The following is a 457958-nucleotide window of genomic DNA, read 5'->3' as shown; positions in this document are numbered from 1 at the left end:
GTCCGGCTTCGCCTTGAGAAAAATGTCGGTGCGTGCGTTTAGGAAAGCCGGTATGCCGGAAGCCTTCACGGCAGCGGCGGCGGCTTCGATGCGCTCTACCTGGACTGTGATATCGTGCAGGCCGCTGCCGCCGACGATCTGGTCTTCGAAATTGAAACCGATGGCGCCGGCGCGCAACGCCAACGTCACCGTGCGAGCAACGAATTCCGGATCGACTCCGTAGCCGCCTTCGAGGTCCATGGTCACCGGCAGGTCGACCGCCGCGACGATGCGCTTGATGTTGTCGAGCGCCAGTTCCAGCGGGATTTTCTCGCCATCCGCGTAGCCAAAGGCGGCCGCCACCGGCCAGCTTCCGGTGGCGATCGCCTTGGCGCCGGCTTTCTCGACGATCTTGGCCGAGCCCGGATCCCAGGCATTGTAGAGAACGATCGGGTTGCCCTTGACGTGAAGGGAATGGAAAGTCCGCGCACGCTCGGCCTGGTCGGTCATTGGTGTTTTCCCGTCTTGGTATTGTTGAAAATGCAGCCTAGTCGGGACCGCCAGCCCTGGCGATGTGCCATGAGCTCGAGAAGCGGCGGCCACCGGACAGCCTTTCAAACCTGTTGCGCATCCCGCTTTTCGCCGCTATGGATTTCGCCATGAACATGCGTTCGACCAAGACCATTTGGTGGTGGGCCTGCTGACAGCGGCCTGTTCGAACGCGCGTGCGTGAAAAGAGAGGGTGGCCGCAACGGAAAGTCCGGGCGGCCATTTGTTTTTTCCAAGCCAGTCCCGGGTCTGTTGCCCCAACAAGCTGATGGAGACGGCAATGACGATGAAGGTTCTGGAAAACGGCGCTGAAAGCTTCGTGACCGCGGGTGGCATCACCATCACCCGTGAGCGCCACGACCGGCCCTACGCAGGCGCGATCGACACCTATGTCGATGGCTTGAACTCCCGCCGGGGCGCAGTGTTTTCCTCGAATTACGAATATCCCGGCCGCTACACGCGCTGGGACACCGCCATCATCGATCCGCCTTTGGTCATCTCGGCGCGCGGCCGCGCCATGCGCATCGAGGCGCTGAACGGTCGTGGCGAGGCGCTGTTGCCGGTCATCGGCAAGACGCTGGGCGGCCTTGCCGACATCACCATCGCCGAGACAACGAAGACGCTGATCCGCCTCGACGTCGCCAAGCCCGGCCGTGTCTTCACCGAGGAGGAGCGCAGCCGCGTTCCTTCGGTGTTTACCGTGCTGCGTGCCATCACTGCTTTGTTCAAAACCGCTGAAGATGCCAATCTCGGCCTCTATGGCGCCTTCGGTTACGACCTCGCCTTCCAGTTCGACCCGGTCGACTACAGGCTCGAGCGCAAGCCAAGCCAGCGTGACCTCGTCCTGTTCCTGCCCGACGAGATCCTGGTCGTCGACCATTATTCGGCCAAGGCCTGGACCGACCGCTACGACTATTCAGGCGAGGGGTTTTCGACCGAAGGCCTGTCGCGCGACGAAATCGCCGAGCCGTTCAAGACCGCCGACCGCATCCCGCCACGCGGCGACCACGAGCCCGGCGAGTATGCCAATCTGGTGCGCAAGGCGATGGATAGCTTCAAGCGCGGTGATCTGTTCGAGGTCGTGCCCGGGCAGATGTTCTACGAGCGCTGCGAGACACAGCCCTCCGAGATTTCGCGCAAGCTGAAGTCGATCAACCCCTCGCCCTATTCCTTCTTCATCAATCTCGGCGAAGGCGAATATCTGATCGGCGCCTCGCCGGAAATGTTCGTGCGCGTCAACGGCCGCCGTGTCGAGACCTGCCCGATCTCCGGCACCATCAAGCGCGGCGACGATGCGATTTCGGATAGCGAGCAGATCCTGAAGCTGCTCAATTCCAAGAAGGACGAATCCGAGCTCACAATGTGCTCGGACGTCGACCGCAACGACAAATCGCGGGTCTGCGAACCGGGCTCGGTGCGCGTCATCGGCCGGCGCCAGATCGAGATGTATTCGCGCCTGATCCACACCGTGGACCACATCGAGGGCCGGCTGCGTGAAGGCATGGATGCGTTCGATGCCTTCCTGTCGCACGCCTGGGCGGTCACCGTCACCGGTGCGCCGAAACTGTGGGCCATGCGCTTCATCGAGCAGAATGAGAAGAGCCCGCGCGCCTGGTATGGCGGCGCCATCGGCATGGTCAATTTCAACGGCGACATGAACACCGGCCTGACCTTGCGCACCATCCGCATCAAGGATGGCATCGCCGAGGTGCGCGCCGGCGCCACATTGCTGTTCGACAGCATCCCCGAGGAAGAAGAAGCCGAAACCGAATTGAAGGCATCCGCCATGCTCTCCGCCATCCGCGACGCTAAATTGGGCAATGCCGCCAGCACCGAGCGCACAACCGCGCGCGTCGGCGACGGCGTCAACATCCTGCTCGTCGACCACGAGGACTCCTTCGTCCACACGCTGGCCAACTACTTCCGCCAGACCGGCGCCAATGTCTCGACCGTGCGCACGCCGGTGCCTGAGGAAGTGTTCGAGCGGCTGAAGCCGGACCTGGTTGTGCTCTCACCCGGACCGGGCACGCCGAAGGATTTTGACTGCGCCGCGACCATCAGACGAGCGCGCGCCCGCGACCTGCCGATCTTCGGCGTCTGCCTTGGCTTGCAGGCGCTGGCCGAGGCCTATGGCGGGGAGTTGCGCCAGCTGCATATTCCCATGCATGGCAAGCCGTCGCGCATCCGCGTCTCCAAGCCGGGCATCATCTTCTCCGGCCTGCCCAAGGAAGTCACCGTCGGCCGCTACCATTCGATCTTTGCCGATCCGGTGCGGCTGCCCGATGATTTCATTGTCACCGCCGAGACCGAAGACGGCATCATCATGGCCTTCGAGCACCGCAAGGAGCCGATCGCCGCGGTGCAGTTCCACCCGGAATCGATCATGACGCTCGGCCACAATGCCGGCATGCGCATTATCGAGAACATCGTCGCCCACTTGCCGCGTAAAGCCAAGGAAAAGGCAGCCTGACCTCGATGGCCGAAGCCGAGAACACGATGGCGATCGCCGCCAAGGCGGCCGCGAAGCGCAAGGTCGCCAACCTTGCCTTCTGGTCGATCGTGATCGCTTTTGTCGTGTTCGGCCTGAAGCTCGTCGCCTGGTACGTCACCGGCTCGGTCGCACTCTATTCCGATGCGCTGGAATCGATCGTCAACGTCATTGCTTCTGTCGCCGCGTTCTGGGCGATCCAGGTCAGCTACAAGCCGGCCGATCAGGATCACCCCTTCGGCCACCACAAGGCCGAGTATTTTTCGGCGGTGCTGGAAGGCGTGCTGATCGTGCTCGCGGCCTTGCTGATCCTCAACGAGGTCTGGCGCTCCTGGCAGGCGCCGGCGCCGCTGGAAAAGCCCTGGAACGGTCTTGCCGTCAACGGCGTCGCCACGGTCATCAATGCTTTCTGGGCCTGGACGCTGATCCGCGCCGGACGGGCCGAGAAATCGCCGGCGCTGGTCGCCGACGGCAATCACATCATGACCGACGTCGTCACCTCGATCGGCGTCTTCGGCGGCCTGGTCGGAGCAATCCTGACCGGCTGGCAGATCCTCGATCCGGCGCTCGCTGTCCTCGTCGCGCTCAACATCCTGTGGCAGGGTTGGCATGTCATCGGCTCGTCGATGAACGGCCTGATGGACCGCGCCGTCGACACCGCCGAACACATGCGCATCCGCGATGTCATCTCGGCCAACTGCAAGGGCGCGCTGGAGGTGCATGACCTCAAAACCCGCATCGCCGGCCGCGCCACCTTCATCGAGTTCCATCTGGTCGTCGACGCCGACATGACGGTCGGCGCCAGCCACGTCATCTGCGACCGCATCGAGGACGCGCTAAAGGCCGAAATCCCCTCGGTGCGCGTCACCATCCATGTCGAGCCCGACGACGAGGCCAAGCTGCCGAAGGGCACGACGGCGGTGCCGTTTGCTTAGCCTTTGCGCCGGCGTGAGGCCTGTCGAGATTCAGGTCAGGCCGAGCCGAGAATGGTGGCTTCTGAGAACCGGAGCGGAGCGTACTTAAAATACGTGAGCACCGGAAGCGCAGGAAGCCGCCCTTCGCAGGCCGGCATCACCTGAATATCGGCAGGCCTCAAGGGGCGCAGGCCGATTGCGGCATTGGCTCCAGCCGATAGACCTTGTCGTCCGACTTCGTCTTGCCGTCGGCGGCCTTCGAGCAGAGATCGACGATTGCCAGGCTGCTGTTGGGATTGGCCAGCATCATCATGCCGTCGGCGCCGCGCTTGAGGAAGATTTCCTTCTGCGCGATGTCGCAGGAGAAATCGCTCATCTTCGAGCTCGCGGCACAGCGCCATTGGTCGGCCTCGCCCTGGCAGGAATAGGTCTGCGTGACCTTGCCCGACTTCAGCCTGGTGGTGACCGAAACGGCGATGTCGGCGCCATCAGGCCAATTGGCAACGTCACCGCCCGAAGCGTAGGAAGCGAGTTCCACAGGCCCGCGGAACACCCGGATCGACTGCGTCAGCTGGTTGGGATGCGAGCTCATATGCGCCGCATCGTAATCGCGGCCATAGCAGAAGGGCTGGTCGGGCTTCAGCCGCTCGCGCAGCGGCGCCCCAAGCGCCGGATCGATCGGATCGATGCGCGCGAACTCCGCCTTGCAGGTCGCGGCCGGCATCGGGTCGAGGCGGAAATTGTCGTCCTCGCTGCCGAGCGCCTGCCTGTCATATTCCGCCTTGCCGAGTTGTTCCTCCGAGTCCGGGTCGAGGTAGATGTCGGGCGACAGGTCGGACAGCAGCACCCGGCCCTTGTCGTCGACCTTCAGCGACGCCAGCGTGCGATCGCAATCCATGCCGCAACGGATCGGGCCTGATGTCCCATCCTCGGATTCGTGATTGCACCAGCCGCTTGCCCATTGCGGCGCCTTGGCACCGCGCACCGTCGTGGTGACGAAGCCATTGTAGGAGGTGTCGGAATTGGCGGTCGGTTCCTCGTTCGGCCGGCTGACCGGGTCATGGCCGTAATAGAAGAAAATCCGCGCCACCTTCTGCTTCGGATGCGCCTTGAGATGGGCCGCGTCATAGATCCGGCCGAAACAGGCGTCGGCCCCGTTCGGGCTCAGTTCCTTGAGTTTAAGCGCATCATCGGCGACAGCCGTGCCCGCCAGCAGACCAAGCAACACGACGCCAAATCCGGCGCTGGCAATCGTCTTCCATTCCCCTACCCTGAACGTCATGTGACCTCTCCTCGCATCGACAGGACGTAGCGTCAATTTATGCTAGTATTGCGGCCGGAGCCACGCAAATTGCGGTGAAATCCAAGGAGGATGCCATGCGCCGGCGCGACATGTTCCGCGCGGTTCTTGCCGGGACCGGAACGTTTCTTGGCTTGCGGGTTGTGCAGGCAGCGGCCACGGAAACCACACGGCTGAAGGTCGCCTATCACCTCAGCGATCTCGACAAGGTCAATTTCGTGCTCGGCAACATCAAGAACCACTATGAGGGCACCGGCGGCAATGTCGACATCGTGCTGGTCGTGCATGGCCCGGCCCTGGCTGCCTTCAAGTCGAAGGGCATATCGGCCGCGGTCTCCGGCCGCTTCGCCGGCCTGGTGCAGCAGGGGCTCGAGCCGCAGGCCTGCGCCAACACCATGCAAGGCATGGACATTTCGCTCGCCGACCTGCTCGCCGGTTTCCATGCCGCCGACAAGGGCGGGGTCGTCAAGCTCGCCGAACTGCAAAGCCAGGGCTATGCCTATCTCCGGCCATAGTGCACAGTCTTGACTCCGGGGCTGGGAACGGCTGGTCTCGTTGAACCCTCCGGAGGACCAGCAGTGCCCGCCACGACCGCGCTTACCATCCCCGATCTCGCCGGCAAGGCGGTACTGGTCACCGGCGCCTCGACCGGCATAGGTGCTGCGCTCGCGCTGGCCTATGCCGCGCAGAAATCCAGGGTGGCGCTGCACTACAATTCGAGCCGCGATGCCGCCGAGAAGTTGGCCAAAACCATTGCCGACAATGGCGGCGAGGTCTTCCTCGTCCAGGGCGATTTTTCCGTCCCCGCCGATGTCGAACGCGTCGTCGAGAAGAGCGCCGAGAAATTCGGCCGTCTCGACGGGCTGGTCAACAATGCCGGCGGCATGCTCGGCCGCGTGCCCTATGCCGAGCAGACCGAGGCGCATTACGACGCGGTGATGGACCTCAACGCGCGTTCGGTGCTGACGGCTTCACGCAAGGCGATCCCGTGGCTGAAGAAGCAGGGCGGCTTCATCGTCAACACCTCGTCAATCGCCGCGCGCAATGGTGCCGGCGGCGGCGCCGGTCTCTACGGTTCGGCCAAGGCCTTCGTCTCCAACGTGACGCGCGGCATGGCCAAGGAACTGATCGGCTTCGGCATCCGCGTCAACGCCGTGGCGCCCGGCACGATCCTCACACCCTTTCACGAACGCTATTCGACCGACGAGCAGATCAAGGGCATGGTCGCCACCATTCCGCAGGGGCGCGCCGGCACGGCTGAAGACTGCGTCGGCGCCTATCTGTTTCTCTCGTCCGATCTGTTGAGCGGCTACATCACCGGCCAGGTGATCGAGGTGAATGGCGGCCAGTTGATGCCGTGACCGGCTATCTGCATACTGAAAGCCCGCATACTCTTGTCGGAGACTTTGAAGGGGAGACAACAGAATGTACGGACTGATCGGCAAGATGCGGGCATCGCGCGGCCAGCGCGACGCGGTCATGGACGTCCTGCGCGCCAGCACCGGCGCCCTGCCGGGTTGCTTGAGCTATATCATTGCCCGCGACCCCGCGGATGCCGATGCGATCTGGGTCACCGAAGTGTGGACGGACGCCGAAAGCCACAAGGCCTCGCTGCAGCTTCCGGAAGTCCAGGCGGCTATCGCCAAGGCACGCCCCTTCATCGCCGGCTTCGAGTTCCAGGTGGAGACCCATCCTGTCGGCGGCTTTGGCTTGGCTGACGGCAAGACGGGCTGAGGCCTGCGAGCAGCTTTTTCCGCACGGCGGGGTTCGCATCGCCCCGCTTCGCGTCTAAGACCGGAAAATGGATTCCTCGGCCCAGCAGCCACCTCCTGACCAGCCCGCCACCGAGCGCATGGCGCGGATAGGCAGGCCCTGGCAATGGCTGATCCTGCTCACCATCTCCGCCCTGTTCGCCGGCGCGCTCGAATTCGCCGCTCTGCCGGCGGCGCTGCTGATCGGGCCGATGCTGGCGGCCATCGTCGCAGGCACCAATGGCGCCACGGTACGCGTGCCGCGCCTGCTGTTCGGCTCCGCCCAGGCCATTGTCGGCTGCCTCGTCGCCGCGTCGATCTCGGCTGACATCTTTCCCGCCTTCTACCAGGAGTGGCCGCTGTTCCTTGGCGTGGTGATCGCCACGGTCGCGGCCTCCAGCCTGCTTGGCTGGCTGATCAGTCGTTGGCGCATCCTGCCCGGCACCACCGCCGTCTGGGGCTCCTCGCCGGGTGCAGCCACCGCCATGGTGCTGATGGCTGGTGCATTCGGCGCCGATCAGCGGCTCGTCGCCTTCATGCAGTATCTGCGCGTCATCTTCGTCTCGATGACGGCGGCGATCGTCGCCAAGATGTGGGTCGACACGTCGGGCATTGAAATCCCGCCCATCATCTGGTTTCCGCCGATCGATGCCCAAGCCTTCGCGGCCACCATCGGCATCGCAGTCGTAGGTGGAGTGGCGGGAAAGCTGTGCCGGCTGCCCTCGCCCTTTTTCCTTGGCACCTTCATCTTCGGCGCCGTCATCCATCTTGGCCTTGGCGTCGAGATGCAATTGCCGCCATGGCTGCTGGCAATCAGCTACGCCATGGTCGGCTGGTCGATCGGGCTGAACTTCACCAGGCCGATCCTGCGCCATGCAACGCGCGCGCTGCCGCAGATCATCGCCTCGATCGTGGCGCTGATCGCCTTTTGCGGCGGGCTCGCCTTCCTGATCAGCCATCTCCTGGGCATCGATCCGCTGACCGCCTATCTGGCGACCAGCCCCGGCGGCATGGACAGCGTCGCCATCATCGCCGCCGCGGCGCAGAACGTCGACATCTCCTTCGTCATGGCGCTGCAATCGGCGCGCTTCCTGATCGTGCTGCTGGTCGGCCCAAGCGTTGCGCGGCTGGTGGCCAGAAGCATCCGGACTGACCTGCTTCAGCGCCATCGGTGCCTCATTCGTCGCCGCCCCCGTTCTCGCCCGGCGCACCGCGGCGCCAATAGGCGGTGACCAGATGCCTGTCGCGCGGCAGGCCCCACTCCTTGCGCGCGATCTTGCGGATCTGGCGGAAGTCGGTGAATTCGCATCCCGCCCACACGAAGAGACCATCGGCAAGCGCGGCGTGGCTGCGCTCCCTGAGCGCGGCGGGCAGCAGGCCGGCGGCGCCGGCTTGGCGGCCCTGCCGGTAGAGCCAGGCGATGTCGATATTATCCCCTTGCGGCAGCGCGATCCGGTCATCCGGACCATCGACCTCAATCAGCGCCTCGGCGCGGGTCGACGGCGGCAGGCGCTCGAGGATCCTGCCGATAGCGGGCAGCGCGGTGTCATCGCCGACGAGAAGCAGGGTCCGCGCCTCCGGCGCATCGCCGCCGCTGGGTCCGATCATGCCGATCACGTCTCCCGCCCGAGCATTCTGCGCGAAGGCGGCGGCCGGCGTATCCTGGCCGGGATGCAGCACGAAATCGACATCGAGCCAGCCCCTTGCCGCATCGATCGCCCGGATCGTGTAGACCCGCACGGTGAGCGCGTCCTCGCCCGCGGGCCAGACAAGCAGGCCGTCAGTGCCTATCGAGGGCCAGACCGGCCGCCGGCCGCGCGGCGGCAACAGCAACCGCATATGCAGGCCGCCATGGGCGAAGCGGCCGAGATCAATGCCGGCGAAGCGCAGGCGCTGCATGTGCGGCGAGATCCGTGTCGACGACATCACCGTGATCTCACGGAAGAAGACCGGCGTGCCGGCATCGCTGCCGTCGCCTTGCCAGCACAATCCACTGGCCGTGCCGAGATGCTGGGCGACATGGCCGGCAACCGTCATCTTCATGTAGGACAGACAGGTTTCGTCCGTAGCCGCAACGCGGATCAGCATGGCATCGCCTTCGAGCGTGGCGCTCAACGACCCGTAATACAGGCGAAGATCCCAGCGATCGGCAGCGCCGGTTTCGATCTCGAACTCGCCGTGCTCGGCGCGCAGATGCTCGATCGCCGATCTGATCGCCTCATTACTGATGCGGGTTTGCGCGCTCAACTGGTCCATCGCTCAAATCCTTCGATAGCGGTTTCAAACGAAGCCACCGAAAGATCAGGCCTCGTCGCATCTCCGGGCATGCCACAGCGCCGCCGGGGTTTCCACAGCAAACATGACTTAAGTAATCATATTTTTCCCGGGCACCGAACAGGACCCTATCTGCAACCTGTCTTTCATCCGTCGGCTGGGGAATAGCCGCCGTTGAAGCGGCCGAACATGCGTGCGGTCATCACGCCCATGATGAGGGTGCCCAGCCCCAGCGCGACAACATCAGCCGTGGATCGCAGGTCGAAATCTCCGACTCGGATCACCAGGAGATAGCCGATAGCGAGGTTCAGAGATCCCCACAGCACGTTCACGGTCGAGGAGGAATGGCCCTGCCCGCGCGGCTTGGCGAAGGGGCTTTGGAAAGACCGCCCCATCACGCCACTGACGAAATGCGGCACGGCATTCGTCAGCACGCCGCCACCGAAGAAATAGGACAGATAGTCGATCCATTGCATTTTTCAGGCACTCCCTTTTGCCAAGAGATCGAGGATGTCCCGCGTCGTGCCGCTTTCGCTTCACATCTGGAAATCACAAAGCCGTGCCCCCCGCTGGCGACCTATTGTGGTGCTGCAAGGCGTTCGGGAAGGAAATCGACGAAGACGCGCACCTTCGGCGACAGATGGCGATTGGAGGGCCACAGCATCCGGAACTGGCCACGGCCGTCGACATGATCGTCCAGCACGGTGCGCAGCTTGCCGTCGCGCAGCGCCTCGCGGACCAGGAAATCGGGCATGCAGGCGATGCCAAGTCCGGCGAGCGTGGCGCCCTTCAAGGCTTCCATGTTGTTGCAGGTCAGCATCGAGCGGATCTGCGGTTCGGCGCTGCCGGTCATGAATGGCCACTCCAGCAGCCTGCCGCTGTTGAGAAAGCGGAAGTTGATGCCGAAATGCCCGATGAGATCCGCCGGCTCGCCGGGTGTGCCATGGCGGTCGAGATAGGACGGGGCCGCGCACAACAGCATGCGAAACGGTGCAACGGGTCTCGACACCAATCGTGAATCGGGCAGCTGGCCGCTTCGAATGGCGACGTCGATGCCTTCCTCGATGACATCGACGATGCGGTCGTTGAAATCGATGTCGAGCTCGATTTCGGGATAGCGCTCCATGAACTCCGACAGCACCGGCAAAAGCAGATGGTAGGTGACGATCGGAGTCGACACGCGTAGCCGTCCATGCGGCGTTTCCCGGGTCCGCGACAGCATCGCCTCGGCATCGTCGATGTCGTCGAGGATGCGCCGCACCCGCTCGTTGAACAATCTGCCCTCTTCCGTCAGGCCGATGCGCCGCGTGCTGCGCTGCAGGAGCCGCACGCCAAGCTCTTGCTCGAGCCTCGCGACGGTCTTGCCGACGGCGGAAGCGGAAATGCCGAGCGCCCGCCCAGCGGCGATGAAACTGCCGAGTTCGGCGGTGCGGGCGAAGGCCATGAGGCTGCTGAGACGATCCATCGCGTTCTTCCATTCGAGCGTTTTAGTCCGGTATGACTGGAGATACAGTACCATTTTTCCGAAAAGGCGGCGGGCCTATCTTGTCATTGCGACCGGGCGCTGTGATCGCGCGGCATGCCGGCGAATGCTGATTCAGATAGGAAAATCCATGACCTCGAAGACCACAACCGGCTCGGCCGAGAGATGGCTCGTGCTCTTGTCGGTATGCCTTGCCGCCATGACCATGCCCTTGACCTTCACCGGCCCGGCCGTCGCACTCTCCCGCATCGCGGCCGATCTCGGCGGCAGCCCGATCGCGCGGAACTGGGTGACGAACGCCTTCATGCTGACCTTCGGCGCCAGCCTGATGGCGGCTGGCGCGCTGGCCGACAACCACGGCCGCAAGCACATCTTCCTCGCTGGCCTCTGCCTCTATGTCCTGGCGTCGCTCGGCGCCATGCTGGCGCCCGACATCATCTGGTTCGACATGTTCAGGGCCGCGCAAGGGATCGGCAGTGCCTTGGCCTTCGCCGGCGGCGCCTCGGCGCTTGCCCAGGAATTCGAAGGGCCGCCGCGGCTGCGCGCCTTCTCCTTCCTCGGCACCAGTTTCGGCATCGGCCTCGCCTTCGGTCCGATTGCCTCGGGCCTGCTCATCTCCGCATTCGGCTGGCGGTCGATCTTTGTTCTGGTCGCGGCACTGGCGATCGCCTCGGCAGTGCTGGGCCTGAGCACCATCAGGGAATCGCGCGACCCGGACGCGACCGGCCTCGACTGGGCGGGCGCCGGCACCTTCACCATAGCGCTGGCTTCGCTGACCTATGGTGTCCTGCAGGCGCCGCAGAGCGGTTGGGCCGATCCCCTCGTCATCGCCCTGCTTGCAGCAGCGGTCCTGTTCTTCACCGCCTTCGTTATTGTCGAGAGGCGCGTGCGCCGGCCGATGCTTGATCTCACGCTGTTTCGCTTTCCCCGCTTCGTCGGCGTCCAGTTTCTGGCGGCGGCACCCGCCTATGGCTTCGTCGTCCTGCTGGTGCTGTTGCCGATCCGTTTCATCGGCATCGAAGGGATGAGCGAAATCAAGGCTGGGCAATTGATGATCTGCCTGTCAGGGCCGTTGCTGATCCTGCCCTTGCTTGCCGGCCAGCTGGCGCGCTGGGTCGCACCGGCCACCATCTGCGGCGCGGGCCTGCTCATCGCGGCAGCCGGCCTCGTCTGGCTGAGCCTGACACCACCGGTCGCCGTCGCGCTGGTGGCGCCGCTGGTGCTGATCGGCATCGGCATCGCGCTGCCCTGGGGATTGATGGACGGGCTTGCCGTCAGCGTCGTGCCGAGGGAGCGCGCCGGCATGGCGGTCGGCATCTTCAACACCACGCGTGTCGCCTGCGAGGGTGTGGCGGTGGCCATCGTCATGGCGACCCTGTCGGGCTTCACCGCAGCACAACTCGCCACTCAAGGAGCCTCTTCCAGGGATGCGGCTGCCGCGGCCCAGTTGCTGGTTACCGGCAATGTCGGTGAAACGGCGCAGCATCTGCCTACGGCCAACGCCACCGTTCTGGTCCAGGCCTACGAAACGGCGTTCGACAGGCTGCTGATCGTGCTGGCAGCAATCACCGTCGTTACCGCCCTTGTCGTCTTCCTCGGCCTGCGTCGCGGATCGGCGGCGGAACACGAGGCCGTGCCGCTGCCGGCGTGCCAGGAAGGATGAAGGATAATGTCAGGTGATGACAAGGATCGCTATGCGGTCGCCATCCAGCGTGAAGGTCATATCGCCCTCGCCGTTGAAGCCGTCTCCCGCGACGGAGATGCGGACGCGATAAGTGCCTTCCGCCGGCGTGATGCTGACGATGCTGAGATGCGACTGCACGCCGATATTGTCCGACTGGTTCCAGCGCGCGATCTGCTCGCGGCCCTGGAACGATCGTCCCCAGTCGCTCAAAAACGCGTCGTTGGCAAAGGTGCCGAGAAAGGCTTCCGTATCGCCTTCATTGGTGGCTTCGACAAAGCGGCGGATGGGGTCTGGTGTGGTCATCTCGCTCACCCAGATAAACTTAAAAAGCTCTCGATCGCGGCACGCGCCGCGACGGCGGCTTGTCCGATTGCTGCAAGGCTGGCCGCGATGGCGGCCTTCCTGTTGCAATCGAGGGATTCAAGCTGATTGCCGAGCTTTGCCGCGTCGGCCGACAGCCACCATTGATAGCCGGCAATAACCGCCAGCGCCGCCGATCCCAGATTGATACCGATGTAGAAGGAATTGAGCGCGGTTTCCATCGACGGTCAGCCCGAACGAAGTGCAGTTTTAATCTAGCCTGTGCATCAAATCATCATCCAGCCAGCGGCCGAAGAAATAGACCAGCTGCTTGTGCCACCATGGCCAGTCATGGCTGACGTCGCCGCCCCAGTAGTCGACCCAGGCCGGAATGGACTTGTCGCGCAGGATCTGTTCCAGCTTGCGCGTCTCGACCAGCATGCGCTCTTCCCAGGCGCCCTGCCCGCAGCAGAAGATCAGCCTCAGCGCCTTCAGCCGCGCCAGCAGTTTTGGGTCGACAATGCCGGGCAGATAATCGAGCGGCGAGTTGTAGAAGATGTCGCCCTCCAGCGCCTTGCCAAAGAAATCGCGGGCCGAGTAGACACCCGACAGCGAGATGACGCCGCTGGCGAGTTCCGGAAACCGGAAGACGAAATTCGAGGAATGGTAGCCGCCCATCGAGCAGCCTGAAAACAGCGGCTTCAGCTTGCGCCCGCCATTGGCGGCCGATGCGGTGGACACAATTTCCGGTAGTGCCTCCTCGCGCATGTAGCGGAAATAGGCCTCGTGGCGGGCGATGCGATGCGCGGCGTCGTGATGCTTGTCGAAGAAGGACTCCGAATCGATGCCGTCGACCGTGAACAGCTGGATGCGGCCGGTGTCGATGAATTCGGCCAGTGCGCCGACGCCGCCGGAATCCTCGAACTGGTAGAACCGTCCCTGCGAGGTCGGGAACACCACCACCGGCCGGCCGGCATGGCCATAGCGTTTGTATTCCATGTCGCGGCCGAGCTTGTCCGAGAAATGCTTGTGATAGGAGATGTCCATGGTCTCAAGCCTTTTCCGCGTGGATATAGGCGACTGCCTCGCGCAGATCAGCCTGATCCTTCGAGCGCATCTGGTAGGCGTAATTTCCCATGGCGCGGCTGAAAACCTCTTCTATCGGCTGATGGTGGACGATCTTGTCGCGGTGCGCCGCTAGCACGTCCTCGTGGCTGTGCAAATAGTGGAGGTGGCGCTTGCGGCTGGCATAGGCGGTGAAATACTTGCCCTCATAGGGACCGCCGGCGGCGTCCTTGACCACCATGTCGGCCCATGCCGCATAGACATCGATGTCGAAGGTGTAGTTGATCGCGTCGGTCATCCAGGCGCCGGGCGGCCGCATGTTGACCTCCAGCGCGATGATCCGGTCGTCCCTGGTCTCGAACAGTTCGATATGGAAGAAGCGCTCGCGCACGTCGAACGCCTTCAGGATCTTGCGGCCGGCCTCCTCGACCACAGGCCGGATCCGGGGAAAGCAGGTGTAGCTCATATGGCGGTCCTTGTTGACCACCTCCATGACGCTCTGGTCGTAGCGGTGGCTGGCCGCCAGCACCACCTCGCCATCACGGTTGACCAGCCCGTCATAGGTCACCACCAGGCCTTCGATGAACTGCTCCATGACGAAGGTCACGTCCTCGGGCTTGTCTCGGAAGAACTGGTCGAGCTCCTTGGCGTTGGAGATCTTGAAGGTGTTCGAGGCGCCCGAGCCCGAATCCGGCTTCACCACGACGGGATAGCCGACGCGGCGGATGAAGGTCATGGCGCCGGCGCGGTCGGAGCATTTACGCTGCGCGATGGTCTCGACGCCGCTCTTGCGGAAGAAGGCGCGCATGCGGCTCTTGCGCTTCAAATTCTTCACGAAATCGAGCTTGGTACCGTAGATGTTGAAGTCGGTGCGGATGTTGGCTTCCAGCTCCAGCCAGTGCTCATTGAGCGATTCGAAGCGGTCGATGCGGCCCCATTTGTGGATGAAATGGCCAATCGCCCGGAATACCGCATCGTAGTCCTCCATGTCGGCAATGCGGTAATATTCCGAAAGCGCCGCCTTCAGCCTGCCGTCCAGCGCGTCATAGGGCGCGTCACCGATGCCAAGCACAGTGGCGCCGGCTTTCTTCAACCGGTCGCAGAAATCGGCGCCGTTGGCGGGAAAATGCGGCGAGAAGAACACGAAATTCATGGACAATCCCCTCTCGGTGACAAGGCACCGCAGCCCCGCCGGATCTCAAGTCTGGCGCATTTGCGGCGCGTGGGGAAGAGCACCTGCATCAGGGATAATGTTCAACAGATTCAGCACCCGCTTGCCTCTACGGGGGCGCTCCTGTATGAGAACCGGCATGAACGCGCGCGCCATCACCGCTTCCCGTCCAACCGGCTTTGCCGGCGAGACCGTGCGCGCGCTTGCCTCGACCCTGCTTCTTCTCGGCCTTATCGGCGATCGCCGGGTTCGCTGAAGGAGCGCCCGGCGGTCGAACCGCCGCGCAAGCGCATGCTCCTTGGCCAGTCTCAAAATTGGCAGTCACATCAAGCGAACGAAAATCTGGTAAAGGCGCCACTCGCCAGCAATCCGTCCAGGACGGATCCGGGGGCCGCCGGGAGAACAAGACGATGAACGCACGAGAACAAATCCGCCCTGATGCCGCGGTAGCCGGCAAGGATGTGGAACCCGTCCGGGGAATGCCCGATGCAGCCCGCAAATATCAACCCTATCCGACCGTTGGCCTCACCGACCGGACCTGGCCCTCGAAAGTCATCGACAAGGCGCCGATCTGGTGTTCGGTCGACCTGCGCGACGGCAACCAGGCGCTGATCGACCCGATGGGCCATGAGCGCAAGGCACGCATGTTCGGCCTGCTGCTCGACATGGGCTTCAAGGAAATCGAGATCGGTTTCCCTTCGGCCTCGCAGACCGATTTCGACTTCGCCCGCTGGTGTATCGAGGAAGGCAACGTTCCCGCCGACGTGTCGCTGCAGGTGCTGGTGCAGTGCCGGCCCGAGCTGATCACCCGCACCTTCGAGGCGCTGAAGAGCGCCACCAACCCGATCGTGCATTTCTACAATTCGACCAGCGAATTGCAGCGTCGCGTCGTCTTCGAAAAGGATGTCGGCGGCATCAAGCGCATCGCCACCGATGCGGCCAAGATGATCACCGACATGGCGGCCAAGGCCGGCGGCGGCTATCGTTTCGAATATTCGCCGGAAAGCTTTACCGGCACCGAGCTCGAAGTGGCGCTGGAGATCTGCAACGCCGTCACCGAGATCGTCAGGCCGACAGCCGACAACAAGTTGATCATCAACCTGCCGTCGACGGTCGAGATGTCGACGCCCAACATCTATGCCGACCGCATCGAGTGGATGTGCCGCAACCTCGACAACCGCGAGAACCTGATCATCTCGCTGCATCCGCACAATGACCGCGGCACCGGCATCGCCACCACCGAGCTCGGCCTGATGGCCGGCGCCGACCGCGTCGAAGGCACGCTGTTCGGCAATGGCGAGCGCACCGGCAATGTCGACATCGTCACGCTGGCGCTCAACATGTACACGCAAGGCGTCGATCCGGGCATCGACTGCTCCGACATCAACCGGATGAAGGACGTCTACGAATATTCGAACCAGCTCAAGATCCCCGAGCGCCACCCCTATGTCGGCGAGCTCGTCTACACGGCGTTTTCCGGCTCGCACCAGGATGCCATCAACAAGGGCATGAAGGCGCTGAAAAAGGCCAACACCAGCCTGTGGGAAGTGCCCTATCTGCCGATCGACCCGGCCGATGTCGGTCGCAGCTATGAAGCGATCATCCGCATCAACTCGCAGTCGGGCAAGGGCGGCATCGCCTATGTGCTGCAGGCCGATTACGGCCTCAATCTGCCGCGCAATCTGCAGATCGAGTTCAGCCAGGCGATCCAGGCGATCACCGACGCCGAGGGCAAGGAAGTGCCGGCCAAGCGCATCCATGATAGCTTCCTCGAAACCTACATCGACCAGCCGGGCGCGCGCCTGAAATTCCTCGACCACCACACCTATCCCGACACCGTGGTCAAGGGCCGGCGCGTGGTCGAGGCGGTCATCCTCGACAACAGCAAGGAAATGACCATTACCGGCACCGGCACCGGCCCGATCGACGGCTTCGTCGATGCGCTGTCGCGCCATGTCGGCGTCGAGATGTCGGTGCTCGATTATTCCGAGCACTCGATGCAACGCGGCTCGAACGCCTCGGCCATTTCCTATGTCGAAATGGAATATCCCGGCGGCAAGCTGTTCGGCGCCGGCATCAACACCAACATCGTCGCCGCCTCGCTGGAAGCGGTGACTTCGGCCGCCAACCGTATCGTCGGCAGCAAGGCGCGGTAATCTCTGCCGAATGCCGGCGCGAGCAGTCTGACCGCTCTCGCGCCGTCATTCCTCGAGACCGATCAAGGTCTTGGCCGTCAAATTTGCGATGGTCCCAATGGGATCCCCCGGCGCCCATCGTCCCGTAGCCGACGTCGGCCGGGTCATTAACCACCGAAGAATTATCCCGTGTGGTACGCGATCGCATAATGCGTGTATGCTTGTGCGGTGTTGCCGGCGCTATATGATCGCGCCTCAACCTGTGCCGACTTCGAGAGGATCGACACTTGCAGCATGCCACGCCTGCCGCCCCCGCAGTGCGCGAGACACTGGAGCGACTGCTTGCCAGCGAAACGTTCGGAAGATCCGAGCGCGCGCGCAAGCTGATCCGTTATCTTGTGGAACGCGAGCAGGCCGGCGAAGCCGACAGGCTCAAGGGCTTTTCCATCGCCATGGACGTCTTCGGCAAGGACGGCGATTTCGATCCGTCGACCGATGCCGTGGTGCGGGTGCAGGCAGGCAGGCTGCGCGAATTGCTGCAGCAGTATTTTGCCAATGAAGGCGTCGCCGAGCCCGTCCGCATCGCCATTCCACGCGGCGGCTACGTCCCGGCCTATGAGCTCAACGCGATCCGTTTGCCGGAGGCAACGAAGCTCACCGAACAGGCGGCAGCGTCAGCGGCTCCATCCGAGCACCCCGGCGCTGCCGAAGATGCCCCTGCGGCCGCCGCATTGCTGGCGCCGGCGGTACCCGTGCCCTCGGTGGCGCGCCATCTCGGGTTCTTCTGGATGGCGATCGCTGTCGTCATCGCCATGCTCGGCGTCCTGATCCTGCGTCAGGGCAGCGGCGCGTTGCTGGCCGGCGGCGACCTGCCGGCCACGTTCGAGCCCGCCGGGCTGACCGGCAGCATCGCGCCCTCCCCCATGAGTGAGGCCCTGCCGCTCGTCTACATCGCCGTCAAGGCCAGCGGCACCGACGCCAGCCGTGTCGCCGCGTCGCTGCGCGCCGGCCTGAGCGGCTTCGACACGATCGACTTCATCGGTCGCGATACTGTCGACAAGACCGATCCGGTCGCCAGCGCAACGAGCTTCATTTTCGATGTCCTGCCTGGACCGGGGGACGGCGACATCACCATCGAACTGCAGAGCGTGGCGACCGGACGGGTGCTTTTGTCGCGCAACCTGACCGCCGCCGACAGCGCGCCATCGGCCGTCGAGGACCGTATTGCCGGCATCCTGAGTTCCGCGCTGCCCGCGTCCGGTACGATCTACAGCTATATCGAGCAGAGCGGCATTCAGAACGGCCTGACGCAGTGCCTGTTGCTCAACGGCAAATACTATCTCGACCAGAACGCCAGAACCCACGAGGCCGCCTATCGCTGCCTGGAAACCCTCGCCGAGAACGGCGCAAAATCGTCTCTTGTCTATTCCGAACTCGCCTCACTGCACCTCGAGGCTGTGAACGACCACTATGCGTATCCGCCGGATGCAACGATCGAGAAGGCGATGACATTCGCCCATCGCGCCGTGCAGATGGGTCCGACTAGCCCCTATGCGCATCGTTCATACGGCTACATCAATTCGCGTCTTGGCAACGCCGACGAAGCGCTGCGCTGGATGCGCAAGGCCTATGACCTCAACCCCTACGACGTAGCCATGGCGGCCACCTATGGCTACGGGCTGGTTTTCGCCGGCCGCTATGCCGAGGGAACACCACTTCTGGCCCATGCGGTCGATGCCTCGAGCGGCCATCCGACATGGTGGGATTTCGGGCTTTTCGCCGGCGAATTAATGCTTGGCGACGCGAACCAGGCCGCGATCGCCAGTTCCGCCCTGAGAACGACCGCAACGAAGTCGCACTATCTTGCCGCCAGGTTGATCGGCGCCAAGATTTCCGGTCAGGACGGTCTGGCACGCAAGCTGCTCGATGAACTCACCGCCAAATTTCCGAAATTCGCCGCCGATCCGCGCGCGACCTTCGTCGACCGAAAATATCCGGCCGATCTGACCGAGCGCCTGATCGGCGCCTTGCGCGCCGCGGGGCTTGGCAACGCCAGCTAAGTAACATCCACTACTCGGCGCGCCGAGCCATTGTCGATTTCGTACGCACCGGTCATCGAATACCAGTTGGTCGCCGAGTTCTGTCATCAACCGTACAAATCGCGGAAATTTTACTGGCCATGTCGCTGGACGAAGAGCAATTCAGCCGCATTTGGTGCCCGGTCCAGCACTTTTCTCAGTCCCGCAACAAGCCCCCAGCTTCATGATTTCATCGCTTCATGCCGTCGAACAAGGATCTGGTTCGAAGACCATCGTCCTGCTGCATGGTTTCGGCGGTTGCCATGATGTGTGGCACGAGGTGGTCTCTTCCCTGTCGCCTTCCACGCGCACGCTGGCCTATGATCTGCCGGGCCACGGCCTGTCGTTCGGTTTCCCGGACGCCGGTCCAGCCAAGGTGGCGGCCAGGGCGGTTCTCGCCGATCTGTCGGCACGAAAACTGAAGCGCGTTCATCTTGTCGGCCATTCAATGGGCGGCGCCGTGGCGATGTTGATGGCGTTGGCCCAGCCCGACAAAGTGGCCTCGCTGACGCTTCTGGCCCCAGGGGGGCTTGGCCCCGAGATCAATGGCCCGCTGCTGCGCCGCTACGCCAGCGCACGGGGTTCGTTTGAGATTCGGGACTGCCTTATCGCCATGTCCAGCCCTCACAGCCAGCCCCCGGAACGCATCGTCGATGTACTTCGTGAGATGCGTAGGCGGCCCGGCCAGGTGCAAAAACTCACTGAAATCGCGGCCGCCATGACCGCTGATGATCGGCAAGGCGTTATCCCGCGTGACCGTCTCGACGGGCTTAACATGCCTGTCATGGTGGTGTGGGGTGCCGACGATGTGGTGCTGCCCTCCACCCAGGCGGATGACCTGCCGGCGCATTTTCATGTGCATCATGTGCTGGAGGCCGGCCACATGCTTGCCGAGGAAGCACCCGATCTCGTTGCCGACATCGTTCGCCGCAACATGAACCGCCGTGCCAGGCCGCATCGTCCGAATTTGGCAGCGACTGGCTGACTTTTCGCGTGTCCCCGGGCACGTCTATCTCGCCAGTGCATTTTGCCGGCGGCTGTGTTAACCCCGTGTTAACCAAACCCGCGAGGCAGACGCCGATGAAGGACGCAGGCGAAAAGATCGATCCGTCAAGAAAACTGTCCGATGCCATCCGTGATGTGAAGAACGCCTTCGCCGATCGCGACGATGTCGTCGTCGACATGCGCGAGGCGCATCGCATGCGCCTCGATCTGCTGGCCGCGGAACTTGCACCCGTCTTTGCCGATGTTCCCGCCGACATGGACAATTTCGACTTCGTCGTGTCCTCGGGGTTGCAGCCGCGCCTGTGGATCGATGCCGTCAGCCATGTCGCGATGGGGCGCGACCGCCGCACTTACCGCTTCCTCAAGGACACCCGCATCGGTCGCGTGGTGCTTGCCGAATCGACCGAGATGAAGCCGGTTGCCGATTCCGTGACGCGCTACGTCGCCGAACGCATCGTCGAACGGCAGAGGATGATGGAAGGCGGGGTCGAGGCCGCCGGCATGAAACGCGCCGCGGTGGCGGAAGCCGAGCCGCCGCTGCGGTCGGCGACGCGCAGCAAGGGCTGGTCGGCCTTCCTGTCGGGCCTTGGCCCGGTCGCCGCCGGCGCGCTGGTCGGCCTGGCGGTGTCGGTCGCCCTGTTCTGGGACCGCATCGTGGCGATGGGGCTCAGCCTGCGGCCATAGCGGCTGGTGCCTCCGCGCCAATCTCCAATGTCTGCAGATCGGCAGGCGGTATCGAGGGTCCGGTCAGCCCACGCCGTGTCAGGCGGATGCGCCAATTGCCTTTTTCGCCATCGATGTCGAACAGATTGTACTGTGCCGCCGGATGCTTGGTACCCGGTGCCTGGCCAGCGGCGGCGACGCCAACCGCCGGAATTCGGACCGCCCGGGTACCGATGAAGAACAGCGACGGCAGATGCGAATGGCCGTGCAGGACAAGCTCGGCGCCATGGCGGCGAATGATCTTGTGGAAGCGTGAAATGCCGAACAGCCGCTTGTGCTGCGGGACCGCGCCGCGCACCGGCGGATGATGGATCATGATCGCGCGAAACAGGCCTTGCCCGCCGGTGTCGCGAAGGATCTTGCCGAGCCGCTCCGCCTGCCCTTCCATGAAGAACCCATTGGCCATGAAAGGTGCCGTGGCGCGTGCCGTCGAGACGCCGATCAGCGCGACATTGCCGCGCACGCGCAGATAGGGGAACGCGTTGCGGTCGACCGGCGTGTTGACGCCGTCGCCACTCATCCAGGCCGCCCATGACCGGCAGACCTTGTCGAAGGCGCCTGGCACATAGGCGTCGTGGTTGCCCGGAACCACGGAAACATCGTGCGGCGGTCCCAGCGTCTCCAGCCAGTGTTTGGCCATCTCGATCTCGCCGTCGAGCGCCAGATTGACCAGATCGCCGGTGACGGCAAGGTGGTCGGGGTTCTGCGCCTTGATGTCGGCGGTGATGGCGTCGATGACGGCATCATGCATGTGGCGGCGGCGGTTGCGCTGCCAGTTGACGTAGCCGAGCACGCGCTTGGAGGCGAGATCGCGATAGGATACATCGGGGAGCGGCCCCAGATGGACATCGGAAATATGCGCGAGCCTGAACATGTTTCTTTCATAGGCGACACGCACGCGGCTTTCCACCCACGGTTTCGCTAACGATGACGAACGATCCTGAAACCGCTTTCCGCCAGACCGGATGGGCGGGGCTACGGGCCAGGCTGTTCCATCTCTATTTCGTGCTGCGGCGGCCGATGACGCTCGGCGTGCGCGGCCTTGTGCATGATACCGCGACGAATTCCGTCTTCCTCATCCGCCACACCTATGTGCCCGGCTGGCAGCTTCCCGGCGGTGGTGTCGAGGTCGGCGAAACGCTGGCCGAGGCGCTGGCACGGGAACTCGCCGAAGAGGGCAACATAGCGCTGGCAGCACCGCCGTTGCTGAAGTCGATGCATTTCAACCGCCGCTCCAGCCGCCGCGACCATGTCGGCTTCTATCTCATCGAGCACTTCAGCCAGACGGCGTCGAAGCAGCCGGACCACGAGATCGCCGAGGCCGGCTTCTTCCCGCTCGACCGCCTGCCCAGGGATACGACACCGGCGACGCGGCGGCGGATCGCAGAGATTTTTCACGATGAACCCGCGTCGCCCTATTGGTAGGCTTGCCTTAGCTGTTTAAAAAGTTCTGAGCTATATTGATCAAGAAATACACGGGGGGCGGTTCCATGGATGTCGAACAAATAGAATCCGTGAGCGTCTGGCCCTATGTCGGCTTTTATAGTCTTATGATGGTCGGCCTGACCGCCGTGTTTATCGTCATAGCGATGATGTTTTCATCACTACCGGACAGCTTCAGCCATGCAAGCGGCTTCGCCATTACCTTCGGGTCGACCTCTTTCGCCTCCTACAAATTCATCAAGAGGAATCTTCGGCTTTTCAATCGAGACGAATATTGGAAGATAACGCTTTTTTCGTCTCTGGCCTCGTGCCTGCTTTCACTGGTGTTCTTAGGCCTTGCTGTCGCCGGCGGAGCCATGCCGGGAAGCGGTACCATGCCTGCTCTCGCCTGGGTTTTCATCCTGTTGCTTGCCGGGCTTGTGGTTTTCGCCATCAACGCCTGGGGCTATTCCAGCCGCATGGGCAAGAATTTCCTGAAAGCGGAGCTTGCCAGACAGGCGCGCATCAACACCGAGACCTTCCGGTAAAGTCTCGGCGATTTTGCAGTTATCGGCGATTTCAGATTCCGAACCGCGCCCGGTCATGCGGCGCGCCATAGTCGAGTTCCGGCCCGACCGGCACGATCCGTGTCGGATTGATCGTCTCGTGGCTGGCGTAATAATGCGCCTTGATGTGATGCAGGTTCACGGTCTCGGCGACACCAGGCAGCTGGTAGAGGTCGCGCAGATAGTTCGACAGGTTGGGATAGTCGGCGATGCGGCGCAGATTGCATTTGAAATGTCCGACATAAACCGGATCGAAGCGCACCAGCGTGGTGAACAGCCGCCAGTCGGCCTCGGTGATGCGGTTGCCGACGAGATAGCGCTGTTTTGACAGCCGCTCCTCCAGCGTATCCAGCGCCGCGAACAATTCGCCGAACGCCTCTTCATAGGCGCGCTGCGTGGTGGCAAAGCCGGCGCGGTAGACGCCGTTGTTGACCGCAGGATAGACCAGCGCGTTGACGCGGTCGATCTCGCGCCGCAGGTCCTGCGGATAGAAATCGAGGCTCGCATCGCTCCATGCGTCGAACGCCGAATTCAGCATCCGGATGATCTCGGAGGACTCGTTGGAGACGATGGTCTGCTCCTTCTTGTCCCACAGCACCGGCACCGTCACCCGGCCCGAATAGGCGGGATCGGCCTTGACATAGATCTGGTGCAGGAAATCGAGGCCGTAAAGCGTGTCGCCGGTGGCGCCATCCTCGGCCAGGAATGTCCAGCCATTGGCGCCCATGAAATGATGCACGACCGAGACGGAAATGACGCCTTCGAGCTTCTTCAGCGCACGAAAGATCAGCGTCCGGTGCGCCCACGGGCAGGCGAGCGAGACATAAAGGTGATAGCGCCCGGGTTCCGCCTTGAAGCCGCGCGCCCGGCCTTCGGCCGGCGCCCCGTCAACGGTGATCCAGTCGCGCCATTGCGACTGCGTCCTCACGAACCTGCCGCCATTGTCCGCCGTATCGTACCAGCGATCCTGCCACCTGCCTTCCACCAGCAATCCCATGCAAATCTCCTTGCGTCCTTTCATGCAATGTAGGCGCAAGGCTGCCCTGTCGAAGACGTCAGGCGCTGAACAGACCGTCACTCGACGGAGATGGCGGACATATCAGGCCGATTGCAGCGGTCGAAAATTGATGCTAGCGGACACTCCGCATGTTCGACTTTGCTTTGATCCGGTTTGACCGACGACGAAAGGGCGCCCGCGCTTGATGAAGCGCTGACTGGCGAATGCTGCCGTTTGCAGCAAACCTTTCCTCCTTTACCGGAACGCAAAGACCATGAGCCTTGCCGACGTGAAATACCTGCCGGAAACCCCGGCGCACGACATCCAGATTGAAGCCATCAACGACGAAGCCTTCGGGCCCGGCCGTTTCGTGCTGGCCGCCTACAAGATCCGCGAAGCCGGTGGCCACGAGCGCCCGCTGTCCTTTGTCGCGGTCGACGGCGACCTCGTCGTCGCCTCGGTGCGCATGACCCGCATTGCGGCCGGCGCTGGCCGCGCGCTGATGCTCGGGCCGCTTGCGGTGCGGCCGGCCTTCAAGAACCTCGGCATCGGCCGCCGTCTGGTGGCGATCGCACTGGAGGCGGCCGTCAAGGCCAGCGCGCCGGCCGTCATACTGGTCGGCGACGAGCCCTATTACGGGCCGCTCGGCTTCAAGCGCATCCCGCGCGGCCAGATCTCGATGCCGCGTCCTGTCGATCTCGACCGCCTTTTGTCGCACGAGATCACGCCGGGCGCGGTTGCCGGGCTCACCGGCGAGGTCGGTCATGCCAGCCAGGCCAGGATCGCCGAGCACGTCTAGAGCAATGGCTTGACCTTGCCCTTCGATCCGGGCCTGATCCGGGCCTGTTCCCATAGCAAAGGATGACGCCATGAATCCGAACGGCCAGATCGCGATCGTGACCGGCGGCGGCTCCGGTCTTGGCGAGGCGACGGCGCGTGCGCTTGCCGCCAAGGGGGCCCGCGTTGCCATCTTCGATGTCGGCATTGACCGTGCCGCCAAGGTCGCGGCCGAGATCGGCGGCATTGCCGTGCAATGCGACGTCAGCAGCGCCGACAGTGGGGCCGCAGCCGTCGCCGAGACGGCGAGCAAGCTTGGCGAACCGCGCATCCTGGTCAATTGCGCCGGCATCGCCATTGGCGTGAAGACGATCGGCAAGGACGGGCCGCATCCGCTCGACCAGTACCGCAAGGTGATCGAGGTCAACCTGATCGGCACCTTCAACATGATCCGCCTCGTCGCCGATCGCGCGGCGAAGCTCGAGCCGCTGCAGGGCGGCGAGCGCGGCGTCATCGTCAACACCGCTTCGGTCGCCGCCTATGACGGCCAGATCGGCCAGGCCGCCTACTCCGCCTCCAAGGGCGGTGTCGTCGGCATGACACTGCCGGTGGCGCGCGACCTTGCCCGCTCCGGCATCCGCGTCTGCACCATCGCACCCGGCATCTTCAAGACGCCGATGATGGCCGGCATGCCGCAGGATGTGCAGGATTCGCTGGGCGCCGCCGTGCCCTTCCCGCCGCGCCTCGGCGAACCATCCGAATATGCCGCACTTGCCCTGCACATCATCGAAAACCAGATGCTGAACGGCGAGACCATCCGCCTTGACGGAGCCATCCGCATGGCGCCGAAGTAATCAACCTAGCAGGGCAAGACCCTTGGACGATCGAAAGAAAGACGTGATCCGCGAGACCGACGCCGAGGCGATCCGGTTGGCGAAGACACTTCTGCGCAGCGCCCGTTTCGGCGCCCTTGCTGTGCTGGAGCCGCAGACCGGGTCGCCGCTGGCAAGCCGGGTCGGTGTCGCCACCGACATTGACGGTGCGCCGCTGATCCTGGTCTCTATGCTGTCGGCGCACACGCCTGCCATGCTTGCCGATCCACGCTGTTCGCTGCTGCTCGGCGAGCCCGGCAAGGGCGACCCGCTGGCGCATCCGCGCCTGATGCTGACCTGCCAGGCATCGCGGCTCGCGCGTGGCTCGGAGGCGCATGCTCGTGCCGAGCGCCGCTACCTCAACCGCAATCCCAAGGCGAGCCTCTACGCCGGACTCGGCGACTTCTCGATCTTTCGCCTCGAGCCGCAGCGCGCCAGCCTCAATGGCGGCTTCGGCAAGGCCTATCTGCTCGATCGCTCCGATCTCATCACTGGCGGAGCCATCGTCGAAGAGCTTGCGGCGAGCGAACAATCCGCCGTCGAGCATATGAACGCGGACCATCTCGACGCGATCACCGTTTATGCGCATCATTTTGCCGGGGCATCCGGCGACGGCTGGAGCATCGCCGGTTTGGACGCCGATGGCATGGATCTGGTGTCGAGAGACACTGTTTGCCGGGTATTCTTCCCACAACCCCTGGTATCGGCACGGGACTTACGACCCGTCCTGGTCGAGATGGCCAGGAGCGGCAGGGCTGTCGGGCAGGAAAACAACCAAACTTAATTGCATTTGATCAAAAGCAACACTTGAGATTTGAAAGAAATGTTCTACCTTTCAGAAAGGGCGCTGACTCGTCAGGGGCCGTTCGCAAGTGAATTTTTGGATTCAGGCCCCATTGCCCCCATGGTGCCTCGATGAGCAAACAGCATGGGGCATTCATGGTCTCGACAAAGCTAACCGCCAACGCCGAATCGGCTGCCGAATTTTTGATGCTGATGGGCAACGAAAAACGGCTGTTGATCATGAGCTATCTGATCGACGGTGAAATGTCGGTCGGCGCCATCGCCGAAAAGGTGATGCTCAGCCAATCCGCCCTCTCGCAGCATCTGGCCAAGTTGCGGGCGCTCGACCTCGTGGACACCCGCCGCGACCGTCAGATGATCTATTACTCCTGCAAATCCGATGCGGTGCGCGAGCTGCTGGTCGTGCTGGATGGTATTTTCGGCACCGGCAAGGAAGACCTGTCCCAGATGGCGCAGAGATTGCGCCGCGCCGGGACTTGACCGGACGCTCCTGCGGCCGTTTACCTCGCTGACGATTTCCGGAGCGTGGCTTGTGTGTCTTTCTCGACGCACCAACCACGCTCTTGATGTTTGAGCGGAGGATATGGACCCAATTCGCATCGACGACCCGCGGGATCCACGCGTCGCCGCCTATCTCGATATCCGCGAACGCGATCTCGCCGGCCGGCAAGGCCGTTTCGTCGCCGAAGGCAAGGTGGTGCTCGATCTGCTTCTCTCGTCCGGCCGCTTTGGCGCTGAATCAGTGCTGGTGCTGGAAAACCGGCTCAGCGGTCTGAACGACATCCTGCACAAGGCGCCCACGGACCTGCCGGTCTATGTCGTCACAAGTGCGGTGATGGACGCGATCGCCGGCTTCCACATGCATCGCGGCATCCTGGCCATCGGCCGCAAGGAGACGCCGCTAGCGTCCGGACCATTGCTGGATGCCTTGCCCGACCGAGCCCTGGTCGTGGTGCTCGTCGGCATCGCCAACCACGACAATGTGGGCTCGATCTTTCGCAATGCCGCCGCCTTCGGCACCGATGCCGTGCTGATGGACGCCACATGTTGCGATCCGCTCTACCGCAAGGCGATCCGCGTTTCGGTCGGCGCGGCGCTGAAAGTACCGTTCGCCTCCTTCACCGACACTTCCGGCTTTACGGCGATGCTCGCCGAACGGGGGTTTGAACAATTCGCCCTGTCGCCGCGCGGACGAACCGACATTCGCGATGCAAAGCCGGCCGGGCGCCTGGCGCTCTATCTCGGCACCGAGGGTGAAGGCCTGCCCGAAAGCCTGCTTGCGCGCCTGCAAACCGTGCGGATCACCATGTCGAAAGGCTTCGACAGCCTGAACGTCGCCGCTGCGTCAGCTATTGCCCTGCACCACTTCTCGCACCGCTAAATGGCGGCACCACCGCCTCAGTTCGCGGCGGCCTTCTGCAAGGCCCGCACGCGGTCGGCGAGGCTGCGGTCGCCGCCGTCGGATCGGCTGTCCGCCGGTGCCGCCAACGCCTTGGCGATCGGGGAATCAGGTCCCTCGAGCTTGGCCGTCAGGTGGACGACTTCAGCCGCCAACTCGTTCATCTGCTCGCGCAGCGCGGCACTGCCATTCGCCGAACCCGACGATGCCATGGCGCCGAGATCGGCCTTCAGCCGCTTGTTCTCGCGCGCCAACGCCGTCAGCCTCGCCTCCAGCCGCTCGCGATCGCTGTCGAGCTTGGCGATCGCCTGATCCAGATCATCACGCGTCGTGGCCTCGTCATGTCTGCCCGCTTCATCCGGCTTGCCGACCAGCCGCAAGGCCGGCCCGCCGTCCTCGGCCTTCGCCTTTTCGCGCAGCCGCGCCAGCTCCTTCTCGCGGCGGTCGAGCTTGTCCTCCCGATCGGCGAGCGTTGCCAGGAGCCGTTCGACCTTCTTGTCGAGTTCGGCCGCCCTTTTCTTCTCCGCCTTCAGCGCATCGCGCGCGGCCTTGCTTTCGGCCGCGATCTCCTGCTGGCGCCGATCTGCTTCCTTGCGCTGGCCGCGCAGCAGCGAGATGTCGCTGGCAAGCTTCTGCAATTCGGATTCGCGCGCCACGAGCTCGATCTGCCGGCTGGAGGAGGAAAAACTGGCGTCGTCATACATGTGCTCCAGCTTCTCGAGCTCGAGCGCCCGCTTCTCCAGCTTGCGCTCGGTTTCCTTGAGCCGCTCCGAAAGCTGATGCAGTTCCTCTTCGCGCTGCCGCAGCGCCACGTTCTTGGCGCCGAGTTCGGCCAGCGCGTGGTTCTTGTCCGTGCGCTCGACCGCCAGCCCCTTCAACGCCTCACGGCCGCGATTGATCTCGACGAGTTGTTCGGCCGCCTTCTCGCGCAACGCCTTCACGTTCATTTCGAGGCGGCGGGTCGCCATGGCGTACTCGGCCCGGATGCGGTCCTTGTCGGCCTGGATCTCGGACTGCGTCAGCGGAATAGAGGCCTCGATGCGCCTGCGGGTCAGCGCGACGGCACGCCGCCAGACGGCCGGAGCCACCATCAGCGCCAGAAAGCCGGCGCACAGAAAGCCGAGGGCAAAGAACAGGATCGACTGAACCAAAGGACAACCCGCTATCGGCGGCAACCACTTGGATTGAACCGCATCATACTGGCATGGCGGAAATCCGGCGCTGCGGCAAGAGCTTGCCGCGGCGCATTGGGGGTCACAGGCCTACAAATCCCGTCGGAAAGCTGGCATTGCCGTCATGACGGGTGGAACTTTAGAACGGATTCCACGTCGCCCGCTCGGTCAGCTTCAAATAGCCGAGATTGACGCCGAGCCGGGCGCCGACACCGGTGCGGATCGGCACCAGAAGCACATTGTTGTTCTTCAGCACATTGAAGCCGACGCCCGCCACCACATAGGCCGACCCGGCCACGCCGCCATAGCGGTTGTAGAGATTGCCGACATCGTCGAGATTGTAGACCAGCATCATCACCCGGGACCCTTCGCCGCCGAAATCCCAGCCCAGCGACGGGCCTTGCCAGAAAACTTTGTGGTCGCCGGCATTCTTGGTATAGAGCGTGCCCTCGCCATAGGTCAGGCCGCCGATCAGTGCGCCCGACCCCTCCTCACCCAGCAGATAGCCATTGGGCAAGCCGTAGGAGGCGAAGATCTTCTCGACGACGGTGGCGAGCCCACCCGATGTCGCGCCGAAGAACTTGTGACCGGAATCGATAATCTCCTGAGCGGTGTATTCCTGGGCCCTCAGGGCTGAGGTCGAGAAGACGAGAACGCCCATGAGCGTGATCGCCATTGAGAGGACACGGAGGAAACTCCGGTCGTAGAATCGGGAAAACATGCTTCCAATCTCCGTCATGGAGCACTTTCGCCGACGCCTCGCATCCGGTCCGGCTCTTTAGGCGGCCGTTAAGGATGACTGTTAGGGGCAAACTATGCCGTAATCCTTTTTCAACCATTAACTCCCACAGGAAGATGGCGGTTCGAAGGCTGGCTTTTGGGGTCGCGCGGGGCCGGCAGGCTACGCGAACATGCCATTTGCCGTGACGACAATTTTGGGTTTGTTGCTGTACGTACGAGTGCTGTGTATTCAGAAAGCCTCGGGTTGGAGCGTGATTCGTGTTGGGCAGGCGCGACGATCAATCGCTCGGCCACGAATTGTGGAATTTTGCAGGGATTTTCACCGATGGCCGATCTGTTCACCCTCTCCGCGCCCGACCTGGCGGCGCTTCTGTGCAGCCGCGTCTGCCACGACATCATCTCGCCGGTCGGCGCGATCAACAACGGGCTTGAACTGCTCGACGAAGGCGGCGCCGACGAAGACGCCATGCGGCTTATCCGCCAGAGCGCCAAGAACGCCTCGGCCAGGTTGCAGTTCGCCCGCATCGCCTTCGGCGCGGCAGGCTCCGCCGGCATGCTGATCGACACCGGCGACGCCGAAGCGGTGGCAATCGCCTTCCTCAAGAACGAAAAGCCGGAACTGACCTGGAACGGGCGCGCGCGCTGCTGCCTAAGAACAAGGTCAAGCTGCTGCTCAACCTGATCCTGGTCGCCAATGCCGCCATTCCGCGCGGCGGCAAGCTGGTCGTCACCCTCGAGAATCTCGACACCGAGCCGCGCATCTCGCTTTCGGCAAGCGGCCCGATGCTGCGCGTGCCGCCGAAATTCCTCGAACTGCATTCCGGCCACAAGCCCGAAGAGCCGATCGATGCGCATTCGGTGCAGCCCTACTACACGCTGCTTCTGGCCCGCGAGGCCGGCATGACGATATCGATCCATGCGACGGCGGAAGAAATCGTGCTTTCGGCAGCCTGAGCATCCGGCCGACCTGCAAAGGCAAATAAAGTATTTCAACCGCCTAATATTGCCGTGATGGCTCGATCGTAAGCGTTGAGCTTTTTCCGATCGGCCGCATTGAAGCATCCGCAAAGAAAAGTCCTCCAGACGGCATCTTTGCAAAAATTTTACCTAATGGCTTTTCGGGTTCTTTACCAGATCGGTCTAGGGTGACCACCAGATGCCCGCACGACCGGATTGCCCCAGGGCAAAGAGGACCCGGAATGAAACGCTGCATGTTCGTCGACGACTCAAGCGTCATCAGGAAGGTTGCAAAACGCATCCTGGGCGGTTCCGACATGGTGGTCATCGAAGCAGCCAGCGGGCTAGACGCGCTGGAGATGTGCGCCGCCGACATGCCCGACATCATCGTCGTCGACGGCGCCCTGCCGGATGTGCAGGCGGTTGACCTCATCCGCCGCGTGCGCGCCATGGAAAGCCCGATCAGGCCGCAGATCCTGATCTCGCTGGTCGAGCTCGATATCGCCTCGATCATGCGGGCCAAGCGCGCCGGCGCCCAGGGCTATCTCTTGAAGCCGTTCAATCGCCCACAGCTGCTCGAGCGCTTTCGCGCCCTGAAAATCGCTGCCTAACGCAATTCCAGGAAAAGTGTAAAACGGTTTTCCTGGGAAAGGCGCGTAGCGCTTTCCCTTGGGAATTGCGTCAAAACAAAGAGTTAGAGCAGTTCGCCGTTTCTGTGAAACGGTGAGATGCTCTAAAGCCTGCGGCAGCCCACCCATATTGTTGAAGCGCGACGCAAAAAACCCGGCCGGAGCCGGGTTTTTGTCGAAGATGACAATAATTCAGGCGGCGTTGGCCGCTCAGGCGCTGACGCGGATGTCCTCGGGTTCGCGCAGCACATAGCCGCGGCCCCAGACCGTCTCGATGTAATTCTGGCCACCGGACGCGGCGTCGAGCTTCTTGCGCAGCTTGCAGATGAAGACGTCGATGATCTTCAGTTCCGGCTCGTCCATGCCGCCATAGAGGTGGTTGAGGAACATTTCCTTGGTGAGCGTGGTGCCCTTGCGCAGCGAGAGCAGCTCCAGCATCTGGTATTCCTTGCCGGTGAGATGCACGCGCTGGCCGCCGACTTCAACGGTCTTGGCGTCGAGATTGACCACCAGGTCACCGGTGGTGATGACCGACTGGGCGTGACCCTTGGAGCGCCGCACGATGGCATGGATGCGCGCCACCAGCTCGTCCTTGTGGAACGGCTTGGTCATGTAGTCATCAGCGCCGAAGCCCAGGCCGCGTACCTTGTCCTCGATGCCGGCCATGCCGGAGAGGATGAGGATGGGCGTCTTTACCTTGGAGAGGCGAAGCGTTCTCAAGACCTCGTAGCCGGACATGTCGGGCAGGTTGAGATCGAGAAGGATGATGTCGTAATCGTAGAGTTTGCCCAGATCGACCCCCTCTTCGCCGAGGTCCGTCGTATAAACATTGAAACTTTCCGATTTCAGCATCAGTTCGATGCTTTGTGCGGTTGCACTGTCATCTTCTATCAGCAGAACACGCATTTAATTCCCCTTTTCTGCTGCCGGACCATCTTACGATCCGTCCGGATCCGGAGCAGTGGTTGCCTTGTGCAGAGGCTGCCATTGAATGGTTAACAAAACCTAATTTCCCGTCCACGACGGTACCAGATTTTTTAACCCCTTTCTACACCCTCTTGAATCTAATAACGAATCACAGACCCAAATTCCTAATGCAACACATTAATAACCTGGACTAAGCGACTCCAGGGACTCATCGACGCGCTTCCGAATCGGTGACCGGAATTTTTACCCGGCCTTAAGTCCTGACCCGTATGATTAACAATGCCCGTAAACGAATGGTTACCGCCGGCAAAAAACTTTAGGGTTTTGTTTCCCATAGTTCGGGGAAACCCGGTGGACACGGGCAACGCCTGGGCCTTTCCAGGTGGTTTGGACGATATGTGCGGGTGTGCGTTTCCGGGAGTACCGAATCATGAAGTCACGTGAAAACCTCGTTCGGCTGAAACAGTTTCAGGTGAATGAGAAGCGGCGGCAGCTGCTGCAGCTCGACATGATGATCGCCGAGTTCGAACGCATGGCTGTCGAACTGGAGCTTCAGATCACCGCCGAGGAAAAGAAAGCCGGCATCACCGACATCAATCATTTTGCCTATCCGACCTTCGCCAAGGCGGCACGCTTGCGCCGCGACAACCTCAGAAATTCACAAGGCGACCTCGCCCAACAGCGAAGCGCTGCCGAATCATTACTCGGCGAAGCTGAAGCGGAGCTTTCGAAGGCTGAAATGCTGGAATCGCGCGACACCAAGATTCGCGAGGCCGAAACCGGCGGACGCAGCGCCATGATCGGCTGAACCTGCCGAGACCCGCATCATCAGCGTGTCCGCGCGGGCGCGCATCTGGAGCAATTCCAGAAAAGTGCATAGCTGGCCATAGCCTCGAGCTGGCTCCGGCCGAATTGCCGCAGAGATCACCGATCTAAGCGGCCCAATCCCCTTCATTTGCGGCAATCGCCCTGGCGCGGGCATCCTTGATGTCAGGCGCGTGCTGTTCCGCCCATGCCCTGATCTGCGTGAGCAGTCCCGCCAGGTTCTGGCCGAGCTCAGTCAATTCATATTCGACGCGCGGCGGAATGACCGGGAAGATCTCGCGCCGCACGAGGCCGTCGCGCTCCAGCACACGCAATGTCTGCGTCAGCATCTTGGGCGTGATGCCTTCGAGCTTGCGGGCAAGCTCGCCATTGCGAAGGCGGCCTTTGCGCAGCGCGCAGACCACTAGGTAGACCCATTTGCTGGCCAGCATCTCCAGCACGGTGTGCGACGCACATGTCCGCCGGAAGGCGTCATAACCAAAAGGGGATTCGAAATCACTATCCATGGGGTACCTATATATCAAGAAGGTACATACTAGACAAGAGAATATTACTATCCAAATTATAGCGGCACCAACCAAGCAGGAGACATCCCATGCGTGCCGTTATCCAGAACTCCGTCGGCGGACCCGACGTCCTTGTCATTGCCAACCAGCCCGACCCCAAGGCAAAGCCCGGCGAAGTGCTGGTCCGCGTCAAGGCCGCCGGCATCAATCCGGTCGATGGCTCCGTCCGCGCCGGTAATTACAAGCTGCTCGGCGAGCCGCCCTTCATCCTCGGCTGGGATATTTCGGGAACCGTCGAGGCGCTGGGCGCCGGTGTCACCGGCCTCAAGGTCGGCGACGAGGTGTTCGGCATGCCGCGCTTCCCCAAGCAGGCGGCGGCTTACGCCGAGCTCGCCGCGGTGCCGGCCGATGAGATCGCGCTGAAGCCGAAGGCGGCGGACCACATCCAGGCAGGCGCATTGCCGCTGGCCGGCCTGACCGCCTGGCAAGGCCTTGTCCGCCATGGTGGACTGAAATCGGGCCAGCGCGTGCTGGTGCATGCGGCGGCCGGCGGCGTCGGCCATCTGGCGGTGCAGATCGCCAAGGCGCGCGGTGCTTACGTCATCGCCACCGCCAGCCCCAACAAGCTCGATTTCGTCCGCAAGCTCGGCGCCGACGAGGTCATCGACTACACCCAAGGCGATTTTACCAGCCGGATCAGCGACATCGATCTGGTGCTGGAGCCAATGGGCGGGGAGCATGCCGAACGCTCGCTGACGGTCATCAGGAACGGCGGCGTGCTGGTGTCCTTGCTGAACCTCAACGACACCACCAGGGCGCTGGCCAGCGCGCGCGACATCCGGGTCGAGCGCATGTCCGTCGTGCCGGACAGAGAGGGCCTTTTGGAACTTGGCCGGTTGATCGACGCGAACAAGCTCACCGTTCATGTGGCGAAAAGCTTCCCGCTCGAGCAGGCAGGCGCCGCCCACGCCTTTCTCGCCACCAGGCCGATCGGCAAGGTGGCGCTGACAGCCTGAGCGTCAGAAAGACTCGCTCCGAAAAATACAAGGCGCGCGGATCGCCGCGCCCTCGCCGCCCTTGTTTCAGGCGCGCGGGCGCGGACGAAACCTGCCGCGGTGCGATCGTCTCGCCTCGGCCCGGCCACAAGGCGCGATCAATGATGTTGAAGAAGCGGATGGGCTCTCCCAATGTTATATAGGAAGAACCAATTCGAACGGACCTCTTATCGATCCTTAAGCTTTTTCACTCCATGCTCCCAAAGTGGGTGCTGAGGAATACTTGGACATCTAAGTCTTTTGGGGAAAACCCGTGAAGTATTCTGAGAACACGAAGGAAAAACGCAGATGGGTTCGAAGGGACGTCAATTTCCTTGTTCGCCTCATCTTCCCGTCCCACGGCCTGCGGGAGGTACAGAGCGCCAATTTCCGCATGCTGGACCTGTCTGAAGGCGGAGCGGCGCTGTATGTCGGCGGCTTTTCAGGCAGTCCGGATTATTTTTACCTGCAATTTGGTGACGAAAAATCCGAACTCGTGAGCTGCTATCTGGTTCAAAGGACACAGCACACGCTGAGTTGCCGATTCAGCAATCCCCTCCCAACCGAGCAGATCGATGCGATCATCGCCCAAAAAGAGATGGACCTGACCATCGAAAGTCTTTTTTCGGAGACGAGGGAGGATTTGGTCAACGACTTTCTTGGCTCGTTTGTGAGCTAGAGTCCGGTCATGCCGACCAGGAAGCGGCCTTAACCTCGCCCCGTGGGACTCCGAAGGAGGGCGCGCACGGGTCGGCGCGCGAGCTCGCGTGGTGGGCGATCAAGCAGCGTGCCCGCTCGCGAAAAAAGGACGGCTTGCGCCGCCCCTTGACTCACGATCGCCGTTCCGGAAGCAAACTTTGCTAGTGCCGGTATTGCTGGATGCGCGTGGTGCGCAGCCCGGCAAGGCCATATTCGTCGATCGACGCCTGCCAGGACAGGAATTCCTCGGTGGTCAGCTTGTAGCGCTGGCATGCCTCGTCGAGGCTCAAAAGCCCGCCGCGCACCGCCGCAACGACTTCCGCCTTGCGCCGGATAACCCAGCGACGCGTGTTCGTCGGCGGCAGATCGGCAATCGTAAGAGGGCTGCCGTCAGGCCCAATAACATACTTGACTCTAGGTCTAACCAGATCGGTCATCGTACTCTCTACAAAAAACTCAAAGACCCAATCGCCGCCACGTTACCGCCACAGCTTTAAAAATTGCCTAAGCAGACCCTAATGACTAGGTAAGGATCGTGAACGGCGCGTTAGGGTTTTCGCAGGCATTTGAAATATCCGCCTGGAAGCCTTGGTTTGCCTGGGAAAAATCCCGATGACCGCGGATCGACCGCAATCTGTGAATTGCCCTGCAAGCTGGCGTCGCCGGAAAGCTTGACCTATATTCTCGACATTGGCATTCAGATGCCGCGCAGAATGAAAGCATCATGAACAGTCTCGACCTTCCCGGACGTCCCGAAAACACCCGCATTGTCGTCGCCATGTCGGGCGGCGTGGATTCGTCCGTCGTCGCCGGCCTGTTGAAGCGCGAGGGCTATGATGTCGTCGGCGTCACCTTGCAGCTCTACGATCACGGCGCGGCGACGCACCGGGCCGGCTCATGCTGCGCCGGACAGGACATCGACGACGCCCGCCGCGTTTCCGAGACGCTCGGCATCCCGCATTACGTGCTCGACTATGAGGAGCGCTTCCGCAAGGCGGTCATCGACCCCTTCGCCGAGAGCTATGTCGCCGGCGAGACCCCCATCCCTTGCGTCTCCTGCAACCAGACGGTCAAGTTCGCCGATCTCCTGGCCACCGCCAAGGAGCTTGGCGCCGATGCGCTCGCCACCGGCCACTATATCCGCTCCGGCGCCAATGGCGCCCACCGCGCGCTCTACCGGCCGGTCGATGCCGACCGCGACCAAAGCTATTTCCTGTTCGCCACCACGCAGGCGCAGATCGACTATCTGCGTTTTCCCCTGGGCGGCCTGTCGAAGCCGCAGGTTCGCGCCATTGCCGAGGAGATGGGGCTGACGGTGGCCGCCAAGCAGGACAGCCAGGACATCTGCTTCGTGCCGCAAGGCAAATATTCCGACATCATCGCCAAGCTGAAGCCGACCGCCGCCAATCCGGGCGACATTGTCCACATCGACGGCCGCGTGCTCGGCCGCCATGAGGGCATCTTGCGCTACACGATCGGCCAGCGCCGCGGCATCGGTATTGCCTCGGGCGAACCGCTTTATGTTGTCCATCTCGACGCCGAACGGGCCCGCGTCGTGGTTGGCCCGCGCGAGGCGCTGGAGACGCACAAGATCTTTCTGCGCAACATGAACTGGTTGGGTGACGGTGCCCTGGCTGATGTTCCGGCCGGCGGTCTCGAACTGTTCGCCAAGGTCCGCTCGACCCGGCCGCCACGTCCGGCGGTGCTGCGCCATGCGGCAGGCGTGACGTCGGTCGAACTGGCCGACGGCGAGTCCGGCATCGCGCCCGGACAGGCCTGCGTGCTCTATTCCGACGATGGCAACGAGGCCCGCATCTTCGGCGGCGGCTTCATCGAGCGCTCAGAGCGCGGCGCCGAGGCCGAGGCCATGCTGACGAAGCTTGCGGCAAGGCCGGCACAGGTTCCGGCCGAATAAGCGCTAGCCTCTCAGAGACCGTTTCGAAATTCGCTCTGGCGAGTCATATGGTGGTGGTTTCGAGAACCGTAGCGCACCGGACATTCGGTCCGTGAGCAACGGAAGCGCAGAAAACGCCATCAGATGGCCGCCGGAGTAGAATTTCCAAACAGATGGGGTGATTGGGGTCTCGGCCGAGCCAGATGATGGCGGCTGCTCCTGTCGAAATGTGAAAACGTGGTCGATGTGAGTCGCCACAAACATTTGGAAGGAGCAGCCATGAAGTACTTTGCCGGACTGGACGTGTCTTTGGAAGAGACCTCTATTTGCATTGTCGACGAGACTGGCCGGATCGTGAAGGAGGCGAGAGCGTTGAGCGATCCGCAGGCGTTGTGTGAAGCGCTGAAGGGGACCGGCTTGCCGCTTGAGCGGATCGGCCTGGAAGCGTGCTCGCTGACGGCCTGGCTTCACGATGGATTGCACGCCGAAGGCTTGCCGGCGATCTGCATCGAGACGCGGCAGGCCAATGCGGCGATGAAGACCATGCCCAACAAGACCGATCGCAATGACGCCCGCGCGCTGGCGCAGATCATGCGCACCGGCTGGTATCAGCAGGTGCACGTCAAGAGCCGGCAGTGCCGGCTTTGGCGCTCGCTGCTGGTTGCCCGCCGCACGGTGCTGAACGAGATGCGTTCGATCGAGAACGTGGTGCGGGCGATGCTGCGCGAGGCCGGCGTCAAACTGGGCTTGCCGTCGCGCAGCGCTTTTGCCGGCCGCGTGCGGGAACTGGCCGGCGCCGACGCCCAGATGATGGCGATGGTCGAGCCGCTGCTTGCGATCCTCGCCGTCATGCTGGGAGAGTTCGCCCGCCTGACCAAGCAGGTTCTCGATATCGTGCGCAAGGAGGAAGTCTGCCGGCGGCTGATGAGCGCGCCGGGCGTCGGGCCGATCACCGCGCTTGCCTTCCGCGCCACGATCGACCGGCCGGAGCGGTTCGGCTCGTCGCGGGCGGTAGGGGCGCATCTGGGGCTGACGCCGGCGCGCTACCAGTCCGGCGAGACCGACATCCAGGGAAGGGTCAGCCGCTGCGGCGATGAACTCGCCCGCACCGCCCTCTACGAGGCAGCGCATTCGCTGCTCGTGCGATCGAAGAAGTGGTCGAGCCTCAGGGCCTGGGGCATGACCATCGCCGGGCGCCGGGGCATGGCGCGGGCGCGGGTGGCGGTGGCCCGCAAGCTGGCGGTCATCCTGCATCGCATGTGGGCCGAGGCAACCGAATTCCGCTTTGGAAAGGAGCCTGCCGCGGTGGCGGCGTGAACCGAGGCCAATCAAAGGAACACGCAACACGAACAAAGCCTTCGCCCGAAAGGGCGATGCCCGGATCGTTCCGTGGGGACGATGGGCGAGGCGATCTCGTTGAGAGTCCCGAACCTGCCGGCCAAAACTCGGCAAAGTCGTGAAACAGATTGAGACGCCTCGCTCTCCTGACCCCATCATGCGGCGGCCAGAGCGCCGACCGCGAAGAGAAGCGAGTGACCCACGGAACGGTCCAGAAAAAAGTGCAGGAGCATCTTGACCTCAACGACCCCAATCAGAGAGGTCTCTCAAGACTTGGTGTGGGTGACCGTTCCTGCCGTCAGGATGCGCAGCACCCTGATCGCTTCCTCGCCGCTGGTGCGCGGTTCGGCGCGTGTCTCGATGCACTGGATGAAATGCTCCAGCTCGCGCGTCAGCGGCATGCCTTGCGCGACCGCGACATAAGACGGCTCGTTGGTGGTGAACGCCCATTGGCCGCTGTCCTGCCAGACCGCATGGCGGTAGACGGCAAGCTTGCGCTCCCACGGCTCGACATCGTCGAACACCGCCATCGCCTTGGTGCCGACCACGGTCAGCCGCCGTTCGCGATAGGGATTGAGCCGCGAGGTGAAAAGATGGCTGCGCAGGCCGTTGGGAAAGCGCATGTGCAGATGCGCGAAATCGCTGAGATTGTCGAGCAGCGCCGCGCCCTCGCCGCGCACCTCGATCGGCTCGGTGCCGGTGATGGCCAGGATCATCGACAGATCGTGCGGCGCCAGATCCCACAGCGCATCGTTCTCGGTATGGAACTTGCCAAGGCCAAGCCGGTGCGAGTGGATGTAGCGGACTTCGCCGAGTTCGCCCTTGTCGATCAGTCCCTTCAGTGTCTCGAAGGCGGGATGGAAACGCAGGACGTGGCCAACCATGAAGACGCGGCCATTGTCCTTGGCCGCCTGCACCGCGCGCTCAGCATCCGGCACGGTCAGCGCGATCGGCTTTTCAACCAGCACGTCCTTGCCGTTTTCAGCGGCGCGTACGGCAAGATCGGCATGGAACTGCGGCGGCAAGGCCATGACGATGGCGTCGATATCGTCACGGACGAACAGCTGGTCGGGCTCGATTGCCAGGCAATCCTGTTCGCTGGCAAAGCCTTCGGCACGCGCCCGGTTGGCGTCGGAAACCGCGTGCAGCGCGCCGAGCGCCTTGAGGGTGCGGATGTGGTTGCTGCCCCAGTATCCGCAACCGAGGACTGCAATGCGCGGCTTCATCTGTTTCAAACTCTAATAACTCGTGGCCGAGACATAGCGACGTGCCCCTTCGAACTCAACCCCGGCGGTTGCAACCAAATGTCCACGCGGCAAAGCTTTTTCGGCAATGAGAATATGCGGTGATATAGAATGCTTCGAAGCTTGACAGGCTCGCCCTCCCAACCTTATATCCGCGCGACCTTGGCGAACGCCTCGAAATGCCTTTCGATTTAAGGCGGATTTCGGGCTTTTCGCCGCCTTGGCGGGGTAGCTCAGTTGGTTAGAGCACGGGAATCATAATCCTGGGGTCGGGGGTTCAAGTCCCTCTCCCGCTACCACTTCCAACCCACTATCGTACGTTACGGCAGCGTTGAAGCAGCTGCCTAGTCCGGTGGGCTTTTCAGTATACCGTGCATTGGGAAATGCGGCCCCGCCTACAAGGGCGGCAAGCTGGCCCTTGACCTCGATTTCGAAGCCCTCACGTGCCCGCTTGGGGTGCACGGTGACACTATGAACAAGTCCTCGAAGGTTTTGGATCAGCGGGCCACGGTCGTCAGCAGCAGTTGCGTGGTCGGCCAACGCCTTTGAAAGGCCGTCGACGGTTTCGATGTAACGCTGCAAGGTCGCAGGGTGGAGAGCTACGGGTGACGGCGGCGCATCGGGACCGGAGAGCTGTGCCTCTACCTCGGAAAGCTGCGTCTTGAGTGCTGCAATATGCTGCTTGGCATCCTCTTCAGCAATGACGCTCCTGATCACAGGATCGATCGTGCGCTGCCGTTCGCCTTCTATCCGATCGCGCTTGCCTTGCAGCGCTGTGCGCATCGCATTCGCCTGTGCGGACAATTCTCGGCGCTCTTGGTTGTATCTGCGGATGTATGCCTCGATGAGGTCGGGGGCTTTCAGTTGGTCGCGCATGCCATCAAGGACCGCCTTTTCGATCTCGGGCAGATAGATGCGCCGATTGGAGCAGCTCCCGCTTTCTCGAACTGCCGAGCACCGAATACGCGTCTTGCCTGTCTTATCACGATCGTGAACCGACAGACCTGAACCGCAAACGCCGCTGCGGAGCAGACCGGACAACAGGTGAGCTGGCCGACGCTTGACATGAGAGGTTGCGTTCACCCTCACTGCTTTGCGAGCCTGCGTTGAAAGCTCTCTCACAATCGGAGCTTGCCCGTAGGGCCGGTGTTTCTGTTCCGACGGTAAAACGATGTGAGAGCGAAAGTGAGCGCGCCGCCGTCGTTTCCGATGAAACCCAGGACAAAATTCGTGCCGTTCTTGAGGCCGAGGGTGTTGAATTTACGAATGGCAATCATCCGGGCGTGAGGTTGCGGCGACCGTGATCGACTACGAAGGAAATAACGTCTGGTGAGCTGGCGTCGAGTTGGTGCGAGACGCGTGGCGGCCAATCAGACCAGTTGCTAAATGGCCGCAACGGGGCCGGGAGCGGACTGTCCAGTTTTCGGTGGGCTATGGCTAAAGTGGCGTTGGCTACTGACCCAGCTTAAGCCTTGCCACCTTTCGGCCCAGGCCTCTCCCATAGTCAAAACTGATAAGGTAGATTGTTGCATTGGAAAGGGTCGATGCAACACGCATTCGGACAATTTGAACTTGATGAAGCTGCCCGCAAGCTGTCGCTAAGCGGCGTTGGGCAGAAAATCCAGCCGCTTGTCTTTGATTTGCTGGTGTACTTGGTGCGCAACGCCGGCAGGGTCGTACCCAAGGACGAGTTGATGGACGCTCTCTGGCCGGATGTCATCGTGACTGAAGCATCGCTTCAGCGCGTGGTCAGCCTCGCCCGCAAGGCGCTTGCGGCAGGCGGCCTGCAGGACGCGATACACAGCTACGTTCGCCACGGCTATCGCTTCGCCATCGACGATCCGGGACTGGGCTACGTGCGGCCTGCCTCTCTGCAAGGGGACGACACGCTTGCCAAGGCGCGCAAGCTGGCAGCCTTGCGCGATTGGAGCGCGGCTGCAAGACTCTTTGCGAATTTGGCGGACGATGAAGGTCTCTCTCCTGCTGACGTCGATCTCTGGGCGCTGGTCGTCGAATGTGGCGGGCGGCCAACCGAGGCGATCCCCGTGCTGAACCGCGCGGTGGCAGCTCATGTCGAGGCTGGCGACTTCGCCCGCGCCGCCAGATCCGCTATCACACTCGCAAAGATCCAGGCCGAGCGCGGATCAGGTGCCGTAGCCGAGGGATGGCTGGAACGTGCAGCGTCGCTTCTTTCCCAGTCAAAAGACGATAGCACGCAGGCATATCTGCTGTGGATGAGGTCACGCCTGGCATCTTCCGGCGGCCGGCCTGAGGAAGCGCTGAGACTGGCATCAGCCGCTCACGCGATAGCTGAGAATTGCGACGATCCCGGCCTGCGGGCTCTGACTTTGACGTATAAGGGATTTTTCAATCTCGCCCTCGGCAAGATCGCGGAGGGCAGCGAGCAGCAGAATCATGCGGCGGCGATCGCCTTGTCGAGCCAGGTTGACCCGATCACCGGTAGCCTTGTTTATTGCAATATCCTTTGGAGCTGCAGGACATATGCCGATTGGCCTCGTGCCCGCCAGTGGAGCGAAGGCTTTGAAAGTTGGTGCACCGTAAGTTTTGCGCAGACCTCGGGTGCGTGTGACCTTCATCGCGCTGAAGTGGTCGCGGCGCAGCAGGTATTGCCGGAAGCCCTGACTTGCATAAACGAAGCGCTGCCCAAGCTTTCCTTAGAGGAATCCTGGTCGCTCGGCGAAGGCTTCCGTGTCCGCGGCGATATCTTCGCCATGATCGGCGACCTTAAATCAGCGCGCGCCGACTACGATCAGGCTTATGCGCTGGGCTGGGATGCGGAGCCGGGCAATGCTGTGCTTCTATTCGAAACCGGCGATCTGGACGGGGCGCTTGCCGCAATCGACCGGGCTCTGCAGGGGACGTCGTGGTTCCATCTGCAGCGACGCGGAAACCTGTTGGTGAACGCGGCCTGCATTGCAGCACGCGGCGGGCGCTCTGACCAAGCGTCAATCTATCTCAAAGAAATCGATGCGCAGCCAGAACGCTGGCGGCAACCGGCAACGCAGGCATTGATAGCCGAAACCAAGGCAGCACTTTGCGAGCCAGGCGACCCAAACGGAAATCGGCTTCTGCTATTGGCCCGGCAGCTCTGGACCAGTGCAGGCGTCGATTATCACGCGGCAAGGGTTCGGCTGCAGCTCGCCAGTGCCCTGTTGCGTTCGGGCGACATCAGCGGTGCGAAAGTGGAGATTACCGCAGCCGAGAGATCGGCCCGCCATTTGGGATCACGGCGCCTGGAAAAGGAAGCCGCAACGCTTCGCCATGATTTTTCGCGCGAAAGCCAGCCGGTTGGCGATCGTTCCATGCAAGAACTCACCCGCTGATCCAATCCGCCCTCCTTTTTAGGACGAGCCGCCGATCGAGCTTATCGGCGGTGCTGGCGAAAGATCAGCCAGAGATCAGGTCCCGATAAGGATGATCAGTCCTCCCTGAAGGTAATCTTTCCCCAGCCAAGCAGACACGCCTGGCAATAAGCAGCGCCGCGAAGGGTTGGCGCGAAATCGAAAGGGAAAGATCATGAACCTGTTTGTTATCCGCCGCCCCAGCGCTTGGGCATCACTGCAGGAACTCGAAGCCGCCGGCGCCAAATCGGCAAAGGTCGCCAAGGAACAGATGTCGGGTACGGTCAGCTGGATCCGCAGCTATGTCGTGCACGAACCCGATGGCCGCATCGGCACCTTCTGCATCTACGAAGCCAAAGACGGCGAGGCCATCCGCGATCACGCCAAGCGCGTTGGCATGCCCGGTGAGGAATTTTACCCGGTCGCCGACACGGTCATCATTCGCAATGATCCGATAACAGCGGCCGCCTGAGGCCGCCAGTCGCTGCCTCGCCTGATCAAAGCGGGGCAGCGTCATCCAATCAGCAAACAATGAACAGACGGCGCTTGGACGGCATGCCCCATTCCGGTGCCGCGATTCCGCACGAATGGAGAAAACCAATGTTTCACTACCTGAAGCGCGTTTCGATCGGTCTGAGAGCACGCAGGGCCGAGAAGGCTTTGCACGAACTGCCTGACCACATCCTGAAGGACATAGGCATTCGCCGCGGTGCGATCGCACATGCTGTTCGGGAACACTTCAAGGACCGTCTCGTCTGAGTGCCCAGACCAATTGGAAACCAGGGAAATGGAACTTTTGATAAACGTGGCGAACGTCATGTATGTGATCGCCTACTTCACGCTGGACATCTTGCGGCTGAGGATTCTCACCACAGCGGCTGCAATCTGCCTCGCCGTGTATTTTTATGGCCAGCCGGCGCCACTCATGAACGTCGTCGGCTGGAACGTTTTCTTTGTGATTCTGAATCTGGTCCAGATCGGCCGCATTGTGAAGTCTCGCCGTAGATGAAGCCAGGCTTGCCGACACACTGAATGCCGGGTCTCATGCCGCTTCAGCCGGCGCTAAGTGCTAAAGGCCGGCTGCCACGAGATCAAAAAAAGCACCGTGATCATCCCTGCCGATACCGCGCTACTCGATGCCGGAATCGGCTTGAGTCGCGGATGCTGTCAAGTAGGTGTCAGCTTTAAGTAAGGGCAAGATAATACACGGCGACCGACATCAGGCGCGTTGTGGCCCGGCAGCTCTGGGGCCGGAAGCGGAACGTCGGCTTTCGGGATGACGGGGATAGAAAGCCGACCGTAGCATCCTGGTAGCGCCGACCGCTTTGCGCCAGAAGCGGGGCGCTCGCCACGGCGAAAACGACCCCTACAGGCGATCGACGCGACGGGCGCTAAGGGCCATACCTGACTCTATGTTCCCTTCACGATTCTCGGTTTAGCCGGTCGGCGGGATTGCGTCTCGCTCTCAAGGGCCAAGGCCAACCGCTTCTCGTCTTCGATGGCGCGATCGACTGCCTCAATTTCCTCTTGGAGCGCCTTTAATTCGGCTCCGTAGCTGGCGCCATCGCTGTCCCCGATCTGAAAGCCACTGGCCCGCATTGCGTCGCGAGTATGGTGCACGTTGCGGACTCCTTCGCGTCGAGTCGCGACCAGGATTTCCCTGAACTCTCCAAGACGTTCAACGTGATTACGAGTCATTGCGTTCTCCTATTTCGTCGTCATCGTCGCCGACGGCGATTCAAAACGGCTAAACTTACGGCGCAGACGGTTTAAGTGATTACAGGGGTACCCTCGACAAAGCATGAGTGCGGAAGCTCAAATTTGAACGTTTTGCAATAACGTGGAGCGCGGCAGGCGGACATTGGCTTGGGAGGTCGGACCGATCACCGACCAGGTGCTAGACCCTTCGGCCGAGCGCGTCGGCTGCTCGCCGCGCTTGCTGATCCGTCCAGCAAACGATTCTGGATCGCGAGGGTCCGTTTCTGAGCGCACAGCGACGTTGGTCTCAATGCTCGATAAGAGGCGCATTGCCGTCCGGCAGCTTTGGGGCCGAAACCGGTCAGGCCGCTCCCAGTCGAATGGATCGTGAAGCAGACGCTCGGTTCAAATGAGAGATGATGCTTGGAACCTCCGCCCGCTCCTGTGCCGACGCGCGCGGCGCCCGTCCGCGCGAAACGAATTTCGGCACATCGGCTCGCTCGGCGGCATCGCCGCGAGCACCGCTGCGTTGCTCGCTGGCGTCTAGCGCTCGAGCGCCAGGTCCCGAGGCAGGCTCGTCGAGAAAGGCCCCCGCCTTTTTACTAGCTCTCGACGAGCCGTGCGCCGCTTACCCCCGTACGGCAAACGCTGTCGCAGTCTGCCTTGATCGTCAAGCGACTGTTCAGTTCGTGCGTTCGTTAGCTCAATCAGGTTGCGCTAATGTCACATTCGGTGGACGCGTACGCGTGCGCGGCTTGTGCTCCACCTTTTGCTGCTTCCTGAAACGTGACACCACCCAGATGTAAGCCGAAGCTCGCCGCTGCTATTCGGGCAGGCCAGGGTCGTAATGCACAATCGCGTCGAGGATGGTTCGATAGAGGCTGTCGACCTCTTCATCGATCTCGCCGCGCTTGATGCCGTGCACCTTGGCGTCCGCGATCAGCTTCTGCGTGAGTTCGTCAACAGAGATGACATCGGCCTTCGTCGTCTCAGGGACGTTGTTGGCCAGCCACTGGTCCAGGAAGTTGATTCCGCGTGTGCCAGTCGCTTAGGTTCCGGCGTCCCGCTTCGCAGGTAATCCGATCATCCCCCTTCCAATTTTGATCTCAGTGCGAACGGAGGAGGCCAGCGGGTCGCCTTGTTGAGCCTTCGAGAAAGCGAGACCTCCCCCCGCCAGCGCGTTTCCGCTCCGCTGTTCCCCGGCTCGCTGCGGGCCGCATCAATCGGGCAAGTAGCCGCCGATGCATATCTTGAGTGGTGGGGAACGCTTCCGGGCTCTTAGAGCGCAAGACTTAGCGATGGCGGCCCTGGCGTCGTTCAGTCGCAACTGCGCTGTGGTGAGCTGGTTCTCAAGCTCCGGCATTCGAACGACGGTATCCTCAATGAAGCGCATCGCAGGGGCGCAAGCCAGATACTCGCCTCGCAAATGGTCCGCTGCATCGTGCTCAGCACTGGCAAGCATTCCAGGGCTAAATCTGTCCTGCGATTTAGCCGCTTCCTCAATGCCGACGCCCACAACTTTGGTGTATGATTTTGCAGGGAAGCAATATCGGTCGATCGCTTCCGCATAAGCCCATGCTCGGATGAACGGCATCTCGATCCATTGTTCCTTGATGCCCTCGACAGCCCCCTCAAGTGTCCAGTTCTCGCGAGTAATGAATACAGGCGTAGTCGTATTGTGGACGGGCTCTGCAGTGTTTTCGAAAGCCCTCGCCGCGTCAGCGGTGAACCCAATGGTCAATACGTAGACAGCAATCGTCCGTTTCAACCGGATGTCCATGGGGCGCTCTTTATCGACCAATCGGTGCAAAAGAATGGCCGGAGATCGTCATAGGCGCTACCAGCCTCACCAGCGGGCTTCCCACCGGCTGCTGTCCGTCAACCGTTGAAGCCTCTCCCGCGCTCTGGCGCCTCGCTGTGGCAGTAAGCGCTCATTCGAATCGGCCAGTGTCGAGTTCATCGCCGAGAATGGCGGCGGCGCCGGAGTGAGGCCGGCGGAAGTCGATTAATCCGAATCACGCGCCTGGTACGTCTTAAGGCTGAGTCGGAAGCCAGTATTGGAAATGCTAACGTAATAACCCATTGAGGTTGTAGGAGTTATCGCCATGGCAGCCAGAAAAATTAAGGCTTCGGAAAATACGCTCAAGAGCCTTGCGTCAGAAACTCAGGCGCGCCGAGATTTCCTCAAGAAGGCGGGGCGTTTCGCGGCGGTGACGCCGCCTGCCGTAACCCTCCTGCTCGGTACAAGCTTGAACTCCAGGGCGATTGCTAAATCTTGCGGTTCGCACGGCCATGTGCGTCCTGCTCATCCTGCTGGTCCCCCGGGGAAAAAGTAGCCCACGTCTCCACCGACGTGTCGCAGGCCCGTTTGAGTAGAAGCGACAAAGGAAAGCCCGGTTTTGCATACGCGCCGGGCTTTTCTCCTATTTGGGCATCTGCGAGCCTCGCCGGCGCGCGCTCCCCTTGTTCGCTCTCCTACACCGCCCGCCGAAAGGGCCAGCCCCGCGCCTCCTGGCGCGTCCCTGTGGCCAGCCGCATGCATTGCAAAGCCATGCTGCGGGAAAGCCCTTCTTGCTTCTCCACCCATGGCCCGAAATGGCCGTGCGGCAATGCCGCCTTGTTGTGCAGAAGCCAGCGGCCGATCGCCATCTTCTGGTCGAGCGACAGGTGGCCGCGCGGGATCACCCGAGTCTCGGCCGGCGCCGGATCTGCCAGCGGCACGACATCGCTTGGCGACATCAACATCAGATAAGCGCGGTGCGCCTCGGCCTGGAGGTTGTCAGGCAGCTTCAGGAATTGCCGGACGGTCATGCCAAGCCCCAAGGCCAGCACGGCGTTATGCCGCTCCTCTCCACGAAGCCGCCGGAGCCGGTGGCCCTGCCATTGATTGGGCAAGCGATAGACGCCAACGCCATCGATCTCGACCTCGGTGATTGGGGTTCGGGCTAGCATTCGGCTCGCCCCGCGATTGCAGGCCCGGTGAGGAGCGCGAGCAGCGCGCCGGCCATGATGTCGGCCGTGTTGCCCGGAAGCGTCTTGGCGGTCTGCCTGAGGCGGCGAAGGTCTATTTGATCCAAAGCGAGGAAGAGATCCGCGCCAGTTTCGACGAGACTGGAGAGCAGCACCGCGGAAACCGCCTGCAGGGTGGCCGCACGCAACTCACGTCCGTTGTCGCCGGTCGAGTTGGTGAATTTGAGCACCATCGCCAGGTGCGCCTCGCCATGCCGGCGCCCGATCGCACGCACCGTCGGCTTGCAATAGCAGTGCCCCGGCTTGCGGCCGCTCGATCGATTGTCGGCACTGTCGTGAAGCTTGACGCCGCACATGCGGGCAATGGCGTGAATATCGCAGGGGTGAGAGCCCGTCCGTGCCAGCATGCCGCGCCGCCATGAACGTAGCGGATATTGCATAAGTAAAGACTTATATGCAAGCCACTTAGCCGGCACCGATCAGGTAGACCAAGGCGCTGAGAACCGCGGCGACTGACGCTCCAGCTATGAGCATGAGGCGGCGCTGCCGTTTGCGCCGATTGACGGGCTTCTTCGTGTCCGCAGCAGCGTAGGCGCTGTAATTGCGCTTTCCGTCCTCTCCGAACCGATCGCTGTTCGGATAAGCCTTCTTCGGCTTAGGTCGCGGTCGGAGTATTTTCATCGCCCGAACTCAGTGATGGCGTCATCTCGCGGCTATGCAGACGCCCAAGTGGACAACGATGCCACTCTCTGATGCCTCCCGTGCCCATGCCGCGCTCGAACAGGGGGGATCAAGGGGCGTATCCTACTGGTCCCTTAAAGCTGCCGATACCGACGCCGCGATCCCGCAGGTCAGCTTTAGCGCGCGAAATCGTTCATTTTGATGCCTGAGCGTCATGCTGAACGGTGGTGGCGCTTCGATTGCCACAAATCGCCGCGTCGTCCTAAGCAAATCCGAAGCTGTTATTTTGTCGGCCGCCGTCGCGGCCATTGCAGCCGGCAGTTCGTGCTTCGAGAACGGCCGGTTTCGGGGACATCAAGACGCATGTCGAATGGCCGCCATGAGGCGCATTCCGGTCAGGCAGCCTTGGGCCGATTGCAGTCGGTCCGGTTTCGAGATGATTTGAAGCACTAAGCTGCCGTTCCGATAGCGACCGCTTATGGACGAGCCCACCTCGGCACTGACAGAGCGCCCTCGCTGAATCCCGGCCGGGACGATAGGGATGGCTTTGTCTACGCCCTCATAGAGACAGGCCCAGCGAAGGTGGCTGAAGCGATCGCCCGAAAAGGCAATCTCGTCGAAATGCGCATCGAACGATAGCAAGAGGCCGACCTGGAGTAACTTGCCCAGCTATTGCGTAGGTTCGATGGGCGGGCCTGAAGAACAGCTGGCATGTATGAGGTTGGAAGGCGCGCAACCGGAGTAACCTATCCAGGCGTCAATCTGGCCGCCTCAAGAATCTGTGCCCTATGGCAAGAGGCCTCTGGGCGGCAGGAACGACGTCGCGATCGTCTCACTCCTTTTTATGGCCGCCGAAACAGCCCGGGCGGTTGACTGCCCGGCGCGACGCGGGCTCCGGTTGTCTCGTTGGTGACGCACGCGCGTTCATTCCGTCGTAGATCAGGCGCAGGATCATCCGTACGAGCTTCATTGGTTTGTCCCCTCTAGATCGCTATCCGTCATCTCCCCGCGCTCAGATACGCCCTCCATCCGCCGAGATCGGTGATCTCGCGGGCCTCGGCAACAGCATGAGCCTCGCACAGGAACCCTGAAACGCAGGTGCCGTCATCGAGCTCCACTTTTCCAATTCCGAGAGGGCCGGGAATTTTCTGCACGAACCGACCGAAGGCATCGGCGGGCAGCGCCCAAACCTCCACCTCGAGCCCTTGCGCCTTGTATCCAGGCTCGCGGATGAGGCCGGGCTTCGGCGGCGTGGTGTTGGGCAAGACGTAAAGGCGGTAATCGCCGGCCGTGCGGCAGGCCTTCACCAGCCGGCCGCCGGGACCGGTGAGTTCGTGGTTGAGCGGCATGCCACTCAGATGCGCGCCGACCACCGCAATCTCGATCAAGCCTTCACCGGGAACAACAACACGGCTTGCCCCCGGAAGGATGGCATTGCGGTCGATACCCATACCGGAGACGGCAGCACGGTGCAGCGCGTCGGCGAAGGGCGCAAGCGCGTCGTCGGCAAACGCATGAGAAACCAGCATCACGCCGCCCGGCAAACCGCTGTCGCTAAAACCCGCTGGAACAGCGATTGCCGCACAATCCAACAGATTGGCAAAATTGGTGTAGCGGCCGAGCCGTCCGTTGAGGACAACAGGATTGGCAAGCATGTCGGCGACCTTGTAGGTCGTCGGCGCGGTCGGCAGCAGCAGGATGTCGGCCTTTTGCCATTCCGCCTCGGTCTTGCGGCGTAGCTCCTCCAGCCTATAGCGGCCGTTAAAGGCCTCCACCGCCGTCTTGCCCTTGGCACCTTCGATGATGGCGCGCACCGTCGGATCGAAATCGTCGGCATTGGTGGCAAGGAAACCTTCTACAGCGGCAAGGCGCTCGGCGACCCAGGGACCGTCGTAGAGAAGGGCCGCTGCCTCGCGGAAGGGTGCATAGTCGAAAGCCACGATGGTTGCACCTAGGATCTTCGCCCTCTCAATCGCCTGATCGTAGAGCTGCTCGACACCTGCATCGCCGAAGAATTCCCGTTCAAGGCCCGCAAGAACGCCGACACGCAGACCGGACACGGGTAATGAAGCCGGCTTCGCTTCTCGCGAAAAGGCATCGGCTGCATCAAAGCCTTCCGCGACCTTGCGGATGGCGACGCCGTCACCAACCGTTGCCGCGAAGATCGTGACGCAATCGACGCTTCTGCATGCCGGAACGACGCCGGTATTCGGCAGCAGCCCAGGCGTCGGTTTGATGCCGACGAGATTGTTGAAGGCGGCGGGAACACGGCCGGAACCTGCGGTGTCGGTACCCAAAGCGAAGGTAGCGAGACCGGCGGCAACCGTGACCGCCGACCCCGAACTCGATCCGCCGGAGATATACTCGGCATCGAAGACCGAGCGCGGCGCGCCGTGCGGCGAGCGCGTGCCGTTAAGCCCCGTTGCGAACTGGTCGAGATTGGTCTTGCCGATGACGATGGCGCCGGCCGCCTTCAACCGGGCAACGACCGTGGCATCTCGCTGCGGACTATAAGCGTAGGCCGGACAGCCCGCGGTGGTCGGCAGGCCGGCAACGTCGATGTTGTCCTTGACGGCGAAGGGGATACCCCAGAGCGGCAGGCTGTTCGGTTCCGGGACGTTCGCCATCAGCGCACGGGCAGCGGCCCGCAGATCGTCGTCCGGCGTGGGCGCGATGAAGATCGCCGGATCTTTGGAGGCGGCCCGTCGGGCGATCACCGCTTCGATGACATCGAGCGGCGTCATGCCGGCGGCGTATGCGGCTCGAAGGCTTGGGAGATCGAGAATGGTCGGCAGCATGTCAGCATTCCTCCAGGACGACGATGATGTCGCCTGCCTTGACGTTTCGGCCAGGCCCGGCGCGCAGGTCGCGAACGCGGCCGGCGGCGTGGGCGGTGACGTTGATTTCCATTTTCATCGACTCGATGATGGCAAGCGTATCGCCGGCAGCAACCGTTGAGCCCGGCTCGACCAGAAGTTTCCAGATGTTGCCGGGCACCACACTCGCGACACCGAAGCAGCCGGCCGGAATATCGCCATCGAGACTTTCGCCCGCCCCCTCGTGGCTGACGAAGCTGTCGTGCCCGTCGTCCTTCCAGCGCTGGCGCTCGGCATCGAAAGCAGCTTGCTGGACGCCTTTGAAAGCAGTGATGGACTGGGCGTTGGCCTTGAGTTCCCGTTCATAGGCCGCATAGGAGAATTCCGTCTCCTCGATGCGAACCGGATAGCCGCCATGCGGAAAGGCGGCGCGTGCTTCCGTCAGCTCCTGATGGGAGACGGGGAAGAAGCGGATCTGGTCGAAGAAATTCAGCAGCCAGGGTTTGCCCTTGGTGAAAACCGGCGTCTGCCGCCAGGTGTTCCAGACCTGGATCGTCCGGCCGAAAAGCTGATAGCCGCCCGGCCCATCCATGCCGTAGATGCACATATAGGCGCCGCCGATGCCGACGGCGTTTTCCGGCGTCCAGGTTCGAGCCGGGTTGTATTTGGTCGTGACGAGGCGGTGGCGCGGGTCCATCGGCGTGGCGACAGGTGCGCCGAGATAGACATCGCCGAGGCCGAGCACGAGGTAGTTGGCGTCGAAGATGATGTCTTTTACCGCCTGTTCGTCGGTGAGCCCATTGATGCGGCGGATGAACTCGATGTTCGAAGGGCACCAGGGCGCGTTCGGCCGTACCAGTTCCTGGTACTTGCGCATCGCAAGTTCGGCATCCGGATCGTTCCAGGAGAGCGGCAGATGCACGATGCGGCTCGGCACCTTGACTGCCTGCGCCGCCGGCAGCGATGCCTCGATATCCGCCAGCAGCCCGAGCAGGCGCTTTCGTGTGAGTGTGGTTCCGTCATAGTGGATCTGCAACGAGCGGATGCCCGGCGTGAGATCGATGATCCCGGGCAAACGCGCCTCCGTGACCGCCTGCATCAGCAGATATACACGCAGCCGCAGCGCGATATCGAGCATCATCGGGCCGTATTCGACCAGCAGATTGTCGTCGCCCTGCCGGCGATAGACGACGGAAACGGGGCCATCTTCGCGCCGACCGACGATCGGAGATCCCTTGTCGCCCGTGACGCGGTGGATCGCCGGCACCGCAAGCGCATCCCCTGGCCTCGACACCGGATGAAACCGGATGCGATCGCCCGGTTTGAACTGGCCCATCTTCCATTGCTCGTCGCGCGCGATCACTGCCGGACAGACGAAACCGCCAAGGCTTGGACCGTCAGGCCCAAGGATGATCGGCATATCGCCGGTAAAGTCGATCGCGCCGATCGCATAGGCATTGTCGTGCAGGTTGGAGGGATGAAGCCCCGCCTCGCCACCGTCGCTGCGCGCCCATTTGGGGGCCGGCCCGACGAGACGGACGCCGGTACGGGCGCTGTTGAAATGCACCTCATAGGCTGTCGAAAACAGGGTGTTGATGTCACCTTCCGTGAAGAAGTCTGGCGCGCCATGCGGACCATAGAGAACACCGACATCCCAGGCTCGCGTCAGTGCTGCCGGTTCGTCCGGCGCCGCCACCAGCCCCACCGGTGTTTGCCGGGCAAGATGCAGTACATGTCCCGTCTTCAGCGCGCCGGTGGCATTGCCGCCGAATTGCCCGAGGCCGAAGGTGGCGCGGGATCCAAGCACGAGCGGTGCGGCGAACCCGCCCTTAACCGCGAGATAGGCACGCTGGCCGGCACCGTCGATGCCGGCGATCGACAGCACTTGCCCGGCCCGGATCGTCACTGCCTTATCGTGCGGCAGCAGCTCGCCATCGCAACACATCGCCATGCGCGCGCCGGCAAGGGCGACGACCGTATCGGCGAAGAAACGCAGGGTCGGGCCGGAAACCGTCAACTCGAGTGCTGCAAGCGTGTCGGCATTGCCGACAAGCCGGTTGGCATGACGAAACGAGCGCTCGTCCATCGGTCCACTCGGCGGCACGCCGACATGCCAGAGGCCCAGACGACCTGGCAATTCCTGGATACTCGATTGCGCGCCAGGCGCCAGCACCTCGATGACTTGAGGCACGAAGGCGAAATCGCGCAATGCCGTCGTTGCCACCTTGCCGCTGGCCAGTAATTCGGATGCCGCGATATCGCGCAGGTAACCGAGATTGGTCTCGATACCGGCAATCGATGTGTCGGCAAGCGCAGCCTTCAGCTTCTCGATCGCGGTCGGCCGGTCGTCGGCCGCAACGATGATTTTCGCCAGCATCGGATCGTAGAACGGCGTCACCTCCGTTCCGGTCTCGATCCAGCTGTCGATACGGGCGCTTTGCGGGAAGGCAACCTCCGTCAGCAGCCCGGCGCTCGGCCGGAAATCCGCATGCGGCATTTCCGCATAGACGCGAACCTCGATCGCGGCGCCCTTCGGCACAAGGCTCCCGGCACCGGACAAGACATCTTCGCCGGCGGCCTGGCGGATCATCCATTCGACGAGATCGATGCCGAATACGGCTTCGGTGACGGGATGCTCCACCTGCAGGCGGGTATTGACCTCGAGGAAATAGAATTCCTCGCGATCGGGGTCGTAGATGAACTCGACGGTGCCTGCCGATTCATAGGAAACCGACGTACCAAGATCGGTCGCCGCCTTGTGCAGTCTGGCGCGCGTTTCGGACGACAGTCCAGGCGCCGGTGTTTCCTCGACAACCTTCTGGTTTCGCCGCTGCAGCGAGCAGTCGCGTTCACCAAGGGCAATCACCCGGCCTTTGCCATCGCCGAAGATCTGCACCTCGACATGACGGGCATCGGCCACGAAGCGCTCGATATAGACGCGCGCATCGCCGAAGCTCGCGCGCGCCGTGCGCTGCACGCTCTCGAACGAGGCCTGCAGGCTTGATGGATCGGCGCAGAGCTGCATGCCGATGCCGCCGCCGCCGGCGGTGCTTTTCAGCATCACGGGATAGCCGATCGCTTCGGCTTCCGTCAGCGCCTGTTCGGCGCTCCGCAGCAGGCCGGTGCCCGGCAGCAACGGCACGCCGCTCGTGCTTGCAAGCTCGCGCGCTGTGTGTTTCAGCCCAAAGGCCGAGAGATGTTCGGGCCGCGGACCGATGAAGGCGATGCCTTCGGCTGCAAGCCTTTCGGCAAAGCCGATATTCTCCGACAAAAAACCGTAGCCGGGATGGACTGCTTGCGCACCCGTCGCCTTGCAGGCGGCGATGACGGCATCGATATCGAGATAGCTTTCGTTTGCCGGCGCGGGGCCAAGGCGAACGGCTTCGTCGGCAAGAAGCGTCGCCATGGCGAAACGGTCGGCATCGGAATAGACCGCGACCGAGGCGATGCCCATTGTCTTCAAGGTCCGGATGACCCGGACCGCGATTTCGCCTCTGTTGGCGATCAGAACCTTGGCGAACATCGCTCAGGCCCCGACAGCCGGAGCGGCATCCCAGATCAACACGCGGATCGGCGTCGGATCGAAGCCGTTGCAGGGATTGTTGACCTGCGGACAGTTGGAGATCACGCACAGCACATCCATCTCGGCGACCAACTCGACATAATCGCCGGGCGAAGAGATGCCGTCGACGATGGTCATTTCGCCATTCGGCTTGATCGGCACATTCATGAAGAAATTGATGTTCGGGACGATGTCGCGCTTGCTCATGCCGTGCCTGGCCACCTCAAGCAGGAAGTTGTCGCGGCAGGCATGCAAATATTTCGTGCCATGGCCGAAGCGCACGGTATTGCTCTCGCAGGAACAGGCGCCGGCGGAGGTGTCGTGACGGCCGCAGCTGTCGGCCGACATGACAAGCATGACATTGCCTTCGTTCGATATGACTCTGGTGCCAACGCCGACATAGGCCCCGCCCTGTGCCCGCATCGTGTCCTGATTGGAGTAGCGTTCGGCAAAATCATCGGCGCGATAAAACAGCGTGTCGATCGCCTGCTGGCCGTAGGTGTCCTCGATGCGGATCGTCTGGCCTTTGCGCACGATACCCGACCATGGGGCTTCCGCCGGAATGAAGTGATCCTGGACGGCATTGTCGATGCCGCGCGAGGCAGCGGTCTGGATGAAATTGCTCATCATTCATCCTCCCCTCAGGCCAGCATCAAGGCGTTGTTTTCGAAACCGCGCACGGCCTCGGCGGTCGCGGTGCGAGCGAGATCGTCGGCGGCAGGTACCGCTGCGCGGAAGCGGGTGATGGTGATCGGTTTGGGCTGATAGGTCGGATCGGGGTCGAGCGGATGCGGGCAATTGGAAAGGCCGACGATCATGTCCATCTCGGCGCGCAGCTCGGCGTAGTCGCCGCTGTTGGAGAGCTTGCCGCGCCATTGGAATGCGCCGGCGTCGTCTATACGCACCGGCGCGAACAGATTGAGGATGGCCGGTATATCCCGTCGGGTCAGACCAAGCTTGCCGGCTAGCAGGATCAGGTTGTCACGGGTATTGCGCGCGACTGTGCCCGGATATTTGACCGCGTTGGTCGCGGCCGTCGAGCCGCCCATCAGGCAGTCATGAGCACCTGAGCTGTCCTCGATGAGCGAGAACATCACGCGCCCCATGTCGGAAAAGATCACCCGTCCCTTGCCGAGCGCGGTGGTCCACTGCACCTTGACGGTATCGACAAGGTTCAATCGCTCGCTGGTATCGTTGGCGTTCCAGGCGACAAGCGCGACGGTCGATTGACCTTCGCCCTGATCGATGCGGATCGCTTCGCCACGCTTCAGCAGTGTCGACCAGTACCAACCGCCGGGGATCTCTTCCGCATGGATGACGGTGGCGGGATCGATCGGAGGCGCGGGCATGACGCTCGGTGCGGGCAATGCCTTCGGTGCGAATTCAAGCCCTTTCTTCTGATGCTCTTCGTAGCGCTGCCGATTGACGGCGATTTCCTGAGGCGAACGTCTAGTGTGCTTCATGGCCTTCTCCTGACAATGCCAGGTCGTCCCGGCGATGCCCCAGGAAAGCGACCGGGCCGTCCCGGTCGGGGCTGAAGATCGAAGGCACGCCCGCTTCCCGCGGCGGCCAGATCGAAATGTCATTGGTGATCGTCGCGCCGTAGCGTCGCTTTTCCTCGGGGCGATCGCGTCGCCGCTCAAAGGCAACGATGCGGCTGGCAAGCGTGAAGGCCTCGCGCATGTCGTGCGTGACCATGACGACGGTCATTTGCGTTTCATGCCACAGCCGTTTCATCAGCGTGTGGATCTCGGCACGGATGCCGGGATCAAGCGCACCGAACGGTTCATCGAGCAGCAAGACCTTCGGCTTCATGATCAGCGCCTGGGCGAGCGCCAGGCGCTGCTGCATGCCGCCCGAAAGCTGCGCAGGGTATTTCTGTTCGGTGCCCGAAAGACCGACTTCGGTTATGAGGTCCCGGGCCTCTTCAACGGCATTGCGCCGCGCCGCGCCGAAGAGCTTCGCCTTGTGGGGTGAGTTGGAAAATTCCTTTCCAAGCAGGACATTGCCCAGCACCGTCAGATGCGGAAACACGGAATAACGCTGAAAGACGATCCCTCGATCCGGTCCCGGTTCCGTAGGCATGGGTTGGCCGTCGATCAGGATAGTGCCCTTGGTCGGGTGTTCCTGACCGAGCAGCATGCGCAGGAACGTCGACTTGCCGCAGCCCGACGGCCCGACAAGAGCGACAAAGGCACGGGACGTGACTGTCAGCGACACGTCCTCGAGGACGATCTGGTCGTCATACTCCTTCCAGACGTCCTGGATGACGAGTTGGCTCATCCCTGCTTCTCCAACTCCGACCACGGGAAGACGGCAATGCGGATGCGGTCGAGGCCGTAATTGGCGACAACGGCGAGTAAGGTGATCCAGACGACATAGGGAAAGATGACGTCCATCGACAGGTAGCGGCGGACCAGGAAGATGCGGTAGCCAAGTCCGGAATCGGACGATATCGCCTCGGCGGCGATGAGAAACAGCCAGGCGGGACCGATCTGCAGCCTCAGGCACGTGATAAGCCGCGGCAGGATTTGCGGCAGCAGGACGCGGAGCGCGATCTGCCATGACGATCCGCCAAGCGTCTCGGCCTTGATGACCTGCTCGCGCGGCACTTCCAGCACCCGCAGAGCAAGGTCGCGGATCATCGTTGGTGCTATGCCGATGACGATGAGCGCAATCTTGGAGGTCTCACCCAATCCCATGACGATGAAGAGGATCGGAAGCAGCGCCAGGGGTGGAACCATCGAGATGACGGCGACAAAGGGGGAAAGCAAAGCCCGCAAATAGGGCAGCATACCGATGGCCATGCCGATCAGAAGCGCGATGACGGTCGAGAGGCCGAGGCCGGCGAACAGGCGAATGAGGCTCGCCCGCGTATCCGACCAGAGCAGATAGTCACCCGTGCGTTGATCGGCGACGAAGGCCATGCGATCGATTGCATCGGCAAAACCCGCGAGGCCTGGCAGAAGTTTGTCATTGGCGTTTTCCGCCAGGCGAGCGGCCGATCCGAAGGCGTAAGCGACGGCGAGCAGCAGAAAGGGCAGCAGCATCAAGGCAAGCTGCGTGCCCCTGCCCGGTCTCGTGTTGATCCAGCGCATGAACAAAGCTCCGCTGATGAGGGGATGAGGCGGCGCCGTTCATCGCGCCGCCCGGTCAAGCGGTGCTTAGAGCGAGCCTTCGGCCGCGGCCTTCATGAAGGTCCCGGTAAAGCGCAGCTTGACGTTGCCGCTGTCGCCCAGGACCTTGCCGTCCGGCATTTCGATGCCAATGATGTCCGCGGACGGTGCCCCATTGCCCAGCAGCCCCTTGGCGAAGAGGAAGTTGCGAACGAGGTCCATCGTCTTCGGCAGGCTTGGCGAAACGGTGAAGGCGACGGCATCCGCCGGCTTGTCGAAGAGCTTGGTTGCCGCGAGCTGGCCCTCGAATCCCTTGAGATCGGTACCCGATGCGACGCCCATCGCTTCGCGGGCTGCCTTGCCCTCGTCCGTCTGCGCCGTCAGCAGGGCAGCCGTCTCATACCAAATGCCGGCCAGCGCCTTGCCGAAATTGGGATTGTCCGTCAGCACCTTGGTGTTGGCGGCCATCAGGTCGATGATCTCACCTGGAATCTGGGAGCTGTCGAAGACCTTCTTGGCGCTTGGATCTTCGAGAACGGTCGAAACCAGAGGATTCCAGGTGACGACCGCGGTGACATCGGCGGTCTTATAGGCGGCGACCATGTCGGCGTCGGAGGTGTTGACCACCTTCACATCTCGCTCAGTCGAGCCGATGCTTTCGAGCGCGCGGGTCAGCAGATAGTGCGACACCGAATATTCGACGAGGTTGACGTTCTGGCCCTTGATGTCCGCGAGAGTGCTCTTGTTCTTGAGGATGACGGCATCGTTGCCGTTCGAGAAGTCGCCGACGATGACAGCCGTCGTATCGACGCCGCCGGCAGCAGGAATGGAGAGACCGTCCATATTGGTAAGCGTCACTGCATCGAAGGCGCCCGCGGTGTATTGGTTCATCGACTCTACATAGTCGTTGAACTGCGTGACCTCGATCTTGATGCCATATTTGTCCGCCCATTTCTTGACGATGCCATGATCGGCAGCATAACCCCACGGCATCCAGCCGACATAGATCGACCAGGCAACCTTGAAGTCGGTCTTCGGTGCGGCCATGGCCATGGAAGTCACGCCAAACGCCAGCGAAGCGGCCAGGACGGCGGTCGAGAGCATTCTTGAAAACGTCTGCATGGAAATTCCCCTTTTTGCATCTCTCAAAAAGGGATCGGCATGGACCATCGCGCCGCCAATCCCTTGGCTAACGAGGTCTCCCGGGCTTTTGTCCCGCCGTGCACCCGGTGGGATGTCTCCCGCACCGGTGGCAGCTCTCGGACCAGCACGCTCAAAAAGAGCGCCGGAACCCTAGCCACCAACTCTAGTTTTGTTAAAGCAATGTCCGTGCCAACTGCTAACCGTATGTTTCGGATCAGAAAAAATTGGGCGGCAATTCCGAATGCTCAAAAAAGGGTGCGCACTGTGCAAAAGAATTGAGCATTGCGTCGCGCCGCTGCTCTGGAAAATCCGGCTGTGATTCTCTGAATGGCCACCAAAGAGCCGCAAGCTGCTCGAAGACTTCGACCGCATCCCAATGTCTCTCTTGGTCGCCCATCGGGGCGTCTGCCCGTGTCGTCTTGTTGCGGGGCCACGCACCATCGTTCGTCACACGTTGGCCACAGAAAGGACGCCAGGCTCCTCGTGTTCTTGGGCACAGCGCTCGTTGCAAGCGTCAGTCTCGCGCCCAACCGGAAGTTTCACTGGGATGGGGCAGCAGACCGAGGACGCAATCGAGCGTCGTCTTTTCATGGATCACGTCTTGTTCGGGGTAAAGAGGGCCGTCGCCAAGCCAAACATCTTGGCGCAATTCATCATGTCTAAGGACGGCACGGCAACTTCGCGCGATCTCTGTGAGAATGCTAATTCTGAGGCGGCATCGATTGCGTTGCCGTACTGGGACTGGACGAACAAAGCTTCTACAGCGGCAGTATTCGCCCCCGACCTGCTTGGCGGGAATGGTCGAGCTGCCGACAGCCAGGTCATGGACGGACCATTCGCCCATGCCGGCGGAAATTGGAACGTTGTCGTGAAAGACGACAAGACAGACCCCGATTTTCTGGCAATGCAGTTCGGAGCCGATAACAGCGCGCCAAAACCTCCCAGCAAAGCGGCTCAAAACGCCGTTATGGCTCTCGGCGTCTATGATGAAGCGCCATTGGTATGACGCAGCAGGAAGACAGCCGCACAGCGTAGCCGCGCTGATGTTTTGACTGCATCACTGCAATCTGGATCGCCTCTGGTCCTACTGGGAGCAGACGAAGGGCGTCAATGCTCCGTACGCTCCGGACTCTGGTGGCCCCGACGGCCAAAGTGGCGACAAGCCATTGATTTTCGCATTCTCGAATGGAACGCCGCCATGGCTTGGGGCGACGAAACCCCAGGACGTCTACCATTCGAGAGCGCAGCTTCAGGTTGGTTATGAAACCGATCTGGAGGAGACACTTGTACTCGCGGATCTGCGATCCGACAAAGTCATGTTGGCTGACATGCACATGCCAATGCCGGCCAAGGATATGTATCCACTACGGCGCGAGTTCCATGAAGCGTCGCCGTCGGCGATGAAGATGTTCCCACTCAGGAGCGAGTTCAAGAATATCAAATTGCCATAGCCCAACTTCGGGAATGCCTGGCGCGGCGCAGCGAAGATAGGCAGAGACGGGGCCGCTTCCTTCCTGTCCGGTTTCGGGCGGTAGCATTCGGAAAGCGGACACACTCGTTGACTGGCGCGACGGCTAAATGCCGTTTGCCGGACACGCCAAGGATGCTGAGGGCCTCTCGTATATCGATGTGATGAATCCTTTCGCGTTCGTGTCAATGATCTCGGCCGGCGGTGACAACGACAAGCATTGCGTTGCGCTCGGATACCGCTACTTCCCCCGGGAACTTGGCCTGTGTACAACCGTGAAGACATCAAAAATCACCGCCGTCGATTTCTTCGACGATCTTGGAGGTAGGGCCAAGGTGGGGAACTCCCGTCGCCAGTTATGTGGCCGAGCCGATGCGCCCGACGCCCGCCCTCTAGACCGACGACAGCCCCGAGACGAAGATACGGAAGGCCGTTACCCAACCCGCGGATGAGAGTCTGATCAACCGTCGTCTCTGAGTTCCACCCCCAGCCCGGTGCAGCCTCAGCCGATCCGACTGCATGGCAAACCTGCCAAGCAGGCGAGCGTTCTTCCCTTCAACCTTGACAGGGAACATGAGAGACTAGTCGTTCAGCCTTCCGCTGCGGTGGCCCATCGTCATCTTGGAAGCGTACATTGTTGGTGAGCGCTTCCCCGGCATGTTGGCGTCAAGAACGAGCTGTTCGATGAAGCCTTGGTTCATCTCCAACTCCACGCATTCGTCGAGCTTATCGACGAGCCAAACCGCGTAGCCTTCAGGTTCCTTGGCGTCAAATTCCGAATCGTCCGCCGGAATCTTGGGCTCCGGAAACGCCGGGATGATCATTATCTTGGGCTTTGGCAAATCGTAGGTATGTCCCTCATAGGCATAACCGACAATTATCCCGCACGATGTTTTCTGTTCTGGAGATGATCCGAGCATGAAGGTACTGCCTACCGTTGAAAGGACCGCAGTGCCAAAATTCTTCAGATCGATCTTGAAATGATAGGAGACTCTGATTGGTATTTTTGGAAATGGAATATTTCCATTTATTATATCTAGGCGGCCTTTGTTGTTATTATATTTCTTCAACACTTCAAGTGCGTTGACACGTTGCTCGTCGGTGATGGGTTCCCCAGGCGCGGTTTCGACATACATGCCGGTGTCCCCAAAGGGTGCTGGCGCACCGGGCACGCTGAGTCCAATTTCCGCCCCCAAGCCATAGAGCCTGACCTGTGTTGCGTTGTAAGCGCCTGATGGAAACGTTAATGTCGGTCGGTGATAGTCGTCGCTCATTTTCCTCGCTCCTTTTTGCTGCATCCTTCAGTTCACAAGATCTCCCGCCAGCTGAAGTTCTCATCGAATTTTTCCGCGAGCATCGGCGCGACGCGATCGCTGGCGTCCACCACCAACGCCGCGGCCTTTTCGAACGACAGGTTATCCGCATCGAGGCGTGGCCACGCCTGAGCAAGTGCGAGGGCCACTTCGTCCCTTGCTCTGATCAGCATGCTCTTGAACATGAAGGGCCGAGCGCGAAAGGCGCGGGACGTGAAATCCGAGATGCGCTGCATGTCGGACTGGTCGACATCCTTGATATCGATCCCCAGCAGCCGCTCGTCGGCCAACCCCTCGTGCACCAATGCCGCGTGGTAGACGTCGACGATCGTGTCGAACACAGCTCCCGTGAACGGCCGTGACCTGTCATGGATTTCCGCCGTCACCTCCGACATGCGGCGTGCGTTGCTGGCGAGGCGGATCTGCCGATCGCCAGTCAGTTCGGCAATCCGGTTCAATTCATTGAGAACAAGCAGGTTGCCATCGCAGTGCCGCAGCAGCCGGTCCATGCCGCTGTCGAAATTCAGGAAGGACAAGAGCGAAACCAGATCCGAGCTGGCTTCGTGGAATGGTCCGAAATCGCCTTGAGACAGGCCGCCGGCTGGTGTTCCGAACAGCGAAAACAAGATTGCGTGGCCGACCTCATGTGCGATCACATCGAAGTTGAGCGCATAGGGATAGTTGCGTCCGTCGATGCCGCGCTCTCGGCCGAGTTCCAGATAGCCATAGCCCGATTGCGCATTCTCCCAGTCGACGAAGGGGATGATTTCGAGCCGCTCGTACGTCTCGGCGAAATACCAGACAATCGGTTTGCCGAGATAGCTCTCCCAGATATCCAGCACGCGGCCGACCGAGGCGAAAGCGTGCGCAGAAAGGAACGGCCGCGATGTCAGGGAAAGCTGATCGAAATGGCCGTCAAAGCCAGCCTCTGCAGGCGGAAAGATTTCGCCGACAAACGGTGGCAGATAAGGGTAGTCGTAAGGCTCCTTGTCGAGGAGCGGATCGCGAACGTAGATGCGGTGATCTTCCGGGCCGGAGCGGATCAGATCGGGTGGAGTAGAAATCCATACTGTTTCGGGTGTTCCGTAACCCGAAAGGTGTGGGACCTGCGGGTAGACCAGGAACCGCGTACCCAGCACATCTTGCGCAACGACACGATCGACCGCGTCCAATTGCTTGGCCCCCTCTGACGTTACCACGCTATCACGGCGCTTACGTTGCGTAAATCGTGGGCCGCCAAGAGGTCAGGGCCTATAGCGCCAGCCCCGCATCATCCATATCCTTGGAGAAGGCCGAGGTCAGCTGTAATTCCGGCATGGGGTGTGCTTTTTCAAATGCTTGCTCCCGCAAAAGTTCGAGTGCCCGCAGGGCATCTTGCTTTTTTTGCTGGACGAAGGCCGCGCCGAGCTCCCTGCACAAATTCTCGACGTCGTCCTTGCCGTCGTGCGCATCCCGGACCATCCGTGCCAGGGTGCGCTCGCGAAAGTTGACGGCCTGTGCCGCACCCTCGAGCCTCGCCTGCTGTTCGGGTGAAATCACGCCGCGCCGGCAAGCAGCGCGAAGGGTCCGGCGCAGGTCAATCAGCGCATGCGTCAATTGAGCGAAATTCACCTCGGCCGGTCCATGCAATACCGCAACTGCGTCGTCGGGTGCAAAGGCGAAGCGGCGATACCATCGGTAGATAAGCCCGACGCCTTGCATATGGGGGAACAGCTCGGCTGCTCGAAGGGCACCCATGCTGGCCGCGCCGACGACATGAATGCCGCGGCTGAGGGCCCACAGGATTTCCTTGTGCCGAACCGCCGGCTCGGCCTGAAAACCGCCGTCTATGAGAAGGATCGCACTCGGGTCGAAATGCTGCACGGCCGAAACGATCGAGCCTTGCACGGCCGGGGGAAGGCATACCGCATCGACGACCTTCAACGCGTCGGAATGGGACACGGTAGGGCCGGTGAAGACGAGTTTCGGGCGCATAATCCCTACCCCTGCAAGAGCGGCTGCAAGGCAGGGATCACAATCCTGACAACCGACAGGGCGTCGAGCGGTTTCGTTCCCACCCGGATTAGGTGAACCGCATCGAACCCTCTCTCTTCGAGAATTGCCAAGAGGACCGACAGCCCGTCCGACGCCGTGTTGAACTTCTGCCCGGCGAGCGCGCGGAAATCCACGCTGCGCGGGCCATCGCGGAGGAGCCGGCGATGCGCTGCGATCATCTGCCGATCGGGGTATTTCGGATAGGACGCGCGCGTCAGGTCATCGCGCGCGCCCGAGATCGCCGCCAGACGAGCCTGGGCCGCTTCGTAGATGGCGTGCACCGCCGCGCCGGCGGGACTGAAACCGGCAGCCGAGCCATCAGCCGGATGATCCAAAAGGACCGTTTCCGTCGGTTCGTCTTCCAGCAGATGGCACCACACCACCGGTATGCCCAACGGCGACAAAGCTTGCCAAAGGCCGACCAGCACGTTCTTGGCCGCCAAAGTTTCCAGGAGATCGCGGAGCGACGGATCATCGATCGTCTCGGGATCGATGCGTTGACGGTGGAAAAACCCGTGGGTCCGGTATGCCGTGGCGATCGCGTCGCGTTCGATGCATTCAAGCATGCCATGAACGATGGCATCCGGCTCCTCGAAGCCTGCTGCCAAACCGCTCGTCGATGTCGCGAAAATGCCGTCATGGGGCAGCGACGGCAACACATAGGCGGTGTGCACGAGCTCGAACGGGACCAGGTCGCGGCTGCCGGTAAGAAGATTGTCTGCGGCTACCCACGCCGTCTCCCTACCGCGCCATCCGGGCGCGGTGCCCCCCTGGAGATGCCTTTCGAAACGATCTGGCGGGATGCCCAATTGATCGGCGCAGCCGACGACTGGTTCGAAATTCGCCACCTGCTCTGCAAAGAAGCTCTCGGCCGATTCCAGCATGGCCGATATCGCGGCTTGCGCCAGGGTGGCGCCCTTGCCTTGCGCGACTGCGTTGGAGAGCGAGAAAGGTCTTGTCACCTGCACGACCGGGATGCCGAGCTGGTCGAGCCCGGTAATGTCGGCGATCCGCGTGATGCCCAGGCCTTCGCGCATCTTCATCAGCCTCGCCAGCGCCTCGTCGGGCGGCGGACCAAGGCGTTTATATCGCTCCAGCATCGCGGATGCTCTTGCAGGGCCGGCTAGTGCCGAACGGCCGATTCGGGATTGACGATCAGCGCGGCGCCCGGCTCGAGAGCGGATTTCGCACGTTCGACCCGATCGCGATAGCGCGACGACAGTTCAGGCGACAGGCCTGATAATTGAAGGGTCTCGTATGTACTGACGAGGAAAGGCACGGCACTTTGCTCCGCGGCTATGGCGATGCTCTTTTCGAGGGCAGCGATTACGTCCGCCTCCGCATCACCCTGGAGAAGAAGTAGCTCCGCTCTTCGCCTGTAGAGCTCTGCCAGCCAGAAGCGGCTGCCGCCGGCCTCGCCCTGCGCCACAGCCGAGCCCAGCAGCGCGAGCGCCTCATCGACCTCGGCAGTTCGTGTCAAAAGCTCTGCCAGCATGCCGCAATACACCGGTTCGTCCTCAGGCGTCTGGAACTCGCCATGGAGGCCAAGGCCTTGCCGCATTTTTTCCCTGCCGCTCTCGACCTGGCCGGCGTTGCCGTCGCACCACCCTTCGAAGATTTGCGCTGCGGCGGCGAGAGCGGGCATATAATGGCGCTCTGTCAAGTGGCGCAGATCCGCTATCACGCTTCGTAGCCTCGAAAAATCGCGGCGATAGCAATGCAGCATCGCCTCGTTGAGATAGGCATGCGCGATGCTGCCGGCATGTCCGGTTTGCTGCGCCCAGCTCCTAGCTTCCGACATCGAATGGATCGCGCTTGCCGGCTTTCCGACGAACCAAAGCGACAAGGCGCGGTGGGCGAGCCCGCAGACCCTCGCGTCATGCCCGCCGAACAACGCAGCATTGGCTTTGCCCTGGCCGTGCTCATAGAGCGACAGTCCGGCATCGACGGCGGCTATGCAGCGGTCGTGGCGGCCAAGATTGAAGTCGATTGCCCACACGCAATGCCTGGCCTGGAGTTGCACTTCGGCATCCTCGACATCCCTGAGATCGCTGAGCACGACTTCAGCGCGCTCGCCGTCCATGACGGTATCCGTGAACCACCAGCCCCAGTAGATCGGGAACCACTTGGCCCGCTCGGCCACCGGCCGCCGCCGGGCTATCACCACGCCGTCCTCGTATAATTTGCGGGCGGGCGCCGAGTTCGGACCTTCGACAGCGGTCAGGATGGGACCGAGCACGATCATGGCCGATAGCCGCAGCGCGTCTCGCGTGTCGGCTGCCGCAACGCGCTCGCAGAGCGCCAATGCATGCTCGAGTATCTGCCTCGCTTCCGCCATTGCCGAGCGGGACGAGCTTTCCGTGCCTGCGATCACGAACTGAGCGATCGCGTCCTCCAGAAGGCCTGCGCGCTCGGCGTGCTCGGCGACCTCGGCGGTGCCCAGCCACCCGGCCAGGTTTCGGTTGCGGCTCACCGCGGCAAACAGGCGGCGATGCAAGGCCTGCCGTCTCTTGCGCAGCGTTGCGTTGTAGATCGTCTCCTGGATAAGCGCATGGCGCACGCCATAGGCCGGAACGCCGGAAGGCCGCACGCGGATCAGGAACCCGGCCTCGCTCAGTGAATCCAGCGCGTTTGCGATGATTTCGTCGTCGAGTTCCGGCAACAGCGCGCGCAGCAATTCCTGATTGAAACGATTGCCCGCGACGGCCGCGGCGCGCGCGACTTCGTGTGCCGGCCCCAGCATTTCGAGCCTGGCCTCGATCACGCTTTCAAACACCGAGGCATGACTGCGCGTCGCGGTCTGCGCCAGCCGATCCGTTGCCGAGGCCGCGTTCTCGGCCATCCACTGGCAGATTTCTTCGATGAACAGAGGGACGCCTCCGGTCACGCGTTCCACCACGTCGAGCAATTCCGGGGAAGTTGACGGCTTGCCTTGCGGCCACATGGCCGCGATCGCCATCCGCGTTTGCTCGCGGTTGAGCGGCTTTAGCGAGATATGCCTTGGATTCGATGCTGCCAGCCAGCTCCCGGATTCAGGGCGCGTGGTCGCGATGACAAGCGCCCGGAAGTGACGGGCCGACTGTGCAAGCTCAGCCAACAATTGTCTCGACGTCAGGTCGATCCAATGGATGTCCTCGACCACCAGGACGATCGGTCCGCTGGCGCACAGGGCTTCGAGCGAGTGGCGAACCGCCCAATTGGCTTTCGCGCGCATCGCCTCGGCGTCGATTTCCTTGAGCATCGGATCGGCTCCCGCAGCGCCGAGCAGGAACGAGAAGATGTCGATGATTTCGGGATCGCGGACGTCATGATCGCGGAATACTTCCGCCACAGCGGCAGCGCTCAGCTGTCCTTCGTTGCCGGCGAGATCGCCGCGTACGTTCTGTAGCAGCGGATGCAGCGCCGAGCGCAAGCCGCCGGGCGTGCACTGGAAGAGCAGCAGTTTCGCGCGCTGGTGACGCGTGCGCCGGCGCACTTCGTGAAGAATGCGCGACTTGCCGATCCCGGCCTCGCCCTCGATCACCACCACGCCGCCGTTTCCTGCAACGGCGCTGTCCCATGCTTCGGCGATCGTGGCGAGCTCGGCCTCGCGATCGACGAGCGGACTGCTCAGCCGCCCGAAGGCGAAGAAGCGGTCGACCTCGCGCTTGTGACTCAGCGCGCGCCAGACCAGCTCCGGCTCGGCAAACCCCTTGATCGCATGGGTGCCCCTAAAGCTGAACACATGCGACCGTCGCGCCAGGTTGCGCGTCGCGTCCGAGACCACCACCGTATCCGGCTGCGCGATGGCCTGGAGCCGCGTGGCCATCGCGAAGGCAGGGCCGGTGACATTGTCACGACCGGTGTCGGCGTCACCCTTCTGGATCAGGGTCATCGATGTCGCGATTCCGACCCGGACATGCAAATCGGCGCGGCCTTGGTTCGAACCGACGCGCCTGCAGGCGTCGATGATTTCGAGCCCGGCCCGGATCGCCAGCGATGCCGCATCCTTGGCGTCTATTTCGGCAGGAAACAAAGCAACGCCGCCATCGCCGACCTCGACCTGGACGGCACCCGAGCACGACGCGACCGCCTGCCTCGCCGCCCGCTGGAAGGCTGATATCAGTTCCTCGAACTCTTCAATGTCCAGGATGCCAAGAAGGTCGGTCGATCCGACCAGGTCGTAGCAGAGCGCGGTCAGGATCCGGCGCTCATGCCGGGCTTCGGACGCATTGTTGCCGTTGCCGTCCAGAAAACCTGTTGCCACCGACGCCGCCGGCAACGCGACCGGACTCTTCTCCGACATGCTGCGATTTCCTCACCGAGCACAGTGACGGCAATATTAGCAAAGTGCGATGCTGTTCACAAAACACTTGATCGGTGGGCAGGGCAGGAAAGAGCCGATGCTGGGATCATTATGGAGAGAAATGCTCACGGCGCAAACTCCCCGTGGCGTTGACACCAGCTTTGACCGCTTTTGGTGGGCGGTCGGGATGACTTCGATGACCGAGATGAGGCGCATTGCGGCCAAACTCGGCTTAGGCAGGGATCTGGCACCAAAGATTGCGCTTGGTCTCGGCGATGAACCCGCTGAGTTCGGCGCGTCGGGAGGTCATATTTCCACTGGATGGGCGATGGGCTGGTGCTTGGTGAAGCGCGGCAACAGTCCGGTTAACAGCACCAGCACCAGGATGATCGCGAGCTGGATGGTGATGACGGTGCCGAAGGCCTGCGCGATGCTCGTGGGCTCCAGCGCCAACGAGTGATCACCAGGCGCGCCGACATCTTACCGAACCTCACCGAATTGGTTCAGCGCCGCGCGCCCGAGAATACCGCGGAGCGACACCCGCATGCGCAGGCAGCCTTGGTCCACGCGTCATGTGCAGACCCACTGGCGGACCTTGCATTTGCCGCCTGCCGCCTCGCAGGCCTGCACAGCGAGGTCCTCGGCTTCCCGGCGGGTCTCCGGCCGAGCTCACGCCCCCCTCGAGCGACGTGCCGTCGATCTCTAACGCGGCGATTGAACTATGCCGTCATCTGCTTCAGCGCCTTGAGCAGGCGCAGATGCGTGTGGGAATGGTGGTGTCGGACATGCACGGCCGAATAGATCGGATGTGAGATCTTAGGCGCATCGGCAACCAGCTGCGCCACGCCCTCCTGGCGCAATTTCATTGCCACAGTTTCGGTGACGAACGCGGTGCCGCCCCGGCTTCGCAGGAGGTAGGCGACGGCGCCGCCATTTCCCGTCGACACCGGGACGTTTTCCAGTTCCGGCAGCATCTGCCTGTGGGCGCGATTGAAGAAGGCGGAATAGTTGGCGCGGATATAGTCCGCCGGCGTGACCGTGTCGAACGCGACACCGCGCGTCGACACCATGACGAAATTCTCTTCGGCGATCTGCTCGTAATGCATGTCGGGAAGATGCTGCGGCGAGTAGAGCACCGCCAGATCGAGGCTCCCGGTCGTCAGATCCAGGATCATCTGGTTCGAATAGTCGATCTCGACATAGATCGCCAGTTTGGGCAGCGTCGTCCGCACCCACTCCAGCCACCCCTCCAGCACGCGCTCATAGAGTTCGAACTGGATGCCGATGCGGATGAGCTGGTCGAACTTGCCGACCGACTGGATCTCGCGGCGGGCATCGAGCCATCTGAGCTTGACGGCACGCGCATGGTCCTCGAAGCGGATGCCGGCGACGGTCGGCTCGGTGCCGCTCTTGCCGCGGATGAACAGCTGCTTGTCGAGCAGCGTTTCCAGCGAACGGATGCGGCTCGAAACGGTCGACTGGGTGATGCCCAGCCGCTCCGCGGTGCGGTTGAAGTTGCGGGTCTCGATCAGGTCCAGGAACGTGTCGAGCAGTTCGATCTGCATCTTGGCCACCCAAAAAGCTTCGTAATGGCTACAGCTTTTTGACCAGGCCCGACAATGGCTAATCGGAATCTTCGATTAACATCACATGCCGGGTTGCGTTGCCGGATATCGCCTTCGGGCGCAGATTTGCGGCATCTTTCAAACATCCGCCACGGCAGGTCATCCATCCATGTTCATCGTCGACACCGACGTCCACAATTACTGGTCCAGTGCCGAGGTGCTGCTTCCCTATCTCGAACCCTATTGGCGCGACTTCCTGGTTCGCGGCGAAAAGCCAGGGCCGGCGGGAAGCTTTCCGCACGGCCACCGCCCATGGCTGCATCCCGAGGGGTTTTCGCGGCATGACGTCCGGCCGCGGACCGAGGAGGACAACTATCTGATCATGAAGGAGAAACACCTCGATCTCTACGACATCGACGTGGCAATCCTCACCGCCGACGAGCCGCTGGAAGCCTCGACGCTGGCCAACTACCACTACGCCAACGCGCTGGTGAAAGCCTATAACGACTACATGATCGACTGGTGGCTGCCGAAGGACCGGCGCTTCAAGGGATCGATCATCATTTCGCCGACCGATCCGCACGGCGCCGCGGCCGAGATCCGCCGTCTCGGCGCCCACAAGGATATCGTCCAGGTGCTGGCCAGCCACGGCTCGCAACGCCCTTACGGCGATCCGTTCTATCATCCGATCTTCGAGGCCTGCGCCGAAGTCGGGTTGCCCTTCGCCATCCATTTCGGCGGCCAGGGCGGCGTCAACCACAATGCCATCGCCAGCGGCCCGACGACCTATTACTGGGAAACGCATGCGCTGCTCAGCCAGCCGGCTATGACCCATGTCGTGAGCATGATTTCCAACGGCGTGTTCGAGAAATATCCCGACCTCTATTTCGTCGTCATCGAATGTGGCGTGTCGTGGGTGCCATCGCTGATGTGGCGGCTCGATGCCAACTTCAAGGCGCTGCGCAAGGAGACGCCATGGCTGAAAATGCTGCCGTCGGAATATTGCCGCCGCAACATCCGCTTCAGCACCCAGCCGCTCGAACAGCCGCAAAACGTCCGCCATCTCTGGGAAACGCTGGAGCACATGGATGGCCAGAACACGCTGCTTTTCGCCTCCGACTATCCGCACTGGGACTTTGACGCGCCGACCAACATCCGCATCCCGCCGGCCTGGCGCGACAAGGTGATGGGGCTGAATGCGCTGGAGGTCTACAAGCGCATTGAGGCGCCCGCGGCCAGCGCGAGGGTCGCGTGATGACGGCCACGGCAGCAGCCGCACCCGTGCGAGGCCGAACCTTTGCCTGCAAGGTCGACGAGGTCGCGATCGGGCAACCCAGGATCGTCGCTTTCGGCCGCATGAGCATCGGCATATTCCAGCTCGACGACGGCTATGCCGCCTTGCTCAACATTTGCCCGCACCGGGCAGGCCGGCTTTGCGAAGGGCCGGTATGCGGAACCACCAGACCGACCGACCGGGCGGAATTCGTCTATGAGCGCGCCGGCGAAATCGTTCGCTGTGCCTGGCACGGCTGGGAATTCGAGATCAGGTCAGGAAAATGCCTCGTCGATGACAGGCTCAAGGCGCGGACATTTCCGGTCGAGGTCGTCGGCGAAGACCTCTATCTCGAACTGGGCAGGTAGGCGGCGAACGGAAGGTGACGACAGTGGAAACCGTGAAATTCACCCAGATGAAGGATGGCGACCGCGAGGATTATGCTTTCCTGACCGACCATGAGATCGAATATGCCTCCGGCACGGCCGACCGGCTGCTGGCGGCCATGGTCGAACTCGACAAATCCCTGTCCGGCTACAAGGTGACCCGGCTTGGCCATTCGCTGCAGGCCGCGACGCGGGCCTGGAATGCCGGCGCCGACATCGACTGGGTGGTGTCGGCGCTGCTGCACGACATCGGCGACATCTACGCGCCTTACAACCACGATGAATACGCCGCCGCCATCATCCGGCCGTTCGTGCGCGAGCAATGTGCCTGGGTGGTCGAGAAACACGGCGACTTCCAGCTGCTCTATTATGGCGAGCATGTCGGCGCCAATCCGCACAAACGCGAGGCCTTCCGGGACAGCGCCTATTTCGACGATTGCGCTGAATTCTGCGAGAAATGGGACCAGTCCAGCTTCGACCCCGATTATCCAAACAGGCCGCTGGAATTCTTTGCGCCCCTGGTGAAAGAGGTGTTCGCGCGCAAGAGCTATGGTTCGGCAGTCATAAGAACCGGTGTGCGTGTTCCGATGTCAGACGACCATGTCGCGACAGCGCGATTGGCAATGTAGGACACATTGGCGGTTGTCTTGCCCGGCACCGAAGTCCGACCAATGCAGCTAGCTGCGAAGCCGGAAGGCGCTCTAGGCGGCGGTGATCGGGACGCCGGCGGGCAAGTTCCGCCGCTGATCGTTTTGGTCGGCCATGTCTTTGGCGCGTGCGACAAAGCGGCGCCAGCCGCCGAATGAGGAGATGTCGAGGGCACCGTCCAGGCCAGCGGTTTCGACCAGAAAACCCTTGGCCGGGGTGCCGTCTTCGAGTTCGACCGTGCCGATGCCGAGCGGTGCCGGAATAGCGGCGACGAAACGGCCGAAGGCCTCCGGCTCGAGCCGCCAGATCTCGACCTCGATCCGCGTGCCGCCATCGGCAACCCTGATCAAGCCGGGCTTGGGCACGGACTGGCCGGCCAGCGCATAGAGCTTGTAGGCGGCGGCCGTCCTGGTCGCGCGCAGGAACTGTGCACCGAGCTGGCTGAGCTGGCCGTTGAGCGGCATGCCGGAAAGATGCGCGCCGACCACCACCAGGTCGATCAAACCGTCGCGGGGCGCGACGGCGGTCGGGTGCAGGCTGGGCTGCGGCCAGCCGGTTGCGCCGAGGACAAGGCCGCTCGCCGCATGGATATCGCGAGCAAGAACGGCGGTCAGCCAGTCCCTGCCCGCCATCGCCAGCAAGGTCACGCTCATCGGCAGCCCGTCGTCGCGCTTGCCGGTCGGCACGGCGATGCCGCACATGTCGAGCAGATTGACGAAATTGGTGTATGTGCCGAGCCGGCTGTTGGTCGCTATCGGATCGGCAAGCACGGCGCCCAGGGCATAATGCGTCGGCGCGGTCGGCACGCAGAACAGGTCTACCGAAGCGATGACCGGGGCGAGCTTGGCCTTGTAGGCCTGCAGCGCATAAAGGCCTTTGAAAGCGTCGGCCGCCGACAGGCCGCGCCCGCCGCCAATGATCTTGTGCGTCACCGGATGCATTGCGGCTTCGTTGGCGTCCATGAAGTCGCGGATCGCGGCGTAGCGTTCGGCCACCCAGGCGCCTTCATAGAGCAGATTGGCGGTGGCGTAGAAATCGGCGAAGGGGATTTCCACCAACCGGCAGCCGAGCTTTTCCAGCAGGCCGAGAGCCGTCTCGAAGCCGGCCTGCATCGACGTGTCGCCGAAGAATTGCAGGTCCGCCTTCGCCGGCACACCGACGCTCAGCACCGGCGGGCGCGCGGCAAGCGCCGGCACCTTCACAGCGCGCGAATAGGCATCGGCCGGGTCCTTGGCCGCAACCACGCCGAACACCGCATAGGCATCGTCGACGGTGAGCGCGAACACCGAGACGCAGTCGAGCGTGCGGCAGGCCGGCACGACGCCGGCTGCCGACAGCGCGCCGACGGTCGGCTTCAGCCCGACGATGTTGTTGAGGCCGGCGGGAATGCGGCCGGACCCTGCCGTATCGGTGCCGAGCGCGAAGGAGACGATGCCGCGCGCCGTCGCGACTGCAGACCCAGACGAGGAGCCGCCCGGCACCAGGCTGGCATCGACGGCGTTCCTCGGGATCGGGTAAGGCGTGCGCACGCCGACAAGGCCGGTGGCGAACTGGTCGAGATTGGTCTTGCCGACCACCAGCGCGCCGGCGGCTTTCAGCCGCGCCACCACGGTGGCGTCCTTGTCGGGCACATAGGCATATTCGGCGCAGGCGGCGGTGGTCGGCATGCCGGCGACGTCGATGTTGTCCTTGACCGCGAACGGCACGCCCCATAGCGGCTTGCCCACCGGATCGAACGGTCCGAGCTTTTGCGCCTGCGCCAGCATGTCCGCCTTGCCGGCGAGATGAATGAAGATGCCGGGATCGTTAGCCGCCGTGATGCGGGCATGAACGGCATCGATCATGTCGGCGACAGTGACGCCATTGGCATAGGCCGCATGCAGACTGCCGATGTCGAAGCGGATTTCGCTCATGTGGCCTCTCCCAGAATGCTCACCGGCAGGTCCCACTGGATCAGCACGACGCAACCGTCCTTCGTCCACACCGAATGCTCGGTTCCGACCGGGTTCAGGATGACGCTGCCGGTAGGATAGTCGCCATTCTCGTCGCTCTGCGTGCCCTCGAGCACGACGATGGTTTCCAGCCCGACATGGCGATGGCGCGGCACGCCGGCGCCAGGCCGGTAGTCGAGGATCGCCACCGACGGCTCGACCGGTCCGCCCTTGAGCAGCCAGTGCACGGTGATGCCCTCGCGAAAAGACTCGAACGCCAGATCGCGCCAGCCACCACCGACGAGGCCGGCAAAACTCAGATTAGCCATCGGCAAGTCCCTGCAGCACCTGGTCGGTTGTCGCCGTCCAGCCGACGATGGCGCCCTGCGCACGGATCATGGCGATGGCCGCCGCCTTGAATTCGGGAAAATAGCTTTCCGTCGCGTCCTCGGCGAGCAGGCATTCATAGCCGCGATCATTGGCCTCGCGCATCGTCGTCTGCACGCAGACCTCGGTGGTGACGCCGGCGAAAACCAGTTGCTGGGCGCCGAGCCGCTTCAGCTCGTCACCGAAGCTGGTCGCGTAGAAGGCGCCCTTGCCGGGTTTCTCGATGACGATTTCGCCGGGCAGCGGCTTGAGCTCGTCGAGGATCGCCGTACCCGGCTCGCCGACGATCAGCACCCGGCCCATCGGTCCGACATCGCCGATGCGGATCGACGGATTGCCGCGATCACGCTTGGCCGGCGGCAGGTCCGACAGGTCGGCGCGGTGGCACTCCATCGTGTGGATCACCGGCAGGCCGGCGGCACGGAACCCTTCGATCAATTTCTTCACCGTCGGCACGATCGCCGTGACCCGGCTGACATCGTTGCCGAGGCTGGCGCCGAAGCCACCCGGCTCGGCAAAATCGCGCTGCATGTCGATGACGACCAGCGCCATCGTGTCGGGCTTGAACGCAAAGGCGAAAGGCTGCGCATCGATTTCGGCCATCAGTGATGTCCCGCCATATGCTCGCCGATGGTTTGCACGCTCGCCCCGGCGATCGGCGTCTCGTAGACCAGCGCGCCGTCGGACATGACGAAGATGCGGTCCGACAGTTCCAGCAGTTCGTCGAGGTCCTCCGACATCAGCAGCACGGCGGCACCGGCATTGCGCGCCTTCATGATGCGGGCGCGGATTTCGGCGACAGCGGAGAAGTCGAGTCCGAAGCAGGGATTGGAGACGATCAGCAGGTCGACCTCGCCGGTCAGCTCGCGCGCCAGCACCGCTCGCTGCACATTGCCGCCCGACAGCGAGGCTATGGGCGAGGACAGCGAGGCGGTCTTGACCTTGAACTGCTCGACTAGCCGGGCGCTGAAGGCACGGATAGTGCTGGTGCTGATCCAGCTTACCGGCCGGCCATTGCCGTCCATGTCGAAGGTACGGAAGGAGATGTTTTCGGCCACCGTCATTTTCGGCGCGCAGGCATTCTTCAGCGGCTCTTCGGGAATGAGCCGCACATTGAGCGCGCGCGCCTCGGCCCGCGTCGCCGCATAGGTGGCACCGCGCACCAGCACTTCGCCCGCGTCGCGCGGCCGCTGGCCGGCCAGCACTTCCAGAAACTCCTTCTGGCCGTTGCCGGAAATGCCGGCGATGCCGACGATCTCGCCCGAACGCACGCCGAGATCCTCGATGCGGATCGACTTCAGCCCGGTCCTGTCCGGCGCCTTCAGCGATTTGACCTTGAGCACGATCTCGGCATCGGGTTTCGGCGCCGCACGGCTGTCGAGTGCAGCGATCGGCTGATCGCCGATCATCATCGCCGCCATCGCCTTGTGGTCGAGATCGGCGACGCGGCCGGTTCCCGTCAGCTTGCCCTTGCGCAGCACGCTGACATCGTCGGCGAAGGCCGTGACCTCATGGAATTTGTGCGAGATCATCAGCACGGTCAGGTCGCCCGCCTTGGTCATGTCGCGCACCAGCCCCAGCACCTCCTGCGCCTCGCCGGGCGTCAGCACCGAGGTCGGCTCGTCCAGCACCAGGAAGGAGCGGCCGAGATAGAGCTGCTTGATGATTTCGAGCTTCTGCTTCTCGCCGGCGGCGAGTTCCGCCACCTTGACGTCGAGCGGCAGCTTGAACGGCATGCGCTCCATGAACACGGCAAGCTCGCCACGCTCCTTACGCCAGTCGATGATGCCGGGAACCTTTTCGCGCGAGATGACGAGGTTTTCCGCCCCCGTCAGCGACGGCACCAGCGTAAAATGCTGGTAGACCATGCCGAGCCCGAGCGCGGAGGCGTCGCGCGGACTGGCGATGGCGACCTCGCGGCCATCGACGAGGATGTCGCCGGAGGTCGGGTGATAAAAGCCCATCATGCATTTGACCAGCGTCGACTTGCCGGCGCCGTTCTCGCCGAGCAGCGCGTGGAAGGAGCCCGCCGGCACCTTCACCGACACCGCGTCCAGCGCCGTGAAGCCGCCGAAGCGCATGGTCATGCCGATGGTTTCGACGCCGACCGCTTTCCTGTCGCTCATCGCGGCCTCCTCACGGCAGCTGCGCCACGAGCGCCTTCGAATTCGACACCGTGCCGAAGACGCCGCCCTGCATCTTGATCATCTTGATCGCCGCCAGATGGTTGCCGTAATCGGTCGCCCCGCAGCAATCTTCCAGCATCATGCATTCATAGCCGCGGTCATTGGCCTCGCGCATGGTGGTGTGCACGCAGACATCCGTGGTGATGCCGGTCAGCACGATGTTCTCGATGCCGCGCTGGTTGAGGATCAGCTCCAGATCGGTGGCGCAGAATGAGCCTTTGCCCGGCTTGTCGATGATCGGCTCGCCCTCGATCGGATAGAGGTCGGGGATGATGTCCCAGCCCGGCTCGCCGCGCACCAGGATGCGCCCGCACGGACCGGGGTCGCCGATGCCGGCATTGATGCGGCGCGAGCGCCAGCGCTTGTTGGCCGGCAGGTCGGCGAGATCGGGCCGGTGCCCTTCGCGCGTGTGGATGACGGTGTAGCCCTTGGCCCGCATCGCCGACAGCACCGCCTTGATCGGTTCGATCGGCGCGCGCACCAGCGACAAATCGTAACCCATATGGTCGACATAGCCGCCCGGCCCGCAGAAATCGGTCTGCATGTCGATGATGATCAGAGCCGTGTTGTCGGGTCTGAGGTCACCATTGTAGGGCCACGGATAAGGCTCGGCATCGATCGTGTGCTGGGTGAATTCGGCTCTGGCGTTCACGGGCAAAACTCCAGTCATTTGGTGCCAATCATTTGGTGATCGACAATTCGCCCGGCGCGCCCGCAAGCGAGCGTGTCGGCGACGAGGTGGCGATCATGATGATGAGGGTGAGGATGTAGGGAGCGGCGTAAAACAGATAGTAGCCTTGCGTGACGCCGACCGATTGCAGCGCCGGGCCGAGCGCGCCGGCCCCGCCGAACAGAAGCGCCGCGGCAAAGCAGCCGAGCGGATTCCAGCGCGCGAAGATGACCAGCGCCACCGCCATCAGGCCCTGGCCCGACGAGATGCGTTCGGTCCAGCTGCCGGGATAGTAGAGCGACAGATAGGCACCGCCGACGCCGGCCAGCGCGCCGCCGACACCGGTGGCGGCGAGCCGCACCGTATCGGGGTTGAGGCCCATGGCGCGTGCCGCATCCGAACTGTCGCCGACGACGCGCACGATCAGCCCGGCGCGCGTGTTGCGGAAGGCCCACCACAGGATGACCGACAGTACGGCGCCGATCAGGAACAGCACATTGACGTCGAGTGCCGCCTGCACCTGCGGAATATCGGACCAGCCGCCGAACGGGATGGCCGGCAGATTGGGCGCCTTCGGCTTGATGAAGGGCTTGCCGAAGAAGAATGCGAGGCCCGAGCCGAACAGCATCAGCGCGATGCCGATGGCGATGTCGTTGACCTTGGGGAATTTGCAGATCCAGCCGTGGAACAGGCCGAAGCACAGGCCGGCGAAGGCCGCGGCGAGCAGGCCGAGCCAGGGCGAGTTGGTCATCACCGCCACCGCATAGGCGGTCATGGCGCCAAAGACGAGCGTGCCTTCGAGCCCGAGATTGATACGGCCGGAACGCTCGGTGATCGCCTCGCCCAGCGAGACGAAGATGAAGGGCGTCGACACACGGATGGCGCCGCCCAGTATGGCCAGCGGCACGCCCCAGAGGCCGATCTCGGTCGCATCCATCAGGCAGTCCCCCGCACGAGATCGGGCCGCCTCCAAAGATCGGGATTGAAGGCCTTGAAGCGGCCGTAAAAGGTTTCGCTGAACAGGATGACGATGAAGATCATGCCTTGCAGGACCAGCACGGTGGCGTCGGGCAGGTCCATGCGGCGCTGGATCAGCCCGCCAGAGGCGTCGATGCCGCCGAGCAGGATGGCGACCGGGATGATGGCCAGCGGGTTGTGGCGGGCCAGGAAAGCGACGAGGATGCCGGTGTAGCCATAGCCGGCGGCGAGCGAGGCATTGGCGCTGCCTTGCACGGCGGCGACCTCGAGCATGCCGGCAAGCCCGGCAAAGCCGCCGGCCAGCGCCGTGAAGCCGACGATGAGCGGCCCAACGGCCAGCCCCTGCACCTGTGCGGCCCGCACATTGCCGCCGGCGATGCGCGCGGCGAAGCCCCAGCGGGTCTTTTCGATGAGCACCCAGGACAAGATGCAGGCGACGACACCGACCACCAGGCCCCAATGCACGTCCATGCCCGGTATGTTGCCGATGCGGTAGATGTCCGCCAGCGGCTGCGTCGACGGTTTGTTGAGCGAGGCCGGGTCGCGCAGCGGCCCTTCGACCAGCTGGTTCATCAGCGCGATGGCGATGTAGGCCATCAGCAGGCTGGAGATGGTTTCGTTGACGGCCCGGTAGTGGCGCAGCGCGCCGACGGCACCGATCCAGATGCCGCCGGCGGCCAGTGCCCGCCACGCCCATGGCAAGAATGACAATGAAAGAAGGCGCGCCGCTGAGCGCCACGCCGATGGCAGCGGCGGCGACGCCGCCGAGCACAATGGCGCCCTCGCCGCCGATGACGACGAGGCCAAGCCGCGCCGGCAGCGCTACGCAGAGCGCTGCCAGAAGCAGCGGTGCGGCCCGCGACAGCGAGTTCTGGATGGAGAACCAGGAGCCGAAGCCACCCCGCCACATGGTCTCGTAGAGCAGGATCGGCGACTTGCCGACGAGCGCAATGAACAGGCTGAACAGCGCCATGCCGACGATCAGCGCCGCGAGCGGAATGACGAACGCCTCCGCCCGCCGCGCGATCCATTCCAGTGCCGCCGGATAGAACCTGGCGCTGAAGAGTGCCGGCGCACCGGCTCCTGTCACAGTATCCGTCATCGCCCCGTTCTCCCCCGGATCACGCGGTCGAGCCGACGACGCCCTCGACCAGATAGTCCATGCTCTCGAGTTCGATGGCGGTCTCGACGAAGGCCTGGCCTGCGGTAGCGACGACAACGCCCTTGTTGCTCTTCAACGGACCCTTGATGACGGCGAAGCCGCCCTTCATCATTTCGGCCAAAGTGGCGTCGAACTGCTTGCGCGCGGGCTCGCCAACGGCGGGGCCGAGGGGGCTCATCTTGACGAAGCCGTCGGCCGGGCCGCCACGGGTGAAGTTGGGCAGCGGCGTGCCGGCGACGAGATCGTCGACAAACATCTTGTAGACCTTGGCCCAGTTCCATTCGGCGCCGGTCAAGTATTTTTCAGGCGCCAGCGGGCTCTGGTTGGCGTGGTAGCCGCAGACGAAGGCGCCGCGCCCGGCGGCCGTCTCGACCACGACCTTCGGGCTGTCGACATGGCAGGTAATGATGTCGGCGCCCTGGTCGACCAGCGCGTTGGTGGCTTCCGCTTCCTTGACCGCCAGCGACCACTCGCCGGTGAAGATGACCTGGCAAGTGATGGTCGGGTCGACCGAGCGCGCGCCAAGCAGGAAGGAGTTGATGTTGAGCAGCACCTGCGGGATCGGCTTGGCGGCAACGAAGCCGAGCTTCTTGGTCTTCGAGGTGTGGCCGGCGACGACGCCGTTGAGATACTGGCCCATGCCGATATAGCCGAAATAGGAGCCGGCATTCATCGGATGCTTGGCCTTGTCCCACATGCCGCCGCAATGGCGGAACTGCACGTCGGGGAATTTCGCGCACATGGCCAGCATGTGTGGATCGAAATAGCCGAATGAGGTCGGGAAGATCAGCGAGGCGCCGTCGAGGTTGATCATTGATTCCATGGTCTTCTGGACATCGACCGTCTCCGGCACGTTCTCCTCCTCGACGACGGTGATGCCCTCGATGCCCTTCAGCGTCGCCGCCCCTTCGGCATGCGCCTGGTTGTAGCCATAGTCGTCCTTCGGCCCGACATAGATGAAGCCGACGGTGGCAGCGGCGGCAAAGGCCCTGCTGACGGGAAAGGCCGCGGAGGCAAGCCCGAGCGCCGCTCCGGCGGCGGAGGTCTTGAGCAACTGGCGGCGGCTAAGCATGAATCGGTCGATCATCTCTTATGCTCCCCTGTAGGACCCCTTCCGGGTCGGTTAACGCCTTCTCAATAAAGTGCATGCAATCGCCATGCCAATTCAAAAGAAGAAATTACACTAATAAAATCAACGATAGGCGCAATGGGTCATGCACAAGTGAGAGGCAATTGCATACACTTTTTGCTTTTAAAATAGCCAATTTGACAGGAAGATTAAAACATAGGCATAGAGGGTGCGTCCTGAGTCGGGATCGTGCCGTTTGGCCGCAGGATTTCATGGCTTGGGACGCCGAAGCATGGGAGGTGATCGAGATTTGTCGGCAAAGCGCGGGTTGATCCGGTCGGGCACGACCGTCGATCAGATGGTGCGGGCGATCGGCGACCGCATCGTCACCGGCGTGCTGCGTCCGGGTGAAAAACTCGACGAGGTCTCGCTTGCCGCCCGCTTCGAGGTTTCACGCACGCCGGTGCGCGAGGCGCTCGGCCAGCTCAGCGCCATGGGCCTCGTCGAAAGGCGACCCAACAGGGGCGCCATCGTCGCCGTCGTCACCCAGGAGCACCTCACCTCGATGTTCGAGAGCATGGCCGAGCTGGAAGGCATATGCGCGCGCTTCTGCGCCGAGCGCATGACCGGCAGCGAACGCCGCGCGCTCGAGACCGAGCACCAGGCCTCGGCGCGGCTGGTGCGGCTAGGCGCCGAGGAAGACTATGAATATTTCAACACAGAGTTCCACAGCAGGCTCTATCGCGGCGCCCACAGCACGCACATCCAGGAACTGACCGCGACGACGCGCAGTCGCCTCGCCCCCTTCCGCCGCGCCCAGTTCAGGCTTGCCGGTCGGCTGGCCAAATCCTGGCAGGAGCATGACGCCATCGTCACGGCGATCCTGCGCGGCGATGCCGCTGCCGCAGGCAAGGCCGCCAAGGATCACGTGTCAATCGTCAGCGAAGCGAGCGCGGCGTTTATCGTTGGCGACCAATCGAGAGCCGAGCCACAACACACGTAAGGAGCCTTCCCGAGCGATTTCCGCCTCGTTGATCCGCCAGCCGTGCGATGAGCGCCGCTGCTGGAGCGCTGATGAGCCAATCATGATCCAAAGATGTCACAGCGTCTGAAAATGCATCGTTGACCAGTGTATGAACGGCTTTGACCGCTTGCCAGCCATAGGAAGTGAAACACAAATGTGCCGACGGCCTTGGCAGGCTGCGGCACATGATCTGCGGGGGCAGGTGAATGAATATCCATCGCGGTGACCAGGCCGTCGACGATACCGTTGTGACCCAGCGGCAGGCGGTGGCCGTCATCGGCATCGGTTGCCGCTTTCCCGGAGCGATCCACGACGCGCGGTCATACTGGAAGTTTCTTCTGGAAAAGCAGAGCGGTATCGTCGATATCCCGGCGGATCGCTGGAACATCGACGCCTTCTACGACGCCGACCCGGACGCGCCGGGCAAGATGCGCTCTCGCTGGGGCGGCTTCCTGACCAGCGACGTCTTCGGCTTCGATCCCAGCTTCTTCGACATGTCGCCGCGAGAGGTGACATCGATGGATCCGCAGCAACGCCTGGCGCTGCAGATTGCCTTCGAGGCCGTCCAGGATGCCGATTGCACCCTGGCCGACCTGCAACGCGTGCGCACCGGCGTCTTCGTCGGCATCTCGACCAATGATTTCGCGCAGAACCTGCGCCGCGGGCGCGCCGGCGGCGGCGACATCTTCGCCGGCACCGGCTCGGCCTTCTCCATCGCCGCCAACCGGATTTCGCATCGCTTCAATCTGAAGGGGCCAAGCATTGCCCTCGACACGGCCTGCTCATCGGCACTCGTCGCCATCGATCAGGCCGTCCGTCACCTCAGCATGGGCACCTGCGAGATGGCATTGGCCGGCGGGGTCAATTGCATGCTCGACCCCGGGCCATTTGTCGCCTTCTCCGGCGCCAACATGCTGTCGCCGACCGGCGGCATCTACACATTCGACGAAAGGGCCGATGGCTTCGTTCGCGGCGAAGGCTGCGGCCTCGTCCTCCTGAAGCCGCTGGAGCGTGCCATCGCCGATGGCGACCGGATCTACGGGGTGATCCGTCACTCCATGGTCAATCAGGACGGCTACACACCGACGCTCACGGCGCCCAGCGGCGAAGCCCAGCAGGCAATGCTGGAAGCGCTGACGGAAGGCGCCTCCATCGATCCGGCCGATGTCGACTATGTCGAGGCCCACGGAACCGGCACGCCGGTTGGCGATCCGATCGAGGCGACGGCCATTGGTCGCGTTTTCGGCGTGAACGGCCGATCCAAGCCGCTTCCTGTCGGCTCGTTCAAACCCAATCTCGGCCATCTGGAATCGGCCTCGGGCATCGCCGGTTTCATCAAGGCCCTGCTGACGGTGTCGCATCGCATCGTGCTGCCCAACCGCAATTTCGACCGACCGAACCCCAGCATTCCCTTCGATGCGCTCAACATCACCGTCGCGACAAAGCCGACGCCGATCGACCATCATGAGCGCCCCGCCCTGGCGGTGGTCAACTCGTTCGGCTTCGGCGGCACCAACGCTTCCATTGTCGTGGAAGCATGGGGCGGACTGCCCGCGCGTGCCCTGCGGACGGCAAGGCCGGCCGAAACCAGCCATCCCATCGCCATCCCGATTTCGGCAGGAAGCGCGACGGGATTGCAGCTATGGGCGGAGCGCCTGGCGGATGCGCTCGACGACGAAGGTTCATTGGCGGATACACCGATCGATGACCTGGCGACCCATCTGCGCCAGGCGCGCGACAATTTCACTCAACGCGCGGCACTGATCGTCGAACCCGAGCATGCCGCGGTGCGGACGCAATTGCGCAACCTCGCCACGGGCGCTATCGAGCAGAACCCCGCCGGCCCGACCGTCATCACCGGCCGTGCCTCCAGTCGGCGCCTGGCGATCGCCTTCTCCGGCCAGGGCGGCCAATGGTGGGCGATGGCCCGGCGCTTGCTGAAGGAAGACCCCGCGTTTCGCCGCACTGCCGACATGTTCGACGAGGTGCTGCGACCGATGGTCGGATGGTCGACCGTGGAGGAAATGCTACGGGACGAGACAAGGACCCGCATCAACGATGCCGATGTGACCCAGGCATCCATCTTCGCCACGCAGATTTCGCTCTACGACCGCTGGACGAAGAAGGGGGTCCGCCCCGAGCTACTGATCGGGCACAGCTTCGGCGAGGTCGCGGCGACCTACGTGTCGGGTGTCATCGATATCGAGACCGCGGCCCGCATCATCGCCAAGCGCGGTCTCATCCCGCTGAAGAGCGACCGGCGCGGCGCCATGGCCACAATCGGGCTGACGGTCGAGCAGCTCGCGCCCTTCCTGCCCAATGACGACAGCGTCGTCATCGCCGCCTATAACGGCCCGATCGCGCAGACCATTGCCGGCATGGAAGACGCGGTTGTTGGCGTGTTGGCCAAGGTCGCGGAGACCTATCCCGACGCAACGGCACGCCGCATGACCATGGATTTCGGCTGGCACAGCGCGCATCTGGAAGATTGCAAGGAATGGTTCCTCGGCGAGCTCGGCCCGGTTGCCTGGAAGGAAGGCAAGCTTCCGATCATCTCGACGGTGACAGGCATATTCGAAACGAAATTCGACGCCGATTATTGGTGGGCCAATCTGCGCCAGCCGGTCAGTTTCACCAAGGCGCTGGACTTCACTCTGGACTACGGCATCAACGCGTTCCTGGAAATCGGCCCGCACCGCACGTTGACGCCGCTCATCCGCGGCATTGCGCAGGAACGCGGGGCGGACGTCCTTGCCATCAATTCGCTCGATCGCGCCGCCGACGATTTCTGGACGCTGGCACGCGCCGAGGGCCATCTGCATGTCTCCGGGGTCGAGCTCGAGCGGCCGAAATCATCCGCCGGCCCGGTAACGGCGCCGCGGCTGCCGTGGAACAACCAGCGTCTGCTGAACACGTCCGAGGAGACAAGGAACTTCCTGTTCGAAGCGCCCCGGCATCCTTTGCTCGGATGGCGCGACTTCATGGCCGGACCATCGTGGACCAACGAGATCACGCTGCGGGGCTTCAAATTCCTGGCCGACCATCGCGTTGGCGGCGACTGCCTGTTTCCGGCCGTCGGCTACATCGAAATCATGGGCGCGGCGCTGCGCGACCATTTCGGTTGCGCAGCGGTGGAACTGCGCGATTTCAAGCTGCATGAGGCGCTTTCCATCGCCGACGATGACGTCATCCTGTTTTCAACCACGTTTGATCCGGTCGCCGGCAGGCTGCGCGTCTCGACGCTTCACAGGGGTTCGGAAGACGGCTGGAGAACACGTGCCGAAGCCTATGGTTTCGGCCATCAGTACGAGCTTGCGCCCGCCCCCGACGATCTTCTCCAGGATCGGCCAATCCTGACCGACAAGAACGAGTTCTATCGCCTCGTCGAGCGGCATGGACTCGACTATGGCCCGACCTTTCAGTCGCTGGATGGTCTTCACGTCGACGGCGACCGGGTCATCGCCAAGCTGAAGGCTCGGGATGCCGAATTGTCGAAGCGCTATTTCGCGTTTCCCGGATTGCTCGATGCCGTGCTGCAGGCCGGTATCGGCCTCTCTTCCCGTCGCGATGGCCTGTGGATCCCTGGTGAGCCGCTGCCGCCTGCCGAGGAGGACAAGACCCCCTATCAGCTGCGGCTGCCGACAGGGGCGCGCAAGATCTTGCTAGGGTCGGCGATGACGGCTGATGTCGTCGTCGATATCCAGCCGAGCTTCGAACCGGACACGATGCGCTTCAGCGTGTTTTCGGCGGACGGGCAGCCGCTGATCGTCATCGACGATCTGCAGACCAAGGCACTCGGCAGGATCAGGAGCACGAACCAGGCCAGCGGTTCGGGCTCCAGCGTCTTCGAGGAGCATTTCATCAGGCAGGAGCCAAAACCCGCGACCACGCCTCTGCGCTGCCCGCGATGGCTTGTGGTCGGCAATGGACGGCAGCGCCTTGAAGGAGCGCTGGCGGAACTGGCCAGGCTTGGGGCGACGGTCGAAATGGCCGACCCGGCCCCATTCCTCGATCTCGATGCTGACAAAGCCTTGGCGGCGATCCAGGCTTTCATCGGCGCATCGCATGGCAATGCAGGCATCCTGTTCAGTGCGGCCGTCATCGAGCCCCTTGATGAGATGGCGGATGGCACACAGCTGCTGGCCGCCATCACGCCTGTGGTCCATCAGCTGATCACGCTGGCAAAGGTCTTCAACCGGCTGTCGGCCGCGCCCGGCCCGAGGCCGGAACTGGTTGTCGTGACGTCGGCGAGCCGGCTCGTCGCGGGCGACGGGCCGATGCCGCTTTCGGGCCTGTGCGAGAGCGCGTTGATCGGCGTTGCCCGCACCATGGCCAATGAGTGCAAAGGCTTCAGCATCCGCCTTGTCGATGTGGACGAAAGCGCGCTGCTGTTGGGGACGGCGGTTTGCGACGTGCTGCTGGAAGAGACAGCGGAAACCGAATTCGTACTGCGCGGTGCCGAGCATTATGTCCCGCGCCTGGAACAGCTGGCCTTGCAGGAGCTGGCGCCGTCATCACGGACACTGGACGTGAGGCGCGACGCGTCGAATTTCACTGTGACCATGACCCGGCCCGGAACCATCGACAACATCGTGCTGCGCGAGACGGCCGAACCGGAGTTGGGCTCCGACGAGGCACTGGTGGAAATTGCCGCGGTCGGCCTGAATTTCCGCGACATCATGGCGGCGACCAGCATCCTGCCGGACGAGCTCGAGAACGGCGAGGCGTACTGGCGAAATCTCGGCCTGGAGTTTTCCGGCACCGTCCGCAAGGTCGGCGCCGGCGTGACAAATCTCCGGCCTGGCGATCGCATCACGGGCATGGGCAAGGGTTACCTCAGGCGTTTCGCCAGGGTTCGGGCAGACTATGTCATGCGCGTGCCCGACGGGCTCGATCTGATCGACGCCGCGACCTTGCCGACGGCTTTCCTCACCGCCCACTATGCGCTCGACCATGTCGGCAGGCTGGCAAAGGGCGAGACCGCACTGATCCATCTCGCTTCGGGCGGTGTCGGGCTCGCCGCCATTCAGGTCGCGCGGGATCGGGGCGCGAGGGTCTTCGGCACCGCGGGCAGCGACATCAAGCGCGCCTTCCTCAAGGAATTGGGCGTGGATGAAGTCATGAACTCGCGCGCGCTCGATTTCGCTGACGAGGTCCGGGCATCGACCCATGGCCGCGGCGTCGACGTGGTGCTGAACGCGCTGTCGGGCAGCGGCATCGACAAGAGCCTCGAGTGCCTGGCGCCGTTCGGCCGCATGGTCGAAATCGGCAAGCGCGACCTCGCCGACGACAAGCCCATCGGCCTTCGCTCGCTCTATCGCAACAACGCCTATTCGGTCATCGACCTCTCGACGCTTCCTCTCGAGAAGCCTGATCTCTTCAAGCAACTGCTTCTGGAGGTGGAGGCAAAGGTCGCCGCCGGAACCTACAGGCCGCTGCAAGCCACACGCTTCCCGGCGTCGCGGGCGGCGGAAGCCATGCGCATGCTGTCCAGGGCGCAGCATATCGGCAAGGTGGTCGTCACATTCGACGAACCGGCGATCGACGTCGAACTCGACCTGCAGCGCAAATTCGATGTCTCGGCCCAAGGCGCCTATCTGGTCACCGGCGGCCTCAAGGGTTTTGGCGTTGCCATCGCCGACTGGCTCAGCAGATCGGGTGCGGGCACCCTTATCCTCGCCAACCGCAGCGGCGTCCCCGACGCCGAAGCGGCCGAGGCCATCAAGAGTATGGAACAGCGCGGCACGAGGATCGTTCGCGCAGCACTCGACGTCAGCGATGCCGCGGCCGTCGACAGGTTGATCGGCGAACATGCAAGGGCAGAGCATCCGCTGCGCGGCATCGTGCATGGCGCCGCCGTCATCGAGGATGCCTTCGTCTCGCAACTCGATGCAGGCAAGATAGACCGCGTGCTCAGGCCAAAGATTGCCGGCGGCTGGAACCTGCATGTCGCGACCGTCAAGCACGGCCTCAATCTGGATTTCCTGGCAAATTTCTCTTCGATCGCGCAGGTGATCGGTTCGGCAGGCCAGGCCAACTACACCGCGGCCAACTCCGTCCTCAACGCCATCGCCAGCTATCGCAGGGGCCGCAACTTGCCCGGCTCCTCGGCTGCCTGGGGCATGATCGCCGGCAGCGGGTTCGTTGCCCGATCGGAAGCGATGACCAACTATCTCGACAGCGTCGGCATCAAGCCGGTGCAGGATTCGGAGGCGGCCGCGGCCCTCGCCTATCTGTTGCGCGCCAGGTCCGAAAATCTTGGCTTTGCCAACCTCAACTGGGCGGCGATCGCGCGCACAAACCCCGGGGCGGCGACAAATCCGAGGATCTCGCAATTGCTGGGCGAGCGCACGGGCGGCCGTTCACGCATTCAAGCCGAGCTGATCGCGGCGCCACGCGACGCATGGAACGATCTGCTCGCGGACATGATCCGGCGCGAAGTGGCGAAAGTGCTGAAGGTCGAGGCCTCTGCACTGGCCGACGACCGCAAGCTCAGCGAACTCGGGCTGGATTCGCTGTCATCCTTCGAGCTGAAGAACCGCGTCGAGGCCCAGGTCGAGGTCGATATCCCCGTCGCCAAGTTCCTGCAGGCGCCGACCATCGCCGGACTGTCGCGTCTTGTCGCCTCGGCATTCGAGGCCAAGCTAAAGGCCGCCCTGCAGCTCTCGGCCGCGCAGGCGAAATCGGAGGGTGCCGTTGCCCAGGAGGCGTTCCGTCCCCTGGGCCGGCAGGTCCATGCGATCATGCTCGACGTCAGGCCCATGTCTTCGGCCATCGCCAAGGCGGACAACCAGATTTTCGCCGAGGCCAAGGTAGATCCAGGCGTTTCGCTGGAAGCGCTGTCGGCACAGCTGGCTCGCTCGGCCGAGGACAACGATGCGCTTCGCATGCGAGGCTCGATCTCGCCAACCGGCGTGGTCGAGATCGCTTTCGATGCCCCGCCGGCCTTGGAACCGCTGTTGCCGGGTAACCGCCTGGGCGACATTGCGCTGCCTGGTCCATTGTGGCGCGCCGGCGTATCGCCACGCCCGGACGGAGGTCACGATCTGCAGGTGCGGGCACATCGCGCGGCCGCCGACGCCTCGTCGGTCCATTTCCTGTTGTCGCTGTTTCTGCGAAACGACGGCGAGGCGACCGAAACAGGCCACAGCTTCGCCGATCATTCGCGCACCGCACAGGCCGAGCCGGGATCGGCCAGACATGGCCGCGACCTCGCCTACTGGAAGGAAATCCTCCACAACGCGCCCGCCATCGCGCCAATCCCCGGACGCCGCCGGGCGGCAGCACCCGCCGGCATGGGATCGAACAGAGGCAAGGTCGGGATCCTGGAAGCCACACTTGCGAAGGACGCATTCGCCGCGCTGTCGGGCACGCTAAGCGCCGCCCTGCTGGCCGCTTACGCCAAGGCGCTGGCCAACTATTTCTCCGTCGATGCGATCATCCTGGACAGACAGTTCAGCGAGCGCGGAGACGGAGCGCCCGATGGACTGATTGGCCCGCTCGACGGCTCCTATCCGATCGTGCTGCGAACCTCCGATCAAGCCCGCCCAGATCTGCTCAAACAGATCGAACGCGCCGACACCAACGGCCGCGCGCATCGCCTGATGGACACGGCGTCGCTGGAACTGGCGTTTGAGGAGGATTTGCGCCTGCGCCATGTCGCGCTGCGCCAGTTCGGCTTCGCTTGTGTCGAGCAAGACCAGACCGGGCAAGGGGCTTCCCTTGGCCTCGATGCGGTCCCGGTCAGCACGCACGAGATCCAACTCGGCGTGGCGGTTCGCGATGCCGACATCCTGATCCGGCTGAGCGTCGATCTCGAAATTGTTGACGAGACGACGGCACGGCTACTGCTGGCCGCGTGTCTGGATGAGCTTGGCGCGCAGATCGGGATTCCCGGACAGCCTCGGGCAGACACGACGCGCTGGAGCGTCCGCGACTGGTCCGGCGGCCAGTCGCTGGCCATGCCGGCCAGGAGCTCGCCGCTCGACGGCGTGCCCAATGTCGAACGCGAAATCGCGGTGACCAGCACGCAAAGGGCGTTGCTGCAATTCCAGGAGCATCCGGACGCGACCCACTATGCGCGCATCGCTTTCACCATCAGCAAGGAGCTCAAGATCCGGCCGCAGATGGACACCAGCCGCCTCAAGCGTGCGATCGAAAGGATCATGGAGCGCCACGAGGTGATGCGCACCCGCTTCTTCCAGAAGGGGGCCGGGTACGGCGCCTATCTGGAAAGGCGACCCACGGAGTTTTTCTCGGTCGAGGAAGTCGCCGACGAGGCTGAGGCCATGCGGCGCGCGAGAGAGCTGGCGCAGGAAAGCATCGACATCCGGGCGCCGATGTTCCGCATAACAATCCTGCGCTTTGGCGCCGAGAGCGACATCATCGTTGCCAAGGCCCACCATCTCGTCCTCGACGGCTATTCGCTGGGGCTTATCCTGGAAGAATCCGTCAAGGCCTATCTCGATCTGCCGCTGGACCCTGTCGAGATGGGCATCGACCAGTTCATCCGCGATTTCGACCATGTCGGAAGGCCCGGCTCGTTCGAACAACGCGACGCTTTCCTGCGCAAGGTGTTTGCCGAGCCCTTGCCAGAAATTCCGAACCTTGGCCGCAAGGCGAAGGGGCAGCGGCCGAACGTCAATCTCGTCGATTGCAGCCTCGGCGCGGAAGTGTCGCTTTCGATCCCCCGCCATCAGCAGGAGATCTTGCGCAAGCGGGCCAAGGCCGCCGGCACGACGGAAACGGCGATGGTCATCGCCGCCTTCGCTCAGATGATCGCCACACGCGGCGCCGTCGACGACATGATCCTGCAGATCCCCGCCGCCTTGCGCCACGACCGGCGGCTGGAGAACTACGTCAATTTCGTCGCCTCTGACATGCCCGTGCGCGTACGGCCCTTTGAGTTCAAGACGCTGGAGTCGCTGGCCGCGGCACTCGGAGAACAGATCGACGAGGCAACGCAATTCGCCCCATTCATGGATTCGAATTATTTTGGCGAAATCCATGACGACGTCGTCGCCAAGGGATCGTACACCGCGCTCTTCGTCGTCGGCAGCCGCACCGTCGACAAATGGACGCGCGCGACCCAGTCGGCGCCCCTGCAGCGCTCCAACGCTACCGGCGAGCTCGATCTCGGCATGTTCAAGGTGACGCCGCTGCCCGACATGCGCCGGGAAAGACCGTGCATCAGCGAAATGGATTTTCGCAGCTTCCCGACCGGCGATGGCCTTGGCCTGGCCTTGACATTCGACAGGCTGGGCTATGACCATGCCGAGGCCGAGGAAATTCTGCGGGAGATCGCCGAGCGGCTGCTGGCCGGGCAATCGGCCGTCGAGCCCATCGAGCAGGCGGCGGTCTGATGTCGCGTCACTTGAGGAATAGCAGGGGCCGGCACAGCCGGAGCGGGTAAGGGCACGTGGTTCGCTTAATCTCAACCTTGCTTGTCGTCCTGGCGGCGGTAGGCCTCTTTTCGGGATGGTATATCTGGCCTGCGGATGTCGAATCCTATGTCGCCAGGCAGCGCCTGATCGCGCGTGAGATCGCCGGGCCGGGACTGCTCGGCGCGACCAACCAGGTGGTGGTGACGGCGCGCATCCAGGCCTTCCTGGCGGACGTGCGCGTCGACCAGAATGACGAGGTCAAGAGCGGCCAGATCCTTGCCACTCTCAATGCCACCGATCTCGAATTCCAGCTTGCCGCGGCGGTCGCCAACGACCGCGCGGCGGCGGAGACGGTGCATGAGTCCGAACTCGAGCGCGACCGTCTGGCCATCGCCGCCGCCACGGCCATGGCGGATCTCGAACGCAGGAGAACCCTGCTCGAACGCAAGTCGATCTCCCAGTCCGAATTCGACCTTGTCGAAAGCACCCAGAAGCAGGCCGAGGCCGAACTGGCGCGGGCAACCGTCACCATCGAGCGCTCGAAAGCCCAGTCGGCGGCGGCGTCGGCCGAGGTCGAGCAATTGCGCAGCCGCCTCGCCGAGACCTCCATCCGCTCCCCCGTCGACGGCGTGGTGGTTTCGCGCAGCCGCACGGTGGGCGACCTGCTCTCGCCCGGCGTCGAACTGATGCAGATCGTCGATCCGAAGTCGTTGCTGGTTTTTGCCAGGTTCGACGAATCCGCCATGGCATCGCTGCGCCCCGGCCAGGTGGCGAAGGTCGCGTTCTCATCCAATCCGCAGCGCGCCTACACCGCCTCGATCGTGCGCATTGGCCGGCAGGTCGATCAGGAGACACGCGAATTCACGGTCGACCTGAAACTGGACGAAGTGCCCGCGACCTGGGCCGTGGGGCAGCGGGCAAGTGTCGTCATCCAAGCTGAATCGCCCTCCCCCGGCATCGCCATTCCCCAACGCTTCCTGGCGCGGGATCAGGGCCGGGTCGGCCTGTGGATTTCGCACAATGGGCGAGCCTATTGGGCGCCGGTTTCGCTGGGCTACTCCAGCGGCACCGATATCGAGATCACGCGCGGCCTCGATGTCGGCGATGTCGTGCTGGGCCCGATCGGCCGCTTCCAGTACCAGGCGGTCACGATAAGGGCAGCCGGCGAGTGAACCTCGCGATCAGAGATATCAGGCACAACCTGTTGCGGTTCGTCCTTACCGTTTTCGGTGTCGGTCTGCTGATGGCGGCGACGATCGGCATGCTCGGCATGTATCGCGGCATCGTCTATGAAGCCCTTGTCGTCATCGACGGCATCGGCGCCGACCTCTGGGTGGTCGAAGGCGGCAAGTCCGGTCCGTTCGCCGAATCCTCCGCCGTTCCGGCCAACCTCGATCGCCGCGTCGCCGGCGTCGCCGGCGTGGCGGGCACGCGACGGTTCATCCAGTACAACCAGCAATTCCAGTTCGATGGCTTGCCTCTGCGGATGTCGATCACAGGTGTCGACTTTCCCAGCGACAGCGGCAGCTGGATACCGTTGATCGCCGGCCGCTACTTCCAGTCGAACCGCTACGAGGCGATCGCCGACAAGACGCTGGGCCTCGTCGTCGGCGACGAGATCCGGCTTGCGCGCGATACCTACACGATCGTCGGCGTGGCGACGGGCCAGGTCGACATGGGGGGCGACGGCCTGCTCTTCGTCACCATCGCCGACGCCCAGGTGATCAATCAGCTCCTGCCCAGCGAGGCGATCCTGCTCAACCGCGCAGCCAAGGGCAAAACCCGCATGGGTCTCGGCGACGACACCGGAAGTGTTGCCGCCGTCATCGTCGAAACGCTGCCTGGCGCCGACAAGGAAGTCGTCCGCGACACGATCAAGCGCTGGGGCGATGTCGAGGTGCTGACAAGGCAGGACCAGGAGACGCTGCTGCTGGACGGCCGCCTCGGCAAACTCCGGGTCCAGATCCTGGCCTTCACGACGATGACACTGCTCATCTGCTGCGCCGTCATCGCGCTGACCATCTACACGATGACGATCGAGAAGGTCGCACAAATCGCGCTGCTGAAGCTGATCGGGGCGCGCGACCGGGTGATCATCGGCATGATCGCGCAGCAGGCGGGGCTGATCGGCTTTTGCGGCCTGGTCCTGGCCATCGCGATCTCGTTCACGATCTATCCGAGGTTCCCGAGAACCGTCCTGATCACCGAATCCGATCTTGGCGTGCTGTCGGCGGTGTTGATGGCGCTCAGCCTTGCAGCGAGCTGGTTTGCCATCCGCCGGGCGCTCGCGGTCCGCGCCCAGGAGGTGCTGGCCTGATGTCGAAGCGACGCCTGGCCGCCTTGGAGGTGCGCAACGCCAGCAAGGTCTATGACAGCGGCGGCTCGCAGGTCACGGCGCTCGCCGCCGGCTCGCTGACGCTCAGCCCCGGAGCCGTCACCGGCATTGTCGGGCCGAGCGGCTCGGGCAAGACGACGCTGCTGATGATCGCCGGCCTGCTGGAGACGCCGACCACCGGAGAGGTCCTGTTCGACGGCAAGGTGATTTCCCGGCCCGGCGCAAAGCTGAACGAGTTGCGGGCCTTCAGGCGCACCCATCTCGGCTTTGTCTTCCAGAAGGCGAATTTGATCCCCTTCCTCACCGCCGCCGAGAATGTCGCCATCGCCATGCAGGTCAATGATGTCGGCCGCCAAAAGGCGCAGGAACGTGCCGGCCGACTGCTTGCCGCGCTCGGCATGGGACATCGCGGATCCAACTATCCGTCCCAGCTTTCCGGCGGCGAGCAGCAGCGTGTATCGATTGCCAGGGCGCTCGCCAACGACCCCACCGTCATCCTGGCCGATGAACCCACGGCCGCATTGGATGGCCAGCGGGCGGAAATGGTGATGAAGGTCTTCCGCCATCTGGCAGACAGCCGCGAGGTCGCGATCTGCGTCGTCACCCATGATACCAGGTGGATCAGCTATTTCGACTCGACGCTGGAGCTCGAAGATGGGCGCGCACGGTAGAATCCCGCTCTGCTCCTATACGTTTCGCAACCGCCCGATGACCCATGCCGTCAGCACCACGGTTGCCAGCATGGATGCGTAGAAGATGCCGCCGTCGATCCTTTGCCAGGCCGAGCCAAAGCACCAGCCGAGGGCCGCGAAAACGGCAATTTTCGGCAGCGTGCCCAACAGATTGTAGCCAAGGAAAGCGGCGTACGGCATCCGCGCGGCGCCGGCCGCCACCAATATCGGCAGACCCGCCACATGGGTGAGTTTGCCAAACAGAAGCGTCCGTCCGCCCTTTTCCTCGAAATGGCCGATCAGCGTTTCGATCCGGTCATGGGTCAGTCCAAGCCACGCCCTGAGACGGTCCGGCATGAGCTGGTTCAAATGCCTCCCCAGGAGATAGTAGAGGGTGTCGCCCACAAGGTCGCCCAAAATGGCCACCACCAGCACCAGCCTGATGTCGAACAGTCCCTGCTGAGCCAGCCACGCGGCAACGACAGTCACGATCGGGCCTTCGACGACCGCGAGAGGAAAGAGCAGCAGCAAGCCGTGTGCGGCGATGAATGCCGGCAACGCGCTGCCCACCATCAGAGGGAATCTCGGTTTCGAGCGTCGTGCCTGGTGATGATCCCTGCCATTTGAACCCGCGATCGAGAATCGTGCGCCGGATTCGAATAGCGCCTGGCAAGAGGTGGGCCGTCAACAACTCAATGTCGATCGGCACTGTACATCTGTTCGCGAAGTGCGTTTACTCGCCCAATATGACCCCGGATGCCACGATTTGCGCCGTGCGCTCGGTCAGTTTTCCGCATTTCACAAGCGTGGGTTTGACGTAGGTCTTCTTCATCATCACGATCCGCTGGCAATGGCACCGGACTAAACGACCTCGGCACGCCAACGTTCCATGGGACCGGCGGCGGCTGGCTTCGAAGGCAGCCGCCCTTCCTTCACCGTGCGCTCAACGCCACCATGCGGTCGAGCGCCGCGGTCAGGCCGTGCAGCGACACCGGGAATGTCAGCGGCGTCTCTGCGTCTGTCGTGACATTGAGCTTCATCACCTCGCCTCCCCTCAGCTTTCCAAGCACCGACCGGTCAATGGAAAACACCGCGATGCAACCCGTTGGCAGGCAGGTCCTGAAGCGCTGCGGGGACAAGGGCGGCTGATCGTCGATCTGGAGCGCTACGCCGGAATCGAGCAGGATGCCGAAGGGCAGAAGCAAGGTAGCCATCGTCGACCCGTCCGCGCGTCTCTGTATCTCCACGGCAAGCAGCCTTTGGCCGTTCTTCTGGACCTGGTCCTGCGAAAGCGAGCAGACCCTCGCATTCTCCTGGACGGAGCAAGCCACGCTCCAGTCCTGATAGACTTCGCGCAGCGATGACGGCCCGTCTGGAACAGCCGCCACCTGTTGCTGCGCCGCTGCCGGCAACATCAACGAGAATACGATCGCCCCGCAAGCGAAGGCGGCCTTGAGGCTACGCTTCATGTGCAGACCCATTCGCGGACCTTGCATTTCTCTCCCGACGCCTGGCAGGCCTGCAAAGCGAGGTCTTCGGCTTCCCGGCGGGTCTCGGCCGAGTTCACGCCCCAGGGCGTGAAACGGTTCTCGACCTTGTCGGCCACGGCGAGCGCACCGCAGTGCTTGTAGGGAAAGCCGGTCTCGTCGTCATCGTTCCAATGGCGATGGTTGCGGAAGACGGTGACGACGTTGCAGGCCTTTCCGCCGGCATTCTCGCAATATTTCTGCGCGATGTCCTTCGCCTCTTGCCGCTTGTCGGCGCCCCAGAAGAAGCCGTATTTGCTATCGGCCTGCGAATAGGCGATGGCCGCCCAGATGCCTTTTTCCTCCTGCTGCGGCTCCGACGGCGCCACCAGGTCGGCCGAGACGACTTGTCCGCTCCACAACAACGTCAAACCCAAAACTGCCAAAGCCTGCAATCTCATGGTCGGCTCCCCTTTCCAATTCGCGTCCTACTTCGCCGCCGAAGCGACGGAGATCACCACACAGCTTTTGCCCGTCGGCAGGAGAAGGGCCTCACCGGCGTTGCCGCCGAGTTCGTACACCTCGACCTGGCCAAGATGGTCGGTGATCTTGCTGCCCTGCGGAAGGATGGACGGGATGTCGGCGCATGGGCTGGCGAATGGCGCCACCCGCACCATCGCCCCCTCGCAACCCGAGGCGGTGGGCGATGCGAAAACGACGCCGGCGGCCGGCCCGCTATAGCGTTCCGTCGCATAGTCCATGCCGACGAAGGCCTGGACGGCATGCTTGTCGGCGGCCTGGTCGTTCCACAGCGATTTGACGCTGTATTTCGTGCCGGTCGTCAAAATCTGTCCAAGCACCGGATAGACGGTCGAACAGGCTTGCACCCCGGCCTGCTTGACATGCTCAAGGAAAGGCGTGTCCGGAAGCGCCGGGTTGGTCGCCTCAGGCTGCGCGGCCGTCGCGCTGCCGACCAGATTGGCGATCGCGGCATAGTTCCCGGCAGCGAAGCCAAGGCCCGCCACCACCACCCCCAACAGTGAAAATCCGACGACGCGCGGCCAGCGCCGCCGCTTGGGTTCGACCAGCCTTTGCCGATCCGCCTCGACGGTCGGACTGCTGCGTTTTGCGGATATGAACTGGTCCTGCTGGCTCATTATGCTGCCCCGGTTATTTGACTGGCGAAAGGGCTTCCGTCAGCCCCTTGAGTGTTGCTGCGGTCACGGTGATCGTCTTGCCGTCGACGGTCGGGTAGGAGATTGCCGGCGTCGCTTTCTGCGAGATCTGCTGGCGCATGACCGGCCCGACCGGCAACATGCCGACACAGACCATTTCGTTGCAGCCGTTCAGGTGAACGTCGATCGCCTGGCCCAGCCCGTCGAACTTCAGCGACACCAGCCCATCGCTCCTGGCGTTCGGCGCGGTGCGAACGATCATGTAGGGTTTGCCGTCCTGCGTGGCGGCAAGCGACCAGCTGAAGGCCATCTTGCCCGACCCGTCCTCGATCACCTGCGAGACATTGCAGACCTTCTTGCGGGCCTTCAGGTTCTCGTCGCAGATCAGCGTCCAGTTCTCGAACGGACGGATGGTGCGCTGATAGGTTCCCAGTTTCACGTCGGGCGGCAGCACCACATCCGAAGGCTTGATCCTGTAAGGCGCGGAAACCTGCCCTGCAGCCGGGGCGGAAACCTGCCCGGCAGCCGGCGCGAGGCCGCCGCAGAGCGCCAGGCAAGTCAGTGCGACAAGTCCTTTCATTCCTGCCTCAGTTCAAGGTGAAGCTGAGGCCAGCGCCGACGCCGACATTTCCACCCGCCGCCGTGCCCGACACATTGCCACGGATGCGTCCATCCTCGCTCGTGTAGCCCGCGCCAAAGGCAAAGGCGCTCGAGTCCCGCCAGAAGCCGCCACCCGCCGCGACGCTCAACTTTCCGGGCCGGTCGTCGTAGCGCAGCGAGGCCGCGGCCAGCCCGATCGCCGCCGCCTGGCGGGCTTCGTCGCGGATGCCGCCGATGTCCGTATTGAGCTGGCTGAGCTTCTGGTCCGTATAGTTGTTGGCCTGTTGCAAGGTCGTGGCCGCCACCTTGTCGGTATAGGTGTTGGACGTGTTGATGCTCGTGGCCAGTCCCTGGTTCAGCTGGTTGACGTTAACCGCATCGGTGCCGGCAACGCCGGGACCGACATTGGAGATGACGACCGGCGCGTTGACGTCGCCGCCCTGCAGCGTGATGCTGTTCTTCTTGCTGCCGTCCGGATTGGTGTCATACGTCACCGCGTTCTGGGTGAGCGTTCCAAGACCCGATTTCAAATCCTCGACCGCCGTGTTGGTGGCGTAGAGCTGCGAGCCGTTGATCGCATCGGTGCTGTTGGCGTTGATCTGTCCGGCGGCGACATTGGTGATCGTCCGCTCAGCGCCAGCACTGCCGACGCTGACGGTGCCGATCGGAGCGGTTCCGGCGAAGGTATAGGTCTTGCCGTTGATGACGGTGCTGGAGGTGCCGACCGCGGTCTGCGTCACCGAGCCCGAACCCAGCGCCACATCATTGGCATTGTTGGCCTTGGCGCCCTGGCCGAGCGCCACCGCACCTTGGCCCGTGGCTGTGGAGCCATTGCCGGCGGCAAGGCTGTTGGTGCCGCTGGCCACGCTGGCCGGCCCGATCGCGACGCTGTCGGTGCCGCTGGCGGTGGAGTCGGCCAGCGTCGAATTGGCGTGGAAATACTTGATGCCGCCGCCATTGCTGATGTTGGTCAGGGCGTTGTCGACCGCCGTGAGCCCATCATAGACGGTCGTGTAGGTGTTGCCCTGGACGGTGTAGGTCGGTCCGCTGATCGAGCCGTCGGGATTGATCGTAGTGCCGCCGCCGAACAGGTTGGCGATGTTTTGCGACACGCCCTTAAGCTGGGAGACGTTGACGCCATCAGTATCGGCAGAACCAGCCGCGACATTGGTGAGCTTGCGTTCGGCCCCGGCTGCGCCGATCGACACCTCGCCGACCGAGGTCTGCGGAGCAGTGAGGCCAAAGGCCGTATAGCCGGTCTGTGCGCCGACCGAGGTGATGGACTGCGCGCCGAGCGCGACGCTGTTGATGAAGGTGCTTTGGGCGCCGGCGCCGAGCGCCACCGACTGGATGCCGGACGCCAGCGAATTGGTGCCGAGCGCCAGCCCGTCGGCCAGCATGACATGGGCGTTCTGGCCTATGGCCGTGCCGCCGGGCGCGGTCTGGTCGACGATGGCGCCATTGCCGATGCCGACGCCGTTGTCGCCGTTGACGACCGTCGTCGGGCCGACCGCGACCGACTCCGCGCCGACCGCGAGCGAGTCGCCCGCCGCCGAATTGGCATGGAAGTATTTCGTCGAGGTGACCGAGACAGACGCGATGGCGCCCTGCAGCTGCCGCACTGTTACGGCATCCTGGGCTTGCGTGCCGTCGGCGACATTGGTGATCTGCCGGTAGGACGTGGCGGTGCCGACCGACACGGCGCCAAGCAGCGTCTTGTCGGTCGTGTTGTACTGGATGAAGTTGGACGGACCGGCGGCGATCTGTCCGGTGGCCGGTGCCAGGGCGCGGTCGGACACCGAGCCGGAACCGAGCGCCACGCCGCCGTCGATGCTGACATTGCTGTCGCGGCCGAGCGCCAGCCCGCTGACGCCGGTCGCGGTCGCCTGGTAGCCGACAGCGGTGGAGCCGACCCCTTGCGCGAAGGAATCTGTCTGCGCCAATCCGGTCTCGTTGGTGCGGGCGTAGCGGATGCCCACGCCATTGGCGTCGGTATAGGCGGTCGAGGTATCGCCGGCGATGTTACTGATCGTGTTGCCAAGATTGGTCACCGAACCACCGATGGTATTGAGCGTCGTGCCGATGGCGTCGACAGCCTGGTTGGTGGCGAAGAGCTGCGAGCCGTTGATCGCATCGGTGGAGGACCCGCTTATCCGACCCGCGGCGACGTTGGTGATGGTGCGTTCCGCACCGACCGCGCCGACACTGACCGTCGAGCTCGGAGTGGTGCCCTGGAAGGCATAGGTCGTACCGTTGATCACAGTGCTCGGCGTACCTACCGCTACTGCCGTGACACTGCCCGAGCCCAGCGCCACGTCGCCTGCGTTGCTGGCGTTGGCGAGGGCGCCCAGCGCGATTGCATTCTGGGCGCCGGCATTCGCTCCTAGGCCAAGAGCGGTCGCTTGAAAGGCGCTTGCGAGTGCGTTCTGGCCGATCGCGGTGCTGGACGTGGCTGTAGCATTGGCGTTGGCGCCCACGGCGGTGCTGTATTGGCCCGAGGCCTTGGATATAAAACCCATCGCCGTTGCGTCGAGGGCCGATGCGACGGCGCCAGTGCCGAAGGCCGAGGCGTTGACGTCGGAGGCAGTCGCATTGTTACCGGCCGCGATGGCGCTCGTCCCCGATGCGGTCGAGGTGGGTCCGATCGCGACCGAGTCCGTACCCGTCGCAGACGAGTCCGCCAGCGTCGAATTGGCATGGAAATACTTGATGCCGCCGCCGACATTGATGCTGTTGAGCGTGGTGCCGATGGCGTTGACCGCCTGGTTGGTGGCGAAGAGCTGCGAGCCGTTGATCGCGTCGGTCGAGGACCCGCTTATCCGGCCCGCGGCGACGTTGGTGATGGTGCGTTCCGCACCGACCGCGCCGACACTGACCGTCGAGATCGGGGTGGTGCCCTGGAAGGCGTAGGTCGTGCCGTTGATCACCGCATTGGGCGTGCCGATCGCCGCGGCGGTCACCGAGCCCGAGCCAAATGCCACGTCGCCTGCATTGCTGGCGTTGGCGAGGGCGCCCAGCGCGATTGCATTCTGGGCGCCGGCATTCGCTCCTAGGCCAAGAGCGGTCGCTTGAAAGGCGCTTGCGAGTGCGTTCTGGCCGATCGCGGTGCTGGACGTGGCTGTAGCATTGGCGTTGGCGCCCACGGCGGTGCTGTATTGGCCCGAGGCCTTGGATATAAAACCGATCGCCGTTGCGTCGAGGGCCGATGCGACGGCGCCGGTGCCGAAGGCCGAGGCGTTGGCGTCGGAGGCAGTCGCATTGTTACCGGCCGCGATGGCGCTCGTCCCCGATGCGGTCGAGGTGGGTCCGATCGCGACCGAGTCCGTACCCGTCGCAGACGAGTCAGCCAGCGTCGAGTTGGCATGGAAATACTTGATGCCGCCGCCGACATTGATGTTGTTGAGCGTGGTGCCGATGGCGTTGACCGCCTGGTTGGTGGCAAAGAGCTGCGACCCGTTGACCGCATCCGTCGAGGATCCGCTGATCCGGCCCGCGGCGACGTTGGTGATGGTGCGTTCCGCACCGACCGCGCCGACGCTGACCGTCGAGGTCGGATTGGTGCCCTGGAAAGCATAGGTCGTGCCGTTGATCACCGCATTGGGCGTGCCGACCGCCACGGCGGTCACCGAGCCCGAGCCCAGTGCCACGTCACCGGCGTTGCCGGCAGTGGAGTTGGCGCCCAGAGCGAGCGCATTCGCGCCGCTGGCAGTCGCTTGTTTGCCGAGAGCGGTCGCTTGAAGGGCGGATGCGAGTGAGTTCTGGCCGATCGCCGTGCTGGACGTGGCTGTAGCATTGGCGTTGGCGCCCACGGCGGTGCTGAATTGGCCCGAGGCCTTGGATATAAAACCCATCGCCGTTGCGTCGAGGGCCGATGCGACAGAGCTAGTGCCGATGGCCGAGGCGTTGGCGTCGGAGGCGCTCGCATTGTTGCCGGCGGCGATGGCGCTCGTGCCCGTCGCGGTCGCGACGGGTCCGATCGCGACCGAGTCCGTACCCGTCGCCGACGAGTCCGCCAAGGTCGAGTTGGCATGGAAATACTTGATGCCGCCGCCGACATTGATGTTGTTGAGCGTGGTGCCGATGGCGTTGACCGCCTGGTTGGTGGCAAAGAGCTGCGAGCCGTTGACCGCGTCGGTCGATGTCAGGCTGATCCGCCCCGCCGCCAGATTGGTGAGCGTGCGTTCCGCACCGGGTGCGCCGATGCTGACTGTCGAGGTCGGATTGGTGCCCTGGAAAGCATAGGTCGTGCCGTTGATCACCGCATTGGGCGTGCCGACCGCCGCCGAGGTCACCGAGCCCGAGCCGAGCGCTACGTCGCCCGAGCTTGCCGACGCCGTCGCGCCATTGCCGAGCGCGACATTGCCGGCGAGGCCGGCGGCACCCGCGGTCGAGCCGTTGCCCAGGGCCACGGAACCTTGCCCGATCGCCTTGTTGTTGTTGCCGATGGCGACGGCACCGTTGGCCTGGTTGGCGGCGGTGGCTGTTGCCGTGCCGTCGCTGTTGGCGATGTTGTTGGCGCCGCCGGTGAAGGCACCGGTGCCGCTGGCGTAGCTGGGATCACCGATGGAGACAGCGCCGTTGCCGTAAGCAGTGTTGCCGGAACCGATGGATACGGCCTTGCCGCCGGTCGCCACCGCATTGGTGCCCACGGCGACGGCTTCGGCGGAACTGGCCTTGGCATTGTTGCCGACGGCGATGGCGCTCGTCGCTGACGCATTGGCGCCGATGCCGAGTGCGGTACTGCCTATCCCGCCGGCGTTGGCGCTGACGCCGGCAGCGAGAGAATTGTCTCCCGCCGCAGTTGCTCCGGACCCGAATGAGGAGGCGTTCGCGCCGCTGGCGACGGCGACGTTGCCAACCGCTGTGCTGGCGGTGCCACTCGCCTTCGAGGTAGTGCCCATGGCGATGGCATCTTGCGCGCTCGCATTGGCTTGCTTGCCGATCGCCGTGCCGTCTACGCTGCTCGCAGTAGCACCCAGGCCCAGCGCGGTTGCGCTAGCGGCGGTCGCCGCGGCGTTGTTGCCAAGCGCCGTGGCGGACACGCCCGTGGCTTGGGCTCCAGAGCCCGCTGCCACCGAGCCGACTCCACTCGACACAGCCTGGTTGCCCAGCGCCAATGAGAAATCGGCCGAGGCATTGGTGCTGGAGCCGAGCGCTGTCGAGTTCAGCCCTGCGGCATTGGCCGACTTGCCTATGGCGACGGCACTATCCCCGCTGGCGACGGCCGACCAGCCTCCGGCGAATGACAAGCCACCAGTGGCGGACGAGCTGGTACCGACAGCGGTGGAATTCCCTCCCGAAGCAACAGAGAAGGTACCCAAGGCGTTGGCGCCGCCCCCGGTGGCGCTAGCCTGGACGCCGAGCGCGACCGTATTAATATTGCTTGAGATCGTGCCTTGGCCCAGCGCCATCGCGCCGCCTGTCCCCGTGGCTTTGGCGTTCAGGCCGAGAGCCACCGAGTATTGCGCCGACGCAACGGATGCTCGCCCGACCGCGATAGCGTCGGCCTGCGATGCCGTGACATCCGTGCCGATGCCGATGGCGCTCGTGGCGGTGGCACCTGTCCCGGCGACGGTGCGCGAGCCAAGATAGATGGAATTGATCTGGGTCGCGAGCGACTGGAAGCCAATCGCTACGGCATTCTGGCTGCCCGCATTGGCATTGGTGCCCTCGGCTATCGAGTCGGCTCCGTTTTGCACGGCCCCGGACCCAAACGCGATACCGCGCACTCCGTTTGCCGTGCCGCCGCCGCCGAAAACCTGTGCTAGTGCCGGCGTGGAAATGCCGCCCAATGCGATCGAACCCAGCACCGCCGCCAAAATCCTGCCGGTGCCGAGCATGCCGAGCCCATGTCTCTTGCGGCGCATGCCGAGCACACGGTGAGCCATCCTCAGCACCGCCATCAGGCGGCGGCGAACCGAGCGTGAGCCCTGGCCCCCCGCGATCCACTGCCCGACGAAATGCGCCGCGCGACGCTGAACAAACGAGCCGTTCGAAATCTGGCCGCTCGAAATGCGATTGTCGGTCATGGCTTCCTCTCCGCTGGCCGGCACGAAATGTCTGACAATTCCGCTTGCCACCAGAAAGACATGATTCCTGCTTGCGGTATTTCACGAAATTGCTGTGTTACGAGAAAAGAAGCGTGCAGACCGACAGAGGTTAATGGCTCGTTACCTTAGCCGATGCTTAAAAACCAAGTAATCAAGCAATATCGCAAGCGCCGCCTCATCTAACCTTGGAGTTAAGCTTGCCCACCCTTGCCTGCAGCGGCGTCACCCGCCGGTATTTCTTCATGACGGTGGTAAAATGGCTCTGGCTTGAAAAGCCAGCAAGGTGGGCGATATCCGCGATCGCCATGCGGCTGTCGGCAAGCAGTCTTTCGGCAAAGTCCAGCCGCAGGCCGAGGACGTACTGATGCGGCGGCATCCCGAACGTACGGGAGAAAGCCCGCATGAAGTGGTAGGGCGACAGCCCGCAAACCGCGGCCATCTCGGCAAGCGCTATCTTGCGCGTGAAGTTCTGATCCAGGAATTCCCGAACCTTGCGCGCGCTGTGGGCGGAAAGCCCGCCTTTCACGTTCAGCGCCGGCTGTCGCGTGGGACTGGGTCCGGACGCCGATCCCGGAGGGCCATCATCAGACCGCATCTTTCGGTCCCTTGATATTTCGCAGATAGAATTCAACCCGAGACCGCCCTCCCCGTTCCCCCCAAAAACAATTCGTGATTGATCGAGCTGTGGCCGCATTGTCGCTCCGATTCATTCGATCAGTCCGGCCAGATGGCGAATGATGCACAGGCTCCATGCTATTTCGAATGACTCCCGTAATGCCTGGGGCACAGTGGTGACGGACGTATTTTGGAAAACTCCGGAAGCTTTGTAGGAAATTCCGGTCTTGGATTATCGGACGGCAGGTGTTGCCACTTTGCCATCCCGAGCTTTCAGTTTCTGCCTGGCGCATATCCGGTCATGGTCGGTGTTCTGCCTCTGTATTTTTTCATGGTTGCGGCCAGATGACTCTGATCCGAAAACCCTGCGAGGTAGGCGACTCCGGCGATTGCTAGCTCGCCGTCAACGAACAGCTTTTCGGCGAAGTCCAGGCGCAGGTTGATCAGGTAGCGATGCGGCGGCATGCCGAACGTCCTAGCGAACCTTGCTATGAAATGATTCGGCGAAACCCCCGCGACCGATGCCAGTTCGGCAACCATGACTTTTCGCGCGAAATTCTCGTCGAGATATTCGCGCACGCGTCGTGCCCCAACGGCAGAAAGCCCGCGCTTGGGCGACACGGCCGTCCTGCTGCGGCTCGTGTATGTGCGCAGCAGATGCACGCCGAATACGGTGAGCAGCGTGTCCAGATAGAGTTCGTTCGGCGGCAGCGTCCCGGTCAGCTCGGCGGTGATCATCTGGGCTATGTTGAGGGCCCTCAGGTCGACCTTGCCGAACGCCGGCGGCTGAAGCTCTGTATCGGCGCGATCGGACTCATGAGCCGCCAACTCCGACAGCGCTTCGGGAGAAATGGAAACGACGGCGTTCTCCCTGGTCTGCGACCAGGCGAAGGTGCTGTCGACCCCCGCGGGATTGATGATGAGGCATCCGACCGGCGCATCGTATTCCGTGATCCTGTCGCTGCCGAGCGAGGCTCTGAATTTGCGTCCTGGCCTCAGCACAATGCCTGCGGAATGTTCCATGGCCAAGAACGTCTGCGACCCGGGACCGCGGACGGAATGGATGACGCTGCCGCGCGCAGTGGCTCTTCTGGGACCAGCACTTTCTGGAATGATGTCCAGGACATATCGGGCTGTCCGATCGACGCCCCGGGAAACGCCACTCTCCCGAGCCTCGTCCGCATTTTTCATTGCATCGCCTCGGCCGTCTTGCTGCCGCTTGAACCCCCCTTTGCCCAGCCCTAAAACAGCGTAACGCACAGGCCTTGGATAGGGAAGAACTCCCCCGCGCAAAGAAAAATTTTTATTCAGGAAAAGAAAGAAAAAACGACCGATACAGGAAGTCGGCGAGCATTCTGTTTCAGCCCGCCGCCAGTCTCGCCATGCGAGAGTTTTCGTCGACTCCTGGCATGACCGGCCCCGTTCTCGACTGTTTCTCGTACACCACCATAGGGGCTTGGTGCGGCCTTCGCAGGCGAACAGCTTGGTTTGCCCACCGAGATCAGCGACCGCAATGACGCGGTACGCAGGAGGCGCAGTGTACGGCTACAGATCGCCGCGACGTTTCTCATACAAATCCCAGGTGAGTTCCACAAAAGCCAGAAGAACGTCGTCCTGGTTCCAACCGGACGCGACCGCCGCCTGGACGATTTCACGGACCAGAGGCAGCAACTGGCGCTGGCATCCGGCCGACATGTCGCCGTCACCCCCTGGAGGCCCCTCGAAGTTGAATCCCATCATTCGGCGCCTCCCCCGCCTCTGATCAAAGTGTTATATCGCCATTTTCGTTCCTTCTGATATACAGCATATGTGGCACCAAAGTACAGGAAGCGTTGGATCACCAAGGCAGCACCGGACGATGCCGGGCCACGCTGTCTCTATGCTTTCCCTCGGGTCATGTTGGCTTTTCCAAGCGTGATCACAGGGAAATTTCATCCTGCCTGGAATAGGGACCTTCAGCCGAAGCGCTGACCTCCGTCCGACGAGGCGCGTCCGCATTGCCTTCTGCAACCGCTCGCTGGATAGTCCCGGCAATGTTCGAGACTATTGCGACTCACTGGACCCAAATCCTGGCGATCATCTCGGTGGTGATGGCGACCGTCGGCATCGCACACGCCGTCATGACCAAGGAGGATGTGCGGGCCGCCACCGGCTGGGTCGGCGTGATGGTGCTGTCGCCGATCCTTGGCGTGCTGATCTATGCCGTGGCCGGCATCAACCGCATCCGCCGCGCAACGATCACAGCACAGCGCCCGCTTGCCGGCGACGCAGTATCCGCCAAGGATGAGCGTGATATCGCCGCCGAGGAGGCGTTGATCGTCGAGCGTTACGGCCAACGCTTCACCGGCCTGCGGACGCTGGGCGACAGGGTGGCGCGGCGCGCGCTCAACCCGGGCAATGCCATCGATGTGCTGGAGACCGGCGACGAAGCCTATGCCGCCATGTGCGCGGCGATCGATGGCGCCGAGCGCAGCGTCCTGCTCGAGACCTATATTTTCGACAATGATGCCGTCGGCCTGCTTTTCGTCGAATCGCTGGCCGGTGCCGTCGGGCGCGGCGTCACCGTTCGCGTGCTGATCGACGCCGTCGGCGCCCGTTACTCCGTCCCCAGCATCCTCGGCCATCTGCGCCGCGCCAACATCACCGCCGATGTCTTCAACGGCAACATCGTCATGGGCTTGCGCCTGCCCTACGCCAACCTGAGAACCCACCGGAAGATCCTGGTGGTCGACGGCACGGTCGCCTTTACCGGCGGCATGAACATCCGCAAGGGTTTTTCCGCCGAGTTTGCAGGCTCCAACAGTGCCAGGGACACGCATTTCAAGGTCACCGGACCTGTCGTCGCCGACCTGTTCTCGGTTGCCGCCGAAGACTGGCGTTTCTCCACTAATGAAGCGTTGAAGGGCGATACCTGGCGAATTGCCCCGCTGTCGCCGGGAGCCGGCCAGCCGATGCTGGTGCGGGCGGTCGCATCCGGGCCGGATGCCAGCAACGAGACCAACCACAAACTGCTGATCGGCGCCTTCTCGGTCGCGCGCAAGTCGATCCGCCTGATGTCGCCCTATTTCCTGCCGGACCGGGAATTGATCAGCGCCTTGATCACCGCCGCCCGGCGCGGCGTCGAGATCGATGTCGTGGTGCCGGCGGTCAACAATCTCTTCCTTGTCGACCGCGCCATGACCGCGCAATTCGACCAGATCCTCAAGAACTATTGCCGCATATGGCGAACGGAGGGCCCATTCGACCATTCCAAGCTCCTTTCAATCGACGGCGTGTGGGCCTATGTCGGCTCGTCCAACCTCGACGCCCGATCGCTGCGGTTGAATTTCGAGATCGATCTGGAGGTTCTCGACGCAGGCTTTGCCCGCGAGATCGAAGCCCGGATTGGATCGGCAATAGAAACGGCTATCCCTGTCACGCTGGACGCCTTGCGGGCCCGGCACTTCATCATCCGGCTGTTCGACCGTATCCTGTGGCTGGGATCGCCCTATCTCTAGATGGGTTCTCACCCTATCTCTAGAACAGGCGCCTCTTTAACAAAACGACGTGTTTCACGGATAGTTTGACGTCGATCATGGAACATAGACGCAAAGACTCTATTTGAGGTGCATGGTGAGAGCGGCTGAAATGGCGAACATGCGATGCGGATGAACGAACGTAGCCTCCCCGCAACCATGCTTTTGTCCATTCGCGACAGGCGGATGCAGAAGGCAAACGCCGCTGCGCACAAGGCGACCGCTACCACCGGAACGCTGGTCGCGTCTTACAACGTCCACAAATGCATCGGCGTCGACCGCAAGTTCGATCCCGACCGCACCAGCCGCGTCATCCGCGAAATCGATCCCGACGTCATCGCCCTGCAGGAAGCGGACAACCGCTTCGGCGACCGTGACGGACTTCTCGACCTGCCCCGCCTCGAGCGGGAAACCGGCCTTGTGCCGGTGCCGATTTCAGCCACCGGCAAGGGCCATGGCTGGCACGGCAACGTGCTCCTGTTCAAGAAAGGCGTTGTCCGCGACGTGCATCAGATCAGGCTTCCGGGCCTCGAACCGCGCGGCGCGGTGGTGGCGGAGATCGACCTCGATGGAAATCGGACCTTGCGCGTCATCGCCGCCCATCTCGGTCTGCTGCGCCATTCACGCTCGCAACAGGCCCGCGTCGTGCTGGACATCATGAGCAGCGCCGACGAGAAGCCGACGCTCCTGCTTGGCGACCTCAACGAATGGCGGCTCGGCAACCGCTCCGCGCTGAACACGCTGCACGCGACTTTCGGGCCGCAGCCGCCGGCGGTCCCCACCTTCCCCTCAAACCTGCCGCTCCTGGCGCTCGACAGGATCATGACCAACCGACACGGCATGATCACAGCGGTAGAAGCGCACGATACGCCGCTTTCGCGCGTTGCCTCCGACCACCTGCCGTTGACGGCCTTCGTTCGCCTGTAGACCCGGCTTGCCGGAGATGGCTTCGACAGGCTCGGGATTCATTTGGGAACGCTAATTCTTTCTGCGAGTTGATACGCATTGAACCGCAGGAGGACGAAACATGAAGAAGTTATTCTTGGCTTCAATGGTGGCATTGGCCGCCACAGCCGCAGTCATTGCGCCGACGCAGGCCGCAAGCGTGATTATCCAGTCGGACGACGGCAACCGGTATTCACCGGACGACGAATCCGACAACGGCCAGATCGTCGTTCGCCGCCATCACCGGCAGAATTACGACAACCAGTATGGCGACGACCAGAACGTGCAATATGATGACAACAACGATGGCCAGTATCGCCGCCACCACCGGCATCACCGCTGTCATATCGAGATCATCAAGCACTGGCGCCACCATCACAGGGTGATCGAGCAGGTTCGCGTCTGCGGTTAACCCGCTCACTGCCTTTTGAGCAAGACGACGTGATCTGCTTGCGAGCAGGAAGCAATCCACAGCGGTAAGCGATGATGCGGCATAGCCACGGCCCCTTCACGGACGTGGCTATGCCGCATTGCACAATTTCGCCACCTTGCCCACAATGCAGGCATGGTCCGATCCTCCCTAGCCGTCCTGGTGATCGACGAAAATCGCATCCGCGCCTCGATCATCGAGGCCGGCCTGCGCGAGGCCGGTCATCAGCGGGTCACGGTCATCCATGATGTGACCGGCATTGCGCGACGGATCGCCGAAATCGAGCCTGACGTCATCGTCATCGATCTCGAAAATCCCAACCGCGATATGCTCGAAAACATGTTCCAGCTGTCGCGTGCCGTAAAGCGCCCGATCGCCATGTTCGTCGACCGTTCCGACCAGGCTTCGATCGAGGCGGCGGTCGATGCCGGCGTGTCCGCCTATGTCGTCGACGGGCTCAGGCAAGAGCGCGTCAAGCCGATCCTCGACATGGCGGTGAGCCGCTTCAATGCCTTCTCGCGCATGGCGCGTGAGCTGGAAGAGGCGCGTAGCGAGCTCGAGAGCCGCAAGGTCATTGATCGCGCCAAGGGCATTCTTATGAAGTCGCGCGGCCTCTCCGAGGAGGCCGCCTACACGCTGCTGCGCAAGACGGCGATGAACCAGAACCGCAAGATCAGCGATATCGCCCAGAGCCTGGTGACTGCCGCCGGGTTGCTGGGGCCGGCGGAGGACGAATGAGCATGGGCGCCGAGCACCAGATCACCGCCGGCTTCATGCCGCTTTTCGACAGCGCCGTGCTGGTGGCCGCAAGCGAGCTTGGCTTCGCCGCACGCGAAGGCATTGAGCTGACGCTGCACCGCGAGACGTCCTGGGCCAACATCCGCGATCGCATGGCCATCGGCCACTTCGATCTCGCGCATATGCTTGGACCGATGCCGCTCGCCTGCAATCTCGGGCTGACGCCGCTCGCTTCCGAAACCACCGTGCCGTTCTCGCTCGGGCTCGGCGGCAATTGCGTCACCATCTCCAACACCGTCTGGGCCGGGATAGTGGCGCATGGCGCCGAAGCCGATCTCGATCCGGCGCGCGCCGGGGCGGCACTTGGCGCATTCATCCGCGAACGGGCGGAAGCTGGCCGCGATCCGCTTCGCTTTGCCGTCGTGCATCCGCATTCCGGGCACAATTACGAACTGCGCTACTGGCTTGCCGCTTGCGGCATCGATCCCGACCGCGCAATCGAGATCGTCATCGTGCCGCCGCCTTTCATGGCCGACGCGCTGGCCACCGGGCGCATCGACGGTTACTGCGTCGGCGAGCCCTGGAACAGCGCTGCGGTCGCCGCCGGCACCGGCCATATCGTCACCGTCAAGGCGCTGTTGTGGAAGAACAGCCCGGAGAAGGTGATCGGCGTGCGCAAGGCCTGGGCGGACGAGAACCCCGAGGCGTTGGCGGCATTGCTGCGCGCGCTGCATCACTCGGCCCGCTGGTGCCAGGATCCGGCCAACCACGCCGAATTGGCCTCCGTGATGGCGCAACCCGGCTTCCTCGGTCTGCCGCCCGCGGTGCAGATGCCGATCCTGACCGGCCATCTCCAATTGGGCGGCGGGGCGGAGCGGGATATCGACGACTTCTTCCTGCCCTTCGACAAGGCGGCGAATTTTCCGTGGAAGAGCCATGCACTTTGGTTCTACACGCAGATGGTGCGCTGGGGGCATGTCGCGCACACGCCTGAAAACCTCGCTATTGCCCGCGACTGCTACCGGCCCGACCTCTACCGCTCGGCGCTGAAGCCGCTCGGCGTGGCGCTCCCCGGCGCCAATGCGAAGGTCGAGGGCGCGCTCAAGGTCGCGACCGCGGTCGGCGCGACCGGGGCCGGCCTGGTGCTTGGTCCCGACGGTTTCTTCGACGGCCAGATCTTCGATCCCGATGAGATCAACGCCTACATCGCGCGCCAGAAATCGGCCCGCGCGGAAGCCTGATCATTTGCGCGCCACTCTTGTGCATTGCACAAAAATTGTGCGTGTAGCGGCTGTAATGAACAATCTTTGCCCGCTCACCATAGTGCCCGGCACGCCGTCGACGGGCACGAATCGCTGATTTCATTGATGTTTTTCACTTATCGCCAAACTGGCATGGTTCCTGCTTTGAGATAATCAGGCCCTTTGTGGGTCACGGAACAGGCGTCCAATGACGGGCGCCACAGGCAAAGCTGCCGCTCAGGTCAAAACGCGCTCCCGGTCTCTCGGGCGCGAAGACCTGGCCGGCGGCTTTTTTGTTTTGGAATCGCGTTCAACCGGAGACGACGATGAAGAAGACGATGAAGAATTGGATCGGTACGGGAACATCCCCTAGGGATGTGACGCGTCGCGATTTTCTGGTCAGCAGCGCCATGACCGCCGGCCTGTTCGTGGCGGCGCGCAAGCTTTTCCCCTCCGGCGCCTATGCCGCCACCGCCGCGCCGGAAGTCACCGGCGCCAAGCTCGGCTTTATCGCACTGACCGATGCCGCGCCCCTGATGATCGCCAAGGAGAAAGGGCTGTTCGCCAAATTCGGCATGCCCGATGTCGAGGTGCTCAAGCAGGCCTCCTGGGGCGCGACGCGCGACAATCTGATGCTCGGCGGTGCGGCCAACGGCATCGACGGCGCCCATATCCTGACGCCGCTGCCTTACCTTATGCACACCGGCAAGGTGACGCAGAACAACCAGCCGATGCCGATGGCGATCGTGGCGCGGCTCAACTACGACTGCCAGGGCATTTCGGTCGCGCAGGAATATGCCGGCACCGGTGTCGGCCTCGATGCCTCGAAGCTAAAGGACGCCTTCGCCGCCAAGAAGGCGGCCGGCAAGGACATCAAGGCCGCCATGACCTTCCCGGGCGGCACGCACGATTTGTGGCTGCGCTACTGGCTGGCCGCCGGCGGCATCGATCCCGACAAGGATGTCTCGACCATCGTCGTGCCGCCGCCGCAGATGGTGGCCAACATGAAGGTCGGCAACATGGACGTGTTCTGCGTCGGCGAGCCGTGGAACGAGCAGCTCGTCCATCAGGGCGTCGGCTTCACCGCCGCAACCACAGGCGAATTGTGGAAGGGCCATCCCGAAAAGGCACTCGGCCTGCGTGCCGAGTTTATCGAGAAGAACCCGAACGCCACCAAGGCGATCCTGATGGCCGTCATGGAAGCCCAGCAATGGTGCGAGGCCAAGGAGAACAAGGACGAGATGGCCGCCATCATCGGCAAGCGGCAATGGATGAACGTGCCTGTCGCCGACATCATCGGCCGCCTCAAGGGCGACATCAACTACGGCAATGGCCGCGTCGCCAACGGCACCGATCTCTACATGAAGTTCTGGAAAGGCGGCGTCTCCTATCCCTTCAAGAGCCACGACAGTTGGTTCCTCGCCGAAAACATCCGCTGGGGTAAGTTCGCGCCGACCACCGACATCAAGGCGCTGGTCGATCAGGTCAACCGCGAGGATCTGTGGCGCGAGGCGGCCAAGGATCTTGGTGTTGCGGCGGCCGACATTCCGGCGTCTCCATCGCGCGGTGTCGAGACCTTCTTCGACGGCAAGGTCTTCGACCCGGCCAACCCGTCCGCCTATCTCGACAGCCTGAAGATCAAGGCATCGGCTTAGTCCAAGCGCAATGGCGCCCCTTGCGCCGTTGTCGCACGCAAACGGCGCATAGCGCCGTTTGTTCTCCAAAGCGCAAGCGGCATCACCGCCGCTTGTCGCTAGGCCCCCACGGAGTTTTTCCCAGACATGTCGATCCAGACTATCGAGGACACCAAGGTGAAGGCATTCCCCGCCAAGCCGGCCGAGGTGATTGCCTTCACCGCCAAGGCGCGACGCCGCTTCGACCCAATCGTGATCGCCGGCAAACTGGCGAGCACGCTGGTGCCGCCAATCATCGTCATCGCCCTCATGCTCGTCGTCTGGCAGGTCGCCTGCTCCTCGCCCACATCGAGCCTGCCGCCGCCCAGCCAGGTGTGGAACGAGGCCTATGATTTGATCGCGCATCCGTTCTTCAACAATGGCCCGCAAGATATCGGGCTGGCCTGGCGGGTGCTGATCTCGCTGCAGCGCGTCGCCATCGGCTTTGGCCTAGCGGCCATCGTCGGCGTCGCGCTCGGCGCGCTGGTCGGCCAGTCGATATGGGCGATGCGCGGCCTCGATCCGGTGTTCCAGATCCTGCGCACGGTGCCCCCGCTGGCCTGGCTGCCACTGTCGCTGGCGGCATTCCGCGATTCCAGCCCGTCGGCACTGTTCGTCATCTTCATCACTTCGATCTGGCCGATCATCATCAACACCGCCGTTGGTGTGCGCAACATTCCGCAGGACTATCGCAACGTCGCGCGCATCCTGCGGCTCAACCAGCTCGAGTTCTTCGTCAAGATCATGGTGCCGGCCGCAGCGCCCTACATCTTCACCGGTCTGCGGATCGGCATCGGCCTGTCCTGGCTCGCCATCGTCGCCGCCGAAATGCTGACCGGCGGCGTCGGCATCGGCTTCTTCATCTGGGACGCGTGGAACTCGTCGCGGTTGCCCGACATCATCGTCGCGCTCGCCTATATCGGCGTCACCGGCTTCTGCCTCGACCGCCTGGTCGCGGCGGTCGGCGCCTTCGTCACCCGCGGCACAACGGCAAAGTGAGGAAAGCGCCATGACGGCCTATCTGAAACTCGACCATATCGACAAATCCTTCGCTCGGGGCGGCCAGGTCAGCGAGGTGCTGAGGGATATCAGGTTGACCATCGACAAGGGCGAATTCGTCTCCATCATCGGCCATTCCGGCTGCGGCAAGTCGACCTTGCTCAACCTGATCGCCGGGCTGACCAAAGTGTCCGCCGGCGCCGTGCTGCTCGAGGACAAGGAAGTCGACAGCCCCGGCCCGGAACGCGCCGTGGTGTTCCAGAACCACTCGCTGCTGCCATGGCTCACCGTCTATGAAAACATCAACCTTGCGGTGTCGAAAGTCTTCGGCCGTTCGAAGACCAAGGCCGAGCGGCATGACTGGATCATGCGCAATCTTGACCTCGTGCAGATGGCGCATGCCAGGGACAAGCGCCCGGCGGAGATTTCGGGCGGCATGAAGCAGCGCGTCGGCATCGCCCGGGCGCTCGCCATGGAGCCGAAGATCCTGCTGCTCGACGAGCCGTTCGGCGCGCTCGACGCGCTGACCCGCGCCCATCTGCAGGACGCGGTGATGGACATCCATTCCAGGCTCGGCTCGACGACGATCATGATCACGCACGATGTCGACGAGGCGGTGCTGCTCTCTGACCGCATCGTCATGATGACCAACGGCCCGGCGGCGACCATCGGCGAAGTGCTTCCCGTGCCGCTGGCGCGGCCGCGTCGGCGCGTCGAGCTCTCTTCCGACCGCACCTTCCTGCGCTGCCGCGAGGCAGTGCTGAAGTTCCTCTACGAACGCCACCGCTTCGTCGAAGCCGCGGAGTAACGCCATGACCGAAAAACTCGTCATCATCGGCAACGGCATGGCCCCCGGGCGCATGCTGGAGCATCTCCTGGAACATGCGCCGGGCCGCTACGCCGTCACCATCTTCAACGCCGAGCCGCGGGTCAATTACGACCGCATCATGCTGTCGCCGGTGCTGTCGGGCGAAAAGGCCTATGAGGAAATCATCATCCACGGCGACGGCTGGTACATCGCCAACAACATCACCCTCTACAAGGGCCACAAGATCGTCGCCATCGACCGAGAGACGAAGACCGTCACCTCCGACCACGGCGTCACCGAGCCTTACGACAAGCTCGTCATCGCCACCGGCTCGGTGCCGTTCATCATTCCGGTGCCGGGCCACAATCTGCCGGGCGTGCTCACCTATCGCGATCTCGACGATGTCCAGGCCATGATGCTGGCGGCCCAGTCGCGGGCCAAGGCCGTGGTCATCGGCGGCGGCCTGCTCGGGCTGGAGGCGGCTGCGGGTCTCAACGCGCAAGGCATGGACGTCACTGTGCTGCACGTCATGCCGACGCTGATGGAGCGCCAACTCGATCCTGCCGCCGGCTATCTCTTGCAGCGCGCGGTGGAACAGCGCGGCATCAAGGTCATCACCAAGGCCAACACGCAGGCGATCACAGGCAATGGCAAGGTCGAGCAGGTGGAACTTGCCGACGGCACCATCATTCCGGCGACGCTGGTGGTCATGGCCGTCGGCATAAGGCCGAATTCGGCGCTGGCCAAGGAAGCGGGCATCGCCGTCAACAGAGGCATCGTCGTCGACGCCGGCATGCGCAGCAACGATCCCGATATCTATGCGCTCGGCGAATGCGCCGAGGTCAACGGTATGGTCTACGGGCTGGTCGCGCCGCTCTACGAGATGGCGCGCGTTGCCGCCCACCAGCTCGCCGGCAACGAGGCGGCCGCCTTCGTCCATATGGACACCCCGACTAAGCTCAAGGTCACCGGCATCGACCTGTTCTCGCTCGGCGACTTCGCCGAGGGCGAGGACCGCCAGGAGATCGTGCTGCGCGACGCCGCGGCCGGCGTCTACAAGCGCCTGGTGCTCAAGGACGACCGTATCATCGGCACCGTGCTCTATGGCGAGACGGCCGATGGCGCCTGGTTCAATGACCTGAAGAAGAAGCAGACCGACATATCGGAGATGCGCGATACGTTGATCTTCGGCCAGTCCTACCAGGGGGGTGCCCCGCTGGACCCTATGGCGGCCGTTGCAGCCTTGCCGGATGATGCGGAAATCTGCGGCTGCAACGGCGTCTGCAAAGGCAAGATCACAGGTGCGATCACGGCCAAGGGACTGAGCTCGCTTGACGATGTGCGAGCCCACACCAAGGCATCGGCCTCCTGCGGCTCGTGCACGGGGTTGGTCGAGAAGCTGATGGTGCTGACCATAGGTGACAAGTACAACCCGGCCGCTGTGCAACCGATGTGCGGCTGCACCACGCTCGGCCACGACGAGGTGCGCCGGCTGATCATCGCCAAGCGCCTGAAGACCATTCCCGCCGTCATGCAGGAGCTGGAATGGACGACCTCTTGCGGCTGCGCCAAATGCCGACCGGCGCTAAACTACTATCTCGTCTGCGACTGGCCGGACGACTACGCCGACGACTACCAGTCGCGCTTCATCAATGAGCGCGTCCACGCCAACATCCAGAAGGACGGCACCTATTCGGTGGTGCCGCGCATGTGGGGCGGCGTGACCAATGCCGCCGAATTGCGTGCCATCGCAGACGTCGTCGACAAGTTCGAGATCCCGATGGTCAAGGTCACCGGCGGCCAGCGCATCGACATGTTGGGCATCCGCAAGGAGGATTTGCCGGCGGTGTGGGCCGATCTCGGCCAGGCCGGCTTCGTCTCCGGCCATGCCTACGCCAAGGGCCTGCGCACGGTGAAGACCTGTGTCGGCTCCGACTGGTGCCGCTTCGGCACGCAGGATTCGACCGGTCTTGGCATCCGCATCGAGAAATTCATGTGGGGCTCGTGGACCCCGGCCAAGGTCAAGATGGCGGTGTCGGGCTGTCCCCGAAACTGCGCCGAGGCGACCTGCAAGGATGTCGGCGTCATCTGCGTCGACAGTGGCTACGAGATCCACTTCGCCGGTGCCGCCGGTCTCGATATCAAGGGCACCGAAGTGCTCGGCATGGTCAGGACCGAGGACGAGGCCCTGGAGCACATCGTGGCGCTGACGCAGATGTACCGCGAGCAGGGCCGCTATCTCGAGCGCATCTACAAATGGGCCAAGCGCATCGGCATCCCCGAGATCAAGCGCCAGATCATGGACGATGGCGAGAAGCGCAAGGCCTATTACGAGCGCTTCGTCTTCAGCCAGAAATTCGCCCAGGTCGATCCATGGTCGGAACGCGTGTCCGGCAAGGACAAGCACGAATTCCGGCCGATGGCTTCGGTCGGGTTTGCGCAGGCGGCGGAGTAGTCGCGTGTTCCCGAAAAGTGGAAGCCGGTTTTCGGTCAAGAACACGCGCAAAGAAGGATGGAGCACATGAACTGGATCGCCATCGGCGCCCTCTCCGACATCCCCCGCCGTGGCGCGCGCTGCGTCGCCACGCCGGAAGGCAAGGTCGCGGTCTTCCGCACTCAGGACGATCAGGTCTATGCCATCGACGACCATTGCCCGCACAAGGGTGGACCACTCAGCCAGGGCATCGTCCATGGCACGGCGGTGACATGCCCTCTGCACAATTGGGTGATCTCGCTGGAGACAGGTAAGGCGCTCGGCGCCGATGAAGGCATGGTGCGCACCATCCCGGTCAAGATCGAGGGCGAGCGCCTGTTCCTGGCGCTGGAAGCGCTGGCCAGCCGCGCCGCCTGAACATGGAGATCGACGCAGCACGCGAGGTGAGGACCACCTGCCCCTACTGCGGGGTGGGCTGCGGCGTGCTGGCGAAGGTCGCTGCGGATGGACAAGTGTCCGTCCGCGGCGATCCCGATCATCCCGCGAATTTCGGCCGCCTCTGCTCCAAGGGCTCGGCGCTGGCCGAGACCATCGATCTCGACGGCCGACTGCTTTATCCGGAGATCCACGACCGCCGGACAGGCTGGAACGAGGCGCTCGACCTCGTCGCCTCGACGTTCTCGCAAACCATCGCCGAGCACGGCCCGGATGCGGTCGCTTTCTATGTCTCGGGCCAGCTGCTGACCGAGGATTATTACCTCGCAAACAAGCTGATGAAGGGTTTTATCGGCTCGGGCAACATCGACACCAATTCGCGGCTATGCATGGCCTCGTCCGTCGCCGGCCACCGCCGCGCCTTCGGCTCCGACACGGTGCCGGGAACCTACGAGGATCTGGAACTCGCCGATCTCATCGTGCTGGTCGGCTCCAACCTCGCCTGGTGCCACCCCGTGCTCTACCAGCGCATCGCCGCCGCCCGGGAAAAGCGGCCCGAGATGAAGATCGTGCTGATCGACCCGCGCCGCACCATGACCGCTGATATCGCCGACATGCATCTGGCGATCGCGCCGGATGGCGACGTCGCTCTGTTCACCGGCCTGCTCGCATGGCTCGGCCAGCACAATGCGCTCGACCGCGCCTATATCACGGCGCACACGACCGGCTTCGGCCAAGCGCTTTTCGCCGCCTCGGCGCTCGACCTTGCCGGTGTTGCCGCCGCCACGGGCCTGAGCGAGGATGAGCTCAGCCGCTTCTACAGCCTGTTCGCCGCGACGGCGAAGACGGTGACCGTCTACAGCCAGGGCGTCAACCAGTCGTCGTCCGGTACCGACAAGGTCAACGCCATCATCAACTGCCATCTCGCTACCGGCCGCATCGGCAAACCGGGAGCCGGCCCGTTCTCGGTGACCGGCCAACCCAACGCCATGGGCGGCCGCGAGGTGGGCGGCATGGCCAACATGCTCGCCGCCCATATGGAGATCGAAAACCCCGACCATCGCCACCGCGTGCAGCGCTTCTGGAACGCGCCTGACATCGCGCAAAAGCCTGGCCTGAAGGCGGTCGAGATGTTTCAGGCCGTGGCCGACGGGCGCATCAAGGCGCTGTGGATCATGGCCACCAACCCGGTCGATTCGATGCCGGATGCCGACGCCGTCGAGGCCGCGATCAAGGCTTGCCCGTTCGTCGTGGTTTCGGACGTTCTGGCCAGCACGGACACCGTGCGTCACGCCCATGTCCGGCTGCCCGCCGCCGCCTGGGGCGAGAAGGACGGCACCGTCACCAATTCCGAACGTCGCATCTCGCGCCAGCGCGCCTTCCTGCCCTCGCCTGGTCAAGCGCGGCCCGACTGGTGGATTGTCGCAGAGGTGGCGCAGCGGATGGGGTTTGGCGAGGCGTTTGCGCATGAGACGCCGGCGGAGGTTTTTGGCGAGCACGCTGCGCTGTCGGGATTTGAAAATGATGGTGCGAGGGATTTCGATATTGGTGCATATGCCGGTGTCGATGGAGAAGATTACAACGCGTTGGCGCCTTTCCAATGGCCAGCGCCGAGCCTAGCCACCCCCCTCTGGCCTGCCGGCCATCTCCCCCGCAAGGGGAGAGATCAGCAGTCGCGACGGCCTTCGCCAATCTCCAACGATGGAGGATGGGCGGCAAGGCCAAAACTGCCGATCTCCCCCCTTGCGGGGGAGATGTCCGGCAGGACAGAGGGGGGTGTTCAAGCTCGACATCAGCCACAGGGCGACGCTCCCCCCACCACCCGCTTCTTCGCCAACGGCAATTTCTACACTCCGGACCGCAAGGCCCGCTTCATCGCCATCCGTGCCACCACGGAAAACCGCACCACCTCCGACTTCCCGCTCATCCTCAACACCGGCCGCATCCGCGACCACTGGCACACCATGACGCGGACCGGCAGAAGCCCGCGTCTGTCCCAGCACATCGCCGAGCCCTTTGTCGAAATCCATCCGGCGGATGCACAGCAGCACGGCATCGGTGACGCCGACATCGTGCGCATCTCCAGCCCGCGCGGTGACGTGCTGGTCCGTGCCCTGATCACGCCCCGCCAGCGCCGGGGCAGCGTCTTCGCGCCGATGCATTGGACCGATCAGTTCGCCGCCAAGGGGCGACTCGACGCGCTCACCGCGCCGCTGACTGATCCTGTTTCCGGCCAACCGGCGCTAAAACATGTCGCGGCCCGCATCGAGAAATTTGCCGCCAAGGTCTTTGGTTTTGCCGTGACGCGGCAACGTCCGGAAGCGATCAACGCCGACTATTGGGCAGCAGCCCGCTGCAAGGGCGGCTGGCGGGTCGAGCTTGCCTTTGCCGACGACGCCGCCGACTGGACGGCCTTCGCCGGCTCGCTCTTCGGTGCCTCCTCGGCCGAAATGCTCGCCTATCACGACCGCGACGCCGGCCAGCATCGCGTTGCCGCCTTCGACGGCGAGCGCCTTCTCGGCGCCCTGTTCGTCGCGCCCGGTCCGGTGGCGGTCTCGCGTGGCTGGGCGGCGGAACAGCTTGTCGAGATCCACGCCGGCCAGCGCGAACGCTTCCGCATCGTCGCCGGTCGTGCGGGCGCCGAGCGGCCCGATGCCGGCGCGACCGTCTGCTCCTGTTTCAGCGTCGGGGCCAACCAGATCTCGGCGGCGGTAGCTGCGGGCTGCACCACCGTCGAAGCCATCGGCAGCGCGTTGAAAGCCGGCACCAATTGCGGCTCCTGCCGATCCGAAATCCGTGCCCTCATCCAGGCCAACCGCGTTCAAGCGGCCGAGTGAGCAACATCCCCCGTCAGCTCACGAAATAGCGCTGCCATTCGAAGTCGGTGATGTGCGAGGCCTGCCAGGCATCGAACGCCGCCTGTTCGGCCCGCCGGCTCTCGGCATAATTGTCGCGAAACGCCTCCCCGAACGCTTCGGCGCAGAAATCGGATGTCGCGAACGCTATAGGCTGACATGCTGATGCGCGCCGAAGGCGCCTTCCTTGCCGGGCGGCTGGAAGCGCGTCATGATTGTCCCGACATCGCGCATTGGCGGCAGCACATGAGGGGTTGAGATGATCGTTTATGATTTCACCGGCAGGCATGCGGTCGTCGCCGGCGCGGGCGGCGGCATGGGCGAGGCGATCGCACTCGCCCTGCTCGACGCCGGCGCCTCCGTCACCGCCATCGACGTCAAGGCCCGTCCGGCGTCGCTGGCCGCCTATGACGACAGGCTCACCTTCGCGCAGGGCGATCTGACCGACGCCGCCTTCGTCGAGCAGGTCGTCGGCACGGCGGGCCGCGAACGCGGTGGCATCGACTATCTCGCCAATGTCGCCGGCGTGCTCTGGTTCAGTCGCGACAAGTCGGCGCTCGAGATGGACCTCGACGTCTGGGACGAGGTCTTCAGGATCAACCTGAAATCCTTCGTGCACACCGCACGCTCGGTCGTTCCGCATATGCGCGCCGGCGGGCGTGGCGGCGCCATGGTGCATTTCTCCACCATTCAGTGGTATCGCGGCGATCCGAAACCGCAAGATGCCTACCAGGCTTCGAAGGCAGGCGTCTGCGCGCTCTCCAAATCGCTGGCCATGCAGCTTGCCGGCGAGCGCATCCGCTCCAACGCCATCTGCCCCGGCATGGCGTTGACCCCGCTGCAAGCGCGCTGGGACACCGAGGAGAAGCGCTCGGCCGTGGCCGAGTACACACCGCTCGGCCGCATCGGCACGCCACAGGACATGGCCAATGCCGCCCTCTTCCTGCTCTCCGATGCCGCGAGCTACATCACCGGCATCGAGCTTGCCGTCGACGGTGGCCTGTTGATGCGCATGTAGCCAGAGCAATTCCAGGAAAAGTGTGAGACGGTTTTCCCGGGAAAAGCGCATAGCGCTTTCCCTTGGGAATTGCGTCAAAACAAGGATATAGAGCGGCTCGGCGTTTCTGTGAAACGATGAGCCGCTCCAGCTCGCGGCTGGCCAGCAAAGCAGCAATCCAGAGCGATTGAGCGGACGGCAGGGCCGCGCCAAACCTGTCCAACTGTTAATTCGACTTGGGGTCGTTTCGGTCATATTGGTCGATGGGGGTGAGAGATGCCGCCATGGATCAGCAATTGCAAATGCCCCTGCAGACGACTGTCGCGCCACGCCGTTCGCGTGGCTGGATTCCGTGGCTGATCTTCATTGCCATTATCGCCGCCACCGGCGCCTATCTCTATCAGCGTCCGCATGTCGAGGTGAGACAGCCCGGCGGCCGGCGCGGCGCACAGCCGACGACGATCGGCGCCGCCGTCATCGAGAAGGGCACCATAGATGTCACCCTCAATGCGCTCGGCACGGTGACCTCGCTCTCCACCGTCACCGTCAAGTCGCAGGTCACCGGCTCACTCATCCAGGTGAATTTCAAAGAGGGCCAGGACGTCAAGAAGGGCGACTTGCTGGCTGAGATCGACCCCCGCCCCTTCCAGGCGGCACTCGCCCAGGCGCAAGGCCAGCTGGTGCGCGATCAGGCCATGCTGAAGGATGCCGGGCTCGACCTCGTCCGCGACCAGAAGCTGGTGGCCCAGGGGACGGCGACGCCGCAGACCCTCGACGCGCAGGTCGCCCTTGTCGCGCAGGACCAGGGCTCCGTCCAGGTCGACCAGGCAATGATACAGACCGCGACCCTCAATCTCGACTATTGCCGCATCCTCTCTCCAGTCGACGGACGCGCCGGCCTGCGCCAGGTCGATCAGGGCAACCACGTGACCCCTGGCGATGCCAACGGCATCGTCATCATCACTCAAGTCCAGCCGATCAGTGTGCTGTTCACCGTGCCCGAGGATGAACTGCCGGCGATCGCGCAGCGCATGCAGCAGGGCGCCGCGCTGCCCGCATCAGCCTTCGATCGCGCCGGAGCCAAGAAGCTCGCCGACGGCCAGCTCGAGACCTTCGACAGCCAGATCGACCCGAGCACCGGCACCATCAAATTGAGGGCGGGCTTCGCCAATGAGGCACGCGTCCTCTATCCGAACCAGTTCGTCAACGTCACGCTTCTCGTCGACGAGCACAAGGACGTGGCGATCGCCCCGATCGCGGCGATCCAGCGCGGCCTGCCCGGCACCTTCGTCTATCTGGTCAATCCCGACAGCACCGTCGCTGTGCGCAAGGTCACGCTTGGCGTCACCAATGGCGAACGCGTCGAAATTCTCGCCGGCCTGAACCCCGGCGACCGCGTCGTCGTCGACGGCGCCGACAAGCTCCGCGACGGCGCCCATATCAACCTTCAGCAGGATGGCCAGGCCCCGGCCGCAGTTCCGGCACAAGCACCCTCGCCGGCATCAACACCCGCGCCGGCAGGAAGAGCGCCGCCAACTCAAGCCCAACCTGATGCTCAATCCCCACCCGACCAGCCGGTGGCGGGTGCGCCGAACCCGGACAACTCAGGCAAGCGCAAGGGCAAGGGCCACAGGCATCGACATTCGGACTCGGGGCAGGCGGACTCGGGGCAGTCGGAGTCCGGGCAGCAGCAATGAGCCCGTCGCGAGCCTTCATCCTGCGGCCGGTGGCGACATCGCTGTTCATGGTCGCCATCATGCTGTCCGGCCCGCTGGCCTATCGCTATTTGCCCGTCTCGGCCCTGCCCGAGGTCGACTATCCCACCATCCAGGTGCAGACCTTCTATCCCGGCGCCAGCCCCGACGTCATGACGTCCTCGGTCACGGCGCCGCTGGAAGTCCAGCTCGGCCAGATCGCCAACCTCAACCAGATGAACTCGGTGAGTTCGGCCGGTTCCTCCGTCATCACCCTGCAGTTCAGTCTGGCGATCTCGCTCGATGTCGCCGAGCAGGAGGTGCAGGCCGCCATCAACGCCGCCGGCAACCTGCTGCCGGCCGACCTGCCGGCGCCGCCGATCTATGCCAAGGTCAACCCGGCCGACGCGCCGGTGCTGACGCTTGGCCTGACCTCGGCGACGATGCCACTGCGCGACGTCCAGCAGCTTGCCGACACCCGACTGGCGCAGAAGATATCGCAGTTGCCGGGCGTCGGCCTGGTCAGCCTCAGCGGCGGCCAGCGCCCCGCCGTGCGCGTCCAGGCCGATCCCCGCAAGCTCGCCGCCTACGGCCTCAATCTCGACGATCTGCGCACCACTTTGGGCAGCGCCAACGTTAACACGCCGAAAGGCAATTTCGACGGACCGTCGCGCGCCTACACCATCAACGCCAACGACCAGCTGAAGAGCGCCGACGAATACCGTTCGCTGATCGTCGCCTACAAGGACGGCGCCCCGGTGCGCTTGAGCGATGTGGCTGATGTGGTCGACGCCACCGAGAACAACAGGCTGGCGGCCTGGATGAACAGCACACCGGCGATCATCCTCAACATCCAGCGCCAGCCCGGCGCCAACGTCATCGACGTGGTCGATCGCATCAAGGCGCTGCTGCCGCAGCTGCAGGCCTCGCTGCCGAATGCCGTCGACGTGAAAGTGCTGACCGACCGCACAACGACCATCCGCGCCTCGGTGCGCGACGTCGAATACGAGCTGACGCTGTCGATCATCCTGGTCGTGCTGGTCATTTTCGTCTTCCTGCGCAGCGCGCGCGCCACGCTGATCCCAAGCCTGTCGGTTCCCCTGTCGCTGGTCGGCACGCTGGGCGTCATGTATCTGTTCGGCTTCAGCCTCGACAATCTGTCGCTGATGGCGCTGACCATCGCCACCGGCTTCGTCGTCGATGATGCCATCGTCGTCATCGAGAATGTCGCCCGCTATGTCGAGGAGGGCGCGACACCGCTTGAAGCAGCGCTGAAGGGCTCGCAGCAGATCGGCTTCACCATCATCTCGCTGACCGTCTCGCTGATCGCGGTGCTGATCCCACTTCTGTTCATGGGCGATGTCGTCGGCCGACTGTTCCGCGAATTCTCCATCACGCTGGCCACAACCATCCTGATCTCAGCCTTGGTGTCACTGACCTTGGTGCCGATGGCCTGCGCCAAGCTGCTCAAGCCGGTGGCGGCGGTGCGGGAAAATGCCCTGCAGCGCGCCAGCCGTGACTTCTTCGACTGGGTGATCCGTGGCTATGGCCGGGCGCTGACCTGGGTGCTCGACCGCCAGACGCTGATGCTGGTGGTGGCAGCGGCGACCCTGGTGCTGACGGCAGCGCTCTACGTGGTCATCCCGAAGGGGTTTTTCCCCGTCCAGGACACCGGCGTCATCCAGGCCATCACCGAAGCGCCGCAGTCGATCTCCTATGCCGCCATGGCTGAGCGCCAGCAGCAGCTGGCCGCCATCATTCTCAAGGACCCCGATGTCGACAGCCTGTCGTCCTTCATCGGCGTCGACGGCACCAACACCACGATGAATGTCGGCCGCATCCTGATCAACCTCAAGCCGCATGAACAGCGCAGCGCCGACATCGCCGCGGTCATCGCCCGCCTGAAACAGGAAGCCGCTCCGATGGCGGGTGTGACGCTGTACATGCAGCCGGTTCAGGACCTGACCATAGACGGCCAGGTCAGCCGCACCCAGTATCAATTCGTGCTCCAGGACGCCAATGCCGACGAACTGGGAGAATGGACGCCAAAGCTGCTCACAAAACTGAACACGCTGCCGCAGCTCGCCGATCTCGCCAGCGACATGTCGAACAGCGGTCTTGCCGTCTTCGTCGACATCGACCGCGACCAGGCCGCGCGTTTCGGCATCACGCCGGCGACCGTCGACAACGCGCTCTACGACGCTTTCGGCCAGCGCATGGTCTCGACCATCTACACCACATCAAGCCAGTCCCGCGTCATTCTCGAGGCAGCCCCGTCCGAACAGGATTCGCTCAAGGCCCTCTCTTCCGTCTACCTGCCCTCGTCGACAGGCGGCGCGCCGGTGCCGCTGTCGGTGGTGGCAACCACCCATATCGCCACCACGCCGCTGCAGATCACCCATATGGGCCAATTCCCCGCCACCACCGTCTCGTTCAACCTGGCGCCCGGCGCGTCGCTCGGCGAGGCGGTCACCGCGATCCAGCAGGCCCAAACCGACATCGGCATACCGCTCAGCATCATCACCAGTTTCCAGGGCGCGGCGCGTGCCTTCCAGGCTTCGCTCGACAACACGCTGTTCCTGATCCTGGCTGCGGTGGTGACGGTCTACATCGTGCTGGGCGTGCTCTACGAAAGCTTCATCCACCCGATCACCATTTTGTCGACGCTGCCTTCGGCCGGCATCGGCGCGCTGCTGGCGCTGATGATCGCCGGCCAGGACCTGACCATCATTTCGATCATCGGCATCATCCTGTTGATCGGCGTGGTCAAGAAAAACGCCATCATGATGATCGACTTCGCGCTCGACGCGCAGCGCAATGAAGGCAAAGCGCCGCGCGAGGCGATCTACCAGGCCTGCCTGCTGCGCTTCCGCCCGATCCTGATGACGACGCTGGCGGCGATGCTCGGCGCCTTGCCGCTGATGCTCGGCACCGGCGTCGGCTCGGAACTGCGCCATCCCTTGGGCGTCTCCATCGTCGGCGGCTTGCTGCTCAGCCAGTTGCTGACTCTATTCACCACGCCGGTGATCTATCTCTGGTTCGATCGCCTCGCCGCCCGCTTCCGAGGCATCGAACCCAATCTGCCCCGTGCTCCCAATCTTCCCCGCGGACATGGTGCGGACGCCAGGTCATGAACCTGTCGGTTCCCTTCATCCGGCGGCCGGTGGCGACGACGCTGCTGACCTTCGGCCTGCTGGCGGCCGGGCTGGTGGCGTTTCCGCAATTGCCGGTGGCGCCGCTGCCGGCGGTCGACTACCCCGTCATCTCGGTGTCGGCCTCGCTACCGGGCGCCAGCCCGCAGGTGGTGGCAAACACCGTCGCCAGCCCGCTCGAGCGGCATCTCGGCGAAATCGCCGACGTCAACGAAATGACCTCGTCGAGCAGCGTCGGCAGCGCCCGCATCACCTTGCAATTTGGCCTGGACCGCGACATTGACGGCGCTGCGCGTGACGTCCAGGCGGCGATCAATGCCGCCCGCGCCGACCTGCCGTCCAGCCTGCGCTCCAACCCCACCTATCGCAAGGTCAATCCCGCCGACGCCCCGATCCTCATCCTGTCGATGACATCGGACACTCTGTCCAAGGGTCAGCTCTTCGATGAAGCCAGCACCGTGCTGGCGCAGAAACTCTCGCAGGTCGACGGCATCGGCGAGGTGTCGGTCGGCGGCAGCTCGCTGCCGGCGGTGCGCGTCGAGCTCAACCCGCAGGTGCTCTATGATTACGGCATCGGGCTGGAGGATGTGCGCGCCGCACTCGCCTCGGCCAATGCCCACAGCCCCAAGGGCGCCATCGACGTCGGCGACCAGCGCTACCAGATCTACGCCAACGACCAGGCCAACCAGGCCGACGCCTATCGTTCGCTGATCGTCGCCTACCGCAACGGCGCGCCGGTCAGGCTTTCCGATGTCGGCCAGGTCAATGATTCCGTCGAGAACATCCGCAATGCCGGTCTCGCTAATGGCAAGCCGGGCGTGCTGATCATCCTCAACCGCTCGCCCAACGCCAACATCATCGCGACGGTGGACCGGGTGAAGGCGCTGCTGCCGACGCTGCGCACCTCGATCTCGCCGGCCATCGACCTGTCGCTGGCGGTCGACCGCTCGACCACCATCCGCGCTTCGCTGAGCGAGGTCGCGCAGACGCTGATGATCGCTATCGGCCTGGTGATCCTCGTCGTCTTCGCCTTCCTGCGCGACGTGCGCTCGGCGCTGGTGCCGATCGTGGCCGTGCCGGTGTCGCTGGTCGGCACGCTTGGCGTCATGTACCTGCTCGGCTTCAGCATCGACAATCTGTCGCTGATGGCGATGACGGTGGCCACCGGTTTCGTCGTCGACGACGCCATCGTCGTGCTCGAAAACATCGCCCGCCACACCGCTTCCGGCATGGGCCGCATGGAGGCGGCCATCAAGGGCTCCCAGGAGGTCGGCTTCACCGTGCTGTCGATGAGCCTGTCGCTGATCGCCGTCTTCATCCCGATCCTGCTGATGGGCGGCATCGTCGGACGGCTGTTCCGCGAATTCGCCATCACGCTGTCGGCGGCGATCCTGGTCTCGCTCGTCATCTCGCTGACCACCACGCCGATGATGTGTTCGATCCTGCTGCGCCCCGAGGGACAGCGTGAACATGGCCGGCTCTACCGCTTCAGCGAACGTGTCTTCGAGGCTATGCTGGGCTTCTACCGCCGGTCGCTATCCTGGGCACTCGACAATCCGCTGCTGATCATGGCGGTGCTGGCGGCAACGCTCTGCCTCAATGGCTACCTCTATGTCACCATCCCCAAGGGCTTCTTCCCGCAGCAGGACACGGGACGGCTGACGGGCTCGATCCAGGCCGACCAGGCAACCTCGTTCCAGTCGATGTCGCAGAAGCTCACCCAGTTCGCCGGCATCGTCAGCAAGGATCCGGCCGTCGATGCCGCTGTCGCCTTTACCGGCGGCGGCCAGACCAATTCCGGTTCCATGTTCGTGTCGCTGAAACCGCTGGCCGAGCGCAAGATCTCCGTCGATAAGGTCATCGCCAGGCTGCGGCCCAAACTGGCTGTGGTGCCGGGCGCCACGCTCTTCCTGCAGGCGGTGCAGGATATCCGCGTCGGCGGGCGGCAGTCGAACGCGCAGTACCAGTACACCTTGCAAGGCGACAGTTTCGACGAACTGGCGGAGTGGGCGCCGAAACTGGCCGCAGCGCTGCAAACCGAACCCAGGCTCACCGACGTCAACTCTGACCAGCAGAACAAGGGCCTGGAAGCCGACGTCACCATCGATCGCGACACCGCAACGCGCCTCGGCATATCAGCCAGCGAGATCGACAACACGCTTTACGACGCCTTCGGCCAACGCCAGGTGTCCACCATCTATGTCCAGCGCAACCAGTACCACGTGATCATGGAGGTGGCGCCGCAATACTGGCAGAACCCCGATGCGCTGAAAAAAGTCTATGTCAGCACATCGGGCGGATCGGTTGGTGGATCGCAGTCGAGCAATGCGGTGGCCGGCACATTCGCTGTATCAGGCAAGTCCACCAGCGCCCAATCGGTCGCCGCCGACGCCGCGCGCAACCAGGCCAACAATTCCATCACCAGCACCGGCAAGACGGCGGCCTCGACCGGTTCGGCGGTCAGCACCGGAGCCGAGACCATGGTGCCGCTGTCGGCCGTTGCGCATTACGGTCCCGGCAGCACGCCGCTGTCGGTCAACCACCAGGGTCTGTTCGTCGCCACCACCCTGTCGTTCAACCTGGCGCCGGGCGTCGCGCTCAGCGACGGCGTCGCGGCCATCAACGCGGCCGCCGACCGCATCGGCATGCCGGCCACCATCCATGGCAGTTTCCAGGGTACGGCGCGCGTCTTCCAGGACTCGCTCTCCGACCAGCCACTGCTGATCCTTGCCGCGCTGATCGCCGTCTATGTCGTGCTCGGCATTCTCTACGAAAGCTACGCGCACCCGCTGACCATTCTGTCGACCTTGCCGTCGGCCGGCGTCGGCGCCTTGCTGGCGCTGACCCTGTTCAACATCGAGTTCTCGATCATGGCGCTGATCGGCATCATCCTGCTGATCGGCATCGTCAAGAAGAACGCCATCATGATGATCGACTTCGCGCTGGCCGCCGAGCGCAACGAGAACAAGCCGGCGCATGAGGCCATCTACCAGGCATGCCTGCTGCGCTTCCGCCCGATCATGATGACGACCATGGCGGCATTGTTCGGCGCCGTGCCGCTGGCGATCGGCCTTGGCGAAGGCGCCGAACTGCGCCAGCCGCTCGGCATCGCCATCGTCGGTGGCCTGATCCTGAGCCAGGTCCTGACCCTCTACACGACGCCGGTTATCTACATCTATGTCGACCGTTTCGGTCGCTGGTGCCGGCAGTGGCGCTTGGCGATGCCACGCCTGCGGACGCTACGCCCACAACCGGGTGAATGAACGCCGCCGAGCAGCGTCCTATTGCACCGATCCAGCGCTGCAGACAGCCGCGATCTCGCCGATATTCTGGCAGAAGGCAGGGCTGTCGAGACGCGGGTCCTCGACCAGCGCTTGGGTTTCGCCGGCGGCTGGCTGTCCTGGCGCCCGGCGTGTCGCCGGCCAGAAGCAGCTTGCGCTCGATCGCCGACAGCTTGATGCTTTTTTGCCCGACCAGCGGCGCCAGCGTTGCCTCGACCGTCCGCGTATGCGCTCGGGCAGGTTGCGGGTGTCGATCCGCTCGAGATAGCCGTCGATGACGACGAGCCCGAGCCTTGCGCCGTCGTTGAGCTTCTGCGCCGGCAGCACGACCCGAACCAGAGCGTAGCCGGCCCGGCCATATTCGGTCTCCAGCGCGCGCGCCGCGGCAAAGACTTCCGCCGCCGTCACCGTGCGATGGGCGATACCCGCAACGATCTTGCGCGTTGCCTCGGCCATGTCGGGCAGGCCGCCCTCGACACTGACATCCCTGAGCTTGACCTTCAGCTTCTCGGCGCCCGCCGGCGCCTCGAGACCCGATCCTTCCGGGATCGTAACGCCCGCCATGTTGGTCTGCGGCGGCGGCCGGAAACTTGGCGGCGTGATCTGGCTGGCGGTCTCAGCGAACGCACCGGCGGGGAGCCCTAGACATATCGAAGCGGCGAGCATGGCGGACCACCCACCACGCACCCCGGGCCTGCAGGAAACGGGCAGGCCTTTGGCATGTTTGCCAAACGCGATCTTGCTTCTATACTTCACCCAGCCACTCGTAATTCGAGGTACATGCGGGCAAGGCTTCGCCGCCGGGCGATCTCTGATCGCTCGTCTTTGCCGCCGTTTCTCGAATTCATGTCCGAAAGGCATGCCCCCGCCCCTCGGATGACGCGGAAACTATGCCTGGCCCTGCTGAAGGTCAATTCGACCTGCGGCTGTTCGGCTGACTATCATTGGGAGGGGTTTTCGAAGCTATAGCAATTGGTTAGCAAGTTGCGCCGCCAACCTGTCGCACTTTGACCGGTCCAGTTCTGGGCATTTGGTACCTCTGGACACAAGTGTTGAAGGCTGGAAAATGAGCAACGAAACTACGCTGCTGGAGTTGACTCGAAAGAGCAGGAGGATGGCGCTGAATTTGGAAGATATTGCCGGCCATCCGGCGTTGCATCGCTTCGTTCAGGAGCAATCGCTGGCGTTGATCCAGATCTATGAAGAAAGCCCCAGGCTGGCTGCCATTTTTGCCACGCAGCAGCGCTGGCTGATGGCCCATGTCGGCCTTGCCATGCACTTCAGGCGCGACCCGAACGACCGCCGCAAGGAGCTGACGGTATCGCGTTTCATCGAGGTCGTGCACAAGAACGCCGTGGCCAGCCGCAACACGGCGGACGCTTTCATCAAGGAGATGCTGCATTACAACATCGCCGAGTATGTAGCGGGCGGCGACGGCCGCACGCATCCCCTGCAACCGACAGCGGCCACCATTGAGAGATTCACCGGCTGGGTGATCGCCCATCTGCGCACGCTTGACCATATCGATGGCGGCGAGCGGCTGGCCAGATACCTGGACCGGCCCGACATGCTTGCGACGCTGCAGCCGCTGGTGGCTGACGGCCTGCTTGCGTCAAAGCCGGTGCGCGAACCCAACCAGACCTTTTCCCTGTTCATCTGGCTCAACAATGGCGGCATCGTCATGGACTGGCTGATGTCCGGCATCGATCCCGACCACGCCGGCCTGGAGCGGATTCCGACCAGCGTGGTGTCGATCGGCGACTTCGCCAAATGGCTCAAGCTGTCGCGGACCCATCTCGGCCGCAAACTGCGCACCGCCGAGGAACTCGGCAGCATCGGCTGGCTTGGCCAGCGTGGCCATTCGGTGATGTGGGTGTCGCACGGCTTCTACGAGGAATACATGACCGTCCAGGCCGCCAAGCTGGCCGTCGTCGACAGCGCCTTCGAAGCCTGTTTTCCGCCGTTGCAAGGCGGTGGCTGAGCAGTGCCGCGCGAGGGCAAACCGTGAAGCGCGTCTTCCGTCTGAAATTGCGTCAGAACAAGTAGATAAGTTGGTTCTGCATCCCCCGAGGCAATGAATCGCCCCCACGATTTTTGCCCATTGTACACATTCACCCACTATTGACCGCCGATATCTGGACATGGGCGCCGAAGGCTGAAAATGTGTCCTTGCGTCTTCGCGGCAAGGGGGCTTATCGCAGCGGGGGAGAATGGCGCTCACATTGGAAGAAATTGCCGCTCATCCGGGATTGCATCGCTATGTTCGCGTCCAGGCGCAGGCGATGAACCAGACCTACGAGACGAACCCGCGGCTTTCCTCGGTGTTCGCCACGCAGCAACGCTGGCTGATGGCCCATATCGGCCTTGCCCTGTTTTTCAGGCGCGAGCCTGACGACTATCGCAAGGAACTGACAGCGGCGCGTTTCATCGACGTGATCCGGCACCATGCCGTGGCCAGCCGCAACACCGCCGACGCCTTCATCAAGGAAATGCTGCACTACGGTTTCATCGAGTATGCGCCAGCGACACAGGACGGCCGCATCCGCCCCCTACAGCCGTCGGCGGCCTCGCTGGAGCCGGTGACCCTCTGGCTGATGGCGCATCTGCACACGCTGGACAGTCTCGACGGAGCGAACCGCCTGGCCCCGTTCCTGGCCCGGCCGGACGCACTCGCCATGGTGCAGCCACGGATTGCCGATGGCTTGCTCTCGTCCAATCCGGTGCGTGAACCCAGGCAGACCTTTTCCCTGTTCACCTGGCTCAACAATGGTGGCGTCGTCATGGACTGGCTGATAGCGGGCGTCGATCCTGATCATGCCGGCCTCGATCGAATCCCGACGGGTATCGTGTCGATCGGTGATTTCGCCAGATGGCTGAAACTGTCTCGAACCCATCTGGCGCGCAAGCTGCGCGATGCCGAAGACCTCGGCAGCATCGGTTGGCTCGGCCAACGCGGCAATTCGGTGATGTGGATGTCGCCCGATTTCTACCAGGAATACATGACCGCCCAGGCGGTGAAGCTCGCCATCATGGATGCCGCCTTCACCGAAGCCTTTGGTTCGACGACAGGCGGCTGACCGGTCCGGCATCCCCCATGCGGGGGATGCAGGAATCCGCGATGGCCGCTAGCACTCAAGTTGCCGCCATGCGCGGCGTTATGATTGGAGAGGGACCTGCCATGAAAAAGCGTTACGAAAAACCGACGCTGGACAAGCGTCAGAGGCTGTCCAGCGTCACTGCGGCATGTACGCCCTCAACTTGTGTCAATTGATGCTCGCGGGCTTCACCGACACTGACCTTGAGCAGACTCGGCGTTCTCAATCGATGTCGAACGAGACGCCCTGGGCAAGCGGCAGCGCCTTGGAATAATTCACCGTGTTGGTGGCGCGCCGCATATAGGCCTTCCACGCATCGGAGCCGCTTTCGCGGCCGCCGCCGGTTTCTTTTTCGCCGCCGAAAGCACCGCCGATCTCGGCTCCCGACGTGCCGATATTGACGTTGGCGATGCCGCAGTCCGAACCGTCGACGCCGAGGAAGCGCTCGGATTCCTGCAAATCGCGCGTGAAGATCGACGACGACAGGCCCGCACCCACCGCATTGTGTTCGTCGAGCACCGCGTCGAAATCGGAATATTTCATCACATAGAGGATCGGCGCGAAGGTCTCTTCGGTCACCGGCGAGACTTGGCTTTGCATTTCGACCAGCGCCGGATGCACATAATAGGCATCCGGGTGGCCGTTCTCGACCCGCGTACCGCCGGTCACCTTGCCGCCATGGGCGGCCGCTTCCTTCAACGCCTTCTGCATGGCATCGAACGCCGCCTTGTCGATCAGCGGTCCGACCAGCGAGGACGTCTCCAGCGGATTGCCGACCGAAACGCTCTCATACGCCTTCTTCAGGCGCGGAACCAGCGCGTCATAGACGCTCTCATGCACGAACAGGCGGCGCAACGTCGTGCAGCGCTGGCCGGCCGTGCCCATGGCGCCAAAGGCAATGGCGCGCAGCGCCATGTCGAGGTCGGCGGTCGGGCAGACGATGCCGGCATTGTTGCCACCCAATTCCAGCACGGCGCGGGCAAAGCGCTTGGCCGGGCGTGGGCCGACATCCCGGCCCATGCGCGTCGAGCCGGTGGCCGAAACCAGCGGCACCTTGGGATGGTCGACCAGGATTTCGCCGACGGCGCGGTCGCCGATCAGCACCGGCGCCAGGCCCTGCGGCGCATCAGTGCCGAAACGCTTCACCGCGCGCTTGAAGATCGCCTCGCAGGCAAGTGCGGTCAGCGGCGTCTTCTCCGACGGCTTCCACACCACCGCATCACCGCAGACCAGCGCCAGTGCCGCATTCCACGACCACACTGCGACCGGGAAATTGAAGGCCGAAATGACGCCGACGACGCCCAGCGGATGCCAGGTTTCCATCATGCGATGGCCCGGACGCTCGGTGGCGATGGTCAGGCCATACAATTGCCGGGACAGACCGACGGCGAAATCGCAAATGTCGATCATCTCCTGCACTTCGCCGAGGCCCTCGGACGGGATCTTGCCGACCTCGATCGACACCAGCCGGCCAAGCTCGGTCTTGTGCGCACGCAGTTCCTCACCAAGCAGCCGCACCAGTTCGCCGCGCCGGGGACCCGGCACCATCCGCCAGGACTGGAACGCCTTGTGCGCGGCATCGATGGTCTTGGCCGCATCGGCGGGCGAAATCGTCTTCAGCGCGGCAATCTCTTCGCCCGTCACCGGGCTGCGCACGATGAGGTCGCCGCCGACAAGTGCATCCTTGGCCACACCCAGTTTCGCCAGAAGCTCAGCCGTTTCCTTCGCTATGGTCATTTTTGTCCCTTTCAGATCCCATCATATGGCGTCGGGTCAAAGCCTCGCGCCATGTCGCCCGTTTGCCGGAAGGCACTCCAGGCGCAGTCATGGCGTGGCCTTACTCGTTTCAGGGGAAATTCGCCACCCCGGCATGGTCCAAGCCCAAATTACACGATTGAGCCAGAGCCGATTGAGCCAGACGGGCGGAGGCGGCTCAGTTGGCCTTTTTCGCCGGCGTGCGCACGGCACCGTCTTTCATCAAGCGGTCGATATGCATGCGGATATGGGCCGCTTCCGCCGCCGTGTTGGCAAGCGCGATGGCGCGATCGAAGGCGACCCGCGCTTCCTCACCCCTGTCAAGCTGCATCAGCAGCCCGCCCTTGAGGCCGAAGAAGTGGAAATAGCCGGTAAGCCTCGGCTCCAGCGGCTCGATCATGGCAAGCGCCGCCTCTGGGCCGCGTACCTTCGAAACCGCCACCGCGCGGTTGAGCGTGATGACCGGTGACGGCTGCATCTGTTCGAGCAAACCGTAGAGCAGGTCGATCTCCACCCAGTCGGTGTCCTCGGCCTTCTCGGCCCGGGCATGCAGGGCGGCGATCGCCGCCTGCACCTGGTAGGGACCGGGTTTGCGATGGCGCAATGCCTTGTCGACAAGGGCCAGCCCCTCGTCGATCATCTTGCGGCTCCACAGGCCGCGATCCTGGTCCTCGAGCAGAACGATCTCGCCATCTTCGCCGAAGCGGGCCGGCGCGCGCGCATGCTGTAGCAAAAGCAGCGCCGTCAGCCCCATGATTTCGGGCTCGGTCTGGAACAGCCGAAGCAGCAGCCGGGCGAGCCGGATCGCCTCTTCGCACAGCGGCGCACGGGCCGGCGCCTCGCCGCTGTTGGTCGAATAGCCCTCGTTGAAGATCAAGTAGACCATCGCCGCTACCGCCGCGAGCCGTTCAGAGCGTTCGACCGCACCCGGCGTCTCGAACGGCACGCCGGCATCGGCAATGCGCGCCTTGGCGCGGGTGATGCGCTGCTCCATGGCGCTCTCGCCGACCAGAAACGCGCGCGCGATCTGCTTGACGGTGAGACCGGAGACGATGCGCAGCGCGACCGCAATCTGCTGCGTTGCCGGCAGATCGGGATGGCAGCAGATGAACAAGAGCCGCAATATGTCGTCGCGGTAATGCGCGCCGTCCAGCCGCTCGGCAATATCGCTCTCGGCATCTTCCAGATCGGAGATCTGGTCCTCTTCCGGCATCGGCGCCTGCTTGGCGCGCTTGCGCACCGCATCGATGCCGCTGTTGCGACCGACAAAGATCAGCCAGGCCGCCGGATCACGCGGCGGCCCGTTCTGCGGCCAGTTCTTCAGTGCCCTGAGGCACGCATCCTGGAAAGCCTCCTCCGCCGTATCGAGATCGCGGAAATAGCGCAGCAGCGCGCCCATCGCCTGCGGGCGGGCAGAGCTGATCGCGGAGCTGATCCAGGCCAGTTCGGTCATACGGCCACCTTGGTGGGATTGAACACCGACACTGGCCGGATCTCATAGGACCCACCGCTCGGGTTGACCTCGGAGAGCTCACGCGCGAATTCGACGGCCTCGTCGAGATCGGCGCATTCGAGCGTGTAGAAACCGAGGAACTGCTCCTTGGTCTCGGCGAACGGCCCATCGATGACTACCGACTCGCCCTTGACCTTCCGCAGCGTCGTCGCCGCCGTCGTCGGCAAAAGCCGCGCTACCGGGCCGAGCCGGCCGGCCTTGGCGTACTTGTCCTGAACATTGAGGAGATTGGCCATGACTTCATCGTCCTGCGCCTTGCTCCAGGAGCTGACGACGTCTTCGGAGGCATAGCAGAGGATGGCGTAGAGCATGGTTGGTCCTTTTCTGTATCAAAGGACGAAACAGTAGGACCGATCCCGACACGGCGTCGATAAAAAAATCGGACATGACGACCGCCAATTGTTGCGTGTCACCCTTCGTGCGTTCTCAACCATCTCAACACGAGCGCTTCCTCGTCATCGAGACCTTCTATGGACCGCTTGCGCTTGTTGGCCTCCGCCATTTCGGCCAGCAACCGTCCCTGCGACCAGGCCTCGAAAACCTGCGGATGGATATAGCATTTGCGGCAGACGGCGCGCGTGTTGCCCAGCCGCTCGGCCACTCTATCGATGACGCTGTTCATCACCCGCTTTTGCTGGGCTTGGACTTCGGGCAACTCCGTCTGCGCAAACAGCGACGCGGCATGGATGGTGCCGCCCCAGGTGCGGAAATGCTTGGAGCTGAACGCATCGCCGGCAGCGCCCCGGATGTAGCGATTGACGTCGTCGGAACGGACCGGGCGCCTGTTGCCGTCCTCGTCGAGATACTGGAACAGCTTCTGGCCCGGCAGATCCTGCGCGCCCCGCACGATCCCGGCGATGCGGCGGTCGACCAGCTTCAGTCTCCATTCCTTGCCGGACTTGCCCTTGAAGGCAAAACGCAGGCTCGATCCCTTGATGTCGACATGGCGGTCGCGCAATGTCGTCAGGCCGAAGCTCTTGTTGTCGCGCGCATAGGCGGCATTGCCGACGCGGATCATCGTGTTGTCGAGCAGCCAGACGACCGCGGCGACGACGCGCTCGAACGGCAGGCCATGACGGCGCAAATCGCTGTCTATCGTGCGCCGCAGCTTGGCCAGGTTTTCGGCGAAAGCGACGAGGCTTGAATATTTGGCGCCATCGCGTTCTTCGGCCCATTGCGGATGATAGCGGTACTGTTTACGCCCCCGCTGATCCCTTCCGGTCGCCTGGATATGTCCGTTGGCATCAGCCGAGATCCAGACATCCGTCCAGGCCGGCGGAATGACGATCGCCTCGATACGCGCGCTGGCGGCATCCGAGACTGGCTTCCCGTTCGGTCCCTTGTAGGAAAATCCCGTGCCTGTCCTCAGCCGCCGGATGCCGGGCTCGGCATCGCTGACATAGGTCAGTGCGGCGTCCCTGGCCGAGATCTGCGCCATTCGCCGTGGATGGTCTTCCCCTACAATCGGCCGACCAAAATGCGCCTCTGATTTGTCCAGCATGTCCACTCCACCGGATTATCCGAAGATAAGCAACGGATCGTCCGCCGGTTCCGAACAGCCTATGAAATGCTATCTTTTGCCCTCGGCGGCGAGATCGGCCATCCACATCTGGCCATCATCGACATGCGGCGGATGGTATTCATGACCCGGTGCGATTCTCTCGAAGCGAGCATCCGTCTCGTCGGTAAGATAATCGTAGCCGATGTCCTGCATCTCATGTTTGGGGTCGAGATGCTTGTAGAGAGCTTGTCGGCCGTACCGGCGCCTGGGCTCTATCATCTTCAGATGGTATAGGTTGAGACCGGTGTCTTTCTCTCTGAAGCCAACGTCAGCAGGGTACCAAGGTCCATGCAGATCGCTGGACCGATAGTCCAAGGGATCGTAGGCTCGAAAAAGCCGATGCTGTACTTTCCCACCCCACCGGCCGTCGATCCTGTAATCCGTTGGCGAATACATTTCGCGGAGTCTGAACCCCCAAGCAATTCGCCCGCGGCGGCTTGTTAGCTGCCCAATGCGATCGGCGGCCGCCCGTTCCAGCCGTTCATCGGGATCCATGGCCAGAATCCAGTCGGCCCCCGCGTCGCGAGCCGATTCGAGCAACAGTCGCCGCCGCTGCGTCTCGCTGCTGAAAATTCCCTGCCCCTTGCGGTCGTCGAAGGCGATCCAGCCATCAACGATTGGGTCCAGATTGGCGAGGAGGTCAGGCACCAGATGCGCATCATAACGATAGCTGAAAACCGCGATCGTTCTCTGACGCGTCCAGAACAATCTGCCGCGCCGCCAGCGCCTTTGCTTCATATGGCTAGAGATCATCCCGGTGTTTTCCGTTCACTTTTCAAGCGATCGCGAGCGCCGAAATAGATGCCGAGAGATTTTGCAAACAAGGCCAGCGTCAAGATCGGCATTGAATGCATGGCGAAGGTCAACTCTGGTCCGGAAAGCCCGATCCTTGCCAGTTTTCGAATCTGCCTCCGGTCTCTGAAATTATTGCGGGCAAGTCGAAAGGGCTTGGCCCTCGTCGTCCCGACGTAATAGGCGCCACTGCGATGACCGCGGCTATACTGGTCGCGGAGCAAACCACGCAATCGCGTGTCGTTCCGATGGATAGTTCTGACATCTGGTTCCCAGACCGGCTCAAGCTCCGATGGCAGCCGTGCGAGAAATTCGGTGTCCTCGGCAACCCGCATCGATTCGTCGAAGAGGCCGTATTCCTCGAAGAGCCGGCGGTGGAAGGAAACGCCGTAGCGCAGCGCCAATTCTGCGGGCAGGCCGGGAAGACGGCGGGCGAACAGAGCGAGATATGCGGCACAGGCAACCGGACTGCGGGGATGGCTGTTCGATATCGCGCTCGAAACCGTGGCAGCTCCTGCGGAGTGATGACGTATTCGTGCTTCGGCCCAACCCGGGCAAGCAAGGCAATCGTCCGCAAGGAATGCGACAAAGGGCGCGGTGGTGGCGGCGATCCCGACATTGCGCGCAGCCCCAACGAATACCCGATAGGCGATTTCAATCACCGGCACATCGATACCGGCATCATCCAGAAGTGACTTCGCATCCCCTCCGCCAGAGTTGACCACCAAGATCTCGAGGGGAATGCCCTGGTCGAGAAGAGATTTGACTGAACCGACTATACTGGCCGGGGCTCGGCATCCAATTACGACAACCGCCAGGTCCGGCTTGGCTGTCATAGAGCGTCTTGCAGGCAGACTCCCGACCCGGAAAACCTGCGCCGGGACCATATCTTCACCTTGTAGCGGACACACCGCCAAGCGTCCGACTTTCGCTTCGGCGCGGCCGCAGCCACCGCCAGGAAGCGTGCCGCCATCCCAAGGTTGCCTCGCGCATAGTGAACACGGGCAATCTTCAGGGCGACAAGCCCCTCCCTGGTCTTGAGGGCCGACATCGGGATTCCGCAATCGGTGAGCGTGCGCAATTGGCGGCGCCACTCCAGGAAGCGCCGCACCGGGTTGATCGCAAAGCGGTCGTCGGAACGGGACGGCGAAACCTCATAGACCATGACCGGTTGCGGAATCATGCCCAGCGATGCCTTGCACATCAGCCGCGCCCAGAACAGCGTGTCCTCGTCATAGGCAAGGCCCACGGGAAACCGCGTCTCGCCGATCAGTTGCCGGGATGCCAGAACGCTGCCCACGGCGACGGAGCGTATATCGCCTTTCACATAGGCCGAAGCATTTGCCAGGCATGCGGCCTGATAGCCGTTCGGCACCTTGATCTGCCGATCCTCGCCGTTTACCCGTCGCCGGTAGGCGCCCACGATCATGTCGACATGCGGCTGGGCGTCCGCCTGACGGAGCAGCGCGCGCAATCCGCCCTGGAGATGCAAATCGTCTGCGTCGATCAGATACACCCACGGCTGGAGCGCCTGCGCCAACGCTACGTTGCGAGCGCCACCGGCGTCGCGGCAGCCGGCCGGCAGCACACGCAGCGGCAAGGTGAGTTGCGCCGCAGCCTGCCGTGCCACGTCAGCCGTGTTATCGGTCGATGCATCATCGACCAGCAGGACCTCGCCAATGACCTCGGCCTCACCGGCGAGCGACGCCAGCGTGGTGGCGATGGTTTTCGCCGCATTATGGGCAGGAATGACGACGCTGACCGCTTTCAATTACAAGACCCCGCGCCCACGCGCTTTAGCAAAACAATCCCCTCGAAACGAATAGAGATTAGCGGCGCCTTCGATGTTTGAGAAGTCGCTTAAGTCCACGCAGAAATTGCAGCGGCGGAACGCTTGGCGCGTGCTTAGCCCGTTTTCACGCCTTTTCGAGCGCGACCGGAATGACGTCGACAGCCTGCTCGCCGACCTGTCCGCCGGTGGTTTTCAGCACGCCGACGATCGGCGCCACGTCGGAATAATCACGGCCGTAGCCGACTGTGATGTGGTCGTTGCTGGCCCGCATGCCATTGGTCGGATCGAACTCCTGCCAGCCGGCGTCGCGTCCGCACCAGACCTTGACCCAGGCATGCATGGCATCGGCGCCTTCCAGCCGGGGCTTGCCCTTGGGCGGGATGGTGCGCAGAAAGCCGCTGACATAGCCGGCCGGAATGCCGAGCCCGCGCAACCCGGCGATCATGATGTGCGAAAAGTCCTGGCAGACACCGCGCTTCAGCTTGAAGGCATCGCTGGCCCGGGTCCGCACCGTGGTTGCGTCACCGTCATAGGTGAAATCGCGGTGAATAAGGTTGCACAGGTTCATTGCCGTACCGGCGGCCGAGCCGGCGATGCTCTCTCGTGCGTAGGCGGTGATCGCCGCATCGATGCCGGAGTGAGCGCTTCCCGCCAGAAAGTGGTGTGGTGACGCTGACGCCAACGACCGCACCGCGGCCAGCTCCTGCCTGAGCCGCCCTATATCGGGCGACACGTCGAGCCCGGGCTCGGGCCGCGACACCGAAACGCGTGCGCTCATCCTTATGTCGAGTGCGTCATGCGCATCGCGAAAGGCGATCGAGGTGACGTTGTTGCCGAAGAAGTCCGAAAAATCCGACCGTTCATTGGGTGCCGGGGTGAAAGACAGGGATGCCGCGATGACGCGCTGCACGCCTGATATCGTCGATGGCAGCACGCGAATCTGATGGCGGCCGCCACCAGCCGCCGCTGCATAATCGTAATGGAGATGAAGCCTGATGTCGTAGAGCATGCTTACTTTTCTTGCTTGCCGCAGGTTCTTGCTGCAAAACCGCGCGGCACTTTTGCGGAACCTGCCTAACTCTTTGTTTTGACGCAATTCCGGACGGAAAACCGATTCACACTTTTCCTGGAATTGCTCTAGCCGAAATAGGCTTTGGCGAGGCTGTTGTAGAGACCGCCTATTTCATAGGCGAGTTCGTCCAGCGCCTTTGCCGTCATGTCCGATGGCTCCTTGATGGCGATGGCGGTGTTGAGCTGCAGGATCTCCTTCGCCGCCGGCGACATGTGCCCCTCGCCGCCGACCGATGGCAACAGCCCGATCTCGGTCTTCAGCCTTTCCAACTGGAACAGGATGGAGCGCGGATTGAGCGGATCGAGCGCCAGAAGATCGATCACGGTGCGCCGGCCGGTCTGCACCGGATATTGCCGGCGGTGGGTCATGACGCTGTCGCCGATCTCCAGCATCATGTCGAGCGCGCCGTCCGGCGCCTTGGCGCGGGTCAGCCGGGACAGCGTACGGGCGATCTGGATGCCGCGTTCCAGCCGCCGGCCGATCTCGAGGAAGCGCCAGCCGGCGAAGCGGTACATGTTCTCGTGCAGCAGGCCGGAAAACCCTGCGAGCTTGCGCAGGATCACCGTCATCGCCCGTGTCGCGTCGTCGCCCGGCGCCACGGTCGTTGCGAACTGGTGGATGGTCTTCGACAGGTCCTTCAGCGCCAGCCAGCCATCGGGCGAGAAGCGGTCGCGGATCTGGCCGGCGCTGTAGACGGCGCTGTCGAGCGTGCCGATCAGACCGGACGGGATCGCCGTCTCGACGTCGATGCCGAACGGTTCGAGATAGTCCCTGATGTCGGCCAGCAACGGCATATCGGGGTCGGATGTCTCGGCCAGCCGCACATGGTAGGCGCGCAGGATGCGCACCGTGTCTTCCGAGCGCTCTATATAGCGGCCGAGCCAGGTCAGGTTTTCCGCCGCGCGGCTGGGCAGGCTGCCAGGCCTGGTGCGCGTGAAGCTGTCGCCCTCCTGCGGCAGCAGTGTCTCGCGCTCCACCGGCTTGTCGCTGACCACCCAGACGTCCGCCGCCTGACCGCCGCGCTGCATCGCGATCGCCGTCGGGTCGAGCGACAGGCCGACCCGGGCAAACCCGCCCGGCATCACCGTCCAGCCGTCGGGCGTGCGCGCCAGGTAGACGCGCAGGCTCGCCGGCCGCGGCTCCAGCCAGCCGCCGACAAAGACCGGCGTCGTCGACAGCGTCACCGCTTCCTGGCCGACGAAGGCGCCACCATCGCGTTCGATGCGCGCCACCAGCTCGGCCCGCTCCCCGGCCGACAAGGCGGAGCCGAGCGTGGTCTGGCCATCATCCTCGAAGGCAAGCCTTGTCGACAGCGCCGGGCCGACCACCATGCGGTCGATATTGGCCAGCACATGGGCGCGTTCGGTCGCTTGCCCGCACCACCATGTCGCGACGCTCGGCAGCAACAACTCCTCACCCCGCAGGGCGCGTGAAATCTTGGGCAGGAAGGCGAGCAGCGCCCGAGTCTCCATCAGGCCGGAGCCCAACGCATTAACGGTGGAAACCGCCCCTTGCCGGATCGCCTCGACCAGCCCCGGCGTGCCGATCTGCGAATCCGAACGCAGTTCGAGCGGATCGGCGAAGGCGGCATCGAGCCGCCGCCACAGCACGCTGATCGGCATCAGGCCGGAAACGGTGCGCACCATCAGCTTGCCGCCGGAGACGGTCAAATCCTCGCCCTCGAGCAGCATGATGCCGAGATAGCGGGCGATATAGGCGTGTTCGTAATAGGTTTCGTTGAGTGGTCCCGGCGTCAATATGGCGACGCGGCCGTCGCTTTCCCTGGCCATGCCGATCAGTGCGTCGCGAAAACGGCGGAAGAAGCCGGCGAGCCGGTGCACATGCATCTCGCCATAGATATCGGACAGCGCACGCGTGGTGGCGACGCGGTTTTCAAGCGCAAAGCCGGCGCCTGATGGCGCCTGCGTACGGTCGCCCAACACCCACCACTGGCCGTCTGGCCCGCGGCCAAGTTCGAAGGCACAGAAATGCAGGTAATGGCCGCCGGCCGGCGTGGCACCCACGACAGGTCGCAAATATTCAGGGCTGGCGGCGATCAATCCCGCCGGCAGGATGCCTTTTTCGACGAGCCGGTTCGGCCCGTAGATATCGGCGATGGTTTCCTCGAACAGTTCGGCGCGCTGGACGAGCCCGGCGCTGATCGCGGCCCATTCGGCGTCTTCGATGAGCAGGGGCACATGCGCCAGCGGCCATTCGCGCTCATTGGCGCCGGCCTTGTCGTAGACGCGGTAGTAGACGCCGGCATCACGCAGATACTGGTCGGCGCGGGCAAAACGCTGGCCGAGCTTCTCGGCACCAAGATCGTCGAGCGCCTCGATGAAATGCTTCCAGACCGGACGGGGATTGCCCGCAGCGTCGACCATCTCGTCGACGACGCCGTCGATCGGCTGGTAGTGCTCCAGCAGGCTATGGATCTGCGGCTTGCCGCGTATCCTTTTGTGATTCCCCTTTGCCATTGCTGATCAGAGTCTTGCCGGCCGCCTGAGGTCAAGGGTCATCGGGAAATCTTCCGCTGGTTGTTCCTCGCGCAGCACATAGCCTGATGGCGTGTGGCCGCGCGGTTCGAAGCGGGCGAGCCGCCGTGCTTCCGCTTCGTTGCCATTGACCGGGAAAGTGTCGTAGTTGCGGCCGCCGGGATGCGCGACATGGTAGACGCAGCCGCCTATCGCCCGGCCCGACCAGCGGTCATAGATGTCGAACACCAGCGGCGTGTTGACCGGTAGCGCCGGATGCAGGCCCGACGCCGGCTGCCAGGCCTTGAAGCGCACGCCCGCCACCGCCACTTCGCGATTGTCCGTGACCTTCATCGGCACGATGCGGCCGTTGCAGACGATGGCGTGGCGCTCCGGGTTCAGGCCTTCGGTCTTGACCTGCAGCCGTTCGACCGAGGAATCGACGAAGCGCACCGTGCCGCCGATCGTGCCTTGCTCGCCCATGACATGCCACGGCTCCAGCGCCTGCCGGAGTTCCAGCTTGATGCCGGCGTGCTGGACCTCGCCGCAGAAGGGAAAGCGGAATTCGAGCTGGGCGTCGAACCATTCTGGGCGGAACTCGAAGCCGTTAAGCTTGAGGTCGTCGAGCACATCGAGAAAGTCCGCCCAGACATGATGCGGCAGCATGAAGCGGTCGTGCAGCGATGTGCCCCAACGCACGAAACGGCCGTCGAGCGGGTTTCTCCACGCGCGGGCGATAATGGCGCGGACGAGAAGCTGTTGCGCCAGCGACATGCGCGCATTGGGCGGCATCTCGAAACCACGGAACTCGACAAGGCCCAGCCGCCCGGTCGGACCATCCGGCGAGAACAGCTTGTCGATGCAGATTTCCGAGCGGTGCGTGTTGCCGGTGACATCGGTCAGAAGATTGCGGAACAGCCGGTCGACCAGCCACGGCAGCGGCGCGTTGCCTTGATCGGGATGCGGCACCTGCGCCATGGCGATCTCAAGCTCGTAGAGCGAGATCGTGACGCGCCTCGTCGAAGCGCGGCGCCTGGCTGGTCGGGCCGATGAACAGGCCGGAGAACATATAGGATAGCGAGGGATGCCGCTGCCATTGCAGCACCAGGCTCTTCAACAGATCGGGCCGACGCAGGAACGGGCTGTCATTTGGCGTCGCGCCGCCGACCACGACATGGTTGCCGCCGCCGGTGCCGGTGTGGCGGCCATCGATCATGAACTTGTCGGCGCCAAGCCGGGTCAACCGCGCTTCCTCGTAGATCGCCGTCGTCGTCGCCACGCAATCCTGCCAGTTGGAAGCCGGATGGATGTTGACCTCGATGACGCCGGGATCGGGCGCGACACGGATGACGTTGAGGCGCGGGTCATGCGGCGGGCCATAGCCTTCGATGTGGACTGGTAGGCCAATCGCCTTCGCCGCGTTCTCGGCGGCGGCGACCAATTCGAGATAGTCTTCCAGCGCCTCGACCGGCGGCATGAACACGCAGAGCCGGCCGTCACGCGGCTCGACCGAAAGCGCCGTACGCACCGCGCCGCCGATCTCGGTGATCTCTTGTTCGACCCGGTCCTGCTGACCAGTCGCCGCTGTAAAGGACGCCGCCTGCTGGCGGCGTGCCATTTCATCCGCGCCTTCCAACTCGGCTGGCGCGGCGGTGGGGAGGATCGCCTCACGCGGCGGCAGCGCTCCACGCGGCAGCGACGGGTCTACGGGCACGATGTAGGGGAACTGGGCCGGCGGCACATAGGGCAGTGTGCCGAGCGGCAAGCGGTAGCCGACCGGTGAATCGCCCGGCACCAGGAACAGCCGGCCGCGCCGCGTCTTCCATTTTTCAGAACGCCAGCGTGGCCCCGACGCCTGGCTGTTCCAGCGCTGCACCGGCAGCACATAGCCCGACGGCTTGGTCAGCCCGCGTTCGAACACTTTCGCCATGCGGCTGCGTTCTTCCGGGTCTTCGAGCTTGGAATTGGACGGATCGACATTTTCCGGCAGCTTGCCTTCCTTGAGGAGCCATTCGGCCGGATCCTCATAGGCTTCGCTGACCATGGTCTTGTCGATGCCAAGCTCGCCAGCGATCGCTGTCAGCAGGCTTTCGGCCTGCTGTGGGCCGATATCGGCCGAACTCTTTTCCCGCGCAATCAGCGACGGATCGCTCCACACCGGCTGGCCGTCGGCGCGCCAATAGAGCGAGAAGGTCCAGCGCGGCAGGCTTTCACCCGGATACCATTTGCCCTGGCCATAGTGGAGGAAACCGCCCGGCGCAAAACGCTCGCGCAGTTTGCGGATCAGCGCATCGGCCTTTTCGCGTTTGGTCGGGCCGACGGCGGCAGTGTTCCATTCGGCGGACTCGAAATCGTCGATCGAGACGAAGGTCGGCTCGCCGCCCATGGTCAGCCGCACGTCTCCGGCCGCAAGTGCTGCATCGACCTTGTTGCCGAGCGCATCGAGCGCTTGCCAGCTCTCATCGGAGAATGGCTTGGTGATACGCGGATGCTCGGCGATGCGATCGACCCGCATCTCGAAGCCGAATTCGACATTGGCAAAGCTCGCCATGCCGGAAATCGGCGCCGCATTGCGGAAATGCGGTGTCGCGGCGAGCGGCACATGGCTCTCGCCGGTCAGCAGGCCGGAGGTCGGGTCGAAGCCGATCCAGCCGGCGCCAGGGAGATAGACCTCGCACCAGGCATGCAGATCGGTGAAGTCGACCGCGGTGCCAGCCGGTCCGTCGAGCGCGATGAGGTCAGGCTTCAGCTGGATCAGATAGCCGGAGACGAAGCGCGCGGCGATGCCGAGATTGCGCAGGATCTGCACCAGCAGCCAGCTCGAATCCCGGCACGATCCCTTGCCGGCGGCCAGCGTTTCCTCCGGCGAGAACACGCCGGTCTCCATGCGCACGATGTAGGCGATCTCGCGCTGCAGCCTCGCATTGAGGTCGACGAGGAAATTGACCGTGTTGGGAGCACTGCGCTCGACAGTCCTGAGGAAGGCCGCGAGCAGCGGACCCGCCGGCTCAGGCGTGCGGTAGATGGCGAGATCGTCGCGTATCTCTTCCGGGTACTCGAACGGAAACGCCTCGGCCGAGGGCTCGACGAAGAAATCGAACGGATTGTAGACCGTCATGTCGGCGACGAGGTCGACCTCGATCTTCAGCTCGCTCACCGGCTCCGGGAAAACGAAACGGGCAAGGAAGTTGCCATACGGGTCTTGCTGCAAATTGACGAAGTGGTTCGCCGGCTCGACCTTCAAAGAGTGGCTGAGCACCTTGGTACGCGAATGCGGTGCCGGCTGCAGCCTGATGATCTGGGGCCCGAGAACCACCGGCCGGTCATATTTGTAGTGGGTCAGGTGGTAGACGGCTGCCAAAATTGCCATGGGGCCCCGGAGATCGGCGTTTCAGATGAATTCGCCGAACCCTGACACATCTGCCGGCCATTCTCCAAGCACAGATGTTGCGGTGCACCTAATTTAAGCACGCAAGAACCGCGCAACCGCGCCTATAATTGGCTAACAGCCTCCATCACCTCGTCATCCTAGGGCGCAGCAGTCGCGAAGCGACGTCGCGGAGACCCTAGGATCCATGCCGCGACTTTCGAGCACCACAACGGTGAAATCTTGTTATCTCGCGCACCCTTGCGCCATTCTGAACCGCTGCATTCTACGACAGATATTACGGCATGGATCCTAGGGTCTGCGCCGCGTCGCTTCGCTCCTTGCTCCGCCCTAGGATGACGAAGCAAGGAGACGCCTTGCACAATCACGAAGGCTTGCGAATTGCCCCAGCGATGGATCTCCGCTGCCAGTCGCCACCGTCGCGATTGCCAGCCAATGCTTAAAAGAAGGCCTGAATGCCCGTCTGCGCCCGTCCCAGGATCAGTGCGTGCACGTCATGCGTGCCCTCATAGGTGTTGACGGTCTCCAAATTCTGCGCGTGGCGCATGACGTGGTAGCCGATCTGGATTCCGTTGCCGCCATGCATGTCACGCGCCTGGCGGGCGATGTCGAGCGCCTTGCCGCAATTGTTGCGCTTGACGATCGAGATCATCTCCGGCGCCATCTTGCCTTCATCGAGCAGCCGCCCGACGCGCAACGAAGCCTGCAATCCCAGCGCGATCTCGGTCTGCATGTCGGCGAGCTTCTTCTGGTAGAGCTGCGTGCCGGCCAGCGGCTTGCCAAACTGCTTGCGGTCGAGGCCATACTGGCGGGCGCGGTGCCAGCAATCTTCCGCCGCTCCCATCGAGCCCCATGAGATGCCGTAGCGAGCCCGGTTGAGGCAGCCGAACGGGCCGCCGAGCCCCTTGGCGTTGGGCAGCAGCGCGTCTTCGCCGACCTCGACGCCTTCCATCACCACCTCGCCGGTGATCGACGCCCGCAGCGACAGCTTGCCGCCGATCTTCGGCGCCGAAAGGCCCTTCATGCCCTTTTCCAGCACGAAACCGCGGATCTCGTCCTTGCCGTTCTCGCCCTTCAGCTTCGCCCAGACGACGAACACATCGGCGACCGGCGCGTTGGAAATCCACATCTTGGAGCCGGAGAGCTTGTAGCCGTTGGCGGTCTTTTCGGCGCGTGTCTTCATGCCGCCGGGGTCGGAGCCGGCATCCGGCTCGGTCAGGCCGAAACAGCCGATCCACTCGCCGCTGGCGAGCTTGGGCAGATACTTCTTGCGCTGTTCATCCGAGCCATAGGCATAGATCGGATACATCACCAGCGACGACTGCACTGACATCATCGAGCGATAGCCGGAATCGACACGTTCGACTTCTCGTGCGACCAGCCCGTAGGTCACATAGGTGGAGCCGAGCCCGCCGAATTCTTCCGGAATGTTGATGCCGAGCAGGCCGGCATCGCCCATCTCGCGAAAGATCGCGGTGTCGAAGGTTTCGTTGAGATAGGCGTCCTCGATGCGTGGCGCCAGCTTGTCGGCCGCGAAGGCCGCCGCGCCGTCGCGCACCATGCGCTCGTCTTCCGAAAGCTGGTTCTCGATCAGGAACGGGTCTTCCCAGACGAATGCATTCTTGTCGGCGGCCATGGCTTCTCGGTCCTTAAACGGTGAAGCCCGGCTTATCGGCCCGTGGGCTTAAAAAATCAAACGAAATTGCTTCACAGATCAATGAGCGTTAGGAATGGATCATGAGTGTCCAGCGCCGCCTCTTGCCAAACATCAGCGCCCTCGCCGCCTTCGAGGCGGTGGCCCGGCTTGGCAGTTTCACCGCCGCCGCACAGGAGCTGGATCTGACCCAAGGTGCGGTCAGCCGACAGATCAGACTGCTCGAAGATCAGTTCGGCCGCCGGTTGTTCGAGCGCGACAGCCGCAATGTCCGACTGTCGACAGCGGGCGAAGCCTACGCCGAGGCGGTGCGGTCAGCCCTTGGCCAATTGCGCGATGCCGCTCTCGGATTGATGAGCAATCGGCATAGTGGCATCCTGAACCTTGCCATTTTGCCGACCTTTGGCACGCGCTGGCTGATGCCGATGATCCCCGATTTCGTCGAGAATAACCCCGACATCACCATCAACTTCGTCACCCGCGTCGGCCGTTTCGACTTCGCCAGGGAGAGGCTGGATGCCGCCATCCATTACGGCCTGCCGGACTGGCCGGAAGCGGACTCGACGCTTCTGGTGCGCGAAACGGTGGCGCCGGTGGTGTCGCCCGCTTTCCTCGCTGGCCGCGCCATCGCCGCGGCAGCCGACATCGGCCGCCTGCCGCTGCTGCACATGGCAACGCGCCCCGGCGCCTGGACGGAATGGTTCGAGCACCAAGGCCTGAACGCGCCGACCGGACCCGGAATGCAGTTCGAACAGTTCGGCACCGCCGCCCAGGCTTGCATGGCTGGCCTCGGCGTCGCGCTGTTGCCGCTGCTGCTGATCGCGGGCGAACTACAGCGCGGCCAACTCGTTCCCGCGCCCGGCCAGCCCATGCAAAGCCGCAGCGCCTACTACCTCGTCGTCCCGCACGACAAGCGCGGCCATCCGCCGGTCGCCAGTTTTCGCGACTGGCTGCTGGGCCAGCTTGAGAAGGAGCCGGCTGTTCTGGCCTGGTAGCTACTTCCGCTTCAAGGCATCCGCCAATGCCGCGCCGAAGGCGCCTTGCTGGGCCGGCCGCTCCGGCTGGCGCTGCGGCGTTGGCGAGCGCGGCGCCGGCCTGCCGCCGCCATTGTCGCGCGGCCCACCTTTCGATGCGCCGCCCTCGCCGCCATCCTTACGCATGGAAAGGGCAATCCGCTTGCGCTTGATGTCGACATCGACGACGCGCACCTTCACCACGTCGCCGGCCTTCACCACCTCATGCGCGTCCTTGATGAAACGGTCGGCCAGTTGCGAGACGTGCACCAGCCCATCCTGATGGACACCGATATCGACGAAGGCGCCGAAGGCGGCAACATTGGTCACGGTGCCTTCCAAGAGCATGCCGGGCTTCAAATCCTTGATGTCGTCGACGCCGTCGGCAAAGGTCGCCGTCTTGAAGCCGGGGCGCGGATCGCGGCCGGGCTTTTCCAGCTCGGCCAGGATGTCGCGCACCGTCGGCAGGCCAAAACGCTCGTCGACGAAGACGCGCGGGTCGAGCGCTTTCAGCGCGGCACTGTCGCCCATTAGCGAACGAACATCGCGGCCGCAGGCGGCGACGATCTTCTTGGCCACGCCATAGGCTTCCGGATGCACCGACGAGGCGTCAAGCGGCTCGCTGCCATTGGCAATGCGCAGGAAGCCGGCGGATTGTTCGAACGCGCGCGGTCCAAGCCGCGGCACCTTGAGCAGGTCCTTGCGGCTGGCGAAGGGGCCGGTCGCATCACGATGCGCGACGATGGCGTCGGCGAGCGACGCGCCAAGACCTGATACACGCGCCAGCAGCGGCGCCGAGGCGGTGTTGAGATCGACGCCGACCGCATTGACCGCATCCTCGACCACTGCTTCCAGCGAGCGGCCGAGCCGGTACTGGTCGACATCGTGCTGGTACTGGCCGACGCCGATCGACTTGGGTTCGATCTTGACCAGTTCGGCCAGCGGATCCTGCAGCCGCCGCGCGATCGAGACCGCGCCGCGCAGTGATACGTCGAGACCAGGAAATTCCGCCGCCGCCGTCGCCGAAGCCGAATAGACCGAGGCGCCGGCCTCGCTGACAATCACCTTGAGCGGCTTCGGCCCGCCATCGGAAGGCATGTCGGACAGCATGTCCGCCACCAGCTTTTCCGTCTCGCGGCTGCCGGTGCCGTTGCCGATCGAGATCAGCTCGACCTTGTGCAGGCGGATGAGCTTGGCGAGTTCGGCCTGCGTGCCGCGCACATCGTTCTTCGGCGGGAACGGATAGACCGTCGTCGTTGTCAGCACCTTGCCGGTGCCGTCGACCACGGCAACCTTGACGCCGGTGCGGATGCCGGGATCGAGACCCATCGTGGCACGCGAACCGGCGGGCGCGGCGAGCAGCAGATCCTTGAGGTTGCGGGCAAAGACATGGATTGCCTCTTCCTCGGCCCGCTCGCGCAGGTCGCGCATCAGATCGAGCGTCAGGTGCAGCGAAAGCTTGATACGCCAGGTCCAGCCGGCGACGTCCATCAGCCAGCGGTCGCCCGGCAGGCTGGCGCCGATGGCATAGGCATTGGCGATCATCCGCTCGACCGGTTTCACCGGCGAGGTGTCGTCGGCATCGACCTCGATGTCGAGCGACAGTATCTCCTCGTTGCGGCCGCGAAGCATGGCCAGTGCGCGATGGCTCGGCACATTTGCCCAGCGCTCGACATGGTCGAAATAGTCCGAGAATTTCGCGCCGGCCTCCTGCTTGCCGTCGACCACCCTGGCGCGCATGAAGGCGCGTTCCTTCATGTAAGTGCGCAGCTTGCCGACCAGATCGGCATTTTCGGCGAACTGTTCCGACAGGATGTCGCGCGCGCCTTCGAGTGCCGCCTTGGCATCGGCCACCTGCTCGGTGACATAGGCGAGCGCCAACTCGGCAGGCACCAGCGAACGGTTGGCAAGAATGGCTTCCGCCAGCGGCCCCAGCCCACGCTCCCTGGCGATCTCGGCCTTGGTGCGGCGCTTGGGCTTGTAGGGCAGGTAGATGTCTTCGAGTTCCGCCTTGGTAGCGGCAGCGGCGATCTTGCCCTCGAGCTCAGTGGTCAGCTTGCCCTGTTCGCGGATCGAACCAAGGATGGTGTCGCGGCGGGCATCGAGTTCGCGCAGATAGGCCAGCCGCTCGGCAAGGTCGCGCAGCTGCGTGTCGTCGAGCCCGCCGGTCACCTCCTTGCGGTAACGCGCCACGAACGGCACCGTCGCGCCCTCGTCGAGCAGTTCGATCGCCGCGGCCGCCTGTTCGGGCCGCGCCTTGATCTCGGCGGCGATGATGGCTGCGATGCGCTTTATGTCGGATGCCATGTCATTCCCACTCTTCTCGAAAAGAGCGGCGACCATAGGCGCAGACACTCAGTCCGCCAACCGCCGCGTTCCCATCAAGCCGGCGGGTCCACAGGAAAGCGCGCGCTAATGTGGCGGCCAGAATGCGATCAGACGGTCCGGCTCAGCGCTTCGAAAAACGCGACAATCTCGGCATCGAGCGGATCGTCGACCGGCACCGGCTGCGACGACATCTTGGCAATGACGACTTCGGTCGTGGGATCGACATAGAGCCACTGGCCGTGGATGCCGATGCCGCAATAAGCGCCGTTCTCATGTCCGGTCTGGTACCATTTGTTGCGGTAACGGCCTTTTGGGAACAGCGGCAGCATCGCGCCACGCTGCCAGGCGTCCGCGCTGCCGCCGGTGCTGACCGTGTCGCGCACCCAGGCCTCCGGCACGATGCGGCGGCCATTGACTGTCCCGCCTTGCCGCATCATCTCGCCGACGCGCGCCAGGTCGCGCGGTGTCACCGAAATGCCGCCGGCGGTGCGTGCCGTGCCTTCCATGTCGACGCCGATCGAGGCTTCGCTGAACGTGCCAAGCGGCAGCCACAGTCTCTCGCGCATCAGCTCGGTGAAGCGCTGGCCGGATGCCCCTTCGAGCAGCAGGCCGAGCAGGTCGGAATTGGGCGAACGGTAGCGGAAGGTCTGGCCATGCGGCTCGGCCAGCCGCTGCAGGCTCAGGATGAATTCGCGCAGGCTTTCCGTGCCGCCGCCCGGGTTCCACAGCGTGGCGCGGCGGTAGCGGGCAAAAGTGCTTTCCGGGTCGAGATAGGCTTCCTCGAAATCGAGGCTGACGCTCATGTCGAGCACATGCCGGCAACTGGCATCGCCATAGGCCGAGCCGGCGGCTTCGGGAATATACTGCGTCACCGGCGCTTCCGGATCGAACACCCCCTCGCCTTCCAATATGCCGGCGATAATGGCGGTGACCGACTTGCTGATCGAGAAGATGATGTGGCGGGCGCCGAAATCCATATGAGGCGCGAACCAGTCGCCAATGATCTTGCCGCCCTTCATCACCGTCAGCGCGTCGGTGCTGGAGCGCGTGAGGAATTCGGCCACTGTCTCCGGCGTGCTGGCCACCGAAACCTTTTCGCCGAGCAGGCCGCCCATATCCCGTGCGGGTGCCTCGGCACCGGCCGGTGCCGCAGCCACGCGTGCCGTCGGCACCAGTTCGCCAAGGTTCTGGAACGACCATCGGCTGAACGGGTTTTCCCGCCAGTTGGAAAGCAGCACCTCGTTGCGGCGGAAGCCGTAGCGGGTTTCGAACGCGGTCTTGCCGGTCATGGCGTTTCCTCAGGGTCTTTTCGTCTTGAGATTCAGGCGAGCGCGGCGGCGATGGCGTGCACCGCCTTCAGCGTCGCCGTGGAGTAGGCGAGATTGCTGAAATCCGGCCAGGTCGACAGCTTCACCACGACCATTCCTGTGTTCCAGTCGATATGGATCATCTGTCCGAACACGCCCCGGCACATCAGCGCGCGCGAGCTGGAATTCTCGATCCAGAACTGGTTGCGGTAGCTGCCTTCGGGCAGGCTGGGGCCGAAGTCCGCACCATGCTTGCCATTGCGCGTCGCCTCGATCCAGTCGGCCGGCACGATGCCGCCGCCATTGTCGAGGATCAGCTGGCCGAAGCGGCCATAGTCGCGCAGCGTGGCGTTGAAGCCGCCATCGGCCACGGCATAGCCGGCGCTGTCGACGGTGAAGCAGGCGCTTTCGTCAGCGCCGAGCTTTTGCCAGAGCTCTTCGGAAACCAGCTGCGGCAGACGCTTGCCCGTCACCCGTTCCATGATGAAGGCGAGCACGTCGGTCTCGATCGAGCGGTATTCGAACGCCGCCCCGTGCGGGCGGACTGTTTCCGTAAGTCCCAAAATCAGCTCATACATATGCGAGGGCCAGCGAAACTCCGGATCGCTGCTTGGCGGCACCGGCTTCCAGCCCGTCGCAACATCGACCTGGCCGATGTCCGAATAGCGGTCGGTATACTCCTCGGAGAAACGCACGCCGCTCGTCATATCGAGCACATGCTGGACGCTGGCGCCGGCCCAGCCCGTGGCCGCGAGTTCCGGCAAATAGTCGGTCACCGGCCTGGCCGGATCGATCAGCCCGCGTCCGGCCAGTATGCCGAACACCGCGCCGGTGACGGACTTGGCCATCGACTGCGACAGATGCAGCGTGCGCTCATCCATGCCGTTGAAATAGCGCTCATAGGCGACCTTGCCGTTCTTGAGCACCAGGAAGCCGTCCGTATAGGTCTCGTCGAGTAGCCCGGCGAGCGTGGCCGGCTTGCCCTCGCTGTCCTCGACCGCCAGCCCGTCAAGATCGACCTCGGCGCGTTCGAGACGATGGCGATGGCCGTTGCCGCGCCAGACTTCGGCGGTCGGCAGGATTTCCCTGATGTGCTGGAACGCCCAGCGGTTCCATGGCGGCCGGTCCCAGTCGAGCTTCGGCGGCACCATGGCGGGCGGCGAGCCCTGCATGATCGGCGGCCGCGGATCGCTGTTGCGGTAAGATGTCATGGAACCCTCCCACGATGCATGCCGCCCAAAAGTGCGTAGCGGTTTTGGGACGACGACATGCATGAAAACAGGAATTTGCAGCGTCATGTGAGCCCTCCACATGCGACGCGTCGCAAAGAAGGGAGGCCGAAGCCTCCCTTCCGCTGGACTTCAGACCGAACCTATTTGCGCAAATTGGTCCAGATTTTGTTGTAGATCTCCACCACATCGGGCGGACAGGGCGGAACGAATTCCGCCACCGGCGCGCCTGCCGGCGGATTGAGTTCCGGCGAATTGGCGAAATCCGGCTGCAGGAACTTATGGCTGCCGGCAATGCCGTTGTCGTAGCCGGCGAATTCCGAGATCAGCGCCGCATTTTCCGGGGCCATGATGAAATCCTGAAACAGCTTGGCATTGTCGAGGTTCTTGGCGCCCTTCAGCACAGCCACATTGTCCATCCAGCCTTCGATGCCTTCCTTCGGATAGGCATATTTGATGGCCGGGATCTTCTGCCGCGAGCGGTAGGTCGCGCCGTTCCACTGTTCCGTCACGATCACGTCGCCGGAGGTGATCTTGGTGATGGTGTCGTAGCTGAAGGTCTTCCAGGACGGCTTGGCGGCCGTCAGGATGTCGTTGACCTTTTTCAGATTGGCCTTGTCGGCACCGCAGCGCGGCACGCCGGCATAGCGCTCGGCCGCATGCATGACGGTGTTGACGTCGTCGAGGATGTTGATCTGGCCCTTCAGCTCCGCCGGCGGGTCGAAAAGGATGGCCAGCGTGTCGATGTTGCCCTTGAACTTGTCCGTGTTGACGGCGAACGCCGTGGTGCCGAACTGCCAGGGCGCGGTGTAGTGGCGGCCGCTGTCCCAATAGATGTCGAGGAAACGCGGATCGATGTTCTTGCCGTTCGGCATCGCGTTAGGCTCGGTCTTTTCGAGCAGGCCCTCGTCGACCATGATCTTCACCGTGTAGTCGGACGGCACCACGATGTCGTAGCCGGAATTGCCGGCACGCACCTTCGACAGCATGGTTTCGTTGGAATCATAGTCGTCCAGCGTGACCTTGATGTTGTACTGTTTCTCGAACTTTTCGATCAGCTTGGGATTGGTGTAGTCACCCCAATTGTAGATATGCAGCTCGCCATCGGCGAGTGCGGGCACCGCCCACAACAGCACTGCCGTCGAAACGGCAGCCATCAGTTTCCTAGACATTTTTTGTTCTCCTTTGCCTTCCCATTGATTCACTTGGCGCGTCGGCGCGCGATCAGGAACGATACCGAGACGAAGAGGATCGAGACCAGGAGCAGGATGGTGGAGATGGCATTGATCTCCGGCGTCATCGGCCGCCTGATCTGGTTCCAGATGTAGAGAGGCAGGGTCGTCTGGCCGGGGCCGGAGACGAGCTGCGTGATGGTGAAATCGTCGAAGGAGACGATGAAGGCGAGTGCCGCACCCGACATGATCCCGGGAACAAGCAACGGCAGTGTTATGCGCCGGAACGCATGCCACGGCGTGGCGTAGAGATCGGCCGCGGCGGATTCGAGCGTCAGGTCCATGTCCTCGAGACGCGCCCGGATCGGCATGTAGGCGAAGGGAATGCAGAACACCGTATGGGCGAGGATCAGATTGCCGATGCCGAAATTCAGACCGAAGGCCCCGGCGATCAAGGCGAAGAAGGACAAGGTCGCCACTGCCGTGATGATCTCGGGAACCATCAGTGGCAGGTTGATGACCATGAAGGCGGCAGGCAGGCCACGCCACGGCTTCACCCGGGTCATACCGATCGCCGCCAGCGTGGCGCAGATCGTCGAAATGATCGTCGCGCTCACCGAGATGATCAGCGTGTTCTCGGCGGCGTTGTGGAATTCCTCATTGAGCAGTGCAGTGCCGTACCAGGTCAGGCCAACGCCCTCCCAATGGGTGACGAGCGAACCCGTGTTGAACGAAAAGATCATCAGGATCAGGATCGGGACGTAAAGCACGGCAACGCAGATGATGGCGATCGTGCGGAACCCGGGCTGGTCCTTGATATCGACGTTGCGGGGATCAGCCATGCTGGATCTTCCCCGACGTGGTGCGAACATAGAAGTAGAGGGCGACCAGCACCGCGGCCATCAGGATCAGCGCTTGGGCGCAGCCGAGCGGCCAGTTGCGCCCGGAACCGAATTGCTGGGCGATGAGATCGCCGATCATCAGATGGATGCCGCCGCCAAGGATCAGCGGCGTCACATAGGCGCCGAGGGCGGGGATGAAGACGAGCAGACAGCCGGCAATGATGCCGGGCAGCGACAGCGGAATGATCACCCGCCAAAGAACTTGCCGGCGCGTCGCGTAAAGGTCGTTGGCCGCCTCGACCAATCGGAAATCCAGTTTTTCCAGGCTGGCATAGAGCGGCAGGATCATGAACGGCAGGAACGAGTAGAGCAGGCCGAGCTGGATAGCGAAGTTGGTGTAAAGCATGGTGATCGGCTTATCGATCACGCCAAGCCCGATCAGTAGGTTGTTGATGAGACCTTCGTCGCGGATGATGAACATGATGGCCAGCGTGCGCACCAGAAGGTTCGACCAGAACGGGATGGTGATCAGCAGCACCCACCAGTTGCGCTGCGCCGGCGTGCGCGTGGCCATGAAGTAGGCGGTCGGAAAACCCAGCAGCAGGCAGATGACCGTCGTCACCACGGCGAACAGAAACGAGCGCAGATAGATGATCAGGAAATCCGGCGTGAACTGCAGCGTGTCGTCGAAAATATCCTGCTGAAACAGGAAGTTCAGATAGGCGTCCGTCGAAAACTTCCATTGCACGCCGCCATAGGGCGCGGCCTGGAGAAACGAATAGACCAGGATGATCAGCAGCGGCAGCACGCCGAAAATTCCGATGACGATCAGCGCCGGCAGGGAAAGCAGGCGGTTGCGCCTGGCGCTTGCTTTCTCGGCCTTGGCTTCGAACAACGCGGCTTGGGAAAGCGCCATCGTCATCAGTCCTTCAGTATCCGCGCGCCGTCATCCTCGAACACGATGCCCACCTTGGCGCCCGGCTCGAATGTCACCGCGCCGGACCGGCTGTTCTGGTGACGCACGATGAAGTTGTCACCGCCGTCGAGCTTGACGTGGTAGTGCGTGTCGGTGCCGAAATAGACGATATTCTCCAGAGTTCCGGCGACCGTGCCCTTTGACACATCGGCGATCAGATCCGCATGCTCAGGCCGCACCACGACCGTGACTGCACCCGAGGGATCGAAGTTCTCCGGGAACCCTGCCGCCACGGTTGCGCCGGAGGCGAGCTTCACGGTGGCGATGCCGGATTTCTTCGACACCACGGTACCCTTGAGGAAATTGGTCTCGCCGATGAAGTCGGCGACGAAGCGTTCGGCCGGTCGGTCGTAAATGTCGCGCGGCGCGCCTACCTGCAGGATCTTGCCCGCCGACATCACCGCGATGCGGTCCGACATGGTCAGCGCTTCTTCCTGGTCGTGGGTGACGAAGATGAAGGTGATGCCGGTCTCGTGCTGCAGCCGCTTCAGCTCGATCTGCATTTCCTTGCGCAGCTTGTAATCGAGCGCGGAGAGCGGCTCGTCGAGCAGCAGCACTTTCGGCTGCGGTGCGAGCGCCCGCGCCAGCGCCACGCGCTGCTGCTGGCCGCCGGAGATCTGGCTGGTGCGGCGATTGCTCAGCGCTTCCATCTTGACCAGTTTCAGCATCTGGGCGACCCGCGCCGTAATCTCGGCCTTCGGCTTGCCCAGCATTTCCAGGCCGAAGCCGATGTTGTCCGCCACCGTCATGTGCGGGAACAGTGCGTAGGACTGGAAGACGGTGTTGACCGGCCGCTTGAAGGGCGGCAACGGCGCGATGTCCTGTCCGTAGAGCAGGATTTCGCCGGCGCTCGGAAAATCGAAGCCGGCTATCAGCCTCAAGAGCGTCGTCTTTCCGCAGCCGGAGGGTCCGAGCAGTGTGAAAAACTCATTTTCGCGGATGGAGACGGAAACGGTATCCAGTGCGGCGACTTGCGCCTCCCCAGTGCCGAATACCTTGCGCACACCACGGACTTCGATCGCATTCTTACCCGGTATTTCCGGCACGATTACCCCATTGAGAGAAGCCTGCTCTTGGCGGCAGGTGTCGTTCCTGTTTGATTGTCATCACAAGCCGATCGGCTTGGCAACTGCGGAGCTGAATCTTGATTCAGGACGCAAGTCCCGTGCCACCGTCAGGCTTGATAAGTCACCTTGCCCCCGCAGATGGTCGTCACCGGCCGCACGGCATGCAGCGCTTCCGGCGCGGTTGTTTCGATATCGGCCGAGAGCACCACCAGATCGGCCAGGTATCCTGGCTTCAGGCGGCCTTTTCGGTGTTCGGCGAATTCGGCATAGGCGCCTTCGATCGTATAGGCTGCAACAGATTCCAGCAGCGAGAAGCTCTGGTCGGGATCGCCCTCTGCCCACGGTTTGCGCAGCACTGCCGCCTGAATGCCCAGGATCGGATCGACCGGCGACACCGGCCAGTCCGAAGCGAAGACGACGCGCGCACCGGCCTCTTTCAACGTTCGCCAGGCATAGCTCAGCGGCCATTTCTTGCGGCCGATGCGCGACAGTGTCGGCTCCAGCGGAAAGTTGAGCGCGCCGGGCGGATGCGCCGGCTGCATCGACGCGATGACGCCAAGCTCGGAAAAGCGCGGCACGTCGGTCTCCGTCGTGACCTCGATGTGCTCGATCCGATGCCGGCTGTCGCGCCTGCCGTTTTTCTTCTGCGCAGCCTCATAGCCGTCGAGTACCGCGCGCACCGCACCATCGCCAATCGAGTGCACCGCGATCTGCAGGCCACGACGATCGGCTTCCACCGCCACTTCGGCGAAATGCTCCGGCGTAAACAACGGCTCGCCGGACCAGTCCGGACGATCCGCATAAGGCTCGACCATCACAGCCGTCCATGAATCGAGCACGCCGTCATAGAACACCTTGACCATGCCCGACGACAGCCATTCCGATTTGTAGGTCGAAGCCATCGTCGATGCCTTTTCAAGCATGCCGAGGTCCATGAAGTTCTTGAAGTGAAAAGGGATTTTCGTACGGCACAGCAATCGCCCTTCCGCCTCCAGGCGGGCAAGCAACTCGAGCTGGTAGAGGTTGCCGTCCATGTTCTGGATCGACGTGATGCCGTGGCGGGCGCACCATTCCAGGCCGCGATGCATCAGATCTCGATCGGCGGCAAGTTCCTCGGCGGACGGATAGGGTTCCGGCTCACCGCCCGTAAGACCAAGCCGTGTGCGGTTCTGCCCGAAATGCTCCAGGATCGGGCCGAAAGCCTCGCCCTCGCGCAATTCACCCGCCGCGAGGCCATCGGCACCCATCACGATCTCATTGCCCGGTCCCAATTCCCTGCCATGCAGGAGGCCCGCCTCTTCCAGCGCCTTGGTGTTCGCCCACATCGTATGATGGTCGGAGGCCGACATGGCGAACGGGCGATCGGGGATGATTTGGTCGAGATGGTGGCGCGTGACCGGCTCGGGCAGGATCGCATAGTCGACGCCGGCGCCGATCAGAAGCCTGGCGTTGGGCCGCGCCGCGGCAAAGGACTGGATAGCATCGCGCAAGGCATCGAAGCCATGCACGCCAGCCAGATGCAGATTGTCGAGTTCAGCCGCGCCGCCGAACAGATGCATATGAGCTTCGATGAAACCGGGCAGGACCGAACCGCCCTTGGCGTCGATCACCTGTGTGGCCGTTCCCTTGAGCTCTTCGATTGCAGCGCGGCTGCCGATGGCGATGATGGCGCCGTCCTTGACGGCAACTGCCTCGGCGGCGGGATTGTCATCGTCCATGGTCAACACACGACCGTTGATGACGATCAGATCCGCACTACGACCCGCACCCGTGACAGACATCGCGACTCCGCGCTTTTGATGACCGATTGAGACCGACAATCCTCTTGTCCGACAGGCTGCCACGTCACCGCGGCTATCGGACGAAAAGTGATGCCAGTGCGCTGTTTTGAAATTCCCCTTGTGATCTCCGAAAACAGCGTGGATAAAAGAATGCGACTGATTATTCGCGTTTGTCAACATGCGGAATTTCGAATGTATTGTGGATAGCACCCTGCGCCTGTGTTGAGACCGGGCGGGGAACGAGGACATCAAGCCGTGAAGCGCAGTCTCGACCGCAAAACCAGGATAGCGCTCGAACCGCGCAAGCAGCCGCGGCAACAGCGGTCGAGCAAGGTGGTCGACCGGATTCTAGACGCGGCATTGATCTTGACGCGAGAGCAAGGAACCAGGACGCCGACGACGCTCGCCATTGCGCAGCGCGCGGGCCTGTCTGTCGGTTCGATCTATCAATACTTCCCCAACAAGGAAGCCATTCTTCTCGACCTCGCCCGGCGCTGGCTGTCCTCCTTTCCCGAAGTGATCGCCAAGCGCATCAAGGTTCCCCCGCCCACCGACCGGGAAGAGTTCCGGCGCGAAGTGCGCAAGCTCTTCATCGATACCTCCAGGATATATCTCGAGAACGCGACGCTGATGCCGGTGATCGAGGCAATATCCGGCAATGCCGATCTCAGGCCGATCCAGGACGAATATGACGAGCAGATCATCGCGCTCTACGCCGCCTGGCTGCAGCATGTGAACCCGGCGCTCGAAGACAAGATCGCCAGCCGGCTCGGCGTGGTGATGATGGACGTCGGGCACGCCTGCCGGCTTGTCGGGCTGAAACGAGACCGCAAGACGTACGACCTCATCGAGGACGATGTGGAAAGAATGTGGCTGGCTTTGGTGACCCCCTATCTCAACCTTGACTGACTTCGCACTTCGAGAGGAACTTTATGAAGACTGTCTATTCGCCGCTTCATGCTGGCCATGCCGGCCAGATGGAATTGGTCACATCAGCCATCGTGCCGGGTTTTGAAAAGCCTTCGCGCGCCGAATTCATCAAGGCGCGGGTCGAAAGCGAGAAGCTCGGCCCGATCGTCCTGCCGCTCGAGCACGATCTTGCCGCCGCCAAGCGTATCCACAAATCAGACTATATCGACTTCTTGCCGACGGTCTGGCCGCAATGGGTAGCCTCCGGTCACGAGGGCACGGCCATGCCCTTCACCTGGCCGACGCGCGGCCTGCGCGGCGACGTGCCGCCGAAGCGCGTCGATGCGCTGCTCGGCTACTATTCCTTCGATGCCGGCGCCACCTTCGTCGAAGGCACCTGGGCCGCGATCAAATCGTCCTATGACGTGGCACTGACCGCGGCTGGCCTGGTCAAGGGCGGCGAGAGGTCGGCCTTCGCGCTCTGCCGCCCGCCCGGCCATCATGCCGGCGCCGGATTCATGGGCGGCTATTGCTACATCAACAACGCCGCCGTCGCCGCGCAATGGTTCCGCGACCAGGGCGCTGCCCGAGTCTCCATTCTCGATGTCGACTACCACCATGGCAACGGCACGCAGGAGATCTTCTATGACCGCGCCGACGTGCAGGTCCTCAACCTGCATGGTGATCCGATGGTCGAGTATCCGTTCTTCCTCGGCCATGCCGATGAGCGCGGCGCGGGCGCCGGCGAAGGCTTCAACATCAACTATCCCATGCCGTTCGGCACCGGCTGGGACGCCTGGAACGCCTCGCTGGAGGATGCCTGCGCCAAGCTCGCCGCCTACGCGCCCGACATCGTCATCGTCTCGCTCGGCGTCGACACCTTCGAGAAGGACCCGATCAGCCAGTTCAAACTGAAAAGCCCCGACTACCCCAAGATCGGCCGCCGCATCGCCAGGCTCGGCCTGCCGACGCTGTTCGTCATGGAAGGCGGCTATGCCGTCGAGGAGATCGGCATCAACGCCGTCGGCGTGCTGACCGGCTTCGAGGACCGGTAAGCCTGCCTGCAAACCGGGGCTGACACGGAAGAAAAAGGGCGGCTTGGCCGCCCTTTTTGCGAGCTACGCTGCGGTGCCAGCGCTCGGCGCAGCCATCGGCACCGCTGCCTTGCGTGAGCGGCCGAGATAATAGACCGCCGCCGCCGCGATGACGCCGGCGGCCAGTATGCCCGCCGCCAGAACCGGCCGATACCAGAACCAGGCAATCGCGATCGTCGTCGTGCCGACCAGGATCGCCAGGAAGAAGGCGATGATGCCGGTTCCCATCCGCGCCATGCTGCCGAGGAACGGGATGACGTCGAGGATCACGCCGATCGGGCTGAGGAACAGGGCAAAGCCGATCGTCAGCAGCAAAAGGCCACCGGCGCGCAGCAGCCAGGTGATCAGCGTGTTGGCGCTGACCGCGTCGGCGAACATCTTGTCGGCCGCCACCTGGCCGGTATCGACCATCAGCAGCGCATCGCCGGCTTGCGTCTGGTAAGGCTCGAACCGGCTGCCGGCCTGGCGCGCGACGATGCTGACCACGCCGAGCGGCGCGAGCTCATAGCTGATGCGATAGTCGCCCAGCGCAGGTGTTGTGTTGTCGCTGCCGAGATAGATCCTGCCATCGACGATGGTGAGCGGCTTGGTTCCGGTATAGGCGGCCTTTATCGCCGCCGACTGGCTGGCCGACAGCGAGTAGTCCTTGTCGCCCTCGATGCGGTCCAGCACCGGTGTATCCAGATCGAAAGCGACGAGCTTGCCCTGCGGGATCTGGAAGGTCCGGCTGTGGATTGCCATTGGTGGATTTTGATGGCCGTCCGGCTTCTTGAAATCGGATGAATCGATCTGGCTGTCGTCCCACACCTTCGAATAACTGTAGGTGGTCTCGGTTTCCTCGCCGCCGCCAAGCTTCTTGGTGGTCTCGGATTTGGACTCTTCCTTCCACTGGTACATCTCGACGCTGCGCGACAGGCGCAGCCCTTGCGCCGCGATGCCGAAATCCGGATCCGACAGGCCGCTATCGGCCGTCACCGGCCCGCTGACATGCACCAGCTTGCCGTCATTGCCGGCATCGACGCTGTCGGCGTTGATCGAGACAACGGCGCCCGACCCTTCGGCCAGCGAGCGCGCCGTCTGCACCGCGCGGCCCTCGTTCCAGAACAGCCCGATCACCATCAGCACGATCAGCAGCAGGCCGAAAATGACCCCACCGACCGCGCGCTTGATCCGCCCGAACCATGAGACTGAAGTAACTTCCCGAAATGAATCGCTCATCGTTTCCCCCGAAACCAAAGATAAAAGATACAAGATTTAAGCGCGGCCGGCGGCCGCGCATCGAGCCGATCAATCGGCGTGGATTTGCGCGCCGCAGTCCTTGGCGCCGGCGCAAGAGTGCACAGCTCGCGTCGTGCCGCCATCACCGACCCGCCACGGCGAGGCGGACAACGGCGCTTGGCTGTTGGCGCCGAGAAGGTCGAGTGCCCGCATCGCCGTCTGTTCGCCAGCCTCGTCACGCTTGACGATCTCGACATCCTTGAGGCCGATCGCGGCAAGCTGTGGCATGACCACGTCGGGATCACCGGCAACGACGATCAGCGACGGCTCCAGCGACGACAATGCAAGCGCCTGTTTCTGCACCGCGTCGAGCGTCAGCTGGGTGCGCGCTGTCATGCGGCTTTGCTGGTCCTCCAGGGTCGAACCACTGCCGACCGCGCCGATCAGCGAGCCGAACAGACCAGCCGAGGTCTCGGCCGATCCGGCCAGAGCCCGGCGGTAGACGGTCACCGTGCGGTCGACCTCGTCCTGCGCCACCGGCAAGGTGGTCAGGCCGGCGAAGCCTTTCAGGATTTCGGTGATCGCCGGACCGGTATTGGCGCGCTCGACGGTGGTTGCCACGACCAGTCCCGAACCGGCCTTCATCGGGCTCAAGAGATAGCTCGACACGCCATAGGAATAGCCCTTCTCCTCGCGGATCACCGAATTCAGCCGGCTGGAGAAATCATCGCCAAGCAGATTGGCGACGGCGGTCGATTCAGCGCGCTCACCTTCGTCGGTGCCGGGCGCCGGCCGCGCCACGAAAAGCGCCGACTGGCTGGCGCCGGGTTCGGGCACCAGCAGCACCTTCTGACCACCGTTGAAATGCGCCGCCGGCGACGCTTCGACGGCGTAGCCGGCGGCGTCGCTAGTCCATGTGCCGAATGCTTTTTCAAGGCCGGCAGCGACGGTCGCGACCGGCATCGGGCCGACGCTGTAGAAGGTCACCGCCTTCGGCGCGAACTCCGCCTTGAACGCGGCTTTTGCCTCGTCGAGCGAAATCGAGGCCAGCGCCTTTGCCGACCAGTCGGCATCGGCCTTGCCCGGCACCTGCGGAATGAGCGCTGCCTTTGCCGCGCGGCCGGCAACGCCCGGCAGGTCCGCCTCGCGCCCGTTCAGCCAGTCGACCGTCTGCGCCATCAGCACCGTCCATTCGGTCTTGTCGAACCGCGGCTTCAGCACCGCGTCGGCAAGCAGGCCAAGACCTTGATCCAGTTTTTCCGGCGGCACGCCAAGCGTCATCGTCGTGGTCAGTGCGCCGGCCTGATAGCCGATCCCCGCACCGATATCGCTGGTTGCCTTGGCGAAGTCGGCCGAACCGCGATCGCCGGCACCACGCGTCGCCATGCTGGCGGCAAGCTCCAGCAGCCCCTCCTTGCCTTCCGGCACGCTGTTCCAGCCGCCTTCGGCACTGGCCGCGACATAGACCATCGGCGCCTCCGGCATGGTGTAGTGGACGAGCTTGATGCCGTTGGAGAGCGTCGCCGTTTCCATGGCAGGCAACACCGCCGAAGGCGCTTGCCCGGCCGGATGCTTCGGAATGTCGATCGCCACCCGCTCCGGTGCCGTAAAGGGCTGCGGCGTGCCGGAAGATCCGATCAGCGCGTCGGGATAGCCGCCGCGCGGGCCCGGCTTCAACACCAGCACGCTGGCGTCTTCGGGTTTCAAGAGCCGCTTGATCGTCGCTTCGACATCGGCGGCGCTGGCATTCCTGACGCGCGGATCGTCGACCAGCGCGCTCTGCGCATCGCCAAGAATGTCGGCATTGTAGGAGACAGTGCCGGCACGATCCTTCAGCGCCTCGTTGCCCAGCCGCGCGGCCTGCAATATGCCGTTGCGCGCGCGTTCGACATCAGCCGGATCGAGCGGCGTCTTCTGGAAATCGGCGAAGGCGGCTTTCATCGCGCTTTCCAGCGCTTCCGGCGTCACGCCTGCCGCCGCACCTGCCTCGAAAGTGAAGCGCCCGCCGAGCAGGCCGCCCGTCCAGCTCGCGCTGGCATAGGTGGCGATGCCCTGTTCCGAGACCAGCCGGTTGCGCAAAAATCCATAGTCGCCATTGCCGAGCAGTTCGGCGGCAATGCCGAGCGCGCCATTGTCCGGCGACTGCGCCGCCGGGCCGCTGAAGCCGACCACGACGACGGGGCTCGGCACGCGATCCTCGAGCACCAGCTTGAGCCGTGCCTGCGTCGGTTCCGGCACGGCGGGTCGCGCCACGTCGGCGCCGCGCGATACCCTGCCGAACGTGTCGGCAATCAGCGCCTTGGTGTCATCGACCTTGAGGTCGCCGACCAGCACCAGCACGGCATTGTTGGGCAGATAGTAGGTGTTGAAGAAGCCTCTGACATCGTCGAGCGTCGCAGCGTCGAGGTCGGCGACCGAACCGATGACCATGCGGCTATAGGGATGCGGCTTCGGGAACAGCCCCGACCAGAAGGCTTCCCAGCCGGATGCGCCGGCCTTGTCGAGCACGTTCTGGCGCATCTCGTTCTTGACCACCGAGCGCTGCAGGTCGAGCTTGGCTTGCGTCACCGAGCGGCCGAGATTGGCCATGCGGTCGGCTTCCAGCGACAGGATCATCGGCAGCGACGACGACAGCCCGTCGACATAGAACACGGTGCCGTCCTCGGTGGTCCAGGCATTGATCTCGTTGCCCAATGCGGCATGCGCACCGAACACGTTCGGCCAGGCCGGCGTTCCGGAAAACATCAGGTGCTCGAACAGATGCGCGAAGCCCGAGCGGCCCGCCGGTTCATTCATCGACCCGACGCGATAGCGCAGGTTCATCACCACCTTCGGCGCCCGATGATCCGGCACCAGCACCACCTGCAGCCCGTTGTCGAGCGCATAGGTGACGATTGGTTCGGCCTTGGCGGGCGCTGCCGCACCGGCAAAAACCGCGAGCACCACCGTGAACGCCAGGAAAACCTGCTTCATGATTACCCCCCAATGCCGATGGCTGCGAAACAAGCGCCACCAATCTAGCCCAGTCCGATCGAAGGGAAGCCCACCTCCCTGCCGATCGCCGAGAACCTATCGGAATCGATCGGTCCTCGATACGGCAGCTTCGCAACAACCTCTGGCTTTTTCGTGTCAGTGTTTTCAGGCGGCCACGATGCAGCGAAAGTGTGTTGGGCGTTACTCTGAGTCGCACGCGAGTCCACCGTATTCGATTTTGTCAAATCGCGTTTGATGTCGGATTCGTCTGCGGGTAGATTAGACCCGAATCAGCCGGTCCATGGGGGGCGCGGCAACCACCCAAAGTCTCACGTTCCGGAATCTTCCGGCGCCAGACGCGGATGTCTTCGCGTTCCCTGAATGGATTCCGTCTGATTGGCGCGGCCCCGCGCCTCGTGTGCGTCTCGTGAAAGTAACGCGTTTTTAGGGTTCGGCGGCTGGCCTCCAGCATCCGGGCAGCAGAAACGATTCCGGCCAAAAGCAACAAGAATGAGCAGTTCCGCCGCGCCTCTTCAATCCGATACATTGGGCTCGCGCCTGACGTCGCGCGGTGATTTGACCAGCTTCTTCATGGAACTGACCGCCGAGATCGGCGCCGACAGCTACATGCTGGTTGCCATCGTCCACGACCAGGACCGCAACGACGCGCGCATCGTCTCCTCGAACTGGATCTTCGACGCCATCGAACTGATCGGCAAGCGGCTGATCGCCAGCCTTGCCCAGGGGACCCTCACCGTCGCGCCCGGCATCCGTCCAAGGCCGCTGGTGGCAGCCGAGGCGCCCGATGCCGACGGGCTGGTCTCCGGCGAAGAGGCCCGCCTTCTCGACGTGCTCGGCCATGCCGAGATCTATTCGCTCAGGCTGAATGTCGGCCGACAGCGCCTGTTTGCGCTGTTCTCGGCGGCGGCGGCCGGCCAGATCGACCAGCCGGCGCTGATGAAGGCGCAGCTGAAATGCTGCTACGCGCTCTCGCATATTCCGCAATTGATCGCTGCCGCAGCCATGCAGGATCCGCTGTCCGATCGCGAGCGTGAATGCCTGTTCTGGGTCTCGGAAGGCAAGACCACCGATGAGGTGGCGGTCATCCTTGGCGTGTCCTCCAACACCGTCAACAGCTACATCACCCACGCCATACAGAAATTCGCGGCCAGCAACCGCGCGATGGCCATCGCCACGGCGATCAGGAGTGGCATCATTTGAAACAGGCCGACATCAAGGAAGCTGCGGAAGCGCTTTTCAACGAGCAGCGCAGCCCGTTCGGCGCCTTCTCGCTCAGTTCCGAAACCCATCACGCCGTCACCGTTCCCGATGCCGTGCGCCGCTGCCGCTGGATATCAGTCGACATCAACGCCTCGGCCTTCGGCCTGTACTTCGTCAGCCCCTCGCCGGAGCGGGCGCGGCTGGTCCCGTGTTTCGATTCCGACTATCCCGGCATTGCCGTGGCGACGAAGTTCATCTCGGGCGCCAATGGCGAGGAGATCGTGCGCCACACCCACAATTCGACGGAGCCACGCTGGTGGACGGATGACGGCGTCGCCGCGATGGCCGAGACGTTCGGCAATCTCGCCTGGACCGCCCAGATGGCGCCGCTGGCGCCCGGCACCAGCGGCATCGCCTTTCCCGTCCACGCCGATCGCGGCCAGTGCGGCCTTGTCGTCTTCCTGGGATCGGAGATCGCGCTGCCGCAGGATGCGATCTACGAAATCCACGCCCGCTGCTTTTCCCTGTTTGCCGCCGTAGCGCGTATTCGTCCGGGTGATACCGGCAGGATGCGCGCCATCTCCAAGCGTGAACTCGAATGCCTGAAGCTGACCGCCAACGGCAACACCAGCGAGGAGATCGCGCGGCTCCTGAAGCTGTCGGTGCACACCGCCAACCAATATCTGACCCAGTCGACGCAGAAGCTCAACGCCGTCAACCGCAACCAGGCGGTCGCCAAGGCGCTGCGGCTCGGTTTGATCGAGTAGTGAGGTCTGTTGAGATTCAGGTCAGGGCGAGCCGAAAATGGTGGATTCCGAGAACCGGAGCGGAGCGTACTTTTGGGTACGTGAGCACCGGAAGCGCAGGGAGCCGCCATTTGCAGGCCGGCCTCACCTGAATATCGACTGACCTCAGAAGGCCAGCGGCTCGACCCTGCGGATCCGCGCCTGTTCGATCACCGCTTCAAGCAGCGCCGTATTGTGCTCGGGGTCCTCGCCGGGCTTTTCGAACGACACGTAGTTGACCGCGACCGAGTTGCCGGTGTCGCTCAGCGTCAGCTGGAAATAGACGGTCACCCCGGGTGGCCTGAGTTCCAGATCGAGCACAATGCGCGGGCTACCGCTCCAGTCGACATGCGCCTCGCCGCCATGGCCGAGCCTAAGCGTGCCCGGCATGAAGAACAGCTCCACCGCCGAATCGACCAGATCCGACAGGCAGGCGAAATGCTCCAGCCGGATGAAGGCAATGTAGTCGGCGACATCGATCAGCCTCAGTTCGCCGACCACTTGCTCGATGGCGCTGGCGACGATGATCTCGCGGGATTTTGCGTGCGGTTGGCGGTTCATGAAATCTGTCTGCGCTCAGCCTTTTTCGAGTAGACGATCCGCACCAGTTCGGCGACGGCCTGGTAGAATTGCGACGGGATCACATTATCCACCGAAACTTGCTTGTACATGGAGCGGGCGAGCGCCACGTCCTCGAAGATCGGGATGTTGTGCTCCTTCGCGATCTCGCGGATTTTCAACGCCACCAGATCCTGCCCCTTGGCCACCACCAGCGGCGCCGAATCCTCGTCGCGCACATATTTCAGCGCAATCGAGAAGTGCGTCGGGTTGGCGATGATCAGCGTCGCGCGCGGCACCGCCGTCATCATCCGCTTGCGCGCGCGGTCGCGCGCCAAAGAGCGCAGCCGCGACTTGACGATCGGGTCGCCCTCCGACTGCTTGAACTCGTCCTTAACCTCCTGCTTGCTCATGCGCAGGTCCTGCTTCCAGTGGAAGCGCGACCAGACGATGTCGATCGCCGCGATCAGTCCCATGACGAAGACGATCGCCACCAGTATGTCGACCGCGATGCCGCGGATGACGAGGCCGAAAGCGACCGGGTTGGTGATCATTCCGGCCAACAGCTTGCGGTGATCCTCCGACAGCGTGAAGGTGAGCACGGCGATGGCGAAACCTACCTTTGCCAGGGATTTCAGGAATTCGACCCAGCCCTGGGCGCCGAACATCCGGCTCCAGCCCTTGGCGATCGAAATGCGCGAAAGCTGCGGCCTGATCCGCTCGCCGACGAATTGCGGCATGTTCTGCAGCACCGAGGCGCCGATGCCGGCAACGGTCAAAAGCACCAGCAGGCTGATGACGGCGCGGCCCACTTCCAGCATGACGAGCTTGTAGAGCGCGATGACATCGGTCTCGGTGTCCATCGGCCAGGCCTCGGGCTTCTCGAGGAACATCGACAGGAACATGCCGAGGTCGATGACAGCGTCCTTGGCATAGAAGACGGTGAAAACCAGTATGGCGACGAAGGAGGCGAGGATCGCGGTTTCCCTCGAATGGGGCAGCTTGCCCTGTTCGATCGTGTCGCGGACTTTCTTTTCCGTCGCCTCTTCGGTTTTCGAGTCCTTGTCGGTGGCGTCGGACATGCCTTAGGCGGCGTCTTGGGTCGAGGGAAGTTCGAATGCGCCTTCACGCGATAGTCTGATCGTCGTCGTAACGATGGTCTTGCGCGCCGTCGCGATGTCGGCGGCAGGTACTCCATCCGACCCCTGCCCGAGTTCGGCTTCGATCATGCGCCGCGACCGTGCACCGATCGCCGACAGCACGGATTCGGCGAGCGCCGCCGAGGTGCCGCGCAGCGCCAGCGTGACAAGCTCGGTCGACAGTCCGTCGAACAAAAGCACGCGCGCCTTCTGGGTGAGCAGCGGCAGGTCGTCGAAAGCGAAAAGCCGTGCCCGCACACCGTCGAGGTCGGGAGTGCCTGCGGCTTCCAGATCCTGCATGACCTCTTCAAGCAGCGGCTTGTCCAATTCGTTGAGCACGCTTGCAACGCGCGCCTGTCCCGCCGAGGTGTCTTTGGTTGATGTCTCCGCCAGCACGCTGGTCCGCAACCGGTTCTCGACGATCCTGGCAGCGGCATCGGGAACATTGGCCATCGTCACCATGCGCTTGATGATTTCGCCGCGCATCGGCTTGGTCAGCGTCAAAAGCACGCCCGCCGCCGTCTGCGGCGCCAGCTTCGACAGCACCATGGCCGCCGTTTGCGGATGTTCGCCGGCCAGGAAGGCGCCAAGCCGTGCCGGTTCGAGCTTCTCGAGCTCCGGCCAGATGGGCGGCGGTCCTTCCGGCGCGACTTCGAATTTCTTGTCGCCCATGATCGCGCTCATCTCTTCGGGCGAGAGCGACTCGTTGAGGATCGTGTCCATCCTGTCGGCGGAATCGAGCAGGCCGGCGCCTTCGGTGAACTCGGCCTCGAATTCAGCGACGATGCGCTCGAGATCGCTCTGCGGAATGGTCCTCAGCAGACGGGCGCCCTCGATCAGCGCCTTCAGCTCTTCCTGCTTGAAGAATTTCAAGAGGCGGCTGGCGGACGGCTTGCCCATCGCCACCAATATGGCGGCCGCCTTCTGCGCACGCGTCAGGCTCATCAGCGGCGTCATGCTGCCTCTCGCCTCCGCTGCAGCTGGCAAGCCCCACCAGTCATGTCTAGGCGCCCTTCGTACCGGCGATGATCTCGGTCAGTCTGATGCCGAAGCGCGAGGGGTCGCTCTCAAGCACCGTGATCTCGCCGCGCGCGATCTTGCGGCCGTTGACCACGACGTCGACCGGTTCGCCGATGCGGCGGTTGAGCGCCACCGTCGAGCCTTTCTGCAATGCCATCAGTTCGGCAACCGCCATCTCGGTGCTGCCGAGGATGATCTGGACATCGACGGGGATGTTCATGATGACGTTCGAATTGGCGCCCGCGGCGGCCCTGAACGCCGCGTCGGGGCGCTGCTCTTCCTCATGCAGGACCCCGCGCAATTCCTCGATGGCACGGTCGAGCTGCTCGTCCGGTTGGTCGAGCTCTGCTTCCACTTTGGTCTTGGCCATGAATCGTCTCCAAAAGCTCAGGCGCGCCCGGCACCGGCCGGCATGAGCCCATCGATGAAATCCTGCCCAGCATCGAAGGGATGCTTGATCCGGACGGTGTAATTCTGCCCCAGTTTGCCGAACTCGCATACGAACAGCGTCTGGCCGCGCGCGCTGAGGCGTGCCCTAGATTGCGCCGTTTCGTCGAAGTCGATGACCTGGCCCACTTCGAGATTGGCAAGGTCGCCAAGCGTCAGTCGTGTCAGCGGCATGGTGGCTTCGAGCGCCACCGCCGAGCGCATCACCTCTTCCGAAAAGCGCGCGCGCCAACTGGTGCTGTGGTCGTCCTCGCTGACACTGGCGGTGCCGTCGCGGCCGGTAAGGACGACACGCTGCGGCATTGTCACGGTGATGGAGCCGCTGTCGACCGGCGTCGAGATGCCAAGGACTATGCGGATGGCAGCACCATCGCGCAGCACATGCCGTTTCGCTTCCGTGCCCGACATCGCCCGCGGCGCCGGCAGCCGCAGCTCAAGCGAGCGCCGCCCCGATCCGTTCAGCGCCTGCGCGACCTGCTGGAACACCATGGTCGAGACATCGGTCTCGATCGGCGACAGGTCGCGCTCGATCGGCGACACCGGCATATCCGGGTCACCACCAAACAGCGTCGAGACCATGATCGCGATCGCGGCAGCGTCGATGACGACCGTCATCGCATCCGAGGATGCCGGCGAGGCGACGACGGTCATGGCGAAATTGTCGCCGGCGCGTGAGCGCGCGTCGGGGACCCGACTGACCTCGACTGCCTTGAGGTCGACGATCACGGGAACGCCGAGCTCGCCCGAAAGCCCCTTCTGCAGCAGCGGCACGGCGCGTTCGGCCATGGCACGGCCGGCTTCGATGACCTGATCGGCCTCGCCGCTGTCCCCGACCAGGCGTTCAATAATCAGCGAGCGCGCCTGCGCGGGGCTGCCCGGACTGGTCATGACAGTTTTGCCGCCGTTCTGTCGAACATCGCTCAGGCGGCCTTCTTTTCAGCGGCGGCGGTATTCATCGTGCTCTGCTCGACGGCGTCAATCGTCGGCCGCTCATAGGACGAGATGGTCTTGCGGCCGAATTCGATCGCCACCTGCGGCAGCGCGCCGTTCATGTAGGCGAGCAGCGTCTGCTTGACGATGATGTAGAGGCGGTTCTTCTTCTCGCGCACCGTCTTGATCTTGGTGGCGACGGGTCCGACCACGGCATAAGACAGGAAGATGCCGAGGAAGGTGCCGACAAGTGCGGCGCCGATCAGGCCGCCGAGGATTTCCGGCGACTGGTCGAGAGCGCCCATCGCCTTGACCACGCCAAGCACCGCGGCAACGATGCCCAGCGCCGGCAGGCCGTCGCCGACCGCGACCAGCGCGTGATAGGCCTTCATCTTGTCGCTCTTGATGGTCTGGATTTCCTCGTCCATCAGCGCCTCGATCTCGTGCGAGCGGGCATTGCCGATGATGATGATGCGGCAGTAGTCGCAGATGAAATTCATCAGGTCGTGATTCTTGAGCACCGTCGGAAAGGCCTGGAAGATGGCTGATTCTTCGGGATTGTCGATATGCGCCTCGACCTCGCTGCGCGATTTCGAGCGCAGTTCGCGCATCAGGCTGTGCAGCACGCCGAGCGTTTCCAGGTAATCCTGTTCCTTCGGCACCGCCTGCTTGAAGGCTTCAAGAATACCCCTGCCGGTATCCTTGACCGTTTTCATCGGGTTGGCGACCAGGAAGGTGCCGAGGGCAGCGCCACAGATGACCACGGCTTCCCAGGGCTGGACCAGCACGTGCAGATGCCCGCCCATGGCCATGAAGCCGCCAAGGACGCAGCCGAGCGTCACCACAAGTCCAATCAGAATGCCCACGGCAGGTCCTTCCGCATTTCACGTCAGCCACAAGGGATAGTCCCCGTGCCTTGTGTGAGGCTTGAATCCGGGCTGCCATGGAAGCGAATGTTGGCGATTCAGTTTCGCGCAAGGAAGTGAGGTTATTGTCGCGATATTAAGCTTCGGCCGGAGGCATGACGTTGCTCAGTACCTTTACCAGCTACCAATTGATCACCAAAGATATCTCGAAGTCGATCGACCGCATCGAGCAACAGCCGACGGTCGATCGCGATACGCAATATTATCTCGCCAACATCACCAAGGTGAAATCGATCGACGATTTCGTCAACAATGACCGGCTGTTCAAATATGCCATGAAGGCCTACGGGCTGGAGGACATGGACTATGCCAAGGCCTTCATGGTCAAGGCCCTCAAGGAAGGCGTTACCGACCCCGACAGCTTTGCCAACAAGCTGACCGACAAGCGCTATGCCGCGTTCGTCAGCGCCTTCAATTTCGCCGCCAACGGTGCCGACGCGACCATCTACAACAAGGCGCAGCAGCTGGTGGCGAAGAACTACGCCACGCAGGCGCAGATCGCCGGCATCGATCCGAATTCCGACTATGTGAAGGGCGAGACGACCTACTACCTCGCCAACATCACCAAGGTGAAGTCTGTCGACGACCTGATGTCCAACAGCCGGCTCTATACCTATGCCCTGGCCGCATACGGTCTCGACTCGGCGACCGAGGACAAGGACCTGATCAAGCAGGTCCTGCAAAGTAAGGTGAGCGACCCCGAGAGCGTCGCCAACAAGCAGACGAACCCAGCTTATGCGGGACTGGCTGTGGCCTTCAATTTCGAAGCCAATGGCGAGAACGCCACCACCATCAATCCTGCGCAGCAGCCTACCGTCGACATGTACCTGCGCCAGACCCTCGAGGAGGATGCCGGCAAGACCAATGAAGGTGTGCGGCTGGCGCTCTATTTCCAGCGCAAGGCGCCCGACATCACCAGCTGGTACGACGTGCTGGCCGATACGGCGCTTGCCAGCGTCGTGCGCACCGCGCTGGGTCTGCCCGACTCCTTCGCCAGCGCCGACATCGACAAGCAGGCGCAGCTGTTCGAGCAGAAACTCGACCTCACGGATTTCACCGATCCCGCGAAGCTCACCAAGTTCCTGACCCGCTTCACCAGCATGTACGAGATCAACAACTCGACCTCAACCGCGGTGTCGTCCATCAGCGTGCTCTTCGCCAAGCCGGTCACGTCGGGCATCTCCACCGACCTGATGATGGCCATGCAGAAGTTGAAGTTCTGATCATGCAGGATAGTCTCTACGTCGCCCTTTCCGCGCAGATGGCGCTCGAGCGCCGGCTCGACACGATCGCCGACAATGTCGCCAACGCCAACACCGTCGGCTTTCGCGCCACCGGCGTGAAATTCGAGGACGTGGTGTCGGGCACCGGGCAGAAATCGGTGTCCTTCGCCTCGTCGGGCAAAACCTATCTTTCGGGCGCCCATGGTTCCCTGAGCGAGACCGGCAACCCGTTTGATTTCGCCATCCAGGGCGACGCCTGGTTCGCCATCGACACGCCGGCGGGCACAGTCATGACCCGCGACGGCCGCTTCTCGATGAACGAGAATGGCGAGCTGATGTCGATCGAGGGTCATCCGGTGCTCGACTCCGGCGGCGCGCCGATCCAGCTCGACCCCCGCAACGGCCCGCCCAAGGCCGGCGCCGACGGCTCGCTGCGCCAGAACGATCAGCTTGTCGGCTCGATCGGCCTCTACAATTTCGATCCGGGTCAGAATTTCGTGCGTTACGGCAATTCCGGCATCGTGCCTTCACGAACGCCCGAGCCGGTCACTGATCGCTCCGATGTCGGCATCGCCCAGGGTTTCGTCGAGGAATCCAACGTCAATCCGGTGCTGGAGATGACCCGGCTGATCATGGTCCAGCGCGCCTTCGAGAACACCGCGGCCCTGATGCGGCAGACGGATTCCTCCACCGACGAGGCGATCAAGACGCTCGGCTCGAAGTCGTAGCATGTCGCTCGACCGGTCTTCCATCCGCGCACCCGAAGTCCAGCTCCAGTCGGCGCCGGAGGATCGGCTGGCCGCGTTGGAACGGGTCTTTCGGCGCTTCAGCAACGCCGATGGGCTGGTGAAGCGTGGCGGTCTCGTCACCGAAGTCACGCCGACGCATTACAAGGTGCGCGGGCTCTCCGATTTCGCCAGGCTGGGCGACATGGTCGAACAGCGGGGCCAGACCGGTACGCGCCGCGGCGAGATCGTCAAGATCAGCCGCGACGAGGTCGTCGTCGCTCCCTTCGAGCGCAGCGCCGATGCCGGCATCGGCGATGCCGTGTTCCGCAGGGGACCGCTCGCGGTGGCGCCGCACGGCTCATGGCGCGGCCGCACCATCGACGCGCTCACCCGGGCGATCGATGGCGGCCCGCCGCTGATCAGGGGCGACGACCTGTCGGGCAGTTCCACGACGCCCGGTGCCATGGCCCGGCAGCGCGTCGGCACCGCCTTCATGACCGGCGTCAGGGTCATCGACATTTTCACGCCGCTGTGTTTCGGCCAGCGCATGGGCGTGTTTGCCGGTTCGGGCGTCGGCAAGTCGACGCTGCTCGCCATGCTCGCCGGCGCCGACGCGTTCGACACCGTCGTCGTGGCGCTGATCGGCGAACGTGGCCGCGAGGTCCGCGAATTCCTCGAGGACACGATCGGCGACAGCATGGCCAAGACCGTGGCCGTCGTCGCCACCAGCGACGAGAGCGCCATGATGCGCCGGCGCGCACCCGACACCGCCATGCGAGTCGCCGAGCACTTTCGCGACCAGGGCCACCGTGTGCTCCTGGTGCTGGATTCGATCACCCGCTTCGCCCATGCGTTGCGCGAGGTGGCGACGGGAACCGGCGAGCCGCCGGTCGCGCGCGGCTATCCCGCCTCGGTTTTCACCGAACTTCCAAAGCTGCTCGAGCGCGCCGGGCCAGGGATTGAGGGCAAAGGCTCGATCACCGCCATCATTTCCGTGCTGGTCGACGGCGACGACCACAACGATCCGGTCGCCGATTCCGTACGCGGCATCCTCGACGGCCATGTCGTGCTCGATCGCGCGATCGCCGAACAGGGCCGCTATCCGCCGGTCAATCCGCTGTCGTCCATATCGCGCCTGGCCGGCAAGGCCTGGAGCGTCGAACAGCGTGCCTTGGTGACGCGGCTGAAGTCGATGATCTCCCGCTTCGAGGACACGCGCGACATCCGCCTGCTCGGCGCCTATCAGGGCGGCGCCGACGCCGAACTCGACATCGCCGTGCGCCAGGTGCCGCTGATCTACGAGGCGCTGACGCAATCGCCAAGGGACCGCCCGTCAGTCGATCCGTTCTCCGATCTCGCCCGCCATCTCAAGGGAAAGCTGAATGCCGAATCAGGAGACTGAACGCCAGTACACCGAGCGCATCCTGAACGAGATGATCGCTGCGGCGAACGCCGCCGAGGAAGCGCGGGCCGCGGAAGAGAGAAGCGCCAAGGCGAAGGCCGCCAGCGCCATAGCAGCTAAGACCGCGGCCGTGCTGGCCAAGGCCGCCAAACCCGCTCTGCCCAGAGCCAGGCCGGCTCTCCCCAGATCAGAGCCGGCTCTACCCAGACCCGAGCCTGTTCTGGCTCGGGCTGCCGTGCCCGCCACGCATGTGGTCCCCCGCGTCGAGCCTGCCGAGATGACACAGGCAAGCCGCGAATCGCTGATCGACGGCCTGTTCCCCGTCACCGAATGGCCGCAGCCGCCAAAGGTGCAATTTCCAAGATTAAGTAAGAAGGCCGACCGGCGCAGCGACTTCGTCATCGCCGCGCTCGGCGTCACGCTCGGTCTGATCTGCGCCCTGTTTCCCTGGTATATCTTCTTCAACCAGGAGCAGTTCGGCGTTCAGGCGATCAAGTTTGGCGGGACCGGCACCAATTCGGGACGCGCGGGCGGTGGTGTGGTCGCGTCGCGCAGCGCGCCGCTGACGGCCAAGGACGTTCCCAACACCAGCATCGATCTGCTCGCCACCGGAACGGTGCAGGATGACGCCACCCCGGCACTGCCGCCCGGCGACCAGCCCTTCCCCGCCGATGTCGCGAAATTCCGCATGGTTCATGTCGCCAACGGCCGCGCCATGATCGAGGACGACACCGGCCTGTGGATTGTCCAGCGCGGCTCGACGCTGCCGGACTCGAGCACGGTGTCGTCGATCGAGCAGCGCAACGGCAAATGGGTCATGCTGACCAGCACCGACCAGGTGATCCAGCTTTCCAGGTAGGCAGTCGCGGTTCTGCCGTCCGCAAGGTCCGCGCAAGACTGGCGGCCTAGTCTTTGGGCACATGCCCGGAGATTCCCATGGAGCCCGTTTCCCTTTTCGATCTCGCCGCCAAGCAAGCGCAGTGGCTTTCCGTGCGCCAGTCGGCGATTGCCGGCAACATCGCCAACGCCAACACGCCGGGCTACACGGCAAACGATGTCGAGCCCTTCGAGAAGGTGCTCGACCGCACCGCGGTGTCGTTGCAGACCACCGAGGCCGGCCATCTCGGCAGCGCGGCGACCAATGCCGGCTTCACCATCAAGCCGCAGGAAGATGACGGCGTGGTCATGCCGTCCAAGAACACCGTCGTGCTTGAAGACCAGCTTCTCAAGGCCGGCGAGGTGCGCCGCTCCTTCGAGCTCAACACGGCGATCGTCAAAGCATTCCACTCGATGATGATGATGGCGGTGAAGAGCTGACCATGGACGCGCTGACCGCAGCCCTGAAAGTCGCAGCATCCGGCCTCGGCGCCCAGTCCGAGCGCCTGCGCGTGGTTTCGGAAAACCTCGCCAATGCCCAGTCGACCGGCACCACGCCCGGCGCCGACCCCTATCGCCGCAAGACCATCAGCTTCGTCTCCGAGCTTGACCGGACCTCGGGCAGCTCGACGGTTGAAGTGAACTCCATCGACCGCGATCCGAGTGATTTTCCCGTCGAATTCCAGCCCGGCAACGAGGCCGCCGACGCGAAGGGCTACGTCAAGATGCCCAACGTCAACGTGCTGATCGAAATGGCCGACATGACCGAGGCCAACCGCTCCTACGAGGCCAACCTGCAAGTCGTGAAGCAGGCGCGCGACCTCATTTCAATGACCATCGACCTGATGAGGAACCAATGATCGTGAATGGCATCGGCGCGCTTAATCTGAAGCCCGGGCTGGGCGATATGGCGACCGACCTGCTTCAGAGCGGTGTCGCGCCGGCGACATCAGGCAACCTCGGCACCTCCTTCGCCGAAGCGGTGAGCCAGGCAGCCTCCAAGACCGTCAACACGCTGCAGAATGCCGAGCAGGTGTCGCTGCAGGCGCTCAAGGGCGATGCCGACACCCGCCAGGTCGTCGATGCGGTGATGAGCGCGCAGCAGGCGCTTCAGACCGCCGTCGCCATTCGCGACAAGGTTGTTTCGGCCTATCTCGAAGTCAGTCGAATGGGTATTTGAGGAGTTAGGGCATGAAAGCACTTTCCATCGCCGCCACCGGCATGAATGCCCAGCAGACAAATCTGGAAGTCATCGCCAACAACATCGCCAACATCAACACCACCGGCTACAAGCGGGCGCGCGCCGAATTCTCCGACCTGCTCTACCAGGTCGACCGCACGCAAGGCGTGCCCAACCGCTCCAATGCCTCGCTGGTGCCGGAGGGCGTTTCGATCGGCCTCGGCGTCAAGACGACAGCTGTGCGCAACGTGCACACCCAGGGCGAACTGACCAGCACCGGCAACAGTTTCGACATGGCGCTGACCGGCAGGGGCTGGTTCCAGATCGAGGGCGCCGACGGCGGCACGCTCTACAGCCGCGCCGGCGCCTTCAACACCAATGCCACCGGCCAGCTGGTGACGGTGGACGGCGCCAGCGTCATTCCGGCCATCACCGTGCCGGTCGACGCCGTCGAGGTCATCGTCAACAAGACCGGCCAGGTCTTCGCCCGCATCGACGGCCAGACCGACCTGCAAAATCTCGGCCAGCTCCAGATCGCCAACTTCGCCAACGAGGCCGGTCTCGCACCGCTCGGCGACAATCTGTTCCAGGAAACGACGGCCTCCGGCCCGGCCAATGTCGGCGTGCCCGGCGATCCCGGCTTCGCCACCATCCAGCAAGGCTATCTCGAGGCTTCCAACGTCGATCCGGTCAAGGAAATCACCGAACTGATCTCGGCGCAGCGCGCCTATGAGATGAATTCCAAGGTGATCCAGGCCGCCGACGATATGGCCTCGGTCGTCTCCAAGAACATCAGGTAACGGATGATGGCCATGCCGATCTCCTGCTCCGCATTCCGCCGCACCGCGCTGATCCTTGCGCTGGTGGCCGGCGGCGTGCCGGCTTTCGCCCAGGAGTCGACAAGCCAATCGACAGACCAATCGGCAAGCCAGTCGGATGGCCAATCGGCAACCCAGATCGCCAGCAATCAGCCTGTCGGCGAGGTCGTGCTGATCCCCAACCGTGTCATCTATCCCGGCGAGACCATCGAGCTCACCGCCCTCAAACAGGTGACCCTCATCCCGGGCAAGCACAAGCCCGATGCCATGGCGACCCGCACCGAGGAGCTTCAAGGCAAGATCGCCAAGCGCACGCTGCTGCCAGGTCGCTACATTCCGTCAGCCGCCATCCGCGAGGCCTGGCTGGTCGAACAGGGTGCTGCCGTGCAGGTCTTCTTCATCGCCGGCGGATTGACGATATCGGCGACCGCCGTGACCTTGCAGCCGGGTTCGGCCGGCGACCTCATCAAGGTTCGCAACAGCGACAGCGGCAAGATCCTGTCCGGCACCGTGATGGCCGACGGAACCGTCCAGGTCAGCGCTTCATGATGCGCCCGCTTGCCCTTCTGCTCGCGGCCACGCTCGGCCTGCAGCCGGCGCTGGCCGACGGCCTGACGCCCAAGGCCAAGCGTGAACTCGCCGCCAGGAACGGCGGCGTCGACAACGATCCGGAATATGATCCGGCGACCACCACCCGCATGTTCCGCGTTTCGCCCGGGCCGAGCTCGCTGCCGCCCGGCCAGGTCGCCTCGCGCATCAAGGACATCGCCCAGTTGCAAAGTTCGCGCGACAACCAGTTGGTCGGTTACGGTCTTGTCATCGGCCTCGCCGGGTCAGGCGACAGCTTACGCAATTCGCCGTTCACCGAACAGTCGATCCGCGCCATGCTGGAAAATCTCGGCATCGCCACCGAAGGCGGCAGCGCGCGCGCCAAGAATGTCGCCGCCGTCATCGTCACCGCCAATATGCCCCCCTATGTGCAATCGGGCGCCCGCATCGACATCGACGTGTCCTCGATGGGCGACGCCACCTCGCTTGCCGGCGGCACGCTGATCATGACGCCGCTGAAGGCGGCGGACGGCGAGATCTACGCCGTCGGCCAGGGCGCGGTCATCGTTTCGGGCTTCACTGCCCAGGGGCAGGCCGAACAATTGACGCAAGGCGTGCCGACCGCCGGCCGGGTGCCGAACGGCGCCATTGTCGAGCGTTCGGTGAAGGCCGAATTCGACGACCAGCCGATCTTGACGCTGCAACTGCGCAATCCCGATTTTTCCACCGCCATCCGCATCGCCGACGCCATCAACGACTATACCAGCCAGCGCTTCGGCATGCGCGTGGCGGGCGAGCGTGATTCCCGCACCGTGCAGATCAGAAGGCCAAAGGGCGTTTCGGCCGCGCGCTTCTATGCCGAGATCGAAAACCTGGTGGTCGAATCCGATACGCCGGCGCGCGTCGTCATCGACGAGCGCACCGGCACCATCGTCATCGGCAACGACGTCAAGATCTCGCGCGTCGCCATCAGCCACGGCACGCTGACGGTGCGCATCACCGAGGCGCCGCGCGTCGTGCAGCCCGAACCCTTCTCCAAGGGCGAAACCGCGGTCGAGCCATTCACCGCCATCGACGCCAGCCGGCCCGACGCCCGCGTCGCGGTGCTCGACGGACCCGACCTGCAAACCCTCGTTTCCGGCCTCAACCGTCTCGGCGTCAAGCCGGACGGCATCATTGCCATCCTGCAAGGCATCAAGTCGGCCGGCGCCCTGCAAGCCGATCTGGTTCTCCAATAGGCGATGCCGATGATCTCTTCCCCCTCATCCCATGAAAGACGCTCCTCCCGCGCAATCCTCTTCGCGGCCGCGGCAATCGCGGCCATGTCGGTTTCCGGTGGCGCACATGGCGAAGATGTCGTTCGCCAGGTTTTGCCCGGAGCGCAGCCCGCGGTGGTGCCGCAGCAATTGACGCGGGAGAAAGCACCGGACCAGAGCGAGATCGAGCGCTTCTGCTCCAACATAGCCGACGCCGCCCGCGACCGCCGCTATGCCTTGCAGGCCGAGGAGTTGAAACAGCTCCAGGCCGGCATCGACGAGCGCATGAAAGCGCTGGACGCGAAAAAGGCCGAATACGAGACATGGCTGAAGCGGCGCGAAGTGTTCCTGGCCCGGGCCGAGGACGGCGTCGTCAAGATCTATGCCGGCATGAAGCCCGATGCGGCGGCCGAACGCCTGGCAATCGTCAACGCCGACCTGGCCGCGGCCATCCTGATGAAGCTCGATTCACGCAAGGCCGGCGTCATCCTCAACGAAATGGACCAGAAGGCGGCGGCGACGCTCACCGGCATCATGGCCAGCGCAGCCCGAAGGGTAGATCCGTCATGATCCGCAGAATGCTCATCCTGTGCGCGGTCGCGGCGCTGTCCGGCTGCGGCACCAATCTCAAGGAAGTCGGCAAGGATCCGGCGATGTCTCCGGTCGGTTCCGGCATCGATGGCGGCAACACCTCTTCCCTCTACAAATACCCCGAGCCACCTCGGGCGCCGGTGAAGAAATTCTCGCTCTGGGACGATCGCCAGAGCCGGCTGTTCACCGATCCCCGGGCGCTGTCGCAGGGCGACATCCTGACCGTCAAGATCAAGATCAACGACCGCGCCAATTTCAAGAACCAGAACGACAGGAGCCGCACCGCCAACCGCAAGCTCGGCCTCGACCTCAGCGCGCAATGGGACAAATGGAGCACCGCCGGCAAGGGTTCGGGCACGGTCAACTCCCAAACGGACACGACTGCCGATGGCGAGATCAAGCGATCGGAAACGCTTGAACTCAATGTCGCGGCGATCGTCACTGACGTCCTGCCGAACGGCAACCTGATGATCACGGGGTCGCAGGAAGTGCGCGTCAACGCCGAACTGAGGGTGCTGACCATCGCCGGCATCGTGCGGCCAGCCGATATCGGCGCCGAGAACACGATTCCCTACGAACGCATCGCCGAGGCGCGCATTTCCTATGGCGGCCGCGGCCGCATAACCGAGATCCAGCAGCCGGCCTACGGCCAGCAGGTTCTCGACCAGGTTCTTCCGTTCTAGGGATTGGGGAACAAAGCACCGTGGCCAATGTCGAACAGCTTCAGCCACGCAAGGGCCCTTCCCTTGTCGTCCAGGGCGCCATGCTGCTGGTGGTGACGGCCGCCGCCATCGGCATGGGCTGGATGTCCGGCGGCTATCTCAAGGGCGTCGGCGCACCATCATCGGTGCCGGCTGCGCCTGAAAATGAGGGCAAGCCTGTCGAGTCCGCCGCCGCTCATGAGCCTGGCGCAGGGCCAGCGCTCGTGGCACTGGCGCCGATCACCACCAATATCGCCTCCCCCGCCGACACCTGGATCAGGATGGAAGTATCCGTGGTCTACGACGCGCCCCAGCCGCCGGCGATGGCCGAGGACATCCATCAGGACCTTCTGGCCTTCGTTCGCACGCTGAAGATGCATCAGGTCGAGGGCGCCAGCGGTTACCAGCACCTGAAGGCCGATCTCGAGGAACGCGCCTCGATCCGCAGCCAGGGGCACGCCAAACAGCTTCTCATCAGGACATTGCTGCTCGAATGAAGAAGTTCCTTCTCGCCGTGGTGCTGATCGGCGCCGCCACATCGATCGCGGCGGCGCAGCAGCTGGACCTGGGCGGCATCGGCAAGGCCGACGGCACCACCGTCGGCTACATCATCCAGATGTTCGGCCTGCTGACCGTGCTGTCGGTGGCGCCGGGGCTGCTGATCATGGTGACGAGCTTCACCCGCTTCGTCATCGCCTTCTCGATCCTGCGCGCCGGCATCGGCCTGCAGTCGACGCCGGCAAACCTCATCCTGATTTCGCTGTCGCTGTTCATGACCTTCTATGTCATGGCGCCGACCTTCGATCAGGCCTGGAACACCGGCGTCAAGCCGCTGATGGACAACCAGATCAGCCAGACCGAGGCCTTCGAAAAGATCTCGGATCCGTTCCGCACCTTCATGCTGCACAATGTGCGCGACAAGGACTTCGATCTCTTCGCCGACCTCGCCCGCGAACGCGGCCAGGTCGTTGCCAAGGAGACGGTCGACCTGCGCATCCTGGTGCCCGCCTTCATGATCTCCGAGATCCGCCGCGGCTTCGAGATCGGCTTCCTGATCGTGCTGCCCTTCCTGGTCATCGACCTGATCGTCGCCACCATCACCATGGCGATGGGCATGATGATGCTGCCGCCCACCGTGGTGTCGCTGCCGTTCAAGATCCTGTTCTTCGTCCTGATCGACGGCTGGAACTTGCTCGTCGGCAGCCTGGTGCGCTCTTTCAACTGACCTCCCCGTATCGGCCTATGGCGACGCTGCCCGTAAGAACCGGGAGCGCGAGACGTCGTCGATTTCTTCTGGAATTATTTTCGATTAACCGTTCGATTTAGCCCTTTGGTAGGAACTGGCCGCCATAGTCGCTCACAGATGGCGGGTGACCCAAACATAACGGTCATTGGCATGATGCCGCTCCGTCATACCGGGAATGCCGGTATGCAAAAAAACACCGTGTAAAAACAAGGTACGAGTAGCCATGGCCAGTATCATGACCAACGCCTCGGCGTTGACCGCTCTGCAGAGCTTGAGCGCCACCCAGAAGAACCTCGACACCACCCAGGCCCGCATCTCGACGGGCTATCGCGTTTCCCAGGCTTCCGACAACGCCGCTTACTGGTCGATCGCCACCACGATGCGCTCCGACAACCAGGCCATGTCCACCGTTTCGGACGCACTCGGCCTCGGCGCTTCGAAGGTCGACACCGCCTACACCGGCATGAACAGCGCGATCGACACCATCAACCAGATCAAGACCAAGCTGACCGCTTCTTACGGCCAGACGGATGCTGACAAGGAAAAGACCCAGGTCGAAATCGCTGCGCTTCAGAAGCAGTTGAAGGCCTATGCCGATGGCGCGACCTTCTCCGGCACGAACATGCTTTCGGTGTCCAACGCCACCGGCACCTCGGCCGACATCAAGGTCGTCTCGGCCTTCAACCGTAGCGCGACCGGTGCGGTTTCGATCTCGACGATCGACGTCAACGTCGAAAGCATCAAGCTTTATGACGGTGGCGCTGCCCCGACCACGAAGGGTATTCTGGACGCGGCCCGCCTCGGCACAACCGGCGCTGTCACCGCCACGGCCCAGAACCCGACCCTGGGTGCTGCTCCGGCCGCCGGCGACACCTATTCGGTCGCCACTCTGTCCATCTCCACCGGCGGCGTGGCCGCCAGCGATGCGCAGATCGCCCAGCAGATGAACGTCGTCGACGCCGCGCTCAAGGACATGACGACCGCTGCCACCAAGCTTGGCGCCGCCAAGAGCTCCATCGACCTGCAGAAGACCTTCACGCAGAGCCTGATGGACTCCATCGACCGCGGTGTGGGCCAGCTCGTCGACGCTGACATGAACAAGGAATCGACCCGCCTCCAGGCGCTGCAGGTTCAGCAGCAGCTCGGCGTCCAGGCACTTTCGATCGCCAACGGCTCGTCGCAGTCGATCCTGTCGCTCTTCCGCGGCTGATCGCGCTCAAACGGCAACATTAGACAAACGGGCCGCGCCAAAAGCGCGGCCCGTTTTTCGTTTGCTCCAGCCACGCGCAACCCTCGTTTCTTAACCCTCGAAAGCGGGCCTTTAACAGGCCGTTAACCATAACGCGTTACTCGTGGTTAACCATAGCTTACACCCGATTGGCGAATCGGCCCTGCCGGGACGATAGCAATCGATGGGCGGGCCAGCGGCTCGCGAGGCAAATGCCGGTTTTGAGAAAGACCGGCCTGGAAAAAAGGAGCGAGTTTCTTGGCGAGCATCATGACAAACGCTGCGGCGTTGACTGCACTTCAAAGCCTCAACGCCACCAACAAATCGCTTGAGCAGACACAGTCCAGGATTTCGACGGGCTACAGGGTCTCCGAGGCTTCCGACAACGCTGCCTACTGGTCGATCGCCACCACGATGCGCTCGGACAATCAGGCGCTGTCGACGGTGCAAGATGCGCTCGGCCTGGGCGCTTCGAAAGTCGATACCGCCTACACCGGCATGAACAACGTCCTGACGACGATCGGCAACCTAAAGACCAAGCTGCTTTCGACCATCGGCCAGACGGATGCCAACAAGGCAAAAACGCAGACCGAAATCACCTCGCTTCAGGCGCAGATGAAGTCGTTTGCCGACGCGGCCACTTTCTCCGGCTCGAACTATCTGTCGGTGACGTCAACGCAGGTCGCTGCCGCCAACGATGGCGTCCAGGCCAACGCCAAGATCGTCTCGTCCTTCAACCGCTCCTCGTCGGGCGCCATCTCGCTCGGAACGATCGACATCGATGTCGAGAGCACCAAGTTGTTCGACAACGGGCTTTCCACCGACGTCAAGAACCAGGGCATTATCGACCGCAAAACCTCGGTCTACGCCACGGCCGCGGCCCAGAACCTTTACGACACCGCCTATGCGGCTGCGATCGCCGGCGGCGGCACGGACATCGCCGCCAACACCGCTGGCCAGACGGCGGCGGGGGCGGTCGCCAAGATCGACAACGTCTCCGCCTTCAATCTCGACATCACGGCGCCGGGCGTGACCGACGACATCATCACGCAGATGGTCAACAAGATCGACAAGGTCATGAGCCAGTTGACCGACTCCGCCACCATCCTCGGCGCCGCCAAGAGCTCCATCGACCTGCAGAAGACCTTCACGCAGAGCCTGATGGACTCCATCGACCGCGGTGTCGGCCAGCTCGTCGATGCCGACATGAACAAGGAATCGACCCGCCTGCAGGCGCTGCAGGTGCAGCAGCAGCTCGGCATCCAGTCGCTGTCGATCGCCAACAGCTCGTCGCAGTCGATCCTGTCCCTGTTCAAGAACGGCTAATCCAGCCGTAACTGACAGATACCTACACGCAATTCATGGGCCGCGCCGCAAGCGCGGCCCGATTTCATTTTCGCACAAGCTTCGAGGGCTAGTGTTCCGGCGGACAATCATGCTGGGAGTCGCTCTATCGTGCCGGAACAGATCCAGAGCATCATCTCGAACCTCCGCGGTTTTGGTGTAAAGCGCCTCGCCATGCTGGCGGGCATCGCCGTTCTGGTGATGGGCGTCATCGGCATCGCCTCGGTTTACCTCAACCGCCCGGCCTACGACACGCTCTATGTCGGCCTTGATCGCTCCGACGTGAACCAGATCGGCCTGGTGCTGGGCGAGGCCGGCATCGGCTTCGACGTCGGCTCCGACGGAACCTCGGTGCTGGTGCCGGCCGGCACCACGGCACAGGCACGCATGCTGCTTGCCGAAAAGGGCCTGCCGACCAGCGCCAATGCCGGCTACGAACTGTTCGACAATGTCGGCGCGATGGGCCTGACCTCGTTCATGCAGCAGATCACCCGCGTGCGCGCGTTGGAAGGCGAGATCGCCCGCACCATACAGTCGATCTCAGGTATCAAGGCGGCGCGCGTCCACATCGTCATGTCCGAGCGCGCCAATTTCCGCCGCGACGAACAGCAGCCCTCGGCATCGGTCGTCATCCGCTATGCCGGCATCGACGCCGAGAAAAGTGCCCAGTCGATCCGCCATCTCGTCGCCGCCGCCGTCCCCGGCCTGTCGGCCGACAAGGTGACGGTGCTCGACTCCAACGGCAATCTGCTGGCCGCCGGCGATGATCCCTCCAACACCAGCGCCGCCCGCACGCTCGGCGTCGAGCAGACTGTCGAGGCGCAGATCGGCGACAACATCCGCCGCGCGCTCACCGCCTATCTCGGGCCAGACAATTTCCGCGCCAGCGTCAAGGCCGACGTCAACACCGACACCCGCCAGACCGAAGAGACGATCTTCGATCCGGAGTCGCGCGTCGAACGCTCGGTGCAGTCGGTGCGCGCCAATGAAAACAGCAACCAGAAGCAGGCTTCGACCCCGGCCAGCGTCGAGCAGAACCTGCCCGAGACCCAGGCGACCAGCACCGACGGTCCGCAGACTTCTTCGGCGAACGACCGCAAGGAAGAGATCACCAATTACGAGATCAACTCCAAGAAGATCGCCACTGTTTCCAACGGCTACACCGTCACCAAGATGTCGATCGCCGTCGTCGTCAACCAGGATCGGCTGAAGGCGATCCTGGGCAAGGACGCGACCCCCGAGCAGATCGCCAAGCGCGTCGCCGAGATCCAGAAGATGGTAACCTCTGCCACGGGCTTCGACGACAAGCGTGGTGACGTTATCGACGTCTCGGCGGTCGAATTCATCGACGGGCTGGATGGCGAGGCGATCCCGCAGGCCGGAATGCTGGATTCCGTCGGCCAGCACGCCGGCACGCTGATCAACGCCGGCGCTTTCATCGTCGTGGTGTTCCTGGTGGCTTTCTTCGGCCTGCGGCCGATGGCGGCGGCGCTGACGGCAAAGGCGACGCCCGCCTTGTCGGGTCCCAATTTCGATGAAGTCCAGCGTTCGCTGCCGACACCGGAGGCAGCCACTTCCGCCGATGCCGGTGCCGCCATGGGCGCCTTGCCCGGCTCGCGGCCCGGCGCCAATGCGCTCGACGATCTTCGCCAGAAGATCAGGCCAGCGCCACAGGAGCGGCTTGCCCGCATGGTCGACCTCAATGAGGAGCGCACCGCGCAGATCCTGCGCAAATGGGCGGCCCAGGAAGTCGCGGCGTAAACCATGGCCTCCGCAGCCCTTTTCGATCTTCTCCCTGATTTCGGTACACGCGCGCCGCGCGTCAGCCAGCCTCAGGCCACGTCCGAACACAGACCGGAAGCATCCGCACCGAAGGCCGATATCGGCACGCTGATCGCCGAGGCGGTTGCCCAGGCCGAGGCAACGCTGGCGGAACGGCTTGTCGCTGCCCATGACGCGGCCTTGGAAGCGGAGCGCCAGGCGAATGCCGAGGAAGCAAGGGTTTTCTTCGAAAGCTTCGGCGGTGATATCGGCAAGGCGGTCTCGCTGCGCATCGACGCCATGGAGACGCGGGTGACGGACCTCGTCGCCGCCACGGTCGCTCGCATCATCGGCGGCGTTGTCAGCGACGACCTGCAGAAGCGCTCGCTCGAGGCGCTTGCCGACGCGGTTCGCGAAGCCGTCGGCGATGGCGAAGCGGTGCGCATCGCGGTGCGCGGACCGCTGTCGATGTTCGAACCGCTGAAGGCATCGCTTGGGCCACGCATAGCAAATCTCGACTTCATCGAGGCGCCGGGTTTCGACCTGACGGTGACCATTGACGAGGCCGTGTTCGAAACACGCATGGCCGAATGGGCTGTAACCCTTTCCGAGGTCTTGTCATGAGTGTCGCCGAGGCCGATCATGGCAGGCACGAGATCATCATCGTGCGGCGGGCCCATGACGACCACGACGAAGCCCATCATGGCGGCGTCTGGAAGATTGCCTTCGCCGACTTCATGACCGCCATGATGTGCTTCTTCCTGGTCATGTGGCTGATCAATGCCGCCAACGAACAGACCAAGGCGGCCGTCGCCAGCTACTTCAACCCCGTCAAGCTGGTCGACCGCAATTCAAGTCGCAAGGGGCTGGAAGATCTGGGCGATGGGCCAAGCGCCATTGGCTCGACGGCCGACAAACCGCAACAGACGAAAGCCAAACCCGGCCAGGCTGGTAGTGGTGAAGCGGGCTCATCCGACGCCAAGAAAGACAAGCAAGAATCGCAACAAACCGACGATCACCTCTTCGCCGACCCTTACGCCGTGCTCTCCGAAATCGCCACCGACACCGGCGTCATGCAGAATGTCAGCCAGAAGGGCGATGGCGGCGCGCAGAGTGCTGGTCCGGCGACGGGCGCCTCGGGCGGCGCGTCCTACCGCGATCCCTTCGAGCCCGATTTCTGGTCGCAGCAGGTCGCTACGCCCGCCGCCGAGGCGAGTGCGCAGCGCCCCAAGATCGAGGGCGACCCGCTCAAATCAGGCGACAAGGCCGCGGAAACACAGGTCGCCAAGGTCAAGGCCGCGCCGCCGGCGCCGCCGGTCAAGGACGCACCGCTCGAGCCCCTGGCCGCGGATGGCAAGGACGCCGCAGCAGCGATGGCCAAAGTGGGCGATACGAAGGCCGATGAAACCAAGGCCGGCGAAACCAAAGCCAGCAGTGCCAAGGCCGGTGATGTCAAGGCTGGAGACGGCAAGGCCGTGGCCGCAGCCAAGGCGGAAGCCGCAGCCGCCGCCCAAGAGACGACCGCGCCTGAAGCCGGGCAAAAGCCGCCGACCGCCGCTGCCGTGAAGGCGGCGGCCGACGTCAAGCGGCAGCTGGCCGATGCCTTCAAGCCCGGCGACAAGCTGCATGACGGCGTCTCGGTCGAAGCCACCGACAAGGGGGTCGTCATTTCGGTCACCGATCAGCTCGACTTCGGCATGTTCGAAGTCGGATCGGCGGTGCCGAGCCGCGAACTGGTGCTGGCGATGGAAAAGATCGGCCGCATCATCAACAGCCAGAAGGGCACCATCACTATCAACGGCCACACCGATGCCCGCCCCTTCCGCAGCGCCAGCTACGACAATTGGCGGCTGTCGACGGCGCGCGCGCATTCCGCCTACTACATGCTCGTGCGCGGCGGCGTCGACGAACGCCGCATCACCGAAGTCGCCGGCTTTGCCGACCGCCAGCCTAAGGATCCGGCCGATCCCCTGTCGGCGGCCAACCGCCGCATCGAGATCCTGATGGCGAACGGCGGATGAAGCGGGCGACCGTCACCAGCCGGCTGATGGGCCTGTTGCTGCTGGCAGCCGGCTATCCGTCGGCCGGCTTTGCTCAGGATACGCTGCAGCCTTACCAGCTGGTGCGCTCGCTGCAGCTCGTCCAGGATCGCATCGCCGCCGGCGATCACGCCGCGATGCCGATGCAGGCCAAGCTGCTCGAGATGACCGATACGCGCCTGCGCGAGGCCGATGCGGAGGACTTCAAGGACCCCAAGAATTTTCGCGCGCTGCTGGTCTACGGTATGAGCGGCGGCAATCCGGTGACCGTCGAGGCGGCGGTCTCTCGTGCCGAGTCGGTTGATGCCCAAGATCTCTCGATTGCCAAGGGCGTCATAGACTATCTGGTTGGCCGACCCGCCGGCGCTATTGAAGTCTTGAAGCCAATCGACCCTATGACGCTGCCCAGCGATCTCGGCGCCTTTCTTGCCCTGGTCAAAGGATCACTGATGGCGACGGACGACCCGGCGGCGGCGCTCACGCTGCTCGACGAGGCCAAGCTGCTCAGCCCTGGCACGCTGGTCGAGGAGTCGGCACTGCGGCGCTCGGTCGGCATTGCCGCAGCGCAAGGCGACGGGGCAAGGTTCGCGCTTGCCTCCACCCAGTATGTCGAGCGCTACCTCTATTCGCCCTATGCCAGCCAGTTCGCTGATTCCTTCGTCTCCGGCGTCATCACGCTGCACATGTCGATCAGCCAGGACAAGCTGGCCGATATCACCGCGATGATGGATCCCGAGCGCGAGAAGGTGATCTATCTGCGCATCGCCCGCCGCGCCGCGATCGATGGCCTCAGCGAATTGTCCGCCTTTGCCTCGGCACGGGCAGAGCAGGGTCGCGACGGCAACACCAATCAGGGCGATCCGCGCGCCCTGCTCTATTCCAGCCTGTCGACTGTGACTTCGGACACGACCGAGGATGTGCGCGCCAAGCTCGGCAAGATCGACCGCAGCAAGCTGTCGGACGGCGACCGCGCCCTGCTCGATGCCGCCCAGGCGATCGCTGGCGAAATGGTGGCGCCGCCTGCCTCCGCTCCAGCCGCGACCACGGCGTCTGCAGCCGCTGGACCGCAGCCCAAACCTGAAGTCGCCGCCGTGCAGGCCGCCGACGAAGCCGGATTGCCGCCTGTCGAGGGTGCCGTCTCTGAACAGCCCGCCGCCCCGCCATCCGGCGGACCAGTGGTCGCTGCGCCAAACGCGCCGGCGCCTTCAGCCGATGCGGCAACGGTCCTGCCGGCATCGGCGCCGGCAAATTCTGCCGGTCCCGACACGACCGATCAGACCGACGCCGCCATGATGAAAACCCGTCGACAGCTAGACCTGATCGACCAGCTGCTTGGAGCCGCCCCGAAATGACCCCCAGCCTCGGCCCGGCCCTGCCAGGATTTACCGCCGCGCGCACGGCGGAGCAGCCGGCCGCGCCCGGCAAGAAGGATGATGCCGGTTTCGGCAGGATGGTGCATGGCGGCGCAAGCCAGGCGGAAAAACAGCCGACGGCCGAGGCCGGGACGCGCGACCCGCGCTGGAGCAAACTGGCCGCCGACCTTGCGGCACAGACAGGCGAGGACGAACCGATGCCGGCCGGCAAGGGGAGGACCACGCCGACCGGATTGACGGCCGCGAAATCCGCAAAAGACGGCAAGGCTGTCGAGGCGGACAAGGACGCCGATACCGAAACGCCGGCGACCGACGCCGGCGCGACGCCGCTTGACGACCATCTGCCTCTGCTGATGGCGTTTCATGATTTGCGCCATTTCTCGACGTCGGCCAAGTCGGCCGACGCAAGCGAGGACGGACAGCAACCGGCGCTCGGTGGGCAGATCCTGCCAAAGGCCTATCGGGCGACATCCGCCGCCGGGCATGACGACCTCGAACCGATGCCAAAGCCAGAGCGGGCGTCGCTCGTCGACGGACCGCTGACGAAGCTCGAGTCCGTCCGCGATGCCGGCGCTGGCGCGCTGCGGCGTGACAATGCAATCGCGGCCGGCCCGCTGCCCGAGACGGCAACCGCCGAGGTGCCGGGCGCTGAGCCGAAGCAGGCGGCGCCGCAGCTGAAGTCCGTCGCCGACGTCCAGTCCTCGTTGCGGTCGGAGCCGGGAAAACAGCCCTCGGCGCAGACGCGCGTCGACGTGGTTTCCGAGCGCAGCTTCCCTGCCCCGCCGCAGGCGCCGATGAGTCAGGCGGCGCTCAACGTAATCAACGCCGTAGCGGCCGATGTTGGCACGAAGCAGTCATTTTCGACAGCCTCCGCGACCACCCAGCTGGCCAGTTCTGTTGCAGTTCCGACACATGTGTTGAAGATCGAACTTCACCCGGCCGAACTGGGCATGGTCACGGCACACCTTCGCCTCTCCGGAGAACAACTCTCGATTGAACTGAAGCCTGAAACACACGATGCCTACCGCCGGCTTTCCAGTGATAGCGAGGCAATCGTCAAGTCGCTGCGCGGGCTGGGTTTCGAGGTTGATAAGGTCACCATCATGCAACCGTCAGTGGCCGTTCCGGCTACAACCCGGGCCGATGCAACCGCCTCGCTCACCACCGCGCCTGGCCGCGACCAGTCCTCGTTCCAGCCCGGAAACTCCGGCGGCGGCAACAGCGGAGCCGGCGGCCAGCAACCGGGCCAGCAGTCCGCAAGGGGGAACCATGATGACGCGCAAGCACTCGGCCGCGCCGCTTCGCCATCTCGCGAGCGCGCTGGCGGCGATATGTTTATCTAGCCTCGCGAACGCCGCCCTCGCCGCCACCAATCCTTGCGAGCCCGAGATCCTGCGCGCCGCCGACCGCTACGGCGTGCCCGCCGGTATCCTCTATGCCGTCGGCCTGACCGAGACCGGAAAGAAAGGGAGCCTTCAACCTAACGCATTGAATATAGAAGGAAAAGCGGTCTTCCCAAGAAGCCGGGCCGAAGCGCTTGCCACCTTCGCTAGTGCGCAGCGCGAGGGCAAGACGCTGATCGATCTCGGCTGCATGCAGATTAACCACCACTACCACGCATCGCATTTCCGCAGCGTCGAGGACATGCTCGATCCGCGCCAGAACGTCGACTACGCGGCGCGTTTCCTGGCCAGTCTCCATGCCCGCCACGAAACCTGGTCGATGGCTGTCGCCCGCTATCATGCCGGTCCCGACAACGACCCGGCGCAGAAGGTCTATGTCTGCCGGGTGATCGCCAACATGGTTGCCACCGGTTTCGGCAAATGGACAACCAACGCCCGCACCTTCTGCAACCCGTAAGCGTATTTTCTGCTTCTAATACGCCCATCGCGCTGCTCTGGGTTGCCGTTTTAACTTTCTCAGAACTTCCCATCGCAAGCATATCTGGCTGCACGCTAATGCAACCGGTGCGATTCCAGACTCCCAAGAAACTAGTTACAAGAAATGACGGTTGTTCAGGTTTCCCGCCAGCGGTTACGCCTTTCCCCACGGGGCAGATGTGCTGATTCGGAAGGCGGGGCCGATGATCGTGATCGTTGACGAGCGAGAGCTCGTAACTGAGGGATACAATTCACTTTTTGATCGCGAGGGTGTTGCCTGCGCAGGCTTCGCGCCAGGCGAATTCGGCGAGTGGGTGAACTCGGCCGCCGACACCGATCTGCGTTCGGTGCGGGCCTTCCTGATCGGCGACTGCCGCGAAGGCGCCATCTCTCCACGCCAGATCCGCGACCGCACCGGCGCTCCGGTCATTGCGCTCAGCGAGCAGCATTCGCTGGAAAACACGCTGCGGTTGTTCGAGAGCGGCGTCGACGACGTCATCCGCAAGCCCGTCCATATCAGAGAGATCCTGGCCCGTATCGCCGCCATCCGTCGTCGTGCCCATGAGGATGTCGCCTACACCGAGATCGGCGCCATGCGCATCTTCATGGACGGCCGCGACCCCGAGATCGACGGCCAGCCGCTGCCCTTGCCGCGCCGCGAACGCCGCATCCTCGAATATCTGGCGAGCAACCGCGGCCGCCGCGTCACCAAGACCCAGGTCTTCAACGCCATCTACGGCATCTTCGACGAAGAGGTCGAGGAGAACGTGGTGGAAAGCCACATCAGCAAATTGCGCAAGAAACTGCGCGAGAAGCTGGGCACCGACCCGATCGATTCCAAGCGCTTCCTCGGCTACCGGCTCGTGTTCTGATGCCGCGCCGCGCCAGCTTCGCGCAAGACAGGACGCGTAGCCTCAAAGCCAGTGGCATGGACATAGCGGAGACGTTTCGATGAGCCTCTACGGAATGATGCGGACCGGCGTTTCCGGCATGAACGCACAGGCCAATCGCCTGTCGACGACAGCCGACAACATCGCCAATTCCGATACCACCGGCTACAAGCGCTCCTCCGCCGAATTTTCGACGCTGATCATGCCGTCGACGGGCGGCGCCTATAATTCCGGCGGCGTCACCACGACGATCCGGCAGGCGGTCAGCGATCCGGGCGTGCTTCAGTACACGACCTCGGTTTCAGATCTTGCCGTCAGCGGCGATGGCTTCTTCGTTGTCCAGGATCCGAGCGGCACACCATTCCTGACCCGCGCCGGCGCCTTCGTCCCCGATGCGCAGGGCCGGCTGGTCAACGCTGCCGGCTTCCAGCTGATGGCCTACAGCTACGCCAATGGCACCCCGGCTGCGACGGTGAACGGCTTCGAAGGCCTGGAGCCGGTCGTCATCTCCGACCAGGGACTGACCGCAACCCCGAGCACCACAGGTAGTTTCAGCGGCAATCTGCCGGCAGGTGCGACACCGGTCGTCGCCGCCAACCTGCCCGGCGCCAACGCTGCCACCGCGCAGTACACCTCGAAATCGTCGATGGTCGCCTATGACAACCTCGGCAACAAGAAGCTGCTCGACGTCTATTTCACCAACACCGGCACCGGCACCTGGCAGGTGGCGGTTTTCGATCAGTCGAAGGCGACGCCTGGAACATCGTTCCCCTACACCGGCGGCGCGCTCGGCACGGCCAACCTGACCTTCGACACCACGACCGGCAAGCTTACCGGCACCCCTACCGACGTTTCATTCACGGTGCCGGGTGGCGCCAGCCTCGACCTCGACCTGTCGACACTGACCCAGCTCGGCACCGGCTTCACCGTTAGCGACGCCCAGGTCAACGGCAACGCGCCGAGCACCATCGACAAGGTGCAGATCAGCAAGGACGGCACCATCTACGCCCAGTACAAGGACGGCTCGACCAAGCCGCTCTACAAGATTCCGCTGGCCGACGTGCAGAGCCCCGACCAGCTCAAGGCCCTGCCCGGCAATGTCTACGCGCAAGGCACCGATTCCGGTGCGATCCGCGTCGGCTTTGCCAATGAGGGCAAGCTCGGCTCGATCATCTCCGGCGCGCTGGAAAATTCCAACGTCGATATCGCCGAGGAATTGACCGACATGATCGCGGCGCAGCGCAGCTACACCGCCAATTCGAAAGTCTTCCAGACCGGTTCCGACCTGATGGACGTCCTTGTCAACCTGAAGAGATAAAACCGGGCGTGGCCCGTGAAAGACCAGCATGTCGTTATCTTCCGCATTGAGCATCGCCCAATCGGCGCTTATGAGTACCGCGCGCCAGACCAGCGTTGTCACACGCAACGTCTCAGACGCCTCCAACCCGGACTATACGCGCCGCATCGCCGTCGTCACCAGCACGGCGCCCGGCGCGCGTTCGGTTGATATCCAGCGCGTAACCAACGACCTGCTCTTCCGGCAGAATCTCGGCGCCCTGTCGGCATATAGCGGCCAGAACGCGCTCTACAGCGGCATGGATCAGCTGGACGTGTCGGTCAACGGCGTCGACAACGCCTCCTCGCCCTCGACCGCCATCGCCAATCTGCAGCAGCAGCTGCAGCTCTACGCCACCTCGCCGTCCAATCAGAATCTCGGCTCCAGCGTCATCGATGCGGCCAGGCAGGTCGTGCGCTCCCTGAATGAAGGCTCGCAGGCCATTCAGGATTTCCGCACCCAGACCGACGGCCAGATCGACACGGCGGTCAAAGACCTCAACTCCCTGCTCAGCCAGTTCCAGGACGCCAACCAGGCGGTCATTTCCGGATCCCGTTCCGGCACCGATGTTTCCGATGCGCTCGACCAGCGCGACGCGCTGCTGAAGAAGATCGCGGACTATGTTCCGGTCTCGACCTTCACGCGTGGCGACAACGACATGGTCATCACCACGGGTGACGGCACCACGCTGTTCGAGACGATACCGCGCACGGTGAGCTTCACGCCATCGGCCGGCTATGCCGCCGGAAGCCCCGGCAACACCGTCTATATCGATAACGTTCCGGTCTCGGCGGGAAGCGGCGGCAACACCAGCGCCAGCGGCAAGCTTGCCGGCCTGCTGCAGTTGCGCGACGGCGTCGCCTCGACAATGCAGAGCCAGCTCGACGAAACCGCGCGCGGCCTGATCACGGCCTTTGCCGAGACCGCGCCCGCCATGCCCAACGCCGCCGGCCTGTTCACCTGGTCCGGCGCACCGGCAGTGCCGGCCGCGGGCACGCTGGTCAATGGCCTGGCCGGCACGATCAGCATCAATGCGGCGATGGATCCGAGCGCTGGCGGCAATCCGACATTGCTGCGCGACGGCGGCGCCAATGGCGCTGCCTATGTCGCCAACACCACTGGCGGGGCTTCCTATTCCAACCTTCTGGTCGCCTATGGCGACCGGCTCGACCAGCCGATGACGTTCGACCCTGCCGCCGGGATTTCGGCAACATCCAGCGTTTCCGACTACGCCGCCAACTCGATCGGCTGGCTCCAGGGCATGCGCCAGCAGGCTTCGACCGCCGCCGACGCGAAGGAAGCGCTGGCACAGCGCAGCTCCGAGGCGCTGTCCAATGCGACCGGCGTCAATGTCGACCAGGAAATGTCGCTGATGCTCGACCTCGAGCACACCTATCAGGCATCGGCCCGCATGATGAAGACCGTCGACGACATGATGACGGCGCTGTTGAACGCGGTGGGATAATCCATGACCTCAGTCTCCTCGGCCGCCCTCTCCAATGCCCTGCGCTATCAACAGATGCGCATGCAGGCCGATCTCGTCAAAGCAACGAAGGAATCCTCGACCGGTCAGGTCGCCGATGTCGGCCTGGCACTGGGCGGGCGCACCGCCCAGGCCGTCACCTTCTCGCGTGACCTCGACCGGCTGAACGTGATTGTCGATTCCAACGGGCTGGTCGCCGCAAGGCTGTCGTCGACGCAGACCTCGCTCGGCCAGCTCTCCGGCGTGGCGCAGACCTTCCTGTCCAGCCTGACGACCGCGTCGTCGGGCGACAATTCCGACACGCTGACCCAGTCGACCGGCCAGACGACGATCCAGCAGCTTGCCTCGATCCTCAACACCAGCGTCAACGGCGAATATTTGTTCGCCGGCACCAACACCGACGTCAAGCCGATCAACGATTTCACCGCCGCCGGCTCACCGGCCAAGGCCGCCTTCGACGCCTCTTTCGTCGCCAAGTTCGGCTTCACGCCCAGCGATCCGGCCGCAGCAAACATCACCGCCGCCCAGATGGACGATTTCATCACCAACGATGTCACGCCGCAGTTCCTCGGCGCCGGCTGGCAGACCAACATGTCGAACGCCACCGATCAGCAGATCGTCAGCCGCATCGCGCTCAACGAGACCACCGAGACCTCGACCAGCGCCAACAGCGACGGCATCAAGAAGCTCGCAATGGCCGCCGCGATGGTCTCCAGCCTGATGTCCACCAACATCAGCCAGGCGGCGAAGGACAGCATCGTCAGCCACTCGCAGACACTGGTCGGCGAGGCGCTGAGCGGCATCGCCCAGGTCCAGTCGGAGACCGGCATCGTGCAGAAGCGCGTCTCCGATGCCAGCGACCGCATGAAGACGCAGATCGACCTGTTCGAACGCCATATCCTCGATCTCGAAGCTGTCGACCCGGCCACGGCCGCCACCAAGGTCGCGGACCTGACGCAGCACATCGAGACATCCTTCGCTCTGACAGCGCGCCTGCAGCAGCTCAGCCTGTTGAATTACCTGACCTGATAACTCCTACGGAACGGTAGAGCCAACGATGTACCAATTCTCCTACGCCGACGTTCAGAGCACCTCCGTCTCGGACGCCAAGGACCGTGAGCGCGAGCTTCTGACTCGCTCGATCGACATGCTGTCGGCGGCAGCGTTGGCCGGCCAGGATTCGATGGAGGCGGTGGAGGCGCTGAATTTCACCAACCGCGTCTGGACCGTCTTCGTCGAGGATCTCGGCTCCAGCGACAATGCGCTTCCCAAGGAATTGCGCGCCAACCTGATTTCCATCGGCCTGTGGCTGCTGCGCGAGGCGGAGGACATCCGCCAAGGCCGCACCAACAATTTCGAAGGGCTGATCGAAGTGTCCCAGATCATCCGCGACGGCATTCAATGACCAACACGCTGAAGATATCGCTGAAGCCCAACGAGAAGATCTACATCAACGGCGCCGTCATCCGTGTCGACCGCAAGGTCACCATTGAACTGATGAACGACGTACAGTTCCTGCTCGAAAGCCATGTGCTCCAGGCCGACGACGCATCGACGCCGCTGAGGCAGCTCTATTTCATCGTGCAGGTCATGCTGATCAACCCGGCCGGCGCTGATGAGGCGCGCGAGATGTTCCGCCGCTCGCTGCCGCTGCTCATCGCAAGCTTCGAGGACGCTGATATCTGCGGCGCGCTGAAACAGATCGACCGCATGGTCGGCGAGGACCATATCTACGAGGCATTGAAGGCGATCCGTTCGCTCTATCCTCTCGAACGCCGCGCGCTTGGCGGCAATGACGATGTTCCGGGCGCCGCGCGCCCGCTGGCCGTGGGAGCACGCTACTAATGACCGTGGACATGACGACGACGATACCGGTTGGCGCCAATTCGACGACCACGTCGACCTCGAAGACAGCGGTCGACTACCAGTCCTTCCTGAAGCTTCTGATCGCCGAGATGAAGAACCAGGATCCGACCAAGCCGATGGATTCGACCCAGTACGTCGCCCAGCTCGCCACCTTCTCGCAGGTCGAGCAATCGGTGCAGACCAACACCAAGCTCGACCAGATCATGCAGTCCTCGGCGCTGTCGCAGGCCGACGCTCTCATAGGCCGCAACATCACCTCGGCCGACGGCAAGACCACCGGCACGGTGGCCTCGGTGACGCTTGGCAGCAACGGACTGATCGCAGTGCTGCAGGATGGCACCACGGTTCCCGTCGGCGCGGGCGTGTCGATCAAGCCGGCGAGCTAGGCCAACCTCTGACATGAACGAGGCCGACGCACTCGACATCGTCCAGTACGCGGTGTGGACGGTGCTGACCGCGTCCGCTCCGGTGGTGCTGGTCGCCATGGCGGTCGGCATCGGCATCGCCCTCATCCAGGCGCTGACGCAGATCCAGGAAATCACCTTGACCTTCGTGCCGAAGATCGTCGCCATCATGCTGGTGGTGGCGCTCACCGGCCCGTTCATCGGCGGACAGATATCGGCCTTCACCAACGTCATCTTCCAGCGCATCCAGAACGGGTTCTGAACCCTTCGAGGGAGCGGGCGGCGGCTTCCATCCGGAATTACCCGAATCCAGCGGCCCGCTTGCGGTTGACCCGGTTCCGGCTAAATTGCCGTGCAGGCCACTCCTGGCCAGGCGATCGTTCTGTCCCAATGGTCCCTCGAAATCTCCTGAACCAGCACAGACCGGCCGGCGGACCATGTGCGGCATAGCCGGCGTCTGGCGCAAGCGGAACCCGATCGCGGGCGGCGATCTCACCGATGTCGGTCGCATGACGCAGGCACTGGCGCATCGCGGCCCCGACGATCACGCCACATGGAACGACAGCCGGCTGGCGCTCGGTCACCGGCGGCTCTCGATCATCGATCTGTCGGCGCAAGCCCGCGAGCCGATGCTCACCGCCTGTGGCCAGGGCGTGCTGGTCTACAATGGTGAGGTCTACAATTACCGGACACTTCGCGCGACGCTTGAGGCCGAAGGCAGGCGGTTCCGAACGGTTTCGGATGCCGAAGTGGTCCTCGAAGCCCTGCACCACTGGGGGCCGGACAAGGCCATTCCGCTGTTCGACGGCATGTTTTCCCTCGCCTATTTCGACATGCGGGCCGGCGCGCTCTGGCTGGCCCGCGATCGCCTCGGCATCAAGCCGATGTCGGTGGCCGAGACGAGTGAGCGGATCCTCTTTGCCTCCGAAGACAAGGCGATCCTTGCCTGTGACGACGTTGCACGCGCCATCGATGCGCGCGAGATCACCTTGCGTCTCGCCTGGCAAAGCCGCGACTCCAGCTCCAGCCTGTTCGAAGGCATAGAGCGGCTGCCACCGGCGGGCCTGTGGAAGATCACCGACGCCGGCATCGAGAAGCGCTGTTTCTGGCACGTCCTCGATGTGCTCGACGCCGCCCGCATCACCGGCGACACCGCCAGCGACGCCGAGCACATGGCGACGCTGGAGGCGCTGATCGACGACAGCGTCGGACTGCACTGCATTGCCGATACCAGCCTGGCCGCGGCTTGCAGTGGCGGTGTCGATTCCGGTCTCGTCACGACGCTGGCGAAACGATTCAGGCCGGAGATGACGGCCTATGTCGTCGATCCGCGCCTCGGCCACAGCGAAGCCGAAGACGCCGCACGCACCGCGCGCCATGCCGGCGTGCCGCTGAACAGGGTGCCCGTCGACAAGGAGCGGTTCCTCGAACTCTGGCCAAGAACAATCTGGCATCTGGAGAGCGACGGCTGGCATGCGAGCCATGTCTGCCTGCTGGCGCTTGCCGAACAGTGCCGGGCCGACGGCGTCAAGGTGCTGTTGACCGGCGAAGGCGCCGACGAACTCTTTGGCGGCTACGACTGGCAGGAAGCCAGCATGCGGCCGTGGCGGCCCTGGTCATGGCCGCAACGGCTGTTTCGCTCCAAGGCCCGGCTTGCCCGCAGGTTCGAGCGCCTGCGTCATGCCCCCTTCCGGACATCGGTTGCGGGTGGCCATGGCTGGGACCGCAACATCGTGCTCAGGGCACTGTCGCCGGAACTGAATTTCCTGCAGACCAAGATCTTCGACCGGCTCGAGCCGGTCGCGTCACTCAGTGATCGTGCCTTCCTGGGATGCTGCCTTCACGACATGTACGCGCATCTTCAGGACCTGTTGAACAGGCATGACCGGCTCAGCATGGCGGCTTCGGTGGAGCTCAGGGTGCCGTTCCTCGAAAACCGGCTGATCGACTTCGCGATCCATCTGCCGAGGCGGCACAAATACCGCCACAAGCAAGGAAAATGGCTGTTGAAGAAAGTCGCGGAAAAACACATTCCGCTTCAGAACGTGAACGCCCGCAAAAACGGCTTCCAGGTATCGAACGCCTTCACCACGGGCACGGAGAGCCTTCTGGGCGGCGGCTTGCTGCGCGACGTCATGAAGTGGCCGGCGGCTTCGGTCGAAGACCTGATCGAGCTGGCAAAGCGGGACCAGCCGTCGCGGCTGCGGTTGGTCGGCATGGAGCTTTTCCTTCGCCTGCATGCCGGCGGCCAGACCACAGGCGACCTCACCGAAGCGCTGCACGCGGCGGTCAGGGACGCTCGCTGAGGCAAACGAACGGCATAGCCTTTCGCGATGCCGACGCAGGGCGTGGCCCTCTTCTATCCCTTTGTTGGACCATCATCTTTTTCGCATGACATTCGCCCTTTGCGGCGCGATGCCATAGTTTCGGCAAACGATGCGGAGAAACCGCATGGATCGGCACGCCGTGGCAGGAACCCATCCATGATTGACGAGAAACCGGATAGCGAAGGCGTTTCGGCGCTGGCGCCGTTCCGGCATGGCATTTTCCGCGCCGTCTGGTCCGCAAGTCTCGTGTCCAATTTCGGTGGCCTGATCCAGGGCGTCGGCGCCGCCTGGATGATGACCACGATCGCCACCTCGCCCTATCAGGTCGCCCTGGTCCAGGCCTCGACCACCTTGCCGATCATGCTGTTCGCGCTTGTCGCCGGCGCCATCGCCGACAGCTTCGACCGGCGCAAGGTGATGCTGGTCGCGCAGACCTTCATGCTGGTCGTTTCGGTGCTTCTGACGGTGTTCACCTACTATAATTTGCTCACGCCCTGGACGCTGCTTGCCTTCACCTTCCTGATCGACAGCGGCACGGCGCTCAACAGTCCGTCGTGGCAGGCGTCCGTCGGCGACATGGTTCCGCGCAACAAGGTGCCCGCGGCCGTTGCACTGAACTCCCTGGGTTTCAACCTCACACGCAGCGTCGGTCCGGCGATCGGCGGCGTCATCGTCGCGGCAGCCGGTGCCGCGGCCGCCTTCGCAGCCAACGCGGTCAGCTATATCGGCCTCATCATCGTGATGGCGCGCTGGAAGCGCGACGTACCGGTGTCGACCTTGCCGCGCGAATCGCTGGGCGCGGCCATGGGCGCCGGCCTGCGCTATGTCGCCATGTCGCCCAACATCGGCAAGGTGCTGGTCAGGGGCGCGGCCTTCGGCTTCAGCGCCGGCGCGGTGCTGGCACTCTTGCCGCTGGTGGCGCGCGACGTCGTCAAGGGCGACGCCTTGACCTACGGCATCATGCTGGGCTCGTTCGGCATCGGCGCCGTCGGCGGCGCGCTGATCAGCGTGCGGCTGCGGCAACTGCTCTCCAGCGAGACGATGGTGCGCTGTGCCTTCGCCGGCTTCGCCGTCTGCGCCTTCAACGCCGCGATCAGCCATCACGCCTGGCAGACATCGCTCGGCCTGCTGGTCGGCGGCGCCTGCTGGGTGATCGCGCTGTCGCACTTCAACGTCACCGTGCAGATGGCGACGCCGCGCTGGGTGGTCGGCCGGGTGCTGTCGGTCTATCAGACCGCCACCTTCGGCGGCATCGCGCTGGGCAGCTGGATCTGGGGCGTCGTCGCCGACGCCCATGGCGCCGAGACGGCCCTGATCGCTGCCGCCATCACCATGCTGGCGGGCGGTGCCATCGGCCTCATGCTGCCGCTGCCGCAGCAGCAGGTGCTGAACCTCGACCCGCTCAACCGCTTCAAGGAGCCGCATCTCGCGCTCGACCTGAAGCCGCGCAGCGGCCCCATCGCCATCATGATCGAATACATCATCCGCCATGAGGACGAAGCGGAATTCCTCGCCACCATGGCCGAGCGCGGCCGCATCCGCCGCCGCGATGGCGCCCGCAACTGGACGCTGGCGCGCGATCTCGAAAACCCCACAATATGGATCGAGCACTACCACACGCCGACCTGGCTCGAATATGTCAGGCACAATAGCCGCATCACCCATGCCGACGCCATGGTCGGCGACCGCCTGCGGGCGCTGCACAGCGGCGACGAGCCGCCGCGCGTGCGTCGCGTCATCGAGCGCCCGACCACCGCCGGCACCGCGCTGGTGATGGCCAAGGGGCCGATCGAGCACTGATGGTGCCCAAGGCTGAATTGATCCGTCGACGAAATAGCCGGCCTATTTTGCCAGCAAGGCGAGAAAACCATCGAGGCTTTGCTTCATCAGCGCCTCGGCGTTCTCCGCACCACCCCACTGGGCAAACTGACCATCGATCCACATGCGGGCGAGACCGTAGACCAGCGCACGTGCCTGCAGGGGAACGCCTTCTATATCGGTTTTCCGCAACTGCCCGGCCGCGCGCGCATCCTCCAGCAGGCGCACCATCAGACCGCGGATTTCTTCATTGAGCCCGACAAGCGTCTCGGAGGCATCGAAATCGATCGCCCGGCGCATCGAGATGATCTCGAAATGCGTCGGGTTGTCGATGACCCAGCGCAGATAGGCGCCCCCCAGCGCCCGAAAGCGCGACAGCGGGTCAAGTTGTTCTGCTTTGTCGAGCTCGACCGATATCCCCGCACGGAACCGGCGCATCGCCTCTTCGGCCACGGCGGTCATCAGCGCGGTCTTGGTCGGAAAGTGCCGGAACGGCGCTCCTGACGACACGCCGGCCCGCTTGCCGGCCTCACGCACCGTTACCTGATCGACGCCATCCTCCCTGGCTATGGCAAGGGCGGCGTCGATCAGTGCCTGCCGCAGACTGCCGTGATGATAGGTCTTGCGTTGCGTCGCCATGCCCCTGTCCCGATCACAATCCGACGATCGATGCAAGCACGACTTACTTCTGGATTGCAATGGCAGCCAATCAATGTAAGTAGTGATTACATATTCTGCTCAGGAGGCTTCATGGACACCGTCGCACCACCCCTTGCAACCAGGGCAACGAGCCGCTGGTGGCTGTTCTGGCTTTTGGCCGCGATCATTCTTGCATTGTCCGGGCTTGTCGCATTCCGCGGCGATTTCTCGGTCGAAGCGGTTCGCCAGGTCGTGCGGCTCACCGCACAGATATCGCTGATCCTGTTCTGCATCGCCTTTTCGGCATCAGCGCTCGCGCGCCATCTGCCAAGCGCATCCACACTGTTCCTGCGCCGTCATCGGCGCCAGATCGGATTGGCCTTTGCTTTTTCGCATGGCGTCCATGCGGTCGCCCTGTTCGTTTTCGCGCAGACGAGTCCGGATCAATTCGACGACGCCACGGATACCGCAATGTTCGTTTTCGGCGGCCTTGCCTATCTGTTCATCATCGCCATGGCGGCGACATCCTTCGAGCGCACGGCTGCATGGATCGGACCACGCGCATGGCGCATCCTTCACACAGTCGGCAGCTACGACATATGGCTGACATTTCTGATTGCCGAGGGCAAACGCGCGGTCCACGACGTCTACTATTGGCCCTATGTGGCTGTTCTCATCGCCGTCATGGCCATTCGTTGGTGGGGCGGAAAAACGCGGTCGGCCGCCAGCTAGCCCGCCCGCCAAGCTCGCCTGACAGGCTGGCGATGGCTAAGGTCCGATCGCGCTCTGATTTTGGGCCCAGCGGCGGCGGTCAGCCGGCGCTCTGGATCATGTAAAGCTTGCGCGTGGTTTCCCGGATTCGCCATTCGCCCTTCCATCCCTGCGGCAGCACGAGAAGGTCGCCCGGCCCCAGCTCGCGCGTCTCGCCGTCGGCGCGGCTCACCTCCACCCGCCCCGAAATGATATGGCATATCTCCGACGAACCTGTGCTATCGGCGGTGAAACGCCCGGGCGTGCACTCCCAGATGCCGATATCGACGGTTCCGTCCGGCGACTGGAAGAACGAGCGCACCGCCTCGACCTGATCCCCCTCGATGCTGGTCGGCTTTGGTGAGAACGCGCCGATATCGGTCTTGGCGAGATCGTGGAAGGTCGAAAGGTCGATCAAATTGGACTCCATGGATCAGTGGCCCGTGATGCTGTCAGCGAGCGCCGCCAGTCTCGATGTATGCGCAAGCCCAGCGGCCTCGCGCCCGTCAGCGATGCGATAGAGCTGGTACATCGAATGTACGCCAAGCCACCGGAACGGCTCCGGCTCCCATGGCCTGACCTTGCGATTGACCCACGGCAGCTTCGTCAATTCCGTGTCCTGGCCAAGGATCAGGTCGGCCAGCGTGCGTCCCGAAAGATTGGAGCTCGACACGCCAAGCCCGACATAGCCGCCGGCCCAGCCGATGCGGGTCGCGGGATCGAGCCCGACGGTTGTGCACCAGTCGCGCGGCACGCCGAGCACGCCGCACCATGCGTGGTCGATGCGGCAGTTCGCCGTCTGCGGCAGCAGCGTCGTCAGGATCTGATGCAGCTGGTCGATCGTCGCCTGCTGCGTCTGCCCATTGACGTCGGTGCGCGAGCCGTAGCGATAGGGCACGCCGCGCCCACCCATGGTGATGCGCCCCTCGCGCGTGCGCTGGGCATAGCAATAGGCGTGGGCGGCGTTACCGAGAAGCTCGTGACCCTCCCAGCCGATCTGTCGCCAAAGCGCCTCCGACAGCGGCTCTGTGACGATCTGCGCGCTGTTGAGCGCCAGCCAGGTCCGCTCCTCGCCGGGAATGCCTGCTGTAAAACCCTCCGTCGCGCGGATGACGGTTTCCGCCCGCACCGTGCCGCGGTCGGTCGTCACGCAGCCCTTGGCGATCGAGGTCACCGTCGTCTGTTCGTAGACCGGCACGCCTAGCCGCTCGACAGCGGCGGCAAGTCCGCGCACCAGCTTGGCCGGCTGCACCCGCGCCTGGCCGTGGACGACGAAGCCGCCCATGACGTCGCGCACATTGATGCGCGCCCGCGTCGCCGCCTGATCCAGCATTTCGACGCGGTCCGGATCGACATCCCAGGCGCGGATCGTTTCGCACTCTTCGCGCGCGCGTTCGAGCTGCGCGGGGTTGGTGGCCACCGTCAGATTGTCGACGCGGCGGATATCGGCGTCGATCCCTTCCTCTGTCGCCACCCGGATCACCTCGTCGACGCAGCCCGCCATCGCCGCCTGCATGGCGCTCACCCCTTGCCGGGTCGAGGTCTTGAGATATTTTTCACGCGACCACGAGAAGCCACCTGACAGCCAGCCGCCATTGCGGCCCGAAGCGCCGAAGCCGGCGAACTCTCGCTCGATCAGCGCGATGCGCAGCGAAGGTCTGGCCTTCTTCAGATAGTAGGCGGTCCACAGCCCGGTATAGCCGGCACCGACGATCGCGACATCGGCATCGATGTCGCCGGGCAAGGGTGGCCGGGGCGCAGGAACTCCGCCCAAATCTGCATACCAGAACGATATGTCGCCGTTGCGTTTGGCTTGCATGGGATGACTTTCAGCAAGAGCAATTCCAGGAAAAGTGTGAAACGGTTTTCCGTCCGGGATTGCGTTAAAACAAAGAGATGGATCAGGTCAGCGTCGCGTCGGCCGTGCTGTCATCTGCCAGAAGCTTGGCGTCGGCACCGTCGAAGCAAAGCTCCACCTTGTCGCCAAGGCCAAAGCTGTCGCCGGTCAGCGGCGAGCGCACAACCGCCGTGGAGCCGTCGGCGAGCCTGACTTCGTATTTCGATCCGGAACCGAGATAGATGGCTTCCGCGATCGTCCCCGGCAGCCGGTTGGTGGTGCCTGCCGCGCTCTGGCCGGGCCGGCGGATGGCGAGCTTTTCGGGGCGCAGCAGCATGACCGGACGGGCTTCCCCGGCGATCCGCCGAGGCGCCGTCACCGTCTCGCCGGCGATGCTTAGCGCCGTGCTTGCGCCGTCGCTTCGCGCCTCTCCGCGCAGTACGGTGGAATCGCCGATGAAGCGGCCGACGAACAGCGTCGCCGGTTCATCGTACAGCTCACGGCCGGTGCCGACCTGCTCGATCCGTCCCCGATTGAACACCGCAATGCGATCCGACAGGACCAGCGCCTCCTCCTGGTCATGCGTCACATAGACGAAGGTGGTGCCGAGCTCGCGATGGATGCGCTTGATCTCGAGCTGCAGCCATTCGCGCAGCTTCTTGTCGAGCGCGCCGAGCGGCTCATCCATCAGCAACAGCGGCGGGTCGAAGACGATGGCGCGGGCCAGCGCCACGCGCTGCTGCTGGCCGCCCGACAGTTCGCTGGGATAACGATGCGCGAAGTCGCCCATCTTGACCATGTCGAGCGCCCTTGCGACGCGCGCCTTTCGCTCGGCCTGATCGACGCCGCGCAGCGTCAGCGGATAGGCGACGTTGCGGCCGACGCTCATATGCGGAAACAGCGCGTAGTGCTGGAAGACAACGCCAATATTGCGCTTGTGCGCCGGTACGCCGACGACGTTCTTGCCACCGACCAGCAGCTTGCCGCTGGTCAGATCGGTGAAGCCGGCCACGACATTCAGCGTCGTGGTCTTGCCGGAGCCGCTCGGGCCGAGCAGCGTCATGAACTCGCCGGGCTCGATCCGCAGCGAAACGCCGTCCAGCGCCTTGAAGCCACCATAGGCCTTGCTGATCGATTCGAGATCGATCGCCGCGCCCTTGCTCTGCTCTGGCTGCTTCATTGGCGTCCTTTCCGTTCGCGACCAAGAAGGAGCATGCCGCCACCGATCAGGATCGTTGTGGCGAAAAGCAGGATCGTGCCGACGGCGGCAACCGTCGGATCCGCGTCGCGGGTGATCGAGGAGAATATCTGCACGGGCAAGGTCTTGAGATAGGGGTTGGTGATGAACAGCGACACGACGATCTCGTCGAAGGAGGTGGCGAAGGCGAAGAGCAGGCCGGACAGCATGCCGGGCAGGATCAGCGGCAGCGTCACCGTGCGGAACGTGGTCAGCGCGCCCGCGCCGAGGCTCGCCGCCGCCGTCTCGAGGCGCCTGTCGAAGACTTCGAGACTGGCGGAGACCGCGATCAGCACGAAGGGCAGCGCAAGGACGGTGTGGGCAAGGACGAAGCCCAGCAGCGTGCCGACGAGATGGGTGTCGAGATAGACGGCGTAGATGCCGATGGCGAGCACCACACCCGGCACCACCATCGGCGTCAGCATCAGCATCCGCAACAAATTGGCCGGCCCGGCCTTCATGCGGTCAAGGCCGAAGGCCGCGAGCGTGCCAAGCACCGTCGCCAGCACCGCCACGATCGAGGCAACCTTGAGCGAATTGAGGAAGCTGTTCGACCAGTCTGGATTGGTGGCAAAGTTCTGGTACCACTGCCAGGAGAAGCCCTGCGGCGGAAACGCCAGCGACTTGTTCTCGTTGAACGACATCGGCACCACGACCAGCGTCGGCGCCACCAGCCATATCGCCACCAGCAGGCAGACCAGGCCCAGAAGCAAACGTGTAAGCGGCCTCATCTCCATCAGCGCCGCTCCGCTTCACGATACCTGGAGCGCATCACCGGCGCCGCCAGCGCCAAGAGCACGAAGGTTGCGACGAGCAGCACCACACCCATCGCGCCGCCTCGGCCCCATTGCAGGAGACTGAGCACCTGGGTCTGCACCAGTGTCGACAGCATGGTGGAACGCGGACCGCCGAGCAAAGCCGGGGTGATGTAGAAGCCCAGCGCCAGTATGAACACGATGATCGCGCCGGCATAGACCCCTGGCAGGGACAGCGGCAGATAGACCGTGAGGAAGGCGCGGGACGGCCGCGCGCCAAGGCTTTGCGCCGCGCGCATCAGCCTGAGGTCAATGCCTTTCATGACCGAATAGAGCGGCAGGATCATGAACGGCAAAAGCACCTGCGCCATGCCGATCACCACGCCGGTCTGGGTTCGGATCAACTTGACGCCACTGAACCCGGCCGCGCGCAGCAGCGAATTGATAACGCCCGAATCCTGTAGCAGGATCACCCAGGACAGAGTGCGAACCACCCCGCTCACCCAGAACGGGATCAGCACGCAGAGCACCAGGACGAGCCGCACCCGCGGCCCGACGGCGGTCATCAGATAGGCGTAAGGATAAGCGCAGATCACGCAGACGATCGTCACCCAGGCCGAGATGGTGAAAGTGCGCTGCAGCACCGTGAGATTGATGGGCGCGCCGAAGAACCAGGCATAGTTCTGCACGCCCCATTCCGGCTCCGACAGGCTGCGCAGCACGATGGTGAACAGCGGATAGCCGATCACCGCGACGAGCAGGATCAGAGCCGGCGCGGTGAGCGCGAACGGCCGCCACGCCCACCCCGGCCGCCCTTCGGCGGCGGGTTGGGTCGGAAGCTCGGACGCGCTCACGATCTGCCCCTCGTTCGCTGGTTCAGTTGCCGGCCATCAGCGCCGACCACTTCTCCTGCGCCACCGCGAAGTTCGGGACCCAGAACTTGAAGTTCTGCTTGTAGCCCTGCTTCTGGCGATCCGGAGTATTGGTCAGGAAGGCGGCGACGGAAGCGTCGACCTTGGGCTGCGCGTCGCTGTTGATCGGCGTGTAGGATGTCTTCTCCGCCAGGACCTCCTGTGCGTGCTTGCCGAGATAGGCATTGAGCAGCGCGTAGGACGCGTCCGTATCCTTGACGCCGACGGGGATCGTCATCTGGTCCATCACCACCAGCCAGTCCTGCCAGGCCGGCGCGTATTTGGCGCCGTTCTTGACCGCGGTCATGGCACGGCCCGTCCACATCATCAGCATGTCGGCCTCGCCGGATTCCGCCAGCTGCTGCGATTCAGCACCCGTCTTCCAGAAAATGGTATCGGGGCCGAGCTTGCGGACCACATCGATAGCCTTGTCGATATCGGCCACCGTCATCGCCTTCGGGTCGCCGCCGGCAACCTTGAACGCCTGTTCCAGCAAGCCGCCCGTCGGGCTGCCGGAGCCGTCGATCCCGCGCACGCCCGGAAACTTTGCCGTATCGAAGAAGTCGGCCCAGCTCTTGGGCGGATTATCCTTGTACTTCTCCTTGTTGTACATCAGCACGACGCCGTAGTTCATCGCCGGCACCGAGCACTCGCCGACCTGGCCTTCGGGGATTTTCGAGACGTCGAGCTTCGTCAGATCCAGCTTCTGGAACAGCTTGCCGCAATAGACGTAAGGCGGCAGGTCGTCGGTGTCGACGACGTCCCAGGCTACGTTGCCGGACTCGACCTGCGCCTGCAGCTTGGCGATCTCGGTCGGTCCGTCATTGAGCAGCTTGACGCCGGACTTGTCGACGAACTCCTGCAGCGCGGCCGCCTGGCCGTCCTGGTAGATGCCGCCATAGGAGACGAACGTCAGCGTCTTGCCCTTGAGCGACCCTTCCTTGACCTCGCCTGCGACCGGCTTTTCCTGCGCGAACGCCGCAGTTGCCAGCACACCAAGCGCCATCACGGCGCTGAGATACAAAGCTTTCGTTTTCTGCATGATTGTCATTCTCCCATTGATGCCCGCATTGGATTGGACCTACCTGGCCGCGAGCGGTTTCCAGGCCGTGTATTGGTCGAGTTCGGCGCGCACCGAGGTCGGCGGCGCGATGATCCACATCACTTCGGCTCGGCCACTGCCGATGTTCTCGGAGCGATGCGGTGTCGAGGTCGTGTATTCGATGCTGTCGCCCTCTTCGAGCACGTGGCGCGCCTCGCCGAGCGAGACCTCGACGACCCCGCGCAGCACGACGAGCATCTCGTGCGCGTCGCCATGGGTGTAGCGATCGGGTCCGGTCGAGCCCCCAATGTCGAATTCCCCGACATAGACTTCCATGTCGCTCAGCGGCGGGCGCGACAACAGCATCTTGCGACAGCCATCGCTGGGCGGCAGGCTCGGCCGCTCGCTTCGCCTCAGAACACCATGGTTTTGCGCTGTGCTTTCCTCGAACAGCATGGCGACGCTGACGCCAAGAGCCGAAGCCATCTGGTTGAGCGAGGCGGTGCTGGCACCGGTCAGGCCGCGTTCGAGCTGGCTGATGAAACTGGCGCTCGTCCCAGTCGCTTCCGCAAGCTCCCGCAACGACAGCCTGCGGGCGAGGCGAAGGCTCTTGAGCCGCATGCCCAGCACCTGATGGGCATGCGTCGCGGCCGATACGTCGCCCGTCTTTACCGAAGCCTTGTCGGACCCCTTGCTCATGTGGTCTTCCACCTCACTTAACACCTTGTACAGTGGCACTGTACAAATAGCAAGCCGCGCATGACGCCAGCAGCGCACCGATATCCGGGCCAGGCTTGCTCAAATCGCAGCGTGCGTCCGCGGGAGGAGGACGTGCCTGCCGGTCGACAAGGAGATGCGCAGGCGCGCGCGCTACCCCTCGCCCGACAGGTCCCGGCGCGCCTTTTCGAGTTCTTCGGCATAGCGCCGCATCAGATGGCCCTCGGTCAGCAGTCCGAGCACGATGTGGTCGGTGAAATCCTCGACGACCGCCAGTTCTTCGGCGCCAACGCGCTGGAACGTCTCGGCGGCGGTCTGCACGTTCATGCTGGGCACCAGGACGGCATCCTTGTACTGGGCGAGATCGCGCACCGGCACCTCGCCGCCGGCGGGATCGCTGTGCAGTTCGGCCACGATCAGCACGCCGACATACTGATCGCCCGGATCGACGGCGATGACGCGCTGGGCGGAGCCGAGCGGGATCTGCTTGCGGAAAGCGGCCAGCGTCGTCGAGGCATCGATGGACTTGATGTCCTTGCGCATCATCGAACCGACGGTGAGGCTGCGCATCCAGCCGACATCATGGGCGCTGCGGATCGTCTCGCCGCGCAAATGGAAGCGCCATGTCGAGAACGAATAGCCGAAGGTTTCGCGCACCAGGATCGCCGCCATGATCGAGGCGGCCAGAACGACGCCGGTGAGCGTCAGGTCGCGGGTCGATTCCAGCGCCAGGAAGGTCATCGTCAGCGGCCCGCCGACGACACCGACGGCAAGCGACGTCATGCCGACGACGGCGGCGACCGAGGGGTCGATGCCGGTCGCCGGCGAGACCAGCGCCATCACGCCGGCGAATGCCTTGCCGAGCAGCGCGCCGAGGAACAGCGAAGCGAAGAACAAGCCGCCGCGAAAGCCGGAGCCGAGCGAGATGGCCGACGCCGCCAGCTTGAGCACGAAGACACTGGCGACCACGGCCAACCCATAATTCATGGCGAATTCGCGATGCAGCGCGCCATGGCCGCTGGACAGGACCTGCGGCGTGATCAGCCCCAGCAGACCAACGATGACGCCGCCGATGACGGGGCGCAGCGAGGCATCGACCGACAGCCTGTTGAAGCCGCGTTCGATCAGCGTCACCAACTGCATGATGGCGATGGAAGCCGCACCGCCCAACAGCCCGAGCAGCAGGAACGGCACGTACTGGCTGGGCGTCAGCGCCGGCAGGCCGGAAAGCTCCAGTGGAAACGGCACGCCGCCGAACATCTCCGCCGTCAGCGAGGCCGAGATCGCCGCTGTCATCACAGGCGCGACATTGGCGACCGAGTAGATGCCGATGACCAGTTCGAAACCGTAGAAGGCGCCGGTCAGCGGCGCATCGAAGGCGGCGGCGATAGCGCCAGCCGCACCGCAGCCGACCAGGATGCGGACATCATTGCGGCGCAGCCTGAAGATGCGCGCCAGCCGCGATGCCAGGCCGGATCCGACCTGCGTGTAGCCGGCTTCGAGGCCGACCGAGGCGCCAAAGCCGCTGGAGATCATCGTTTGGCAGACGATGATGAATGTGTCGGTCAGCGACATGCGCCCGCCATAGAGCGCATTGGCCTCGATCGGGTCGACCGGGGTGCGGAATTTACGCAACCGCAGCCAGATCACGCTGAGCCCAAGCAAGGCGCCGCCGATCGCCGGTATCAGCGCCTGCACCGGGTTGGCGAGCGAGAACATGCCGGAAAGCCGGCCCCCCGGCTGAACGCCGAACAGGAGCCCATGTAGATCCTGCACGATCTGGCTCATCGCCGTGACCAGTATACCGGCCATGACGCCCACGACGCCCGCCAGGATGACCACGGCGATGCCGCGCGCCTCGAGCAGCGGAATGGATCTCAGCAGCACCGCGCGCAGCCGGCGGGCGTAGACTTGTGGTTGGTTTCTGGAAAGCACCGGGACGGCTCGCCGATATCAAAAGGGACGTGGAAGGCTGATACGCCCGGGGATACCGCATGGCAACCGCGATACCGGCGATCGAATGCGAGGACCGTTTTCGAACGGCTTAGAGGCTTCTTTTGGTCAATCCCCGAGCCCAAAAGCCATAAGTGAATCGGTCGTCTCAAATCGGACGGCCGATTCACTGCTATGCCCTGCTCCCGTTCGCTCACGAAATCGACGCAGCGCCGGAAAAATGGTATTTTAGCCCGTCTCTATATTCCCTCAAGGAGGAGAACATGAGTGCGCGGGGGTTTCTTTCGTTAGCTGCTTGCACGATTTTTTTGAGCTCGTCTGCAATGAGCAGCTCGAGCATAGATATGCCGGTCAAGCAGGATATTTCAAAATCGATGTCTCTTGTGCTCGGTGGCAATGCGGAACAACAGAGCCGGCCGACAGAAGGATTTCTTCAGCTTGCGCAGCAGGACGTCTGCTGTCCTGGCGGTTATCCCTGGTACCGTAATTCAACAAACATGTGTTACGGCAGCTATGAAGATTGCCACGACACCGATGGCGGAGGTTGGTCCTGCAGACAGGTCAACGCCTGCTAGGCTAGGAGAGCAGCGAGATCGATCTAATGAGCACCCCGCGCAGTCGGCGGGCGTAGACTTCGCTATGCTTTCTGGAACGCACCAGGCGGCTCGGCAGACCCGAAGCCGCAGCCGATCAGGTCGGCATGGGCTCGCCGGCCTCATAGAGCACGAGGTTGCGCTCGCCGATGCCAAGCGCCGGCCAGCTTGAGCGCCACGCGGCGATGTGCGGCGAGCGGAAATGCGCATCGAGCGCGGCCCTGTCGCGCCACACCTCGGTGACCCGGATCAGCCCGGCGTCGAGCACGTCGCTCGCATAGGAATATTCGAGGCAGCCATCCTCGGCACGGCTGCCCGAGATCATGCGCTCCATGACGGGCTTTGCTTCCTCCAACTTTCCGGCGGGCAAGCGGATCGTGCCGATGATCAGGAGCATGGGTTTCCCTTCCTTCGCGACATCAGGTCCGCCTACTGTATGTCGCCCAAAAGTGACATCGGTTTTGGGAAGACGACATGCATAAGACAAGGTCTCCCACCCTCGCGCAAGCTTGGCCAGCTACCCTCGCCAGGCTGTCCTATGTGCGGCAACCTATGGTTCGAGGAAGAGAATGGCGATCAGCGAAAGCATCCAGCCCGGGGCGGTGGCCAAGAACGGCCGCGATGTCTTCTTTGCGCTCGGCATCGTCATCATCCTGGCCGTGCTGTTCCTGCCGATCCCGGCCTTCCTTATCGACATCGGCCTCGCCTTCTCGATCGCGCTTTCGGTGCTGATCCTGATGGTGGCGCTGTGGATCCAGCGGCCGCTCGATTTCTCCTCGTTCCCGACCGTGCTGCTCATCGCCACGATGCTGCGGCTATCCCTCAACATCGCCACCACGCGTATGATCCTGTCGCATGGCAATGAGGGCACGCACGCCGCCGGCTACGTCATCGCCGGCTTCTCCAAGCTGGTGATGGCCAGCGACTTCGTCATCGGCCTGATCGTCTTCATGATCCTGATCGTGGTGAACTTCATCGTCATCACCAAGGGCGCCACGCGTATCGCCGAAGTCGGCGCCCGCTTCACCCTCGACGCCATTCCCGGCAAGCAGATGTCGATCGACGCCGATCTTTCCGCCGGCATGATCGACGACAAGACCGCGCAGCTGCGCCGCCGCGAACTGGAGGAAGAGAGCTCGTTCTTCGGCTCGATGGACGGTGCCTCGAAATTCGTGCGCGGTGACGCCATTGCCGGCCTCATCATCACCGCCATCAACATCGTCGGCGGCATCGCCATCGGCTATATCAGGCATGGCATGGGCATGGGCGAGGCCGCCGACGTGTTCATCAAGCTGTCAGTCGGCGACGGCCTCGTCACCCAGATCCCGGCGCTGATCGTCTCGCTCGCCGCCGGCCTGCTGGTGTCCAAGGGCGGCACGCGCGGCTCGACCAACCAGGCCGTGTTCGGCCAGCTCGGTGCCCATCCACGCGCGCTTTACGTGGCGGCGGCACTGCTGGTGCTGCTCGGCCTGATGCCCGGCCTGCCGCTGTTCCCGTTCTTTGCACTGGCCGGTGGCATGGCCGCTCTCGGCTACATCATCCCGATGCGCGCCAACCGCGTCCTCGCCGAGGCCGAAGCGTTGAAGACCCAGGAGAAGGCGACCAAGGTCGAAGAGGAGAAGAACTCGGTCAAGGCGTCGCTCGCCACCGCCGAGATCGAACTTCTGATCGGCAAGCAGTTGTCGACGCGGCTGCTGGTCTCGCATCAGGAGTTGGTCTTCCGCATGGCCAAGATGCGCAAGAAATTCGCCCAGCAATACGGCTTCGTCGTGCCGGAAGTGCGTGTTGCCGACGATTTCGCCATCCCGCCGAAGAGCTACCAGATCAAGGTGCATGGCACGGTGGTCGCCGAATATTCGATGCGCGTCGGCGAGATCATGGTGCTGCTCGGCAGCCGCGACGTGCCCGAAATACCCGGCGAAGAGATCCGCGAGCCGGCCTTCGGCATGCGCGCCTATTCGGTCATGGAAACCTTTGCCGAGGATCTGAAGCGGGAGAACTACACCTTCGCCGACAACATGTCGGTGCTGCTTACCCATCTCTCGGAAGTCATCCGCAACAACCTGCCGCAGCTCCTGTCCTACAAGGACATGAAGGCGCTGCTCGAACGCCAGGACCAGGAATACCGCAAGCTCGCCGACGAGATCTGCACCACGCACATCTCCTATCCCGGCCTGCAGGCGGTGCTGAAGCTGCTGCTGGCGGAGCGCGTCTCGATCCGCAATCTGCACCTGATCATCGAAGCCATCGCCGAGATCGCGCCGCATGTGCGCCGCACCGAGCAGATCGTCGAGCATGTCCGCATCCGCATGGCCCAGCAGATCTGCGGCGACCTCTCGGAAGGCGGCGTGCTCAAGGTGCTGCGTCTCGGCAACCGCTGGGATCTCGCCTTCCACCAGAGCCTCAAGCGCGACGCCAAGGGCGAGGTGCGCGAATTCGACATCGATCCGCGCCAGCTCGAGGAATTCGGCCAGGACGCCACCAAGGCGATCAAGAAATTCCTCGAAGCCGGCGAGCGTTTCGTCCTCGTCACCGCCCCCGACGCCCGCCCCTATGTGCGCATGATCATCGAGCGCCTGTTCACCACGCTGCCGGTGCTCTCCCATGTCGAAATCGCCAAGGGCGTCGAGATCAGGGTGCTCGGGACCATATCGTGAGCGTTCTTTCGCAGAGCGTCGTCATCGCGGCGTTCCTCGCCTTCTGCCGCATCGGCGCCTGCTTCATGCTGATGCCGGGCCTGTCCAGCGCGCGCGTGCCGGTGCAGGTCAGGTTGTTCGTGGCGGTCGCCGCCACCGGCGGCCTGCTCGCCTTCCTGTGGGACCGCATCATTCCCTTCGTCGATCCGCGCCCACAGATCCTGGTGCCGATGATCATCTCGGAGCTCCTGGTCGGCGGGCTGATCGGCGCCATGACCAGGCTTTACATGGAAGCGCTGCGCTTCATGGGCTCGGCCATCGCCATGCTGATCGGCTATGGCGGCTCGGGCGGACCGGCGATCGAGGAGCCGGAACCGCAGGCGGCGCTCGCCGCCATCATCTCGTTCTCGGCGCTGTTGATGCTGTTCGTCTTCGATTTCGACCACGAGATCGTCCGCGCCCTGGTGGCTTCCTACACCGTCGCGCCGGTCAACATCTTCTTCAACCCGCAGGCAGCCCTCGTCGACATCACCGACACCGTGTCGGACACCTTCTTCCTGGTCATCCGCCTCGGCAGCCCGTTTGTCGCCTATGCCATTCTGGTCAATCTGACGATCGGCTTCGTCAACAAGCTGACCCCACAAATCCCGATCTATTTCATCTCCCAGCCCTTCGTCATCGCCGGCGGCATGATCATCTTCTATTTCGCCATCGGCACCATGCTGTCGCTGTTCGTCGACGGCTTTGTCGACCTGACTCTGGCGAGGTGAGATGAGCACGCGCAAGGATCGTCTGAAGAAACTGGTCAAGGTGCAGGAACAGCTGAAGGCGCTGCACGAGACCCGCCACGCCAGCTTCCTGGCCGCGGCAAACGCCGCCGAGGCCGAGGCCAGGGAATTGATCGGCCATTTCGACCAGGACAATTCGCTGTCCGGCCTGTTCCCCGATCTCTATCATCGCCGCATCGCCCAGGCCGTGGTGCGCCAGGAAGCGAACCTGGCAAGCGCCAAACAAGAAGTCGGCCTCATCGCCACCGCAAACGCCCGCACCAACATGGTCGAGCGCGCCTACAAGGACGTACGCAACCGCGACGAGCGCGAGAGCGCCGACCGCGAACGGCTGGATCTGATCGCGCAGAAGCGGGGGGAAGAGTAGCGGCTGTAACTCTGCACCCGTCAGATCCTGCGGAGCGCGTCAGCGGGGAGAAGGCGCGTGGCGCGCCAGGCCGGGTAGAGCGCTCCGAGGGGTCCGGCGATGAAGACGAAGATCAGCGCCTGCGCGATCGACCAGCCTGACAAATAAGGCACGATCAGACCCGCCGCGAACTTTGTCTTCGCCGCCATTTCCATTGTCAGGGCGCCGAGAATGATCCCGATGACCCCGCCGGCGGCGCTCATGATCACGCCTTCGATAAGAATGAGCCGAAGAATCCGCCTCGGAGACCAGCCAAGCGCTGCAAGAACGCCAATCTCGAATGTCCGTTCGTTCACGGCCATCAGAAGTGTATTGGCGACGGCGACAGAGGCCATCGCCATGACAACCAATGAAATTGTCTGGGCAATCGCCCGGAGCAGATCGAAGATGCGGATGCTGTTGGCAAACTGCTCTGTGTCGCCGACCTCGAAACCTGGTGCCGCGGCGATGAGCCGGGTTCGGGCAACGGCAATGTCGTTCTTCTCGAGCGGGCGCTTCAACCTCACCTCGTACAGGGTAAACACGTCCTCCCGCGACAGGAGTTGCTGCAGCCCTTCGAGCGGAACGATCGCGCTGTTCTGGTTCAGCACGGACGAGAACGACGCGATGCCGACAATCTGGTAGGGCTGGAACTGCAGCTCGACCGTATCACCCACGCGCTTGCCCAATGCGGTGGCGATCGACTCGCCAAGGATGACAGGCCACTGGTCCCCCGGTGCAGGGGTTCGCCCCGCCACTAGATGCATGTCTTTCCACAGGAAGCTGCCGGCGGGCCAGCCGGCCATGACAATATTCGCGTCGTCGTCGGCGGTGGTGATGTTCAGGAGAACGCCCGATACGGCCTCGACGTTTGGCACCGCGGTAAGCCCGGAGCCCAGCGACCTGGGCACGGTGCTGCTCACCAGGTTGAACGCACCGCGCTGGCTCACCACCAGGTCTGCGCCGTTCTCATCGATTCCCGATGCGAACGAGCGCTGCACGCCGGCGGTCAGGCCGGTAAGCGCCACAAACCCCGCGACCGCCAAGGCGATGCCGAGAACCGTGAGGAGGGTGCGAAGCGGGCGCGAAGTGAGGCCTCGCAAGGGAAGGGTCAGCTCTGTCATGGGTTAGCGGATCCGCGAAGCCGGTGTGGGCGTCGGCATCGCCGCCGACCGGCTGTCCGAACGGATGCGGCCGTCGGATATCTCGACGCGCCGACCGCACAGCGCGGCCACGTCCTCGTCATGGGTCACCACGATCACCGCGGTGCCGAACTCGCGATGCACGTTGCCAATGATGCTCATCACGGACTGGCTCGTCTGCACGTCGAGACTTCCTGTCGGCTCGTCCGCGACGAGAAGCTTCGGACGGTTGGCCAGCGCCCGCGCAATGGCAAGCCGCTGGCGTTCGCCGCCCGAAAGCTCGGCCGGCAGCAGCGTGGCGCGTTCGGCCAGACCGAAATGTGCCAGAAGTTCGAGCGCGCGAACACGACGCTGCCGCGCTCCGCCGAGGTTTCCCAGCAAAGCCACCTCGATGTTCTCGCGCGCCGACAACGACTGGAGGAGGAAGAAGTTCTGGAAAACGATACCGATCCTGCTGGCGCGCACGGCTGCCCACGCGGCCCTGCCGCTGACGGCCCTTCCCTCGAACCGAACTTCGCCGCGAGTCGGCCGGTCGAGCCCACAGACCAGGTTCAGGATCGTGGACTTGCCGCTCCCGCTGCGGCCGACAATGGCGACGGTCTCGTCATCCTCGATCGCGAGCGACACACCGTCGACGGCGACAATGCGGCCGCCGTCAAAGTCGCGACCGACATTGCTCAATTCGACGAGGGGGGACATGAGCACGAGCGAGGAGTCATACCCGGCCCTTCCTGAGGTCGGCGACAAGTGCTGGGATCGAGCCGCCGTTGCCGGCGAGCAGCTGGGCAACACGATCCCGCTGCTGCACGGTCACGGAGCCGCCGTCGACAAGGACATCGCCGATGCAGAGTTGTCCGCGGCAGTGGCGGACACGCCAGTCCACGGACGTTGGGCCGTGGAGCGGCCGGCGGAATTCGCTGCGCACCAGGATGTCGCCGTTGGCCAGAGCCTTCGTGCCGAGCACGGTGAAAGTCTTGTCCTGTGTCCGCTCCAGCTTGTCGGCCAGCCTGTGCGCAATGGCATAAAGAAGCGCATCGACCACCGAGGCGCGGTCGTCTGCGCTCGCGCGGCGCCAATACGTCCCGAGCACGGCTTGCGCGATCCCCCTGCCGTCGAACGCCGCCGAGAACGTACGGAGCTGCCCCTCGGCGGATCCACCATGCCCAAGCACAACCGCCGCCCGGCGCACGCTCTCAACCAACTTGACCGCGTCACTCTGCTCATCAGCCGCTGCCGAAAGCGATGGGGCGCAGATTGCGAGTAGCGCGGAGACGAGCAAGAGCCGGGCCAACGCTGCCCAGCTTGCGTGCAACCATCGGCCTGCTGTCATGATCCTATGTCATCCAATGCGTTGTTGGCTGTCAACATCGAGCCTCTCAGGCGCCTGCGCAGGCGCATGCCCAAAAGCGGCAGCCAGCGGTTCGAGGCGCGCTACCCGCGCTCTCTGCCTTTCCGTCAGGTCGGGATGGCGGTTACGCACCTGTTTGACGAACGTCGCAGCGACCTGCAGCATTCCCTCCTCGCAGCTGGGGGAAAATGGCAGGCCCAGTTCCCTGTAGATCCGCTTCGTCTCGCCCACAGGGTCGGCGGTCAGATCCTGCAGCCGCACTTCTGCGAAGTCGGCGGCCGGAATCTGAGCTCTATCCGCCAGATAGTGCATCTCTGTCGCGAGATATTCGTGAGCGATGATCTCCTCCTGCTCGTCCTCGGGCAGTGGTGGCTGCAGGGCGAATGCACGTTGCAGTTCGCGCACCAGAAGGAGGTTGGACCGGAACACCGCCTCCGGCGAACGGGAGATGTGGACAAACTTGGCGCCCGGAAACAGCTCCCTGAGGTAGCGGACGCGCGCCGTGTGGCTCGGCGACTTGAGCAGTAGTCGCCGCCCGCCCGCAACGAGAGCAAGCTTCTGCACGAAAGCGAACTGATGTGAGCGCCACCGGCTGAACTCGTCCGCCGAAAGCGCGTCGAGATCGTGAAATCGATTGAAGAAGGCCTGCCGGCGGGGAAGTATCGCGCGTCCCGCGAGGACCGACATCCCACCCATATTGTTCAACGCGAAGTCATCCTCCGCCGGCAAGCTGGCGCCCACCGGCACCACTGCGTTGAGGCGCGTCAACGGCAGCAAGGGTACGAAAAGGTAACGCAGGACAGCCCAGCCGAGAACGAATGTCTGGGGTGCCAGGACCTGCGGCCAACTCGGCGATCTCAGGTTCGGATCGGCTGCCAGCAGGTTCTGCAAAAACGTCGTCCCGGATCGGAAGTAACCGAGGACGAACACAGGGGCGTTGTCCCGCTCCATCCGGGGAGGTCGCAGCCGCAGCCACACCCCAACGATCACGCGCTCCGGCAAGGAGGCGACCGTGCTGATCCCGGAAAGCAGGAGCAGGAGAACCAGGCGCGGCCAATAGGCGGGAGGAATCCGGCCTTGCGCGCGCCTCAGCATCCTCAGCACGGCGTCAAGAGGTGCCACGCACATGAAGTGCGGGTACGGCAAATAGGGCACCAGCCAATGGGCTGCGAAAGCTCGGATGCGGTGTCGGACATTGTTCGATGGCGTCATCAAGGAACTTATGATCCATAGGTTCAGATGTTCAAACCGGCCAGGTCACCAGACCTCCTCAGGCTGTCCGGAACATCATGGTCTCGGTGGTCAACCCCGGCCCGAACGCCATGCCGCAGCCGAGCAAGCCTGACGGCTCCTTCAGCATTTCGGCCATCACGAACATCACGGTTGCCGATGACATGTTGCCGTATCGCCGGAGCACTTCGCGCGATGCGACGAGCGCGGTCGGCTCCAGTTTGAGTGCCCGCTCGACCGCGTCGAGCACTGAGCGGCCGCCGGGATGCACCGCCCACAAATCGATCTCTTTTGCGGGCCTGCCGCCGAGGATGGCCGGGTGCTCGTTGCGCAGCGTCTCGCGGACCGCGCCGGGAACCTGGCCGGACAGCACCATGTCAAAACCGTCGTCGCGGATGTGCCAGCTCATCAGCTCCTTGCGCTCGGCCGCGACGATTGCGTGGAAGCTTTCGAGCAGGATGCCGTGCGGTTCGGCCGTTACCAGCGCAGCCGCACACCCGTCGCCCCACAGGCAAAACGAGATCAGCTTCTCAAGCTCGGCGGCTTCCCTGAAATGCAGCGTGCACAATTCGATATTGACGATCAGCACGCGGGCTTTCGGGTCGGAGCGCACGATATGGCGCGACAGCTTCAAAGCGTTGATGGCGGCATAGCATCCCATGAAGCCGACGATGGTGCGCTCGACCGACGTCGGCAGGCCGCATCGCTGCACCAGCTCGAGGTCGATGCCAGGCGCCGAGAAGCCGGTGCAGCTCGTCACGATCAAATGCGTGATCAGCGAGCGGTCGTCGTCGGCCAGCAGCGTGTCGACGGCCTTTTGCGCGAGCTCCGGCGCGGCAGCTTCGTACATCTGCATACGGATTGCTGTGCTGGCGAACGAGCCCTTGACCGATGTGCCGTCGCGGTCGATTGCCCCACCGCGCGGATCGTCGGCAGGCGCAAAGCAGGAATAGCGATGTTCGATGCCGGCGAGACTGACCATTCGCTCGAAGAGCGTAAGGCGCTGGGCATCGTTTTCAAGCAGCGAAGCTCCATAGCGGAGGAAGAATTGGTGCACGTCGTGTTCGGGAACTGACGTGGCAATACGGTTCAGATACGCCTGAGGGGACAAAATTGCTCCGACAATGAGCCCAATCGGGCCCATAAGAGGTCTAGGAATTGGGGAAGCGCTTCCTAAGGCAAACGTCGGCATAAGGCATTTTATTGCGCGGCGCCGATATTTCTCATTAGCAAACTCTGATACCAGCCTTCGGTATTGTACGAAAGAGACCGAGCCCACTTCATTAAGGTCGACAAAAGACACGAGTTCAATTCGGCGCTCGGCTATCATCCCAGCCTGCTGCAGTTCGAGGATCACATATCCGGCAGACTGGCAGATCAACAGCCTGATAAATAACCACATTCACGGGCGCACTTCAGCAGGGCCACAAGGCAGCAGCTCTTCGATTGCGCCATTCGAGTTTCCGAAAAATGTTGGCGAGTTTCCGAAAATGTTGGCGAATTTCCAAAAAATGTTGGCAGTCGATTCATCTGCCCTTCGTCCGAAACCACGATGCCGTGCGATCGAATTGAACTCGGCGCACGTTTGCGTGAAGTGATATCAGCTCTCTTTTGGCATAGGGTGTCATTTTGGTCGTCACAAGAAGCCTACTCACCCGACGACCGATCGAGGCCCCAAAACTCCGATTTATCGCATGACCGACATAAACATCCGGCATCTGGAGCCAGAACTCCTCGACGGCCTCCCGGCCGATGATCCTCGTGCGATTGCATCCCGTCGTGATCTCGTTCGCATCAATGCATTGATGTTCCAGGCCAGGTTCATGGCATCGCTCCTGCGAACGAACGTGCCAACGCCGCCGCTACGCATCCTTGAACTGGGCGCCGGTGACGGAAAGTTCATGCTGACAGTGGCGCGGCTGATGGCGCGGCGTTGGCCTAACGTCGAGATCGTCATGGTCGACAGGATCGACCTGATCGGCAAGGATGTGTGCAACGCTTTCGCTGAATTGGGTTGGCGGGCGCGACCCGTAACCGCCGATATATTCGATTGGACAGTGGACAGGCCCTTCGATCTTGTTTGCGCCAACCTTATCCTCCATCACTTCGACGACACGCGCCTCCTGGAGCTGTTTGCCCGGATCATGACGATGGCCCCGGTGCTCGTCGCGACGGAGCCGCTCAGGGCCAAGGTGCCACTTGTCGCGACGCGGTTCCTGCGACTGATCGGCGCCTGCGCGGTGACACTGAACGACGCGGCGCAGAGTGTCCGCGCCGGCTTTCGCGGCACGGAACTTTCACAATTGTGGCAAGCGTCAGGTGGAACGCCGGTGATGGAGGCCCGCAAAGGCCTCTTCACTCAGGGTTTTGTCGGTCGCAGCATGCCCGGCACCAAATGATGCACGACGCGATAGTCATCGGTGCCGGCCCCGCCGGCAGTTCTACCGCCATTGCGTTGGCCCAGCATGGTTGGTCGGTGGCAATGGTGGAGAAGGTCGCGTTTCCTCGCCGAAAGGTCTGCGGCGAATTCATGTCAGGCACCAGCCTTGCCTTGCTCGACCAGTTGGGCGTCGGCGAGATTTGGCGCGCGGAAGCCGGCCCCGAAATACGTCGCGTCGGGTTCTTTTCCGGCGATGTCTCAGCCGAGGCGCGAATGCCGCGCGCCAAGACGGGTCTCGGCCGCGCTCTCGGCCGCGATCGTCTGGATTACGTCCTCTTGCAGGCTGCGAAACGTGCGGGCGTCGAAATCCTTCAGCCTTGCAAGGCTGTCGCTATTCGTCGGCACGATGATTTGCAGTTTGTGACAGTGGAAGAGGGGCAGCAGCAAAAGGTTTTGAGCGCACCTGTAATAATTGCCGCGCACGGATCCTGGGAAACCGGGAAACTCCCAAGCCAGATTGAAAGAACGAGCCGACCTTCCGACCTTTTCGGGTTCAAGGCGCATTTTACCGGCGCAGCACTTGCGCCCGACCTGATGCCGCTGCTGGTGTTCCCGGGCGGCTATGGTGGAATGGTGACGGCAGACCATGGCCGGGTTTCAATTTCCTGCTGTATCCGCCGGGATGTTCTGTCCGGGCTGCGCCAGCGTTCTGGAAATAGTGCGGCCGCCGATGCATTGTGGCGCCATGTCCTGGCCTCGTGCCGAGGCGTGGGGACTGTGCTCGCCGGTGCCGAATTGGATGGCCCATGGCTCGCCGCGGGACCCATTCATCCCGGTATTCGAGCTGGCTATGATCAGGGTATCTTCCGCGTCGGTAACATCGCGGGTGAGTCACATCCTGTCATCGCGGAAGGGATTTCGATGGCGCTGCAATCCGGCTGGCTGCTTGCGAGAGAACTGATCGCGTCGGGTAAAGGCCACGAGGGCCACGACGAGGCCGGACGCCGCTACGAAAGGCAATGGCGCCGGCAATTCTCGACCCGTTTGCGTGCCGCGGCCTTGATTGCCCGAATAGCGCTTGGGCCTGGCGGCGCGCCGGCTATGCGCGCCGTGATCAAGAATTTTCCGGCGGCTTTGACACTGGGCGCTCGATTGAGTGGAAAGACCCAGCCTGTTCCGGGCTTTGACGTCAAGTAGGGCTGCTCGCTGGGCGTCACCTGACGGAGTTACCAAACGGGACTTTGGCGGTTGACGAGATCACAGAACATGCCCGCAATCCGATCGGGCGTTCTACACCGATCTCCACCTAAGAAATGGACAGGATCTCGAGGTCGCGCTGCCCCAACTGGACAATGTCGCCAACGCTTTTGCCAATCAGCGCGATGGCAACCGGTGAACCATGCGATATGGACGCTTGGGACGGGTCGGCCTCATCCTCACCGACGATGCGGAAGGTCTGGATGCGGCCATCATCACGCTCGAAGGTAACGGTGTGACCGAAGGCGATCACTTCATGAGACGTCGGCACCGACATAAGCTGAGCCGTACGGACGCGTTCGGCATAATAGCTGACATCTCGAACCGGAACCGCCGACTGCCGTCGCCTCTCGTTGACATCTTCCAGCACGCTGGCGGCCTCGAGCGCCTGCCGGGCGCGAGCCAATTCATCCCTTAGCATCTTGAGGCCTGCCTCGGTGACGAGGTTGATCCGGTCGGAGATAGGACGAGCCGGCAGGATGGTTTCCGATGCCGCCTCGGCACTTTCCTCCTTGGCAAAGGCTACGCTCAATTGGTCGCAACTCCGTGTCGAATAGTGTTGGTAATCGGATAACCCATGGGCGACAATAAAGCTTCAACAATTCGACGGCCGGACGGTTCCCTCCCGACCCAAAGGCGACATCAGGACATCTGGTCGGCCATGGCTTCTGGCGCGAGCGGACAACCGATCCCCACACCTGCATTGCGCCTTGCTCCTCCCTCCGCAAGCCTGCCACAAGCTTGTTGAGGCATGGTCCGGCTAAGGAAACCCGGCAAAAGGCGGACTTTCTTGGCCATTTCACCACCCAGCGACATTGTTATGGATGTCGCCCGAGCTGCCGATCCGATGGATATCGAGGCTGCCCGCGCCGCGCTGACCAAGCGTGCGGGTGGTGTCGCCGGCACGTTCTCGGTCGACACCGCGGCATCCGTCGATGCCGGCTCGATCCTGTCGCGCGCCACGGCTGACAAGGCGGCGGCGACAGCCGATCCGGCCAGGAAATTCAAGAAGTTCGAGGCGATGGTCCTGCAGACCTTCATCCAGAACATGCTGCCCAAGGACACCGAGGGCGTCTATGGCACGGGTCTCGCCGGCGACATGTGGAAATCACAACTCGCCGAGCGCGTCGCCGACGTCATGGCCGATCGGGGCGGCATCGGCATCGCCAAGTCGCTGCTCGCCGACCACTATATGGACGGCAAGCGCAAGGTGCCGATCGGCCCGGTCTCGAACGGACCGGAAAAGACCGAGATCGATCAGCAAACCCGTCTTTCCACCTCGCTCGTCCAGGAATTGCAGCGCAAGGCCGCCAGGTCGATGACCGGCGACGAGACAACCATAAAAACAGATATCAAGATCTAGGCTGGGAAACACCATGACCGACTCTTCCGAATTCACCGCCAACCTGCCGGCGCGCACCACCGCGTCGGACGCTCCGATACCGTTCGCGCGGCCCGGGAACCTTGCCGCCATCATCGGCCGCATCGAGGAGGTTGTCGAAGAAGAGACCGCCGGTATCCGCAGTGACACCAGCTATGACCTCAAGGCGTCGAACGCCCGCAAGAGCCGCTATCTCTACGAACTGACCCGCGCCATGAAGGGCGGCAGCGAAGCCGAGTTCCTCGAACAGCACCGCGAGGGCTTGACCCGGCTGCGCCAGAAACTGGCGAAGAACGAGGCGGCGATCCTGGCGCATCTGAGCGCCGTCAACGAGGTCGCCAGCCTGCTGCGCAGCGCCATCCAGCGCGCCGAAACCGACGGCACCTACTCCGCCGGCGAATTCGGCCGGATGAAGGGCTAGCGCGCATGATGGTGCTGGGCTCAGACTCTGAATGATCAAGGTCATCGCCATAGCGGTCTGGGTCTGCGCCGCCACGCTCGGCGCGGTGTTCTATTCGTTCCAGGCCGCCGGTGAAAAGGGCGTCGGCGAAAAACCCAAGCCGATGCTGGGCGGGCTGGATTACGTCAAGACCGACGTCATTTCGGTGCCGCTGATCCGCGACTCCAAGATCGGCGGCTATTTCCTGGCCAAGCTCGTCTACACCGTCGAGCCGGAGCAGATAAAGAAACTGTCGATCCCGGCCGAAGCGCTGATCACCGATCAGGTCTACAGCTATCTCTATTCCAATCCGCAGATCGACTTCAGCAAGAAGGCGACGATCGACCTCGATGCCTTCCGCGCCGCGATCCGCGACGCCATCAACACCCGCGTCGGCGCAACCCTGGTGCATGAGGTTCTGATCGATCAGGTCAACTTCCTGAGCAAGGACGAGATCCGCGACAACTGGCTGCGCCGCCGGCAGGATTCCGACGCCCCGGCGTCCGATACCGCCAAGCCGGCCGAAGCGGATGCGCCGCCGGCCCACTGACCACTGACCACCGGCCTGCCCGGTGCGGCGATAGGATCCAGCCTCCAGGATTCGCGTTGACGTAAACGTCAACCCGAAGCTATATGCGGCAGCGATTGTAATCGCCGAAGAGGCAGCATGGGTTTCGGTCGGACCGAAGCACCGTCGCGTGACAGATGCAACCAGACAGGAGAACAGCGTGAGCGTTCAGGAGATTGCCGAGAAGATCAAGTCGCGCGTGGCCAGCAGCGGCTTCGATCGTTCCGTGAAATTCGACACCGGCGGCGACGGCGTCATCGTCATCGACGGCGCAACCGTCTCGACATCGGATGCCCCTACCGATTGCACCATCAAGCTCTCGCTCGACGATCTCGATTCACTGATCGCCGGCGACCTCAACCCGACCATGGCGTTCATGACCGGCAAGATCAAAGTCGAAGGCGACATGACAGTTGCCATGGCGCTCAGCCAGTTGATCGGCTGACGGCATAGATGTCGCAAGCCATACGATGGCTTGCGTAGACATGCATTGAGACAAGGCTGAAGCGCGCCACATGATCCATCTGGACCCGCTTCGAGCCTTGTCGGGAGACAGTCTTCAGGACGGCATTTTCGTTCCACAGGCTTCGGCAATCTTGGCACGAAACCTTCACGCGGCGGAGAACCGCAAGCTGCTCATACCTTTGATTGTGAAATCATCCATTTAGTCTGACCTCGGCTCCATAAGGGCGGCAAAGCAGCGAGGTCGGTAATGAATATCCATAGTGTTCGAGCAGTGGCGCGCGCGGCGCTGATCGCTGCCCTGGTTTCGGTGACAGCGGCGGCCGCCGCCGACGAACGTGTCCTGATTTCCTACGAAGCCACACCTTCCCTGGGCTTCGACCTGCCAAAACTGAAGACGGCCGGCTACGCTGAACGGGCCGCCTTTTCGGCGCAGGTGCTTGAGAAAATCGTGCCCAAGATCGTCGCCAGCATCGGCGTCGATCCGGCGGTGCTCGAGACCGAAGTCACACCAGGCGGCTACCTTCTCAAGACCAACGCCTCGCTGCAGACCGAGGCCGCGCTCGACGACGCGACCGCCGATCGTCTGGCCGCCGCCTTCGGCTACATTTTTCACCAGCACAGCGTGCTTGTCTCCCGGCTGGACGACAACAGCGGCGGCGCGGGCTTCGTCACCGTCCGCTTCCCCAAGGATACGCTCGATGCCACCGTGGCACAGCGCTTCTTCGAAAAAGCCGATGCCGTGGAAAAGGGCCTGGGCGGCGGTTACACCGCCTTTGGCGACGAGCAGATATTTCTCAATGTCGTGGACGGCAACGGCAAGCCCTATAGCGGCCTCGACAATGCAGCATTTCTGGATGGGCTGAAGCGTACCGCAGCCGCGTTCGGACCGCCGGCGCCGCAAGTCTCGGACTCCGGAACGGCAGCGGCCCGCTTCATCGGCAACGACTGGGACAAGGCCCCCAAAGGCGAGGACTACTTAGCTCGCCTCGGAGGTGCCGGTTCCCCGGCCGTGACCGGCCTGGATACCGTCGCGGCCGACTATGCCGCGCTGGTTTCAGCCAGCGCGCAGCACTTCGGCTGGAACTGACAGCTTGCGGCCGGAAGCCTTGAGCGTGCCGTGCACGGCATCAAGTGCTCCGTCCACCAGTTCCAGCGCCAGCAGGCGGTGCCGCTCATAGGGGCCTGGCATCGCCAGCCGGCCCGTCTTATCGGCCGAGAAGCCGAAACGCCCGTAGTAGGGCGCATCGCCGACCAGCAGGATGGCCGCGTGGCCGAGACGTGCCGCCTCGGCGACGGCGTGGCGCATCAGCGCCGAGCCGATGCCGGCATTCTTGAGCGACGGATCGACGGCGAGCGGGCCAAGCAGAAGCGCTGCCGGACCGCCCTCGCCCAGCCTGACATCCCACAGCCGCACCGTGCCGGCGACGCCGCCCGAGGCATCGCGCGCGACGAAGGCCAGGCCTTCCGACGGCCGGCGGCCACGCCGCAGCTTCTCCGACGATTTTTTCCGCCGCATCGGCCCCATGGCACGATCGAGCAAGGCTTCGCGCGCCGCGACGTCGGCAACGGTTTCAGCGACCATTGCGAAGGCCGGCACATGAGCTACGATTTCAACTGACATTTCCATTTCCGCAATCCTTCACGAGCGGAGCTTGTTCCACAGGCGAGCCCAAGCGGGCGCCCAACGCCCACCTGGGATGATCTGATCGGTTCTTTCGAACCGTCAGATCACGTAGGATCGGAGAGGCTCGAAGCCGTTGAACGCGACCGCCGAGTAGGTGGTCGTGTAGGCGCCGGTGCCTTCGATCAGCACCTCGTCGCCGATGGTCAGCGACAGAGGCAGCGGATATGGTGTCTTTTCGTACATCACGTCGGCCGAATCGCAGGTCGGGCCGGCAAGCACGCAAGGCGCGGTCTCGGTGCCGTCATGGCGGGTGACGAGGGGATAGCGGATCGCCTCGTCCATCGTTTCGGCCAGGCCGCCGAACTTGCCGATATCGAGGAACACCCAGCGCACATTGTCGTTGGCCGCCTTCTTCGAGATCAGCACGACTTCCGACTTGATGACGCCGGCATTGCCGACCATGCCACGGCCCGGCTCGATGATGGTTTCGGGAATGGCATTGCCGAAATGCTTGCGCAGCGCCGAGAAGATCGCCTGGCCATAGGCTTGGGCCGCCGGCACATCACGCAGATAGCGCGTCGGGAAACCGCCGCCCATATTGACCATCTTCAAGACGATGCCTTCCTCGGCGAGCGTGGCGAACACCTTCTTGGCGTCGGCCAGCGCACGGTCCCAGGCGGTCAGATCGGTCTGCTGCGAGCCGACATGGAACGACACGCCATAGGCGTCGAGGCCGAGGCCCTTGGCATGGCGCAACACGTCGACGGCCATTGCAGGCACGCAGCCGAACTTGCGCGACAGCGGCCATTCGGCGCCCTCGCCATCGGTCAGCACGCGGCAGAACACGCGGGCGCCGGGAGCGACGCGGGCGATCTTGTCGACCTCTTCGACGCAATCGACCGCGAACAGCCGGATGCCGAGCTGGTAGGCGCGTGCGATGTCACGCTCCTTCTTGATGGTGTTGCCGAAGGAGATGCGGTCCGCGGGCGCACCCGCGTCCATCGCCATCTCGACTTCGGCAACGGAAGCGGTGTCGAAGGACGAGCCCATCGCAGCAAGCAGGCGCAGGATCTCCGGCGCCGGGTTTGCTTTCACCGCATAGTAGATCTTGGAATCGGGCAACGCCTTCTCGAAGGCGCGGAAGTTGTCACGCACGACATCGAGGTCGACGACGAGGCAGGGGCCGGACGGACGTCGGGTGGCGAGGAAGTCGAGGATGCGCTGGGTGGCCATCGGTATTCTCCAAACACGCCTTTCGGCGCGCACAAGGGTGCGGACGCGGGCTGTCGGCCTCGCGAACACGCGGTCAAACAAAGGCGGGACGAAAATTCCATGGAACCAGCCGGTGGAGACCCCGGAACCATGAAACGCCGTCTCGCGGCGATGGACCTCGGCCTTGCCCGGCTTCGGTCCGCTTTGTCTGCCTTGGCTTGGATTGGGAGAACCCCGTTCCGCACTGCCGGCAATGAAGGTGTGCCTCTTCAGTAACCCCGGTCTTTGGACAACCGGCAGAGAACCAGAAAGGCCCGCACCGTCGTTGCTTCAAGGTGTCCTCGGGCTGGCGGTTGGCCGCTAGACCGACTGGAGGGGTTGGCTCCAGTTACCTTACCGATTTCCCTCACCATTCGAGGATCGGCGGACACCCACAGGCACGTGCGACTTTGGGCAAGCGCGATATATGGCTGGTTGCCGTCACAATCAATAAAAATCGTATCCAAGGTTGTAAAATTTCTGGCATCGAACAATGTTGGTGCAATCGTATCCGGATATCGAACGATGCCAGGCACGCACGGCCCCTACAATGCCTTCCTCGACCTTCGCCAGATGCCGGTGGCCCATGCCGAACTCGGCCCGCTTGCCGGCCTGCGGCTGGCGGTCAAGGACATTTACGACGTTGCCGGCTACCGCACAGGTTGCGGAAACTTGCAGAAATTCGCGGACAGCCATGCCGCCTCGCGGACCGCACCGGCCGTGCAGACGATTCTCGATGCCGGTGCGCGCTTTGTCGGCAAGACGCAGACCGACGAGCTTGCCTTCGCGCTGTTCGGCCAGAACGCGCATTTTCCGTTTCCGGTGAACCCGGCGGCCCCCGACCGTGTCACCGGCGGCTCGTCGTCAGGATCGGCGTCGGCGGTGGCGGGCAGGTTGGCCGACATTGCCACCGGCTCCGACACTGGCGGCTCGATCCGCGCGCCGGCAAGTTTTTGCGGGCTGATCGGGCTGCGCACCACGCATGGCCGCATTGCGCTTGATGGCACGATGAAGCTGGCGCCGAGCTTCGACACGTTCGGCTGGTTCGCCGACGACATCGAGACCTACGAGACGGTCGGCAAGCTGCTGCTTGGCCGCGACCCGCATCAGCACTCCCTGGACCGCCCGCTGTCGATCACCTGGCTGGACGAAATGGTCGCTCGCCCTGCGCTTGCCGAATACGCCGGGATGAAGGGATTGGCGAGCGCGGTTTTCGGCGCGCAGGCAACGCCGGTGATGCATTTCAGCTCTTCCCCGGATGAACTTTACTGGTGCTTCCGCAGGCTGCAGGCCAAGGAAGCCTGGGGCGTGCATGGCGACTGGATCACCAGCGGCGAGCGCGACCTTGGCCCCGGCGTCGAGGAGCGTTTCGGCTTTGGCCGTGCCCTCGATGACCGCACGGCGCACGCCGAGAAAGTGCGCCGCCTGACCTTCCGCGGCGAACTCGGCGCCCTGCTTGGCAAGGATGGCTTCCTCGTCCTGCCGACGGTGCCGGGCCCGGCCCCCTATGTCGACTCGACGCCGGAGCAGTTCCAGGCCTATCGCGAGCGAGCCCTGCATCTTCTGTGTCTCGCCGGGCTCTCCGGCTTTCCACAGATCACCTTGCCCATTGGTTCGGTCGCCGGCGCTCCGTTCGGCCTGTCGCTGCTAGGCCCTTCCGGTAGCGACATTGCCCTGATACGGCTCGGCCGAAAACTTCTCGACGCGGCACAAAGGGCCTGAACCATGGACACACTGACCCGCATGCGCGCCTTCATCGACGTCGTCGAGGCCGAGGGCTTTTCGGCGGCGGCGCGCAAGATCGGCCGCTCCAAGGCGCTGCTGTCAAAGTATGTGCGCGAACTGGAGGACGAGCTCGGCGCTCTGCTGCTTAACCGCACCACGCGCCAGTTCTCGATGACCGAGGCCGGCCACACCTATTACCGTCGCGCCTCGGAGATCGTGCGCGAAGTGGACAGCCTGGCGGACGCCGTGCGCGAATCCTCCGGCGACGTGCGCGGCAGGATCAAACTGTCGGCGCCACGCACTTTCGCCGACGCGCCGATCGGCCAGTCGCTGATCGACTTCGCAAAGCAGCACCCAGACATCGTGCTCGACATCCAGCTCGACGACCGCTTCGTCGACCTGGTCGAGGAAGGCTTCGACCTCGCGGTGCGCATCTCACGCCTGGAGAATTCGTCGCTGATCGCCAGGCGGCTGGCGCCATTCTCCATAAAGCTCTGCGCCTCGCCCGAACTGATCGCCAAGCATGGCATGCCGACGCGGCCCCAGGATCTCGGCCACATGCCCTGCATCGTCGACACCAACGGCCGCGGGCTGAACAACTGGGCGTTCAAGGGCGACAACAACGATCAGCTGAGCGTCGCCGTGTCGGGGCCGATCGAAGTCAACAGCCCGATGGCGGCGCGAGCCGCCGCCTTATCGGGGCTCGGATTTTGCATCCTGCCGGATTTCATTGCCGCGCCCGATCTCAAGAGTGGTGCGCTGGTGACGGCGCTCGACGACCGCATCCTGTCCGGCGGCGGCATCTTCGCCGTCTATCCGCACCGCCGCTACCTGCCGGCCAAGGTCCGTGTTTTTGTCGACTTCCTTGTACAGTGGTTCAGGACGCGTGACGCCGCTTGACCTGCCCGGGCTTGTTGTTGCGTGCGTGTCGTAGTCCCAAAACCGCTGCACACTTTTGGGTGACACGCTTTGAGTCTTGTGCGTGTCATTCCCCCAAAACCGCTGCACACTTTTGGGTGACACGCACGGGCGGTCCCATTTTCGCCCCCTTTCTGGTAACCTTCGGTTTCTCGTCAAAGCCAAGGGAATCGCGACCGGGAATGCACCTCAAACGGCACGCAATCATGCTGGCTTCGGCCCTGGCGGCGACCTTTGCCGCGACGGGGCCGGCTTACGTGCATCCGCACGTCTTCGCCGAGGCCCGCCTTGATGTCATCCTGTCCCCGGATCACCAAAGTGTGAAAGCGCTGCGTCATCTCTGGCGCTTCGACGACCTGTTTTCGAGTACGGTGATGATGGAGTTCGACAAGAACTCCGACCTGAAGCTTGACGACAAGGAGCTGAAGGATGTCGCCGACACCGTTCATGCCTCGCTGGCCGAATTCAACTATTTCCAGCTCGTCACGCAAAACGGCAAGGACGTGACGATGACGCCTCCACCGCATCTGATGGCCAATTTCGACAACGACCAGCTGATCATCCTGTTCGAGTCCGAGCCCAAGGCGCCGATCAAGCTGACCGGCACGATCGACATCGGCGTCTATGATCCGACCTTCTACACGGCTATCGACTTCACCGAGGATTCCAACATCACTGTTGAAGGCCTGCCGTCGAACTGCACCAGCAAGGTGATCCGTCCGGACCCCGATGAAGCCATCAAGGAAAACCAGAAAACCTTGACGGATGCCTTCTTCAACGACCCGACAGGCACCGACATGAGCAAGATCTTTGCCACCAAGCTCGAACTGACCTGTCAGCCAGAAGGATGAAGCCGGTGACGAAACCGTCCCTGCGTTTGGCACTCGGCCTGTTGGCCCTCACCTTTGCCGCGATGCACTTCGCCAATGCCGCGCACGCCCAGTCCTCGCTCGGCATCGGCGTCAATGACGGCATGGCGCCGACCACCGGTCCGTTCGCCCACATCCTGATGTGGATCAATCTCAGACAGCAGGAATTCTATCGCGCGCTGGCGATGGCCATGAAGGCGATGCGCCAGGACAACAGCAAGATCTGGATCCTCATCGGCCTGTCCTTCGCCTATGGCATTTTCCATGCCGCTGGCCCCGGCCACGGCAAGGCGGTGATCTCGTCCTACATGGTGGCCAATGAAGTGGCGCTGCGGCGCGGCGTCCTGTTGTCCTTCGTCTCGGCGCTGCTGCAGGGCCTGACGGCGATCGCGGTCATGCTGCTCGCCTATTTCGTCCTGCGCGGCACCACCATCTCGATGACCGACGCGGCCTGGTTCATGGAGATCATGAGCTTTGCCCTCGTCACCCTGTTCGGCGCCTGGCTCTTATGGCGCAAGCTAGGCCCATCCATCCTGCGCCTGTTCGGCAGGGCGCCGGCCTATAGCCTTTCGGCGGCTCATGCCGGCCATTCGCATGCTGGCCATTCTCACGCGGGTCATTCCCACGCCGGCCATTCACATACGGCCCACAGCCATTCGGCGCATGCTCATTCGCACGCGCTCCAGGCACATGACGATCACGACCATGTTCATGACCATTCGCACGACCATCATGACCACGCCGCGCATGACCACCATCACGATCACGACGCGCACGATCATGCGCATCACGACCACGCGCATCACGATCACGCGTCGGGCGAGGTCTGCGAAACCTGCGGCCACTCGCATGCGCCTGATCCGGCGCTGCTGTCGGGCGACCGCTTCGACTGGCGCACGGCCTGGTCGGCGGTGGCCGCCGTCGGCATCCGCCCCTGCTCCGGCGCGCTGATCGTGCTGAGCTTCGCGCTGCTCAACGGGCTCTGGCTCGGCGGCCTGCTGTCGGTGCTGGCAATGTCACTTGGAACCGCGATCACCGTCTCGGCGCTGGCAACGCTGGCCGTGACCGCCAAGAACTGGGCGGTGTATTTCGCCGGCGACGGCCGCATGGGCAACCGCATCCATTCGATCGTCGAGATCGGCGGCGCCGCCTTCGTCTTCCTGTTCGGACTGCTGCTGCTCTCGGCGAGTCTGACGGGCAGCGTTTAATCCAAAAGCAGCGCCCGAAGGTGTGTTGAGATTCAGGTCAGGCCGAGTCGAGGATGATGGCTTCCGAGAACCGGAGCGGAGCGTACTTATAGTACGTGAGCACCGGAAGCGCAGGAAGCCGCCATCCGCAGGCCGGCCTCACCTGAATATCAATACACCTTCCCGCCCAGTTCATCCTCGATATGGGCGTGGATGATCTCGTCAAAGCTCTTCTCGGCGCTGAAGCCGAGCTCCCGTGACCGCCGCGCTTCGAAGCGGGTCGGCCAGCCCTTGACGATCGCCCAGATCGTCTCGTCGGGTACCTCGCGGATCAGGCCTACCGTCTTCGGCCCGGCGATGCGCTCCAGCGCCTCGATCTGCTCGCCGACGGTGACGGCGACGCCGGGCATCGTCAGATTGCGGCGCGGCCCGACGGCGGCGCCGTCGATCCCCGCGGCATGGATCAGGAAATTCACCGCCGAGCGCGGGCTGGCATGGGTGTGCACGACCGAGCGCGGCACCGGCAGGATCGCCTCCTGGCCGCTCAGCGGTTCGCGGATGATGCCGGAGAAGAAGCCGGAGGCCGCCTTGTTCGGCTTGCCGGGCCGAACGCAGATCGTCGGCAGCCGGATGCCGATGCCGTCGAAGAAACCGCGCCTGGAATAGTCGGCGAGCAGCGCTTCGCTCATCTGCTTCTGCGTGCCGTAGGAGGTCAGCGGTGTTGGGTGGAATTCGTCCGGGATGACGTCCGGGAACGGCGCGCCGAAAACGGCGATCGACGAGGTGAAGACGACGCGCGGCGCGAAACCCGCCAGGCGGATGGCATCGAACAGGGCGCGCGTGCCGTCGAGATTGACGCGGTAGCCGAGATCGAAATTGGCTTCCGCCTCGCCCGACACGATGCCGGCGAGATGGAAGACGACGTCGGGGCGCGACGCGACCAGGCTTTCGGCGGCACCTGCCTCGGCAAGGTCGCCGGTATGGGTGTTGATGCTGATGCCATCCATCGCCGGCGCCTGCGGCGGCACGATGTCGTGCAGATCGAGCGCGGTGATCTTTTTGCCGCGCAACGTGCCGTCCTTTGCCAACCGGGCAATGAGCTTGCGGCCGACCATGCCTGCGGCGCCGGTGATCAGAATGCGCATGTCCGATATCCCTTACTTGCCCTGATTTTTACGCTGGGTGCGCGCGCGCAGCCAGAACACGAGGAAAAACGCCAGCACGAAGACGGTGCCGAAGATACCGGCCAGCACGGTCGAAAAACTTCCGAGTGCCAGCATCACCGTCGGCAGATAGAAGGCGGCAATGCCGAACAGCAGCATGATCCAGACCGCCGCGATGGCCGCATTGCGTGTGTCACGGTCCATCATGCCGCACCGGAGCGGCGGTCATTCATTGGGTTGGATTTCAAAGCTGGAAAACTCCTGAGGCAGGGCCGATCAATGGTCATCAATCGGGCCTAGTGATGGTGGCCGTGATGCGCAGCCGCATCGTGCTCATGCTCGTGATCGTGGTCGTCACCCTCATCGGCACACTGGCCGAATTCCGGTTCCACGGTGGCATGGCTGATGCCGTGCTCCCTGGCAAGCCGCTTCTTGATGGCGCTGACGGCCTGGTATGCATCGACGCCCTCGTCGAGGCAGGCATGCAGCGTCGCCATGTTGCTTGACCCATCGAGCGACCAGACATGCATATGGTGCACTTCGCGCACGCCGGGGATCGTCGTTTCCAGGTCCTTTGCAACCAGGTCACGATCGAGGCTTGGCGGCACGCCTTCGAGCAGCACATGGGCGGCGGCGCGCATCAGCGACCAGGCCGTCGACAGGATCAGCAGCGAGACCAGCACCGACAGGATCGGGTCGATCGGCGTCCAGCCGGTCGCCAGGATCACCAGCGCCGCCACGATCGCCGCCGCCGAGCCAAGCAGGTCGCCAAGCACATGCAGGATGGCGCCACGCATGTTGAGGCTCTCGCGGTCGCCGCCATGCAGCACGAAGAAGGAGCTGAGATTGACCAGCAGGCCGAGGATCGCAACCACCAGCATCGGCCCGCCCAGCACCGGCGCCGGTGTGAGCAGGCGGTCCCATGCCTCGTAGACGATCCACAGCGCGATGACGAAGATGGCGATGCCGTTGGTGTAGGCGACCAGTGTCTTGACCCGGCCAAAGCCATAGGTGAGCTGGCCGGTCGCCGGCTGCCCTGCGAGATGGAAGGCATACCAGGCAAGGCCGAGCGCGATCGCGTCGGCCAGCATGTGGCCGGCGTCCGCCAGCAGCGCCAGCGACCCAGTGAACAGACCGCCAAGCGCTTCCGCCACCATGAAGCCCGCCGTCAGGCAGGCCGCGATCAGCACGCGCTTCTTGTCGGTCGAGCCATGCACATGGCCGGCGCCGCCGTGGTCATGCCCGCTGTGGTCGTGGGTGTCCGCCAATGGCAATTCCTGTCATGCGCCCCAAGCCGGACTTAAGCGCCAAACTTCGCGCGACAATCCTCGAGCCGTCGCTTCTGCTGGCCGTCGGCGTCGAAATTGGCTGGATCGAGCCACGCTTCATAAGCCTTGCGCAAGGCCGGCCATTCCTTGTCGATGATCGAATACCATGCAGTGTCGCGGTTTTCACCCTTGACGATGAGGTGCTGGCGGAAAATGCCCTCGAACTTGAAACCGAACCGTTCCGCCGCCCGCTTCGACGGCTCATTGCGGTTGTTGCACTTCCATTCGTAGCGGCGGTAGCCGAGCTCGTCGAAAATGTATTTCATGAACAGGAACTGCGCTTCGGTCGCGGCAGGTTTGCGCGAGATCAGCGGCCCCCAATAGATGTTGCCGATCTCGATGACGCCAAAGGCAGGATCGATGCGCATCAGCGTCTGGCGCCCGGCGATCTTGCCGCTGGCCTTGTCGATAACGGCGAAGAACAGCGGGTCTTCGCTCGCGGCCGATTTTTCCAGCCATGGCTGCAAGGCAGCACGGTTCTCGGGCACGGTGTCGAAAAGCCAGCGAAACCGCGTGTCGCCGTCGGCGACAGCCGAGGCCTCGTACAGGCCGTCACCGTGCTTTTCAGCGCTCAACGGCTCAAGACGGACAGTGCGCCCCTCCAGAACTTTCCGTTCCGGACGCGGGCGTGGCTGCCAATTCGCGAGATTTTCCGACACCCAAAACTCCAATCCGTTTGACTTTTGCCTTGTGAAGCTCACAAAAACGCAACCCCACAGTAAGAACCACACGGACGGAAAAAATGCTCCACACGATTTCGGCCTTCGACCGTCTCGGCGAGGAAAATGCCTTCGCGGTGCTCGCGCGGGCGACCGCACTTGCGAGCCAGGGCCGCGACATCGTCAATCTCGGCATCGGCCAACCCGACTTCAAGACGCCGCAGCACATCGTCGAGGCCGCGATCAAGGCACTGCGTGACGGCCACCATGGCTACACGCCGGCCAACGGCCTGTTGGCGACGCGCGAGGCGGTGGTGCGCCGCACGCTGACCACCACCGGCGTCGAGGTCTCGCCCGAGACGGTGATGATCCTGCCCGGCGGCAAGCCGACCATGTTCGCGGCGATCCTGATGTTCGGCGAACCCGGCGCCGAGATCCTCTATCCCGATCCCGGCTTTCCCATCTACCGTTCGATGATCGAATTCACCGGTGCGGCCCCCATCCCCGTGCCGATGCGCGAAGAGAACGGCTTTGCCTTCTCGGCCGAGGAGACGCTGGCGCTGATCACCTCCAAGACCAGGCTGCTGATCCTCAACTCGCCGGCCAACCCGACCGGCGGCGTCACGCCGCGCGCCGAGATCGAGAAGCTGGTCAAGGGGCTGGAGAAGCATCCCGATGTCGCCATCCTCTCCGACGAGATCTACGACGTCATGACCTATGACGGCGAGACGCATTGCTCGCTGCTCGCCTACCCCGAGATCCGCGACCGGCTGATCGTGCTCAATGGCTGGTCCAAGACCTGGGCGATGACCGGCTGGCGCATGGGCTGGTCGATCTGGCCGAACGGCGACAAGGGCGCGCATCTCTACGACAAGGTGCGCAAGCTGGCGGTCAATTGCTGGTCCTGCGTCAACGCGCCGAGCCAGTTCGCCGGCATCGCGGCCATCGACGGCCCCCAGGATGACGTCGACACCATGATGCGCGCCTTCGACAACCGCCGGAAGATCGTCGTCGAAGGCCTGAACGCCTTGCCCAACATTTCCTGCATCACCCCCAAGGGCGCGTTCTATGCCTTCCCGAATGTTTCGAAGACCGGCTGGAAGGCAAAGAAGCTCGCCTCGGCGCTGCTCGACGACGCCGGCGTGGCGCTGATCGGCGGCCCTGATTTCGGCATTCTCGGCGAAGGCTATATCAGGCTTTCCTACGCCAACTCCGAGGAAAACATTTTGCGCGCGCTGGAACGGATCGGCGCGTTCCTCGCCAAGTAGACTTCAAAGCAGGCCGGTGCCCTCTTCCAGACGGTTTGCGGCCGGCCGCCAAGGCGGTGTCATGAGCCGTCCGGAGGCTCGCGGCCAAGACTGGGCGTACATGTCGGGAACGGTTACGGTCCTGAGATCAGGATCGAATTGGGGTGCCCCGGATGTTCTATGCAATCCTTGCCTATCACGTGGAAGATGCGATCAAGGCGCTGACGCCGCAGGAAGATGCGGCGCTGATGGCCGAGCTGCTGAAGATCAACACCCGGCTTCATGAGGAAGGCACGCTTGGACCGTCGGCGCGCCTGGGGGCGACACAGGATGCCTTCACCCTGCGCGGCCCGGGCGACGGTGTGATCATCGACGGTCCTTTCGCCGAAACCAAGGAACAGTTGCTCGGTCTCTATGTCGTCGACTGCGCCACGCGGGACGACGCCATCGCCATCGCCCGCGACCTTCGCCGCGTCAATCCGACCGCCGTTTACGAGATCAGGCCCATTCTGCTGTTCAAGCCCGGCGTGCCACTTGCGGGCAAATGAGCTGGCGGCGCCAGAACCCGCTGCTCACCCCCGCCCGACGAACGGCATTTTGGTCGCCATCACGGTCATGAACAGCACATTGGCGTCGAGCGGCAGGCTGGCCATATGGACGACGGCGTCGGCAACGCGCTGGACATCCATCACCGCTTCGGCGGCGATCGAGCCGTTGGCCTGCGGCACGCCGACGGTCATCGGCTGCGCCATGTCGGTCAGCGCGTTGCCGATGTCGATCTGACCGCAGGCGATGTCGTAGGGACGGCCGTCGAGCGCCAGCGTCTTGGTCAGCCCCGTAATGGCATGCTTGGTCGCCGTATAGGGCACCGAGCCCGGGCGCGGCGCATAGGCCGACACCGAACCATTGTTGATGATGCGGCCACCCATCGGACGCTGCTTGCGCATGGCGCCGAAGGCAGCCCGGGCGCACAGGAACGAACCGGTGAGATTGACGCCGACAATATCGTTCCACACCTCGACCGGGATCTCGTCGATCGGCGTCGACTTGTAGCCCATGCCGGCATTGTTGAAGAGCAGGTCGACGCGGCCGAAGGCTTCCGCCACCGTCTCGAACAGATCCTCGACCTCACCGGCCTTGCTGATGTCGCAGGCGACCGCCAATGCCTTGGCATCCGTCGTCCCGGCCTCGGCGATCGCGGCATCCAGCACCGCCTTGCGACGGCCGCAGAACACCGTGTTCCAGCCGTTCTTGAGCAGCGCTGTAGCAACGCTCTTGCCGATACCCGTGCCGGCGCCGGTGACGATGGCGGTTCTTTGCTCGGTCATATCTATCCTCCGGCAGCGCCGCGCGTGCCCGACTGATTTTCAGGATTTGGCTCTCAGAAGGCATCGCAAATGACGGCTGCGATGGCAAGCACAGGCATGCCCTCGAAAAGTGGAATCCGGTTTTTGGGGTGCCCAGCAAGGGCCGACAAAAAGGGCGGTCATTGGCGACCGCCCTGATCTGAACCGGGCTTGGGAGGAGGAAAAGCCGATCCGACTGTGTAGAATCATGCGCTTCCTGAGTTAACGAAAGGTTAACGCCGGAAAGGCGGCCTGTGCCGTTTTGGCCTACCAGCGCGGGTTGGGCGAAGTCCCGGTCTTTGTAGCAGGACCCTTGGCCGCCGAAACCGTCGCCTCGACATGGTCGACGAGCGCGTCCGGCAGGCCGAGCCGGCCGGCAAGCAGGTCGAGATAGCCGCGTTCGGCGCGCGTGTCGGGATCGATGGTGAGGCGCGACGCCGTATACAGCTCGAGCTTCTGAGCGTCGGTCTTGGCGCCCGCCACCAGCGTGTCGAGGTCGAGCGGGCTCTCCAGCTCCGCCATCAGGAACTTCTCGGCATCGGAGCCGATCCCCGAAAGGCTGAGCTTGCCGGCGATCTTCTTGCGCTCCTCGTCGTCGACATGGCCGTCGGCCTTGGCCGCCGAGATCATCGCCCGCACCAGGGTCAGCGTAAACTCGTCCTCGCCCTGCGGCGCCTGCGACGGGTGGAAGGCGGTATCCTTGGGCGGCGGCAGCAATTCCGGTTCGCCGGCTGCGGGCGCCTGCTCCGGCGCATTGCCGGCCTTGTAGTTCTGGTAGGCCTTGTAGGCGAGGCCACCGATCGCGGCCAACCCACCGAGCTTCACCGCGGCACCGGTCACTTCGCGGCCGGCACCTGTTCCAAGCAGCACTGCCGCAAGCGCACCGGCGGCCAGCGGATTGTCCTTGGCCATCTGCACCGCTTGTCCAGCCTTGTCGCGGACGGTGCCGCTGGTGCCGGGAATTTGCGAGCCGAGCAGATCGTCGAGAAGCTTCTTGGGATCGAACATTCAGTGCCTCCAGCTTTTGCCCGGCCGAACGGGCAGGTTTCGAACGCCGAAGACGTAGGTCCCGAAACTTGACATTGCAATGACAGGCCGCCGCTTTGCCTGGCCACGGTGCCGGGATCAAGACCCGATATGCGGCCCCCTGCCCCGCGCTTGCGCCAATTCAACCTGCCGCTGGCGCTCGGCATAGCGTTGGCGGTCCTCGTCGGTACGGGCATCGAAACAATGCGGGCAAGAGATTCCGGCGGCATATTTCGGCGACGCCGCCTCGCTTGCCGTCAGCGGATGGCGGCAGGCGCGGCACAGTTCCGCATCGCCCTCGGCAAGGCCGTGCGACACCGAAACCCGCTCGTCGAAGACGAAGCACTCGCCTTGCCACAGGCTCTGTTCGGCCGGAACTTCCTCCAGATATTTGAGGATGCCGCCCTTGAGATGGAACACGTCCTCGAAGCCGAGCGACTTGACGTAAGCCGTCGCCTTTTCGCAGCGAATGCCGCCGGTGCAGAACATCGCCACCTTGCGGCCTTCGAGTTCCGACCGGTGCGCTTCCACCCAGGCCGGGAACTCGCGAAAGCTCGCGGTCGCCGGATCGACCGCGCCCTTGAAGGTACCGATCGAGACTTCGTAGGCGTTGCGCGTGTCGATGACGATCGTGTCTGGCTGCGAAATCAGCGCGTTCCAGTCGGCGGGCACGACATAGGTACCGGCGCTCGTCGCCGGGTCGATGTCTTCGACGCCCATGGTGACGATTTCGCGTTTCAGCCGCACCTTCATGCGGTGGAACGGCATGTCCGCGGCTGCGCTGTACTTGACCTCGAGGCCCGCCAGGCCGTCGACGGCTTCGATATAGTCGATGAGTTCGGCGATCGCGGCCTCGCTGCCGGCGACGGTGCCGTTGATGCCTTCATGCGCTAAGAGCAGCGTGCCCTTGATGCCGCGTCCGCAGCAGAAGGCCGCGAGCGGCGCGCGCAGCGTCTCGAAGGCGTCGAGCCGGGCAAACCGATAGAGCGCGGCGACGCGGACGGGCTGGGATGGAGCGGACTGTGTCATTGCCAGAGCAACTAGACGCTCGTAAAAGCCGATTCAAGGCGAAACGGGCCTTGGTGCCTGTCATGACCTTGTCGGGGAACAGGCCGTAAGCTGTCCGACGGCGCGTGACATCGCGACACGCCTGGTTTCGTGGACAGGCAAACACCCGTCTGCTAATCGGTTGAAATGACGCCTGCTATAGCTTGATATGGAGAGACAGATGCCCAGCAAGACCGAAAAACTCCTGTCGCTCCTCAACGGCCAGCCGGTCATCCCGGTGCTGAAGATCACCGATGTCGCCAATGCCGTGCCGCTGGCCCGCGCCCTGGCACGCGGCGGCCTGCCGGCGATCGAGATCACGCTGAGGACTGCCGATGCGCTGGAAGCGATCCGCCGCGTAGCGGCCGAGGTCGAGGAAGCCATTGTCGGCGCCGGCACCATCCTGGACGCCAAGCAGTTCGACGAGGCAGCCAGCGCCGGCTCGCGCTTCATCGTCAGCCCCGGCATCACGCGCGAGCTTCTGGCTGCAGCCGCCGACAGCGAGGTTCCGCTGCTGCCCGGTGCCATCACGCCCGGCGAGATCATGGCCGCGCGCGAAGCCGGCCTGCGCTTCCTGAAATTCTTCCCGGCCGAGCAGTCCGGCGGCATCGCCTCGCTGAAGGCCTTCGCCTCGCCACTGGCCGATGTCAAATTCTGCCCGACCGGTGGGATTACCGGCAAGAACGCCGCCGACTATCTCAGCCTGCCCAACGTCATCTGCGTTGGCGGATCCTGGGTCGCGCCCGACGACATGGTCAAGGCCGGCAAGTGGGACGAGATCGAGGCGCTCGCGCGCGCTGCCAGCCAGCTCGGGAAATAGCCGGGCCTTTCGCTCACCAGGGCAAAGGACCGTTCTCATCGAAATACCCGCCGGTAGGCCCGCCGGCCTTCAGCGTCGCCAGTTGCACGATGATCCCGGCGGCCTGCTGCACCGTACGGCCGCCTCTGTGCGCATTGAGATCCGTCGCGGTGTAGCCGGGAGCGGCGGCGTTGACCATGATCCCGTGCGGCGAAAGCTCCCGGGCGAACGCCACGGTGATGGCATTGAGCGCTGTCTTCGAGCTGCCATAGCCCATGACATTGGGCGACTGGCTGTTATCAGCGGCGCGCGCGATCGAGCCGAGATTGCTGCTGACCATGACGATGCGGGCGGCGGACGATGCCAGGAGGAGCGGCAGGAAGGCCTGGGTGACGCGGACCGGGCCGAAGACGTTGACGTCATAGGTGGCCTTCATATCGGCGACATCCTCGCGGCTCGGCGGCCGTTCGTAACGGCCGTCCGGGCCGAGCGCGTCGACATAGCCGGGCGCGATGCCGGCATTGTTGACCAGCACGTCGAGGCTGGAAACCCGCGCCGTCAAGGTTCTGGCCGCGGCCGCCACGCTGTCGTCGCTGCTTACGTCGAGCTCGAGCCATTCGACGTCGAGCCCTTCGCTACGCAGCGCCTTTGCCGCGGCTTCCCCGCGCTCGGCATCGCGAGCGCCGAGCCAGACCTTGAAGCCTTTTGTCCCCAGCCGGCGAGCGGTTTCGAGGCCGATACCCTTGTTGGCGCCGGTGACCAGCGCATTCACTTGCGTCGTCATATCCAGGTCTCCTTCTTTGAAGCCTAGAAATGACGTGCGTCGGTCCGTTTCGCGCGCCGGATACTCGCGTCCTCTTGCCTAATCCTCTCAACTGGTTGCGTAGCCTGCAGGGATCGGCAATGCTGAAGACATGGAAGAAGCCTTGCAGGAATTGACCGCGATCGCCGAGTGCCATGCGCATGGGCGGCGCACCAAAACAGCCATCCCGCGTGTCACCATCGGCCGCAGCGAGGTTCCGAGCCCGCCGCTGCCCGAGCTTTGCCAGCCGACGACGCTGTTCGTGTTGCAGGGGGCCAAAACGGTGCTGATCGGCGACCGCACGCTGCGCTATGGTGCCGGCAGCTATTTCGTCTATGCGGTGGAGACGCCCGCCACCAGCCAGCTGGTCGAGGCGAGCAGCGCCCGTCCCTATGTGGCCATCGCCTTCGCCCTCGATATCGAGCTGATCGCCAGCCTGCTTATCGACCACAAGCCGGCGCTCGACGGCGACAGCTTCGTGACCAACCGGGCCGATGACGAACTGCTCGATGCCTGGCGCCGCATGCTGCGGCTGCTCGACCGTCCAGCCGAAATCCCGGTGCTCGCGCCCATGCTCGAACGCGAGATCGCATTCCGCCTGTTGCAGGGCCCGCAAGGTGCGAAGCTGCGCCAGCTCGCGCGCGCTGACGGCCGTTTGTCACAGATCCGCCGCGCCACCGCCTGGATACGGTCGCACTACAACGAGCCTATCGACGTGACGGAGCTGGCCGCGCTAGCGCATATGAGCAACGCTTCGTTTCACCGCCACTTCAAGGCGGCGACCGCCATGAGCCCGATCCAGTATCAGAAACAGGTCCGTCTGCTGGAGGCGCGTCATCTGCTGATCGCAGAGCCAGGCAACGCCACGCGCGTCGCCTTTGCCGTCGGCTATGAAAGCGCATCCCACTTCAGCCGGGAATATGCGCGCCATTTCGGACTGCCGCCGGCGCGTGACGCCGCCCGGCTTCTGGCCAGGGGCGAGGCTGCCACGCTGGAAATCGACTAATGCATATCGCCAAAAAAACCGACTATGGGCGACAGATGAAAAGCCCGGCCGGCTCTCGCCGACCGGGCCAATTCTCCGGATCCTATCGGTTCCGGATCAGTGGCAGACCTTGACCTGCTCGGTCACCCTGTGATGGTGAACCCAATGCGTGACCAGCTTGGTCCTGCAGTGATGCCTACCATTCTTGATGATCACGGTTTCGGCTTGCGATGGAGCGATCGCGGCCGAGGCTGCAACCAATGCCAGAACTGATGCCAGTAGAATCTTCTTCATGAATATCCCCAGGTTGGAACGCACCCTTACTAACCCGGAACCGGGCCGGCCGTTCCGGCTTCACGAGAAGTTCAGCCGCGCGTGATCTGCAGGGGTCAGGGCGCCGAATGCAACGCGCCTTTGGACAGCAAAAAAGCCGCGCGGGTCGCCCCGCGCGGCTTCTGTCATATCTCACTAGGCAGTTACTTCGTCTGGAAGCGGGCGACCGACATGAACTTGACGGCATTGCCGGTGAAGCGATTGACGTCAGCCACCTCGTTGCTCGGCTGGAAGCCGGCCGTATAGACCTCGCTCGGCGGCGTATGCACGATATTGTAGGCGTAGCCCGGCGCCGTCGTCGCGCTCGAAACGGTGGCGACTTTGTCGCCGCTGGTCAGCGCCCAGCGGGCGGCCTGGGGTGCCGCGGCAACCACCATGGCCCTGGGGCCGGGCTTCTGGTCGCGGGCGGTGGCCCTGGCCTCCTTGCGGGTCGTCTTCACGCCGGCGCCGATCGCGGCGGCCGGATCGGAACCAGCCGGACGGGCGGCAACTGCCTGGCGCGGCGTTGCGACATCGACATAAGACGGATCGTTGAAGGCCGAGCGCGGCTCTTCAGCCAGCGACGCAACCTGATATTCGTCGGCATTGCCGGCTTGGGCGCTGACTTGGGCGTTGGCCTCGTCGAGCACGGCCTTGACGGCGTCCGGCTTGGCGGGCTCGGGCCGCGCCGAAGGCAGAACCGAGAACGCATCGGTCGCGCTGCTGCCCTGTTCGGCCGTATCCGCCAGCGCCATCAGCACATCCTTGCTGGGCGGCGGTGCGAGTTCCGCCGGCAGCGTGCGTTCGGGACGCCATGTCGGCAACGGGATGTTGTTGACGGCAACCTGCGCCGGATCCGCGGCTGCAGCAGCCGATGCCGCGGCAGGATCAGCCTTGCTGAAAGGCATGTTCGCCGGCGCCTGCGCGGTCGCCACGGCCTGTTCGGTGGTCGCCGTCGCGTCCGCCATGGCGAACGGAACATTCTCAGGCTGCGCGCCGACATCGACCTTCGGCCGCGGCGCGAAATCGGGCACCGGAATTTCCTTGGCCGGCAGCGCGGCAATGATCGTCTCCGGCGTATCCTTTTCCGGTTCCGGAGCCTGCTCGTCGGCAATCTGCGGAATGTTGGCGCGCTGCGCTTTGTCAGGTGCGACGATGGCGATGCCCGGCAGGTTGCTGCTCTTGGCGACAGCAGTCGGCTTCAGGTTTCTCGGCTTGGGCGCAGGAGCAGCCGAAGCGGTCTCGACATCAGCGCTGTCGTCGGCCTCGTCGTCGCCACCACCGCCGAAGAAGGCAGAGAGGAACCCGCCGGATTTCTTGCTGCTGCCGCCGGCGCTGGCCATTTCGATGTTGGGTGTGCCGGAGCCCTTGCGGGACTTGTAGGAGGCGAGCGCCTGCTCATAGCCGGGCAGCGGCCGGCCGTCGCTCGGCACATGCAGCGTCTTGCCGTTGGGGAACAGGCTGACCAGTTCCTGGCGGCTGATGCCGGGCCAGTGGCGCACATTGCCGACATCCATATGGACGAACGGCGAACCGGAGGTCGGATAGTAGCCGACGCCACCGCCCTGCATCTTGAGGCCGATGTTGCGCAGTTTCTTCAGCGGCACGCCGGGGATGTAGAAATCCATCGCCTTGCCGAGCATGTGCTGGCTCTTCTCGGCGACACCTCGGCTGCGGCTGCGCAGCATCGAATTGGTCGACGGCGAACGGTAGCCGCACACCACCTGGATATAGTCGGTGGCGCCGCTTTGGCGGTATGCCTCCCAGACCAGGTCCAGCAGGCGCGGATCCATCTTGGTCGGCTCGTTACGGCGCCAGTCGCGCAGGATGATGTTGATCTTGCGCAGGCCCTCGGGATCGTAGCGGCCATTGCGCTTGTAGACGATCTCCGCCTTTTCGTGCGTGTGGAGGTGGTAGAGCTTCAGCGAACGAACTTCGGCCTGGGCGCCGGTGGCGGCCGCGGCAACAAAACAAAAAGCGACGATCACCGCTGCCAGCCATCTCGGCCAGACGCTCAGATGATGATGACGCCCGTTTGTGAGTCGTTCGATTCTGTTCAAATCAAAAGGCCTTGCAGGCTGCCGTTTGTCCCCGGATTTGCCCAAACGGATGTGTCGTTTTCACATCCGAATATCGATCCTAATGGTTAATCATCGCTTATTGAAGCCGAAATGCGGTAACACCATGGCGATATCCCGTCAAAAATTGTTCACAAGGTTTCTTGGTAAACCGCTGGTTTAGATCAAGATTCCGGCTTTGGCCGAACACGATCTGTTACCGTTAGCCTTAATGCGTGAACAGAGCTGTCCACAGGCGCGCCATATTCCAGCCGAAACCCCCGATACAGGGCCACATCTAGCATTGCAAGCTGGTCCCGGCCTTGCGGCGGGGGCGTGATCCCGATTTTCAGACAATGTCGCGCGCAAATGAAACAGACAGAATCCGGATCGATGGATCCCGCCTTAGGACGCGAGCCGGTCGACGCGGCCAGTCTCCGGGTCGATGCCGTATTCCTTGAGCTTGCGGTAGAGCGTCGAACGGCCGATGCCGAGGCGGCGCGCGACTTCGCTCATCTGGCCGTTGTAATGATCGATGGCGAGCTTGATCATCTCGAGTTCGACGTCGGCCAGCGCCCGCACATTGCCGCGTTCGTCGAGCGCCCGCAGCGTACCGAATCTGGGCTGAAGCACGGCCGTCCGGTCCGGCTCGGCCATCGGGGTGGAATCGCCGTCCGGGACCTCCTCGTCGCGCGGTCCTGGAGGCGATGAAAAGTGCGGCGCCGTGTCGTCCGTTTGGAGATTGACGGTGCCTTCCACCTGCGCCCGGATCTGCGGGAAGTCATCGACATCGAGCACATCGCCATCACACAGCACAGAGGCGCGGAAGACGGCGTTTTCGAGCTGCCTGATGTTGCCGGGCCAGTCATAAGCCTGCAGCACGGTAAGTGCTGCCGCCGAAATTCCTTGCAGGCGGTGGCGCGGGTCGGCGGGCGCCACCTTTTCCATGAAGTGCGTGACCAGATGCGGAATGTCGTCGCGGCGGTCGCGCAGCGGCGGCACGAAGATCGGGTAAACATTCAGCCGGTAGAACAGGTCCTCGCGGAACTTGCCGTCCTTGACCTGCTGCAGGAGGTTGCGGTGCGTCGCCGAGATCAGCCTGATGTCGACCCTGACGGTGGCGCGGCCACCGACCGGATCGACCTCCCCGTCCTGCACGGCGCGCAGCAGCTTGACCTGCACGTCGAGCGGCAGATCGCCGATCTCGTCGAGGAACAGCGTGCCCGAATGCGCTTCGACGAACTTGCCGGTGTGCTTGTCGGTGGCGCCGGTGAACGAGCCCTTCTCGTGGCCGAACAGGATCGATTCGACCAGATTGTCGGGAATTGCGCCGCAATTGACGGTGACGAACGGTTTCGAGCGGCGGTCGCCGGTGCCCTGGATGGCGCGCGCAACCAGTTCCTTGCCGACACCGGATTCGCCTTCGATCAGGATCGGGATGTTGGAGGCAGCCGCTTTCTGTCCGAGGCGTATCACCCTGTCCATGGCCGTGCTGTGGGTGATCATGTCCCTGAAGGTCAAAAGCCCACCGCGCTTGCGAGACGTGCGCTTGACCTCGCCCTCGACCGCCTCGACCTTGAGCGCATTGGCGATCGAGGCCTGCAGCCTGTCGGGCGACGCCGGCTTGACGACGAAATCGAAAGCGCCGTGGCGCATCGCCGACACCACCGTTTCGATGCCGCCCTGCGCGGTCTGGACGATGACCGGGACGGTTATGTCGCGTTCGCGCATCGCCTTCAGCACGCCGATGCCGTCGAGACCGGGCATGACCAGGTCGAGTATCACCACCGAGACGTCGCGGGCGCCGGATCCGTCGAGCACATCGAGGCCGGCGGCGCCGCCGTCGACGACGATTGCCGTGTGGCCGAAGCGTGTCACCGCCGCTTCGAGCAGCCGGCGCTGAACGGGATCGTCATCGACTATGAGTATGGAACCTGTCATGACTTTATGAGTTGCCCGCTCGAAATCCCGATGGATCATCTTGGCACAGGGTTCTAAATAAGCTTTCAAAAAACCCGGTGAACGAATTGCTTAGGATTTGACCGGCTTCTCTCTCTTCCCCTTGAATTCTCTCTCCATGATGAAAAAAGGTATTGTCGATGCGCATGATGTTTGGTCGGCGGCTTGCGGCACCAGCGTCCGGTCAGGGCGCGGCCGAGCTTGGCGATCTGCCGGAATGGAACCTTGCCGACCTCTATGCCGGCATGGAAGCCCCGGAACTGAAGCGTGACATCGCCAGGGCCGCCGCCGACGCGATCGCTTTCGAGAGCCGCTGGAAGGGCACGCTCGCTGCCGAGGCCGGGCGCGGCAGCACCGGCAAGCTTGGCGAGGCGCTGGTTGCCTACGAGGCGCTGGAGGAACTGATCGGCCGCATCGTCTCCTATGCCGGCCTGGTCTACGCCGGCAACACCGCCGATCCTCAGCGCGCCAAGCTCTATGGCGACATCCAGGAGAAGATGACTGATGCCAGCGCGCATCTTCTGTTCTTCGCGCTCGAACTGAACCTGATCGAGGACGCCGCGATCGAAAGCGCGCTGGCCAGCGATTCCGCTTTCGGCCACTACCGGCCCTGGGTGCTCGACCTCAGAATGGACAAGCCCTACCAGCTCGAGGACCGCGTCGAGCAGCTTTTCCACGAGAAGTCGATTACCGGACGCGGCGCCTGGAACCGCCTGTTCGACGAGACGATGACCGACCTCCGCTTCGACGTCGATGGCGAGGAGCTGACGCTGGAGCCGGCGCTCAACCGCCTGCAGGATGCCGATGGCGAGGTGCGCCGCCGCGCCTCCGAGGCGCTGGCCGCGACCTTCCGCAAGAATTTGCGCACCTTCACGCTGATCACCAACACGCTGGCCAAGGACAAGGAAATATCCGACCGCTGGCGCGGCTTCGAGGACATCGCCGATTCACGCCATCTCGCCAACCGTGTCGAGCGCGGCGTGGTCGATGCGCTCGCCACCGCGGTGCGCGAGGCCTATCCGCGCCTTTCGCACCGCTACTACGCCATGAAGGCGCGTTGGCTCGGCATGGAGGTGATGAACCACTGGGACCGCAACGCGCCGCTGCCGGAGACACCGCAGGCGGTGATCGGCTGGGACGAAGCCAGGAACACCGTGCTGTCCGCCTATCAGCGCTTCTCGCCCGAGATGGCCGAGATCGCCCGCACCTTCTTCGACCGCAACTGGATCGACGCGCCAGTGCGCCCGGGCAAGTCGCCAGGCGCCTTTGCGCATCCCACCGTGCCGTCGGCGCACCCCTATGTGCTGCTCAACTACATGGGCAAGCCGCGTGACGTGATGACGCTGGCACATGAACTCGGCCACGGCGTGCACCGGTGCTGGCCGCCGGCCAGGGCGCGCTGATGGCCTCGACGCCGCTGACGCTGGCCGAGACGGCTTCCGTCTTCGGCGAGATGCTGACCTTCCGCTCGCTGCTCGAGCAGACCACCGACCGGCGTGAGCGCAAGGCCATGCTCGCCCAGAAGGTCGAGGACATGATCAACACCGTGGTGCGCCAGATCGCCTTCTACGAATTCGAGCGCAAGGTGCATGCCGAACGCCGCAACGGCGAACTCACCTCCGACAGGCTCGGCCAGTTCTGGCTGGAAGTGCAGGCCGAAAGCCTCGGTCCCGCGATCAAGCTGCGCGACGGCTACGAGGTGTTCTGGACCTACATCCCGCACTTCATCCACTCGCCCTTCTACGTCTATGCCTATGCTTTCGGCGACTGCCTGGTGAACTCGCTCTACGCCGTCTACCAGAACGCCGAGCGCGGCTTCCAGGACAAGTATTTCGAGATGCTGCGCGCCGGCGGCACCAAGCATCATTCGCAGCTTCTGGCGCCCTTCGGCCTCGACGCCACCGACCCCGCCTTCTGGCAGATCGGGCTCGGTGTCATCAGCGGCCTGATCGACGAACTGGAAACGCTCGACGGTTGAGACCTCCGCCTGCGAAAAACAGTTTAGCCGGAATGTATGTTTGGATCGTGCTGTTCCTGCGCTAAATATTTGTTCTTGAAGAACTCTCGACGGACGTTTTCCCGTAGCTTTCCGCAAGCTCTATGATAGCCTTCGCTGCAAGCTCAGCCGGAGCGCATGCGGATCGGCGAGGGAAAATCTCAGCCGGACGTGACGCTCAGGCGAACGCGACAACGGCCGTTGGCCATGGGCAAGCAAAGCCGATCGCCGACTGCTCGAACCGAGGCCGGCTGTTCTGCGAACCCGCGGAACCATCATCGAGTAGTCCATCGCCGAAGGTCATGACCCCGGCAGACGGATCTGACTGGAGAGAGACAATGGGCACTTTTTTCTACGTGGTCCTGGCGTTCCTGGTAGGCGTGTTGGTTGGCTGGTTCATCTGGGGTCGCTTGCGTGGTGAGCTCGACAGTCTGCGCGGCGACCTCGACCGCACCCGCAGCGAGCGCGACAGGCTGCGCGCCGACAGTGACCGCCTGACCGGTGAACTCAACGCATGCGGCAAAACCCGCGCCGACCTCGAGCGTCAGCTGCGCGACGCGCAGGCTTCCACGGGTGGCGGAGCAAAGGCCGCCAGTCAGCCGCCGGCCGCCCTGTTGTCGACGCCGGCCGCGGCCAAATCCGCTCCGCCGGCAACCAAGCCGGCGCCTGCCAAACCGGCCGCGAAGGCCGCGCCGGCGAAAGCCGCCACCGCCAAGTCGGCAGCACCGAAGCCAGCGGCCGCCAAACCCGCCGCGAGCAAACCTGCCGCCGCCACGGCTTCGGCGGCCAAGAGTTCGCCCGCGCCCAAGGCAGCCGCCACGAAGAAGGCTGCACCGGCGGCAGCCAAGCCAGCCGCGGCCAAGCCAGCGGCGGCCAAATCAGACAATCTGCGCCGGCTGATCGGTATCGGCCCGGTCAACGAGAAGCTGCTCAAGGCGCAAGGCGTCACCAGCTTCGCCCAGATCGCCGCCTGGACGGCCGCCGACATCAAGCGGATCGAGGATGTGATGAACTTCGACGGCCGCATCGCGCGCGAACGCTGGATCGAGCAGGCCAAGCTGCTCGCCGCCGGCAACGAGGCGGAATTCGCCAAGCAGTTTCCGACAGCCGGAACCGCCAGCAACACCTGAGCCACAGAGGCAGATTGTTAAATCGGCGGGGCCAGAAGCCCCGCCGATTTGTTTTTGGCAGGCAATGCCGCCAATAGGTCGGCTTTGAGGGGCAAGGTGCCGTTCCCTCGATTGCACGCGGGCGGCCCCCCATATAGAGCGGTCAACGGCTTCATCGTTCCCGGTCCCCATGTCCCTGCCCGCCGCCATTTTCCGCAACGACGAAAGCGCGCGCCAGCTCGTTTTCGACCGGCCGGCCGAGATCATCGTGGCGCACGAAGCCCGGGATTTCCTGCCGGCGCTGGAGGCAGCGCAGGCCGCGCACGACGCCGGCAAATGGTTGGCCGGCTATTTCTCCTACGAGGCCGGCTACCTGCTCGAACCGAAACTCGTTCCCTTGCTGCCGAAGGGACGTCGCGCGCCGCTCATCAGCCTCGGCGTCTTCGATGCTCCGGCCGAAGAAGCAGTGCCGCCGCGCAACACAGCGGCAACGAACGGCCCGATCTTCGATGCAAGGGCGGCCTGGTCGTTCGAGGATTACGAGAAGCGGTTCTCACGGTTGCACCAGCACATCAGGCAAGGCGATTGCTACCAGGGCAATCTGACCTTTCCGGTGCAGGCGCAATGGTCCGGCGACCCGCTGGCCGCCTTCGATGCGCTGACCGAACGCCAGCCGGTGAAGTATGGCGCGCTGGTGGCGCTGGGTGACCCGATCGTGCTGTCGCGCTCGCCCGAACTGTTCTTCGAGATCGATGCAGCGGGGATGATCGAGACCCATCCGATGAAAGGCACGGCACCGCGCGGCGCGACCAAAGCCGAGGACGAGCGGCAGAAGACCTTCCTGCGCAATGACGAAAAGAACCAGGCCGAGAACCGGATGATCGTCGACCTCCTGCGCAACGACATCTCGCTGATCAGCGAGGTCGGCACCTTGGAGGTGCCGGAACTGTTCCGCATCGAGAGCTACCCGACCGTCCACCAGATGGTGAGCGACGTCAGGGCGAAGCTGCTGCCGGGGCTCTCTATCCGCCAGATCTTTGCAGCACTCTTTCCCTGTGGCTCGATCACAGGCGCGCCCAAAATCCGTGCCATGGAGATCCTGCACGATCTGGAGGGCACACCGCGCGACGTCTATTGCGGCGCCATCGGCTGGATTGCACCTGGCGGCACGATGCGTTTTTCCGTGGCGATCCGTACCATCTCGCTCTTTGGCAATGGCGAGGCCGTCTACAATGTCGGCGGCGGCATCGTCTTCGATTCGACGCCTGAGGAGGAGTATCAGGAGTGTCTGCTCAAAGCCCGCTTCGCGACGGGGACACCGCCGATTTCGAGTTGATCGAGACCATGCGCTGGCAGCCCGAGACAGGCTTCCTGCGCTTCGATCGCCACCTTGCGCGCCTCTATGGCTCGGCGGCGGAGCTCGGCTTTGCCTGCGATCCGCAGCGAATAGGCGCCGTGCTCGGCAACGCCATCGACGGCTCCCGAACTGCCATGCGCACGCGCCTCGCTTTGGCGCGCAACGGCGAAGCCACCGCCTCGGCGCAACCCTACGAAGCACTCGCCGCCGACAAGGTCTGGATGCTGCGGCTGGCGCGGACGAGGCTCGATTCCGGCAACACGCTGCTGCGCCACAAGACCAGCCGGCGCCAGCGCTACACACACGCCCGCTCCGAATATCTCGTCACCCAGGCCGACGAGGTGATCCTGGCCAATGAGCGCGGCGAAATCTGCGAAGGCACCATCACCAACGTCTTCGCCGATTTCGGCGATGGCGTGCTGGCAACGCCCCGGCTCGATTGCGGCCTGCTGCCCGGCGTATTGCGCGCCGAGCTTCTGGATGAAGGCCGGGCGCAGGAAGCGATCTACACCTACGACGATCTGAAGTCGGCCAAGGCACTCTTTGTCGGCAATTCGCTGCGCGGCTTGATCCCCGCAAGGCTGGTGTGAGCAGGAGAATGCCATGTTCGTCGTTTCGCTGAACTACAAGGTGCCGTTGACCGAGATCGACCGCTTGCAGGCGGCGCATATCGAATGGCTGAAGGCCTGCTATGCGGAGGGCATCTTCATCGCCTCCGGGCCGAAGAAGCCGCGGACCGGTGGCGTCATCATCGCCCAAGGCCCGCGCGAAATCCTCGACGCCAGGCTGGCTGCCGACCCCTTCGCCAAGGCAGGTGCCGCCGACTATGATGTCACCGAATTCCTGGCCAGGATGACCACCGCCGGTCTCGACGCTTTCAAGGAAGCATGAGCTTGGTCGAGGCCGTGCCCACCCACACCCCCTATGACGGCTCGTCGAAGCTGTTCAACATCGGGCTGAAGCCACTTGAGCCGGCAAACTGGATCGAGGTCGACGACCATCTCCTGCCCTATCTCGCCGAGAAGCGCCGGCTTTATGCTGAAATCCCCGAGCGGGTTTTCGTCGAGGAGGACGGCACGCGCGACGCCCAACAGGAAGTGCTCGACTTGCTCGGCGCATATTTGCCGGAGACATTTCCGAACACGCATCGCCGCACCGATGCGGGCATCGAGGTCGTGGGCGCCGCGAACCACCCTGCTTTGCCTTCGGGCCTTGCCGGCGCGCCGCTGGTCGCAGCCTCGCTGCTGGTCCAGGAAGACCTGATCCTGATGCGCCGCGACGACAGCGGCTGGCGGCTCGCGGCGGGTTCGTTGTGCTTTCCCTCGTCGTGGTCGCTAACCGAAAAATTCGGCAAGCCGCTGCAGCAGATCCACGAGCCCGTGCCGGGCTTCGGCCCGGGCACGCGCCCTGCCGCATTGATCAACCGCATGTTCGACGGCCTGCAGGGCCAGGCGGTCGAGCGCTTCAACTGGTCGATCCAGGCCGACAAGGCGCTCTACCATCCGTTATCGAATGTCGAGCGCATCGACCGCGCCACCAACCGGCCGACACGCTTCCCCGACGGTGACGTCAAGGCGCACGCCTTCATCCGTGTCGAGCGTCAGACGCTGCGCAAATTGCCGTCCTCACGCGACATCCTGTTCACCATCCGCATCCATCTCGACCCGCTCGCCGTGCTGGCGCGGCACCCGGAGCGAGCGACGCTTGCACTGTCCTTTGCCGCCCAGCTCGAAGCGCTCGATCTCGACCAGCTCGACTACAAGGGCCTGACATCGGACCGCGACCGGCTGATCTCAGTCCTTAACCACATGGCGAGCGACGGCTAGCGGCGGGTTAGCGCTTTTCGCTGGTTTATGACAATGATCTGTGATGTAGCGCATGACCGTTGGGCGAAAATGCCCGGGTTTTGCAGGTGTTTGCCTGGCTTTTGCATATGTCCGAAGGAGTGCTCGATAAAATGGCGAATGAAAACTGGCCCGTTTACGGTGAGATCACCGGCCCTGTGGTAATGATCGGCTTCGGCTCGATCGGACGGGGAACGCTGCCGCTCATCGAACGCCATTTCCAGTTCGACAAGTCGCGCATGACGGTCCTCGACCCACGCGATACCGACCGCAAACTGCTCGATGAGCGCGGCATCGCCTTCGTCCAGGAAGCGGTAACAGAGAAGAACTACAAGAAGCTTCTGACGCCGCTGCTGACCAATGGCGGCGGCCAGGGCTTTTGCGTCAATCTGTCGGTCGATACCGGCTCCGTGGACCTGATGCGCCTCTGCCGCAAGCTCGGCGTGCTCTACATCGACACCGTCGTCGAGCCGTGGCTCGGCTTCTATTTCGACGCCAAGGCCGACAATGCAAGCCGCACCAACTATGCGCTGCGCGAAGCGCTGATCAAGGAAAAGCACGACAGACCGGGTGGCGCCACCGCCGTCTCCACCTGCGGCGCCAACCCAGGCATGGTCTCGTGGTTCGTCAAGCAGGCGCTGGTCAATCTCGCCACCGATCTTGGCCTGGAGTTCTCGGAGCCCGCGCAGGAAGACCGCGAGGGCTGGGCGAAGCTGATGAAGAAGGCCGGCGTCAAGGGCATCCACATCGCCGAGCGCGACACCCAGCGCGCCAAGAAGCCGAAGCCGATGGATGTGTTCTGGAACACCTGGTCGGTCGAAGGCTTCATCTCCGAGGGCCTGCAGCCGGCCGAACTCGGCTGGGGCACGCATGAGAAATGGATGCCGAAGAACGCCAAGAAGCACAAGCACGGCTCCAAGGCCGCGATCTATCTGGAGCAGCCCGGCGCCAACACGCGCGTGCGCTCCTGGTGCCCGACACCAGGCCCGCAATACGGCCTGCTGGTGACACACAACGAGGCGATCTCGATCGCCGATTTCTTCACCGTGCGCTCCAAGAAGGGCAAGGTCCAGTACCGCCCCACCTGCCACTATGCCTATCATCCCTGCAACGACGCGATGCTGTCGCTGGACGAGATGTTCGGCGCCGCCGGAAAGCCTCAAGCTGTGCACCATGTGCTTGACGAGAACGAACTGGTCGACGGTGTCGACGAACTGGGCGTCCTGCTCTACGGCCACGACAAGAATGCCTACTGGTATGGCTCGCACCTCTCGCTGGCCGAGGCGCGCAAGCTGGCGCCCTATCAGAACGCCACCGGCATGCAGGTCACCTCGGCGGTTCTGGCCGGCATGGTCTGGGCCCTGGAAAATCCGGACGCCGGCATCGTCGAGGCCGACGAGATGGACTACAAGCGCTGCCTGGAAGTGCAGTCGCCCTATCTTGGACCGGTCGAAGGCCATTACACCGACTGGACGCCGCTCGACAGACGCCCGGGGCTGTTCCCGGAGGACCTCGACCGCAGCGATCCGTGGCAATTCCGCAACATCCTCGTTCGATAGCGCCCAGCAGAACACGCCTCCCTGCCTTGCAATCGCCCGGAAATCGGGCGATTGAAGGCATGCGGACTGAGGAGAGGATTTTCATATGAATATTGCGCGCAAGATTCTTTCGATGAGCGTTGCAGCAGTTGCGTTGGCGGGGCTTGCTGCCTGTACGACCAGCGGGCCCAATGAGCCGCCGATGGCAGCGGCGCCGAAAGGCGTCGAAGGCTCGTGGATCGACGGCACGGGCAAGGCGCTTTCGACATTCAACGGCGGAAAATACAAGACTGTTTCCGCCGAGACCGGAGAGCCGTTCGCCGAGGGCACTTACACCATGACCGGCGCCACATCGCTCGAGATCACCGGCACCTCGTTGATCCGCCACACGCAGATCAACACCAACTGCCTGATGGTGTCCATCAATCAGCTCAACTGCACGGACTCGGCCGGCAAGAACTTCGTGTTTACGCGTCGTACTTGAACCAACGCCGATCGGGCATCAAGATTGGGATGGCGGCCACTGGCCGCCGTCCTTTTTTTGCGCCGGCAAATACCCCCGGTTTTTCACCAGAAAATACCCCAGGTTTTTCGAAAGAAAATACCCCCCGGTTTTGGCTTGCAAACAACCCCCGGCATTTCCGCTTGCGTCAGCCGGAACGCGATGGGAACATGGTCAAAACGCTGGCTGTTATACCCCAGTCAAGCAAAGGCGCTAAAGGCCTCTGGTCAGCCTACCGGGAGACGAAGATGAAGAAGCTTGCCGCCATTGCCGCCCTGTCCGTATCGACGCTTGGCCTGTCGGCCGGCGCATCCTTTGCCGACTACACACTGAACATTTTGCATTTCAATGATTGGCACAGTCGCATCGAAGGCAACAACAAATACGAATCGACCTGTTCGGCCGACGAGGAGACCAAGGGCGAATGCATCGGCGGCGCAGGCCGGCTGATCACGGCGATCGCCCAGGAACGCAAGAAGCTCGAAGGCCAGAACGTGCTGTTGCTCAATGCAGGCGACAGCTTCCAGGGATCGCTGTTCTACACCACCTACAAGGGCGCGGTGGAAGAGGAGTTCCTCAATCAGATAAAACCCGACGCGGTAACACTCGGCAACCACGAGTTCGACGACGGCGAGAGCGCGCTGGTGCCGTACCTCGACAAGGCGAAGTTCCCGATCGTCAGTGCCAATGTCGTGCCCAACGACAAGTCCGGCGCGGCAGGCAAGATCAAGCCGTCGATCGTCGTCGAGGTCGGCGGCCAGAAGATCGGCATTGTCGGTGCAGTCACCAACGACACGCCCGAGCTTGCCTCCCCCGGCCCCAACATCGCGATCGCGGACGACGTCAAGTCGATCACCGCCGAGGTCGAGAAGCTGAAGGCACAAGGCGTCAACAAGATCATCGCCGTGACCCATATCGGCTATAACAGGGAGCGCGACGTCATCGCCAAGATCCCGGGCATCGACGTCGTCGTCGGCGGCCACAGCCATACGCTCTTGTCGAACACCGATCCGAAGGCGGCAGGCCCCTATCCGACGATGGTCGACAATCCCGGCGGCTACAAGGTGCCGGTGGTGCAGGCGGCGTCCTATTCGAAATATCTCGGCGAGTTCAAGATCGTGTTCGACGACAATGGCGTCGTCAAATCCGCAAGCGGCGACCCGATCTATCTCGACAAGTCGATCACGCCGGATCCCGCCGTGCTCGCCCGCATCAAGGAACTTGGCGCGCCGATCGAGGCCCTGAAGAACAAGGAAGTGGCCGAGACCACCGACGTCATCGATGGCAGCCGCGAGAATTGCCGCGCCAAGGAATGCGCGATGGGCAACCTCGTCTCCGACGCCATCCTCGACCGCGTCAAGGGACAGGGCGTCGAGATCGTCATTTCCAATGGCGGCGGCCTGCGTGCTTCGATCGACAAGGGCACCGTCACCATGGGCGAGGTGCTGACCGTGCTGCCGTTCCAGAACACGCTGGCAACCTTCCAGATTTCCGGCAAGGACCTGGTGGCCGGTCTCGAAGGCGGCCTCAGCCAGATCGAGGACGGCGCCGGCCGCTTCCCGCAGGTGGCGGGCCTCAAATATTCCTTCGACAGGTCGGTCGCGCCCAATGCCGGCCGCGTCAAGTCGGTAGAGGTGATGGAGAACGGCGTCTGGACGCCGATCAAACCTGACAAGGACTATCTCGTCGCCACCAACAACTATGTCCGCCAGGGCGGCGACGGCTACAAAATCTTCGCCGAAAAGGCCAAGAACGCCTATGATTACGGCCCCGGCCTCGAACAGGTCGTCGCCGACTATCTCGGCGCCCACCGGCCTTACACACCAAAACTCGACGGCCGCATCACCGAGATCGCCGCGACGGTTGCGGCGGCTCCGGCAGCGCCTGCCGCCGAGCCGGCGAAGCCGGTCGAGCCCGCCAAACCTGCGGAGGCAGCTCCAGCAACTCCGGCTCCGGCTGCAGAACCGGCTAAGCCGGCTGAAGCCGCGCCGGCACCCGCTGAACCGGCAATGCCCGCGCTGCCGGCCAACTCGGGCGATATCGCCGCCACGCCGCCGACAGTACCGGCCGAAACCGCACCGGCGACGCCGGCGCCCGCCGAACCGGCCAAACCAGCCGAGACAGCACCAGCGACCCCGGCACCCGCTCCTGCTGCCGAGCCGGCAAAGCCAGCCGAAAGCAGCCATGTCATCGTCGCCGGCGATACCTATTGGGATCTGGCCAAGAAAGCCTATGGCGACGCGACAAAGTGGAAACAGATCTATGACGCCAACAAGGGCCAAAGGCCCCACCAGCTTAAGCTTGGCGCGACGCTGACCATCCCGGCCAAGTAACATCGCTTCGCCTCTCCAGCGACCAAACCCGCGCGGGAAACCGGGCGGGTTTTGCGTTTTCAAGCTAAGGTGCGGCCAGACGCGGCATTGAAAACCGGCGCGCCATCGCTAGTTTCGCGCCGTGTCCGGAGAACCCTTATGACGCTTTCCACTCCTGTCGATCCCAAAGCCGCGAAGGCCTTCGGCCCATGGCCGGCCGGGCATCCGCCCGTCAAGACCGGCAAAATCGGTGTCATGCTGGTCAATCTCGGCACGCCTGACGGCACCGACTTCAAGCCGATGTGGCGCTATCTCCGGGAATTCCTGTCCGATCCGCGCGTCATCGAGCTCAACAGGGCGATCTGGTATCCGATCCTCTACGGCCTCGTGCTCACCACCCGGCCAAAGAAGTCGGGCGCCAACTACGCCCGGATCTGGAACCAGGAGAAGAACGAGTCGCCGCTGCGCACCTACACGCGCGCGCAATCTGAAAAGCTGGCCGAAGCACTGCGCGACCTGCCCAATGTGGTCGTCGACTGGGCGATGCGCTACGGCAATCCTTCGACGGCAAGCGTCGCCGAGAGGCTGGTCGCGCAAGGCTGCGACCGCATTCTCTCGTTCCCGCTCTATCCCCAGTATTCGGCGACCACCACCGCGACCGCCAACGACCAGTTGTTTCGCGCCCTGATGAAGATGCGCCGTGCACCGGCCATCCGCAGTGTGCCGCCTTACTATGACGAGCCTGTCTACATCGAGGCGCTGGCGCGTTCGATCGAGCAGCATCTGGCGACACTCGATTTCGAGCCGGAGGTGGTCATCACCTCCTATCACGGTATCCCAAAGCCCTATTTCGAGAAGGGTGATCCCTATCACTGTCACTGCCAGAAGACGACGCGTCTGTTGCGTGAACGACTGGGTTGGGATGACAAGAAACTGATCATCACCTTCCAGTCGCGTTTCGGCGCGCAGGAATGGCTGCAGCCCTACACCGACAAAACAGTAGAGAAACTGGGCAAGGACGGCGTCAAGTCGATCGCCGTCGTCAACCCCGGCTTTTCCGTTGACTGCATCGAGACGCTGGACGAGATCGGCCGGGAAGCGGCCGAGACTTTTCATCACGCCGGCGGCAAGAACTTCGCGCATATCCCTTGCCTCAACGACAGCGCCGAAGGCATGGCGGTGATCGAGGCGATGGTGCGGCGTGAACTGTCCGGCTGGGTCTGACACCGGAACAACACCGGTTCCGGAGCGTTGAGCGGCACCCTCCGGAGAATTTGATGCCCCGCAAACTCGACCTCAGAACCGGCCGGCCCGTCTGGTCCGCCTATCGCGTACCTGCCGTGCCGACATCGGCGCTGACCCGCGACGCCAAGACCGACGTGCTGATCATCGGCATGGGCATCAGCGGCGCCATGATGGCCGAGGCGCTGACGGCGGACGGTCATGCCGTGATCTGTATCGACCGGCGCGGGCCGCTGAAAGGCTCGACCGCCGCGACCACGGCGCTTGTCCAATTCGAAATCGACCAGCCGCTTTCAGCGCTCTCGAAGATGATCGGCAAGACCAAGGCACAGCGGGCCTGGCGCCGCTCGCGGCTCGCCGTGACCAATCTTGCTGGCCGTATCGCGGAACTTGGCATCAACTGCGGCCCAACTCGCACCCAGTCACTCTATCTGGCAGGCACGGTGCTGGGTCCTTCGGAACTGCGGGGGAAGCCGACGCGCGACGGCAAGCTGGCATCAAGGCGACCTATCTCACACCGGCCCCACTGGCCGAGCGATACGGCATCGACCGGGACGGCGCTATCCTCAGCCACGACAACATCGCGCTCGACCCGCGCAAGCTGACCGCCGGGTTGCTGCTCAAGGCGCTGGAGCGCAAGGCAGGCTTCCACGCGCCCGTCGAAGCGACGGCGATCGAGGATGGTGCCGACGAGGTGGTCGTGGCCACGAAAGATGGCCCAACCATCACGGCACGGCATCTTGTCCTGGCCACGGGCTACGAACTGGTCGACATCGTGCCGGCGGCCGCCCACCAGATCATCTCGACCTGGGCGATCGCGACACGCCCGCAGCCCCAAAAGCTCTGGCCGCAGGCAGCCTTCATCTGGGAGGCGTCGAATCCCTACCTCTATATGAGGGCCACTGCCGACGGCAGGGTCATCTGCGGCGGCGAGGACGAGGATTTTATCGACGAGACGCGGCGCGATGAACTTATCGCCGACAAGAGTGCCCGCATTGCCGAAAAGCTTGGCCTGATGTTTCCGCATCTCGACGTAAGGCCCGACTTTGCCTGGACCGGCTCCTTCGGCACCACGTCCACCGGCCTACCCTATATCGGCGCCATCCCCAGGCATCCCCGCATCCATGCGGTGATGGGTTATGGCGGCAATGGCATCACCTTTTCGCAGATCGCTTCCGAGATTGTCTCGGCCTCGATCGAGGGGCTTGCCGACACGGATGCAGAGCTGTTCGCCTTCAACCGGTGAGTGCAGACCCGCAAACAATCCATCATCACCTGATTGTAACGCACCTGAAACACACTTAAGTCTTTGGTGAAGTCGGCTGCGCGAGGATGGCTCTCGCGGCCTGCTTCTGAGGGAGAGCCAAATGGATTTCAGTGGTTTCGATATTGCGGTCATTGTTCTTGTCGCGCTTGTCGTGCTGGTGCTGTTCAAAGGCATCAGAACAGTTCCGCAAGGCTACAACTATACCGTCGAACGCTTTGGTCGTTACACCAGGACACTGAGCCCCGGCCTCAACATCATCACGCCGTTCGTTGACCGCATCGGCGCCAAGATGAACATGATGGAGCAGGTGCTCGACGTTCCGAGCCAGGAGATCATCACCCGCGACAACGCCATTGTCGGCGTCGACGGCATCGCTTTTTACCAGATCCTCAATGCGGCCCAGGCCGCCTATCAGGTTGCCGGCCTGCAGAACGCCATTCTCAACCTGACGATGACCAACATCCGTACCGTCATGGGTTCGATGGACCTCGACGAACTGCTGTCGAACCGCGACGCCATCAACGAGCGCCTGCTGCGCGTCGTCGACGAGGCGGCGCATCCGTGGGGCATCAAGATCACCCGCGTCGAGATCAAGGACATCAACCCGCCGGCCAACCTCATCGAATCGATGGGCCGCCAGATGACCGCCGAGCGTAACAAGCGCGCGCAGATCCTCGCCGCCGAGGGCCTCAAGCAGTCGCAGATCCTGGAAGCCGAAGGCCGCAAGGAAGCCGCCTTCCGCGACGCCGAGGCGCGCGAGCGCTCAGCCGAGGCCGAAGCCCGCGCCACCCAGGTGGTGTCGGAAGCCATTTCCAAGGGCGACGTGCAGGCGCTGAACTACTTCGTCGCGCTGAAATACACCGAAGCTCTTGGCAGGATCGGCACGGCCACCAACAGCAAGATCGTGCTGATGCCCTTCGAGGCGTCGTCGCTGATCGGATCGCTCGGCGGCATCGGCGAAATCGCCAAGGAAGTCTTCCGCAGCGAAGGCACGACCGGTTCGCAGAGGCAGGCCGCCCGCCCGCCAGTCGTGCGTCCGACCGATAATTGAAGTCTCCAAGAGAGGAGAACACCATGATCGATCGTGTCATTTCCGAACTCGGCCCGTGGAGCTGGATGGTTCTGGGCTTTGTCCTGCTGGTGATGGAAATCATCGCGCCCGGCATCTTCATGCTGTGGATCGGCATCGCCGCGCTCATCATCGGCGCCGTGTCGCTGCTGATCTGGGATGCGGCATTCTGGACCTGGCAAGTCCAGGTCCTCGCTTTCCTGGCGCTGTCGCTGGTCTCGGCCTATGTCGGCAAGAGGGTGGTCGGCAGCCGCAATGACCCGACCGACCAGCCGCTGCTCAACCGGCGCGGCGCCCAGATGATCGGCCGCATGGCGACACTCGCCGAGCCTATCGCCAACGGTCGCGGCCGCATCAAGCTCGGCGACACACTATGGCGCGTCTCCGGCCCGGACCTGCCAGCCGGCACGCAGGTGCGTGTGACAAGTGCGGCGGATACGGACCTGGAACTGACGGTGGAACGGGTCTGAATTTTCAGCCTGAGCGCCGGCGCACAATGTGTGTTGAGATTCAGGTCAGGCCGAGCCGGAGTCGAAGACGGGCGCGAAGCGACCAAAATGGCTGATACGAGAACCGGAGCGGAGCGTACTTTTCGTACGTGAGCTCAGTTCTACTGCGACGCAATAGAACGGGGAAGCGCAGAAAGCCGCCGTTCGCAGGCCGGCCTCACCTGAATATCAATGCACCTCAGGCTGCGCCGATGCGCAGCAGGTCGTGAAAATGCACCACGCCGAGCGGCATGTTGTTCTTGGTCACCACCAGCGCGCCGATATTGTGCTCGTTGAGCAGCGCGATCGCCGTGCCGGCAAGCGTCTGCGGGTCGACCGTCTTGGGCGTGCGGGTCATCACCTCGTCGACGATGACGTCGGCCAGGTGGCGGTGCAGGTTGCGCGCGACATCGCCGTCGGTGATGATCCCGGCCAATTCGCCATTGGTGTCGACGATGAGGACGCAGCCGACCTTTTTCTGCGACAGCGTCATCACCGCTTCCGGCATCTTGGTGCCGAGAAGCGCCAGCGGAATCTGGTCGCCGACCCGCATGATCTCGGAGACCAGCGTCAGGTTGGCGCCGAGCTGGCCGCCGGGATGGAAGGTGCGGAAATGGTCTGGCGTGAAGCCGCGCGCTTCGAGCAGCGCGATCGCCAGCGCATCGCCGATGACCAGTTGCAGTAATGTCGATGTCGTCGGCGCCAGGCCGTGCGGGCAGGCCTCCGGGGTGCGCGGCAAAAGCAGCACGACGTCGGCCGCACGCGCCAGCGCCGACGTCTCCCCGGCGGTTATGGCGATAAGCGGAATGGAGAAGCGCCTGGAATAGGCGATGATGCCCTTGAGCTCGAGGCTTTCGCCCGACCACGACATGGCGATGATGGCATCGTCCTTGGCGATCATGCCGAGATCGCCATGGTTGGCCTCGACGGGATGGACGAAGAAGGCTGGCGTGCCTGTAGAGGCCAGCGTCGCCGCGATCTTCGAGCCGATATGGCCGCTTTTGCCGACCCCGGTGACGATCAGCCGGCCTTCGATCTTCGAGATCATGTCGACGGCCTGCGCGAAAGGCGCGGCCAGCCCGTTCTCGAGCGCTTCGGCCAGGGCGGCGATCCCGGCCTGCTCGGTTGCCACCGTTCTCAGTGCCGAATCAATCGACGCTTGCCTGTCCAGGGGCTTCTTATCCAGGGATTTCGCATGCATGGGTGATGCGATTAGCGCTTTGCCGCCCGCCTGTCCAACAGAAATGGCACTGACGCCCAGGCGGCGAAGGCCTCGGACGCACCACACGATCCCGCAAACAGCAGCACTTTAACCGGGACAACGATCGCCGCCTCAACCCTCCGTTAACCATCCCCATTTACGGTTCGGTAAGTATGGCGCGCATAGCGCCGCGCAAGCAGTGGTGGCGATGTCCGGGGCCCAGCCAGAAAAATCGAGAGGACGACAGGGCAAGGCGGTCTGCGCTCTGCTGCTGGCGACCAGCATGTTTGCCTTGCTGCGCCCGATGCCGCTTCATGCCCAGGAAACGGAGCTGCGCGGCGAGGTTTCCGAATCGGCGATCCTGTCCGACCAGCAGCGCAAGGCAAGGCAGCTCGCCCTTGCCGCCCAGGGCCAGCAGGCGCCGGGTAACGCCACGCAGGATGACACGCCGCCGCGCACCTATTTGCCGGCCAGCGCCGGCGCCGTCCCCGACGACACCGGCACCGATGCCGCCACTGGCAGCGTTTTCGATCCACCGCAGGCGACTGACGACACCTCCACCGACAATCCGACGCCGCCCAAGCCTCGCCGCCGCCCATCGAGCGCCGGGCAGAACGCGACGGATCAGGACAAGGCCAAAGCGGGCACCAAGACGACCGACAAGTCGAAAAAGAAGAAAAAAACGACGGCTGCAACCACCGACACCACCGCTTCAACGACGGCCTCCACGACGGATGCTGCCGGTACGTCCGACACGGATGAGGAGACGGCCAACCGCCGTGCCCTCACCGTCGACAGCGCCGACAGGCAGAAGCTCGACCCCGGCGCCGAGCGCACCGCCGCCATTGAAGGCCAGAACAAGAAAGCCGAAGAGGATCCGTTCGCGCCCACCGGCGTCAAATGGGGCTCCTTCGTCATCCGGCCGTCGATCGAACAAGGCCTGACCGCCACCACGAACGGCGATTCGAGCAGTGCCGGCACCTCGGCGCTGCTGTCGGAGACGGCGTTGCGCTTTACCGCCGTTTCCGACTGGCGCGAAAACGCCGCCACCATCGACGGCTATGGCCTGTTCCGCGAGACCGTGTCGGGCTATCCGGTTCACGATGCGCAAGGCCGCATCGAAGGCCAGCTCAATGTCGACCTCGACAACGAACTGCGCGCCATCGCCAAGCTCGGTTACGAAGCCGTGCCGGAATCGGCATCGTCGCCCGATGCCATTGCCGGCGTCAGCACGCAGCCGCTGCGCCAGACGATCGACGGCAGCCTCGGCGTCGAAAAGGACGTCGGCAAGATGCAGTACACGCTGACTGGCGCGGTCTCGCACGACTTCTATGGCGACGCCGAGCTTTCGGACGGCACGTCACTGTCGCAGAAGGATCAGGACAACACGCTCTACACGGCGACCTTGCGCACCGGTTACGAAATCTCCCCGGCCCTCACCCCGTTCACCGAAATCGAGGTCGGCCGCCGAGCCTATGATCAGCGCATCGACAATGAAGGCTTCGAGCGCTCCTCGACGCGGCTTGGCGCCCGCGCCGGCCTGCAACTCGACATGGGTGAGAAACTGTCGGGCGAGTTCTCGGCCGGCTGGCTGCGGGAAGCGATCGACGACAAGAACCTGGACGAGATTTCGGGTGCGACCGTCAATGCCGACCTCAAATGGTCGCCGGAGCGCGGAACCACGATCGGCCTGACCGGCAAGACCACCGTCGAGACCACGACCACATCAGGGGAAAGCGGCGATATCCTCTACTCCGGCCGCCTGACCGGCGAACGGCAGATCCGCGCCAATCTGACCGCAAATGCGGCGCTCGGCCTCGACTGGCGCCACTATGTCGGCATCGATGGCCATGACCAGATCTTGAGCGCCGAGGCCGGGCTGACCTGGTGGCTGAACCGCTATGCCGGCCTCACCACAAGGGTGAGGACCGAAAAGCTGACCAGCAACCTGCCCGGCCGCGATTACACCGCCAACAGCATCTATCTCGGCCTGAAAGTGCAGCGCTGAGCTGCTTGCGCACGAACGCCAAGGATATGTTGAGATTCAGGTCAGGCCGCGCCGAGAATGGTGGGCTCCGAGAACCGGAGCGGAGCGTACTTAAAGTACGTGAGCACCGGAAGCGCAGGAAGCCGGCATTCGCAGGCCGGCATCACCTGAATATCGGCATATCCTAAAATGCCGCCCCGCGGCGCTCGGACGGCTTCATCTCGTCGAGAAGCGTGCGGATGACGCCAGCCATGTTCTCGTTCATGTCGCTGCGCCACAGCGCGAAGGCGACATTGGCCTCGACAAAGCCTTCCGGCGAGCCGCAATCGAAGGTACGGCCCTGATAGTGGTAGCCGTAGAAAGCCTGCTGCTTCTCCAGCTTCAGCATCGCGTCGGTGAGCTGGATTTCGTTGCCGGCGCCCTTTTCCTGGCCTTCGAGGATCTTGAAGATCTCGGGCTGCAGGATGTAGCGGCCGTTGATGTAGAGGTTGGAGGGTGCCGTACCGGTCTTCGGCTTCTCCACCATCTCGGTGATGCGGAAGCCGTGATGCGTATCCTCGCCGCGGCCGACGATGCCGTATTTGTGGGCCTCTGCCGGGTCGCATTCCTGCACGGCAATGATGTTGTTGCCGGTTTCCTCGTAGAGCTCGACCATCGACTTCATGCAGCTCTTCTCCGACTGCATGATCATGTCGGGCAACAGAAGTGCGAACGGCTCGTCGCCGACCAGTTCGCGCGCACACCAGACGGCATGGCCGAGACCCATCGGCACCTGCTGGCGGGTGAAGCTGGTCTGCCCCGGCGCCGGCTGCAGCCGCTGCAGCCGGGCAAGCTGCTCGTCCTTGCCGCGCTGGGCCAGCGTGTCATAGAGCTCGAACTGGATATCGAAATGATCCTCGATGACCGCCTTGTTGCGGCCGGTCACGAAGATGAAATGCTCGATACCCGCCTCCCGCGCCTCATCGACAACATACTGGATGACCGGCCTGTCGACGACGGTCAGCATCTCCTTGGGAACAGCCTTGGTGGCCGGGAGGAACCGCGTGCCGAGACCGGCGACTGGGAAAACTGCCTTGCGAACTCTCTTCATGCTTTCAATTATCCGTTTGCTGGCCGGCTCCGCAATCCCTGTCTCGCGACATTTTCACGCCGGAATTGAAGATTACTGGAGCGGGTGAGGGAAACTTCCACCGGTTAAAGCATCGAGGGCGTCTTTTCGTTCCAGGCGACACCTATGGTAAACTAATTCCTAACCCGGTTCGGCGATGAATGGTCTTTCCTGAGACAGAGAAGGAGGAAAACATGTCCGTTCGCAATGCCGCAAAACGTTTTACCAGCGTCATGACGGCGGCCAGCCTCTCGCTCGCCCTGCTGATGCCTGCCGGGCCAGCCTTCGCCGACGCCGGTTTCCGGCAATGGGTCGCCGGCTTCCGCGCCACCGCCGTGGCCGGTGGCGTTTCCGGCTCTGTCTACGACGAGGCTTTCCGGGACATCAAGGAGCCCGATCCGGTGGTGCTGGAAAAGGCCCGCACGCAGCCCGAATTCACGGCACCCGCCTGGGACTATTTCGACAACCGCGTCCACGACCAGTCCGTCGCCGTCGGCCAGCAGATGGCCAAGAAATGGAAGCCGTGGCTGGACAGGATCGAAGCGCGGTTCGGCGTCGACCGCTATATCCTGCTCGCCATCTGGTCGATGGAATCGAACTATGGCGAGATTCTCAAACGCGACGACATCATGCGCAATGTTGTGCGCTCACTGGCGACACTCGCCTATGGCGATCCGAAGCGGTCGAAATACGCCCGCACCCAGCTGGTCGCGGCCCTGAAGATCCTGCAGACCGGCGACATCGACGAAAGCCACCTGATGGGCTCCTGGGCCGGCGCCATGGGCCAGACCCAGTTCATCCCTACCAGCTACCAGCATTATGCCGTCGACATGGACGGCAACGGCAAGCGCGACATCTGGAATTCCATCCCCGATGCGCTGGCGACATCAGCCAATCTGTTGAAGAAGAACGGCTGGCAGGCCGGCAAGACCTGGGGCTACGAGGTCACGCTACCGGCCGGAAAACTGCCCGCCGGATCGAAGACGCTGGCGCAATGGCAGGCGCTTGGCGTCGCCAGAGCCAATGGCAAACCGTTCAAGAATCCCACCGACAAGGCAACGCTGAAGGTGCCGGATGGTCGCGGCGGGCCGGCCTTCCTGATGATCAGGAATTTTTCCGTCATCAAGGCCTACAATAATGCCGACAAGTATGCGCTGGCGGTCGGCCTTCTTGCCGACGAGATCGCCGGCTCCAGTGGGCTCGTGCAGGACTGGCAGCGGCCTTTCACCAAGCTCTCCTTCGAGGAGAGGCAAGAATTGCAGAAGCGGCTCTCGCAGCACGGGCTTTATGACGGCAAGTTCGACGGCAAGATCGGTGACGGCACCAAAACAGCCATCATGACCTATCAGGCAAAGGTCGGCTTGACCCAAGACGGTTACCCGAGCATGGAAGTGCTCAAATGGCTCAGACAAAAATAGAGCCGGCCCGGCGCCACGCGCGTTTCTAGCGCACTTAGCGGGCGCCATGGCACTTTGAACTTGCGCCTGGCCGCAAAACCGGCTCCGGTTTGCGGGACCAGGCACAAGGGGATGGAGGAGTGATTGGTTTCGGCCGCGCGTATCGCGATCCTTGTTCGTCGCACGCCGATCCTTTGTCTTGCGATCGTCCTGCTGGCGATCGGCGCCACCGGGGCCTTCCATGCACCGGCCATGGCGCAGGAGCAGCCGCAGCAAAATCGGGGGTGGTCGTTGCGCGACCTTCTCTTCCCGCGGCGCAGCGAGCGGGTTGAGCCACCGCTCGACATCCAGAAGGCAAAGCCGAAGCCACGCAAACCCCGGGTCCCACGTGCACCCGTCGAACCACAAGTGCCGATAGTTGAGAAGGCGCCGGACGCTCGGACGGTCCTGGTGGTCGGCGACTTCATGGCGTCCGGCCTCGCCGAAGGCCTGGACACCGCCTTTGCCGACAATCCGGCCGTCCGGATCATCGTTCGCTCCAATGGTTCATCCGGCTTCGTGCGTGATGATTTCTACAACTGGCCCGAACAGATCAAATCGTTGATCGAGACCGAGAAACCGGCCGCCGTGGTTGTGATGCTGGGGTCCAACGACCGCCAGCAGATGAAGGTGGGGGATGTGCGCGAGCAGCCCCGGTCCGAGAACTGGACCAAGGAATATGAGCGCCGCACCGACGAACTCGGCAAGGTCATCGCCGACGCCAAGGTGCCGTTCCTGTGGGTCGGCATGCCGGCCTTCCGGGTGCCGAAGATGACCTCCGACATGCTGGCCTTCAACGACATCTACCATCAGGCCGCCGAAAACCATGGCGGCGAATTCGTCGATGTCTGGGACGGCTTTGTCGACGAGACCGGCGCTTTCATCACCACCGGCCCCGATATGAACGGCCAGCCGGTGCGGCTGCGCACCGATGACGGCATCAATGTTTCCAAGGCCGGCAAACGCAAGCTTGCCTTCTACACCGAAAAGCCGTTGGCCAAAATCCTCGGCCTGGCCGCACCCGGCAGCGTGGCTCCGGCCACCGCACCTGCGGGGGCCCCCGTCGAGGCACCGGCGCCAGCCGCCGCCCCCATTGTCATCGACCGCACCGCACCCATGCTGCTCAGCGACCCGGCCCTCGACGGCGGCACCGAACTGCTCGGCGCCGCACCGCCGGCAAAGGCCAATCCGGCTCTTCCCGCGGAAAGACTGGTGATCGAGGGCAAGGCGCCGGAGGCGTCACCCGGCCGCGCCGACGATTTCTCCAGGCCGCCGAAGGCCGAACCGCCGGCGACGGCCGCTGCTGCCGACACCACGACGGCGATCACCCCTTAATAGCCAGGAACGCTCCGAGGCCGTACGATCTCAGCGTGGCAGGACGCTCGTCCCCATCAGCGCCTCGTCGATCGCGCGCGCTGCCTGGCGGCCTTCGCGGATCGCCCAGACGACCAGCGACTGACCACGGCGCACGTCGCCTGCCGCGTAGAGCCTATCGACACTGGTCCGGTAGTCGCGGTCATTGGCCTCGACATTCCTGGATCGCCGGCTGTCGGTGGTGATCTTCATCTCGCCCTCCAATTCCTTCGCCACACCGGCCGCGGCCGGTCCGGCAAAGCCGATGGCGATGAAGGCGAGATCGGCGCGGATGACGAATTCGGTGCCGGGGATTGGCTTGCGCTTGTCGTCGACCTCGCAGCATTTGACGCCGGTCAACTGGCCCTCTTCGCCGATGAATTCGAGCGTCGCCACCTGGAATTCGCGCTCGGCGCCCTCGGCCTGCGAGGACGAGGTGCGCATCTTGGTCGCCCAGTAGGGCCAGACCGCGAGCTTGTCTTCCTTCTCCGGCGGCTGCGGGCGAATATCGAGCTGGGTGACGCGCACGGCGCCCTGACGAAAGGCGGTGCCGACGCAGTCGGACGCAGTATCGCCGCCGCCGACGACGACGACATGCTGTCCGCCGGCGATGATCGGATGCGACGGCCACGCCACCGACTGGATCGGCTCGCCGCCGACGCGGCGGTTCTGCTGCACCAGATAGGGCATGGCGTCATGCACGCCGCCGAGATCGTCGCCGGGAATGCCGGCAGCACGCGGCGTTTCCGACCCGCCGCAATAGAGCACGGCATCATGTTCGGCGAGCAGTTCGGCCACCGGCTTGTCGACGCCGACATTGACGGCGCAATGGAAGGTCACGCCCTCGCCCTGCATCTGCTCGATGCGCCGGTCGATATAGTGCTTCTCGATCTTGAAGTCGGGAATGCCGTAACGCATCAGCCCGCCCGGGCGGCTTTCGCGCTCGTAGACATGGACGTCATGGCCGGCGCGGCCGAGCTGCTGGGCGGCGGCCATGCCGGCGGGACCGGAGCCGATGATGGCGACCCGCTTGCCGGTCTTCTTCTCCGGCGGATAGGGCCTGATATGGCCGGTCTCATAGGCCTTGTCGGCGATCGCCTGCTCGACCGTCTTGATGGCGACCGGAATGTCCTCGAGGTTCAGCGTGCAGGCTTCCTCGCAAGGTGCGGGGCAGATACGGCCGGTGAACTCCGGGAAGTTGTTGGTCGAATGCAGGTTGCGGATCGCGTTGTCCCAGTCCCTGTTGTAGACGAGGTCGTTCCAGTCAGGGATCTGGTTGTGGATCGGGCAGCCCGTCGGCCCGTGGCAGAACGGAATGCCGCAATCCATGCAGCGCGCGGCCTGTTTCTCGACCTCCTTGTCCGACATCGGCAGCGTGAACTCGCGGAAATGCCGGATGCGGTCGGAGGCTGGCTGGTACTTGTGCACCTGCCGGTCGATTTCGAGAAAGCCTGTTACCTTGCCCATAGTCCAGTTCCTGCTGTCCAGATGGTGCGGGTTTCGCGCCGCACCCGTTAACCTCTTGAGGCAGCCATGGCAAGCTTGCGCCCGAGGTCAAACTGTCGATGAAGGTGGGCCGGGAAACCTGGGCTCCCCGGCAATTCTCACAAGTCTATTCGGCCGCGACGCCCATGCGCATGCGTTCCATCTCGATCAGCGCGCGGCGGTATTCGACCGGCATGATCTTGCGGAATTTCGGCCGGAAAATCGTCCAGTCGTCGAGGATCTCGCGGCCGCGCACCGAACCCGTGAAATGAACGTGGTTCGAGATCAACTGGTAGAGCCGCTCCTCGTCATGGCTGGTCATGTCGCCCGACACGTCGACGCGGCCCTTGTGGTCGAGGTCGCCGCCATGGTGCATCAGCCTTTCCATAAGGTCGTCTTCTTCCGGCACCGGCTCCAGCTCGACCATCGCCATGTTGCAGCGCTCGGCGAAATCGCCGGCCTCGTCCAGCACATAAGCGACGCCGCCCGACATGCCGGCGGCGAAGTTGCGTCCGGTCTTGCCGATGACGACGACGACACCGCCGGTCATGTATTCGCAGCCATGGTCGCCGACGCCTTCGACGACGGCGGCGACACCTGAATTGCGCACAGCGAAACGCTCGCCGGCAACGCCGGCGAAATAGGCCTCGCCCTCAGTCGCGCCATAGAGCACGGTATTGCCGACGATGATCGAGTCCGCCGCAACGATCTTGGAGTTCTCCGGCGGTCGGATGACGATGCGCCCGCCCGACAAGCCCTTGCCGACATAGTCGTTGCCGGCGCCGACAAGCTCGAACGAGATGCCGCGCGCCAGGAAGGCACCGAAGGACTGGCCGGCCGTGCCGGTCAGCTTCACCGAAATCGTATCCTCGCGCAGGCCCTTGTGCTTGAAACGCTTGGCGACTTCGCCCGACAGCATGGCGCCAGTCGAACGGTCGACATTGCGGATGTCGACCTCGATCTTGACCGGCTGCTTGCTCTCAAGCGCGGGCTTGGCCAGTTCAATCAGCTTGCGGTCGAGCACATCGTCGATCGGATGCTTTTGGCGCTCGGTCCAGTGCACCGCTTCATGCGGCGCATCGGGCTTGTAGAACATCTTCGAGAAATCGAGCCCGCGCGCCTTCCAGTGCACGATCAGGTCGCGCTTTTCCAGAAGGTCGGTATCGCCGATGATCTGGTCGATATGGGTGAAACCCATTTCGGCGAGCAGCGCCCTCACCTCTTCCGCGACGTAGAAGAAGAAGTTGATGACGTGCTCGGGCGTGCCCTTGAAGCGCTTGCGCAGAACCGGGTCCTGGGTGGCGACGCCAACCGGACAGGTGTTCAAGTGGCACTTGCGCATCATGATGCAGCCGGCCGCGATCAAAGGCGCGGTCGAGAAGCCGAACTCGTCGGCGCCGAGCAGCGCGCCGATGATGACGTCGCGGCCGGTACGCAAGCCGCCATCGACCTGCAACGCCACACGCGACCGCAAGCCGTTCAGCACCAGCGTCTGGTGCGTTTCGGCAAGCCCCATTTCCCATGGGCTGCCGGCATGCTTGAGCGAAGTCAGCGGCGAGGCACCGGTGCCGCCATCATAGCCCGAAATGGTGATGTGGTCGGCGCGCGCCTTGGCGACACCGGCAGCAACCGTGCCGACACCGACTTCCGACACCAGCTTGACCGAGACATCGGCTGCCGGATTGACGTTCTTCAGATCGTAGATCAGCTGCGCCAGATCCTCGATCGAATAGATGTCGTGATGCGGCGGCGGCGAGATCAGACCGACGCCGGGCGTCGAATGCCTGACCTTGGCGATAGTCGCGTCGACCTTGTGGCCGGGCAACTGGCCGCCCTCGCCGGGCTTGGCGCCCTGCGCCACCTTGATCTGCATGACATCGGAATTGACGAGGTATTCGGCCGTCACGCCGAAGCGGCCCGAGGCGACCTGCTTGATCGCCGAGCGTTCGGGGTTCTTGCCGCCGCCGGGCAGCGGCAGGTAGCGGTCGGCCTCTTCGCCACCCTCGCCGGTGTTCGACTTGCCGCCAATGGTGTTCATGGCGCGTGCGAGCGTCGTGTGCGCTTCCCTGGAGATGGAACCGAACGACATCGCCCCGGTCGAGAAGCGCTTGACGATGTCGGCTGCCGACATGACGTCGTCGAGCGCGACCTTCTTGCGCCCGCTCTCCTCTGCCAGTCTGATCTTGAACAGGCCGCGGATGGTCTGCGCGCGAGCCGTCTCGCTGTCGATCTGCGCCGAATACTCCTTGAACGTCTCCCACGAGCCCTGGCGCACGGCGTGCTGCAAGGTGGCGACCGCGTCGGGCGACCACATATGCGCCTCGCCGCGCATGCGGAACAGATATTCGCCGCCGACATCCAGGCTGTTGCGCAGCACCGGGTCGCTGCCGAAACCGTCCGTGTGGCGGCTGACGGTTTCGCCTGCGACCTCATCCAGCCCGACGCCTTCGATCAGCGTCGCGGTGCCGGTGAAATATTGCTGCACGAAATCGGTCTTCAGCCCGATGGCGTCGAAAATCTGCGCGCCGCAATAGGACTGGTAGGTCGAGATGCCCATCTTGGACATCACCTTGAGGATGCCCTTGCCGATCGACTTGATGTAGCGCGACACGACCTCGTAGGCGTCGACCTCTTCCGGCAGCTCACCGCGCTTGTGCATGTCGAGCAACGTATCGAAAGCGAGATACGGGTTGATCGCTTCGGCGCCATAGCCGGCAAGGCAGCAGAAGTGGTGCACTTCGCGCGGCTCGCCGGATTCCACGACCAGGCCGACCGAGGTGCGCAGCCCCTTGCGGATCAAATGATGGTGGACTGCTGCTGTTGCGAGCAGTGCCGGGATGGCGATGCGGTCCGGGCCGAGCTGGCGGTCGGACAGGATGATGATGTTGTAGCCGCCGGCGACCGCCGCTTCCGCGCGCTCGCACAAGCGGTCGATGGCGCCCTGCATGCCGGCAGCGCCTTCATTCGAGCCATAGGTGATGTCGATCGTCTTGGTGTCGAAACGGTCCTCGGTGTGGCCGATCGAGCGGATCTTTTCGAGATCGCCATTGGTCAGGATCGGCTGGCGCACTTCGAGCCGCTTGCGGCGCGAATTGCCGACCAGGTCGAAAATGTTTGGCCGCGGCCCGATGAAGGACACCAGGCTCATCACCAGCTCCTCGCGGATCGGGTCGATCGGCGGGTTGGTGACCTGGGCGAAGTTCTGCTTGAAATAGGTATAGAGCAGCTTCGACTTGTCCGACATCGCCGAGATCGGCGTGTCGGTGCCCATCGAGCCCACGGCTTCCTGGCCGGTGGTCGCCATCGGCGACATCAACAGCTTGGTGTCTTCCTGGCTGTAGCCGAACGCCTGCTGGCGATCGAGCAGGCTGACATCCCTGCGCAATTCGCGCGGCTCGACCGGCTTCAGATCCTCAAGGATCAGCTGCGTGTTGGCGAGCCAGGTCTTGTAAGGGTGCTTGGTCGCGATCTCCGACTTGATCTCTTCGTCGGAAACGATGCGGCCCTTGGCAAGGTCGATCAAAAGCATGCGGCCGGGCTGCAGCCGCCACTTCTTGACGATCCTCTCTTCCGGCACCGGCAGCACGCCGGCTTCCGAGGCCATGATGACGCGGTCGTCATCGGTGACGATGTAGCGTGCCGGGCGCAGTCCGTTGCGGTCGAGCGTGGCGCCGATCTGGCGGCCATCGGTGAAGGCGACCGCCGCCGGCCCGTCCCACGGCTCCATCAACGCGGCATGATATTCATAGAACGCCTTGCGATCGGCATCCATGAGCTTGTTGCCTGCCCAAGCTTCCGGGATCAGCATCATCATGGCGTGGCTGAGGCTGTAGCCGCCCTGGAACAGGAATTCGAGCGCATTGTCGAAGCATGCCGTGTCGGACTGGCCGTCATAGGAGATCGGCCACAGCTTCGAGATGTTGTTGCCGAAGAGCTCGGAATCGACCGAGGCCTGGCGCGCCGCCATCCAATTGTTGTTGCCGCGCACGGTGTTGATCTCGCCATTGTGCGCGACCATGCGGTAGGGATGCGCCAGCTTCCACGACGGGAAAGTGTTGGTCGAGAAGCGCTGATGGACAAGGATCAGCGCGGTGTCGAAGCGCGGGTCCTTGAGATCCTTGTAATAGGCACCGACCTGGTAGGCCAGGAACATGCCCTTGTAGACGATGGTGCGCGCCGACAGCGACACGCAATAGGCGCCGATGTCCTTGTTGTCGTTCTCGGCATAGATGCGGCCGGAGATGACCTTGCGCAGCAGATAGAGCCGGGCCTCGTACTCTTCGTCGTCGGTAATGTCCGGTGTGCGGCCGACGAAGATCTGGCGGTGGAACGGCTCGGACGCGACAATGTCGGGCGCCTTCGACAGCGACGAATTGTCGACGGGCACGTCGCGGAATCCGAGCAGCGGCAGCCCTTCGGACTGCGCCGATTCGGCGATGATGTCCTCGATATGGGCGCGCAGCGCGGCGTCCTGTGGCATGAACCAGTGTCCAACGCCGTACTGGCCCGCCGCTGGCAGTTCGATGCCTTGCGCCGCCATCTCCTCGCGGAAGAACTGGTCGGGAAGCTGCACCAGCACGCCGGCGCCATCGCCGACCAGCGGGTCGGCGCCGACGGCGCCGCGATGCGTCAGGTTTTCAAGCACGGCAAGGCCGTCCTTGACGATCTGATGCGACTTCACGCCCTTCATGTTGACGATGAAGCCGACACCGCAGGCATCATGCTCGTTGCGCGGATCGTAGAGGCCCCGAGGGGCAAAACCGGTTTGGCCAATGTCGGTTCGGCCAGCATCGGTTCGCAACATATTTTTGACGGCAGCCGCTTTCGTCTGCGCGGCCTGGCCGTTCGTCGCAGAGAGCGTCATGTCCGTCATTGTCCTGTCCTCCGTTCCAGCCCTTCAGGCGCTGGCCATTCTTAGGTCGCTAATTTGCCTCGGCAAGCGCTTGGCTCACCCTGATCCTTGCGGCACGTCTTGCGAAATCCTTGCCGAACCAAGCGGCTTTCCGCATGGTCCGCATCTGGTATCGTACAGGCCAGCGTCTGGCCGTCCACCTGTCGCTCGCAGCAACAGCCGGAGAGGCCAATATGTTACGCCAATCCAGCCTGTTTTGTGCGACAAAATAAGACAGCACTACTGTCCTAAATTTTTATGGCAGAATTCCCAGACGCACACAAGACCGATTCACAAAAAACTTGAGCCCTCCGCGACATAAAATTACGTGAAGTGGAGGGAAAACGTAAGCTTCAGTCGTCGATCCCGGCGCTGTCGGCTTGGCTGGCTTTAACGGTTTTCCGGCGACTGGCCCTTGCGGTTGGCCTCTGAAACCAGTCAACTCCGCACCGATTTCCCCCAAACACAGGCAGATGCATGTTCTTCGCTTCCGACAATTGGGCAGGCGCCCATCCCAATATCGTTGCCGGCCTGTCGGCCGCGGCCGGCGGCTTTGCCACCGCCTATGGCGACAGCGCACTCGACCAGGCGGTCTACCAGCGTTTCAGCGAGATTTTCGAGCGCGAGGTCGCGGTGTTCTTCGTCGCGACCGGCACCGCCGCCAACTCGCTGTCGTTGACCACCTTCAACAAGCCCGGCGGCATTTCCTTCTGTCATCGTGAATCGCACATCGTCGAGGACGAATGCGGTGCGCCGGAATATTTCTCCGGCGGCTCGCGCTTGCATGCCATCGACGGCGCACTGGGCAAGATCGACCCGCACAATCTGGAGCGGACCATCGGCCGCTTCGCGCCCGAAATCGTCCACTGGGGACGGCCAATGGCGGTTTCGATCACCCAGTCGACCGAGGTTGGCACCATCTACGGTCTGAACGAGATCGAGACGATTTCGGCCATCGCCAAAGAACATTCCGTGCCGTTGCACATGGATGGCGCCCGCTTTGCCAATGCGCTGGTCGCGCTCGACACGACGCCGGCCGAAATGACCTGGAAACGCGGTGTCGACATCCTGTCCTTCGGCGGCACCAAGAATGGCTGCTGGTGCGCCGAGGCGATCGTGCTGTTCGACCTCGACCGCGCCAAGGAATTGTCCTTCCTGCGCAAGCGCGCCGCTCAGCTGTTTTCGAAGTCGCGCTTCGTCGCGGCGCAATTCGAAGCCTATTTCAAGGACGGCCAGTGGCTCGACACCGCGCGCCACGCCAACGCCATGGCCGCCCGCCTCGCCGCGGCAATCGAGGATTCGGCCCACGCCAAGCTGGCGTGGCTGCCGCAAGCCAACGAGGTGTTCGCGGTGATCAAGAAGACCGAGGCCGACAGGCTACAGGCAGCGGGCGCGGCCTTTTACGACTGGCACAAGCCGCACGGCTTCGACGGCCATATCGGCGAGGACGAACTGCTCTACCGCTTCGTCACCAGCTTTGCCACGACGTCAGAGGAAGTCGACCGCTTTGGCCAGCTGATCGCCTGATGCATGTCGCCCAAATGCACGGCCGTTTCATGCCGAGCGGCCATGTCCAAAGCTTGTGGCGCAACTGAAAAACGCGCACGACAAGCCCGGTTTTGAATTGGTCTCGGCCCGTGATAGGCAGAGACAATGGCAGGCAGCGGATCAGGCTTCAGGAAACATCGACGATTATGCCGTTCGCATCAGTGGACGGCTCGGCTGCGGGCAGTGCTGGTCACAATCTTCGTCGTTTGCAGTCTGCAAGAGGCTTGGTCCCAGAGCTGCTCCGTAACGGCGGCCAACGGATCGTACGGCGTGGTGGACATTCTGAGCGGAGCCGCTGACGACACGACGGCGACTTTCTCGATCAACTGCACCGGGACAGCCAACCAGACCGTGCGCCTTTGCGTCGAACTTTCACCCGGCCAGACCAACGCGGCCGGCAACCGCCGGCTGGCGTCCGGCTCCGAGCGACTAGTCCACGAACTCTACAGCGACCCGTCGCGAACGACGATCTGGGGGTCCTGGGGTCTGGCCACGACCAGTTACGGGCTCTATCCCATCGGGACGACCTACGATCTCGCTTTGGGCTCCTCGGGCAGCGCCGGTACGTCGCTGACCGTCTACGGCAGGGTGTTCGCCAATCAGACCACTTCGGGCCCCGGATCGTATGTCTGGACCATGACCACGGCGCCGGCCGCCGCCTATGACTACAAGACAGCTGCAGCATGCCCGACCGGCAGCCGGCAAGCCACGTCGAGCGGCTCCACCTGGACCGCGACAATCAACGCGAACTGCAACGTCTCGGCCACCAACGTGAACTTTGGCTCCGTCGGGGTGCTGGCGTCCGATGTCGATTCGACGGGTTCGGTTACGGTTCGCTGCACCGACTCGACGCCCTACAATATCGGGCTGAGCGCGGGCAGCGGTTCCGGCGCCACGGTTGCCAACAGGAAGATGACAAGCGGCGCCAAGACCGTAACCTATTCGCTTTACCGCGACAGCGGCAGGACCACCGTCTGGGGAAATACGATCGGCACCGACACCTCCAGCGGCACCGGAACCGGACTGGACCAGGCATACACCGTATACGCCCGCGCCCCCGCTCAGACCACGCCCGCGCCTGGAGCGTACACCGACACGATCGTCGTGACAGTTACCTACTGATGGCCCCCAGCGGCCGGTCGGGTGTCAGCGGCAAACGATCGGGATGAGCACTTGCTGGTTTGCTTTCGGTGTGTAGCCGAACGATGCCTGGCACGCGCCCTTGGCGGTCTCGGCAACGACCGTGTTCTTTTGCGCCAGCCCCTTTACATAGGCACGCCCGTCATAGCCGATGACGAAGTCCTGCTTGCCGTTGATCGTGCCGTGCGACCCGACCTCGAGCGGCTGTCCGTCTGGACCTGACAGGACGAGGACCGCGGCGCCGACATTGGTACGAACCCGAAAATCGACCCGCACGCCGGCTCGATCGGCTGGCGCGATGACGTCCTGGGTGGTCGAGACGTCGGCATCGACGGGCAGATTGGTCGTTTCGATGGCAATCTTGTTCCGCTGATAGGCGCGCAGGCCCGGCACCAGCAGCCGGCCCTTTGCATCGGTGACGCCTATGGGTCGGTTTTCATAGAGCACGCCGACACCGGGCAAGCCTGTTTCGACAATGGCGAAACTGTCGTCGATCCGATCCGTCAGGAAGATGCCGGATCCCATCGTTGCGATTGCCCCGTCGAACTGGGCCGTCGCGGTGGTGCCCGAGCTTGAACGCCCGACGGCGGCATCGGCACGTCCATGGGAGGAGCGATAGGAGACCGCCGCGGAGCCCTCCGAGGATCCGCCCTGGATGAAGCTGGTCCGCCAGCCGACGCTGCCTGGTTCCTCGCCGAGCGGCTTGTTCACTTCGGCGATCACGTCGACCCCGTGCTTGGCGGCCGAAACTGCCGTCGATGCCATCGCATCGCCCCCGATGGGGATGGACAGCCCACCGAAGAAGCCGGCGTTCCGTCGCCCGCCAAGTTCGGCGAAGGCGGTGGCGTTGAGATAGCCGAAAGGCAGCGTTCGCGAATAGGACGCGGTGAGTATCCTGGAACTCTGGCCTCCGGCCGACACCAGATCGATGTAGCTCGCGCTGATGCTGCCGCTGTCGAACGACAACGGCGTTCCAACGGAAATGCTGTTGACCATCTTCGGGGGCCTCGCTCGCGTCGATGCATCCATGCCTGCTGGTTCGAATGACAGGAGGTCGAAGAAGGCGTGGCCGGGGGTTCCGCTGTCCTGAAGCCTGTCGGTCACCGAGGCGAGATCATCATAGGAACCGAAGGTCATTTGCGAACTGGCATTTACGCTGAGGGTCCCGATCCTGATCTCGTAGGAGGCATAGGACTGCAGCCCGCTGCCGCCTCCGCTATGGCTGCCGGCCAATGCGAATGAGGCAACGCCAAGCGAGCCGGTGCGCATCACCATGCCCAGACCGCCATTGACCAGATCCTTGCTGGCCTCGGCGTGGCCTTCCAGCGTCAGCCAGTCGTAGATGCCTTTGCGCAGGCTTGCCGATGCAACTGGCTGGTTGACGGCATAGGCATCGGACGAGGTCGCGTACCCAAGCCTCGGCAGGCCGGCCTCCAGGGAGAAGTCGAACAGCCCTGGCCTCAGCAGGCTGGGTGAGTTGTAGAACGGCACGCTGGTGCGCGTTTCGCGGCCAGCCGCATCCCGCAGCACGACGATTGCCTGCCCGCCGCCGGTGGTGACGGGAATGTCGGTGATCTGGAACGGGCCGCTGTCGACGGTGTGCGAATAGGTCTTGAGGTCATTGACGTAGACGTCGACCGTCGACGGCACTGCCGCGCTGCCGCTCACCGATGCCAGCGGCTGGGTGATCAGGTCGGTGCGAAGACCGAAATTGCGGCGCGCCTGAAGCCCACCGATGCGGATCGGCCTTGTCCAGGCGAAACCGCCGGAAATCGCATCACCAGCCTGATATGTCATCAGCGTCGCCGGATCGGAATAGGTATAGGCGGTGTCGAGCCTCAAGCCATCGGCGCGGCCGGCGTCCGCCAGCCGCAGGATCGCCGACTGGCTGAACGTGCCCACCGGCGAGAAGACGCGCGCGTCGAGGGTGGAGGAAACGCCACTGAAGGTAAAGCCGCCGGCGTCGGGCTCCTGCCGTGACGCCGCGAACACATTGTAGTTGAGGACACCGCCGAACCCCGCCCGAACGTCAGGCGCGGCCTCATGGCCTGGTGTCGCGTCGTAGGACATCGTTCCACGCAGGCCATCATTGATCGTCAGGAAAACGCGCTGCTCCCGCACCTCGTAGCGATAGGCCAGCCCCCGCACCGTGTCGAGCATGACTGGGACTGCCGCTGACCGGACCTGCTTGCCAACGTCCAGCCCCAATGCCTGCAACTCGTCGGGCGTTGCGCCAAGGTGCTGGCCGTCGGGAGACACGAAAGCCGCGATCTGGTTGGTGGCGGCGCCATTGATGAAGACTTCGAGCTGAAGCTGTTGGACCGCCCCGGCTGCTTGGTTGGACTGTATCAGCGTGGCAAAAAGTATCGACAATGTCAGGAAACAAGCCGCATTCACGGCGCGGCGACGACCGGCGCCACGGCATTGATCGTGCCATCGTTGCCCTGAGCCGAGATGGCGACCGATCCCTTGGCGGCGAATTTGCGCCCACCGGTCGGTGCCGCCCATCGCATGGTCGACTGGCCGAGCGCGTATCCGACAAGCCCCCCGCCGAATGAAATCTTGTGCCCACCGGCATCGCGCAGCGACAGCGCGGAGATACGCAGGCGCGTGCCGCCCTTGTTGCGGGCCGAAACGATCAGCCGGCCGTCCTGCTTTGATATCGTCCAGTCAACGGCCGGCGGCGTTCTTTCCGGCGAACCGAAGAAGACTGGAATCGAGTGACGAACCAGGAGCTTCACCGTACCGGTCTTGACCCTGCTGGCGTCCGGAAGCTCATCGACGAGCAGGCGATAGGCCTCCTCGGCCACGACCGGCCGCTTGGCCACGCGCACGATCCGGGCGACATAGTCGGCGCCTGGCAGCAGCGTGACGGCCGGAGGAGAGGCAACCACATCTTCCGTGGGCTGCAGCGATTCCTGGCCATCGGCCTGTGACCAGCGAAAGACCCGAATTTGCACGTTGGTCGGCGTCCGCCCTTCATTGCGAAGCGTGATGGTCGACGCCGCGCCGGGCGTGACGACATCGACGAGAGCAGGTTGTACCTGAAGCGAATCTGCGCGGACCTGCACCCCGCCGAACAGCAATGCTCCCACCAAAGCTGGAGCCAGCCTTGCCCAATTCATTTGCCACCCCCTGGCATCGACCGTCGATGCGGCCGACCTTAATAAGTTACCGTGACCGTCACCGTATCCGTATAGACGGCTGGCGCGGGCGTTGATTGCGCCGGCACGCGTCCATATACGGTAAAGCTCTGGGCAGCGCCGCTACCGGTCGCCGAAACCGTGTTGGTTCCGATAGTGCTGCCCCAGACGGTCGTTCTGCCGCTGTCGCTGTAAAGAGAATAGGTGATCGTGGCGGCTCCGTTCGTCATCTTGCGGGCAGCCACGGTCGCGCCCGACCCCGTGCCAGCGTCCAGGCCAATGTTATAGGGGGTCGTGTTCGTGCATTGAACCTGGACCGTGGATGTCTGGTCGACGTTGGCCGCAATCACGCCCGAGGAGCCGAAGTTCAAGGTCGAAGCGCTGCTGATGGTACAGGACGCGGTGATCGTCATCTGCACGACCATGGGAGTGGTTGTTGTCGTAGCGTGTGCCTCGCCGCCGAAAAGTGCCAGGATCGGCAGGCACACTGTAGGTTTCCGCCACATTCGACGAGGGTCCTTTCGATGGTTCCAGAGAGAAGGCGAAGGCGGGATTGCAGGCTGTGAGTCCGTGGATTGAGCCGAACCGAAATATGTTCGATCTTGGTTAATAAGGTATTTATTATTTAGAAATATCTAAAGTTACGTTGCCAGTCCGGCTTCCCGCATCGGCAAGCGGCCCCGTATCCGGCGTGTCGCCCGATAGATTTGCGAAAGGGCAAGGCGAGATTAACGCTTCAACGGCGTGTGCAGCCACTCGTTTTGAAGCGCCCTTGCGGAAGCGACGGGTCAGCGAATTCGCTCATCCGATGGTGCTGCATGCCGTTGAAAGCTACGTCGATCGGGTTTCAGGGCAATGACCGCGCAATATCCGGTTTCGTTGATCGGACTGGTACAAAAAAAGCGGCGCCTTTCGGCGCCGCTTTCGTCTCGGGAGGAGACGCTTCTATCCCTGGGCTACGTTACGCGGCCGTCTTGGCCTCGATCTGCTTGGCCTTGGCTGGGGCCGAGGTGATCGCGATCTTGCGCGGCTTCAGCTCCTCGGGAATGTTGCGCTTGAGGTCGACGAAGAGCAGGCCGTTCTTCAACGCGGCGCCGACGACTTCAACGTGATCGGCAAGCTGGAAGCGGCGCTCGAACGCCCTCGAGGCGATCCCGCGATAAAGCAGCTCGGAGCCTTCGCCGGTGCCCTCGTCCTTGCGCTCACCCTTCACGGTCAGCACGTTGCGGTGGGCTTCGATCGAGATTTCCTCGTCCGAGAAGCCGGCGACCGCCATCGAAATCCGGTAGGAATCCTCACCGGTGCGCTCGATGTTGTATGGCGGATAGGTCTGCGCGCCATCGGGCTGCGCAAGCGAATCCAGCATGGTGAAGAGACGGTCGAAGCCGACGGTCGAGCGATAGAGCGGTGAAAAATCAACGTGACGCATGAGGTGTTCTCCTGTTGAGCAACATGGTTTGCGTATGGCCTGTGCGAAACCCGTGAGCGGCGTTTCGGGAGGACCAGCGGCCCCGACATTGGCGACCGCATTCCACATTTGGGGAGCGCCGGAATGCATTTCAAGATTTCGCCCGGCGGCAAAAAACGGAATGGCTTGCCCCTCGATGAACGGCAGATGAACCGGCGCTTCGGCGCGCGTTCAGACAGCCAGCACTAGAGTGTCCTCAAGATCAAGGACAGGCGGCACAAGAGTTACAGAGGTGCCGCGACGAGGCCGAACCGGGTGTTAACGTCCCTTCCTCCCGGATCGACAGGGGCCGGAAGCACGCCTTCGAGCGGCTTCCGGCCTTCCCCGTGCAGTCCCGGCATAGGCCGGATTTGCTTTGCTTTTGATGGATTGGCGTCTATCACCTTGGGCGGGGCCAGCCGCGACAGGCTGGTACGTGAAGACGCCGAGCACAAAGCGCCGAATGACGGACCTTTTCCAAGAGACTCCGCTTTTCCACGAAACCGAGGGCAATCCGCGACCGGAAAACGCCACCGGCGGCTTCTTCGCCACGCGCGACCGCAAGAAGATCCGTTATGGCCTGTTCGGGGCGGTGACACGTCCGAAGCGGGGCACAGTGGTGCTGCTGTCCGGCCGCAATGAGTGCATCGAGAAATATTTCGAAACCATCCGCGACCTTGCCGCCCGGGGTTTTGGCGTCGCCACGCTCGACTGGCGCGGCCAGGGCGATTCCGACCGGCTGATCCGCGATCGCCAGCGTGGCTATGTCCGCTCCTTCCGCGATTACACGGCCGATCTGGAGCAGTTCTTCGAGGAGATCGTGCTGCCGGATTGCCGCGGGCCATACTACATCCTCGCCCATTCCGCCGGAGCGGTGATTACGCTGCTTGCCGCGCCGTCCATGGTCAACCGCGTGCGGCGCATGGTGCTGATCGCGCCGTTCCTGACGTTGCCCGACCTGCCGGTCTCGATCAGCACCGTCCGCCGCGTCTGTTCGTTCTTCTGCGCTTTGGGTCTTGGCCGGCTCTATGCCGCCTGGGGTCCACGGCCGAGAGACACGCTGCCTTTCCTGGCCAACAAGGTAACGTCGGATCCGCAGCGCTACCGCCGCAACACCCGCATCTATGAAGAGTATCCGCAACTGGCGCTTGGCGGGCCGACGATCCGCTGGCTGCAGGCAGCGGCAAAGGCGTCGGAGGCCGTCAGCGACCCCGATTTCATGGCCCGGATTCAGGTGCCTCTGCTGATCATCGCCGCAGGCGCCGACCAGGTCGTCTCGACCAGGGCGGTAGAGGCCTATGCCAGAAGTCTGAGGCTCGGTTCACTGCTGATGATCGACGGCTCCAAGCACGAAATCCTGCAGGAAGTCGACCTCTACCGCGAACAATTCCTGGCCGCCTTCGACGCCTTCATTCCCGGCTCCGACGACCCGACGGCCTGACCGGTAGCGCAGGCCGGCATAGCTGACACACCGTTGTCAGGATGATCGGCCGGCAGCGCCCCTTGGGACGCAAACTGCTAAAGATTCTGACAGCCCGCGGCCGCCCCGGAATGCTCATCTGCATGCGTCGAATTGAACGCCATGGAGATGAGATCATGACCGAGAAACCTGCGCCGCCTGCGATTGCCAGCTCGATGCCAACCCGATCCGCGTCAAGGTCGGCGGCAAGACCGTCGAGGTCTGCTGCGAGGAATGCGCCCAGGCGCTGAACGAAGCCGGCGCCTCGGCGGCCGGCGTGAGCGAGGATTGAGCCATGCGCACCGATCACGCAGCAGCACAACGCCTGGCTGGCCAGGTCCCGGTGCCGGCAGTGCGCACCGAAACCCTTCTGCAGTTCATGCGGGCCCGATGTATCGCGGTAGCGAGATGGCTCGCCCGCCAGATGGAGAAGCGCCGAAGCCGGCTTGCCTTGCTCGAAATGACCGATGAACAGCTCAAGGACATCGGTCTGTCGCGTGGCCAGGCCTATTCGGAATTCAGGCGCGGCTTGCGGGACTGAGCAGCGCTTGTCGAGAAGTCTCCTGACAGGACTGGGCAGACCGATTGCGTAGAATGCCCCTCGCGCCGCCGGAACGTTCCGGCGCGGGGAAAAGAGCTCAACGGCCATGTCGCAATTCACGGTTCAGCCGCTTCTCGATACCGGTATCGTCAAGGTGCGGGACGTCGTCTGCAACGGCGAATGCCGGCACAGGAGCGATGAGGAATGCACGTCGGCCACGCATCTAGTGTTTCCCTATCGCGGTGTTTTCGTGCGCCATGTCGGCCGCAACGACGCCGTGGCGGAAGCCAATCAGCTGCTGTTCTTCAATGAAGCTGAGGCCTACCAGGTCAGCCATCCCATCGAGGGCGGCGATGCCTGCCTCGACCTCGTCATCGAGGAAGGCCAATTGCGGGAACTGGCACCGAAGGAGCAGCTGCGCGCCGGTGACCGCCTGGCGTTTCGTCGCCAGCGCCGCCGCATCGATCCGCGCGCGCAGGCCTTGGTGGCACTGCTGCGCCACAGCCTGAGCCGCAATGTCGCCGAAACGCTGGAAGCCGAGACGCTGGCGCTAACGCTGGTGCGGCGCTCGCTCGGCGAGCGCACCTCGCATGTCGCGGGCGCCAGCCCCGGGCGGCAGAAGCTGGTCGACCGCGCCAAGCTCGTGCTGTCGTCGGACCTGTCGCGGCGCTGGACGCTGGCCGAAATTGCCGCCGAGGTCGGCGTTTCGCCGGTCTATCTGACGCAAATGTTCCAGCAGGTCGAGGCCATGCCGCTCTATCGTTATCATCTGCGCCTGCGGCTGGCGCGTGCGCTCGACCTGCTTGGCCGCTACCACAATCTGACCACGCTGGGCATGGACCTCGGCTTTTCGAGCCACAGCCATTTCAGCTCGGCTTTCAGGCAGGTCTACGGGCGCACGCCAGTGGAGTTCCAGCGCTCGATCAAGCCGCGCTGAAGCCATTTCACCAGAGAAGGCAGGGAAATGTCAGCCGCGCAGGGCAGCCATGGCGGCCGCATGAAGCTCCGGCGTCGCCGCCGCCAGCACATCGCCGCCCTTTTCCGCCGGACCACCATCGAAGGTGGTGACGACACCGCCCGCCTTCTCGATGATCGGGATCAGCGCCACGATGTCGTAGGGCTTCAAGCCGGGGTCGGCGACAATGTCGACACTTCCCGAGGCGATCATGGCGAAGGCATAGCAATCGGCCCCGTAGCGGGCGAGCTGGACCTGTTTCTCGAAAGCGTCATAGCGCGTGCGCGCCTCGCCCTTGTATAGCGCCGGTGTGGTGGTGAACAGCGTTGCGTCAGCGAGGCTGGTCGTCTTGCGCGTCGAAAGCTTTCGCGGGCCGCCCGGCCCCTCATAGTGCGAGCCCGAGGCGTTGGCGTAGAACAGTTCGCCGGTGAAGGGCTGCGCCATCATGCCGGCGACCGCATCGCCATCGATCGTCAGCCCGACCAGCGTCCCCCACACCGGCAGGCCGGAGATGAAAGCGCGCGTGCCGTCGATCGGATCGATCACCCAGACATGCCGGCTGGAGATGTTTTCGCTACCATGCTCCTCGCCGAGAATGCCATGGTCGGGATACTCGGCCGATATCAGGGCCCGGATGGCGCGTTCCGTCTCGCGGTCGGCTTCGGTGACCGGGTCGAAGCTGCCTTTTTCCTTGTTGGCCACGGCACCCTGGGCGCGAAAGCGCGGCAAGGTCTCGGCCGCTGCCGCTTGCGCGATACGGCGCATGAAATCGATACTGATGTCCAACTGATTCTCCCGCATTGCAGAGCGCACGACCGGGCTCTGCCGACACTTTCCCGCCAAAACAAGCCTGTTTATCGATTTATTCGCCGTGACAACTGTTGCCCAAATGTCACGCAAGCGTCATCGAAACGCAATTTCCACATCACTCTGAATTAAAAAAGCCTGAAGGTCGCTTGACATTTGTGCACCGCACAATACCCTCAACCTCGGACAGGTTTTCCTGTCCATGCCCTCCTTGGGCGTTTCCTCCCTAGACTTCGACCGTATCGTGCAAACGATGCGGTCTTTTTTTCGCCTTGCACCTCCGACCGGCTATTTTACTCCGCGGCCAGCGGCAGGTCGATGAAGTGGTGGTCGGGCATTGCCATCAGATCCGCTGAAAATCGCGTCAGATCGTCGGCCAGCGCGTCGAAGCCGGCGGCTTTCTCGAATGTCCGCTCATTCATGTAGAGCCCACGATTGACCTCGATCTGCAACGCATGCAGATGGCGCGCCGGGCGGCCATAGTGCTCGGTGATGAAGCCGCCGGCATAGGGCTTGTTGTGGGCAACGGTATAGCCCATCGCGGTCAGCAGGCCGATCGCGGTCTCGGTCAGGGCCGCTGTGGCGGAGATACCGAAACGGTCGCCGATGATGAAGTCCGGCCGCAGGCCGCTGTCGCCGACACGGATGCTTGCCGGCATCGAATGGCAATCGATCAGCACGGCAAAGCCGAAACGGGCATGGGTTCTGGTCAAAAGCCGCTTCAGCGTTTCGTGGTAGGGCTTGTAGACGGCCTCGATGCGGGCAACGGCTTCGGCCAGCGGCAAGCGGCCGGAATAGATGTCGAGCCCCTCCCCCACCAGCTTGGGTACGGTGCCAAGGCCGCCCGCCACCCGCGCCGAGCGGATGTTGCAGAAGGACGGCACCGGCTCGGCGAACATGCGCGGGTCGAGTTCCCAGGGCTCGCGGTTGACGTCGAGATAGGCGCGCGGGAAATTCGCCGCCAGCATCGGCGCGCCGAGCGCCACGGCGCCGCCGAACAGTTCGTCGACATAGCAATCCTCCGAGCGGCGGATGGCGTTGCGATCGAGCCTCGCCATGGCAAGGAAGCGTTCCGGATAGTAGCGGCCGCTATGCGGCGAGTTGAACAGGAAGGGGACGCGCTGCTCGGCGCCCGATCGGATTTCGAAGGGTGGAACGACCGAAAAATCCTCGGCTGCCGTCTTCAATTTGAACGAACCCGAAAACACCAGTGCATCATGGTATGAAACTGCCACCTTGCTGGCCGCATGTCCAGCATTTCGCCGCGCACATGGCCGTGCCAAATGCGGATAATGCTTCGCCGCGTTCACTTGATGTTTACCGTCACCTCCTCATATACAGGATGGTTAACGGGCTGCCTCGGCGGCAGTCTCGGGCGGGTGATTCGGACGGGATATCATGGCACGCATTCTTCTGGCGGAAGACGACGACGATATGCGTCGGTTCCTCGTCAAGGCGTTGGAACGCGCCGGCTACCAGGTCAGCGATTTCGACAATGGCGCCAGCGCCTATGAGCGGTTGCGCGAGGAACCGTTCTCGCTGCTGTTGACCGACATCGTCATGCCGGAGATGGATGGCATCGAGCTGGCACGCCGCGCCACCGAGATTGATCCGGACCTCAAGGTCATGTTCATCACCGGTTTCGCCGCCGTTGCGCTGAACCCGGATTCCAAGGCGCCGAAAGACGCCAAGGTGCTGTCGAAGCCCTTCCACCTGCGCGATCTCGTCAACGAGGTCGAGAAGATGCTGCAGGCGGCCTGAGCCGCCTTCCGCAAAGGCATCGCCGCTGCGGCGAGACGACGCCTTCTTTCCTTTTTCTCGCTATTGACGCGCCGGACCAAAAATGGTGTATGCGCGGCTTCGGATGGGCGTGTAGCTCAGCGGGAGAGCACTGCATTGACATTGCAGGGGTCACAGGTTCAATCCCTGTCACGCCCACCATCCAGACAAATCTCTATTTCCCTCGATATTGATTGACCGCATACAGGCGGCCGCAAGGCGAATCGATCGCCCGGCTGTGCTCGATCAGGGTTCCCTCAACCGGCCGAGCCGCCATCTTGCCGTGTCCAAGCGGCCGGATTTGGGCTTCTTGCCCAGCGCCAGTCCGCTCCGTCAGAGTTTCCATCGTCGGCAATGGAATTTTGCAGCGAAGTCGGCCGCCAACCGCCGTCGAAGCATTGACACCGATTGGCCCGTCATACCGAGTCTCGCAAAAGTTCGCCAGGAAGCATCAAAATCAAGAAAACGTGTCCTATGTGAGCCGCAACTTATGTTGTGTGCCAGGTCGCGCCACTGATAGCGTCCTGCTGGTCAGTACGGGAAGCTTATCATGAGAAAAGCTGGCAGCGGGGCGTTGGCTGGCTTGCTGGGTGACATCTAATTTCTTCTGAATGCCTGATTTCTCCAGCGCCACTTGGAGATTTCCTCACACTTGTCTTCGATCGCATCAATCCAGAAAAATGGGGGCCTGATGTTCGAAAGCGATCAGGGTCGAAGGTTCTACTATTCTACCGCAAAACTCATCAAAACACTTGCCATATCCGCAGTGATTTTAGGTTCCGGGGTTATTTGCCTCCAGTATCAACACCCGTCGCTCCTGCTTGTCCTTAGTGGATGGATTTGCGTGATTGTCGGCGTTTTGATGGGCACGACAGCCTTGCGTCAATTGCTGATGCGAGCGCCCGCGCTGGTGCTTTCGCCGCAAGGCGTACAAGTTCCCTACCTCGGTAGCCTGGTACCTTGGAGTGACATCACCAAACTTACTGAGGCGTCCAAAGAGAATTTCGGCATTCTGAAACTGACCGTCGATCCTGCCTATGCCGAGAGCGTGACGCGGCCATGGTATGCTCTGCGGCGGGGCAGCAAATTGACCCTTGGCATCCCGATCAGCCAGATCGATAGCGCAGGCATGGATATCGCTGAACTTTGCCGCACTTATATGGCGGCGCAACCAAACGCGCTCAATGCGATACAGGAAAAAGATGGCCGCGATCTACCCCTGCCCACCATGCAGCCTCTTGCTTCCTATGGGCTTATCGCGCTGCTGGCTGTGATCTATTGCGCCGAGTTGAATTTTGCCGTCACCCCTAACCAAGGCGGATCACCCTCGACGCAAACCTTGGTCGCGCTCGGCGGCATGTTCCGATCTTTGATCTGGGGTGGCCAATGGTGGCGTTTGGTCACGGCCACTTTGATGCACGCCAGTATCGCGCATCTCCTCGGCAATAGTTTTGCGCTTTGGCGCGCAGGGATTTTGTTGGAGGGATTGGTCGGCCGCCTGTGGTTTCTGTCCCTTTTTGCCGTATGCGCGGTGGGCGGTGAGGTCGCTTCGCTGTACATGACCCCAGCCAATGTTGTTGGGGTTGGCGCGTCAGGCGGCATTGTCGGCCTTTTTGCTGCAGCAATCGTGCTCAGCTTTCATTTCCGCTCCAGCGCCCAGCGCAGCATGATGCAAGCGCGCGCGATGTCGATTCTGGTTCCTGCAGTGCTGCCGTTTCTTTCGGCTTCTGATAAAGGCCTGAGGATCGACTATTCCGCCCATATTGGCGGTGCGATCGTGGGCGCCGTGCTCGCTCTGGCGCTGATGTCGTTCTGGTCCCGCGACCAGGCTCGTCCGCTCTACACGCGCACTGCTGGGGCTCTTGCCGGCGCTTTCGCCTTGGTGGCGGTGGGCGCGCTTGTGCCGATCGCCCAGACCTATGCTGCCTTTCCTGCCTATCCGACAGAGAATGCTTTTGTAGCATTCTTCAACGGCCGTTACGGCGATGCCATGCGGCTGTTCCAGCAGCAAAGCGCAATGCCAGAGGCTTATAGCGATTTGTGGCGCATCATGGCCATGGGGTATGCGAAAGACCCGGAATTGCAGACGCAAGCACAGCAGGCACAGGCCAAACTCACCCCTGCCACTTGGCCCTATCCAGTCTTCGATCTGTTTATGGGCAAGCTGCCTCCGCAGGACTTGCAAATGAAAGCCATCGGCAACGATCAAGTGTGCGAGGCGGTTTTTTATGGCGCTGAGGAATATCTGATCGGAGGGCATATCGAAGACGCAAAGCCGCTCTTGAAGAATGCGTTGTCGACATGCCCAAAGACGTTTGTCGAATTTGACGGTGCAAAGTGGGAATTGCAACGGCTGCATTGACGGGGACGAAGTGGCTTGGGGATTGCCTCAAAACAAAGAGTTTAGAGCGGGCCGCGATTTGCGGCAGTAGCTGCCCGAACCGCCCATTCGATTTCCCGGAAAACCTGGTTCTCGGGTTCTGCCTTGAGTGACAGCGCAGCCATTGCCAAGGCGTCCTCGGTTCTGCCCAGAGCCGTGTGAAGGATATGGGCCGAGCACGCCGCGGCATAGGGATAGCCGGCCCTGGCCGCGGCAAAGTAGAATTCGAAGTCGCCCGCCATGGTGTGAACGCGAGGGGCGGGGCGGCGGGTCAGAACCTGCAGGATCCGCATGGAATTTTCGGCGCGGGCATCGACTTCCCTTAGCATGAACGCTTTCAGGACTGCTTCTCCGTCTCGATAATTCTGTTCTCGAAAATAACCGGCCGCCAGCTTCAGCGCGTAGACGGGGTTCAGCGGATCGAGCCTGGCCGCCTTTTCGAGAATTATCCTCGCCTGCCCTGGGCCAACGCTTTTCTCCATCAGCACGAAGGCCGACTGATAGCCATAGGCCGCCTCCAGCGGATGGTAATCGGATTGTCGGGCCTTCAATTCGTCCAGTATGGCCATTGCCGTTCCGCGATCGCCAAACACGGCTTTTGGCCGCAAGACCCTGATGCCACCCATCACCGACGCGATTGTCGCGAACACGCTGCTTCCCGCATGGATTTGCCGACACCGGGCCATCAATGCCATTTCGAAAAACGCCTTGAGTGTCTCGTCTTCAAACTGCCTGGCGCCGAAATCGTCGGCGAGGAAGGCTCCGGTCTCGGATTTCAGATAGTCGAGCGTTGCCCGGTCCTGGCCGATCACCAGCGTCGCCAGGCCTTTTGACGCCAGTTTCGCCACGATCGCCTTGGCGAGCGGCGCGGGAATGACCTTGTCGCAAAACTCCAGCTGCGATCGGTAATTCCCGCGGACAATATCGCCGCTACGCAGATGCAACGCGGCCATCGGTCGGGCAAGCCTAGTCTCGGCGGCGGCGGCGATCGTTGCTCGCACGGGTTCGGAAAAGCCAAACGTGCCAAACGTCCGATGCCTCGATCGGGCCGCCCTGTTGGCGGGCAGCATCGCCCTGAACCAGCTCTGCCGGAACGATCTCAGAATGCGGAAACTATCACAGATCCACCCTTCGTATCCGTTCCGACGGGCATCGACCACCAAGCTGGATCGGCTGAACCGACTACCGTCGAGGACCCCAAACCGGCTCGTGTCGATCTTCTCTCCCAGCCAGTATTTTTCGATGAAATCGGCGGCAAAAACCTTGTCGACGGAATCGACAATGTGGAATTGCATGTCATCGATGGTTCCGCGGTTCCAGGTGAAACCGAAACGACACCCCATTTTGTCGGCGAGACATTTTGCATTGACCATGGCAAGCAGGCGCCCTCCAAGGCCATCCGCCCTGGTCGCCGCCAATGTCTTCACGGAGAAATCGCTCAAGCGGCATCAACTTTCGGGTGCTGTCAGCCGGACCTGGCCGACTTCCATATGCCGGAGGAACCACGCATATGTCTGCTCCAGCCCGCTGCGCAGCGAGTATCGGGGGCGCCAGCCGGTGGCAAACAGCCGCGTCACGTCCAGCAGCTTGCGCGGTGTGCCGTCCGGCTTGGTCGTATCGAACGCAATCTCCACGTCTCCGCCGACGATCGAAGCGATCGTCCTGGCCAATTCGGCGATGGTGATATCCTGACCCGAGCCGACATTGACATGGCTGTCGCTGCTGTAGGTTTTCAGGAGGCAGACCAGGGCATCGGCTGCATCGTCGACATACAGGAACTCGCGCATCGGCGTGCCCGTTCCCCACACTGTCAGCGTCTTGCGACCGGCCTGCTTCGCTTCATGTGCCTTGCGCATCAACGCGGGTACGACGTGACTGGATTCGAGGTGGAAATTGTCACCTGGACCGTAGAGATTGGTTGGCATCGCGGAGATATAGTCGACGCCGTATTGGCGCCTATAGGCCTGGCATAGTTTCAGCCCGGCGATCTTGGCGATCGCATACCATTCATTGGTTGGCTCGAGCGGGCCTGTCAGCAGGGCTTCCTCGGAAATCGGCTGCGGCGCGAATTTCGGATAGATGCAGGACGAACCGAGGAACAGGAATTTGCCCACTTCGGCGCGAAAGGCCCCCTCGATGAGATTGGTCTGCACGACGACATTGTCATACAGGAAATCGGCCGGAAACCGATCATTCGCCAGGATGCCGCCGACCTTCGCCGCGGCCATCACCACGGCATCCGGCCGACGATCGGCCATCCAGCGCCGCACACCAGCCTGATCCAGGAGATCGAGCTCGGCGCGCGTCGCCGTCAGGATCTCGCAATCCTCGGCAGCCAGCCTGCGCACGATGGCCGAACCGACCATGCCGCGATGACCGGCCACGAATACCCGCTTGCCCCTGAGGTCGAAGGTTTCGCTCATAACCCTGCCCTTATGAGGAGCGTCAGCCGCACGACCGACGCTCGACACTATGAAACCACATAGCTCTCTGTAAGGACAACTGCGCCAGATAGATCCGTCCTGGCCGTTTACCCGGTAATGCGGACCACTTTCCACGCTCGCGCGCTACAGACTGATATCGCAAATCCCCTGCGTGGGGATTCTTATGACCTAATCTCGTTAGGCTCAGACACCCGCGACGGCGCACAGACCCTTCATCCTGGCGACCGCCAGCTCGGGGTCGGCCAGCAGGCCTGCCTGGTCGGCAAGGCGAAAGATTTCGGCGTAGTGGCGGATGCCGCGCGCTGACTGCATGCCGCCGACCATCGCAAAGTGGTCCTGGTGGCCGTTCAGCCAGGCCATGAAGACGATGCCGGCCTTATAGTACTCGGTCGGCGCCTCGAAGATTTTTCGCGATAGCGGCACCGTCGGCGCCATCAGCGCGTCATAGCCGGCCTGATCGCCCGCGGCGAGCCTTGCCAGGGCGGCGTTGGCGACCGGCGCGATGGCGTCGAAAATGCCAAGCAGCGCGTGCGAATGCCTGTTGCCGTCTCCGGCGATCAGTTCGGGATAGTTGAAGTCATCGCCGGTGAACATCACGACGCCGTCCGGCAGCCGGTTGCGCAGCGCGACCTCCTTGCCGGCATCGAGCAGCGATATCTTTATGCCTTCGACCTTGCCTGCGTGGCGCTCGATGATGGCGACCACCGTATCGAGCGCGGTCTCGAAATCGCCGCTGCCCCAATAGCCCTTCAAGGCCGGGTCAAACATGTCACCCAGCCAGTGCAGGATGACCTTGCCGGAGGCCTGGCTTACGATGCGGTCATAGACGGCGGCGTAGTCGTCCGGCCCCTTCGCCACTTTAGCCAGTGCGCGGCTGGCCATCATGATCGCCTTGCCGCCCTGCCCTTCGATGAAAGCGAACTGCTCCTCATAGGCGGCGATTACATCGTCGAGCGTCCTGGCGGCGGCCGGCGCCAGATGGTCGGTTCCGGCGCCCGAGGCAAGATCGGCGCCTTCCACGGTGCGGGACTCGGTGATCGAACGGCGGATCAATTCCTTCGCATTCGCCCAGTCGAAGCCCATGCCGCGCTGCGACGTGTCCATCGCCTCGGCGACGCGGAAGCCGAGCCGCCACAAATGATGGCGGAACGCCATTGTCCTGTCCCAGTCGACGACGGGCCGCGACCATGGATCGGTCATTTCAAGGGGATCGGCAACGACATGCGCCGCGGCATAGGCGATGCGCGAAAACCGCGCGCCGATGTCAGGCTGCACCGGTTGTCCGACAAGCGCGTAACGTGTGCTGCGGCCACCCTCACCAGGCAAGGCAATGTCCATAGATCTCTCCCTTCGCAGCGCCTATAAATGGAACGTTCCAATAAATCAAGAACCTTTAGATTGGGAGCGTCTTCGCAGGCTAATGCTGCGTTGCAGCACAGAAAGCCTTGTAAGCTAAGCCATTTGAGTACACACAATCGGCTTTTCAGGTTGCAAAAAATTCGCGGTTGACTCACGATTGAAGCAATGATTAGAACGTTCCAATAAATCTGAATGAGGCAACCGGGAGGAGATAGCAGGATGGCCAGCCGGGCCAAGGCAACGATCTTCGACATCGCCCGCGAGGCGGGCGTGTCCAAATCGACGGTGTCGCTCGTGCTCCAGGGCAGCGGGCTGATCCGGCCTGAAACCGCGATCAAGGTGCGCAAGGCGATCGAGGATGTCGGCTATGTCTATAACCGCGGCGCCGCCAATCTGCGCAAGGCCCATTCCAACGTCATCGGCATGGTCATCAACGATCTCACCAATCCCTTTTTCGCCGAACTGGCGGTCGGCATGGAGCGCGTCTTCCAGTCGGCCGGCATCGTGCCATTCATCGCCAACACGGCGGAGAATCCGGTGCGTCAGGAAGAGGTGCTGAAGTCGCTGATGGAGCAAGGCGTCGCCGGCCTCATCGTCTCGCCGGCGCGCGGCACCACGCCAGGCGCCTTCCGCCGCCTGGAGATGGCGGGCTTGCCGGTGGTTTTCGCCATGCGCCGCTTGCCCGAGAGCCGCATCCCGGTGATTGCGCCCGACAATCATCGCGGCGCCTATCTCGCCACCGCTCATCTCATCGGCAAGGGACATCGCCGGCTGGTCTTCTTCGGCGGCTCCTCCGATCTGGTGGTCTATCACGAGCGCCTTGGCGGATTTCGCGAAGCCTGCGAGACGCAGGGCATCGCCGCGCGCGACACGCTGGTCGTCGAGGGAGAGACCAGCCGCAGAGGCGGTATCGCCTGCCTCGAAACCGCTCTGTCGATGGCTGAACCGCCGACCGCTGCCCTCTGCTTCAACGACGCCGTCGCCTTCGGCGCCATGCTGGCGTTGCGCAAGCGTGGGCTTGAGCCCGGTGCGGATTTCGCCATCGTCGGTTTCGACGACGTCGCCGAGGCCGAGCATTACATGCCGGCTTTGACCAGCGTCGCGGTGGACTCGGCGGGGCTCGGCGAACGCGCCGCCCACGTCATGCTGAAGATGATCCAGTCGCGCACCACGCGCGCCGAAGACCATATCGGCGCGGTCAATCTCGTGGTCAGGGAAAGCTGCGGTCCGGATCGCCGTTCGCGAAACAGACCTACGGGAACGGGAGGCGCCGCGTGAGTGTCAAATGGGGGCTGATCGGCGCCAGCACGATCGCCAGGCAATTCATGATCAATGCCATCCGTGCGCAGGCCGATGGCAGGATCGCGGCGGTGATGAGTTCCAACCCGGAGCGGGCCCAGGCGTATGCCGTGGAAAACAACATTCCGCTAGCGGTTTCGACGCTTGACGATCTCCTCGACGAGGATATCGACGCCGTCTACATCTCGACCACCAACGAACTGCATCTCGAACAGGCGCTTGCCGCCATCACGGCGGGCAAGCATGTGCTGTGCGAAAAGCCGCTGGCGCTGAACAGCGCCGATGCCCGCGAAATGGTCGCCGCCGCCAGGGCGGCCGGAATCGTGCTTGGCACCAACCATCATCTGCGCAACGCCGGCGCGCACCGCGCCATGCGCGAGGCGATCGCAACGGGGCGCATCGGCAAGCCGATCGCCGCGCGCGTCTTCCATGCCGTCTATCTGCCGGAAAACCTGCAGGGCTGGCGCATCACCAAGCCGGAAGCCGGCGGCGGTGTCGTGCTTGACATCACTGTGCATGATGCCGACACGCTGCGCTTCGTGCTGGGCGACGATCCGGTCGAGGTCTCGGCCTTCACGCAAGCCGCCGGCATGGCCGGCGGCGGGCTGGAAGACGGTGCCATGTGCATCTGGCGCTTCAAGTCGGGCCTCATCGCCCAGTCGCATGAAGCTTTCACCAGCAGATTCGCCGGTACCGGCTTCGAGGTGCACGGCTCGGAGGGTTCTCTGATCGGCCGCAATGTGATGACGCAAAGGCCTGTCGGCTCGGTCATTCTGCGCACCGCCGAGGGCGAAGAGGAGTTGAGCTTCGACCACGAGGATCTCTACGTCAGGTCCGTGCGGCGGTTCCATGCCGCGATCCACGGCGACGGCCAACCTGCCGCCACCGGCGAGGACGGCATCTGGTCGCTCACCTCGGCCGAGGCAGCATTGCAATCGGCCAGCTCAGGCAAGGCCGTCAAGATCGACCCGAAACTCGGGAGCATGAATTGAGCAAGGTCGTTTCCGCAGCACGGGCAGCCAGCCTGATCAGGGATGGCATGGTCGTTTCCGTCTCGTCATCGAGCGGCCTTGGCTGCCCGGACGCCGTGCTGGCCGCCATCGGCGAACGCTTCGACGGGGAAGGTCATCCGAAGGATATCACCACGCTGCACCCGATCGCCGCCGGCGACATGTATGGCATCAAGGGCATCGACCATCTGGCCAAGCCCGGCCTGCTGAAGCGCACTTTGTGCGGCTCCTATCCGTCCGGCCCCTCTTCCGCCGAACCGCCGCAGATCTGGAAGATGATCGGCGACAATTCGGTTGCCGCCTATAACGTACCGTCCGGCATCATGTTCGATATGCACCGCGAGGCCGCCGCCAAGCGGCCGGGCGTGCTGACCAAGGTCGGTCTCGACACTTTCGCCGACCCCCGTCACCAGGGCTGCGCGATGAACGCCGCCGCCAGCGAGCCGATCGTGTCGGTGCAACAGTTCGACGGCGAGGAATGGCTCTATTTTCGTTCGATCGTGCCGCAGGTCTCGATCATCCGCGCCACCACGGCCGATGAGCGCGGCAACCTCACCTATGAGCATGAGGGCGCCTATCTCGGCGGCCTCGAACAGGCACTCGCCGCCCGCAACAATGGCGGCGTCGTCATCGCGCAGGTCAAGCGCGTCGTCGAGAACGGCACGCTGAAGCCGCATGATGTGCGTGTGCCGGGCGTGCTGGTCGACCACATCGTCGTCGCGCCGGACCAGTTGCAGACGACGCTGACGCCTTACGATCCGGCGATTTCGGGCGAGATTTTCCGGCCGCTATCGACTTTCCGCAATGTGGAGATGAACGTCCAGAAGGTGATCGCCCGCCGCGTCGCCATGGAATTGCACGATGGCATGGCGGTCAACATCGGCTTCGGCATCTCGGCCAATGTGCCGCGCATCCTTCTGGAAGAAGGCCAGCACGGCAAGGTCACCTGGGTGATCGAGCAGGGCGCGGTCGGCGGCGTGCCGCTGCTCGACTTCAAGTTCGGCTGCTCGTCCAACGCCGACGCCTTTATGCCCTCGCCGCACCAGTTCATCTATTTCCAGGCTGGCGGCTTCGACGCCTCGCTGCTGTCCTTCCTGCAGATCGACCGCCACGGCTCGGTCAACGTCTCGAAACTGTCGGCGCGGCCGCATGTCACCGCCGGCGCCGGCGGCTTTGTCGACATCACCGCGCGGGCGAAGAAGATTGTCTTCTCCGGCTTCTTCAATGCCGGCGCCAAGCTTTCGCTGGCCGATGGCGGCATTCGCATCGACCAGGAGGGCAAGGTCAAGAAGGTGGTCAACGAGGTCGAACACATCTCCTTCTCCGGCAAGCGCGCGGTCGCGCAGGGACAGGACATCACCTATGTCACCGAGCGCTGCGTGATGAAGCTAACGCCTGACGGGCTGATGGTGACCGAACTGGCGCCGGGTATCGACCTCGAGCGCGACGTGCTGGCGCAGTCCGAGACGCCGCTCGGTGTCGCCAATGACCTCAAGGTGACGCCGTCAGCGCTCTATCAGGATCGGCCGATCGGCCTGTCGCTCAATGGCGGCGCCTCGCTCGGAGGCGCGCATGGCTGAGCGCCTCGTCACCTTCGAGCAGGACGGCGCCATCGGCATCGTCACCTTGCGCCGGCCGGAAAAATTCAACGCGCTGGATATTCCGATGCTGCGCGCTCTCGAAGCCGCGCTCGACGAAGCGGAACTGGCCGACGGGGTCCGCGTCGTGCTGGTCCGCGGCGAAGGCAAGGGGTTTTGCGCCGGCGGCGATGTCGAGGCGTGGGCGCAAATGAGCGCCGCTGATTTTCAGGTGCAATGGGTGCGCTACGGCCATCGTGTCTTCGACCGGCTGGCCAGGCTCAGGCAACCGACCATCGCCGTGCTGTCCGGCCACGCGCTGGGCGGTGGGCTGGAACTGGCCGTCGCCTGCGATTTTCGCGTCGCCGAGGCGCATGTGAAATTGGGCTTCCCCGAAACCTCGATCGGCGTCGTCCCCGGCTGGTCCGGTACGCAGCGCGCCGTACGCCGCTTCGGTGCGCAGACGGTGCGGCGCATGGCGCTGGGTGGTGAAGTTTTCCTGGCGGCCCAGGCACTCGTTTTGGGCATCGTCGACAGAGTTGTCGAAACCGGCAATGGCCTGGCCGAAGCCAAAGCTTGGGCCGAAAAGATCGCCGAGCGCGGCCCGCTGGCGACGGAAGCAGCCAAGCTGATGATCGCGGTGGCCGAAGGCGAGGAAAGTGCCGCCGCGACTGAAGCGCTGGCCAGCGGCTTCATCGCGCTCACCGGCGATCTCAAGGCCGGCGTGACTGCTTTCAAGACCAAGCAGAAGCCGGCATTTTCAAGAAGCTAGAGAAAACAATCCTGATGAACGCCCCCCTCAACATCGCCATGCCCGCCGAAGCTTCGGCAGCACCAAGGGCTTATCGGCTGCTGATCGACGGCAAGCATGTCGATGCCCGCGACAGCCGCACACTAGAGCGCAAGAGCCCCGGCCATGGCTTCACTGTTTCGCGCTACGCGCAGGCCGGCGAGGCCGAGGTGGAAGCGGCGATGCAGGCCGCGCACAGAGCGTTCGAGACCGGCCCGTGGCCGCGCATGAAGGCCTCCGAACGCGCCGCGATCCTGCTCAAGACGGCCGACCTGATCGAGACGCGGCTGGAGGACATCGCCCGGCTCGACGCGCTTGAATCGGGCAAGCCGATCGCCCAGGCGCGCGGCGAGATCGGCGGCGCCGTGGACATCTGGCGCTACGCGGCATCGCTTGCCCGCACGCTGCACGGCGAGAGCTACGCCAATCTCGGCGATGCGATGCTGGGCGTGGTCGTGCGTGAGCCGATCGGTGTCGTTTCGATCATCACGCCATGGAATTTCCCGTTCCTCATCGTCAGCCAGAAACTGCCTTTCGCGCTCGCTGCCGGCTGCACGGCGGTGGTCAAGCCGAGCGAGATGACATCGGCCTCGACCTTCGTGCTGGGCGACATTCTGCTTGAGGCCGGCCTGCCTGCCGGCGTCGTCAACATCCTTGCCGGCCTGGGCGCCGATGTCGGCGCGCCGATGGTCAGCCACCCCCTGGTCGAGATGGTCTCGTTCACCGGCTCGACCCGCGTTGGCAAGATGACCATGGCGTCGGCCGCGCAGTCGTTGAAGAAGGTCTCGATGGAACTCGGCGGCAAGAACGGCCAGATCGTCTTCCCCGATGCCGACCTCGAAGCTGCCGCCGATGCGGCGGTGTTCGGCGGCTTCTTCAACGCCGGCGAATGCTGCAATGCCGGCAGCCGGCTGATCGTGCACGAGGCGATCGCCGAAGATTTCCTGGCCGCCGTCAAGGCGCTCACCGCCAAGGTCACCGTGGGCGATCCGCTCGACGATCGAACCAAGGTCGGCGCGATGATCTCGTCCGACCATCTGGCCAAGGTAACGGGTTACATTGCGGCAGCGGCAGGCGAAGGCAGCAACGTCTTCAGCGGCGGCAAGCAACTGGCCTCCAATGCCGGGCAATATCTCGACCCCACCATCATCCGTGGCGTCACCGAGGACATGGCCATCGCACGTGAGGAAGTGTTCGGACCGGTGCTCTCCGTGCTGACTTTTGAAACGATTGAAAAGGCGTTGCACATCGCCAACAACACGCCCTATGGTCTGTCTGCAGGCGTGTGGAGCGCCAGCATCGACACTTGCATGTCGGTGGCGCGTGGGGTGCGTTCGGGGACGGTTTGGGTGAACACATTCATGGAAGGTTATCCCGAGCTGCCTTTCGGAGGCTACAAGCAGTCAGGTCTCGGACGCGAACTCGGCAAACGCGCCGTCGAGGACTACACCGAGGAAAAGACAATCCAGTTTCATCGCGGCCAACGCACCGGATGGTGGGTCGGCTGAGTTTGGAAGAACCCGGTGGGCTTCCACCGGTCGTGTAATGCAACAAGGGAGGAAGTACATGTTGCGCAAACTGCTTATCGGAACGGCTCTCGCATCGGGCCTGGCTTTTGCGGCCCATGCCGAGGACGTCAAGGAAGTGCAGATGCTGCATTGGTGGACGTCGGGCGGCGAAGCGGCTGCCCTCAACGTGCTGAAAGGCGATCTGGCCAAGGAAGGCTATGCCTGGAAGGACGTGCCGGTGGCCGGCGGTGGCGGCGACGCTGCCATGACCGCGCTGAAGGCGATGGTCGCGGCCGGCAACTATCCGACCGCCTCGCAGATGCTCGGCTACACCGTGCTCGACTATGCAGCGGCAGGCGTGATGGGCGACCTGACCGAGACGGCCAAGAAGGAAGGCTGGGACAAGTCGGTTCCGGCAGCCCTGCAGAAGTTCTCGGTCTATGAAGGCAAGTGGGTCGCGGCTCCGGTCAACGTCCACTCGGTCAACTGGCTGTGGATCAACAAGGCCGTCATGGACAAGATCGGCGGCACCGAGCCGAAGACCTTCGACGACTTCGTTGCCCTGCTCGACAAGGCCAAGGCGGCTGGCGTGATCCCGCTCGCTCTCGGCGGTCAGAACTGGCAGGAAGCCACCATGTTCGATTCGGTCGTGCTGTCGACCGGCGGACCTGAGTTCTACAAGAAGGCCTTCAACGACCTCGACGACGCCTCGCTCAAGTCCGACACGATGAAGAAGTCGTTCGACAATCTGGCCAAGCTCGTCACCTATGTCGATCCGAACTTCTCGGGCCGCGACTGGAACCTTGCCACCGCCATGGTCATCAAGGGCGATGCCCTGGTGCAGGTCATGGGTGACTGGGCCAAGGGTGAGTTCCACGCCGCCAAGAAAACCCCGGGCACGGACTTCCTGTGCTATCGCTTCCCGGGCACCGACGGCTCGGTGATCTACAACTCCGACATGTTCGGCATGTTCAACGTTCCGGACGACCGCAAGGCCGCCCAGATCGCACTGGCCACCGCCACACTGTCGAAGAGCTTCCAGTCGGCCTTCAACGTCGTCAAGGGTTCGGTTCCGGCCCGTACCGACGTTCCGGACACCGACTTCGACGCTTGCGGCAAGAAGGGAATCGCCGACCTGAAGGCAGCCAATGACGGCGGCACGCTGTTCGGCTCGCTGGCCCAGGGCTATGGCGCGCCTCCGGCGGTCGCCAATGCCTACAAGGATGTCGTCTCGAAATTCGTCCATGGTCAGATCAAGACCTCGGACGAAGCCGTGACCGAACTGGTCAAGGCCATCGACGACGCCAAGTAAGCGCTACGCCTGAAAACACCTTCCCCGCTTCGGCGGGGAAGGTTTTATCTCAACGATTTGGCCGGCTCGACACCATGCCGACCAAGGACCCGTATGCACGGCCGCCTTGCCGCCTGACGGCAGAGCACGGACGACCCGAAACGGGAGGAGCCTCATGAGCAGTGTAGCGACAACACAGATCAAGCTGACGCCGGAGCGGCCTCGCGCCTCGGTGCGCTCGCGCCTGCAGGATGCCTTGCCGAAGATCGTGCTGGCGCCGAGCTTCGCCATCACCATCGTCTTCGTCTACGGCTTCATCCTGTGGACGATCTATCTGTCCTTCACCAATTCCAAGACCTTCCCGTCCTACGTCATCACCGGCTCGCGCGCCTATCAGCGGCTGTGGGGCTGGACCTTCGACACCGACCCGCCATCGAGCTGGTACACGTCGATCACCAATATGGGCATTTTCGGCTTTCTCTACATCGCCATCTGCCTGGCGCTCGGCCTGTTCCTGGCCATCCTGCTCGACCAGAAGATTCGCGGCGAAGGCGTGCTGCGGCCGATCTACCTCTATCCGATGGCGCTGTCCTTCATCGTCACCGGCGTCGCCTGGAAATGGTTCCTCGATCCCGGTCTCGGCCTCGAACAGACCTTGCATCAATGGGGCTGGACGAGCTTCCATTTCGACTGGATCAAGAACAAGGATTTCGTCATCTACACGGTGGTCATCGCCGGCGTCTGGCAGGCCTCCGGCTTCATCATGGCGATGTTCCTGGCTGGCCTGCGCGGCATTGACGGCGAGATCATGAAGGCGGCGCAGATCGATGGCGCCACCACCTTCCAGCTCTATCGCCGCATCGTCATTCCGCTGCTGCGACCGATCTTCCTGTCGGCCTTCATCGTGCTCGCGCACCTTGCCATCAAGTCCTATGACCTTGTCGTGGCGCTGACATCAGGCGGCCCCGGCGGCTCGGCATGGCTGCCGTCCAACTTCATGTATGAGTACACCTTCAAGCGCAACGAAATGGCCGTCGGCTCGGCCAGTGCCGTGGTCATGCTGATGACCATCGTCGCCATCATCGTGCCCTATCTCTATTCGGAACTGCGGGAGAAGCCGCGATGAGCGCTGTCGCCACCCCTGCCCGCCAGGTCTCTAGCGGCATGAGCACCAAGACCCTCAACCGTGTCGTCATCTACGGGCTGCTGGCGCTGTTTGCGCTGTTCTACCTGATGCCGCTCTTCGTCATGCTGGTCACCTCGTTCAAGACCATGGACGAGATCCAGAACGGCAACATGCTGGCGCTGCCGAAGGCACCGACCTTCGACCCGTGGCTGAAGGCCTGGGGCGAGACCTGCGTCGGTCTCACCTGCGCCGGCATCAAGGGCTATTTCTGGAACTCCATCAAGATGGTGGTTCCGGCCGTGCTGATCTCGACCATGCTCGGCGCGCTCAACGGCTACGTGTTGACCAAATGGCGTTTTCGCGGCGCGACGCTGGTCTTCGGGCTGATGCTGTTTGCCTGCTTCATTCCGTTCCAGTCGGTGCTGCTGCCGATGGCGACGATCCTCGGCAGCCTCGGCCGGTTCGGCGTGACCTTGCAGAACTCGGTCGGAACCAGCTTTGGCCTCGGCAATCCGACGGTCAATCTGGTCTTCGTCCACGTCGTCTACGGCATCGGCTTCACCACGCTGTTCTTCCGCAACTATTACGAGGCGTTCCCGACCGAGCTGATCAAGGCCGCACAGGTCGACGGCGCCTCCTTCTTCCAGATCTTTCGCCGCATCATGCTGCCGAACTCGATGCCGATCTTCGTCGTCACCGTCATCTACCAGTTCACCAACATCTGGAACGACTTCCTGTTCGCTTCCGCCTATGCCGGCACCGGCGACTCGATGCCGATGACGGTGGCGCTCAACAACGTCGTCAACACCTCGACCGGCGTCGTCGAATACAACGTCAACATGGCGGCCGCGATGATCGCGGCTCTGCCCACCCTGATCGTCTATGTCGTCGCCGGCCGCTATTTCGTGCGCGGGCTGATGGCGGGCGCGGTCAAGGGCTGAGCTATCAAGAAGGAACGACCATGGCTTTTCTGGAAATTGACGGGCTGAAGAAGCGCTTCGGGAATGTTGAGATCCTGAAGGGCATCGATGTCGAGCTCGAAAAGGGCGGCTTCCTGGTGCTGGTCGGCCCGTCCGGCTGCGGCAAGTCCACTTTGCTCAACACCATCGCCGGCCTCGAGCAGATCACCGAGGGCGAGATCCGCGTCGACGGCCGCGCCATCAACGATCTGCACCCTTCGAAGCGCGATATCGCCATGGTGTTCCAGAGCTATGCGCTCTATCCGAACATGACGGTGGCCGGGAACATCTCCTTCGGCATGGAGATGCGCGGCGTGCCGGCCGACGAGCGCCAGAAGGCGATCGACAAGGTGGCCAAGGTGCTGCAGATCGGCCATCTCCTGCAGCGTAAACCGAGCCAACTCTCCGGCGGCCAGCGCCAGCGTGTCGCCATGGGCCGGGCGCTGGTGCGCGACCCCAAACTGTTCCTGTTCGACGAGCCTTTGTCCAACCTCGACGCCAAGCTGCGCGTCGACATGCGCATCGAGATCAAGCGCCTGCATGCCACCACCGGCACAACAATCGTCTACGTCACCCACGACCAGATCGAGGCGATGACGCTGGCGACCAAGATCGCCGTCATGCGTGACGGCGAGGTCCAGCAGTTCGGCACCCCGGCCGAGATCTACAACAACCCCGCCAACCTGTTCGTCGCCGATTTCATGGGTTCGCCGGCCATGAACCTGATCCCGGCCACCATCGCCACCTCGGGCAATGCGCTGTCCGTCGTGCTGCAGCGCGAGGCGCGCGAGCCGATCACGCTGCCGATGGCCAATGCACCGGCGGGTCTCTCGGAATTCCAGGGCAAGCCGATCATCTTCGGCGTGCGGCCGGAAGCGCTGACCGATCCGGAAGGTGCCGAGCGCAATGCCTCGAACATCGCCACCGCCGAACTGCACATCGAAGTCGTCGAGCCTGCGGGCTCCGACACTTTCGCGGTGACCAATCTCGGCGGCAAGCCCGTTGTGGCGCGGCTGCGCGCCGACGCCAACATCCAGCCGGGCACCAGCACGCCGCTCGCCTTCAACCTGACCAAGGCGGTGTTCTTCGATCCGGCGACCGAGAACCGCATTCGCTAATGTATGTCGCCCAAAAGTGGATCCGGTTTTGGGGCAACGACATGCATCAAAACAAAAACCTAAAGCGCGTCAGGACGCGATTTAGGCCATGACAAATCCGGACATCGTCATCATCGGCTCCGGCATCGGCGGCGCCACGATCGCCTCCGGTCTGGCCGGCAGTGGCGCCTCGATCCTGATGCTGGAGCGCGGCGAACCCTTGCCGGCAACGCCGCATGCCCGCAACACGCGCTCGATCTTCGTCGATGGCCATTACCGGCCAAAGGAGATGTGGCGCGAGGCCGGCGGCGCCGCCTTCAACCCCGGCAATTATTACTATGTCGGCGGCAATTCGAAATTCTACGGCGCGGTGCTGATCCGCTACCGCAAGGAAGATTTTTCGGCCATGGAACACTTTGGCGGCGTCTCGCCGGCCTGGCCGTTTTCCTATGACGAGTTCGAGCCCTGGTATTCCCGAGCCGAGCAGCTGTTTCGCGTGCGCGGCAAGCTGGGCGAGGACCCGACCGAACCGTTCCACTCGATCCCCTATGCCTTCAAGCCAGTGCCCGACGAAGCGCCGATCGCGCGTGCCCGCGCCGAACTCAAGGGCCTTGGCCTGCATCCGGCCTCGCTACCGCTCGGCGTCGACATCGACACCTGGCTGAAGGACGGGAAAACCGGCTGGGACGCTTTCCCCAATACCGGCCAGGGCAAGATGGACGCCCAGACAGCACCGCTGGCGGCGGCGCTCAAGGACAGCAATATCCGGCTCGAGACCGGCTGCTATGTCGAATATCTCGAAGCGGCGGCCGACGGCAAAAAAATCGCCGCCATCCACTACAGGCAGAATGGCGAGTTGAAGAAAGTATCGCCGAAGCTGGTCATCCTCTCCGCCGGTGCGGTCAATTCGGCCGTCATCCTGCTGCGTTCGCCTTCACCGGATGGCAAGGGCCTTGCCAATCGTTCCGACCAGGTCGGCCGCAATTTCATGAACCACAATTCCAGCGCCATGCTGGCCATCGATCCGCGCCGCCGGAACGATGCCGTCTACCAGAAGACGCTGATGCTGAACGACTATTATCTCTCCGACGGCAAGGGCGGCAAGCCGCTCGGCAATGTCCAGTTGCTCGGCAAGATCGACGGCAACATGCTGAGGGCCAATGTGAAGTCCGTGCCGAAATTCGCGCTCGATTACATGGCCGGCCACGCCGTCGACTGGTATCTGATGTGCGAGGACCTGCCCGATCCGGAAAGCCGCATCATGGTCGACGGCAAGGACATCGTCATGCAGTGGCGGCGCTCCAACATGCAGTCGCTCGACGGGCTGACCAAGGTGATGCGCGAAAATTTTCGCGCTTGCGGTTATCCCATCGTGCTGTCGCGCCCCTTCGACAAACGCACCCCCTCGCACCAGTGCGGAACGGTCAAGATGGGCGACGATCCGGCCACTTCGCCGCTCGATCCCTTCTGTCGCGCCTTCGACCACCAGAACCTGTTCGTCGTCGACGGCAGTTTTTTGCCGAACTCGGCTGCGGTTAACCCGGCACTGTCGATCGCGGCTCAGTCGCTGCGCGTGGCCGAGCATATCCGCAAGGTGGAGCTTGCCCCATGACCCGCCCCGCGGCCATCGTCACTGGCAGCGCGCGCGGCATTGGGCTGGCCTGTGCGGAAGCGCTGGCCGACGCTGGCTTCGACATTCTGGTCGCCGACCTTGCCGAACAGGCGCCTGATGGGCTCGCCGCCAACATCACAGCGCGTGGCGCGCAATTCGCCTATAGCACCTGTGACATCGCCAATCTCGACAGCCACGCTGCGCTTGTCGATGCCGCGCTACGCGCCTTCGGCCGCGTCGACTGTCTCGTCAACAATGCCGGCGTCGGCGCCGTGGTGCGCGGCGACCTGCTGGAACTCAAGCCCGAAAATTTCGACCGCACTCTGGGCATCAATCTGCGCGGCACTGTGTTCCTCAGCCAGGCCGTCGCCAAGGCGATGCTGGCCGCACCGGGCGACCACACAAGATCGATCATCACCATCACCTCGGTCAGCGCCGAGATGGCCTCGCCGGAACGCTCCGAATACTGTATCTCGAAGGCCGGGCTCTCCATGTGGGTGAAGAACCTGGCGCTGCGGCTCGCCCCGGAAAACATCGGCGTGTTCGAGTTGCGGCCGGGCATCATCCGCACCGACATGACGGCAGGCGTCACCGCCAAATATGACGCCCTCATCGAGGGTGGACTGGTGCCGGCGAAACGCTGGGGCGAAGCGTCAGACATCGGCGCGGTGGTGGCGACGCTCGCCGCCGGCAAGCTCGGCTTTTCGACCGGCTCGATCATCAATGTCGACGGCGCGCTCTCCGTGCCGCGGTTGTAGGTGGATACTGATATGACCGACTACATCATCGTGGGCGCCGGCCCGGCCGGCTGTGTTCTGGCCAACCGGCTGAGCGAGGACCCGACGAATTCCGTGCTGCTGCTGGAAGCCGGTGGTAAGGACTGGCACCCCTACATCCACATGCCGGCGGGCTTTGCCAAGATGACCAAGGGCATTGCCTCCTGGGGCTGGTCGACCGTGCCGCAAAAGCACATGAAAGACCGCGTCTTCTGGTACACGCAGGCCAAGGTGGTCGGCGGCGGCTCGTCCATCAACGCCCAGATCTACACGCGCGGCAATGCCCGCGACTACGATGCCTGGGAGAAGGAAGAGGGCCTCGCTGGCTGGGGCTATCGCGACGTGCTGCCTTATTTCAAACGCGCCGAGAACAACCAGCGCTACGCCAACGATTTTCACGGCGACCAGGGCCCTCTCGGCGTTTCGAACCCGATTTCGCCGCTGCCGATCTGCGAGGCCTATTTCCGCGCCGGCCAGGAGATGGGCATCCCCTTCAACCCGGATTTCAACGGCGCCAGCCAGGAGGGCGTCGGCTACTACCAGCTGACCCAGAAGAACGCCCGGCGCTCCTCCGCTTCCGTCGCCTATTTGAAGCCGATCCGCGCGCGCAACAATCTCACCGTCAGGACCGACGTGCTGGTAACCCGCATCGTCGTCGAAAAGGGTCGCGCCATCGGCGTGGAGATCGTCGACAGACCCGGCGGCGAAAAGAAAATCCTGCGCGCCGATCGCGAGGTAATCGTTTCGTCCGGCGCCATCGGCTCGCCAAAGCTGCTGATGCAGTCAGGCATCGGCCCGGCCGATCACCTGAAGTCGGTCGGCGTAACACCGGTGCATGATCTACCCGGCGTCGGCTCCAACATGCAGGACCATCTCGACCTGTTCGTCATCGCCGAATGCACCGGCGACCATACTTACGACAACTACGCCAAGCTGCACCGCACGGCCTGGGCCGGCCTGCAATATCTGCTTTTGAAGAAGGGGCCTGTCGCCTCCAGCCTGTTCGAGACCGGCGGCTTCTGGTACGCCGACCCCACAGCCGCCTCGCCCGACATCCAGTTCCATCTCGGTCTGGGCTCAGGCATCGAGGCCGGCGTCGAGAAGCTGAACAATCCAGGCGTCACCTTGAACTCGGCCTTCCTGCGGCCGCGCTCGCGCGGCACTGTGCGGCTGAAGAGCGCTGATCCGGCCGACCATCCGCTGATCGATCCCAACTACTGGTCCGATCCCTACGACCGCGCCATGTCGCTGACGGGGTTGCGGCTGGCGCGAGAGATCATGCGGCAGAAGGCGCTTGCCCCCTACGTGCTGCGCGAAGTGTTGCCTGGCCCGTCACTCGCCAGCGACGACGAGCTGATCGACTATGCCTGCCGCTCCTCCAAGACCGACCATCACCCCGTCGGCACCTGCCGCATGGGTCATGACGACATGGCGGTGGTGACACCGGATCTGCGGCTGCGCGGTATCGAAGGTCTGCGCGTCTGCGACGCCTCGGTGATGCCGCGCGTACCCTCCTCCAACACCAATGCCCCGACCATCATGGTCGGCGAAAAGGGCGCCGATCTGATCCTCGGCCGCGAGCCGCTGCCGCCGGCTGTGTTTTCCGGAAACCGGGCTGCTTAGGAGCAAAAGAGATGATCAGGCACTGTGTTTTCGTCAGGTTTCGCGGCGATGTCCCCGACGGCGAGCGCGCGGCGATCCATGCCGACCTCGAAGCGCTGCGACAGGTGATCGACGGCATGGACAAAGTCCACTTCAGCGCCAATGTCAGCCCTGAACCTTTCGCGCGCGGCTTCACATACGGCTTCACCATCGATTTCCGCGATGCCGCCGCGCGCGACGCCTATCTGGTGCATGAGGCGCACCAGCGCGCCGGCGCCCGGCTGGTCGCCGCGCTCGAAGGTGGCACCGACGGTTTGATGGTCTTCGACCTCGATCTTACGAAAAAGTGACCGTCGGTTCTTCGAAAGCCGGCTGATCGCTGTTCTCTTTTGCGAGCAGGGCGACATATCGTTCCTTTGGGGGAGCCAGAGGAGGACGCCTTGAATCTCACTGCCGAGCAGAAGAAAACCGTTCTGGCCTCATTCCTGGGCTGGACGCTCGACGCTTTTGATTTCTTCCTTCTGACGTTCCTGCTCACCGATATTGCGAGTGAATTCCACACAGATGTCCCGGCAGTCTCGAAGGCACTGTTCCTGACCTTGGCGACGCGCTTCATCGGCGCGTTTTTCTTCGGCATGCTCGCCGACAAATATGGGCGCAAGCCCATCCTCATGCTCAACATCGTCAGCTATTCGGTGATCGGCGCGCTCGCCGCCTTCTCGCCCAATCTCGGCATCTTCCTGGCACTGCGTGCACTGTTCGGCATCGCCATGGGCGGAGAATGGGGGCTCGGCAGTTCGCTCGCCATGGAGTCCGTTCCGCCCAGCGCGCGCGGCACCGTCTCGGGCATCCTGCAATGCGGCTATCCGGCCGGCTACCTCCTGGCGGCCGTGGTCTATGGCCTGCTCTATCAGCAGACGATCGGCGGCTACACCATCGGCTGGCGCGCCATGTTTCTGCTCTCCTTCGTGCCGGCGCTGATCGTGCTCTTCATCCGCTCGCATGTGCCGGAATCGCCGGCCTTCGTCGAGGCGCAGAAGGCAGCCAGGCCTGGCCTGCTGGAAACGCTGCAGAAGCACTGGGGTGTCGCGCTCTATGCGGTCGTGCTGATGATGTTCTTCAACTTCTTCAGCCATGGCACGCAGGATCTCTACCCGACCTTCCTGAAGAAGCAGCACGGCTTTGACCCGCACACGGTGAGTTGGATCACCATCGTCGCCAATATCGGCGCCATCGTCGGCGGCCTGGCCTTCGGCGCACTGTCGGAGAGGATCGGCCGCGTCAACGCCATCACGCTGGCATGCCTGATCGCACTGCCGTCGATCCCGCTATGGGCCTACTCGACCACGCCGTTCATGCTGGCCATCGGCGCTTTCATCATGCAGGTGTCTGTCCAGGGCGCCTGGGGCGTCATTCCGGTGCACCTCAATGAACTGTCCCCCGGCGCGGTACGCGCGACCTTGCCCGGCTTCATCTATCAGGCCGGCAATCTCGCCGCGTCCTATGGTGGTCCGTATCAGGCCGGAATCGCTGAAGCCGCGGGCGGCAGCTACGGCTATGCCCTGGCGCTTTTTGCCGGCGTGGTCGCCGTCTGCATCATCGTCGTCATCCGCTTTAGTCCGGAGCGGCGTGGTCAGGTGATGACGGTTCTGGGTTGAGAGGCAGCTAACCCAGCCGGAGCGCAATAACCCCGGCGACAATGCTGAGCGCGGCGGCGCCGCGCCAGCCCGTCATCTTCTCGCCGAGCGCGTAGACCGAGATCATCATGGCAAACAGGATCGAGGTCTCACGCAGCGACGCCACCGAGGCGATCGGCGCCTTGGTCATCGCCCACATCACGATCCAGTAGGCCGCACCACTGAGCACGCCGGTGAACAGCCCGGCTTTCCAGTCGCACGCCAGCACAGGCAGTGCCTTGGGTCCACGGAAGACGAGGCATAGCACCAGCGCGCCAAAGGCGTCGCAGATGAACAGCCAGGCGGCATAGCTCTGCGCGGTTGCTGCCAGCCGCGCCCCGCTGCCGTCGGAGAGCGTATAGCTGGAGATGAAAATCGAAGTGCCGAGCGCAAAGCCAACCGCGCGCAGATTGATCCGCTCCAGATGCGCGCCGCCGCGAAACGACATCACCAGCGTGCCGGCCGACAGTAGCAGGATGCCGAGGATGGCGAACGGCGCCGGCATCTCCTGCACCACAACAACGCCGCCGAGCGCGGTCAGCAGCGGCGCCGTGCCGCGCGCCAGCGGATAGGTCTGGGCGAAATCACCGGCCTTGTAGGCGCCGATAAGGAAGGTCCGGTAGCCCATGTGAAAGATCACCGAGGCGATGATGTAGGGCCACACTTCGGCCTTCGGAAACTCGACGAAGGGCAGCACGAGCAGCGCGGCAAACCCCATGCCGAGCGTCATCAGCGTGATCGACAGGAAACGGTCCAGATGGACCTTGACCAGCGCGTTCCAGATTGCGTGCATGGCGGCGGCGGCAAGCACCGCGAAGAAGACGAAAAGCGTCATTTCGGGCTTACCGACCTCCCAAGCCGAGCGGCGTTTCGAGATCGACATCGATCTTGACCGGGAAGTGATCGGACGCCACCTCGCCTACATCGGATCCGACCGAGCGCACCCGCCCGGCGAACATGCCGCCGACGAAACAGTGGTCGAGCCGGCGCTTTGCCAGTCTGCCGTCGATGATCTTCTCATGGGTATGGAAGTCATCCGCCGGGTCGATCGCCACGGAAGCGGCATCGACGAAGCCGTCGAGATAGGCGGCACCGCGATGATAGGGTGTGCTGCCGACGATGCGGCGATATTCGGCGCTGCCCGGCTCCATGTTGAAATCGCCCATCCAGATCGCCGCCGACGGGTTTTCCGGTTCGGCTTCGCCGCTGGTCCAGTTGCGTGAAGGCTCGTCATCGGTGCCGCTCCACGGCCCGCCCTCGTGCGGCGCGCGGCGGTGTTGGGCGAGCAGATAGGCGATCTGCTCCAGCCGCTCTTCGGCAGCGATATGCGCGAGATGCAGCGACAGTATCCGGACAGGGCCGGCCGGCGTGCGGACCATGCATTCGAGTGCGGCATTGCGGGTGTTGAGCGGCCGCAGCGTGCGGCGCATCGGCAGTGCATGCAACCGCGACCAGACGATCGGCAGCTTCGACAGCACCATGGTGCCGAACTGCCGGCGCCGGTTGACCAGACGGCCGTCCCGCCGCTCGCTGGCATCCATGTCGAAGGCCGGGCCGTAGACCCAATGATAGTCGGGCAGCAGGCGCGACAGCAGCTCGGGCTGGTCGTCGAAATGGCTGCGCTGCCAGTGCCGCTCGACCTCCTGCAGGGCAATGATGTCGGCGCCATCAACGATCCGCGCCGCACGCGAAAGATCGTAGCGACCGTCGCTGCCGAACCCGTACTGGATGTTGTAGCTGACCAGCTTCATTGCTTATCCGGCTCACTTTCGGTGATGGCAGTAGCGGCTCAGTGGACTGGTTGCAATGTGCAGGAGAATGGCAGCGACTTGTACCAGACGCCTCCCCTGCCCGCCGCGCGATCTCCTAATACGTCGTCAGCGGCTGGAACCGGCCAGCCGGAGACGCCGCCAGTTCCGCCCAGTCGATCTCTTCCTCCAGCCGATGATAGGCTTCATCGCCGATCGTGCCGTTGCGGCGCAGTTCCTCCAGCGTGTCGCGCTGGCGATTGATGGCATAGAGGCGCAACCGGTCGTATTCGGTTGCCGCTTGTGCGTCCTCCGGGTTTTCCGCAATGACGCGCTGAGCCTCGTACTGTTCGCGCACGACAGCCGCCGCGGCCGATGTCTTGCGGCTCAACACATCGAGTGCCGCCTGCATGACGGCGACGCGCGCCTGCGCCACCTCGCGATCTATTGTCGTATCCTTTTCGAAGTTGAGTATCCGCAGCAAAGGCTTCAACGTCATCCCCTGGAGGACCAGCGTGCCCAGAACCACCGCGAAGGCGGCAAGCACGATCGGATCGCGGCCGGGAAAATTGGCCGGCAGGGCGATCGCCACCACGAGCGTTACCAGCCCGCGCATGCCGCACCAACCGACGAGCACCGCGCCGCGAAACGTCGGCGCCTCTCGCATTCTGTCCTCGCCGCCGAAGCGGGCAAACCATCGTATGATCGCCACGTAGCTCGCCACCCAGACGAGACGTGCGGCGATGACGACAACCAGCACCGTTGCGGCGAACAGAAAAGCCTGGCCTTGCCCTTCACCCGAAAGCCGGCCGACGATCGATCGCGCCTGCAGGCCCATCAGCACGAAAGCCAGCACGTTGAGCACGAACACCGCCGTCTCCCACACCGAATAGGTGCTGACGCGCCGCCTTGCCGACATGTGGCGTGGCGCCCGGCGTGCGAGGGTCATGGCGTAGACGACGATGGTGATGATGGCCGAAAGGCCCAACCGGTCCGCCAGGATCCAGACCCCGAACGTTCCAGCGAATTGCACCACGGTGCTGCTCGCCGCGTCCTCTATCTTTGCCAGCGTCAGCAGCGAGAAGCGGCCGAGCACATAGCCGGCGATCAGGCTGCCTATGGTCGACAACAGAATCGTCGGAATGGCGTTGCTCAGCATGATCGACCCGAGCGCCGCCGAAACCGCTAGGCGATAGATCAAGAGCGCGGTGGCATCGTTGAGCAGGCTCTCGCCCTGCAGGATGGCGGTGATGCGGTGCGGCACCTTGAATTGCCCGAGCACGGCGCTTGCCGCCACCGCATCCGGCGGCGCGACGATCGCGCCGAGCGCGATCGCCGCCGCGATCGGCAGGCCGGCCATCTTCCAGCCGACGAAGGCCACGACCACTGTGGTGAAGGCGACGGCGCCAAGCGCCAGCAGCAGAAGCGACAGCCGGTAGCGCTTGAGGTCGCGCAGCGAGGTGTCATAAGCTGCATCGAGAAGCACCGGCGCGATGAACAGCGCAAGCGCCAGTTCCGGATCGATCTCGATCATTGGCGCACCAGGCACGAAAGCAATCGCGACCCCGGCCAGGGCCAGCAAGGACGGATAGGGTATCTCCAGCTGTCGCGACAGCGCGGTCAACGCAACGGCCGTCAGAAGCAGGACAAGGGTCAGTTCGAAAAGAGCCATTGGCGGTTACTTCCGTGAGACGGGATTGCCGGCGCAAACATGCATGCAGGATGCGGTGGATTGGCCATTAAACTCAAGCCCTCTGGCCGTACGCCTCAAACCGCCTGCTGTCCTACAATATTGGCATGATCCTCATTGGCCAAATATGACTCGCCCTTCGTTCGCCGCGTCGGCGTCGCGCTGACCCTCTATGGCATAGCCTTCCAGCACCGTCCGTGGTCGGCTTTCGGCGATGCCGACAAGATTCGGCCAGGATGTTTCCGGCAGAGGAGCCGCTGCGCCACCAGGCGCTGAAGGTATCAGCCCTGGCGACCGGGCTCGGCGACAAGGCGGTCAGCCTGTTCTACGAAAGGCGGCTGCACGAGACGGTTTCCGGTCTATGGGCAGAGCGCTGCCGCAGGCAGATTGAGACCGTGCTCTCTGTTCTGGAGGCGGATCGGGCAGGCCGGCAGGCCACCTATTGGTTCGGCGACCGCATTGGGCATGCCGATATCGCGGTGGCCGCGATGATACGCTTCCTCAACGACGCACATCCTGATTTGATATCGCTGGCCGACTTCCCGGCGCTCGACGCACACGCTGCGCGGATGGAAGCCCTCCCAGTCTTTCAGGAAATCTCGCAACCGTTCATCGCGCCGGCCTGATCGACGCTTCCGCTGTTAATGCAGCACCAGCATATCGCTCGACGAGAACGATATGTCGGCCTTTTCGCCAACGGCGGGCGGCGGTGTGGCCGGGCTGTTGAACGTGTCGAGCGACACGGTGTTGCCGCCGATGCCGACACGAACCCGGATCACCGAGCCGAGGAAATGCACTTCGGAGATCTCGCCAGACAGGCTGGAGTCACGGCCAGGCTGGAGGCCGAGCGAGATCGCTTCCGGCCGCAGCGCCAGCGACAGCGTGTCGCCCGACTTCGAGCCGTTGAGCTTGCCCTTGAGCGAGACTTGTTGCGTGTTGACCTGCACCGTGCCGGCCGCGGCATCGGTGACCTTGCCTTCCAGCACATTGAGCGTACCGACGAAATTGGCGACGAATTTGGTCGCCGGCCGGTTGTAGATCTCGAACGGTGTTCCGACCTGCTCGGCCTTGCCGCCATACATCACGGCGATGCGGTCCGAGATCGACAGCGCCTCTTCCTGGTCATGGGTAACGAAGATGGTGGTGATGCCGAGCTTCTTCTGGATCGAGCGGATTTCTTCACGCAGCGAGACACGGACCTTGGCATCCAGCGCCGACAGCGGCTCGTCGAGCAGCAGCAGCTTCGGTTTCGGCGCGATCGCACGCGCCAGCGCGATACGCTGCTGCTGGCCACCGGAGAGCTGGTAGGGATAGCGGTCCGCCATCTGCGGCAGCTTGATGATACCCAGCATCTCGGCAACGCGGGCGTCGATGTCCGCTTTGGGCATGCCGGCGACCTTCAGGCCGAAACCAATGTTCTGAGCTACGGTCAGGTTCGGAAACAGAGCATAGGCCTGGAACACCATCCCGACATTGCGCTGATTGGGCTTCAGCCTCGTAATATCCTTGCCGCCAACGACGATCTTTCCGGCGCTCGGCTCCTCGAAGCCCGCGACCATGCGCAGCACCGTTGTCTTGCCGCAGCCGGATGGTCCGAGGAAAGAGACGAATTCACCACGTTCGACGTCGAGATTGAAATCCTCCACCACCGTGGTGGTGCCGAAGGATTTCCGAACGTGCTGGATGGAGAGGAACGGGTCGGCCATGGTGTTGTTCTTTCGATCAGTTCGGACGGTTCGCCGATCTCGGCGCAAAGCGGGACAATATCTGGATCAGCGACATGCAGCCCCAGGTGATGGCGAAGGCGATGATGGCAAGCGCCGCCGGCTCATAGGCGCGGTTGGCGCCGATGTTCTGCAGATAAGGGCCGAAGGCCGGCCGGTTGAGCAGGCTTGCCATGGTGAACTCGCCGATAACGATCGCGAAGGTCAGGAATGCACCCGACAACACCGCGATCAGCACATTGGGCAGGATAACCCGCGTGATGATCGTCCCCCAGCCAGCGCCGAGAATCTGCGCCGCTTCCGTCAGCGTGCGCACGTCGATGGTGCGAAGTCCTGTATCCACCGCGCGGTACATATAGGGCAACGACAGTGTGGCATAGCCGATAACCAACAGGGCATTGGTGCCCGTGTCGGTCGCCAGGAACGGCAACGGCGAATTCGAGCCATACATTCTGATGTAGCCAAAAACGATGACGATGGCCGGGATGACCAGCGGCAGCAAGGTGATGAACTCGACGATGGGACGCAGCTGCGGAAGGCGCAGCCGGATCCAGTAGGCGGCCGGCACCACGATCAGCACGCCGAGAATGATGGTGAAGACGGCGGCAAGCACCGAATAGCCAAAGGTCGCCTGGAAGCGTTCGTCACCCAGCACAACCTTGTAGGCGTCAAAGGAATAGGCGCCGCGCCGCATGCGCATGGAGAACTCCACCGTCGCGATCAGCGGAATGAAGAAATAGGCCGCGCCCAGCGCGAAGACGACCCAGGCCCAGAACCTGCCAGCCTTCATTTGAGCCACCTCTCGGAACGGGTGCGGAACCAGATGTAGAAGACATTGGCAAGACCGGTGATCAGGATCATGCCGAAGGCGATGGCATAGCCGAGATGGGCATTGTGCAGCACGTCGCCACGGATCTGGGCATAGAGCAGGATCGGCACGATGTTGAGCGACGAACCGGTCAGCGCATAGGCGGTGGCGATGGCGCCAAAGGCATTGGCGAACAACAGGATCACGGTGCCGAGGAAGCTCGGCCAGATCACCGGAATGACCACCATGCGCCAATACTGGGACATGGTCGCACCCAGCGTTGCGGCGGCCTCGCCCCATTCCTTCTTCAGCCCGTCGATGGCCGGCACGATGATGACCACCATCAGCGGAATCTGGAAATAGACATAGGTCAGCGTCAGTCCCCAGAACGACAGGATGTTGAAGCCATGCGCGTAGATGTTGAGACCGAACAGCGTGTTCAGAATCACTGTCGCAAGGCCGAGCCGGCCGAGTGTGGCAAGGAAAGCGAAGGCCAGCGGCACGCCGGCAAAATTCGAGGCGACGCCGGAAAACGTCAGCGTCGCCGAGCGTATCCAGTCCGGCAGGCCGCCACGCACGATGGCAATGGCAATCGCCAAACCCGCAAAGGCGCCAATCAGCGATGAAGCAAGGCTGACCTTGATCGAAATCCAGTACGCGGCAACGATCGACGGCTGCGCCAATGCAACTATGTTTTCGAGTGTGAATTCACCAGCATCGTTCTGGAATGCGCCCAGCATCAGGTAGAGCGTGGGCAGGATCAGGAACATGATGGCGAAGATGAAGAAGGGCGCTACACCGAGCCATTGCGTCGGCAGCCTCATGCTGCGCGCCTCGGCGGGAGGCGCGGTCTTCCCGGTAACAGCGTGGTCGGACATTGAGATATCGGTCATGCGCCGGCTACCGTCTTCGAGAGAAAGAACCGGGCGGCCGTGAAGCCGCCCGGTGGATCTCAACTGTTACTTGACGTTGGCGCCGACAACGGCGTCCCAGTTCTTGGTGATGGCTTCCTTGGCCTTGCCCTGCTCGTCGAGCGTCGGGAACACCGCGGCCGCATAGGACTCAGCCGGCGGCAACTTGGCCAGCACGTCCGCCGGGATCTTGCCGTTCTTGGCGAGATCGTTGAAGCGGATCGGGTGGCAATAGCCCTTCAGCCAGGCGATCTGGCCTTCGTCGGAATACAGGTATTCCAGCCAGAGCTTGGCTGCATTCGGATGCGGCGCGTAGGCGCTGATCGCCTGCACGTAGACACCGGCGACGACGCCTGTCTTCGGCACGACGACGTCGACGGGCGGGTTGCCCTTCAGCGTGTCGCGGCCGGCGAGCGCGTTGTAGTCCCAGGTGACGAGGATCGGGGTCTGGCCCTGGGCCAGCGTCGCGGCCTTGCCTATGACCGGCACGAAATTGCCGGCGGCGTTGAGCTTCTTGAAGAAGTCGAGGCCAGCGGTGCCGGCAGCTTCACCAGCAGCCGCACCCGACGACAAGCCAGCGGCATACACCGCCTGGATGGCTTGGTTCGAGGCGCGCGGATCACCGGCAAGAGCGACCGAGTTGGCGAATTCCGGCTTCAGCAGGTCTGCCCAGTCCGTCGGCGACGTCTTCACCAGGTCCTTGTTCACCTGGAAGGAAAGCACGCCATAGTAATCGCCGGTCCAGAAGCCGTCGGCATCCTTGGCGCTGTCGGGGATCGAGTCCCAGGTCGATACCTTGTAGGCCTGGATCAGACCGTCCTTCTTGGCGGACGGACCGAAGGACAGGCCGACGTCGATGACGTCGGGCGCCTGCGGGCCCTTATTGTCCTTGTTGGCCTTGATCGCCTCGACCTCGTCGCCGGAACCGGCATCGGGATTGAGCTCGTTGATGGTGATTTCCGGATACTTCGCCTTGAAGCCGGCGATAACGTCGCCGTAGCCACACCAGTCATGCGGCAGCGCGATGGTGGTGAGCTGGCCCTCAGCCTTCGCGGCCTTGACGAGATCATCCAGCGAAGCCGCGGACGAAATCACCGACGACACCATAAGGGTCGCGGCCGAAAGGGAAAGCACCTTCCCCGTGAATTTGAACATGTGTTCTCTCCGTTGAACTGACGCCGTTGGACGCCTGCGATGCGGTATCGTTTTCATGTGACAGCCAGATGAAAGCTTTATGAAACCATTGGCCGGCAGCAGAAAAAGTTAACTCTTTTTAACGGGCTGTAGCAATTAGCCATCACTTATTTTTCCGGCTAATCACTTTCCGCCTTGCTTTTCATCCCTTCCCCCTTGGTTTGCCCTGATTTTCCAGATCAATTTCCGGCAATGATAATGCCGTCAGATCGTGCCGGCGATAGCGTTTTCCAGCAGCGTCAGCGCCGCCTTCTTGGTCAGCTTGACCGGGTTGCCGCCGGCGGTCGGATCGACCACCGCCATGTCCGCGATCAGCGCCTTGCGCTTCTTGTCCATGTCGAGCCCCTTGATGAGGCCCGGCAGCGCGTGCGGCACCTTCAGATCCTTGCGCAGCTTGATGATCGCCTTGGCGAAGCCGTCGAAGCCGCCCTTGATGCCGCAATAGGCGGCGAGCCGGGCAATACGCTCCTCGATGGAGTCGCGGTTGAAGGCCAGCACATAGGGCATGAACACGGCGTTGGTCATGCCGTGATGGGTGTCGTAGAGCGCGCCGATCGGGTGCGACAGCGAATGGATGGCGCCCAGTCCCTTCTGGAAGGCGGCGGCGCCCATGGCGGCCGCACTCATCATATGGGCGCGCGCGACAAGGTCCTTGCCGTTGGCATAGGCCTTGGGCAGGTTCTCGAACACCAGCCGGACACCCTCGACGGCGATGCCGTCGGCCATCGGATGATAGCCCGGCGCGCAATAGGCTTCGAGGCAGTGGGCAAGCGCATCCATGCCGGTGCCGGCGGTGATGAAAGCGGGCATGCCGACCGACAGTTCCGGATCGGCGATGACGATCGCCGGCAAAAGCTTCGGATGGAAGATGACCTTTTTGGTGTGCGTCGCCTCATTGGTGATGACGCCAGCGCGGCCTACTTCCGAGCCGGTGCCGGCCGTGGTCGGCACCGCGATGATCGGGGCGATCGCATCGGAATTGGCGCGCGTCCACCAGTCGCCGACATCCTCGAAATCCCACACCGGCCGCGTCTGTCCGGCCTGGAAGGCGATCAGCTTGCCGAGATCGAGCGCCGAGCCGCCACCGAAGGCGATGACGCCGTCATGCTTGCCCTTCTTGAACACGGCGATGCCGGCGGTGAGGTTGGAATCGACCGGGTTCGGCTTCACCTCGGAAAACACGCCATAAGGCACCTTGGCGTCATCGAGGATCTTCAGCGTCGAAGCGACGACCGGCAGCTTTGCCAGGCCCGGATCAGTGACGAATAGCGGCCGCTTGATGCCGGTTGCCGCCAGCACCTCTGGCAGTTCCTTGATGCGGCCGGCGCCGAAGCGGACGGTGGTGGGATAGTTCCATTTGGAGATCAGCTTGGACATTGCTTGTCTTTCAAAAATCAGATGGCTTCGCGCAGGTGGAAGGATTTCGGCCGGGTCAGATTATCGTAGCCGATGGCCGACAGTCCCGCACCCTTGCCGGTATCCTTGACGCCGGTCCAGACCAGCGCCGGATCGAGATAGTCGCAGCGGTTCATGAACACCGTACCGGTCTCGATGCGGTTGCCGATCGCCACCGCATGCTCGGTATCTCTGGTCCAGATCGAAGCTGTCAGTCCGTATTGGCTGTCGTTCATCAGCGCGATCGCCTCTTCGTCGTTGCGCACCTTCATGATGCCGACGATTGGGCCAAAGCTTTCCTCGCGCATGACGCTCATCTGGTGGTCGACATCAGTCAGCACTTCCGGTGCCAGATAGGGCGAGCCGGCCTTGTCGTTAGCCACCTTCATGTTGATGTGCGCCTTGGCGCCCTTGCGCAGCGCCTCGGCCTTCTGCTCGCGGATCAGGTCGGCGAAACGCGCCTGCGCCATCGGCCCCATCGTCGTCGCTTGCTCCAGTGGATTGCCGACGACATAGTTCTTGGTCTCGGCGATGAAGCCCTCGACGAACTCGTCATAGACCTTCTCATGCACATAGACGCGCTCGATGCCGCAGCAGCATTGGCCCGAATTGTAGAAGGCGCCGTCGACCAGATTGGCGACCGCGTGGTCCATCTTGGCGTCGGGCAGCACATAGGCCGGATCCTTGCCGCCAAGCTCGAGACCAAGCGTCATGAAGGTGCCGGCCGCCGCCTTTTCGATGGCACGGCCGCCGCCGACCGAACCGGTGAAATTGACATGGTCGATCTTGCCCGAGCCGAGCAGTTTTTCGGTCTGGGCATGGTTGAGCACGACATTCTGGAACACGCCCTTGGGCAGGCCCACCTTGTCGAAGGCCTGCTGAAAACGCTCGCCGACCAGCAGCGTCTGCGCCGCATGCTTGAGGATGACGGCGTTGCCGGCCATCAGCGCCGGCACGATGGTGTTGACGGCAGTGAGATAGGGGTAATTCCAGGGCGCGATTACCATGACCACGCCGAGCGGATCTTTTTTCACGTAGCGGCGGAAGCCGTCCTTCGGGTTGGAGGCGGGAACCGACTTTAGCGCCGCCTCCGCGATCTCGACCATGTAATTGGTGCGCTCGTTGACGCCGCCGAACTCGCCGCCATAGCGCACCGGACGCCCCATCTGCCAGGCGATCTCCGGCACGATCTCGTCGGTCATCGCCACCAGCGCTTCGAGCATCGCCAGCATGTACTTGCCGCGCTCGACGATAGGCGTCTCGGCCCATTTCTCCTGCGCCGCCTTGGCGCGCTCGACAGCGGCATTGATCGCCTGGTCCGTAGCCACGGGCCGCTCGGCATAGATCGAGCCATCGATGGGGGATATCAACTTGACCGTTTCGGTCATTCCTTCAGTCCTCGCACTTTCATGAAATCTTGATTTTGACGTCGCCGCCATTCGGACGATGGCTAAGCGAGGGCGACGCCGACATAGTTTAGTACCGCTCGAACCCCCTGTGCAGTTCCCAATCCGTAATGCGGCGGTCGTATTCGAACTGCTCCCACTTGGCTGTGTGGACATAGTGTTCGAGCACGTCCTCGCCGAGCGCCTCTTTCAGCATCTTCGACTTGGCCAGCGTCTCGGTGGCGTCACGCAGCGTTTTGGGGATCTCGGGCAGGCGCGAGGCCTGATAGGCGTCGCCGACGAAGGGCTTCTGCAGTTCGAGCTTCTCGTCGATGCCGGCAAGGCCGGCGGCGATCAGCGCCGCGAAGGCGAGATAAGGGTTGAGGTCGGCGCCGCCGATACGGCATTCCATGCGGATGCCCTTGGTGCCCTCGCCGCACAGGCGGAAGCCGGCGGTGCGGTTGTCCTCGCTCCACATGATCTTGGTCGGCGCGAAGGTGCCGGCCTGGAAGCGTTTGTAGGAGTTGATGTAGGGCGCCAGGAACCAGGTGAACTCCTTGGCGTATTTCAGCTGGCCCGCCCCCCATTGCTGGCCGAGCGTCGACAGCGTCCAGTCCGCCTTCTTGTCGAAGAACAGCGCCGTCTTGCCGTCGGCGCTCCACAGCGAATTGTGGATGTGGCTGGAATTGCCGGCCAGTCCGTAATTGTACTTGGACATGAAGGAAATCGCCTTGCCCTCGGACTCGGCGATTTCCTTGGCGCCGTTCTTCAGGATGACGTGGCGGTCGGCCATCTCGAGCGCTTCGGCATAGCGCACATTGATCTCTTCCTGGCCGGGGCCCCATTCGCCCTTGGAGTTCTCGATCGGAATGCCGGCCGCATCCATCTCGTTGCGAAGCCGGCGCATGACGCCTTCTTCCTTGGTGGTGATGCCGATCTGGTAGTCGCCAATATAGGGCGACGCGGTGTCGAGACCCTGCCAATGCTTCTTGCGGGCGGAATCGTAGGTCTCGTTGAACAGATAGAATTCGAGCTCCGAGGCGAAGTAGCCGATATAGCCGCGCTCCGTCAGCCGCTTGACCTGCTTCCTCAGGATAGCACGCGGCGAATGCGGCAGGTCGTCATGGGTGTGGTGGTCGAGCACGTCGCAGATCACCAGCGCCGTCTTTTCCAGCCAAGGAATGCGCCGCAACGTCGCCAGATCCGGCTTCATGACGAAGTCGCCATAGCCCTTCGACCAGCTTGCCGCCTTGTAGCCTGGCACCGGCTCCATATCGATGTCGGCGGCCAGCAGATAGTTGCAGCCATGCGTTTCGTCATGCGCGGAATCGACGAAATACTGCGCCAGGAAGCGCTTTCCGGCCAATCGTCCCTGCAGGTCGACGATGCAGGCCAGCACCGTGTCGATCTCACCGCTGGAAACCGCTTTCTTCAACTGATCGAACGAGAAATTTCCGGCCATTCTTTTGGCACTCCAGCGCTTGTCGTTTCGGGCTTGTCACATTGAACTGAAATAAAAACCGTGGCGAGCGAGCCCGCCACGGTTTGATTGGCTGTTTAGGCGGATTCGCCGACAGCCTTTTCGGCGTCAGCAATGGTCGCCCTGCGCTTGGCGATTGCCGCCTCGCCGATGGGCGGACCCTGAAAGCGGCGGTTCTCAACGGCGAACCACAAAACGACGAGCAGAACGATCAAACCGATGGCATAGTTGATCAGGATGTCGAAGGGCGGCTGGATGCCGGCATACATCAACACCAGAACACCAAGCACCGTGATGACGGCGAACGGCTTTGACCAGATGCCGAGCCGGAACGGCCCGAATTCGGTCCAGCTCTTTCCCTCCGCGAGAAGTCCGGCTGCGATCGGCATGGCGTAGGAGACATAGAGGAAGAGGGCGCAGCCAGCTGCCAGCGCCGCGAAAGCCGGCGAATAGAGCGTGGCGGCAATCGACAGCACGACGCCGAGCCAGATGGCCGGGACGGGCGTGCGCCAGGTCGGCGAAACCTGCTTCCACAAAGACGACCCCGGCAGACCTCCGTCACGCGAAAAGGCGAAGATCATGCGCGAGGTCGAAGTGAGGCCGGCCAGCGCGCACAGATAGTTCGACAGCACGATGGCGATGCCGAGCAAAGCCTTCAGCCAGGTTGGCGCCGGCAGATTGTTGAACAGGTTGAACCAGGCATTGCCGCCGTCCTTGGCGGTCGCCACGAGATCGGGGCTGGCCAGGACGAAGGAGACCGCCATGACGAACCCGAAGACGAGAGACCACAGGACCGCGTGGATCATCCCTCTGGGCACCGCAACGCGGGCATTGTGCGTTTCCTCGGCCGTATGCGCCGAGGCATCGAAGCCGGTGATCGTATAAAGCGGGTAGAGAAGGCCGATCAGGAAGGCCACGAGGGCGGTGCGAGCTGTCGGAACATAGCCGCCACCGAGATCGCCGGTCGTGTTGACGAAAGTCGTCAGCCGCGCAAGATCGAAGCCATGCGCGCCCCAGATCAGGAAGGTCAGCGTCAGGATGACCGCAACAACAAGGATGAGGTAGCCGGAAAAGTCGGTCAACATCGTCGTCGTCTTGATGCCGAGATGATTGAAGAGGCCTTGGGTGACAGTAATCAAGACGACTGCCGCCGTCTGCTGCCAGAAGCCCCAGCCCGATGTGTCCCAACCGAAGATGGGGCCCGCGACGAGCCCCTGAAACAGCAAGTAGACGCCGACATTCACCGAGGCGACGACGAAGATTAGGCCGAGCAGGTTGATCCAGGCCGTGGCCCAGCCCCAGCCGCGTCCGCCCAGGATTGAGGACCAGTGATAGAGGCCGCCGGCTGTCGGATAGGCTGATCCAATCTGGCCGAGAGAAGCGGCGACCACGAGCGCAAAGACACCGCCGATGACCCAGCCGATGGTCGCCTCGAAACCGCTGCCGGTGGCCATGGCCAGCGGGAATGACGTGATGCCGCCGGCCAGAATGCAGATGATCGAGAAGGAAATGGCGAAGTTGGAGAAGCCGCTCATGCGGCGAGCCAATTCCTGGGCGTAGCCCATATTGTGAAGGATCTTTGTATCCTCCGACTTGTCAGAGTGATCAGGTGTTGTCATGTCAGAATTCCCCTGTTGTTTTTAGCTGGCCGATTGTGCTGACTTTCCGACTGCGCTTGATCGAGAGCCCCTGGCCTCCTCTGGCTCCAGATCCGAAAAAATGCCTGTGAGCAGATCCGCCCATTTCTGCTGCCCGGTCTCGCCGGAGATTTCATCGTTGCGGATTTCGATCATAGCGCAGGGCAGCCCGCGCGAGCGTGCATGCCGTTCGAGCGTGAAATAGACGCGGTCGGCGGGTGAATAGGGTTCGTTGACGCCGACGGTGACGCCGGCAAGCCGCTTGAGCGCCGATATCAGCGGCGACGCCAGCCGCTGATCGTCATCGTGGATGATGCCGATATGCCAGGGCCGGTTGCGGCCCTTGTAGACAGGCGTGAACGAATGGACGGAAACCAGCCGGGTCTCCTGGCCGCGCGCCAGCCGCTCCTCGACGATGCGTTCGATGGTGCTGTGAAACGGCTGCCATGACAGGGCGACCCGCGCCGCAAGCTGTTTTTCCGACAGGCCGGTATTGCCCGGTATGGCTGTCGTTTCGCTGACCGGCGGCACCAGGTCCGGCGCATCGAGCGGCCGGTTGCAGTCGACGACCAGACGCGAAATGCGGGTTTCGATCAGCGTCGCATCGAGCGCATGCGCCATGCGCGTTGCCACCGGCAGCGCACCCGGATCCCAGGCGATATGGCGAGACAGGTCTTCGGCGGCAAGACCGAGCGTGCCGAATTCGGCGGGCAGGAAATTGGAAGCGTGATCGCAGGTGAGCACGAAGGGGCTCGATCCGTGCGGGTTCGTCACCCCCACGGAATCAAGCGATGCAGGGCTGGTACGCCGCGCTGTCTCCATAGTCCTGCCGTCCCCGGGGAGCGCTGTACCGTATGTTACGTATTTTGTATCATTGCGTCCCTATGGATGATTTCATACAGTTTACCCGGCTTTGTCAAATGCGATCTCATGGGCCGGGCCAAGGGGTGGGGGAAAAGATGATTTCCAGCATTGCCGAACTGATCGCCGACCGCATCGGCACGATGCCGGCCAGCGAACGGCGCGCGGCGCAGACGCTGATTGCGAGCTATCCGATGATCGGCCTGAAGACGGTCGCCGAATTCTCGACCGCGGCCGGCGTCTCCTCGCCGACCATCCTGCGCTTCGTGGCCCGGCTCGGCTTCCAGAACTATCCGGAATTCCAGTCGAGCCTGCAGGACGAACTGGCGGCGCAACTGCAGTCCCCGGCGATACGGACGCTCAACCCGCCCTCGCCCGGCGGCGGCACGGTCTCGCCGATGCTGGAAGCAACGCTCGACAATATGCGCGAGACCTTCCGTCACCTCTCGGACAAGCAGCTTGCCGACATCGCGGCACGGCTTGCCGACCGGCGCGGCAAGACATTCCTCATCGGCGGCCGCTTCACCGACCCGCTGGCGCGCTATATGGCCGCCCACCTCGCCGTTATCCAGCCCGACGTCTTCCACCTTGCCGGCCAGGAGAGCATGTGGCGCGACCGGCTGATCGACATGGGCAAGCGCGACGTGCTGGTGATCTTCGACATCAGGCGCTACCAGGACAGCCTCGTGCGCTTCGCCGAGAAGGCGCATCAGCGCGGCGTCCAGATCGTGCTGTTCACCGACCAGTGGCTGTCGCCGATCGCCAGGTTTGCCCGCCATGTCATCGCCGGACGAACCGCTGTGCCTTCCGCGTGGGATTCCTCGGCAGCACTTTTCGTCGTCGCCGAGACGCTGATCGGCGCCGTCACCAGGCAGCTCGAGGCCGACGGTGCACGGCGTATTCGGGAAATGGAAGGGCTGCGTTAAGCGGGCTCCGGGCAGACGCATCCGCCCCTGATCAAGCGTGTGGACATCACGTTACCGCGATTTAATGTGCACGATTGCGTGATAATTGCCATAAACCGATGGTATCGGGGCTGTCGTGGCCAGTTTTGGCCCACAGCCCTTGTCGTCGCTGCATCCGCTTCCACTTGGAACCGGCAGAACGATTTTTGCCGCTGGAGTGCCGATGTCGGGTTGGAAACAGATTGTCCTCGCGCTTGTCGTCGTGGTCGCCGCCGCGGCCGCGTGGGCGCGCTTCTACCCCGGCGCTCCCGAAGTGCTGGCACGCTGGGGCATCGACTGGGCCTATGGCGCGACGCCTGCAGCGAAGGTCACTGCGGCAGCTGGTTCCCGGCAGCCGGGGCGCAACGGCGCCCAGATTGCCACCATCGTTGCATCGCCGGCCGCCTCGGCTGTCATCAACGACCGCCTCCAGGCAATCGGCACCGGCCGCGCCAACGCATCGGTGACCGTCAATCCATACAGTTCCGGCCGCCTTGCCGAACTGCTGGTCGAATCCGGTACCCATGTCGACAAGGGGCAGATCATCGCCACGCTTGATTCCGAAACCGAGATCATCTCTCAGGACCGGGCCAAGCTCGCTCTGCAGGATGCGCAATCCAAGCTTGACCGCGTCAAGTCGCTGCGCGCCTCCAATGCCGCGACGCCGGTCGCCGTTGCCGACGCCGAAGTGGTGCTGGCAGGCGCCAAGCTGGCGCTTCAGGATGCCGAGCTTGCGCTGCAGCGCCGCTCCATTCTGGCTCCGATCGCTGGCACTGTCGGCATCCTGCCGATCTCGGCCGGCAACTACGTCACCAACCAGTCGGCGATCGCCACGCTCGATGACCGCTCCTCGATCCTCGTCGATTTCCAGGTGCCCGAGCGTTTCGCCGCCGCGGTCAAGGTCGGTGGGCAATTGACGACAACGCCGATCGCCAATCCCAGCAACGCCTATACCGGCACGATTTCGGCCATCGACAACCATATCGACGAAAAGAGCCGCACGCTGCTGGTCAAGGCCAAGATCGCCAATCCCGCCGATTCGCTGCGCGCCGGCATGTCGTTCTCCATCATCATGAAATTCCCCGGCGAAACCTATCCGGCCGTCAGCCCGCTGGCGATCCTGTGGGGATCGGACGGCGCCTATGTCTGGCAGATCGAGGACGGCAAGGCCAAACGCGTGCCGGTGCGCATCATCCAGCGCAACACCGAGACAGTGCTGATCGACGCCGAGATCGACAGCGGCGACATGGTCGTCACCGAAGGCACGCAGAACGTCAGCGAGGGCGGTGAGGTCCGCATCGCCGGCCAGGAACCGCGCGCCGCCAACGCCGCCGAAGGCTCATGACCGGACCCGTCAACGCCGCCAGCGATACCGGCTTCACCGCCCTGTTCATCCGCAGGCCGGTCATGGCCTTCGTGCTCAACATCCTCATCGCGGTTGCCGGCCTCGCCGCCTTCTACGGCGTCGAGATCCGCGAACTGCCCGACGTCGACCGTGCCGTGGTCACGGTCTCGACAACCTTCGAAGGGGCCGCTGCCGAAACCGTCGACCGCGAACTGACCGACACGATCGAGGGCGCCGTTGCCCGCGTCTCCGGCGTCAAGTCGATCTCGTCTTCGTCCTCCTTCGGCTCGAGCCGCGTCACCATCGAGTTCAACGACGGCGTCGATCTCAATGTCGCCGCCTCCGATGTGCGCGATGCCGTCGGCCGCGTCGCCAACCAGATGCCGGACACCGCCGACCCGCCGCGCATCGTCAAGGCCGATGCCAACTCCGACGCGGTGATGCGGCTGGCGGTGACCTCCGACAACATGTCGATCCAGGACATGACGGTCGTCGTCCAGGACCAGATCGAGGACGAACTGGCCGCCGTGCCCGGCGTCGCCGACGTCCAGGTCTATGGCGACCGCGACAAGATCTTCCGCATCGACGTCGATCAGAACAAGCTCGCCAGCCTCGGCTTTACCGTCGCCGATCTCAGGGCAGCCCTTGCCTCGGTCGCTTTCGATTCGCCGGCCGGTTCGATCACCACGACGAACCAGGACCTGATCGTCCGCACCACGGCCGACGTGACCACGCCCGAGGAATTCGAAAACATCATCATCGGCGGCACGACGCGCATCCGCGACGTCGCCACCGTCACGCTCGGCCCCGATGTCGGCCAGACGACGCTGCGTTCGGATGGCAAGACCGGCATCGGCATCGGCATCATCCGCCAGGCGGAATCGAACACGCTCGACATCTCGACCGGCGTTCAGGCCGCCGTCGCCAAACTGCAGGAAAACCTGCCCAAGGGCATGGCGATCAAGATCACCAGCGACGACGCCGTCTTCGTCAAGGGCGCGGTGCACGAGGTCGAGATCGCGCTCGGCCTGTCGGTCACCATGGTGCTGATCGTCATCTACATCTTCCTGCTCGACTGGCGCGCCACGCTGATCCCCGGCCTGTCGATGCCGGTCGCCATGATCGGCACCATCGCCGCCATCTATCTGGCCGGCTTCTCGGTCAACATCCTGACGCTGCTCGCCATGGTGCTGGCGACGGGCCTTGTCGTCGACGACGCCATCGTTGTCCTGGAAAACATCGTGCGACGGCGCAACGAGGGCATGGGGCCACGCGCGGCCGCCGTGCTCGGCGCGCAGGAAGTGTTCTTCGCCGTCGTTGCGACGACGCTGACGCTGGTCGCCGTCTTCGTGCCGATCTCCTTCCTGCCCGGCCAGACCGGCGGCCTGTTTCGCGAATTCGGCTTCGTCCTTGCCATGTCGGTGCTTCTGTCCTGCGTGGTGGCGCTGACACTTTGCCCGATGCTCGCCTCGCGCATGCTGACCAGCGCCTCGCTCCACCATGAAGGCGGCCACGGCATCGGCGCCCGTATCGGCGGCGCGTTGAATGCCGCCTACAAGCGGGTCCTGCACGCTTGCCTCCATGCGCCCTGGATCGTGGTTCTGGTCGCGGTGCTGTTTGCCGGCACCGCCTTCGCACTGTTCGGCACCATCCGCCAGGAACTGACGCCGACCGAGGATCGCGCGGCCGTGCTGCTGCGCATCAATGCACCGCAAGGCGTCAGCCTCGATTACACGACGCAGCAGATGCAGAAGATCGAGAAGCTGATCCAGCCGATGCGCGATTCCGGCGAGATCCGTTCGACCTTCGAGAATGCCGGCCAGAACGGCTCCTACAATTCCGGCTTCATGGTGATGACGCTGGCGCCATGGAACGAGCGCAGCCGCAGCCAGCAGGAGATCATGGCCGAGATCAGCCAGCTGACCAAGCAGGTGCCGAGCGTACGCATCTTCCCGGTGCAGCCCAACAGCCTCGGCATCCGCGGCGCCGGCAACGGCCTGCAGTTCGCGCTGGTCGGCAACGACCGCAAGGCGCTTGGTGACGCGGCGGTCAAGATCATCGCCGAGATGCAGAAGGACCCGCGCTTCCAGACGCCGCGCCTGTCGATCGACCCGACGCAACCGCAGCTGGCCGTCGCCATCGACCGCGAGCGTGCCTCCGACCTCGGCATCGACATATCAGGCCTCGCCAACACCATGCAGGCCATGCTCGACGGCAACGACGTCGTCGACGTCTACATCGCCGACCGCAGCTATGGCGTGAAGCTGGTCTCGACCACCAATCCGATCAACGATCCGACCGATCTGGAAAATGTCTTCCTGAAGACTGCCGATGGCCGCTTCGTGCCGATGTCGACCATCGCCACGCTGACCGAACGCGCCGTGCCGCCGTCGCTGTCGCGCGAACAGCAGCAGCCATCGGTGGCCATCACCTCAAACCTCTCCGGCAATTTCGCCCTGGGCGATGCGCTGAGCCGCGCCGAGGAAATCGCCACGCCGCTGCTGCCGCCAGGCAGCCGCATCCTGCCGCTGGCCGAGGCCGCGACGCTGGGCGAGACCAACAGTGCCATGGTCACCATCTTCGGCTTCGCGCTGGTCATCATCCTCCTGGTGCTGGCCGCCCAGTTCGAAAGCTTCGTCAGCGCCGTCATCATCATGGCGACGGTGCCGCTTGGCCTCGCCTGCGCCATCTTCGCGCTGCTGCTCTCCGGCACCAGCCTCAACGCCTACAGCCAGATCGGCCTGGTGCTCCTGGTCGGCGTCATGGCCAAGAACGGCATCCTGATCGTCGAATTCGCCAACCAGCTGCGCGACCGCGGGCTTGGCGTCCGCGAGGCGATCGAGCAGGCCTCGATCATCCGCCTGCGGCCGGTGATGATGACGATGATCTGCACCATACTTGGCGGCGTACCGCTGGTGCTGGCGGCGGGCGCGGGTGCCGAGGCACGCGTGGCGCTCGGCTGGGTGATCGTCGGCGGACTGGGGCTCGCCACCATCTCGACGCTGTTCCTGACGCCGGTCGCCTATCTCCTGCTTGGCCGCTTCGTCACCCCGAAGACCCATGAGGAAGCGCGCCTCAAGCGCGAACTCGAAGAAGCCGCCCACACCAATATGGAGCCGGCGGAGTAGATTGCGCCCTATCTCAAAAGCCGGCCTTCGATCGACCACCGCGCGGCGAGGAAATTCAGCACCGCCGCCACGATGACACCGCCGATCTTGGCCGGCCACACCCCGGCAATGCCGGCGAACAGCGCGAGCGAAAGGCTGGAGACGCCGAGCGAAATCAGCGCACCCAGCGAGACGAAGCGCAGAAAGGCATCGCGCAGCCGGATGGCTCGATCGCGCTCGAACGACCACAAACTGTTGGCCGTGAAAGAGAAGATGACGGCAATGAACCAGGAGGTGACATTGGCCGGGAGCGGCGGGACATGCAGCTTGAGCAGCACGAAGAAGCCCGCAAGGTCGATGGCCGTGTTGACCAGTCCGACGATGGCAAAGCGGACGATCTTGCTGCCCGTCGAACGTCGGGGCTGGTCCGCGCCGTTCATCCCTGGCCATCCATGATCTCGACACCGGCGCGTGCGAGGCTCGCGCCGAACGCGTCCGAGGCCAGGACCGCGAACTCCACCTCACGCACGCCTTGCATCGGGTCGCGCGCCGGCAGCATCTCGTCGACATGGCCGGGATGGCACATGAACAGACCTCGTTCAGGCAGTGCGTCGACGGCGGCTTGCAGAACAGGGGCAAATCGCTCGGGTTGCCGCCAGTCATAGATGCCGGCGAGCGGCGCGAAAAGGGTGAAGCCGGCGCGCGCCATAGAGCGGTTGAAGCCGGCGGCCACGGCCGCGATTGCCGCGACTTTCGGGGCCACGGCGGCATTGCCCAGCGCCGGCGCACCGCGCAGCGCCGGCCTGGCGGTCGCTTCCGAAAAATGCGCCCGCAGCCATCTGCGCACGACAGGCAGGAAATGCACGTGCTGGTGCCCGTCGATGAAGTTAGGTTGGCGACCCAGCGCCTCGACGAAGCGGCTGTACTGCGCGTCGAGCTCGGCATGGACATCCCGCTCGTCAATGCTGCCGCGCAGCACCGGCAATGCCAGCGAACGCAGCGGCGGCAACCGGCCTTCCGGCGCCAGGCTCGACCGGCCGGTGACGGCAGGCTGGTCGGTGAGGGTCAGGTGCAGCCCGACCGCCGCGCGGCCGCACAGCGGCTTTATCCGCGTCGCCGCATCAGGCCATTCCGGAAAGCCGGTCATGCAGCTGGTGCCGGTCAGCCGGCCGCGATCGAGCAGGTGGAGAATCCCGGCGGAAACGCCGGGAGCCAGGCCATAGTCATCGGCGATCAGGCGGATGCGCCGCGTCATGCGCCGGGCACGCCAGGCGGCCTGTCCGGAACTTCGCCGCGCACGACATCGCGCACGATATAGACCGGCCGGTCCTTGCTTTCCGAAAGCGTCACCCAGACATATTCGCCGATCAGGCCGAGCAAGGTGAGGTTGAGGCCGCCGAGCAGGACGACGGCGACCATGAGGCTGGGATAGCCGGGGACGGCGATACCGTAGAACAGCACCTCGAAGAACACTTTGGCTCCGTAGATGATGCCCGCCAGCGCCGCCAGCATCCCGCTCAGGCTGATGATGCGCAGCGGGATAACGGAAAACGACGTAAACCCTTCCAGCGAGAAGGCGATCAGGTTGAGCCGGCTCCATTTCGACGTGCCGACAGCGCGGCTTTCCGGCGAATATTGTATGGCTTTCTGGCGGAAGCCGGCCCAGGCGAACAGGCCCTTGTTGAAGCGCCGCTTGTCGCGCAGGCTCGTCAGCGCGCGCACCACGGCGCCACGCATGACGCGAAAATCTCCCGCATTCTCCGGAATGTCGAAACGCTGGCTGCTGTTGATCAGGCTGTAGAACAGCTTCGCCAGTTGGCTGCGTCGCCAGCTCGCCTCGCGGCGGTCGTTCTGCGCGTAGACGACATCGATATCGCGGTTTTCCACCAGCTCGGCGATCATCTTCAGGCTGGTGTCCATCGAATGCTGGAGGTCGGCATCCATGACCAGCGCCATGTCGCCGCGCGACTGGTCGAGGCCGGCGAGCACCGCGACCTCCTTGCCGAAATTGCGGCTGAGCCGCACGATCTCCCAGGAGCCCGACAGCGCCTGCGAAAACCGCTCGGCGCTATCGTCACGGCTGCCGTCGTCGACCAGGATCTTGTGGACAGCCATGCCGAAGCGCTGCGCCACTGTGGCTTCGAGCTTATCGAGCAATGCGGCAAACGCCGACGCCGACTGCGCCTCGTTGAAGAACGGCGCCACGATATCGAGAACAGGCCGCGACTCAGCCATTTGCGACAGGCCTTTCATTCATCACCTTGTCTCGCGTCACCTTGTCTCGTGCTTTCGCCCAGAACCACCAGATCAGGGAACCGGCGATAACCGTGACGGTGATCGGTCGGAACCAGGGATACGTCAAATCTTGGATATGGCGTTCGACGCCGGTTAGCCCTGTAAGGAACAGGGTCACCGCCAGCACCGAGGCCAGGACACCGCCTCGTTCCTCGCGCCACAACAAGGCGATAGCGAGACCGGCAGGCACGGCGATCATGGCATAGGTGTTGGGCTCGACGCGCGGGTTGAAGACGCACATGTAGAACGTCGCCGTCAGGAAGATGGCGAGACCGGCCGTCCCGCGTTCGAGTTTGCGGTCGAACCAGATGACCGCGGAAAGCGTGAACAGGGCCATGACGACACGCACGATCGTGGCACCGAATTCCGGGAGGGGCAGCCCGATTTTGGTGAATGGCGCCGTGAAGTCGGTGGGAACAAAGTGGCTGGTGTTGTCGACAGCCATCGAGGTCAACATCTCGGCAAAGACACGATACTGGTCGTTGAGATAGCTGGCGGGAGCGAAAGCATAAGGTAACGCGAGCACGAACAGCACCGCCAGCACCAGCACCGGGATCAGCCGCAGGCGCAGGGCACCTACCAACAACAGCATGATGATCGCGGTTGGCTTGGCGATGATGGCAAGCGAAGCCCAGAAGAAGGTTTCGGCGCGCCGACCTTCGAGCGCCGACAAAGTGAGAAGCCAGCAGGCGCCGGTCAACAGGATCGTTGCCTGGCCGTTGCGGATCGCCCCCAGCGCCATCGGCAGGGCAAGGAACAGCCCGAAGGAAAGCAGCCACGGCAATTCCCCGCCGCCGAGCTTGCGCACCTGCCGCATCGCGGCGAAGGTCAGCACCGCGAAGCCGATAATATGCCACAGCAGGCCGCCCAGATGCGGCCCGAGCTTGAACAGCGGAACATAGAGCGCGGCAAAGGCCGGCGCGTAGAGATACCCCATCTCGGACTGGATGTTGTAGAGCGGTCGCCCGGCGAGAAATTCCTGGCTGCCATATCTGTAGGCCGACAGCACGCTGCGCGTGTCAGGCGCCAACAGGACGAGGACAAGAACGACCAGAAACGCTCCGATCCAAAGGCCAAGTCCCAAACGGTCGAAAACCGGCTTGGACATCGTCATCAAGACACCCCACAACACCCGGAACAGGCTCAGTCCCGGCATTCGATGGCGGCGGCATATCACGGACAAAGCGGCGTGGCATAGGGGGCTGAAAGACGCGGCCATCAAGTCGACGCGCCGCCGCGGACGGTCTGGCACTGCGACGGCCTGGCTGAAACGAGACCTCCGAAAGCCTCGTATTCGCGCTTCCACCGCCGCTTCGAATAGCGTCAAGGCCGGATAAAAACCTTGCCGTTGGGCTTGGCCAGTTCGGCCGGGACCCGCTCGATGGCCTCGGCGAGCGGCACGACCGCGGTCACGTCAGTCGACCAGCGCCCGTCGGAAAAACGCTTCTGCGCTTCCAGGATCGCTGGACCACGCCGATCTCTAGATTGGCGCATCCATTCGCTCAGCCAAAAACCTTCGATGTGCTTGTGCTGGAAGATCAACTGGCCGGGTTCACGGATGATGGTCGCGTCCGTGTCGAGCCGGCCATAGATGATCCAGCGTGCCCGTTTCGGCATCGCATGGAAGATGGCCGAAGCCAGCGGCCCGGTGACCGCGTCGAGGAAGATGCGCGGTTGTTCGGCCTTCATCACCTCGCGCAGCGTGGCCTCGAAATCCGGCGCCTTCTCGTTCAGCACATGGGCAGCGCCGATCTCTTTCAGAAGCTCGATCTGCTCATCGCGGCGCACGGTGACGATGGGCCGAAAGCCCTCTTCCTTGGCCAGGCCGATGATCAGCTTGCAGAGCTGGCTGGCGCCGGCGGTCATGATGAAGGCCTTTTCGCCCTCCTGTTTGACGATGTCGAACATGGCGATCGCGGTGAGCGGATTGACGATCATCGCCGCACCATCCTCGTCACGAACCGTGTCGAGCAGCGGAATGCATGCCGCCGCCTCGGCGACGGCATAGTCGGCCCACGAACCCCAGTTGCTGAGGCCGGTGGCGAAGGCGACGCGCTTGCCGACGAGGCTTTTGGGATAAGGTTCGTCACCTGCGGCGGCGACGGTACCGACGCCCTCGAAGCCGGCCGGCCGGCCCTTGGCGCGCGGCTGGCCGTATTGGCCCTTGATGAAGGCGACGTCGGATGGGTTGATCGAAGCCAGGCTCACCTTGATCAGCACTTGTGTCGGTCCAGGCGCCGGCACAGCGATGCTGCCCGGCTCGAGATAGGGCTCCATCGCCTCGAGTACACTGCCGCTCGGCGTCTTGGTGTAGCCGTCGCCGACCAGGAGCAACGCCTTCATTTCGGAGGGAATGGTCATCGGTGACACTCCTTGGTTGCGGCGGAAAGACCGTATGCGGCGGGCCGAGCTTAGAGCTCAGACTTTCTCCTGCGTGTATTTCTTCAGCTCCGTCCGCGCCACCTGCCGGCGATGCACGGCGTCAGGCCCGTCGGCGAGGCGCAATGTCCTCAGATGCGTCCACGAGCGCGCCAGCGGCGTGTCCTGGCTGATGCCTTGCGCACCGAACATCTGTACGGCCTCGTCGGTGATCCTCAGCGCGACACGCGGCGCTATGACCTTGATCTGGCTGATCCAAGGGGCCGCAGCGCGCGCATCGCCCTGGTCGATCATCCAGGCCGCCTTGAGACACAGCAGCCGGGCCATCTCAATCTCCATCCGGCATTCGGCGATGATGTCGAAATTGGCACCGAGTTTCGCCAGCTTCTGGCCGAAGGCTTCGCGGCGCACGGAACGCTGGCACAGCATCTCCAGCGCCATCTCGGCCTGGCCGATGGCGCGCATGCAGTGATGGATGCGGCCGGGGCCAAGCCGGCCCTGCGCGATCTCGAACCCCCTGCCCTCGCCGAGGATCAGGTTCGAGGCCGGTACCCTGACATTGTCGAAGCGAAGGTGCATATGGCCGTGCGGTGCGTCATCGTCGCCATAGACCTGCATGGCGCGGACCTTGGTCACGCCTTTCGTGTCCGAAGGCACCAGGATCATCGAATGGCGGCGGTGCTGCGGCTCATCATCGCCGCCGGTCCGCACCATGACGATGTAGATGGCGCAGCGTGGATCGCCGGCGCCCGACGCCCACCATTTCTCGCCATTGAGCACATAGTCGTCGCCTTGCCGCTCGCAGCGCATGGCAATGTTAGTGGCGTCGGACGAGGCGACATCAGGCTCGGTCATCAGATAGGCCGAGCGGATCTTGCCGTCGAGCAGCGGTTCAAGCCATGTTTTCTTGTGGTCGGCCGAGCCATAGCGTTCCAGCACCTCCATATTGCCGGTATCGGGCGCCGAGCAGTTGAAGGTCTCGGCGCCGAGATGCGCCTTGCCCATCTCCTCGGCGAGATAAGCGTATTCGACGGTGGACAGGCCATAGCCGCGTTCCGAGCCGGTCAGCCAGAAATTCCACAGGCCACGTTCTCGTGCCGTCTTCTTCAGCCCTTCGAGGATCTCGGCTTGCCGTGCCGTGTAGACCCAGCGGTCGCCTTCCTTGCCCACCTCGCCCAAAAATTCCTTGTCGAGCGGCATGATCTCGTCACGCACCATGGCCGCGACGCGCGCGTGGATCGGCTTCAGCCGCTCGGTCATGCCGAGATTCATCTCCGTCATCGGTCGCTAACCCTTCATAGAGGCCCGGCATTTTACCCGTGGCAAGGATGACCGTACTTCGGATAGCCTTGTCAACGCGAACTGTTTGCCCGCATGTCGAGGCAGAGCGCGGAGGATTGGAATGGCCTATCTCGACGAGCTGTTTTCGGTGGCCGGCAAGACCGCGCTGGTGACGGGAGCGGCAACCGGTATCGGCCGCATGGCGGCGACCGCGCTGGTCAAGGCCGGCGCCAGCGTCATGATCGCTTCGCGCAAGGGCGAGGATTGCATCAAGGTCGCCAATGAATTGAACGGGCTTGGCGCCGCCGGCCGCGCCGATGGCTTTGCCGGCGACGTTTCCAGCGAGGCTGGCATCGCCGCACTCGTCGCCGAGGTCAAGGCGCGGACCGGCAAACTCGATATTCTGATCAACAATGCCGGCGTTTCCTGGGGTGCGCCGCTGGAAAGCTTCCCTTATTCGGCTTGGGCCAAGGTGCTTGGCGTCAATGTCACCGCGGTCTTCCACCTGACGCGCGAATTGCTGCCGCTACTCGAAGCCGCCGCCAGCGACGCCGACCCGGCCCGGGTGATCAATCTGGGTTCGGTGATGGGCACGCAACCGCTGGCCGACGATGCCTATTCCTACACCGCCTCCAAGGCTGCCGTGCATCATTTAACACGCACCTTGGCGCTGGAGTTCGCCGCACGTCGCATCACCGTCAACGCCTTCGCCCCCGGCCCCTTCCAGAGCCGCATGACGGCGTTTGCGACCGGTACGGATGAACAGGCCAGGCATGTCGGCAATCATGTTCCGATCGGCCGTATCGGCGCACCGGATGACATTGCCGGCGCAACGCTCTATTTGTGCAGCCGTGCAGGCAGCTATGTCACCGGCGCCATCCTGCCGATCGACGGCGGGCAGTCGGTGCAGCATGGATTGACCTTGTTCAAGGAATGACATTTTCCGGCCGTAGAAGCTGGAGGTGAACTGGAGGACATGAGCGTGGAACCGATCAGTCTCGATGTGCTTCTGGCCAGTGTCGGCAAGGAAGTTGGCGTCTCACCGTGGCGGGTGGTGACGCAACGCATGATAGACCAGTTTGCCGACGCCACCGACGACCACCAGTTCATCCACTGCGACCCCGAGCGGGCCAAGCGCGAGACGCCGTTCGGCGGCACCATCGCGCATGGCTTCCTGTCGCTGTCGCTGCTCTCGGCAATGACCTTCGAGACCATGCCACCGCTGGAAAACGGCAAGATGGGCGTCAACCATGGCTTCGATTCGCTGCGCTTCCTGGCGCCGGTGAAGACTGGTGCGCGCATCCGCACCCATTTCGTGCTGGCCGACGTCAAGGTCAGGCCGTCGGGCTGGGTGCAGACCGCGCATGACGTGACGATCGAGATCGAGGGCTCGAAGAAACCGGCGCTAACCGCCCGCTGGCTGACGCTCACCCTGATCGAACGTCAGCCCGAGACCGCATGAGCGACGCCAACGCGCTCGACCAGGCAGCGCTTGCGCCTTACCTCGAGGCGGAAATCCCCGGCTTTTCCGGGCTCGCTGCAATCGAAAAGTTCAAATCCGGCCAGTCCAACCCGACCTATCTCCTGACGGCGGCCAGCGGCCGCTACGTGCTGCGCGCCAAGCCGCCGGGGCATTTGCTGAAATCGGCGCATCAGGTCGACCGCGAATTCCGGGTGATGAAGGCGCTTGCCGGCACCGCCGTGCCGGTGCCCGAAATGCTGCATCTGTCGGCGGAGGACTCGCCGATCGGCCGCATGTTCTATGTCATGGATTTCCTCGATGGCCGCATCTTCTGGGATCCGGCGCTGCCGGAAGCGCGCGACAACCATGAGCGCGCTGCGATCTATGACGCCATGAACGGCACGCTCGCGGCCCTGCATGATGTCGATGTCGAGGCCGTGGGTCTCGGCGATTTCGGCCGGCCAGGCAATTATTTCGAACGGCAGCTGGCGCGCTGGACCAGCCAGTACCGCGCCTCGGAAACCGGCAGCATTGCCGACATGGACCAGCTGATCGCCTGGCTGGAAACGCACATGCCCGCAGACGACGGCCTGATATCGCTGGTGCATGGCGATTACCGGCTGGACAATCTGATCTTCGCGCCGGACCAGCCAAGGGTCAAAGCGGTGCTCGACTGGGAGTTGTCGACGCTGGGCCATCCTTTCTCCGACATCGCCTATCAGTGCATGCAATGGCGCCTGCCGCATGCCTCCGGCTTTCGCGGCCTGGGCGGCGTAGACCGTGGGGCAATCGGCCTGCCCTCCGAAGAAGACTATGTCGCCGCCTATTGCCGGCGGCGCGGGCTCACCGGCATCGGCAACTGGACCTTCTTCCTCGCCTTCTCCTTCTTCCGGTTGGCGGCGATCTGCCAGGGTGTCTACAAGCGCGCGCTGGACGGCAATGCCTCCAATCCCGAAAAGGCCAGAACCTATGGCGAGGCGGTGAAGCTGCTTTCGCATCTTGCCGCAAGACTGATCGATAGGGAGGCGTAATGGGCCGCTTTGACGGAGCAACGGTGCTGATCACGGGTGCCGCCGGCGGGCTAGGCCGTGGTGCCGCCAAAGGCTTTGCCGCCGAGGGCGCCCGGCTGGTGCTGTCGGACATCGACGAAAAGGCACTCGCCGATCTTGCCGCGACCTTGCCAGCCGAGACGGCGATCCTGGCCGGCAACATCGCCGACGAGAAACTGTCGGAGGATCTGGTCGGGCTGGCGGTCGAAAGATTCGGCCGCCTGGATGTCGCCATCAACAATGCCGGTATCGTCCAGAGTTTCGTGCGCCTGCCGCAGGTGCCGTCGGACGAAGCCCGCCGCGTGATCGAGATCGACCTGCTCGGCGTCTTCTATGCCATGAGGCACCAGATCCCGCAGATGGAACGGCAGTTCAAGGCTACGGCCAAGGCCGGCGCTATCGTCAACATCGCCTCGGTTGCCGGGCTGGTCGGCGCGCCAAAGCTCTCGGTCTAAGCGGCAGCCAAACATGGCGTCGTCGGGTTGACCAAGTCGGCGGCGGCCGAATACGCGACCAAGGGTGTGCGCATCAACGCCATCTGCCCTGCCCACACCAGGACGGCGATGGTGGACAGCTTCGTGCGCGTATCCGGCGCGCCGGAGGCAGAGGCATTGGCCGAACTGACACGCGGCGTGCCGATGAAACGCGTAGCGGAAGTCGACGAAATCATCACCGCCATCCTGTTCGCCGCCGACCCGGCCAATTCCTTCATGACCGGCCACGCGCTGGCCATCGACGGCGGCGTCGGCGCCATCTGACCGCAAGATCTCACTGCCATGCCGCTTGGGAACTTCCCATGCCCTTGTTCGTTACCGTACAGCGTATATAATTTGGCCAGGCACCAACCAAACGAAGGCACCAGATTTTGCCGCCGAGCGTCCAGAAACGCCGCGAAAAACAAAAAGCCGAATTGCGCTCCGAACTGGTCGAAGCCGCGCACAAGCTCGTCCAGGAAGAAGGCTATGAGGGCCTGACCATCCGCAAACTGGCCAAGCGGGTCGGCTATGCGCCGATGTCGGTCTATTCCTATTTCGCCGACAAGCAGGACATTCTGTTTGCACTTGCCGAAGATGCGTTCGAGACGCTGGCCCGCCGCATCGAGGAGCACTCGTCAGATGATCCGATCGAAGCCTTGCAGGCGGTGATGACCGAATATGCCGCTTTCGGGCTCGGCAATCCCAATGAATATCGCACTGTCTTCATGACCGAGAAGACGAGGCCGCCGGAAGGCCGGAGTTTTCAAGAAATGCACGAGGCCAACCCGGCGATGAAGGCGCTGATCACCCGGGTCGAAGCTTGCGTCGCCGCCGGCAAGCTGCAGGGCGACCCGCGCGCCATCGCCACCATGCTGTGGGCGGTTGGCCACGGCACGATCTCGCTGCTGATCACCTTCCCGTTCTATCCCTTCGGTGACCCGTATGCCTTCGTGAAGCGGATGTGCGATTTCCAGATGGCCGCGCTTAGCACGCAGAACGTGCCGCCATTGACCGAGACTCCGGTCGACGGCTGAACGACATCTCCTTCGTTTCCACACTTCCTCGCCACCCCTTCCCACCAAACCGAGGGCAATTTCTTGGTTAACAAAAAATTTATCGTACACGTACGATCTTGACTTGAACTTCGCGATCGGCGGTCGTATCTGTACGTGATACCGTACATGTACGGAAGAAATTCAACCGTCGAAAACGGAGACTGACAATGAAAAAGACCCTCCTCACCCTCGCCGCCGTGTTGGCCCTTTCCGGTTCGGCCTTCGCCGCCAGCAGCACCCAGCCGGTCAAGCACGTGCCGGTCGCGACCTGCGTCGACACCAAGACCAATGTGAAGCTCGATTGCGCCTCGACCGGCTCGGTCGAGAAAAAGGGCGCCACGGAAAACACCGCTGAAGGCAAAGGCCCGAGCCTCGGCATTAGCATCAACCCGTGGATCGTGCCGAACGCGTTCTGAGTTTCGAGTGCATGCCGCCCGGGGTTTCCCCGGGCATGGGCGGACTGTCTAGCCCCGGCTTTGAGCGAAGGCTGCCAATCGCTGCGGTGGCCAGATGTCAGCCGAGCGTAACCGGCAGTCTGGCCGCTGAACTTTCAACGGCCGCGTCGATCAGCCTCTGCATGTCGGCGGCGCGCCGGAAGGACGAGGCGCCATTCTGCCCGGCATCCAGCGCGTCGACAAAACGCTGGGCGTTGCGCTTGGTTTCCGGCAGGGCGAGCTCTCGCCAGAGCTGAACATCGACATCCTCTCCCAGGCACGCCGACAGCCGTGCCGCCTTGCCATCGGTCTCGACCTTGAGCGCTCCCTTGGTGCCATGCAGCGCCAGCGACAAATCATTGCCATGGCCGGTTGTGTAGCGGCTCGCCATGATCGTCGCCAGCGCGCCGGATGTCAGCCGCGCCGTCATCGCCACACTGTCATTGGCGTCCAGCACATAGTCGCCGATCCGATCGCCCTCGGCCTTCGGAAACGTCACCAGATCGGCGTGCAGGCTGACGATGTCCTGGGCCGCGCCATAGGTGGCGAAGTCCAGGATGTGGATGCCGACATCGCCCAGAACCCCGGTCGAACCGTGCCGGCTCGACAGGCGCCACAGCCATTTGTCCTCGACGCGCCAGTCACCCCAGGATTTGCTGACCAGCCAGCTCTGCTTGTAGCTCGCCTCGACATGGCGCAATTCGCCGATCGCGCCCGCCAACACCAGACGCCGTGCTTCCTGGATCGCTGGTGAGTTGCGGTAGGTGAGATTGACCATGTTGACGAGGCCGGCGGCCTCGGCCGCTTCGGTCATGGCAAGCGCATCGGCATGGTTCGGCGCCAGCGGCTTTTCGCAAAAGACATGTTTTCCCGCGGCAAGCAGCGCCAGCGTCGTCGCCTTGTGCACACCGTCCGGAGTGGCGTTGATGGCGGCGTCGAAATCGCCCCAGGCGATCGCCGCTTCAAGGCTCTCGAAAGAAACGCCGATCTCGTTGGCGGCGGCAAACGCCGCCGCGCGGCCAGGCAGCTGATCGACACAGGCGACAATGCTGCAGCCAGGAACCTTTGCGAACTCTTCGATATGATGTCCGGCGATCCAGCCGGTGCCGAGCAAGAGCAGGCGATGCATCAGATCAGGTCCCCCATTAACTCAACCCCCATCAACTCAGGCCCTTGTCGCCGTCGGCATGCAGGCGCAGGCCCTTCTGGACGATCTTCTCCTTGGCCTTGTCCGTCGGCACGTTCGGCGCATTGGTGATGCCGGCCCATGCGGGCGCCGGGTTGTGCGCCCAGTGCACGGCGTTGCGCAGCACCTGCTGCACGCCTTCATTGTGATAGATCGGATAGGTCTCGTGGCCGGGTGAGAAATAGAAGATCTTTCCCGCGCCGCGCTGGTAGGTCAGCCCCGAGCGGAACACCTCGCCGCCCTCGTACCAGGAGACAAACACCGTCTCCAGCGGCTCCGGCACCGCGAACGGCTCGCCATACATTTCCGTCTCGCCGATCTCCAGGCATTCGCCGATGCCTTGCGCGATCGGATGACTGCGGTTGATCGCCCAGACCCGCTCGCGCTCGCCCGCCTCGCGCCACTTCAGCGAACAGGGCGTGCCCATCAGCCGCTTGAAGATTTTCGAGTAATGGCCGGAATGCAGCACGATCAGCCCCATACCTTCCCAGACCCGCTTCTGCACGCGGTCGACGATCTCGTCCTTGACCTCGCCATGGGCCGCATGGCCCCACCACAGCAGGACATCGGTGCCGGCAAGGCGCTTTTCGCTCAGGCCGTGCTCGGGTTCCTGCAAGGTAGCAGTGGTCGCCTCGATGCCCTTGTCCTGGTTGAGCGCCGCGGCAATCGTGCCATGCATGGTTAGGGGATAGAGGTCACGCACGGCGGCATTGGTCTGCTCATGGACGTTCTCGCCCCAGACGACAGCTTTAACAGGCATTTTTTCCTCTCCAAAGCGCTTTGAATATCTCAACTGACGATGCCTTGGGAAGATGCCTTCAGCTAAAATTGCGGAAAATCAGGGCTTGCGGGGTTTGCGCCCGGGGACGGTCTTGGCCTTGCCCGGCTTGGCGGGCGCGCCGGGGATCGCCGAACTGGTGATGGAGACCGGATCGCTGGCCGGAAAGGTGTCCTCGAGGCCTTCCTCGAGTTCCTGTTCGGCGCTTGGCGCTTCGTGTTGCTCATGCTCAAGCGAGCGGACGGCCGATGTCTTTTTCACCGGCAACTTCGGCGCGGACTTTGATGGCATCGGCATTTCTCCCTCGACCTGTTGCCGCACAACGGATGCGGGCGGCAAACGTTCCGGGGTCAGCCAGCAGCGTCGCGGGCTCCCTCGGACAGGAAAGTAAAGACATAGTCCGAGAAGGAACGCCAGCACTCCACCCGGAAGGTGTCGGCGGCGGTGCGCAACAGCACGATCTCGGCCTTGCCGAGAATGGTGCGCGAGGCCGCCCCCACCGGGAAGGCGTCGAGCGACAGGTCCTGCGGGCAGCCCGAATTGATCGCGGCTTCGGCCGCCGGACCGGTGACAGAGATCGCGATGTTGCGGTGTGAAATGCCGACCGCCGAATGCAGCGCGGCAACCCCTGCGCAATCGGCGAGTGGGTCGTTGCCTGCCTCGTCGATGACCAGCCATTCGTCAGGGCCGAGCCACAGCGCGGTGCGGCCCGCCTTCGACGTCGAAGTCTTCGGCTTCTTCGGCAAGGCCAGGCCAAGCGCCTTCGACAGGGCAGCGAGCGAAGCCTCCGGGGCGCGCAACGAGATGCGCTCCGCCGGCGGCAGCACCTCGACCTTGACACCAGTCGCGGACACGGTGCGTCCAGCCAGTGCCGGGCGGCGCTCGACGGAGGGCGTTGCGGTGGTTGTTGCTTTTTTCGCGGCAGCCTTAGCCATTGAGGCGCCCTCCCGTCTCATCGAAGAACACCATGCCGGTAACCTCCACCTCGATCACCCCATTCGGCATCGGCACATAGAGCGTGTCGCCCATGCGGTCGCGGCCGCCGGCAACCAGCGCCAGCGCGATGGAGCGGCCGCAATTCTGTGACCAGTAGCTTGAGGTGACATGGCCGATCATCTTCATCGGGATCGGCTGCTTGGGATCCTCGACGATCTGCGCGCCCTCTTCCAGCACTACCTTCGGGTCCTTAGTCTTGAGACCAACCAGCTGCTTGCGGCCCTTGGCGACCAGGTCCGGCCGCGTCAGGCCGCGGATGCCGACGAAGTCAGTCTTCTTCTTGCCGACCGCCCAGTCGAGACCGGCGTCGTTCGGCGTCACCGTGCCGTCCGTGTCCTGGCCAACGATGATGTAGCCCTTCTCAGCCCGCAGCACGTGCATCGCCTCGGTGCCGTAAGCGGCAGCGCCATGCTTCTGGCCTTCGGCCCACAGCGCTTCCCACACCGCCTGGCCGTAATCCGCCGGCACATTGACCTCGAAGCCGCGCTCACCGGTGAACGACATGCGGAACAGCCTGGTCGGCACGCCGCAGATCTTGCCTTCGCGCACCGACATATGCGGCAGCCCCTCGTCGGACATATCGATGCCTTCGACCAGCGGAGCGATGATGTCGCGCGACTTCGGCCCTTGCACGGCGATGACCGCCCACTGCTCGGTGATCGAGGTCAGCCAGACATTGAGATGCGGGAACTCGGTCTGGAGATAATCCTCCATGTGGTTCATGACGCGCGGCGCGCCGCCCGTCGTCGTCGTCACATGGAAACGGTCCGGCGCCAGCCGGCCGACGACGCCGTCATCATAGATGAAGCCGTCCTCGCGCAGCATGATGCCATAGCGGCAGCGGCCGGGCTCCAGCTTCTCCCACGGATTGGTATAGAGCAGTTCCATGAACTTGGCGGCGTCCGGCCCGACGACTTCGATCTTGCCGAGCGTCGAGGCGTCGAACAGGCCGGCATTGGTGCGCACCGCGACACATTCGCGGTCGACAGCCTTATGCATGTCCTCGCCGGCCTTCGGGAAATACCAGGCGCGCTTCCACTGACCGACATCCTCGAACACCGCGCCTTGCGCTTCGGCCCAGGGATGGATTGCCGTCTTGCGAGTCGGATCGAACAGCGGCCCGCGCGCATGGCTGACGATGGCGCCGAAGGTCACCGGCGTGTAGGGCGCGCGGAAAGTGGTGAGCCCGACTTCGGGGATCGGCTTGCCCAGCGTCTCGGCGGCAATCGCCAGGCCGTGCATGTTGGAGGTCTTGCCCTGGTCGGTCGCCATGCCGTTGGTGGTGAAGCGCTTGACGTGCTCGATCGAGCGCATGCCCTCATGCACCGCCTGGCGGATATCCTTGGCGGTGACGTCGTTCTGGAAATCGACAAAGGCCTTCACCGTCGTGTCCGGGCCGGCGCCGGGTGCCGCACCCAGCATGCCGCGCGACCAGCTTTCCGAGGCGTCGACCTTCGGCTTGGTGCCCTTGCCCGCCTTAACGCTGGAATCCTTGGCGCCGGCATCCTTGGCCGCCTTAGCGCCAGCCGCATAGGCTTCGTCGACAGTCGCCGACAGCCCGTCAGTGCCGTTGCAGGCGCCGACCGAGACGCAGTCCTGTGCATAGGTACCCGGCACGAAGCGCTTGGTCTCGTCGTTGAAGGCGACCTTGCCGCGCGACTGCGAGAACAGATGCACCGACGGCGTCCAGCCGGCCGACATCAGGATCGCATCGACGGCAATAGTGCGCTCGCCGCCGCCATTCTTCGGCTGCACGGTCATCGAGGATACCCGCAACTTGCCGCCGGCGCGGATCACCGCGCGGCCGAAATTGATCTCGATGCCCAGCGCCCGCGCCTCGTCGATAACCGGGCCTGTCGGGTTGTCGCGCAGATCGACCATCGCCGCGACATTGACGCCGGCCTTCTTCAGGTCAATCGCCGCCGCGTAGGCGGAATCATTGGCGGTGTAGACGCCGACATTCCTGCCGACCGCCACGCCATACTGGTTGAGGAAGGTGCGCGCCGCGCCGGCCAGCATGATGCCGGGCCGGTCATTGTTGGCGAACACCATGTGGCGCTCGATGGCGCCCGAGGCCAGCACCACGCGCTTGGCACGCACCTGCCACAGCCGCTCGCGCGGCAAATCATGGCCGGGAGCCTTCAGATGATCGCTGACGCGCTCGACCAGGCCGACGAAATTCTGCGCGTAGTAACCGAACGCCGTCGTGCGCGAGAGCACGCGGACATTGTCCATCGTCCTCAGCCTGGCGATCGCCGCTTGCGCCCAGGAAAAACCGTCCTGGCCGTCGATCTTCGCCCCGGTCTCGAAACGCAGACTGCCGCCGAACTCGGCCTGCTCGTCGGCGAGGATGACGCGCACGCCGGTCTCGGCCGCCGCCAATGCCGCCGCGAGCCCGGCGGCACCGCCGCCCAGCACCAGCACATCGCAATGCGCATAGCGCGAGGAATAGTGGTCGGGATCGGGCTTGTCAGGCGAAACGCCAAGGCCGGCGGCTTCACGGATCTTGGGTTCGTAAAGGCTCTTCCAGGCCGCCTTCGGCCACATGAAGGTCTTGTAGTAGAAGCCGGCCGAAAACATCGGCGATGCCAGGTCGTTGACCGCGCCGACGTCGAAGGACAGCGACGGCCAGCGGTTCTGCGAATTGGCGGCGAGCCCGTCATAGAGTTCCTGCACGGTGGCGCGGACATTGGGCGTCTTGCGCGCATCATCACGCACGATCTGCACCAGCGCATTGGGCTCTTCCGCGCCGGCGGACAGGAAGCCGCGCGGCCGGTGGTACTTGAACGAGCGGCCGACCAGATGCACGCCATTGGCAAGCAGTGCGGAGGCCAGCGTGTCGCCCTCGATGCCGGTATAGGACTGGCCGTCGAAGCTGAAGCGCGCGGTCTTGGCCTGGCTGAGGCGACCGGCTCTCGGGATGCGGAACGCGCCGCTCATTTTGAAGCTCCCGGCAGCTTGGCGGGTTTGGGTTCGCCGGCCTTGTAGGTCATGACGAACTTGTCCGTGACGGTATCGCGCACCGCGTTGAAGAAGCGCGCGCAGCCATGCATGTGCCGCCAGCGCTCATAGATGATGCCCTTGGGATTGGAGCGGATGAAGAAGAACTTTTCAAAATCGTCGTCGCTCTCGCCCGCAATGTTGGCCGAGCGCGCGATATGTGCCTCGCCGGCATTGCGGAATTCGAGCTCCGGGCGCTCTTCCTCGCAATAGGGGCAGCGGATGAGAAGCATTCTGTTCGTTCCTACAATTCGCCGTGGCCGATGGCCGGTTGGTTGCAAAGCCTCTCGACGGCCATCAGTGCGCCACCGCCGCCGCTGCCGCCTCGTCGATGAGGCGGCCGGTGCGGAAGCGCTCGATGGTGAAGGGCGCGTTGATCGGATGCGGATCGTCCTTGGCGATGGTGTGGGCAAAGACATGGCCAGAACCCGGCGTCGCCTTGAAGCCGCCCGTGCCCCAGCCGCAATTGACATAGAGGCCGGGCACCGGCGTCTTGGCCAGGATCGGCGAACGGTCCGGCGTGACGTCGACGATGCCGCCCCACGAACGCAGCATTTTCATGCGCGTGAAGATCGGGAACATCTCGCAGATGGCGTCCAGCGTGTGCTGAAGAATGTGCAGGCCGCCGGTCTGCGAATAGGAGACGTACTGGTCGGTGCCGGCGCCGATCACCAGTTCGCCCTTGTCGGACTGCGAGATATAGGCGTGCACGGTGTTCGACATCACCACGCAAGGCACGACGGGCTTGATCGGCTCCGACACCAGCGCCTGCAGCGGATAGCTTTCCAGCGGCATGCGCACGCCGGCCATGTTCATGATCACCGAGGAGTGACCGGCGGCGACAACACCAACCTTCTTGGCGCCGATGAAGCCACGCGTCGTGTCGACACCCATGACCGCGCCGTTCGGGGCGCGCTTGACGCCGGTGACTTCGCAATTCTGGATAATGTGGACGCCGCGCGCCGAGGCGCCGCGTGCATAGCCCCAGGCGACGGCATCGTGGCGCGCCGTGCCGCCGCGGCGCTGCAGGGCCGCACCGACGACCGGATAGCGCGCATCTTTGGAGATATTCAGCGGTGGGCAGAATTCCTTCGCCTGCTCCGGCGACAGCCATTCATTGTCGATGCCGTTCAACCGGTTGGCGTGGACATGGCGCTTCAACACCTGGATGTCGTGCACATTGTGCGCCAGCATCATGACGCCGCGCGCCGAGTACATGACGTTGTAGTTGAGCTCCTGGGAGAGCCCATCCCACAGCTTCAGCGCATGGTCGTAGATCCCTGCGCTCTCGTCATAGAGATAGTTGGAGCGGATGATGGTGGTGTTGCGGCCGGTGTTGCCGCCGCCGAGCCAGCCCTTTTCCAGCACCGCGACATTGGTGATGCCGTGCACCGTGGCGAGATAATAGGCGGTGGCCAGGCCATGGCCGCCGGCGCCGACGATGATGACGTCGTATTCCTTCTTCGGCTCAGGCGAAGACCACTGCTCCTCCCAGCCCTTGTGGCCGCGCATGGCCTCGCGGGCGATGGCGAATACCGAATATTTTTTCAACGTCCTGGCCTCGCAAATGGCGGCAGGGCGTTCAGTCGGCCCCGGCGCGCGAGGTGTATCACTAGCGAAACCGCGCTTCCACCCTTGCGCTGTTTGCGACGGCGCTTGCCGTTTTGCGCCGCAACGAAAAAGACGCACGTGGGCTGGCTCTCATAGCCGCCTTCAGCCACATTGCCTGCCGCAAAACTGCGGAGGACGAATATGGGCAACGCCTGGTGGAATTTGACGTTGCGCTTCCTGTTGGAGCTTGCCGCCTTGCTCGGCCTCGGCATAGCGGGCTGGAACCTCTCCGAAGGATGGTGGCGCTGGATCCTCGCATTGGCCCTGCCGCTCATTGCGGCCGTGCTGTGGGGCACTTTCGCGGTGCTCGACGACCCAAGCCGATCGGGTCGCGCACCGGTGCCTGTGCCGGGCGCGGTGCGGCTGATGCTCGAATTGGTCATCCTGTTCGGCGGTACTGCCGGATTCTACGCCGCCGGCTACACCACCACGGGCATCGTTGTCGCCCTGCTCATCACCATCAGCTACGCATTTTCACTCGACCGGCTCGGTTGGCTGCTGAAGCAATAGTTCGGAACGACGCGACCTGTGCAGGTATCGGGTGGCTCCGACCTGCTCCATCTGCGACCAAGCATCCCAGTTGCCGGCGAGACCGGCGCGAAAAAGGATGCAAAACATGCTCGCACTCGCCAACAAGATCGCCATCGTCACCGGCGCCAGTTCCGGCATTGGCCGCGCCACCGCAAAACTCTTCGCCGAGGAAGGGGCAAGGATTGTCGTCTCCGCCCGCCGCCAGGCCGAACTCGACACGCTGGTCGCCGAGATATCAGACGCAGAAGGCACGGCCGTCGCCCTTGCCGGCGACGTCAGGGACGAAGCCTATGCGAAGGCGCTTGTCGATCTGGCGGTCGAAAGCTTCGGCGGCCTCGACATCGCCTTCAACAATGCCGGTGCCGTCGGCCTTATGGGTCCGATACCGGAGATGTTGCCGAAGACATGGCACGAGACCATGGACATCAACCTGACCAGCGCCTTTCTCGGTGCGAAGTACCAGATACCGGCGATACTGGAACGCGGCGGCGGCTCATTGATCTTCACGTCGAGCTTTGTCGGCTACACTGCCGGCATGCCGGGCATGGCCGCCTACGCCGCAGCCAAGGCCGGCCTGATCGGCCTGACACAAGTTCTGGCCGCCGAGTACGGGCCGAAAGGCCTACGCGTCAACGCATTGCTGCCGGGCGGCACGGACACGCCGGGCGCGACGACGACCACGCCCGAAGCCCGCGCTTTCGTCGAAGGCATCCATGCCTTGAAGCGTATGGCACAGCCGGAGGAGATTGCCCGTTCGGCGCTTTATCTCGCCTCCGACGCCTCGAGCTTCACCACGGGAACCGCGCTGTTTGCCGATGGCGGCGTCTCGATCAACCGGACGTGAAGGTTTTTTGCAACGAACAGGCCGGTTCACCGCTTTGACGCAGGCAGCCGGTCTTGCTTTTTCCGCCCGATTTGGCGATTCCGTTTTGTCGTCGAAACGGGTCCCGAAACCATGATGCTGATCCGAACCTATGTGGCCGCGAGCGTAATCGAGGGCGTCGGCATGTTCGCCGCCGAGCCGATCCGGAAAGGCGCCTCGATCTGGCGCCTCGACCCGGATTTCGACCGGCTGATTCCGATGGACAAATACAAGGCCGCGCCGCAGCCTCTGAAGGAATTGCTCGACCGCTATGCCTATCCGAGCCCGGATCGGCCGGGTTTCATGGTCTATGAGGTCGACAATGGCCGCTTCATGAACCATTCGGCGACGCCGAACACCGATTTTTCGCAATATGGCGGCGCCACCGCGACGCGCGACATTGCCGCGGGCGAGGAGATCACCTGCGACTACGGCGAATTCTTCGAGGATTTCGAACGGCTGCATCTGGCCACGGCGTAGCTGGCGCCCTATCTTGGGCCTACCGTGGCAATTTGGCTGTTGTCCTGCATTTCGACTGTGGACAGCGCAGCCTGATTCTGCTATCAGCCGCCACAATTCGTGGTGTCGACCGCCGCGGAGGCTAGTGGCTATGGCCGCTTGCCTGATGATATCAAACCCGAAAGACAGGATTGCCCGTGCAGGTACTCGTCCGCGACAATAACGTTGATCAGGCGCTTCGCGCGCTCAAGAAGAAGATGCAGCGCGAAGGCATTTTCCGCGAAATGAAGATGCGCGGCCACTACGAGAAGCCTTCCGAAAAGCGCGCCCGTGAAAAGGCTGAAGCCGTTCGCCGCGCCCGCAAGCTGGCCCGCAAGCGCGCACAGCGCGAAGGCCTGCTGCCGATGACGCCGCGCCCGGTTGCTGCTGGCGCCGCCGGCGGTGCAGGTGGTGCGCCGCGTCCGCCGCGGTTCTAACGCCTATTTTTCGTCCTTTTCGAAGGATACTAGAGGTGGCGCGATGCGGAATCGCCGCCACCTTTTTGTTTTGATTGTGACCCGGCCCGGAGGGGGGATCCGGACCTGAACGACGCGGCGCAAGTGAGGACAGGGCAGACATGAACGCAACGAGCGTGGAGCGCGGGACCGCATTGCGTGGTTTCGCCCTGACAGCGGCCCTGCTTTCCGGACTGGTGCTGGCGGGCTGCCAGACATCAGGCCCGACTGGCGAGTTCAACAACATCGACAAGGCGCAAGGGTCGAGCGAGAACATCTCCTCGCTGTCGGCGGTGATCCAGCGCAATCCCCAGGATCCCGAAGGCTACAATGTGCGCGGCTCGGCCTATGGCCGCGGCGGCCAGTACCAGGCGGCGCTCAAGGACTTCAACCAGGCGATCCAGCTCAATCCGAATTTCTACCAGGCCTATTCGAACCGCGCGCTCATCCAGCGCTTCCTCGGCAACCAGGAAGCCGCTCTCGCGGACTACAACCGCTCGATCCAGATCAACGGCAACTATGACGCCGCCTATATCGGCCGCGGCAATCTCTACCGCAAGGCCGGCCGCACCCAGGACGCCTTCAGCGACTTCCAGAAGGCGATCCAGCTCGACACGACGGACGCCCGCGCCTACCACAATCGCGGCCTGATCTATCAGAGCCAGGGCCAGCACAAATTCGCCATCGAGGATTTCTCGACCGCCATCTCGCTGGCGCCGGATGCCGCCGAACCCTACAACGGCCGTGGCCTCTCCTATCTGGCGACCGGCGACGAGGACAATGCCTTCTCCGACTTCAACATGGCCATCAAGCTCGACGGCCAGAACGCCGAGGCCTGGGCCAACCAGGCGCTGATCTACGAGCGGCGCGGCGACAAGGCGAAGGCGGCGAAATCCTATCGCGAAGCCGTGCGCCTCAACCCCAGCTACCAGCCGGCCAAGGACGGTCTCGCCCGCGTCAGCTGACATGGCTTTGGCAGATCCGGGGTTCGGCAGATCCGGCTAAGCATTACCGGTCGTTTGCGTGTCCGAAAGGACACGCCGCGCTGGATATCGCCGCCAATCCGGCAACCGCGCGTTAACCCCCGCAGCAAGCTGTTAACCCTTGCCTTGTTCATGCCAAGTTTTCGACGGAACGGTCTGGCCACTCTAGCCGTTATTTCCAAGCGATTTGCGAAAGGACCCTCCCCATGATCAAGAAACTCGTCTGCGCCGCTGCCCTTGCAACGACCGTATTCGCTGCCGCCCCGGCCAGCGCCGGCAAGCTGCAGCTCGGCACGCTCGACTGCACCATCGATGGCGGCACCGCCTACATCGTCGCTTCCAACAAGGGCGTGTCCTGCGTCTTCCGTCCCTATCACCATGGCCCGTCGGAGATTTACACCGGCGTCATCTCCAAGATCGGCGTCGATCTCGGGCAGACACATCAGGGCCAGCTCGTCTGGGCGGTTTTTGCCGCAACCCGCGACCGCGACGCGGGTGACCTTGCCGGCAGCTATTACGGCGTCAACGCCGAGGCGAGCGTGGTCACCGGCGGCGGCGCCAATCTGCTGGTCGGCGGCTTCGACAGCGCCTTCATGCTGGAGCCGCTCAGCGTCCAGGCACAGACCGGCGTCAATCTCGCTGTCGCTGTGACCTCGCTTGAGCTGATCCACTCGCTCAAGTGATTTGATTTCACGGAGCCATGCGCTCCTCTCTACCCTGCGGCGCGGAACCGGATAAGATGGTTCCGCGCCGTTTTATTTTCTGAGCAATTCCAAGAAAAGTGTGAGGCGGTTTTCCGTCCGGAATTGCTCTAAACAAGGGATAGAGCGGTTACGAACCGCTCTAGGGGAACAGTATGCAGAAGACAGCCATCGCCGCTGCCGTGATCGCAACCGTGCTTGCCGGCGTGGCGCAGGCGCAGGACCGCGGCATCGAGCTCGGCACGCTTGAATGCGCCATATCGGGCGGCACCGGCTTCATCTTCGGCTCGAGCAAGGATCTGAGCTGCACCTTCACGCCGACCGACAAGAGCTTCGCACCGGAAGCCTATTTCGGCGCCGTCAACAAATACGGCCTCGACATCGGCACGACAAAGCAGGCGGTGATGCGATGGCTGGTGCTGACGCCGCTGAAAAACATCTACGCGCCCGGTGCGCTGGCCGGCGACTATATCGGTGCCAGCGCCGAGGTGACGGCCGCCGTCGGCGCCGGCGCCAATCTGCTGGTCGGCGGCCCGTCGCAGTCCTTCACCCTCCAGCCGCTCAGCCTGCAGACGCAGACCGGCATCAATCTCGCCGTCGGTGTCAGCCAGTTCCAACTGCGCAGCACCGAGAACTGATCTCTTGAAAAAACCGCTTGAACTCAACTGCGGTTGAGGTTCTACAAGCCCACCCCGACCGGACCAGCACCTCGATGGCACGCTATCCGGCGTTGTTGCTGCGCATGGTCCTGCCGGAAACCCTTGCTGGCTTCTGGTGCCATGCGCCGGCATCGAGATATGCAGGACTGGGGTGGACATGACTGAAATCAGCACAAACAGGGTCGACTGGCGCGCATTGTGGGCGAGCGGCGATCTGGCGCGCTTCTGCTTCATCAGCCTCGGCATCCTGCTGCACGCCACCAACGAGACCATGGTGGCGACCGTCATGCCGGCCATGGTCGGTGAACTGGCCGGTGTGCAGCTCGTCGGCTGGTCGCTGGCGATCTACGAGCTCGGCGCCATCGTCGCCGGTGCCGCGGCCGGACGGCTGGTGAGCTATGTGGCCTTGCGCACCAACATGGTGGTCGCGGCCCTGCTCTATGCGGCCGGGGCGCTGATCTGCGCCACCTCGCCTTCCATGCAATTGTTCCTGGCCGGCCGCCTGATCGAGGGGCTGGGTGGCGGCGCACTGGTGTCGCTGGCTTTCGTCTCGGTCGAGCGGCTGTTCTCGCGCGCCATCTGGCCGCAGCTTTTCGGCATCATGTCGGCGATCTGGGGCGTCGCGGCGTTCAGCGGCCCGTTGCTGGGCGCGATCATGACGGAATTGCTGTCATGGCGTTGGGCCTTCGGCGTCTTCACCCTCGGCGGCACGGCCATGGCACTGGCCAGCTTCCTGGTGCTGAACACGCCGGAGGCGACGCGACCGAGCGCAAGCGCGGGCAAGGTGCCGCCCTTCCCGTTCGCCGCCCTTGCCTGCCTTGCCGTCGCCGTGGTGCTGATCGCCTCGGCCGGCGTCGACATCGCCGTGCTGCGCTCTTCGCTGCTGATCGTGCTTGGCCTCGCCGGCCTGGCGCTGTTCTTCACCATCGACGCGCTGAAGCCGCGCTCGCGGCTTTTCCCGTCGCGGCTGTTCTCGTGGCGCACACCGGTCGGCGCCGGCATGACCATGGTCGCCGCCTTTTCGGTCGCGACCTGCTCCTTCGGCGTCTATGGACCGCTGCTTTTGACCAGCCTGCACGACATTCCGCTCTTGACCACCGGCTACATCATCGCCGCCGAATCGATCGCCTGGTCGATCCTCTCGATCCTCGTCGCCAACGCCCCGCCGCAGCGTGAGCGGCTGATCATTGTCGCCGGCGCTCTGATGATCGCGGCGGGCATAGCCGGCTTTGCCTACACGATACCGCTGGGCTCGATCCCGCTTATCCTGGTCTGCGCCCTGTTGCAGGGCGGTGGCTTCGGCATTGCCTGGCCGTTCCTGACCCGCGTCATCGTCGCCTCCGCTCCGGACGACGAACAAACCATCGCCTCGGCCGCGGTGCCGACCATGCAGCGCATCGGCTATGCCGTGGGTGCCGCCCTTGCCGGCATCGTCGCCAATGCCAGCGGCTTTTCACAAGGCCTGAACCACGACGCCGCAGCCAACGTCGCGAGCTGGCTGTTCCTCGCCTTCGTGCCGCTCGGCCTTCTCGGCTGCCTGGCGGCCTTGCGGGCGTCAGCGACGCCAAACCGGCCACTGGAAGCCATCGGCTGACGCAGATTCAATTATGGGACTGTCTCACTCGACCACACGCAGCCGATAGCCGACACCGGTCTCGGTGGTGATGTGGTGCGGCTGATCGGGGGTCTTCTCGATCTTCTGCCTGAGCTGCCTGACATAGACCCTGAGATATTGCACGTCGGTCGTGTCGCCCCAGATCTGTTTCAGGATGAAATGGTGGGTCAGCACCTTGCCGGCATGCTGCACCAGGATGCGCAATATGTCGTATTCCTTCGGCGAGAGTTTTATCTCCTTGCCGTCGACCTTGACGATGCGCTTGACCAGATCGACGCTGAGGTCGCCGCTCTGGAATACAGGCTTCTCGCCCTGTTGCTGGAACTTGTGCCGCAGCGCCACGCGGATGCGCGCCACCAGTTCGTTCATGCCAAACGGCTTGGTGACATAGTCGTCGGCGCCGAGTTCGAGAGCCTGGACGATGCCGGCCTCGTCGGTGCGGCTGGAGAGAATGACGACGGGAATGTCGAGGCCATCGTCGCGCCATTTGCGCAACAGCTCGTGGCCGCTCATGCCGGGCAGGCCGAGATCGAGCAGCACCAGGTCCGGCTTTTCCTGGTCCATCAATTCGATCGCCGCCTTGGCGTTCGGCGCCTCGCTGACCGCATAGCCCTGGCTGCCGAGGCCGACCCGAAGCAGTTTGCGGATCGGCGGCTCGTCATCGACAACCAATATCCTGACATTCGCGTTGGTCATGCCAAATCATCCACATCATTGTCGTCCGTAGTGACGGCGCTGAGATCGGGCGGGTTCGTCGGCTTCGGCATGTTGATGGTGAAAACCGCGCCCGAACGGTCGGTTCGGTTTGCCGCCGTGATCGTGCCCCCCATCGCCTCGATGAAGCCGCGGCAGATAGACAGGCCGAGCCCGGTGCCGGCGCGAACCTGGTCGCGCTTGCGCACCCGGTAGAACGTGTCGAAAATCCGTTCCAGGTCACCGGGGGGAATGCCCGGCCCCTCATCCATGATCTGCAGGATGACGGAGCCATTGTCGGTCCAACCCTGCACGCGGATCGTCGAGCCTGCCGGCGCGTATTTCGCCGCATTGTCGAGGAGATTGAACAGCGCCTGCTCGAACAGGACGGGATCGACTTTCAACATCGGCAAATCCGCCGGGATATCCACCTCGGTCTTGTGCTCGCCTATGATTTTCCTCGCCCTCTGCAAGGCGGAGCCGACAATGTCGCCGACATAATGGAAAGCGAAGTTCGGCTCCATTGCGCCGGACTCGATCTTGGTCATATCGAGCAAATTGGCGATGAAGCGGTTCAGCCGCTCGGATTCGTCGAGCACGGTCGTCAGCAGCTCCGCCCGATCCTCTTCGGGAAGTGCGGCTGAGAATTCCCGCAGCGTGCCGGCCGCGCCCATGATGGCTGCGAGTGGCGTCTTCAGATCATGCGAAATGGAGGTCAGCAGCGCCGAGCGCAGCCGATCGGCCTCGGCCAGGAGCTTGGCCCGGTCGACATCGGCGACCAGCTGGATGCGCTCGATGGCGACCGCTGCCTGGTCGGCGAGCGCGTCGAGCAGGCGCTGCTGTTCGGGCGTCAGCAGCGGGCCCTGTTTGTCATTGTCGAGGCCGACGACACCGATTGCCGTGCGTCCTGTCCGCAACGGAAGATAGAGGCGCTTGGCGCCAGGCAGCGTGTCGGCGCCGCGCCCGGCGGCGCGATTGTGCTCCCAGGCCCAGCGGGCGGCGGCGATGTCGGCCTCGGCCAGCGTGTCGTCGGGCGGATAGCCGGCCTTGACGGTGATGGTGCCGTCTTCGGGCAGGAGCAGCACCACCCGCAGCTTCAGCATCGAGGCGATCTGGAAGGCGGTGGCCCACAGCACGTCGTCGAGCGTGCCGGCACCGGCGAGCTTCTTGGAAAAGAGATAGATGTCCTCCGTGGCCCGCGCCCGCGAGCGGGCGGCGATCGCCTGGCGCTGCACGCGCACCGTCAGATTGCTGGCAATGACGGCGACGACCAGGAACACGCCGAGCGCGACAATGCTCTCCGGATCCCGGATCGTCAGCGTGTAGCGCGGCTCGAGGAAGAAATAGTTGAAGGCTAGGGCGCTGGCGAGACAGGCGTACAGAGCCGGCCACAGACCGCCGGTCACCGCCGACGCCAGCACCCCGATGAGGAAGATGATCGCGAGGTTGCGAACATCGAGAAACTGATCGAGCAGGACGGCAAAGGCGAGCGAGCCGGCGACAAAGGCCGTGGCCTTGAGATAGGGCCAGATCTCGAACTGCCACTGCTCGTCCGCCGGCTTGACGCTTCTCGGCGCCGCCTCGTTGCGCTCGGTTCCCGAAATGACATGGACGCTGATGTCGCCGGCATTGCGGATGAGATCATAGGTCAGCGAGCCTTCGATCAATTCGCGCCAGCGCGACCGGGTCGGCCGGCCGACCACGATATGGGTAAAATTGTTCGCCGTCGCATAGCGCACGATGTCTTGCGCCACATTCTGACCCGGAATGGTCGTCACCTCGGCACCAAGCTGTTGAGCGAGGCGCAAATTGTTTGCGAGCCGGTCCTTGTCCTCCTCGGCCATGCTGGCCGAGCGAGCGCTGTCGACATGCAGTGCCGTCCATGGGGCACGCAGCCGGTCGGCCAGCCGGCGCGCATAGCGGATGCGGGCCGCTCCGCCCGGGCGCGCGTCGAGGCAGACGAGGACCCTTTCGCCTGCGGCCCACGGTCCGGGAATGGCATGGGCCTGCATATGGATCAGCAACTGATCGTCGACGCGCTGCGCGGTGCGGCGCAGCGCCAGTTCCCTGAGCGCCGTCAGATTGCCGGGCGAGAAATAGTTCTCGATGGCGCGCTGGGCGGTGTTGGGGAAGTAGACCTTGCCTTCCTCGAGCCGCTTGATCAGGTCGTCGGGGGTAAGATCGATGATCTCGACATCGTCGGCCTGGTCGATGATTGAGTCGGGAACCGTCTCGCGGACCCTGACCTTGGTGATCTGGGCGACGACATCGTTCAGGCTTTCGACATGCTGGACATTGAGCGTCGTGTAGACATCGATGCCTTGCGTCAGGATTTCCTGGACATCGAGATAGCGCTTGGGGTGGCGGCTGCCGGGCGCGTTGGTGTGGGCGAGTTCATCGACGAGAACCAGCGCCGGGCGCCGGGCAAGGATGGCGTCGATATCCATCTCGTCGAGCATGCGCCCCTTGTAGTCCACCTTGCGGCGGGGAATGATTTCATAACCCTCGACCAGGGCCTGGGTTTCCTTGCGGCCATGCGTCTCGACGACGCCGATCACCACATCGATGCCGTCGGCCAGCCTGGCACGGCCCGACATCAGCATTTCGTAGGTCTTGCCGACACCTGGTGCCGCGCCAAGGAATATCCGCAGACGGCCGCGTCCCTCCCGCTCGGCGTGCTCGAGCAGCGCGTCGGGGGAAGGTCTGTTTTCGTTGCTTCGGTCGTCCGGCATCAGGATCGATCATGGAGAGGTCCGGGGATGCTGTCGATCCCCGGCCCTCGCCATCAACTACTTAGCGGCGTCCAGCGCCAGGTTGAGCGCCAGAACATTGACCACCGGCTCTCCCATGAAGCCGAGTTCCCTGCTCTCGACCTGACCGTCGACAAGCGCCTTGACCTTGGCTTCGTCGATGCCCCTGGCCTTGGCCACGCGGGGGACCTGGAAATAAGCGGCTTCCGGGCTGATGTGAGGATCGAGGCCGCTGCCCGATGACGTCACCATATCCATCGGAATTGGCTGGCTCGGATTCTCCGCCTTCAGCTTGTCGGCGTCGCCCTTGATGCGCTCGATCAGCTTGGGATTGGTCGGGCCGAGATTGGTGCCGCCGGAGGCGGTGGCGTCGTAGCCGTTGCTGCCGGCCGCCGAAATCCGGCCATGGAAATACTTGTCGCTGGCAAAGCCCTGGCCGATCAGCTCGGAGCCGATGACCTTGCCGTCCTTCTCGATCAGGCTGCCATTGGCCTGGCGCGGAAACAGCGCCTGGGCAATGCCGGTCATGCCGATCGGATAGATCAGGCCGGTCAGGACCGTGAAGAAGACGATCATGATGATCGCGGGTCTTATCTGGGTGAGCATGGACGTAATCCTTAAGCGAGGCCGAGGGCGGTGACGATCATGTCGATCGCCTTGATGCCGACGAAGGGGACGATGATGCCGCCGAGGCCGTAGACCAGCAGGTTGCGGCTGAGCAGCGCGCCGGCGCCGATGGCACGATACTTGACGCCTTTCAGCGACAGCGGGATCAGCGCGATGATGATCAGCGCGTTGAAGATGATCGCCGACAGGATGGCGCTCTGCGGCGTCGCCAGATGCATGATGTTGAGCGCCTGCAGCGGGCCGGTGGTCTGCCCCGGCGCGACATAGAAGACCGCGAACATGGCCGGGATGATGGCAAAGTACTTGGCAACGTCGTTGGCGATCGAGAAGGTCGTCAGCGAGCCGCGCGTCATCAAGAGAGCCTTGCCGATCTCGACGATCTCGATGAGCTTGGTCGGATCGCTGTCGAGATCGATCATGTTGCCGGCTTCGCGCGCGGCGACCGTGCCGGTGTTCATGGCAACGCCGACATCGGCCTGGGCAAGGGCCGGCGCGTCATTGGTGCCGTCGCCGCACATGGCAACCAGCTTGCCCTTGGCCTGTTCGTCGCGGATGAGCTTCAGCTTGTCCTCGGGCGTCGCCTGGGCAAGGAAGTCATCGACGCCAGCCTCCGCCGCGATCGCGGCGGCCGTCAACGGATTGTCGCCGGTGATCATCACCGTGCGGATGCCCATGCGGCGCAGTTCCGTGAAGCGTTCGCTGATGCCGCCCTTGACGATGTCCTTGAGATGGACGACGCCGAGCAGGCGCCCGTCGCGCTCGACCGCCAGCGGCGTGCCGCCGGACTTGGCGACCTCGTCGGCGATCGCCTGGAGATCCCTGACGGACTCGCTGCTTGGACGCGTGCCGTGGGCAGCGACCGTCGACTGGTTGACATGGGCAAGCACGGAATCGACCGCGCCCTTGCGCACCGACGAGCCGTCGACATCGACGCCGCTCATGCGGGTCTGTGCGGTGAAGGGAACGAAGGTTGCGTGCAGCGTTGCCATGTCACGGGCGCGGATGCCGTATTTCTCCTTGGCCAGGACGACGATCGAGCGGCCTTCCGGCGTTTCGTCGGCGAGCGAGGCGAGTTGCGCCGCGTCGGCCAGTTCCTGTTCCGTGACGCCCTTGACCGGACGGAATTCCGTCGCCTGGCGGTTGCCGAGCGTGATGGTACCGGTCTTGTCGAGCAGCAGCGTGTCGACATCGCCGGCGGCCTCGACGGCACGGCCGGACATCGCCAGCACATTGAAGCGCACCAGGCGGTCCATGCCGGCGATGCCGATCGCCGACAGCAGTGCGCCGATGGTGGTCGGGATCAGCGTGACGAACAGGGCGACGAGCACGGTCACCGAGATATAGCCGCCCGAATAGGAGGCAAAGCTCGGGATGGTCGCGGTGGCCAGCACGAAGATCAGCGTCATGCCGACCAGCAGGATGTTGAGCGCGATCTCGTTCGGCGTCTTCTGGCGTTCGGCACCTTCGACCAGCGAGATCATGCGGTCGAGGAAGGTGTGGCCGGAGGCGGCGGTAATGCGCAGGCGGATCCAGTCGGACAGCACCTGCGTACCGCCGGTGACCGCCGAACGGTCGCCGCCGGATTCGCGGATGACGGGGGCCGACTCGCCGGTGATCGCCGCTTCGTTGACCGAGGCCACGCCTTCGATCACCTCGCCATCCGACGGGATGATGTCGCCGGCTTCGACCAGCACGATGTCGCCGACCTTCAGGCTGGTGCCGGGCACAAGCTTGAACTTGGTCCGGTCCTCGCCGGCCAGAAGCTTGGCCTGGGTCTCGGTGCGCGCCTTGCGCAGCGAGTCGGCCTGCGCCTTGCCGCGGCCTTCAGCAACCGCTTCGGCGAAGTTGGCGAACAGCACGGTGAACCACAGCCAGATGATGATCTGCAGCGTGAACTTGAAATCACCGCCACCGGTGATGAGATCCCTGACGAACAGAACTGATGTCAGCGCCGAGACGACGGCGACGACGAACATCACCGGATTCTTGATCAGGGTGCGCGGGTTCAATTTCTTGAAGGCCCCGCCAATGGCGGGCCACAGGATGCTGGCATCCATGATGCTAGCGGATTTGGACTGGCTCATTTGTTGGCTCCAGTATCGATATTGTTGGCAGGCACCGATCGATCGGATGCCGAATGAAGATGCGGCGGCCCATAGACCAGCAGCCAGATGACGATCATGGCTGCCGCAATGCCGAGGAATGTGGACACGGCCGGGAAAGGAGGGGGGATTGTCTCCCCCTCCCTGTCGGTCCGACGTTCAACCTTGCGACGCATGTTTTTGAACCAGGACATGGGGGTCTCAGAAGGTCTGACCATGGATCATGGCCAGGTGTTCGATGATCGGGCCGATCGCCAGCGCCGGGAAGAAGGTAAGGCCGACGACGATCAGGATGACGCCGACCAGCAGCCCGACGAACAGCGGACCGTCGGTCGGGAAGGTGCCGGCGGAAGCCGGAACCGTCTTCTTCGTCGCCAGCGAGCCGGCGATGGCAAGCGCTGGAATGATGACGAAGAAGCGACCCATCCACATGGTGATGCCGAGCGTGATGTTGTACCAGGGCGTGTTGCCGGAAAGGCCGCCAAAGGCCGAGCCGTTGTTCGCGGCCGCCGAAGTGTAGGCATAGAGAACTTCGGAGAAGCCGTGCGGACCGCTATTGGCCATCGAGGCTACGGCGCTTGGCAGCACGACCGCGATGGCTGTGAAGGTCAGCATCGCCAGCGGCAGGCAGAGGATGGCGAGCATCGCCATCTTGACCTCCTTGGCCTCGATCTTCTTGCCGAGATATTCGGGCGTGCGGCCGACCATCAGGCCGGCGACGAAGACGGCGACGACGATGAACATCAGGATGCCGTAGAAACCGGCGCCGACGCCGCCGACGATGACTTCGCCAAGCTGCATGTTGATCATCGGGATGAAGCCGCCGAGCGCGGTGAACGAGTCATGCATGGCGTTGACCGCGCCGCAGGAGGCGGCCGTGGTGATGACAGCAAACAGTGCCGACAGGGCGATGCCGAAGCGGGTCTCCTTGCCTTCCATGTTGCCGCCGTCGATGCCCAGCGCGTGCACCAGCGGATTGCCGGATGCTTCCGCCCAGTAGCAGATGGTGACGCCGGCGATGAACAGGACACCCATCGTGGCCAGGATCGCCCAGCCCTGGCGCTGGTTGCCGACCATGCGGCCGAAGACGTTGGTCAGCGCCGCACCGAGCGCGAAGATCGTGACCATCTGGATGAAGTTGGAGATCGCGTCGGGGTTTTCGAAAGGATGCGCGGCGTTAGCGTTGAAGAAGCCGCCGCCATTGGTGCCAAGCATCTTGATGGCGACCTGCGAAGCAACCGGACCAAGGGCGATGGTCTGCTTGGCGCCTTCGAGCGTGGTGGCGTCGACATACGGACCGAGCGTCTGCGGCATGCCCAGCCAGACATAGACAAGGGTGAGCACGATGCAGGCCGGCAGCAGGATGTAGAGCGTGCAGCGGGTGATATCGACCCAGAAATTGCCGATCGACTTGACCGACGCACGGGCGAAGCCGCGGATCAGCGCCACCGCGATGGCGATGCCGACCGCCGCTGACATGAAGTTCTGCACCGTCAGGCCTGCCATCTGCACGAGGTAGGACATCGTGCTTTCGCCGCCATAGTTCTGCCAGTTGGTGTTGGTCACGAAGCTGACGGCAGTGTTGAAGGAAAGGGTCTGCTCAACCGCTGTCATGCCGGCCGGATTGTAGGGCAGGACGCCTTGCAGGCGCTGCAGGACATAGAGGACCAGGAAGCTGGCCAAGCTGAAGAAAATGATGCCTGCCGCGTAAACGGTCCAGTGCTGCTCCTCGCGCTCGCTGGTCCCTGCGATGCGATAAAGGGCCCGTTCGACGGGCCCGAGGATCGGCGAGAGAAATGTGCGGTCGCCGTTGAAAACGCGGTACATGTAGCCGCCGAGCGGCTTCACCAGCAGAACGACGACCACGCAGTAGGCGAGGATCTGTATCCATCCGTTGAATGTCATGGCTGTAGCTTTCCGTGCCTTGCTGTTGCCGTCAGAAGCGTTCTGGGCGAACGAGGGCGTATGTCAGGTAGGCGAGCAGGAACAAGGTCACACCGCCGCCGAGGATATAGTCGAGAAGCATGTTGCGATCCTCCGGTTTAAAGAATGTCGCAGACTTTGATGTAGGCGACGGAAAGGGCGAAAAACAAAATCTCCAGCCCGACAACGACGATATCCATCGTGCATGTTCCTTATCTTCGTTTTATTTGCACTTCGCATTGCAGACCTGCGATTGGCAGGCTGAAACCATATGGAAACACTCCGTCACGATAGATCATCGCGACCGAGCTGTGTTCCCCGGAGAATATGGACCCGAACGCCATAAAGGTTCGAGACGGCGCGGGGCGGAAAGAAATAGGAATTTTATAAAGATTTTCGGGATGCGGATCGGGCGGAACAAATTCTCCGATGCGAGATTGTCGACCTGAGGGCTCACCAGAGGATATGACAATGGCAAAACAGAAAATGCTCGACGACCTGTTTCACGACACGCTGAAAGACATCTATTTCGCCGAAAAGAAGATACTGGCGACGCTGCCGAAAATGGCCAAGGCCGCGCAGAGCGCCGAGTTGAAGGCCGCCTTCGAAAAGCACCGCACCGAGACCGAAGGCCATGTCGCGAGGCTGGAGAAGGTCTTCGGCGTCATCGGCAAGAAGCCGGTCGGCAAGACTTGTGCGGCCATCATGGGCATCACCGAGGAAGGTGCCGAGATCATGGAGGAGTACAAGGGCTCTCCCGCGCTCGATGCCGGCCTGCTGGCCGCCGCGCAAGCGGTCGAACATTACGAAATCTCGCGCTATGGCACGCTGCGGACATGGGCCGGTGAACTCGGCCTGAACGAAGCCGTGACGCTTCTCGAAGCGACGCTGAAGGAAGAGAAGGCTACGGACCAGGCGCTGACCACGATCGCGGAGTCGGCTGTCAACGTCGCCGCCGAAGCGGCCTAGGATTTCCCGCACGTGATCAGAGAGCCGCGTTGAGAATGACCTAACGCGGCTCTCGCATCATGCTCAGATACGTCGGATCGAACTCGGCGATTTCCTGCAGCCGGTGCCAGTCCAAAATGGTCACCGTGTGGTTTGCCCAGCTGACGACGCCGACCTTGCGCAAGGCGCCGATGACCCGGTTCATGTGCACCACCGACAGGCCGAGCACGTCGGCCATCTCTGCTTGCGAGAGCGGCAGATGAAAGCTCATGCCGTTGGTCCGCTGCACCACCTGCAGCCGCACGAAAAGCTCACAGACGAGATGGGCCAGATGCGAGGTCTTGGAGCGCCGCCCCATGGCGACGATCCATTCGCGGTGAATGGCGCCGTCGACCAGCGTGTCCAGCCACAACAGCCGGGTCAGATGCGGCGCCTGCTCGGTGATGGTGCGAAGCCGGCCATGATCGGCGAACATGACATGGCAGGGCGACAGAGCGACGATGCCGTGATCCATGGTCTTCAGCAGGAAGGCATGGAGATCGACAAAGTCGCCGGGCACCTGCAGCGAGGTGAACTGCCGGCCGCCATTCTCCAGCACCTTGTAGCGCGCCGCCAGCCCGTCGAGGATCAGCGTCGAATAGGTCGGCCGCGATCCCGATGCGACGATGTCCTGGCCGGTGGCGAAATGCCGCTCGAAGGTCATGGCGCCGGCCAGCAGCGCCTTTTCGGCATCGGACAGCGCATCGTGCTGGCCCAGGTTCAGGTAAAGGGATTCAAGCACCGCAATCTCCGGCGAAAGGGCTTCAGGGGCCGACCCCCAAGTGTTTCTGGCGGAAGCAAGGCGGCTTTGCATGACCTAGGCCCTTGGCTGCTGATGGGCATTAACATTTGTTAGACCCGCTTGTTCCAAATGCCACCATTGGTGGAACAACTGCCCGGCCCGCGAATTGTCGGTTGAATATCTCGCCATTTCAACAGCCTGAGGTCCAGCCCACCATGCCTCGATATTATCTCGACCTGTACAATGGCGACGGTCTGACGGTCGATGATGACGGCCAGGTCTTCGAAACGCGCGAACGCCTGCGGCGCGAAGCGATCCGCATCCTGCCCGACATCGTCCGCGACGAGATCATCGAAAACGACCACACCGCGATCACCGTCAAGGTACGCGATGAGGACGGACGCCAGATCTTCGAGGCGTCGCTCGTCGTCTCGTCAGGCTGGTGCGACTGACGGCCTCCCAGGCGTCGGTGGCAAAAGTTTTGCGACCATCATTTGTAATCGCCGCCTTCGCCTGAACGCTGCACCATGCGGGGCCGGAAGAGGCGGCGTTCCGAACCGCCGCCCCCTGCGGGATGGAGGTAGCAGCAGATGAACCGTGCAAAAGTCGACACCCAGCGCGACGAGCGCGCCAAACGTGAATCGCAGATCGTGATCGATGCCGAGCGGGCGGCCCGCGAGGCAAAGACCGCCAGGCTGAGAGAGCTGCGCCTTGCCGCGCAGTCAGCGCAGGAGCCTGATCCGACGAGGCCCAAACCGGCACGCCGGCGCGCACCTTCGAAAGGTTGATTGCCCCAAAAGCGCCGCGCAAACATCACGCGATCTTCCCTTAGAAAAGTGAAAGCCCGGCTGCCAGGCCGGGCTTTCTGTGGTGGTCAGAGCAAAATTGGCCACCACGACGGGAGGTGGCCGCAAAAATCAGGCGGCGTAGCCGCCATAGCCGCGCGCGACGGCGCGCCCCACGATCACCGGCTCGATCTCGGGCCAGAGAATGCCGGTGGCTTTCGCGAAGTCGACGAGCGCATGGCGCGCCTCATCCCTGGTGATGCAGCCTTCCAGGGCAAGATCACACGCCTCGACGGCATGGCGATAGAGCGGACCACGGCGCGACGTCGTCCAGTTGGTCAGGAAATCGTGCATCTCGGCCAGCGAGGCGATCTCGCGCTTGAAACCAAGGCCGACGGTGAGCGCCACCGGCGAATGAAACAGCTTGTCGTACATGAAACGGCTCCTGATTATCGCAGCGCCAGGAGAGATATCCGGGCTGGTCCACGGACGGGACGCCGTGAAACGCGCGGCAGGGCCGGAGGTTCCAAGCCCGGAATTTTACCTGAGGATTTTATGTGAGATGTGGACGGCTGCCGGTTGGCGCCGTCGCCGGTAAATCCGTCGCTCGCGCCAAATCTGGTGGCACTTTTCGCTGATCGACGCCTAGCTCGGCAACATCGGATGTCCGGTTCTACCGCTGGCGCTACCACCACTGCTGCCATTCACCCGTGCTGACGACCAAGGATTAGGCCAAGATCTTTGGCCATGGCCGCGAAAATTGGCCACAAAATCAGGTCGAGACGATCACAACCAAGAAGGCGAAGAGGCGTTAAAGAGCGGACTTTCAACTGGCGAGGAGTGTTGGCCTGAAATGCCGCGCCACGAACACATCGATCGGCCCCGTCAACGCATCCGCTTCCTGTTTGATCTTTTCGTCGTCCCAATCCCACCAGCGGATCGCCAGCATCTTGTTGATGGTTTCTTCAGGGAAGCGAAGGCGGATGACCTTGGCAGGATTGCCGCCGACAATCGTATAGGGCGGAACGTCTTTCGTAACAGTAGCCTGCGCCGCCACGACGCCACCATTACCGATATTCACGCCGGGCAGAATCAGCGCTCTTCGGCCGACCCAGACATCATTGCCGATCTTAATACCGCGCCTGCCGCTGCGATCCATGGGCGAGGGCTTGCCCATCATGTTCGAGTGGACGAAAGAAGTCGTCGCGCACTCTGTCGGATGGTTTCCGCTGCAAAGGAACATCACCTCGGCAGCAATTGAGCAAAAGGAACCAATCTCAATCGGGGCCTCTGGGCCGCATCCATGAAACTTGAGGCCGTCGTCTATGCCGTAAGTCCAGCGGCCAACTATCGCGCTCTTCGGAATTGGATGGCGTCTATTGCGCCACCACATAGAAAACTTCGACATTCTGCCCCCAACTTCAACTTTCGCAACGCCACCAACCATAGTTTAGATCGCGAAGCAGCAATGAGCACGAAAAACAGGGGGAATCTAGTTGCTGGATAGACTTATTTATTTCGACCTAAGGCCATCATAGCGTTTGTTAACAAAGCAGACCACATTTCTGTGAGGGAGATATCCTCTTGCTTAGAGCACCCTCTAAGATCGCATAAAGCTCGCCCATAGCTAGGGACTTTGCATTCTCGATCGGGATTCCGGCGGCTTCCAGATGATCCCTGGTCTTAATCAGTGTGTCTATGAGCCGTCGCGTTCGCCATTGCTTAAGGGCGTCGCCAAACAGTCCCCCGAATAGGTCGCCCAGAACACCGGACATGCCATCCAGCGTTGTATTCATCTATTCTGGGATAGGTCGAACTGGCAGCCCTACAGCCGGCTGTGCAAGAGACGGAAGGAAGAATGTCAGAGGCCAAAAAGGCTTAGGCGTTAACCGCGCGCCCAAGGAAAGCTCCTTGGGCGCGCGGGATTCTAAGATGCCAGCTCAATTTCAAACCAACCGCTCCAACCGCATAGCTTCGCACACACTCTCCGGCAAACCATAGTTGTTGTAGCCATTATCGTGATCCCACTCCTGGTCGAAGGACCACGTCGGATCCACGTATCCAGGGGTATGCGTAAGGCGTCGACCGAAAGCACCCGACCCAGTGCTGGCACTCGGCATTGTGCCCGCGACGGACGCTACTCCGAATGCCCCATATTTTTTTGAAGCTCGGCAAGGAGACCCGAGACAATGTCTTTCAGGCAGACAAATCGATGCAAATTTGCATTTAAACCAGGAGGCCAACCTTGCTGAGGCCCTCGGACAGATGGTCAACGTCCGCCTGATCGCGGAAGGGGAGCCGTCCAATATGCTCGGCAAAGGAGTATTTCGGATTGATCTCCATCAGTTCGCGCCAGACCCGGCCGGCTTCCTCGGCCTCGCCCAAATGACCGAGCGCGACAGCAAGAAAGGCACGAGAGAGATCGGTCTTCGGGGCGAGCTGTATACGCTCCCTGAACAGCGCCGAGGCAGCTTCGAATTTGCCGGCCACAAGATAGGCAGAGCCGAGAAAGTGGATGTATAGCTGCTTCAACGCGGGATCGAGCCGGATGGCTTGTTCGATATGGGGAATAGCCGCGAGGGGCTGGCCGCCATAGATGTTGACGATGCCGCGCGAGTTGTGCGCTTGAGCGTAGTTCGGATTGAGATTCAGCGCCGCGTCCGCTTCAGCCGCGGATCTGGCGAGATCCTTTTTCCACAAGTAGAAGACCGAGGCGACGTAGTGCACGAAGGCAACCTGCGGACTCTTCTGCAACGCCAAGTCGACATGGCGCTCGGCCTTTTCAAGCGACTCGCTCCAGCCGTCCGTCCAATGGAACTGCCAGTTGAGCACCTCGGCCATTGCGAGGCCGGCATAGGGTTCGCCATAGCTTGAATCCTGGGCGATGGCTTGCGCGAACAGGTCGGTCGAGCGCTCGAACACGTCACGGTTCCTGATGGTCCCCCACAGCGCCTCGCGCCCGAGCAGGAAAAAGTCGTGTGCCTTGCTGCTGGTCGTTTTGACTGCACCAAGCATCGCGGCTTCGCTCGGGCTCAGTTTGATCATCAGCGCGTCAACGATCCGCCGGGTGACCTCGTCCTGGACCGCGAAGACGTCGCTCAGTTCGCGATCGAAGCGGTCGGCCCAAAGGTGTCCGCCGGTTTCCGCATCGATCAGCTGAGCGGTAATTCTTACACGGTTGCCGGCGCGGCGAATGCTCCCTTCGAGCACCGAGCGGACACCGAGCTCACGGGCCACCTGCCGCACGTCGACAGCCTTGCCCTTATAGGCGAAGCTCGAATTGCGCGCGATCACCAGCAGGCCGCGGACCTTAGAGAGGTCGGTGATCACATCCTCGGTTATCCCGTCGGCGAAATATTCCTGCTCAGGATCGCCGCTCATGTTCTGGAACGCCAATACGGCGATCGAAGGCTTGTCGGGCAGCGCGAGCTGTGGCGAAGACTTCTCCGGCACAGCGGGCTCCGCAAGTGCCGCGGGCTTCGCCTGAGCGGGGACTCCGACTTGCAGCGAATAAACTCGGACCGGATCGGCGATATTTTTGAGTTGCACCGCGCCGCGATCGTTGATCGCGAGATCGAGCCTTGCCTTGACCTGCCAGTAGGCTTGCTCGGAGAGACAGATGCTGCCAGGCTCGCAAATGCCTTCGAGCCGCGCGGCGATATTGACGCCGTCGCCCATCAGATCGCCGTCGCGCTCCTCCACGACATCGCCCAGATGGATGCCGATGCGAAAGTCGATGCGGCGGTCGGGCGGCAGCCCGGCATTTCGCTCAACCATACCATTCTGCACCTCGATGGCGCAGCGCACGGCGTCTACGACGCTGCGGAACTCGACAAGGGCTCCGTCGCCGGTGCGCTTGACCACGCGACCATGATGCACGGCAATCGTCGGATCAATCAGATCGCTGCGCAGCGCCCGCAGCCGCGCTAGGATTCGATCCTCGTCCGTGCCGGCGAGCCGGCTGTAGCCGACCACATCCGAGACCAGGATCGCTGCTATTTTCCGGGTCTCACTCACGTCGTGCTCCCTTATCCGGCCTACTGCAGCCAGATCAGTGCCGTCCTTCTCAACATAGAGCCATTGAGCACAGGGAAGATAGCCCCGAGTCATTGGTCGGATGGTCCGCATAGGATCGACCCGAGTCGTTCGAGACAGGTCGGCGAAGCGCGAGACCTGGCGCAATCAAGACGTCCAGCGCTGTCGCTAGCCCCGTCTGCTTTCAGGCAGCGGCAAAGGAAATCTCCAGGGCCGACATGCGGCAGTCGCGCCGTGCCGAGCAGAGTTGCGCCATCCGCATGACAAGCCAACCATCGGCATCCCCTGTGTAAAGGGCGCAACGAGGTCATCGTGGAGTATGCGTTGCCGGAATCAAGCAACCGGATGACCGTCGCTCAGCATGACCAATTACGGTGCGGTGCGTTGTTTCTACAGTGACAAGCATCGTTGCGGACGATGCGTCCTTCCAGGGCTAACCGTAAACGACTGCCGGCTTACTCTGACCCACTTCGATGATATAGCCGTCTGGATCACGAATGTAGCAGCGAGTCTCGCCGTACTTTTCCATTGGCTCCGTGATGAATTCAGCGCCCCGGGCTTGCCAGCGTTCATAGCAGTCGTGGATGTCGGCAACCTCAGAGGAAGTCTCGGGCACCTAAGCAGAAGGTGGGAACCAAGAGTAATTTGGGGCACCACTGTGGGGCACCGTCTATTGATCGTGATCTTAAAATTGAAGCTTTTCCAATAACTTACAAGGCCTTCAGAAGACTGGCGGAGAGAGCGGGATTCGAACCCGCGTTACGGTCTCCCGTAAACACACTTTCCAGGCGTGCGCCTTCAACCACTCGGCCACCTCTCCGTCCTTGCATGTCGCGCCGGCCGGTTTCGCCGCGCGGGTTGGGGAGATGCATCTCCTTTGGGGCTGCGGCGCGGATTTCCGAACCATGGATGCCGCCCAACCAGCGGACATCCTTCCCCGGCACCTGAGCCGTCGAAGCAACAGGCGCGGGGCTCATCTAGTCGATCCCGCGCCGAATGCCAAGCCATAACGGTGCTCTATTCGCTTTGCCGGCCACATGGTGTTTCGCAAGCCTGCCGCCGCGCCCGTTCCGGGGTGCCCGCCCCCTGAATGATGTGCACAGGCAAGGCAGCAGGACCCGCCGTGCTTGACTTCGCAGCCGGCCGGCTGTCGAGTGAAGCAGAGGCTTTGCGGGGGCATTGTCCAGACATGACATCAAGCAGCGAACAACCGGGCAGTGGGCAGATGCCAGCCGGCCGCCCGGGCGGCGACCTTTCTTACGTCCCGGTCGGCTGGCTCATCTTCGTCATGGCGTGGTCGGTCTATGGCCTGGCGTCGGCCTGGTGGCTGGTCGACAATTCCGGCCTGCCGGACAAGATCCTCTACTTCCTGCTTGGCGGGCTCGCCGCCAATGTCATCATCATCCTGTGGGGGCTTTACCTGCTCGGTCTCGCCTTTGGCCGCTCAGGCCGCTTCCCCCGCCATTTCACCATCTGGCAGATCGCCCTCATCGTCTGGGTGCTGGCAAGGCAGGCCTATGTGCTCACCGTTCCGGAGTTCGTCTTCTCCGCCAGGAGCCTGGGCATAACCGCCATCGAGATCGGCGTCGGCCTGCTTTGCATCTACCTGCTGCGTCGCGGCTCCGGCGCCGAAACCGTCTACGCCAAACCGGAAACCGAGGCACCGCCGGTCCTGGTTTCTATTGCCGCCGCCTTGCTCGGTATCGTCCTCGGCGCAGCCATCGGCGCCGTGGGCGGTTTCTTCGCCGGCTCGGTAATCGCCGATGTCGCCGAGGTCAGCTGCTTCGAAGGCGGTTGCGGCTATTTTGCTGCCTTCTTCGGCCTGGGCGGGCTGGTGGTCGGCGCCATTGTCGGTGGCATTCTTGCCGTCTGGCTCGTTCACAGGCGCAGGCGCAGGCCGGTGGCATAGGAGAGGAAGCCCTTCAAATTCGCGTATCGCGGTTGCGGGCAAGCCATGCGCACTCTATTTCTCGCTGGTGCCGGAGATCCCGTCCAGGATCGGCCGGGGGAGAGCTTGATGTTTCGCTTCATTTTTCGTCTTGCCGCCATGGTCGCGCTGTCGGTTTCCGTCATCATGGCGGTGCTCGATACGACGCGCACGGTGGCGGCTTCGGCGCTTGTGCTGACCCCGCTCAACGCTAGCTGGCTGGCGGTCTCGCCGGACACGCGGGCGGCCTTCGAAACCTTCGTCCGCGCCAAGGCCAGTCCGCTGCTGTGGGACGGCGCCATCGCCTGGGTGCTCAACCAGCCGGGCTTTGCCGTGTTCGCGGTGCTGGCTTTCCTGCTCTACGCCATCGGCTACAGGCGCCAGCGGCGCACGGGGCAATTCGCCGCCAACTGATCGATTGTCTTGCATCCTGACGGGAAGGAAGGCCGCGCATGTTCTTTCTCAGCGACATGCTGAACAAGAAGCTCAATCTGCCGAAGCCGTCCGAGGCTTTGCCGGGCCGTGCCAAGGCGATCGCGACACCATCCAGGCACCATGTCCTGAAACGGCTGCTCAAGGGCCCCTACCCCGAGGGGCTGGAGACGGCGATGTTCGGGCTCGGCTGTTTCTGGGGCGCAGAGCGCCTGTTCTGGCAGATCGAAGGCGTCTGGGTCACCGCCGTCGGCTATGCCGGGGGCATCACGCCCAACCCGACCTATCAGGAAACCTGCACCGGACTGACCGGCCATGCCGAAGTGGTGCTGGTCGTCTTCGACCCCAAGATCATCTCCTATGCCGAGCTTCTGCGGCTGTTCTGGGAAAGCCATGACCCGACGCAAGGCATGCGCCAGGGCAATGATGTCGGCACCACCTACCGCTCCGCGATCTACACATCCGGCGATGCGCAATTCCAGGCGGCGAAGGCCGCGCGCGATGCCTATCAGGCCCAGCTGCGCGCGCCGGCCACGGCCGGATCACCACCGAGATCGCGCCGGCGCCCGCCTTCTACTTCGCCGAGGCCGATCACCAGCAATATCTGGCCAAGAACCCTTACGGCTATTGCAACCTCAAGGGCACCGGCATCGCCTGCGCCATGCCGGCCGCCACCGATTAATAGCTCGCGCGCAAGGATCGGACTGTGGCGTGGCCTGCCCGTGGCACGCTTTTCCAAAAGGTCAAAATTCCGCGTGAATTTTGTTTCGGGCCGTGCCAGATTGCCCAGGAGCGGGAGGGGAATACACTCCTGGCTGACGTCGCGTGGCTGCCGGTGAACCGGGCAGGCAGGCGGTGCGTAACGGAAAAAATAACCGACAGGGTGTGGATCACATGAAACGTATCGTTCTCGGCCTCCTGGCCGCAACCGCAATGGTTCTTCCGGCTTTCGCCGCGGATGTCCAGCCGGCCATCCTTTATGATCTGGGCGGCAAGTTCGACAAGTCCTTCAACGAGGCTGCCTTCCATGGCGCCGAGAAATTCAAGACCGAGACCGGCACGCCCTATGTCGAGTTCGAAGTGTCCAACGCCTCGCAGCGCGAGCAGGCGCTGCGCCGCTTCGCCGAGGACGGCCACAACCCGATCGTCATGGCCGGCTTTGCCTGGGAGGATGCGCTGAAGAAGGTCGCGGCCGAATATCCCGATCTCAACTTCGCCATCATCGACGACGCGGTAGACCTGCCCAATGTCCGCTCGCTGGTGTTCAAGGAGAACGAAGGCTCCTACCTCGTCGGCATCATGGCGGCGATGGCATCGAAGTCGAAGAAGGTCTCCTTCATCGGCGGCATGGACATCCCGCTAATCCGCAAGTTCGAATGCGGCTATGTCGGCGGCGCCAAGTCGGCCGGTGCGACCGAAGTCATCCAGAACATGACCGGTGACACGCCGGCAGCCTGGAACGATCCGGCCAAGGGCGGCGAAATCGCCAAGACGCAGATCGACCAGGGCTCCGACGTGGTCTACGCGGCGGCCGGCGGCACCGGCGTCGGCGTGCTGCAGGCGGCGGCTGATGCCGGCAAGCTCGGCATCGGCGTCGATTCCAACCAGAACGGCCTGCAGCCCGGCAAGGTTCTGACCTCGATGATGAAGCGCGTCGACGTTGCCGTCTACACCACCTTCATGGACGGCAAGAACGGCACCTTCAAGGGCGGCCTCGAAAACCTCGGCCTCAAGGAAGGCGGCGTCGACTACGCCATGGACGACAACAACAAGGCGCTGGTGACGGACGAGATGAAGGCGGCGGTCGAGAAGGCCAAGGCCGACATCATCTCCGGCAAGATCCAGGTGCACGACTATACGGCTGACAACGCCTGCCCTTATTGATCGACGAACACTAATTGCGAACCGCCGGGCTCTGTCCCGGCGGTTTTGTGTTTTGGGAAGACTCTGCAAGAGTGACGCCGATCATAGAACCCATGACCGAACGCGACGTCGAGGCGATGACACGACTGCGCGTTGCCGCCTTCTTCGAGGGCAGCGCAAGGACGGCGGACGAGGACGCCGCCGGGCTGCGAACGCTGTTGGCCGGGAACGGCTTCGAGACGGCGCTTGTCGCCCGGATCGGCGATGTATCGGTCGGCACATGCCTGCTGGTTCGTCACGAATTGGAACCCGCACACGACTTGACGCCATGGCTGGCCGGCCTGGTCGTCGATCACGGCCACCGCAACCAGGGGATCGGTCGCGCGCTGGTCGCGGCCATCGAAGCGCATGCGGCGTCGATCGGAGTGGAGAGGCTGTACCTCTATACGTGGGAAGCGCGTGATTTCTATGCTGGGCTCGGTTGGGTGGCCATCGAACCGTTCGAACAGGACGGCCACCCAATGCTGCTGATGGCGCGCCAACTCCAGCTATAGTCGGCCCACGAGGTAGCCCAGCGCGAAGACCGCAGTCAGCACGATGGCGATGATGGTGCCGCGCCAGCCGCCGACCGAATGCACGCCAACGCCGTATGGTGACTGGGAGAGGCCCCGGATCACCGGGCGCGGCTTGGTATCATTGCTACCCAGGCCAACGCTACGCATCTGCGGCAATTCGGCGATACGCTGGGTGACCAGTTCCCAATGATTTTCTGGCAGGCCACCCGGTTTTTCGGCACGGTCGAACATATGCATGCGTTCGGCAAGCTGCAGCACGGCGTCGCGGAAGGCGGGGTCGATTTCCAGATCGCGCTCGGCCCGTTCGCGTTCCGCGTCGTTCATCAGGCCAAGCACATAGTCACCGGCTCTTGCGATGCGGTCGCTCATGATGTGCGCCCTCCCTTTTTCCTCACCAGTGCGGCGGCTTGGTCACGGGCACATCGGGTGCCGACTGCTCCTCCAGCGCCAGGAAGCGGTCGGTCAGCGCGTCGAGCTTGCGCTGCATGCGCTCGATCACCGTCCACTGCTCGGCGATCTGGCCCGAAAGCTCCTCGATGGTCTTTTCCTGCTCGGCGGCGCGGATTTCCAGCGTCGTCAGCCGGTCGACGGGCATGATCATTCGCAATCCCTGACTTGCATCCCAATGCCTTGCATCGTGATGCGAATTTCGATGCCGTCATATTAGCGAATATGAAGCCTGCGGACACGTTGGAAATTGACAAGCGCACCGGGATTTGCCGAGAGTGGACGCTGCTCCGCCAATTGGCACGGACGGAGCGTCATGCTAGGCGTTTTGACCAAGCGATAAAAAAATAAGAGTGGGACTGGCTGCATGGCGCAAGCCGCAATCGAACTGATCGGCATCAACAAGAGTTTTGGCGCCGTGCGCGCCAACCGCGACATCAATCTGGAGATCGCGCGTGGCACCATCCACGGCATTGTCGGCGAAAACGGCGCCGGCAAGTCGACGCTGATGTCGATCCTCTACGGTTTTTACCAGGCAGACAGCGGCGAGATCCGCGTCGGCGGCAACCCGGCATCGATCAAGACGCCCAACGACGCCATCGCACTCGGCATCGGCATGGTGCACCAGCATTTCATGCTGGTCGACAATTTCACGGTGCTGGAGAACATCATTCTCGGCGCCGAAAGCGATGCGCTGCTGAAGCGCAGCATCGCCAAGGCGCGTTCCGAGCTGGAGCGGCTGGAGCGCGAATATGGGCTGGAGGTCGATCCCGACGCGATCATCGAGGAACTGCCGGTCGGCCTGCAGCAGCGTGTTGAAATCCTCAAGGCGCTCTATCGCGGCGCCGAGATCCTGATCCTCGACGAGCCGACGGGCGTGCTCACACCGGCCGAGGCCGACCACCTGTTCCGCATCCTCAAACAATTGAAGGAGCAGGGAAAGACGGTGGTGCTGATCACCCACAAGCTGCGCGAGATCATGGCCATCACCGACACCGTGTCGGTCATGCGCCAGGGCACCATGGTGGCCACGCGCGAGACGAAGAATACCACCGTTGGGGAGCTGGCCGAGCTGATGGTCGGTCGGCGCGTGCTGCTGAGGGTGGAAAAGGGCGAAGCGGAAGCCGGCGCCGTCAAGCTCGCGGTCAAGAACCTGACGGTCAAGGATTCGCGTGGCGTCACCATGGTCGACGACATCTCCTTCGACATCAGGGCCGGCGAGATCGTCGGCATTGCCGGGGTCGCCGGCAACGGCCAATCCGAACTGCTCGAGGCGATTTCCGGCATCCGGCGCGCCGTTTCAGGTTCGGTCATGCTCGACGGCAAGCCGATCGACCTGACGGGCGCCGCCGATCCCGGCGAATTGCGCGACCGCGGGCTGGCCCACGTGCCGGAGGATCGCCACCATGTCGGGCTGGTGCTGGCCTTCGAGGAGAACGAGAATTCCATCCTCGGCTATCACGACGACCCGCGCTATCTCAAAGGGCCGTTCCTCAATGTCGATGCCATCATGGCCGATGCCAAGGACAAGATCGAGAAATACGACATTCGTCCCGGCAATCCGCGCTTGAAGACCGCTAACTTTTCCGGCGGCAACCAGCAGAAGATCGTGCTGGCGCGGGAAATGGAACAGGACCCGGGCGTCTTGATCGTCGGCCAGCCGACGCGCGGCGTCGACGTCGGCGCCATCGAATTCATCCACAAGCGCCTGATTGCCATGCGCGACCAGGGCAAGGCCGTGCTGGTGGTTTCGGTCGAGCTCGACGAGATCCGCTCGCTGTCCGACCGCATCCTGGTGATGTTTGCCGGCCGCATCGTCGGCGAGCGCGGCCCGGAGGCGACCGAGGGCGAGCTTGGCCTGCTGATGGCGGGCGTCGAGCGCCAGGAGGCCGCGGAATGAGCACGCCTTACGCCAAACTGCCGGCCTGGGCCGATTATGGGCTGATCCCGCTGATCAATCTTTCCGTTGCCTTCATCGTCGCAGGCTTCGTCGTGCTGCTGGTCGGCGAAAACCCGTTTCGCGCCGCCGTCATCCTGGTCGAAGGCGCCTTCGGCAAGGGAACCAGCATCGCCTTCACCCTGTTCTATGCCACCACCTTCATCTTCACCGGGCTTTCGGTAGCGGTGGCAGCGCATTGCGGCCTGTTCAACATCGGCACCGAGGGGCAGGCCTATATCGCCGGCCTCGGCATCGCCATCGTCTGCCTGTCCTTCGACAGCGTGCTGCCCTGGTGGCTGACATTTCCGCTGGCCATCGTCGCTTCGACGGTGGTAGGCGCCTTGTGGGCGCTCATCCCCGCCTATCTGCAGGCCAGGCGCGGCTCGCACATCGTCATCACCACCATCATGTTCAACTTCATCGCCGCCTCGATCATGGTCTACCTGCTGGTCGGCCCATTGAAGCCGGTAGCGTCGCAAGCGCCGCAGACCCGCAATTTCTTCGCCGGCGCGGAATTGCCGAAGCTCAACTGGATCATCGAGCTGTTCGGCGCCAAGATCCGCTCGGCGCCGCTCAACATCACCTTCCTGCTGGCGCTGCTCATGGCCTTCCTGGTCTGGCTGCTGATCTGGCGCACCAAGCTCGGCTATGAGATGCGCACCTATGGCCACAGCCCCAAGGCAGCGCGCTATGCCGGCATTTCGGAAACCCGCATCATCATCACCGCGATGATGATCTCGGGCGCACTGGCCGGCATGATGGCGCTCAATCCGGTGATGGGCGACCAGCACAATGTCGCGCTCGATTTCGTTTCCGGCGCCGGCTTCGTCGGTATTGCCGTGGCGCTGATGGGGCGCCTGCACCCGGTCGGCATTGTGCTGGCGGCGATACTGTTCGGCATGCTCTACCAAGGCGGCGCCGAACTTGCCTTCGAGATGCCGGCGATCAGCCGCGACATGATCGTCATCATCCAGGGCTTGGTGATCCTGTTCGCCGGCGCGCTCGAACACATGTTCAGGCCTTACATCCAGGCGCTGTTCGCCTCGTTCAGTCCGCGATCCGTCGGCATGGAAGCGGCCAAGGGAAAGGGCGCCTGAGATGGATGTCTTCATCGCCATCGTGCAGATACTCGACTCCACCATCCGCCTGTCGGTACCGCTGCTGCTCGCCTGCCTCGCCGGCCTTTATTCGGAACGCGCGGGCGTCTTCGACATCGGGCTCGAGGGCAAGATGCTGGTCGGCGCCTTCGCGGGGGCGGCCGCTGCGTCGGTCTTGCATTCGGCCCTTCTCGGCCTCGGCATGGCCATCCTGGTCTCGGTCGCCTTCGCGCTGATCCACGGCTTTGCCTCGATCACCCATCGCGGCAACCAGATCGTTTCCGGCGTGGCGATCAACTTCATCGCCGCCGGCTCGACCGTCATGCTCGGCCAGGCCTGGTTCAGCCAAGGCGGGCGCACACCGGCACTGCAGCCGGGCGAGCGGTTCGAGGCGATCGTCTGGCCCGGCGCTGATGCCATCAGGGACGTGCCGATCATCGGACCGATCTACGCGGAGCTGATCTCCGGCCACTCGATACTGGTCTACATCGCCTTCCTGATGGTGCCGTTCACCTGGTGGGTGCTGTTTCGGACCCGCTTCGGTCTTAGATTGCGCGCCGTCGGCGAAAATCCGGCCGCCGTCGACACCGCCGGCATTTCGGTCGCCTGGCTGCGCTACCGGGCGCTGATCTGCACAGGCATCCTCACCGGCATCGCCGGTGCCTATCTGTCGATGGTGCAGAATGGCGGCTTCGTGAAGGACATGACCGCCGGCAAGGGCTATATCGCGCTGGCAGCACTGATCTTCGCCAAATGGAAGCCGGTCAACGCCATGTTCGCCTGCCTTCTGTTCGGCTTCCTCGATGCGGCGGCAATCCGCTTGCAGGGCTCGCCGCTGCCGATCATCGGCAAGGTGCCGGTGCAGTTCATGCAGGCGCTGCCCTATATCCTCACCGTCATCCTACTCGCCGGTTTCATCGGCAAGGCAATCCCGCCGCGCGCCGGCGGCGTGCCCTACGTCAAGGAACGCTAATGCATGTCGCCCAAAAGTGACCTCGGTTTTGGGAGAACGACATGCACAAACAAAGACTTAAGGCGCGTCGCCTGAATCCGTTTCGACGCCACGCGCTTTAAGGACCGACAGCCCGGCGCGAGCCAAGCGCCGGGTTTTGGACACGATCATCGGAGAGAACAACTGAATGTCGCATGATCTGTTCGAAGCGGCCAAGACCGCCATGGCCAAGGCCTATGCGCCCTATTCGAAGTTTCCGGTCGGCGCCGCCTTGCGCACCGAGGACGGACGCGTCTTCACCGGCGCCAACATCGAGGTCGCCTCCTATCCGGAGGGCTGGTGTGCCGAGACCACGGCGCTTGGCCACTACATCATGGGCGGCGGCGGAAAGATCGTCGAAATCGCCGTCCTTGCCGAACGCATGGCCAAATGCTCGCCTTGCGGCGGCTGCCGGCAGCGGTTGGCCGAATTCTGCCGGCCTGACACAAAACTCTACCTCTGCGACAACACGGGCGTGGCCGAGACCGTGACCATGGGCGACATGCTGCCCTACGGCTTCCGCGGCGACATCTTGAAGTGAAGAACTGGCTCAAATGAAGAGATGGCTGCGATGACTGAAAAGGCGGTGGACCATCTGATCGAAAGGCTGGACGGCCTGGCGCCCTCGACAGCACTGGTGCTGGGGTCGGGCCTCGGCGTCCTTGTCGACCGGATCGAGCACCCGATCCGCGTCCCCTATGCCGACCTGCCGGGCTTTCCCAAAAGCGGCGTCAGCGGCCATGCCGGCGAAGTGGTGGCGGGGCTGTTTGCCGGCGTGCCGGTGCTGATGCTGTCCGGCCGCGCCCATTATTATGAACATGGCAACGCGGCGGCGATGCGGCCGGTGCTGGAAGTGCTCGCCGGCGTCGGCATCACCAAACTGATCCTCACCAATGCCGCCGGCTCGGTCGACCCGGACATGCCGCCGGGCTCGGTCATGCTGATCACCGACCACATCAATTTCTCCGGCAGCAATCCGCTGATCGGCGAGCCGAGCGACCGCCGTTTCGTCGGCCTGACCGAAGCCTATGATGCCGGCATCCGCAAGGCGATCGAAGGCGCGGCGAAGGCGACCGGCACCGCGCTGCACAAGGGCATCTATATGTGGTTTTCCGGGCCCTGTTTCGAAACGCCGGCCGAAATCCGCATGGCCCGCATCATGGGCGCAAACGCCGTCGGCATGTCGACCGTACCGGAAGTCATTCTCGCTCGCTTCCTTGGCCTGCGCGTCGCCGCCTGCTCGGTCATCACCAATCTGGCGGCCGGCATGACCGGAGCCGAGCTCTCGCATCAGGAGACCAAGGACATGGCGCCGGTCGGCGGGTCGCGGCTGGCAACGGTCCTGCACAGAGTGTTCCGCGACGGACTGCTGGAGAGCTGATGCTTCCGCAGGAAATCATCCGCCACAAGCGAGACGGCCACAGGCTCTCGGCTGGCGAAATCGCCGCCTTCATCGACGGCGTGACCTCGGGCGCCGTCAGCGATGGCCAAGTCGCGGCTTTTGCCATGGCGGTGTTCTTCAACGGCATGAACCGCGACGAGGCCGTGGCGCTGACGCTGGCCATGCGCGATTCCGGCGATGTGCTCGACTGGTCGGACTTGCCCGGCCCGGTCACCGACAAGCATTCGACCGGCGGCGTCGGCGACAATGTCTCGCTGATGCTGGCGCCGATCGTCGCTGCCTGCGGCGCCTATGTGCCGATGATCTCGGGCCGTGGCCTTGGCCACACCGGCGGCACGCTGGACAAGATGGATGCGATCCCCGGCTACACCAGCCAGCCCGATATTGAGCTGTTCCGCAAGGCAGTGCTGGAAACCGGCTGCGCCATCATCGGCCAGACCGCCGATCTGGCGCCGGCCGACGGCCGGCTCTACGCGATCCGCGACGTCACCGGCACCGTGGAATCGGTGCCGCTGATCACCGCCTCGATCCTGTCGAAGAAGCTGGCCGCCGGCCTGGGCTCGCTGGTGCTCGACGTCAAGGTCGGCAACGGCGCCTTCATGGAGAAGTCGCGCGACGCCACCGCGCTGGCCAACAGCCTGGTCGAGGTCGCCAGCGGTGCCGGTTTGAAGGTCTCGGCGCTGATCACCGGCATGAGTGAACCGCTGGCATCGGCCGCCGGCAATGCCGTCGAGGTGCGCAACGCCGTCGATTTCCTCACCGGCCGTCTGCGCGACCGGCGCCTGGAGGATGTGACGCTGGCGCTGGCCGCCGAAATGCTGCAGTCGGCGGGACTGGTGTCGTCCAATCAGGACGGCATACGGCGCGCCACGGAGACGCTCACCAGCGGCCGCGCCGCCGCCACCTTCGCCCGCATGGTTGCCGTGCTCGGCGGCCCCGCCGATTTCATCGAAAGGCCGGAAAAATATCTGGCCGTGGCGCCAACGGAATTCGCGGTCAAGGCGACGACGAATGGCTTCGTCACCAGCATCGGCACCCGCGACATCGGCCTTGCGGTGGTTGGCCTGGGCGGCGGGCGTACAAGGCCTGACGATAAGATCGACCCCGCGGTCGGCATCACCAGGCTGCAGCCGATAGGCGCGGAGGTGAAAGCCGGAGATGCCCTGGCGCTGATCCACGCCCGCTCACCCTCCGATGCCAAGGCGGCCGCCGCCGCCGTGCTCTCGGCCTATGCCATCGGGACTTCGAAACCACCGGCGGATAAGACCGTCATCCGACGGATCCTGCCGCGCGGCTGATTACTGGACAAGCAGCAGCGTGCCGTTTTCGGCCTGGTATTTGCCGAGTCGGCTGAGGAAGCTCATGCCGATCAGGTTGGTGTGCAGCGCCTTGTCGTCGAGCACGATGGCCTGCACACCGTCGACGCTGATGCTGCCGATCTGCAGGCGATCGATCGTCACCACCGCCGCCTTGATCGAGCCGTTGGCGGTGCTGACCTCGTGGCTGAAATCGGACGGATTGAGCGACAGCCCGATCCTGCGCGCCGTCGATGTATTGACTGCGACCAGTGTCGCGCCGGTGTCGATCATGCCGTCGACCTGACGGCCGTTGAGTTTGAAGGTCGACGAGAAATGTCCGCGCCCATCCGCGGCGACGACGACCTTGCGGCCGGTCGGCAGCGGCGCCACCGGCTTATCGGGAACGGACGCCAGGTTGACCTCCGGCTGTGCCTCCGTCTCGGGTTTCGCCGTCACCGCCGATTTCAGCAGGTTTTCGAACAGCTGCGGATTCGACTGGTAGACAACCGGGATCGATGCCGATGTACCGGCAAAGACGCTGAGGATGAGAAGCTTGCGCAGCATGGATCGGCCTTTGTGAGAACCGATTCATTAGCGCTGGATGGTGTTTGCCGCTTTAACGCGCGCCGAAACCATCGCTTTGCGTAAACATTTGGTAAATCGTACCAGGCAACTTTGCCTGGTGCTACTTGGTCCCATACATGCGGTCGCCGGCGTCGCCGAGGCCCGGCATGATGTAGCCCTTCTCGTTGAGCTGGCGGTCTATGGACGCGGTGAAGACGGGGACATCCGGATGCGCCTTGGTGAAGCGCTCGATGCCTTCTGGCGCCGCCAGCAGGCACAGGAAGCGGATGTTGGTGGCGCCGCGCTGCTTCAGCTTGTCGATCGCCGCGATCGCCGAATTGGCGGTCGCCAGCATCGGATCGACGACGATCACCAGCCGGTCGGCGAGATCGCTTGGCGCCTTGAAGAAATATTCGACCGCTTCCAGCGTTTCGTGGTCGCGGTAGAGACCGACATGGGCAACGCGTGCCGCCGGCACCAGGTCGAGCAGGCCTTCCAGCAAACCATTGCCGGCGCGCAGCACCGAGGCGAAGACCAGCTTCTTGCCCTCCAGCGTCGGCGCTTCCATGGTCTCCATCGGCGTTTCGATGGTCGTCGTCGTCAGTTCGAGATTGCGGGTGACCTCATAGCCGAGCAGCAGCGATATCTCGCGCAGCAGCCGCCGAAAGCCGGCCGTGGACGTCTCCTTCTTGCGCATGATGGTCAGCTTGTGCTGGACAAGCGGATGGTCGACGACGGTGACGCCCTTCATGATGGTCTCCTGATGCATGCGTGTCGCCCGAAACGGCGCGCATGGATCCCCGGGGATATGTCGCGCTTCAAGCTGCCTGGACGAACCCTAGCGACAATGTACCGGCCAAGGAACCGCTTGGCCGCCACCGACCACAGCTTTGTCGGCAGAAATCAGCGTGCCGCTCCGTTCAGCCTCGCAAGAAGTGCCGTCTTGGTCTTGCGATCGACGAAGGCGGCCTCGATAGCGGTTCTGGTGACGGCTGCTAGCGCCTTCTCGTTCATCGCAAAATGCTCCGCTGCAATATCGTATTCGCGCTTCAGCGAAGTCCAGAAATAGGGCGGATCATCGGAGTTGAGCGTCACCTTGCAGCCTGCCGCCTGCAGGGCGGGAAACGGATGCTCGGCAAAACTGTCGAACACCTTGAGCGCGATGTTGGAACCGGGGCAGCATTCCAGAACGATGCCCTCATCGGCGATGCGCCGGACAAGGTCCGGATTCTCGATGGCGCGCACACCATGGCCGATACGCGAAGGTTTGATGTGATCGAGCGCCGCCTGGACAGTCTCCCAGCCCGTCAGTTCCCCGGCATGGATGGTGATGCCAAGCCCGGCCTCGCGGGCAATCTCGAAAGCCCTGACATAGTCCTCCATCTCGCCCACGCGTTCATCGCCGGCGACGCCGAAACCGGTGACCAGCGGATGCCCGCAGCGCGCCGCGAAGCGCGCTGCCTGTTCGATCGACTCGACGCCGACATGGCGCACGCCGGTGACGATCATGCGGCCCTCTATACCGGTCTTCGCCTTGGCGCGGAGCATGCCTTCGCCGAGCGCGTCGGTGTAGGCCTTGGGCGACAGGCCGGCTTTCGTCGCATGGTCCGGCGAGGTGAAGACCTCGGAATAGATGGCCCCGTCGCGGGCCAGGCTGGTCAGATAATGGTCGGCCAGCCGCGCATAATCCTCTTCGGTGCGGAACAGATCGGCGGAAAAATCGTAGGCCGCGAGGAACGAGGTGAAATCGTGCCAGACGAAGGAACCGTTCTGGATATACGGTGAAGTGTCCTTGCCGTATTTCTGCGCCTGGCGGATGACGAGTTCGGGCGCCGCTGCCCCTTCAATGTGGCAGTGCAGTTCCGCTTTCAAAGGCATTCAAACATCCCGTCGGTCAGTCCAGGTCTTGAAAACCCACCACCTGGAAGCGCGGCTGAACACCGCGCCTTAAACAATAGCGCCCTCAGCATCGATCGGCTATGGTCCCGCCGGTTTTATGACGGATCAAAAAAATGTCAGTTGAGAGAACCACGGCCGCGGGCGGCATGGAAACCTCCTATGGTTTCAAGCGTGTAGGGGAAGGCGAGAAGCAGTCCCTGGTCAACGATGTTTTCCACAAGGTCGCCAACCGCTACGATCTGATGAACGACCTGATGTCGGCCGGCCTGCACCGGCTGTGGAAGGATGCCATGGTGACATGGCTCAATCCGCCGAAGCGCGCGGGCTGGAAGGTCCTGGACGTAGCCGGCGGCACCGGCGACATCGCCTTTCGCATCGTCGATGCCAGCCATGGCAACGCGCATGCCACGGTGCTCGACATCAACGGCTCGATGCTCAGTGTCGGCCGCGATAGGGCGCAAAAGAAAGGCCTGTCCGGCAACACCGATTTCGTCGAGGCCAATGCCGAGGAACTGCCCTTCGCCGACGCCATATTCGACGCCTACACCATCGCTTTCGGCATTCGCAACGTGCCGCGCATCGATGTCGCGCTCGCAGAAGCGTTCCGCGTGCTGAAGCCGGGCGGCCGGTTCCTGTGCCTGGAATTTTCCGAGGTCGAGATGCCGCTGCTCGACAAGGTCTATGAAGCCTGGTCGTTCAACGCCATTCCGAAGATCGGCAAGATGGTCACCGGCGACGGCGAGCCCTATTCCTATCTGGTCGAGTCGATCGCCAAATTCCCCAACCAGCAGAACTTCGCCGCGATGATTTCCCGCGCCGGCTTCGACCGCGTTTCCTTCCGCAACTATTCGGGCGGCATTGCCGCGCTGCATTCGGGCTGGAAGCTTTGAGGCGGCATCGCATTTCCCATCCTCGATATAGCTCGTGCCGGCCGCAAGGCCCGGCCTGGGTGCAGCCATGAGCAGCGTCGGCGCTGGTTTCAGGCTCGCACGGGCCGGCTGGGTGCTGGTGCGCGAGGGCGTCATCGCCGCCCTGCCGGGCGAGGAACTGTCCGGCCTGCCGAAATTCGGCTGGCGGCTGGCGCGGCTGTTCACCCGCCGCCGTGCGCTGGCCTATGAGCGCAGCGACCGGCTGGCCAAGGCGGTGGTCCGGCTCGGCCCGTCCTATGTCAAGCTCGGCCAGTTCCTGGCGACGCGGCCCGACGTCGTCGGCAATGACATGGCGCTCGACCTCGCCATGCTGCAGGACAAGATGCACACCTTCCCGAAGGCCGAGGCGGTCGCCGCCATCGAAGCCTCGCTCGGGCGCAAGGTGGGCGATCTCTACGCAGAGTTCGGCGACCCGGTCGCCGCAGCCTCGATCGCCCAGGTCCATGCCGCCGAAACCATCCATGACGGCGTTGCCACCAAGGTCGCAGTCAAGGTGATCCGGCCAGGCGTGCGCCGCCGCTTCTTCCAGGATCTCGAAAGCTATTTCCTCGCCGCCCGCCTGCAGGAGAAATATATCCCCTCGTCGCGCCGGCTGCGGCCTGTCGAGGTGACCGAGACGCTGGCGCAGACCACCAAGATCGAGATGGACCTGCGCCTCGAGGCGGCGGCCCTGTCGGAACTCGGCGAGAACACCCGGGATGATCCAGGCTTTCGCGTGCCTTACGTCGACTGGGAACGCACCGGCCGTGACGTGTTGACCATGGAATGGGTCGACGGCGTCAAGATGAACAACATTGCGGGCCTCGAAGCCGCCGGCCATGATTTGAAGGCGATCGCCGCCAATCTCATCCAGTCGTTCCTGCGCCACACGCTGCGCGACGGCTTCTTCCATGCCGACATGCATCCCGGCAATTTGTTCGTCGAGGCCAACGGCACCATCGTTGCCGTCGATCTCGGCATTGCCGGCAGGCTCGGCAAGAAGGAGCGCCGTTTTCTCGCCGAAATCCTCTACGGTTTCATCACGCGCGACTATCTGCGCGTCGCCGAAGTGCATTTCGAGGCCGGCTATGTGCCGCGCCAGCACAATGTCGCGGCCTTTGCGCAAGCGATCCGCGCCATCGGCGAGCCGATCCATGGCCAGCCGGCCGAAACCATTTCCATGGCCAAGCTGCTGACGCTGCTGTTCGAGGTGACCGAACTCTTCGACATGGCGACAAGACCGGAACTGATCCTGCTGCAGAAAACCATGGTGGTGGTCGAGGGCGTTGCGCGCACGCTCGATCCGGCCTTCAACATGTGGAAGACGGCCGAGCCGGTGGTCGGCGGCTGGATTGCCGGCAACCTTGGCCCGCGTGGCATGATGATCGATGCGCGCGACGGCGCCAAGGCGCTGCTGACGCTGGCCCGCCAGATACCCGAACTTGCGGCGCGCACCGACCGGCTGTCGCGCGAAATCGACCTGATGGCCGAGCACGGGCTGCGCTTCGACGACACCACTGCCCGCGCCATCGGCAAGGCCGAGGCGCGCTACAGCCGCTCCGGCCGCGTGGCGCTGTGGGTGATCGCGCTGACGCTGATTTATATCGCCTGGAAGATCATCTAGCGCCCGGCCACAGCGGAATCCGGCTCGTCACCTTGCAGCAATATGATTGCATTGCTATCATTGCCATCGGATAGGATGAGCAGAGTGCAATCACATGGCAAGCATCACGATCCGCAACCTCGACGATGAGGTCAAGGAACTGCTGCGCCGATTGGCGGCGGAGAACAACCGCTCGATGGAAGAACAGGCGCGGGTGATGATCCGGGCCGCAGTCGACGGTCAGATCGAGCCAGGCCGCATCGACCAGATCGAAAAGACTCTCCGCGATCTGACGACCGCGCACGGTACAGTAACTCCTGTTGCGGCCCCCGCAGGCAAGATCCTTCCGCGCGGCAGCCTCTCCGGCAAGCGCCTCCTGCTCATCATCGGCGGTGGCATCGCCGCCTACAAGGCGCTCGACCTGATCCGCCGGCTGCGCGAGCGCGGTGCCGCGGTGCGCGTGGTGATGACATCAGCGGCACAGGAATTCGTCACCACGCTCTCGGTAGGCGCGCTCTCGGCCGATCATGTCTTCACCGAATTGTTCGACCGCAATGACGAGCATGACGTCGGCCACATCAGGCTGTCGCGCGAGGCCGACCTTCTGCTGGTCGCTCCCGCCACGGCCGATCTGATGGCCAAGCTCGCCAACGGCCATGCCAACGATCTTGCCTCGACCGTGCTCATCGCCACCGACAAGCCGGTTTTGATGGCGCCGGCGATGAACCCCAGAATGTGGGCGCATCCGGCCACCCGCCGTAACCGCGCGACATTGGGCAAGGACGGCGTCGCCTTCATCGGTCCGGCCAAAGGCGAGATGGCCGAAAGCAATGAGGCCGGCGAAGGCCGCATGGCCGAGCCGCTGGAGATCGTTGCCGCGATCGAAGCGCTGCTCGATGCCGGCCCAAAGCCACTCACGGGGCGCAAGATCATCGTCACCTCCGGCCCGACGCATGAGCCGATCGACCCGGTGCGTTACATCGCCAACCGCTCGTCCGGCAAGCAGGGCCACGCCATCGCCGCTGCGCTGGCCAGGCTCGGCGCCGATGTGCGCCTCGTCTCGGGTCCCGTAAGCATTGCCGACCCGGCCGGTGTGAAGACCATCCATGTCGAGCGCGCGCAGGAGATGCGCGATGCGGTCGAACAGCTTCTACCCGCCGACGCCGCCGTGTTCGTCGCCGCCGTCGCCGATTGGCGCAGCGAGAATTCGGCCGGTGAGAAGATCAAGAAAGTGGCGGGTGAAGGCCCGCCGGTGCTGCGCATGGTCGAGAATCCCGACATCCTTGCCAGCGTCGGCCATCACAGCCAGCGGCCCGGCCTGGTCATCGGTTTCGCCGCCGAGACGCAGGATCTTTTGCGCAATGCCGAGGCCAAGCTCACGAAGAAAGGCGCCGATTTCATCGTCGCCAACGATGTGTCACACGATAGCGGCATCGGCCCTTCAGGGGTGATGGGCGGTGATCGCAACCGGGTGCGGATCGTGTCGAAGACCGGCGTCGAGGAATGGCCCGAAATGACCAAGGACGAGGTGGCGGCGCGGCTCGCCGCCATCATTGCCGAGCGGTTGAAGACGATCGTTGTTTGACGTGTTGGCAGGAAAACCCTTCAGCAAACACCCTGTTGCTGCCGATGAATCTCAGCCGTCAGTTGGACAAAAGCTCCGCTGTGCGGGCGAGTGCGCCGCCAAAACCGTTGAGCGGAATGGAAAAGCTCACCGCTTGCCCGGTATCGGCCGCGAAGGCATCGATCTTCAGCGTGGTGCCGTTTTTGAGCAGCGGCGTGACATTGGCATCGAACGCCACCGGCACCAGGCAGCCGACCACCTGGCAGGTGTTGAACGCCAGGCTACCGTCGAGCTTCTGGTCGTCGATGGTGAGGGTAACGCCCTTGGCCAGCGCCAGGCCAAACGGCAAGGCAAGGGTCCCGGTCGCGTCGTCGCCGGACTTGCTCGACAACTCGATCGCCAGCAGCCGCTGGTTGCTTTGCTTGTTGAACTGCTGATGCGACAGGCTGCAGACCTTGTTCGTGCCCGATATCTGGCAATTGACCGTCCAGTCGCCATGGGTTTCGGACAGAGCCGATGCACCCCCGGGCAGTTGCGGCGCATCAGCGGCGGGCGCGGGCGTCGCCGCCACCTTGTCGCCCTTGGTCTGCGCGGCCATGGCCGGCAGCCCGACAATGCAGGCCGCACCCAACATCGCGGCGAAATACGCGTATTTCCTCATCAAGACCTCTCCCGCCCGGCTCCGTCTTGAGCCAGCCTAGAAACTGACCTTGAAAGACGCGCTGACTGCATTCTGTTTGACCGTTTCCCCGAAGGCGCCGTTATACCTGACGGACATGCCGACGCCCATTGACGCCGTTCAGTTCGAGGCCGGCCCCGACCCGATAGAGCGGCGAATCGATCGCTTCCGTCAAGTGCAATGCTGGGTTGCCGGGCAGATTCTCCGCCGCCGCGAAGCGGCCTTTATTGGGGTAACTCCACCTGGCCTTCATGGCGCGAATGCCGCAGTGTCGCCGGGCGCGATGTCCATGCCAATCTCAAACGTTGGCGTCGTCGACAATCCGCGGTCGCGGTCGGATGGCCAGCAGAGGCGTGATCGATTTCAACGCGCCCGATGGGCCGGCCATGGCATCGCCGGGCGAACGCCCTATATATGCCGGATGAACAGGATTTTTCGCGGGAATGGGCGGATGTCGGAACGTCGACCATCGGTGAAACTTGCATCGGTGCTGCTGGCCGCGGTTTGCGTGGCCGGTCTTGCGCTGCACGCTTCCGCGCAGGTGCTCAATCCCGCGGGCAAAAGTAACGCGTTGATCCAGCAGAACGAGCTGCAGACCTTGCAGAACCGGGTGCAGCGGCAGCAATTTCAGCAGCAGCAACAACAGTATCGCGCCCAGGACCGCGTGATCGTCCAGCAGCCGCCGCCGGTGGTGCCGCAGGTCAGGTCGAGCTGCCAGACGCAGATAATCGGCAACACTGCTGTGAGCACCTGTCGCTGACAGGTGGACCACTCTTTTAATTAGCCGACTTACATGATAGGGGCCTTCTAGTGCCCCTGCGGCAGTTTGGGTTTTGCAAAGGCGCCGCATCACGCTATGGGCACTTGCACCGACTGGATTGTTACGAATGGCAGCCACCAAGAAAAAGGCCGTGCGCAAGGCCAAGAAAGGCGAGCGGATCCGTCAGGTCGCGGCGATCCCCTTTCGGCGGAACGCGCATGGCGACATCGAGGTGATGCTGGTCACGTCGCGGACGACACAGCGCTTCATCGTCCCCAAGGGGTGGCCGATGAAAGGCAAGAGCGGCCGCAAGGCAGCCACCATCGAGGCGATGGAAGAAGCCGGCGTGCTCGGCAAGACATTGAAGCAACCAGCGGGCACTTATTCCTATTGGAAACGGCTGGCCAACAACTTCATTCGGGTCGACGTCATCGTCTATCTGCTCGAGGTCACCGAGGAACTGGCCAGTTGGCAGGAAGCCAAACGGCGGCAGCGGGCCTGGCTGGCGCCGGCCGATGCAGCGACGCTGATCGACGAGCCGGACCTTTCGACGCTGGTGGCAACCTTGACCATTCCCGGACCTGCGCCGCTCGAAGCCGGCTGAGGGCCGTCCTCAGTCGCTCTTACCGCCGTCTTCGGGGAAAGGGCGTACCGGTGTGCCGGTATAGGCCCACAGCCATTCGCGCGGCAGCGGTCCCTTGTTGCGTTCGCTCTGCTGCGACTGCTCCCAGGCATGCGCCAGAATGCCGACAGAGCGCGACAGCACGAAGAGCCCGCGTGTCAGCGGCGGCGGGAAGCCGAGTTCTCCGTAGATGACGGCCGTGGCGCCATCGATGTTGAGCGGGATCTTCTTGCCTTTGCGCCGCCCGACATCCGCCTCGATCGCTTCGGCGATATCGGCGAACCGTCCATTGACGACGCCCCGCGCGGCAAATTCGCGCGTCAGTTCCAACAGCCGTGGCGCGCGCGGGTCGACCGGATGAAAGCGGTGGCCGAGTCCCGGCACATAACCCTTTTCCTCGGCGAAGAACCTGTCGAGCCTCGCGGAAACCGCGTCATCCAGTGCCGTTCCGCCATCGAGCGCCACGGCGATATCGCCGTAGAAAGACAGCGCCTGTTCGCCGGCACCGCCATGCACATCGCCGAGCACATTGATGGCCGAGGCCATGGCGCTGTTGATGCCGACGCCGCAGGTTGCCGCCATGCGGGCAATGGCGATCGACGGCGCCTGCGGTCCGTGGTCGACGGCCGCGCCGAGCGCAATGCCGAGTAACGCCGCCTGGTCCTCGTTGGGCAGTTCGCCACGCAGCATCAGCCAGATCATCGCCGGGAAGCTGACGCGGCCGATCAGGTCCTGGATCTCATAGCCGCGCAGCCGGATGACGCCAGGGCTCATCTCGATGATGCCGGTCTGCCACCATTCCTCGCCGCGTTCACGGCCAGTTTTCTTCTGTCTATCGCTCATGCTCGCGCCTTTGTCTTGCCGCGTGGCGGCAGGTGGGCGAAAATCTCGTCCATATGCTCGCCAAGTGCCGGCGGTGGCTTTGTCGGCAACGGCGCTTCACCATCGACCATGAAGCCGCCGCGCAGAACGGTCAGCGGCCTGTCCATCCCAGCCACATCGTCAAAATTCGCGGTCACCTGGCGTTCGAGCACTTGCGGCTCGGCAAGCACTTGCGGGATCGTCAGCACCCGGCCGGCGGGGACACCGGCGCGATTGAAGATTTCTTCCCAGGCCGCCGCCGAGGCACCCGCCAGAGCCTCCTCGATCTCGGCTTTCAGCGCCGCGCGATTGCGCTTGCGTGTCTCGCGCTCGGCAAAGCGCACGTCCGACGCCAGTTCCGTTCGCCCGATCAGCCGGCACAGCGTCACGAACTGCTCCTGCTTGTTGGCGGCGATGTTGAGCAGGCCGTCGCCGGTACGGAAGGCGCCGGAGGGCGCCGCCGTCATGTTCTCATTGCCCATCGGCTTGGGATCGACCCCTGCCGTCAGGTAGTTGGAGACCGGCCAGCCAAGCGCGGAAAGCGTGCATTCGAGCATCGAGACGTCGAGAAAGGCACCCTCGCCTGAGGTCTTCTGCCTGACCAGCGCCGCCGCAATACTGAACGCGCCGACCAGTCCGCCCAGCGTATCCGCAACGGGATAGCCGACGCGCAGCGGCGCTGTCTCCGGCGTGCCGGTGATGCTCATGATACCGGAAAGTCCCTGGATGATCTGGTCATAGGCGGGATTGTCGCGCATCGGCCCGGTCTGGCCGAAACCCGATATCGCGCAATAGACGAGGCCGGGGCGGACCGCCTTCAGCGCTTCATAGCCAAGGCCGAGCCGATCCATTACGCCGGGACGGAAATTCTCCACCAGCGCATCGGCACTGGCGACCAGGTCGAGGAAGCGCTCGCGATCCGCTTCTGTCTTCAGGTCGAGCACCACAGATCGTTTGCCGGCGTTCTGTGCCAGGAACGAGGCGCCCATGCCGGCTTGGTTGAGCTTTGGCGAACCGCCGAGCTGGCGCGCCAGGTCGCCGCCTTGCGGCCCTTCGACCTTGATCACGTCGGCCCCGAGCAGTGCCAGCTGATAGGCGCAATAAGGCCCGGCCAGGACATTGGTCAGGTCGAGGACGCGGATACCGGAAAGCAGGTCTGTCATATCGCTTCTGATCGGTCAGGCATCGCCCGGCACATGCTCCGGTCCGCGCCGCCGGCGATGCTCGATGAAGGCCCAGATATGCGGCCCGGCGAGCCCGATGAAGGCGAGCGTCAGCAGTGTCAGCGACAGTTTGTGCGTATAAAACACCGACCAGTCGCCATTCGAGATGGTCATTGCCCGGCGGAACTGGGTTTCGGCGAGCGGCCCCAGGATCATGCCGATGATGACAGGCGCGGTCGGGAAATCGAAGCGCCGCATCAGGAAGCCGGCTGCCCCCAGCAGATAGAGGATGACGAGGTCGATGGGCGACTGCGAGATGCCATAGGTGCCGACAGTCGCGAACACCAGGATGCCGGCATAGAGCTGCGGCGCCGGGATCTTCAAAAGCCGCACCCACAGCCCGATCAGCGGCAGGTTGAGGATGACGAGGATGACATTGGCGATGAACAGGCTGGCGATCAGGCCCCAGACCAGATCGGCCTGCGTCGTCAAAAGCAGCGGCCCGGGATTGATGCCGTAGCTCTGGAACGCCGACAGCATGATCGCCGCCGTCGCCGAGGTCGGCAGGCCGAGCGTCAGCATCGGCACCAGCACGCCGGCGGCCGACGCATTGTTGGCGGCCTCGGGACCGGCAACGCCCTCGATGGCGCCGACCGTGCCGAATTCCTCCTTGTGCTTCGACAGCTTCTTTTCGATGGCATAGGACAGGAAGGTCGGGATTTCGGCGCCGCCGGCCGGCATGGCGCCGATCGGGAAGCCGATCGCCGCCCCGCGCAGCCAGGCCTTCCATGAGCGGCCCCATTCGGCGGCGGTCATGTAGAGCGAACCCTTCAGCGGCACGATCTCGTCCTTGCCGGCATAGCGGCGCGAGGCCATGTAGAGCGTCTCGCCGACGGCGAACAGGCCGACGGCGGCGATGATGACGTCGACGCCGTCGAGCAGTTCGGTCGAGCCGAAGGTGAAACGTGGCTGCCCGGTCTGCAGGTCGACACCGATCATGCCGATGACGAAGCCGGCAAACAGGCTGGTTAGCCCACGCACCGAGGACGAGCCGAGCACAGCCGAAACGGTGATGAAGGCCAGCACCATCAGCGAGAAATACTCGGCCGGGCCGAAGGCCAGCGCGAACTTGACCACCACCGGCGCCAGGAAGGCGACGCCTAGCGTGCCGAGCGTCCCGGCAACGAAGGAGCCGATGGCAGAGGTGGCAAGGGCCGCACCGCCGCGGCCGGACCGGGCCATCTTGTTGCCTTCCAGCGCGGTGACGATGGTGGCGCTTTCGCCTGGCGTGTTGAGCAGGATCGACGTCGTCGAGCCGCCATACATGGCGCCGTAATAGATGCCGGCAAACAGGATGAAAGACGCTTCCGGCGCCACCTGATAGGTGATCGGCAGAAGCAGCGCGATGGTCAGCGCCGGCCCGAGACCGGGAAGCACGCCGATGGCGGTGCCAAGCGTGGTGCCGAGCAGGCACCACATCAGGTTCATCGGCGTGAAGGCGACCGAAAAGCCGTGGGCGAGATGGCCAAGCGTGTCCATGGCGTCAGCCTCCAAACGCGCCGATGATCGCATCGATCACCGTGTTCAGCTGGTTCTCGATAAAACCGGCGCCGATGTTGACGCCCAGCGCCCTGGCGAAGCCGAAATAGGCGGCCAGTGCCAGGATGAGGCCGGTAAGCGCATCACGCAGCGTACGCTTGCTGCCGAAGCCATAGCAGACGAGGACGAACATGATGACCGACGCCGCTGTGAAGCCGAGCGGCCGGATGAGCAGCAGGTTGGCCAGAAGGCCGATGACGACGAAGCCCATCGCCGTCCAGTCGGTCGGCGTTTCCTTTTCCTCCTCGGGCTGCCAACCGCCGCGAAACGCGGCGAGGATGAGCAGCAGGGACAGCACCACCAGGCCGACCATGGTGAGATAGGGGAAGACGGTCGGGCCGACCTTGGAATAGAGCGGCGACACAGGGATCGCCAGCGTCTGCCAGGCCACCGCGCCGGCACAGGCCAGAAGGCCGATGCCAACAAGCAATTCCGGCACGGCAAGGCGCGAGGGCGCCGCCGGCTGGTTGATGGTGCTCATGAATATCCTCCCCAGGATTACGGGCCAACACGGCTGTCATCGGCCTTCATGCCGCCAGCCCATGACCGATTCCATCTCCGATGCGATCAACGGACTTGAGAAAAATGGGGGACGGCTCGCGCCGTCCCCCTGGGGAAAATCAGGCGAGGCCGAGATCCTTGAGGATGGCTTCGATACGCGCCGAATCCTCGGCGACGAATTTCGCGTAGTCGTCGCCGGTGAGCAGGATGGGCGTCCAGTTGCGGTTCTTGCACTCAGCCGCCCAGGCATCGCTTTTGGCCATGGTCTCGACCAGCGTGATCATCGCCGCCTTGTCGGCGTCGGACACGCCCGGAGGCGCGAAAACGCCACGCCAGTTGAACAGTTCGACATCCACGCCGGCTTCCTTCAGCGTCGGCGCGTCGATGCCGTCCTGGCGCTTGTCGGCCGAGATGGCGAGCAGCCTCAGAGCGCCCGCCTTGATCTGCTCGGAGAATTCGCCAAAGCCGGAGATGCCAGCCGCCACCTGGTTGCCGAGCAGCGCCGACAACGCCTCGCCGCCGCCGGCGAACGGCACATAGGAAAGGCTGGTCGCCGGAACGCCGACCGTCTTGGCGATCAGGCCAAACAGGATGTGGTCGGAGCCACCGGCGGAACCGCCGGCGACGGGGACCTTCGTCGGATCGGCCTTGAGCGCGGCGACGAAATCGGCGGCGGTCTTGAATGGCGACTCCGCCGGCACCACCAAGGCCTCGAACTCACCGGTGAGGCGGGCGATCGGCGTGACCTGCGTCAGATTGTTGGCCGCCTTGTTGGCGATGATGGCGCCGACCATGACCATGCCGGCAACCATCAGTGAATTGCCCTTGCCATTCCACTGGCTGATGAACTGCGGCAGCCCGACCGTGCCGCCGGCGCCGCCGACATTGGTGATCTGCGAGCCGGAGATCAGCTTCTCTGAGCGCAGCACCTGATCCATCGTGCGCCCTGTCTGGTCCCAGCCGCCGCCGGGTGCCGCCGGCACGAAAATCTGGATCTGCGGTGCGCCTTCAGCGAAAGCGGGCGTGAAATGAAGTCCTGCAAGGCCGGCAGCGCCCGCCGCCGCCGTGCTCATCAAAAATCTGCGTCTGTTCAGCATGGGATTCCTCCAGATCACGACACCTCCTCCGGTGCCTGCCAAACGCGCCTGCATTCACAGACCCGTGATCGAGTTCAAGCAGATGTTACCGAGTTCTGTCAACGGGAACGATATTCTGCTGGACAGAACGGTCCAGTGGCGCGACAGACTGGCTCCGCTCGGGCTTCTCCGAACTGGGAATTGCGATGGACTTACGAAGCAGATCGACTGACGCAGAAAGCCGGCGCCCGTCCGCCGAAGGTGTTGCAGCGCTTGATCGGGCGATCGCCATCCTCGATGCCTTCACCACGGCCGAACGCTCGCTCAGCCTGGCCGAAATCGCGGCGCGTACCGGCCTCTACAAGAGCACGATCCTGCGGCTGGCGAATTCGCTGCTGCGCGGGCAACTGCTGGAGCGCCTGGAGGATGGACGCTACCGGGTCGGGCCCGCCGCCTTTCGGCTCGGCGCGCTCTATCAGCGTTCGGTCGTGGCGGTCGATATCCTGTTGCCTATCATGCGCGACCTTTCCGAGCACAGTTGGGAGAGTGTTGCCTTCTATGTTCGTTCGGGCGACGTCCGCACCTGCCTTTATCGTGTCGAATCCAAGCATCCGATCCGCTACACCATACGCGAGGGCGACGTATTGCCTTTGCTGGTCGGCTCGGGCGGACGCGTGCTCGCAGCGTTTTCCGGCCAGCCGGGCGAACCCTACGAGACCATCCGCAGGACCTGCAACTGCCTCGCCGTCGGTGACCGCGACCCAGACACGGCAGGCGTCTCGGCGCCGGTATTCGGGCCGGGACGCGTGCTGCTTGGCGCCTTGACGCTGGCTGGTCCGAGCTCACGCGTCGACGCTGCCTTCCTCCAGCGCATGAAACGTCCGTTGCTCGAGGCGGCGGCTCGCGCCACGCGTGCCTTCGGCGAGGATGCCTCCATGCTGGAACAGGCGAGCCTTGTGGCGGAGGCTCTGGCCTAGTTCCCGCGGTTGCGACTCGGAAAGGCTCGATACGTTTCAAATACAAATTGAACAAACTTGAAGCGATTGCTTGACGCCGCGTAATATTAGGCGCGGGCGGCAAGAATCGGTTTCCTAGAAAAAGGGAATTATTTATTCGCTGTTAAGCCCACCCGTGGTAACCGGATTGTTGTCGCCATCTGAGCGACATGAGGGAAGAACAGCGTCTTATACCGACGGATGAAACAGTCGGACGGACGCGCTGACAGGATCATGGCAAGTCCATGCAAGTTCGATGAAGCTGTCATCGATGCACGCCAGCCCCCGTCTTCTCGGGTTGGTCTGGCCCTTCATTGCCGTCGTCCTCATCCAGGCGCTGGTCGCCAGCCTAAGCCTCTACACCCTGTCGGCGGTTCGCGCCTATGTCGGCGGCGAAAGCCAATGGTCCAAGGGGCAAAAACACGCCATCTATTTCCTCAGCCTCTATGCGGACACCGGCAAGGAGGAGTTCTTCAGCGAGTATCGTGCAGCGATCGCCGTTCCTCTGGCCGACCGCTCGGCCCGCTTGGCACTTGAGCAGCCCGAGCCCGACACTGAAGCTGCGCGCGCCGGCTTCCTGCAAGGCAGAAACCACCCGGACGACGTTGCCGGAATGATCTGGCTGTTCCAGAATTTCCGCAGCTTCATCTATCTCGACACAGCCATCCGCCACTGGACCGCCGCCGACACGATGATCCTCGCCATCCAGCAGCTCGGCGACGCGATGCACGCGACGTTGAGCAAGGGGCAGGCGTCACCGGCTGAGATCAACGCCTGGAAGACGAATATCCATCAGCTGGATCGTCAGATCAGCCCTCTTTCCAAGGCCTTCTCGGACAGCCTTGGCGAGGGATCGCGCTTCATCCGGATGCTGCTCACCTTTGCCAATCTCGTCACCGCCGCCTTGCTGATCCTGCTTGCCGTGTGGCGCACGCGCAAGCTCCTGGCGCAGCGCCAGGCCTTCCAGCTGGCGCTCAATACCGAGCGCGAGCGCGCCCAGATCACCCTGGCTTCGATCGGCCAGGCCGTGATCAGCACCGGGGCTGACGGACGGCTGGACTATATGAATGCGGTCGCCGAGAAATTGCTGGCATGCCCGTTTAGCGGCGCCAAGGGCAAACCGATCGCTTCGTTGTTCCGGCTGGTGGACAAAGACACCAGCGTTGAAGAACCCCGACTGATTGAATGCCTGCTGGCCGGCGAACCGCGCCGTTCCAGCGCCCGGCCGCAATTGCTACAGCGGCCGGACGGCTCTGTTGTTCCCGTCGCGCTGACCGGCGCGCCGCTGCTCGTTTCCGGTGAAGTCGTCGGTGCGGTGCTCGCCTTCCACGACATGACGCGCGAAGAGGACTATATCGAGCGGCTTTCATGGCAGGCGTCGCATGACGCATTGACCGGGCTCCCCAACCGGCGCGATTTCGAAAGCCGGCTGGAAAGGACGATCGTCGAATTGCAGAGCCAACCCCGTCAGCACGCCTTGATGTATCTCGATCTCGACCAGTTCAAGCTGGTCAACGATACCTGCGGCCATGCCGCTGGCGACCAGTTGCTGCGCCAGATCTCCGCGCTGCTGACCCACGAATTGCGGCCGGGCGACGTGCTGGCCAGGCTGGGCGGCGACGAATTCGGTGTGCTGCTGGTGGACAGTGACTGCGAAACCGCCGCCGACATCGCCGAACGGCTGCGCGCGGCCGTGCAGGACATGCATTTCGCCTGGGATGGCAGACCCTTCAACACCAGCGTCAGCATCGGCATGGTGCAGATCGCCGATGCGCAAGTGACCATCGAGGAAGCGCTGCGGGCCGCCGATGTCGCCTGCTACATGGCCAAGGAAAAGGGCCGCAACCGCGTCCAGATCCACAGCGACGGTGACATGGCCTTGCGCGAGCGCTTCGGCGAGATGGCCTGGGTGCAGCGCCTGCACGCCGCATTGGAGCAAAATCGTTTCAGGCTTCATGCCCAGGAAATCTGGCCGCTCAACGACGACGCCGCCGAGGCGGGAGCGCATATCGAGATCCTGTTGCGGCTGACCGACGAAGACGGCACCTTCGTCACCCCGCAGAGCTTCATTCCCGCAGCCGAGCGTTACGGCCTGATGCCGTCGATCGACCGCTGGGTGGTGCGCAACACCTTCCGCGTCCTGGCCGCACGGCAAGCCGATACGCGCACGCCGCCGATCACGACATGCGCCATCAATCTTTCCGGCGCGACTTTCGGCGACGAGACCTTTCTAGGCTTCCTGCGCGAGCAGTTCCTCATCCATGGCATTTCGCCTGCGATGATCTGCCTGGAGATCACCGAAACCAGCGCCATCGCCAATCTCACCAACGCCATGCGCTTCATTGCCGATCTGCGCGGGCTGGGCTGTCGCTTCGCGCTCGACGATTTCGGCTCCGGCATGTCGTCCTTCGCCTATCTCAAGCACTTGCCGGTCGACTACCTCAAGATCGACGGCAGCTTCGTCAAGGACATGGTGGAGGATCGCATCGACCGCGCCATGGTCGAGATGATCCACCACATCGGCAAGGTCATGGGCAAGCGCACCATCGCCGAGTTCGTCGAAAGCGACGGCATCATCGCCGCCCTGAAGACGATCGGCGTCGACTATGCCCAGGGCTATGGGATCGCCAGACCGAAGCCTTTCGATGCCTCGACGGTGCTGCTTGGCCCGAGCGTCACGCCGGCCGCGGCCGATGCCGCCGATCCGTGGACCGACGTTGCGCGCAAGCTGCGCCGCAAGGCTGGCTAGAACTACGCCCTTGTCGGCGAGACCCGCTAGTTCAGCTTGACCAGAACCACGCGGCGGTTCTTGGCGCGGCCCGCCTCGTCGTCATTGCTGGCGACGGGCGCCATCATGCCGGCACCGGCCGCCGTCAGCCGCGAACCATCGATGCCATATTTCGCCACCAGCGCCGCCTTGACCGCTTGCGCGCGCCGCGACGACAGGTCGAGATTGTAATCGAAGGCACCTTGATTGTCGGTGTGGCCGACGACGATCACGGCCATCTTCGGGTCGCCGGCCAGAAGTTTCGAAATCTCCTTCAGCGTCGGTTCCGACTCCGGCTTGATGGCGGCCTTGTCGGTGTCGAAGAAGATGCCGTAGAGCGAAATGCTGCCGGTGGCGGAGAGCGAATCCGCCATCTTGGCGGCCTCCACGATCACCATCTTCTTGTCACGCGCCTTGGGTTCCAGCACCTGGACAACGGCGACGGTGCGGCCGTTGAGCGCCTTGCAATAGAGATCGTCGGTCAGCGAATAGGTCTGCACCGTGACATAGGCGTCGCCGCCATCCTGCGGCACCTTGGCCGAGAAATAGCGCTGGTCGTTGATGCCGGTGGCCAGCGCGCAAGCGCCATTGGAGAATGCTGCGTCCTTGAGATCGCTCTCGTGGAAGGAATACATCGTGAGGCTCATGTCGCCGCCGCCACCGCTCGACGAACGGTCGGCAGCCCCACCGCACTCCTCCTTCTTGCACTCGAAGAGGACCTCGCCGCCGGCCGCCTTGATCACATCCTGATAATTGCGCAGAACTTCAAGCGGCGAGCGCTCGGTCGGCAGCACATAGGCGATGCGGGTCAAGGCACCCTCGACCTCGGCCTTCTTGTCGGGTGCGAAGACGCGGTTGTTCATCGCATCACGCGCGTCCGGGTCAGCGCTCGGCTTCAAGGGCGATAGCGGCACACTGAAATCGGTGAAGGCCAATTTCACGTAGGAGACGATGAACGAGCCTTCGTAGCGCTTGGCCAGTTGATTGTCGGCGGCCCCCTCTATATCGGCGGTCGGCACCGTCGCATCGGCGGCCGCGAGCCGCAATGTCAGCGCAAGCACAAGCCCCGCCCAGAAAAACCTCATGACTGTCGTCTTGAATGCATGCATCGATCATCCCCCTCATTTGATGATCGATGCTAACAGAGCGGGTATGTCCAGTCGATGACGCCGCTCAGGGCCGCCGCTCGAGCAGGATGGTCGGGGCATCGTGATAGAGGGTCCGCGTCACCTCGCTGTAGCCGCACTTCCTGGCGACATTCTGTGAAGCCGTATTTTCGGGATCGATGATGCAGACAGTTTTGGTGCGTCCGAAGGTCTCGTCGCCCCAGACGTGCACGCGGCCGACGATCTCCGTGGCAAGGCCGGCACCGTGCACGGCCGGCGCCAGCGCCCATCCCGCCTCGGGAATGCCTTCGATCGACGGTTCCATGTCGCGCTTCAGATCGTGAAACCCCGCCTCGCCGACGAAGCGGCCCGTCGCCTTCTCCTCGATCGCCCAGAAGCCGTAGCCGAGCAGCGACCACAGGCCGGCGTGGCGCAGGAAGCGCATCCAGCTTTCCTCGCGCGTGCGCGGCTTGCCACCGATGAAGCGGGTGACGACCGGGTCGGCCCACATCGTGGCATAGGCGTCGAAATCCTCAATCCGGTGCGCCCGCAGGATGGTTCGCTGCGTCTCGATGACGGGGGCGACGGTCACTTGGCGGTTGTTCATTGGGACTTGCCTCGCTGATGTTGTCCGCGCTTAGCAAATCGCCCCTGCGGTGCAAGGGCCAGCAGAAGATGCGCCATCATCCAGAGCCGCAATGTACAATGTTCTCCAGTGAGAAATCCGTTCGACGATGTTATCTTCCCGGCAGGCTCATTCAGCATCTCGCGACGCGCCTTTTTCAGGCGCGGCAGGTGCTCAAACCCAAGGGAAGAAGCATGGACACGACCGACCTTGTGCTTGCCATTGTCCATCATCTGCTGGTGTTTTCCCTGGCAGGGATCATCGGCGCCGAATTCGTACTGATCCGCGGCGACCTGCCAGCCGTGACGCTCAAGCGGCTCGCCGGCATTGACCGTCACTATGGCATCATCGCCGCGCTGATCATCATCGTCGGCATCGGCCGTGTCGTCTGGGGCCTCAAGGGCTGGGAGTTCTACGTCTACAACTGGGTATTCTGGGCCAAGATGGCGGCGTTCGGCATTGTCGGCCTGCTGTCGATCATCCCGACCGTGCGCTTCATTTCCTGGAACCGGCAGGCCAATGCCAATCCCTCCTTCACTGTACCCGCGAGCGAACTGGCCTCGGTGAAGACCTATATCCGCACTGAAGCCTTCGTCTTCCTGCTGATCCCGGTCTTCGCGGCGGCGATGGCGCGTGGTTACGGCACCTGATCTTCAGCACCCACCGTCACAAGCGGGGCGATCTCGACCAGCGGCGCTGGAACGCTGGTCGTCTTCTCCCCGGCCTTACAGATGTCGGCGATGACGCAGGCCGGACAATCCGGCTTGCGCGCCTTGCAGACATAGCGGCCATGCAAGATCAGCCAGTGATGCGCGTGGCGCATATATTCGTCCGGGATGATCCTCAGCAGTCCCTGCTCGACCTGTTCAGGCGTCTTGCCGGGTGCCAGCCCAAGCCGGTTACCGATGCGGAAAATATGCGTGTCGACCGCCATCGTGTGCTGGCCGAAAGCCATGTTGAGCACGACATTGGCGGTCTTGCGCCCGACTCCGGGCAACTTCACCAGTTCATCACGATCATTGGGCACCTCGCCGCCATGGTCACGGATCAGCGCCTCAGATAACGCGACCACGTTCTTGGCCTTGTTGCGCCACAGCCCGATGGTCCTGATGTAGTCGCCGACCTTGGCCTCGCCCAGCGCCAACATCTTCTGCGGCGTATCGGCGACCTTGAACAGCGCCCGCGTCGCCTTGTTGACGCCGGCATCGGTCGCTTGCGCCGAAAGCACCACCGCCACCAGCAGCGTGAAAGCGTTGACATGTTCGAGCTCGCCCTTCGGCTCCGGCCGCTGCACGGAAAAGCGCCGGAAAATCTCGTGCACTTCGGCCGAACTGTAGCGCGAAGTCCGCCGCACCGGCCGTGGGCGCGGCTTGGCATTCGAACCATCGCGTCGTCCGGGCGGCTGCTCTTTTTCGGGCATGGAAGAATCTTTGGACTTGGGGCTCGCCATTTCCCTCCTATAATATCCTGTCATGAGCGATACAAACGCCTCGTTTCAGGCTGACGAGCCCTTCTTTCACGCATTGCTGACCCCACACCGCTCGCTGGGCAGGACGGGCTTCCTGGTCTTGATGGGCGCGCTGCTGTTCGGCTGGTTGGTGACCGGCGCGTTTTTCCTGTCGCGTGGCGCCTGGCCGGTGTTCGGCTTCTTCGGCCTCGACGTGGTCGCCGTCTACATCGCTTTCCGTGCCAACTATCGCGCCGCCCGCGCCCGCGAGGAAGTGTCGGTCTCCCGCACCAGCCTCGACATCCGCAAGACGGCCCCTTCGGGGAAATCGGAAGCGCACCGCTTCAACCCGTTCTGGACGCGATTTTCGGTCGCCCGTCACGCCGAGATCGGCATCACCAAAATGACGGTGGAAGGACAAGGCCAGAACGTGCCGATCGGCGGCTTTCTCGATCCCGAGTCCCGCGAGAGCTTTGCCACCGCCTTTTCGCGGGCGCTGGCCACCGCCAAGGCGCGTTGAAAGCAGTTCCAGGAAAAGTGTGAAGCGGTTTTCCCGGGAAAAGCGCGCAGCGCTTTCCCTGGGGGATTGCGGCAAACAAAATGCTCTAGAAACGATACCGCAACAGTCTGCCGACCTTACGCAGCGCCGGAATGTGTTTCCAAAGGCGCACGAACAGTTTGGCGGACCAACCCATGCGGGCGGCGTGTTCCGGCTTGTAGGCGGAAATATCCTCGACGAAGCGCAGCTTTGGAACCGCCAGTTCCAGTTCGTGCGGATCGTCGATCGCCCAGTGGACCTCGGCGCCCGTCGCCTTGATGGTCGGATTGAGCCGAAGCAGCGTCAATCCGAAACGGCTGTAGGCGTCGAACATCAGCTCGCCGCCGGCAAGATGCGAGACAAGCCGCGAAACCAGGCGCAGCCCTTCGTCTGCGGGCAGATAGGGCGTCAGCCCCTCCGCCACCACGATGACCGGGCGGTTACGGGGCACTCCGGCCAGCCAGCCGGGCTCGGTCACCGACGAAGCGATGAGGTGGTAATGGTCGCGGGACGGGTAGAGCCTGCGCCTGAGCTCGATGACTTCGGGATAGTCGACATCGAACCAGTCCACGCCTGGCAGCGGATCGACTCGGAAGATGCGCGTGTCGAGCCCGCAACCCAGATGCAGCACGATGGCGCCGGGATTTCTGGCCAGGAAATCCTCAACACGAACGTCCAGTGTCTTGGCCCGGATCGCCAGGCCAATGCCGAGACTCTCGTCGACCTTAAGCCTCGCAAAATCATAGTCGATCTTGCGTACCGCCTCGTCGGCGAAGTGATCCCCAAGCAGCGAATGTGGCAGCCGGCTCTCCAGCGCCTTGCCGTAGAGCGTCATCAGCAGGGTTTCCTTTGCCCCGGTCAGATGCACTTTCTCGCCAGCCATGAGCGACTCCTGGGCTCGCAACCGGAGTCTATCTGGGCATGCGCGGCAAGAAGGCAAGTTTCGGGTGGCGAACGGCGCCCCAAGGGGCGATATTCCTGGCCAAGGAGACAGTTCGATGAGCACACAGACAGCAGTCCTCAAAAAGGACATCACGCCGCAAGGCAGCGACTACGAGATCGTGCGCCGCGCCATCGAGAAGATCAGCCTCGACTATCGCGACCAGCCTTCGCTGGAAGAACTGGCCGAAGAGGTCGGTGAAACCCCGACCGGCCTGCAAAAGCTCTTTACCCGCTGGGCCGGCCTGTCGCCCAAGGCCTTCCTGCAAGCGGTGACGCTCGACCACGCCCGCCGGCTGCTCGATTCCGGCATGCCCTTGCTTGAAACCTCGTTCGAACTGGGCATGTCCGGTCCCGGCCGGCTGCATGACCTGTTCGTCACGCATGAGGCGATGTCGCCGGGCGACTACAAGACGCGCGGCGCCGGGCTGACCATCCGCTACGGCTATCACCCCTCGCCGTTCGGCACCGCCCTGATCATGGCCACCGACCGCGGCCTTGCCGGCCTCGCCTTCAGCGATCCCGGCGAGGAACGTGCGTCGTTCGCCGACATGTCCAGCCGCTGGCCAAACGCCATCTATGTCGAGGACATGACTGCCACCGGGCCTTACGCAGCGCGCATCTTCGACCCGACGCTGTGGCGCCCCGACCAGCCGCTGCATGTCGTCATGATCGGCACCGATTTCCAGGTTCGTGTCTGGGAGGCGCTGCTGCAGATTCCGATGGGCAAGGCTCGCACCTATTCCTCGATCGCCGCCAGCATCGGCGCACCAAGCGCCAGCCGCGCGGTCGGTGCCGCCAATGGCGCCAACCCGCTCTCCTTCGTGGTGCCTTGCCACCGCGCCATCGGCAAGTCCGGCGACCTCACCGGCTACCACTGGGGCCTGACCCGCAAGCGCGCCATACTGGGCTGGGAGGCGGGGCAAGTGTCGTCGTGAATATCGATTTTCCGGTTAGTGCCGTATAAATCTACATATCCTTATAAATGAGAAGTATTGATAACAATTCTGTGTAGTTTTTCTTTCTTGCAACCCAGGACAACCCACCGGTTGCGTAACAGGTACTTCAACTAACTATTTTAGTTTACCCTAAATTAACCACGATAAAGCGATGATGACCCATATTAATTCGGGCAATCCGGCTTGATAGGAGGTCTCGATGAGGTTGTTTCGCACTGTCGTCGGTGCAGCCATGCTGGTCGCCTGTATGGACCAAGCGGCGTTGGCCACGACGCAAAATGTCATTTTCAACGGCACGATCACCGCGACCTGTACGCTGGTGGTCGCCACCAACGGCACGATGACGGTGAGCCCTGATCTCCAATCACTGAGCTCGCACAACAGCGGTGGCTCGGCGGGGACGGTCACGCTCACCACCACCGGAGGTGTGTCGCTGAGCGTCGACCCGGTCACCACCACCACAGTGCCGGCCGCCGACACCACGGCCATCACCTGGACGCCAACCTATTCGGCGACCGGTGCCCACACGATCGCGGAGACAGGCTCGGCCACCAGCCTGACCGCCCCCGGTGCCGATCTCGTCACAGTCCACCTCGCCGGCACCAAGGGCGGCAGCAACCGCTTCGCCTCCGGAAACTATCAGGCAACGGTGACGGTGCGCTGCGAATAGCCCTCGGGAAGGAGGCATCCTTGACATTTTCTGGAACCTTGGCGACGGCGCTGGCCGTCGGCCTGATCCCTGTTGCCGCCGCGGCTCAGTCGATGTCGCCGATGCGCGGCGAGGTCAACAGTTTCACTGACGTCTTCGCGGTCCGCGTTTTCCCGGCCAACCCCTACGACCAGAAGATCAAGATCGAAGTCCACGTCTACGATCAGGATTTTCAACCGGTGGAAGCCAAAATCTCTCCCAGTGTCTTCCAGCTGGCTTCGCAGGCTTCCCGTCCCGTCCTTGTCGTCGTGCCCTTCGACGGCGCCCCCGACCGTAAAGTGCGTATCTGTACCGAAAGCATCCCCTTTCCCAATCAGCAGACCCAGATAAAGGCACAGATATGCGGAAAGTTCTTTGGACATCGCAAGTCCTGACGCTGGTACTCGCGGTTGCCGTGGCAAGCGCTGCGCCGGCTCTGGCCCAGGATGTCTACAACCTCAACCAGAATGAGACCGGCTTCAACCTGCCCGGCGTGACCTTGCCCCAGGGCCAGGACGAGGTCCACGCCGCCGACGGCACCACTTGCCGTTCCGCGGTCTCCGGATCGGGCGCCTATCTCGATCTCGGCGTCATCAGGGGCAACAACCAGTCCAACAATGACGTCGCCACCTATGGCCGGGTGGTGATCCCGATCGGCCGGACACCAAAGCGTCTCGACTGCAGCCGGCTCTATGAACTCGAGGTGCAGCGCCTGCAAATGGAACTGAAGCTGTTGAAGATGGGCGTCAATGTCGACGGCGGCACGACGGCAAGCGTTGCCACCACTGCTCCCACGGCCGCATCACCCGGATGGGCCAACGAAGGCTGGAGCCTCAGGACCGGAAATAGCGATGGCAAGAAAAAGAAGAAGAAATAACCGCGCGCTGCTTGCGATGGCGGCATTTGCCGGCTTCTGCCTTCCGGTGCAAGCGGCGATCATCGGCACCTGCACCATCATGGTCGGGGCATCGGGAACAATGACCGCGAATCCCACCATCAGCACACTGGGCTCCAAACAGGCAGGCGGATCGAGCGCCAGCGCCACCGTGGTGGCAAACTCGCTGCTGTGCTCGATACTTAACTTGCTTGACTGTTATTCTGTTTCAGCGCCGGCACCTGCCGCATTCTCGTCCGCGCCGAGCGGCGGCAGCACCAATGTGACCTTCGCCTCGGTCTTCCGCCTCGATGGGTCGGGGGTCGATATCAACGGCAGCGTGCCGCAAAGGGTCGTCAACGGCACCCATCCCATGCAAGTCGATCTCACCGCCACCAAGTCGAGCGGAATCTTTCCCGCCGGCACCTATCAGGGCACCGTCACCGTGCGCTGCGAGTGAGGCGACAAATCAGCTTTTGATATGCACGTGGTCTGGCAAGTCATCGCATGACGCGCTAGCTTCCCGCGCAACCGGGGTGACGGTGCGTCCATACTGATGCACCGGCGCACCTCGCCATCTCGATCCACATTGTGGGTCTTCGATCCAAATCGTGCTTTCCGAAAGTCGATCCTGATTTCCGGCGAGCGCTGGCAGGGAGGCACTTTCTTGATAGTCGTCATCGGCTCGATCAACCTCGACCTTATCGCCAAAGTCGACCGCTTGCCGAGCCCCGGTGAAACGGTGAGCGGCTCCGGTTTCGTTACGGCGCCGGGCGGCAAGGGCGCCAACCAGGCGCTGGCCGCCGCGCGCGCCGGTGTCCCGGTGCGCATGGTCGGCGCCGTTGGCAAGGACAGTTTCGCCGCCGAGGCGCTGTCATTGCTGCGCGAGGCCAAGGTCGACCTGTCGGGCGTAGGGGAAACCTTTGCCTCGACCGGCACGGCGCTGATCATGGTCGGCGACGACGGCGAGAACATCATCGCTGTGGTTCCCGGCGCCAATGCTTCCGTGGTGCCCGGCGACCTCTCCAAGGCCTTTCTGAAAAAGGGCGATGTCGTGCTTTTGCAGCACGAGATCCCGCTGGCGACCGTAGACGCCGCACTCGACCAGGCACGGGCCGCCGGCGCCGTCACCGTGCTCAACACCGCTCCTTTCCAAGGCGATGCGGCGGCTTTCCTCGGCAAGGCCGATTATGCCGTCGCCAACGAGACCGAGTTCGACCTCTATGGCGAGGCGCTGGCGTTGAAGGGCCGCGACCGGGCGGCACGCATGCGCGACTTCGCCGTGAAAACCGGCCGCACCATCGTCGTCACGCTCGGCGGCGACGGCGTTATGGCGGCGACGCCGAGCGATTTCCTGACCGTTGCGGCCATGAAGATCACGCCTGTCGACACGGTCGGCGCCGGTGACACCTTTTGCGGCTACTTCGCTGCCGGCCTATCGTCCGGCCTTGCGCTCGACAAGGCCCTGGCGCACGCCGGTGCGGCCGGCTCGCTGGCATGCCTCAAACCTGGCGCTCAACCAGCGATCCCGCTGGCCAGGGATGTCGATCAGGCCTTGCAGGAAGCCAGCTGAAATGATGCGCCCCCGGACGAAGCATGCCGTGCCTCCGGCCGGCGATATCTGCCGCCTGTCCGCCATCGAGCTTGCCGGCGCGATCCGCCGCAAGAAACTCTCCGTGCGAGAGGTGGTGACGGCCTTCCTCGACCGCATCGAGACGGTCAACCCGCTGGTCAACGCCATCGTCTCGCTGCGCGACCGCGGCGACATCCTGCGCGAGGCCGATGCAGCCGATAGCAGGCGGGGAGGCGAATCCGGTACACTCTTCGGCCTGCCGATCGCCATCAAGGACCTAGCCTCGACCACTGGCCTCAGGACCTCCTTCGGCTCGCCGATCTTCGCCGATTTCGTACCGCAGGAAGACGATTTCTTCGTCGAGCGCATCCGCGACGCCGGCGCCATCATCATCGGCAAGACCAATGTTCCCGAATTCGGGTTGGGATCCAACACCTACAACACTGTGTTCGGGCCGACGCTGAACGCTTTCGATCCGGCGCTGACCGCCGGCGGATCGAGCGGCGGTGCGGCGGTGGCGCTGGCGCTCGACATGGTGCCTGTCGCCGACGGCAGCGATTTCGGTGGTTCGCTTCGCAACCCCGCCGCCTGGAACAATGTCTACGGTTTCCGCCCGTCGCAGGGGCTTGTGCCCGGCGGGCCGGACCTCGAGGTCTTTCATGCACAGATGGGCGTCGAGGGGCCGATGGGCCGCAACGTCGCCGACATGGCGCTGCTGCTCGACGTGCAGGCGGGCTACCATCCGCAGGCGCCCCTGTCCTATGACAAACCGGGCTCGTTCCTCGAAGGGCTTGCAATGCCGTCGACCGGCGGCCGCGTCGCCTGGCTTGGCGACCTCGGTGGCCATCTGCCACTCGAAGCCGGCATCCTCGATCTCTGCGAGGCGGCACTTGGCCGGTTTGCGGACGCATCCTTCCCAGCGGAACCCTTGCTGCCGGATTTCGATTTCGAGGCGCTGTGGCAGGCCTTCGTGACGCTGCGCCAGGCAAGCAGCGGCTGCGCGCTCAAGGTCCACTACGACGACCCTTCCAGGCGCGGGCTGCTGAAGCCGGAAGCCATCTGGGAAGTCGAGAGCGCCATGCGGCTGACGGCGCCGCAGATCCGTGCAGCCTCGGTCATCCGCACCTCCTGGCATCGCACGCTGCTGTCGATCTTCGATCGCTTCGACCTCATCGCCCTGCCGACCGCGCAGGTCTTCCCCTTCGAAATCGGCATGCACTGGCCAAGCGAGGTCGACGGACGACCGATGGACAGCTATCACCGCTGGATGCAGGTCTCAGCCTTTGCCACACTGGGCGGCTGCCCGGCGGTCAATGTGCCGGTTGGCTTCAACGACAAGGGCCGGCCAATGGGCATGCAGCTGATCGGCCGGCCGCGCGGCGACCTTGCCGTGCTGACGGCGGCGGCCGCCTATGAGGCGACAATGCCCTGGCAGGCTGGCGCTTGACGCGCGTGTAACGGCGCAGCGCCTCGCGTATCGCTTGCGCGGCGCCTGTCGCCATGCATTGATTGTCGCCTGCTGGACCGACAGCATTCCAAGGGAAAAACCATGTCGCTCGAACTCTACGCCGCTTATGTTCTCGCCTGCATCGTCATCATCCTGGTGCCCGGTCCGACGGTCACGCTGATCATCGCCAACAGCATCCGCCATGGCGCCCGCGCCGGCCTCGCCAATGTCGCCGGCACACAGGCAGGCCTTGCCATCATGATCGCTATCGTCGGCATCGGCCTCAACACGCTGATCGCGGGCATGGGCCATTGGTTCGAATGGGTGCGGCTGATCGGCGCCGCCTATCTGATCTGGATGGGCGTCCAGATGTTCCGCTCCAAGGGCACGCTGAATGCCGACGGCACCGCGAGGAAGCCGCGCGGCGGTTTCTTCCTGCAGGGCCTGCTGGTGGCGCTGAGCAATCCCAAGACGCTGGTGTTCTTCGGCGCTTTCTTTCCGCAGTTCATCGCGCCGCAAGGCAATTATACGCTGCAGATCGTCGTCATGGGCCTGACCGCCATGATCTTCGCCGCCCTGTCGGATTCGAGCTATGCGCTCGCCGCCAGCCGCGCCGGACGCCTGCTGTCGGCCAGCCGCATCAAGCTCATGTCCAGGATCAGCGGCAGCTTCCTGGTCGGCGGCGGCCTGTGGCTGGCGTTTTCAAGATCGAAGTAAGGGCGGCCGCGAGGCCGGCGCCGGGAATGGCAACCGATTGAAAGCGTGCTCTTCCACCACCACATGAATCTGCGTCGGGGGATTCATGTCTGTCTTTTGGACTTGGGATGGTTTGAAGAGGAACACGCCTAGCGTGATCCTCTTCATCGGTGCGTTTGCGATTATGCTCATGTTGGCGGCAAACCAATGGGCCAACGACGCAAACCCGATCCGGTCTGTCGGTGCCATCGATGCAACGATCAAAAGTGCCCAATGGAGAGACGGTAAGTACATCCTCTATGTGCTTGCTCTCAATGATGGCTCGTCCGTGCTCATCGACGACGACCGCCCGCATCTGATTGGATCAGATGCGAGCATCGAACGCGTTACACGCGACAACGGCGCCGTCTTCTACCGGTTTCCCGAGTGAGACATGCCCAAAAGCTCTATGTCTCTGGGCTAACCATCTGCATCGAGGGTGGAAGTGTTACAGCCGCCTCAGCCGCTCCACCAGCAGCGCGAAGAAGCCGTCATGGTCGATGTCGCGCATCACCATGGCGTTCTTTTCCCGCTTGGTCACGCCCCACCAGTCGATCACGGTCATGCCCATGGTGAGTTCCGAGGCGGTTTCCACGCTGACATTGCAGTTGCGGCCCTTGAACAACTCCGGCTTCAGCAGATAGGCGATGACGCAGGGGTCGTGCAGCGGGCCGCCATCGGTACCGTATTTGCCCTCGTCGTAACGCTCGAAGAATTCCAGCATGTCGGCGGTCGCGATGCCGACCTTGGTGCCGAGCGCGCGGAAGGCCTGCGTGCGCTTGGTGGTGGTCAGCGCCTTGTGGGTGACGTCGAGCGGCATCATCACGATCGGAATGCCGGACTTGAACACCAGATCGGCGGCCTGCGGATCGACATAGATGTTGAATTCGGCCGCGGGCGTGACGTTGCCGCCCTCGAAGAAGCCGCCGCCCATCAGCACGATTTCCTTGATGCGCGGCGCGATGCGCGGTTCGCGGATCAGCGCCAGCGCGATGTTGGTCAGCGGCCCGAGCGGGCAGAGCGTGATGGTGCCGCTCTCTTCCTTCATCAGCGTCTCGACGATGAAGTCGACGGCATACTGCTCCTGCAGCTTCATCGTCGGCTCGGGCAGTTGCGGCCCGTTGAGGCCGGTCTTGCCATGCACTTCCTCGGCGGTGACCAGTGTGCGTGCCAGGGGACGGATGGCACCAGCATAGACCTTGATTTCCGGCCGGCCGGCCAGTTCGCAGATCTTGCGAGCATTCTTTTCGGTTAATTTCAGCGGCACGTTGCCGGCAACGGCGGTGATGCCGACGATCTCCAGCTCGCTGCTGCCGAGCGCCAGCAGAATGGCGACGGCATCGTCCTGGCCGGGATCGGTGTCGATGATGATCTTGCGTGGTTGGGGCATTTCAATTCCTTGTTTGGCTGGCCGTGAGCTCACCGGATCGAGAGCACGCCTGAAGGACGCCGAACCGGCTGCAAGCTGCCGAACCGCTCGACCGGGAACGCCCCCGACCCCAGCGCTTCTCGTTGCATCCGCGCGTCGTTTCAAGCGCCATGTCGATTATTCCTGTGAGTCCAAGGCCTGGTCTTTTTGGGCGGGTCTTCTAGTGGCTTGAACTTGGTCGCGGGGCGGACCATATCAAGAGCATCGGGAAAAATGCCACCTGGGTTTTTCCACTTTATGTCGCTCTTGAGAGGACAGTGTAACATGAGCCGAATGACGCCTTTCTCCAGCCCGCTTCTCCTTGGTTTCGACGCCATGGAAAAGACCCTGGAGCGTCTGGCGAAATCCGGTGACAGCTACCCTCCCTACAACATCGAACGGCTCAGCGGTGCTGACGGCAAGGCCGAAAGGCTGCGCATCACGCTCGCCGTTGCCGGTTTCGCCGAAAGCGATCTCGATGTGACAACCGAGGAGAACCAGCTGGTCGTGCGCGGCCGTCAGACCGACGATACCGAGCGCGAATTTCTCCACCGCGGCATCGCCGCGCGCCAGTTCCAGCGCTGCTTCGTGCTGGCCGACGGCATGCGGGTGATCGCGGCGGAGTTGAAAAACGGCCTTTTGTCGATCGACCTCGATCGGCCCGAGTCTGAACGGCTGGTACGGAAAATAAACATATCGGTGAAAGACTGATCTTTACCGATGGCTCTCATGCGGGATGGCCTTGAGCGGCGTCCTCGCGCCAAGGAGGCTTGAAATGACCAGAACTGAAACGATCACCATGACCAATGGCGAATTCGCCCATCTCGGCGAGGGCTCGGTCGCTTATCTGCGCAAGGTCTCGAGCGACGAATTGCTCGGCCGTTTCCCCAATCTCGGTGAAATCGCGCCCGGCATGGAGCTGTGGGCGCTGTTTGCCGCCAATGGCCAACCGATCCTGCTGTCCGATGCGCGTGACCGCGCTCTGGCCGGCGCCATGGAAAACGACCTGACCACGGTCGCCATTCACTGACGGCAATCTCCGCCTGAAACGGACAGGGCCGCCCATGGCGGCCCTTGTGGCAGTCTTATCTTAACTGGCGGGCGGTCTCTCTCTCTCTTATCTCAAAGATTCAGGCCGCGTGCGAGGCCTGCGTGTCCGACAACAGCGCGTGGATCGCCGTGGCGTCGCGCGTTCCCCTGACCTTGGCCACCGTATCGGCGTCGCGCAGCACGCGCGCGATGCGCGACAGCGCCTTGAGATGATCGGCGCCTGCCCCTTCCGGCGCCAACAGCAGAAACACCAGATCGACAGGCTGGTCGTCCAGCGATTCGAAATCGACAGGCGTTTCCAGCCGGGCGAAAACACCGGCGATCCGCTTCACGCCGGCGAGCTTGCCATGCGGAATGGCGATGCCGTTGCCGACGCCGGTCGAGCCCAGCCGCTCACGCTGCAGGATGGTGTCGAACACTTCCCTCTCCGGAATGCCCGAAATCGCCGCTGCCCGTTCGGACAGCAATTGCAGAAGCTGCTTCTTGGAGTTCGCCTTCAACGCCGGCAAAATCGCCGGAACGCTGATAAGATCGCTCAGATCCATGCTTGAAAATCCCTTGTTCGCCTGCCGTCACCAGTCCCCACCCCTCGTGCGGCTGGCTTTTACCCCTGTGCGACCTTGGTCGTGGACGGGTCGATCCAGCCAATATTTCCGTCGGGCCGGCGATAGACGATATTGAGATGGTCGGTTCCAGCGTTGCGGAAAACGAACACCGGACTGTCCTTGGTATCGAGTTCGATGACCGCCGAGGCCACCGACATGGTCTTCAGCGTCATGGTTGATTCGGCGACGATGGCCGGCGCGAAATCCTCCGGGATCTCCTCGTCGTCATCGGCAAGCGGCGCCATCACCGTATAGGCGATGTCGGTCAACTCGCCATTGCCGTTGCCCGAATTGTGCGATTTGAGACGGCGCTTGTAGCGCCGAAGCCGGGTCTCCAGCCGATCGGCCGCGGCCTCGAAGGCGAGCGTCGGATCCTGGGCATCGCCGGTAGCCTGCAGCGAGGCGCCGGAATCCAGCCGGATCATGCAATCCGCCGAATAGCGCGAGCCCGATTTGATGACGGTGACGTGTCCCGCAAAGCCGCGATCGAAATATTTGCCGATCGCTTCGCCGACACGATCGTTGATGCGTGTGCGAAACGCATCGCCGATATCCATGTGTTTTCCCGATATGCGCAGATTCATCTGAAAACTGACCTTCCTTGCTCAGGCTTCAAACTGGCCTGAGTTTATACTCGTGATCCGTGCGCACAAGCTTTGCGGCGTCACTCGCGCCGATTTAAATCCGAACTTTCCGGTTGATCACAAGCCGCCCTTTTGACCGTCCCGAGGCCATTGTCGTGACGGACCATCCGCTAGCGGGCATCGGCCCGTCTCATGCGGGCGGGCTTCTAGCCACTTCCCCACGGCTTGTCAATGAAGCTCGAAAGCTGTGGAAAATCGGGAGTCCTTAACGCCCCGCGCTGGCGAGCGCCCGCTTCTCGCGCCGGCGCTGCACGGAAGACGGAATATTCATGCCTTCCCGGTACTTGGCGACCGTACGCCTTGCAATATCGACGCCGCTCTCCTTGAGCATGTCGACGATCGCGTCGTCGGACAGCACATCGACGGGTTTCTCCTCGTCGATCAGCTGCTTGATGCGATCCCGCACCGCTTCGGAGGAATGCGCGTCGCCGCCGCCCGACGCGGCGATCGAGGCGGTGAAGAAATAGCGCAGTTCGAACACGCCGCGCGGGGTCAGCATGTATTTGTTGGCCGTGACGCGGCTGACGGTCGATTCGTGCATGCCGATGGCGTCCGCCACCGTGCGCAAATTCAGCGGCTTCAGCTGGCGCACGCCATGGACCAGGAACGCATCCTGCTGGCGCACGATCTCCGAGGCCACTTTGAGGATCGTCTTTGCCCGCTGGTCCAGGCTGCGCGTCAGCCAATTGGCGTTTTGCAGGCACTCGGCCAGAAAATCCTTTTCCGCCTGGTTCTTCGCGTGCGGCGAGACCTGGGCGAAATAGATATGGTCGACCAGCACACGCGGCAGCGTTTCGGCGTTGAGTTCGACGGTCCAGCTGCCGTCATTGGCCGCACGCACCTCGACATCGGCGACGATGGCGTCGCTGGCGCCGCCCGAAAACGCCATGCCCGGGCGCGGATCGAGGGCCCGGATCTCGGCCAGCATGTCGAGCAGGTCCTCCTCGTCGACGCCGCAGATCCGCTTCAGCGCCTGGAAATCACGCCGCGCCAGGAGTTCGAGATTGGCGACCAGCGCCTTCATCGCCGGATCGAGGCGGTCTCGTACCGCAAGTTGCAGCGAGAGACATTCAGCAAGATCGCGGGCGAACAGGCCGGCCGGCTCGAAGCCCTGGCACACCGCCAGCACCTTGGCCACCGTGGCAGCGTCGGCGCCAAGACGCGCGGCGACCTCGGCCAGGTCCGCACGTAGATAACCGGTCTCGTCGAGCCCGTCGGCGAGGTCGGCCGCGATCAGCCGCGCCACGGGATCGGCGAAGGCGAGTGCGACCTGCTCGGCGACATGGTCGCGCAAGGTGATGGCGCCCGCCGCCATGTCGCCGGCGTCAAGCCCCTCGGACGAGGAGCCACCGCCGTTGCCGGAAGCCGATTTCCATTGCGCCGTCAGGTCGGGTCCGAGCCGCTCGCTGGTGCCGGGATCGTCGGGAAACAGGTTTTCCAGCGACGTATCGAGTTTTTCCGAAATCGCCTCGGCGCTCCATCCCGCCTCGTTCTCGAACCAGTCGCCGTCGGCGGCCGCTTGCGGCTCGGCCTCGGTCTTCTGCGCATGGTCGCTCGCGGCGTCGTCCTGCGGCTCGGCGCGTTCCAGAAGCGGGTTGCGCTCAATCTCCTCGTCGATGAAGTGCTCGAGTTCGAGATGGGTGAACTGCAGCAGCCGAATCGACTGCATCAGTTGCGGCGTCATCACCAGCGACTGCGATTGTCGAAGCTGTAGTTTCGCCGCCAACGCCATGGTTCGGTTTCAAACGCCTCCTCTACGCAGACTTACCGGAATTGAATTTCTCGGCCGGTCATAGAAACTGGCCCGGCTTTTGCTTGTCAAGGCAAAGCCTAGCAAAAGCCACTTACCGGAGCGTTATCCCGGAGCAAAATCGCCGAAAATCAGGCCGCAAAGCGTAAAAAATCGTGTCAGGAAACAAATTTCACGCTCAGAGCGATTCCAGGACGATCGAGCGATTTGGCATTTCCGTGAAACGGCGAACCGCTCAGAGCGTAAAACCCTCGCCGAGGTAAAGCCGCCGCACATCCGGGTTCGCCACCACTTCGTCGGCGCGGCCATGGGTCAGCACCTGGCCGGCATGGATGATGTAGGCGCGGTCGATCAGCCCGAGCGTCTCGCGCACATTGTGGTCGGTGATGAGGACGCCGATGCCGCGTGCCGTCAGATGGCGCACCAGTTGCTGGATATCGGCGACGGCGATCGGATCGATGCCGGCAAAGGGCTCGTCGAGCAGCATGTAGGCCGGGCGCGTCGCCAGCGCGCGCGCAATCTCCAGGCGCCGTCGCTCGCCGCCGGAGAGCGACATGGATGGCGCCTTGCGCAGATGGCTGATGTGGAATTCCTCGAGCAGTTCGTCGAGATTGCGCTCGCGCACCTTGCGGTCCTTTTCGACCACTTCGAGCACGGCGCGGATATTCTGCTCGACGTTGAGGCCGCGGAAGATCGACGCCTCCTGCGGCAGATAGCCGATGCCGAGGCGCGCGCGACGATACATCGGCATCGACGTGACGTCGAAGCCGTCGATCTCGATTGTGCCTTCATCCACCGGCACCAGGCCAGTGACCATGTAGAAACACGTCGTCTTGCCGGCGCCGTTGGGCCCGAGCAGCCCGACGGCCTCGCCGGCACGCACGCCCAGCGTGACGCCACTGACGACCTTGCGGCCCTTGTAGCTCTTGGTCAGGCCCTTGGCGATCAAGGTTCCCTTGAACTTCGCCTTGTCGACGGTGATCGTGGCCGGAGCCGAAATCTTGCTTGCGGCTCGTCCCGGAAGACGCGCCGTCAGCGATGACAGGCTGGCCATCAGGGGTTCGTCGCTCCCGATTGCGGCGCATCCGATTTCGGCGGCGGCGTGATCGACATCTGGACACGCTGCCCAGCGCATGGATCGACCTGGGCAAGCCCGCTTTTCATCTGCACGGTCAGCTTGCAGCCGACCAGGACGTTGTCGTTTTGCGACAGGACGACCTTCTTGCCCGAAAGCACCAGCACCTGGCTCTTCATATCGAAGCTGCCCTGATCGCCGGTCGCGACCTGCTGATCCGACTTGATGTAGACCTTGTCGGAGATCTCGAGATGGTCGATGTTGGCCGAGCCGGTCATCGCCGCGCCCGCGGCTTCCGTGCCCTTGGCCGCGGCATTCGGATCCTTGATGTAATAGACCATCATCTTGCCGGCCTTCATCAGTGTCGGCCCCTGGACGACGGTGACATTGCCCGTGAAGATGGCGACATTTTCGGCCTGCCGGACTTCGAGCTTGTCGCTTTCGATCTGAATCGGCTTGTCACCTGCCAGTTTCAGGCCTGATACCTGACTGGCGGCACCGGACTGTGCCAGCGACGGCGCCAGCCCCAGCAGGATCAGCGCTGACGTCGCGGCCGCAAGCCGTATCGAACTATTGAGCCACATTCGCTTCTTCGCCCTTTGCCTCAGCCGCCTTCAGAGCGGCGGGATCGATGTTGACGCGCACCCGTTTCTCGAACACCAGGACCTTGCCATTGTCCTGGACCGACAGGGAATCCGCTGTGATCTGCGACCCGCCACGACTGACATCGACGGGATCATCCGTCTTCATAGTGCCTTTGCCCATGTCGAGGAAGACCGATTTGAACTTGGCTTGCATGCCGTCGGTCGTGGTGATCACGACGTCGCTGGTCATCTTCATCGTATTGCCGTCGCGATCGTAGGTCCCGCGCGAGGCTTTGATCGCAGCGACATTGTCCGGCCCGACCGGTACCTTGGCGTCTATGCCTTCGAGCTCGATGATGCCTTGCGTGGCGACATCCTGTATCGCCCGCAGGGCTGTCATCGAATAGGGCTGCTTCTGCTTGGTGAAACCGTTGAGCTTGGGATTGGCCATCACCAGCTTGCCGTTGGAAAAGGCGGTGCCTTCCGCCTGCACCGCGACGGAGACGGGTGCGGCGAGATAGGAGTAGACCGGGAAGGCGACGGCGATCAGCGCCGCGGCCAAGGGCACGGCGAATTTGAGCACGCGCACGCGGCGCGAATGACGCTGGGCGCGGTCGAACGCATCGCCCCGCGTCCAGCCATCCGCCGGGGGAGCCAACTCCGTCTCGGGGCTGGTCGGTTCATTCGATCGCGCTAACATGACTGCTTTCTTCTAAACCCCTGCCCGCCAGGGAGCACCGCCTATAGGTGGGGGGCCGGTGCCCTCAAGCAAGCACAAGCCCACGAAAACCGCAAAAATGTGACAACTGACGTTGTACAAACGAAAACGAGGTCAGCACAACAGCCGGTACTTCATAGCAGAAACGGACGCGCCTGCGCCGTTTTTTCATCGCCGCCGTTTCTCCCCCTTACCTTGCGTCCCTTGCGCAGGCCAGTCACAAAACTGACAGCGTTGGGATCGCCTTGGGCGGATTGCCGCGCCATATGGAAGACGGAACTGCTTCCCGCTGAGGACATCATGGTCTAAAAGCGTCCGTTCCCGCCGACTGTGAGGCTGACCATGGCATTGAGAGCCGACGACCTGATCGACCGCCGCCGTTTGCGGCGCAAGCTGACATTCTGGCGTGTTGCGGCCATCGGCATCGTCGCAATCGGGGTGATTGCGCTGTCGGCCTGGTTCTATCGCGACGATCTCGGCGGCTCGACTGTCGACCACATCGCCAAGGTCAGGATCGAAGGCACGATCACCGAGGACGAGGAACTGATCAAGCGCCTGGAGGACATCCGCAAGTCCTCGAAGGTGAAAGGCGTCATCCTGGCGATCGATTCACCCGGCGGCACCACTGTCGGCGGTGAATCGATCTACGAGGAAGTGCGCAAGGTGGCCGCCGACAAGCCGGTCGTGGCCGAAGTCGGCACGCTCGCCGCATCGGCGGGCTATATGATCGCCAGTGCTGCCGACCACATTGTCGCCCGCAAGACCTCGATCGTCGGCTCGATCGGCGTGCTGATCCAGTATCCTGACGTCAGCGGCCTGATGGACAAGCTCGGCGTCAAGCTGGAGGAGGTGAAATCCTCGCCGCTCAAGGCCTCGCCCTCTCCCTTCAAGCCGACCAATGACGACGAGCGCGCCATGGTCCGCAAGCTTATCCTCGACAGCTACGACTGGTTCGTCGGCATCGTCGCCGAACGCCGCAAGATGACCCACGAGCAGGCACTGGCGCTTGCCGACGGGTCGATCTTCACCGGCCGCCAGGGTGTCGCCAACGGCCTGATCGATGCCGTCGGCGGAGAGACCGAGGCGGTCGACTGGCTCGCGACCAAGGGTGTCGATGCCAAGCTCAAGGTGGTCGAATGGAAGGACACCGACCGGCGCGGCAGCTTCCTGTGGTCAAAAGCCATGGTGAAAATGGCCGGCAGCGCACTCGGCCTGCCGGACTCCAGCAGCGATGTCATCCACGAACTTGGCGCCGACCGCTTGTTTCTTGACGGCCTCGTTTCCGTCTGGCACCCTTGAGCGCGGTTTGGGACAGCTAAAAAGCCAATAAAATCATCCTCATAATTTCGACCGCACTGCTTTCACGGGGACCCGTCTGATGATCAAGTCCGAACTTGTGCAGATTATTGCCACGCGCAATCCGCATCTTTTCTTGCGCGACGTCGAAAACATTGTCGGCGCGATCTTCGACGAGATCACCGACGCCCTTGCCGAAGGCAACCGGGTCGAGTTGCGCGGCTTCGGTGCTTTTTCGGTGAAAAACCGCCCTGCCCGCACCGGCCGCAACCCGCGCACCGGCGAATCCGTCGAGGTCGAGGAGAAATGGGTGCCGTTCTTCAAGACCGGCAAGGAACTGCGCGAAAGGCTGAACGGCGGCAAGTAAGCGCGGCTTCAGCGCCAGCTTCCGACGGAAAACATAATGCTCAATCGTTTCATGCTCATCGTGGTCTTCGTGCCCCTGGCGATCATTCTGATTGCCTTGGCCGTCGCCAATCGCGAACTCGTCGCCTTCACGCTGGACCCGTTCAATCCCGGCAATCCGAAGCTGACGCTCACCTTGCCGCTGTTCATCTTCCTGTTCCTGGCGGTCGCCATCGGCATGATCGTCGGCAGCCTGGCAACCTGGGTCAAGCAGGGCCGCTACCGCAAGTTGGCGCGCCAGCGTGGCGTCGAGGCCGAAAACCTGCGCCAGGCGGTCAGCCGCGCGCCGTCGGCACCGCAGGGACCGGTCCAGGGATCGGCCCAAGGGTCCGCGCTGCCGAAGCCGACCAATTGAGCCGCCGGCCGGCGGCTTTGTTTCCACGGAGCTTTCCATGCTGACCATTTCGGCCGCCGAGGTCGATCATGCGCTGACCTTTCCTGGACTGGTCGAGACGCTGCGCACGGCTTTCCGCGACGTCGCGGTGCAACCGGTCAGGCATCATCACGCGGTCGAACGGCCCGATGGTGCAGCCTCGACCCTGCTGTTGATGCCGGCATGGACCGATTTCAACGCTGCCGGCACATCTTCCGGCGGTTATATCGGCGTCAAGATCGTCACTGTCTCGCCCGACAACAACGCCATCGGCAAGCCGGCAGTGATGGGGCTCTATCTCCTGCTCAACGGCGCCACCGGCGAACCGGAAGCCCTGATCGACGGCCAGCGGCTGACGCAGTGGCGCACCGCCTGCGCCTCGGCGTTGGCGGCTTCCTATCTGGCACGCGAGGACGCCTCCAGGCTGCTGGTGATCGGCGCCGGCGCACTGTCACCCTTTCTCGCCAAAGCGCATTCAGCCGTGCGGCCGATCAAGACCATCCGCATCTGGAACCGGACGCTGGCCAATGCCGAGAAGGTCGCGGCCGATCTGCGCGCCGATGGCTTCGCGGCAAGTGCTACAAGCGATCTCGATGCCGAACTTGCCGAGGCCGACATCATCTCCTCGGCAACGATCGCCACCAAGCCGCTGATCAAGGGCGCGCTGCTGAAGCCGGGGGCTCATGTCGACATGGTCGGCGCTTTCACGCCGACCATGCGCGAAAGCGACGACGATGCGATCGCGCGCGCCAGCGTCTATGTCGACACCCGCGCCGGCGCCACCAAGGAGGCCGGCGACATCGTCATACCGCTTGCGTCGGGCGTGCTGAAGCCGGAAGCCATCCTCGCCGACCTGCATGAACTGGCGCGCGGCCAGAAGAAGGGCCGCGCGAGCGCCGATGAGATCACGCTGTTCAAGTCGGTTGGCGCGGCTCTCGAGGACCTTGCCGCCGGCATCGCCGTCTACAAGGCGCTCAAGCCGTAGCCTCTGCAAGCGTCTTCGCAGCGCCCATCGCCTCGGCGATCAGGCGAAAATCGTGATCGTTGATTTCGAAAAGACCGAAGCGAAGCTGATACCCCCAGTTCGACTTGCCGGCTGTGAAATCCAGCCGGTCGAGCAGTGGCTTGATCGGCGCTTCTTCAGCCGCCATCCACTCAACGTCGCGGCGAAAGGGCATGAAGCCGCCGCCCATCTCGCCTTGATAGGGCTCGCCTTCCCGCACAGTGCCGATTGCCGTGAAAGCCTGCAGGCCATCCTTTTCGCCCAAAATTGTGGTCGGCGAATAATAGATGATGCCGTCGCCAGGCTTGACGCGGCGCAGCGGCGCCGCCTTGCCGTGGTTGACCTGCATGAAGCCGGCTGCCCGACCGCGCCGGACATGCTCGGCCGACGCAACCGCGATCCAATACGCGCTCATTTCTGTTCCCCATCGGACAGCCAGTAGACACGCAGGCGGTGATTGTCGGGATCGAGCGCAACGAAGGTGCGGCCGAAATCCAAGTCGGTCGGCGCCTGCAGGATCTTCAACCCGCGTCCCGACCAGTCGGCATGGGTGGCATCGACGGCGTCAGGCGTCTCCAGCGCGAACACGATCTCGGCGCCGCCTCCGGATGCGGTCGCCGCCGGCTCGACCGTATGGCGCGACCAGAGGCCGAGCTTGAAGCCGTTGTCGAGCACGAACAGCACGAAGGTCGGCGCGCTTTCGACCGGCTCGCGCCCCAGCAGCGCGCTGTAGAAGGCGCCGCTCTGCAGCGGCTGGTCGACATAGAGGATGACGAAATTCGGCATAGTCACGTGTGCTCTCCAAAGTTCAGCGTTTCGATGTACTGAATCTAGAATAGGCTACTGTCAGATTCTGGCAGTAGCCGTCATCACCCCCGCGGCTTGTCGAGCGTCGCCCGCCATTCCTTGAGCAGCACCTGGCGCCGACGGGGATAGCGCGTATCGGTTGCGTCGAGGCCGGATATGCGATCGGCGCGAAAATGGCGGAAGTCCTGCCGCATCTCGCACCACGCCACCACCACCCGCACCTTGTCGAAGAAACCGAGCGCGAACGGCCAGACGACACGTTGCGAAGCAGCACCCCCGGCGTCGTGGTAGAGAAAACCGAGCTTGCGTTCGTTGCGGATGGCCTGCCGCACGGTGCCCAGATCGATGCCCTCGATGGCATGCGCCGGCGGCCCGACCAGCAGCGTCGAGGCATCGAGATCCTCGCGCAGATCGTCCGGCAGCACGGCCGCGATCTTGGCCAGCGCGTTGGCGGCGGCGGCCGACAGGCGCTGGTCCGGCTGCTTGGCGACCCAGCGCGATCCCAGCACGATGGCCTCGATCTCCTCATCGCTGAACATCAGTGGCGGCAGCATGAAGCCGGGCTTCAGCACATAGCCCAGACCCGCCTCGCCCTCGATCGGCGCGCCTTGCCACTGCAGCGTGGCGATGTCGCGGTAGAGTGTGCGGATCGAAATCCCAAGCTCATCGGCCAGCACATGTCCGCTCACCGGCCGGCGATGCCGGCGCAGGCACTGGATGAGGTCGAGCAGGCGTTCGGAGCGGGACATGATTCTCGGGACTAGGGACCAGGTCCACGATAGAACCGCATGGGCGCGGCAGGAAGCCAGGATGGTTTCCCATCCAGCGACACCGCCGCGCCATTCGCCCAGAGGTCAGAGGTGGAACACCTTGACCTCGTTGCCACGTTCCAAGGCCTTGTTGGCCACGAACATCTGCGTCTTCGACATTTCAACCTCGCGATCGGCAAGAACCCGCAGCATCGCTTCCAGCCGGCGCAGCGCGATGGCCTTGTTGCGGTGTTGCGAGCGCTCGTTGCGCGCCGTGACAACAATGCCGGTCGGCAGATGGACGGCCCGCACCGCACTGTCGGTGGTGTTCTGGTGCTGTCCGCCGGGACCACCAGCCCGCAAGGTTTCGAATCGGACATCGGACGGTGCGATCGAAACGGCAACGGCATCCGTCAGATCCACCACCTGCACACCGACGAACCAATTCTGCCGCTTGTGGCCCGCACGCACCGGGCTCTTGAAGACGAACTTGACGGTGCCGCAATAGTCCTGCGCGAATGCTTCGGCATTGCTGCCCTCGAGGCTGAGCACGGCGGATTTGGCGCCATGCCGGTCCGGTCGGTGGCCAAACGCGACCTCGACCGTACAGCCAACCCTTCCGGCTTCCTTCTCGATGATCGCCACAAGCGCCATCAAGGCGATGCGGCATTCGACCGGTCCGTTGCCTGAGGTGACGAGCATGTCAATCGCGGCCATGGTTCGCCCTCCTTGCCATACGGTCGCGAGATGGCTTCTTGCGTGTCCGGTCGGGCGGACCCTCCATCGCCTTCTTGTAGGTCACCAGCGGTTTCATCGCCGCAAGCGTCACGACCAGGCCGGCATCGGCAAGGTCTTGCACCACCTGCCCGGCATCCTTGTAGGCGGAAGCGGCTTCCTCGATGACCAGGTTGCGGTCGTCGCAGATCAACTGTCCGCCCCATGCATTTCTGAGCAAGGCGTCGCGTTCCGACCTGGTGCGCCCGGCACGGCCGTGCATGGTGGCACGGTCGTATTTGCGGCCGGCGCCATGCGAAATGCCGCCCAGCGACGGACCCGTCCCGTCGAGTGCCCGCACCACATAGCTCAGGCTGGCGCGCGAACCGGCGATCGGTGCCAAATCTCCCGCCCGCACCGCGGCCGAGCCCTTGTGATGGACGAAACCATCGACCCGATCGCGGACAAGGTTGTGCGGCACATCTGCCACCAGCCGGACGTCGCTGCGCAGGGCGCTTGCCGCACGCTCGGCGATCAGTCGGCGGTTGAGCGATGCCCAGGTGACGCAAAGGTCATGCTGGCGACGCCAGTTCTTGCCCTCCGCGGACTCCGGATCGAGCCCGGTCGTGACCGCGGACTGGAGGTCGAGCATCTGCCCGAAGACAAAGGCACCAAGCCCGCGCGAGCCGGAATGCACCAGGAGATAGAGCTTCTGGCGGTCGAACAGGCCTTCGCCGGCCGCATCGGCCTGGTCGACCGCCTGCAGCTCGCAGAAATGGTTGCCGCCGCCGATCGTGCCCAGCACTTCCGGAAAGAGATTCGCTGGCAGATCCGAGGCAGCAAGCGCCGCATGCGGGTCGACATCTTCGGCTTCGATCTGGCGCAGGCTCTCGACGGTCTTGTCGATCCTGAGTTTGCGCAATGGTAGATCGAGCTCGAACAGCGACATGCCGCAGCCAATGTCGTTGCCGATCAGTTGCGGGTGCAGCCGCTCCGACAGCACGGCAATGCCGGTCGGGCCGTATTTGCCGGGATGCAGGTCCGGAAAGGCCGCAACCGAGGTGACGCCGGGCAACGCCGCGACGGTTTTCAGTTGCTGAAGTGCCGCGCCCTCGATCCATGTCTGCGGCGAAAAACAATGCTGGATGTGCGCAGCAGGCGCGACGCACGACGAAGGGAGGCCGAGGCCTCCGATAAAATTGCCCATGATAAGAACACTTCTGGATAAAGGTCACAAACCGGACGCCGTCAGGCATCCGTTCGACCGGCGTCAGTCAGCAAAATACTGGCTTACGCCGGAACCCTCGAGGGGTGCGCGGTGAAGATGCTCGTCATCTTTCGCTCCCATTCCAGAAACAACAATGCGGCCTCATAAACGAAGCGCGCGAAAAAACCAAGTGCGCTGCCGCAACACCACCGCACGGCTTTCAAGGCCCGGCCTTGCACTCTGTACCAATCGAGCTGCAAGCCATCGCTTGTTGCACCGCCGCTGTCCTCATGCCAAAAGCGGCACGCCGCTCGGAGATGCTCCCGCTTGAAGTCTTTTCGCGACAAACGCCGCGACAGCCGCCCGCCCGCGAAAGGCGGAACCGGAGAGGTGCGTCCGCACGAGACGCGTGGCGCCGCACGACCGGACGCCAGGCCGCGCGAGCGGCATGAGACCAGAACCGACGATCGCACCGAACCCAAATCCGCACCGCGCATCCTCGCCCGCCGCGAAGGGACGCTGCCCGCTGAACAACTTCCGGTAATCCTCGAAGTAGCACCCAACGCCGATTACGCGCTGCTCGACAGCGGCGCCGGCGAAAAACTCGAACAATACGGCCCCTACCGCATCGTGCGGCCCGAGGGCCAGGCGATCTGGCAGAAGGCCTTGCCGGCGAAGGACTGGGAGCGTGCCGACGCCATCTTCACCGGTGACACTGACGAGGAAGGCATCGGCCGCTGGCGTTTTCCGAAAACGCCGCTCGGCGAGACCTGGCCGATGAAGCATGACGGCATCGACTATCTCGGCCGTTTCACCTCGTTTCGCCATGTCGGCGTCTTTCCCGAACAGGCCTCGCACTGGGACCATGTGGCCGGGCTGATCGCGGCGGCCAGACGGCCGGTCAAGGTGCTGAACCTGTTCGGCTATACCGGCCTCGCCTCGCTGGTGGCGGCCCGCGCGGGCGCCGAGGTCACCCATGTGGATGCCTCGAAGAAGGCGATCGGCTGGGCGCGTGAAAACCAGGAGATGGCCGGGCTGGGCAGCAAGCCGATCCGCTGGATCGTCGACGACGCGGTGAAATTCGCAGAGCGCGAAGAGCGCCGCGGCAGTCGCTACGACATCATCCTGTTCGACCCGCCGGCCTATGGCCGCGGCCCCAAGGGCGAGGTCTGGCAATTGTTCGAGGACCTGCCGGCTCTCACCGACCTGTGCCGGGCGATCCTGACGCCGAAACCGCTTGCCGTGGTGCTGACCGCCTATTCGATCCGCGCCTCCTTCTTCGCCATCCACGCTCTGATGCGCGACACCTTTGCCGGCATGGGCGGCAGGGTCGAATCGGGTGAGCTGATCATCCGCGAAAAGTCCGCCGGCAGGGCGCTTTCGACCTCACTGTTTTCGCGTTGGGTGGCCTGAATGCCCCGGAGTCCTGAATGAACGAACGGCACGTCGGTGCACCCGGCCAGGTGAAGGAAGTCACCAGCCTCGCCAATCCGCTGATCAAGGACATCAAGGCGCTTGCGCTGAAGAAATTCCGCGACCAGCAGAACGCCTTCATGGCCGAGGGGCTGAAGCTGGTCATCGATGCGCTCGACTTGGGCTGGCAGATCAGGACGCTTGTGTTCGCCAAGGCCGGGCGCGGCAATGCGGCGGTCGAAAGGGTCGCGGCGCGCACGGTCGCCGCCGGCGGCACGGTGCTCGAAGTGTCGGAAAAAGTGCTTGTCGCCATCACCCGCCGCGACAATCCGCAAATGGTGGTCGGCGTCTTCTCGCAGAGATTCCTGGCCCTGAGGGACATCCGTGCCGACAATGGCGATGTCTGGGTGGCGCTCGACCGGGTACGCGATCCCGGCAATCTCGGCACCGTCATCCGCACCGTCGATGCCGTCGGCGCCAAGGGCGTCATCCTGGTCGGCGACACCACCGATCCTTTTTCGGTGGAGACGGTGCGCGCCACGATGGGTTCCATCTTCGCCGTGCCGGTGGCCAAGGCGACGACCGAAGCTTTCCTTGCCTGGCGCGGCGGCTTTTCGGGCCTCGTCGCCGGCACGCATCTGAAAGGCGCCGTCGACTACCGCTCGGTCGATTTTTCCCGTGGTCCGGTGCTACTGATGATGGGCAATGAGCAGCAAGGCCTGCCCGAAAGCCTGGCGGCGAGTTGCGACAGGTTGCTCAGGATTCCGCAAGCCGGCCGCGCCGATTCGCTCAATCTCGCCGTCGCCACCGGCATCATGCTGTTCGAGATCCGGCGCGGCGCGCTGAAGCTCGAACCCATCGCCGACCAGCAATGAAGGTTGCCCGCCCGTGAGATCATGGTCCCCCTACGCGCTGCTCGTCGTCGCGGCCATCGCGCTTGATCAGTGGATAAAGCACCTGGTCGAGGCCGGCCTGCCCTTCCAGGAAAAGCTCGATCTGGTGCCGTTCCTGGCGCTGTTTCGCACCTACAACACCGGCATCGCCTTCTCGATGTTCTCCTCCTTCGGCGACACCGGCCTGGTGGTCATCGCCGTGCTGGTCGTCGCTTTCGTGCTCTATCTCGCCACCCGCACGCCATCGGCCCATGTCATCGCCCGCACCGGCTTTGCCCTGATCATCGGCGGCGCGCTGGGCAATCTGATCGACCGCGCCGTCTACGGCCACGTCATCGACTACATCCTGTTCCACACGCCGGTCTGGTCCTTTGCCGTCTTCAATCTCGCCGACGCCTTCATTTCCGTGGGCGCGGCGCTGGTCGTCTTCGAGGAACTCATCGGCTGGCGGCGCGAGCCCACGCCTTCGAAAGATTGACCGCAGGCGGCCATCGCCGCACAGTCCACACCGAGCAAGCTCGCGGAGAAAAAGATGTCCGAAACCTTCAAAGCCATCCTCGTCTCGCGCGATGCCGACAAGAAGCAATCGGTGGCCGTGACGGATCTCACCGACGCCGACCTGATGGAAGGCGACGTCACCGTCGCGGTCGAGGCGACGACGGTGAACTACAAGGATGGGCTGGCCATTACCGGCAAGGCGCCGGTGGTCCGCCGCTGGCCGCTGGTGCCGGGCATCGACTTCGCCGGCACGGTGATCTCGTCCTCCAATCCCGATTGGCGCAAGGGAGACAAGGTCATCTTGAACGGCTGGGGCGTCGGCGAAACGCATTTCGGCGCCTATGCCGGGCGCGCCCGCGTCAAGGGCGACTGGCTGGTGCCGCTGCCGGAAGGCATCAGCGCGCATGACGCGATGTCGGTCGGCACCGCGGGCTACACTGCCATGCTCTGCGTCATGGCGCTGGAGCGGCACGGCATCCTGCCCGACCGCGGTCCGGTGGTGGTGACGGGTGCTGCCGGCGGCGTCGGTTCGATCGCGGTCTCCATCCTGTCCAGCCTCGGTTACCACGTCATTGCTTCGACCGGCCGCAATGCCGAAAGTCCTTATTTGATTAACCTCGGCGCAGCCGAGGTGATCTCGCGCGATGAGCTCAACCAGCCTGCCAAGCCGCTGGCCAAGGAACGCTGGGCCGGCGGCATCGATCTCGGTCGGCAGCCACACGCTGGCCAATGTGCTGTCGATGACCTCCTATGGCGGCGCGGTCGCGGCTTGCGGCCTCGCCGGCGGCATGGATCTGCCGTCGAGCGTGGCCCCCTTCATCCTGCGCGGCGTCTCGCTGCTTGGCGTCGATTCGGTGATGGCGCCGAAGGCCGTGCGCCTCGAGGCCTGGCGGCGCATTCGCGCCGATCTCGACCTGCAGAAGCTCGCCAGCCTGTCCACGACCATCGGCTTCGACGGCATCATCGATGCCGCGCGCGACATCGTCGACGGCAAGATCCGCGGACGCGTCGTCGTCGACATGTAAACCCGCCGAGCGGGTCGCGGGCAGCGGACGGATCGCCAACTCAGTGGCGAATCCGTCGCTGCCGGGACAAAAACGCCCTATCCGCTAAAATTCGAACGATCCGCCGCAATTTTCCATAATCTCTGTCTGGCAAGGATTTCGCATGATCGCGGAATCCGACAGCCAGCAGGTGGACAAAGGCGACGAGGTCGATGCGTTTGCTGCATCGGCGCGGCGGTTTATCGCCGCGCCGCCGCTGGTGCCCGAGCAGCGATTGGCTAGGCGGGAAAGCCTGCCGCTGCTGACCTTCGTTGCCATCATCGTACTGGCGGGCCTCGCGCATCTGACCGGGGCGCCGATCTTCATCAGCCTCGCATTGCTGGCAACCGGCCTCGCCGGCCTCGGAATGCATCTGCATGCCAGACGCAGCGTCCACCGCACCGTGGTGCTGCTGGACGAGACCACCGCCCGCAGCCGCGCCGAGATCGAGACGCTCGCCGACCGCATGTGGGAAATGCAGGAAAGCGAGGAGCGCTTTCGCGGCCTCATCGACGCGCTTGGTGATCTCGTCATCCACCGCGACCGCGACGGCTACATCGTCTATGCCAACAAGGTGTTCGCCGATCTGGTCGAAACCGATCAGCGCGACCTTGCCGGCAAGACCCTTGCCGAACTTGGCATCGAGGTCGGCATCGTGCCCGACGCCGCCTTTTCCGACCATGAGTGCCTGAGTTCCACCGACGTCGCCATCCGCACGCCGAGCGGCCCGCGCTGGTTCTCCTGGATCGAACTGTCGGTGCGCGACAAGGATAGCGGCGCGGTTTCGCATCGCGCTATCGCCCGCGATATCACGGCCCGCAAGCGCGCTGAATCCTCCCTGATCACCGCGCGCGAGCGGGCCGAGTACGCAAGCCAGGCCAAGTCGCGCTTCCTCGCCACCGTCAGCCATGAAATCCGCACGCCGATGAACGGCATCATGGGCATGGCCAGGCTCTTGGCCGACACCAGCCTGTCGCCGGAACAGCAAACCTATGTCGGCGCCGTCTCGACCTCGGCCAGCGCCCTGCTCGCCCTGATCGAGGACCTGCTCGACTATTCCAAGATCGAGGCCGGCCGCTTCGATCCGGAGCCGCAGCCGATGTCGGTGCGCGAGATTGCCGACAACATCATCGAATTGCTGGCCGCGCGCGCCTTCGCCAAGGATATCGGCCTCGGCTGCCACGTCGAACCGGATGTACCGCAACTGATCACCGCCGATCCGGGCCGGGTCAGGCAGGTGCTGCTCAACCTCATCGGCAACGCCATCAAGTTCACCGACAGCGGCGGCGTGCTGGTCAGCATCGCGCGCGCCCGCACCGAGAGCAGCGACCGCATCTGCTTCACCATCACCGACACCGGTCCCGGCCTGCGCGACGAGGACATGGAGCGGATTTTCGAAGAGTTCGAGCAGGCCGACGGCACCTCGACGCGCGCGCATGGCGGGGCGGGGCTGGGACTTGCCATCTCCAGGCGCCTAGTGGCTGCCATGGGCGGCACGATTTCGGTCTCCAGCCGGCTTGGCCAAGGGTCGGAATTCGTCTTCGAAATCCCGGCCACGGAGGCCACGGAGGCGCCGCAGGGCCGGCAGAACGTGCTTGCGGGCAGACGCGCGGTGATCCTGTCCAGGAACGCCGTCGAGGCCGACGCCATCGCCCGCACCATCCGTGCCAATGGCGGCACAGCCGGTATCGCCACCACCGTGGCGCAGGCCGCCCCCCTGGCCGAGGGCTGCGACGCGCTGCTGGTCGACGCGGCCATGGAAGAGAGTGACGGGAGGCTGCTCAAGCGGTTGCGACAAAGCGGCTTTTCCGATTGCGAAGCCATCACGCTGATCGCGCCGACCGACCGCGGCATGCTTGGCGAGTTCCGTGCCAGCGGCTACGCGACCTTCCTGGCCCGACCGGTGCGTGGGGGGACACTTTTGCGTGTCCTTTTAACCAGCCATGCGCCGGCCCTTGCCCAGCCGCAGCCGGAAAAGCGCCGCACTCCGACACTTCGCGCCTCAAGCGACCGGCAGCAGGGCCTGTCCGTGCTGATCGCCGAAGACAACGACATCAATGCCATGCTGGCTCGCGCCACGCTGTTGAAGGCCGGGCACCGCGTCAAGGTGGTTGGCAATGGCAAGGCCGCCGTCGAGGCCGTCACCAGCGCCGGGCACAAGCACCGCTTCGACGTGGTGCTGATGGACCTGCATATGCCGGTCATGGACGGGTTGGACGCCATTGCCGCGATCCGCCGCCATGAAGAGGAAACATCGGCGGCGCCCGTGCCGATCATGGTGCTGTCGGCCGACAGCCAGGAAAAAACCCGCCATACGGTGCTCGCCCACGGCGCCAGCGGCTTCGTCACCAAGCCGCTCGACCCCGATGCGCTTGTCAGCGCCGTCGAGGGCCAGGTCGCGGCCTGAGCAGCTTTTTTCCGGCGCGCGGCTAGTGCATTTCAAGTGAAAGTGACTCCGCCTTTGCGACGACGACATGCATGAAAACAAGGACCTGGCGCGCGTTGCCTGGGTTCGTGCAAACGCGACGCGCTTCAGATTTCCGCACCTAACGTAGCCGGTTGACCGTTTTCGCCAGCCGACGAAGTATTGCCCGCGACGCCGTATCACGGTACTGTCACAATCCTGTTGCACCTACACCGTATCCCCGTGCCAAGAGGGATGGCTCGAAGGAGAATCACTCGTGCATACAGTTATGCCGGAATGTGACACTCGGCCAAACGCCAGCAGCGCCTTGCTTGCCGGAGGTAACGTCGATTCCATCATAAAAGGCGCAGCACTCGGCCGTATCGGCAATCTCGAAGTGCGGCTCGCCCGCAACGAGGCCGAGATCGCGGCCGCGCAGGAAGTGCGCTACCGCGTATTTTACGACGAGCTTGGCGCCAGGAAGGACCTGTTCCAGGCGCAGGACCGTCGCGACGCCGATCGGTTCGATCCGCTCTGCGATCATCTTCTGGTGCTGGATACGACGCTTTCCGGCCCCGAACATCGCCGTATCGTCGGTACCTATCGCCTGCTGCGGCAAGAAATCGCGGCCACCGCCGGCGGTTTCTATTCCGAAGGCGAGTTCGAGCTGACCAAGCTCATCGCCCGTCACCCCGGCCAGCGTTTTCTCGAACTCGGCCGCTCCTGCGTTTTGCCGCAATACCGCTCGAAGCGCACCATCGAGGCGCTGTGGCAAGGCATCTGGGCCTATATCAACCACTACGAAATCGGCGTGATGACCGGCTGCGCCTCTTTCCACGGCACCGTGCCGGCCGCTCACGCGGAGGCACTCACCTATCTTGCCCATCACTGCCGTACCAATTCCGCCTGGGACGTGCGCGCGGTTTCCGATCGGTACTGCTCCATGGATCTGATGCCGATCGAGGCGGTCAACGCCAAGGCGGCGATCGCGGCGATGCCGCCTCTGGTCAAGGGCTATCTGAGGGTCGGCGCCCGCATTGGCGACGGCTGCGTCATCGACCGCGAATTCTCGACCGTCGACGTCTTCGTGGTGATGCCGGTCAAGGAGATCGGCGCCCGCTACGTCAACTACTATGGCGGGGAAGCGCAGCGTTTCGCCGCCTGACGCCAGCGAATAGCGAATAGCGAGTGCTGTGCCGCAATTCTGCGGACTGTCATCCCTATTCGCTACTCACTTTCTTCACGGAATATCCTCCGGCCTTCGTCCCGGCCGGCTCTTGTAGGACGGAAACGACCAGCCGAAACGCAGCGCGCCGCCGCGCACGGCGAGCGCCACGACGAAGCCGGCCAACCCCGAGACGATCTGCGGCAATCCGGCGACGTCACCCAGCGTGAAGATCGCGGCGCCCGCCAGAGCGGCCGTCACATAGATCTCCGGCCTCAGCAGCACCGATGGCTCGCCGGCCAGCAGATCGCGCAATATGCCGCCGAAGGTCGCGGTCAGCATGCCGGTGATGATCGAAACCACCGGCGAACCGGTGATTGCCAGCCCCTTCGCCGCGCCCATCACTGAAAAGGCGGCGAGCCCGATGGCGTCGAGCCACAGCAGCAGCTTGTAGCGGGATTCGACGCGGTGCGCGGTGAAGAAGACCAGAACCGCCACGACAGCGCAGATCAGCACATAGTCGCGGTTTCCCACCCAGAAGACCGGCACATTGAGGATAAGGTCGCGAAACGTGCCGCCGCCAATGCCGGTGACGCTGGCCAGGAACAGGAACCCGATAATGTCGAGCTGCTTGCGCGACGCAGCCAACGCCCCGGTCGCCGCAAAAACGGCGACGCCGGCATAATCGAGAAGGGCGATGGGATGCATGGAAGGCCAGGGCAGTAAGGGAATAGGGCAGTAAGGCAGTATGTTTAACACGAAGCGGGAGAGTTGGGACGCCCCCTCTCCTCCTACTGCCCTGCTGCCTAATCCCTAACTACGCATCCCTCTCCGCCTCGTCATTCACCGGCCCCGGCTCGACCGGCGCCTCGGCGGTGAACTTCGGGCCGCCCTTGGCGACGCCAACCATCGCCGGGCGCAGCACCCGCTCGCCGATCGAATAGCCCGGCTGCACGACCTGAACCACCGTGTTGGCCGGGACATCGGGATTGGGCACTTCGAACATCGCCTGGTGGAAATTGGGATCGAACTTCTCGCCTTCGGGAGTAAGTTTCTTGACCCCGTGCCGTTCCAGCGCCGACAGCATGGCGCGCTCGGTCAAGTCGACGCCTTCGATCAGCGCCTTGAAGCCGGCGTCGCCCGACGCCTTGGCCTCGGCGGGTATAGCGTCCAGCGCCCGGCGCAGATTGTCCGACACCGACAGCATGTCGCGAGCGAAATTCGCAACCGCATAGGTGCGGGCATCGTGCACGTCGCGCGCGGTGCGGCGGCGCAGGTTCTCCATCTCGGCTGCGACGCGCAGCGCGCGGTCCTTTAGCTCTTCATTTTCCTTCAGCAGTCGCACAAGCGCTTCGTAGTCGCCGTCGATGCTGCCTTCCGTGCGCTCGGCATTGGCCTCGGCCGCCTCGACTTCACTGGGCGCGCGTTCGTCTTTTGCCTGGTCGCTCATCGCCGTTTCCCGTCATTTCGAATGGTATGGATTTTGTGCCCGATATCGAGGTTTGGCGGCCAAAAATCAAGGGGTAAGCCACCGGGAGGACCTTCGGAGGGCCTGAACGGACCTATGACACTCCTTCGATTTTAATTCAAATTTTACCGTACTTGCCGCCTTGGCTTGCCACAGAAGCGTGGTGCGGGAACCATTCCCTTACTGGAGGAGTTTCGGAACCGACAAAGGATTTTGAAATGATGACCCGCGACAAGGCTGAAAAAGGAGAAAAGCTCGCCACCGAAGTCAGGCGCCAGTTCGGCGCCGAGGCGATGACGCGCTTTCTGCGCACCTTGCCGGCTTTCCGTGCCGAAGCCGACATTCCCAATCGCTTCAGGGAGTTGCTTGACCATCTCGATCGGGCGGAGAGCAACAGCCTTGGCAGCGGGCGCCGATAGGTGGCGCCGGCCGGGCCATCCCGGCCTCCGGAGAACCAGCTCGGAATCGCCTGTCGCGCGACAATTACGCACAGTAATTTTGCGTGATGGTTGCCTTGCGGTGGCCACAACCCCCGCCTATGCTTCCTGATGAACATGATTTCCCCTGATGCGGCCGCCAACAGCAGGCGTGCCTGGCTAAAGATTCTGGCGCGCTACAAGAAGCCGGACCGGCGACGTAGCGCCATCGAACTCGCCATCACCCTCATTCCGTTCGCCACGCTCTGGGCACTATCCTCAGCGGCCTATGCCTACGGCCATTGGTGGGGGCTGATCCTGATCCTTCCGGCGGCCGGGTTCCTGGTGCGGATATTCATGATACAGCACGACTGCGGGCATGGCTCCTTCTTCGCCAACCGCTATGCCGACGACTGGATCGGCCGTGCGCTCGGCGTCCTGACGCTGACGCCTTACGATTGCTGGCGACGCGCCCACGCTGTGCATCACGCCAGTGCCGGCAATCTCGACGAGCGCGGCATGGGCGACATCAGGACGCTGACCGTTGCCGAATACCGGCAATTGTCCTGGCGCGGTCGCCTTGCCTATAGGCTCTACCGCCATCCGCTGGTGATGTTCGGCCTGGGGCCGATCTGGCTGTTCATCTTCGAGCAAAGGCTGCCCATCGGCATGATGCGCGGCGGCCTGACGCCATGGGTGTCGTCCATGACCACCAATCTCGCCATCGCGGTTGCGGCGGCCCTGCTTATCTGGGCCGTCGGCCCCGGTGCCTTCCTGGTCGTCCATCTGCCGATCGTCATTCTCGCCGGTTCGGCCGGCATCTGGCTGTTCTACGTCCAGCACCAGTTCGAGGAGACGGAATGGGCAAAGGATGATGACTGGGAATTCCAGCATGCCGCCCTGCATGGCTCGTCCTACTACGACCTGCCGCCGGTGCTGAACTGGTTCACCGGCAACATCGGCGTCCATCACGTCCATCATCTCTCGGCCAAGGTACCGGGCTACCGGCTGCAGGAAGTGCTGCGGGATTATCCGGAGCTGCGCGGCATCGGCCGCGTTACGCTGCTCGACAGCCTGCGCTGCGTCAAACTGGCATTGTGGGATGAGAACCGCCGCAAGCTGGTGTCGTTCCGCGAAGCACGGGCGGCTATCTAGGCAATTTCAGGAAAACGACGACCGCCGCGCCATGGCGCGGCGGCGCAGCAAACGCCCTGCTCAGGCGGCCTGGCGCTCGTCGCGCATCAGGATTTCGCCATGGCGGATCTCGGTGCCCAGCACCTTCAGGCATTCACGGATGAAGTTGGACAGGCCCGGCCAGCCCTTGGCTGACACCAGATTACCGTCGACATGGGCGCCGGTCGGTGCGACGTCGATATAGATGCCGCCGGCCAGCGTCACTTCCGGCTCACAATAGTGCAACGCCGCCACCTCCCTGCCCCGCACCACGCCGTCGACCGCGATCAGGATCTGGACGCCGTGGCAGATGGTGAAGATCGGCTTGCCCACCTCATGGAAATGCCGCACCAGCGCCTGCACGCGCTTGTCGATGCGGATGTATTCGGGCCCGCGCCCGCCCGCCGCGTAGACGGCATCGTATTGGGCCGGATCCACTTCGGAAAACGTCTTGTTGAGGATGTAGTCGTGGCCGAGCTTTTCCGTGTAGGTCTGGTGGCCTTCGAAGTCGTGCAGCGAGGTCTTCAGGATATCGCCCGCCTTCTTGTCCGGACAGACGACGTGCACGGTGTGGCCGACGGCATGCATGGCCTGTTCAAAGACGAAAATCTCATACTCCTCGCTGAACTCGCCAACGAGCATCAATATTTTCTTGCCAGCCATTCCCGGTTCCTCCCTTGTGGCCATCTTTATTTCGGGTCGCGAAATAATAGGCCTATCCTAAGGCCAGGACAGCGAAAGGGAAAGTGTAAATCGCACGATTGGTACGACCAGTTTTCGTCATTCTCGACTGAAGACGGTCCAAGGAGTCTCGTAGCAAACTAAAACAGCATCACTGGTTCGACCAGAGCGACAGTCAGGCGGCCGCCTTGATCATGTCCGCCGCCTTTTCGGCGATCATGATGGTCGGCGCGTTGGTGTTGCCACCGATCAGCGTCGGCATCACCGAGGCATCGACGACCCGCAAGGCTTCAAGCCCATGGACCCGCAATTGCGGATCGACCACCGCCATCTTGTCGACGCCCATCCGGCAAGAGCCGACGGGATGATAGACGGTGTCGGCGCGGGCGCGGATATGCCTCATCAGCTCGGCATCGCCTGGCAAGCCAGCGATATGCATCTCCTTGTGCCGGTAACGCTCCAGCGCCGGTGAAGCCAGCACCTGCCGGGTGAGCTTCACACCCTTCAGCAGCAGCGCGGCATCGCGCTCGTCATGGAGAAAGCGCGGGTCGATGCGCGGCGCGGCCAGCGGATCGGCGCTGACCAGGCCGACTTCGCCGCGCGAATGCGGCCGCAAGATGCAGACGTGACAGGAGAAACCGAAGCCGTAGTGCAGCGTGCGCGCATGGTTCTCGACCAGGCCGATGATGAACTGCAATTGCAGGTCGGGGCGATCGAGCGCCGGATCGGATTTGACGAACGCGCCGCTTTCGGCCGCCGGCGAGGCGATCAGTCCGGTCCCATCCCGCCACCATTGCAGGATATGCCTGAGGAAAGCCAGCGCCCCGCGTGGGCTCATGCCAAGCATGTCGGTATCCCCAGATTTCCAGCCGACGATGAAATCGAGATGGTCCTGCAAATTCTTGCCGACACCCGGCAATTCGTGGGCGACGGGAATGCCGTGCATGGCGAGTTCGGCGGCCGGGCCGATGCCGGACAACAGCAAGAGTTGCGGCGAGCCGAAGGCGCCGCCGCAGAGGATCACCTCGCGCGACGCCTGTGCCACCGCCTCGCCCTGCCGGGTGTGGTAGCGGATGCCGGTGGCGCGCTTGCCGTCAAGGACGATGCCGGTGGCGTGCGCCCGCGTGATGACGGTCAGGTTGGTCCGCTGCATCACCGGATGGATATAGGCGGCGGCCGACGAACAGCGTTCGCCATTGCGCGCGCCGCCGGCAAATTGCGTCACCTGGAAATAGCCGGCGCCCTCCTGCTCCGGCCCGTTGAAATCGTCCGTCATGCGGATCTGGTTTTCGGCGCAGGCCTCGATGAAGGCTTTCGCGATCGGCCGGGGCGAACGCTGGTTCGAGACTTTCAGCGGACCGTCGCCGCCATGCAGGGCGTCCGGGCCGCGCTCGTTGCTTTCGGCACGCCGGAAATAGGGCAGCACCTCGTCCCATGACCAACCGTCACAGCCGAGATTAGCCCATTCGTCATAGTCACCGCGATGGCCCCTGACATAGAGCATGGCGTTGATGGCGCTGGAGCCACCCAATGCCTTGCCGCGCGGCTGATAGCCCTTGCGGCCGCCAAGACCTTGCTGCGGCACCGTCTCGAAGGCCCAGTTGTTGATCTTCGGCCGGCCGGAAAGCATGCCGATGATGCCGGCCGGAGCGCGGATCAGCATATCCCTGCCCTCGCCGCCGGCTTCGATCAGGCAGACGGTGACGGATGGATCTTCCGAAAGCCTTGAAGCAAGCGCACAGCCAGCGGACCCACCGCCGGCTATGACATAGTCGTAGCGCATGAAGACCCTCCCCGATCATCCGACGAATATTTCCGTCCGGACAACTCAGGAAAGGCCTGATCGCAAGCGATGTAAAGACGCTCGCAATTACCGCAGCGTCAGCTGCTGCGAACGCGCCGCCAGGAATATTTCGGGCCGTTTGGCTCGGGCACGGCGGTCGGCTGATAGTAAAGCCCCAACCCGCCGGTATGGCCCTCTTCCAGGCGCTTCAACAGCACCGGGTTGGAAATTTCGAACTCGTCGAAGCCCAGCCGCAGCATATGCGGCAACGGGTCGACCAGCACCTGGCCGGTGGCGCGAACGGCACCTTCGAAATGATAGCGGCTGCGCAGCAGTTCAGCCTTGGAGAAGGAGCGGCCGTCGCTGAAGGCTGGGAAAACCAGTGCCACCAGCGACAGCTGGTCGAGCAGGTCGGCTATCTTCTCGAGCTGATCGCCGGGCTGCAGCACCACGCCGAGCCGCTCCTTGGCGGACCGGCGCACCTCCGGATCAAGATCGAGGAACGCCTGCAGCGGCAGGATGAAGCGGCCATTGCCGGAAAGCGCGTCCGCACTTTCGGCATGAGCCCACTCGTCCTCGCGAAAACCCTCAGGGGTCCAGAGCCGGGTCTCCGGTATCGTCGTTTCAGTCATAAAAATTCCTAAGCCCAAATCTTGGGGTATGTTGAGATTCAGGTTAGGCCGAGTCGAAAACGATGGGTTCCGAGAACCGGAGCGGAGCGTACTTTTGGGTACGTGAGCACCGGAAGCGCAGGAAACCACCGTTTGCAGACCGGCATCACCTGAATACCAATATACCCTAAAGTGATGCGTCGGTCAGCGACACTTCCAACCCCGACAGGTGAATGCCGCACTCGGTCTTCGCATGACCGGCCCAGCGGCCGCTGCGCGCGTCTTCGCCCGGCTGCACCGGCTGGGTGCACGGGAAGCAGCCGATCGACAGATAGCCATAGGCAACCAGCGGATTTTCACGCAGCGCATGCGCCCGCATGTAGTCCGCCTGATCCGATGTCGTCCAGTGCGCCAGCGGATTGATGCGGATGCGCGGGCCAACCGCCTCGAACACCGGCAACGTTGCCCGCGTCGAGGCCTGGAAGCGCTTGCGGCCGGTGAACCAGGCGCGAAACGGTGCCACGCCGCGCGCCAGCGGCTCGACCTTGCGCACGTCGCAGCAGGCATCGGTGTTGCTCTGGTGCAGATTGCCCGTCGGGTCGATCCGCTCGAGCGCGGCCTCCTCGGGCTTGATCACCCGAATGTTGGTCAACCCAAAATCGGCGACGAGCGCGTCGCGGTAGCCGAGCGTCTCCTCGAAATGCTTGCCGGTGTCGAGGAAGATGACCGGCAGCGTGCGGTCGATCTCGGCGATCATGTGCAGCAGCACCGCCGAATCCGCGCCGAAGGACGACACCGCGGCGATCTCGTCGTGAAACAGATCGCGGGCCGAGCGTTCGATGATCTCGAGCGGCTTCAGATGGCCATGGAGCGCATCAAGCCCCGCCGCTTTCGCGGCGGCGCCGTCATCGACATCAGCTATCCGGTCAAGCGGCCTTGGCTTCGCCAGCATAGAGCGCCTCCTTGAACGGCGCGGGACCGACACGGCGGTAGGCGTCGATGAATTTTTCCTGCGGGTTGAGCCGAAGGCCGAGATAGGTCTCGACGATCTGCTCGATGGCGTCGGTGATCTCTTCCGACGAGAAGCCGCGGCCGATGATCTCGCCGACCGACGTGTTCTCGTCGGCCGAGCCGCCCAGCGTCACCTGATAGAGCTCAGAGCCCTTCTTCTCGACGCCGAGGATGCCGATATGGCCGACATGGTGGTGGCCGCAGGCATTGATGCAGCCGGAAATCTTCAGCTTCAGCTCACCGATCTCGCGCTGTCGCTCCAGCGAGGCAAAGCGCTGCGAGATTTCCTGCGCGATCGGGATCGAGCGTGCGGTGGCCAGCGCGCAATAGTCGAGGCCCGGGCACGCGATGATGTCCGATATCAGATTGGAATTGGCCGTCGCCAGCCCGATGTCGACCAGCGCGTCATAGACCGCCTTGAGGTCGGCGCGCGCCACATGCGGTAGGATCAGGTTCTGCTCATGGCTGACGCGCAGCTCGTCGAAGGCGTATTTCTCGGCAATGTCGGCAACCGCTTCCATCTGGCTGTCCGAAGCATCGCCGGGCACCTCGCCGATGCCCTTGAGCGAAATCGTCACCGCCGCATAGTCGGGATGGCGGTGTGTCACCACATTCTGGTCGAGCCACTCGGAGAAGCCCTTGGAATCGAGGCGCGCCAGCTTGACCGCCTGGTCGCCTTCCGGTCGCTCTGTCAGCGCCGGCGGCGCGAAATAGGCCTCGATGGCGCGGATATCGGCATCCGGCAACTTCAGCTCGGCGTCCTTCAACTCCTGCCACTCGGCCTCGACCTGGCGGGTGATTTCCTCGACGCCGGTCTCGTGTACCAGGATCTTGATGCGCGCCTTGTACTTGTTGTCGCGGCGGCCATAGAGGTTGTAAACGCGCAGGATCGCCGTGCAGTAGGACAGAAGGTCTGCTTCCGGCAGGAAGTCGCGGATCTTCCTCGCCACCATCGGCGTACGGCCCTGGCCGCCGCCGATATAGACGGCGAAACCGAGCTCGCCGGCGGCGTTCTTCTTCAGATGCAGGCCGATATCATGCGTCTGGATGGCGGCGCGGTCGCGCTCCGCCCCGGTCACCGCGATCTTGAATTTTCTGGGCAGGAACGAGAATTCCGGATGCACCGACGACCATTGCCGCAGGATCTCCGCATAGGGGCGCGGATCGGCGACCTCGTCGGCGGCGGCACCCGCGAAATGATCGGCGGTGACGTTGCGGATGCAATTGCCGCTGGTCTGGATGGCGTGCATCTCGACGCTGGCGAGATCGGCCAGGATCGCCGGAATGTCCGACAGCGCCGGCCAGTTGAACTGGATGTTCTGGCGCGTGGTGAAATGGCCGTAGCCCTTGTCGTATTTGCGGGCGATGTGGCCGAGCATGCGCAGCTGCTTGCCGTTCAACGTGCCATAGGGCACTGCGATGCGCAGCATGTAGGCGTGCAGCTGCAGGTAGACGCCGTTCATCAGCCTGAGCGGCCGGAACTGGTCCTCGGTGATCTCGCCGGACAGCCGGCGTTCGACCTGGTCGCTGAACTCAGCGACGCGGGCCTGGACAAAATCGTGATCGAACTCATCGTAACGGTACATGCTTCGTCTTTCAGGGCGCGTCCGCCCGTTCCACTCAAAACCTGGCTACGCCGCCCGCTCTGCCTGCTTGCCGAGATCGCCGCGGATGGTCGGGCCCGCGGCGCGGATCTTTTCGCGCAAGCGCACTGGCTCGACGACACCATCGACGACATCTGCGTCGATCAGATTGACATCGACCACCTCGTTGTCGGCATAGGCCTTGGCGCCGATCGCCTCCAGGCGATCCTCGGCTGCCTTGTCATGGGCAAGGTCGGCCTGGTCCACCGTCTCGGCCCAGCCGCCATTGGCATACCAGACGGCGATGCCATCGGTCAGGCGGTTGGCGGTCAGTATCTTCATGGCTGAACTCTCTCACTGGCGGCTGTGACCGCGCCTTCATTCCTGTGCGCCGCGAGCGGCTCGGACCGTTCAAAATTGGCGCCGGCAACCGCATCGCCAATGATGGTCATGACCGGCCCGGACAGATCGCCACGCGCTTCCAGCGACGGCAGATCGGCAAGTGTGCCGTGGAAACGGCGGCGGTTGGCAAGGCTGGCATTCTCGACCACGGCGACAGCCGTGTCCGGCGAGAGACCGGCCTCGATCAGCCGGCCGGCGACTTCGGCCGCGACCGAGCGGCCCATATAGACGGCGACGGTGGCGCCGGAAATGGCGAGCTTGGCCCAGTCGGGCAATGAATTGCCCTTGAGGTCATGGCCGGTGGTGAACACCATCGACGACGACACGCCACGCAAGGTCAGCGGCAGTTCGAAATCGGCGGCGGCGGCGAAGGCCGCGGTGACGCCGGGAACCACCTCATAGGCGATGCCGGCATCGCGCAATGCCGCCATCTCCTCGCCGGCACGGCCGAACACTAGCGGATCGCCCGACTTCAGCCGCACGACACGCTTGCCCTGACGGCCGAGTTCAACCAGTAGCGCATTGATCTCGGCCTGGCTCTTGGTGTGGCAGCCCTTGCGTTTGCCGACCGGAAGGCGCTCCGCATCGCGGCGGCCCATGGCGACGACCGCCTCCGGAACCAGCGCGTCATGGACGATGACATCGGCTTCCATCAGCAGGCGATGGGCACGAAGGGTCAGAAGATCCTCGGCGCCAGGACCGGCGCCGACCAGGGCGATATGACCCGCAGCCGGTGCTTTCGACAGCAGCAGATCCACGGCGGCGTCATGCGCCTGCGACAGCTGGCCTGCTTCGACGGCATGGGCTGGAGCACCCTGGAAAAAGCTGCTCCAGAAGCGGCGGCGGGCATTGCCTTTCGGCAGCACTTTCTCGGCCGCACCACGCAGCGATGCTGCGAGCGTTGCCAGCGACCCGAGCGACGGCGATAGCATCTGGTCGATGCGGCTACGCAGCATCTGGGCAAGCACCGGGCCGGCGCCTTCGGTGCCGATGGCAATGGCGACCGGCGCGCGGTTGACTAGCGCCGGTGTGAAGAAGTCGCAGAGCTCAGGCCGGTCGACGGCATTGACGGGGATGCTTAAGCGACGCGCGTCGGCGGCCACCCGGCGATCAAGCGTCTCGTCGCCGCTGGCGGCAAACACCAAGACTGCGCCTTCGAGCTGCGAGGCATCATAAGCTGCCGCGACATGGCTGGCGCCGGACTGGGCGATGAAGGTCAGCAGCTCCGGTTCGGCATTGTGGGCGATGATGCGCAGCACCGCGCTCGATTGTCCGATCAGCCGCGCCTTGGCCAGGGCCTCCTCGCCGCCGCCGACAATGGCCACGGCTTCGCCCTCGACCCGCACGAAGACGGGAAAGGCATTGAGCTTGGCATTGGCATGCGGCATGAGAAAAGCAATCCGGGAACAATATTGCAGTTTTACGCCCGGGCGCGAAAAACCAGAAGCAAAGCACTCGCGCATCCTGTGATGGCAGGCAATCGCTTTTTCGCAACTGCGAAAGGCAGGAGAAAAATATTCCATATCTGGAGTATGGGCGGATTCAAGTCGCTGAAGCGGGCCTTGATTTCAGGTCTTTTTAGCCGCCTGCCATTTGTTTCGCAAAACAGTTTTTTCTAATTTCTACCAATTCAGTAGATTAAAGTCGCCGATCACCGACTCTCGCCCCTCGGCCTCGGTCGGCGGGCATTCAACTGCCCCACGCAGGTGGAACATTACCGCTTCGCAAGGCGTTCCCATCACGTCCACTACCCCAATCGAAACCGCTGCGGAGTGCCGCATAAGGCGTCGCCGCAGCAAGGAAAGGAACCCATCATCATGGGCACGATCAAGCTGAAGCACGGCATCTGGGTCATGGTGGCCGACGGCGAAAAAGCGCTCTTCCTCAAGAATGCCGGCGACAACATGTTTCCCAACCTTGAGGTCGTGCAGATGATGGAGCAGGACAATCCGCCAACCCGCGAACAAGGCACCGACAGTCCAGGCCGGCACAATGATGGCCCGTCGGTGCATCGCAGCGCCGTCGAGGACACCGACTGGCACCGGATCGGCAAGGAGCGCTTCGCCGATGACATTGCCGCCCGGCTCTACAAGCTCGCGCATGGCGGCGAGTTCGACGAGATTGTCCTTGTCGCCCCACCCGTGGTGCTCGGCGCCATGCGCAAGAAACTGCACAAGGAAGTCGAGGACAAGGTGGCCGCCGAGATTTCAAAGACTCTGACCAACCACACAATATCCGAGATCGAGGCCTTGCTGCAGGCAGCCTGAGCGCAGGCCACGGATCGGCTATCGAAACCAATGCCATCAAGAGCCCAAATCGGACCGGCGGCGGCTCAGCCGCCGGTCAAGCATTTGCCGCCGCGCCGTCGATTTTCGCCCCCTTGCGGGTTGCATCACCGTCACCCCTTCCACCATATTGCAAAACAGGCGGCGGCTTCGGGCGGCGCACATCCGATATCGCTGGTTTGAAAGGCGCTCCATAGACAATGCCGCATGACACGCCCCTTATCGCCACCATCGTCGCCGGTCTGGGGCTGGCTTTCGTCTTCGGCGCTCTCGCCAATCGTTTCCGCATTCCGCCGCTGGTCGGCTATCTCGTAGCCGGGGTGCTGGTCGGGCCGAACACGCCCGGTTTCGTTGCCGATGCCGGGCTTGCCAACGAGCTCGCCGAAATCGGCGTCATCCTGCTGATGTTTGGCGTCGGCCTGCATTTCTCGCTGAAGGACCTGCTGTCGGTCCGCGCCATCGCCGTGCCCGGCGCCATCGTCCAGATCGGTTTTGCCACCGCGCTCGGCGCCGGACTGTCCTGGATGCTCGGCTGGTCGATGGGCGCGGGTCTGGTGTTCGGCCCGGCGCTGTCGGTCGCCTCGACCGTGGTGCTGCTGCGCGCGCTTCAGGAGCGGCGGATGATCGAGACCGAACGCGGCCGCATCGCCGTCGGCTGGCTCATCGTCGAGGACCTCGCCATGGTACTGGCGCTGGTGTTACTGCCGGCCCTTGCCGGCGTGCTTGGTGGCCAGGAACAGGCGGACGTGCACTCGAGCGGCCTGCTGTCGCTGCCGGCCAGTTACGGCATCTGGGGCGTCGTCGGCATCACGCTGGCCAAGGTCGCCGCCTTTGTCATCGTCATGCTGGTGGTCGGCCGCCGGGTCATCCCCTGGATCCTGCACTACGTCGCCCATACCGGGTCGCGCGAGCTGTTTCGGCTGGCGGTGCTGGCCATTGCGCTCGGCGTGGCCTTCGGCGCGGCAAAACTCTTCGGCGTCTCGCTGGCGCTCGGCGCCTTCTTCGCCGGCATGATCATGAGCGAGTCCGAGCTCAGCCACCGCGCGGCGGAAGAATCGCTGCCTTTGCGCGATGCCTTCTCGGTGCTGTTCTTCGTCTCGGTCGGCATGCTGTTCGACCCGTTCAGCCTGTTCAGCAACGGCCTGCCGATCCTGGCGACGCTCGCCATCATCGTCATCGGCAAGTCCTTGGCGGCCTTCGTCATCGTCATCGCCTTCGGCTATCCCCTGGCGACGGCCTTGATGATTTCGGCCAGCCTTGCCCAGATCGGCGAATTCTCCTTCATCCTGGCCGAACTCGGCGTCGGGCTGAAACTTCTGCCCGAACAGGGCCGCGACCTGATCCTGGCCGGCGCCATCCTGTCGATCGTGCTCAACCCGCTGATGTTCCTGGTCATCGACTGGATGAAACCGTGGCTGGAGGCCCGCGCCGCCCGGACGGCACCGCCGCTGGACGCCAAGCCGGTCGGGCCGGCGACGGAACCGGGCCAGGTCGCCTCGGTCGCCGCAACCTCGAAAAAGGAAGACGGAGCGCCGCCGAAAACGGCACTCACCGGCCATGCCATCCTGATCGGATACGGCCGCGTCGGTGGCCTGGTCGGCGCGGCGCTGAAAGACGCTGCAATGCCCTTCCTCGTCATCGAGGACGCCGACAAGACGTTGGCCAAGCTGAAGGCGGACGGCGTCGAAACCGTCGCCGGCAATGCGGCCAATGCCGAAGTGTTCGCCGCCGCCAATCCCGAAGGCGCCAGCCGGCTGATCCTCGCCATCCCCAACGCCTTCGAGGCCGGCCAGATCGTGCTGCGGGCGCGCGCCGCCAATCCCAACATCAACGTCGTCGCCCGCGCCCATTCCGATGCCGAGGTCGAGCATCTCAAGGGGCTCGGCGCCGACACCGTGATCATGGGCGAGCGCGAGATCGCGCGCGGCATTGTCGAAGAGGTGCTCGGTCACAAGCCAAAGGCGACTGAGCCGTCCGCCGCCTGATCACGCCACGAATGCAGAACCGCCATTCCGTGCGATGCCGCTGAGATACTGTGCGGGAGGCTTGCCGAGCGCCTTTTTGAACATGGTGATGAAGGCTGTGACGGACTCATAGCCGAGATCACCCGAAACCTGCTGAACGCTTGCGCCCGAAGCCAGCTCCCTGATCGCAACGATCAGGTGCAATTGCTGGCGCCAGCGGCCGAAGCTCAAGCCAGTCTCCTTCACCACGAGACGAGCGAGACTGCTCTCGCTGAGCGCAACGCGATTGGCCCACTGCGCCAGCGTGCTTCGGTCAGCGGGATCATCCGCCAACGCTTCGGCGATCCGCCGCAAGCGCGGCTCGGAGGAGATCGGCAGATGCAATTGCTGGACTGGCATATCAGGCAGTTCGGCAAGCAGGACGCTTCCCAGGAAAGCGCACCGCGCATCATCCGGCGCGCAGTCTGACAGTTCGATGATGAGCTCGCGCAGCAGCGGCGAAATCGAAAGCGTGCAGCACCGATCCGGCAGTTCGGCAGCACCGGGCTCGATGTAGACGAAGAATATCCGCGCATTGGCCGTCGCGATGTTGCTGTGCTCCATGCGGCTCGGCACCCACACCCCGCAATGCGGCGGAACCATCCACAGGCCACTAGGAACGCGGCAGGTGACACCTCCGCCGAGCGCGAAGACGAGTTGCCCCTTGCGATGCCAATGGGCTGATACCTCCGCTCTGGTTTCAGGGACGTCGACGCGCACGGCAATCGCCGGCGCTGAAAGCTCATCCACATCGAAATCGAGCCAGGGGTAGCGAAGGGGTTGTTTCATGATTGACGACTTTTAGCGATTGATTGCCTTTATATCTAGATTATTCGCCAACACAAATCGATAGGCTTGGGTCGTTCTCGCCACAATTGGCAAAGGTGTACCCATGCTCGCGCTTACAGTCTCTTCCGATAACGCAGCCAGATTGAAACTCGCCGAGGTGGACGAGCCACAACCTTGCGCGAACGAAGCGCTGGTCTCGGTCCACGCAACCTCGTTGAACCGTGGCGAACTGCGCCTGCTCATCATACGTCCGAACGGCTGGATACCCGGCCAGGACGTCGTCGGGGTCGTCGAACGGGCGGCAGCCGATGGCTCCGGACCGGCCCTTGGCACCCGGGTCGTGGCTTTGGTCGACGAAGCCGGCTGGGCCGAACGTGTCGCCGTTCCGACCGAGCGTCTCGCCGTCCTGCCGGAGGAAGTCGGTTTCGTCTCGGCGGCCACGCTTCCGGTCGCGGGCACGACGGCGCTCAGGACGTTGCGCCATGGCGGTGACCTCACTGGTCTAAAGGTGCTGATCACCGGCGCGAGCGGTGCCGTCGGTCGTTTCCAGATCCAGATCGCCCGTGAGCAAGGCGCGTCTATAACCGCAATCGCCGCCGCCCGGCATGCCGACGATCTCCGTGGTCTTGGAGCCGGGCAGGTGGTCGAGACAATCGAGGGGGCCGGAGGGCCGTTTTCGCTGATCACCGAGTCGGTCGGCGGCCAAAGCCTCGCCCAAGCGATCGAACGAATCGCACCGGGCGGCACCATCGTCATGTTCGGTTCAAGCAGCGGCGAACTCACGCCGGTTGGCTTCCGCCAATTCGTTCCGGGCCACGAGGGTGCGAGGCTTCAGACGTTTGCCTACTACAATTCCGGCTCGGGCATTGGCGCCGATATCGCCTCGCTGCTCACTCTGGTCGCGGCCGGCCGGCTGGAAACCCGCGTCGCCCTGACCATGCCGTGGACAGATATCGCCCAGGCCCTCGACGCCCTGCGACAGCGCAGCTTCAGCGGCAAGGCTGTTCTCACCATAGCCGGATAAGCCGGCCGCTTCGATCGATCGCCCGCGCCCCGGCACGGGCTGGAAATGGCTGACGATATTCATTTTCCGCAACACGCAAATCAAAGCGCCCAGGCGCCAATACCAGGTCAGGAATCTCCAATGACGGTTAGAGAAATTGTCAGAACATCGAGCGGCCAGGGGCTTCTCCTGATCGGCATCATGCTGATCGCATCGACGCTTCGCGCGCCCATCACCGGCGTGGCGCCGATGCTCGGCATGATCCGGCAAACCAGCGGCATCAGCGCCACTGAGGCAGGATTGCTGACCACCCTTCCCTTGCTGGCGTTCGCTGCGATCTCGCCCTTCGCGGCCGGCCTGGCGCGCCGATATGGCATCGAAAGGTCGTTATTCGCCGCGCTGCTTGTTGTCGCGACCGGTATTGTCCTGCGCTCGACCGGCCCCCTCTGGGCGCTGTTCGTCGGCACCGGCACGCTTGGGGCCGGCATTGCTGTCACCAACGTCCTGCTGCCAGGCTTGCTGAAACGCGATTTTCCCAACCGGGTCGCTAGCCTGACCGGCCTCTATGCCATCGTGTCCGGACTTTCGCAGGCATTGGCATCGACAGCCGCAATCCCGCTCGCTCAATTGCCGGGGTCGAACTGGCATCTGTCGCTTGCCTGCACGCTGATCTTTCCCGTCGCGGCCCTGATCGCCTGGGCGCCCCAGCTTCAACCCGCTGCCCCGGAGCGAGCGGCATCCTCCACGCAGGACCGTGGGCACCTCTGGCGCTCGGCCCTTGCCTGGCAGGTGACCGGCTTTCTTGGCCTCACCTCGCTGGTCTTCTACGTGATCGTCGGATGGTTGCCCTCGATCCTGGCAGAAGCAGGTTATCCCCCGGCGATCGCGGGCTCGCTGCATGGGCTGTGTCAACTGGCAATCGCGATCCCTGGCCTGCTGCTCGGCACCGCCGTCAGGCGCATGAAGGACCAGCGCGTCATGGCCATCGGCATGGCACTGACCACATGCCTCTCGCTGCTCGGCCTGTGGCAGCTTCCGGCCCTTGCAGCGCTTTGGATCGCGCTGTTCGGTTTCGGCGCGGGTGCGGCCTTCATGCTGGGCCTCTCCTTCGTCAGCCTGAGGGCCTCGCACAGCCAGGAGGCTGCAGCGCTGTCGGGAATGGCGCAATGCCTGGGCTATTCGCTGGCCGCCGCGGGCCCGCCGCTGGCCGGTCTTGCCCATGATGCGACCGGAACCTGGAACCTGGCCCTAGGCGCCTGCGCCATCGCCACCTTGCTGATGGCGATCCTGGGAAGCCTTGCAGGACGGGCGAGAACGATCTGAGCCAATCGCTCAGCTGTTTCAGGAAACGGGCCTATTGCTTCACAATCGTGAGCCCGGCATCGATAAGCCGTCTCCTGATACTTTGGACGTCGCCCGCAGGAACGTCCCATTGCCACGTGATCGGCGACATTTTCCGTATGACGCCGAACGAGTTCTGCTCAATCCAGCTTTCCAACGGTTTGCCCTCGATCTGTCGTTCCATATGGCCTTTCGACAGCAGGTTGAACGGATATAGATCGCGAAGATTCTGATCCAATTGTCGCCGCGCACTTTCGGCGCGGAATGTCGGACCGAACGAGAACGACTGTCCCTTCATCGCAACCGGTGGACCGTAAAATGTCTTGTCGTCGGTTGCGAAACGGGAAGATGCCGACCCGTGTGCAAATGCCCTCGGCCCCCAGAAATACGGCATCGACAAGCCTATCCCATAGACAGGTTGCAACTCCGCGCAAACCAGCCTGACTATCTTCTGGAATGTCTCATCGGGATCCGGCGCCGCAGCTCTGTCGATATGGATTTCAAAGCATCTGAAGCTATCGAGGGAGCAGGCAATATCGATTGCGAAATCCGACATTGAGTCGGACTTTCTCCTCCAGAGATAGCCGAGCGTTTGCCACTCCTGCTTGTGAAGCACATCACGTTTGACGAAATTTCGATAGAAATAGTCTTTGCTGCGACTGCCAGCGACGACTGTCGCAATATCCGGCTGGGAACCAATAATCTCGACGAGTTCGTCGAGTATGTCCCGCACTCGGAATATGTCGAGCCCTGCGGCCCATTCGTAAATGACGAGCGACCCGACAACGTTGGTTTCCGTGTAGCGCTCGAAATCCTCACTCACACGTGCTGGCCGCCATTGATGTGGATCTCGGAGCCGGTCACATAGGATGCCTGCTGCGAGCACAGGAAGAAGATGATGTCGGCGACCTCGGCCGTAGTGCCGAGGCGCCGCAGCGGAATCGTCTCGACGATCTTGTCCGTGCCTGGCGACAGGATCGCGGTGTCGATCTCGCCCGGCGCGATGGCGTTGACGCGGATGCCGTGCGGGCCGAAATCATGCGCCATTTCGCGCGTCAGCGAGCCAAGTGCCGCCTTCGATGTCGCATAGGCGGTGCCGGCGAAAGGATGCACGCGGGTGCCGGCGATCGAAGTGACGTTGACGATCGAGCCTTTGGCCGCCGCCAGCTCCTTGAACAGGCCGCGCGCCAGCATGATCGGCGCGAAGAAATTGACCTGGAACACGTCGCGCCAGACATGCATCGGCGTGTCGATCGAGTCCATGCGGCTGTTGCCGTCCTTGAGCTTCGGTGAAATGCCGGCATTGTTGACCAGCGCGTGCAACTGCCCGCCATGCGCTTCCAGCCGATGGCGTATCTCCGAGACGGCGACGCCGACATCTTCCTGGTCGGCGAGGTCGACCTTGATGTGGTCCTCCGGGCCTGCCGGCCACGGGCAATCCTCGGCAAAGGCCTGGCGTGAACAGGTGATGACGCGCCAGCCTTCGCGCGAAAAGCGCTTGACCGTGGCGTGGCCGATGCCGCGGCTGGCGCCGGTCAGCACAATGGTTTTTCTGGTGTCGAGTTCAGCCATGTCGCGGTCTCCGGCCGGAGGTGTAGCCGAACACCGTGGCGCTGGCGAGTGGCGGATTGACGCCGCTCAGGCGACCAATGCATGTCGTCCGAAAGTGACCTCGGTTTTGGGAGAACGACATGCATAAAAACAAAGAGCTAAAGCGCGACGCGCTTTAGCGTCAGCCGCCGCCCAGAATATCCAGGATCGAGGTCCGCTTCTTCTTGAGCGGGCCGCCGACACTGCCTGGCGGCACAGGATGCCCGACCGAGGCGGTTGTGCCATTGTCCGCAGGCATGTCGAAGCCATCCGCATCGACGGTCTGGGCGGGACGCACCGCGCGGGCTGGCGTTGGTGCCTGGGCGACAGGCGCGGCTCGCGGAACCGTCGGCGCCGGTGCCTGCTGGCCAACCGACGCTGACGGAACCGGTGCCGGCTGGTTGTTGTCGACAGAGGGTATGTCGTCGGGCACGATCGTGTCGGCCGGCGTCGACTTCCAGGTGCCGGGCAGCGGCCGCACCGGCACACCTTCGTGCGCGGCGACCATGAATTCGTGCCAGGCCTGCGCCGGCAGCGCGCCGCCAGTGACCTTCTTCATCGCCGTGCCGTCATCATTGCCGAACCACACGCCGGTGGTGAGATTGGCGGTGTAGCCGACGAACCAGGCATCGCGCGAATTCTGGCTGGTGCCGGTCTTGCCGGCCGACGGCCAGGCAAAAGCCGCCTTCTTTGCCGAACCGAACTCGACCGTGCCCATCATCATCGAGTTCATCATGCCGACGATCTCGGGTTTGACAACGCGGGGCGCGTTGCCGCCGCCGCTGTCATAGAGCACTTTACCCTCGGCGGTGGTGATGCGGCGGATGAAATGGATGTCCGGCTTGTAGCCGCCATTGGCGAACGGCACATAGGCCGAGGTCAGTTCCAGCGGCGTGACTTCCGAAGTGCCGAGCGCGATCGAGGTGTTGGCCTGCAGATCGGATTGGATGCCCATGCGGTGCGCGGCCTCGACGACGGCGTTCGGCCCGACCTCCATGGTCAATTGCGCGGCAACCGAGTTCAGCGACTTGGCCAGCGCCGTCGCCAGGGTGACCTTGCCAAAATACTTTCCGCCGTAATTGTCGGGTGTCCAGTTGCCGATCCTGATCGGCGCATCGTTGCGCGTGCTGTCGGGCGTGCGGCCGGCTTCGAGTGCCGCCATATAGACGAACGGCTTGAAGGCCGAGCCCGGCTGGCGGCGCGCTTCCGAGGCGCGGTCGAACTGGCTGGTCGAATAATCATAGCCGCCGACCATGGCGCGCACCGCGCCGGAATCGTCGATCGACACCAGCGCGCCCTGGGTGACGTTGAGCTTCTTGCCGCTTTCATCGATCAGCCGGCGGATCGATTGCTCGGCGAGCTTCTGCAGGTTGAGGTCGACGGTCGAGTCGATGACGATGTCGCCGCGCACGTCGCCGATCAGGTCCGGCAGTTCTTCCATGATGGTGTCGGCGACATAGTTTTCCGAGCCCGTCCAGTAGGACGGCGAACGCGTCGCCGGAGCGCTGAGTGCAGTCTTCAGTTCCTTGTCGCTGATCTTGCCCTCGTCGCGCATGGCGGCGAGCACCAACTGCGAACGCTCCTCGGCGGCCTTGGGATCACGCGCCGGCGACAGCCGCGACGGCGCCTTCAACAGGCCGGCAAGCAGGGCGGCTTCCGACAAAGTGACGTCGCGCGCGCTCTTGCCGAAATAGCGCCGTGATGCCGCCTCGACGCCATAGGCACCAGAGCCGAAATAGACCCGGTTGAGGTACATTTCGAGGATCTGGTCCTTGGTGTGCTTGTGTTCGAGCCACAGCGCCAGCAGCACCTCCTGCACCTTGCGCTCCAGCGTGCGGTCGGGTTTCAGGAACAGATTCTTGGCCAATTGCTGCGTCAGCGTCGAGCCGCCTTGCGAAAAATGCCCGCCGATAAGGTTGGTCACCATGGCGCGCGACAGGCCAATCGGATCGACACCGAAATGCGAATAGAACCGGCGGTCTTCGATGGCGATGACGGCTTCCGGAATATAGGGCGACATTTCGTGCAGGCCGACGGCCTCGCCGCCGCTCATGCCCCTGTTGGCGAGCAACTGGCCATCGACCGAAACGATCTTGATGTTGGGGGCACGGTCGGGGATCGACCAGGTCGTCGCCGCCGGCATCTTGGCGCCGTAATAGACGACGACGCCCGCCACCGCGATGCCGCCCCAGATGGCGAGCACGAAGCACCAGTAGAACAGCCGGCCGAGCACGCCGAACAGGCCGCGCCGGCTTCTGCCACGCCCGCCGCGCGAGGATTTCGCCTTCGACGATTTGCGTTTGGCGGAGGCTTTGCGGTTGCTGGGCACGACGCGATCCTCCTCGCTCACCGAAAGACCCGGCTGGGATCGCGCCTGTGGCGGTCCCTCGAAACTGGGCTCGATGCGGCTGTCTCTGCGGTTCGCCATGCGCTACGCTTGCTATCCCCGGTGCCTATGGCGCTTCGGTTGCAGAGTAGATGCGGCGATTTAAGGGCGGGTTAAAGCAGGGTTTATGCACCCTTTTGAAATTCCATACGATTTTCTAAATTTGCTACCGCGCACTACCGCTGTGTGCTGGTCGGGCGCTTTGAGCGGAAGCGATCCCGCCGTCCGATGAGCCGATCATCGATGCGAGAGAGAAAAAAGCCAGCGTCTGCTCTTCGCAAGTCATCGCCACGACGCTGTTAGAACGGTCGATATCGAGGCCTTTGGGGCCGCCTTCTTCGGGACTGGCCCTGCCGCGCTGGAAGGTTTCCTCGTCGAGCACGGCAACCGAACGCGCCGGCGCGCGAGGCCCGTTCCAGCCACCGTCGCCGGCATAGACATGCACCATCCGGCTGCCAGCGTCGGCGACGAGGATGTGGCGATCGTCGTAGGTAAAGCGCACACCGTGCGGATAGCCGGCGTGCTGCAGGACGCCGGCGGGTTCGGTGTCAGGCCCAAGCGAGGAGGACACAAGGTAGAGCTTCACGTCCTGGGTGCCGTGGCTGCTGACAGCGATCCAGCGGCCGTCATGGCTGAGTGCAATGCCGTCCGGTATATCGAGACCACGCTTGAGCAGCCGCTGGTTGCTCGTCATGCGATAGCCGAGCCACCGGTTGACCACGTGCCTTGTGACCAGATGCATGTAGTTGTTGCAGACCAGCAGGCTGACGCGGCCGCGCGACTCGCGCCTGACGGCAATCGAACCCGGCGAATTCAGTTTGCAAGGCCGCCTGCCCTTTATCAGGCGAATAGCTGATATCGCGCGATTTTGGCCGGCCGGTTCTTCGCGCGGCAGGCTGAATATCGCAACCAGCCCGTCGCGGTTGCCGATTGCCAGGGTGCGGTCATCGATGAAATCCAGGCCATGGATTTCGCCCATATTGTCTGATGTCAGCTCCATGAAATCGTGGATCTCGACATCGGGACCATCAGGTCCAGCCTCGATGTCGATGCGCAGGACCAGCAAACGCTTGCGCGCATAGCCGGCAATTACCAGCAATCGATTGTCGGGTGAAAAGCGCAGATCCTCGGTGCGTCCGATCGCCGAAAGTGCCGCCCGCACCGCCGCGCTGACCTTGAAGTTGATCGCGGGGATCATTGGCGACTCAGCCTGGGAATCGAACGACGGAAGGGATCGAGAATTATCCAACTGATCCCCGCCCATTGAAGACTGTTTGCCCTGCTTTGATGTTGCCGACTAGGCCTGATCGCGGGCTCCAGGTTCCAAAGGCTGGAGGCCTGCCGCCTCGCCAAACAGCGCGCTGGCGAAGGCATTGCTCACGCCTCTTGATATGCAGCCAGCCGCTGCGGCCCCAATAGACGGCAGGCTCAGTTCTGCTGGATCGAAATGCCCTTGTCGTCGATCTTGAGCTCGACGCCTTTCGGCTTGGTCTGCTCGCGGTAGGCATAGGCGCCTAGCGCGATGACCACGACGACGAGCGCGCCAATGAGGAGGTAGAGTGTGTTTTGCTTCATGGCGCGCTCTTTCTGATGTCGAGCCTCACGCTCGCTTCAAGACCTTGACCAGCACCAGAAGGATGATGGCGCCGATCGTGGCGTGGATGATGGAGGCGAGAATACCGCCGCCAATGGAGAAGCCGATCCGCGGCAACAGCCAGCCGGCGATGAACGCGCCGACGATGCCAACGATGATGTTGCCGATCAGGCCGAAGCCGAAGCCGGAAACGATGAGTCCGGCGAGCCAGCCGGCAATGGCACCAATGATGATGAAGACGAGCAGGCTTTCGACACCCATAACGATTTCCTCCGAGCAAGAGGGCGAGCACGGAGCGGAAGGCTCCGAATCGGCCCCGATATCAACGGCTTCAGGCTATGCGAAAGGAGCCTTGCTCGCCAGCGGCGCGCTCACTGGTCGTCATCGTCGCTCGCCGCTGGCCGCCAGCTGGTCGGTTCGACCTTTTTCTGGGTGTTGCTATCGGTATAGACCCACCACCCGCCGTCGCGATGTTGCGCGATGGATTCGTTGACCACGCCGTCGCTGTCCTTCCACATGACAGAGACCTTGGAGCCGTCGGTCGGCGCTGTCGATATCGGCTTTCGGTCGGCCATCTTATCCCCCATTGAGCCGTTGAAACTGCGCCGACAAAACGCGGCGGCTGGCATCTTGGTTCCAGTTGGCCACCGGCCAGGATCGCTCAGGCCATCAGCTGTGTGCAAAAATATCCTCTTCGTCCCAACCCATCAGGTCAAGCTTGGCCCGCGTCGGCAGGAAGCGGAAGCAGGCATCGGCTTCCTTTGTCCGCCCATCGCGCGCCAGCCGCCCGGCCAGCACATCGCGCAACCGGTGCAGATAGAGCACATCGGAGGCGGCATATTCGAGCTGCTCGGG

At 63.4% G+C, this 457958-nt stretch carries 417 protein-coding genes, 3 tRNA genes, 11 pseudogenes and 1 riboswitch (2 of these 432 running past the window's edge); of the genes and pseudogenes, 222 read left to right on the top strand and 209 right to left on the bottom strand.

Annotation, left to right across the window (positions count from 1 at the left end; translation table 11 throughout):
• A protein-coding gene (locus tag AC56QX_RS13045) for an isocitrate lyase/PEP mutase family protein (RefSeq protein WP_497116403.1) crosses the window boundary here: on the bottom strand, positions 1-489 show its 5' portion. The gene continues 282 nt to the left of window position 1, outside the view; only the first 489 of its 771 coding nucleotides appear in the window; the start codon lies at positions 487-489; the stop codon falls past the left edge of the window.
• A 319-nt stretch (positions 490-808) separates the two neighbouring features.
• Between AC56QX_RS13045 and AC56QX_RS13040 the strand changes: the two genes are divergently transcribed.
• Positions 809-2998, top strand: a complete 2190-nt coding sequence (locus tag AC56QX_RS13040; protein ID WP_497116401.1) for an anthranilate synthase — start codon at positions 809-811, stop codon at positions 2996-2998.
• 5 nt (positions 2999-3003) lie between these two features.
• A complete protein-coding gene (locus AC56QX_RS13035) occupies positions 3004-3951 on the top strand; it encodes a cation diffusion facilitator family transporter (RefSeq protein WP_497116398.1) in 948 nt (315 codons plus the stop codon).
• Between the two features lie 157 nt (positions 3952-4108).
• Here the strand turns inward: AC56QX_RS13035 and AC56QX_RS13030 are convergent, their stop codons facing one another.
• On the bottom strand, positions 4109-5212 hold the full coding sequence (locus AC56QX_RS13030; RefSeq protein ID WP_497116396.1) for a hypothetical protein: 1104 nt from the start codon (positions 5210-5212) through the stop codon (positions 4109-4111).
• A gap of 95 nt (positions 5213-5307) precedes the next feature.
• Between AC56QX_RS13030 and AC56QX_RS13025 the strand changes: the two genes are divergently transcribed.
• From AC56QX_RS13025 to AC56QX_RS13010, 4 genes are all read left to right on the top strand, one after another.
• Complete coding sequence (locus AC56QX_RS13025; protein WP_497116394.1) at positions 5308-5745, top strand: DsrE family protein; 438 nt, start codon at positions 5308-5310, stop codon at positions 5743-5745.
• Positions 5746-5808: 63 nt separating this feature from the next.
• On the top strand, positions 5809-6591 hold the full coding sequence (locus tag AC56QX_RS13020; protein ID WP_497116392.1) for an SDR family NAD(P)-dependent oxidoreductase: 783 nt from the start codon (positions 5809-5811) through the stop codon (positions 6589-6591).
• Between the two features lie 64 nt (positions 6592-6655).
• Positions 6656-6964, top strand: coding sequence for a putative quinol monooxygenase (locus AC56QX_RS13015; RefSeq protein WP_183462547.1), 309 nt, complete (start codon positions 6656-6658; stop codon positions 6962-6964).
• A gap of 67 nt (positions 6965-7031) precedes the next feature.
• Positions 7032-8213 carry an AbrB family transcriptional regulator gene (locus AC56QX_RS13010; RefSeq protein ID WP_497116390.1) on the top strand — a complete coding sequence of 394 codons (1182 nt, stop codon included), beginning with the start codon at positions 7032-7034 and terminating at the stop codon, positions 8211-8213.
• Here the strand turns inward: AC56QX_RS13010 and AC56QX_RS13005 are convergent.
• The 3 genes from AC56QX_RS13005 to AC56QX_RS12995 all read right to left on the bottom strand — a co-directional run bounded on the left by AC56QX_RS13005 (position 8158) and on the right by AC56QX_RS12995 (position 10720).
• Entirely contained in the window at positions 8158-9237 is a 1080-nt protein-coding gene (locus AC56QX_RS13005; RefSeq protein ID WP_497116388.1) for an SIP domain-containing protein, read from the bottom strand. The two genes, AC56QX_RS13010 and AC56QX_RS13005, sit on opposite strands and share 56 nt — an antisense overlap.
• Positions 9238-9401: 164 nt before the next feature.
• Positions 9402-9731 carry a hypothetical protein gene (locus tag AC56QX_RS13000; RefSeq protein WP_497116387.1) on the bottom strand — a complete coding sequence of 110 codons (330 nt, stop codon included), beginning with the start codon at positions 9729-9731 and terminating at the stop codon, positions 9402-9404.
• 101 nt (positions 9732-9832) lie between these two features.
• Positions 9833-10720, bottom strand: coding sequence for a LysR family transcriptional regulator (locus tag AC56QX_RS12995; RefSeq protein ID WP_497116385.1), 888 nt, complete (start codon positions 10718-10720; stop codon positions 9833-9835).
• Between the two features lie 148 nt (positions 10721-10868).
• On the opposite strand from AC56QX_RS12995, the gene AC56QX_RS12990 reads away from it, so the two are divergent.
• Positions 10869-12401 (top strand): MFS transporter, encoded by a 1533-nt coding sequence (locus AC56QX_RS12990; protein ID WP_497116383.1) that lies wholly within the window; start codon positions 10869-10871, stop codon positions 12399-12401.
• Between the two features lie 9 nt (positions 12402-12410).
• Here the strand turns inward: AC56QX_RS12990 and AC56QX_RS12985 are convergent, their stop codons facing one another.
• From AC56QX_RS12985 to AC56QX_RS12970, 4 genes are read right to left on the bottom strand one after another with little or no spacing between them, the layout of a single operon-like run.
• Positions 12411-12725, bottom strand: coding sequence for a nuclear transport factor 2 family protein (locus tag AC56QX_RS12985; RefSeq protein WP_497116382.1), 315 nt, complete (start codon positions 12723-12725; stop codon positions 12411-12413).
• A gap of 5 nt (positions 12726-12730) precedes the next feature.
• On the bottom strand, positions 12731-12964 hold the full coding sequence (locus AC56QX_RS12980; RefSeq protein ID WP_497116380.1) for a hypothetical protein: 234 nt from the start codon (positions 12962-12964) through the stop codon (positions 12731-12733).
• Between the two features lie 28 nt (positions 12965-12992).
• Positions 12993-13769: an esterase family protein gene (locus tag AC56QX_RS12975; RefSeq protein WP_497116378.1), complete on the bottom strand. Its 777-nt coding sequence runs from the start codon at positions 13767-13769 to the stop codon at positions 12993-12995.
• 4 nt (positions 13770-13773) lie between these two features.
• A complete protein-coding gene (locus AC56QX_RS12970; protein ID WP_497116377.1) occupies positions 13774-14940 on the bottom strand; it encodes an ATP-grasp domain-containing protein in 1167 nt (388 codons plus the stop codon).
• A 428-nt stretch (positions 14941-15368) separates the two neighbouring features.
• On the opposite strand from AC56QX_RS12970, the gene leuA reads away from it, so the two are divergent.
• From leuA to AC56QX_RS12950, 4 genes are all read left to right on the top strand, one after another.
• Positions 15369-17114: a 2-isopropylmalate synthase gene (leuA, locus tag AC56QX_RS12965; protein ID WP_497116376.1), complete on the top strand. Its 1746-nt coding sequence runs from the start codon at positions 15369-15371 to the stop codon at positions 17112-17114.
• Between the two features lie 266 nt (positions 17115-17380).
• Entirely contained in the window at positions 17381-19153 is a 1773-nt protein-coding gene (locus AC56QX_RS12960; RefSeq protein ID WP_497116374.1) for a tetratricopeptide repeat protein, read from the top strand.
• 202 nt (positions 19154-19355) lie between these two features.
• Positions 19356-20156, top strand: a complete 801-nt coding sequence (locus AC56QX_RS12955; RefSeq protein WP_497116372.1) for an alpha/beta fold hydrolase — start codon at positions 19356-19358, stop codon at positions 20154-20156.
• A 95-nt stretch (positions 20157-20251) separates the two neighbouring features.
• Positions 20252-20860 (top strand): hypothetical protein, encoded by a 609-nt coding sequence (locus AC56QX_RS12950; protein WP_497116370.1) that lies wholly within the window; start codon positions 20252-20254, stop codon positions 20858-20860.
• Here the strand turns inward: AC56QX_RS12950 and AC56QX_RS12945 are convergent.
• Positions 20844-21773 carry a metallophosphoesterase family protein gene (locus AC56QX_RS12945; RefSeq protein ID WP_497117748.1) on the bottom strand — a complete coding sequence of 310 codons (930 nt, stop codon included), beginning with the start codon at positions 21771-21773 and terminating at the stop codon, positions 20844-20846. The two genes, AC56QX_RS12950 and AC56QX_RS12945, sit on opposite strands and share 17 nt — an antisense overlap.
• Positions 21774-21826: 53 nt before the next feature.
• On the opposite strand from AC56QX_RS12945, the gene AC56QX_RS12940 reads away from it, so the two are divergent.
• Complete coding sequence (locus AC56QX_RS12940) at positions 21827-22324, top strand: NUDIX domain-containing protein (protein ID WP_497116368.1); 498 nt, start codon at positions 21827-21829, stop codon at positions 22322-22324.
• Positions 22325-22389: 65 nt separating this feature from the next.
• Complete coding sequence (locus AC56QX_RS12935) at positions 22390-22869, top strand: ABZJ_00895 family protein (protein ID WP_497116366.1); 480 nt, start codon at positions 22390-22392, stop codon at positions 22867-22869.
• Between the two features lie 31 nt (positions 22870-22900).
• Here AC56QX_RS12935 and AC56QX_RS12930 read toward each other — a convergent pair whose 3' ends face one another.
• Positions 22901-23884, bottom strand: a complete 984-nt coding sequence (locus AC56QX_RS12930) for a glutathione S-transferase family protein (protein ID WP_497116365.1) — start codon at positions 23882-23884, stop codon at positions 22901-22903.
• A gap of 274 nt (positions 23885-24158) precedes the next feature.
• On the opposite strand from AC56QX_RS12930, the gene AC56QX_RS12925 reads away from it, so the two are divergent.
• From AC56QX_RS12925 to AC56QX_RS12905, 5 genes are all read left to right on the top strand, one after another.
• Positions 24159-24683, top strand: a complete 525-nt coding sequence (locus AC56QX_RS12925; protein ID WP_497116363.1) for a GNAT family N-acetyltransferase — start codon at positions 24159-24161, stop codon at positions 24681-24683.
• Positions 24684-24753: 70 nt separating this feature from the next.
• Positions 24754-25515, top strand: a complete 762-nt coding sequence (locus AC56QX_RS12920) for a 3-hydroxyacyl-CoA dehydrogenase (protein WP_497116361.1) — start codon at positions 24754-24756, stop codon at positions 25513-25515.
• A gap of 22 nt (positions 25516-25537) precedes the next feature.
• Positions 25538-26317 (top strand): HugZ family pyridoxamine 5'-phosphate oxidase, encoded by a 780-nt coding sequence (locus tag AC56QX_RS12915; protein WP_497116360.1) that lies wholly within the window; start codon positions 25538-25540, stop codon positions 26315-26317.
• A gap of 155 nt (positions 26318-26472) precedes the next feature.
• Positions 26473-26817: an ArsR/SmtB family transcription factor gene (locus AC56QX_RS12910; protein ID WP_497117746.1), complete on the top strand. Its 345-nt coding sequence runs from the start codon at positions 26473-26475 to the stop codon at positions 26815-26817.
• A 103-nt stretch (positions 26818-26920) separates the two neighbouring features.
• Positions 26921-27718 (top strand): TrmH family RNA methyltransferase, encoded by a 798-nt coding sequence (locus AC56QX_RS12905; protein ID WP_497116359.1) that lies wholly within the window; start codon positions 26921-26923, stop codon positions 27716-27718.
• 17 nt (positions 27719-27735) lie between these two features.
• On the opposite strand, the gene AC56QX_RS12900 is transcribed toward AC56QX_RS12905, so the two are convergent.
• The gene (locus AC56QX_RS12900; protein ID WP_497116357.1) at positions 27736-28887 is read right to left on the bottom strand and encodes a coiled-coil domain-containing protein; all 1152 of its coding nucleotides are present in this window, start codon (positions 28885-28887) and stop codon (positions 27736-27738) included.
• Positions 28888-29047: 160 nt separating this feature from the next.
• Entirely contained in the window at positions 29048-29584 is a 537-nt protein-coding gene (locus AC56QX_RS12895; protein ID WP_244494150.1) for a DUF1134 domain-containing protein, read from the bottom strand.
• Between the two features lie 390 nt (positions 29585-29974).
• On the opposite strand from AC56QX_RS12895, the pseudogene chpT reads away from it, so the two are divergent.
• Both chpT and AC56QX_RS12885 read left to right on the top strand, forming a co-directional pair.
• Positions 29975-30603 (top strand): annotated as a pseudogene (gene chpT, locus AC56QX_RS12890) (histidine phosphotransferase ChpT).
• Positions 30604-30848: 245 nt separating this feature from the next.
• Positions 30849-31217 (top strand): response regulator, encoded by a 369-nt coding sequence (locus AC56QX_RS12885; RefSeq protein ID WP_497116355.1) that lies wholly within the window; start codon positions 30849-30851, stop codon positions 31215-31217.
• A gap of 228 nt (positions 31218-31445) precedes the next feature.
• On the opposite strand, the gene ctrA is transcribed toward AC56QX_RS12885, so the two are convergent.
• Positions 31446-32141: a response regulator transcription factor CtrA gene (gene ctrA / locus AC56QX_RS12880; protein ID WP_006203583.1), complete on the bottom strand. Its 696-nt coding sequence runs from the start codon at positions 32139-32141 to the stop codon at positions 31446-31448.
• A 451-nt stretch (positions 32142-32592) separates the two neighbouring features.
• On the opposite strand from ctrA, the gene AC56QX_RS12875 reads away from it, so the two are divergent.
• Positions 32593-32970 (top strand): flagellar export protein FliJ, encoded by a 378-nt coding sequence (locus AC56QX_RS12875; protein WP_140705050.1) that lies wholly within the window; start codon positions 32593-32595, stop codon positions 32968-32970.
• A 124-nt stretch (positions 32971-33094) separates the two neighbouring features.
• Here AC56QX_RS12875 and AC56QX_RS12870 read toward each other — a convergent pair whose 3' ends face one another.
• A complete protein-coding gene (locus AC56QX_RS12870; protein WP_497116353.1) occupies positions 33095-33493 on the bottom strand; it encodes a winged helix-turn-helix transcriptional regulator in 399 nt (132 codons plus the stop codon).
• Between the two features lie 89 nt (positions 33494-33582).
• Here AC56QX_RS12870 and AC56QX_RS12865 point away from each other — a divergent pair, with 89 nt between their 5' ends.
• A complete protein-coding gene (locus AC56QX_RS12865) occupies positions 33583-34509 on the top strand; it encodes an NADP-dependent oxidoreductase (protein ID WP_497116351.1) in 927 nt (308 codons plus the stop codon).
• 292 nt (positions 34510-34801) lie between these two features.
• A complete protein-coding gene (locus AC56QX_RS12860) occupies positions 34802-35206 on the top strand; it encodes a hypothetical protein (protein ID WP_497116350.1) in 405 nt (134 codons plus the stop codon).
• Between the two features lie 181 nt (positions 35207-35387).
• Here the strand turns inward: AC56QX_RS12860 and sciP are convergent, their stop codons facing one another.
• Entirely contained in the window at positions 35388-35663 is a 276-nt protein-coding gene (gene sciP, locus AC56QX_RS12855) for a CtrA inhibitor SciP (RefSeq protein ID WP_013529904.1), read from the bottom strand.
• A 287-nt stretch (positions 35664-35950) separates the two neighbouring features.
• Between sciP and mnmA the strand changes: the two genes are divergently transcribed.
• Together mnmA and AC56QX_RS12845 are read left to right on the top strand one after the other, a co-directional pair.
• The gene (gene mnmA, locus AC56QX_RS12850) at positions 35951-37141 is read left to right on the top strand and encodes a tRNA 2-thiouridine(34) synthase MnmA (protein WP_497116348.1); all 1191 of its coding nucleotides are present in this window, start codon (positions 35951-35953) and stop codon (positions 37139-37141) included.
• Positions 37142-37399: 258 nt separating this feature from the next.
• Complete coding sequence (locus AC56QX_RS12845; protein ID WP_497116346.1) at positions 37400-38437, top strand: IS110 family RNA-guided transposase; 1038 nt, start codon at positions 37400-37402, stop codon at positions 38435-38437.
• 287 nt (positions 38438-38724) lie between these two features.
• Here the strand turns inward: AC56QX_RS12845 and AC56QX_RS12840 are convergent, their stop codons facing one another.
• On the bottom strand, positions 38725-39684 hold the full coding sequence (locus AC56QX_RS12840; RefSeq protein ID WP_027043946.1) for a Gfo/Idh/MocA family protein: 960 nt from the start codon (positions 39682-39684) through the stop codon (positions 38725-38727).
• Positions 39685-39924: 240 nt separating this feature from the next.
• Here AC56QX_RS12840 and AC56QX_RS12835 point away from each other — a divergent pair.
• A tRNA-Met gene (locus tag AC56QX_RS12835) sits at positions 39925-40001 on the top strand.
• On the opposite strand, the gene AC56QX_RS12830 is transcribed toward AC56QX_RS12835, so the two are convergent.
• The gene (locus AC56QX_RS12830; protein ID WP_497117744.1) at positions 39958-40785 is read right to left on the bottom strand and encodes a recombinase zinc ribbon domain-containing protein; all 828 of its coding nucleotides are present in this window, start codon (positions 40783-40785) and stop codon (positions 39958-39960) included. The two genes, AC56QX_RS12835 and AC56QX_RS12830, sit on opposite strands and share 44 nt — an antisense overlap.
• A gap of 461 nt (positions 40786-41246) precedes the next feature.
• On the opposite strand from AC56QX_RS12830, the gene AC56QX_RS12825 reads away from it, so the two are divergent.
• From AC56QX_RS12825 to AC56QX_RS12810, 4 genes are all read left to right on the top strand, one after another.
• On the top strand, positions 41247-43046 hold the full coding sequence (locus tag AC56QX_RS12825; protein ID WP_497116345.1) for a winged helix-turn-helix domain-containing protein: 1800 nt from the start codon (positions 41247-41249) through the stop codon (positions 43044-43046).
• 193 nt (positions 43047-43239) lie between these two features.
• A complete protein-coding gene (locus tag AC56QX_RS12820; RefSeq protein ID WP_497116343.1) occupies positions 43240-43536 on the top strand; it encodes a nickel-binding protein in 297 nt (98 codons plus the stop codon).
• Between the two features lie 128 nt (positions 43537-43664).
• Positions 43665-43823: a DUF1127 domain-containing protein gene (locus AC56QX_RS12815; protein ID WP_497116341.1), complete on the top strand. Its 159-nt coding sequence runs from the start codon at positions 43665-43667 to the stop codon at positions 43821-43823.
• A 28-nt stretch (positions 43824-43851) separates the two neighbouring features.
• Positions 43852-44073 carry a hypothetical protein gene (locus AC56QX_RS12810; protein ID WP_497116340.1) on the top strand — a complete coding sequence of 74 codons (222 nt, stop codon included), beginning with the start codon at positions 43852-43854 and terminating at the stop codon, positions 44071-44073.
• A 401-nt stretch (positions 44074-44474) separates the two neighbouring features.
• Here the strand turns inward: AC56QX_RS12810 and AC56QX_RS12805 are convergent, their stop codons facing one another.
• The 3 genes from AC56QX_RS12805 to AC56QX_RS12795 all read right to left on the bottom strand — a co-directional run bounded on the left by AC56QX_RS12805 (position 44475) and on the right by AC56QX_RS12795 (position 46542).
• Positions 44475-44762 (bottom strand): hypothetical protein, encoded by a 288-nt coding sequence (locus tag AC56QX_RS12805; RefSeq protein WP_023785323.1) that lies wholly within the window; start codon positions 44760-44762, stop codon positions 44475-44477.
• Positions 44763-45585: 823 nt separating this feature from the next.
• Complete coding sequence (locus AC56QX_RS12800; protein ID WP_497117743.1) at positions 45586-45792, bottom strand: DUF768 domain-containing protein; 207 nt, start codon at positions 45790-45792, stop codon at positions 45586-45588.
• Positions 45793-45981: 189 nt separating this feature from the next.
• Positions 45982-46542, bottom strand: coding sequence for a hypothetical protein (locus AC56QX_RS12795; RefSeq protein WP_497116338.1), 561 nt, complete (start codon positions 46540-46542; stop codon positions 45982-45984).
• A gap of 325 nt (positions 46543-46867) precedes the next feature.
• Between AC56QX_RS12795 and AC56QX_RS12790 the strand changes: the two genes are divergently transcribed.
• On the top strand, positions 46868-47098 hold the full coding sequence (locus AC56QX_RS12790; RefSeq protein WP_497118078.1) for a hypothetical protein: 231 nt from the start codon (positions 46868-46870) through the stop codon (positions 47096-47098).
• Between the two features lie 139 nt (positions 47099-47237).
• Here the strand turns inward: AC56QX_RS12790 and AC56QX_RS12785 are convergent, their stop codons facing one another.
• The 10 genes from AC56QX_RS12785 to AC56QX_RS12740 all read right to left on the bottom strand — a co-directional run bounded on the left by AC56QX_RS12785 (position 47238) and on the right by AC56QX_RS12740 (position 59447).
• On the bottom strand, positions 47238-47714 hold the full coding sequence (locus tag AC56QX_RS12785) for a hypothetical protein (protein WP_497116337.1): 477 nt from the start codon (positions 47712-47714) through the stop codon (positions 47238-47240).
• Positions 47708-48139, bottom strand: a complete 432-nt coding sequence (locus AC56QX_RS12780; RefSeq protein ID WP_497116335.1) for a hypothetical protein — start codon at positions 48137-48139, stop codon at positions 47708-47710. Before AC56QX_RS12780 ends, AC56QX_RS12785 begins: the two co-directional genes overlap by 7 nt.
• A 1272-nt stretch (positions 48140-49411) precedes the next feature.
• The gene (atzF, locus tag AC56QX_RS12775) at positions 49412-51211 is read right to left on the bottom strand and encodes an allophanate hydrolase (RefSeq protein ID WP_497116334.1); all 1800 of its coding nucleotides are present in this window, start codon (positions 51209-51211) and stop codon (positions 49412-49414) included.
• A 1-nt stretch (position 51212) separates the two neighbouring features.
• A complete protein-coding gene (uca, locus tag AC56QX_RS12770; protein ID WP_497116332.1) occupies positions 51213-54752 on the bottom strand; it encodes an urea carboxylase in 3540 nt (1179 codons plus the stop codon).
• A 3-nt stretch (positions 54753-54755) separates the two neighbouring features.
• A complete protein-coding gene (locus AC56QX_RS12765; protein WP_497116331.1) occupies positions 54756-55418 on the bottom strand; it encodes an urea amidolyase associated protein UAAP2 in 663 nt (220 codons plus the stop codon).
• Positions 55419-55432: 14 nt separating this feature from the next.
• Positions 55433-56254, bottom strand: a complete 822-nt coding sequence (locus tag AC56QX_RS12760; RefSeq protein WP_497116330.1) for an urea amidolyase associated protein UAAP1 — start codon at positions 56252-56254, stop codon at positions 55433-55435.
• Positions 56241-57074, bottom strand: coding sequence for an ABC transporter ATP-binding protein (locus AC56QX_RS12755; protein WP_497116328.1), 834 nt, complete (start codon positions 57072-57074; stop codon positions 56241-56243). Before AC56QX_RS12755 ends, AC56QX_RS12760 begins: the two co-directional genes overlap by 14 nt.
• Positions 57071-57889: an ABC transporter permease gene (locus tag AC56QX_RS12750; protein WP_497116327.1), complete on the bottom strand. Its 819-nt coding sequence runs from the start codon at positions 57887-57889 to the stop codon at positions 57071-57073. Before AC56QX_RS12750 ends, AC56QX_RS12755 begins: the two co-directional genes overlap by 4 nt.
• Positions 57890-57955: 66 nt before the next feature.
• A complete protein-coding gene (locus AC56QX_RS12745; protein WP_497116326.1) occupies positions 57956-59029 on the bottom strand; it encodes a putative urea ABC transporter substrate-binding protein in 1074 nt (357 codons plus the stop codon).
• A 75-nt stretch (positions 59030-59104) separates the two neighbouring features.
• A riboswitch (guanidine-I (ykkC/yxkD leader) is annotated at positions 59105-59215 on the bottom strand.
• A gap of 49 nt (positions 59216-59264) precedes the next feature.
• On the bottom strand, positions 59265-59447 hold the full coding sequence (locus AC56QX_RS12740; protein WP_497116324.1) for a hypothetical protein: 183 nt from the start codon (positions 59445-59447) through the stop codon (positions 59265-59267).
• A 150-nt stretch (positions 59448-59597) separates the two neighbouring features.
• Here AC56QX_RS12740 and AC56QX_RS12735 point away from each other — a divergent pair, with 150 nt between their 5' ends.
• Positions 59598-60056 carry a tyrosinase family protein gene (locus AC56QX_RS12735; RefSeq protein ID WP_497116323.1) on the top strand — a complete coding sequence of 153 codons (459 nt, stop codon included), beginning with the start codon at positions 59598-59600 and terminating at the stop codon, positions 60054-60056.
• Between the two features lie 1043 nt (positions 60057-61099).
• Here the strand turns inward: AC56QX_RS12735 and AC56QX_RS12730 are convergent.
• From AC56QX_RS12730 to AC56QX_RS12710, 5 genes are all read right to left on the bottom strand, one after another.
• Entirely contained in the window at positions 61100-61792 is a 693-nt protein-coding gene (locus tag AC56QX_RS12730; protein ID WP_497116322.1) for a hypothetical protein, read from the bottom strand.
• 32 nt (positions 61793-61824) lie between these two features.
• On the bottom strand, positions 61825-63003 hold the full coding sequence (locus tag AC56QX_RS12725) for a gluzincin family metallopeptidase (protein ID WP_497116320.1): 1179 nt from the start codon (positions 63001-63003) through the stop codon (positions 61825-61827).
• Positions 63004-63082: 79 nt separating this feature from the next.
• Complete coding sequence (locus tag AC56QX_RS12720; RefSeq protein ID WP_497116318.1) at positions 63083-63805, bottom strand: TfuA-like protein; 723 nt, start codon at positions 63803-63805, stop codon at positions 63083-63085.
• 5 nt (positions 63806-63810) lie between these two features.
• Positions 63811-64908 carry a YcaO-like family protein gene (locus AC56QX_RS12715; protein ID WP_497116316.1) on the bottom strand — a complete coding sequence of 366 codons (1098 nt, stop codon included), beginning with the start codon at positions 64906-64908 and terminating at the stop codon, positions 63811-63813.
• Between the two features lie 80 nt (positions 64909-64988).
• Positions 64989-68150, bottom strand: a complete 3162-nt coding sequence (locus tag AC56QX_RS12710) for an AAA family ATPase (protein ID WP_497116315.1) — start codon at positions 68148-68150, stop codon at positions 64989-64991.
• Between the two features lie 49 nt (positions 68151-68199).
• On the opposite strand from AC56QX_RS12710, the gene AC56QX_RS12705 reads away from it, so the two are divergent.
• Positions 68200-68610, top strand: coding sequence for a hypothetical protein (locus AC56QX_RS12705; protein ID WP_497116313.1), 411 nt, complete (start codon positions 68200-68202; stop codon positions 68608-68610).
• 110 nt (positions 68611-68720) lie between these two features.
• Here AC56QX_RS12705 and AC56QX_RS12700 read toward each other — a convergent pair.
• Positions 68721-68810: pseudogene (locus tag AC56QX_RS12700) on the bottom strand (DUF4189 domain-containing protein); the annotation flags it as partial.
• 59 nt (positions 68811-68869) lie between these two features.
• Positions 68870-69715 carry a LysR family transcriptional regulator gene (locus AC56QX_RS12695; RefSeq protein WP_497116311.1) on the bottom strand — a complete coding sequence of 282 codons (846 nt, stop codon included), beginning with the start codon at positions 69713-69715 and terminating at the stop codon, positions 68870-68872.
• A 169-nt stretch (positions 69716-69884) separates the two neighbouring features.
• Here AC56QX_RS12695 and AC56QX_RS12690 point away from each other — a divergent pair, with 169 nt between their 5' ends.
• The 3 genes from AC56QX_RS12690 to AC56QX_RS12680 are packed head-to-tail and all read left to right on the top strand — an operon-like array spanning position 69885 to position 72003.
• Entirely contained in the window at positions 69885-70970 is a 1086-nt protein-coding gene (locus AC56QX_RS12690) for an amidohydrolase family protein (RefSeq protein ID WP_497116310.1), read from the top strand.
• The gene (locus tag AC56QX_RS12685; protein ID WP_051643696.1) at positions 70970-71356 is read left to right on the top strand and encodes a Rieske (2Fe-2S) protein; all 387 of its coding nucleotides are present in this window, start codon (positions 70970-70972) and stop codon (positions 71354-71356) included. Before AC56QX_RS12690 ends, AC56QX_RS12685 begins: the two co-directional genes overlap by 1 nt.
• A 23-nt stretch (positions 71357-71379) precedes the next feature.
• Positions 71380-72003: an HD domain-containing protein gene (locus tag AC56QX_RS12680; protein WP_497116308.1), complete on the top strand. Its 624-nt coding sequence runs from the start codon at positions 71380-71382 to the stop codon at positions 72001-72003.
• 72 nt (positions 72004-72075) lie between these two features.
• Here AC56QX_RS12680 and atzF (AC56QX_RS12675) read toward each other — a convergent pair whose 3' ends face one another.
• The 8 genes and pseudogenes from atzF (AC56QX_RS12675) to AC56QX_RS12640 form a co-directional block, all read right to left on the bottom strand.
• On the bottom strand, positions 72076-73935 hold the full coding sequence (atzF, locus tag AC56QX_RS12675) for an allophanate hydrolase (protein WP_497116307.1): 1860 nt from the start codon (positions 73933-73935) through the stop codon (positions 72076-72078).
• Positions 73932-74282, bottom strand: coding sequence for a cupin domain-containing protein (locus AC56QX_RS12670; RefSeq protein WP_497116305.1), 351 nt, complete (start codon positions 74280-74282; stop codon positions 73932-73934). Before AC56QX_RS12670 ends, atzF (AC56QX_RS12675) begins: the two co-directional genes overlap by 4 nt.
• Entirely contained in the window at positions 74275-74943 is a 669-nt protein-coding gene (locus AC56QX_RS12665) for a cysteine hydrolase family protein (RefSeq protein WP_497116303.1), read from the bottom strand. The genes AC56QX_RS12670 and AC56QX_RS12665 overlap by 8 nt, the downstream gene beginning before the upstream one ends.
• A complete protein-coding gene (locus AC56QX_RS12660; protein WP_497116301.1) occupies positions 74943-76466 on the bottom strand; it encodes an ABC transporter ATP-binding protein in 1524 nt (507 codons plus the stop codon). The genes AC56QX_RS12665 and AC56QX_RS12660 overlap by 1 nt, the downstream gene beginning before the upstream one ends.
• Positions 76467-76476: 10 nt before the next feature.
• The gene (gene biuH, locus AC56QX_RS12655) at positions 76477-77196 is read right to left on the bottom strand and encodes a biuret amidohydrolase (RefSeq protein WP_497116299.1); all 720 of its coding nucleotides are present in this window, start codon (positions 77194-77196) and stop codon (positions 76477-76479) included.
• 10 nt (positions 77197-77206) lie between these two features.
• Positions 77207-78133, bottom strand: a complete 927-nt coding sequence (locus AC56QX_RS12650) for an ABC transporter permease (RefSeq protein WP_497116297.1) — start codon at positions 78131-78133, stop codon at positions 77207-77209.
• Positions 78133-79276 (bottom strand): annotated as a pseudogene (locus AC56QX_RS12645) (ABC transporter permease). Before AC56QX_RS12645 ends, AC56QX_RS12650 begins: the two are co-directional and overlap by 1 nt.
• A 19-nt stretch (positions 79277-79295) precedes the next feature.
• Positions 79296-80423 carry a BMP family ABC transporter substrate-binding protein gene (locus AC56QX_RS12640; protein WP_497116295.1) on the bottom strand — a complete coding sequence of 376 codons (1128 nt, stop codon included), beginning with the start codon at positions 80421-80423 and terminating at the stop codon, positions 79296-79298.
• A gap of 340 nt (positions 80424-80763) precedes the next feature.
• On the opposite strand from AC56QX_RS12640, the gene AC56QX_RS12635 reads away from it, so the two are divergent.
• The 5 genes from AC56QX_RS12635 (at position 80764) to AC56QX_RS12615 (ending at position 93818) form a co-directional block, all read left to right on the top strand.
• Positions 80764-81408 (top strand): GntR family transcriptional regulator, encoded by a 645-nt coding sequence (locus tag AC56QX_RS12635; protein WP_497117741.1) that lies wholly within the window; start codon positions 80764-80766, stop codon positions 81406-81408.
• 227 nt (positions 81409-81635) lie between these two features.
• Entirely contained in the window at positions 81636-90791 is a 9156-nt protein-coding gene (locus tag AC56QX_RS12630; protein WP_497116293.1) for an SDR family NAD(P)-dependent oxidoreductase, read from the top strand.
• Positions 90792-90847: 56 nt separating this feature from the next.
• Positions 90848-91984 (top strand): efflux RND transporter periplasmic adaptor subunit, encoded by a 1137-nt coding sequence (locus tag AC56QX_RS12625; RefSeq protein ID WP_497116291.1) that lies wholly within the window; start codon positions 90848-90850, stop codon positions 91982-91984.
• Positions 91981-93129 carry an ABC transporter permease gene (locus AC56QX_RS12620; protein ID WP_497116290.1) on the top strand — a complete coding sequence of 383 codons (1149 nt, stop codon included), beginning with the start codon at positions 91981-91983 and terminating at the stop codon, positions 93127-93129. The genes AC56QX_RS12625 and AC56QX_RS12620 overlap by 4 nt, the downstream gene beginning before the upstream one ends.
• The gene (locus tag AC56QX_RS12615; protein WP_497116289.1) at positions 93129-93818 is read left to right on the top strand and encodes an ABC transporter ATP-binding protein; all 690 of its coding nucleotides are present in this window, start codon (positions 93129-93131) and stop codon (positions 93816-93818) included. Before AC56QX_RS12620 ends, AC56QX_RS12615 begins: the two co-directional genes overlap by 1 nt.
• A 15-nt stretch (positions 93819-93833) precedes the next feature.
• Here AC56QX_RS12615 and AC56QX_RS12610 read toward each other — a convergent pair whose 3' ends face one another.
• The 10 genes and pseudogenes from AC56QX_RS12610 to AC56QX_RS12565 all read right to left on the bottom strand — a co-directional run bounded on the left by AC56QX_RS12610 (position 93834) and on the right by AC56QX_RS12565 (position 105464).
• A complete protein-coding gene (locus tag AC56QX_RS12610) occupies positions 93834-94391 on the bottom strand; it encodes a DedA family protein (RefSeq protein ID WP_497116288.1) in 558 nt (185 codons plus the stop codon).
• Positions 94392-94750: 359 nt separating this feature from the next.
• Positions 94751-95299 (bottom strand): invasion associated locus B family protein, encoded by a 549-nt coding sequence (locus tag AC56QX_RS12605; RefSeq protein WP_497116287.1) that lies wholly within the window; start codon positions 95297-95299, stop codon positions 94751-94753.
• Positions 95284-95745, bottom strand: coding sequence for a DUF4189 domain-containing protein (locus tag AC56QX_RS12600; RefSeq protein ID WP_497116286.1), 462 nt, complete (start codon positions 95743-95745; stop codon positions 95284-95286). The genes AC56QX_RS12605 and AC56QX_RS12600 overlap by 16 nt, the downstream gene beginning before the upstream one ends.
• Positions 95746-95772: 27 nt before the next feature.
• Positions 95773-96441 carry a hypothetical protein gene (locus AC56QX_RS12595; RefSeq protein WP_497116285.1) on the bottom strand — a complete coding sequence of 223 codons (669 nt, stop codon included), beginning with the start codon at positions 96439-96441 and terminating at the stop codon, positions 95773-95775.
• Positions 96442-96454: 13 nt separating this feature from the next.
• On the bottom strand, positions 96455-97039 hold the full coding sequence (locus AC56QX_RS12590; protein WP_497116284.1) for an invasion associated locus B family protein: 585 nt from the start codon (positions 97037-97039) through the stop codon (positions 96455-96457).
• Positions 97040-97046: 7 nt separating this feature from the next.
• On the bottom strand, positions 97047-101120 hold the full coding sequence (locus tag AC56QX_RS12585) for a YadA-like family protein (RefSeq protein WP_497117739.1): 4074 nt from the start codon (positions 101118-101120) through the stop codon (positions 97047-97049).
• Positions 101121-101162: 42 nt separating this feature from the next.
• Positions 101163-102899, bottom strand: a pseudogene (locus AC56QX_RS12580) (YadA family autotransporter adhesin); the annotation flags it as partial.
• Between the two features lie 385 nt (positions 102900-103284).
• Positions 103285-103635, bottom strand: a complete 351-nt coding sequence (locus tag AC56QX_RS12575) for an AraC family transcriptional regulator (protein ID WP_497116283.1) — start codon at positions 103633-103635, stop codon at positions 103285-103287.
• Between the two features lie 362 nt (positions 103636-103997).
• Positions 103998-104915 (bottom strand): AraC family transcriptional regulator, encoded by a 918-nt coding sequence (locus AC56QX_RS12570; protein ID WP_497116281.1) that lies wholly within the window; start codon positions 104913-104915, stop codon positions 103998-104000.
• A gap of 354 nt (positions 104916-105269) precedes the next feature.
• Positions 105270-105464, bottom strand: a complete 195-nt coding sequence (locus AC56QX_RS12565) for a hypothetical protein (RefSeq protein WP_497116279.1) — start codon at positions 105462-105464, stop codon at positions 105270-105272.
• Positions 105465-105757: 293 nt separating this feature from the next.
• Here AC56QX_RS12565 and AC56QX_RS12560 point away from each other — a divergent pair, with 293 nt between their 5' ends.
• The 15 genes from AC56QX_RS12560 to AC56QX_RS12490 all read left to right on the top strand — a co-directional run bounded on the left by AC56QX_RS12560 (position 105758) and on the right by AC56QX_RS12490 (position 128903).
• Complete coding sequence (locus tag AC56QX_RS12560; RefSeq protein ID WP_497116277.1) at positions 105758-107221, top strand: phospholipase D-like domain-containing protein; 1464 nt, start codon at positions 105758-105760, stop codon at positions 107219-107221.
• A gap of 144 nt (positions 107222-107365) precedes the next feature.
• The gene (locus AC56QX_RS12555) at positions 107366-108166 is read left to right on the top strand and encodes an endonuclease/exonuclease/phosphatase family protein (protein WP_497116275.1); all 801 of its coding nucleotides are present in this window, start codon (positions 107366-107368) and stop codon (positions 108164-108166) included.
• A 100-nt stretch (positions 108167-108266) separates the two neighbouring features.
• Positions 108267-108596, top strand: a complete 330-nt coding sequence (locus AC56QX_RS12550; RefSeq protein WP_497116273.1) for a hypothetical protein — start codon at positions 108267-108269, stop codon at positions 108594-108596.
• A gap of 153 nt (positions 108597-108749) precedes the next feature.
• Positions 108750-109352 (top strand): ANTAR domain-containing response regulator, encoded by a 603-nt coding sequence (locus tag AC56QX_RS12545; RefSeq protein ID WP_027045429.1) that lies wholly within the window; start codon positions 108750-108752, stop codon positions 109350-109352.
• A gap of 2 nt (positions 109353-109354) precedes the next feature.
• Complete coding sequence (locus AC56QX_RS12540) at positions 109355-110593, top strand: CmpA/NrtA family ABC transporter substrate-binding protein (protein ID WP_497117738.1); 1239 nt, start codon at positions 109355-109357, stop codon at positions 110591-110593.
• Between the two features lie 326 nt (positions 110594-110919).
• Positions 110920-112248, top strand: a complete 1329-nt coding sequence (locus AC56QX_RS12535) for a CmpA/NrtA family ABC transporter substrate-binding protein (RefSeq protein ID WP_497116271.1) — start codon at positions 110920-110922, stop codon at positions 112246-112248.
• 126 nt (positions 112249-112374) lie between these two features.
• The gene (gene ntrB / locus AC56QX_RS12530; protein WP_497116269.1) at positions 112375-113265 is read left to right on the top strand and encodes a nitrate ABC transporter permease; all 891 of its coding nucleotides are present in this window, start codon (positions 112375-112377) and stop codon (positions 113263-113265) included.
• A 10-nt stretch (positions 113266-113275) separates the two neighbouring features.
• Positions 113276-114073, top strand: a complete 798-nt coding sequence (locus tag AC56QX_RS12525) for an ABC transporter ATP-binding protein (protein WP_475457994.1) — start codon at positions 113276-113278, stop codon at positions 114071-114073.
• Between the two features lie 4 nt (positions 114074-114077).
• Positions 114078-116528 (top strand): nitrite reductase large subunit NirB, encoded by a 2451-nt coding sequence (gene nirB / locus AC56QX_RS12520; RefSeq protein WP_497116267.1) that lies wholly within the window; start codon positions 114078-114080, stop codon positions 116526-116528.
• Positions 116529-116594: 66 nt separating this feature from the next.
• Positions 116595-116924 (top strand): nitrite reductase small subunit NirD, encoded by a 330-nt coding sequence (nirD, locus tag AC56QX_RS12515; protein WP_497116264.1) that lies wholly within the window; start codon positions 116595-116597, stop codon positions 116922-116924.
• 2 nt (positions 116925-116926) lie between these two features.
• Entirely contained in the window at positions 116927-119779 is a 2853-nt protein-coding gene (locus AC56QX_RS12510; protein WP_497116262.1) for a nitrate reductase, read from the top strand.
• Positions 119780-120056: 277 nt separating this feature from the next.
• Positions 120057-120815: an SDR family NAD(P)-dependent oxidoreductase gene (locus AC56QX_RS12505; protein ID WP_497116260.1), complete on the top strand. Its 759-nt coding sequence runs from the start codon at positions 120057-120059 to the stop codon at positions 120813-120815.
• Between the two features lie 281 nt (positions 120816-121096).
• Positions 121097-122491, top strand: coding sequence for an efflux RND transporter periplasmic adaptor subunit (locus tag AC56QX_RS12500; protein ID WP_497116258.1), 1395 nt, complete (start codon positions 121097-121099; stop codon positions 122489-122491).
• Entirely contained in the window at positions 122488-125622 is a 3135-nt protein-coding gene (locus AC56QX_RS12495) for an MdtB/MuxB family multidrug efflux RND transporter permease subunit (RefSeq protein ID WP_497116256.1), read from the top strand. The genes AC56QX_RS12500 and AC56QX_RS12495 overlap by 4 nt, the downstream gene beginning before the upstream one ends.
• Positions 125619-128903: an efflux RND transporter permease subunit gene (locus AC56QX_RS12490; RefSeq protein ID WP_497116254.1), complete on the top strand. Its 3285-nt coding sequence runs from the start codon at positions 125619-125621 to the stop codon at positions 128901-128903. Before AC56QX_RS12495 ends, AC56QX_RS12490 begins: the two co-directional genes overlap by 4 nt.
• An 18-nt stretch (positions 128904-128921) precedes the next feature.
• On the opposite strand, the gene AC56QX_RS12485 is transcribed toward AC56QX_RS12490, so the two are convergent.
• Complete coding sequence (locus AC56QX_RS12485) at positions 128922-129485, bottom strand: POTRA domain-containing protein (RefSeq protein WP_497116252.1); 564 nt, start codon at positions 129483-129485, stop codon at positions 128922-128924.
• Positions 129486-129987: 502 nt separating this feature from the next.
• On the opposite strand from AC56QX_RS12485, the gene AC56QX_RS12480 reads away from it, so the two are divergent.
• Both AC56QX_RS12480 and AC56QX_RS12475 read left to right on the top strand, forming a co-directional pair.
• Positions 129988-130902, top strand: coding sequence for a hypothetical protein (locus tag AC56QX_RS12480; protein ID WP_497116250.1), 915 nt, complete (start codon positions 129988-129990; stop codon positions 130900-130902).
• A 229-nt stretch (positions 130903-131131) separates the two neighbouring features.
• Positions 131132-131998, top strand: coding sequence for a hypothetical protein (locus tag AC56QX_RS12475; protein ID WP_497116248.1), 867 nt, complete (start codon positions 131132-131134; stop codon positions 131996-131998).
• A 240-nt stretch (positions 131999-132238) separates the two neighbouring features.
• Here the strand turns inward: AC56QX_RS12475 and amaB are convergent, their stop codons facing one another.
• The 11 genes and pseudogenes from amaB to AC56QX_RS12420 form a co-directional block, all read right to left on the bottom strand.
• On the bottom strand, positions 132239-133753 hold the full coding sequence (gene amaB, locus AC56QX_RS12470; RefSeq protein WP_497116246.1) for an L-piperidine-6-carboxylate dehydrogenase: 1515 nt from the start codon (positions 133751-133753) through the stop codon (positions 132239-132241).
• 196 nt (positions 133754-133949) lie between these two features.
• The gene (locus AC56QX_RS12465) at positions 133950-135224 is read right to left on the bottom strand and encodes an RNA polymerase sigma factor (protein ID WP_497116244.1); all 1275 of its coding nucleotides are present in this window, start codon (positions 135222-135224) and stop codon (positions 133950-133952) included.
• Positions 135221-135595 (bottom strand): YciI family protein, encoded by a 375-nt coding sequence (locus tag AC56QX_RS12460; RefSeq protein WP_095199302.1) that lies wholly within the window; start codon positions 135593-135595, stop codon positions 135221-135223. The genes AC56QX_RS12465 and AC56QX_RS12460 overlap by 4 nt, the downstream gene beginning before the upstream one ends.
• A gap of 98 nt (positions 135596-135693) precedes the next feature.
• Positions 135694-136785 (bottom strand): DNA topoisomerase IB, encoded by a 1092-nt coding sequence (locus tag AC56QX_RS12455; RefSeq protein WP_497116241.1) that lies wholly within the window; start codon positions 136783-136785, stop codon positions 135694-135696.
• A 69-nt stretch (positions 136786-136854) separates the two neighbouring features.
• Positions 136855-137598 (bottom strand): hypothetical protein, encoded by a 744-nt coding sequence (locus AC56QX_RS12450; protein ID WP_497116239.1) that lies wholly within the window; start codon positions 137596-137598, stop codon positions 136855-136857.
• The gene (locus AC56QX_RS12445; protein WP_497116237.1) at positions 137595-138473 is read right to left on the bottom strand and encodes a glycosyltransferase family 2 protein; all 879 of its coding nucleotides are present in this window, start codon (positions 138471-138473) and stop codon (positions 137595-137597) included. The genes AC56QX_RS12450 and AC56QX_RS12445 overlap by 4 nt, the downstream gene beginning before the upstream one ends.
• Complete coding sequence (locus tag AC56QX_RS12440) at positions 138470-139408, bottom strand: glycosyltransferase family 2 protein (protein WP_497116236.1); 939 nt, start codon at positions 139406-139408, stop codon at positions 138470-138472. The genes AC56QX_RS12445 and AC56QX_RS12440 overlap by 4 nt, the downstream gene beginning before the upstream one ends.
• 145 nt (positions 139409-139553) lie before the next feature.
• On the bottom strand, positions 139554-140438 hold the full coding sequence (locus tag AC56QX_RS12435; protein ID WP_497116234.1) for a transglutaminase family protein: 885 nt from the start codon (positions 140436-140438) through the stop codon (positions 139554-139556).
• A gap of 128 nt (positions 140439-140566) precedes the next feature.
• A complete protein-coding gene (locus AC56QX_RS12430; RefSeq protein ID WP_497116232.1) occupies positions 140567-142978 on the bottom strand; it encodes a circularly permuted type 2 ATP-grasp protein in 2412 nt (803 codons plus the stop codon).
• A 6-nt stretch (positions 142979-142984) separates the two neighbouring features.
• Positions 142985-146345 (bottom strand): annotated as a pseudogene (locus tag AC56QX_RS12425) (transglutaminase family protein).
• A gap of 457 nt (positions 146346-146802) precedes the next feature.
• Positions 146803-147999, bottom strand: a complete 1197-nt coding sequence (locus AC56QX_RS12420; protein WP_497116230.1) for an acyl-CoA dehydrogenase — start codon at positions 147997-147999, stop codon at positions 146803-146805.
• 101 nt (positions 148000-148100) lie between these two features.
• Here AC56QX_RS12420 and AC56QX_RS12415 point away from each other — a divergent pair, with 101 nt between their 5' ends.
• On the top strand, positions 148101-149012 hold the full coding sequence (locus AC56QX_RS12415) for a LysR family transcriptional regulator (RefSeq protein WP_497116228.1): 912 nt from the start codon (positions 148101-148103) through the stop codon (positions 149010-149012).
• Here the strand turns inward: AC56QX_RS12415 and AC56QX_RS12410 are convergent, their stop codons facing one another.
• From AC56QX_RS12410 to AC56QX_RS12375, 8 genes are all read right to left on the bottom strand, one after another.
• Positions 149013-151337 (bottom strand): Tex family protein, encoded by a 2325-nt coding sequence (locus AC56QX_RS12410; RefSeq protein WP_497116226.1) that lies wholly within the window; start codon positions 151335-151337, stop codon positions 149013-149015.
• 128 nt (positions 151338-151465) lie between these two features.
• Positions 151466-152647 (bottom strand): serine hydrolase domain-containing protein, encoded by a 1182-nt coding sequence (locus tag AC56QX_RS12405; protein ID WP_497116224.1) that lies wholly within the window; start codon positions 152645-152647, stop codon positions 151466-151468.
• Positions 152648-152679: 32 nt separating this feature from the next.
• Positions 152680-153876: a serine hydrolase domain-containing protein gene (locus AC56QX_RS12400; protein WP_497116222.1), complete on the bottom strand. Its 1197-nt coding sequence runs from the start codon at positions 153874-153876 to the stop codon at positions 152680-152682.
• Between the two features lie 161 nt (positions 153877-154037).
• Entirely contained in the window at positions 154038-155066 is a 1029-nt protein-coding gene (locus AC56QX_RS12395) for an extracellular solute-binding protein (protein WP_027045458.1), read from the bottom strand.
• 29 nt (positions 155067-155095) lie between these two features.
• Complete coding sequence (locus AC56QX_RS12390; RefSeq protein ID WP_497116220.1) at positions 155096-155908, bottom strand: ABC transporter permease; 813 nt, start codon at positions 155906-155908, stop codon at positions 155096-155098.
• The gene (locus AC56QX_RS12385) at positions 155901-156830 is read right to left on the bottom strand and encodes an ABC transporter permease (protein WP_023770430.1); all 930 of its coding nucleotides are present in this window, start codon (positions 156828-156830) and stop codon (positions 155901-155903) included. Before AC56QX_RS12385 ends, AC56QX_RS12390 begins: the two co-directional genes overlap by 8 nt.
• Positions 156830-157930, bottom strand: coding sequence for an ABC transporter ATP-binding protein (locus AC56QX_RS12380; RefSeq protein ID WP_497116217.1), 1101 nt, complete (start codon positions 157928-157930; stop codon positions 156830-156832). Before AC56QX_RS12380 ends, AC56QX_RS12385 begins: the two co-directional genes overlap by 1 nt.
• Positions 157931-158058: 128 nt before the next feature.
• Positions 158059-159732: an amidohydrolase gene (locus tag AC56QX_RS12375; protein ID WP_497116215.1), complete on the bottom strand. Its 1674-nt coding sequence runs from the start codon at positions 159730-159732 to the stop codon at positions 158059-158061.
• 255 nt (positions 159733-159987) lie between these two features.
• Here AC56QX_RS12375 and AC56QX_RS12370 point away from each other — a divergent pair, with 255 nt between their 5' ends.
• Complete coding sequence (locus AC56QX_RS12370) at positions 159988-160641, top strand: TetR/AcrR family transcriptional regulator (protein ID WP_477219920.1); 654 nt, start codon at positions 159988-159990, stop codon at positions 160639-160641.
• 23 nt (positions 160642-160664) lie between these two features.
• The gene (locus AC56QX_RS12365; protein WP_497116213.1) at positions 160665-161696 is read left to right on the top strand and encodes a histone deacetylase family protein; all 1032 of its coding nucleotides are present in this window, start codon (positions 160665-160667) and stop codon (positions 161694-161696) included.
• A 63-nt stretch (positions 161697-161759) separates the two neighbouring features.
• Here the strand turns inward: AC56QX_RS12365 and AC56QX_RS12360 are convergent, their stop codons facing one another.
• Both AC56QX_RS12360 and AC56QX_RS12355 read right to left on the bottom strand, forming a co-directional pair.
• A complete protein-coding gene (locus AC56QX_RS12360) occupies positions 161760-162953 on the bottom strand; it encodes a TMEM43 family protein (protein ID WP_497116211.1) in 1194 nt (397 codons plus the stop codon).
• Between the two features lie 69 nt (positions 162954-163022).
• The gene (locus AC56QX_RS12355; protein WP_497116209.1) at positions 163023-165926 is read right to left on the bottom strand and encodes a M16 family metallopeptidase; all 2904 of its coding nucleotides are present in this window, start codon (positions 165924-165926) and stop codon (positions 163023-163025) included.
• A 510-nt stretch (positions 165927-166436) separates the two neighbouring features.
• On the opposite strand from AC56QX_RS12355, the gene AC56QX_RS12350 reads away from it, so the two are divergent.
• Together AC56QX_RS12350 and AC56QX_RS12345 are read left to right on the top strand one after the other, a co-directional pair.
• A complete protein-coding gene (locus tag AC56QX_RS12350; protein ID WP_497116207.1) occupies positions 166437-167147 on the top strand; it encodes a helix-turn-helix transcriptional regulator in 711 nt (236 codons plus the stop codon).
• Complete coding sequence (locus tag AC56QX_RS12345) at positions 167144-167914, top strand: helix-turn-helix transcriptional regulator (protein WP_497116205.1); 771 nt, start codon at positions 167144-167146, stop codon at positions 167912-167914. Before AC56QX_RS12350 ends, AC56QX_RS12345 begins: the two co-directional genes overlap by 4 nt.
• A gap of 144 nt (positions 167915-168058) precedes the next feature.
• On the opposite strand, the gene AC56QX_RS12340 is transcribed toward AC56QX_RS12345, so the two are convergent.
• Genes AC56QX_RS12340 through motA form a run of 6 tightly spaced genes read right to left on the bottom strand, consistent with a single transcriptional unit; the run spans position 168059 to position 172892 of the window.
• Positions 168059-168493, bottom strand: a complete 435-nt coding sequence (locus AC56QX_RS12340) for a BspJ family T4SS effector nucleomodulin (protein WP_475437723.1) — start codon at positions 168491-168493, stop codon at positions 168059-168061.
• Positions 168490-169572 (bottom strand): flagellar biosynthesis protein FlhB, encoded by a 1083-nt coding sequence (gene flhB, locus AC56QX_RS12335; RefSeq protein WP_497116204.1) that lies wholly within the window; start codon positions 169570-169572, stop codon positions 168490-168492. Before flhB ends, AC56QX_RS12340 begins: the two co-directional genes overlap by 4 nt.
• Before the next feature lie 3 nt (positions 169573-169575).
• Positions 169576-170586, bottom strand: coding sequence for a flagellar motor switch protein FliG (locus tag AC56QX_RS12330; protein WP_497116202.1), 1011 nt, complete (start codon positions 170584-170586; stop codon positions 169576-169578).
• Between the two features lie 46 nt (positions 170587-170632).
• A complete protein-coding gene (gene fliN / locus AC56QX_RS12325; RefSeq protein ID WP_497116201.1) occupies positions 170633-171019 on the bottom strand; it encodes a flagellar motor switch protein FliN in 387 nt (128 codons plus the stop codon).
• Positions 171020-171036: 17 nt separating this feature from the next.
• Entirely contained in the window at positions 171037-171984 is a 948-nt protein-coding gene (locus tag AC56QX_RS12320; protein ID WP_497116199.1) for a FliM/FliN family flagellar motor switch protein, read from the bottom strand.
• Between the two features lie 32 nt (positions 171985-172016).
• On the bottom strand, positions 172017-172892 hold the full coding sequence (gene motA / locus AC56QX_RS12315) for a flagellar motor stator protein MotA (protein ID WP_027045471.1): 876 nt from the start codon (positions 172890-172892) through the stop codon (positions 172017-172019).
• 155 nt (positions 172893-173047) lie between these two features.
• On the opposite strand from motA, the gene AC56QX_RS12310 reads away from it, so the two are divergent.
• From AC56QX_RS12310 to AC56QX_RS12155, 32 genes are all read left to right on the top strand, one after another.
• The gene (locus AC56QX_RS12310) at positions 173048-174175 is read left to right on the top strand and encodes a DUF1217 domain-containing protein (protein ID WP_497116197.1); all 1128 of its coding nucleotides are present in this window, start codon (positions 173048-173050) and stop codon (positions 174173-174175) included.
• A gap of 2 nt (positions 174176-174177) precedes the next feature.
• Positions 174178-174903, top strand: coding sequence for a flagellar basal-body rod protein FlgF (gene flgF, locus AC56QX_RS12305; RefSeq protein ID WP_497116196.1), 726 nt, complete (start codon positions 174178-174180; stop codon positions 174901-174903).
• 1 nt (position 174904) lies between these two features.
• Positions 174905-176305 carry a flagellar protein export ATPase FliI gene (gene fliI, locus AC56QX_RS12300; RefSeq protein WP_497116194.1) on the top strand — a complete coding sequence of 467 codons (1401 nt, stop codon included), beginning with the start codon at positions 174905-174907 and terminating at the stop codon, positions 176303-176305.
• Complete coding sequence (locus AC56QX_RS12295; protein WP_497116192.1) at positions 176286-177164, top strand: hypothetical protein; 879 nt, start codon at positions 176286-176288, stop codon at positions 177162-177164. The genes fliI and AC56QX_RS12295 overlap by 20 nt, the downstream gene beginning before the upstream one ends.
• A 77-nt stretch (positions 177165-177241) precedes the next feature.
• A complete protein-coding gene (gene flgB, locus AC56QX_RS12290) occupies positions 177242-177622 on the top strand; it encodes a flagellar basal body rod protein FlgB (protein ID WP_019860948.1) in 381 nt (126 codons plus the stop codon).
• A 2-nt stretch (positions 177623-177624) separates the two neighbouring features.
• The gene (gene flgC, locus AC56QX_RS12285; RefSeq protein ID WP_497116190.1) at positions 177625-178041 is read left to right on the top strand and encodes a flagellar basal body rod protein FlgC; all 417 of its coding nucleotides are present in this window, start codon (positions 177625-177627) and stop codon (positions 178039-178041) included.
• On the top strand, positions 178038-178361 hold the full coding sequence (fliE, locus tag AC56QX_RS12280; protein ID WP_497116188.1) for a flagellar hook-basal body complex protein FliE: 324 nt from the start codon (positions 178038-178040) through the stop codon (positions 178359-178361). Before flgC ends, fliE begins: the two co-directional genes overlap by 4 nt.
• Positions 178362-178372: 11 nt before the next feature.
• Positions 178373-179161: a flagellar basal-body rod protein FlgG gene (flgG, locus tag AC56QX_RS12275; protein WP_497116186.1), complete on the top strand. Its 789-nt coding sequence runs from the start codon at positions 178373-178375 to the stop codon at positions 179159-179161.
• Positions 179162-179167: 6 nt separating this feature from the next.
• Positions 179168-179728, top strand: a complete 561-nt coding sequence (gene flgA, locus AC56QX_RS12270; protein WP_497116184.1) for a flagellar basal body P-ring formation chaperone FlgA — start codon at positions 179168-179170, stop codon at positions 179726-179728.
• A complete protein-coding gene (locus tag AC56QX_RS12265; protein WP_497116182.1) occupies positions 179725-180966 on the top strand; it encodes a flagellar basal body P-ring protein FlgI in 1242 nt (413 codons plus the stop codon). The genes flgA and AC56QX_RS12265 overlap by 4 nt, the downstream gene beginning before the upstream one ends.
• A 3-nt stretch (positions 180967-180969) precedes the next feature.
• Positions 180970-181554: a MotE family protein gene (locus AC56QX_RS12260; RefSeq protein ID WP_497116180.1), complete on the top strand. Its 585-nt coding sequence runs from the start codon at positions 180970-180972 to the stop codon at positions 181552-181554.
• On the top strand, positions 181551-182258 hold the full coding sequence (gene flgH, locus AC56QX_RS12255) for a flagellar basal body L-ring protein FlgH (RefSeq protein WP_497116178.1): 708 nt from the start codon (positions 181551-181553) through the stop codon (positions 182256-182258). Before AC56QX_RS12260 ends, flgH begins: the two co-directional genes overlap by 4 nt.
• Before the next feature lie 20 nt (positions 182259-182278).
• The gene (locus AC56QX_RS12250) at positions 182279-182773 is read left to right on the top strand and encodes a flagellar basal body-associated FliL family protein (RefSeq protein WP_497116176.1); all 495 of its coding nucleotides are present in this window, start codon (positions 182279-182281) and stop codon (positions 182771-182773) included.
• Entirely contained in the window at positions 182770-183501 is a 732-nt protein-coding gene (gene fliP, locus AC56QX_RS12245; protein ID WP_497116174.1) for a flagellar type III secretion system pore protein FliP, read from the top strand. The genes AC56QX_RS12250 and fliP overlap by 4 nt, the downstream gene beginning before the upstream one ends.
• A gap of 244 nt (positions 183502-183745) precedes the next feature.
• Complete coding sequence (locus tag AC56QX_RS12240; protein ID WP_497116172.1) at positions 183746-184732, top strand: flagellin N-terminal helical domain-containing protein; 987 nt, start codon at positions 183746-183748, stop codon at positions 184730-184732.
• 276 nt (positions 184733-185008) lie between these two features.
• Complete coding sequence (locus AC56QX_RS12235; RefSeq protein WP_497116171.1) at positions 185009-186076, top strand: flagellin N-terminal helical domain-containing protein; 1068 nt, start codon at positions 185009-185011, stop codon at positions 186074-186076.
• A 129-nt stretch (positions 186077-186205) separates the two neighbouring features.
• A complete protein-coding gene (fliF, locus tag AC56QX_RS12230; protein WP_497116169.1) occupies positions 186206-187855 on the top strand; it encodes a flagellar basal-body MS-ring/collar protein FliF in 1650 nt (549 codons plus the stop codon).
• A 3-nt stretch (positions 187856-187858) separates the two neighbouring features.
• A complete protein-coding gene (locus tag AC56QX_RS12225) occupies positions 187859-188479 on the top strand; it encodes a hypothetical protein (RefSeq protein WP_497116167.1) in 621 nt (206 codons plus the stop codon).
• A complete protein-coding gene (locus AC56QX_RS12220) occupies positions 188476-189876 on the top strand; it encodes a MotB family protein (RefSeq protein WP_497116165.1) in 1401 nt (466 codons plus the stop codon). Before AC56QX_RS12225 ends, AC56QX_RS12220 begins: the two co-directional genes overlap by 4 nt.
• Positions 189873-191246 (top strand): MotC family chemotaxis protein, encoded by a 1374-nt coding sequence (locus AC56QX_RS12215; protein WP_497116163.1) that lies wholly within the window; start codon positions 189873-189875, stop codon positions 191244-191246. Before AC56QX_RS12220 ends, AC56QX_RS12215 begins: the two co-directional genes overlap by 4 nt.
• Positions 191243-192610, top strand: a complete 1368-nt coding sequence (fliK, locus tag AC56QX_RS12210; protein ID WP_497116161.1) for a flagellar hook-length control protein FliK — start codon at positions 191243-191245, stop codon at positions 192608-192610. Before AC56QX_RS12215 ends, fliK begins: the two co-directional genes overlap by 4 nt.
• Positions 192540-193127 carry a transglycosylase SLT domain-containing protein gene (locus AC56QX_RS12205; protein WP_497117736.1) on the top strand — a complete coding sequence of 196 codons (588 nt, stop codon included), beginning with the start codon at positions 192540-192542 and terminating at the stop codon, positions 193125-193127. Before fliK ends, AC56QX_RS12205 begins: the two co-directional genes overlap by 71 nt.
• Before the next feature lie 223 nt (positions 193128-193350).
• Positions 193351-194019, top strand: coding sequence for a response regulator transcription factor (locus tag AC56QX_RS12200; RefSeq protein ID WP_497116160.1), 669 nt, complete (start codon positions 193351-193353; stop codon positions 194017-194019).
• Positions 194020-194098: 79 nt separating this feature from the next.
• Positions 194099-195355, top strand: coding sequence for a flagellar hook protein FlgE (locus tag AC56QX_RS12195; RefSeq protein ID WP_477441942.1), 1257 nt, complete (start codon positions 194099-194101; stop codon positions 195353-195355).
• A 28-nt stretch (positions 195356-195383) separates the two neighbouring features.
• The gene (gene flgK, locus AC56QX_RS12190) at positions 195384-196838 is read left to right on the top strand and encodes a flagellar hook-associated protein FlgK (protein ID WP_497116159.1); all 1455 of its coding nucleotides are present in this window, start codon (positions 195384-195386) and stop codon (positions 196836-196838) included.
• A gap of 3 nt (positions 196839-196841) precedes the next feature.
• Positions 196842-197885 (top strand): flagellar hook-associated family protein, encoded by a 1044-nt coding sequence (locus tag AC56QX_RS12185; protein WP_497116158.1) that lies wholly within the window; start codon positions 196842-196844, stop codon positions 197883-197885.
• 28 nt (positions 197886-197913) lie between these two features.
• A complete protein-coding gene (flaF, locus tag AC56QX_RS12180; protein ID WP_497116157.1) occupies positions 197914-198261 on the top strand; it encodes a flagellar biosynthesis regulator FlaF in 348 nt (115 codons plus the stop codon).
• Positions 198258-198701 (top strand): flagellar biosynthesis repressor FlbT, encoded by a 444-nt coding sequence (gene flbT, locus AC56QX_RS12175; RefSeq protein WP_497116156.1) that lies wholly within the window; start codon positions 198258-198260, stop codon positions 198699-198701. The genes flaF and flbT overlap by 4 nt, the downstream gene beginning before the upstream one ends.
• Positions 198701-199108: a flagellar hook assembly protein FlgD gene (gene flgD, locus AC56QX_RS12170; protein WP_497116155.1), complete on the top strand. Its 408-nt coding sequence runs from the start codon at positions 198701-198703 to the stop codon at positions 199106-199108. The genes flbT and flgD overlap by 1 nt, the downstream gene beginning before the upstream one ends.
• Before the next feature lie 13 nt (positions 199109-199121).
• Positions 199122-199388, top strand: coding sequence for a flagellar biosynthesis protein FliQ (gene fliQ / locus AC56QX_RS12165; protein WP_010911298.1), 267 nt, complete (start codon positions 199122-199124; stop codon positions 199386-199388).
• A 175-nt stretch (positions 199389-199563) separates the two neighbouring features.
• Entirely contained in the window at positions 199564-201432 is a 1869-nt protein-coding gene (asnB, locus tag AC56QX_RS12160; RefSeq protein ID WP_497116153.1) for an asparagine synthase (glutamine-hydrolyzing), read from the top strand.
• A gap of 177 nt (positions 201433-201609) precedes the next feature.
• Positions 201610-203253 carry an MFS transporter gene (locus AC56QX_RS12155; protein WP_497116151.1) on the top strand — a complete coding sequence of 548 codons (1644 nt, stop codon included), beginning with the start codon at positions 201610-201612 and terminating at the stop codon, positions 203251-203253.
• A 42-nt stretch (positions 203254-203295) separates the two neighbouring features.
• On the opposite strand, the gene AC56QX_RS12150 is transcribed toward AC56QX_RS12155, so the two are convergent.
• On the bottom strand, positions 203296-203910 hold the full coding sequence (locus AC56QX_RS12150) for a TetR/AcrR family transcriptional regulator (protein ID WP_497116149.1): 615 nt from the start codon (positions 203908-203910) through the stop codon (positions 203296-203298).
• A gap of 111 nt (positions 203911-204021) precedes the next feature.
• On the opposite strand from AC56QX_RS12150, the gene AC56QX_RS12145 reads away from it, so the two are divergent.
• Complete coding sequence (locus AC56QX_RS12145; protein WP_497116148.1) at positions 204022-204642, top strand: hypothetical protein; 621 nt, start codon at positions 204022-204024, stop codon at positions 204640-204642.
• 79 nt (positions 204643-204721) lie between these two features.
• Here AC56QX_RS12145 and AC56QX_RS12140 read toward each other — a convergent pair whose 3' ends face one another.
• The 8 genes from AC56QX_RS12140 to AC56QX_RS12105 all read right to left on the bottom strand — a co-directional run bounded on the left by AC56QX_RS12140 (position 204722) and on the right by AC56QX_RS12105 (position 213094).
• Positions 204722-205090: a cupin domain-containing protein gene (locus AC56QX_RS12140; RefSeq protein ID WP_497116147.1), complete on the bottom strand. Its 369-nt coding sequence runs from the start codon at positions 205088-205090 to the stop codon at positions 204722-204724.
• A gap of 3 nt (positions 205091-205093) precedes the next feature.
• On the bottom strand, positions 205094-206479 hold the full coding sequence (locus tag AC56QX_RS12135) for an NAD(P)/FAD-dependent oxidoreductase (protein WP_497116146.1): 1386 nt from the start codon (positions 206477-206479) through the stop codon (positions 205094-205096).
• A gap of 82 nt (positions 206480-206561) precedes the next feature.
• Positions 206562-207677 carry an ABC transporter ATP-binding protein gene (locus tag AC56QX_RS12130; RefSeq protein WP_497116144.1) on the bottom strand — a complete coding sequence of 372 codons (1116 nt, stop codon included), beginning with the start codon at positions 207675-207677 and terminating at the stop codon, positions 206562-206564.
• Positions 207674-208471, bottom strand: coding sequence for an ABC transporter permease (locus AC56QX_RS12125; RefSeq protein WP_477219962.1), 798 nt, complete (start codon positions 208469-208471; stop codon positions 207674-207676). Before AC56QX_RS12125 ends, AC56QX_RS12130 begins: the two co-directional genes overlap by 4 nt.
• Positions 208471-209343 carry an ABC transporter permease gene (locus AC56QX_RS12120; protein ID WP_497116143.1) on the bottom strand — a complete coding sequence of 291 codons (873 nt, stop codon included), beginning with the start codon at positions 209341-209343 and terminating at the stop codon, positions 208471-208473. Before AC56QX_RS12120 ends, AC56QX_RS12125 begins: the two co-directional genes overlap by 1 nt.
• 22 nt (positions 209344-209365) lie before the next feature.
• Positions 209366-210442 carry an extracellular solute-binding protein gene (locus AC56QX_RS12115; RefSeq protein ID WP_497116142.1) on the bottom strand — a complete coding sequence of 359 codons (1077 nt, stop codon included), beginning with the start codon at positions 210440-210442 and terminating at the stop codon, positions 209366-209368.
• A 39-nt stretch (positions 210443-210481) separates the two neighbouring features.
• Positions 210482-211141, bottom strand: coding sequence for a helix-turn-helix domain-containing protein (locus AC56QX_RS12110; protein ID WP_258581682.1), 660 nt, complete (start codon positions 211139-211141; stop codon positions 210482-210484).
• Positions 211142-211312: 171 nt separating this feature from the next.
• The gene (locus tag AC56QX_RS12105; protein WP_497116141.1) at positions 211313-213094 is read right to left on the bottom strand and encodes a chloride channel protein; all 1782 of its coding nucleotides are present in this window, start codon (positions 213092-213094) and stop codon (positions 211313-211315) included.
• A 281-nt stretch (positions 213095-213375) separates the two neighbouring features.
• On the opposite strand from AC56QX_RS12105, the gene AC56QX_RS12100 reads away from it, so the two are divergent.
• Positions 213376-213687 (top strand): hypothetical protein, encoded by a 312-nt coding sequence (locus AC56QX_RS12100; protein ID WP_497116140.1) that lies wholly within the window; start codon positions 213376-213378, stop codon positions 213685-213687.
• Between the two features lie 115 nt (positions 213688-213802).
• Here the strand turns inward: AC56QX_RS12100 and AC56QX_RS12095 are convergent, their stop codons facing one another.
• The gene (locus AC56QX_RS12095) at positions 213803-214102 is read right to left on the bottom strand and encodes a putative quinol monooxygenase (RefSeq protein ID WP_497116139.1); all 300 of its coding nucleotides are present in this window, start codon (positions 214100-214102) and stop codon (positions 213803-213805) included.
• A 172-nt stretch (positions 214103-214274) separates the two neighbouring features.
• Here AC56QX_RS12095 and flhA point away from each other — a divergent pair, with 172 nt between their 5' ends.
• Genes flhA through AC56QX_RS12080 form a run of 3 tightly spaced genes read left to right on the top strand, consistent with a single transcriptional unit; the run spans position 214275 to position 217496 of the window.
• A complete protein-coding gene (gene flhA, locus AC56QX_RS12090) occupies positions 214275-216362 on the top strand; it encodes a flagellar biosynthesis protein FlhA (protein WP_497116137.1) in 2088 nt (695 codons plus the stop codon).
• Positions 216359-217111 (top strand): flagellar biosynthetic protein FliR, encoded by a 753-nt coding sequence (gene fliR / locus AC56QX_RS12085; protein WP_027045516.1) that lies wholly within the window; start codon positions 216359-216361, stop codon positions 217109-217111. Before flhA ends, fliR begins: the two co-directional genes overlap by 4 nt.
• 1 nt (position 217112) lies before the next feature.
• Complete coding sequence (locus AC56QX_RS12080) at positions 217113-217496, top strand: hypothetical protein (RefSeq protein ID WP_497116135.1); 384 nt, start codon at positions 217113-217115, stop codon at positions 217494-217496.
• Positions 217497-217516: 20 nt separating this feature from the next.
• On the opposite strand, the gene AC56QX_RS12075 is transcribed toward AC56QX_RS12080, so the two are convergent.
• From AC56QX_RS12075 to AC56QX_RS12055, 5 genes are read right to left on the bottom strand one after another with little or no spacing between them, the layout of a single operon-like run.
• Positions 217517-218638, bottom strand: coding sequence for an ABC transporter permease (locus tag AC56QX_RS12075; RefSeq protein WP_497116133.1), 1122 nt, complete (start codon positions 218636-218638; stop codon positions 217517-217519).
• A 3-nt stretch (positions 218639-218641) separates the two neighbouring features.
• Positions 218642-219355 (bottom strand): ABC transporter ATP-binding protein, encoded by a 714-nt coding sequence (locus AC56QX_RS12070; protein WP_497116131.1) that lies wholly within the window; start codon positions 219353-219355, stop codon positions 218642-218644.
• 16 nt (positions 219356-219371) lie between these two features.
• Positions 219372-219986 carry a Tgt2/MlaC family protein gene (locus AC56QX_RS12065; protein WP_497116130.1) on the bottom strand — a complete coding sequence of 205 codons (615 nt, stop codon included), beginning with the start codon at positions 219984-219986 and terminating at the stop codon, positions 219372-219374.
• A 9-nt stretch (positions 219987-219995) separates the two neighbouring features.
• Positions 219996-221216, bottom strand: a complete 1221-nt coding sequence (locus tag AC56QX_RS12060; protein ID WP_497116128.1) for a sulfotransferase family protein — start codon at positions 221214-221216, stop codon at positions 219996-219998.
• Positions 221217-221274: 58 nt separating this feature from the next.
• Entirely contained in the window at positions 221275-222345 is a 1071-nt protein-coding gene (locus AC56QX_RS12055) for a type III polyketide synthase (RefSeq protein WP_497116127.1), read from the bottom strand.
• A 583-nt stretch (positions 222346-222928) separates the two neighbouring features.
• On the opposite strand from AC56QX_RS12055, the gene AC56QX_RS12050 reads away from it, so the two are divergent.
• Positions 222929-223633, top strand: a complete 705-nt coding sequence (locus tag AC56QX_RS12050; protein WP_497116126.1) for a class I SAM-dependent methyltransferase — start codon at positions 222929-222931, stop codon at positions 223631-223633.
• Complete coding sequence (locus AC56QX_RS12045) at positions 223630-224811, top strand: NAD(P)/FAD-dependent oxidoreductase (RefSeq protein WP_497116124.1); 1182 nt, start codon at positions 223630-223632, stop codon at positions 224809-224811. The genes AC56QX_RS12050 and AC56QX_RS12045 overlap by 4 nt, the downstream gene beginning before the upstream one ends.
• Positions 224812-224920: 109 nt before the next feature.
• Here AC56QX_RS12045 and greA read toward each other — a convergent pair whose 3' ends face one another.
• Positions 224921-225403 carry a transcription elongation factor GreA gene (gene greA, locus AC56QX_RS12040; protein ID WP_497116122.1) on the bottom strand — a complete coding sequence of 161 codons (483 nt, stop codon included), beginning with the start codon at positions 225401-225403 and terminating at the stop codon, positions 224921-224923.
• A gap of 219 nt (positions 225404-225622) precedes the next feature.
• Between greA and AC56QX_RS12035 the strand changes: the two genes are divergently transcribed.
• The 5 genes from AC56QX_RS12035 to AC56QX_RS12015 all read left to right on the top strand — a co-directional run bounded on the left by AC56QX_RS12035 (position 225623) and on the right by AC56QX_RS12015 (position 228811).
• Positions 225623-226234 carry a rod-binding protein gene (locus AC56QX_RS12035; protein WP_497116120.1) on the top strand — a complete coding sequence of 204 codons (612 nt, stop codon included), beginning with the start codon at positions 225623-225625 and terminating at the stop codon, positions 226232-226234.
• A gap of 13 nt (positions 226235-226247) precedes the next feature.
• Entirely contained in the window at positions 226248-226673 is a 426-nt protein-coding gene (locus AC56QX_RS12030; RefSeq protein ID WP_497116119.1) for a hypothetical protein, read from the top strand.
• 31 nt (positions 226674-226704) lie between these two features.
• Complete coding sequence (locus AC56QX_RS12025) at positions 226705-227241, top strand: hypothetical protein (protein WP_497116118.1); 537 nt, start codon at positions 226705-226707, stop codon at positions 227239-227241.
• Between the two features lie 178 nt (positions 227242-227419).
• Positions 227420-227704 carry an SCP2 sterol-binding domain-containing protein gene (locus tag AC56QX_RS12020; RefSeq protein WP_027043088.1) on the top strand — a complete coding sequence of 95 codons (285 nt, stop codon included), beginning with the start codon at positions 227420-227422 and terminating at the stop codon, positions 227702-227704.
• A 291-nt stretch (positions 227705-227995) separates the two neighbouring features.
• A complete protein-coding gene (locus AC56QX_RS12015) occupies positions 227996-228811 on the top strand; it encodes a hypothetical protein (RefSeq protein WP_497116117.1) in 816 nt (271 codons plus the stop codon).
• On the opposite strand, the gene AC56QX_RS12010 is transcribed toward AC56QX_RS12015, so the two are convergent.
• Positions 228779-229351, bottom strand: coding sequence for a GNAT family N-acetyltransferase (locus AC56QX_RS12010; RefSeq protein WP_497116116.1), 573 nt, complete (start codon positions 229349-229351; stop codon positions 228779-228781). The genes AC56QX_RS12015 and AC56QX_RS12010 overlap by 33 nt on opposite strands.
• A 96-nt stretch (positions 229352-229447) precedes the next feature.
• Positions 229448-230581 carry an ornithine/lysine decarboxylase gene (gene odc2, locus AC56QX_RS12005; protein WP_497116114.1) on the bottom strand — a complete coding sequence of 378 codons (1134 nt, stop codon included), beginning with the start codon at positions 230579-230581 and terminating at the stop codon, positions 229448-229450.
• A gap of 543 nt (positions 230582-231124) precedes the next feature.
• Here odc2 and AC56QX_RS12000 point away from each other — a divergent pair.
• The 4 genes from AC56QX_RS12000 to AC56QX_RS11985 all read left to right on the top strand — a co-directional run bounded on the left by AC56QX_RS12000 (position 231125) and on the right by AC56QX_RS11985 (position 235319).
• The gene (locus tag AC56QX_RS12000) at positions 231125-232321 is read left to right on the top strand and encodes an amidase (RefSeq protein WP_497116113.1); all 1197 of its coding nucleotides are present in this window, start codon (positions 231125-231127) and stop codon (positions 232319-232321) included.
• 3 nt (positions 232322-232324) lie between these two features.
• The gene (locus tag AC56QX_RS11995; protein WP_497116112.1) at positions 232325-233224 is read left to right on the top strand and encodes a LysR family transcriptional regulator; all 900 of its coding nucleotides are present in this window, start codon (positions 232325-232327) and stop codon (positions 233222-233224) included.
• A gap of 200 nt (positions 233225-233424) precedes the next feature.
• Positions 233425-234093: a DUF1007 family protein gene (locus AC56QX_RS11990; RefSeq protein WP_497116110.1), complete on the top strand. Its 669-nt coding sequence runs from the start codon at positions 233425-233427 to the stop codon at positions 234091-234093.
• The gene (locus AC56QX_RS11985; protein ID WP_497116108.1) at positions 234090-235319 is read left to right on the top strand and encodes a nickel/cobalt transporter; all 1230 of its coding nucleotides are present in this window, start codon (positions 234090-234092) and stop codon (positions 235317-235319) included. Before AC56QX_RS11990 ends, AC56QX_RS11985 begins: the two co-directional genes overlap by 4 nt.
• A gap of 149 nt (positions 235320-235468) precedes the next feature.
• Here the strand turns inward: AC56QX_RS11985 and denD are convergent, their stop codons facing one another.
• The 4 genes from denD to AC56QX_RS11965 form a co-directional block, all read right to left on the bottom strand.
• The gene (gene denD / locus AC56QX_RS11980; protein ID WP_497116107.1) at positions 235469-236443 is read right to left on the bottom strand and encodes a D-erythronate dehydrogenase; all 975 of its coding nucleotides are present in this window, start codon (positions 236441-236443) and stop codon (positions 235469-235471) included.
• Between the two features lie 12 nt (positions 236444-236455).
• Positions 236456-236668 (bottom strand): hypothetical protein, encoded by a 213-nt coding sequence (locus AC56QX_RS11975; protein WP_027043097.1) that lies wholly within the window; start codon positions 236666-236668, stop codon positions 236456-236458.
• An 89-nt stretch (positions 236669-236757) separates the two neighbouring features.
• On the bottom strand, positions 236758-237729 hold the full coding sequence (locus AC56QX_RS11970) for a cation diffusion facilitator family transporter (protein ID WP_497116105.1): 972 nt from the start codon (positions 237727-237729) through the stop codon (positions 236758-236760).
• Positions 237730-237761: 32 nt separating this feature from the next.
• Entirely contained in the window at positions 237762-238448 is a 687-nt protein-coding gene (locus AC56QX_RS11965; protein ID WP_497116103.1) for a GNAT family N-acetyltransferase, read from the bottom strand.
• Between the two features lie 83 nt (positions 238449-238531).
• Here AC56QX_RS11965 and AC56QX_RS11960 point away from each other — a divergent pair, with 83 nt between their 5' ends.
• Positions 238532-239716 carry a pyridoxal phosphate-dependent aminotransferase gene (locus AC56QX_RS11960; protein WP_497116102.1) on the top strand — a complete coding sequence of 395 codons (1185 nt, stop codon included), beginning with the start codon at positions 238532-238534 and terminating at the stop codon, positions 239714-239716.
• Between the two features lie 152 nt (positions 239717-239868).
• Positions 239869-240243, top strand: coding sequence for a YciI family protein (locus tag AC56QX_RS11955; protein ID WP_497116101.1), 375 nt, complete (start codon positions 239869-239871; stop codon positions 240241-240243).
• 24 nt (positions 240244-240267) lie between these two features.
• On the opposite strand, the gene AC56QX_RS11950 is transcribed toward AC56QX_RS11955, so the two are convergent.
• From AC56QX_RS11950 to trhO, 3 genes are all read right to left on the bottom strand, one after another.
• Positions 240268-241023, bottom strand: coding sequence for an SDR family oxidoreductase (locus AC56QX_RS11950; RefSeq protein WP_497116099.1), 756 nt, complete (start codon positions 241021-241023; stop codon positions 240268-240270).
• Between the two features lie 285 nt (positions 241024-241308).
• Positions 241309-242049, bottom strand: coding sequence for a tellurite resistance TerB family protein (locus tag AC56QX_RS11945; protein WP_497116097.1), 741 nt, complete (start codon positions 242047-242049; stop codon positions 241309-241311).
• Between the two features lie 117 nt (positions 242050-242166).
• Positions 242167-243096, bottom strand: coding sequence for an oxygen-dependent tRNA uridine(34) hydroxylase TrhO (gene trhO, locus AC56QX_RS11940; RefSeq protein ID WP_497116096.1), 930 nt, complete (start codon positions 243094-243096; stop codon positions 242167-242169).
• Positions 243097-243295: 199 nt separating this feature from the next.
• Between trhO and AC56QX_RS11935 the strand changes: the two genes are divergently transcribed.
• Positions 243296-243934 carry a 2-dehydro-3-deoxy-phosphogluconate aldolase gene (locus tag AC56QX_RS11935; RefSeq protein WP_497116095.1) on the top strand — a complete coding sequence of 213 codons (639 nt, stop codon included), beginning with the start codon at positions 243296-243298 and terminating at the stop codon, positions 243932-243934.
• 13 nt (positions 243935-243947) lie between these two features.
• On the opposite strand, the gene AC56QX_RS11930 is transcribed toward AC56QX_RS11935, so the two are convergent.
• Positions 243948-244697 carry an SDR family oxidoreductase gene (locus tag AC56QX_RS11930; RefSeq protein WP_497116094.1) on the bottom strand — a complete coding sequence of 250 codons (750 nt, stop codon included), beginning with the start codon at positions 244695-244697 and terminating at the stop codon, positions 243948-243950.
• A 130-nt stretch (positions 244698-244827) separates the two neighbouring features.
• Here AC56QX_RS11930 and AC56QX_RS11925 point away from each other — a divergent pair, with 130 nt between their 5' ends.
• On the top strand, positions 244828-245721 hold the full coding sequence (locus AC56QX_RS11925; RefSeq protein ID WP_497116093.1) for an AraC family transcriptional regulator: 894 nt from the start codon (positions 244828-244830) through the stop codon (positions 245719-245721).
• Between the two features lie 96 nt (positions 245722-245817).
• On the opposite strand, the gene AC56QX_RS11920 is transcribed toward AC56QX_RS11925, so the two are convergent.
• The 3 genes from AC56QX_RS11920 to AC56QX_RS11910 form a co-directional block, all read right to left on the bottom strand.
• Complete coding sequence (locus tag AC56QX_RS11920) at positions 245818-245994, bottom strand: hypothetical protein (RefSeq protein WP_477220009.1); 177 nt, start codon at positions 245992-245994, stop codon at positions 245818-245820.
• 182 nt (positions 245995-246176) lie between these two features.
• Positions 246177-248000, bottom strand: a complete 1824-nt coding sequence (locus AC56QX_RS11915) for a peptidoglycan L,D-endopeptidase MepK (RefSeq protein ID WP_497116092.1) — start codon at positions 247998-248000, stop codon at positions 246177-246179.
• 474 nt (positions 248001-248474) lie between these two features.
• Positions 248475-250010: a sigma-54-dependent transcriptional regulator gene (locus tag AC56QX_RS11910; protein WP_497116090.1), complete on the bottom strand. Its 1536-nt coding sequence runs from the start codon at positions 250008-250010 to the stop codon at positions 248475-248477.
• A 158-nt stretch (positions 250011-250168) separates the two neighbouring features.
• On the opposite strand from AC56QX_RS11910, the pseudogene AC56QX_RS11905 reads away from it, so the two are divergent.
• The 13 genes and pseudogenes from AC56QX_RS11905 (at position 250169) to AC56QX_RS11845 (ending at position 264734) form a co-directional block, all read left to right on the top strand.
• Positions 250169-252006 (top strand): annotated as a pseudogene (locus tag AC56QX_RS11905) (M3 family oligoendopeptidase).
• 356 nt (positions 252007-252362) lie between these two features.
• Positions 252363-253154, top strand: a complete 792-nt coding sequence (locus AC56QX_RS11900) for a helix-hairpin-helix domain-containing protein (protein ID WP_497116089.1) — start codon at positions 252363-252365, stop codon at positions 253152-253154.
• 169 nt (positions 253155-253323) lie between these two features.
• A complete protein-coding gene (locus AC56QX_RS11895) occupies positions 253324-254469 on the top strand; it encodes an aminodeoxychorismate synthase component I (RefSeq protein WP_497116087.1) in 1146 nt (381 codons plus the stop codon).
• Positions 254418-255080: an aminotransferase class IV family protein gene (locus AC56QX_RS11890; protein ID WP_497116085.1), complete on the top strand. Its 663-nt coding sequence runs from the start codon at positions 254418-254420 to the stop codon at positions 255078-255080. The genes AC56QX_RS11895 and AC56QX_RS11890 overlap by 52 nt, the downstream gene beginning before the upstream one ends.
• A 13-nt stretch (positions 255081-255093) precedes the next feature.
• A complete protein-coding gene (locus tag AC56QX_RS11885; protein WP_497116084.1) occupies positions 255094-255381 on the top strand; it encodes a YciI family protein in 288 nt (95 codons plus the stop codon).
• Positions 255378-256316 carry a heme-dependent oxidative N-demethylase family protein gene (locus AC56QX_RS11880; protein ID WP_497116082.1) on the top strand — a complete coding sequence of 313 codons (939 nt, stop codon included), beginning with the start codon at positions 255378-255380 and terminating at the stop codon, positions 256314-256316. The genes AC56QX_RS11885 and AC56QX_RS11880 overlap by 4 nt, the downstream gene beginning before the upstream one ends.
• A gap of 131 nt (positions 256317-256447) precedes the next feature.
• Positions 256448-257893, top strand: a complete 1446-nt coding sequence (locus AC56QX_RS11875) for a homospermidine synthase (protein WP_497116081.1) — start codon at positions 256448-256450, stop codon at positions 257891-257893.
• Positions 257894-257978: 85 nt separating this feature from the next.
• Positions 257979-258356, top strand: a complete 378-nt coding sequence (gene omp10 / locus AC56QX_RS11870; RefSeq protein ID WP_496627862.1) for an outer membrane lipoprotein Omp10 — start codon at positions 257979-257981, stop codon at positions 258354-258356.
• A gap of 266 nt (positions 258357-258622) precedes the next feature.
• Positions 258623-260707 carry a 5'-nucleotidase C-terminal domain-containing protein gene (locus AC56QX_RS11865; RefSeq protein ID WP_497116079.1) on the top strand — a complete coding sequence of 695 codons (2085 nt, stop codon included), beginning with the start codon at positions 258623-258625 and terminating at the stop codon, positions 260705-260707.
• 138 nt (positions 260708-260845) lie between these two features.
• The gene (gene hemH / locus AC56QX_RS11860) at positions 260846-261910 is read left to right on the top strand and encodes a ferrochelatase (RefSeq protein WP_497116078.1); all 1065 of its coding nucleotides are present in this window, start codon (positions 260846-260848) and stop codon (positions 261908-261910) included.
• 53 nt (positions 261911-261963) lie between these two features.
• A pseudogene (locus AC56QX_RS11855) lies at positions 261964-263174 on the top strand (NAD(P)/FAD-dependent oxidoreductase).
• A gap of 121 nt (positions 263175-263295) precedes the next feature.
• A complete protein-coding gene (locus AC56QX_RS11850; protein ID WP_027043125.1) occupies positions 263296-264246 on the top strand; it encodes an SPFH domain-containing protein in 951 nt (316 codons plus the stop codon).
• A 23-nt stretch (positions 264247-264269) separates the two neighbouring features.
• Entirely contained in the window at positions 264270-264734 is a 465-nt protein-coding gene (locus tag AC56QX_RS11845; protein WP_497116077.1) for an NfeD family protein, read from the top strand.
• A 217-nt stretch (positions 264735-264951) separates the two neighbouring features.
• Here AC56QX_RS11845 and AC56QX_RS11840 read toward each other — a convergent pair whose 3' ends face one another.
• A complete protein-coding gene (locus AC56QX_RS11840; RefSeq protein ID WP_475457710.1) occupies positions 264952-265953 on the bottom strand; it encodes a KpsF/GutQ family sugar-phosphate isomerase in 1002 nt (333 codons plus the stop codon).
• Between the two features lie 208 nt (positions 265954-266161).
• Between AC56QX_RS11840 and AC56QX_RS11835 the strand changes: the two genes are divergently transcribed.
• Positions 266162-267961, top strand: coding sequence for an outer membrane beta-barrel protein (locus AC56QX_RS11835; RefSeq protein WP_497116075.1), 1800 nt, complete (start codon positions 266162-266164; stop codon positions 267959-267961).
• A 163-nt stretch (positions 267962-268124) separates the two neighbouring features.
• Here AC56QX_RS11835 and galU read toward each other — a convergent pair whose 3' ends face one another.
• Entirely contained in the window at positions 268125-269030 is a 906-nt protein-coding gene (galU, locus tag AC56QX_RS11830) for a UTP--glucose-1-phosphate uridylyltransferase GalU (protein ID WP_027030893.1), read from the bottom strand.
• A gap of 212 nt (positions 269031-269242) precedes the next feature.
• On the opposite strand from galU, the gene AC56QX_RS11825 reads away from it, so the two are divergent.
• Together AC56QX_RS11825 and AC56QX_RS11820 are read left to right on the top strand one after the other, a co-directional pair.
• On the top strand, positions 269243-270466 hold the full coding sequence (locus AC56QX_RS11825; RefSeq protein ID WP_497116074.1) for a lytic murein transglycosylase: 1224 nt from the start codon (positions 269243-269245) through the stop codon (positions 270464-270466).
• A 123-nt stretch (positions 270467-270589) separates the two neighbouring features.
• Positions 270590-271819 (top strand): SGNH/GDSL hydrolase family protein, encoded by a 1230-nt coding sequence (locus AC56QX_RS11820; RefSeq protein ID WP_497116073.1) that lies wholly within the window; start codon positions 270590-270592, stop codon positions 271817-271819.
• Between the two features lie 30 nt (positions 271820-271849).
• On the opposite strand, the gene AC56QX_RS11815 is transcribed toward AC56QX_RS11820, so the two are convergent.
• Positions 271850-273304 (bottom strand): glutamate synthase subunit beta, encoded by a 1455-nt coding sequence (locus AC56QX_RS11815; RefSeq protein ID WP_497116071.1) that lies wholly within the window; start codon positions 273302-273304, stop codon positions 271850-271852.
• A gap of 145 nt (positions 273305-273449) precedes the next feature.
• The gene (gene gltB / locus AC56QX_RS11810; RefSeq protein WP_497116069.1) at positions 273450-278195 is read right to left on the bottom strand and encodes a glutamate synthase large subunit; all 4746 of its coding nucleotides are present in this window, start codon (positions 278193-278195) and stop codon (positions 273450-273452) included.
• A gap of 495 nt (positions 278196-278690) precedes the next feature.
• Between gltB and AC56QX_RS11805 the strand changes: the two genes are divergently transcribed.
• Positions 278691-279740 (top strand): threonine aldolase family protein, encoded by a 1050-nt coding sequence (locus AC56QX_RS11805; protein WP_497116068.1) that lies wholly within the window; start codon positions 278691-278693, stop codon positions 279738-279740.
• Between the two features lie 291 nt (positions 279741-280031).
• Positions 280032-280883: a Csu type fimbrial protein gene (locus AC56QX_RS11800; protein WP_497116067.1), complete on the top strand. Its 852-nt coding sequence runs from the start codon at positions 280032-280034 to the stop codon at positions 280881-280883.
• A 24-nt stretch (positions 280884-280907) separates the two neighbouring features.
• On the opposite strand, the gene AC56QX_RS11795 is transcribed toward AC56QX_RS11800, so the two are convergent.
• The 4 genes from AC56QX_RS11795 to AC56QX_RS11780 form a co-directional block, all read right to left on the bottom strand.
• Positions 280908-283274 (bottom strand): fimbria/pilus outer membrane usher protein, encoded by a 2367-nt coding sequence (locus AC56QX_RS11795; RefSeq protein WP_497116065.1) that lies wholly within the window; start codon positions 283272-283274, stop codon positions 280908-280910.
• A 20-nt stretch (positions 283275-283294) separates the two neighbouring features.
• Entirely contained in the window at positions 283295-284026 is a 732-nt protein-coding gene (locus AC56QX_RS11790; protein WP_497116063.1) for a fimbrial biogenesis chaperone, read from the bottom strand.
• 38 nt (positions 284027-284064) lie between these two features.
• Positions 284065-284550: a Csu type fimbrial protein gene (locus AC56QX_RS11785; protein WP_497116062.1), complete on the bottom strand. Its 486-nt coding sequence runs from the start codon at positions 284548-284550 to the stop codon at positions 284065-284067.
• Between the two features lie 455 nt (positions 284551-285005).
• Positions 285006-285473 carry an Hsp20 family protein gene (locus AC56QX_RS11780; protein ID WP_013893124.1) on the bottom strand — a complete coding sequence of 156 codons (468 nt, stop codon included), beginning with the start codon at positions 285471-285473 and terminating at the stop codon, positions 285006-285008.
• 481 nt (positions 285474-285954) lie between these two features.
• Between AC56QX_RS11780 and AC56QX_RS11775 the strand changes: the two genes are divergently transcribed.
• The 3 genes from AC56QX_RS11775 (at position 285955) to AC56QX_RS11765 (ending at position 288428) form a co-directional block, all read left to right on the top strand.
• Positions 285955-286932, top strand: coding sequence for an alpha/beta fold hydrolase (locus AC56QX_RS11775; RefSeq protein ID WP_497116060.1), 978 nt, complete (start codon positions 285955-285957; stop codon positions 286930-286932).
• A 313-nt stretch (positions 286933-287245) separates the two neighbouring features.
• Complete coding sequence (locus AC56QX_RS11770) at positions 287246-287491, top strand: DUF1127 domain-containing protein (protein WP_497116059.1); 246 nt, start codon at positions 287246-287248, stop codon at positions 287489-287491.
• 106 nt (positions 287492-287597) lie between these two features.
• Positions 287598-288428, top strand: a complete 831-nt coding sequence (locus AC56QX_RS11765) for a helix-turn-helix domain-containing protein (RefSeq protein WP_497116057.1) — start codon at positions 287598-287600, stop codon at positions 288426-288428.
• Between the two features lie 30 nt (positions 288429-288458).
• Here the strand turns inward: AC56QX_RS11765 and hisN are convergent, their stop codons facing one another.
• Complete coding sequence (gene hisN / locus AC56QX_RS11760) at positions 288459-289232, bottom strand: histidinol-phosphatase (protein WP_497116056.1); 774 nt, start codon at positions 289230-289232, stop codon at positions 288459-288461.
• 314 nt (positions 289233-289546) lie between these two features.
• Complete coding sequence (locus tag AC56QX_RS11755) at positions 289547-290488, bottom strand: N-formylglutamate amidohydrolase (protein ID WP_497116054.1); 942 nt, start codon at positions 290486-290488, stop codon at positions 289547-289549.
• A gap of 163 nt (positions 290489-290651) precedes the next feature.
• Here AC56QX_RS11755 and cpdR point away from each other — a divergent pair, with 163 nt between their 5' ends.
• The 3 genes from cpdR (at position 290652) to AC56QX_RS11740 (ending at position 293394) form a co-directional block, all read left to right on the top strand.
• Positions 290652-291014 (top strand): cell cycle two-component system response regulator CpdR, encoded by a 363-nt coding sequence (cpdR, locus tag AC56QX_RS11750; RefSeq protein ID WP_006199474.1) that lies wholly within the window; start codon positions 290652-290654, stop codon positions 291012-291014.
• A 105-nt stretch (positions 291015-291119) separates the two neighbouring features.
• Positions 291120-291194: transfer RNA gene (locus tag AC56QX_RS11745), tRNA-Val, on the top strand.
• A 490-nt stretch (positions 291195-291684) separates the two neighbouring features.
• On the top strand, positions 291685-293394 hold the full coding sequence (locus AC56QX_RS11740) for a rhomboid family intramembrane serine protease (RefSeq protein WP_497116052.1): 1710 nt from the start codon (positions 291685-291687) through the stop codon (positions 293392-293394).
• Between the two features lie 41 nt (positions 293395-293435).
• Here the strand turns inward: AC56QX_RS11740 and AC56QX_RS11735 are convergent, their stop codons facing one another.
• The 3 genes from AC56QX_RS11735 to AC56QX_RS11725 form a co-directional block, all read right to left on the bottom strand.
• Positions 293436-294854 carry an O-fucosyltransferase family protein gene (locus AC56QX_RS11735; protein WP_497116050.1) on the bottom strand — a complete coding sequence of 473 codons (1419 nt, stop codon included), beginning with the start codon at positions 294852-294854 and terminating at the stop codon, positions 293436-293438.
• A gap of 6 nt (positions 294855-294860) precedes the next feature.
• Positions 294861-295835 (bottom strand): GDP-L-fucose synthase, encoded by a 975-nt coding sequence (gene fcl, locus AC56QX_RS11730; protein ID WP_497116048.1) that lies wholly within the window; start codon positions 295833-295835, stop codon positions 294861-294863.
• A 204-nt stretch (positions 295836-296039) separates the two neighbouring features.
• Positions 296040-297194: a dihydrodipicolinate synthase family protein gene (locus tag AC56QX_RS11725; RefSeq protein WP_497116046.1), complete on the bottom strand. Its 1155-nt coding sequence runs from the start codon at positions 297192-297194 to the stop codon at positions 296040-296042.
• A gap of 240 nt (positions 297195-297434) precedes the next feature.
• On the opposite strand from AC56QX_RS11725, the gene AC56QX_RS11720 reads away from it, so the two are divergent.
• From AC56QX_RS11720 to AC56QX_RS11655, 14 genes are all read left to right on the top strand, one after another.
• Positions 297435-298493: a LacI family DNA-binding transcriptional regulator gene (locus AC56QX_RS11720; protein ID WP_497116045.1), complete on the top strand. Its 1059-nt coding sequence runs from the start codon at positions 297435-297437 to the stop codon at positions 298491-298493.
• 47 nt (positions 298494-298540) lie between these two features.
• The gene (locus tag AC56QX_RS11715; protein WP_497117735.1) at positions 298541-299506 is read left to right on the top strand and encodes a Gfo/Idh/MocA family protein; all 966 of its coding nucleotides are present in this window, start codon (positions 298541-298543) and stop codon (positions 299504-299506) included.
• 47 nt (positions 299507-299553) lie between these two features.
• A complete protein-coding gene (locus tag AC56QX_RS11710) occupies positions 299554-301104 on the top strand; it encodes an acyl CoA:acetate/3-ketoacid CoA transferase (RefSeq protein WP_497117733.1) in 1551 nt (516 codons plus the stop codon).
• Positions 301097-301873 (top strand): enoyl-CoA hydratase/isomerase family protein, encoded by a 777-nt coding sequence (locus tag AC56QX_RS11705; protein ID WP_497116044.1) that lies wholly within the window; start codon positions 301097-301099, stop codon positions 301871-301873. The genes AC56QX_RS11710 and AC56QX_RS11705 overlap by 8 nt, the downstream gene beginning before the upstream one ends.
• Positions 301874-301887: 14 nt before the next feature.
• The gene (locus tag AC56QX_RS11700; protein WP_497116043.1) at positions 301888-303399 is read left to right on the top strand and encodes an aldehyde dehydrogenase family protein; all 1512 of its coding nucleotides are present in this window, start codon (positions 301888-301890) and stop codon (positions 303397-303399) included.
• A gap of 58 nt (positions 303400-303457) precedes the next feature.
• Positions 303458-304711 (top strand): ABC transporter substrate-binding protein, encoded by a 1254-nt coding sequence (locus tag AC56QX_RS11695; RefSeq protein WP_032938068.1) that lies wholly within the window; start codon positions 303458-303460, stop codon positions 304709-304711.
• Positions 304712-304865: 154 nt separating this feature from the next.
• On the top strand, positions 304866-305816 hold the full coding sequence (locus tag AC56QX_RS11690) for a carbohydrate ABC transporter permease (protein WP_497116042.1): 951 nt from the start codon (positions 304866-304868) through the stop codon (positions 305814-305816).
• Positions 305813-306757, top strand: a complete 945-nt coding sequence (locus tag AC56QX_RS11685; RefSeq protein ID WP_497116041.1) for a carbohydrate ABC transporter permease — start codon at positions 305813-305815, stop codon at positions 306755-306757. Before AC56QX_RS11690 ends, AC56QX_RS11685 begins: the two co-directional genes overlap by 4 nt.
• Positions 306758-306777: 20 nt before the next feature.
• Positions 306778-307893: an ABC transporter ATP-binding protein gene (locus AC56QX_RS11680; protein ID WP_497116040.1), complete on the top strand. Its 1116-nt coding sequence runs from the start codon at positions 306778-306780 to the stop codon at positions 307891-307893.
• 88 nt (positions 307894-307981) lie between these two features.
• On the top strand, positions 307982-309484 hold the full coding sequence (locus tag AC56QX_RS11675) for an FAD-dependent oxidoreductase (protein WP_497116038.1): 1503 nt from the start codon (positions 307982-307984) through the stop codon (positions 309482-309484).
• Positions 309481-310242, top strand: a complete 762-nt coding sequence (locus AC56QX_RS11670; protein WP_497116037.1) for a 3-ketoacyl-ACP reductase — start codon at positions 309481-309483, stop codon at positions 310240-310242. Before AC56QX_RS11675 ends, AC56QX_RS11670 begins: the two co-directional genes overlap by 4 nt.
• A 12-nt stretch (positions 310243-310254) precedes the next feature.
• Entirely contained in the window at positions 310255-311883 is a 1629-nt protein-coding gene (locus tag AC56QX_RS11665) for a GMC family oxidoreductase (RefSeq protein WP_497116036.1), read from the top strand.
• A gap of 11 nt (positions 311884-311894) precedes the next feature.
• Entirely contained in the window at positions 311895-312212 is a 318-nt protein-coding gene (locus tag AC56QX_RS11660; RefSeq protein ID WP_497116035.1) for a Dabb family protein, read from the top strand.
• Between the two features lie 90 nt (positions 312213-312302).
• A complete protein-coding gene (locus AC56QX_RS11655) occupies positions 312303-313520 on the top strand; it encodes an MFS transporter (protein ID WP_497116033.1) in 1218 nt (405 codons plus the stop codon).
• 7 nt (positions 313521-313527) lie between these two features.
• Here the strand turns inward: AC56QX_RS11655 and AC56QX_RS11650 are convergent, their stop codons facing one another.
• The 3 genes from AC56QX_RS11650 to AC56QX_RS11640 all read right to left on the bottom strand — a co-directional run bounded on the left by AC56QX_RS11650 (position 313528) and on the right by AC56QX_RS11640 (position 316958).
• Complete coding sequence (locus AC56QX_RS11650) at positions 313528-314373, bottom strand: EamA family transporter (RefSeq protein WP_497116032.1); 846 nt, start codon at positions 314371-314373, stop codon at positions 313528-313530.
• Positions 314374-314380: 7 nt separating this feature from the next.
• Positions 314381-315289 (bottom strand): endonuclease/exonuclease/phosphatase family protein, encoded by a 909-nt coding sequence (locus AC56QX_RS11645; protein ID WP_497116030.1) that lies wholly within the window; start codon positions 315287-315289, stop codon positions 314381-314383.
• Between the two features lie 115 nt (positions 315290-315404).
• Positions 315405-316958, bottom strand: coding sequence for a cation:proton antiporter (locus AC56QX_RS11640; RefSeq protein ID WP_497116029.1), 1554 nt, complete (start codon positions 316956-316958; stop codon positions 315405-315407).
• A 125-nt stretch (positions 316959-317083) separates the two neighbouring features.
• Here AC56QX_RS11640 and AC56QX_RS11635 point away from each other — a divergent pair.
• Positions 317084-317602 (top strand): annotated as a pseudogene (locus AC56QX_RS11635) (glutathione S-transferase C-terminal domain-containing protein).
• A gap of 15 nt (positions 317603-317617) precedes the next feature.
• On the opposite strand, the gene AC56QX_RS11630 reads toward AC56QX_RS11635, so the two are convergent.
• The 9 genes from AC56QX_RS11630 to AC56QX_RS11590 all read right to left on the bottom strand — a co-directional run bounded on the left by AC56QX_RS11630 (position 317618) and on the right by AC56QX_RS11590 (position 328332).
• Positions 317618-318682 carry an ABC transporter ATP-binding protein gene (locus tag AC56QX_RS11630; RefSeq protein WP_497116028.1) on the bottom strand — a complete coding sequence of 355 codons (1065 nt, stop codon included), beginning with the start codon at positions 318680-318682 and terminating at the stop codon, positions 317618-317620.
• A 16-nt stretch (positions 318683-318698) separates the two neighbouring features.
• A complete protein-coding gene (locus AC56QX_RS11625; protein WP_497116026.1) occupies positions 318699-319490 on the bottom strand; it encodes an ABC transporter permease in 792 nt (263 codons plus the stop codon).
• Positions 319487-320401, bottom strand: coding sequence for an ABC transporter permease (locus AC56QX_RS11620; protein ID WP_407660562.1), 915 nt, complete (start codon positions 320399-320401; stop codon positions 319487-319489). The genes AC56QX_RS11625 and AC56QX_RS11620 overlap by 4 nt, the downstream gene beginning before the upstream one ends.
• A gap of 66 nt (positions 320402-320467) precedes the next feature.
• Positions 320468-321574 (bottom strand): ABC transporter substrate-binding protein, encoded by a 1107-nt coding sequence (locus AC56QX_RS11615; protein ID WP_202352759.1) that lies wholly within the window; start codon positions 321572-321574, stop codon positions 320468-320470.
• A 243-nt stretch (positions 321575-321817) separates the two neighbouring features.
• Positions 321818-322990 carry an iron-containing alcohol dehydrogenase gene (locus AC56QX_RS11610; RefSeq protein ID WP_497116024.1) on the bottom strand — a complete coding sequence of 391 codons (1173 nt, stop codon included), beginning with the start codon at positions 322988-322990 and terminating at the stop codon, positions 321818-321820.
• Between the two features lie 17 nt (positions 322991-323007).
• Positions 323008-324396 carry an aldehyde dehydrogenase family protein gene (locus tag AC56QX_RS11605; RefSeq protein ID WP_497116023.1) on the bottom strand — a complete coding sequence of 463 codons (1389 nt, stop codon included), beginning with the start codon at positions 324394-324396 and terminating at the stop codon, positions 323008-323010.
• Between the two features lie 88 nt (positions 324397-324484).
• A complete protein-coding gene (locus AC56QX_RS11600; protein WP_172224395.1) occupies positions 324485-325855 on the bottom strand; it encodes a glutamine synthetase family protein in 1371 nt (456 codons plus the stop codon).
• Positions 325856-325950: 95 nt separating this feature from the next.
• Positions 325951-327492 (bottom strand): amino acid permease, encoded by a 1542-nt coding sequence (locus AC56QX_RS11595; RefSeq protein ID WP_497116021.1) that lies wholly within the window; start codon positions 327490-327492, stop codon positions 325951-325953.
• A 21-nt stretch (positions 327493-327513) separates the two neighbouring features.
• Positions 327514-328332, bottom strand: coding sequence for an N-formylglutamate amidohydrolase (locus AC56QX_RS11590; protein ID WP_497116020.1), 819 nt, complete (start codon positions 328330-328332; stop codon positions 327514-327516).
• Positions 328333-328469: 137 nt separating this feature from the next.
• Between AC56QX_RS11590 and AC56QX_RS11585 the strand changes: the two genes are divergently transcribed.
• The 3 genes from AC56QX_RS11585 (at position 328470) to AC56QX_RS11575 (ending at position 333788) form a co-directional block, all read left to right on the top strand.
• Positions 328470-329297 carry a MurR/RpiR family transcriptional regulator gene (locus tag AC56QX_RS11585; protein ID WP_027030940.1) on the top strand — a complete coding sequence of 276 codons (828 nt, stop codon included), beginning with the start codon at positions 328470-328472 and terminating at the stop codon, positions 329295-329297.
• 202 nt (positions 329298-329499) lie between these two features.
• Positions 329500-330660: an efflux RND transporter periplasmic adaptor subunit gene (locus tag AC56QX_RS11580; RefSeq protein WP_497116019.1), complete on the top strand. Its 1161-nt coding sequence runs from the start codon at positions 329500-329502 to the stop codon at positions 330658-330660.
• Entirely contained in the window at positions 330657-333788 is a 3132-nt protein-coding gene (locus AC56QX_RS11575) for an efflux RND transporter permease subunit (protein ID WP_497116018.1), read from the top strand. Before AC56QX_RS11580 ends, AC56QX_RS11575 begins: the two co-directional genes overlap by 4 nt.
• 8 nt (positions 333789-333796) lie before the next feature.
• Here the strand turns inward: AC56QX_RS11575 and AC56QX_RS11570 are convergent, their stop codons facing one another.
• From AC56QX_RS11570 to AC56QX_RS11545, 6 genes are all read right to left on the bottom strand, one after another.
• The gene (locus tag AC56QX_RS11570) at positions 333797-334207 is read right to left on the bottom strand and encodes a GtrA family protein (protein WP_497116017.1); all 411 of its coding nucleotides are present in this window, start codon (positions 334205-334207) and stop codon (positions 333797-333799) included.
• Entirely contained in the window at positions 334204-335022 is an 819-nt protein-coding gene (locus tag AC56QX_RS11565; RefSeq protein WP_497116015.1) for a ChbG/HpnK family deacetylase, read from the bottom strand. Before AC56QX_RS11565 ends, AC56QX_RS11570 begins: the two co-directional genes overlap by 4 nt.
• A complete protein-coding gene (locus tag AC56QX_RS11560) occupies positions 335019-336002 on the bottom strand; it encodes a glycosyltransferase family 2 protein (protein ID WP_497116014.1) in 984 nt (327 codons plus the stop codon). The genes AC56QX_RS11565 and AC56QX_RS11560 overlap by 4 nt, the downstream gene beginning before the upstream one ends.
• Positions 335995-337176, bottom strand: coding sequence for a glycosyltransferase family 87 protein (locus tag AC56QX_RS11555; RefSeq protein ID WP_497116012.1), 1182 nt, complete (start codon positions 337174-337176; stop codon positions 335995-335997). Before AC56QX_RS11555 ends, AC56QX_RS11560 begins: the two co-directional genes overlap by 8 nt.
• A gap of 209 nt (positions 337177-337385) precedes the next feature.
• The gene (locus AC56QX_RS11550; protein WP_497116009.1) at positions 337386-338423 is read right to left on the bottom strand and encodes a zinc-binding dehydrogenase; all 1038 of its coding nucleotides are present in this window, start codon (positions 338421-338423) and stop codon (positions 337386-337388) included.
• A 57-nt stretch (positions 338424-338480) separates the two neighbouring features.
• Positions 338481-339722 (bottom strand): acyl-CoA dehydrogenase family protein, encoded by a 1242-nt coding sequence (locus AC56QX_RS11545; protein WP_497116007.1) that lies wholly within the window; start codon positions 339720-339722, stop codon positions 338481-338483.
• A gap of 121 nt (positions 339723-339843) precedes the next feature.
• Between AC56QX_RS11545 and AC56QX_RS11540 the strand changes: the two genes are divergently transcribed.
• The 6 genes and pseudogenes from AC56QX_RS11540 (at position 339844) to AC56QX_RS11515 (ending at position 344180) form a co-directional block, all read left to right on the top strand.
• Positions 339844-340659, top strand: a complete 816-nt coding sequence (locus AC56QX_RS11540; protein WP_497116005.1) for an SDR family oxidoreductase — start codon at positions 339844-339846, stop codon at positions 340657-340659.
• A 39-nt stretch (positions 340660-340698) separates the two neighbouring features.
• Positions 340699-341184 (top strand): MaoC family dehydratase, encoded by a 486-nt coding sequence (locus AC56QX_RS11535; protein ID WP_280175382.1) that lies wholly within the window; start codon positions 340699-340701, stop codon positions 341182-341184.
• A complete protein-coding gene (locus AC56QX_RS11530) occupies positions 341181-342215 on the top strand; it encodes a phosphotransferase (protein ID WP_497116004.1) in 1035 nt (344 codons plus the stop codon). The genes AC56QX_RS11535 and AC56QX_RS11530 overlap by 4 nt, the downstream gene beginning before the upstream one ends.
• Positions 342215-342991, top strand: a pseudogene (locus tag AC56QX_RS11525) (SDR family NAD(P)-dependent oxidoreductase). Before AC56QX_RS11530 ends, AC56QX_RS11525 begins: the two are co-directional and overlap by 1 nt.
• Before the next feature lie 107 nt (positions 342992-343098).
• Positions 343099-343743, top strand: coding sequence for a TetR/AcrR family transcriptional regulator (locus tag AC56QX_RS11520; RefSeq protein ID WP_497116002.1), 645 nt, complete (start codon positions 343099-343101; stop codon positions 343741-343743).
• Positions 343744-343931: 188 nt separating this feature from the next.
• Positions 343932-344180, top strand: coding sequence for a DUF680 domain-containing protein (locus AC56QX_RS11515; protein ID WP_497116001.1), 249 nt, complete (start codon positions 343932-343934; stop codon positions 344178-344180).
• A gap of 97 nt (positions 344181-344277) precedes the next feature.
• Here the strand turns inward: AC56QX_RS11515 and AC56QX_RS11510 are convergent, their stop codons facing one another.
• The 7 genes from AC56QX_RS11510 to AC56QX_RS11480 form a co-directional block, all read right to left on the bottom strand.
• Positions 344278-345327, bottom strand: a complete 1050-nt coding sequence (locus AC56QX_RS11510; RefSeq protein WP_497115999.1) for a Gfo/Idh/MocA family protein — start codon at positions 345325-345327, stop codon at positions 344278-344280.
• A gap of 31 nt (positions 345328-345358) precedes the next feature.
• Positions 345359-346144, bottom strand: a complete 786-nt coding sequence (locus AC56QX_RS11505) for a ThuA domain-containing protein (protein WP_497115997.1) — start codon at positions 346142-346144, stop codon at positions 345359-345361.
• Between the two features lie 78 nt (positions 346145-346222).
• Positions 346223-346453: a hypothetical protein gene (locus AC56QX_RS11500; protein ID WP_497115996.1), complete on the bottom strand. Its 231-nt coding sequence runs from the start codon at positions 346451-346453 to the stop codon at positions 346223-346225.
• A 59-nt stretch (positions 346454-346512) separates the two neighbouring features.
• Positions 346513-347097 carry a sarcosine oxidase subunit gamma gene (locus AC56QX_RS11495; protein WP_497115994.1) on the bottom strand — a complete coding sequence of 195 codons (585 nt, stop codon included), beginning with the start codon at positions 347095-347097 and terminating at the stop codon, positions 346513-346515.
• Entirely contained in the window at positions 347090-350098 is a 3009-nt protein-coding gene (locus AC56QX_RS11490) for a sarcosine oxidase subunit alpha (RefSeq protein ID WP_497115993.1), read from the bottom strand. The genes AC56QX_RS11495 and AC56QX_RS11490 overlap by 8 nt, the downstream gene beginning before the upstream one ends.
• Complete coding sequence (locus AC56QX_RS11485) at positions 350095-350391, bottom strand: sarcosine oxidase subunit delta (RefSeq protein WP_497115992.1); 297 nt, start codon at positions 350389-350391, stop codon at positions 350095-350097. Before AC56QX_RS11485 ends, AC56QX_RS11490 begins: the two co-directional genes overlap by 4 nt.
• A gap of 64 nt (positions 350392-350455) precedes the next feature.
• Positions 350456-351709, bottom strand: a complete 1254-nt coding sequence (locus AC56QX_RS11480) for a sarcosine oxidase subunit beta (protein ID WP_202352739.1) — start codon at positions 351707-351709, stop codon at positions 350456-350458.
• A gap of 201 nt (positions 351710-351910) precedes the next feature.
• Between AC56QX_RS11480 and AC56QX_RS11475 the strand changes: the two genes are divergently transcribed.
• From AC56QX_RS11475 to AC56QX_RS11440, 8 genes are all read left to right on the top strand, one after another.
• Positions 351911-352279: a YrdB family protein gene (locus AC56QX_RS11475; RefSeq protein WP_497115991.1), complete on the top strand. Its 369-nt coding sequence runs from the start codon at positions 351911-351913 to the stop codon at positions 352277-352279.
• A gap of 106 nt (positions 352280-352385) precedes the next feature.
• Positions 352386-353144 (top strand): SDR family oxidoreductase, encoded by a 759-nt coding sequence (locus tag AC56QX_RS11470; protein WP_497115990.1) that lies wholly within the window; start codon positions 352386-352388, stop codon positions 353142-353144.
• A gap of 111 nt (positions 353145-353255) precedes the next feature.
• Complete coding sequence (locus AC56QX_RS11465; RefSeq protein ID WP_497115988.1) at positions 353256-353642, top strand: SET domain-containing protein; 387 nt, start codon at positions 353256-353258, stop codon at positions 353640-353642.
• Between the two features lie 176 nt (positions 353643-353818).
• Positions 353819-354097 (top strand): 30S ribosomal protein S21, encoded by a 279-nt coding sequence (rpsU, locus tag AC56QX_RS11460; RefSeq protein ID WP_023810129.1) that lies wholly within the window; start codon positions 353819-353821, stop codon positions 354095-354097.
• A 140-nt stretch (positions 354098-354237) separates the two neighbouring features.
• Positions 354238-355080 (top strand): tetratricopeptide repeat protein, encoded by an 843-nt coding sequence (locus tag AC56QX_RS11455; protein WP_172224318.1) that lies wholly within the window; start codon positions 354238-354240, stop codon positions 355078-355080.
• Between the two features lie 224 nt (positions 355081-355304).
• A complete protein-coding gene (locus AC56QX_RS11450; protein WP_183463020.1) occupies positions 355305-355781 on the top strand; it encodes a DUF992 domain-containing protein in 477 nt (158 codons plus the stop codon).
• 173 nt (positions 355782-355954) lie between these two features.
• Positions 355955-356437: a DUF992 domain-containing protein gene (locus AC56QX_RS11445; protein WP_497115986.1), complete on the top strand. Its 483-nt coding sequence runs from the start codon at positions 355955-355957 to the stop codon at positions 356435-356437.
• A gap of 178 nt (positions 356438-356615) precedes the next feature.
• Entirely contained in the window at positions 356616-358052 is a 1437-nt protein-coding gene (locus tag AC56QX_RS11440) for an MFS transporter (RefSeq protein WP_497115984.1), read from the top strand.
• Positions 358053-358076: 24 nt separating this feature from the next.
• On the opposite strand, the gene AC56QX_RS11435 is transcribed toward AC56QX_RS11440, so the two are convergent.
• The 7 genes from AC56QX_RS11435 to kdpF are packed head-to-tail and all read right to left on the bottom strand — an operon-like array spanning position 358077 to position 366271.
• Complete coding sequence (locus AC56QX_RS11435) at positions 358077-358769, bottom strand: response regulator transcription factor (protein WP_497115982.1); 693 nt, start codon at positions 358767-358769, stop codon at positions 358077-358079.
• Complete coding sequence (locus AC56QX_RS11430; RefSeq protein ID WP_497115980.1) at positions 358766-361498, bottom strand: DUF4118 domain-containing protein; 2733 nt, start codon at positions 361496-361498, stop codon at positions 358766-358768. Before AC56QX_RS11430 ends, AC56QX_RS11435 begins: the two co-directional genes overlap by 4 nt.
• Before the next feature lie 57 nt (positions 361499-361555).
• Positions 361556-362122, bottom strand: coding sequence for a potassium-transporting ATPase subunit KdpC (gene kdpC, locus AC56QX_RS11425; protein WP_497115978.1), 567 nt, complete (start codon positions 362120-362122; stop codon positions 361556-361558).
• Between the two features lie 11 nt (positions 362123-362133).
• Complete coding sequence (gene kdpB / locus AC56QX_RS11420) at positions 362134-364227, bottom strand: potassium-transporting ATPase subunit KdpB (protein ID WP_497115976.1); 2094 nt, start codon at positions 364225-364227, stop codon at positions 362134-362136.
• Positions 364224-364439 (bottom strand): hypothetical protein, encoded by a 216-nt coding sequence (locus tag AC56QX_RS11415; RefSeq protein ID WP_497115975.1) that lies wholly within the window; start codon positions 364437-364439, stop codon positions 364224-364226. The genes kdpB and AC56QX_RS11415 overlap by 4 nt, the downstream gene beginning before the upstream one ends.
• Positions 364440-364446: 7 nt before the next feature.
• Positions 364447-366150 (bottom strand): potassium-transporting ATPase subunit KdpA, encoded by a 1704-nt coding sequence (kdpA, locus tag AC56QX_RS11410; RefSeq protein ID WP_497115973.1) that lies wholly within the window; start codon positions 366148-366150, stop codon positions 364447-364449.
• A gap of 31 nt (positions 366151-366181) precedes the next feature.
• Complete coding sequence (gene kdpF, locus AC56QX_RS11405; RefSeq protein ID WP_032918612.1) at positions 366182-366271, bottom strand: K(+)-transporting ATPase subunit F; 90 nt, start codon at positions 366269-366271, stop codon at positions 366182-366184.
• A gap of 368 nt (positions 366272-366639) precedes the next feature.
• On the opposite strand from kdpF, the gene AC56QX_RS11400 reads away from it, so the two are divergent.
• Positions 366640-367137, top strand: coding sequence for a YciE/YciF ferroxidase family protein (locus AC56QX_RS11400; protein ID WP_027043200.1), 498 nt, complete (start codon positions 366640-366642; stop codon positions 367135-367137).
• A 40-nt stretch (positions 367138-367177) separates the two neighbouring features.
• Here the strand turns inward: AC56QX_RS11400 and AC56QX_RS11395 are convergent, their stop codons facing one another.
• Entirely contained in the window at positions 367178-367897 is a 720-nt protein-coding gene (locus AC56QX_RS11395) for a Crp/Fnr family transcriptional regulator (protein ID WP_464614031.1), read from the bottom strand.
• A 215-nt stretch (positions 367898-368112) separates the two neighbouring features.
• Between AC56QX_RS11395 and AC56QX_RS11390 the strand changes: the two genes are divergently transcribed.
• Positions 368113-368349, top strand: coding sequence for a DUF6894 family protein (locus AC56QX_RS11390; RefSeq protein WP_477220102.1), 237 nt, complete (start codon positions 368113-368115; stop codon positions 368347-368349).
• A 138-nt stretch (positions 368350-368487) separates the two neighbouring features.
• On the top strand, positions 368488-368685 hold the full coding sequence (locus AC56QX_RS11385) for a hypothetical protein (RefSeq protein ID WP_497115971.1): 198 nt from the start codon (positions 368488-368490) through the stop codon (positions 368683-368685).
• 129 nt (positions 368686-368814) lie between these two features.
• On the opposite strand, the gene AC56QX_RS11380 is transcribed toward AC56QX_RS11385, so the two are convergent.
• The 5 genes from AC56QX_RS11380 to AC56QX_RS11360 form a co-directional block, all read right to left on the bottom strand.
• Positions 368815-369117 (bottom strand): DUF982 domain-containing protein, encoded by a 303-nt coding sequence (locus tag AC56QX_RS11380; protein ID WP_497115970.1) that lies wholly within the window; start codon positions 369115-369117, stop codon positions 368815-368817.
• Positions 369118-369508: 391 nt separating this feature from the next.
• On the bottom strand, positions 369509-370090 hold the full coding sequence (locus AC56QX_RS11375) for a CatB-related O-acetyltransferase (RefSeq protein ID WP_497115968.1): 582 nt from the start codon (positions 370088-370090) through the stop codon (positions 369509-369511).
• 818 nt (positions 370091-370908) lie between these two features.
• A complete protein-coding gene (locus tag AC56QX_RS11370; protein ID WP_497117732.1) occupies positions 370909-372699 on the bottom strand; it encodes an adenylate/guanylate cyclase domain-containing protein in 1791 nt (596 codons plus the stop codon).
• A gap of 451 nt (positions 372700-373150) precedes the next feature.
• The gene (locus tag AC56QX_RS11365) at positions 373151-373333 is read right to left on the bottom strand and encodes a VOC family protein (RefSeq protein WP_497115967.1); all 183 of its coding nucleotides are present in this window, start codon (positions 373331-373333) and stop codon (positions 373151-373153) included.
• A gap of 114 nt (positions 373334-373447) precedes the next feature.
• Positions 373448-373537, bottom strand: a tRNA-Ser gene (locus AC56QX_RS11360).
• A 405-nt stretch (positions 373538-373942) separates the two neighbouring features.
• On the opposite strand from AC56QX_RS11360, the gene AC56QX_RS11355 reads away from it, so the two are divergent.
• The 5 genes and pseudogenes from AC56QX_RS11355 to AC56QX_RS11335 all read left to right on the top strand — a co-directional run bounded on the left by AC56QX_RS11355 (position 373943) and on the right by AC56QX_RS11335 (position 377493).
• Positions 373943-374626 (top strand): hypothetical protein, encoded by a 684-nt coding sequence (locus AC56QX_RS11355; protein ID WP_497115966.1) that lies wholly within the window; start codon positions 373943-373945, stop codon positions 374624-374626.
• A gap of 108 nt (positions 374627-374734) precedes the next feature.
• Positions 374735-375058 carry a hypothetical protein gene (locus AC56QX_RS11350; RefSeq protein ID WP_172224260.1) on the top strand — a complete coding sequence of 108 codons (324 nt, stop codon included), beginning with the start codon at positions 374735-374737 and terminating at the stop codon, positions 375056-375058.
• 38 nt (positions 375059-375096) lie between these two features.
• Positions 375097-375758: pseudogene (gene msrA, locus AC56QX_RS11345) on the top strand (peptide-methionine (S)-S-oxide reductase MsrA).
• A gap of 212 nt (positions 375759-375970) precedes the next feature.
• Positions 375971-376960 carry a BMP family lipoprotein gene (locus AC56QX_RS11340; protein WP_497115964.1) on the top strand — a complete coding sequence of 330 codons (990 nt, stop codon included), beginning with the start codon at positions 375971-375973 and terminating at the stop codon, positions 376958-376960.
• 92 nt (positions 376961-377052) lie between these two features.
• Positions 377053-377493 carry a GNAT family N-acetyltransferase gene (locus AC56QX_RS11335; protein WP_497115962.1) on the top strand — a complete coding sequence of 147 codons (441 nt, stop codon included), beginning with the start codon at positions 377053-377055 and terminating at the stop codon, positions 377491-377493.
• On the opposite strand, the gene AC56QX_RS11330 is transcribed toward AC56QX_RS11335, so the two are convergent.
• A complete protein-coding gene (locus tag AC56QX_RS11330; protein WP_497115960.1) occupies positions 377488-377883 on the bottom strand; it encodes a hypothetical protein in 396 nt (131 codons plus the stop codon). The two genes, AC56QX_RS11335 and AC56QX_RS11330, sit on opposite strands and share 6 nt — an antisense overlap.
• 22 nt (positions 377884-377905) lie before the next feature.
• Positions 377906-378112, bottom strand: a complete 207-nt coding sequence (locus tag AC56QX_RS11325; RefSeq protein ID WP_497117730.1) for a SlyX family protein — start codon at positions 378110-378112, stop codon at positions 377906-377908.
• A 216-nt stretch (positions 378113-378328) separates the two neighbouring features.
• On the opposite strand from AC56QX_RS11325, the gene AC56QX_RS11320 reads away from it, so the two are divergent.
• From AC56QX_RS11320 to deoA, 6 genes are all read left to right on the top strand, one after another.
• The gene (locus tag AC56QX_RS11320; RefSeq protein WP_497115959.1) at positions 378329-379861 is read left to right on the top strand and encodes an ABC transporter ATP-binding protein; all 1533 of its coding nucleotides are present in this window, start codon (positions 378329-378331) and stop codon (positions 379859-379861) included.
• Positions 379858-380997 (top strand): ABC transporter permease, encoded by a 1140-nt coding sequence (locus AC56QX_RS11315; protein WP_497115957.1) that lies wholly within the window; start codon positions 379858-379860, stop codon positions 380995-380997. Before AC56QX_RS11320 ends, AC56QX_RS11315 begins: the two co-directional genes overlap by 4 nt.
• A 1-nt stretch (position 380998) precedes the next feature.
• Complete coding sequence (locus AC56QX_RS11310; RefSeq protein WP_027043213.1) at positions 380999-381970, top strand: ABC transporter permease; 972 nt, start codon at positions 380999-381001, stop codon at positions 381968-381970.
• 166 nt (positions 381971-382136) lie between these two features.
• On the top strand, positions 382137-382529 hold the full coding sequence (gene cdd / locus AC56QX_RS11305; protein ID WP_497115955.1) for a cytidine deaminase: 393 nt from the start codon (positions 382137-382139) through the stop codon (positions 382527-382529).
• 30 nt (positions 382530-382559) lie between these two features.
• Positions 382560-383369 (top strand): purine-nucleoside phosphorylase, encoded by an 810-nt coding sequence (locus AC56QX_RS11300; RefSeq protein WP_497115953.1) that lies wholly within the window; start codon positions 382560-382562, stop codon positions 383367-383369.
• The gene (gene deoA, locus AC56QX_RS11295; RefSeq protein WP_497115951.1) at positions 383369-384688 is read left to right on the top strand and encodes a thymidine phosphorylase; all 1320 of its coding nucleotides are present in this window, start codon (positions 383369-383371) and stop codon (positions 384686-384688) included. Before AC56QX_RS11300 ends, deoA begins: the two co-directional genes overlap by 1 nt.
• On the opposite strand, the gene AC56QX_RS11290 is transcribed toward deoA, so the two are convergent.
• The 3 genes from AC56QX_RS11290 to AC56QX_RS11280 form a co-directional block, all read right to left on the bottom strand.
• Positions 384689-385252, bottom strand: a complete 564-nt coding sequence (locus tag AC56QX_RS11290) for a TIGR02281 family clan AA aspartic protease (RefSeq protein ID WP_497115949.1) — start codon at positions 385250-385252, stop codon at positions 384689-384691.
• Positions 385253-385373: 121 nt separating this feature from the next.
• Entirely contained in the window at positions 385374-386003 is a 630-nt protein-coding gene (gene upp / locus AC56QX_RS11285) for a uracil phosphoribosyltransferase (RefSeq protein WP_172234653.1), read from the bottom strand.
• 152 nt (positions 386004-386155) lie between these two features.
• A complete protein-coding gene (locus AC56QX_RS11280; RefSeq protein WP_497115947.1) occupies positions 386156-387130 on the bottom strand; it encodes an adenosine deaminase in 975 nt (324 codons plus the stop codon).
• 134 nt (positions 387131-387264) lie between these two features.
• Between AC56QX_RS11280 and ubiE the strand changes: the two genes are divergently transcribed.
• From ubiE to coaBC, 3 genes are all read left to right on the top strand, one after another.
• Positions 387265-388041, top strand: a complete 777-nt coding sequence (gene ubiE, locus AC56QX_RS11275; protein WP_497115946.1) for a bifunctional demethylmenaquinone methyltransferase/2-methoxy-6-polyprenyl-1,4-benzoquinol methylase UbiE — start codon at positions 387265-387267, stop codon at positions 388039-388041.
• Positions 388042-388108: 67 nt separating this feature from the next.
• Positions 388109-389683: a 2-polyprenylphenol 6-hydroxylase gene (gene ubiB / locus AC56QX_RS11270; RefSeq protein ID WP_497115945.1), complete on the top strand. Its 1575-nt coding sequence runs from the start codon at positions 388109-388111 to the stop codon at positions 389681-389683.
• 94 nt (positions 389684-389777) lie between these two features.
• The gene (gene coaBC, locus AC56QX_RS11265) at positions 389778-391247 is read left to right on the top strand and encodes a bifunctional phosphopantothenoylcysteine decarboxylase/phosphopantothenate--cysteine ligase CoaBC (protein WP_497115943.1); all 1470 of its coding nucleotides are present in this window, start codon (positions 389778-389780) and stop codon (positions 391245-391247) included.
• Positions 391248-391305: 58 nt separating this feature from the next.
• On the opposite strand, the gene AC56QX_RS11260 is transcribed toward coaBC, so the two are convergent.
• Positions 391306-391887, bottom strand: a complete 582-nt coding sequence (locus tag AC56QX_RS11260) for an invasion associated locus B family protein (protein WP_497115941.1) — start codon at positions 391885-391887, stop codon at positions 391306-391308.
• Between the two features lie 49 nt (positions 391888-391936).
• Between AC56QX_RS11260 and AC56QX_RS11255 the strand changes: the two genes are divergently transcribed.
• On the top strand, positions 391937-392665 hold the full coding sequence (locus AC56QX_RS11255) for a hypothetical protein (protein WP_497115940.1): 729 nt from the start codon (positions 391937-391939) through the stop codon (positions 392663-392665).
• A gap of 127 nt (positions 392666-392792) precedes the next feature.
• Positions 392793-393269, top strand: a complete 477-nt coding sequence (locus AC56QX_RS11250) for an NUDIX hydrolase (RefSeq protein ID WP_172224215.1) — start codon at positions 392793-392795, stop codon at positions 393267-393269.
• Between the two features lie 9 nt (positions 393270-393278).
• Here the strand turns inward: AC56QX_RS11250 and AC56QX_RS11245 are convergent, their stop codons facing one another.
• The 5 genes from AC56QX_RS11245 to AC56QX_RS11225 all read right to left on the bottom strand — a co-directional run bounded on the left by AC56QX_RS11245 (position 393279) and on the right by AC56QX_RS11225 (position 398508).
• A complete protein-coding gene (locus AC56QX_RS11245; RefSeq protein ID WP_497115938.1) occupies positions 393279-394130 on the bottom strand; it encodes a citryl-CoA lyase in 852 nt (283 codons plus the stop codon).
• The gene (locus AC56QX_RS11240; RefSeq protein WP_497115936.1) at positions 394127-395311 is read right to left on the bottom strand and encodes a CaiB/BaiF CoA transferase family protein; all 1185 of its coding nucleotides are present in this window, start codon (positions 395309-395311) and stop codon (positions 394127-394129) included. The genes AC56QX_RS11245 and AC56QX_RS11240 overlap by 4 nt, the downstream gene beginning before the upstream one ends.
• A 15-nt stretch (positions 395312-395326) precedes the next feature.
• The gene (locus tag AC56QX_RS11235) at positions 395327-396850 is read right to left on the bottom strand and encodes a tripartite tricarboxylate transporter permease (RefSeq protein WP_497115935.1); all 1524 of its coding nucleotides are present in this window, start codon (positions 396848-396850) and stop codon (positions 395327-395329) included.
• A 4-nt stretch (positions 396851-396854) separates the two neighbouring features.
• On the bottom strand, positions 396855-397391 hold the full coding sequence (locus AC56QX_RS11230) for a tripartite tricarboxylate transporter TctB family protein (RefSeq protein WP_497115934.1): 537 nt from the start codon (positions 397389-397391) through the stop codon (positions 396855-396857).
• A 139-nt stretch (positions 397392-397530) separates the two neighbouring features.
• Positions 397531-398508: a Bug family tripartite tricarboxylate transporter substrate binding protein gene (locus AC56QX_RS11225; protein WP_497115932.1), complete on the bottom strand. Its 978-nt coding sequence runs from the start codon at positions 398506-398508 to the stop codon at positions 397531-397533.
• Positions 398509-398693: 185 nt separating this feature from the next.
• Between AC56QX_RS11225 and AC56QX_RS11220 the strand changes: the two genes are divergently transcribed.
• The gene (locus AC56QX_RS11220) at positions 398694-399464 is read left to right on the top strand and encodes an IclR family transcriptional regulator (RefSeq protein ID WP_497115930.1); all 771 of its coding nucleotides are present in this window, start codon (positions 398694-398696) and stop codon (positions 399462-399464) included.
• Positions 399465-399738: 274 nt separating this feature from the next.
• Complete coding sequence (locus AC56QX_RS11215) at positions 399739-402231, top strand: EAL domain-containing protein (RefSeq protein ID WP_497115929.1); 2493 nt, start codon at positions 399739-399741, stop codon at positions 402229-402231.
• Positions 402232-402257: 26 nt separating this feature from the next.
• Here the strand turns inward: AC56QX_RS11215 and AC56QX_RS11210 are convergent, their stop codons facing one another.
• Together AC56QX_RS11210 and AC56QX_RS11205 are read right to left on the bottom strand one after the other, a co-directional pair.
• Positions 402258-403334 (bottom strand): OmpA family protein, encoded by a 1077-nt coding sequence (locus AC56QX_RS11210; RefSeq protein WP_497115927.1) that lies wholly within the window; start codon positions 403332-403334, stop codon positions 402258-402260.
• 88 nt (positions 403335-403422) lie between these two features.
• Positions 403423-403962, bottom strand: coding sequence for a GNAT family N-acetyltransferase (locus AC56QX_RS11205; protein WP_497115925.1), 540 nt, complete (start codon positions 403960-403962; stop codon positions 403423-403425).
• A gap of 212 nt (positions 403963-404174) precedes the next feature.
• Between AC56QX_RS11205 and AC56QX_RS11200 the strand changes: the two genes are divergently transcribed.
• On the top strand, positions 404175-404630 hold the full coding sequence (locus AC56QX_RS11200) for a DUF2214 family protein (RefSeq protein ID WP_497115924.1): 456 nt from the start codon (positions 404175-404177) through the stop codon (positions 404628-404630).
• Here AC56QX_RS11200 and nth read toward each other — a convergent pair.
• Positions 404618-405430, bottom strand: coding sequence for an endonuclease III (gene nth / locus AC56QX_RS11195; protein WP_497115923.1), 813 nt, complete (start codon positions 405428-405430; stop codon positions 404618-404620). The genes AC56QX_RS11200 and nth overlap by 13 nt on opposite strands.
• A 22-nt stretch (positions 405431-405452) precedes the next feature.
• On the opposite strand from nth, the gene AC56QX_RS11190 reads away from it, so the two are divergent.
• Positions 405453-405947, top strand: coding sequence for a DUF2244 domain-containing protein (locus tag AC56QX_RS11190; protein WP_497115921.1), 495 nt, complete (start codon positions 405453-405455; stop codon positions 405945-405947).
• Between the two features lie 85 nt (positions 405948-406032).
• Here the strand turns inward: AC56QX_RS11190 and AC56QX_RS11185 are convergent, their stop codons facing one another.
• Positions 406033-406848 (bottom strand): class I SAM-dependent methyltransferase, encoded by an 816-nt coding sequence (locus AC56QX_RS11185; RefSeq protein WP_497115920.1) that lies wholly within the window; start codon positions 406846-406848, stop codon positions 406033-406035.
• Between the two features lie 115 nt (positions 406849-406963).
• Here AC56QX_RS11185 and AC56QX_RS11180 point away from each other — a divergent pair, with 115 nt between their 5' ends.
• The 9 genes from AC56QX_RS11180 (at position 406964) to AC56QX_RS11140 (ending at position 413571) form a co-directional block, all read left to right on the top strand.
• Positions 406964-407842 carry a methylated-DNA--[protein]-cysteine S-methyltransferase gene (locus AC56QX_RS11180; RefSeq protein WP_202357891.1) on the top strand — a complete coding sequence of 293 codons (879 nt, stop codon included), beginning with the start codon at positions 406964-406966 and terminating at the stop codon, positions 407840-407842.
• Positions 407843-408062: 220 nt separating this feature from the next.
• Positions 408063-408533: a hypothetical protein gene (locus AC56QX_RS11175; RefSeq protein ID WP_497115918.1), complete on the top strand. Its 471-nt coding sequence runs from the start codon at positions 408063-408065 to the stop codon at positions 408531-408533.
• 92 nt (positions 408534-408625) lie between these two features.
• Positions 408626-408946: a hypothetical protein gene (locus AC56QX_RS11170; protein ID WP_477446876.1), complete on the top strand. Its 321-nt coding sequence runs from the start codon at positions 408626-408628 to the stop codon at positions 408944-408946.
• The gene (locus tag AC56QX_RS11165; protein ID WP_497115917.1) at positions 408913-409428 is read left to right on the top strand and encodes a hypothetical protein; all 516 of its coding nucleotides are present in this window, start codon (positions 408913-408915) and stop codon (positions 409426-409428) included. Before AC56QX_RS11170 ends, AC56QX_RS11165 begins: the two co-directional genes overlap by 34 nt.
• A complete protein-coding gene (locus AC56QX_RS11160) occupies positions 409403-409885 on the top strand; it encodes a hypothetical protein (RefSeq protein WP_497115915.1) in 483 nt (160 codons plus the stop codon). Before AC56QX_RS11165 ends, AC56QX_RS11160 begins: the two co-directional genes overlap by 26 nt.
• Before the next feature lie 207 nt (positions 409886-410092).
• Positions 410093-410998 (top strand): ribokinase, encoded by a 906-nt coding sequence (locus tag AC56QX_RS11155; RefSeq protein ID WP_497115914.1) that lies wholly within the window; start codon positions 410093-410095, stop codon positions 410996-410998.
• A gap of 1 nt (position 410999) precedes the next feature.
• Positions 411000-412445: an amidase gene (locus AC56QX_RS11150; protein ID WP_497115912.1), complete on the top strand. Its 1446-nt coding sequence runs from the start codon at positions 411000-411002 to the stop codon at positions 412443-412445.
• 102 nt (positions 412446-412547) lie between these two features.
• Complete coding sequence (locus tag AC56QX_RS11145) at positions 412548-413162, top strand: LysE family translocator (RefSeq protein ID WP_096450214.1); 615 nt, start codon at positions 412548-412550, stop codon at positions 413160-413162.
• Between the two features lie 133 nt (positions 413163-413295).
• Positions 413296-413571: a hypothetical protein gene (locus AC56QX_RS11140; RefSeq protein ID WP_497115911.1), complete on the top strand. Its 276-nt coding sequence runs from the start codon at positions 413296-413298 to the stop codon at positions 413569-413571.
• A gap of 57 nt (positions 413572-413628) precedes the next feature.
• Here AC56QX_RS11140 and AC56QX_RS11135 read toward each other — a convergent pair whose 3' ends face one another.
• Complete coding sequence (locus AC56QX_RS11135; RefSeq protein WP_497115910.1) at positions 413629-414570, bottom strand: nucleoside hydrolase; 942 nt, start codon at positions 414568-414570, stop codon at positions 413629-413631.
• A 303-nt stretch (positions 414571-414873) separates the two neighbouring features.
• Between AC56QX_RS11135 and AC56QX_RS11130 the strand changes: the two genes are divergently transcribed.
• Together AC56QX_RS11130 and AC56QX_RS11125 are read left to right on the top strand one after the other, a co-directional pair.
• Entirely contained in the window at positions 414874-415299 is a 426-nt protein-coding gene (locus AC56QX_RS11130; RefSeq protein WP_013893014.1) for an Hsp20 family protein, read from the top strand.
• A gap of 64 nt (positions 415300-415363) precedes the next feature.
• The gene (locus AC56QX_RS11125) at positions 415364-415618 is read left to right on the top strand and encodes a BQ00720 family protein (RefSeq protein ID WP_013529590.1); all 255 of its coding nucleotides are present in this window, start codon (positions 415364-415366) and stop codon (positions 415616-415618) included.
• A gap of 100 nt (positions 415619-415718) precedes the next feature.
• On the opposite strand, the gene ptsN is transcribed toward AC56QX_RS11125, so the two are convergent.
• The 6 genes from ptsN to lptC all read right to left on the bottom strand — a co-directional run bounded on the left by ptsN (position 415719) and on the right by lptC (position 420996).
• Positions 415719-416183, bottom strand: coding sequence for a PTS IIA-like nitrogen regulatory protein PtsN (ptsN, locus tag AC56QX_RS11120; RefSeq protein WP_027031063.1), 465 nt, complete (start codon positions 416181-416183; stop codon positions 415719-415721).
• Between the two features lie 59 nt (positions 416184-416242).
• A complete protein-coding gene (hpf, locus tag AC56QX_RS11115; RefSeq protein ID WP_027043252.1) occupies positions 416243-416827 on the bottom strand; it encodes a ribosome hibernation-promoting factor, HPF/YfiA family in 585 nt (194 codons plus the stop codon).
• A 265-nt stretch (positions 416828-417092) separates the two neighbouring features.
• Complete coding sequence (gene rpoN / locus AC56QX_RS11110; RefSeq protein ID WP_497115908.1) at positions 417093-418619, bottom strand: RNA polymerase factor sigma-54; 1527 nt, start codon at positions 418617-418619, stop codon at positions 417093-417095.
• A gap of 253 nt (positions 418620-418872) precedes the next feature.
• On the bottom strand, positions 418873-419691 hold the full coding sequence (gene lptB / locus AC56QX_RS11105; protein WP_027043254.1) for an LPS export ABC transporter ATP-binding protein: 819 nt from the start codon (positions 419689-419691) through the stop codon (positions 418873-418875).
• Positions 419691-420296, bottom strand: coding sequence for an LptA/OstA family protein (locus AC56QX_RS11100; RefSeq protein WP_497115906.1), 606 nt, complete (start codon positions 420294-420296; stop codon positions 419691-419693). Before AC56QX_RS11100 ends, lptB begins: the two co-directional genes overlap by 1 nt.
• Positions 420283-420996 carry an LPS export ABC transporter periplasmic protein LptC gene (gene lptC / locus AC56QX_RS11095; protein ID WP_497115904.1) on the bottom strand — a complete coding sequence of 238 codons (714 nt, stop codon included), beginning with the start codon at positions 420994-420996 and terminating at the stop codon, positions 420283-420285. Before lptC ends, AC56QX_RS11100 begins: the two co-directional genes overlap by 14 nt.
• 360 nt (positions 420997-421356) lie before the next feature.
• Between lptC and sppA the strand changes: the two genes are divergently transcribed.
• The 4 genes from sppA to lhpI all read left to right on the top strand — a co-directional run bounded on the left by sppA (position 421357) and on the right by lhpI (position 424073).
• Entirely contained in the window at positions 421357-422313 is a 957-nt protein-coding gene (gene sppA, locus AC56QX_RS11090) for a signal peptide peptidase SppA (protein ID WP_497115902.1), read from the top strand.
• A gap of 79 nt (positions 422314-422392) precedes the next feature.
• The gene (locus tag AC56QX_RS11085; protein WP_006200394.1) at positions 422393-422677 is read left to right on the top strand and encodes an integration host factor subunit beta; all 285 of its coding nucleotides are present in this window, start codon (positions 422393-422395) and stop codon (positions 422675-422677) included.
• Between the two features lie 36 nt (positions 422678-422713).
• Positions 422714-423070: a DUF1049 domain-containing protein gene (locus AC56QX_RS11080; RefSeq protein WP_497115900.1), complete on the top strand. Its 357-nt coding sequence runs from the start codon at positions 422714-422716 to the stop codon at positions 423068-423070.
• A 37-nt stretch (positions 423071-423107) separates the two neighbouring features.
• On the top strand, positions 423108-424073 hold the full coding sequence (gene lhpI, locus AC56QX_RS11075) for a bifunctional Delta(1)-pyrroline-2-carboxylate/Delta(1)-piperideine-2-carboxylate reductase (protein WP_497115898.1): 966 nt from the start codon (positions 423108-423110) through the stop codon (positions 424071-424073).
• Here the strand turns inward: lhpI and AC56QX_RS11070 are convergent.
• From AC56QX_RS11070 to AC56QX_RS11050, 5 genes are all read right to left on the bottom strand, one after another.
• Positions 424063-424506 carry an EVE domain-containing protein gene (locus AC56QX_RS11070; RefSeq protein WP_497115896.1) on the bottom strand — a complete coding sequence of 148 codons (444 nt, stop codon included), beginning with the start codon at positions 424504-424506 and terminating at the stop codon, positions 424063-424065. The genes lhpI and AC56QX_RS11070 overlap by 11 nt on opposite strands.
• The gene (locus AC56QX_RS11065; RefSeq protein WP_497115895.1) at positions 424503-424883 is read right to left on the bottom strand and encodes a VOC family protein; all 381 of its coding nucleotides are present in this window, start codon (positions 424881-424883) and stop codon (positions 424503-424505) included. Before AC56QX_RS11065 ends, AC56QX_RS11070 begins: the two co-directional genes overlap by 4 nt.
• A 77-nt stretch (positions 424884-424960) precedes the next feature.
• A complete protein-coding gene (locus AC56QX_RS11060; protein WP_497115893.1) occupies positions 424961-425647 on the bottom strand; it encodes a helix-turn-helix transcriptional regulator in 687 nt (228 codons plus the stop codon).
• 105 nt (positions 425648-425752) lie between these two features.
• Positions 425753-426364 (bottom strand): peptide chain release factor H, encoded by a 612-nt coding sequence (gene prfH, locus AC56QX_RS11055; protein WP_497115891.1) that lies wholly within the window; start codon positions 426362-426364, stop codon positions 425753-425755.
• Positions 426351-427568 (bottom strand): RNA ligase RtcB family protein, encoded by a 1218-nt coding sequence (locus tag AC56QX_RS11050; RefSeq protein ID WP_497115889.1) that lies wholly within the window; start codon positions 427566-427568, stop codon positions 426351-426353. Before AC56QX_RS11050 ends, prfH begins: the two co-directional genes overlap by 14 nt.
• Before the next feature lie 327 nt (positions 427569-427895).
• Here AC56QX_RS11050 and AC56QX_RS11045 point away from each other — a divergent pair, with 327 nt between their 5' ends.
• The 6 genes and pseudogenes from AC56QX_RS11045 (at position 427896) to olsB (ending at position 434984) form a co-directional block, all read left to right on the top strand.
• Complete coding sequence (locus AC56QX_RS11045; RefSeq protein WP_497115887.1) at positions 427896-428981, top strand: RsmD family RNA methyltransferase; 1086 nt, start codon at positions 427896-427898, stop codon at positions 428979-428981.
• 17 nt (positions 428982-428998) lie between these two features.
• Positions 428999-429856, top strand: a complete 858-nt coding sequence (locus AC56QX_RS11040) for a TrmH family RNA methyltransferase (protein WP_497115886.1) — start codon at positions 428999-429001, stop codon at positions 429854-429856.
• Positions 429857-429869: 13 nt separating this feature from the next.
• The gene (gene lspA / locus AC56QX_RS11035) at positions 429870-430352 is read left to right on the top strand and encodes a signal peptidase II (RefSeq protein WP_497115884.1); all 483 of its coding nucleotides are present in this window, start codon (positions 429870-429872) and stop codon (positions 430350-430352) included.
• A gap of 54 nt (positions 430353-430406) precedes the next feature.
• Positions 430407-431397: pseudogene (gene acuI / locus AC56QX_RS11030) on the top strand (acrylyl-CoA reductase (NADPH)).
• A 142-nt stretch (positions 431398-431539) separates the two neighbouring features.
• Positions 431540-433822, top strand: a complete 2283-nt coding sequence (locus tag AC56QX_RS11025) for an ATP-binding protein (protein WP_497115883.1) — start codon at positions 431540-431542, stop codon at positions 433820-433822.
• A gap of 286 nt (positions 433823-434108) precedes the next feature.
• Complete coding sequence (olsB, locus tag AC56QX_RS11020) at positions 434109-434984, top strand: l-ornithine N(alpha)-acyltransferase (protein ID WP_497117728.1); 876 nt, start codon at positions 434109-434111, stop codon at positions 434982-434984.
• A gap of 75 nt (positions 434985-435059) precedes the next feature.
• Here the strand turns inward: olsB and AC56QX_RS11015 are convergent, their stop codons facing one another.
• Positions 435060-435692 carry a trimeric intracellular cation channel family protein gene (locus AC56QX_RS11015; RefSeq protein ID WP_202357865.1) on the bottom strand — a complete coding sequence of 211 codons (633 nt, stop codon included), beginning with the start codon at positions 435690-435692 and terminating at the stop codon, positions 435060-435062.
• Between the two features lie 109 nt (positions 435693-435801).
• Positions 435802-436434 (bottom strand): nucleotide exchange factor GrpE, encoded by a 633-nt coding sequence (grpE, locus tag AC56QX_RS11010; RefSeq protein ID WP_497115882.1) that lies wholly within the window; start codon positions 436432-436434, stop codon positions 435802-435804.
• A 236-nt stretch (positions 436435-436670) separates the two neighbouring features.
• Between grpE and AC56QX_RS11005 the strand changes: the two genes are divergently transcribed.
• Both AC56QX_RS11005 and AC56QX_RS11000 read left to right on the top strand, forming a co-directional pair.
• Positions 436671-436871, top strand: a complete 201-nt coding sequence (locus tag AC56QX_RS11005) for a hypothetical protein (RefSeq protein WP_497115881.1) — start codon at positions 436671-436673, stop codon at positions 436869-436871.
• 129 nt (positions 436872-437000) lie between these two features.
• Positions 437001-438023, top strand: a complete 1023-nt coding sequence (locus AC56QX_RS11000; RefSeq protein ID WP_497115879.1) for a fatty acid desaturase — start codon at positions 437001-437003, stop codon at positions 438021-438023.
• Positions 438024-438083: 60 nt separating this feature from the next.
• Here the strand turns inward: AC56QX_RS11000 and AC56QX_RS10995 are convergent, their stop codons facing one another.
• The 7 genes from AC56QX_RS10995 to cysG all read right to left on the bottom strand — a co-directional run bounded on the left by AC56QX_RS10995 (position 438084) and on the right by cysG (position 445500).
• Positions 438084-438704 carry a DJ-1/PfpI family protein gene (locus tag AC56QX_RS10995; protein ID WP_497115878.1) on the bottom strand — a complete coding sequence of 207 codons (621 nt, stop codon included), beginning with the start codon at positions 438702-438704 and terminating at the stop codon, positions 438084-438086.
• 193 nt (positions 438705-438897) lie between these two features.
• Positions 438898-440505, bottom strand: coding sequence for a GMC family oxidoreductase (locus AC56QX_RS10990; RefSeq protein WP_497115876.1), 1608 nt, complete (start codon positions 440503-440505; stop codon positions 438898-438900).
• Between the two features lie 98 nt (positions 440506-440603).
• Complete coding sequence (locus tag AC56QX_RS10985; protein WP_497115874.1) at positions 440604-441137, bottom strand: DUF934 domain-containing protein; 534 nt, start codon at positions 441135-441137, stop codon at positions 440604-440606.
• Between the two features lie 166 nt (positions 441138-441303).
• Positions 441304-442068: a phosphoadenylyl-sulfate reductase gene (locus AC56QX_RS10980; protein WP_497115872.1), complete on the bottom strand. Its 765-nt coding sequence runs from the start codon at positions 442066-442068 to the stop codon at positions 441304-441306.
• Positions 442043-443713, bottom strand: coding sequence for a nitrite/sulfite reductase (locus AC56QX_RS10975; protein WP_497115870.1), 1671 nt, complete (start codon positions 443711-443713; stop codon positions 442043-442045). Before AC56QX_RS10975 ends, AC56QX_RS10980 begins: the two co-directional genes overlap by 26 nt.
• Positions 443714-443758: 45 nt before the next feature.
• On the bottom strand, positions 443759-444052 hold the full coding sequence (locus tag AC56QX_RS10970) for a DUF2849 domain-containing protein (protein WP_497115868.1): 294 nt from the start codon (positions 444050-444052) through the stop codon (positions 443759-443761).
• Positions 444049-445500: a siroheme synthase CysG gene (gene cysG / locus AC56QX_RS10965; RefSeq protein WP_497115866.1), complete on the bottom strand. Its 1452-nt coding sequence runs from the start codon at positions 445498-445500 to the stop codon at positions 444049-444051. Before cysG ends, AC56QX_RS10970 begins: the two co-directional genes overlap by 4 nt.
• Between cysG and AC56QX_RS10960 the strand changes: the two genes are divergently transcribed.
• The 3 genes from AC56QX_RS10960 to AC56QX_RS10950 all read left to right on the top strand — a co-directional run bounded on the left by AC56QX_RS10960 (position 445492) and on the right by AC56QX_RS10950 (position 448382).
• Entirely contained in the window at positions 445492-445731 is a 240-nt protein-coding gene (locus AC56QX_RS10960) for a hypothetical protein (protein WP_497115865.1), read from the top strand. The two genes, cysG and AC56QX_RS10960, sit on opposite strands and share 9 nt — an antisense overlap.
• A 198-nt stretch (positions 445732-445929) precedes the next feature.
• Positions 445930-446379, top strand: coding sequence for a baeRF12 domain-containing protein (locus tag AC56QX_RS10955; RefSeq protein WP_497115864.1), 450 nt, complete (start codon positions 445930-445932; stop codon positions 446377-446379).
• A 218-nt stretch (positions 446380-446597) separates the two neighbouring features.
• Positions 446598-448382 carry a cation:proton antiporter domain-containing protein gene (locus tag AC56QX_RS10950; RefSeq protein WP_497115863.1) on the top strand — a complete coding sequence of 595 codons (1785 nt, stop codon included), beginning with the start codon at positions 446598-446600 and terminating at the stop codon, positions 448380-448382.
• Here the strand turns inward: AC56QX_RS10950 and AC56QX_RS10945 are convergent, their stop codons facing one another.
• Positions 448383-449189 carry an AraC family transcriptional regulator gene (locus AC56QX_RS10945; protein ID WP_497115862.1) on the bottom strand — a complete coding sequence of 269 codons (807 nt, stop codon included), beginning with the start codon at positions 449187-449189 and terminating at the stop codon, positions 448383-448385.
• A gap of 103 nt (positions 449190-449292) precedes the next feature.
• Here AC56QX_RS10945 and AC56QX_RS10940 point away from each other — a divergent pair, with 103 nt between their 5' ends.
• The gene (locus AC56QX_RS10940) at positions 449293-450213 is read left to right on the top strand and encodes a zinc-binding dehydrogenase (RefSeq protein WP_497115861.1); all 921 of its coding nucleotides are present in this window, start codon (positions 449293-449295) and stop codon (positions 450211-450213) included.
• 120 nt (positions 450214-450333) lie between these two features.
• Positions 450334-451515 (top strand): MFS transporter, encoded by a 1182-nt coding sequence (locus AC56QX_RS10935; RefSeq protein WP_497115860.1) that lies wholly within the window; start codon positions 450334-450336, stop codon positions 451513-451515.
• A 31-nt stretch (positions 451516-451546) separates the two neighbouring features.
• Here AC56QX_RS10935 and AC56QX_RS10930 read toward each other — a convergent pair whose 3' ends face one another.
• From AC56QX_RS10930 to AC56QX_RS10895, 8 genes are all read right to left on the bottom strand, one after another.
• On the bottom strand, positions 451547-452356 hold the full coding sequence (locus AC56QX_RS10930) for a hypothetical protein (RefSeq protein ID WP_497115859.1): 810 nt from the start codon (positions 452354-452356) through the stop codon (positions 451547-451549).
• Entirely contained in the window at positions 452353-453105 is a 753-nt protein-coding gene (locus AC56QX_RS10925; RefSeq protein WP_497115858.1) for an SDR family NAD(P)-dependent oxidoreductase, read from the bottom strand. Before AC56QX_RS10925 ends, AC56QX_RS10930 begins: the two co-directional genes overlap by 4 nt.
• 160 nt (positions 453106-453265) lie before the next feature.
• The gene (locus AC56QX_RS10920) at positions 453266-455551 is read right to left on the bottom strand and encodes a transglycosylase domain-containing protein (protein WP_497115856.1); all 2286 of its coding nucleotides are present in this window, start codon (positions 455549-455551) and stop codon (positions 453266-453268) included.
• A gap of 124 nt (positions 455552-455675) precedes the next feature.
• Positions 455676-456707 (bottom strand): hypothetical protein, encoded by a 1032-nt coding sequence (locus tag AC56QX_RS10915; protein WP_497115855.1) that lies wholly within the window; start codon positions 456705-456707, stop codon positions 455676-455678.
• Positions 456708-456937: 230 nt separating this feature from the next.
• Positions 456938-457084 carry a hypothetical protein gene (locus AC56QX_RS10910; RefSeq protein ID WP_497115853.1) on the bottom strand — a complete coding sequence of 49 codons (147 nt, stop codon included), beginning with the start codon at positions 457082-457084 and terminating at the stop codon, positions 456938-456940.
• A 25-nt stretch (positions 457085-457109) separates the two neighbouring features.
• The gene (locus tag AC56QX_RS10905; protein WP_095199549.1) at positions 457110-457364 is read right to left on the bottom strand and encodes a GlsB/YeaQ/YmgE family stress response membrane protein; all 255 of its coding nucleotides are present in this window, start codon (positions 457362-457364) and stop codon (positions 457110-457112) included.
• 110 nt (positions 457365-457474) lie between these two features.
• Complete coding sequence (locus AC56QX_RS10900; RefSeq protein ID WP_172224060.1) at positions 457475-457678, bottom strand: hypothetical protein; 204 nt, start codon at positions 457676-457678, stop codon at positions 457475-457477.
• A gap of 94 nt (positions 457679-457772) precedes the next feature.
• Positions 457773-457958, bottom strand: partial view of a ribonuclease D gene (locus tag AC56QX_RS10895; RefSeq protein ID WP_497115851.1) — the end only. Its footprint extends 435 nt past the window's final position; only the last 186 of its 621 coding nucleotides appear in the window; its start codon lies beyond the right edge, outside the window — the gene reads right to left on this strand; the stop codon is at positions 457773-457775.

Source organism: Mesorhizobium sp. RCAM 06353, assembly GCF_059683585.1.
The sequence above is the reverse complement of the archived record's forward strand: the minus strand, read 5'-3'. Positions and strand labels throughout refer to the sequence as shown.

Excerpts from the sequence above, each read along its gene's own strand:
- AC56QX_RS11290 (WP_497115949.1), bottom strand. The coding sequence starts at position 385,252 with ATGCTGCGCAAGCTTCTCATCCTCAGCGTCTTTGCCGGTACATCGGCA.
- ntrB (WP_497116269.1), top strand. The coding sequence starts at position 112,375 with ATGTCGATCCAGACTATCGAGGACACCAAGGTGAAGGCATTCCCCGCC.
- AC56QX_RS11450 (WP_183463020.1), top strand. The coding sequence starts at position 355,305 with ATGATCAAGAAACTCGTCTGCGCCGCTGCCCTTGCAACGACCGTATTC.
- AC56QX_RS11495 (WP_497115994.1), bottom strand. The coding sequence starts at position 347,097 with ATGGCTAAGGCTGCCGCGAAAAAAGCAACAACCACCGCAACGCCCTCC.
- lptC (WP_497115904.1), bottom strand. The coding sequence starts at position 420,996 with ATGTTAGCGCGATCGAATGAACCGACCAGCCCCGAGACGGAGTTGGCT.
- AC56QX_RS12795 (WP_497116338.1), bottom strand. The coding sequence starts at position 46,542 with ATGGACATCCGGTTGAAACGGACGATTGCTGTCTACGTATTGACCATT.
- AC56QX_RS11165 (WP_497115917.1), top strand. The coding sequence starts at position 408,913 with ATGCGGAAAGTTCTTTGGACATCGCAAGTCCTGACGCTGGTACTCGCG.
- AC56QX_RS11600 (WP_172224395.1), bottom strand. The coding sequence starts at position 325,855 with ATGGCCGGAAATTTCTCGTTCGATCAGTTGAAGAAAGCGGTTTCCAGC.
- AC56QX_RS12060 (WP_497116128.1), bottom strand. The coding sequence starts at position 221,216 with ATGACGCCATCGAACAATGTCCGACACCGCATCCGAGCTTTCGCAGCC.
- AC56QX_RS11315 (WP_497115957.1), top strand. The coding sequence starts at position 379,858 with ATGAGCACGCCTTACGCCAAACTGCCGGCCTGGGCCGATTATGGGCTG.
- AC56QX_RS12545 (WP_027045429.1), top strand. The coding sequence starts at position 108,750 with ATGGTCCGATCCTCCCTAGCCGTCCTGGTGATCGACGAAAATCGCATC.
- flgF (WP_497116196.1), top strand. The coding sequence starts at position 174,178 with ATGCAGGATAGTCTCTACGTCGCCCTTTCCGCGCAGATGGCGCTCGAG.
- AC56QX_RS12185 (WP_497116158.1), top strand. The coding sequence starts at position 196,842 with ATGACCTCAGTCTCCTCGGCCGCCCTCTCCAATGCCCTGCGCTATCAA.
- AC56QX_RS12375 (WP_497116215.1), bottom strand. The coding sequence starts at position 159,732 with ATGTCTGTCACGGGTGCGGGTCGTAGTGCGGATCTGATCGTCATCAAC.
- AC56QX_RS12525 (WP_475457994.1), top strand. The coding sequence starts at position 113,276 with ATGACGGCCTATCTGAAACTCGACCATATCGACAAATCCTTCGCTCGG.
- AC56QX_RS12710 (WP_497116315.1), bottom strand. The coding sequence starts at position 68,150 with ATGTCGGAGAAGAGTCCGGTCGCGTTGCCGGCGGCGTCGGTGGCAACA.
- AC56QX_RS12705 (WP_497116313.1), top strand. The coding sequence starts at position 68,200 with ATGCTGTTCACAAAACACTTGATCGGTGGGCAGGGCAGGAAAGAGCCG.
- AC56QX_RS12885 (WP_497116355.1), top strand. The coding sequence starts at position 30,849 with ATGAAACGCTGCATGTTCGTCGACGACTCAAGCGTCATCAGGAAGGTT.
- AC56QX_RS12045 (WP_497116124.1), top strand. The coding sequence starts at position 223,630 with ATGATGCACGACGCGATAGTCATCGGTGCCGGCCCCGCCGGCAGTTCT.
- AC56QX_RS11550 (WP_497116009.1), bottom strand. The coding sequence starts at position 338,423 with ATGACCATTCCCTCCGAAATGAAGGCGTTGCTCCTGGTCGGCGACGGC.
- AC56QX_RS12780 (WP_497116335.1), bottom strand. The coding sequence starts at position 48,139 with ATGCTGGCACGGACGGGCTCTCACCCCTGCGATATTCACGCCATTGCC.
- AC56QX_RS12685 (WP_051643696.1), top strand. The coding sequence starts at position 70,970 with ATGACGGCCACGGCAGCAGCCGCACCCGTGCGAGGCCGAACCTTTGCC.
- AC56QX_RS10955 (WP_497115864.1), top strand. The coding sequence starts at position 445,930 with ATGGGCACGATCAAGCTGAAGCACGGCATCTGGGTCATGGTGGCCGAC.
- AC56QX_RS12670 (WP_497116305.1), bottom strand. The coding sequence starts at position 74,282 with ATGGCTAATCTGAGTTTTGCCGGCCTCGTCGGTGGTGGCTGGCGCGAT.
- AC56QX_RS12200 (WP_497116160.1), top strand. The coding sequence starts at position 193,351 with ATGATCGTGATCGTTGACGAGCGAGAGCTCGTAACTGAGGGATACAAT.
- AC56QX_RS12845 (WP_497116346.1), top strand. The coding sequence starts at position 37,400 with ATGAAGTACTTTGCCGGACTGGACGTGTCTTTGGAAGAGACCTCTATT.
- AC56QX_RS12940 (WP_497116368.1), top strand. The coding sequence starts at position 21,827 with ATGACGAACGATCCTGAAACCGCTTTCCGCCAGACCGGATGGGCGGGG.
- AC56QX_RS11920 (WP_477220009.1), bottom strand. The coding sequence starts at position 245,994 with ATGAAGAAGATTCTACTGGCATCAGTTCTGGCATTGGTTGCAGCCTCG.
- AC56QX_RS12810 (WP_497116340.1), top strand. The coding sequence starts at position 43,852 with ATGGAACTTTTGATAAACGTGGCGAACGTCATGTATGTGATCGCCTAC.
- AC56QX_RS11375 (WP_497115968.1), bottom strand. The coding sequence starts at position 370,090 with ATGTCGAAGTTTTCTATGTGGTGGCGCAATAGACGCCATCCAATTCCG.
- AC56QX_RS11385 (WP_497115971.1), top strand. The coding sequence starts at position 368,488 with ATGAACCGTGCAAAAGTCGACACCCAGCGCGACGAGCGCGCCAAACGT.
- AC56QX_RS11865 (WP_497116079.1), top strand. The coding sequence starts at position 258,623 with ATGAAGAAGCTTGCCGCCATTGCCGCCCTGTCCGTATCGACGCTTGGC.
- AC56QX_RS11250 (WP_172224215.1), top strand. The coding sequence starts at position 392,793 with ATGGCAGCCACCAAGAAAAAGGCCGTGCGCAAGGCCAAGAAAGGCGAG.
- AC56QX_RS11455 (WP_172224318.1), top strand. The coding sequence starts at position 354,238 with ATGAACGCAACGAGCGTGGAGCGCGGGACCGCATTGCGTGGTTTCGCC.
- AC56QX_RS12360 (WP_497116211.1), bottom strand. The coding sequence starts at position 162,953 with ATGAGCGATTCATTTCGGGAAGTTACTTCAGTCTCATGGTTCGGGCGG.
- AC56QX_RS12815 (WP_497116341.1), top strand. The coding sequence starts at position 43,665 with ATGTTTCACTACCTGAAGCGCGTTTCGATCGGTCTGAGAGCACGCAGG.
- AC56QX_RS12215 (WP_497116163.1), top strand. The coding sequence starts at position 189,873 with ATGAAGCGGGCGACCGTCACCAGCCGGCTGATGGGCCTGTTGCTGCTG.
- fliN (WP_497116201.1), bottom strand. The coding sequence starts at position 171,019 with ATGGCCAAGACCAAAGTGGAAGCAGAGCTCGACCAACCGGACGAGCAG.
- AC56QX_RS11280 (WP_497115947.1), bottom strand. The coding sequence starts at position 387,130 with ATGCCTTTGAAAGCGGAACTGCACTGCCACATTGAAGGGGCAGCGGCG.
- atzF (WP_497116334.1), bottom strand. The coding sequence starts at position 51,211 with ATGCTGCCGACCATTCTCGATCTCCCAAGCCTTCGAGCCGCATACGCC.
- AC56QX_RS12765 (WP_497116331.1), bottom strand. The coding sequence starts at position 55,418 with ATGAGCAATTTCATCCAGACCGCTGCCTCGCGCGGCATCGACAATGCC.
- AC56QX_RS12080 (WP_497116135.1), top strand. The coding sequence starts at position 217,113 with ATGAGCACGCGCAAGGATCGTCTGAAGAAACTGGTCAAGGTGCAGGAA.
- AC56QX_RS11705 (WP_497116044.1), top strand. The coding sequence starts at position 301,097 with ATGGCTGAGCGCCTCGTCACCTTCGAGCAGGACGGCGCCATCGGCATC.
- AC56QX_RS11535 (WP_280175382.1), top strand. The coding sequence starts at position 340,699 with ATGAGCGTGGAACCGATCAGTCTCGATGTGCTTCTGGCCAGTGTCGGC.
- AC56QX_RS11990 (WP_497116110.1), top strand. The coding sequence starts at position 233,425 with ATGCACCTCAAACGGCACGCAATCATGCTGGCTTCGGCCCTGGCGGCG.
- AC56QX_RS12825 (WP_497116345.1), top strand. The coding sequence starts at position 41,247 with ATGCAACACGCATTCGGACAATTTGAACTTGATGAAGCTGCCCGCAAG.
- deoA (WP_497115951.1), top strand. The coding sequence starts at position 383,369 with ATGCTTCCGCAGGAAATCATCCGCCACAAGCGAGACGGCCACAGGCTC.
- AC56QX_RS11935 (WP_497116095.1), top strand. The coding sequence starts at position 243,296 with ATGCCCAGCAAGACCGAAAAACTCCTGTCGCTCCTCAACGGCCAGCCG.
- AC56QX_RS12385 (WP_023770430.1), bottom strand. The coding sequence starts at position 156,830 with ATGACGATGGCGCTTTCCCAAGCCGCGTTGTTCGAAGCCAAGGCCGAG.
- AC56QX_RS12605 (WP_497116287.1), bottom strand. The coding sequence starts at position 95,299 with ATGGGTCTGCACATGAAGCGTAGCCTCAAGGCCGCCTTCGCTTGCGGG.
- AC56QX_RS12730 (WP_497116322.1), bottom strand. The coding sequence starts at position 61,792 with ATGAGCGACGACTATCACCGACCGACATTAACGTTTCCATCAGGCGCT.
- AC56QX_RS11085 (WP_006200394.1), top strand. The coding sequence starts at position 422,393 with ATGATCAAGTCCGAACTTGTGCAGATTATTGCCACGCGCAATCCGCAT.
- AC56QX_RS12805 (WP_023785323.1), bottom strand. The coding sequence starts at position 44,762 with ATGACTCGTAATCACGTTGAACGTCTTGGAGAGTTCAGGGAAATCCTG.
- AC56QX_RS12030 (WP_497116119.1), top strand. The coding sequence starts at position 226,248 with ATGACCGACTCTTCCGAATTCACCGCCAACCTGCCGGCGCGCACCACC.
- AC56QX_RS11475 (WP_497115991.1), top strand. The coding sequence starts at position 351,911 with ATGGGCAACGCCTGGTGGAATTTGACGTTGCGCTTCCTGTTGGAGCTT.
- odc2 (WP_497116114.1), bottom strand. The coding sequence starts at position 230,581 with ATGGCCACCCAGCGCATCCTCGACTTCCTCGCCACCCGACGTCCGTCC.
- AC56QX_RS11630 (WP_497116028.1), bottom strand. The coding sequence starts at position 318,682 with ATGGCCGACCCGTTCCTCTCCATCCAGCACGTTCGGAAATCCTTCGGC.
- AC56QX_RS11235 (WP_497115935.1), bottom strand. The coding sequence starts at position 396,850 with ATGGACACGCTTGGCCATCTCGCCCACGGCTTTTCGGTCGCCTTCACG.
- amaB (WP_497116246.1), bottom strand. The coding sequence starts at position 133,753 with ATGACCATAGCGAAGGAAACGGCTGAGCTTCTGGCGAAACTGGGTGTG.
- AC56QX_RS10945 (WP_497115862.1), bottom strand. The coding sequence starts at position 449,189 with ATGAAACAACCCCTTCGCTACCCCTGGCTCGATTTCGATGTGGATGAG.
- AC56QX_RS12195 (WP_477441942.1), top strand. The coding sequence starts at position 194,099 with ATGAGCCTCTACGGAATGATGCGGACCGGCGTTTCCGGCATGAACGCA.
- AC56QX_RS11850 (WP_027043125.1), top strand. The coding sequence starts at position 263,296 with ATGGATTTCAGTGGTTTCGATATTGCGGTCATTGTTCTTGTCGCGCTT.
- AC56QX_RS12560 (WP_497116277.1), top strand. The coding sequence starts at position 105,758 with ATGTTCGAGACTATTGCGACTCACTGGACCCAAATCCTGGCGATCATC.
- AC56QX_RS11185 (WP_497115920.1), bottom strand. The coding sequence starts at position 406,848 with ATGGCTGGCGAGAAAGTGCATCTGACCGGGGCAAAGGAAACCCTGCTG.
- AC56QX_RS12550 (WP_497116273.1), top strand. The coding sequence starts at position 108,267 with ATGAAGAAGTTATTCTTGGCTTCAATGGTGGCATTGGCCGCCACAGCC.
- AC56QX_RS12975 (WP_497116378.1), bottom strand. The coding sequence starts at position 13,769 with ATGGACATCTCCTATCACAAGCATTTCTCGGACAAGCTCGGCCGCGAC.
- AC56QX_RS12355 (WP_497116209.1), bottom strand. The coding sequence starts at position 165,926 with ATGAAGCAGGTTTTCCTGGCGTTCACGGTGGTGCTCGCGGTTTTTGCC.
- AC56QX_RS11040 (WP_497115886.1), top strand. The coding sequence starts at position 428,999 with ATGAACGAACGGCACGTCGGTGCACCCGGCCAGGTGAAGGAAGTCACC.
- AC56QX_RS12135 (WP_497116146.1), bottom strand. The coding sequence starts at position 206,479 with ATGCAAGCCAAACGCAACGGCGACATATCGTTCTGGTATGCAGATTTG.
- ubiE (WP_497115946.1), top strand. The coding sequence starts at position 387,265 with ATGTCAGTTGAGAGAACCACGGCCGCGGGCGGCATGGAAACCTCCTAT.
- AC56QX_RS12740 (WP_497116324.1), bottom strand. The coding sequence starts at position 59,447 with ATGGGCGACCAAGAGAGACATTGGGATGCGGTCGAAGTCTTCGAGCAG.
- AC56QX_RS12025 (WP_497116118.1), top strand. The coding sequence starts at position 226,705 with ATGATCAAGGTCATCGCCATAGCGGTCTGGGTCTGCGCCGCCACGCTC.
- cysG (WP_497115866.1), bottom strand. The coding sequence starts at position 445,500 with ATGCCGCATGCCAATGCCAAGCTCAATGCCTTTCCCGTCTTCGTGCGG.
- omp10 (WP_496627862.1), top strand. The coding sequence starts at position 257,979 with ATGAATATTGCGCGCAAGATTCTTTCGATGAGCGTTGCAGCAGTTGCG.
- AC56QX_RS13015 (WP_183462547.1), top strand. The coding sequence starts at position 6,656 with ATGTACGGACTGATCGGCAAGATGCGGGCATCGCGCGGCCAGCGCGAC.
- AC56QX_RS10925 (WP_497115858.1), bottom strand. The coding sequence starts at position 453,105 with ATGGCTGAACTCGACACCAGAAAAACCATTGTGCTGACCGGCGCCAGC.
- AC56QX_RS10920 (WP_497115856.1), bottom strand. The coding sequence starts at position 455,551 with ATGGCGAACCGCAGAGACAGCCGCATCGAGCCCAGTTTCGAGGGACCG.
- AC56QX_RS11230 (WP_497115934.1), bottom strand. The coding sequence starts at position 397,391 with ATGAGCACCATCAACCAGCCGGCGGCGCCCTCGCGCCTTGCCGTGCCG.
- AC56QX_RS11100 (WP_497115906.1), bottom strand. The coding sequence starts at position 420,296 with ATGTGGCTCAATAGTTCGATACGGCTTGCGGCCGCGACGTCAGCGCTG.
- AC56QX_RS13030 (WP_497116396.1), bottom strand. The coding sequence starts at position 5,212 with ATGACGTTCAGGGTAGGGGAATGGAAGACGATTGCCAGCGCCGGATTT.
- AC56QX_RS12465 (WP_497116244.1), bottom strand. The coding sequence starts at position 135,224 with ATGACCGAACTGGCCTGGATCAGCTCCGCGATCAGCTCTGCCCGCCCG.
- AC56QX_RS12640 (WP_497116295.1), bottom strand. The coding sequence starts at position 80,423 with ATGATCGACCGATTCATGCTTAGCCGCCGCCAGTTGCTCAAGACCTCC.
- AC56QX_RS11080 (WP_497115900.1), top strand. The coding sequence starts at position 422,714 with ATGCTCAATCGTTTCATGCTCATCGTGGTCTTCGTGCCCCTGGCGATC.
- AC56QX_RS10905 (WP_095199549.1), bottom strand. The coding sequence starts at position 457,364 with ATGGGTGTCGAAAGCCTGCTCGTCTTCATCATCATTGGTGCCATTGCC.
- fliQ (WP_010911298.1), top strand. The coding sequence starts at position 199,122 with ATGAACGAGGCCGACGCACTCGACATCGTCCAGTACGCGGTGTGGACG.
- AC56QX_RS11515 (WP_497116001.1), top strand. The coding sequence starts at position 343,932 with ATGAAAAAGACCCTCCTCACCCTCGCCGCCGTGTTGGCCCTTTCCGGT.
- AC56QX_RS11625 (WP_497116026.1), bottom strand. The coding sequence starts at position 319,490 with ATGAAGGCTGGCAGGTTCTGGGCCTGGGTCGTCTTCGCGCTGGGCGCG.
- AC56QX_RS12340 (WP_475437723.1), bottom strand. The coding sequence starts at position 168,493 with ATGAACCGCCAACCGCACGCAAAATCCCGCGAGATCATCGTCGCCAGC.
- AC56QX_RS12070 (WP_497116131.1), bottom strand. The coding sequence starts at position 219,355 with ATGTCCCCCCTCGTCGAATTGAGCAATGTCGGTCGCGACTTTGACGGC.
- AC56QX_RS13005 (WP_497116388.1), bottom strand. The coding sequence starts at position 9,237 with ATGGACCAGTTGAGCGCGCAAACCCGCATCAGTAATGAGGCGATCAGA.
- asnB (WP_497116153.1), top strand. The coding sequence starts at position 199,564 with ATGTGCGGCATAGCCGGCGTCTGGCGCAAGCGGAACCCGATCGCGGGC.
- AC56QX_RS12955 (WP_497116372.1), top strand. The coding sequence starts at position 19,356 with ATGATTTCATCGCTTCATGCCGTCGAACAAGGATCTGGTTCGAAGACC.
- AC56QX_RS12125 (WP_477219962.1), bottom strand. The coding sequence starts at position 208,471 with ATGGAGATGAGGCCGCTTACACGTTTGCTTCTGGGCCTGGTCTGCCTG.
- AC56QX_RS12000 (WP_497116113.1), top strand. The coding sequence starts at position 231,125 with ATGCCAGGCACGCACGGCCCCTACAATGCCTTCCTCGACCTTCGCCAG.
- AC56QX_RS12565 (WP_497116279.1), bottom strand. The coding sequence starts at position 105,464 with ATGATGGGATTCAACTTCGAGGGGCCTCCAGGGGGTGACGGCGACATG.
- AC56QX_RS11465 (WP_497115988.1), top strand. The coding sequence starts at position 353,256 with ATGATGCTGATCCGAACCTATGTGGCCGCGAGCGTAATCGAGGGCGTC.
- AC56QX_RS12050 (WP_497116126.1), top strand. The coding sequence starts at position 222,929 with ATGACCGACATAAACATCCGGCATCTGGAGCCAGAACTCCTCGACGGC.
- AC56QX_RS12310 (WP_497116197.1), top strand. The coding sequence starts at position 173,048 with ATGACGTTGCTCAGTACCTTTACCAGCTACCAATTGATCACCAAAGAT.
- AC56QX_RS11790 (WP_497116063.1), bottom strand. The coding sequence starts at position 284,026 with ATGAATTGGGCAAGGCTGGCTCCAGCTTTGGTGGGAGCATTGCTGTTC.
- nirB (WP_497116267.1), top strand. The coding sequence starts at position 114,078 with ATGACCGAAAAACTCGTCATCATCGGCAACGGCATGGCCCCCGGGCGC.
- AC56QX_RS11470 (WP_497115990.1), top strand. The coding sequence starts at position 352,386 with ATGCTCGCACTCGCCAACAAGATCGCCATCGTCACCGGCGCCAGTTCC.
- fliK (WP_497116161.1), top strand. The coding sequence starts at position 191,243 with ATGACCCCCAGCCTCGGCCCGGCCCTGCCAGGATTTACCGCCGCGCGC.
- AC56QX_RS11560 (WP_497116014.1), bottom strand. The coding sequence starts at position 336,002 with ATGGCTGAGTCGCGGCCTGTTCTCGATATCGTGGCGCCGTTCTTCAAC.
- AC56QX_RS10940 (WP_497115861.1), top strand. The coding sequence starts at position 449,293 with ATGCTCGCGCTTACAGTCTCTTCCGATAACGCAGCCAGATTGAAACTC.
- AC56QX_RS12435 (WP_497116234.1), bottom strand. The coding sequence starts at position 140,438 with ATGCTCTACGACATCAGGCTTCATCTCCATTACGATTATGCAGCGGCG.
- fliP (WP_497116174.1), top strand. The coding sequence starts at position 182,770 with ATGAAGAAGTTCCTTCTCGCCGTGGTGCTGATCGGCGCCGCCACATCG.
- cdd (WP_497115955.1), top strand. The coding sequence starts at position 382,137 with ATGTCGCATGATCTGTTCGAAGCGGCCAAGACCGCCATGGCCAAGGCC.
- AC56QX_RS12450 (WP_497116239.1), bottom strand. The coding sequence starts at position 137,598 with ATGATCTCTAGCCATATGAAGCAAAGGCGCTGGCGGCGCGGCAGATTG.
- AC56QX_RS11000 (WP_497115879.1), top strand. The coding sequence starts at position 437,001 with ATGAACATGATTTCCCCTGATGCGGCCGCCAACAGCAGGCGTGCCTGG.
- AC56QX_RS11435 (WP_497115982.1), bottom strand. The coding sequence starts at position 358,769 with ATGACCAACGCGAATGTCAGGATATTGGTTGTCGATGACGAGCCGCCG.
- flgD (WP_497116155.1), top strand. The coding sequence starts at position 198,701 with ATGACCGTGGACATGACGACGACGATACCGGTTGGCGCCAATTCGACG.
- AC56QX_RS12995 (WP_497116385.1), bottom strand. The coding sequence starts at position 10,720 with ATGGATCGTCTCAGCAGCCTCATGGCCTTCGCCCGCACCGCCGAACTC.
- AC56QX_RS11200 (WP_497115924.1), top strand. The coding sequence starts at position 404,175 with ATGGACACGACCGACCTTGTGCTTGCCATTGTCCATCATCTGCTGGTG.
- AC56QX_RS12760 (WP_497116330.1), bottom strand. The coding sequence starts at position 56,254 with ATGAAGCACACTAGACGTTCGCCTCAGGAAATCGCCGTCAATCGGCAG.
- gltB (WP_497116069.1), bottom strand. The coding sequence starts at position 278,195 with ATGACGGACATGACGCTCTCTGCGACGAACGGCCAGGCCGCGCAGACG.
- mnmA (WP_497116348.1), top strand. The coding sequence starts at position 35,951 with ATGAACAGTCTCGACCTTCCCGGACGTCCCGAAAACACCCGCATTGTC.
- flgA (WP_497116184.1), top strand. The coding sequence starts at position 179,168 with ATGGCCATGCCGATCTCCTGCTCCGCATTCCGCCGCACCGCGCTGATC.
- AC56QX_RS11440 (WP_497115984.1), top strand. The coding sequence starts at position 356,616 with ATGACTGAAATCAGCACAAACAGGGTCGACTGGCGCGCATTGTGGGCG.
- AC56QX_RS12745 (WP_497116326.1), bottom strand. The coding sequence starts at position 59,029 with ATGCAGACGTTTTCAAGAATGCTCTCGACCGCCGTCCTGGCCGCTTCG.
- AC56QX_RS12475 (WP_497116248.1), top strand. The coding sequence starts at position 131,132 with ATGGCGCTCACATTGGAAGAAATTGCCGCTCATCCGGGATTGCATCGC.
- AC56QX_RS11555 (WP_497116012.1), bottom strand. The coding sequence starts at position 337,176 with ATGACGATGTCCAAGCCGGTTTTCGACCGTTTGGGACTTGGCCTTTGG.
- AC56QX_RS12820 (WP_497116343.1), top strand. The coding sequence starts at position 43,240 with ATGAACCTGTTTGTTATCCGCCGCCCCAGCGCTTGGGCATCACTGCAG.
- AC56QX_RS12665 (WP_497116303.1), bottom strand. The coding sequence starts at position 74,943 with ATGGCCGAAATCGATGCGCAGCCTTTCGCCTTTGCGTTCAAGCCCGAC.
- AC56QX_RS11380 (WP_497115970.1), bottom strand. The coding sequence starts at position 369,117 with ATGTACGACAAGCTGTTTCATTCGCCGGTGGCGCTCACCGTCGGCCTT.
- AC56QX_RS11610 (WP_497116024.1), bottom strand. The coding sequence starts at position 322,990 with ATGTCCAAGCTGATCTCCAAATGGAACTATCCCACCACCGTCCGCTTC.
- AC56QX_RS13035 (WP_497116398.1), top strand. The coding sequence starts at position 3,004 with ATGGCCGAAGCCGAGAACACGATGGCGATCGCCGCCAAGGCGGCCGCG.
- AC56QX_RS11500 (WP_497115996.1), bottom strand. The coding sequence starts at position 346,453 with ATGCCATCAAAGTCCGCGCCGAAGTTGCCGGTGAAAAAGACATCGGCC.
- AC56QX_RS12220 (WP_497116165.1), top strand. The coding sequence starts at position 188,476 with ATGAGTGTCGCCGAGGCCGATCATGGCAGGCACGAGATCATCATCGTG.
- AC56QX_RS11510 (WP_497115999.1), bottom strand. The coding sequence starts at position 345,327 with ATGCATCGCCTGCTCTTGCTCGGCACCGGCTGGATCGCCGGACATCAT.
- AC56QX_RS12895 (WP_244494150.1), bottom strand. The coding sequence starts at position 29,584 with ATGGCGATCACGCTCATGGGCGTTCTCGTCTTCTCGACCTCAGCCCTG.
- AC56QX_RS12500 (WP_497116258.1), top strand. The coding sequence starts at position 121,097 with ATGCCCCTGCAGACGACTGTCGCGCCACGCCGTTCGCGTGGCTGGATT.
- AC56QX_RS12950 (WP_497116370.1), top strand. The coding sequence starts at position 20,252 with ATGAAGGACGCAGGCGAAAAGATCGATCCGTCAAGAAAACTGTCCGAT.
- sciP (WP_013529904.1), bottom strand. The coding sequence starts at position 35,663 with ATGACCGATCTGGTTAGACCTAGAGTCAAGTATGTTATTGGGCCTGAC.
- trhO (WP_497116096.1), bottom strand. The coding sequence starts at position 243,096 with ATGACACAGTCCGCTCCATCCCAGCCCGTCCGCGTCGCCGCGCTCTAT.
- AC56QX_RS12485 (WP_497116252.1), bottom strand. The coding sequence starts at position 129,485 with ATGGCGGGCGTTACGATCCCGGAAGGATCGGGTCTCGAGGCGCCGGCG.
- AC56QX_RS11005 (WP_497115881.1), top strand. The coding sequence starts at position 436,671 with ATGATGACCCGCGACAAGGCTGAAAAAGGAGAAAAGCTCGCCACCGAA.
- AC56QX_RS11490 (WP_497115993.1), bottom strand. The coding sequence starts at position 350,098 with ATGAGCGGCGCGTTCCGCATCCCGAGAGCCGGTCGCCTCAGCCAGGCC.
- AC56QX_RS11715 (WP_497117735.1), top strand. The coding sequence starts at position 298,541 with ATGATCAATGCCATCCGTGCGCAGGCCGATGGCAGGATCGCGGCGGTG.
- leuA (WP_497116376.1), top strand. The coding sequence starts at position 15,369 with ATGAACGCACGAGAACAAATCCGCCCTGATGCCGCGGTAGCCGGCAAG.
- AC56QX_RS11660 (WP_497116035.1), top strand. The coding sequence starts at position 311,895 with ATGATCAGGCACTGTGTTTTCGTCAGGTTTCGCGGCGATGTCCCCGAC.
- AC56QX_RS10985 (WP_497115874.1), bottom strand. The coding sequence starts at position 441,137 with ATGACTGAAACGACGATACCGGAGACCCGGCTCTGGACCCCTGAGGGT.
- AC56QX_RS12415 (WP_497116228.1), top strand. The coding sequence starts at position 148,101 with ATGAGTGTCCAGCGCCGCCTCTTGCCAAACATCAGCGCCCTCGCCGCC.
- AC56QX_RS12130 (WP_497116144.1), bottom strand. The coding sequence starts at position 207,677 with ATGAAGCAGCCAGAGCAGAGCAAGGGCGCGGCGATCGATCTCGAATCG.
- AC56QX_RS12240 (WP_497116172.1), top strand. The coding sequence starts at position 183,746 with ATGGCCAGTATCATGACCAACGCCTCGGCGTTGACCGCTCTGCAGAGC.
- AC56QX_RS11620 (WP_407660562.1), bottom strand. The coding sequence starts at position 320,401 with ATGACCGATATCTCAATGTCCGACCACGCTGTTACCGGGAAGACCGCG.
- AC56QX_RS11240 (WP_497115936.1), bottom strand. The coding sequence starts at position 395,311 with ATGACAGACCTGCTTTCCGGTATCCGCGTCCTCGACCTGACCAATGTC.
- flhA (WP_497116137.1), top strand. The coding sequence starts at position 214,275 with ATGGCGATCAGCGAAAGCATCCAGCCCGGGGCGGTGGCCAAGAACGGC.
- AC56QX_RS12455 (WP_497116241.1), bottom strand. The coding sequence starts at position 136,785 with ATGCTGGACAAATCAGAGGCGCATTTTGGTCGGCCGATTGTAGGGGAA.
- AC56QX_RS11505 (WP_497115997.1), bottom strand. The coding sequence starts at position 346,144 with ATGCCTGTTAAAGCTGTCGTCTGGGGCGAGAACGTCCATGAGCAGACC.
- AC56QX_RS12925 (WP_497116363.1), top strand. The coding sequence starts at position 24,159 with ATGAGCCTTGCCGACGTGAAATACCTGCCGGAAACCCCGGCGCACGAC.
- AC56QX_RS12735 (WP_497116323.1), top strand. The coding sequence starts at position 59,598 with ATGGGGCAGCAGACCGAGGACGCAATCGAGCGTCGTCTTTTCATGGAT.
- AC56QX_RS11895 (WP_497116087.1), top strand. The coding sequence starts at position 253,324 with ATGTCCCTGCCCGCCGCCATTTTCCGCAACGACGAAAGCGCGCGCCAG.
- AC56QX_RS11925 (WP_497116093.1), top strand. The coding sequence starts at position 244,828 with ATGGAAGAAGCCTTGCAGGAATTGACCGCGATCGCCGAGTGCCATGCG.
- AC56QX_RS11340 (WP_497115964.1), top strand. The coding sequence starts at position 375,971 with ATGAAACGTATCGTTCTCGGCCTCCTGGCCGCAACCGCAATGGTTCTT.
- AC56QX_RS12695 (WP_497116311.1), bottom strand. The coding sequence starts at position 69,715 with ATGCAGATCGAACTGCTCGACACGTTCCTGGACCTGATCGAGACCCGC.
- AC56QX_RS11695 (WP_032938068.1), top strand. The coding sequence starts at position 303,458 with ATGTTGCGCAAACTGCTTATCGGAACGGCTCTCGCATCGGGCCTGGCT.
- AC56QX_RS12555 (WP_497116275.1), top strand. The coding sequence starts at position 107,366 with ATGCGGATGAACGAACGTAGCCTCCCCGCAACCATGCTTTTGTCCATT.
- AC56QX_RS12390 (WP_497116220.1), bottom strand. The coding sequence starts at position 155,908 with ATGGCTGATCCCCGCAACGTCGATATCAAGGACCAGCCCGGGTTCCGC.
- AC56QX_RS11350 (WP_172224260.1), top strand. The coding sequence starts at position 374,735 with ATGTTTCGCTTCATTTTTCGTCTTGCCGCCATGGTCGCGCTGTCGGTT.
- AC56QX_RS11485 (WP_497115992.1), bottom strand. The coding sequence starts at position 350,391 with ATGCTTCTCATCCGCTGCCCCTATTGCGAGGAAGAGCGCCCGGAGCTC.
- AC56QX_RS11160 (WP_497115915.1), top strand. The coding sequence starts at position 409,403 with ATGGCAAGAAAAAGAAGAAGAAATAACCGCGCGCTGCTTGCGATGGCG.
- AC56QX_RS12350 (WP_497116207.1), top strand. The coding sequence starts at position 166,437 with ATGAGCAGTTCCGCCGCGCCTCTTCAATCCGATACATTGGGCTCGCGC.
- AC56QX_RS11835 (WP_497116075.1), top strand. The coding sequence starts at position 266,162 with ATGTCCGGGGCCCAGCCAGAAAAATCGAGAGGACGACAGGGCAAGGCG.
- AC56QX_RS10910 (WP_497115853.1), bottom strand. The coding sequence starts at position 457,084 with ATGAAGCAAAACACACTCTACCTCCTCATTGGCGCGCTCGTCGTCGTG.
- AC56QX_RS12480 (WP_497116250.1), top strand. The coding sequence starts at position 129,988 with ATGAGCAACGAAACTACGCTGCTGGAGTTGACTCGAAAGAGCAGGAGG.
- AC56QX_RS11190 (WP_497115921.1), top strand. The coding sequence starts at position 405,453 with ATGAGCGATACAAACGCCTCGTTTCAGGCTGACGAGCCCTTCTTTCAC.
- AC56QX_RS11180 (WP_202357891.1), top strand. The coding sequence starts at position 406,964 with ATGAGCACACAGACAGCAGTCCTCAAAAAGGACATCACGCCGCAAGGC.
- AC56QX_RS12395 (WP_027045458.1), bottom strand. The coding sequence starts at position 155,066 with ATGTCTAGGAAACTGATGGCTGCCGTTTCGACGGCAGTGCTGTTGTGG.
- denD (WP_497116107.1), bottom strand. The coding sequence starts at position 236,443 with ATGCGCATTCTGATCACCGGCGCCGCAGGCATGGTCGGCCGCAAGCTC.
- AC56QX_RS11025 (WP_497115883.1), top strand. The coding sequence starts at position 431,540 with ATGATCGCGGAATCCGACAGCCAGCAGGTGGACAAAGGCGACGAGGTC.
- AC56QX_RS13010 (WP_497116390.1), top strand. The coding sequence starts at position 7,032 with ATGGATTCCTCGGCCCAGCAGCCACCTCCTGACCAGCCCGCCACCGAG.
- AC56QX_RS11910 (WP_497116090.1), bottom strand. The coding sequence starts at position 250,010 with ATGACAGGTTCCATACTCATAGTCGATGACGATCCCGTTCAGCGCCGG.
- AC56QX_RS11930 (WP_497116094.1), bottom strand. The coding sequence starts at position 244,697 with ATGACGACGCAAGTGAATGCGCTGGTCACCGGCGCCAACAAGGGTATC.
- fliE (WP_497116188.1), top strand. The coding sequence starts at position 178,038 with ATGATCGTGAATGGCATCGGCGCGCTTAATCTGAAGCCCGGGCTGGGC.
- AC56QX_RS12615 (WP_497116289.1), top strand. The coding sequence starts at position 93,129 with ATGTCGAAGCGACGCCTGGCCGCCTTGGAGGTGCGCAACGCCAGCAAG.
- AC56QX_RS11015 (WP_202357865.1), bottom strand. The coding sequence starts at position 435,692 with ATGCATCCCATCGCCCTTCTCGATTATGCCGGCGTCGCCGTTTTTGCG.
- kdpB (WP_497115976.1), bottom strand. The coding sequence starts at position 364,227 with ATGAGCCAGTCCAAATCCGCTAGCATCATGGATGCCAGCATCCTGTGG.
- AC56QX_RS12755 (WP_497116328.1), bottom strand. The coding sequence starts at position 57,074 with ATGAGCCAACTCGTCATCCAGGACGTCTGGAAGGAGTATGACGACCAG.
- fliI (WP_497116194.1), top strand. The coding sequence starts at position 174,905 with ATGTCGCTCGACCGGTCTTCCATCCGCGCACCCGAAGTCCAGCTCCAG.
- AC56QX_RS12910 (WP_497117746.1), top strand. The coding sequence starts at position 26,473 with ATGGTCTCGACAAAGCTAACCGCCAACGCCGAATCGGCTGCCGAATTT.
- AC56QX_RS13025 (WP_497116394.1), top strand. The coding sequence starts at position 5,308 with ATGCGCCGGCGCGACATGTTCCGCGCGGTTCTTGCCGGGACCGGAACG.
- AC56QX_RS11700 (WP_497116043.1), top strand. The coding sequence starts at position 301,888 with ATGAACGCCCCCCTCAACATCGCCATGCCCGCCGAAGCTTCGGCAGCA.
- AC56QX_RS13040 (WP_497116401.1), top strand. The coding sequence starts at position 809 with ATGACGATGAAGGTTCTGGAAAACGGCGCTGAAAGCTTCGTGACCGCG.
- AC56QX_RS12980 (WP_497116380.1), bottom strand. The coding sequence starts at position 12,964 with ATGGAAACCGCGCTCAATTCCTTCTACATCGGTATCAATCTGGGATCG.
- hemH (WP_497116078.1), top strand. The coding sequence starts at position 260,846 with ATGACGCTTTCCACTCCTGTCGATCCCAAAGCCGCGAAGGCCTTCGGC.
- AC56QX_RS11680 (WP_497116040.1), top strand. The coding sequence starts at position 306,778 with ATGGCTTTTCTGGAAATTGACGGGCTGAAGAAGCGCTTCGGGAATGTT.
- AC56QX_RS11955 (WP_497116101.1), top strand. The coding sequence starts at position 239,869 with ATGTTCTATGCAATCCTTGCCTATCACGTGGAAGATGCGATCAAGGCG.
- AC56QX_RS12985 (WP_497116382.1), bottom strand. The coding sequence starts at position 12,725 with ATGACCACACCAGACCCCATCCGCCGCTTTGTCGAAGCCACCAATGAA.
- AC56QX_RS12930 (WP_497116365.1), bottom strand. The coding sequence starts at position 23,884 with ATGGGATTGCTGGTGGAAGGCAGGTGGCAGGATCGCTGGTACGATACG.
- rpoN (WP_497115908.1), bottom strand. The coding sequence starts at position 418,619 with ATGGCGTTGGCGGCGAAACTACAGCTTCGACAATCGCAGTCGCTGGTG.
- lptB (WP_027043254.1), bottom strand. The coding sequence starts at position 419,691 with ATGGCCAGCCTGTCATCGCTGACGGCGCGTCTTCCGGGACGAGCCGCA.
- AC56QX_RS11650 (WP_497116032.1), bottom strand. The coding sequence starts at position 314,373 with ATGACGCTTTTCGTCTTCTTCGCGGTGCTTGCCGCCGCCGCCATGCAC.
- cpdR (WP_006199474.1), top strand. The coding sequence starts at position 290,652 with ATGGCACGCATTCTTCTGGCGGAAGACGACGACGATATGCGTCGGTTC.
- AC56QX_RS12110 (WP_258581682.1), bottom strand. The coding sequence starts at position 211,141 with ATGAGCAAGGGGTCCGACAAGGCTTCGGTAAAGACGGGCGACGTATCG.
- AC56QX_RS12495 (WP_497116256.1), top strand. The coding sequence starts at position 122,488 with ATGAGCCCGTCGCGAGCCTTCATCCTGCGGCCGGTGGCGACATCGCTG.
- AC56QX_RS11300 (WP_497115953.1), top strand. The coding sequence starts at position 382,560 with ATGACTGAAAAGGCGGTGGACCATCTGATCGAAAGGCTGGACGGCCTG.
- AC56QX_RS12400 (WP_497116222.1), bottom strand. The coding sequence starts at position 153,876 with ATGACATCTTACCGCAACAGCGATCCGCGGCCGCCGATCATGCAGGGC.
- AC56QX_RS12510 (WP_497116262.1), top strand. The coding sequence starts at position 116,927 with ATGGAGATCGACGCAGCACGCGAGGTGAGGACCACCTGCCCCTACTGC.
- AC56QX_RS12660 (WP_497116301.1), bottom strand. The coding sequence starts at position 76,466 with ATGAGCGACAGGAAAGCGGTCGGCGTCGAAACCATCGGCATGACCATG.
- AC56QX_RS12535 (WP_497116271.1), top strand. The coding sequence starts at position 110,920 with ATGAAGAAGACGATGAAGAATTGGATCGGTACGGGAACATCCCCTAGG.
- AC56QX_RS12330 (WP_497116202.1), bottom strand. The coding sequence starts at position 170,586 with ATGACGCCGCTGATGAGCCTGACGCGTGCGCAGAAGGCGGCCGCCATA.
- AC56QX_RS11570 (WP_497116017.1), bottom strand. The coding sequence starts at position 334,207 with ATGAACGGCGCGGACCAGCCCCGACGTTCGACGGGCAGCAAGATCGTC.
- AC56QX_RS12600 (WP_497116286.1), bottom strand. The coding sequence starts at position 95,745 with ATGAGATTGCAGGCTTTGGCAGTTTTGGGTTTGACGTTGTTGTGGAGC.
- AC56QX_RS12260 (WP_497116180.1), top strand. The coding sequence starts at position 180,970 with ATGCCGATGATCTCTTCCCCCTCATCCCATGAAAGACGCTCCTCCCGC.
- AC56QX_RS11575 (WP_497116018.1), top strand. The coding sequence starts at position 330,657 with ATGACCGGACCCGTCAACGCCGCCAGCGATACCGGCTTCACCGCCCTG.
- flgC (WP_497116190.1), top strand. The coding sequence starts at position 177,625 with ATGGACGCGCTGACCGCAGCCCTGAAAGTCGCAGCATCCGGCCTCGGC.
- AC56QX_RS11985 (WP_497116108.1), top strand. The coding sequence starts at position 234,090 with ATGAAGCCGGTGACGAAACCGTCCCTGCGTTTGGCACTCGGCCTGTTG.
- AC56QX_RS12035 (WP_497116120.1), top strand. The coding sequence starts at position 225,623 with ATGGTCCGGCTAAGGAAACCCGGCAAAAGGCGGACTTTCTTGGCCATT.
- AC56QX_RS12155 (WP_497116151.1), top strand. The coding sequence starts at position 201,610 with ATGATTGACGAGAAACCGGATAGCGAAGGCGTTTCGGCGCTGGCGCCG.
- AC56QX_RS12430 (WP_497116232.1), bottom strand. The coding sequence starts at position 142,978 with ATGGCAAAGGGGAATCACAAAAGGATACGCGGCAAGCCGCAGATCCAT.
- AC56QX_RS11130 (WP_013893014.1), top strand. The coding sequence starts at position 414,874 with ATGAGCCGAATGACGCCTTTCTCCAGCCCGCTTCTCCTTGGTTTCGAC.
- AC56QX_RS12935 (WP_497116366.1), top strand. The coding sequence starts at position 22,390 with ATGGATGTCGAACAAATAGAATCCGTGAGCGTCTGGCCCTATGTCGGC.
- AC56QX_RS11355 (WP_497115966.1), top strand. The coding sequence starts at position 373,943 with ATGCCAGCCGGCCGCCCGGGCGGCGACCTTTCTTACGTCCCGGTCGGC.
- AC56QX_RS11225 (WP_497115932.1), bottom strand. The coding sequence starts at position 398,508 with ATGCTGAACAGACGCAGATTTTTGATGAGCACGGCGGCGGCGGGCGCT.
- kdpF (WP_032918612.1), bottom strand. The coding sequence starts at position 366,271 with ATGCTTCTCGACTATATCCTCGGCGGCGGTGTGACCTTGTTCCTGCTC.
- AC56QX_RS11770 (WP_497116059.1), top strand. The coding sequence starts at position 287,246 with ATGCGCACCGATCACGCAGCAGCACAACGCCTGGCTGGCCAGGTCCCG.
- AC56QX_RS11220 (WP_497115930.1), top strand. The coding sequence starts at position 398,694 with ATGGACTTACGAAGCAGATCGACTGACGCAGAAAGCCGGCGCCCGTCC.
- AC56QX_RS12865 (WP_497116351.1), top strand. The coding sequence starts at position 33,583 with ATGCGTGCCGTTATCCAGAACTCCGTCGGCGGACCCGACGTCCTTGTC.
- AC56QX_RS11900 (WP_497116089.1), top strand. The coding sequence starts at position 252,363 with ATGGGCACTTTTTTCTACGTGGTCCTGGCGTTCCTGGTAGGCGTGTTG.
- AC56QX_RS12365 (WP_497116213.1), top strand. The coding sequence starts at position 160,665 with ATGAAGACTGTCTATTCGCCGCTTCATGCTGGCCATGCCGGCCAGATG.
- flgG (WP_497116186.1), top strand. The coding sequence starts at position 178,373 with ATGAAAGCACTTTCCATCGCCGCCACCGGCATGAATGCCCAGCAGACA.
- AC56QX_RS12920 (WP_497116361.1), top strand. The coding sequence starts at position 24,754 with ATGAATCCGAACGGCCAGATCGCGATCGTGACCGGCGGCGGCTCCGGT.
- AC56QX_RS12990 (WP_497116383.1), top strand. The coding sequence starts at position 10,869 with ATGACCTCGAAGACCACAACCGGCTCGGCCGAGAGATGGCTCGTGCTC.
- coaBC (WP_497115943.1), top strand. The coding sequence starts at position 389,778 with ATGGCAAGCATCACGATCCGCAACCTCGACGATGAGGTCAAGGAACTG.
- AC56QX_RS11785 (WP_497116062.1), bottom strand. The coding sequence starts at position 284,550 with ATGTGGCGGAAACCTACAGTGTGCCTGCCGATCCTGGCACTTTTCGGC.
- AC56QX_RS12840 (WP_027043946.1), bottom strand. The coding sequence starts at position 39,684 with ATGAAGCCGCGCATTGCAGTCCTCGGTTGCGGATACTGGGGCAGCAAC.
- AC56QX_RS12750 (WP_497116327.1), bottom strand. The coding sequence starts at position 57,889 with ATGCGCTGGATCAACACGAGACCGGGCAGGGGCACGCAGCTTGCCTTG.
- AC56QX_RS12715 (WP_497116316.1), bottom strand. The coding sequence starts at position 64,908 with ATGAAGATGCGCGAAGGCCTGGGCATCACGCGGATCGCCGACATTACC.
- AC56QX_RS11885 (WP_497116084.1), top strand. The coding sequence starts at position 255,094 with ATGTTCGTCGTTTCGCTGAACTACAAGGTGCCGTTGACCGAGATCGAC.
- AC56QX_RS11585 (WP_027030940.1), top strand. The coding sequence starts at position 328,470 with ATGATTTCCAGCATTGCCGAACTGATCGCCGACCGCATCGGCACGATG.
- AC56QX_RS11215 (WP_497115929.1), top strand. The coding sequence starts at position 399,739 with ATGAAGCTGTCATCGATGCACGCCAGCCCCCGTCTTCTCGGGTTGGTC.
- AC56QX_RS11825 (WP_497116074.1), top strand. The coding sequence starts at position 269,243 with ATGTCCGTTCGCAATGCCGCAAAACGTTTTACCAGCGTCATGACGGCG.
- AC56QX_RS11320 (WP_497115959.1), top strand. The coding sequence starts at position 378,329 with ATGGCGCAAGCCGCAATCGAACTGATCGGCATCAACAAGAGTTTTGGC.
- AC56QX_RS11540 (WP_497116005.1), top strand. The coding sequence starts at position 339,844 with ATGGCCTATCTCGACGAGCTGTTTTCGGTGGCCGGCAAGACCGCGCTG.
- AC56QX_RS11415 (WP_497115975.1), bottom strand. The coding sequence starts at position 364,439 with ATGTCCTGGTTCAAAAACATGCGTCGCAAGGTTGAACGTCGGACCGAC.
- AC56QX_RS12445 (WP_497116237.1), bottom strand. The coding sequence starts at position 138,473 with ATGACAGCCAAGCCGGACCTGGCGGTTGTCGTAATTGGATGCCGAGCC.
- AC56QX_RS12100 (WP_497116140.1), top strand. The coding sequence starts at position 213,376 with ATGAGTGCGCGGGGGTTTCTTTCGTTAGCTGCTTGCACGATTTTTTTG.
- hpf (WP_027043252.1), bottom strand. The coding sequence starts at position 416,827 with ATGAATCTGCGCATATCGGGAAAACACATGGATATCGGCGATGCGTTT.
- AC56QX_RS11430 (WP_497115980.1), bottom strand. The coding sequence starts at position 361,498 with ATGCCGGACGACCGAAGCAACGAAAACAGACCTTCCCCCGACGCGCTG.
- AC56QX_RS11675 (WP_497116038.1), top strand. The coding sequence starts at position 307,982 with ATGACAAATCCGGACATCGTCATCATCGGCTCCGGCATCGGCGGCGCC.
- olsB (WP_497117728.1), top strand. The coding sequence starts at position 434,109 with ATGCCGGAATGTGACACTCGGCCAAACGCCAGCAGCGCCTTGCTTGCC.
- AC56QX_RS11175 (WP_497115918.1), top strand. The coding sequence starts at position 408,063 with ATGAGGTTGTTTCGCACTGTCGTCGGTGCAGCCATGCTGGTCGCCTGT.
- AC56QX_RS11595 (WP_497116021.1), bottom strand. The coding sequence starts at position 327,492 with ATGACAACACCTGATCACTCTGACAAGTCGGAGGATACAAAGATCCTT.
- uca (WP_497116332.1), bottom strand. The coding sequence starts at position 54,752 with ATGTTCGCCAAGGTTCTGATCGCCAACAGAGGCGAAATCGCGGTCCGG.
- flgB (WP_019860948.1), top strand. The coding sequence starts at position 177,242 with ATGGAGCCCGTTTCCCTTTTCGATCTCGCCGCCAAGCAAGCGCAGTGG.
- AC56QX_RS12945 (WP_497117748.1), bottom strand. The coding sequence starts at position 21,773 with ATGTTCAGGCTCGCGCATATTTCCGATGTCCATCTGGGGCCGCTCCCC.
- AC56QX_RS10960 (WP_497115865.1), top strand. The coding sequence starts at position 445,492 with ATGCGGCATGAGAAAAGCAATCCGGGAACAATATTGCAGTTTTACGCC.
- AC56QX_RS11815 (WP_497116071.1), bottom strand. The coding sequence starts at position 273,304 with ATGGGCAAGGTAACAGGCTTTCTCGAAATCGACCGGCAGGTGCACAAG.
- AC56QX_RS11995 (WP_497116112.1), top strand. The coding sequence starts at position 232,325 with ATGGACACACTGACCCGCATGCGCGCCTTCATCGACGTCGTCGAGGCC.
- AC56QX_RS10970 (WP_497115868.1), bottom strand. The coding sequence starts at position 444,052 with ATGAAGATACTGACCGCCAACCGCCTGACCGATGGCATCGCCGTCTGG.
- AC56QX_RS11640 (WP_497116029.1), bottom strand. The coding sequence starts at position 316,958 with ATGGCTCTTTTCGAACTGACCCTTGTCCTGCTTCTGACGGCCGTTGCG.
- AC56QX_RS11665 (WP_497116036.1), top strand. The coding sequence starts at position 310,255 with ATGACCGACTACATCATCGTGGGCGCCGGCCCGGCCGGCTGTGTTCTG.
- AC56QX_RS10990 (WP_497115876.1), bottom strand. The coding sequence starts at position 440,505 with ATGCGCTACGACTATGTCATAGCCGGCGGTGGGTCCGCTGGCTGTGCG.
- AC56QX_RS12140 (WP_497116147.1), bottom strand. The coding sequence starts at position 205,090 with ATGGAGTCCAATTTGATCGACCTTTCGACCTTCCACGATCTCGCCAAG.
- nirD (WP_497116264.1), top strand. The coding sequence starts at position 116,595 with ATGAACTGGATCGCCATCGGCGCCCTCTCCGACATCCCCCGCCGTGGC.
- AC56QX_RS10950 (WP_497115863.1), top strand. The coding sequence starts at position 446,598 with ATGCCGCATGACACGCCCCTTATCGCCACCATCGTCGCCGGTCTGGGG.
- AC56QX_RS11170 (WP_477446876.1), top strand. The coding sequence starts at position 408,626 with ATGTCGCCGATGCGCGGCGAGGTCAACAGTTTCACTGACGTCTTCGCG.
- ctrA (WP_006203583.1), bottom strand. The coding sequence starts at position 32,141 with ATGCGTGTTCTGCTGATAGAAGATGACAGTGCAACCGCACAAAGCATC.
- kdpC (WP_497115978.1), bottom strand. The coding sequence starts at position 362,122 with ATGCTCACCCAGATAAGACCCGCGATCATCATGATCGTCTTCTTCACG.
- prfH (WP_497115891.1), bottom strand. The coding sequence starts at position 426,364 with ATGGCCGCGATTGACATGCTCGTCACCTCAGGCAACGGACCGGTCGAA.
- AC56QX_RS12320 (WP_497116199.1), bottom strand. The coding sequence starts at position 171,984 with ATGACCAGTCCGGGCAGCCCCGCGCAGGCGCGCTCGCTGATTATTGAA.
- AC56QX_RS11260 (WP_497115941.1), bottom strand. The coding sequence starts at position 391,887 with ATGAGGAAATACGCGTATTTCGCCGCGATGTTGGGTGCGGCCTGCATT.
- AC56QX_RS11580 (WP_497116019.1), top strand. The coding sequence starts at position 329,500 with ATGTCGGGTTGGAAACAGATTGTCCTCGCGCTTGTCGTCGTGGTCGCC.
- AC56QX_RS11125 (WP_013529590.1), top strand. The coding sequence starts at position 415,364 with ATGACCAGAACTGAAACGATCACCATGACCAATGGCGAATTCGCCCAT.
- AC56QX_RS10975 (WP_497115870.1), bottom strand. The coding sequence starts at position 443,713 with ATGTACCGTTACGATGAGTTCGATCACGATTTTGTCCAGGCCCGCGTC.
- AC56QX_RS12010 (WP_497116116.1), bottom strand. The coding sequence starts at position 229,351 with ATGGAAATGTCAGTTGAAATCGTAGCTCATGTGCCGGCCTTCGCAATG.
- AC56QX_RS12595 (WP_497116285.1), bottom strand. The coding sequence starts at position 96,441 with ATGAGCCAGCAGGACCAGTTCATATCCGCAAAACGCAGCAGTCCGACC.
- AC56QX_RS10915 (WP_497115855.1), bottom strand. The coding sequence starts at position 456,707 with ATGATCCCCGCGATCAACTTCAAGGTCAGCGCGGCGGTGCGGGCGGCA.
- AC56QX_RS12265 (WP_497116182.1), top strand. The coding sequence starts at position 179,725 with ATGATGCGCCCGCTTGCCCTTCTGCTCGCGGCCACGCTCGGCCTGCAG.
- AC56QX_RS12905 (WP_497116359.1), top strand. The coding sequence starts at position 26,921 with ATGGACCCAATTCGCATCGACGACCCGCGGGATCCACGCGTCGCCGCC.
- AC56QX_RS11245 (WP_497115938.1), bottom strand. The coding sequence starts at position 394,130 with ATGAGCGATAGACAGAAGAAAACTGGCCGTGAACGCGGCGAGGAATGG.
- AC56QX_RS11670 (WP_497116037.1), top strand. The coding sequence starts at position 309,481 with ATGACCCGCCCCGCGGCCATCGTCACTGGCAGCGCGCGCGGCATTGGG.
- AC56QX_RS11590 (WP_497116020.1), bottom strand. The coding sequence starts at position 328,332 with ATGGAGACAGCGCGGCGTACCAGCCCTGCATCGCTTGATTCCGTGGGG.
- AC56QX_RS11950 (WP_497116099.1), bottom strand. The coding sequence starts at position 241,023 with ATGACCGAGCAAAGAACCGCCATCGTCACCGGCGCCGGCACGGGTATC.
- AC56QX_RS11645 (WP_497116030.1), bottom strand. The coding sequence starts at position 315,289 with ATGAAGCTGGTCAGCTACAACATCCAGTACGGGTTCGGCAGCGACGGT.
- ptsN (WP_027031063.1), bottom strand. The coding sequence starts at position 416,183 with ATGGATCTGAGCGATCTTATCAGCGTTCCGGCGATTTTGCCGGCGTTG.
- AC56QX_RS11720 (WP_497116045.1), top strand. The coding sequence starts at position 297,435 with ATGGCCAGCCGGGCCAAGGCAACGATCTTCGACATCGCCCGCGAGGCG.
- AC56QX_RS11530 (WP_497116004.1), top strand. The coding sequence starts at position 341,181 with ATGAGCGACGCCAACGCGCTCGACCAGGCAGCGCTTGCGCCTTACCTC.
- lhpI (WP_497115898.1), top strand. The coding sequence starts at position 423,108 with ATGCTGACCATTTCGGCCGCCGAGGTCGATCATGCGCTGACCTTTCCT.
- AC56QX_RS11060 (WP_497115893.1), bottom strand. The coding sequence starts at position 425,647 with ATGTCCCGCTCCGAACGCCTGCTCGACCTCATCCAGTGCCTGCGCCGG.
- AC56QX_RS10995 (WP_497115878.1), bottom strand. The coding sequence starts at position 438,704 with ATGGCTGGCAAGAAAATATTGATGCTCGTTGGCGAGTTCAGCGAGGAG.
- AC56QX_RS12590 (WP_497116284.1), bottom strand. The coding sequence starts at position 97,039 with ATGAAAGGACTTGTCGCACTGACTTGCCTGGCGCTCTGCGGCGGCCTC.
- AC56QX_RS12870 (WP_497116353.1), bottom strand. The coding sequence starts at position 33,493 with ATGGATAGTGATTTCGAATCCCCTTTTGGTTATGACGCCTTCCGGCGG.
- biuH (WP_497116299.1), bottom strand. The coding sequence starts at position 77,196 with ATGACTGGAGTTTTGCCCGTGAACGCCAGAGCCGAATTCACCCAGCAC.
- flgK (WP_497116159.1), top strand. The coding sequence starts at position 195,384 with ATGTCGTTATCTTCCGCATTGAGCATCGCCCAATCGGCGCTTATGAGT.
- AC56QX_RS12690 (WP_497116310.1), top strand. The coding sequence starts at position 69,885 with ATGTTCATCGTCGACACCGACGTCCACAATTACTGGTCCAGTGCCGAG.
- flhB (WP_497116204.1), bottom strand. The coding sequence starts at position 169,572 with ATGTCCGACGCCACCGACAAGGACTCGAAAACCGAAGAGGCGACGGAA.
- AC56QX_RS12295 (WP_497116192.1), top strand. The coding sequence starts at position 176,286 with ATGCCGAATCAGGAGACTGAACGCCAGTACACCGAGCGCATCCTGAAC.
- AC56QX_RS11150 (WP_497115912.1), top strand. The coding sequence starts at position 411,000 with ATGATGCGCCCCCGGACGAAGCATGCCGTGCCTCCGGCCGGCGATATC.
- AC56QX_RS11390 (WP_477220102.1), top strand. The coding sequence starts at position 368,113 with ATGCCTCGATATTATCTCGACCTGTACAATGGCGACGGTCTGACGGTC.
- AC56QX_RS11960 (WP_497116102.1), top strand. The coding sequence starts at position 238,532 with ATGCTCCACACGATTTCGGCCTTCGACCGTCTCGGCGAGGAAAATGCC.
- AC56QX_RS12405 (WP_497116224.1), bottom strand. The coding sequence starts at position 152,647 with ATGACCGGCAAGACCGCGTTCGAAACCCGCTACGGCTTCCGCCGCAAC.
- AC56QX_RS11400 (WP_027043200.1), top strand. The coding sequence starts at position 366,640 with ATGGCAAAACAGAAAATGCTCGACGACCTGTTTCACGACACGCTGAAA.
- AC56QX_RS12410 (WP_497116226.1), bottom strand. The coding sequence starts at position 151,337 with ATGGCATCCGACATAAAGCGCATCGCAGCCATCATCGCCGCCGAGATC.
- kdpA (WP_497115973.1), bottom strand. The coding sequence starts at position 366,150 with ATGACATTCAACGGATGGATACAGATCCTCGCCTACTGCGTGGTCGTC.
- atzF (WP_497116307.1), bottom strand. The coding sequence starts at position 73,935 with ATGAGCGAAATCCGCTTCGACATCGGCAGTCTGCATGCGGCCTATGCC.
- AC56QX_RS12785 (WP_497116337.1), bottom strand. The coding sequence starts at position 47,714 with ATGCTAGCCCGAACCCCAATCACCGAGGTCGAGATCGATGGCGTTGGC.
- AC56QX_RS11545 (WP_497116007.1), bottom strand. The coding sequence starts at position 339,722 with ATGACGGAGATGAATCTCGGCATGACCGAGCGGCTGAAGCCGATCCAC.
- AC56QX_RS11145 (WP_096450214.1), top strand. The coding sequence starts at position 412,548 with ATGTCGCTCGAACTCTACGCCGCTTATGTTCTCGCCTGCATCGTCATC.
- AC56QX_RS12115 (WP_497116142.1), bottom strand. The coding sequence starts at position 210,442 with ATGCAGAAAACGAAAGCTTTGTATCTCAGCGCCGTGATGGCGCTTGGT.
- AC56QX_RS11685 (WP_497116041.1), top strand. The coding sequence starts at position 305,813 with ATGAGCGCTGTCGCCACCCCTGCCCGCCAGGTCTCTAGCGGCATGAGC.
- AC56QX_RS11135 (WP_497115910.1), bottom strand. The coding sequence starts at position 414,570 with ATGCCCCAACCACGCAAGATCATCATCGACACCGATCCCGGCCAGGAC.
- AC56QX_RS11565 (WP_497116015.1), bottom strand. The coding sequence starts at position 335,022 with ATGACGCGGCGCATCCGCCTGATCGCCGATGACTATGGCCTGGCTCCC.
- AC56QX_RS11775 (WP_497116060.1), top strand. The coding sequence starts at position 285,955 with ATGACGGACCTTTTCCAAGAGACTCCGCTTTTCCACGAAACCGAGGGC.
- galU (WP_027030893.1), bottom strand. The coding sequence starts at position 269,030 with ATGAAGAGAGTTCGCAAGGCAGTTTTCCCAGTCGCCGGTCTCGGCACG.
- AC56QX_RS11725 (WP_497116046.1), bottom strand. The coding sequence starts at position 297,194 with ATGGACATTGCCTTGCCTGGTGAGGGTGGCCGCAGCACACGTTACGCG.
- AC56QX_RS11780 (WP_013893124.1), bottom strand. The coding sequence starts at position 285,473 with ATGCGTCACGTTGATTTTTCACCGCTCTATCGCTCGACCGTCGGCTTC.
- AC56QX_RS12095 (WP_497116139.1), bottom strand. The coding sequence starts at position 214,102 with ATGCTCCTGATCATCGGCACGATCCGCTTGCCCGCCGGAAAGTTGGAG.
- nth (WP_497115923.1), bottom strand. The coding sequence starts at position 405,430 with ATGGCGAGCCCCAAGTCCAAAGATTCTTCCATGCCCGAAAAAGAGCAG.
- flgH (WP_497116178.1), top strand. The coding sequence starts at position 181,551 with ATGATCCGCAGAATGCTCATCCTGTGCGCGGTCGCGGCGCTGTCCGGC.
- AC56QX_RS12650 (WP_497116297.1), bottom strand. The coding sequence starts at position 78,133 with ATGGATGCGACCGAGATCGGCCTCTGGGGCGTGCCGCTGGCCATACTG.
- AC56QX_RS11805 (WP_497116068.1), top strand. The coding sequence starts at position 278,691 with ATGTTCTTCGCTTCCGACAATTGGGCAGGCGCCCATCCCAATATCGTT.
- AC56QX_RS11070 (WP_497115896.1), bottom strand. The coding sequence starts at position 424,506 with ATGAGCGCGTATTGGATCGCGGTTGCGTCGGCCGAGCATGTCCGGCGC.
- AC56QX_RS11840 (WP_475457710.1), bottom strand. The coding sequence starts at position 265,953 with ATGCATGCGAAATCCCTGGATAAGAAGCCCCTGGACAGGCAAGCGTCG.
- AC56QX_RS11050 (WP_497115889.1), bottom strand. The coding sequence starts at position 427,568 with ATGGGCAATTTTATCGGAGGCCTCGGCCTCCCTTCGTCGTGCGTCGCG.
- AC56QX_RS11330 (WP_497115960.1), bottom strand. The coding sequence starts at position 377,883 with ATGAGCGACCGCATCGCAAGAGCCGGTGACTATGTGCTTGGCCTGATG.
- AC56QX_RS11445 (WP_497115986.1), top strand. The coding sequence starts at position 355,955 with ATGCAGAAGACAGCCATCGCCGCTGCCGTGATCGCAACCGTGCTTGCC.
- AC56QX_RS12720 (WP_497116318.1), bottom strand. The coding sequence starts at position 63,805 with ATGCGCCCGAAACTCGTCTTCACCGGCCCTACCGTGTCCCATTCCGAC.
- AC56QX_RS11875 (WP_497116081.1), top strand. The coding sequence starts at position 256,448 with ATGGCGAATGAAAACTGGCCCGTTTACGGTGAGATCACCGGCCCTGTG.
- AC56QX_RS12505 (WP_497116260.1), top strand. The coding sequence starts at position 120,057 with ATGATCGTTTATGATTTCACCGGCAGGCATGCGGTCGTCGCCGGCGCG.
- AC56QX_RS12630 (WP_497116293.1), top strand. The coding sequence starts at position 81,636 with ATGAATATCCATCGCGGTGACCAGGCCGTCGACGATACCGTTGTGACC.
- AC56QX_RS13000 (WP_497116387.1), bottom strand. The coding sequence starts at position 9,731 with ATGCAATGGATCGACTATCTGTCCTATTTCTTCGGTGGCGGCGTGCTG.
- AC56QX_RS12875 (WP_140705050.1), top strand. The coding sequence starts at position 32,593 with ATGAAGTCACGTGAAAACCTCGTTCGGCTGAAACAGTTTCAGGTGAAT.
- AC56QX_RS12205 (WP_497117736.1), top strand. The coding sequence starts at position 192,540 with ATGACGCGCAAGCACTCGGCCGCGCCGCTTCGCCATCTCGCGAGCGCG.
- fcl (WP_497116048.1), bottom strand. The coding sequence starts at position 295,835 with ATGAGCGAAACCTTCGACCTCAGGGGCAAGCGGGTATTCGTGGCCGGT.
- AC56QX_RS11205 (WP_497115925.1), bottom strand. The coding sequence starts at position 403,962 with ATGAACAACCGCCAAGTGACCGTCGCCCCCGTCATCGAGACGCAGCGA.
- AC56QX_RS11335 (WP_497115962.1), top strand. The coding sequence starts at position 377,053 with ATGACCGAACGCGACGTCGAGGCGATGACACGACTGCGCGTTGCCGCC.
- AC56QX_RS12790 (WP_497118078.1), top strand. The coding sequence starts at position 46,868 with ATGGCAGCCAGAAAAATTAAGGCTTCGGAAAATACGCTCAAGAGCCTT.
- AC56QX_RS12570 (WP_497116281.1), bottom strand. The coding sequence starts at position 104,915 with ATGAAAAATGCGGACGAGGCTCGGGAGAGTGGCGTTTCCCGGGGCGTC.
- AC56QX_RS11975 (WP_027043097.1), bottom strand. The coding sequence starts at position 236,668 with ATGATGGACCGTGACACACGCAATGCGGCCATCGCGGCGGTCTGGATC.
- AC56QX_RS12150 (WP_497116149.1), bottom strand. The coding sequence starts at position 203,910 with ATGGCGACGCAACGCAAGACCTATCATCACGGCAGTCTGCGGCAGGCA.
- flaF (WP_497116157.1), top strand. The coding sequence starts at position 197,914 with ATGTACCAATTCTCCTACGCCGACGTTCAGAGCACCTCCGTCTCGGAC.
- AC56QX_RS12610 (WP_497116288.1), bottom strand. The coding sequence starts at position 94,391 with ATGGTGGGCAGCGCGTTGCCGGCATTCATCGCCGCACACGGCTTGCTG.
- AC56QX_RS12145 (WP_497116148.1), top strand. The coding sequence starts at position 204,022 with ATGGACACCGTCGCACCACCCCTTGCAACCAGGGCAACGAGCCGCTGG.
- AC56QX_RS11845 (WP_497116077.1), top strand. The coding sequence starts at position 264,270 with ATGATCGATCGTGTCATTTCCGAACTCGGCCCGTGGAGCTGGATGGTT.
- AC56QX_RS10980 (WP_497115872.1), bottom strand. The coding sequence starts at position 442,068 with ATGCTGGCGAAGCCAAGGCCGCTTGACCGGATAGCTGATGTCGATGAC.
- AC56QX_RS11210 (WP_497115927.1), bottom strand. The coding sequence starts at position 403,334 with ATGAGGTTTTTCTGGGCGGGGCTTGTGCTTGCGCTGACATTGCGGCTC.
- AC56QX_RS11945 (WP_497116097.1), bottom strand. The coding sequence starts at position 242,049 with ATGTTCGATCCCAAGAAGCTTCTCGACGATCTGCTCGGCTCGCAAATT.
- AC56QX_RS11605 (WP_497116023.1), bottom strand. The coding sequence starts at position 324,396 with ATGACCGAAACGGTCAAGTTGATATCCCCCATCGATGGCTCGATCTAT.
- flbT (WP_497116156.1), top strand. The coding sequence starts at position 198,258 with ATGACCAACACGCTGAAGATATCGCTGAAGCCCAACGAGAAGATCTAC.
- AC56QX_RS11765 (WP_497116057.1), top strand. The coding sequence starts at position 287,598 with ATGTCGCAATTCACGGTTCAGCCGCTTCTCGATACCGGTATCGTCAAG.
- AC56QX_RS12225 (WP_497116167.1), top strand. The coding sequence starts at position 187,859 with ATGGCCTCCGCAGCCCTTTTCGATCTTCTCCCTGATTTCGGTACACGC.
- AC56QX_RS10935 (WP_497115860.1), top strand. The coding sequence starts at position 450,334 with ATGACGGTTAGAGAAATTGTCAGAACATCGAGCGGCCAGGGGCTTCTC.
- sppA (WP_497115902.1), top strand. The coding sequence starts at position 421,357 with ATGGCATTGAGAGCCGACGACCTGATCGACCGCCGCCGTTTGCGGCGC.
- AC56QX_RS12420 (WP_497116230.1), bottom strand. The coding sequence starts at position 147,999 with ATGGCCGCCGACAAGAATGCATTCGTCTGGGAAGACCCGTTCCTGATC.
- AC56QX_RS12635 (WP_497117741.1), top strand. The coding sequence starts at position 80,764 with ATGGTGCGGGCGATCGGCGACCGCATCGTCACCGGCGTGCTGCGTCCG.
- AC56QX_RS11880 (WP_497116082.1), top strand. The coding sequence starts at position 255,378 with ATGAGCTTGGTCGAGGCCGTGCCCACCCACACCCCCTATGACGGCTCG.
- AC56QX_RS11615 (WP_202352759.1), bottom strand. The coding sequence starts at position 321,574 with ATGTTCAAATTCACGGGGAAGGTGCTTTCCCTTTCGGCCGCGACCCTT.
- ubiB (WP_497115945.1), top strand. The coding sequence starts at position 388,109 with ATGAGCAGCGTCGGCGCTGGTTTCAGGCTCGCACGGGCCGGCTGGGTG.
- AC56QX_RS10900 (WP_172224060.1), bottom strand. The coding sequence starts at position 457,678 with ATGGCCGACCGAAAGCCGATATCGACAGCGCCGACCGACGGCTCCAAG.
- AC56QX_RS12970 (WP_497116377.1), bottom strand. The coding sequence starts at position 14,940 with ATGAATTTCGTGTTCTTCTCGCCGCATTTTCCCGCCAACGGCGCCGAT.
- AC56QX_RS12065 (WP_497116130.1), bottom strand. The coding sequence starts at position 219,986 with ATGACAGCAGGCCGATGGTTGCACGCAAGCTGGGCAGCGTTGGCCCGG.
- upp (WP_172234653.1), bottom strand. The coding sequence starts at position 386,003 with ATGAAGGGCGTCACCGTCGTCGACCATCCGCTTGTCCAGCACAAGCTG.
- AC56QX_RS11710 (WP_497117733.1), top strand. The coding sequence starts at position 299,554 with ATGGTCGTTTCCGTCTCGTCATCGAGCGGCCTTGGCTGCCCGGACGCC.
- AC56QX_RS12075 (WP_497116133.1), bottom strand. The coding sequence starts at position 218,638 with ATGACAGAGCTGACCCTTCCCTTGCGAGGCCTCACTTCGCGCCCGCTT.
- grpE (WP_497115882.1), bottom strand. The coding sequence starts at position 436,434 with ATGAGCGACCAGGCAAAAGACGAACGCGCGCCCAGTGAAGTCGAGGCG.
- AC56QX_RS12490 (WP_497116254.1), top strand. The coding sequence starts at position 125,619 with ATGAACCTGTCGGTTCCCTTCATCCGGCGGCCGGTGGCGACGACGCTG.
- AC56QX_RS12460 (WP_095199302.1), bottom strand. The coding sequence starts at position 135,595 with ATGCTCTACGCCATCCTCTGCTATGCCTCCGAAGACGTCGTCAGCTCC.
- AC56QX_RS12540 (WP_497117738.1), top strand. The coding sequence starts at position 109,355 with ATGGGCGCCGAGCACCAGATCACCGCCGGCTTCATGCCGCTTTTCGAC.
- AC56QX_RS11690 (WP_497116042.1), top strand. The coding sequence starts at position 304,866 with ATGAGCAGTGTAGCGACAACACAGATCAAGCTGACGCCGGAGCGGCCT.
- AC56QX_RS11310 (WP_027043213.1), top strand. The coding sequence starts at position 380,999 with ATGGATGTCTTCATCGCCATCGTGCAGATACTCGACTCCACCATCCGC.